This is a genomic window from Sphingomonas sp. Leaf407, from assembly GCF_001425385.1.
In the GTDB taxonomy this organism is placed as follows: domain Bacteria; phylum Pseudomonadota; class Alphaproteobacteria; order Sphingomonadales; family Sphingomonadaceae; genus Sphingomonas.
Window position 1 is genome coordinate 1 of sequence record NZ_LMQO01000005.1, and the last position, 326,925, is coordinate 326,925.

The 326,925-nt window shown below is 68.2% G+C and carries 312 protein-coding genes, 2 tRNA genes, 1 other RNA gene, 2 pseudogenes and 1 riboswitch; of the genes and pseudogenes, 173 read left to right on the forward strand and 144 right to left on the reverse strand.

What is annotated here, in order from left to right; genetic code table 11:
- Positions 1-178 precede the first annotated feature (178 nt).
- Positions 179-1,660 (forward strand): lipopolysaccharide biosynthesis protein, encoded by a 1,482-nt coding sequence (locus tag ASG37_RS14100; protein WP_055761620.1) that lies wholly within the window; start codon positions 179-181, stop codon positions 1,658-1,660.
- A gap of 127 nt (positions 1,661-1,787) precedes the next feature.
- Here the strand turns inward: ASG37_RS14100 and ASG37_RS14105 are convergent, their stop codons facing one another.
- Together ASG37_RS14105 and ASG37_RS14110 are read right to left on the reverse strand one after the other, a co-directional pair.
- Positions 1,788-2,720, reverse strand: a complete 933-nt coding sequence (locus tag ASG37_RS14105) for a hypothetical protein (protein WP_055761624.1) — start codon at positions 2,718-2,720, stop codon at positions 1,788-1,790.
- A gap of 75 nt (positions 2,721-2,795) precedes the next feature.
- Positions 2,796-3,218 carry a CBS domain-containing protein gene (locus tag ASG37_RS14110; protein WP_055761627.1) on the reverse strand — a complete coding sequence of 141 codons (423 nt, stop codon included), beginning with the start codon at positions 3,216-3,218 and terminating at the stop codon, positions 2,796-2,798.
- Between the two features lie 97 nt (positions 3,219-3,315).
- Here ASG37_RS14110 and ASG37_RS14115 point away from each other — a divergent pair, with 97 nt between their 5' ends.
- The gene (locus tag ASG37_RS14115) at positions 3,316-3,618 is read left to right on the forward strand and encodes a hypothetical protein (RefSeq protein WP_055761632.1); all 303 of its coding nucleotides are present in this window, start codon (positions 3,316-3,318) and stop codon (positions 3,616-3,618) included.
- A 454-nt stretch (positions 3,619-4,072) separates the two neighbouring features.
- Here ASG37_RS14115 and rpmG read toward each other — a convergent pair whose 3' ends face one another.
- Positions 4,073-4,240, reverse strand: a complete 168-nt coding sequence (gene rpmG / locus ASG37_RS14120) for a 50S ribosomal protein L33 (RefSeq protein WP_055761635.1) — start codon at positions 4,238-4,240, stop codon at positions 4,073-4,075.
- A gap of 184 nt (positions 4,241-4,424) precedes the next feature.
- On the opposite strand from rpmG, the gene ASG37_RS14125 reads away from it, so the two are divergent.
- The 4 genes from ASG37_RS14125 to ASG37_RS14140 all read left to right on the forward strand — a co-directional run bounded on the left by ASG37_RS14125 (position 4,425) and on the right by ASG37_RS14140 (position 7,539).
- Positions 4,425-4,697, forward strand: a complete 273-nt coding sequence (locus tag ASG37_RS14125; RefSeq protein ID WP_055761638.1) for a hypothetical protein — start codon at positions 4,425-4,427, stop codon at positions 4,695-4,697.
- 7 nt (positions 4,698-4,704) lie between these two features.
- On the forward strand, positions 4,705-5,268 hold the full coding sequence (locus ASG37_RS14130) for a TMEM165/GDT1 family protein (RefSeq protein ID WP_055761640.1): 564 nt from the start codon (positions 4,705-4,707) through the stop codon (positions 5,266-5,268).
- 113 nt (positions 5,269-5,381) lie between these two features.
- Complete coding sequence (locus tag ASG37_RS14135) at positions 5,382-5,873, forward strand: Dps family protein (RefSeq protein ID WP_055761643.1); 492 nt, start codon at positions 5,382-5,384, stop codon at positions 5,871-5,873.
- A 52-nt stretch (positions 5,874-5,925) separates the two neighbouring features.
- Entirely contained in the window at positions 5,926-7,539 is a 1,614-nt protein-coding gene (locus ASG37_RS14140; protein WP_055761646.1) for a cisplatin damage response ATP-dependent DNA ligase, read from the forward strand.
- A 46-nt stretch (positions 7,540-7,585) separates the two neighbouring features.
- On the opposite strand, the gene ASG37_RS14145 is transcribed toward ASG37_RS14140, so the two are convergent.
- From ASG37_RS14145 to ASG37_RS14155, 3 genes are read right to left on the reverse strand one after another with little or no spacing between them, the layout of a single operon-like run.
- Positions 7,586-8,395, reverse strand: a complete 810-nt coding sequence (locus ASG37_RS14145) for a glutaminyl-peptide cyclotransferase (RefSeq protein WP_156349218.1) — start codon at positions 8,393-8,395, stop codon at positions 7,586-7,588.
- Between the two features lie 37 nt (positions 8,396-8,432).
- Positions 8,433-9,365, reverse strand: coding sequence for a glutathione S-transferase family protein (locus ASG37_RS14150; RefSeq protein ID WP_055761649.1), 933 nt, complete (start codon positions 9,363-9,365; stop codon positions 8,433-8,435).
- Between the two features lie 38 nt (positions 9,366-9,403).
- The gene (locus ASG37_RS14155) at positions 9,404-9,724 is read right to left on the reverse strand and encodes a metalloregulator ArsR/SmtB family transcription factor (protein WP_055761653.1); all 321 of its coding nucleotides are present in this window, start codon (positions 9,722-9,724) and stop codon (positions 9,404-9,406) included.
- A gap of 84 nt (positions 9,725-9,808) precedes the next feature.
- Between ASG37_RS14155 and ASG37_RS14160 the strand changes: the two genes are divergently transcribed.
- The 4 genes from ASG37_RS14160 to ASG37_RS14175 all read left to right on the forward strand — a co-directional run bounded on the left by ASG37_RS14160 (position 9,809) and on the right by ASG37_RS14175 (position 12,201).
- Complete coding sequence (locus tag ASG37_RS14160) at positions 9,809-10,735, forward strand: acyl-CoA desaturase (protein ID WP_055761656.1); 927 nt, start codon at positions 9,809-9,811, stop codon at positions 10,733-10,735.
- Between the two features lie 26 nt (positions 10,736-10,761).
- Complete coding sequence (locus ASG37_RS14165) at positions 10,762-11,169, forward strand: hypothetical protein (RefSeq protein ID WP_055761658.1); 408 nt, start codon at positions 10,762-10,764, stop codon at positions 11,167-11,169.
- Positions 11,170-11,222: 53 nt separating this feature from the next.
- A complete protein-coding gene (locus ASG37_RS14170; protein ID WP_156349219.1) occupies positions 11,223-11,678 on the forward strand; it encodes a hypothetical protein in 456 nt (151 codons plus the stop codon).
- A gap of 70 nt (positions 11,679-11,748) precedes the next feature.
- The gene (locus ASG37_RS14175; protein ID WP_055761664.1) at positions 11,749-12,201 is read left to right on the forward strand and encodes a hypothetical protein; all 453 of its coding nucleotides are present in this window, start codon (positions 11,749-11,751) and stop codon (positions 12,199-12,201) included.
- A 28-nt stretch (positions 12,202-12,229) separates the two neighbouring features.
- Here the strand turns inward: ASG37_RS14175 and ASG37_RS14180 are convergent, their stop codons facing one another.
- On the reverse strand, positions 12,230-12,586 hold the full coding sequence (locus ASG37_RS14180) for a bleomycin resistance protein (RefSeq protein ID WP_055761667.1): 357 nt from the start codon (positions 12,584-12,586) through the stop codon (positions 12,230-12,232).
- Positions 12,587-12,673: 87 nt separating this feature from the next.
- Positions 12,674-13,537, reverse strand: a complete 864-nt coding sequence (locus ASG37_RS18200) for a cold-shock protein (RefSeq protein ID WP_055761670.1) — start codon at positions 13,535-13,537, stop codon at positions 12,674-12,676.
- Positions 13,538-13,841: 304 nt separating this feature from the next.
- On the opposite strand from ASG37_RS18200, the gene ASG37_RS14190 reads away from it, so the two are divergent.
- The 6 genes from ASG37_RS14190 to ASG37_RS14215 all read left to right on the forward strand — a co-directional run bounded on the left by ASG37_RS14190 (position 13,842) and on the right by ASG37_RS14215 (position 19,144).
- The gene (locus ASG37_RS14190; RefSeq protein ID WP_055761673.1) at positions 13,842-14,462 is read left to right on the forward strand and encodes a ribonuclease D; all 621 of its coding nucleotides are present in this window, start codon (positions 13,842-13,844) and stop codon (positions 14,460-14,462) included.
- Positions 14,455-15,093 (forward strand): LPS export ABC transporter periplasmic protein LptC, encoded by a 639-nt coding sequence (gene lptC, locus ASG37_RS14195; protein WP_055761678.1) that lies wholly within the window; start codon positions 14,455-14,457, stop codon positions 15,091-15,093. Before ASG37_RS14190 ends, lptC begins: the two co-directional genes overlap by 8 nt.
- Before the next feature lie 5 nt (positions 15,094-15,098).
- Entirely contained in the window at positions 15,099-15,644 is a 546-nt protein-coding gene (locus ASG37_RS14200; protein ID WP_055761681.1) for an LptA/OstA family protein, read from the forward strand.
- Positions 15,645-15,769: 125 nt separating this feature from the next.
- Positions 15,770-16,555 (forward strand): LPS export ABC transporter ATP-binding protein, encoded by a 786-nt coding sequence (gene lptB, locus ASG37_RS14205; protein WP_055761683.1) that lies wholly within the window; start codon positions 15,770-15,772, stop codon positions 16,553-16,555.
- Positions 16,556-18,034: an RNA polymerase factor sigma-54 gene (rpoN, locus tag ASG37_RS14210; protein WP_055761685.1), complete on the forward strand. Its 1,479-nt coding sequence runs from the start codon at positions 16,556-16,558 to the stop codon at positions 18,032-18,034.
- Between the two features lie 132 nt (positions 18,035-18,166).
- Entirely contained in the window at positions 18,167-19,144 is a 978-nt protein-coding gene (locus ASG37_RS14215) for a hypothetical protein (RefSeq protein WP_156349220.1), read from the forward strand.
- Positions 19,145-19,722: 578 nt separating this feature from the next.
- On the opposite strand, the gene ASG37_RS14220 is transcribed toward ASG37_RS14215, so the two are convergent.
- Positions 19,723-20,394 carry a glutathione S-transferase family protein gene (locus tag ASG37_RS14220; RefSeq protein ID WP_055761691.1) on the reverse strand — a complete coding sequence of 224 codons (672 nt, stop codon included), beginning with the start codon at positions 20,392-20,394 and terminating at the stop codon, positions 19,723-19,725.
- A gap of 44 nt (positions 20,395-20,438) precedes the next feature.
- Here ASG37_RS14220 and ASG37_RS14225 point away from each other — a divergent pair, with 44 nt between their 5' ends.
- Positions 20,439-21,008: a hypothetical protein gene (locus ASG37_RS14225; RefSeq protein ID WP_156349221.1), complete on the forward strand. Its 570-nt coding sequence runs from the start codon at positions 20,439-20,441 to the stop codon at positions 21,006-21,008.
- Positions 21,009-21,121: 113 nt separating this feature from the next.
- On the forward strand, positions 21,122-21,550 hold the full coding sequence (locus tag ASG37_RS14230; protein WP_082448509.1) for a DoxX family protein: 429 nt from the start codon (positions 21,122-21,124) through the stop codon (positions 21,548-21,550).
- Positions 21,551-21,801: 251 nt separating this feature from the next.
- Here the strand turns inward: ASG37_RS14230 and gltB are convergent, their stop codons facing one another.
- From gltB to ASG37_RS14255, 5 genes are all read right to left on the reverse strand, one after another.
- The gene (gene gltB / locus ASG37_RS14235) at positions 21,802-26,328 is read right to left on the reverse strand and encodes a glutamate synthase large subunit (protein ID WP_055761696.1); all 4,527 of its coding nucleotides are present in this window, start codon (positions 26,326-26,328) and stop codon (positions 21,802-21,804) included.
- 1 nt (position 26,329) lies between these two features.
- On the reverse strand, positions 26,330-27,040 hold the full coding sequence (locus ASG37_RS14240; RefSeq protein WP_055761699.1) for a hypothetical protein: 711 nt from the start codon (positions 27,038-27,040) through the stop codon (positions 26,330-26,332).
- Positions 27,037-28,482, reverse strand: coding sequence for an NAD(P)-dependent oxidoreductase (locus ASG37_RS14245; protein WP_055762393.1), 1,446 nt, complete (start codon positions 28,480-28,482; stop codon positions 27,037-27,039). Before ASG37_RS14245 ends, ASG37_RS14240 begins: the two co-directional genes overlap by 4 nt.
- Before the next feature lie 151 nt (positions 28,483-28,633).
- Positions 28,634-29,431 (reverse strand): undecaprenyl-diphosphate phosphatase, encoded by a 798-nt coding sequence (locus ASG37_RS14250; protein ID WP_055761702.1) that lies wholly within the window; start codon positions 29,429-29,431, stop codon positions 28,634-28,636.
- Positions 29,432-30,385: a complex I NDUFA9 subunit family protein gene (locus ASG37_RS14255; protein WP_055761705.1), complete on the reverse strand. Its 954-nt coding sequence runs from the start codon at positions 30,383-30,385 to the stop codon at positions 29,432-29,434.
- 151 nt (positions 30,386-30,536) lie between these two features.
- On the opposite strand from ASG37_RS14255, the gene ASG37_RS14260 reads away from it, so the two are divergent.
- Positions 30,537-30,623: transfer RNA gene (locus tag ASG37_RS14260), tRNA-Leu, on the forward strand.
- An 18-nt stretch (positions 30,624-30,641) separates the two neighbouring features.
- Here ASG37_RS14260 and ASG37_RS14265 read toward each other — a convergent pair.
- The gene (locus ASG37_RS14265) at positions 30,642-31,130 is read right to left on the reverse strand and encodes a thiamine phosphate synthase (RefSeq protein ID WP_235525254.1); all 489 of its coding nucleotides are present in this window, start codon (positions 31,128-31,130) and stop codon (positions 30,642-30,644) included.
- Between the two features lie 58 nt (positions 31,131-31,188).
- Between ASG37_RS14265 and ASG37_RS14270 the strand changes: the two genes are divergently transcribed.
- From ASG37_RS14270 to ASG37_RS14300, 7 genes are all read left to right on the forward strand, one after another.
- The gene (locus tag ASG37_RS14270; RefSeq protein ID WP_055761711.1) at positions 31,189-31,863 is read left to right on the forward strand and encodes a YggS family pyridoxal phosphate-dependent enzyme; all 675 of its coding nucleotides are present in this window, start codon (positions 31,189-31,191) and stop codon (positions 31,861-31,863) included.
- Between the two features lie 10 nt (positions 31,864-31,873).
- On the forward strand, positions 31,874-32,557 hold the full coding sequence (locus ASG37_RS14275) for an HAD family hydrolase (RefSeq protein ID WP_055762396.1): 684 nt from the start codon (positions 31,874-31,876) through the stop codon (positions 32,555-32,557).
- Between the two features lie 599 nt (positions 32,558-33,156).
- Positions 33,157-33,357 (forward strand): ParD-like family protein, encoded by a 201-nt coding sequence (locus tag ASG37_RS14280; RefSeq protein ID WP_055761714.1) that lies wholly within the window; start codon positions 33,157-33,159, stop codon positions 33,355-33,357.
- A 2-nt stretch (positions 33,358-33,359) separates the two neighbouring features.
- Complete coding sequence (gene map, locus ASG37_RS14285) at positions 33,360-34,127, forward strand: type I methionyl aminopeptidase (RefSeq protein ID WP_055761717.1); 768 nt, start codon at positions 33,360-33,362, stop codon at positions 34,125-34,127.
- A gap of 320 nt (positions 34,128-34,447) precedes the next feature.
- Positions 34,448-34,876 (forward strand): VOC family protein, encoded by a 429-nt coding sequence (locus ASG37_RS14290; RefSeq protein WP_055761720.1) that lies wholly within the window; start codon positions 34,448-34,450, stop codon positions 34,874-34,876.
- Entirely contained in the window at positions 34,873-35,601 is a 729-nt protein-coding gene (locus ASG37_RS14295) for a glutathione S-transferase family protein (protein WP_055761723.1), read from the forward strand. Before ASG37_RS14290 ends, ASG37_RS14295 begins: the two co-directional genes overlap by 4 nt.
- Complete coding sequence (locus ASG37_RS14300; protein WP_055761725.1) at positions 35,577-35,936, forward strand: DUF1428 domain-containing protein; 360 nt, start codon at positions 35,577-35,579, stop codon at positions 35,934-35,936. Before ASG37_RS14295 ends, ASG37_RS14300 begins: the two co-directional genes overlap by 25 nt.
- 258 nt (positions 35,937-36,194) lie before the next feature.
- Here the strand turns inward: ASG37_RS14300 and dnaN are convergent, their stop codons facing one another.
- Together dnaN and ASG37_RS14310 are read right to left on the reverse strand one after the other, a co-directional pair.
- A complete protein-coding gene (gene dnaN / locus ASG37_RS14305) occupies positions 36,195-37,307 on the reverse strand; it encodes a DNA polymerase III subunit beta (RefSeq protein WP_055761728.1) in 1,113 nt (370 codons plus the stop codon).
- A 450-nt stretch (positions 37,308-37,757) separates the two neighbouring features.
- On the reverse strand, positions 37,758-38,417 hold the full coding sequence (locus tag ASG37_RS14310) for an outer membrane protein (RefSeq protein WP_055761731.1): 660 nt from the start codon (positions 38,415-38,417) through the stop codon (positions 37,758-37,760).
- 143 nt (positions 38,418-38,560) lie between these two features.
- On the opposite strand from ASG37_RS14310, the gene ASG37_RS14315 reads away from it, so the two are divergent.
- The 4 genes from ASG37_RS14315 (at position 38,561) to rlmN (ending at position 41,704) form a co-directional block, all read left to right on the forward strand.
- On the forward strand, positions 38,561-39,214 hold the full coding sequence (locus tag ASG37_RS14315; protein WP_055761734.1) for a histidine phosphatase family protein: 654 nt from the start codon (positions 38,561-38,563) through the stop codon (positions 39,212-39,214).
- Complete coding sequence (locus ASG37_RS14320) at positions 39,211-39,663, forward strand: hypothetical protein (RefSeq protein WP_055761739.1); 453 nt, start codon at positions 39,211-39,213, stop codon at positions 39,661-39,663. Before ASG37_RS14315 ends, ASG37_RS14320 begins: the two co-directional genes overlap by 4 nt.
- Before the next feature lie 122 nt (positions 39,664-39,785).
- Complete coding sequence (locus ASG37_RS14325) at positions 39,786-40,514, forward strand: NYN domain-containing protein (protein ID WP_055761742.1); 729 nt, start codon at positions 39,786-39,788, stop codon at positions 40,512-40,514.
- On the forward strand, positions 40,511-41,704 hold the full coding sequence (gene rlmN / locus ASG37_RS14330) for a 23S rRNA (adenine(2503)-C(2))-methyltransferase RlmN (RefSeq protein WP_055761745.1): 1,194 nt from the start codon (positions 40,511-40,513) through the stop codon (positions 41,702-41,704). The genes ASG37_RS14325 and rlmN overlap by 4 nt, the downstream gene beginning before the upstream one ends.
- Before the next feature lie 120 nt (positions 41,705-41,824).
- On the opposite strand, the gene ASG37_RS14335 is transcribed toward rlmN, so the two are convergent.
- Complete coding sequence (locus tag ASG37_RS14335; RefSeq protein ID WP_055761747.1) at positions 41,825-42,820, reverse strand: ligase-associated DNA damage response exonuclease; 996 nt, start codon at positions 42,818-42,820, stop codon at positions 41,825-41,827.
- Between the two features lie 81 nt (positions 42,821-42,901).
- Between ASG37_RS14335 and ASG37_RS14340 the strand changes: the two genes are divergently transcribed.
- Complete coding sequence (locus ASG37_RS14340; RefSeq protein ID WP_200909822.1) at positions 42,902-44,167, forward strand: DUF5690 family protein; 1,266 nt, start codon at positions 42,902-42,904, stop codon at positions 44,165-44,167.
- Between the two features lie 5 nt (positions 44,168-44,172).
- Here the strand turns inward: ASG37_RS14340 and ASG37_RS14345 are convergent.
- The 5 genes from ASG37_RS14345 to ASG37_RS14365 all read right to left on the reverse strand — a co-directional run bounded on the left by ASG37_RS14345 (position 44,173) and on the right by ASG37_RS14365 (position 46,689).
- A tRNA-Arg gene (locus tag ASG37_RS14345) sits at positions 44,173-44,249 on the reverse strand.
- Between the two features lie 37 nt (positions 44,250-44,286).
- Positions 44,287-44,952 (reverse strand): endonuclease III, encoded by a 666-nt coding sequence (gene nth, locus ASG37_RS14350; protein ID WP_055761753.1) that lies wholly within the window; start codon positions 44,950-44,952, stop codon positions 44,287-44,289.
- Positions 44,949-45,677, reverse strand: a complete 729-nt coding sequence (gene dapB / locus ASG37_RS14355; protein WP_055761758.1) for a 4-hydroxy-tetrahydrodipicolinate reductase — start codon at positions 45,675-45,677, stop codon at positions 44,949-44,951. Before dapB ends, nth begins: the two co-directional genes overlap by 4 nt.
- 67 nt (positions 45,678-45,744) lie before the next feature.
- The gene (locus ASG37_RS14360) at positions 45,745-46,116 is read right to left on the reverse strand and encodes a hypothetical protein (RefSeq protein ID WP_230770873.1); all 372 of its coding nucleotides are present in this window, start codon (positions 46,114-46,116) and stop codon (positions 45,745-45,747) included.
- Positions 46,117-46,164: 48 nt separating this feature from the next.
- Complete coding sequence (locus ASG37_RS14365; protein ID WP_055761761.1) at positions 46,165-46,689, reverse strand: DUF2306 domain-containing protein; 525 nt, start codon at positions 46,687-46,689, stop codon at positions 46,165-46,167.
- A 175-nt stretch (positions 46,690-46,864) separates the two neighbouring features.
- On the opposite strand from ASG37_RS14365, the gene ASG37_RS14370 reads away from it, so the two are divergent.
- The 7 genes from ASG37_RS14370 (at position 46,865) to ASG37_RS14400 (ending at position 51,441) form a co-directional block, all read left to right on the forward strand.
- Positions 46,865-47,653, forward strand: a complete 789-nt coding sequence (locus ASG37_RS14370) for a LytTR family DNA-binding domain-containing protein (RefSeq protein WP_055761764.1) — start codon at positions 46,865-46,867, stop codon at positions 47,651-47,653.
- Positions 47,654-47,852: 199 nt separating this feature from the next.
- Positions 47,853-48,230: a fluoride efflux transporter FluC gene (locus ASG37_RS14375; RefSeq protein WP_057687654.1), complete on the forward strand. Its 378-nt coding sequence runs from the start codon at positions 47,853-47,855 to the stop codon at positions 48,228-48,230.
- Positions 48,227-49,321, forward strand: a complete 1,095-nt coding sequence (locus ASG37_RS14380; protein ID WP_055761769.1) for an RluA family pseudouridine synthase — start codon at positions 48,227-48,229, stop codon at positions 49,319-49,321. The genes ASG37_RS14375 and ASG37_RS14380 overlap by 4 nt, the downstream gene beginning before the upstream one ends.
- Entirely contained in the window at positions 49,321-49,896 is a 576-nt protein-coding gene (locus ASG37_RS14385) for an FMN-binding negative transcriptional regulator (RefSeq protein WP_055761772.1), read from the forward strand. The genes ASG37_RS14380 and ASG37_RS14385 overlap by 1 nt, the downstream gene beginning before the upstream one ends.
- Positions 49,893-50,552 (forward strand): HAD-IA family hydrolase, encoded by a 660-nt coding sequence (locus ASG37_RS14390; protein WP_055761775.1) that lies wholly within the window; start codon positions 49,893-49,895, stop codon positions 50,550-50,552. The genes ASG37_RS14385 and ASG37_RS14390 overlap by 4 nt, the downstream gene beginning before the upstream one ends.
- Positions 50,549-50,758, forward strand: coding sequence for a hypothetical protein (locus ASG37_RS14395; RefSeq protein ID WP_055761779.1), 210 nt, complete (start codon positions 50,549-50,551; stop codon positions 50,756-50,758). The genes ASG37_RS14390 and ASG37_RS14395 overlap by 4 nt, the downstream gene beginning before the upstream one ends.
- Complete coding sequence (locus ASG37_RS14400; protein ID WP_055762402.1) at positions 50,755-51,441, forward strand: ATP12 family chaperone protein; 687 nt, start codon at positions 50,755-50,757, stop codon at positions 51,439-51,441. The genes ASG37_RS14395 and ASG37_RS14400 overlap by 4 nt, the downstream gene beginning before the upstream one ends.
- A 544-nt stretch (positions 51,442-51,985) precedes the next feature.
- Here the strand turns inward: ASG37_RS14400 and ASG37_RS14405 are convergent.
- From ASG37_RS14405 to ASG37_RS14425, 5 genes are all read right to left on the reverse strand, one after another.
- Positions 51,986-53,005 carry a LacI family DNA-binding transcriptional regulator gene (locus ASG37_RS14405; protein ID WP_055761782.1) on the reverse strand — a complete coding sequence of 340 codons (1,020 nt, stop codon included), beginning with the start codon at positions 53,003-53,005 and terminating at the stop codon, positions 51,986-51,988.
- Positions 53,006-53,167: 162 nt separating this feature from the next.
- Positions 53,168-54,589, reverse strand: a complete 1,422-nt coding sequence (locus ASG37_RS14410) for an amino acid permease (RefSeq protein ID WP_055761785.1) — start codon at positions 54,587-54,589, stop codon at positions 53,168-53,170.
- Between the two features lie 40 nt (positions 54,590-54,629).
- Positions 54,630-55,286, reverse strand: a complete 657-nt coding sequence (locus tag ASG37_RS14415; RefSeq protein WP_055761788.1) for a GntR family transcriptional regulator — start codon at positions 55,284-55,286, stop codon at positions 54,630-54,632.
- Positions 55,283-56,281, reverse strand: a complete 999-nt coding sequence (locus ASG37_RS14420) for a 4-hydroxyproline epimerase (protein WP_055761791.1) — start codon at positions 56,279-56,281, stop codon at positions 55,283-55,285. Before ASG37_RS14420 ends, ASG37_RS14415 begins: the two co-directional genes overlap by 4 nt.
- Positions 56,282-56,291: 10 nt before the next feature.
- On the reverse strand, positions 56,292-57,224 hold the full coding sequence (locus ASG37_RS14425; protein ID WP_055761793.1) for a dihydrodipicolinate synthase family protein: 933 nt from the start codon (positions 57,222-57,224) through the stop codon (positions 56,292-56,294).
- Between the two features lie 52 nt (positions 57,225-57,276).
- On the opposite strand from ASG37_RS14425, the gene ASG37_RS14430 reads away from it, so the two are divergent.
- Both ASG37_RS14430 and ASG37_RS14435 read left to right on the forward strand, forming a co-directional pair.
- Positions 57,277-58,518 carry an NAD(P)/FAD-dependent oxidoreductase gene (locus ASG37_RS14430; protein WP_235525255.1) on the forward strand — a complete coding sequence of 414 codons (1,242 nt, stop codon included), beginning with the start codon at positions 57,277-57,279 and terminating at the stop codon, positions 58,516-58,518.
- Between the two features lie 200 nt (positions 58,519-58,718).
- A complete protein-coding gene (locus ASG37_RS14435; RefSeq protein WP_055761796.1) occupies positions 58,719-59,900 on the forward strand; it encodes a M24 family metallopeptidase in 1,182 nt (393 codons plus the stop codon).
- A 45-nt stretch (positions 59,901-59,945) separates the two neighbouring features.
- Here ASG37_RS14435 and ASG37_RS17725 read toward each other — a convergent pair whose 3' ends face one another.
- The 8 genes and pseudogenes from ASG37_RS17725 to ASG37_RS14470 all read right to left on the reverse strand — a co-directional run bounded on the left by ASG37_RS17725 (position 59,946) and on the right by ASG37_RS14470 (position 74,252).
- Complete coding sequence (locus tag ASG37_RS17725; RefSeq protein WP_156349222.1) at positions 59,946-60,173, reverse strand: hypothetical protein; 228 nt, start codon at positions 60,171-60,173, stop codon at positions 59,946-59,948.
- Between the two features lie 67 nt (positions 60,174-60,240).
- Positions 60,241-60,318 (reverse strand): annotated as a pseudogene (locus tag ASG37_RS14440).
- 82 nt (positions 60,319-60,400) lie between these two features.
- A complete protein-coding gene (locus tag ASG37_RS14445) occupies positions 60,401-62,140 on the reverse strand; it encodes a DUF885 domain-containing protein (protein ID WP_055762408.1) in 1,740 nt (579 codons plus the stop codon).
- 128 nt (positions 62,141-62,268) lie between these two features.
- Positions 62,269-63,291, reverse strand: a complete 1,023-nt coding sequence (locus tag ASG37_RS14450) for an Ldh family oxidoreductase (RefSeq protein ID WP_055761799.1) — start codon at positions 63,289-63,291, stop codon at positions 62,269-62,271.
- Positions 63,288-65,651, reverse strand: coding sequence for a glycoside hydrolase family 127 protein (locus ASG37_RS14455; protein WP_055762412.1), 2,364 nt, complete (start codon positions 65,649-65,651; stop codon positions 63,288-63,290). The genes ASG37_RS14450 and ASG37_RS14455 overlap by 4 nt, the downstream gene beginning before the upstream one ends.
- Before the next feature lie 236 nt (positions 65,652-65,887).
- Positions 65,888-68,158 carry a DPP IV N-terminal domain-containing protein gene (locus ASG37_RS14460; RefSeq protein ID WP_055761800.1) on the reverse strand — a complete coding sequence of 757 codons (2,271 nt, stop codon included), beginning with the start codon at positions 68,156-68,158 and terminating at the stop codon, positions 65,888-65,890.
- Positions 68,155-71,244 (reverse strand): glycoside hydrolase family 2 TIM barrel-domain containing protein, encoded by a 3,090-nt coding sequence (locus tag ASG37_RS14465; RefSeq protein ID WP_055761803.1) that lies wholly within the window; start codon positions 71,242-71,244, stop codon positions 68,155-68,157. The genes ASG37_RS14460 and ASG37_RS14465 overlap by 4 nt, the downstream gene beginning before the upstream one ends.
- Positions 71,245-71,297: 53 nt before the next feature.
- Entirely contained in the window at positions 71,298-74,252 is a 2,955-nt protein-coding gene (locus ASG37_RS14470) for a TonB-dependent receptor domain-containing protein (RefSeq protein ID WP_156349224.1), read from the reverse strand.
- A gap of 238 nt (positions 74,253-74,490) precedes the next feature.
- Between ASG37_RS14470 and ASG37_RS14475 the strand changes: the two genes are divergently transcribed.
- A complete protein-coding gene (locus ASG37_RS14475; RefSeq protein ID WP_055761806.1) occupies positions 74,491-76,533 on the forward strand; it encodes a carbon starvation CstA family protein in 2,043 nt (680 codons plus the stop codon).
- Positions 76,517-76,705, forward strand: coding sequence for a YbdD/YjiX family protein (locus ASG37_RS14480; RefSeq protein ID WP_055761808.1), 189 nt, complete (start codon positions 76,517-76,519; stop codon positions 76,703-76,705). Before ASG37_RS14475 ends, ASG37_RS14480 begins: the two co-directional genes overlap by 17 nt.
- A gap of 132 nt (positions 76,706-76,837) precedes the next feature.
- Here ASG37_RS14480 and ASG37_RS14485 read toward each other — a convergent pair whose 3' ends face one another.
- Complete coding sequence (locus ASG37_RS14485; RefSeq protein WP_055761811.1) at positions 76,838-78,385, reverse strand: cryptochrome/photolyase family protein; 1,548 nt, start codon at positions 78,383-78,385, stop codon at positions 76,838-76,840.
- Between the two features lie 30 nt (positions 78,386-78,415).
- Between ASG37_RS14485 and queF the strand changes: the two genes are divergently transcribed.
- The 3 genes from queF (at position 78,416) to ASG37_RS14500 (ending at position 83,034) form a co-directional block, all read left to right on the forward strand.
- Positions 78,416-78,859 carry a preQ(1) synthase gene (queF, locus tag ASG37_RS14490; RefSeq protein WP_055761814.1) on the forward strand — a complete coding sequence of 148 codons (444 nt, stop codon included), beginning with the start codon at positions 78,416-78,418 and terminating at the stop codon, positions 78,857-78,859.
- 575 nt (positions 78,860-79,434) lie between these two features.
- Positions 79,435-81,702: a glycosyltransferase family 4 protein gene (locus ASG37_RS14495; RefSeq protein WP_055761817.1), complete on the forward strand. Its 2,268-nt coding sequence runs from the start codon at positions 79,435-79,437 to the stop codon at positions 81,700-81,702.
- Between the two features lie 51 nt (positions 81,703-81,753).
- Positions 81,754-83,034 (forward strand): glycoside hydrolase family 130 protein, encoded by a 1,281-nt coding sequence (locus tag ASG37_RS14500; protein WP_055761819.1) that lies wholly within the window; start codon positions 81,754-81,756, stop codon positions 83,032-83,034.
- A gap of 279 nt (positions 83,035-83,313) precedes the next feature.
- Here the strand turns inward: ASG37_RS14500 and ASG37_RS14505 are convergent, their stop codons facing one another.
- The 5 genes from ASG37_RS14505 to hflK form a co-directional block, all read right to left on the reverse strand.
- Positions 83,314-84,246, reverse strand: coding sequence for a hypothetical protein (locus ASG37_RS14505; RefSeq protein WP_055761822.1), 933 nt, complete (start codon positions 84,244-84,246; stop codon positions 83,314-83,316).
- Position 84,247: 1 nt separating this feature from the next.
- Positions 84,248-85,909, reverse strand: coding sequence for a helicase HerA-like domain-containing protein (locus ASG37_RS14510; RefSeq protein ID WP_055761825.1), 1,662 nt, complete (start codon positions 85,907-85,909; stop codon positions 84,248-84,250).
- Positions 85,910-86,033: 124 nt separating this feature from the next.
- A complete protein-coding gene (locus tag ASG37_RS14515) occupies positions 86,034-87,566 on the reverse strand; it encodes a Do family serine endopeptidase (protein ID WP_055761828.1) in 1,533 nt (510 codons plus the stop codon).
- A 92-nt stretch (positions 87,567-87,658) separates the two neighbouring features.
- Positions 87,659-88,528, reverse strand: coding sequence for a protease modulator HflC (gene hflC, locus ASG37_RS14520; RefSeq protein WP_055761831.1), 870 nt, complete (start codon positions 88,526-88,528; stop codon positions 87,659-87,661).
- Entirely contained in the window at positions 88,525-89,670 is a 1,146-nt protein-coding gene (gene hflK / locus ASG37_RS14525; protein ID WP_055761832.1) for a protease modulator HflK, read from the reverse strand. Before hflK ends, hflC begins: the two co-directional genes overlap by 4 nt.
- Before the next feature lie 70 nt (positions 89,671-89,740).
- On the opposite strand from hflK, the gene ASG37_RS14530 reads away from it, so the two are divergent.
- Together ASG37_RS14530 and ASG37_RS14535 are read left to right on the forward strand one after the other, a co-directional pair.
- The gene (locus tag ASG37_RS14530) at positions 89,741-90,709 is read left to right on the forward strand and encodes an Mrp/NBP35 family ATP-binding protein (RefSeq protein WP_055761835.1); all 969 of its coding nucleotides are present in this window, start codon (positions 89,741-89,743) and stop codon (positions 90,707-90,709) included.
- 1 nt (position 90,710) lies between these two features.
- A complete protein-coding gene (locus ASG37_RS14535) occupies positions 90,711-91,133 on the forward strand; it encodes a CoA-binding protein (protein WP_055761837.1) in 423 nt (140 codons plus the stop codon).
- Positions 91,134-91,489: 356 nt separating this feature from the next.
- On the opposite strand, the gene ASG37_RS14540 is transcribed toward ASG37_RS14535, so the two are convergent.
- Positions 91,490-92,194, reverse strand: coding sequence for a c-type cytochrome (locus tag ASG37_RS14540; protein WP_055761841.1), 705 nt, complete (start codon positions 92,192-92,194; stop codon positions 91,490-91,492).
- Positions 92,195-92,310: 116 nt separating this feature from the next.
- On the opposite strand from ASG37_RS14540, the gene ASG37_RS14545 reads away from it, so the two are divergent.
- A complete protein-coding gene (locus tag ASG37_RS14545) occupies positions 92,311-93,201 on the forward strand; it encodes a prephenate dehydratase (protein ID WP_055761843.1) in 891 nt (296 codons plus the stop codon).
- An 84-nt stretch (positions 93,202-93,285) separates the two neighbouring features.
- Positions 93,286-93,951: a hypothetical protein gene (locus ASG37_RS14550; RefSeq protein ID WP_055761846.1), complete on the forward strand. Its 666-nt coding sequence runs from the start codon at positions 93,286-93,288 to the stop codon at positions 93,949-93,951.
- Between the two features lie 57 nt (positions 93,952-94,008).
- Here the strand turns inward: ASG37_RS14550 and nudC are convergent, their stop codons facing one another.
- Genes nudC through ASG37_RS14565 form a run of 3 tightly spaced genes read right to left on the reverse strand, consistent with a single transcriptional unit; the run spans position 94,009 to position 97,234 of the window.
- Complete coding sequence (nudC, locus tag ASG37_RS14555) at positions 94,009-94,878, reverse strand: NAD(+) diphosphatase (RefSeq protein WP_055761849.1); 870 nt, start codon at positions 94,876-94,878, stop codon at positions 94,009-94,011.
- On the reverse strand, positions 94,875-96,206 hold the full coding sequence (locus tag ASG37_RS14560; protein ID WP_055761852.1) for a serine hydrolase domain-containing protein: 1,332 nt from the start codon (positions 96,204-96,206) through the stop codon (positions 94,875-94,877). Before ASG37_RS14560 ends, nudC begins: the two co-directional genes overlap by 4 nt.
- Positions 96,200-97,234: an A/G-specific adenine glycosylase gene (locus ASG37_RS14565; protein WP_055761854.1), complete on the reverse strand. Its 1,035-nt coding sequence runs from the start codon at positions 97,232-97,234 to the stop codon at positions 96,200-96,202. Before ASG37_RS14565 ends, ASG37_RS14560 begins: the two co-directional genes overlap by 7 nt.
- Positions 97,235-97,262: 28 nt before the next feature.
- Between ASG37_RS14565 and ASG37_RS14570 the strand changes: the two genes are divergently transcribed.
- Genes ASG37_RS14570 through ASG37_RS14585 form a run of 4 tightly spaced genes read left to right on the forward strand, consistent with a single transcriptional unit; the run spans position 97,263 to position 102,701 of the window.
- Complete coding sequence (locus ASG37_RS14570; protein WP_055761856.1) at positions 97,263-97,796, forward strand: DUF721 domain-containing protein; 534 nt, start codon at positions 97,263-97,265, stop codon at positions 97,794-97,796.
- On the forward strand, positions 97,796-98,491 hold the full coding sequence (locus tag ASG37_RS14575) for a thioredoxin domain-containing protein (protein ID WP_055761860.1): 696 nt from the start codon (positions 97,796-97,798) through the stop codon (positions 98,489-98,491). Before ASG37_RS14570 ends, ASG37_RS14575 begins: the two co-directional genes overlap by 1 nt.
- Positions 98,492-98,517: 26 nt before the next feature.
- Positions 98,518-99,246, forward strand: coding sequence for a thioredoxin domain-containing protein (locus ASG37_RS14580; RefSeq protein ID WP_055761863.1), 729 nt, complete (start codon positions 98,518-98,520; stop codon positions 99,244-99,246).
- Between the two features lie 44 nt (positions 99,247-99,290).
- The gene (locus tag ASG37_RS14585) at positions 99,291-102,701 is read left to right on the forward strand and encodes a chromosome segregation SMC family protein (RefSeq protein WP_055761866.1); all 3,411 of its coding nucleotides are present in this window, start codon (positions 99,291-99,293) and stop codon (positions 102,699-102,701) included.
- A gap of 300 nt (positions 102,702-103,001) precedes the next feature.
- On the opposite strand, the gene ASG37_RS14590 is transcribed toward ASG37_RS14585, so the two are convergent.
- Both ASG37_RS14590 and ASG37_RS14595 read right to left on the reverse strand, forming a co-directional pair.
- Positions 103,002-104,111 carry a glycosidase gene (locus ASG37_RS14590; protein WP_055761869.1) on the reverse strand — a complete coding sequence of 370 codons (1,110 nt, stop codon included), beginning with the start codon at positions 104,109-104,111 and terminating at the stop codon, positions 103,002-103,004.
- On the reverse strand, positions 104,108-104,398 hold the full coding sequence (locus ASG37_RS14595) for a chorismate mutase (RefSeq protein WP_055761872.1): 291 nt from the start codon (positions 104,396-104,398) through the stop codon (positions 104,108-104,110). The genes ASG37_RS14590 and ASG37_RS14595 overlap by 4 nt, the downstream gene beginning before the upstream one ends.
- Before the next feature lie 137 nt (positions 104,399-104,535).
- Here ASG37_RS14595 and ASG37_RS14600 point away from each other — a divergent pair, with 137 nt between their 5' ends.
- On the forward strand, positions 104,536-105,549 hold the full coding sequence (locus ASG37_RS14600; RefSeq protein ID WP_055761875.1) for a polyprenyl synthetase family protein: 1,014 nt from the start codon (positions 104,536-104,538) through the stop codon (positions 105,547-105,549).
- Between the two features lie 121 nt (positions 105,550-105,670).
- Positions 105,671-106,078, forward strand: coding sequence for a hypothetical protein (locus ASG37_RS14605; protein WP_055761878.1), 408 nt, complete (start codon positions 105,671-105,673; stop codon positions 106,076-106,078).
- Between the two features lie 138 nt (positions 106,079-106,216).
- On the opposite strand, the gene ASG37_RS14610 is transcribed toward ASG37_RS14605, so the two are convergent.
- On the reverse strand, positions 106,217-106,768 hold the full coding sequence (locus tag ASG37_RS14610) for a YkgJ family cysteine cluster protein (RefSeq protein WP_055761882.1): 552 nt from the start codon (positions 106,766-106,768) through the stop codon (positions 106,217-106,219).
- A 179-nt stretch (positions 106,769-106,947) separates the two neighbouring features.
- Here ASG37_RS14610 and ASG37_RS14615 point away from each other — a divergent pair, with 179 nt between their 5' ends.
- The gene (locus tag ASG37_RS14615) at positions 106,948-108,240 is read left to right on the forward strand and encodes a dicarboxylate/amino acid:cation symporter (protein WP_268795748.1); all 1,293 of its coding nucleotides are present in this window, start codon (positions 106,948-106,950) and stop codon (positions 108,238-108,240) included.
- 70 nt (positions 108,241-108,310) lie between these two features.
- On the forward strand, positions 108,311-109,804 hold the full coding sequence (locus tag ASG37_RS14620; RefSeq protein ID WP_055761885.1) for a family 43 glycosylhydrolase: 1,494 nt from the start codon (positions 108,311-108,313) through the stop codon (positions 109,802-109,804).
- 689 nt (positions 109,805-110,493) lie between these two features.
- On the opposite strand, the gene ASG37_RS14625 is transcribed toward ASG37_RS14620, so the two are convergent.
- On the reverse strand, positions 110,494-111,483 hold the full coding sequence (locus ASG37_RS14625) for an NAD(P)H-dependent flavin oxidoreductase (protein ID WP_055762421.1): 990 nt from the start codon (positions 111,481-111,483) through the stop codon (positions 110,494-110,496).
- 89 nt (positions 111,484-111,572) lie between these two features.
- Between ASG37_RS14625 and ASG37_RS14630 the strand changes: the two genes are divergently transcribed.
- Positions 111,573-111,989: a secondary thiamine-phosphate synthase enzyme YjbQ gene (locus ASG37_RS14630; protein ID WP_055762424.1), complete on the forward strand. Its 417-nt coding sequence runs from the start codon at positions 111,573-111,575 to the stop codon at positions 111,987-111,989.
- Positions 111,990-112,146: 157 nt separating this feature from the next.
- Here ASG37_RS14630 and ASG37_RS14635 read toward each other — a convergent pair whose 3' ends face one another.
- Together ASG37_RS14635 and ASG37_RS14640 are read right to left on the reverse strand one after the other, a co-directional pair.
- The gene (locus tag ASG37_RS14635) at positions 112,147-112,938 is read right to left on the reverse strand and encodes a polysaccharide lyase (protein WP_055761888.1); all 792 of its coding nucleotides are present in this window, start codon (positions 112,936-112,938) and stop codon (positions 112,147-112,149) included.
- Positions 112,935-114,179, reverse strand: a complete 1,245-nt coding sequence (locus ASG37_RS14640; RefSeq protein WP_055761891.1) for an aspartate kinase — start codon at positions 114,177-114,179, stop codon at positions 112,935-112,937. Before ASG37_RS14640 ends, ASG37_RS14635 begins: the two co-directional genes overlap by 4 nt.
- 54 nt (positions 114,180-114,233) lie before the next feature.
- Here ASG37_RS14640 and ubiG point away from each other — a divergent pair, with 54 nt between their 5' ends.
- Positions 114,234-115,001, forward strand: a complete 768-nt coding sequence (gene ubiG, locus ASG37_RS14645; protein ID WP_082448517.1) for a bifunctional 2-polyprenyl-6-hydroxyphenol methylase/3-demethylubiquinol 3-O-methyltransferase UbiG — start codon at positions 114,234-114,236, stop codon at positions 114,999-115,001.
- Positions 115,002-115,080: 79 nt separating this feature from the next.
- Here the strand turns inward: ubiG and ASG37_RS14650 are convergent, their stop codons facing one another.
- The gene (locus ASG37_RS14650; protein ID WP_055761893.1) at positions 115,081-115,626 is read right to left on the reverse strand and encodes a hypothetical protein; all 546 of its coding nucleotides are present in this window, start codon (positions 115,624-115,626) and stop codon (positions 115,081-115,083) included.
- 105 nt (positions 115,627-115,731) lie between these two features.
- Here ASG37_RS14650 and ASG37_RS14655 point away from each other — a divergent pair, with 105 nt between their 5' ends.
- Positions 115,732-116,148: a DUF1810 domain-containing protein gene (locus ASG37_RS14655; protein ID WP_055761896.1), complete on the forward strand. Its 417-nt coding sequence runs from the start codon at positions 115,732-115,734 to the stop codon at positions 116,146-116,148.
- 28 nt (positions 116,149-116,176) lie between these two features.
- On the opposite strand, the gene ASG37_RS14660 is transcribed toward ASG37_RS14655, so the two are convergent.
- Positions 116,177-117,370, reverse strand: coding sequence for a PQQ-dependent sugar dehydrogenase (locus ASG37_RS14660; protein ID WP_082448519.1), 1,194 nt, complete (start codon positions 117,368-117,370; stop codon positions 116,177-116,179).
- A 188-nt stretch (positions 117,371-117,558) separates the two neighbouring features.
- Here ASG37_RS14660 and rimP point away from each other — a divergent pair, with 188 nt between their 5' ends.
- The 10 genes from rimP (at position 117,559) to pnp (ending at position 128,679) form a co-directional block, all read left to right on the forward strand.
- Complete coding sequence (rimP, locus tag ASG37_RS14665; protein WP_055761899.1) at positions 117,559-118,119, forward strand: ribosome maturation protein RimP; 561 nt, start codon at positions 117,559-117,561, stop codon at positions 118,117-118,119.
- A gap of 1 nt (position 118,120) precedes the next feature.
- On the forward strand, positions 118,121-119,743 hold the full coding sequence (gene nusA / locus ASG37_RS14670) for a transcription termination factor NusA (protein ID WP_055761902.1): 1,623 nt from the start codon (positions 118,121-118,123) through the stop codon (positions 119,741-119,743).
- Positions 119,724-120,479, forward strand: a complete 756-nt coding sequence (locus tag ASG37_RS14675; protein WP_414888249.1) for a DUF448 domain-containing protein — start codon at positions 119,724-119,726, stop codon at positions 120,477-120,479. Before nusA ends, ASG37_RS14675 begins: the two co-directional genes overlap by 20 nt.
- Before the next feature lie 4 nt (positions 120,480-120,483).
- Complete coding sequence (gene infB, locus ASG37_RS14680) at positions 120,484-123,363, forward strand: translation initiation factor IF-2 (protein WP_055761904.1); 2,880 nt, start codon at positions 120,484-120,486, stop codon at positions 123,361-123,363.
- A 32-nt stretch (positions 123,364-123,395) separates the two neighbouring features.
- Positions 123,396-123,965, forward strand: a complete 570-nt coding sequence (locus ASG37_RS14685) for a hypothetical protein (protein ID WP_156349225.1) — start codon at positions 123,396-123,398, stop codon at positions 123,963-123,965.
- Positions 123,966-123,968: 3 nt separating this feature from the next.
- Entirely contained in the window at positions 123,969-124,370 is a 402-nt protein-coding gene (gene rbfA, locus ASG37_RS14690; RefSeq protein ID WP_055761908.1) for a 30S ribosome-binding factor RbfA, read from the forward strand.
- On the forward strand, positions 124,371-124,937 hold the full coding sequence (locus ASG37_RS14695; RefSeq protein ID WP_055761911.1) for a thymidine kinase: 567 nt from the start codon (positions 124,371-124,373) through the stop codon (positions 124,935-124,937).
- Positions 124,937-125,830 (forward strand): tRNA pseudouridine(55) synthase TruB, encoded by an 894-nt coding sequence (truB, locus tag ASG37_RS14700; RefSeq protein ID WP_055761913.1) that lies wholly within the window; start codon positions 124,937-124,939, stop codon positions 125,828-125,830. Before ASG37_RS14695 ends, truB begins: the two co-directional genes overlap by 1 nt.
- 12 nt (positions 125,831-125,842) lie before the next feature.
- Complete coding sequence (gene rpsO, locus ASG37_RS14705) at positions 125,843-126,112, forward strand: 30S ribosomal protein S15 (RefSeq protein ID WP_055761918.1); 270 nt, start codon at positions 125,843-125,845, stop codon at positions 126,110-126,112.
- Positions 126,113-126,345: 233 nt separating this feature from the next.
- Positions 126,346-128,679 carry a polyribonucleotide nucleotidyltransferase gene (pnp, locus tag ASG37_RS14710; protein ID WP_055761921.1) on the forward strand — a complete coding sequence of 778 codons (2,334 nt, stop codon included), beginning with the start codon at positions 126,346-126,348 and terminating at the stop codon, positions 128,677-128,679.
- Positions 128,680-128,745: 66 nt separating this feature from the next.
- Here pnp and ASG37_RS14715 read toward each other — a convergent pair whose 3' ends face one another.
- Entirely contained in the window at positions 128,746-129,261 is a 516-nt protein-coding gene (locus tag ASG37_RS14715; RefSeq protein WP_055761924.1) for a ferritin-like domain-containing protein, read from the reverse strand.
- A gap of 71 nt (positions 129,262-129,332) precedes the next feature.
- A complete protein-coding gene (hisN, locus tag ASG37_RS14720) occupies positions 129,333-130,115 on the reverse strand; it encodes a histidinol-phosphatase (protein WP_055761927.1) in 783 nt (260 codons plus the stop codon).
- A gap of 103 nt (positions 130,116-130,218) precedes the next feature.
- Here hisN and ASG37_RS14725 point away from each other — a divergent pair, with 103 nt between their 5' ends.
- The 3 genes from ASG37_RS14725 (at position 130,219) to ASG37_RS14735 (ending at position 132,997) form a co-directional block, all read left to right on the forward strand.
- Positions 130,219-131,199, forward strand: a complete 981-nt coding sequence (locus ASG37_RS14725; protein WP_055761930.1) for a phospholipase A — start codon at positions 130,219-130,221, stop codon at positions 131,197-131,199.
- A gap of 71 nt (positions 131,200-131,270) precedes the next feature.
- Positions 131,271-131,819: a peroxiredoxin gene (locus ASG37_RS14730; protein ID WP_055761933.1), complete on the forward strand. Its 549-nt coding sequence runs from the start codon at positions 131,271-131,273 to the stop codon at positions 131,817-131,819.
- A gap of 119 nt (positions 131,820-131,938) precedes the next feature.
- Positions 131,939-132,997: a GGDEF domain-containing protein gene (locus ASG37_RS14735; RefSeq protein ID WP_055761936.1), complete on the forward strand. Its 1,059-nt coding sequence runs from the start codon at positions 131,939-131,941 to the stop codon at positions 132,995-132,997.
- Positions 132,998-133,146: 149 nt separating this feature from the next.
- On the opposite strand, the gene ASG37_RS14740 is transcribed toward ASG37_RS14735, so the two are convergent.
- On the reverse strand, positions 133,147-134,775 hold the full coding sequence (locus ASG37_RS14740; protein ID WP_055761939.1) for an NAD(P)/FAD-dependent oxidoreductase: 1,629 nt from the start codon (positions 134,773-134,775) through the stop codon (positions 133,147-133,149).
- A gap of 75 nt (positions 134,776-134,850) precedes the next feature.
- Between ASG37_RS14740 and ASG37_RS14745 the strand changes: the two genes are divergently transcribed.
- From ASG37_RS14745 to ASG37_RS14755, 3 genes are all read left to right on the forward strand, one after another.
- On the forward strand, positions 134,851-137,220 hold the full coding sequence (locus tag ASG37_RS14745) for a DUF3772 domain-containing protein (protein WP_055761941.1): 2,370 nt from the start codon (positions 134,851-134,853) through the stop codon (positions 137,218-137,220).
- Positions 137,217-137,963, forward strand: coding sequence for a dienelactone hydrolase family protein (locus tag ASG37_RS14750; protein ID WP_055761944.1), 747 nt, complete (start codon positions 137,217-137,219; stop codon positions 137,961-137,963). Before ASG37_RS14745 ends, ASG37_RS14750 begins: the two co-directional genes overlap by 4 nt.
- Before the next feature lie 61 nt (positions 137,964-138,024).
- Positions 138,025-139,401: a M20/M25/M40 family metallo-hydrolase gene (locus tag ASG37_RS14755; RefSeq protein ID WP_082448521.1), complete on the forward strand. Its 1,377-nt coding sequence runs from the start codon at positions 138,025-138,027 to the stop codon at positions 139,399-139,401.
- Here the strand turns inward: ASG37_RS14755 and ASG37_RS14760 are convergent.
- Genes ASG37_RS14760 through ASG37_RS14770 form a run of 3 tightly spaced genes read right to left on the reverse strand, consistent with a single transcriptional unit; the run spans position 139,385 to position 141,374 of the window.
- Entirely contained in the window at positions 139,385-139,834 is a 450-nt protein-coding gene (locus ASG37_RS14760) for a c-type cytochrome (RefSeq protein ID WP_055761947.1), read from the reverse strand. The two genes, ASG37_RS14755 and ASG37_RS14760, sit on opposite strands and share 17 nt — an antisense overlap.
- Positions 139,831-140,682 carry a glycosyl transferase family 1 gene (locus ASG37_RS14765; protein WP_055761950.1) on the reverse strand — a complete coding sequence of 284 codons (852 nt, stop codon included), beginning with the start codon at positions 140,680-140,682 and terminating at the stop codon, positions 139,831-139,833. The genes ASG37_RS14760 and ASG37_RS14765 overlap by 4 nt, the downstream gene beginning before the upstream one ends.
- A 32-nt stretch (positions 140,683-140,714) precedes the next feature.
- Positions 140,715-141,374: a GntR family transcriptional regulator gene (locus ASG37_RS14770; protein ID WP_055762440.1), complete on the reverse strand. Its 660-nt coding sequence runs from the start codon at positions 141,372-141,374 to the stop codon at positions 140,715-140,717.
- Positions 141,375-141,569: 195 nt separating this feature from the next.
- On the opposite strand from ASG37_RS14770, the gene ASG37_RS14775 reads away from it, so the two are divergent.
- Both ASG37_RS14775 and ASG37_RS14780 read left to right on the forward strand, forming a co-directional pair.
- Complete coding sequence (locus ASG37_RS14775; protein ID WP_055761954.1) at positions 141,570-142,256, forward strand: extensin family protein; 687 nt, start codon at positions 141,570-141,572, stop codon at positions 142,254-142,256.
- 49 nt (positions 142,257-142,305) lie between these two features.
- A complete protein-coding gene (locus ASG37_RS14780) occupies positions 142,306-143,169 on the forward strand; it encodes a TIGR00730 family Rossman fold protein (protein WP_055761956.1) in 864 nt (287 codons plus the stop codon).
- Between the two features lie 149 nt (positions 143,170-143,318).
- On the opposite strand, the gene ASG37_RS14785 is transcribed toward ASG37_RS14780, so the two are convergent.
- The 3 genes from ASG37_RS14785 to ASG37_RS14795 form a co-directional block, all read right to left on the reverse strand.
- Positions 143,319-143,852, reverse strand: coding sequence for a SixA phosphatase family protein (locus ASG37_RS14785; protein WP_055761959.1), 534 nt, complete (start codon positions 143,850-143,852; stop codon positions 143,319-143,321).
- The gene (locus ASG37_RS14790; RefSeq protein WP_055762443.1) at positions 143,849-146,551 is read right to left on the reverse strand and encodes an ATP-dependent DNA helicase; all 2,703 of its coding nucleotides are present in this window, start codon (positions 146,549-146,551) and stop codon (positions 143,849-143,851) included. The genes ASG37_RS14785 and ASG37_RS14790 overlap by 4 nt, the downstream gene beginning before the upstream one ends.
- Positions 146,552-146,729: 178 nt before the next feature.
- The gene (locus tag ASG37_RS14795) at positions 146,730-147,623 is read right to left on the reverse strand and encodes a bestrophin family protein (RefSeq protein WP_055761962.1); all 894 of its coding nucleotides are present in this window, start codon (positions 147,621-147,623) and stop codon (positions 146,730-146,732) included.
- A gap of 92 nt (positions 147,624-147,715) precedes the next feature.
- Here ASG37_RS14795 and ASG37_RS14800 point away from each other — a divergent pair, with 92 nt between their 5' ends.
- Positions 147,716-149,284, forward strand: coding sequence for a lysine--tRNA ligase (locus ASG37_RS14800; protein WP_055761965.1), 1,569 nt, complete (start codon positions 147,716-147,718; stop codon positions 149,282-149,284).
- A gap of 109 nt (positions 149,285-149,393) precedes the next feature.
- On the opposite strand, the gene ASG37_RS14805 is transcribed toward ASG37_RS14800, so the two are convergent.
- A complete protein-coding gene (locus ASG37_RS14805) occupies positions 149,394-150,671 on the reverse strand; it encodes an N-acetylmuramoyl-L-alanine amidase (protein WP_055761967.1) in 1,278 nt (425 codons plus the stop codon).
- Between the two features lie 460 nt (positions 150,672-151,131).
- Here ASG37_RS14805 and ASG37_RS14810 point away from each other — a divergent pair, with 460 nt between their 5' ends.
- Positions 151,132-153,948 (forward strand): Rne/Rng family ribonuclease, encoded by a 2,817-nt coding sequence (locus ASG37_RS14810; RefSeq protein ID WP_235525257.1) that lies wholly within the window; start codon positions 151,132-151,134, stop codon positions 153,946-153,948.
- Positions 153,949-154,010: 62 nt separating this feature from the next.
- Here ASG37_RS14810 and ASG37_RS14815 read toward each other — a convergent pair whose 3' ends face one another.
- On the reverse strand, positions 154,011-155,369 hold the full coding sequence (locus ASG37_RS14815; RefSeq protein ID WP_235525258.1) for a sensor histidine kinase: 1,359 nt from the start codon (positions 155,367-155,369) through the stop codon (positions 154,011-154,013).
- 267 nt (positions 155,370-155,636) lie between these two features.
- Here ASG37_RS14815 and ASG37_RS14820 point away from each other — a divergent pair, with 267 nt between their 5' ends.
- Positions 155,637-156,146, forward strand: a complete 510-nt coding sequence (locus ASG37_RS14820) for a MucR family transcriptional regulator (RefSeq protein ID WP_055761975.1) — start codon at positions 155,637-155,639, stop codon at positions 156,144-156,146.
- Positions 156,147-156,185: 39 nt separating this feature from the next.
- Here ASG37_RS14820 and ASG37_RS14825 read toward each other — a convergent pair whose 3' ends face one another.
- The 3 genes from ASG37_RS14825 to ASG37_RS14835 all read right to left on the reverse strand — a co-directional run bounded on the left by ASG37_RS14825 (position 156,186) and on the right by ASG37_RS14835 (position 160,233).
- Positions 156,186-157,289: an ATP phosphoribosyltransferase regulatory subunit gene (locus ASG37_RS14825; RefSeq protein WP_055761977.1), complete on the reverse strand. Its 1,104-nt coding sequence runs from the start codon at positions 157,287-157,289 to the stop codon at positions 156,186-156,188.
- A gap of 110 nt (positions 157,290-157,399) precedes the next feature.
- Complete coding sequence (gene serA, locus ASG37_RS14830) at positions 157,400-158,977, reverse strand: phosphoglycerate dehydrogenase (protein WP_055761980.1); 1,578 nt, start codon at positions 158,975-158,977, stop codon at positions 157,400-157,402.
- A 125-nt stretch (positions 158,978-159,102) separates the two neighbouring features.
- A complete protein-coding gene (locus tag ASG37_RS14835) occupies positions 159,103-160,233 on the reverse strand; it encodes a phosphoserine transaminase (protein WP_055761983.1) in 1,131 nt (376 codons plus the stop codon).
- Between the two features lie 192 nt (positions 160,234-160,425).
- On the opposite strand from ASG37_RS14835, the gene ASG37_RS14840 reads away from it, so the two are divergent.
- From ASG37_RS14840 to ASG37_RS14870, 7 genes are all read left to right on the forward strand, one after another.
- Positions 160,426-160,857, forward strand: a complete 432-nt coding sequence (locus tag ASG37_RS14840; protein WP_055761986.1) for a response regulator — start codon at positions 160,426-160,428, stop codon at positions 160,855-160,857.
- Positions 160,858-160,934: 77 nt separating this feature from the next.
- Positions 160,935-162,293: a M48 family metalloprotease gene (locus ASG37_RS14845; RefSeq protein WP_055761989.1), complete on the forward strand. Its 1,359-nt coding sequence runs from the start codon at positions 160,935-160,937 to the stop codon at positions 162,291-162,293.
- Positions 162,293-163,021, forward strand: coding sequence for a DsbA family protein (locus ASG37_RS14850; protein ID WP_055761992.1), 729 nt, complete (start codon positions 162,293-162,295; stop codon positions 163,019-163,021). The genes ASG37_RS14845 and ASG37_RS14850 overlap by 1 nt, the downstream gene beginning before the upstream one ends.
- A complete protein-coding gene (locus ASG37_RS14855) occupies positions 163,018-164,115 on the forward strand; it encodes a membrane dipeptidase (RefSeq protein ID WP_055761996.1) in 1,098 nt (365 codons plus the stop codon). Before ASG37_RS14850 ends, ASG37_RS14855 begins: the two co-directional genes overlap by 4 nt.
- A 53-nt stretch (positions 164,116-164,168) precedes the next feature.
- Positions 164,169-165,104, forward strand: coding sequence for an ABC transporter ATP-binding protein (locus ASG37_RS14860; protein ID WP_055761998.1), 936 nt, complete (start codon positions 164,169-164,171; stop codon positions 165,102-165,104).
- Positions 165,101-165,868 carry an ABC transporter permease gene (locus ASG37_RS14865; protein ID WP_055762001.1) on the forward strand — a complete coding sequence of 256 codons (768 nt, stop codon included), beginning with the start codon at positions 165,101-165,103 and terminating at the stop codon, positions 165,866-165,868. The genes ASG37_RS14860 and ASG37_RS14865 overlap by 4 nt, the downstream gene beginning before the upstream one ends.
- An 11-nt stretch (positions 165,869-165,879) precedes the next feature.
- The gene (locus tag ASG37_RS14870) at positions 165,880-166,659 is read left to right on the forward strand and encodes an SDR family oxidoreductase (RefSeq protein WP_055762003.1); all 780 of its coding nucleotides are present in this window, start codon (positions 165,880-165,882) and stop codon (positions 166,657-166,659) included.
- A 328-nt stretch (positions 166,660-166,987) separates the two neighbouring features.
- Here ASG37_RS14870 and ASG37_RS14875 read toward each other — a convergent pair whose 3' ends face one another.
- On the reverse strand, positions 166,988-169,108 hold the full coding sequence (locus ASG37_RS14875; protein WP_055762006.1) for an AsmA family protein: 2,121 nt from the start codon (positions 169,106-169,108) through the stop codon (positions 166,988-166,990).
- Positions 169,109-169,265: 157 nt separating this feature from the next.
- On the opposite strand from ASG37_RS14875, the gene rpmI reads away from it, so the two are divergent.
- The 7 genes from rpmI (at position 169,266) to ASG37_RS14910 (ending at position 176,728) form a co-directional block, all read left to right on the forward strand.
- Positions 169,266-169,469 (forward strand): 50S ribosomal protein L35, encoded by a 204-nt coding sequence (rpmI, locus tag ASG37_RS14880; RefSeq protein ID WP_055757212.1) that lies wholly within the window; start codon positions 169,266-169,268, stop codon positions 169,467-169,469.
- Between the two features lie 13 nt (positions 169,470-169,482).
- A complete protein-coding gene (rplT, locus tag ASG37_RS14885) occupies positions 169,483-169,860 on the forward strand; it encodes a 50S ribosomal protein L20 (protein WP_055762009.1) in 378 nt (125 codons plus the stop codon).
- Positions 169,861-170,125: 265 nt separating this feature from the next.
- Entirely contained in the window at positions 170,126-170,440 is a 315-nt protein-coding gene (locus ASG37_RS14890) for a GIY-YIG nuclease family protein (protein WP_156349226.1), read from the forward strand.
- A gap of 34 nt (positions 170,441-170,474) precedes the next feature.
- A complete protein-coding gene (pheS, locus tag ASG37_RS14895; protein WP_055762014.1) occupies positions 170,475-171,644 on the forward strand; it encodes a phenylalanine--tRNA ligase subunit alpha in 1,170 nt (389 codons plus the stop codon).
- Positions 171,641-174,004 (forward strand): phenylalanine--tRNA ligase subunit beta, encoded by a 2,364-nt coding sequence (gene pheT / locus ASG37_RS14900; protein WP_055762016.1) that lies wholly within the window; start codon positions 171,641-171,643, stop codon positions 174,002-174,004. The genes pheS and pheT overlap by 4 nt, the downstream gene beginning before the upstream one ends.
- Positions 174,001-174,873 (forward strand): aldose 1-epimerase family protein, encoded by an 873-nt coding sequence (locus tag ASG37_RS14905; protein WP_055762018.1) that lies wholly within the window; start codon positions 174,001-174,003, stop codon positions 174,871-174,873. The genes pheT and ASG37_RS14905 overlap by 4 nt, the downstream gene beginning before the upstream one ends.
- Positions 174,874-175,156: 283 nt before the next feature.
- Positions 175,157-176,728, forward strand: coding sequence for a peptide chain release factor 3 (locus tag ASG37_RS14910; RefSeq protein ID WP_055762021.1), 1,572 nt, complete (start codon positions 175,157-175,159; stop codon positions 176,726-176,728).
- Positions 176,729-176,793: 65 nt separating this feature from the next.
- Here ASG37_RS14910 and ASG37_RS14915 read toward each other — a convergent pair whose 3' ends face one another.
- Together ASG37_RS14915 and ASG37_RS14920 are read right to left on the reverse strand one after the other, a co-directional pair.
- Positions 176,794-178,020: a spinster family MFS transporter gene (locus ASG37_RS14915; RefSeq protein ID WP_055762024.1), complete on the reverse strand. Its 1,227-nt coding sequence runs from the start codon at positions 178,018-178,020 to the stop codon at positions 176,794-176,796.
- A 257-nt stretch (positions 178,021-178,277) separates the two neighbouring features.
- On the reverse strand, positions 178,278-180,506 hold the full coding sequence (locus ASG37_RS14920) for a TonB-dependent receptor (protein ID WP_055762027.1): 2,229 nt from the start codon (positions 180,504-180,506) through the stop codon (positions 178,278-178,280).
- Positions 180,507-180,601: 95 nt separating this feature from the next.
- On the opposite strand from ASG37_RS14920, the gene ASG37_RS14925 reads away from it, so the two are divergent.
- Positions 180,602-181,228, forward strand: coding sequence for a TetR/AcrR family transcriptional regulator (locus ASG37_RS14925; RefSeq protein ID WP_156349227.1), 627 nt, complete (start codon positions 180,602-180,604; stop codon positions 181,226-181,228).
- Positions 181,229-181,726: 498 nt separating this feature from the next.
- Here the strand turns inward: ASG37_RS14925 and ASG37_RS14930 are convergent, their stop codons facing one another.
- Entirely contained in the window at positions 181,727-182,407 is a 681-nt protein-coding gene (locus ASG37_RS14930; protein WP_235515104.1) for a COQ9 family protein, read from the reverse strand.
- Positions 182,408-182,508: 101 nt separating this feature from the next.
- Between ASG37_RS14930 and ASG37_RS14935 the strand changes: the two genes are divergently transcribed.
- Together ASG37_RS14935 and ASG37_RS14940 are read left to right on the forward strand one after the other, a co-directional pair.
- A complete protein-coding gene (locus tag ASG37_RS14935; RefSeq protein WP_055762032.1) occupies positions 182,509-182,763 on the forward strand; it encodes a glutaredoxin domain-containing protein in 255 nt (84 codons plus the stop codon).
- 617 nt (positions 182,764-183,380) lie between these two features.
- Positions 183,381-184,571, forward strand: a complete 1,191-nt coding sequence (locus tag ASG37_RS14940; RefSeq protein WP_055762034.1) for an aromatic amino acid transaminase — start codon at positions 183,381-183,383, stop codon at positions 184,569-184,571.
- On the opposite strand, the gene ASG37_RS14945 is transcribed toward ASG37_RS14940, so the two are convergent.
- Positions 184,568-185,401, reverse strand: coding sequence for a DMT family transporter (locus ASG37_RS14945; protein ID WP_414888264.1), 834 nt, complete (start codon positions 185,399-185,401; stop codon positions 184,568-184,570). The two genes, ASG37_RS14940 and ASG37_RS14945, sit on opposite strands and share 4 nt — an antisense overlap.
- A 127-nt stretch (positions 185,402-185,528) precedes the next feature.
- On the opposite strand from ASG37_RS14945, the gene ASG37_RS14950 reads away from it, so the two are divergent.
- The gene (locus ASG37_RS14950; RefSeq protein WP_055762040.1) at positions 185,529-186,617 is read left to right on the forward strand and encodes an alkene reductase; all 1,089 of its coding nucleotides are present in this window, start codon (positions 185,529-185,531) and stop codon (positions 186,615-186,617) included.
- A 3-nt stretch (positions 186,618-186,620) separates the two neighbouring features.
- Here ASG37_RS14950 and ASG37_RS14955 read toward each other — a convergent pair whose 3' ends face one another.
- The 6 genes from ASG37_RS14955 to ASG37_RS14980 form a co-directional block, all read right to left on the reverse strand.
- Complete coding sequence (locus ASG37_RS14955; RefSeq protein ID WP_055762043.1) at positions 186,621-187,280, reverse strand: head GIN domain-containing protein; 660 nt, start codon at positions 187,278-187,280, stop codon at positions 186,621-186,623.
- Positions 187,281-187,321: 41 nt separating this feature from the next.
- The gene (locus ASG37_RS14960; protein ID WP_082448527.1) at positions 187,322-188,053 is read right to left on the reverse strand and encodes a head GIN domain-containing protein; all 732 of its coding nucleotides are present in this window, start codon (positions 188,051-188,053) and stop codon (positions 187,322-187,324) included.
- A gap of 73 nt (positions 188,054-188,126) precedes the next feature.
- The gene (locus ASG37_RS14965; RefSeq protein ID WP_055762049.1) at positions 188,127-188,660 is read right to left on the reverse strand and encodes a CarD family transcriptional regulator; all 534 of its coding nucleotides are present in this window, start codon (positions 188,658-188,660) and stop codon (positions 188,127-188,129) included.
- A gap of 245 nt (positions 188,661-188,905) precedes the next feature.
- Positions 188,906-189,247 carry a ferredoxin FdxA gene (gene fdxA / locus ASG37_RS14970; protein ID WP_055762052.1) on the reverse strand — a complete coding sequence of 114 codons (342 nt, stop codon included), beginning with the start codon at positions 189,245-189,247 and terminating at the stop codon, positions 188,906-188,908.
- Between the two features lie 36 nt (positions 189,248-189,283).
- Entirely contained in the window at positions 189,284-189,601 is a 318-nt protein-coding gene (locus ASG37_RS14975; RefSeq protein WP_055762055.1) for an RNA-binding S4 domain-containing protein, read from the reverse strand.
- Entirely contained in the window at positions 189,601-192,108 is a 2,508-nt protein-coding gene (locus ASG37_RS14980) for a helicase-related protein (RefSeq protein ID WP_055762058.1), read from the reverse strand. Before ASG37_RS14980 ends, ASG37_RS14975 begins: the two co-directional genes overlap by 1 nt.
- 180 nt (positions 192,109-192,288) lie before the next feature.
- On the opposite strand from ASG37_RS14980, the gene ASG37_RS14985 reads away from it, so the two are divergent.
- Complete coding sequence (locus ASG37_RS14985) at positions 192,289-193,737, forward strand: M23 family metallopeptidase (RefSeq protein WP_055762061.1); 1,449 nt, start codon at positions 192,289-192,291, stop codon at positions 193,735-193,737.
- A gap of 30 nt (positions 193,738-193,767) precedes the next feature.
- Here the strand turns inward: ASG37_RS14985 and ASG37_RS14990 are convergent, their stop codons facing one another.
- The 11 genes from ASG37_RS14990 to hemE form a co-directional block, all read right to left on the reverse strand.
- A complete protein-coding gene (locus tag ASG37_RS14990) occupies positions 193,768-195,390 on the reverse strand; it encodes an ATP-binding protein (protein WP_082448529.1) in 1,623 nt (540 codons plus the stop codon).
- Between the two features lie 38 nt (positions 195,391-195,428).
- Entirely contained in the window at positions 195,429-196,352 is a 924-nt protein-coding gene (locus tag ASG37_RS14995; protein ID WP_055762064.1) for a ParB/RepB/Spo0J family partition protein, read from the reverse strand.
- Positions 196,349-197,128: a ParA family protein gene (locus ASG37_RS15000; protein ID WP_055762066.1), complete on the reverse strand. Its 780-nt coding sequence runs from the start codon at positions 197,126-197,128 to the stop codon at positions 196,349-196,351. Before ASG37_RS15000 ends, ASG37_RS14995 begins: the two co-directional genes overlap by 4 nt.
- Positions 197,125-197,745 (reverse strand): 16S rRNA (guanine(527)-N(7))-methyltransferase RsmG, encoded by a 621-nt coding sequence (gene rsmG / locus ASG37_RS15005; RefSeq protein WP_055762069.1) that lies wholly within the window; start codon positions 197,743-197,745, stop codon positions 197,125-197,127. The genes ASG37_RS15000 and rsmG overlap by 4 nt, the downstream gene beginning before the upstream one ends.
- On the reverse strand, positions 197,742-199,568 hold the full coding sequence (mnmG, locus tag ASG37_RS15010; protein ID WP_055762072.1) for a tRNA uridine-5-carboxymethylaminomethyl(34) synthesis enzyme MnmG: 1,827 nt from the start codon (positions 199,566-199,568) through the stop codon (positions 197,742-197,744). The genes rsmG and mnmG overlap by 4 nt, the downstream gene beginning before the upstream one ends.
- Before the next feature lie 26 nt (positions 199,569-199,594).
- Positions 199,595-200,884, reverse strand: a complete 1,290-nt coding sequence (mnmE, locus tag ASG37_RS15015) for a tRNA uridine-5-carboxymethylaminomethyl(34) synthesis GTPase MnmE (RefSeq protein WP_055762075.1) — start codon at positions 200,882-200,884, stop codon at positions 199,595-199,597.
- A 1-nt stretch (position 200,885) separates the two neighbouring features.
- Positions 200,886-201,116, reverse strand: coding sequence for a DUF6489 family protein (locus tag ASG37_RS15020; RefSeq protein WP_055762078.1), 231 nt, complete (start codon positions 201,114-201,116; stop codon positions 200,886-200,888).
- Between the two features lie 784 nt (positions 201,117-201,900).
- Positions 201,901-203,157, reverse strand: a complete 1,257-nt coding sequence (rho, locus tag ASG37_RS15025; RefSeq protein ID WP_055762081.1) for a transcription termination factor Rho — start codon at positions 203,155-203,157, stop codon at positions 201,901-201,903.
- Positions 203,158-203,322: 165 nt separating this feature from the next.
- Complete coding sequence (locus tag ASG37_RS15030) at positions 203,323-203,652, reverse strand: hypothetical protein (RefSeq protein WP_156349228.1); 330 nt, start codon at positions 203,650-203,652, stop codon at positions 203,323-203,325.
- 25 nt (positions 203,653-203,677) lie between these two features.
- Positions 203,678-204,133, reverse strand: a complete 456-nt coding sequence (locus ASG37_RS15035; protein ID WP_055762087.1) for a CopD family protein — start codon at positions 204,131-204,133, stop codon at positions 203,678-203,680.
- Positions 204,130-205,167 carry a uroporphyrinogen decarboxylase gene (gene hemE / locus ASG37_RS15040; RefSeq protein WP_055762090.1) on the reverse strand — a complete coding sequence of 346 codons (1,038 nt, stop codon included), beginning with the start codon at positions 205,165-205,167 and terminating at the stop codon, positions 204,130-204,132. Before hemE ends, ASG37_RS15035 begins: the two co-directional genes overlap by 4 nt.
- A gap of 300 nt (positions 205,168-205,467) precedes the next feature.
- Between hemE and ASG37_RS15045 the strand changes: the two genes are divergently transcribed.
- The 11 genes from ASG37_RS15045 to ASG37_RS15095 all read left to right on the forward strand — a co-directional run bounded on the left by ASG37_RS15045 (position 205,468) and on the right by ASG37_RS15095 (position 212,291).
- Complete coding sequence (locus ASG37_RS15045; protein ID WP_055762093.1) at positions 205,468-206,286, forward strand: pyruvate, water dikinase regulatory protein; 819 nt, start codon at positions 205,468-205,470, stop codon at positions 206,284-206,286.
- On the forward strand, positions 206,283-206,876 hold the full coding sequence (locus ASG37_RS15050; RefSeq protein ID WP_082448531.1) for a Maf family protein: 594 nt from the start codon (positions 206,283-206,285) through the stop codon (positions 206,874-206,876). Before ASG37_RS15045 ends, ASG37_RS15050 begins: the two co-directional genes overlap by 4 nt.
- Entirely contained in the window at positions 206,873-207,682 is an 810-nt protein-coding gene (locus ASG37_RS15055) for a shikimate dehydrogenase family protein (RefSeq protein WP_055762095.1), read from the forward strand. The genes ASG37_RS15050 and ASG37_RS15055 overlap by 4 nt, the downstream gene beginning before the upstream one ends.
- On the forward strand, positions 207,679-208,287 hold the full coding sequence (gene coaE / locus ASG37_RS15060) for a dephospho-CoA kinase (RefSeq protein WP_082448533.1): 609 nt from the start codon (positions 207,679-207,681) through the stop codon (positions 208,285-208,287). The genes ASG37_RS15055 and coaE overlap by 4 nt, the downstream gene beginning before the upstream one ends.
- Before the next feature lie 7 nt (positions 208,288-208,294).
- Positions 208,295-208,990, forward strand: coding sequence for a DNA polymerase III subunit epsilon (gene dnaQ, locus ASG37_RS15065; RefSeq protein WP_055762097.1), 696 nt, complete (start codon positions 208,295-208,297; stop codon positions 208,988-208,990).
- 57 nt (positions 208,991-209,047) lie between these two features.
- On the forward strand, positions 209,048-209,665 hold the full coding sequence (gene hpf / locus ASG37_RS15070) for a ribosome hibernation-promoting factor, HPF/YfiA family (RefSeq protein ID WP_055762460.1): 618 nt from the start codon (positions 209,048-209,050) through the stop codon (positions 209,663-209,665).
- Positions 209,666-210,133, forward strand: coding sequence for a PTS sugar transporter subunit IIA (locus ASG37_RS15075; protein ID WP_055762462.1), 468 nt, complete (start codon positions 209,666-209,668; stop codon positions 210,131-210,133).
- Complete coding sequence (locus ASG37_RS15080) at positions 210,093-210,584, forward strand: PaaI family thioesterase (RefSeq protein WP_055762100.1); 492 nt, start codon at positions 210,093-210,095, stop codon at positions 210,582-210,584. Before ASG37_RS15075 ends, ASG37_RS15080 begins: the two co-directional genes overlap by 41 nt.
- Entirely contained in the window at positions 210,581-210,916 is a 336-nt protein-coding gene (locus tag ASG37_RS15085; protein ID WP_055762103.1) for a DUF1491 family protein, read from the forward strand. Before ASG37_RS15080 ends, ASG37_RS15085 begins: the two co-directional genes overlap by 4 nt.
- Before the next feature lie 166 nt (positions 210,917-211,082).
- The gene (locus ASG37_RS15090; protein ID WP_082448534.1) at positions 211,083-211,748 is read left to right on the forward strand and encodes a cell wall hydrolase; all 666 of its coding nucleotides are present in this window, start codon (positions 211,083-211,085) and stop codon (positions 211,746-211,748) included.
- Positions 211,749-211,793: 45 nt separating this feature from the next.
- Complete coding sequence (locus tag ASG37_RS15095) at positions 211,794-212,291, forward strand: MmcB family DNA repair protein (RefSeq protein ID WP_055762109.1); 498 nt, start codon at positions 211,794-211,796, stop codon at positions 212,289-212,291.
- A gap of 6 nt (positions 212,292-212,297) precedes the next feature.
- Here the strand turns inward: ASG37_RS15095 and ASG37_RS15100 are convergent, their stop codons facing one another.
- The 6 genes from ASG37_RS15100 to ASG37_RS15125 all read right to left on the reverse strand — a co-directional run bounded on the left by ASG37_RS15100 (position 212,298) and on the right by ASG37_RS15125 (position 217,877).
- Positions 212,298-213,017, reverse strand: coding sequence for a TIGR02186 family protein (locus ASG37_RS15100; protein WP_200909833.1), 720 nt, complete (start codon positions 213,015-213,017; stop codon positions 212,298-212,300).
- A 38-nt stretch (positions 213,018-213,055) separates the two neighbouring features.
- Positions 213,056-213,970, reverse strand: coding sequence for a sulfite exporter TauE/SafE family protein (locus ASG37_RS15105; protein WP_055762115.1), 915 nt, complete (start codon positions 213,968-213,970; stop codon positions 213,056-213,058).
- Positions 213,971-214,146: 176 nt separating this feature from the next.
- Positions 214,147-215,151 (reverse strand): hypothetical protein, encoded by a 1,005-nt coding sequence (locus ASG37_RS15110; RefSeq protein WP_057687655.1) that lies wholly within the window; start codon positions 215,149-215,151, stop codon positions 214,147-214,149.
- A complete protein-coding gene (locus tag ASG37_RS15115; protein WP_082448559.1) occupies positions 215,148-216,539 on the reverse strand; it encodes a glycosyl transferase family protein in 1,392 nt (463 codons plus the stop codon). The genes ASG37_RS15110 and ASG37_RS15115 overlap by 4 nt, the downstream gene beginning before the upstream one ends.
- Before the next feature lie 221 nt (positions 216,540-216,760).
- Positions 216,761-217,270 (reverse strand): RcnB family protein, encoded by a 510-nt coding sequence (locus tag ASG37_RS15120; protein ID WP_055762121.1) that lies wholly within the window; start codon positions 217,268-217,270, stop codon positions 216,761-216,763.
- A 130-nt stretch (positions 217,271-217,400) separates the two neighbouring features.
- Positions 217,401-217,877 carry an outer membrane protein assembly factor BamE gene (locus tag ASG37_RS15125; protein ID WP_055762467.1) on the reverse strand — a complete coding sequence of 159 codons (477 nt, stop codon included), beginning with the start codon at positions 217,875-217,877 and terminating at the stop codon, positions 217,401-217,403.
- 123 nt (positions 217,878-218,000) lie between these two features.
- Here ASG37_RS15125 and ASG37_RS15130 point away from each other — a divergent pair, with 123 nt between their 5' ends.
- The 4 genes from ASG37_RS15130 to feoB are packed head-to-tail and all read left to right on the forward strand — an operon-like array spanning position 218,001 to position 221,191.
- Positions 218,001-218,513: a ubiquinol-cytochrome C chaperone family protein gene (locus ASG37_RS15130; RefSeq protein WP_055762124.1), complete on the forward strand. Its 513-nt coding sequence runs from the start codon at positions 218,001-218,003 to the stop codon at positions 218,511-218,513.
- Positions 218,510-219,028 (forward strand): YceD family protein, encoded by a 519-nt coding sequence (locus ASG37_RS15135; RefSeq protein ID WP_055762127.1) that lies wholly within the window; start codon positions 218,510-218,512, stop codon positions 219,026-219,028. Before ASG37_RS15130 ends, ASG37_RS15135 begins: the two co-directional genes overlap by 4 nt.
- A 38-nt stretch (positions 219,029-219,066) precedes the next feature.
- Positions 219,067-219,324 (forward strand): FeoA family protein, encoded by a 258-nt coding sequence (locus ASG37_RS15140; RefSeq protein ID WP_055762130.1) that lies wholly within the window; start codon positions 219,067-219,069, stop codon positions 219,322-219,324.
- A 13-nt stretch (positions 219,325-219,337) separates the two neighbouring features.
- Positions 219,338-221,191 carry a ferrous iron transporter B gene (gene feoB, locus ASG37_RS15145; protein ID WP_055762470.1) on the forward strand — a complete coding sequence of 618 codons (1,854 nt, stop codon included), beginning with the start codon at positions 219,338-219,340 and terminating at the stop codon, positions 221,189-221,191.
- A gap of 4 nt (positions 221,192-221,195) precedes the next feature.
- Here feoB and ASG37_RS17435 read toward each other — a convergent pair whose 3' ends face one another.
- Complete coding sequence (locus ASG37_RS17435; protein WP_082448535.1) at positions 221,196-221,372, reverse strand: DUF4169 family protein; 177 nt, start codon at positions 221,370-221,372, stop codon at positions 221,196-221,198.
- Positions 221,373-221,497: 125 nt separating this feature from the next.
- Here ASG37_RS17435 and ASG37_RS15150 point away from each other — a divergent pair, with 125 nt between their 5' ends.
- Both ASG37_RS15150 and ssb read left to right on the forward strand, forming a co-directional pair.
- Positions 221,498-222,412 (forward strand): endo alpha-1,4 polygalactosaminidase, encoded by a 915-nt coding sequence (locus ASG37_RS15150; RefSeq protein WP_055762133.1) that lies wholly within the window; start codon positions 221,498-221,500, stop codon positions 222,410-222,412.
- Positions 222,413-222,614: 202 nt separating this feature from the next.
- Positions 222,615-223,172, forward strand: coding sequence for a single-stranded DNA-binding protein (gene ssb / locus ASG37_RS15155; RefSeq protein ID WP_055762136.1), 558 nt, complete (start codon positions 222,615-222,617; stop codon positions 223,170-223,172).
- Positions 223,173-223,184: 12 nt separating this feature from the next.
- Here the strand turns inward: ssb and ASG37_RS15160 are convergent, their stop codons facing one another.
- Complete coding sequence (locus ASG37_RS15160; RefSeq protein ID WP_055762139.1) at positions 223,185-224,681, reverse strand: glycoside hydrolase; 1,497 nt, start codon at positions 224,679-224,681, stop codon at positions 223,185-223,187.
- Between the two features lie 91 nt (positions 224,682-224,772).
- On the opposite strand from ASG37_RS15160, the gene ASG37_RS15165 reads away from it, so the two are divergent.
- Together ASG37_RS15165 and ASG37_RS15170 are read left to right on the forward strand one after the other, a co-directional pair.
- Positions 224,773-227,976 (forward strand): glycoside hydrolase family 2 TIM barrel-domain containing protein, encoded by a 3,204-nt coding sequence (locus ASG37_RS15165; protein WP_235525268.1) that lies wholly within the window; start codon positions 224,773-224,775, stop codon positions 227,974-227,976.
- Positions 227,976-229,325 carry a family 43 glycosylhydrolase gene (locus tag ASG37_RS15170; protein WP_055762142.1) on the forward strand — a complete coding sequence of 450 codons (1,350 nt, stop codon included), beginning with the start codon at positions 227,976-227,978 and terminating at the stop codon, positions 229,323-229,325. Before ASG37_RS15165 ends, ASG37_RS15170 begins: the two co-directional genes overlap by 1 nt.
- Positions 229,326-229,338: 13 nt before the next feature.
- Here ASG37_RS15170 and ASG37_RS15175 read toward each other — a convergent pair whose 3' ends face one another.
- Entirely contained in the window at positions 229,339-229,932 is a 594-nt protein-coding gene (locus ASG37_RS15175; protein ID WP_055762145.1) for an ankyrin repeat domain-containing protein, read from the reverse strand.
- A gap of 71 nt (positions 229,933-230,003) precedes the next feature.
- Between ASG37_RS15175 and ASG37_RS15180 the strand changes: the two genes are divergently transcribed.
- The 3 genes from ASG37_RS15180 to ASG37_RS15190 are packed head-to-tail and all read left to right on the forward strand — an operon-like array spanning position 230,004 to position 231,729.
- A complete protein-coding gene (locus ASG37_RS15180) occupies positions 230,004-230,597 on the forward strand; it encodes an SCO family protein (protein WP_235532992.1) in 594 nt (197 codons plus the stop codon).
- Positions 230,594-231,028 (forward strand): YcgN family cysteine cluster protein, encoded by a 435-nt coding sequence (locus ASG37_RS15185; protein ID WP_055762481.1) that lies wholly within the window; start codon positions 230,594-230,596, stop codon positions 231,026-231,028. Before ASG37_RS15180 ends, ASG37_RS15185 begins: the two co-directional genes overlap by 4 nt.
- Positions 231,025-231,729, forward strand: coding sequence for a M48 family metallopeptidase (locus ASG37_RS15190; protein ID WP_055762149.1), 705 nt, complete (start codon positions 231,025-231,027; stop codon positions 231,727-231,729). Before ASG37_RS15185 ends, ASG37_RS15190 begins: the two co-directional genes overlap by 4 nt.
- Here the strand turns inward: ASG37_RS15190 and ASG37_RS15195 are convergent.
- The 6 genes from ASG37_RS15195 to ASG37_RS15220 form a co-directional block, all read right to left on the reverse strand.
- On the reverse strand, positions 231,699-233,843 hold the full coding sequence (locus ASG37_RS15195) for a transglycosylase domain-containing protein (RefSeq protein WP_082448539.1): 2,145 nt from the start codon (positions 233,841-233,843) through the stop codon (positions 231,699-231,701). The genes ASG37_RS15190 and ASG37_RS15195 overlap by 31 nt on opposite strands.
- A 109-nt stretch (positions 233,844-233,952) precedes the next feature.
- On the reverse strand, positions 233,953-235,035 hold the full coding sequence (locus ASG37_RS15200) for an NAD(P)/FAD-dependent oxidoreductase (protein ID WP_055762152.1): 1,083 nt from the start codon (positions 235,033-235,035) through the stop codon (positions 233,953-233,955).
- Positions 235,014-235,700 carry a methyltransferase domain-containing protein gene (locus tag ASG37_RS15205; protein ID WP_055762156.1) on the reverse strand — a complete coding sequence of 229 codons (687 nt, stop codon included), beginning with the start codon at positions 235,698-235,700 and terminating at the stop codon, positions 235,014-235,016. The genes ASG37_RS15200 and ASG37_RS15205 overlap by 22 nt, the downstream gene beginning before the upstream one ends.
- Positions 235,697-236,773 (reverse strand): type III polyketide synthase, encoded by a 1,077-nt coding sequence (locus tag ASG37_RS15210; protein WP_055762487.1) that lies wholly within the window; start codon positions 236,771-236,773, stop codon positions 235,697-235,699. Before ASG37_RS15210 ends, ASG37_RS15205 begins: the two co-directional genes overlap by 4 nt.
- Positions 236,774-236,842: 69 nt before the next feature.
- Positions 236,843-237,451 carry a class I SAM-dependent methyltransferase gene (locus ASG37_RS15215; RefSeq protein ID WP_055762159.1) on the reverse strand — a complete coding sequence of 203 codons (609 nt, stop codon included), beginning with the start codon at positions 237,449-237,451 and terminating at the stop codon, positions 236,843-236,845.
- 178 nt (positions 237,452-237,629) lie between these two features.
- Positions 237,630-239,918 carry a CDC48 family AAA ATPase gene (locus tag ASG37_RS15220; protein ID WP_055762162.1) on the reverse strand — a complete coding sequence of 763 codons (2,289 nt, stop codon included), beginning with the start codon at positions 239,916-239,918 and terminating at the stop codon, positions 237,630-237,632.
- 282 nt (positions 239,919-240,200) lie between these two features.
- On the opposite strand from ASG37_RS15220, the gene ASG37_RS15225 reads away from it, so the two are divergent.
- Positions 240,201-241,088 carry a LysR substrate-binding domain-containing protein gene (locus ASG37_RS15225; RefSeq protein WP_055762166.1) on the forward strand — a complete coding sequence of 296 codons (888 nt, stop codon included), beginning with the start codon at positions 240,201-240,203 and terminating at the stop codon, positions 241,086-241,088.
- A gap of 133 nt (positions 241,089-241,221) precedes the next feature.
- Here ASG37_RS15225 and ASG37_RS15230 read toward each other — a convergent pair whose 3' ends face one another.
- Positions 241,222-241,683, reverse strand: coding sequence for a peptidylprolyl isomerase (locus tag ASG37_RS15230; RefSeq protein ID WP_055762168.1), 462 nt, complete (start codon positions 241,681-241,683; stop codon positions 241,222-241,224).
- Between the two features lie 128 nt (positions 241,684-241,811).
- Between ASG37_RS15230 and mgtE the strand changes: the two genes are divergently transcribed.
- On the forward strand, positions 241,812-243,206 hold the full coding sequence (mgtE, locus tag ASG37_RS15235; protein ID WP_055762171.1) for a magnesium transporter: 1,395 nt from the start codon (positions 241,812-241,814) through the stop codon (positions 243,204-243,206).
- Between the two features lie 31 nt (positions 243,207-243,237).
- Complete coding sequence (locus tag ASG37_RS15240; protein WP_055762174.1) at positions 243,238-243,636, forward strand: DUF1489 family protein; 399 nt, start codon at positions 243,238-243,240, stop codon at positions 243,634-243,636.
- A gap of 388 nt (positions 243,637-244,024) precedes the next feature.
- On the opposite strand, the gene msrA (ASG37_RS15245) is transcribed toward ASG37_RS15240, so the two are convergent.
- The 5 genes from msrA (ASG37_RS15245) to pabB form a co-directional block, all read right to left on the reverse strand.
- On the reverse strand, positions 244,025-244,684 hold the full coding sequence (gene msrA, locus ASG37_RS15245; RefSeq protein ID WP_055762177.1) for a peptide-methionine (S)-S-oxide reductase MsrA: 660 nt from the start codon (positions 244,682-244,684) through the stop codon (positions 244,025-244,027).
- A 62-nt stretch (positions 244,685-244,746) separates the two neighbouring features.
- A complete protein-coding gene (locus ASG37_RS17730; RefSeq protein ID WP_156349230.1) occupies positions 244,747-244,893 on the reverse strand; it encodes a hypothetical protein in 147 nt (48 codons plus the stop codon).
- Positions 244,894-245,055: 162 nt separating this feature from the next.
- Entirely contained in the window at positions 245,056-246,228 is a 1,173-nt protein-coding gene (locus tag ASG37_RS15250) for a GGDEF domain-containing protein (RefSeq protein WP_055762179.1), read from the reverse strand.
- 130 nt (positions 246,229-246,358) lie between these two features.
- Entirely contained in the window at positions 246,359-247,558 is a 1,200-nt protein-coding gene (locus ASG37_RS15255; RefSeq protein ID WP_055762181.1) for a pyridoxal phosphate-dependent aminotransferase, read from the reverse strand.
- 37 nt (positions 247,559-247,595) lie between these two features.
- Entirely contained in the window at positions 247,596-249,350 is a 1,755-nt protein-coding gene (gene pabB / locus ASG37_RS15260) for an aminodeoxychorismate synthase component I (RefSeq protein ID WP_055762185.1), read from the reverse strand.
- 383 nt (positions 249,351-249,733) lie between these two features.
- On the opposite strand from pabB, the gene ASG37_RS15265 reads away from it, so the two are divergent.
- The 9 genes from ASG37_RS15265 to ASG37_RS15305 all read left to right on the forward strand — a co-directional run bounded on the left by ASG37_RS15265 (position 249,734) and on the right by ASG37_RS15305 (position 257,998).
- On the forward strand, positions 249,734-250,396 hold the full coding sequence (locus tag ASG37_RS15265) for an MBL fold metallo-hydrolase (RefSeq protein WP_055762188.1): 663 nt from the start codon (positions 249,734-249,736) through the stop codon (positions 250,394-250,396).
- A 171-nt stretch (positions 250,397-250,567) separates the two neighbouring features.
- Positions 250,568-250,747 (forward strand): 50S ribosomal protein L32, encoded by a 180-nt coding sequence (gene rpmF, locus ASG37_RS15270; RefSeq protein ID WP_055762192.1) that lies wholly within the window; start codon positions 250,568-250,570, stop codon positions 250,745-250,747.
- 27 nt (positions 250,748-250,774) lie between these two features.
- Positions 250,775-251,806 (forward strand): phosphate acyltransferase PlsX, encoded by a 1,032-nt coding sequence (gene plsX, locus ASG37_RS15275; protein ID WP_055762195.1) that lies wholly within the window; start codon positions 250,775-250,777, stop codon positions 251,804-251,806.
- On the forward strand, positions 251,803-252,765 hold the full coding sequence (locus ASG37_RS15280) for a beta-ketoacyl-ACP synthase III (RefSeq protein ID WP_055762198.1): 963 nt from the start codon (positions 251,803-251,805) through the stop codon (positions 252,763-252,765). The genes plsX and ASG37_RS15280 overlap by 4 nt, the downstream gene beginning before the upstream one ends.
- 76 nt (positions 252,766-252,841) lie before the next feature.
- Positions 252,842-253,138: an integration host factor subunit alpha gene (locus ASG37_RS15285; protein ID WP_055762201.1), complete on the forward strand. Its 297-nt coding sequence runs from the start codon at positions 252,842-252,844 to the stop codon at positions 253,136-253,138.
- 11 nt (positions 253,139-253,149) lie between these two features.
- Complete coding sequence (locus tag ASG37_RS15290; RefSeq protein ID WP_056498292.1) at positions 253,150-253,473, forward strand: MerR family transcriptional regulator; 324 nt, start codon at positions 253,150-253,152, stop codon at positions 253,471-253,473.
- Between the two features lie 64 nt (positions 253,474-253,537).
- Positions 253,538-256,054 (forward strand): penicillin-binding protein 1A, encoded by a 2,517-nt coding sequence (locus ASG37_RS15295; RefSeq protein WP_055762204.1) that lies wholly within the window; start codon positions 253,538-253,540, stop codon positions 256,052-256,054.
- 59 nt (positions 256,055-256,113) lie between these two features.
- Positions 256,114-257,241, forward strand: coding sequence for a peptide chain release factor 2 (prfB, locus tag ASG37_RS15300; protein ID WP_055762207.1), 1,128 nt, complete (start codon positions 256,114-256,116; stop codon positions 257,239-257,241).
- Positions 257,231-257,998, forward strand: coding sequence for a class I SAM-dependent methyltransferase (locus ASG37_RS15305; protein WP_055762210.1), 768 nt, complete (start codon positions 257,231-257,233; stop codon positions 257,996-257,998). Before prfB ends, ASG37_RS15305 begins: the two co-directional genes overlap by 11 nt.
- Positions 257,999-258,257: 259 nt before the next feature.
- Here the strand turns inward: ASG37_RS15305 and ASG37_RS15310 are convergent, their stop codons facing one another.
- Genes ASG37_RS15310 through ASG37_RS15325 form a run of 4 tightly spaced genes read right to left on the reverse strand, consistent with a single transcriptional unit; the run spans position 258,258 to position 260,921 of the window.
- The gene (locus tag ASG37_RS15310) at positions 258,258-258,752 is read right to left on the reverse strand and encodes an NUDIX hydrolase (protein ID WP_055762493.1); all 495 of its coding nucleotides are present in this window, start codon (positions 258,750-258,752) and stop codon (positions 258,258-258,260) included.
- Between the two features lie 26 nt (positions 258,753-258,778).
- Positions 258,779-259,447, reverse strand: a complete 669-nt coding sequence (locus ASG37_RS15315) for a TPM domain-containing protein (RefSeq protein WP_055762213.1) — start codon at positions 259,445-259,447, stop codon at positions 258,779-258,781.
- Positions 259,447-260,292 (reverse strand): TPM domain-containing protein, encoded by an 846-nt coding sequence (locus ASG37_RS15320; protein ID WP_235525260.1) that lies wholly within the window; start codon positions 260,290-260,292, stop codon positions 259,447-259,449. Before ASG37_RS15320 ends, ASG37_RS15315 begins: the two co-directional genes overlap by 1 nt.
- 38 nt (positions 260,293-260,330) lie before the next feature.
- Positions 260,331-260,921, reverse strand: coding sequence for a LemA family protein (locus ASG37_RS15325; protein WP_055762219.1), 591 nt, complete (start codon positions 260,919-260,921; stop codon positions 260,331-260,333).
- A 76-nt stretch (positions 260,922-260,997) separates the two neighbouring features.
- On the opposite strand from ASG37_RS15325, the gene mscL reads away from it, so the two are divergent.
- Positions 260,998-261,456: a large conductance mechanosensitive channel protein MscL gene (gene mscL, locus ASG37_RS15330; protein WP_055762495.1), complete on the forward strand. Its 459-nt coding sequence runs from the start codon at positions 260,998-261,000 to the stop codon at positions 261,454-261,456.
- Positions 261,457-261,660: 204 nt separating this feature from the next.
- Here mscL and ASG37_RS15335 read toward each other — a convergent pair whose 3' ends face one another.
- The 3 genes from ASG37_RS15335 to ASG37_RS15345 all read right to left on the reverse strand — a co-directional run bounded on the left by ASG37_RS15335 (position 261,661) and on the right by ASG37_RS15345 (position 263,788).
- On the reverse strand, positions 261,661-262,548 hold the full coding sequence (locus tag ASG37_RS15335; RefSeq protein WP_055762222.1) for a MipA/OmpV family protein: 888 nt from the start codon (positions 262,546-262,548) through the stop codon (positions 261,661-261,663).
- A 69-nt stretch (positions 262,549-262,617) separates the two neighbouring features.
- Positions 262,618-263,016 (reverse strand): DUF2141 domain-containing protein, encoded by a 399-nt coding sequence (locus ASG37_RS15340; RefSeq protein WP_055762225.1) that lies wholly within the window; start codon positions 263,014-263,016, stop codon positions 262,618-262,620.
- Complete coding sequence (locus tag ASG37_RS15345) at positions 262,973-263,788, reverse strand: sterol desaturase family protein (protein ID WP_055762229.1); 816 nt, start codon at positions 263,786-263,788, stop codon at positions 262,973-262,975. Before ASG37_RS15345 ends, ASG37_RS15340 begins: the two co-directional genes overlap by 44 nt.
- A gap of 210 nt (positions 263,789-263,998) precedes the next feature.
- Here ASG37_RS15345 and crtY point away from each other — a divergent pair, with 210 nt between their 5' ends.
- The 4 genes from crtY to ASG37_RS15365 all read left to right on the forward strand — a co-directional run bounded on the left by crtY (position 263,999) and on the right by ASG37_RS15365 (position 268,320).
- Complete coding sequence (gene crtY / locus ASG37_RS15350) at positions 263,999-265,162, forward strand: lycopene beta-cyclase CrtY (RefSeq protein WP_055762232.1); 1,164 nt, start codon at positions 263,999-264,001, stop codon at positions 265,160-265,162.
- 14 nt (positions 265,163-265,176) lie between these two features.
- Positions 265,177-266,655 (forward strand): phytoene desaturase, encoded by a 1,479-nt coding sequence (locus tag ASG37_RS15355; protein WP_055762235.1) that lies wholly within the window; start codon positions 265,177-265,179, stop codon positions 266,653-266,655.
- Positions 266,656-266,812: 157 nt separating this feature from the next.
- Positions 266,813-267,394: a TIGR00730 family Rossman fold protein gene (locus tag ASG37_RS15360; RefSeq protein ID WP_055762238.1), complete on the forward strand. Its 582-nt coding sequence runs from the start codon at positions 266,813-266,815 to the stop codon at positions 267,392-267,394.
- A complete protein-coding gene (locus ASG37_RS15365; protein ID WP_055762241.1) occupies positions 267,394-268,320 on the forward strand; it encodes a phytoene/squalene synthase family protein in 927 nt (308 codons plus the stop codon). The genes ASG37_RS15360 and ASG37_RS15365 overlap by 1 nt, the downstream gene beginning before the upstream one ends.
- 130 nt (positions 268,321-268,450) lie before the next feature.
- On the opposite strand, the gene ribA is transcribed toward ASG37_RS15365, so the two are convergent.
- The 4 genes from ribA to glpX form a co-directional block, all read right to left on the reverse strand.
- A complete protein-coding gene (ribA, locus tag ASG37_RS15370; protein ID WP_055762244.1) occupies positions 268,451-269,512 on the reverse strand; it encodes a GTP cyclohydrolase II in 1,062 nt (353 codons plus the stop codon).
- Positions 269,509-270,303 carry an exodeoxyribonuclease III gene (locus ASG37_RS15375; RefSeq protein ID WP_055762246.1) on the reverse strand — a complete coding sequence of 265 codons (795 nt, stop codon included), beginning with the start codon at positions 270,301-270,303 and terminating at the stop codon, positions 269,509-269,511. Before ASG37_RS15375 ends, ribA begins: the two co-directional genes overlap by 4 nt.
- 367 nt (positions 270,304-270,670) lie before the next feature.
- Complete coding sequence (locus ASG37_RS15380; RefSeq protein ID WP_055762249.1) at positions 270,671-271,291, reverse strand: LolA family protein; 621 nt, start codon at positions 271,289-271,291, stop codon at positions 270,671-270,673.
- A gap of 184 nt (positions 271,292-271,475) precedes the next feature.
- Positions 271,476-272,435, reverse strand: coding sequence for a class II fructose-bisphosphatase (glpX, locus tag ASG37_RS15385; RefSeq protein WP_055762251.1), 960 nt, complete (start codon positions 272,433-272,435; stop codon positions 271,476-271,478).
- 268 nt (positions 272,436-272,703) lie between these two features.
- Between glpX and ASG37_RS15390 the strand changes: the two genes are divergently transcribed.
- On the forward strand, positions 272,704-273,063 hold the full coding sequence (locus ASG37_RS15390) for a hypothetical protein (RefSeq protein ID WP_055762253.1): 360 nt from the start codon (positions 272,704-272,706) through the stop codon (positions 273,061-273,063).
- A gap of 85 nt (positions 273,064-273,148) precedes the next feature.
- Entirely contained in the window at positions 273,149-273,421 is a 273-nt protein-coding gene (locus tag ASG37_RS15395; protein ID WP_055762256.1) for a hypothetical protein, read from the forward strand.
- Between the two features lie 20 nt (positions 273,422-273,441).
- Here ASG37_RS15395 and ASG37_RS15400 read toward each other — a convergent pair whose 3' ends face one another.
- A complete protein-coding gene (locus ASG37_RS15400) occupies positions 273,442-274,215 on the reverse strand; it encodes a TSUP family transporter (RefSeq protein WP_055762259.1) in 774 nt (257 codons plus the stop codon).
- Between the two features lie 184 nt (positions 274,216-274,399).
- Positions 274,400-274,785, reverse strand: a transfer-messenger RNA (tmRNA) gene (ssrA, locus tag ASG37_RS17440).
- 45 nt (positions 274,786-274,830) lie between these two features.
- Here ssrA and ASG37_RS15405 point away from each other — a divergent pair.
- From ASG37_RS15405 to thiC, 6 genes are all read left to right on the forward strand, one after another.
- Positions 274,831-275,262, forward strand: coding sequence for an RrF2 family transcriptional regulator (locus ASG37_RS15405; RefSeq protein ID WP_055762499.1), 432 nt, complete (start codon positions 274,831-274,833; stop codon positions 275,260-275,262).
- Between the two features lie 51 nt (positions 275,263-275,313).
- The gene (locus tag ASG37_RS15410) at positions 275,314-275,799 is read left to right on the forward strand and encodes a DUF2569 family protein (RefSeq protein ID WP_055762262.1); all 486 of its coding nucleotides are present in this window, start codon (positions 275,314-275,316) and stop codon (positions 275,797-275,799) included.
- 529 nt (positions 275,800-276,328) lie between these two features.
- Positions 276,329-277,477: a glycosyltransferase gene (locus tag ASG37_RS15415; protein WP_055762265.1), complete on the forward strand. Its 1,149-nt coding sequence runs from the start codon at positions 276,329-276,331 to the stop codon at positions 277,475-277,477.
- A 93-nt stretch (positions 277,478-277,570) separates the two neighbouring features.
- Positions 277,571-278,863 (forward strand): O-antigen ligase family protein, encoded by a 1,293-nt coding sequence (locus ASG37_RS15420; RefSeq protein ID WP_162233480.1) that lies wholly within the window; start codon positions 277,571-277,573, stop codon positions 278,861-278,863.
- Between the two features lie 36 nt (positions 278,864-278,899).
- Entirely contained in the window at positions 278,900-279,955 is a 1,056-nt protein-coding gene (gene dinB, locus ASG37_RS15425; protein ID WP_268795750.1) for a DNA polymerase IV, read from the forward strand.
- 26 nt (positions 279,956-279,981) lie between these two features.
- Positions 279,982-280,092: riboswitch (TPP riboswitch) on the forward strand.
- A 22-nt stretch (positions 280,093-280,114) separates the two neighbouring features.
- The gene (gene thiC / locus ASG37_RS15430; protein ID WP_055762271.1) at positions 280,115-281,959 is read left to right on the forward strand and encodes a phosphomethylpyrimidine synthase ThiC; all 1,845 of its coding nucleotides are present in this window, start codon (positions 280,115-280,117) and stop codon (positions 281,957-281,959) included.
- A gap of 1,339 nt (positions 281,960-283,298) precedes the next feature.
- Here the strand turns inward: thiC and ASG37_RS17445 are convergent.
- On the reverse strand, positions 283,299-283,460 hold the full coding sequence (locus tag ASG37_RS17445) for a type II toxin-antitoxin system Phd/YefM family antitoxin (protein WP_162233481.1): 162 nt from the start codon (positions 283,458-283,460) through the stop codon (positions 283,299-283,301).
- A 93-nt stretch (positions 283,461-283,553) separates the two neighbouring features.
- Here ASG37_RS17445 and ASG37_RS15435 point away from each other — a divergent pair, with 93 nt between their 5' ends.
- Positions 283,554-284,534, forward strand: coding sequence for a hypothetical protein (locus ASG37_RS15435; protein WP_055762274.1), 981 nt, complete (start codon positions 283,554-283,556; stop codon positions 284,532-284,534).
- Between the two features lie 259 nt (positions 284,535-284,793).
- On the opposite strand, the gene ASG37_RS15440 is transcribed toward ASG37_RS15435, so the two are convergent.
- The 4 genes from ASG37_RS15440 to ASG37_RS15455 form a co-directional block, all read right to left on the reverse strand.
- Positions 284,794-285,072 (reverse strand): hypothetical protein, encoded by a 279-nt coding sequence (locus ASG37_RS15440; protein WP_055762278.1) that lies wholly within the window; start codon positions 285,070-285,072, stop codon positions 284,794-284,796.
- 54 nt (positions 285,073-285,126) lie between these two features.
- Positions 285,127-285,873 carry a uracil-DNA glycosylase gene (gene ung / locus ASG37_RS15445; RefSeq protein ID WP_055762281.1) on the reverse strand — a complete coding sequence of 249 codons (747 nt, stop codon included), beginning with the start codon at positions 285,871-285,873 and terminating at the stop codon, positions 285,127-285,129.
- Positions 285,874-286,036: 163 nt separating this feature from the next.
- Positions 286,037-287,521, reverse strand: a complete 1,485-nt coding sequence (locus tag ASG37_RS15450) for a S41 family peptidase (protein ID WP_200909827.1) — start codon at positions 287,519-287,521, stop codon at positions 286,037-286,039.
- 92 nt (positions 287,522-287,613) lie between these two features.
- Entirely contained in the window at positions 287,614-288,600 is a 987-nt protein-coding gene (locus ASG37_RS15455; RefSeq protein ID WP_055762506.1) for a mannose-1-phosphate guanylyltransferase, read from the reverse strand.
- A gap of 241 nt (positions 288,601-288,841) precedes the next feature.
- Between ASG37_RS15455 and ASG37_RS15460 the strand changes: the two genes are divergently transcribed.
- The 5 genes from ASG37_RS15460 to ASG37_RS15480 are packed head-to-tail and all read left to right on the forward strand — an operon-like array spanning position 288,842 to position 296,428.
- Positions 288,842-290,230, forward strand: coding sequence for a TIGR03013 family XrtA/PEP-CTERM system glycosyltransferase (locus ASG37_RS15460; protein WP_055762283.1), 1,389 nt, complete (start codon positions 288,842-288,844; stop codon positions 290,228-290,230).
- Between the two features lie 4 nt (positions 290,231-290,234).
- Positions 290,235-292,298, forward strand: a complete 2,064-nt coding sequence (prsK, locus tag ASG37_RS15465) for an XrtA/PEP-CTERM system histidine kinase PrsK (RefSeq protein ID WP_055762286.1) — start codon at positions 290,235-290,237, stop codon at positions 292,296-292,298.
- Positions 292,295-293,644, forward strand: coding sequence for a PEP-CTERM-box response regulator transcription factor (prsR, locus tag ASG37_RS15470; RefSeq protein WP_055762289.1), 1,350 nt, complete (start codon positions 292,295-292,297; stop codon positions 293,642-293,644). Before prsK ends, prsR begins: the two co-directional genes overlap by 4 nt.
- On the forward strand, positions 293,628-295,583 hold the full coding sequence (locus ASG37_RS15475) for a tetratricopeptide repeat protein (protein WP_156349233.1): 1,956 nt from the start codon (positions 293,628-293,630) through the stop codon (positions 295,581-295,583). Before prsR ends, ASG37_RS15475 begins: the two co-directional genes overlap by 17 nt.
- Positions 295,584-295,618: 35 nt before the next feature.
- On the forward strand, positions 295,619-296,428 hold the full coding sequence (locus tag ASG37_RS15480) for a DUF815 domain-containing protein (protein WP_055762296.1): 810 nt from the start codon (positions 295,619-295,621) through the stop codon (positions 296,426-296,428).
- 194 nt (positions 296,429-296,622) lie between these two features.
- Here the strand turns inward: ASG37_RS15480 and ASG37_RS15485 are convergent, their stop codons facing one another.
- Positions 296,623-298,389 carry an ATP-binding cassette domain-containing protein gene (locus ASG37_RS15485; RefSeq protein ID WP_055762299.1) on the reverse strand — a complete coding sequence of 589 codons (1,767 nt, stop codon included), beginning with the start codon at positions 298,387-298,389 and terminating at the stop codon, positions 296,623-296,625.
- A 104-nt stretch (positions 298,390-298,493) separates the two neighbouring features.
- Here ASG37_RS15485 and ASG37_RS15490 point away from each other — a divergent pair, with 104 nt between their 5' ends.
- Genes ASG37_RS15490 through ASG37_RS15500 form a run of 3 tightly spaced genes read left to right on the forward strand, consistent with a single transcriptional unit; the run spans position 298,494 to position 300,894 of the window.
- Positions 298,494-298,790, forward strand: a complete 297-nt coding sequence (locus tag ASG37_RS15490) for a hypothetical protein (protein ID WP_414887101.1) — start codon at positions 298,494-298,496, stop codon at positions 298,788-298,790.
- Between the two features lie 18 nt (positions 298,791-298,808).
- Positions 298,809-299,498: a response regulator transcription factor gene (locus tag ASG37_RS15495; RefSeq protein ID WP_055762304.1), complete on the forward strand. Its 690-nt coding sequence runs from the start codon at positions 298,809-298,811 to the stop codon at positions 299,496-299,498.
- A 10-nt stretch (positions 299,499-299,508) separates the two neighbouring features.
- The gene (locus ASG37_RS15500) at positions 299,509-300,894 is read left to right on the forward strand and encodes a sensor histidine kinase (protein WP_055762307.1); all 1,386 of its coding nucleotides are present in this window, start codon (positions 299,509-299,511) and stop codon (positions 300,892-300,894) included.
- A gap of 4 nt (positions 300,895-300,898) precedes the next feature.
- Here ASG37_RS15500 and ASG37_RS15505 read toward each other — a convergent pair whose 3' ends face one another.
- The 5 genes from ASG37_RS15505 to galE all read right to left on the reverse strand — a co-directional run bounded on the left by ASG37_RS15505 (position 300,899) and on the right by galE (position 305,344).
- On the reverse strand, positions 300,899-301,885 hold the full coding sequence (locus ASG37_RS15505) for an LLM class flavin-dependent oxidoreductase (RefSeq protein WP_055762310.1): 987 nt from the start codon (positions 301,883-301,885) through the stop codon (positions 300,899-300,901).
- Between the two features lie 115 nt (positions 301,886-302,000).
- The gene (locus ASG37_RS15510; protein WP_055762313.1) at positions 302,001-302,786 is read right to left on the reverse strand and encodes a PhzF family phenazine biosynthesis protein; all 786 of its coding nucleotides are present in this window, start codon (positions 302,784-302,786) and stop codon (positions 302,001-302,003) included.
- Positions 302,783-303,742 (reverse strand): cation diffusion facilitator family transporter, encoded by a 960-nt coding sequence (locus ASG37_RS15515; RefSeq protein WP_055762316.1) that lies wholly within the window; start codon positions 303,740-303,742, stop codon positions 302,783-302,785. The genes ASG37_RS15510 and ASG37_RS15515 overlap by 4 nt, the downstream gene beginning before the upstream one ends.
- Positions 303,739-304,314: a pyridoxamine 5'-phosphate oxidase gene (gene pdxH / locus ASG37_RS15520; RefSeq protein ID WP_055762319.1), complete on the reverse strand. Its 576-nt coding sequence runs from the start codon at positions 304,312-304,314 to the stop codon at positions 303,739-303,741. Before pdxH ends, ASG37_RS15515 begins: the two co-directional genes overlap by 4 nt.
- A gap of 31 nt (positions 304,315-304,345) precedes the next feature.
- Entirely contained in the window at positions 304,346-305,344 is a 999-nt protein-coding gene (gene galE, locus ASG37_RS15525) for a UDP-glucose 4-epimerase GalE (protein ID WP_055762322.1), read from the reverse strand.
- 71 nt (positions 305,345-305,415) lie between these two features.
- Here galE and msrA (ASG37_RS15530) point away from each other — a divergent pair, with 71 nt between their 5' ends.
- Positions 305,416-305,958 carry a peptide-methionine (S)-S-oxide reductase MsrA gene (gene msrA, locus ASG37_RS15530; RefSeq protein ID WP_055762325.1) on the forward strand — a complete coding sequence of 181 codons (543 nt, stop codon included), beginning with the start codon at positions 305,416-305,418 and terminating at the stop codon, positions 305,956-305,958.
- Between the two features lie 100 nt (positions 305,959-306,058).
- Positions 306,059-308,047: a GAF domain-containing protein gene (locus ASG37_RS15535; RefSeq protein ID WP_055762328.1), complete on the forward strand. Its 1,989-nt coding sequence runs from the start codon at positions 306,059-306,061 to the stop codon at positions 308,045-308,047.
- Between the two features lie 72 nt (positions 308,048-308,119).
- Here the strand turns inward: ASG37_RS15535 and ASG37_RS15540 are convergent, their stop codons facing one another.
- The 3 genes from ASG37_RS15540 to ASG37_RS15550 all read right to left on the reverse strand — a co-directional run bounded on the left by ASG37_RS15540 (position 308,120) and on the right by ASG37_RS15550 (position 309,155).
- Positions 308,120-308,371, reverse strand: coding sequence for a GlsB/YeaQ/YmgE family stress response membrane protein (locus ASG37_RS15540; protein WP_055762331.1), 252 nt, complete (start codon positions 308,369-308,371; stop codon positions 308,120-308,122).
- Positions 308,372-308,480: 109 nt separating this feature from the next.
- Positions 308,481-308,783 carry a DUF1153 domain-containing protein gene (locus ASG37_RS15545; RefSeq protein ID WP_055762336.1) on the reverse strand — a complete coding sequence of 101 codons (303 nt, stop codon included), beginning with the start codon at positions 308,781-308,783 and terminating at the stop codon, positions 308,481-308,483.
- Between the two features lie 102 nt (positions 308,784-308,885).
- Positions 308,886-309,155, reverse strand: coding sequence for a hypothetical protein (locus tag ASG37_RS15550; protein WP_082448549.1), 270 nt, complete (start codon positions 309,153-309,155; stop codon positions 308,886-308,888).
- A gap of 116 nt (positions 309,156-309,271) precedes the next feature.
- Here ASG37_RS15550 and mnmA point away from each other — a divergent pair, with 116 nt between their 5' ends.
- Genes mnmA through dapD form a run of 3 tightly spaced genes read left to right on the forward strand, consistent with a single transcriptional unit; the run spans position 309,272 to position 311,884 of the window.
- Positions 309,272-310,366 (forward strand): tRNA 2-thiouridine(34) synthase MnmA, encoded by a 1,095-nt coding sequence (mnmA, locus tag ASG37_RS15555; protein WP_055762338.1) that lies wholly within the window; start codon positions 309,272-309,274, stop codon positions 310,364-310,366.
- A gap of 40 nt (positions 310,367-310,406) precedes the next feature.
- Complete coding sequence (locus tag ASG37_RS15560; RefSeq protein ID WP_055762341.1) at positions 310,407-311,069, forward strand: pyrimidine 5'-nucleotidase; 663 nt, start codon at positions 310,407-310,409, stop codon at positions 311,067-311,069.
- On the forward strand, positions 311,066-311,884 hold the full coding sequence (gene dapD / locus ASG37_RS15565; protein ID WP_055762343.1) for a 2,3,4,5-tetrahydropyridine-2,6-dicarboxylate N-succinyltransferase: 819 nt from the start codon (positions 311,066-311,068) through the stop codon (positions 311,882-311,884). Before ASG37_RS15560 ends, dapD begins: the two co-directional genes overlap by 4 nt.
- On the opposite strand, the gene ASG37_RS15570 is transcribed toward dapD, so the two are convergent.
- Positions 311,862-313,133 (reverse strand): dipeptidase, encoded by a 1,272-nt coding sequence (locus ASG37_RS15570; RefSeq protein ID WP_055762346.1) that lies wholly within the window; start codon positions 313,131-313,133, stop codon positions 311,862-311,864. The two genes, dapD and ASG37_RS15570, sit on opposite strands and share 23 nt — an antisense overlap.
- 99 nt (positions 313,134-313,232) lie before the next feature.
- Here ASG37_RS15570 and ASG37_RS15575 point away from each other — a divergent pair, with 99 nt between their 5' ends.
- The gene (locus tag ASG37_RS15575; protein WP_055762348.1) at positions 313,233-313,748 is read left to right on the forward strand and encodes a hypothetical protein; all 516 of its coding nucleotides are present in this window, start codon (positions 313,233-313,235) and stop codon (positions 313,746-313,748) included.
- A gap of 79 nt (positions 313,749-313,827) precedes the next feature.
- Here the strand turns inward: ASG37_RS15575 and ASG37_RS15580 are convergent, their stop codons facing one another.
- The 4 genes from ASG37_RS15580 to ASG37_RS15595 all read right to left on the reverse strand — a co-directional run bounded on the left by ASG37_RS15580 (position 313,828) and on the right by ASG37_RS15595 (position 317,343).
- Positions 313,828-314,757, reverse strand: coding sequence for an electron transfer flavoprotein subunit alpha/FixB family protein (locus tag ASG37_RS15580; protein ID WP_055762351.1), 930 nt, complete (start codon positions 314,755-314,757; stop codon positions 313,828-313,830).
- Positions 314,754-315,503, reverse strand: coding sequence for an electron transfer flavoprotein subunit beta/FixA family protein (locus ASG37_RS15585; RefSeq protein ID WP_055762355.1), 750 nt, complete (start codon positions 315,501-315,503; stop codon positions 314,754-314,756). The genes ASG37_RS15580 and ASG37_RS15585 overlap by 4 nt, the downstream gene beginning before the upstream one ends.
- Before the next feature lie 204 nt (positions 315,504-315,707).
- Positions 315,708-316,907, reverse strand: a complete 1,200-nt coding sequence (sucC, locus tag ASG37_RS15590; protein ID WP_055762358.1) for an ADP-forming succinate--CoA ligase subunit beta — start codon at positions 316,905-316,907, stop codon at positions 315,708-315,710.
- Between the two features lie 121 nt (positions 316,908-317,028).
- Positions 317,029-317,343: a hypothetical protein gene (locus ASG37_RS15595; protein WP_156349234.1), complete on the reverse strand. Its 315-nt coding sequence runs from the start codon at positions 317,341-317,343 to the stop codon at positions 317,029-317,031.
- Positions 317,344-317,401: 58 nt separating this feature from the next.
- Between ASG37_RS15595 and ASG37_RS15600 the strand changes: the two genes are divergently transcribed.
- The 5 genes from ASG37_RS15600 to ASG37_RS15620 all read left to right on the forward strand — a co-directional run bounded on the left by ASG37_RS15600 (position 317,402) and on the right by ASG37_RS15620 (position 321,669).
- Complete coding sequence (locus ASG37_RS15600) at positions 317,402-317,926, forward strand: sterol desaturase family protein (protein WP_055762509.1); 525 nt, start codon at positions 317,402-317,404, stop codon at positions 317,924-317,926.
- The gene (locus tag ASG37_RS15605; RefSeq protein ID WP_055762363.1) at positions 317,923-318,318 is read left to right on the forward strand and encodes a hypothetical protein; all 396 of its coding nucleotides are present in this window, start codon (positions 317,923-317,925) and stop codon (positions 318,316-318,318) included. The genes ASG37_RS15600 and ASG37_RS15605 overlap by 4 nt, the downstream gene beginning before the upstream one ends.
- The gene (locus tag ASG37_RS15610; RefSeq protein WP_055762366.1) at positions 318,315-319,061 is read left to right on the forward strand and encodes a sulfite exporter TauE/SafE family protein; all 747 of its coding nucleotides are present in this window, start codon (positions 318,315-318,317) and stop codon (positions 319,059-319,061) included. The genes ASG37_RS15605 and ASG37_RS15610 overlap by 4 nt, the downstream gene beginning before the upstream one ends.
- 335 nt (positions 319,062-319,396) lie before the next feature.
- Positions 319,397-320,377, forward strand: coding sequence for a hypothetical protein (locus ASG37_RS15615; RefSeq protein ID WP_156349235.1), 981 nt, complete (start codon positions 319,397-319,399; stop codon positions 320,375-320,377).
- A 59-nt stretch (positions 320,378-320,436) separates the two neighbouring features.
- The gene (locus ASG37_RS15620) at positions 320,437-321,669 is read left to right on the forward strand and encodes a DUF2254 domain-containing protein (RefSeq protein WP_082448553.1); all 1,233 of its coding nucleotides are present in this window, start codon (positions 320,437-320,439) and stop codon (positions 321,667-321,669) included.
- Here ASG37_RS15620 and ASG37_RS15625 read toward each other — a convergent pair.
- Positions 321,666-322,601, reverse strand: a complete 936-nt coding sequence (locus tag ASG37_RS15625; protein WP_055762372.1) for a ribose-phosphate pyrophosphokinase — start codon at positions 322,599-322,601, stop codon at positions 321,666-321,668. The genes ASG37_RS15620 and ASG37_RS15625 overlap by 4 nt on opposite strands.
- Positions 322,602-322,721: 120 nt before the next feature.
- Between ASG37_RS15625 and gltX the strand changes: the two genes are divergently transcribed.
- The 6 genes and pseudogenes from gltX to ASG37_RS17735 all read left to right on the forward strand — a co-directional run.
- On the forward strand, positions 322,722-324,038 hold the full coding sequence (gene gltX, locus ASG37_RS15630; protein ID WP_055762375.1) for a glutamate--tRNA ligase: 1,317 nt from the start codon (positions 322,722-322,724) through the stop codon (positions 324,036-324,038).
- Positions 324,039-324,126: 88 nt separating this feature from the next.
- Positions 324,127-324,801, forward strand: coding sequence for a TonB family protein (locus ASG37_RS15635; protein WP_055762379.1), 675 nt, complete (start codon positions 324,127-324,129; stop codon positions 324,799-324,801).
- A gap of 67 nt (positions 324,802-324,868) precedes the next feature.
- Entirely contained in the window at positions 324,869-325,216 is a 348-nt protein-coding gene (locus ASG37_RS15640) for a hypothetical protein (RefSeq protein WP_055762382.1), read from the forward strand.
- A 29-nt stretch (positions 325,217-325,245) separates the two neighbouring features.
- Positions 325,246-326,193, forward strand: coding sequence for a bifunctional diaminohydroxyphosphoribosylaminopyrimidine deaminase/5-amino-6-(5-phosphoribosylamino)uracil reductase RibD (gene ribD, locus ASG37_RS15645; RefSeq protein WP_055762384.1), 948 nt, complete (start codon positions 325,246-325,248; stop codon positions 326,191-326,193).
- Positions 326,194-326,203: 10 nt separating this feature from the next.
- The gene (locus tag ASG37_RS15650) at positions 326,204-326,812 is read left to right on the forward strand and encodes a riboflavin synthase (protein WP_055762387.1); all 609 of its coding nucleotides are present in this window, start codon (positions 326,204-326,206) and stop codon (positions 326,810-326,812) included.
- Positions 326,799-326,925: pseudogene (locus ASG37_RS17735) on the forward strand (3,4-dihydroxy-2-butanone-4-phosphate synthase); the annotation flags it as partial. The gene ASG37_RS15650 and the pseudogene ASG37_RS17735, both read left to right, overlap by 14 nt.

The following is a 326,925-nucleotide window of genomic DNA, read 5'->3' on the forward strand; positions in this document are numbered from 1 at the left end:
CTGGGCTATAGCGGGCACGGCACGCAGATAGTGCGTCGCCCCGTCCGGTGAACAGCCCTCTACGGGCACCCCGCCAAACCGTCAACAACTCTTTTCACTTTTATGGCCACTCCGTTGCAGTTTTGCGGAATCATAGGGGTTTACGCCCCGGCAACCGCGCTTGCGCTAGGGTGCGGCGATGACACCTACGCCCGAATCAACCATACCCCCGGCCGAATCCCGCACCGCCTGGGCCGATCAGGTGCGCAACGCGGTGCTGTGGCGCTCGGGAAGCCAGATCGTCGGGCAGTTGATCGCATGGGGATCGACCTTCGTCGTCATCCGCATGCTGACCCCGGCCGATTACGGACTGGCGGCGATGACCGGGGTCGTGCTGCTGCTGCTCAACATGCTGAACGGCCATGGCCTGGCGAACGCGCTGATCCAGCATGGCGAGGTTTCGCGGCGCGAACAGCGGCAGGTGTTCGGGATGCTGCTGCTGCTGAACCTCGCGCTAGCGCTGCTCCAGTTCGCCGCCGCGCCGTGGATCGCCGCCTATTACCACGAACCGATGGTGGCGCGGCTGCTGCGCGTGCAGACCTTGCTCTATCTTGCCACGCCGTTCAGTTCGCTGGCCTATGCGTTGCTCGCGCGGCGGATGGAGTTCCACCTTCAGGCACGGGTCAACCTGTTGTCCTCGGTTGCCGGCGCATTGGCCGCAATCGGCGGGGCGCTTGGCGGGCTGGGCGTGTGGACATTGGTGCTGGCGCCCGCCGTGTTGTTCGCGACGCGTGCCGTCGGGCTGACGATCGCGGCGCGGGCGTGGATGTGGCCGAGCTTCGACTTTCGCGGCGCGGGGCATCTGGCGCGCTATGGCGGCATCGTTGCCGGCGCGAGCATGCTGGGCTTCGTCCAGTCGCAGGCCGATGTGCTGATCGCCGGGCGCTGGTTCGATGCACACGGCGTCGGTGTCTATACCACCGCGCTGTTCCTGACGCAGATCTTCACCAACAAGGTCGTGCCGCCGCTCAACGAGGTCGCCTTCTCCGCCTATGCGCGGATGCAGCATGACCGAACGGCGGTGGCGAGCGGGTTCGTGCGGTCGGTGCGGCTGGTGATGCTGGTCGCGGTGCCGTTCTTCCTCGGACTGGCGGTGAGCGCGCAGCCGGTCGTCACGCTGGCGCTGGGCGACCAGTGGCACGAGGCCGCGCCGCTCGTCGTACTGCTCGGCATCGCGATGCCGTTCATGGCGCTCCAGACGCTGTTCCCGCCGGCGGTCGATGCGATGGGCCGGCCGGGAATCACCGCGCGGACGACGGCGATCGGCGCGGTGCTGTTGCCGGTCGCGTTTCTGGTCGGCGTGCGCTTCGGGATCGCCGGGTTGGCGGCGGCATGGATCGTCGCGCATCCGCTGCTGCTAGGGATCGTGCTGTCCCGAGCGCTGCCGGTGATCGGGCTGTCGCTGGGGACGTTCCTCGGCGCGGTGCGGCCGGCGTTCGCCGCCGGGCTGGCGATGGCCGGCGCGGTGGTGCTGGCGCAGGCGATCGTCGCGCCGCAGTCGCCGGTCGGGACGCTGGCACTGTCGGTCGTCGTCGGCGGTGGGGTCTATGCCGGGATGCTGCTGCTGTTCGCCCGGCCGGCGCTGGCCGATGCGATCGCGATGATCCGGCGGCGGGGTTGATCCGCTCGCGCAGCAGATGCGGTGCCGGCCCGCTCCCCCTCCCGTCCACCCATTCAGGATACGCTGTGGGTGGTCGGGAGGGGGAGCGGGCCGGCACCGCGCTGATCCAGCATCGCTGGATCAGACATCAGCACCCGTCGTGCAACTGGCGGATCGCGTCGCGGGTCGCGCGGAGATAGGCGGTGCCGTGGAAGCGGTAGGTGCCGATGAAATGCGCGAACGCCGCGCCGCGCGGCACGCGCTCGTTCCAGAAATTGAAATAGCGCGCATAGGGCAGCAGCACCGGATCGGGATCGTTGGCGACGACGAAATTGGCCGCGACCTGCTCGCTGCCCCAGCGCCGCCACTGCGACACGCCGATGATCCGATCCATTTCCAGCGACAGCGACTCGGCAAGGCCGCGCCCGTCGTCACTCCGCGCGAACCCGGCGAAACCGGCGCAGCCACGGACGTAGCGCAGCGATTCGCGCCCCGGCACGTCGATCCGGCCGAGCACCGCTTCCGACGCATCCTGGACATGGGTCGCGGGCGAGCGCGGATCGACCGGCCGCCTCGTCGCGACGAATGCCGCCACCGGCATCAACCGCGCATCGCCTTCGCCGAGCAGGGTGAAGCTGCGCCCGGCATCGATCGCCGCCGCGACCTCCGCCACCGGCCCCAGCGTCACCGTGTCCGAATCGAGCTGGATCACATAGTCGCGCGCGCGCAGGTCGAGGATCGTCAGCAACCGTTCCCACACGTCGCGGCGCGGGCAGGGATCGGTCGCGACATCGTCGATCGCGACGATCCGGGGGTTGCCCAGATGCGCCGCCAGCACCGCCTTGTCCTCCGGCGTCAGCGTCCCGTCGTCGAGGATCACCACCCGCCCGCGCCCCAGATGATGGAGCAGCGATTTGACCGCGACGAGATAGGGCAGCAGCACCGCGCCGCCGATCATCGAGAAGATCACGACCCCGTCGTCGCGCACGATCGCCGGCGGCGTCGTCAGGATGCCGCGCGCCAGCCGACGGTGTCGCCACTGTTTCCAGTGCCAGTTGAGATGTTCGCCGAGCGAGGCCATGGCCGGGTCCTATCGGCCGACAATTAAGGCGGCGTCAACGGCGTGGCCGGGTCAGGCTGGCGCTGGCCCCATCCCCTATCCCTGCTGGATATAGTCGCGCATCGCCGACGCCTCGGCCTCGATCCCGTCGATGCGGTGTTTGACGAGGTCGCCGATCGAGACGAAGCCGACCAGCGCGTCCCCCTCCACCACCGGCAGGTGGCGGATGCGGCGGTCGGTCATCAGCGCCAGCGCGCCGAGCACCGACTGGTCGCGGGTCACGGTGACGACCGGTGTCGTCATCCGCTGTCCGACCACCGTGTCGAGCGCCCCCGCACCCCCTTCCGCCAGCGACCGGATCACGTCGCGTTCCGAAAAGATGCCGGCGACCTGCCCGTCCCGCAACACCGGCACCGCGCCGATCCGGTGCCTTGCCAGCAGGGCGATGACCTCGGTCACGGCCATGTCGGCGTCGACCGCCACCACGGCGCGGTCGTGGATGATTCGTGCGATCGTCATCGGCGTATTCCCTCTCCTGTGCCCCGCTTCGTCGCGTTCCGGTGCGCGAGCGGGTTCCCGTGTTGAGACTTTCACGGTTCGCGCGCATTGGAAAGCCATGGAACAGGATCTGGACGATCCCGCCTATGCCGCCTTCGCATGGGGGCGGTTCCGGCGGATGCTGGGATGGATGGCGCTGCTGTCGCTGATCGCGGCGCTCGCCGCGCTGGGCGGCATCTGGTGGTGGATCGGCGCGATGAACTGGGTGATCGCGCTCGCGACGGTCGCCGGCGTAGGGCTGTCGGTGCTGCTCGGCGCCGCGCTGATGGGGCTGGTGTTCCTCAGCAACGGATCGGGGCACGACGCGGCGGTCGATTCGTTCAATGCCCCGCGCGATCCGGGGCGCGATGTGGAGCGCTAGGGATCGATCGACATTCATTCGCGCGTCGTCACCCCGGACTCGTTCCGGGGTCCACCTGGCCGCAAATGCGGTTGATCGAGGCTCAAGGCGTACCGATTGCCGAGCCGTGGACCCCGGAACAAGTTTGGGGTGACGAAAGGAGTGGCTGTTTCGGCCGGAAATGACGAAGATCGGTCGGAAATGCTGAGTGTCGATTGGCCCTGGGGATCGATCCATCCACCTTCAAACAAGCGTCATCCCAGCGAAGGCTGGAATCTCCCGGTGGCGGGGGGACGACAGGAGCCGCTTGAGGCCCCAGCCTTCGCCAGGGCGACGGCTCGACGCGATGGATCGGACACGAGGTTCGATCCGGTTCGCCCGGTCGGCCTCAAAACGACAAGGCCCGCCGGTCGCACCCATGGCGACCGGCGGGCCTTGGCCAAAGCGGCACCCCCGTCGCCGGGGGCGCAGGCGCTTACTTGATCTTCGCTTCCTTGAAGTCGACATGCTTGCGCACGACCGGGTCGTACTTGCGGAAGGTCAGCTTCTCGGTCTGGTTGCGCGGGTTCTTCTTGGTGACATAGAAGAAGCCGGTGTCGGCCGAGCTGACGAGCTTGATCTTGACGGTGGTCGGCTTTGCCATGACCCAAAAACCCCTTGGGCCTGACGCCCCAAAATTGACAACGAAAAGCGGCCCGCCATGCGCGGACCGCTGCATGACCGGAGCGCATGGTCCAAGCGACCGGCGAAGTCAAGACCAAGCACCTTCACGCCCCCGTAACCAATCATCCTTAGGTTGTAAAACAACAGCTTCGGGAGAGACGGTGATGCGAATCGAAAGCGCCCATATCGACGCGGAACATGCGTTCGCGCGCGGTGGCCATGGCGAACTGGACGCGATTCGGGCGATCGCCCATGCACGCGACAACCTGCCCGCGCTGTCGGTGCTGGCGGTGGTCGACGCCGCACTGGCGCGGGGCGAGCGGCGCTCGATCGCCGAATGGACCGCGCTGGCGCGCGAGGCGGTGCGCTGCGGCCTGAGCGATCCGGCGACCGCGCAGAGCTTCGCCGCCGCCTGTGCCGTCCGCATGGCCGACTGATTCGGGGTTGGACCCGCTCGTTCCCGCGTTCGTCGCGGTATTGCTGGCCGGCTGGACCGACAAGCCGGCGGCGCTGGCGGCGGTGCTCGCCGACCGGTTCGGCGCGCGCGCGGTGTGGCCCGGCGCGGTGCTGGCGCTGGCCGGCGGGTTCGCGCTGGCCGTCGTCGGCGGCGTGCTGGTCGCGCCGATGCTCGCCCCCAACGCCCGCGCGCTGTTGCTCGCGCTAGCGCTGCTGTCGGCAGGAGCTGCGGCGATGTGGCGCGGCGGGCGGTTCGATCGGCTGGAAGGGTGGAAGCTTCCCGGCAGCCTCACGTCGCTCTTCGGACTGTTCATCCTGACGCTGGGCGATCGCAGCCAGTTCCTCGTCTTTGCGCTCACTGCGCGGACGCCCCAGCCGTGGCTGGCGGCGATCGGCGGCACGCTTGCCGCCACGATCCCGATCGTCGCGGCGGCGATCCTCGGCGAGCGCGACTGGCAGCGGCTGCCGCACCGCGCGATCGGCATCGGCGCGGGCGGGCTGTTGCTGATAACCGGCGCGGTGATCGGCCTTTCCGCGCTACGGCTGCTCTGATCCGGTCTGATCCAGCGCGTCGATCACCGCATCCGGAATTTCCGCCACGCCTCCACGGGAAAGATTCGCCACCGCGATCGTTGCTCCCGCGACCCCATCATGGAGAATGTCCCGTGACCAATCCCGCGCTCGACACGCCGACCGACCTGCCGAACAACAAGACCGTGACGGTCGCTGACGGCCTCAACGCCGCGCTGTCGGACTGTTTCACGCTGTATCTCAAGACCAAGAACTTCCACTGGCACGTCTCCGGCCCGCATTTCCGCGACTATCATCTGATGCTCGACGATCAGGCGTCGCAGATTCTCGCCGTCACCGACGTGATCGCCGAGCGGGTGCGCAAGACCGGCAACACCACGTTGCGCTCGATCGGCGACATCGCGCGGCGCAGCGCGATCAAGGACAATGACAAGGATTTCGTGAAGCCCGACGACATGCTCGCCGAACTGCGCGACGACAATCTCAAGCTGGTCGAGCGCTTCCGCGAAGCGCGCGAAGCCGCCGAGGACGCCGGCGACACCGCCACCAGCAGCCTTGCCGACGACTGGATCGACCAGGCCGAGGAACGCGCCTGGTTCCTGTTCGAAGCCGCGCGCAAGGGCTGATCGACCGGCGGGGCGGGTGGCATGGTCCTCCGCCCCGCAGCTCGCGCCGCCCATGCGCGCCTTCGCCGACCTTCTCGACCGACTGGTCTATACCCGGTCGCGCAACGCCAAGCTGGCGCTGATCGGCACCTATCTGCGCGCGACGCCCGATCCCGACCGGGGCTGGGCGATCGCCGCATTGACCGGCGACCTCGATCTGCCCGCCGTCAAATCCTCTGCGATCCGCGCGCTGATCGTCGAGCGGGTCGATCCGGTCCTGTTCGCGCTCAGCCGCGATTTCGTCGGCGACACCGCCGAGACAGTCGCGCTGCTGTGGCCCGATTCGCCCGCAGGCACCGCGACGCCCGGCGACTCGCTCAGCCTCGACAGCGTCGTCACCCGTCTCGCCACCCTGCCCCGTGCGCAGGCCCCGGCGGCACTGGCCGAGATGCTCGACCGGCTCGATTCGGACGAACGCTATGCGCTGCTGAAACTCGCCACCGGCGGCCTGCGCGTCGGCGTGTCCGCCCGCCTTGCCAAGACCGCGCTGGCGCAGGCGTTCGCCCTCGACGTCGATGCGGTCGAGGAGGTGTGGCACGGCATCGCCCCGCCCTATGCCGAACTGTTCGACTGGGCCGAGGGGCGCGCGGAACAGCCGCATGCCGCCGACCTGCCGGTGTTCCGCCCGTTCATGCTGGCGCATCCGCTCGACGATCTGGTCGTCGACCTCGCCGACTATGCCGCCGAATGGAAATGGGACGGCATTCGCGTGCAACTGGTCCATGTCGGCGGCGAGACGCGGCTCTACAGCCGCGCGGGCGACGACATCACCGCCGCCTTTCCCGAAGTCGCCGCCGCCTTCCGCACGCCGGGCGTCCTCGATGGCGAGTTGCTGGTGCGCGGTGACGGACAGGGCGCGGCGCTCCATGCCGAGGACAGCGGGGCGGCCAGCTTCAACGCGCTGCAACAGCGGCTGGGGCGCAAGATCGTGTCGAAGGCGATGCTCGCCGACTATCCCGCCTTCGTCCGCCTCTATGACATATTGTTCAACGGCGGTGAGGACCTGCGCGAGCTACCGTGGGAACAGCGGCGAGCGCGGCTCGAAGCGTTCGTTCCCCGGCTCGATCCCGTCACCTTCGATCTCTCCCGCCTGATCGACGCCACGGATTTCGCCGCGCTCACCACCCTGCGCGCCGGCGCGCGCGATGCGGCGATCGAGGGGGTCATGCTCAAGCGCCGCACCTCGCCCTATTTCTCCGGGCGGCGCGTCGGGCTGTGGTATAAATGGAAGCGCGATCCGCTGGTCGCCGATTGCGTGCTGATGTACGCGCAGCGCGGCAGCGGCAAGCGGTCGTCGTTCTACAGCGACTATACTTTCGGCTGCTGGACCGCCGATCCCGCCGATGGCGGCGAGCTGCTGCCGGTCGGCAAGGCATACTCCGGCTTCACCGATGCCGAGCTGAAGGACCTCGACCGCTTCGTGCGCCAGCACACCACCGCCCGCTTCGGCCCCGTCCGCGAGGTGGAGAAGTCGCTGGTGTTCGAGGTGGCGTTCGATTCGATCCACGCCTCCAAACGCCACAAATCGGGAGTCGCGATGCGCTTCCCCCGCATCAGCCGCATCCGCCGCGACAAACCGGCCGCCGAAGCGGACCAGATCGCGACGTTGCTCAAACTGGTGAGTTGACCAAACACCCCGTCACCCGGGACGCGTTCCAGGGTGACGATCGCGGTCAACCGGCCGCCACCGGCTCCAGCGCGATCTCGAACAGCGTCGGCCACCATTTGCCCGTCACGAACAACCGCTTGGCCCCGGCATCCCATGCGATGCCGTTCAGCACCGCTTCGGGATCGAGCGGCCCCAGTTCGGCGCGGAGCGGCGCCAGATCGACCAGCGCATCGACCACCCCGGTCGCGGGATCGATCCGCACGATATAGTCGCGGTGCCAGATATTGCCCCACAGCTTGCCGTCGATCATCTCCAGCTCGTTGAGATTATGCACCGGCCGCCCGTTCGCCGTCACCGTCACGCGGCGCTGCTCGGCAAAGGTCGTGGGGTCCATGAAGCGCAGCTCGGGCGTCCCGTCGGACAGGATCAGCGATCGGCCGTCGCTCGCCAGCCCCCAGCCCTCGCCCGAATAGCGCGCCTTGCCACGCGACTTGAGCGTCTTCACGTCCCAGCGATGCGCGATCCCGTCCTGCCACGTCAGGCTGACCAGCGTATCGCCCTGTAGCGCCAGCCCCTCGCCGAACTGCCGCCCCGGCAGCTTCGCGCGCGCCAGCACCTTGCCATCAGCCAGCCGCACCCGCCGCACGTCGGAGACGCCGGGCTGGCCGGTACTCTCGAACAACTGCCCGTCGTGCCAAACCAGCCCCTGGGTGAACGCGGTGCGATCATGCGGATAGCGCGCGACGATCCGCGCGGCGATCCCCTCGACCGCGACCGGCGCGGTGGCGGCCGGCGGCGGGGTCTGCGCGCTCGATCCCGTCGCGATCAGGAGGGCGGCGGGCGCCAGCCAGCGCAGGAAACTCGTCATCGCCATGGCTTGGTCGCTCCTCGCTTGCCGCTTGCTGAACCGTTCAGAACGGCACCGCCGGCCCGGCCGGCACGATGCCGCTGGGATTGATGCCGGGATGGCTACGATAATAATGCTGCTTGATCTGGTCGAGGTCGATCGTCGCGGCGACGCCGGGCAACGCCGCGATCCGCTCCGTCAGCGCGCGCAGCCGAGGATAGTCGATCAACCGGCGGATGTTGCACTTGAAATGGCCGTGATACACGGGATCGAACCGCACCAGCGTAGTGAACAGGCGGATGTCGGCCTCGGTCAGCCGCCCGCCGACCAGCCAGTCGCCGGTCAGCCGCGCCTCCAGCCAGTCGAGCGAGTCGAACAGGCCATGGACCGCCTCGTCATAGGCTTCCTGCGATTGGGCGAAGCCCGCGCGGTACACACCGTTGTTGACGCTGTGATAGACCCGGTCGTTCACCGCATCGATCTCGTCGCGCAGCTCGGGCGGATAATAGTCGCCCGGCACCGCCCCCAGATCGTCGAACGCGGTGTTCAGCATGCGGATGATCTCGGCCGATTCGTTGTTGACGATCCGCCGCTCGCGCTTGTCCCACAACACCGGCACCGTGACCTTTCCGGTCATTCCCGGATCGGCAATCGCATAAAGCTGGTGAAGGTGTTCCACCCCCTCCACCGGATCACCGCTCCCGCCGAACCGCCCGGCGAAGCTCCAGCCGCACTCGCCCATGATCGGCCCGACCACCGTCACCGGCAGCAATTCCTCCAGTCCTTTGAGCGCACGCACCACCAATGTGCGATGCGCCCATGGACAAGCGAGGCTGACATAGAGGTGATAGCGATCCGCCTCCGCCGCATATTGGCCAGACCCGTCCGCGCTCAGCCGGTCGCGAAAGCCGCTGTCGGCGCGCTGGAACCGGCCCTTGTCGTCGGTCGGCGCGACCGGCGTTTCGTTGGTCCAGCGTCCGTCCTGCAGCATGCCCATCGCGTAATTCCCCTGTGGCCGAAGTGCTGCAACGCGCCTCAGGGGGTGTCGGGTTCCCGCGCCGCGCGCGCTGCCGCGCTCTCGCGCTTGAGCGGGCGGCCGACCGGGCAGACTTCCTGCACGAACCCGTTCAGCGTGTTGGTGAGATTGTCGGGCACCAGCGCATAGAACACGAACTGCCCGCGCTTCTCGCTGCGCACCAGCCCCGCCGCCTCTAGCACCGACAGATGCTGCGAGATCGACGGCTTCGACATGGCGAACCGCGCGGCGATCTCGCCCGCGCTCATCTCGGCATGGGCGAGATAGGCGAGGATCTTGCGGCGCGGCACCGACGCCAGGGCTTCGAACACACGTTGCATGGCGCATGATCTAGGGGTTCGCACCGCGCTTGACAAACATGCTTCGCTATTTAGGTATATACTTAATTACCGAAAGGACGCCTTATGGCGATGTCAACAGCACGGATGAAGGCGGACCCCGACACCTCGGCAACCGACGGCCGGGTGCGCTGGGCACCGGTCCGCTCGCTGTGGATCGGGGGCATGACGCTGGCGACGCTCGCCGCCGCGCCGTTCCACACGACCTGGGGCAGCGTGGCGCTGTTCCTCGTCACCAGCGGCGTGACCTTGTGCGCGGGCCATTCGGTCGGGCTGCACCGGCTACTGATCCACCGCAGCTTCGTGGCACCTCGCTGGCTCGAACGGCTGCTGGTCTATCTCGGCACCCTCGTGGGCATGGCCGGGCCGCTCGGCATGGTGCGGCTCCACGACACGCGCGACTGGGCGCAGCGGCAGAGCGACTGCCATCCGCTCCACGCCCACCGCGCGCACCCTTTACGCGATGCGTGGTGGCAGATGCACTGCCGGCTCGACCTCGCCCACCCCCCGCGCTTCGTCCCCGAAGCGTATCTGCGCGAAGACCGCTTCCTGCGCTGGCTGGAGGCGAGCTGGATGGCGCAGCAACTGCCATGGGCGCTGGTGTTCCTCGCGATCGGCGGCTGGCCGTGGGTCGTGTGGGGTGTGCCGGTGCGAGTCGCGGTGAGCGTCACCGGCCACTGGCTGGTCGGCCACATCACCCACCGCCACGGTCCGCAGGACTGGGCAGTCGACGGCGTCGCGGTGCAGGGCCACGACCTGCCCGCCGCCGCGCTCATCACCTTCGGCGAGGCGTGGCACGGCAACCATCATGCCTTTCCCGAATCGGCCCGGCTCGGGATCGAACCCGGCCAGCATGATCCGGGCTGGTGGCTGCTGCTGGCGCTGCGCCGCGTGGGGCTGGTGCGCGACCTCAACGAACCGGCGCACCTGCCGCCACGCACAGGGGTGCGGCGGGTGGGCGCCGACAAGCTGCCGGCGGGAGGGATCGCGTGAACAGCGTCGCTGTGCCCTCCGTCTGCTTGCGTATCGGCTCGCTGATCGTCGCCACCGTTGCCGGAGTCGTGATCGTCATCGCGCTGTGGCTGGTGCGCGGGATTCTCGCCACCGGAGGTCGACTTGCATTTAGCTGGTGGAGGATGTTCGACTTCCTGCCGCTGACCATCGTCGTCGGGTCGCTCATCGCCATCCCCTTCTGCCTGATGATCGGCCTGCCATTATGGCATCTGGCGGTGGGATCGGGCCGGCAGAGTCGCCGCGACGCGCTGCGCTTGGGGCTGATCGTCGGCGCGATCATCGGGCTGGCGATGGCCGTCTTCGGCGTGAACGATGGCGCATGGTATGACGAGCCACTCGATTTTCTCGGCTATTGCCTTGCCGGCCGCTGCGCCGGGTTCATCGCCCACCGCGCCGCCTATCCACCCGACTGATGTTTCGTGGCGCAACCGTTGCCTTGACGAATCGCTCGAACCGGAGCCGCCTGATGACCGAACAACCCGATCGATTCTTGTCGCGTGAGCGCAGGCTCACCGCACTTTCGCTTGCCGCCATGGTCGGCGTCATCGTCAACCTTGCGTTCGACTATGCGCGCGCCGTGATCGTCAGCACGGGCCAGAACGGGATAGCGGATGCGCTGCCTCCGGCCTTTTGGGCGTTCTACATCGCGTTCGGGTCCTTAATCGCGGTGCCGGTCTGCCTCGTCATCGGCATGCCGCTCTGGTACTTCGCCGAGCGCGCCGGATGGCGCAGCCGGCACAAGGCCATACAATTGGGCACGCTTGCCGGCGCGATCATCAGCTTCGGCTTCGTGCTGCTGGCCGGCCCACAACAGCTTGTCCGCGCCGGCTACGCCGGACTGTGGGAAGTCGCAGGATTCTGCATTGCGGGTGCGGCTGGCGGCCTGGTCGCACACTTCGTCGCATCCGGCGTCGACCGGTGACGGACACAGCATGGACCCGTCGCGCTACCGGCTCACGCCTTTCCTTGCCCGCCATCGAAAGCCAGACGCCATGATCGACCATTCCGGCCTCACGCCCGGCCACCGCGCATGCGCGCTGTCGCTCGCCGCCGTCGTCGGTGTCATGGTCGACGTATTCCTGTGGCAACTGCGCCCCGCGCTCGCCAACTGGCAGAGCGGCCTTGGCTTCACCCTGCCGCCGTTCGGGTTCTTCACCCTGTGCATCGTCGTCGGATCGTTCGTCGCGATCCCGCTCTGCCTCGCCACAGGCATGCCGCTGTGGCACCTCGCCGAGCGCGCCGGGCGGCGGCGCCGGCGGGACGCGCTGGGGTTCGGCGTGCTGACCGGGGCTGTCGTCGGCGCGCTGATGCTTGCGACAAGCCTGTCCCGCGAATACGCAGTTGGCGGGATCGACCGCGACGCGCTCCTCGACTTCCTCGATTATTGCGCCGCCGGTGCCTGCGCCGGACTGGTCGCCCACCGCGCGGCCTTTTCCCGCGAATAGCGGCCGATCGCCCTTATCCGACGACCGATCAGGGGTTCTGGATCAGCCGCAGCAACGACCCGTCGGGATCGAGCAGCGCGCCGATGCGCAAACCGTGCTGCATCGTCGGCGGGTGCAGCCGGGGAAAGCCGGTGGTTGCCTCCGGGATGCCTACCGCCCGTGCCACGCGGTACACCCCGTCGAGATCGTCGAGCCGCAGGCAACTGCCGAAGTTGTTCGTCGCCGGATCGAGGTCGGGGTACGGGAAAAATTCCAGCAGCAGGTCGCCCCGGCGCAGGATCATCCAGCCGCCATCGCGCCATTCCTCGGCGAAGCCCAGCGCCGCGTAGAAGCCGGCGGTCGCCGCGAAATCGCGCGACGGCAGGTTCGGGGTCGCCTGATCCATCGGACATTGCCTCCCGTCTCACGAACAAGAAAAAGGCCGGCCACCCTTTCGAGTGACCGGCCCCTTGTCTTCGCGATCGCGAGAACCTCAAAGCTTGTTGAGGTTCACCGCTGCGTGCTTGCCGCGACGATCGACTTCGAGCTCGAATTCGAGCTTGTCGCCTTCGTTGAGCGTCGGGAGACCCGCGCGCTCGACCGCCGAGATGTGCACGAACGCATCGGGCTGTCCGTCGTCGCGCTGAATGAAGCCGAAGCCCTTCATCGCATTAAAGAACTTGACCGTCCCGGTCGCGCGCTCGCCGGTGAGCTGACGCTGCGGACCACCCATGCCACCGGCACTGCCGCCGGCGCGGGGTTCACGCGGTTCGCGCGGCGCGCCACCACCACCGGTGGCAGCCATCGGCTCGCCATCGATCTTCAGGTCGGTCGCCGAGATGCGGCCGCCACGATCGACGAGCGTGAAGCCCATCGGCTGACCTTCGGCCAGCGCGCTGAGGCCCGCCTGCTCGACCGCCGAGATGTGGACGAACACGTCTTCGCCGCCGTCATCACGCACGACGAAGCCGAAACCCTTCTGCGCGTTGAAGAACTTGACCACGCCCGTCGCCTCGCCGACGACCTGCGGGGGCATGCCGCGGCCACCGCCGCCGCCGCCACCACCGAAGCCGCCACCGCCGCCGCCGCGGAAACCACCGCCGCCGCCGCCGAAGCCGCCACCGCCGCCACGATCACCGTAGCTGCTGCCGCCGCCGCCGAACCCGCCGCTGCTGCCGCCGCCGAAGCCACCGCCGCCGCCGAACCCGCCGCCGCCGAAGCCACCACGATCGCCGCCGCCGAAGCCGCCGCCACCGAAGCTGCTGCCGCTGCTGCTGCCGCCTTCGTCACCAAAACCGTCGCGCTTGTCCCTGCCGCGCCCACCGCGCTCGCCGCGCCGTCCTCGATCGAAACTCATTGCCCTGTTCGTCTTCCCGGTTCGCCCAAATTCATCCTAAACCCAAGCGCCGAGCGAAAAACGCAGGTGTTCGGGCACCACCAGACCGGGTGCCACTTCCCTGCCATAACCGAAAAGTCGGTGCGCCCAAACGAATTTCGCGGACGCAATCGTTTCGCACCCCCGATCCACGACGAGTTGTGGCGAAAGCGGCACAGAACTACGGCGCACCGGGCGCAATTCCCGTGCGATCGCTTGCACCTGCCCGGTACGAATCGACGATCGCGCCATTGAGCCGCACCCGCGAAGCCGCTAGGCGCAGGCGATGACCGTCCATTTCCATGAAGAAGACCTGCCCGAAGGCGTGTTCGCGCCCGGCACCGACATCGCCGTCGATACCGAGACGATGGGCCTCATCACCCCGCGCGACCGGCTCTGCGTCGTCCAGCTATCCGACGGCGGGCAGGACCAGCATCTCGTCCGCTTCAACCCGGGCAGCGATTATGCCGCGCCGAACCTGAAGGCGGTGCTCGCCGATCCGGCGCGGGTGAAGCTCTATCATTTCGGCCGGTTCGATCTGGCGGCGATCGAGCATTATCTGGGCGTCACCGCCGGCCCGGTGTTCTGCACCAAGATCGCGTCGCGACTCGTCCGCACCTACACCGACCGCCACGGGTTGAAGGAACTGGTGCGCGAACTGCTCGGCCAGGATATTTCCAAGCAGCAGCAGTCGTCCGACTGGGGCGGCCCGGTGCTGTCGGACGCGCAGCGCGACTATGCCGCCTCCGACGTGCGCTTCCTCCACGCGCTGCGCGAGGAACTGGCCAAGCGGCTGGCGCGCGAAGGGCGCACCGATCTCGCGCAGGCGTGTTTCGACTTCCTGCCGCACCGCGCGCGGCTCGATCTGGCGGGCTGGCCGGAGACGGACATCTTCGCCCATGTCTGAGGTCGCCCGCCTGGAGCGGAGCCGGCGGCAACGCCGCGCCGCGCCGGGCAGCGCCCACGACCGGCGCATCGCCTTCCTGTTGGTGGCGCTCCCGATCGCGATCGGGGTGCTCGCCGCATTCCTCGTCATGGCCCCGCTGTTCATGCGCGGCGATACCAGCTTCGTGCTCGACAAGAACAAGGTCGACATCGCGCAGGAACGCATGCGGCTGCGCGCCGCCGAATATCGCGGACAGGACGCCAAGGGGCAGCCGTTCGTCATCGACGCCCGCTCGGCGGTGCAGAAAAGCTCGGCCGAACCGGTCGTGCAGTTGCAGGAACTGGCCGCCGCGATCCGCCTGCCCGACGGGCCGGCGCGCCTCACCGCGCCGCGCGGCCGCTATGACATGGCCTCCGAACAGGTCGACGTGCTGGGGCCGATCCGCTTCCGCGCCGCCGATGGCTATTCGCTCGATACGACCAACGCGACGGTCGATCTCAAGACCCGGAAATTGCAGAGCGGCAGCGCCGTCACCGGCACGACGTCGATGGGCGTCTTCAGCGGCGACCGGCTCGACGCCGATCTCGAGTCGCGCACCGTGCGCCTCACCGGCAATGCGCGCTTGCGTATCGACCCGGCACGCACGAAATAGCCGCGATGATTCGCACCGCGCTTCCGAGCTTCGTCGTCACCGCCGCGCTGCTGGCGCTGGCCGGCCCCGTGCTCGCGCAGACGCGCCACGACTCGAACGCGCCGATCGATTTCTCGGCCAACGCCATCGAATTGCAGGACAAGGCGAATCGCGCGGTGCTGACCGGCGGCGTCACCATCCGCCAGTCGACGATGACGATGACCGCCGACCGCGTCACCGTCGCCTATACCGGTCAGGTGACGGCCGGCGCCTCGCCGCAGGCATCGCGGATGGACGCGACCGGCAATGTCGTCGTCACCCGCCCCGATCAGACCGCCCGGTCTCGCTTCGCCGTCTATGACGTGGGCGCGCGCGTCGTGACGATGATCGGCGGCGTGCGGCTGACGCAGGGGGCCAATACGCTGACCGGCGGACGACTGTCGATCAACCTCGACACCGGCCGCGCGACGATCGACGGATCGGGCGTGGGCAGTCCCGCGACGCCGGGCGGCACCGTTACCCAGGGCGGCGGGCGCGTCACCGGCCGATTCTCGGTGCCCAAGCGCAACTGATCGCGGTTTCCGGGCACGTCGCGGCGGTGCGATCTTTCCTTTCGCGTGCCCGTGATGCAACAATCCTGCCAAATCACCGGTGGTAAGCACCTGCTAACCACCGACATGCGATCAGGACGCCGCCGATGACCGACACGACCCTCCTCAGCCCGGCGGCCAACACGCCGCCGATCGCCGAACCGCCGAGCGACCATGGCCTGTCGGTCGTGTCGATCGCCAAATCCTATGACAAGCGGGTCGTGCTGTCCGACGTGTCGATGTCGGTCGGGCGCGGCGAAGTCGTCGGCCTGCTCGGCCCCAATGGTGCTGGCAAGACGACCAGCTTCTATTCCGCCATGGGGCTGGTGAAGCCCGACGCCGGCCGCATCCTGCTCGACGGTGAGGACATCACCGCGCTGCCGATGTATCGCCGCGCGATCCTCGGGCTGGGCTATCTGCCGCAGGAAACGTCGATCTTTCGCGGATTGTCGGTCGAAAAGAACATCCTCGCCGTGCTCGAACTGGCCGAGCCAGACAAGGCGCGCCGCGCCGCCCGGCTCGAACAGTTGCTCGAGGAATTCGGCCTCACCCGCCTGCGCACCGCCGCCGCGATGGCGCTGTCGGGCGGCGAGCGCCGCCGCGCCGAAATCGCCCGCGCGCTGGCCGCCAATCCGACGATCATCCTGCTCGACGAACCCTTCGCCGGGATCGACCCGATCTCGATCGCCGACATCCGCGACCTCGTCATCCAGCTCAAGTCGCGCGGTATCGGCGTGCTCATCACCGACCACAATGTCCGCGAGACGCTGGAAATCGTCGACCGCGCCTACATCATCTATGACGGGCGCGTGCTCTTCGCCGGATCGCCCGCCGAACTGGTCGCCGACGCCAACGTCCGCCGCCTCTACCTCGGCGAAGGCTTTGAATTGTAAGTGAGCCTCGCCCCGCGCCTCGACCTGCGCCAGTCGCAATCGCTGGTGATGACGCCGCAGTTGCAGCAGGCGATCCGCCTGCTCGCGCTATCGAATCTCGAGGTCGAGGGATTCATCGCCGAGGAGATCGAGAAGAACCCGCTGCTCGATTCCGGCGGTGGCGACGACGACGGCGGCCCGGCCGAACCGGTCGAGATCGCCCCCTCCGGCGAACCGGCCGGATCGGACGAACTGCTGATGGGCGGGAGCGGCAGCGAATCGCTCGACGTCGATCCGGGCGACACCTTCCACCACGACGGCCCGTCCGACGGCGTCGGCAGCCTCGACGGCGGCCTTGGGCTGGCCGCGACCGGCAGCGGCGGGTTCGACGACGCGCCCGATCTCGACGCGCTGGCCGGCGACGACCTCTCGCTGATCGACTATCTGCTGCAACAGGCCGGGACCAGCGTCGCCGGCAGCGACCTGTTCATCGCCAGCGCGATCATCGACCAGATCGACGAGTGCGGCTATCTCTCCGCTTCGCTGCTCGACATCGCGACCCGCCTCGGCGTGCCGCTCGCCCGTGTCGAAGCGGTGCTCGGCATCGTCCAGACCTTCGATCCCAGCGGCGTCGGCGCGCGCAGCCTTGCCGAATGCCTGACGATTCAGGCGAAGGAGGCCGATCGCTACGACCCCTGCATGGCGCGGCTGATCGACAACCTCGATCTCGTCGCACGCGGCGCGCTGCCACAGCTACGCCGCATCTGCGACGTCGACGACGAGGACCTGGCGGACATGATCCGCGAACTGCGCGGCTATGATCCCAAACCCGGCTGCCGCTTCGGGGGCGAGCGCACGCAATCGGTCGTCCCCGACCTGTTCGTCGCCCCGCGCGCGGCCGGCTGGGCGGTCGAGATCAACGGTGCCACGCTGCCGCGCGTCCTCGTCAACCGCGGCTATTACGCCGAACTGTCGACCGGCGGGACCAAGGCGTCGAAGGCATGGCTGTCCGACTGCCTCGCCAGCGCCAACTGGCTGGTGAAAGCGCTCGATCAGCGCCAGCGCACGATCCTGAAGGTCGCGACCGAGATCGTGAAACAGCAGGAGGCGTTCTTCCGCCACGGCGTCGCGCACCTGCGCCCGCTGACGCTGGCGAAGGTGGCGGAGGCGATCGAGATGCACGAATCGACCGTCAGCCGCGTGACCTCGAACAAATATCTCTCCTGCCCGCGCGGTCTGTTCGAGCTGAAATATTTCTTCACCTCGGCGATCCAGTCGGCCGACGGCGGCGAGGCGGTCTCGGCGCTGGCGGTCAAGGACGCGATCCGCACCCTGATCGCGCAGGAGGATGCGAAGAAGATCCTCTCCGACGACACGCTGGTCGAACTGTTGCAGGCCAAAGGCTTCGACATCGCTAGGCGGACGGTCGCGAAATATCGCGAGTCGCTGGGGCTGGGATCGTCGGTCCAGCGCCGTCGGCAGAAGGCGCTGGGGCGGTAGACTTTACCTATGCGATATATTCGACATTAAATCCGTTTCGGATAAGAAACGTCGTTGAGTCTGCGCTGGATATGTAGCACCATTGCGTGGGCGTTTTCCCGAGTTCGATCACGAGAACGGGAAGCATCGACCATGTACCTGCCGGCATCCGCAGCATTCTTACTGATATTGCCAACGGCGGTACAGGCGCAGGATACGCCTGCCCTGCCATCTGTCGCCGAAGCAGAAGCGAATCTCGCACGCGCCCAGCAAGTGCTGGCAACGGCTCGCATTCTCGAGGCCGCCGAGCATCGACGCATGGTAGCAGAGGCGGAGGCGGCTAAGGCTCGAGAAGCATTGGTAAAGCTACAGCAGCAGGATAGGCCTATCTTGGCTCCGGTACCGACGCCGGCTGCCGCGTTGGCCGCCAACCCGGGCAGACCGGCCATTGCCGCGCCTGCGGCGGCGACACCTCCCGCCGAAGCCTATGCCGCAGCGGCGAACGGCGTGACGACCACCGTCACTGCGACGCCTGACAAGGTGGAAACGAAAGTCTCACCTACGTCCCAGCAGGGCCTTGCCGGTAACGAAACCGGGCGGCAGCGGTTCGGCGGGATCGACTTCGGGATCGGATTCGCCTTTTCCTATGATCTGGGCAACAACGACCGGGTCAAGGAAGCCGAGATCGTGAACGGCATCGTCCGCGTGACGCATACCGAAAATATCCGCGCGCGGCTCATTCTCGAGTCACATTATTTCTTCACGCCGAAATCCGCTCTATTCAGCAACTATACCGGCGCGAACTGCGCCGGTTACACTGGGTATCCCGACCAATATGAGGATTGTACCAGCCGTCGAAAGACGTTCGGTATCGGTCCTTTCATGGCAGTCCAACCCGGCAGCGACAACATCATCGATGCGATCGGTGCCGGGGTGATGCTCGGTTTCCGCCGCCGCGAAGAAAAGTCAGCCAGCTTCAACATCGGCATAGGTGTACTTTACGACGTCGACACCCAGATACTGGGCGAAGGTTTCGTCGAGAATGGCGCGCCCCCGATAGGCGAAACACAGGTCCGCTTCCGTCGCCAGTCGCAAAGCGGACTACTCATCATGACGTCCTACTCGTTCTAATCCGAGTGGCAGACCGCTGTCCTACAGGGCGGTCGCCTGTCAAAGTCAGCACCGCTCTTCGACAATTGAATCAGCACCACGGCCCTCCCCTCCCCGACAAGGGGGCGGGGGTGGGTCAGTCCGTGATGGCCGCGCCCTTATAGCGAACACACCCGCCGTTAGTGTAAACTTTGTCAACTTTGGCCGATCCGCCGGCGAAAACCGGCTGGGCCAGCAGCCCCGTCAACCATGGGATGGGGAAACATGCGCCAACGGCGTCCACACCCCCTCCGCGCCTCCGCGCCTCCGCGTGAACCCATTCTTACTCGTCCGCACCGGCATGAAACGCACCGCAAGTGTAAACTTTGTCAACTTTGGGGGGAATTACCGGACCGACTCCCGGTCCAGCGGGTTGCTCCACCCACCGCCGTCCTTCCGGCGAAGGCCGGGATCGATACACGCTGACAGTGCGGTGCCTGACCGGGACCGCAAGCCCCGCCACGGGCAAAGCCCGTGTCGTCGGACGGCGCTTTTCGCGCCGCCGGCCGGGCGCGCCTAATTCGGTTCGGTCCAGCTACGCTGGACCTTGCCCGGCGCGCCTACACATCTAACTTCTCGTAATCCGCCGGCGGCGGCACCCCCTCCATCCGCTCGGCCAGCAGCGGCCGGAAGCTCGGGCGGCTCTTCATGCCGATGTACCACCGCTTGGCGAGGTCATGGGTCTTGAAGTCGATGCCCCCCAGATAATCGGCGATCGAGATCTGCGCCGCCGCCGCCAGATCGGCGAGACTCATCGTCGATCCCCCCAGCCATTGGCGATGGTCGAGCAGATAATCGATATAGTCGAGATGCTCGACCGCCGCCTTCATCGCCTCGCGCAACGCCTTGGTGTCGGGCGACTGGCGGTGGACGATGCGCTTTTCCATCCGCTCCATCAGCAACGGCCCGGTGATCTCGCGGTAGAATTGCGTGTCGAACCACGTCACCAGCCGCCGCTGCTCGGCACGGTCGGCGGCGCTGCCGTTCAGCATCGCCGGGCGGTCGCCGGTCTCCTCGATGAACTCGCAGATCGCCATCGAATCGATCAGCCGGATGCCCAGCGCCTCGTCGATCATCACCGGGGTCTGTCCGGCGGGGTTGAGGTGAAGGAACTCGTCGCGCCTGGCCCATGGCGATTCGCGCACCGGCTGATAGCCGATGCTCTTTTCGGCCAGCAGCAGGCGGACCTTCCGTGAGAAGGGACAAAGCGGGAATTGCAGGAGCTGCCACATACTCTCGTGTTAGGCGGGGCAATTGCTCGGTGGAAGGGGGTTCGGTGGGTTTGCTCGTATCGCTGCTGTGGCTGGTCGCGGCGCTGCTGGTCGCGCGCTTCGCCACGCGGCCGTGGATGGAAGGAGTGGCGGCGGTGCTGGCGGGGGTGGCGGGCACGACGCTGCCCGATCTCGACCTGCTGCTGCCGCTCGGCCATCGCAGCGGCCTGACCCATTCGCTGCTGCCATTGCTGCTCGCCTTCACCGTGCGCAACTGGCGGCCGGTGCTGGGTGGCCTCGCGATCGGGATCGGGCTGCATCTGGCGGCCGACGTGTTCCCCAATGCGATGCGCGGCTTCGCGACGGTCAAGCTGCCCGGCATCGGATCGATCGGGGCCGGCGCGTCCTACGGCTGGCTCGGGCTACAGGCGTTGCTGGCGACGCTGGTCGGCGTCGCCCTGCTCGTCACCCGGCTGCCGGTACGGATCGCAGGCGTGGTGGCGGTGCTGCTGATCGCGATCGGCGTCACCTATCTCCACGCCACCGACGGCGGCTGGCCGGCGCTGTGCGTTTATGCGGCATTTGGCTGGGCGGCGGTACGGCGACGCTCGACATCCGATAGGATGAATGGATAGGATAGCGCGGTGTGTCGAGCGGCCCAATGCCGTCGATGTCTCCGGGGGGCGGCGAAGTGGGTCGCACCGGCCATGCGTATGCAACCATCGCCCGCCCTGTGGAGAGTATCCCCATGCCTGCCGCTTCCGTGTCCCGTCGTATCGGCCAGTTGCTCAGCGCGACCGTCGTGGTGCTGCTGCTGGTCGATGGGGCGGTCCAATTGTTCCAGCCCGCGCTGGTCGCCCAGGAGATGATCCGCAGCGGCTGGCCGATGGAGATGGCCCCGGTGGTCGGCGGCATCGCGCTCCTGTGCGCGCTGCTCTACGCCATTCCGCAGACGGCGGTGATCGGCGCGATCCTCATCACCGGCTTCGTCGGTGGCGCGATCGCGACGCATCTCCGCCTGAACGAGATCGGATCGCCCGACGAACTGATCTGCGCCGCGATCGGCATCGCGGCATGGGCCGGCCTGTGGCTGCGCGGCCGGATCAGCCGCGAACCCGAAACGATGCAGCCCAACACCCGCCTCAGCAGCCGCGCACCGAACCGCCACCCGGTATAGGCCGGATCGACCTTCACGCTCCCATCGTCACCCCGGACTTGTTCCGGGGTCCACCTGGACGCAAACGCTGTCGGTAAAGCCTCAAGGCGCACCGATCGCCGAGCCGTGGACCCCGGAACAAGTCCGGGGTGACGAAAGGAGTGGCTGTTTCGGCCGAAAATGACGAAGACTGGCCGGAAATGCTCAATGTCGATCCCGTCTAGCGCCCGCTCCGGCATCCCTTCCGTTGGGAAGGGATGCCGGAGCAGGCCTCAGGCCGCCGCGACCGCCTGACCGGGTTCGCCGGCATCGTCGCGCAACGGGTGCGCCAGGCGGGTCAGCATTTCCTTGGGCACCACCTGCCAGAAGCGGCCCTTGGTCCGCTCCCAATCCTCGAGGATCGCGCCCGACCAGCGGCTGTCAGTCGCCTTGTGGTGCTGTTCGATCAGGTCGCGCAGGCTCGCTTCCCAATGCGCCGATCCCAGCCGGTGGAGCGTGATGCTTTCCGGGTTGTGATGCCGCTCGAAGCTCGCGTCATGGTCATAGACGAACGCCATGCCGCCGGTCATGCCCGCGCCGAAGTTCGTACCGGTCCGCCCCAGCACCACCGCGACGCCGCCGGTCATGTACTCGCAGCCATTGGCCCCGCAGCCCTCGACCACCACGGTCGCGCCCGAATTGCGCACCGCGAATCGCTCGCCCGCCTGCCCCGCCGCGAACAGCTTGCCGCTGGTCGCACCATAGAGGACGGTGTTGCCGAGGATCGTGTTCTCGTGGCTCCTGAGCGGTGACGACACCATCGGCCGCACCACGATCGTGCCGCCCGACAACCCCTTGCCGACATAGTCGTTGGCGTCGCCGAACACCTCCAGCTTCAACCCCTTGCACAGGAACGCGCCGAGGCTCTGCCCCGCCGACCCACGCAGCCGCACCGTGACATGCCCGTCGGCCAGCTTCGACATGCCGAACGTCCGGGTGATCTCGGAAGACAACCGGGTGCCGACCGCGCGGTGGGTGTTGCGCACCGAATAGGTGAGCTGCATCTTCTCGCCGCGCGAGAACACCGCCGCCGCATCCTTTATCATCTGCGCATCGAGGCTGTCGGGCACCGCATTGCGGAACGTCGACAGGCTGAAGCGCCGCTCGCTTTCCTCGGCATCGACCTTCGCCAGGATCGGGTTGAGGTCGAGATCGTCGAGATGCTCGGCCCCGCGGCTGACCTGCCGCAGAAACTCGGTCCGCCCGACCACCTCGTTCAGCGACCGCACGCCGAGCCGCGACAATATCTCGCGCACTTCCTCGGCGATGAAGGTCATCAGGTTGATGACCTTTTCGGGCGTGCCGGTGAACTTGGCGCGCAGCCGCTCATCCTGCACGCACACGCCGACCGGACAGGTATTGCTATGGCACTGGCGCACCATGATGCAGCCCATCGCCACCAGCGACAGCGTGCCGATGCCGAACTCTTCCGCGCCCAGGATCGCGGCGGCGACGATGTCGCGCCCGGTCTTGAGGCCCCCGTCGGTGCGCAGCACCACCCGCCCGCGCAGGCCGTTGAGCGTCAGCGTCTGGTTGACTTCCGACAGGCCCATTTCCCACGGCGTACCGGCGTATTTGATCGACGTCTGCGGCGAAGCACCCGTCCCGCCGACATGGCCCGACACGAGGATGACGTCGGCATGCGCCTTCGCCACGCCCGCCGCGACGGTGCCGATGCCCGCCGAACTGACGAGCTTCACGCAGACCCGCGCCTTGGGGTTGATCTGCTTGAGGTCGTAGATGAGCTGCGCCAGATCCTCGATCGAATAGATGTCGTGGTGCGGCGGCGGCGAGATGAGCGTCACGCCCGGCGTCGCGTGGCGCAGCTTGGCGATGAACTCCGTGACCTTGAAGCCGGGCAACTGCCCGCCCTCGCCGGGCTTGGCACCCTGCGCGACCTTGATCTCGATCTCGTCGCAGGCGTTGAGATATTCGGCGGTGACGCCGAACCTTCCGCTCGCGACCTGCTTGATAACCGAATTGCCGTTGTCGCCATTCTCATACGGCTGATAGCGGATCGAATCCTCGCCGCCCTCGCCCGACACCGCCTTGGCGCCGATGCGGTTCATCGCGATCGCCAGCGTCTCGTGCGCTTCGGGGCTCAATGCGCCGAGCGACATACCCGGCGTCACGAACCGCTTGCGGATCTCGGTGATTGCCTCGACCTGATCGATCGCCACGCCTTGCTCAGGGAAGTTGAACTCGAGCACGTCGCGCAGATAGACCGGCGGCAGGTCGCGCACCCCGCGCGAGAACTGCATATAGGTCGAATAGCTGTCGGTCGCGACCGCCGTCTGCAACAGGTGCATGAGCTGCGCCGAATAGGCATGCGCTTCGCCGCCGTTGCGCTGGCGATAGAAGCCGCCGATCGGCAGGTTCACCACCGCGCTGTCGAACGCCGCGTCATGCCGCTGCGTCGCGTTGACGTGGAGCGAGTGATAGCCCTCGCCCGAAATCTTGGCGGGCATGCCGGGGAAGAAGTCGTTGACCAGCGCGCGGCTCAAACCGACCGCCTCGAAATTATAGCCGCCACGATAGCTGGAGATCACCGCGATCCCCATCTTCGACATGATCTTGAGCAGCCCCTCGTCGATCGCGGTACGGTGGCGCGTCAACGCCTCGTCGATGCTGATCTCGCCGAACAGCCCGCGTGCATGGCGATCGGCGATCGCCGCTTCGGCCAGATAGGCGTTCACCGTCGTCGCGCCGACGCCGATCAGCACCGCATAATAATGGGTGTCGAGGCATTCGGACGAGCGAACGTTGATCGAGGCGTAGGACCGCAGCCCCTTGCGCACCAGATGCGTATGCACCGCCGCCGCCGCCAGCACGCCGGCGATCGGGACCTTCGTGGCATCCAGATGCTCGTCGGTCAGGAACAGCTCGCTGCGCCCTTCGCGCACCGCCTGTTCGGCCTGCGCACGAACGCGGGCGATGGCGGCACGCAGCGCCTCCGGCCCCTCGCCTGCCGGGAAGGTGCAGTCGATCTCCGCCGTCTGCGCGCCGAAATGGCTCTTGAGCCGCAGCCAGTCGGTGTTGGTCAGCACCGGGCTGTCGAGGACCAGCACCTTGCTCGACCGGTCGCCGGTGTCGAGGATGTTGGCGAGGTTGCCGAAGCGCGTCTTGAGCGACATGACGTAGCGCTCGCGCAGCGGATCGATCGGCGGGTTCGTCACCTGCGAGAAATTCTGGCGGAAGAAATGGCTGATGAGCCGCGGCTTGTCGGAAATGACCGCCAGCGGCGTGTCGTCGCCCATCGATCCGATCGCTTCCTTGGCCCCTTCGACCATCGGCGACAGGATCAGCTCCATGTCCTCCAGCGTCTGCCCGGCACACACCTGCCGCCGCGCCAGCTCGGCACGGTCGTAGCGCAACGGCTCGGCAGTGGCGGCGGGAAGATCCCCGATCGTCAGGAACTTGGCGGTCATGGCGGCATAGTCCGCCTCGCCCGCGATCTTGTCCTTGATCGCGCGGTCCTTGTAGAGTTTGCCTTCGGTCAGGTCGACCGCGAGCATTTCGCCCGGCCCGAGGCGACCCTTCTCGACCACCGTCGATTCGGACACCGGCACCATGCCCGCTTCCGACCCGACGATCAGCAGCCCGTCGCCGGTGATGGTATAGCGCAACGGGCGCAGCGCGTTGCGATCCAGCCCGGCGACCGCCCAGCGGCCGTCGGTCATCGCGAGCGCGGCGGGACCGTCCCATGGCTCCATGACGCTCGCGAGATAGTCGTACATCGCGGTATGCGCCGGCGGCATGTCGGCCGCCCCCTGCCACGCCTCGGGCACCAGCATCAGCTTGGCGGTGGGCGCGTCGCGGCCCGACCGGCAGATCGTCTCGAACACCGCATCCAGCGCCGCCGTGTCCGACGCGCCGGCCGGGATCACCGGCTTGATGTCCTCGCTGCGCTCGCCGAACGCGATGCTCGCCATCTTGATCTCGTGGCTGAGCATCCAGTTCTTGTTGCCGCGGATCGTGTTGACCTCGCCATTGTGCGCGAGGCAGCGGAACGGTTGCGCCAGCCACCATTGCGGGAAGGTGTTGGTCGAATAGCGTTGGTGAAAGATCGCGACGCGCGATTCGAAGCGTTCGTCGTTCAGGTCGGGATAGAAGTCCGACAGCGATTCAGCGAGGAACAGCCCCTTGTAGATGATCGAGCGGCACGACAGCGAACAGAAGTAGAAACCGGTGATCTGCGCGGCGATGATCCGCTTCTCGATCCGGCGGCGGACGAGATACAGGTGCTTCTCGAACTCGGCCTCGTCCATGTCCTCGGGCGCGGGGCCGGCGATCATGATCTGCTCGATCTCGGGCCGGGTCGCCTGCGCCTTCATGCCGATGACCGACACGTCGACCGGCACCTGCCGCCAGCCATAGATCGACCAGCCCGCCTCGATGATCTCCGATTCGACGAGCGTGCGACACGTCTCCTGCGCGCCAAGGTCGGTGCGCGGCATGAACACCATGCCGACCGCGAGGCGGGCGTGCATCGGCTTGTGCCCCGATCCGGCGATCGCATCGTCGAAGAAGCGGTGCGGCAGGTCGACATGGATACCCGCGCCGTCGCCGGTCTTGCCATCGGCATCGACCGCGCCACGATGCCATACGGCGCGAAGCGCATCGATCGCCGACTGCACGACACGGCGCGACGGCTTGCCATCGGTCGCGGCGACGAGGCCGACACCGCAGGCGTCGCCTTCATATTCCGGGCGGTACATGCCTTCGGTGGCAAGGCGGAGGCGTTCGGTTTCGAGGGTCATCTTACTTTCCCTTCACGGGGGCGGCCATCGACCGCATCGTCATCATCATCGCCTCGGCCACCGCTGGGGTGATCGCCTGTGCGAGCGTGTTGGTTTCGGCGGTGATCGCTGCCTGCAGCTTGGGAACTGCCAACTGGAAACGACGGCCGGTAGCGGTCGCACCGAAGCGCGCGAGCTCGGCGATCTGTGCCGGGGTCATCGCCCGCAACGATCCGGCCATATCGATCGCACCGGTCACGTCGCTGGTCGTCAGATGTCCGTTAGCCTGCCCAGCGGCCGCGATCTTGGCAGTATCGACATTGGCGGCGACCGCCCCTTGCAGCGCCCTTCCCGTCGGCGATCGCAGGAACCGGGTAACTTCGCTCAGGTCGGCGGGCGACAGGTCGGCGGCAGCGACTGCCGCAATCCGCTGCTGCAATACCGGCAGTCCGTCACGATAGGTCTGCTCGACCACGACGGCACCGGCATCGAGCAGCTTGGCCCGCGCACCAGGACTGCGCTGTTCCAGCGTGGTGATCGTGGGCTGTTGCGCCAGCGCCTTTCCCCCCTCGGTACGAAACGCAGCGACGGCATTACGTGTCGTCATTTCGGCCGGGACATAGGCCTCGGCAAAAGCAAGCGCTTCGGCCGAAACCTTGGCGGTCGTGGCGAGAGTGGGGGGCGGAGCGGCGGTCGGCGCCTGCACCAGCAACAGCGCTAGCGCAGCGATCACGCCGCCACCCTCGCCGCCTTGGCCTTCGCTTTCAGATAGGTGTGCATCCGCTCGGTCACGTCGCGGCCGTCGCGGATCGCCCAGACGACCAGCGACGCACCGCGCACGATGTCGCCGGCGGCAAACACGCCGTCGAGCGAGGTCATCATCGACTTGCCGTCGACGCGGACCGTGCCCCAGCGGGTGACGCCCAGTTCAGGGGCATCGAACAGCGTCGGCAGGTCCTCGGCATCGAAGCCCAGCGCCTTCACCACCAGATCGGCGTCGAGCAGGAATTCGTTGCCCGGATCGGTTTCCGGGGCGCGGCGACCCGAGGCGTCGGGCGCGCCCAGCCGCATGCCGGTCGCGCGGACCTGCACCACCTGCCCGTCACGCTCGTCGAACGCGGCGGGGGCGGAGAGCCAGACGAACTCGACGCCCTCTTCCTCGGCATTGGCGACTTCGCGCTGCGATCCGGGCATGTTCGCGCGGTCGCGGCGGTAGAGGCACTTCACCGACTTCGCCCCCTGGCGGATCGCGGTGCGGACGCAGTCCATCGCAGTATCGCCGCCGCCCACCACGACGACGTTCTTGCCCGCGGCGTTGAGTGATCCGTCGTCATAGGCCGGCACGGTGTCGCCGAAGCCGATCTTATTCGACGTGGTCAGATAGTCGAGCGCATCGACCACGCCGCCGCTGCCGACGCCGGGTGCCTTGATCGCACGCGGCTTGTAGACGCCGGTGGCGATCAGCACCGCGTCATGCTGCTGGCGCAACTGGTCGAGGGTCGCGTCGCGGCCGACCTCGAACCCTTCGTGAAAGACGATGCCGCCTTCCTTCAACCGCTCGACGCGGCGCATGACAACCGGCTTCTCCAGCTTGAAGCCGGGGATGCCATAAGTCAGCAACCCGCCGGCACGGTCGTAGCGATCATAGACATGGATGTCGTAACCGAGGTTGCGGAGCCATTCCGCCGCCGCCAGCCCGGCCGGGCCGGCCCCGACGATCCCGACCGACTGGCCGCGCGCCGGGCCGACCGCCACGGGCTCGACCCAGCCGTTTTCCCATGCGGTGTCGGTGATGAACTTCTCGACCGATCCGATCGTGACCGCGCCGTGCCCTGAAAATTCGATGACGCAATTGCCCTCGCACAGCCGGTCCTGCGGGCAGATGCGGCCGCAGATCTCGGGCATGGTCGAGGTACTGTTGGAAAGCTGATACGCCTCCTGCAACCGCCCTTCGGCGGTCAGGCGGAGCCAGTCGGGGATATGGTTGTGCAGCGGGCAATGCACCGAGCAATAGGGCACGCCGCATTGCGAGCAGCGCCCGGCCTGATCCTCGGCCGCCGGCGGCGCATAGCGCTCGGCGATTTCGCGAAAGTCGTCCGCGCGCAATTCGGCTTCGCGCTTGGCCGGATAGGCCTGCGGACGCGCGACGAACTTCAACATTGCTTGATCGGCCATGGTGCCCTCCGATCGTCCGAAAAGCATATTCGGGCGACGGAGTCACGCAACAAACTATCGATGGGTCAGCTTTGGTGTCCCATTTATCTTAATGCGAACGGTTTGCAGAATTTTCACAACCGTTCGCCATGCCGTTGAGGCCGATCCGGCCCTATCGCGCAAGCAACCAGATCAATGCCATGCTGCCGGCGACGATCCGATACCATGCGAACGGCGCGAAACCGAAGCGGCCGACGATCCTGACGAAACCCTTGACCACCAGCAGCGCCACCACGAACGCCGCGCCGAAGCCAATCGCGATTCCCGTCAGATCGTCGAGCGTCAGCAGCGCGCGATCCTTGTACAGCGAATAGACGGTCGCGCCGATCATCGTCGGCACGGCGAGGAAGAAGCTGAACTCCGCCGCCGTCCGCCGCTCGACGCCGAGCAGCAGCGCGCCCATGATCGTCGCGCCCGAGCGGCTGACGCCCGGCAGCATCGCGATACACTGCATCGCGCCGACCGAGACGGCGTTGCCGACGCTCATGTCCTCGACCGCGTGGATGCGGACCCGCTTCACCATTCGTTCGATCAGCAGGATCAGCACCCCGCCCACGATCAGCGCGACGGCGACGATCACCGGCTTCTGCATCACCGCGCGGATCGCGTCATAAAACAGCGCGCCCGCAACCATCGCCGGCAAAAAGCCGATCAGGATGTTGCGGGTGAACGCGATCGCTTGGCGGTCCATCCGGGTCAGCCCCAGCGCCACGCCGGTGAAGCGCGCACGATAGGCGACGAGTACCGCGAGGATCGCGCCCAACTGGATCGCGATCTTGAACACGATCGAGCTTTCGTCGGTATAGCCGAACAGCTCGCCCGCAAGGATCAGGTGCCCGGTCGAGGACACCGGCAGGAATTCGGTCAGCCCCTCGATGATGCCGAGGACGACGTAGGTGATCCACTCCACTTACGCGCCCTTCAGTTCGGCGATGCGACCGAAGCGCCCGCTCTTGCGATACTGCACCAGCCAGTCGGGGGCGACGGTGGCCATCGGCACCGGCCGCTGGTCGAACGCCTCGATCCCCAGAACGCCGTCGCCGACGACATTGTCCTGCGACAACATCGCCCATTGATCCTTCGAGATCGGGGTGAGCGGCATCGCCGCGATCACGCTGCCCAGTTCGTTCGGGATTTCGAGGAAGCGGACGTCGCGGCCGATCGCCTGCGCGATCCAGCGGTTGAGCCCGCCCATCGTCACCACGTCAGGGCCACCGATCGCATAGGTCTGTCCACCGAACCGGTCGGGATCGCCGAGCGCCTTGACGATCACCTGCGCCAGATCGACGACATAGACCGGCTGGAACTTCGCCGAAGCCGCCATCACCGGCACGATCGGGCGACCGATCAGCGCGGGCGCGCGCGCGATCATGCCGGCGAAGCGGTTGACGAAGCCGTCCTCGCGCCCGAACACGATCGAGGGGCGCAGGATCGTGGCACCGGGAAACGCCTGACGTACCGCCTCCTCGCCGCCCGCCTTCGAACGGCCATAGGCCGAGGGCGAGTTCGCATCGGCACCAATCGCCGAAATCTGCACGAACGCCGTGGCACCCGCCGCCTGCGCGGCTTCGGCGACCGTGCGGGCACCGGCGACATGCACCTTGTCGAAATCGCCCGCCAGCACGCCGACGAGGTTCACGACCCCGTCCGACCCGGCGACCGCGCGCGCGACCGTTTCCGGCTTCGACAGGTCGGCGGCGACGAACTGCGTCTGGCCCAGCCCGCCTTGCGTCTTGAGGTAGAGCGCCTGGCGCGGATCGCGCTGCGCGATGCGGACGCGGGCGCCGGCCTTGAGCAATTCCTGCACGACATAGCGGCCGACAAAGCCGCCACCGCCGAACAGCGTGATCAACTGGTTCTTCATCGTGCCTGCCTTCTGCTTCGCGGGGCGGTGATCGGTTCGAATGCGGGAACCCCATGCCGTTCCGCCACGCAAACGGCAAGGACCGCAATTATTCGCAACAACGTTGTTGACACCCCCGGCGACCCCCCGTAGAGGCGCCCTCCTACCCCGTGCCCAGATGGCGGAATTGGTAGACGCACCAGCTTCAGGTGCTGGCGATCGCAAGGTCGTGGAGGTTCGAGTCCTCTTCTGGGCACCATTTTTCCCGAGACCAATTTCATACCGCCCAGGCGTCGATCGCGGCCCAGCCGTGGATCGCCCGGCCCGTGAGGCTGCGCGCGCGTGGCGCGTCCATGCCGCCGAGCGCGATGGTCGGGAGGCGGTTGTTGCGCAGCAGCAGGCCGAGGCGGACCCGGCCGAGCGCACGGGCGCCGGGGTGCGAGCGCGTGGCGAAGACCGGCGAGACGAAGATCGCGTCCACCCCGGCGCGCTCGGCGGCGATGCGTTCGCGCAGCGTGTGGACCGGGCGGGTGGCGAGGCCCCTGCCCGGTCGCGCGGTGCGGCCGTGGATGCCGTCGGCGCGGGGCAACGCCGGTCCGGCCACCAGCAGCACCAGCCGGCGGGCGCGGGCGATGCGGCGGACCTTCGCGAATAACGCACGGCGCTCGACCGGCGGGGTCGCATAGTGGCGGAACACGATGCCGCTCCCCCGTGGCATCCGGGCGACGATTGCGGGCAGCGCTGCGCCCAGCCGTTCATCGGTCATCAGCCAGCATCGCGGCAAAGGGTGGCGGGAGCGCATGCACCCCCCTATAGCGCGCGCCATGTCTGAACCCGAGCCCCAAGCACGCCTGTCCGCCATCCGCGACGCCATTGCCCGTGCCGAGACGATCGCGCGCCGCGAGCACGGATCGACCACGCTGATCGCGGTCAGCAAGACGCACGACGCCGCGACCATCCAGCCGCTGATCGATGCCGGACAGCGCGCGTTCGGCGAGAACCGGGTGCAGGAGGCGCAGGGCAAATGGCCCGCGCTGCGCGAGGCGACGCCGGGCATCGACCTCCACCTGATCGGGCAGTTGCAGTCGAACAAGGCCGAGGATGCGGTGCGGTTGTTCGATGCGATCCATTCGGTCGACCGGCCCTCGCTCGTCACCGCGCTGGCGAGGGCGATCGACAAGGTCGGGCGGGCGCCAGCGTGTTTCCTTCAGGTCGACATTGGCGACGAGCCGCAGAAGGGTGGCTGTGCGCTGGCCGATCTGCCCGCGCTGTTGCGCGAGGCGGCGGCGGCGGGGCTGCCGGTCGCCGGGTTGATGTGCGTGCCGCCGTTCGACGTTGAGGCCGCGCCCTATTTCGCGCTGACCGCGAAGCTGGCGCGCGACCATGGCCTTGCCGGGCTCAGCATGGGCATGTCGGGCGATTACGAGGTGGCGGTGACGCTGGGCGCTACGCATGTGCGCGTCGGATCGGCGTTGTTCGGGCAGCGCCGGACGGTTTGAGGACAGGATGATGACGCGACCCAAGGCCATGCTGTTCGATTTCGACGGGGTGCTGATCGAGAGCGAGTTCGCCGGCAACCGGCATATCGCCGAGGTGCTGACCGCCGCCGGCCATCCGACGACGGCAGCCGATTCGATGGCCAATTTCATGGGGCTGTCGGGCAGGCAGTTCACCGATGCGATCGAGCGCTGGGTCGGCGGCCCCCTGCCCGCCGGCTTCGCCGAGGCGCGGGCGATCGAGGATGCGCGGGTGCTGGCCGAGGGGGTCGAGGCGGTGGCGGGGGCGGTCGCGTTCGTCCGCTCGCTGCCCGCCGATCTGCCAAAGGCGATCGTCTCGTCGAGCACGACGCACTGGATCCGCACCCACCTCGACCATATCGGGCTGGGCGATGCGTTCGGCGAGCATGTGTATAGCGGCAAGGAGCATGTCGCCAACGGCAAGCCCGCGCCCGACCTGTACTGGTATGGGGCCGAGCGGCTGGGGGTCGCAATCGAGGATTGCGTGATCCTCGAGGACTCGCCGGTCGGGGTGCGCGGCGCGGTCGCGTCGGGCGCGCGGGTGATCGGGCTGTGCGCGGGGTCGCACTGCGCGGTGGGCCATGATGCGCGGTTGCGCGAGCTGGGCGTAAGCGAAATCGCGCATGGGTTTGATGCGGTGGCGGAATTGATCGGCGGCGCGCCGGGCGAGGCGTAGCGCAGCTACGCCGCGCCGAACAAGGCGCGCCCGGCCGACGGCGCTGGCAGCGCCGTTCGACGGCACGGGCTTTGCCCGTGGCGGGGCCTGTCGCACGCTTCGATTCCCCCCAAAGTTTACATTTACCGCGCGTTTCGTCGGCACGCGGCAGAATGGGTTCACGCGGAGGCGCGGAGACGCGGAGGGGGCGTGGACGCCGTGGGGTCACGCTTCCGCACGGCCGTGTTGCAGGTTTGCCGGCGCGCCGGGCATGGTGCAGCGAAGCAGCACCGCGCCGCACAAGGCGCGCCCGGCCCGCGGCGCTGGCAGCGCCGTTCGACGGCACGGGCTTTGCCCGTGGGGTGGCGCAATCCCCGCCAAAGTTTACAAAGTTTACACTAACGACGCATTTGTTGCGAAGCGTTTGCAGCATGGGGCGGCGCATCGTCGGCTGGGTCGGCACGCGGCGATCCCGCCGGTCAGGAATGTTGCGTATCTCCACCACCCGCCCCCCGCATCGCGACCCGGCGGACCCTGACAGCGACCGGCGCTGTAGGACAGCGCGTTGACTGGATGCCATACGAACCATATATGTTCCATATGCTACACAAGGAACCGACATGGGTATCGTGAAGATCGACGATGCGCTGCACGAGGCGGCGCGGCGCTCCAGTACCGTGCTGTGCCGGTCGATCAATGCGCAGGCCGAATTCTGGATGAAGATCGGGATGCTGGCCGAGGCGAACCCGACGCTGTCGTTCAACGCCATCGTCGCGCGCGAGATCGCCGCCGCGCACCTGCCCGTCGCGGACGCCGCCTGACCATGGTCAAGACGACGGAGGAACTGGCGGCGATGCGGCGCTCGGGCAAGCTCTTGGCGCAGGTATTCGCGATGCTCGACCGGACCGTGCTGGAGGGCATGTCGACGCTGGCGATCAACGATCTGGTCGAGCGGTTCATCACCGATGATCTGGCGAGCCGGCCGGCGAGCAAGGGGCAATATGGCTTCGCCTATGTGCTCAACAGCTCGATCAACGACGTGGTGTGCCATGGCGTGCCCTCGGCCGGGGCGATCGTGCGGGGCGGCGACATCGTGAACCTCGACATCACGCTGGAGAAGGACGGATTCATTGCCGATTCGAGCAAGACCTATACGGTCGGCACGGTCAGCCCGCAGGCGCGGCGGCTGGTGGAGGTGACGCAGGGCGCGATGTGGCAGGGCATCGCCGCGGTACGGCCCGGCGCGCGGCTGGGCGACATCGGCCATGCGATCGAACGCCACGCCAAGCAGCATGGCTATAGCGTGGTGCGCGAATTCTGCGGCCACGGCATCGGCCGGGAGATGCACGAGGAGCCGAACGTGCTGCATTTCGGGCGGCGCGGCAGCGGCATGATGCTGCGCGAGGGGATGACCTTCACCATCGAGCCGATGCTCAACCAGGGCAGCCGGCGGATCGAGCAGAGTGACGACGGCTGGACGGTGACGACCGCCGACGGGAAGCTGTCGGCGCAGTTCGAGCATACCGTCGCGGTGACGGCCACCGGGGTCGAGGTGCTGACGCTGCGTGAGGGCGAGCGGCTGGCGGCGTGAGCGGCGCTTTGGTAATTTGGCAATTTGGTAAGGTGCTGAAGGTCGATCCATCGGCGTGAAACCGTTGCCCCGACGCAGGCCGGGTCTGATCCCCCACCCTGAAACAGACGTCATCCCGGCGAAGGCCGGGATCTCCCGGGGTTAATGCGCGACAGGAGCCGCTTGAGGCCCCAGCCTTCGCTAGGGCGACGTTCGTTTCCGGGTCCATGGGTCGGACCTTGGCGCGCCTTGCATGGCGCGCCCCCTTTCGACGAGGGTTGCATCGGCGCGGCGGGTGGCGATGATCGTGGCACCAGCGACTCGGGCGAAGGTGGGCGAGCATGACGCGGATGATCTTCGTGAATCTGCCGGTGAACGACGTGGCGCGGGCGACCGCTTTCTACCAAAGCGTCGGCTTCGTGCGCGATCCGCGCTTTTCGGGCGACGACAGCGCGTCGATGCAATGGTCCGAGCATATCGTCGTGATGCTGCTTCACCGCGATCGCTTCGCCGGTTTCGCACCGCTGCCGGTCGCCGACGAACGGACGGCGACGGCGCATCTGATCGCGCTGTCGCTGGACGACCGCGCGGGCGTGGATAGCTTCGTCGCGGCGGGCACGGCGGCGGGCGGGACCGCCGATGTCCGGCCGCCACAGGATCACGGCTTCCTGTACGGCCGCACGATCGCCGATCCCGACGGCCATGTCCTCGAACCGATGTGGATGGACCTTGCCGCGTTTGAGGCGATGCGGGCGGGAGAGACGGGGTGAGCGGACGGCCGGTCCTCACCGCCTATGACTGGGTGCCCGATTTCGCGCGCGGGCAGGTGCGCGACCTGCGCGTGCGCTGGGCATTGGAAGAGATCGGCCAGCCCTATGACGTCGCCTATCTGGCGCAGGGCACGCAGAAGCGCGAGGCGCACCGTGCGCTCAACCCCTACGGCCAGGTGCCGACCTATGCCGAGGGCGATCTGGTGCTGTTCGAATCGGGGGCGATCGTGCTGCATCTCGCGCGCATCCATCGCCGGTTGCTGCCCGACGATTCGGGCGGCGCGGCGCGGGCGAGCGAATGGCTGTTCGCGGCGCTGAATACGGTCGAGCCGCCGATCGCCGATCATGCGACGGCGACGATCTTCGAGGCGCACGAACCATGGTCGCGTGCCCGACTGCCCGGCATCGAGGCGCGGGTCCGCCAGCGACTGGCCGAGACGGCGGCGCGGCTGGGCGAGCGCGAATGGTATGACGGCGATTTCTCGGTCGGCGACCTGATGATGATTTCGGTGCTGCGGCTGCTGCGCGACGATCCGCTGCTGACCGGGGAACCGACGCTGGCCGCCTATGTCGCGCGGGGGCAGGCGCGCCCGGCGTTCACGCGGGCGCTGGCGGGGCAGATGGCGGGGTTCACCGGTGCGCCGCCGCCGGGGTTCGACCGATGGCGCGCCCGGCTGGCCGCCGCACAGGGAGCAGACACATGCGCTATGTCAGTGGATTCGTGACCCCGGTGGCCGATGCCGACCGCGACGCCTATCGCGCGTCGGCCGAGGCGGCGTGGGCGATCTTTCGCGATTATGGCGCGACCGGCCAGATGGAGGCGTGGGGCGACGACGTGCCGCCGGGCAAGCAGACCGACTTCGCCCGCGCGGTGGCGCTGAAGGATGGTGAAAGCGTGGCGCTCGGCTGGATCCTGTGGCCCGACAAGGCGACGGCGGAGCGGTGTTTCGCGGCGATGGAGAGCGATCCGCGCTTCGCCGAACTGCCGATGCCGTTCGACGGATCGCGGATGATTTATGGCGGGTTCGTGCCGATTTTTAGCGGTGGGGTGGTGGGGTAGCGGCTCTTTTGTGTCTCCCCTCCCTGACAAGGGAGGGGTTGGGGGTGGGTTGGCCCGCGAGGAAACGAAGCACCCGACAACCAGCCGACCCACCCCCGGCCCCTCCCTTGTCAGGGAGGGGAGCAGGTTGTCATGGCATCGCGTCGGGGGGCCGTCATGGGAATTAATCCCATGACGTCGGTCGCCGTTGCACGGCGCCGGCCGGTCTTGCGCGTGCGCTTTTGGCGCACCGGCGAATAAGTCCCTTATTCGCCTCGCTTAGACCCTCATCGGCATCAGCACGTACAACGCCGGCGACGCATCGTTCTCGCGGATCAGCGTCGGGGCGGCGGCGTCGGCGAGGTGGACTTCGCAGATGTCGCTGTCGATCTGGCCGAGGATGTCGAGCAGATAGCGGCTGTTGAAGCCGATCTCGAACGGCAGCGCGCTATAGTCGCCGGGAACTTCCTCCGCCGCCGCGCCGTTTTCGGGGCTCGTGACCGACAGGGTGATCTTGTCGCGGTCGAGCGCCATCTTGACCGCGCGGGTCTTTTCGGTGGCGATCGTCGACACGCGGTCGACGCCGGCCATGAAGCTTTTGGGATCGAGTTTGAGCAGCTTGTCGTTCGCGGTCGGGATGACGCGCGAATAATCGGGGAAGGTGCCGTCGATCAGCTTGCTGGTCAGGATCGCCTGCCCCAGATCGAAGCGGATCTTGCTGGGCGAGAGCGACACGCCGACCGAACCGTCGACCTCGTCGAGCAGCTTGCGCAGTTCGGCGACGCATTTGCGCGGCACGATGACGTCGGGCATCTTCTCGGCACCCTCGGGCCGGTCGACCGTCATGCGGGCGAGGCGGTGGCCGTCGGTTGCGGCGGCCTTGAGCACCGGCTTGCCGTCGTTTTCGGCGACATGGAAGAAGATGCCGTTCAGATAATAGCGCGTCTCTTCGGTCGAGATGGCGAAGCGCGTCTTGTCGATGATGTCCTTGAGCGTCTTGGCCGGCAGCTCGAACTGGGTCGGCAGTTCGCCTTCCGCGATGACCGGAAAGTCGTCGCGCGGCAGCGTGGCGAGGCTGAAGCGGGCACGACCCGCGATCACGGTCAGCCGGCCTTCGGCGGCGGCAAGCTGGACCTGCGATCCCTCGGGCAGCTTGCGGGCGATGTCGAACAGGGTGTGCGCCGACACGGTGATCGCACCCTGCTGATCGACGGCGGCGGGAACCGTCTCGTCGATCTGCAGGTCGAGGTCGGTCGCCATCAGGCGGATGGTCGATTCACGCGCGTCGATCAGGACGTTCGACAGGATCGGAATAGTGTTGCGCCGCTCGACCACCGACTGGACATGGCTCAGCCCTTTCAGGAGGGTCGCGCGTTCGATCGTCGCCTTCATGAATATCCCCCGCGCGGATGCGCTCGCAGCTCGGCCGGCGGGCTGGATTCGCCGGCAACGTATGAAACCTGAACGATACCCCTAGCGCAAAGAAAGGCCGGCGCAAACCGCCCCGGCCTTTCTTGCCATGGCAATATTCGACCCATTTTCGTCGTCCCCGCGCAGGCGGGGACCCATTGCCGCAGCGGCTGCGATCCTGCCGAAGCCTCGGCGGCTATGGATTCCCGCCTGCGCGGGAATGACGAGCGTCGGGGTTTTAGGGCCGATCGACATTCATGTCCTTATCGTCACCCCGGACTCGTTCCGGGGTCCACCTAGCCGCGAACGCTGTCGATAGAAGCTCGAACCGCACCGTTTGTCGCACCGTGGACCCCGGAACAGGTCCGGGGTGACCAGAATAGTGGCTCCGCACACCCGGAACGACACTGGATAGCTAAATGTCGATCCAGCCTAGAAGCGGATGCCGACGCCGGCGACGACCTGATGCCGGTCGGTGTCGATGTCGTAGCGCGGCGAGGTCGCGCCGTTGCCGAGCTGGAAATCGGCGTTCGAATAGTTCGAATAGCGATATTCGAGCTTGGCATAGGCGCGCGTGCCGATCGCCTGTTCGACGCCCGCGCCCAGGCGATAGCCGTTCAGTTCGAAATTCTCGCGGCTGTCGGTGGTGCCGTCGCTGGCCAGCACGTTGAGGCGCGCGTTGGTGTAGCCGCCCTTCACATAGACCAGCGTCTCGGGCGCAGCGAGGATGCCGGCGCGCGCGCCGACATACAGGTCGCGGCCGGTCTTGACGTTGCCGAAGCCGAAGAAATTGGGATCGGTGCGCGCGGTTTCGACCTTGCCGGTCGATCCGGTATATTCGCCTTCCACGCCGATGAGGAAGTTGCTGAGCGCGAAGTCGTAGCCGGCCTCGACGCCATAGAGCAGGCCGTTGACCGTCTCGTCGTCGCCGTCGAGGTCGCTGTCCTCGGTGCTGCCCGGGCGGATGCCGTCATAGCCGGCGAGCGCGCCGACGCGGAAGCCGGTGAACGCCGGGTTCACGTCCTGCGCCAGCGCCGGGGTGGCGAGCGCGGTGCCGGCGGCGAGGCCAAGGGCGATCAAAGTGGTACGCATGGTGTTACTCCGTCAACAAGTGCCCGCACGTCACATCCGGCGGGCGCACGGCTCCAATGGACGGTTTGGCCGGGCGTTGCATGAACCTCACCTAAACAGCGAAATCCGTTGCAATCGGGCAACATCCCCTTGAAAGCAGGGCCATGACAAACCAGCGCAAGGGGCGAGACTTCATCGCCCGTCACGGCGAGACGGTGTATAATATCGCGCAGCGGATGCAGGGCGACCACCCGCACACCCCGCTGACCCGTGCCGGCTTCGCGCAGGCCGATGCGATGGGCGCGGCACTGCGCGGGATATTGGGCGTTCGCCCCAAAATCACGCTCTGGGCGTCGAGCGCAGGGCGCGCGCTCCAGACGCTGGCGATCATCGCCGAGCATCTCGACCTCGACTGGCACGGCGCGCATCGCGACGACCGGCTGGTCGAGATCGGCATGGGCGAGTGGTCGGGGCGCTATTATCACGAGCTGACCGGTCCGCACGCCGACTTCCTCGATGTCGAGGCCAGGCTGTATCGCCGGCCCGCGCCCGGCGGCGAATGGTATGACGCGATCGCCGCGCGCGTCGGCGGCTGGGCGGCGGATACCCATGACGATCCCGGCGACCGGCTGGTCATCATGCACGGCATGTCGAGCCGGGTGTTGCGCGGGGTGCTGACCGGGGCCGAGGTGCTGCCGCCATTCGATGCGCCGGTCGCCCCCGATCTGCCGCAAGGGTCGATCGTGCGGATCGAGGGCGGTCGCGAGACGGTGGTGCATACCGGCAGCGGCCGGGCGTCGGTTTCGGCCCCGGCGTGATCGCGCTGCTGCTGGCGGTCGCCGCGCCGCCGCAGGCGATCGGCATCTACCGGCGCTGGGGTGCGTTCAGGGGCACCGGGCCCAGCCGCTGCTACGCCATCGCCCAGCCGGTCGAGCCCAAGGGCGGCCGCGCGTTCGCGAGCGTCGCCAACTGGCCGGGCGCAGGCGTGCGGGCGCAGGTCCATGTGCGGCTCAGCCGCGCGCGGGCCGAGCGCGCGCGGGTCGTGCTGGCGATCGGCGAGCGGCGCTTCGAGCTGACCGCGGGGGCGAGCGACGCCTGGGCACCCGATGCCGCCGCCGACCGGGCGATCGTGGCGGCGATGCGCGGCGGCCGGTCGATGAGCGTCGAGAGCGTGAGCGCCGCCGGCGCGCCGTTCGTCGACGTCTATGGCCTGAGCGGCGCGGCGAGCGCGATCGACGCGGCGCGGCTGGGGTGCCTGCGCGGTTGACTTTTTTTGTCAATCCGCTATGTAATTACTCATCAGGCCCCCGGTAGCCGTCTTGAGGCGCTCGCAAGAGCAGACATCAGCTCAAGGCCGCCCCCGGGGGCAACCTGTTTTTGGTGCCCGTCATGTCGACTGCCGTCGTGATCGACGGCGCGTTTTTCCTGCGCCGTTTCAGCAACGCCTTTCCCAATCTGGATTCGGATAGCGCCGAGGATGTGGCGCTGGGCGTCATCTCGATGGCCGCGTTCCATGTGTCGACCCGGCTGCACGCCACGCCGACATGGCAGGGCAATGTCGATGGCGAGCGGTATCGGCCCGAGGAAACCCGCGAACTCTATCGCATCTTCTTCTACGATTGCCCGCCATGGACCAAGCGGCTGCACACGCCGGTTGGCAAACGGTCGATCGATTTCAGCCGGACGCCGGCGGCACGACTGCGCATGGCGATCCATGAAAAACTGCACCAGACCCGCAAGGTCGCGGTGCGGCTGGGCCGGCTGAACGACAAGCTGTCGCCGTGGCGGTTGAAACCCACTGCGGTGGAACGCTGGCATCGCGACGGTTTCGCGCCGACCGACGATGATTTCGAACTGGACGTGATCCAGAAGGGCGTCGACATGCGCCTTGGCCTCGACGTCGCGTCGATGGCCTACAAGCGGCAGGTGGACCAGATCGTCATGGTCGCCGCCGACGCCGATTTCGTACCGCCCGCCAAACTGGCACGGCGGGAGGGCATCGATGTGGTGCTCGACCCGATGTCGGCGCATGTCGCCCCCGATCTTCTTCAACACGTCGATGGCGTCCGCAATTGTCGGATGCAGATCGGCTCGCCCCTGACGGAGCCACGCCCATGACCCCCGCGATGCCGATCCCCGGCCATGTCGATCCCGTGCCGGTGCCACGGCCTGCCGTGCCGCGTGCCGACGGGCGCACCGACCTGATCGGGCTGTCACGCCCCGAAATCCGCGACGCGCTGGCCGCCGCCGGGCTGGATGCGCGTCAGGCGAAGCTGCGCACCAAGCAGCTCTGGCACTGGATCTACAATCGCGGCGTGACCGAATTCGCCGCGATGACCGATATTGCCAAGGCGCAGCATCCGTTGTTCGAACGCCATTTCGTGATCGGCCGGCCTGACGTGAAAGAGGCGCAGGTGTCGAACGACGGCACGCGCAAGTGGCTGCTGACCTCGCCCGACGGGCAGGATTACGAGATGGTGTTCATCCCCGATGCCGATCGGGGGACTTTGTGCGTGTCGAGCCAGGTCGGCTGCACGCTCAACTGCACCTTCTGCCACACCGGCACGATGCGGCTGGTGCGCAACCTGACGCCGGGCGAGATCGTGGGGCAGGTGATGCTGGCGCGCGATGCGCTGGGCGAATGGCCGAGCCAGCCAGAGGGGCGGATGCTGACCAACATCGTGATGATGGGCATGGGCGAGCCGCTGTATAATTTCGACGCGGTGCGCGATGCGCTGGGCGTCGTGATGGACGGCGACGGCCTTGCGCTGTCCAAGCGGCGGATCACGCTCAGCACCTCGGGCGTGGTGCCGATGATGGCGCGCGCGGGCGCGGAGATCGGCGTGAACCTCGCAGTGTCGCTCCATGCCGTGACCAAGGAAGTGCGCGACGAGATCGTGCCGCTCAACCGCAAATACGGCATCGAGGAACTGTTGCAGGCGTGCGCCGATTATCCCGGTGCCAACAACGCGCGGCGGATCACCTTCGAATATGTCATGCTGAAGGACAAGAACGACAGCGACGCCGATGCGCGCGAGCTGGTGCGGTTGCTGCGCAAGTACCAGTTGCCGGCGAAGGTCAACCTGATCCCGTTCAATCCGTGGCCGGGGACGGTGTACGAATGCTCGACGCCCGAGCGGATTCGCGCGTTCAGCGAGATCGTGTTCGAGGGCGGGATTTCGGCCCCGGTGCGCCGCACGCGCGGGCAGGACATCGGCGCGGCATGCGGGCAGTTGAAGACCAGTGCCGAGAAGAAGAGCCGGGCGGAGCGCGATCGCGAGGCGGCGTTCTTGGCTGATCCGGCGTAGCCGGATCAGGGCGGTGCCGGCCCGCTCCCCCACCCGGCCACCCATCGAGAGTACCGTGTGGGTGGCCGGGTGGGGGAGCGGGCCGGCACCGCATCCGCGTGAGCGGATCAACCATCTGCCCTAATCATCCTCGTCCTCGAAACCGACGAGGTCGAGCGCGCGGGCCTTGATCTGGCGGGTCATGCACCAGTGGACCAGCGCGTCCTCGCGGCCGTGCGTCACCCAGACTTCGCGCGGGGCGATTTCGGTGAGCGTCGTCGTCAGTTCGTCCCAGTCGGCATGATCGGACAGGATCAGCGGCAGTTCGACGCCGCGCTGGCGGGCGCGCTGGCGCACCCGCATCCAGCCGCTGGCCATCGCCGTAATCGGATCGGGCAGCCGCCGCGACCAGCGATCGCCCAGCGCCGAGGGCGGGGCCATGACGATATGGCCCTGTAGATCGGCCTTGTCCGCGTCCATCACGGCACGCAGCTCGCCCAGATCGACGCCGAGTTCGACATAGAGATCGCACAGCCGTTGCAGCGCGCCGTGCAGATAGATCGGTTCGTGATAACCCAGCGCGCGAACCTCGGCGATCACCCGCTGCGCCTTGCCCAGCGCATAGGCGCCGACCAGCACGCAGCGTTCCGGCTCGGTGGTGAGCGCGGCGAGCAGCTTGCGCATCTCGTCGCGCGTGTCGGGGTGGCGGAACACGGGGAGGCCGAAGGTCGCCTCGGTCACGAACACGTCGCACTTCACCGGTTGAAACGGCGCGCAGGTCGGGTCGGCACGACGCTTGTAGTCGCCCGATACGACGACCCGCTCGCCGGCATGGTCGAGGACGATCTGCGCCGATCCCAGCACATGGCCGGCGGGGACGAACGACACGTCGATGCCGTCCATCGCGATGCTTTCGCCGTACGCGACGGGGACGCCGTTCTGCGGGCCGTAGCGGACGGCCATGATCGCCAATGTCTCGGGCGTCGCCCACACCTGGCCATGGCCGCCGCGCGCGTGATCGGCATGGCCATGCGTCACCAGCGCGCGGGCGACGGGTTGCGACGGATCGATCCACGTATCGATCGCGGGAAGATAGATGCCGGTCGGCTGCGGCGAGATCCAGCGGGCAAGGGCCATGGTGGACAAGATGGGACGCCCCGCCCCCGCTGCCAACCGGTCACGGAACCGACATGGTAGCGGTTCAATACAGCGTGCATCGTGCCGCCCCCCACCCCCACTAGTCGCCAGCTCCTGACCGCCGGGCTGGCCGCGTTCGCCGTCTATTTCGCGATGTACGCCTTTCGCAAGCCGGTGACGGCGGTGGGCTTCGCCGATCAGGCGGCGCTATGGCCGGGGCTGGACTATAAGGCGACGATCGTGATCGCGCAGGCGATCGGCTATGCGCTGTCCAAGATGCTGGGGGTGCGGGTGGTCGCCGCGCATCGTGCGGGCGGGCGCGGGCGGTTGATCCTCGCGCTGGTCGCGCTGGCGTGGGGGGCGCTGATCGGCTTCGCGCTGCTGCCGGCGCGGTTCGGGCCGCTCTGCCTGTTCCTGAACGGATTGCCGCTGGGGATGATCTGGGGGCTCGTGTTCCGCTATCTGGAGGGGCGGCGGGCGTCCGACCTGCTGGCGGCGATGCTGACCGCCAGCTTCATCCTGTCGTCGGGCGTGACCAAGAGCGTCGGGGCGCTGCTGGTCGCAGGCGGGGTGTCGCCGTTCGTCATGCCGGCGCTGACCGGCGTGCTGTTCGCGCCGGTGCTGGTCGTCGCGCTGGTGGTGCTCGGCCGGCTGCCCCCACCCGATGCGGCGGACGAGGCGGCGCGCGGCGTCCGCCTGGCGATGGATGGGCCGGCGCGGCGGGCCTATGTCCGCGCGCATGCCGTGCCGCTGATCGTGCTGATCCCCGGCTATATGATCCTGACCGCGCTACGCGATTTCCGCGACAATTTTGCCCCCGAACTATGGGCGGCGCTCGGCCACGCCGCCTCGCCCGCGATCTTTGCGGTATCGGAGGTGCCGGTGACGATCGTCGTGCTGGCGGCCATGGCGCTGCTGACGCTGGTGCGCAGCAATCTGGGCGCGCTGCTGACGATCCATGCGGCAGTGTTCGCCGGCGCGGTGCTGCTGGTCGTGGCGACGTTGCTGTTCCGCTCGGGGGTGCTCGGGTCGGTCGGCTGGGTGATCTGGACCGGGATCGGCATCTACATCGCCTATGCCCCGTTCAGCGCGGTGCTGTTCGACCGGATGATGTCGCTGTCGCGGATGCCGGGCAATGCCGCGTTCCTGATCTATCTCGCCGATTCGTTCGGCTATGCCGGCAGCGTCGCGCTGCTGGTGCTGCGTACGCTGACGCAGGGGCATGGCGCATGGCTCGGCTTCTTCGAGCGCGCGGTGCTGACGACCGGGGTCGTGCTGGCGGTGGCGAGCGCGGTGTCGGCGGCGTGGTTCGTGCGGCGGCATGGCGGCACACAATCGACGCGGTAGGAAACTGGTGCACCCGACTGGATTCGAACCAGTGGCCTCTGCCTTCGGAGGGCAGCGCTCTATCCAGCTGAGCTACGGGTGCATCGCCGGAACGCAGGCACCTAGCAAAGCGTGATGGCTTATGCCAGCCGTTTCGCCGGTTTTTCGGGCGGAGCCGGCGTTTTCGGGCGGAAAGCGCACAGATCGGCGACCGGGCAGCGCCAGCATTCAGGCCGCCGCGCCTTGCAGACATAGCGGCCGTGGAGGATCAGCCAGTGGTGCGCGTGGAGCCGGAACGGCTGCGGCACGACGCGGTCGAGCACCGCCTCCACCGCGTTCGGCGTCTTGCCGCGCGCGAGGCCGGTGCGGTTGCCGACGCGAAAGATATGGGTGTCGACCGCGAAGGTTTCCGCGCCGAACGCGACGTTCATCACGACGTTGGCGGTCTTGCGCCCGACGCCGGGCAGCGTTTCCAGCGCGGCGCGATCCGCCGGGACCTGTCCGCCGTAATTGGCGACCAGCGACTCGCTGAGCGCGATCACGTTCTTCGCCTTTGCGTTGAACAGGCCGATGGTGCGGATGTGCGCCTTCAGGCCATCCTCGCCCAGCGCGATCATCTTTTCGGGCGTGTCGACGGTGGCGAACAACGCGCGCGTCGCCTTGTTCACGCCGACGTCGGTCGCCTGCGCCGAGAGGACGACCGCGACCAGCAGCGTATAGTCGTTGACCGATTCGAGTTCGGTTTCGGGGTGCGGATTGTCCGACGCCAGCCGTTCGAAAAAGGCGAAGACGTCCGCCTTCCTCAAACGCCGACCACCGCGTCCATGCCATGGCGACCGACGGGAGCCTGCGTCAGCCACTGGGCGGCACGCACCGCGCCGCGTGCGAACAGCGCGCGGTCGTCGGCGCGGTGCGACAGCTCGATCCGCTCGCCCTCACCCGCGAACACCACCTGATGATCGCCGATGACGGTGCCGCCGCGCAGCGATGCGAAGCCGATCGTGCCGCCCGCGCGCGCGCCGACGAGTCCCGCGCGGCCGATCACCCCGCTGTCGGCGAGCGTGGTGCCCAGCCCCTCGGCGGCGGCATCGCCCAGCATCAGCGCGGTGCCCGACGGCGCGTCGACCTTCAGCCGGTGGTGCGACTCGACGATCTCGATGTCCCAGTCGGGACCCAGCCGCCGCGCGGCGTCGCGCACCAGCCGCGACAAGAGCGCGATGCCGAGCGAGGTGTTGCCGGTCTGGAGCACGGCAATGTCCTGCGCGGCGGCATCGATCATCGCCTGGTGACGGTCGCTCAGGCCGGTGGTGCCGATCAGGATCGGGGTGGCGTGCGCGCGCGCCGCCGCCAGATTGGCCTCGAGCGCCAGTGGCGAGGAGAAGTCGACCAGCACGTCGGCCTTGGCCGCGAGCGCCGCGGGATCGTCGCCCTGATCGGTGCCGCCGGCGAAGCCTTCGCCGATCCGTTCGATCTCGCGTTCGATCGCGTGCCCCATTCGGCCCTGCCGGCCGAAGATGCCGATGCTGGTCATTGATCTTCGTCCGCCATGATTCCGCCCAGGGGCTCCATGGCCCCGCGTGCGACGGGGTGCAAGCGGATCAGCGCCCGACGTGCGCGATCGGGGCCTCGGCATATTTGGGATCGGCGGAGTTGAAATCGGTCTGCGGCACGAAGGTGCGCGACGTGAGCGCGACATTGCCGAGGCCGAGCAGCTTGAACGTGCCAAGCTTCGTCACCTTGGGCGCGCTGCCGGCGCGTTCGACCGTCACCGCATCGACGTGCAGGTCGCCGTGCCGGGTCCACAGCATGTGCGGGGCGAGCAGCATGTCCATGTTGTTGTAGCGGACCGAGATGCAAATCTTCTGCATCAGCGCGAAGCGAATGATGTCGCTGATCGACGCGCGCAGTTCCTCGGTGGCGGAATCGGTCGCAGGGTCGCGATCCTGCGTGGAGGCGGTGACGTTGTGCATTGCAGCATAATGTAACGGTTGTGACCGCCATCGGCAAGAGGCGCGGCCTCATCCAAAAGCCCAAGTCCACATGACCCGCCCCGGCGCGAAGGCGAACATCCCCGGAATGACCAGCGCGCCGATATACATGCCGATCAGCCGGTTGCGATGCTTGGCGATCCGGCCGGCGCGGGCCGCGGCGATCGCGGCCCATGCGGCGAGGAGCGTGACCGGCACGAAGATGTGAATCCACGAGAAACCACCATGGTTGAGCTGGCGGATGAAGAGCGCGCTCAAGGCGGTCGACACCATCAACCCCATCCAGACGCGGCCGAGCAGGCGGTGGCGTGCCCCGCCCTTGCGCGTGAGCAGGACATAGAGGCCGAGCGGGATCGCGGGCAGCACGCTCATCAGGTGGATCGCGACCGCCACGTCATGCGCGCCGGGCGCGACGGGGGCGAGCCCGACGAGCGCGCGCAGCAGCGCATAGATGCTGCCAAGGCCGAGCAACCCGCCGCCGACAATCGCCACGATCCGCGCGGCGAGCGGCACGTCGGGGGTGACGGGGGGGCGGGAAAGCGTGGCGGCGGTCATCGATCGGCTCCAGTAGCTGGTGTCGGTCCCGGTGATGGCGTACCGCGCTTCGCGGGCAAGCGGGGTTACGCGAAACCGGCACGGGCCATCGTGAAAGCGGCGCCCTGCCCCTTCACGAAGCGTGAAATGGCAGGGTATTGGACGCCCGTCCTGTCCCTTTCCGAGCGAACCGCCGATGCCCGATGCCCGCCGATTGCTGATCGATCTTGCCATCATCGGCGGCGTGGGTGTCGTGCTGGCGGTGCTGGGGCCGTTCGGCAGCTTCGCCGCGCCGTTCGCGTGGCGGCTGGTGTATTGGGTGGCGGTCGTACTGGCGGGATACCTTTGCTACCGGCCGGCGACGGTGGCGGCGTGCCGGGTGGCGGACGCGCTCGACCTGCCCGAAGCGGCACTGTGGGTCGTCGCCTGCCTGATCGCGACGGTGCCGATGACGGTGCTCACCTGGGCGGCGAACGGGATCTGGCAGCCGCTGGTCCTGCCCTCGGCAAGCGGGTGGCTTGCCACCTATGCCAATGTGCTGGTGCTGGGGTCGGCGATCACGCTGATCTTCTGGCTCGGGCACCGGCGGGTGCTGCGCACGACGCCGGTGGTGGAACGGATCGAGCCGCCTGCCCCGCCGGTTGCGCCAGTGGCCAAAGCGCTGCCGGCCCCGGCGTTTCTCGACCGGTTGCCGCCGCATCTGGGACGCGAGCTGATCGCGCTGGAGATGGAGGATCATTATGTCCGGGCGCATACCCCGGCGGGGTCGACGCTGATCCTGATGCGGATGCGCGACGCGGCCGCCGAGCTGGAGGGCATCGACGGCCGGCTGGTCCACCGGAGCTGGTGGGTGGCGCGCGGCCATGTGCGGGGGATGACCCGCGACGGGCGCAACCTCCGCCTGACGCTGACCGGCGGGATCGAGGCCCCGGTCGCACGCGGACAGGTGGAGGCGTTGCAGGGCGAGGGGTGGTTTCAGGGCTGATCGACATTCAGCTGATGCCACCCCTTTTCGTCGTTTCCGCGCAGGCGGGAACCCATAGACGCAGCGGATTTGGTTCGATGACCGGCGGCGGCGTGTATGGATCCCCGCCTGCGCGGGGATGACGCTTGTATCAAGGTGGCGGGATCATGCGCCAGACCGGTTCCCCCCGGCGGCCTTATCGGGTAACGGCTGTCCGATCATGGGCAATTTATTTTTCGTCATGGCCGGCGGTGCTGTCGGCTCGGGGCTGCGTTACCTGTTCGGTCGCGTCATGCTGTCGCTGTCGGGGCCGGGCTATCCGTGGGGGACGCTGGGGGTGAACCTGATCGGCGGCCTCGCCATGGGGCTGTTGATGGGCACGCTCGCGCGGACCGGCGGGAGCGAGCCGGTGCGGCTGCTGCTCGGCGTCGGCGTGCTGGGCGGGTTCACGACCTTTTCGGCGTTCTCGCTCGACATGGTGACGATGATCGAGCGGGGGCAGCCGGCGCTGGCGCTGGGCTATGTATTGCTATCGGTCGTGGGTGCGGCGGTGGCGCTGTTCGCGGGCCTTACGATCACGCGGGGAGTGGCGGCATGAGCGGCAACGATGTGCGCCAGTTCACCGTCGGGGCGGACGACGACGGCATCCGGCTCGACCGCTGGTTCAAGCGGCACCTGCCCGACACGACCTTCAACGTCGTGTCGCGCTGGGCGCGCACCGGGCAGTTGCGGGTCGATGGCGCGCGGGTGCAGCCGGGCGGGCGGCTGAGCGCCGGGCAGGTGCTGCGCGTGCCTCCCCCTGAGTCGGCGGTGGTGGCGCAACCGCGTGCCAAGGCCGAACGCCCGCCGCTGACCGCAGAACAGACCGAGCTGGCACAGTCGATGGTGATCCACCGCGATGGCCAAGCGATCGTGCTGAACAAGCCGCCGGGTCTGGCGACGCAGGGCGGGACCAAGACCCACGACCATGTCGACGGGCTGCTCGACGCGCTGCAATTCGATGGCGAGGGGCGGCCCAAGCTGGTCCACCGGCTCGACAAGGATACGTCGGGCGCGCTGCTGATCGCGCGGACGTCGCGCGCCGCCGCGTTCTTCGCCAAGTCGTTTTCGGGGCGGACCGCCAAGAAGGTCTATTGGGCGCTGGTGGTCGGCGTGCCCGACATCGCCGACGGGATCGTCGACCTGCCGATCGCCAAGCAGCCGGGCACCGGCGGCGAGAAGATGCACGTCGACGAGGACGAAGGGCAGCCCGCGCGGTCGCGCTATCGCGTGATCGAACGGGTCGGCAACCGCGCCGCATGGGTCGAGTTGCAGCCGTTCACCGGGCGCACGCATCAGTTGCGCGTCCATATGGCGGCGATCGGCCATCCGATCGTCGGCGACGGCAAATATGGCGGGCAGGCCGCGTTCCTGACCGGCGGGGTCAGCCGCAAGATGCACCTGCACGCCCGGCGCATCCGCATCGACCATCCCGATGGCGGGCAGTTGGACATCACCGCCGAACTGCCGCCGCATATCGCCGAGAGCATCGACCTGCTGGGCTTCGACCTGTCGCTGGGGCAGGCGATGATCGACGACGGCCCGCCGCCCGTCACCCGCGCCGACCTGAAGGCCAAGGCCAAGGCGCATGCCAAGACGTATCGCAAGGAACGGCGCGGCGAGCGGCGGTCGCGGGGCAGCCGCGACTGATGCACCCCAATGCCGCGTTCCATATGGACGAGGCCGCCGGGCGGGACTTCGTCGCCGGGGAGGGCTTCGGGGCGTTGTTCGCGGTGACGCCCGACGGGCCACGGGTGGCGCAGGTGCCGGTGGTGATCGGCGACGACGGGACGCTGCGCTTTCATCTGGCGCGCACCAATGCGCTGACGCCGCATCTGGCCGGCACCCGCGCGCTGTTCGTGGCGGGCGGGCCGCACGCCTATGTCTCGCCGACATGGTATGCGACCGGGCCGGACGAGGTGCCGACATGGAATTACGTGTCGGTCGAGGTCGAGGGGACGATAGCGCCGATCGATCGTGCCGCGCTGATCGGACAGATCGGGGCGATGGCGGCGGCCTATGAGGACGCAGCCGGCTGGCGGCTCGACCAGATGGCGGCGCACAAGGCCGAGGCGATGCTGGGCGCGATCACCGGGTTCGCGCTGGTGCCCGATGTGTGGCGCGGCACCGCCAAACTGAGCCAGAACAAGCTACCGGCGGTGCGGGCGCGGGTGATCGCGGCGCTGGGCGATCATCCCTTGGCGGCCCGGATGCGCGCGGCATGACGAAGCTGGCGGTGTTCGATTGCGACGGGACGCTGGCCGACGGGCAGGCGAACATCTGTCGCGCGATGGCGCTGGCGTTCGCCGATGCGGCGCTGCCCGCGCCCGATCCGCGCGCGGTGCGGCGGATCGTGGGGTTGAGCTTGCCGCAGGCGGTGGCGCTGCTGGCCCCGGCGATCGGCGAGGCGGGACATCAAACGGTGGCCGAGGGGTACAAGCGCCATTTCCGGGCGATGCGGATCGACGGGCGGCTGCTGGAGGAACCGTTGTTTCCGGGCATCGCCGAATTGCTCGACCGGTTGATCGATGCGGGCTGGCGGCTGGGGGTGGCGACGGGCAAGTCCGATCGCGGCCTCGCGCTGCTGCTGGCGCATCATGGCCTGTCGCGCCATTTCGTGACGCTCCAGACCGCCGACCGGCATCCATCGAAGCCCGATCCGGCGATGCTGCTGGCGGCGATCGCCGAAGCGGGTGCGACGCGCGAGACGACGGTGATGATCGGCGATACCGCGTTCGACATGGGCATGGCGCGCGCAGGCGGCACCCGCGCCATCGGGGTGGAATGGGGCTATCATCCCCCCGCCGAACTGGTCGCGGCGGGGGCCGATGCGCTGGCGCAGGATGCGGTGGCGCTTGGACGGTTGCTGGAGGTGGCATGAGTGCGAACGATCCCGCGCGGAACCGCTGGCTGGTGCTGGTCGGCGTCCGCATCGCGACCGCGATCGGCGCGGTGTTCGGCGTGGTGTTGATCGCACGGGCGGGCGACACGTTACCCAAGGTGCTGGGCACCGCGATCGTGCTGTCGGCGCTGTACGCGATGGCGGTGGTGCCGCGTGGGCTGGCCGCGAAATGGCGCAGCAAGTGAGGCGGTTCTGGAAGGACGTGACCGTCACCCCGGAGGGCGGGATCGCGCTCGACGGAAAGCCGGTGCGCACGCCGGGGCGGCTGCCGCTGGTCGTGCCCTTCCCCGCGCTGGCCGAGGCGATCGCGGCGGAATGGCGCGCGGTCGGCGAGACGATCGATCCGCGCGCGATGCCGCTCACCGGCCTCGCCAATGCCGCGATCGAGCGGGTCGCGCCCGATCCGGTCGCGTTCGGTTCGGGCATCGCCGTCTATGGCGCGAGCGACCTCACCTGCTACCGCGCCGGGGACGAGCCGCTCGCCGGACGGCAGGCGGCGGCATGGGACCCGGTGCTGGACTGGGCGCGCGACCGGTACGGCGTCGAATTCATCGTGACCGACGGGGTGATGCCGGTCGAACAGCCGCCGCTGACGCTTGCCCGGTTGCGCGAGGCGGTGGTTGGATTGTCGCCATGGGTGCTGGCGCCGCTGTCGCCGATCGTGAGCCTGACCGGATCGTTGCTGCTCGGGCTGATGCTGGTCGAGCGGGCGATTTCGGCGGAGGCGGCTTGGGGCGCGGCGCATGTCGACGAGGACTGGCAGGCCGAGCAATGGGGTGAGGATTATCTGGCGGCCGAAGCTCGGGCGGTTCGGTTGCGGGAATATACGGCGGCTGTGGGAGCGCTTGGCGCGCCGGGCGAGGCGTAGCGAAGCTACGTCGAGCCGCACGAGGCGCGCCCGGCCGGCGGCGCGGAAAGCGCCGTCCGACGGCATGGGCTTTGCCCATGGCGGGTGTTGGAAGCACCCGGAACGGCTTCCGGTCAGGAACCGCATCGTCGGCGTGTATGGATTCCGGCCTTCGCCGGAATGACGATGGGGGCAGCGGTCGGGCGCGTTGCGGCGGCGGTAATTCCCCCCAAAGTTTACAAAGTTTACACTTGCGGCGCGTTTTGGCGGGGGTGTTGGTGTCTCGATCCGTCACCCCTAACCGTCGCCCCAGCGAAGACTGGGGCCTCGCGCGGCTCCTGCTGCGCGCTATCGCAGGGAGATCCCAGCCTTCGCTGGGATGACGCTGGTGGATGGGTTGGAAGAAGAAGGTTGGTTCACGCGGAGGCGCGGAGGCGCGGGGGGGGGGGGGCCGCATGGGGACACGCCGCGCGTTCCGATGTGGTGGAGGGGCTGCTCGCGCAGCCGGGGGCGGGACGGTCCATGCCGTCCACGCTGCATCAACGACCGCCCTGTAGGACAGCGCCTATCGCGGCGGCGCGGTCGAGCCGTGGAGGTCGAGGTCGAGCGTGACGCCCGGTTCGGCGTCGGCGGGGCGGCCCTCGATGCGGTCGATCAGGCGGCGGGTGATGGTGGCGGCCATGTCGGCGATCGGGCGGCGGACGGTGGTGAGCGCGGGCGTCAGCATCATTGCCAGGATGCTGCCGTCGAAGCCGACCACCGACAGGTCGCCCGGCACCGACAGGCCGTGGCCGGCGGCGACCTTCAGCACGGCGGCGGCCATCACGTCGTTGCCGGCGAAGATCGCGGTCGGGCGCGGATCATGCGCCAGCACCGCCTGCGCGCCGGCCACGCCCGAATCGAAGCCGTAATCGCCGATCGCCTCGGTCAGCAGGGCGATGCCCCGCTGCGCCAGCGCGGCAACGAAGCCGGCGCGGCGTTCAAGCGCGCTGTGCGCGTCGGCGGGACCCGAGATCAGCGCGACGCGGGTATGGCCGAGGTCGAGCAGATGCGCGGCGACGGCGGCGGCGGCACCACGCTCGTCAGCCACCAGCATCGCGTCATAGCCCTCCAGCCGGACCGAGGAGAGTGCTACCGCCGGCACGCCGACCTGCGCCAGCCGGTAGGGCAGCGCGGCGATGCCCGACACCGGCGGCACGACGACGACCCCGTCGACGCGCGAGCGCTGGACGAATTCGATCACGTCCTCGGCCGGATCGCCGCCATCGGCGCGGACCGGGTGGACGACCAGTTCATAGCCGCGCACCGACGCTTCGCGCACCATGCCGCGTTGCAGGGGATCGAGCACCAGCGCGTTGCGATCGTTGTGGACGAGGCCCAGCAGGAACGAGCGCCCGGTGGCAAGGCCGCGCGCGCGGGCGCTGGGACGGAACTGGAGCGCGGCGATGACCGCCTCGACCTTTTCGCGCGTCTCGGCATTCACCAGCGGCGAGCGGTTGAGCACGCGCGAGACGGTGCGGATCGACACCTGCGCGCGCGCCGCGACGTCGGCGATGGTGGTTCCGCTCTGGGGGGTGTCGTGCATCAGACGATGGGTATCGCCCGACGGGGCGGTCGGGCGCAAGGGGCGGCACGCGGACACCCACTTCGTCACCCCCGCGCAGGCGGGGGTCCATAGACGCAACGGCAACGCTTCTATCAGAAGCGTCAGCGTTTATGGATTCCCGCCTGCGCGGGAATGACGGGTTTAGTCGAACACCCCGCCCTTTGCCCGCAGCGCGCGGCTCGCACGGCGGCCGTAGGCGAGGTAGATCGCGAGGCCGATCGCGTTCCAGATCAGGAAGCGGACCAGCGTCGCGCCGGGCAGGCTGTGGAGCAGATAGAGGCAGCCGAGGATCGCCCCCGTCCCCACCACCATCGGCGCGGGGCAGCGGAACAGGCGTTTGGCGGTCGGCGCGGTGCGGCGCAGCACCATCAGGCAGGCACCGACCGCGACGAAGGCGACGAGCGTGCCGGCATTGGCCAGCTCGGCGATCTCGTCGAGGCGGAACAGCCCGGCGACGACCGCGATCGACAGGCCGGTCAGCACGGTGATCCGCGTCGGCGCGCCGCTGCGCTTGCTGACGGTGGCGAGGCTTGCGGGCAGCAGCCCGTCGCGCGCCATGACGAAGAAGATGCGGCTCTGCCCGTACATCATCACGAGGATGACCGAGGGGAGCGCGATGACGGCGGCGAGCGCGATCAGATAGGCGGCGGTCGGTTGATTGAGGGTGCGCAGCACCAGCGCGAGCGGCTCGGACGAATTGGCCAGCGTCTGGAACGGCACCGCGCCGATCGCCGCCACCGCGACGCCCATGTAGATCGCGGTACACAGCAGCATCGACCCGACGATGCCGATCGTCAGGTCACGGCCGGGGTTCTTCGCTTCCTCGGCCGAGGTCGCGACCGCGTCGAAGCCGTAGAATGCGAAGAACACGATCGCCGCCGCTGCCATCACTCCGCGCTTGGTCCCCTCCACCTCGGTACTGCCAAAGCCATAGGGCATGAACGGGTGGAGGTTGTTGGCGTCGAACGCGGGCATGGCGAAGGCGATGAACACGCCCAATGCCACCAGCTTGATGACGACCAGCACGATGTTGAGCGTCGCGCTCTCGCGCGTGCCCGCCACCAGCATCCCCATCACCGCCAGTGCGACCAGCACGGCGGGCAGGTTGACGATGCCGCCGCCATGCGGCCCGGCGAGCAGTTCGGGCGGGAGCGTGACGCCGATCGCCTGAATCCACCCGACCAGATAGCCCGACCAGCCGACCGCGACCGTCGAGCAGGCCAGCGAATATTCGAGGATCAGCGACCAGCCGACGACCCATGCCGCCGTTTCGCCCAGCGCCACATAGCTGAAGGTATAGGCGCTGCCCGCCGCCGGGATCATCGTCGCCAGTTCGGCATAGGCAAGCGCGGCGCAGGCGCACACTGCGCCGGCAATGGCGAAGGCGAGGATGACGGCGGGGCCGGCGCGCTCCGCCCCCACCCCGGTCAGCGTATAGATGCCGGTGCCGACGATCGCGCCGACCCCCAGCGCGATCAGATGCGGCCAACTGAGCGTCTTGGCGAGCGCCTGTCCCGCCGGGGCGTGCTGCCCCAATGGTTTGCGCGGTCCGATGATCGACATGGCCTGTTTCCCCCCCTGTGCCGTCGTCCGTCCGCTCAGGTCAGGCGGCGGTGAATTGTCCGTGCAGATCGTGCAGCGTCGCCTCGATATGGCGATGCAGCAAGGCCTCGAGCGCCACCGCGTCGCGCGCCAGCCACGCATCGATCAGGTGGCGATGTTCGAGATGCGCGCGGGCGTCGCGCCCGGCGGGTTCGAGATGGCGGATGACGTAGCGTTCGGCGAGGAACGCCAGCCGTTCGATCAACTGCGTCGTCAGCAGCCCGCCGCCCGGCCGCACCAGCGCGACGTGGAACGCGCGGTTGCACACCGCGACCTCGGCGAGATTGGTGTGCGCCGCCTTGTCGAGCGCATGGAACGCGGCCAGCGCCTCGGCCCGTTCGGCATCGTCGGCGAGCGCGGCGGCGCGCGCGGCGGCGGCGGGTTCGATCGCGAGGCGCAGCGCATAGATCTCGTCGGCCTGATCCGTCGACATCGGGCGGACCGAATAGCCGCGATTGGCCTGGCTGACGAGCAGCCCTTCCTGTTCCAATCGGCCGAGCGCCTCGCGCAGCGGAATCTTGCTCACCCCCAGTTCGGCGGCCAGCGCGTCCTGCCGGATCGGGGCATCCTCACCCAGACTGCCGGTGACGATGCGGTCGCGGACGATGGTGAACACCTGATCGGACAGGGTGCGGACGACGATTGCGGAACTGTTCACCGGACGACGAACCCCTGCCAGAACGGATCGGCGCGATCGATCCAGATGGTGTTGAAGCCGGTGGCGATCGCCGACCCCTCGATCGAGGGGATGATGGCGGGCACGTCGCCGAGGCTCGTCGCTGCCTCGACCCGGCCGGTGAAGCGGCTGCCGATATAGCTTTCGTGGACGAAGCTGTCACCGATCGCCAGCCGCCCGGTGGCGGCGAGGTGCGCGAGCCGCGCCGAGGTGCCGGTACCGCACGGGCTCCGGTCGATCGCGCCGTCGCCGTAGAAGACCGCGTTGCGGCCGTCAGCGCCCTCGCCCTTCGGCACGTCGGCCCATAGCACGTGGCTGACGCCGCGAATCGTCGGGTCGAGCGGATGGACCGGCTCGAACACCGCGCGCACCGCGTCGCGCAACGCCCGGCTGTGGGCGATGATCGCCTCGGCCCCGAGCGAATCGAGGCCGGTGTAGCCGCCCTGCGGCTCGACGATCGCGTAATAGTTGCCGCCATAGGCGACGTCGACCTTGAGCGGCCCGAGGCCGGGCAGGTCGATGGCGATGCCGGTCGCGGCGAGATAGGCGGGGACGTTGGTGATCTTCACCGACGTCACCCTGTCACCCTCGCTCCGGTAGGCGATGCCGATGATCCCGGCGGGCACCTCGACGCGCAGGAGGCCCGGCGTGGTCGGCTGGATCAGGCCGTGTTCGAGGCCGAAGGTGATGATGCCGATCGTGCCGTGCCCGCACATCGGCAGGCAGCCCGAGGTTTCGATGAACAGGATGCCGATGTCGCAATCGGGCTGCGTCGGCGGATAGAGGAACCCGCCCGACATCATCGCATGGCCGCGTGGTTCGAAGCACAGCCCGGTCCTGATCCAGTCGAAGCGGGACAGGAAATCCTGTCGCCGCTCCGACATGGAGGCCCCTTTCAACAAGGGTGCGCCACCTGCGACCAGCCGCACCGGATTGCCGGCGGTATGCCCGTCGATGCAGAAGAAGCTGTGGCGCATCGGCGTGCGATCAGGCCGCGGCGGCGGCGGCGGCGGGCTGGAACGAGGGCAGGTCGGGGCGAGTCGCCGCCGCCTGTTCGACCATCGCGATCACCTGGGCGCGGCGCTCGCCGATCAGCGGCAGGCGCGGCGGGAGCACGCGCTCCGACCCGCGACCCATGACCTGTTCGGCCAGCTTGATCGACTGCACCAGATCGTGATCGGCATCGAGGTGGAGCAGCGGCATGAACCAGCGATAGATTTCCATCGCCTTAGCATGATCGCCACGCTGGAACGCGCGCACCAGCTCGACCGATTCGCGCGGGAAGGCGTTGGTGAGGCCCGACACCCAGCCCTGCGCGCCGAGGTACAGCCCTTCGAGCGCGACGTCGTCGAGGCCGGCGAACAGCACGTAGCGGTCGCCGAACGCGGTCTTCACATCGGTGAAGCGGCGCGTGTCGGGAGCCGATTCCTTGATCGCGACGATGGTCGGCGCATCGGCCACCATCTCCAGCACCGTGTTGTCGATCTGGGTGCGATAGGCCGGCGGGTTGTTGTAGAGCATGATCGGCAGCGCGGTCGCCGCCGCCACGCCCTTGAAATGCGCGGCCAGTTCATGCGCCTTGGGCACATAGACCATCGGCGGGAGCAGCATGAGGCCGTCCGCCCCGGCCTTTTCCGCCGCGATCGCATAGGCGACCGCGCGGCGGGTATCATATTCGGACACGCCGGTGACGACGGGGACGCGGCCGTCGACCACCTCGACGATCGCGGTGAGGACCGTGATCTTCTCGTCATGGGTCAGCGAGTTGTTCTCGCCCACCGTGCCCAGCGCGATGACGCCGGTCACGCCGTCGCGGATCAGATCGTCCACCACGCGCTGGGTATCGGCGAGATCGATCGAGAGATCCTCGCGAAGCTGCGTCGTCACCGCTGGAAACACACCTTGCCAATCAATCGTCATGCTCTGGTCCTGAAGTCTTGTCTGTGAATACCGTATACGATAATAGCGGGTGATGAACAAGGGGGCAAAGCGGACCATGCCGGACGATCGTATCGCCGTGGTCGGGGCCGGGATCGTCGGCCGGTCGATCGCACTGGCGCTGGCGGCCCGCGGGGAGCGGGTCGTGCTGATCGATGCGGCCGACGACCGCGCCGCACCATCATGGGGGAATGCCGGACATATTGCCACCGAACAAGTCGCGCCGATCGCGTCGTGGGTGACGATCCGGTCGATGCCCCGGCGGCTGTTCTGGCGCGGCGGGCCGGTGGGGCTGCCGATCGCGCAGATCGCGACGTGGCTGCCCTTCGCCGCGCGGCTGGTCGCGGCGTCTACCCCGAAGCGATTCGCCGCTGGACAGGCGGCGCTGCGCGCGATGCTGGCGCAGGCGATGCCGGCATGGGAGCGGCTGGCCCAAGCGATCGGACGGCGCGACCTGCTGCGCGAGGACGGCCATTTGATCGCATGGGAAAGTGCCGCCAGCGCCGCGGCGGGCCGGGCGTACTGGGGCAAGGCCGATACCGGCACCGCGCGGCTGGGCGAGGCGAGCGCCGACGATCTCGCCCGGTTGCGCGCGCTGTCGCCCGGCGTGGTCGATGCGATGCGCTTCACCGGCACCGGGCAGATCGCCGACCTGACCGCGCTGGCCGACGCGCTCGACGCCGCGCTGGCGGCGGCCGGGGTCGAGCGGTTGCACCGGCACGCCACGCTCGAACGCCATGGCCGGCGGATCGTGGTGGAGGGAGTCGCGGCTACCCGGGTGGTGATCGCCGCCGGGGTCGGCTCGGCCGCGCTGATGGCGGCGGCGGGGCATGCCGCCGTGCCGCTGATCGCCGAGCGCGGCTATCATCTGCGCGGCGATGCGGCCGCCTGGCCCGCCGACCTGCCGCCGGTGGTATTCGAGGACCGCTCGATCATCGTCACCCGCTATGCCGACCAGGTGCAGGTGGCAGGCTTCGTCGAGTTCGGCCGTGCCGACGCCCCACCCGACCCGCGCAAGAGCGACCGGTTGTGCGCGCATGTCACCGCGCTGCGCCTGCCGATCGCCGGGCCGTTCCGCCGGTGGATGGGGGCCCGGCCGACGCTGCCCGATTATCTGCCGGCGATCGGCCGGTCGACTCGCGCCGACAATCTCTATTATGCCTTCGGGCATCAGCATCTGGGGCTGACGCTGGGGCCGATCACCGGGGAATGGGTCGCGGCGCTGATACTTGGCGAAGCGCCGGTGCCTGTGGCGTTCGACGTCGAGCGGTTTTGATTCGGGTCGACCTTCGGTCGGAACGTGAGCAGAATTGCTCCCCCTCCCTGACAAGGAAGGGGCTGGGGGTGGGTCGGCCGGTTGTGGAACGCACACCTTGCCTCGCGGGCCGACCCACCCCCGACCCCTCCCTTGTCAAGGAGGGGAGACGTCGAGCACTTGGTTGAATGTCGATCCACCATGATACGGGACTTTGCAGCATGACCATCGGAACCTCCGACGCCGCGACCGAACTGGCGGCGATCCGTCCGCCCGCGACTCGGGTGCCGCCGATCGCAGCAGCGGAATATGCCGCGCGGGCGGCCAAGGCGCGGGCGTTGTGCGCGGCGGCGGGCGCAGGCGCGCTGCTGGTCCATGCCGGGGCGTCGCTGCGCTATTTCACCGGGGTGCCGTGGGGTGCGACCGAGCGGATGGTCGCGCTGCTGCTGCCGGTGGCGGGCGAGCCGGTGATGATCTGTCCCCGGTTCGAGCAGGGATCGCTGGAAGCCGACCTTCAAATCTCCGCCGATCTCGCGCTGTGGGACGAGGATGAGGACCCGGTCGCGCTGCTGGCGAAGGCCGCGCAAGGCATGGGCGCAATCGCGGTCGATCCGCAGCTTCCCTTCGCATGGGGGGCGAAACTGGCGCGGGCCGGGGCGACGCTGGTCGACGGATCGGGGGTGATCGACGGGTGCCGGATGGTGAAGTCGGCGGCCGAGCTGGCGTGTCTGGCGCAGGCCAAGGCGATGACGCTGGAGGTGCAGGCGCGCGCCGCGCGCATCCTGCACCCCGGGATCGCTGCCAGCGAGGTGATCGCCTTCATCGACGCAGCGCATCGCACGATCGGTGGCGGCGGATCGTTCTTCTGCGCGGTGCAGTTCGGCCATGCCACCGCCTTTCCCCACGGCCTGCCCGGCGACCAGCGACTGGCCGAGAACGAGCTGGTGCTGATCGATACCGGGTGCCGGGTACACGGCTATCATTCGGACATCACCCGCAGCTATGCCTTCGGGCAGGTGGACCGGCACGTCCGCGACATCTGGGACATCGAGCATGCGGCGCAGGCGGCGGCGTTCGCGGTCGCAGGACCCGGCGTGCCGTGCGAGATGGCCGATGCTGCGGCGCGCGCGGTGCTGTCCGCCCATGGGCTGGGGCCGGACTATGCGCTGCCGGGGCTGCCGCATCGCACCGGGCACGGCATTGGCCTGTCGATCCACGAGCCGGCCAATCTGGTGCGTGGCGACGTGACGCCGATGTCGGTGGGCATGTGTTTCTCGAACGAGCCGATGATCGTGGTGCCGGGGCGTTTCGGCGTGCGGCTGGAGGATCATTTCCATGTGACCGACGATGGCGCGGCGTGGTTCACGCAGCCGCAGCCGTCGATCGACCGGCCGTTCGGGTAGGGGGGAACGGATAGGGGTGCTTGGCTGCCGTGGCCCTGCCCCTTTTCAGACGGGCGGGCGTTTACCGCGACGCCACGCCGATGCCCGCCTCAAACAATAATAACATACCACCAGAGGCGACAGTGCAAGCGAGCAGAAGATCGCAAGACTGCCTGGATTTTTGCCGATGCCTCCAGCGCCGAAGAACCCGATCGTAAACACGACGAGGAATACAATCATCAGCGTGTAGACAGACGCGGCGGCTATCAGAATCGCGGAAACAAACTTGTTCACCACATCCTCCACGTAAGCCTTACACGCTGGTCTAGGGCCATGGCCGGTGTTCGCAATCATGCGAATCCGCCAGCGGCAGGGATCGAACCCGCACCCGGTTCCGGGATCGCTGTAGCGATACGTCTACCAATTCCGTCATGCTGGCATGGATGGTGTAACGTCCGATCGGGTTGCCACACAATGTCCGGTTCCGGGCAGCGTGTACCGAAGGACCGGCAACCGTACCCCTACCCCAGCGGATACGGCCCCTTGCCGCCCTCGGCGATGAAACGGTCGACCCGCGCGTCGATCATCGGCAGCGGGACCGATCCCAGCGCCAGCATCGCGTCGTGGAAGGCGCGGATGTCGAACTTGTCGCCCAGCGCCTTTTCCGCCTTTGCGCGGCCCTGCACGAACGCCATCTCGCCCATGTAATAGCTCAGCGCCTGTCCGGGCCATGCGATGTAGCGGTCGACCTCGGTCGTGATCTCGTGGGTCGACAGCGCGGTATTGTCTTTCAGGAAATTCTGCGCGCGCTCGCGGGTCCAGCCTTGCGAGTGGAGGCCGGTGTCGACCACCAGCCGGGCGGCGCGCCACATCTGGTAGCTGAGCATGCCGAAGATTTCATACGGGGTGGTGTACATCCCCATCTCTTCGCCGAGCGCCTCCGAATACAGCGCCCAGCCCTCGCCATAGGCCGAGAGATAGGCGTCGCGGCGATAGGCGGGGAGGTCGTCCAGCTCGGCGGCGAACGACATCTGCCACGCATGGCCAGGCGCGCTTTCGTGGAGCGTCAGCGCGGGCAATGAATAGAGCGGGCGCGCGGGCAAATTGTACGTGTTGACGAGGTAGATGCCCGGCCCGCCGCGCCCGCCGGTGTAGAAGGGGGCGAGGTCGGCCGGCACCGGTTTGATCGCGAAACGCGCGCGCGGCATGCGGTTGAAATATTGCGCCGCCTTGCCGTCGAACGTCTTGGCGATCCATGCCGCGCGGTCGAGCAGCGCCTGCGGCGTGGTGACGTAGAATTGCGGATCGGTGCGCAGGAAGTGCAGGAAACCGGGGAAATCGCCCTGCCATTTCGCGTCGCGCATCACGGTCTGCATCCGTGCTCGGATACGGGCGACTTCGGCGAGGCCGATGGCATGGACCTGATCGGCGGTCAGGTCGCGCGTGACATATTCGCGGACCTTGGAGGCGTAGTAGGCGCGGCCATCGGGCAGGTCGTAAGCGGCGAGGCTGGTGCGCGCGCCCGGGATATAGTCCTGTTGCAGAAACGCGAGGAGCCGCTGGTGCGCGGGGATCACCGCGCTGCCGATCAGGCGCAGCGCTTCGGCGCGTAGGCTTGCCTGGGTTGCGGGTGGGATCGTCGCCGGCATGGCCTTGAACGGGGCGTAGAAGGGCGATGCCTCGCCGGGCGCGGCGACCACCGCCGCCACGCCGGCGTCGCGCCCTTGCAGCGTGATCGCCGGGGGCGTGAAGCCGCGCGCGAGGCCGGCGCGCATGTTGGCGATGTTCTGGTCGAAATAGCGCGGGATCTGCGCCAGCCGGGCGAGATAGCCGCGATAGCCGGCCGCGTCGCGCAGCGGTTCGCCCGCCATGCCGGCGATGTCGATCCAGAAGCTGCTGTCGGCGTTGAGCGGCTTTTCCCAGTCGCGGAAGCGCTGCGCGGCGAGCAGCGCGGCGACCTGCGCACGGTAGACGGTGTAGTCGTCGCGCACCCCGGGCGAGAGTTTGGCCGGGTCGATCGCGTCCAGTGCGCGGGCGGTCGTTTCCCACCGGGCGAGGCGGGCGGCCTGTGCGGCGGGGCCGACGTCGGACAGGCCAGCATCGGGCGCAACCGACGAATCCTCGCCGGGGCCAGCCTGCGCCTTGCGCCAGTCGTACTCGGACGTGGCGAGCGTGGCGAAGGCGGTGTCGGCGGGGGTCCCCTGCGGTTGCTGCGCCATGACGGGGGTGGCGAGGAGGAGGGCGAAGGCCGACACCAGCATCGTCACCCCGGACTGGTTCCGGGGTCCACTTGTCGGCGAGCGATGCGTGTCGTGGATCGGGCGACGACGTTCGTGGCGAGGTGGACCCCAGAACCAGTCCGGGGTGGGGATAGGGGTGTCGTTCCGCATCACTTCGCCTTTCCTGCCACTGCGTCGATGTCCGTGAGCAGCGCCCGCGACACCCGCACCCCTTCGCGTTCACTGACCGCGCGGGCGGCGTGGCGGCGGCTGCCGGGCAGGCGCGCGCCCTGCCCCTCGATCGCCTCGAACATCGCCTCGGCACGCGCGAGATGGTCGGCCGCCGCGTCGCCGAGGAAGCCGGCGGGATCGATCGCGAGGATCAGTTCGCCGCCGATCGGCGATCCCTTGCGGCCCGCATCGCGCGCGATCGATTCGGCGCTGGTCAGGTCGCCGATCAGCGGCCCGGCAATCAGTTCGACCATCGCCGCCAGCGCCGACCCCTTGTGCCCGCCGAAGGTGCGCATCGCGCCGGCCAGTACCGCTTGTGCGTCGGCGCTGGGGTTGCCGTCGGGGTCGATGCCCCAGTCGGTCGGGATGGCCTTGCCGGCGCGGCGGTGCAGCTCGATCTCGCCGCGCGCCACCATCGAGGTCGCGAAGTCGAACACGAACGGGTTGGGGCCCGGGCGCGGCCAGCCGAATGCGATCGGGTTGGTGCCGAACACCGGCTTCGTGCCGCCCGCCGGCGCGACCCACGCATGGCTGGGGGTGAAGGCGAGTGCCACGAGGCCGTCGGCGACCAGCGCCTCGACCTCGGGCCAGAGTGCTGCAAAATGGACGATGTTGTTGAGCGCCATGGCGGCGATGCCGTTCGCACGGGTCGCCTCGACCAGTGCTTCGCGGCCCGTCTCGAACGCCAGTTGCGCGAAACCACCCTGCCCGTCGACGCGGACCAGCGCGGGTTTGGGCCGCGAGAGGACCGGCACCGCATCGGGCACCACCACCCCGCTGGCGACGCTGTGCGCGGCGACGAGCAGGCGGTAGAGGCCATGGCTTCCGCAGCCGTCGCGCTCGCCCGCGACCATCGTCTCGGCAACCGCGACGACATGCGGTTCGGAGAGGCCGACGCGGCGCAGCGTGGCGCGGGCATAGGCGCGCACCTCGTCCAGCGTCATCAGGACGGTGTCGCTCATGCGGTCGTCCCCGGCTTGGCGGTGAACAGGCGCATGCCGAACACCGGGCCGGCGGTGTTCTTGTCGTGCGGCACGACGCGGATGGTGATCTTCGCCTTGCCGCGGGTCAGCGGTTCGGGGACCGGATAGTCGACGTCGAAGAACGTCCCCGGCCGGCTGCGGTCGAGCGACTGGGTGGCGATGCGCTGATTGTCGACGAGGATGTCGAACGAGCGCTTGCCCTCGTCGCCCCAATAGGTCGCCTGCAGCACCAATGGGCCGGGCTTCACCGCCATGGTGAACTGGAAGAAGCCGCCGGTGCGCGCGTCGCGCCCGGCGCGGCCGCGATAGCTGAGCGGGTAGGAGATGTCGGAGGTGAGATTGTGGTCGCGCTCGGGCTGCATTTCGCCGAGGTGCATCACGTCGACCGAGCGGGCGGCGAGTTCACGCTCGTCGGCCTGCCGCTTGCGGAAGGCGGCTTCCTCGACCGCCCATTCGCTATCGGTGAAGCGGCGGAAATAGACCGCGCTGCGCCGGTCGTACTGGCGATAGAAGGGGACGAAGGTCAGGTCGCCGGGGCGGATGAGACTGGCGGTGCGATATTGCGCTTCCTCAAGGGCAACGGGCTGGAACCGGGCGAGCAGGTCGTCGCCGACCATTGCCGGATCGGGCTGGTCCCATGTCCCGTCGGCGCGGCCGAGGTCGCCGGCCAGCACCAGCGGCCCGCGCAGCACCGCGACGGTCTGCGCATCGCCCGGCGTTGCCTCCAGCCGCAGGTCGAGCGGCAGGCGGATCGTCACGCGGTCGCCGGCCTTCCAGCGGCGATCGATCACCGCATAGCCGCTCGCGCGGGCGGCATCGTGCGGGCGGTCGTTGACCAGTATCTCGGCCGACTTCGCCCAGCCGGGGATACGCAGCGCGACCGGGAAGCGGCCGGCTTTGCCGAGCGTGGTGAAGGTCAGCGTCGCCTGGCCGTCGAACGGATAGTCGGTGGCAAGGCCGACCCGCGCGCTGCGCGCCGCCCACTCGGCGTCGGCGGGGATATAGAGGTTCACGATCAGCGTATCGTCGCCCGACCAGAAGATGCTCTCGCCGTGCTTGGCGTGGCTTTCCATGCCGGTGCCGACGCAGCACCAGAATTCCTCGCCATCGGGGGCCGAATATTCGCGCTTCGTGCCGGTCATCAGCGGGGTCATGTAGGTGAAGCCGCCGTTCACCGGCTCCTGCTGCGCCATGACGTGGTTGAGGTGGGCGCGTTCGTAATAGTCGAACAGCGCGCCGTCGGGTGCCCAGCCATAGAGGTGGCGGGTGAGTTTAAGCATGTTGTAGGTGTTGCAATGCTCGCACGTCTGTTCGGTGATGTGCTGGGCGATGCTGTCGGGCGCGCTGAAATATTCGCGGTCGGCGTTGCCGCCGATGACATAGCTGTGGTGGCGCGTGACGCGCTCCCAGAAGAAGCGCGCGGCGGTGGCGTGGCCCGGATTGCCCGTGATCTCGTACAGCCGGGCGAGGCCGATGAGTTTGGGCACTTGGGTATTGGCGTGGATATTGGCCAGTTCGTCGCGCTTCTCGGTCAGCGGGACCAGCACTTTTTTATGGTAGATGCGCTCGGCGAGTTTGAGCCAGCGCGGGTCGTTGGTGCGCGCATGGAGTTCGGCGAAACTCTCGTTCAGCCCGCCGTGTTCGCAGGCGAGGACCTGCTGCACCTGATCGTCGGTGAGCGCGGCGAATACCCGGTCGATATAGCCGCCCAAGGCCACCATGATCGCCGTCGCCTTGGGCGAAGGGCCGATATGGTCGAGGACGTCGAACAGCCCGGTATAGAGCTTGTGCCAGTTGTAGAACGGCACCCAGCAGCCGTTGAGATCGAACCCGGCCGAGCGGATGTCGCCGCCCATGATCTCGGGGAAGATTTCCTTCCCGTTGACGATCGTGCCGTCGCGGCGCTTGCGGCTGAACCCGGCGACATAGCCGTCGGCGGCCTGACACGCGACCAACTCGTCGATGATGTACGCGGCGCGCGCCGCGCAATCGGGGCAGCCGGTCTGGGCATGGGTCAGCGCGAGGCCGGAGAGATAATGGCCGAGCGTGTGGCCGGCGATGGTGTCGCTTTCCCAGCCGCCATAGACTTTGCCCTTGGGGGCGAGGCCGGCGAAGCTGCGATAATTGTGCAGCAGCCGGTCGGCATCGAGCCGCAGCAGATAGGCACGATTGACCTCGACCGCGCGGGCATAGTCCGACGGGCGCAGCCGCACCGCCGACAGGGGCAGCGGTTTGGGATGCGCGGGCAGCGCGGCGGTCATCCCCCGCGCGGCGGCGGGCAGCGTGGCCAGCGGCAGCGCGGCACCGCTGGCGAGGAAGCGGCGGCGGTCGATCGGCATATCCATCCCCTGTGAATACCGTATACGATAGGGCCGGGGGTGGGTTTGTCAATCTGGGACGGATCGACATTCCGCGAAAGGTTCGGCTTCTCCCCTCCCTGACAAGGGAGGGGCGGGGGTGGGTTGGTCGATTGTGGAACGCTCGTCTTTCCTCGCAGGCCTACCCACCCCCAGCCCCTCCCTTGTCAGGGAGGGGAGCAATGTTGCGGGACGACGCGGCTGAAGGTCGATCAACCCTATCGCGCGTTCCAGTCGCTCACCCCCTCCCCGCGCAGCGTGCGCAGGAAGAAGTCGTACTGGCGGCGCATCGCGTAGGGCACCGGGCCGGTCGAGCGGCCCGCGCCATGTTCGCCGTTGGGCACGACCAGCAGGTCGAAGCGTTTGCCTGAGCGGACCAGCGCGTCGACGACCTGCGTGGTCGAGGCGGGGTCGACGTTCGAATCCTGTTCGCCGACGACCAGCAGCAGCTCGCCTTTCAGCTTCGCGGCATGGACCACGCCCGATCCGGCGAGATAGCTGGCATCGACCGGCCAGCCGAGCCATTGTTCGTTCCAGTCGATCTTGTCCATGCGGTTGTCGAAACACCCGGCATAGGCGACCCCGGCCTTGTAGACATCGCCATGGAACAGCAGCGCGTTCAGCGTGCTCTGCCCGCCCGCCGATCCGCCGTAGATGCCGACGCGGGTGAGATCGACCGCTGCATCCTTGGCCGCCAGCGCGCGCAGCCATGCGATGCGATCGGGGAAGCCCGAGTCGGCGAGGTTCTTCCACGCGACGTCGTGAAACGCCTTCGAGCGGTTGGCGGTGCCCATGCCGTCGATCATCACGACGATGAAGCCCAGATCGGCCTGCTGCTGCATGCCGATCACCTTGTCGCCGCCCGAATAGCCGCCGAACGGCCAGAAGCCCTTGGGCACGAAGCTGTCGTGCGGGCCGGCGTAGATGTTCTCGATCACCGGATAGCGCCTGGCGGGGTCGTAACCCTGCGGGCGGACGACGATCCCGTGGATATCGGTGACGCCGTCGCGGCCCTTCGCCACGAAACGTTCGGGCGGGTGATAGCCGGCGGCGGTCAGGCGGGTGATATCGCCGCGCTCCAGCACCGCGACCAGCCGCCCGTCGGGGCCACGCAGCTCGCTCGTCTCGGGCAGGTCGCTGCGCGAATAGGTGTCGACATAGCGGCCCATGTCGGGGGCGAAGCGGACCTCGTGGGTGGCGTTCGCGGTGGTGAGGCGCGTGAGGTTGCGCCCGTCGAAATCGATACGGAACCAGTGTTTGTAATAGGGGTCCTCGCCCGGCACATAGCCGCTGGCCGAGAACCAGATCTGCCGCTTGCCCTCGTCCACCTTCGCGATGTCGCGTACCAGCCACTTGCCGCGCGTGATCTGCCGCTTCACCCGGCCGGTGCGGCCATCGACCAGATAGAGGTGCCGCCAGCCGTCGCGCTCGGAGGTCTGGATCAGCTCGGCGCCGTCCCTGCCCAGATCATGGGTGAAGATGCGGTCGCGGAACACGAAGGTCGTGGACTCGTCGCTCGCCGCGACATGCGCCTGGCCGCTCGCCGCATCGACCACGATCCGCTTTGCCGCGCCGAAGCCGCGCCGGACATAGTCGAACGCCAGCGTCCGCCCATCGGGCCGCCAATAGGGGGCACTGAGGGTATAGGCGTTGGGGAACAGCGTGTCGGCGATGTCGGTGTGCTTGGCCGTAGCGACATCGAACAGCACCGGCTGTTCGCGGTCCACCGTGTCGCCGGGCTTGGGATAGAGTTGCTGCACCACTTCGGGCTGGACCCGGCCGGGGGGCGCGGCGACGATGCGCGTCACCATCCGGGGATAGCCGGGGCGGACGCGATAGACCGCGACATGGCGGCCATCGGGCGACCACGCGATGGTTTCGGGATCGTGGAAGTCGCCGGGCGATCCGTCCTGCGCGCGCCACTTCTCCGCGCCGCCGCCAGCGGCGCGCACCACCAGATTATCGTCGACCACCAGTGCTTCGAGACTGCCGTCGGGCGAGCGGCGGGGCGTGTTGTCTGCAGGCTGGCGCAGGTCGCGCACCACGCCGAAACCGCGGTCGCGCTGCGGCACCGGTTCGGGCAGCCGTGCGCATACCGGCTGGATCAGCGTGCAGCGCATGCGGACCTCGCCGAGGGGCAGCTCGATCGCCTTGCGCCCGTCGACATAGGCGAAGCGGTCGAACGGCAGGCGCAGCGGATCTACGGGCACGCCGCCCGCCTTGGTCAGCGCGGCGGCGATGGCAGCGGCGTCGAACGCGGGGGACTTGGCGAGGGTGGCCGCATCGACGTCGATAAAGACGAAGCCGCCCTCGACCGTCTTGCGATAATGGAAATGGCGGCCGTCCGCGTCCCACTGCGCCGGTTCGGCGATGTCGCGGGTCAGCCATTGCCAGCGCTCGCGCAAGGCGAGCGAAGCGTCGATCCGCGCCGGCACGTCCTGCGCCGCCGCCGGCGCGGCGACCAGCGCGAGCGCGAGGAGCGCCCTCACTTCACCGTCCCCAGAGTAAACGCGAAAGTCGTGGGCCTGAGCGCGATGCGATAGGCCATGTGCGGTCGTCCATCGAGGTTCCAGCCGGTATCGCCGCCGACCCCGGCCTGCGCCGCGTCGATCAACAGGCTGGGCAGCCCATGGGCCGTGATCTCGCTGCTGTGTTTCTTCGTTTCGAGGTCGGCATAGGGAAAGGCCAGCGCATTGACCGACAGCGGCTGGACCCCGGTGACGCGCAGGCTTGGCAGCCCGGCCCCGCTCAGCGTCACCCGGCGCACGTCCTGTTTCGCGCCGGTTTCCTGCGGGCGGGCATAGCCGTGCGCCTGTTCCGCGAGCGTGCCGTGCCACTCGGCAATCAGCCCCGACACCTTGCGATCGGCATAGGTTTCGTGGGGGCCGCGCCCGTACCAGCCGATCCGGTCGAAACCCTGCGCACCGCTGAACGCGAGGCCCATGCGCAGCGGATCGGGCAGCGTGTCGCGGTGCGGGGTGAAGGTCATCGTCACGCCGACGCTGCCGTCACGGCCCATGGTCCAGCGGGTGACGGTGTCGACCGATCCCACCCCCATGTCGTGGCGCACGACGATCGCGTCGCCCTCCACGCCCACGCCATCGACGCGGCGGTTGTTCGAGAATTGCTTCCACATCGCATGGCTCTTCAGCACGCCGGTGCCGATGTCGTTGTCGGTCGGCGCGCGCCAGAAATTGGGCGCGCCGCCGGTCAGCAACGTCGTGCCGCCGCGCGCGTAGCGGCGGACGAGGCCGCTTGCCCGCTCGATCTCCAGCACCGCATCACCGCTGGCGAGGCGCAGCATATCGGCATCGACGACCGGCGCGACCCCGCCGGGCAGCGGCACCGCGCGTGGTGGCGACAGCGCGAACTGGTCCCAGCCGACGACATGGCCCGCCGGCACCAGCGGGATCGCCCCCGCCCGTGCCCGCGCGCGCAGCACCAGCCGCCGTTCGGCTTGGCGGTCGCGCGGGGCGGGCAGCGTCAGCGCGAGCGGCGCGGTCTGCCCCGGGGCCACCACCGGCGTAGGGATCGTGCCGGCGGCGACCGGGCGTCCGTCCTCCAGCACTTCCCAGTCGAGCGTGAAGCGCGACAGGTCGATATGATCGTGGTGGTTGACGACGCGGTAGCCCCCGGCGGCCTCAACGAAAGCGATCGGCGACTGGACCTTGGCCAGTTCGTGATATTCGGGGTCGGGCGTCCGGCCGGAGCGGATCACGCCGTCGCCGACCGGGCTGTCGTCGCCGCCCTTGTTGGCGAAATCGGGGCCTTGCGCGAAATAGTCACGGCCCGCCGCGTCCTTCAGGATCACCGTCTGGTCGACCCAGTCCCACACGAAGCCGCCCTGTAGCTTCGGATAGGCGCGGATCACGTCCCAGTACTCGGCGAAGTTGCCGAGGCTGTTGCCCATCGCATGGGCATATTCGCACAGGATCAGTGGCTGTTTCAGGTCGCCCTGCCGCGCATAGTCGGCGATCTTGAGCGTATCGTCGTACATCGGCGCGAAGATGTCGACATAGCGGTTCACCGGATGGCGCCAGCCGCTCATGCTCCACCCGAGGAAGCTGATGAGCCGCGTCCGGTCATGCGCGCGGACCCATGCGGCGGCATCCTCGAAGCTTTGCCCCACGCCGGTTTCATTGCCGAGCGACCAGAAGAGGATCGAGGGGTGGTTGCGGTCACGCTCGACCATGCGCTGCACCCGGTCGAGATGCGCCGCGCGCCACTTGGGGTCGTTGCCGAGCAGCACCGAGGGGTCGTTGTCGCGCTCCTGCGAGAGACTGAGATAGCCGTGGCTCTCGATATTGGCCTCGTCCATCACGTACAGGCCGACCTCGTCGGCAAGGTCGTACCAGCGCGGGTCGTTGGGATAGTGCGAGGTGCGCACCGCGTTGATATTGGCGCGCTTCATCAGTTCGAGGTCGCGGCGCATCGTCGCTTCGGAGACGATGCGGAAGGTGTGCGGGTCGTGTTCGTGGCGGTTGACGCCGCGGATCATGATGCGGCGACCGTTCACCCGCACCTCGCCGCCCGCCACTTCGACGGTGCGGAAACCGATGCGGCGGCTGGTCGCCTCGACCACCCGGCCTTGGGCGTCGAGCAGTTCGACCAGCAGCGTGTAGAGTTCGGGCGTCTCTGCGCTCCACTGACGCACGGTGGGAATCGTGGCGGTGAGCGTCGCGTGGGGTGCGGCGACCGGAGCGGTCTGCGTCCACGCATTGAGTTTGCCATCGAGCAAGGTCGCGCGGACCTGCGTTCCCGCCCCTGCCCCGGCGGTATCAATGCCGAGGCTCAGCCGCCCGTCGCGATAGGCGGCGTCCAACCCCGCCTCGACCGACAGGTCGCGCAGGCGGGTCTGCGGCGCGGCGTACAGCGTGATGCCGCGCTCGATGCCGTTGACGCGCCAGAAGTCCTGATCCTCCAGATAGCTGCCATCGGCGTAGCGATAGAGTTCGATCGCGACCGTGTTGCGGCCGGGTCTGGCGGCGGCGGTGACGTCGAACTCGGCGGGAAGCTTGCTGTCCTCGGAATAGCCGATGCGCACGCCGTTGACCCACAGATAATAGGCCGCGCCCGCCGCGCCGATCGTCAGCAGCAGGCGGCGGCCGGCGAAGTACGGCGGCACGATGACATCGCGGCGATACGAGGCGACCTCGTTGAGCTTGTGGTCGATCAACGGCTGGTTGCGCGGGAACGGATAGCCGCTGCCGACGAACACCGGCCCGCCATGCCCCGCCGCCTGCAGGATGCCGGGCACCGCCATCTTTCCCCAGCGCGATACGTCGTAGGACGGGGCCTCGAACCCGACCGGACGCGCTTCTGGCGTGGGCGAGAGCTGCATCGCCCAGTCGCCGTTCAGCGACAGATGATAGCGCGAGGCGGCGGGGTCGCCCGCCAGCGCCTTGGCCCGGCTTTCATAGCCATCGAAGGTCGCGTGCATCGGTTCGGCGCCGATGCGGATCACCTCGGGCCGTTCCCATTCGGCAGGTGGCGGGGGCGTGGTCTGGGCGCTGGCCGGGGTGGCGAGCAGCGCCGCCAGCAGCAGCGGAAAACGGCGTCGCGCGCGAAGGGTCATGCGGCCTCGGACAAAAAGGACCGGCGGGACGATGCCCGCCGGTCGTACCGGTATCAGAACTCGGCGGTCAGACCGACGAAGAACGAGCGCCCGGCGACGTCGTAGATGCCGGGATAGGTGTTGCCGTTGCCGAAGCTGGCGAGCACCCCTTGCGCGATCGCCGGCGGGTCCTTGTCGAACAGGTTGTTGACGCCGATGCGCAGCGCAATGTCCTGCTTCACCATGAACGATGCCGCCAGATCGAAGTAATTATAGGCGGGGATTTCGGCGTTGACGACATAGGTGGCGCCGGTCAGCGACGGATCGCTGGTGTTGAGCGACAGCTTGGTGCCGCCGATATAGCGCCAGTTGAGCGAGAGGGTCGCGAAATCATCGGCGGTCGTATAGCTGAAACGCGCCTGATGCCGCCATTCGGGCGAAGGCTGGCCGCAGGTGGCACCGAACAGCCCCTTGCAGTCATAGGAGGCGAGACCCGGCAGCGGCTGCGTCGTCAGGTCGCGCAACCAGGTGCCGACGAAATTGACGTCCATCCGGCCAATCGCCGTCTTGCCGCTGTAGTTCAGCCCAACGTCGACACCGCTGGTAGAGAGCGAACCGGTGTTCTGCGTGGTCGAGGTGATATAGCCCGCGGTCGTCGCGTCGCCGCCGAACAGCGACCCCGTGCGTGGATTGCGGCTGAACAGCGAACAGAAGAACGGATCGCCGGTCGACACGCACTGGCTGATCGCCAGCGGCACCGGGATCGAACCGATATAGTCCTTCACCTTGATGTTGAAGTAATCGACCGACAGCGACAGGCCACGGATGAACCGCGGGGTGAGGACGATGCCGGCGGTATAGGTGTCGGCCTGCTCGGGCTTGAGCGCGGGATTGCCGCCGAAGAAGCCGGTGCACTGCTCGCTGGGGCATTCGAGGATGGTGCCATATTGCTGGGCGGTGACGCCGGTGCGCTGGCACTGCGCCAGCGTCGCGGTGGGCGACACGGTGTTCGGATCATTGTCGACGACACCGGCGCACGGGTCCTGCGTCGTGACGTTGCCCGGGCTCTGCGCGCTGAACAATTCGGAGATGTTGGGCGCGCGGATCGCGCGATTGTAGCCGGCGCGCAGCCGCAGGTCCTGCACCGGTGCCCAGGCGATCTCGCCCTTGTAAGTGCTGATCTTGTCGTTGTTGCCGCTGTACTTCGACAGGCGATAGCCGCCGACCAGCGTCAGTTCCTCGAAGAACGGCTTGCCCTGCACGATCGGCAAGCTGACTTCGGTGAATACTTCGGACACGTTGAAGCCGCCAGCGATCTCCTTGGTGCCCTTGGCCAGCGCCAGCGCGTCGGCCCGGAACTCGAGGCTTTCGCGGCGATGCTCGAAGCCGACCACCGCGCTGATGCCGTCGTCGGCCCACGGCAGCTTCATGCCATATTCGCCGCCATCGAACGTCATGGTGGCGTTCAGCACGGTTTCCTTGTCCAGCCCTTCGGTGCTGGTCGGCGCATAGATATAGTTCAGCCCCGCTTCGGACAGCCCGCCGAACTGGAACACGTTGAGCGGTACGCAGGCCGGATCGGACTTGTCGACCACCGACAGACACGTCGGCACGCCGCCCACGTTGACGACCTTCAGCCCCTTGTTCGCCTTCACCGGATCGATGTCGTTGCGATAGGTTTCGTTGAAGATCACGGTCGAGAACAGCGCGTTCGCATCATAGCGGATGCCGCGCGCGATCTGCCCGCGCACGCCGCCGGTGACGCGGTAGTCGGTATGGCGCAGGTCGTCGCGACGCGGCTTGGCCGGTGCCGCGACCGGACGATAGCCGATGAACACGTCCTGCTGCGCCGCGGTGCCGTACGCGGTGCCGCACAGGAGCTGTCCCTGCTGCGCGCTCATCAGCGGATTGTTACAGTTGATGTTGTAGGTATAGCCCTGGAACAGCGCGGACGGCGCGATCTGCGAATTGGTCCGGTCGTCCATGAACATGAAACTGCCATAGAGTTCGGCGGCCGAGTTCACTTCGTAATGCGCGAAGGCACCGGCGGTGTAACGGGTGTCGTTACGCTGGAAATAGTTGAGCGGAGCGTAGTTGTAGCGGAAGCTGCTATTATACTGCGCCCACGTCTTTTGGCCATCCATCGTGTTGTTGTAGCCGCCGGGCGCGATACCGGTGCGCAGCGGTACGAAGCGGCCATACATGTTGTTCGACGATCCGCCGCAGGTCAGCGCGGTGGCCTGCGCTGGATTTCCGGAGAAGACCGGGTCGAGCGCGCAGGCCGACACATCGCGGTTGTACTGGAGGATCGGCTTCACGTCGCGATAGCCGAAGAACGCGGTCACATTGCCCCTGCCGTCGTCCAAATTGGCGCCGAACGCCAGGCTGGCATCCAACCGCTGGCCGTCGACCGGCGATCCAGTGGGCACGCTGAATCCGGCCGAGCGGACCAGCGCGCGGCGATCGGCATTGTCGTTGATGTGCGCCGAAAAGCCGTATTGCACGTCGCCCTTCACGCCGTTCAGGTCGTCGCGCAGGATGAAGTTGATGACGCCCGACACCGCGTCCGATCCATAGACCGCCGAGGCGCCGCCGGTGACGACGTCGATCCGTTCGACCAGCGCGGTCGGCACGAAGTTGAGGTCGGTCGCCTGGATCGGCAGCAGCCGCTGGCCGTTGATGAGGACGAGGTTGCGGTTGCTGCCGAGGTTGCGCAGGTTGACGCGCGCGGTGCCGTCCGACCCGTTCGACACGTTCTCGTTCGCATCGGGGGTGATCTGCGGCAGGCGGTTCAGCACGTTTTCGATGTTGGTCGCACCCTGCAACCTGATCTCGGCGGCGCTGACCGCCGTCAGTGGGCTGTTGCTGACCAGGCCGGGGTTGGGCAGGCGCGAGCCGGTCACGACGATCGCTTCGTCCTCGGCCGGATCGGCCGGCGGCGGCGTCGTTTGGGCAAAGGCCGGCATCGCAAGGCCGATCGCCAGTGTCGCCATGCTGGAACCACGCAACAATCGCATGAAATCGGTCATTTTATTTCCCCCGTTTTCTACTCGGGCAAAGTATATGTCCATAAACTGATATATATCAAATATATTATACGATTGTATCCGAAGGGTTTAGGACGCATAGGCCCTTTCGCCCACCGCCGCTTTGCTGGCATGATCCGCCGCGACCGGCCCGACGACCATGGCCGGCGTGACAGGGGAAGCGACGGCGATGGCGGCAGCGGGATTAGCGGACGGGCCGGCACCGATCCTGCCGGCGACGATGGCGGCGCGCGCGGGCTGGGCGGTGCTGGCGCTGGTCGGCGCGGGCGCGCTGGGCGTGGTCGCGCTGACGCGCGGCGAGAGCGTGAACGCGCTGTGGATCGTCATCGCGGCGCTCAGCGTCTATCTGATCGCGTACCGCTTCTATGGCCTGTTCATCGCGCGGCGCGTGCTGGCGGTCGATCCCGCCCGCCCCACCCCGGCGGTGCGCCGCGCCGACGGGCTCGATTTCGTCGCGACCGACCGCCACGTCCTGTTCGGCCATCATTTCGCGGCGATCGCCGGCGCGGGGCCGCTGGTGGGGCCGGTGCTGGCGGCGCAGATGGGCTATCTGCCGGGCACGCTCTGGCTGCTGGTCGGCGTGGTATTCGCCGGCGCGGTGCAGGATTTCCTGATCCTGTTCTTCTCCACCCGGCGCGATGCACGGTCGCTCGGCGACATGATCCGCTCGGAAATGGGGGTGGTGCCCGGCACCATCGCGCTGATCGGCGTGCTGATGATTATGGTCATCCTGCTCGCGGTGCTGGCGCTGGTGGTGGTGAAGGCGCTGACCGGCAGTCCGTGGGGCACCTTCACCGTCTTCGCGACGATCCCGATCGCGCTGCTGATGGGCGTCTATGGCCGCTTTATCCGTCCGGGGCGCATCGCCGAGATGTCGGCGATCGGCTTCGTGCTGCTGATGGCGGCGATCGTCGGCGGCGAGCCGGTCGCGCGGTCCGCGACGCTGGCGCCGTGGTTCACCTATAGCGGACCGGCGCTGGCGCTGATCCTGATGGGATACGGCTTCGTCGCCTCGGTCGTGCCGGTGTGGCTGTTGCTGGCGCCGCGCGATTATCTGTCGACCTTCCTCAAGATCGGGGTGATCGCGGGACTCGCGCTCGGCATCCTGATCGTGCGGCCGCAACTGGAGATGCCGGCCGTCACCAAGTTCATCGACGGGACCGGGCCGGCGTTTTCGGGCACGTTGTTCCCGTTCCTGTTCATCACCATCGCGTGCGGCGCGGTGTCGGGGTTCCATGCGCTGATCGCCAGCGGCACCACGCCCAAGATGATCGCGAGCGAGGGGCATCTGCGCTACATCGGCTATGGCGCGATGCTGACCGAAAGCTTCGTCGCGGTGATGGCGCTGATCGCCGCCTGCGTGCTCGACCCCGCCGTGTATTTCGCGATGAACGCGCCGCCCGCCCTTATCGGCACGACGGCGGTCGAGGCGGCGCGGACGATCGGCGAGTGGGGCTTCACCGTCACGCCGCAGATGCTCGACCAACTGGCGCGCGACGTGGGCGAGACGACGATCCTGAGCCGCGCGGGCGGCGCGCCGACGCTGGCGGTGGGCATGGCGCATATCCTCAGCCAAGTGATCGGCGGGCCGGGGATGATGGCGTTCTGGTATCATTTCGCGATCCTGTTCGAAGCGCTGTTCATCCTGACCACGGTCGATGCCGGCACTCGCGTCGCGCGGTTCATGATCCAGGACCTGCTCGGCAGCATGGTGCCGGTGATGAAGGACACCAGCCGCACCGCGCCCAACCTGATCGCGACCGCGCTGGCCGTCGCGGCATGGGGGTATTTCCTCTACAGCGGCGTCACCGATCCGCTGGGCGGGATCAACACGCTGTGGCCGTTGTTCGGCATCTCGAACCAGATGCTGGCGGCGATCGCGCTGACGCTGTCGACCGTCCTGCTCTTCAAGATGAAGCGGCAGCGCTATGCGTGGGTGACGATCCTGCCGACCGTGTGGCTGTTGATCTGCACGCTGACCGCCGGGTGGCAGAAGCTGTTCCATCCCAATCCGCGCATCGGCTTCCTTGCGCATGCCGAGCAATTCTCGACCGCGCTCGCCGAAGGGCGGTTGCTGGCCCCGGCCAAGAGCGTCGCCGAGATGCAGCGGATCATCCTGAACGACCGGATCGATGCGATCCTGTGCGCCTTCTTCATCGCGGTGGTGCTGGCGATCGTGTTCTACGGCATCGCCGGGGCGCGCCGCGCGCTGGCAAGCGACACCCCCACCACGCGCGAGGTCGGCGATGCGCTTCCTGCATAGGGCGGCGCAGACTGCGCGGCTGATGGTCGGCGTGCCCGATTACGACGCCTATGTCGCGCATCGGAACGCCGCGCATCCGGGCGAGCCGGTGATGACGCTGGCCGAGTTCCATCGCGACCGGGTCGACCGGCGCTACGGCGGCGGGAAGGACCGGGTGATGCGGTGTTGTTGAGGGGATACCGGCCTGATCGTCATCCCCGCGCAGGCGGGGATTCATAGACGCTGGCGTCGCGGATCGAGCCGAACCGGTTGCGTGTATGGATTCCCGCCTTCGCGGGAATGACGGAGGGAGCCGGGACCTCCCCTACCCCTCGTACTTCGGCAGCTTGTCGAGCTTCTTCAGAAACCCTTTCGCCTGTTGCAGCACGTCGGCGCGCGTGTCCTCGGCCATCTTGTCCCACGTCCGGTACGGCATCCCCATGCGCGGGTTGCGGCCGAGTTTCTCGCGGTTGCGGTCGAGAAAATCCCAATAGAGCGCATTGAACGGGCAGGCATCCTCCCCCGTCCGCTGCTTCACGTCGTAGCGGCACGCCCCGCAATAATCCGACATCCGGTCGATATACGCTCCCGACGACGCATAGGGTTTCGAGCCGAACAGCCCGCCGTCGCCGAACTGGCTCATGCCCAGCACATTGGGCTGTTCGACCCATTCATAGGCGTCGGCATAGACTTCGAGATACCAGCGTTGCACCTGCACCGGATCGGCACCGATCAGCAGCGCAAAATTGCCCGTCACCATCAACCGCTGGATATGATGGGCATAGGCGTTCTGGAGCGTCTGCCCGATCGCCTGGGCCAGACAGTGCATGTCGGTGTCGCCGGTCCAGTAGAAACCGGGCAGGTCGCGTTTCGCGTTCAGGAAATTGCGGCTGCCATAGTCCGGCCCCTCGCGCCAATAGATGCCGCGGATGAATTCGCGCCAGCCGATGATCTGGCGGATGAAGCCCTCCGCCGCGTTGATCGGCACCTTGCCCTCGTCATAGTGTTTGGCGACGGCTTGGGCGAGGTCGAGCGGATCGAGCAGCCCGGCGTTGATGTAGGGTGAGAGGACCGCGTGCCACAGATACGGCTCGTCGGTCAGCATCGCGTCTTGATTGTCGCCGAAGCGCGGCAGGGCATGGGTCAGGAACGCACGTTGCTGGCGTAGCGCATCCTTGCGCGTCACCGCGAAGTCGAAGCCGTCGAGCGTGCCGGCATGATCGCCGAAGCGGTCGGCGACCAGTGCCAGCACTTCCTGTGTCACGTCATCGGGCGCGAACGACAGCGGGCGCGGCATCATCAGGTCGCGGCCCGGCGGCTTGCGATTGTCCTTGTCGAAATTCCACTTGCCGCCGACCGGCTTGTCACCGTCCATCAGCAACCCGGTTTCGCGGCGCATCTCGCGGTAGAAATATTCCATGCGCAGCTCGCGCCGCCCCTCGGTCCATGTGTTGAACCGGTCGTGGCTGCACAGGAAACGGGTGTCGGCGCGGATGTCGACGGGGATGCCGAACATCGTCTCCCACGCCTCCAGCATCGCTTGCACCCGCCACTCGCCCGGTTCGGTGACGACGATTCGGGCGGGGTCATGCCGTCCGATCGCGCGCGCGACCTCGCCGGTGAAGCTGCCGGCATTGTCGGGATCGTCGAGCGTGACATAGTCCACGGTCCAGCCCGCCTCGCGCAGCGCGGCGGCGTGATGCCGCATCGCGGCGAACAGGAACGCGATCTTCTTGGGGTGATGGCGGACATAGGTCGCTTCCTCGACCACCTCCATCATCAGGATCGTCGTGGCGGCGGGATCGGCGCGCTTCAGCGACGACAGCGTGGCCGTGAGCTGGTCGCCCAGCACCGGGATCAACACCCGTTCCATTCGTGCCCCGCCTTTCCTATGTGGGCGGGCATGGACCCGAAATTCCTTGGCCAGACCAGCCCGCTTCCCGCCACACCGGAAGCCGCCGAGCTCGATTATGTTCCCAATCCGCGGGCAACGCCGTATCTGGTGCGCTTCACCGTGCCCGAATTCACGTCGCTGTGCCCGGTGACGGGACAGCCCGATTTCGCGCATCTGGTGATCGATTACGTGCCCGGCGACACGATCGTCGAATCCAAGTCGCTCAAACTGTTCCTCGGGGCGTTCCGCAACCATGCCGCGTTCCACGAGGATTGCACCGTGGGCATCGCGCAGCGACTGGTCGCGGAGATGCAGCCGGTCTGGCTGCGCATCGGCGGCTATTGGTATCCACGCGGCGGCATCCCGATCGACGTGTTCTGGCAGTTGGGCGAGCCACCCAAGGGGGTATGGGTGCCCGATCAGGATGTGCCGGGCTATCGCGGGCGGGGATAAGCATCCGTTTTCGTGGTGCCGGCCCGATCTCCCAACCTCGTCGTATCACGCGGCTCCGAACGATCCAGGCGGCATCGACAGTCAGCCAATGCTACGGCTTTTCGTCGTTCCCGCGCAGGCGGGAACCCATAGACGCAACGGGTGTGATTCTACCACCGTCGTCGGCGTGTATGGATCCCCGCCTGCGCGGGGATGACGCGCGCGGGGCTAACTCCCCTACCAAAGCTGAATGTCGATCCGGCCCAGGACAGGACGGACCCGTATCGTGCGGAACCGCTCGCCGGGCTGCTCCCCTCCCTGACAAGGGAGGGGCTGGGGGTGGGTCGGCCCGCGAGGGAGGGCAGGCGTTCCACAACCGGCCGACCCACCCCCGACCTCTCCCTTGTCAGGGAGGGGAGAGGTCGGGTGCCGCGTTGAATTGCAATCCGTCCCAACGCCCTGTCGAACAAATGTGACGGTCTGGCGAAAATGCTGCGTCGCAATACGCGCCGCATGCAACTATCTGCGTATCAAAATGTTTCCTCGATGCATACCGCCGCAATGCCGCGGATTCTGCAGCATCAAAAGGAAGCCGGATGGACCGCACCGTCGCCCCCGAATCGCTCGACCGTATCGCGCTGATCGGAAATTTCCTGCCGCGCAAATGCGGCCTGGCGACGTTCACCACCGACACCTACAACGCGCTGCGCGATCGCTATCCCGACCTTCAGGTCGACGTCTATGCGATGGACGACCGGCCGGGTGCCTATGCCTATCCGCCCGCCGTCACCCATGCGATCCCGCAGGACGACCGCATCGCCTATCTCGACGCCGCGCGCCGGATCGAGGCGAGCGGCGCGCAGGCGGTGTGGGTCCAGCATGAATATGGCATCTATGGCGGGTCGGCGGGCGAGCATCTGCTGGCGCTGCTCGACCGGGTCAACGTGCCGGTACTGGTCACGCTGCACACCATCCTCGAACATCCCAATGCCGAGGAGCGTCGCGTCCTCGAAGCGCTGCTGCGCCGCGCCGCCAAGGTGATCGTGATGGCCGAGAAGGGCCGCGAGATTCTGATGCGCGTCCATGGCACCAACAGCCGCCAGATCGCGATGATTCCGCATGGCGTGCCCGATCGCCCGTTCGCCGCCCCCGCAGCGATGAAGCCGGCGTTCGGCTGGGCCGAGCGCGACGTGATCCTGACCTTCGGCCTGCTCGCGCCGAACAAGGGGATCGAGACGATGATCGAGGCGATGCCAGCCGTCGTCGCGCGCCATCCCAATGCGCTGTACGTCGTGCTGGGCGCGACCCATCCGCATCTGGTGGCGCATGAGGGCGAGGCGTATCGCGACCGGTTGAAGGCGCAGGCGGCCGACCTTGGCGTCGCCGACAACGTCGCCTTCGTCGACGCCTTCGTCGAACAGCACGAACTGCTCGACTATCTCCAGGCGGCCGACCTGTATGTCACGCCCTATTCCAATCCGGCGCAGATCACCTCGGGCACGCTGTCCTATGCGGTGGCGATGGGCAAGGTCGTCGTGTCGACCCCCTATGTCCATGCGACCGAGATTCTCGCCGACGATCACGGCATCCTTGTCGATTTCGGCGATGCGGCAGCGTTCGCGCGCGAGATCGACGACCTGCTGTCGAACGATGCCCGCCGCATCGATCTGGCCGCCCGCGCCTATGCGCGGGGCCGCACCATGCTCTGGCCGTGCCTCGTCGAATCGGCGCTGAAGGAGGTGACGGCGGCCTTTGCCGCGCGACCGCGCCGGATGAAGATCGACATGGACCTGACCGCGCTGACCCCCGATTTCGCGGCGGTCGAGCGGATGAGCGACGCCACCGGCATGCTCCAGCATTCGATCTATTCGGTGCCCGATCGCCGTCACGGCTATTGCATCGACGACAATGCCCGCGCGCTGATCCTGATGTCGCAGATCGACGAGATCGACGAGATCGCGCGCGACAAATGGATGACGCTCTATGCCGCGTTCGTCCAATATGCGTGGAACCCCGATCGGCGGCGCTTCCGCAACTTCATGAATTTCGACCGGACGTGGTGCGAGGACGAAGGGTCGGAGGATTCGAACGGCCGCACGCTGTGGGCGCTCGCCATCACCGCGCGCGACGCACGCTCGCGCAAGCACCGCGACTGGGCGCTGTCGCTCTACGAACAGACCGCGTCGATCGCGCTCGACCTCGGCAGCCCGCGCGCCCGCGCCTTCGCCATGCTGGCGGCGGTGGCGATGCTGGAGGTCGTCCCCGGCCACGCGCTGTCGACCGAAATCGCGACGCGGTTCGGCGACGAACTGGTGACGTTGCTCGACACCGCGCGCCGCCCCGAATGGCGCTGGTTCGAAATCGTGCTGGCCTATGACAATGCCCGCCTGCCCGAAGCGATGATCCGCGCCGGCGCGGCACTGGGCCGTGAGGATTTCCTCGACGTCGGCCTCGACACGCTCGACTGGATCGTCGGGCGGCAGACCTCGCCCGAGGGCCGGTTCCGCGCGGTCGGCACCGAAAGCTTCGGGCGCCCCTATGCCGAACCGCTACCGTTCGACCAGCAGCCACTGGAAGCACAGGCCACGGTCGAGGCATGCGTCGCCGCGTTCCACGCAACCGGCGACCGGCGCTGGCGGGACGAGGCGCTCAAGGCCTATCACTGGTATCTGGGGGCCAACGACCTCGACCTGCCGCTGGCGACCGTCGCCGATGGCGGTTGCTTCGACGGGTTGATGCCGACCGGATTGAACCGCAACCAGGGCGCGGAGTCGATTCTCGCGCTGCAACTCGCCTCCTGCGCCATTTCGGCTCTTTCAAAGCGCGGCGCATCCGTGGCAGACCCGCGCCGCGCCGTCGCCTGAACAGGCACGGTGCGGCACCCGACGGTCGGGCCGGATTGAGTGGACGCGCGAATGCTGGATATTTTCAACCACCCCTTGCGGCTGTACGCCGATCCCTCGCGCGTGGTGGTGCGCCCGTTTCATATCGCGTGGCAGCGCAACGGCTCCGCACCCAGCCGCACCGAACGGCTGGTGGGCGAAGTGCTGGCGATGTCGGCGGCCGAGACGCGCGCGCAGCTCGAAACCGTCCTCAAGGATTTCGAGGCGCGCCACTGGCAGACGCGCCGGGTGTTCATGACCCGCTACGACGAGATCGAGACGGTACTGAACCTCGACGGCACCGAGATCGGCGACGAGAAGCGCCAGTTGATCGGCGCCTATTTCTGTCACGAATACAGCTATGCCGCAGCGGCATTGATGAACCCCAGCGCGGTGGCGCATTTCGACCAGTCGGGCATGCCTGAGGGCAGCTTACGCATCCTGATGTCGCTGCGCGCGGTCGGCGAGGGGCATATCTCGTCGGTGGCGTTCCGCGAGGGCATCATCACCGACGAGAACGAGCTGGTGCTGGCCCCCGAACCGCCGTTCGCGACGGCGGCGGACGCGATCGGCGAGGAAGACGAGGCGCCCGAGGGCGAGGTGACGGTGTTCCGCCACCGCGATTCGACGCTGTCGGGCACCGTCATCTTCCCGATCACCCAGGCGCAGTCGAAGGGGCTGGAGGACATGCGCCTCGTCCAGTTCCGGCACGACGACGGCAGCTTCGAATGGCTCGGCACCTATACCGCCTACAACGGATCGATGATCCAGTCCGAGCTGCTGCGCACCCGCGACTTCCGCGCGTTCGACCTCGTGCCGATGACCGGCAGCGCCGCGCGCAACAAGGGCATGGGCCTGTTCCCGCGCAAGGTGAACGGCCAGTATATGATGATCGGCCGGCAGGACGGCGAAAACCTGTTTCTCATCAAATCCGACACGCTGACCCATTGGGACGAGGGCGAGCTGCTGCTCAAACCCCATTATCCGTGGGAGCTGGTGCAGATCGGCAATTGCGGCCCGCCGATCGAGATCGACGAGGGCTGGCTGCTGCTGACCCATGGCGTCGGCGCGATGCGCAAATATGCGATCGGCGCGGTGCTGCTCGACAAGGACGATCCCTCCAAGGTGATCGGCCGCACCCGCGACCCGATCCTCGCGGCGGCGAACGAGGACCGCGAGGGCTATGTCCCCAATGTCGTCTATTCGTGCGGCGCGATCCGCCACGGCGACCGGATTTTCATCCCGTACGGCGTGGCCGACAGCTCGGTCGCCTTCGCCTTCGTGACGATCGAATCGCTGCTTTCGACGATGTGAGGGGGGCTGGGTAGCGGCGTACCTGCCCTACCCACCATCGTCACCCCGGACCTGTTCCGGGGTCCACCGTGCCGCTGACGCACCGGACGTCGCGTTCGCGGTGCCGTGGACCCCGGAACAAGTCCGGGGTGACGATGCCCTTGGAGGCTGATCCGTTCACCTCAAAACGAACGTCATCCCAGCGAAGGCTGGGATCTCCCGGGACTGATGCGCGACAGGAGCCGCGAGAGGCCCCAGCCTTCGCTGGGGCGACGTCCCTGTCTGGATGGATCAGGCGACCTAAATCCGGTGCAACGCCTGCGTCGGGCAGCCCAGCACCGCCGCCCGCGCACGTAACGATGCGGTTAGGAACAGCAGATCCTCCTGCACGAAGCGGCGCGGCGTCGTGCCCAGCACCGCCTGCGCATCGCGCAGGAAATGCGACGCGCTGACATAGGCGGCGTCGATCCGCGAATAATCCTGCTCGCCCTCCGCCTCGATCAACGGGATCAGCGAGCGCAGGAAGCGCGAGCGGATCAGCAGCGTCTTGGGACCGAAACCGAAATAGCGTTTGCACGTCCGCCGCACGACATCCTGCGACACGCCCCAGCTTCGCGCCGCCTCCGCCACGCCGCCGGGCGTATCGTCGGTGATGAGGTGGGCGATGCGCCGGATCAGTTCCTCGTCGGGCGACTTCGGCCCCATCTCGGCGATCAGGAACGCATCGAGCGCGGGCTTCATCGCATGTTCGTCGGGAATGGCCGACAGCACCGCCAGCAACCGCCGGTCGAACCCCGGCGCGGCGGCATCGGCCAGCGGCAGCGCCTGTTCGCGGGTACGCTCGGCCGATCCGGCGAAGAACCGTGCCCAGCCCAGCGCGCTGACGCCGAAGCCGATCGCGATGCCGCCGTTCGACCGGGTGTGGATCGCATGGCTGGTCGGCCCGAACAGGCTGGTCTGCGGCAAGGGATCGTACCGCCGCCGCCCGATCGTCACCGCGACCGGCCCGGCGTTGAGCAGCACCCGCACGGTGGCGGTGCCGGGCAGGAACCAGTTTTCCAGCCCCATCGCCTGCGGCCCGTCCGCCGCATAGAGGTGATAGCCGGTGACGTAATCGGTCAGCGCGTCCGCCGGCTGGTCGTAGCGGATCGCCATGCCGTGCGGCATCACGAACAGCGAATGGGGAATGTCGGGCGTCTCGGTCCCGCCGGTCACGGCCTGCAATGTCGCCATGTCAGCCCCGGAACAGCCCGCCGAGCACGCCGCGCAGCAATCCGCCGAGCGCCCCGCCGGCTTTCGCGCGGCCACCGCGCGTGGTGCCGAACACCTGCTTGCCGATTTCATTGACGACGATCCGCCCGACCGCCGACCCGGCCGATCGCGTCGCCGACTGGGTCGCACGGGTCCACGGGCTGTTCGCCGCCTCGCGCGCCGCCGCGCGATCAGCCTCCTTGGCGGCGCGTTCCGCCTCGCGCGCCGCCGCGATGCGCTGACGCTCGGCCTCCTTGGCGGTGCGGGCATCCTCCTTTGCCTGGAGCGCCGCCGCCTTGTCGGCGGCGACCTGCGCCTTGGCGGCGGTGGCGGCGGCCTGCGCTTCCTGTACCTTCGCGCCAAGCAGTTCGGCAGCGGATTCGCGGTCGATCGCGGTGTCGTAGCGGTCGCCGATCACGTCGGTGTCGATCAGCACCCGGCGTTCGTCCGGCGTGACCGGGCCGACGCGCGAGGCGGGCGGGCGGATCAGCACCCGCTCGACCGGGCTCGGCGTGCCATCGGCCTGCAAGACCGACACCAGCGCCTCGCCGATCGCCAGTTCGGTGATCGCCGCGCCGACGTCGATCGTCGGGTTCGGGCGGAACGTCTCCGCCGCCGCGCGGATCGCGCGGGCTTCCTTGGGCGTGAACGCGCGCAGCGCATGCTGCACCCGGTTGCCGAGCTGGGCGGCGATCTTGTCGGGGATGTCGACCGGGTTCTGCGTGACGAAATAGATGCCGACCCCCTTCGAGCGGATCAGCCGCACGACCTGCTCGACCTTTTCGACCAGCGCGTCCGACGCATCGTCGAACAGCAGATGCGCCTCGTCGAAGAAGAACACCAGCACCGGCTTGTCGGGGTCGCCCACCTCGGGCAGCGTCTCGAACAGTTCGGAGAGCAACCACAGCAGGAACGTCGCGTAGAGCCGGGGCGAGGCCATCAATTTGTCGGCGGCCAGCACCGACACGATGCCGCGCCCGTCGTCGCCCACGCGGCGGAAATCGGCGAGATCGAGCGCAGGTTCGCCGAAGAACCGGTCGCCGCCCTGCGACCGGAGTTGCAGCAACGCGCGCTGGATCGCGCCGACCGATTGCTTGCTGACATTGCCATAGCGGGTGGTGAGCTCGTCGGCGCGCTCGGCGCAATGCACCAGCATCGCCTGCAAATCGTCAAGGTCGAGGAGCAGCAACCCTTCCTCGTCGGCGACGTGGAACGCGATGGTCAGCACCCCGTCCTGCACGTCGTTGAGGTTCAGCATCCGGCCGAGCAGCAGCGGCCCCATTTCCGATACGGTTGCGCGCACCGGATGGCCGCTCTCGCCGAACAGGTCCCAGAACACCGTCGGCGTGTCGCGGTAGCGCCAGTCGCTGTCGCCGATCTGCGCGGCGCGCGCGGCGAAGGCGGCATGGCCCTTGGCGGTGGCGCTGCCCGCCATGGCGATGCCCGACAGGTCGCCCTTCACATCGGCCACGAACACCGGCACGCCGGCGGCGGCGAAATTCTCGGCCAGCCCCTGCAACGTCACCGTCTTGCCGGTGCCGGTCGCCCCGGCGATCAACCCGTGGCGGTTGGCGCGCTTGAGGACCAGCGACTGGCGCATGCCATCGGCGGTGCTGCCAAGGAACAGTTCGGTGGTGTCGGTCATGCCCTGCCCGTCGATCGTTGCAGGGGTTTGCTACCCTGTTTCACGGCGGCTTGCATCGTTCAAAACGAAAGGGGGGCGGCAATCGCCATGATCGCCACCCCCCCGATGCGGAACCGATCGTCGATCAGTTGCCGGTTTCGATACCCACCGGCACGAACACCGCCGCCCCCGCGCCGGGAGCCTGGGCGTACAGCAGGATATTCTTGCGGCCCGCCGACCGGGCGGCCTGCACCAATCGCGCCAGATCGGCGCTGGACGTCACCGGCTGACGATCGACGGTGAGGATCACGACGCCGCGCTTCAGCCCCTTGGTCGCCGCATCGCTGTCGGGATCGATCCCGGCGACCACGACGCCGCGCGTCGCGGTGTCGAAACCCAGTTGCCGTGCAATTGCCGGCGTGAGCGGCTGCACCGCGATGCCCGCCGTCGCGGTCAGCGCGTTGCCCGACGGCGGCGTATCCGGCTGTCCGTTCGGGTCGAACCGCTCATTCTGCGCCAGCAACTGCTGTTCAGGCGGACGGGTGCCGAGCGTGACCGGAAGCTGCTGACGACGACCATCGCGCAGGATGTCGAGCGTCACGCGGCTGCCCGGTGCCTCCAGCCCGACGAGATAGGTCAGCGACTGCTGCGGGTTGATCTCCTTGCCGTTGACCGAAAGGATGACGTCGCCCGGACGGATCCCCGCCTTCGCCGCCGGCTGGTTCGGCGTGACGCCGTTGACCAGCGCGCCGCGCTCCTTGGCGATGCCCAGCGCACTGGCAATATCCTCGCTGACTTCCTGCTGCGTCAGGCCCAGATAGCCGCGCGTGACCGACTGGCCCTGCATCAGCTTGTCGACGATCGGCTTGGCCTGTTCGGCGGGAATCGCGAAGCCGATGCCGATGCTGCCGCCGGTCGGCGACAGGATCTGCGAGTTGATGCCGATGACATTGCCCTGCATGTCGAACATCGGGCCGCCCGAATTGCCCCGGTTGATCGCGGCATCGGTCTGGATGAAGCGGTCGTACGGCCCCTGGCCGACGCGGTTGAGCGCCGAGACGATGCCCGCCGTCACCGTGCCCGACTGGCCGAGCGGGTTGCCGATCGTCACCACCCAGTCGCCGACCCGCGCCTGGCGCGAATCGCCGAAGCGGACGAACGGGAAATTCGCCCCCTCGATCTTCAGCACCGCCAGATCGGACAGTTCGTCACGCCCGATCAGCTTGGCGGTATATTCCTTCTGGTCGGCCAGCGTCACCTTGATCGATTCGACCGTGGCACCCTGCGCCCCGGCCGACACGACATGGTTGTTGGTGACGATATAGCCGGTGTTCGAGATCAGGAACCCCGACCCCAGCGACTGCGCCTCCTGCGTCCGGCCACCACCGCCGCCACCGCCGCCGCGCTGCCCGAAAAATTGTTCGAGCGGCGTGCCCGAGAACGGGTTCGCCTGCTGCTGCACGGTGATGCGCTGCGTGGTGGAGATGTTGACGACGGCGGGCGACAGCCGCGCGACCATGTCGGCGAAGCTCATCGGCGCGCCGGCGCGCGGTGCTGCGGCCGCGTTGATCGCGCCCGGTTCGTTCTGCGCGGTCTGCGCGTCCGACGGGTTGAGCGTCAGCGTCGCTGCAGCGCCGCCCAGCAGCAGTGCGGAAGTAATGGCGTAGGCGTAACGCACGATAGGATAGTCCTCTCAAATTGGCTCGCGACCCCTTTGGGAGCCAAGCGTGCCCGTCACTTGCTGAACGCGGATTGAATGTGCGGGAACGCTTACCGTTCCCGCCCGCCGAATTCGCGCAGATACCCGTCCTGCGGCGACAGGATGATCGACGTGTTGCCACTCTGCCCGCGCTGCGGGACCAATGTGGTGCGGTACGACTGCATCGCGCGCCAGAAGGCATAGAATTCGGCGTCCTTGCCGAAGCTCTGCGCATAAATCTGCGCCGCGCGCGCCTCGGCATCGGCGCGCACTACCTGCGCGTCGCGGTCGCCCTGCGCGCGGATCGTCACCGCTTCCTGCTCGCGCGCCGACCGCATCCGTGCCAGCGCCGATTCGAGCGGACTGCCGTCGGGCAGGTCGGCATGCTTGATCCGCACGTCGACGATCTCGGCGCCATATTGCCGCGCGGTGCGCTGGAGCGCGTTCTGGATATTGTCCATCACCGCGCCGCGTTCGGGGCTGAGCAGCGCGGCGAACGGCCGCCGGCCCAGCTCCGCGCGCAACGCCGACGACAGCAGCGGTTCGAGCTGCGCCGCGACCCGCTCCTCGGTATTGCCCGCCGACCCGGTCGAGATCACCGCCTGGAGCGGATTGACGATGCGGAAGCGCGCGAAGGCGTCGACCTCCAGCCGCAACTGGTCGGTCGACAGCACCGGCTGGTTGTTCAGCTCGATGTCGAGCACGCGCTTGTCGATCCACACGATGCGGTCGATGAACGGCACCTTGGCGATCAGCCCCGCGCCGGTCTGCCCGAACGGCTGGTCGGCGCGGTACGGGTTCACCGTGTCCACCGGCTGCTGGAAGCGCAGGATCACGCCCTGCCGCGTCTCGGGGACGATCACCAGCGTGCTGAACAGCACGATGGCGAACACCAGCAGCGCGATCGCCGCGACGATCGGGTTGCGCAGCACGCGGTTCATCGTGCCGCTCCCGTCGGCTGGGCGGTCGGGGCAGTCGGCGCGGCGGGGGCCGGAGCCTCCGCCTCGGGCGTGGCCTGCTGGCGGCGCACCTCGGGCAGCGGCAGATAGGTTTGCGTGCCCGGCTGGACGATCGTCTTGTCGGCGCGCGTCAACACCTGCTCCATGGTTTCGTAATACAGCCGGCGACGGGTGACGTCGGGCGCCATGCGATATTGTTCGTAGATCTTGTCGAATTCGGTCGCGTCACCCTGCGCGCGGGCGATCACCTGCTGCGCATAGGCGCGCGAGCGGTTGAGGTTCGACTGCGCTTCCTGCTGCGCCGCCGTCACCGCCTTGAACGCATCGTCGACCTCGGCCGGGGCCGCCGCCTTCTGGATGCTGACGCCAAGCACGCGCACGCCCGACTGATATTCGTCGAGCAGCCCCTGCATCCGCGTCTGCACCTCGACCTCGATCTCGCCGCGCCCCGATCCGATCGCGGTGGTCAGGTTCACGCCCGCCACCGCCGCGCGCATCGCGCTTTCGGCGACCGCACGCACGGTTTCCTGCGGGTTCTTGATCTCGAAGACATAATCCTCGGGGCTCTTGATGTTCCAGCGCACCGAATAGGCGAGGTCGGCGATATTCTGGTCGCCGGTCAGCATCAGGTTGGGCTGGCTGCCGCCCGCCGGGAACACCTCGGTGCGGGTGTTCTGCACATCCTCCACCTGCACCCGCGCGATCGGCGCCGGCAGCGTCAACTGGATACCAGGGTTGAGCGTGCGGCTGTAGCTGCCGAACATCGTCACGACGCCGCGTTCCTGCGGCTCGATCGAATGGATGCTGGTGAACGCGATCCAGATGACCACCAGCACGGCGACCGCCGCGCCCCACAGCCGGCCGACATTGGCGGGCAGTTGCGGCCCGCCGCCGCCCGGTCCGCCGCTGCGCGCGCGTTTCAGGAAATCTTCGAGCGAGGTCGACCCTCCGCCCGGCTTGCCGCGCCGGCCGCCCGGGGGCATCGACCACGGGTTGCGCGGGCCGTCGTCACCCCCGCCAGCGCCGCCGCCCGAGCTACCCTCCGAACCGCCGCCGCCCCATGGGCCCTTGTCGCTCATCCCCAGCACTTGCGCGCGTGCGCGCCGCCCCATGATCCATCGCATCTATCCTTTATAGGGGGCGTGCCGGCCTTTTACAGTGGTAACGAGGGCATGCCGCGCTACATCGCGCTCCATGAGCCGTTCCGAACCCGCCCAGGCGCTCTCCGCGCTGCTCGCCCCGGTCGCGGCCGGCCGCGCCACCATCCGTGTCCATGACGGCCGCGCGAACATCATCCTCGACGTGACCGGCCTGCCGCCCGCCGCACGCGACGCGCTGGAGGCCGATGTACGCGCGGTGGCCGGCGGCGTGCCCGGCATCACCGACGTCCGCGTCGCCCAGACCAGCGAGCGCACCCAGCAGCGCATCATCGCCATCGCCAGCGGCAAGGGCGGGGTCGGCAAATCGACGCTCGCCGCCAACCTCGCCATCGCGCTCGCGGCGCAGGGCCGGCGGGTCGGCATGGTCGACGCCGACATCTATGGCCCGTCACAGCCGCGCCTGCTGGGCAGCGAGGGGCGGCGTGCCGAGGCGCACGACAAGAAACTGGTGCCGGTCATGACGCCATCCGGCATCCCGCTGCTGTCGATGGGGCAACTGGTGCCCGAGGGGCAGGCGATCGCATGGCGCGGGCCGATGGCGGCGGGCGCACTCACCCAGTTGGTCGACGCGCATTGGGACATGGTCGACACGCTGGTCATGGACCTGCCGCCCGGCACCGGCGACGTGCAGTTGACCATGATCCAGAAGCACCGCCCGGCGGGTGCGGTGATCGTGTCGACGCCGCAGGACCTGGCACTCATCGACGCGGCGCGCGCGATCGACCTGTTCCAGAAGGCGAACGTGCCGATCATCGGCCTGGTCGAGAATATGGCGGGCTATGCCTGTCCGCATTGCGGCGAGACGTCCGACCCGTTCGGCCATGGCGGCGCGGAGGCGCGCGCGGCGGCGCTGGGCATCCCGTTCCTCGGCCGGGTGCCGCTCGCCACCGCGATCCGCACCGCATCCGACGCGGGCACGCCGCCTGCGGCCGGGAACGGCGCGGAGGCGCAGCCGTTCCAGACCATCGCCGGACTGGTCGGCGATTGGCTGCAAGGACCATGACATGCTCGACGACGACGGCATCCGCACCCTGCTGAGCGATGCGCGGACGATCGCGCTGGTCGGCGCGTCGGACCGGCCCGATCGCGCCTCGTGGGGCGTGATGGCCTATCTCCAGCGGCAGGGTTACCGCGTGATCCCGGTCAACCCGCAGATCACCGGCGAGCATCTCCACGGCGAATTCGTGTTCCGCGACCTGTCGCAGATCGGGGAGTCGATCGACATCGTCGACATCTTCCGCAACTCGGCGGCGGCTGCGCAAGCGGTGGATCAGGCGATCGCGGCCGGTGCCAAGGCGGTGTGGCTGCAACTGGGCGTCGTCAACGCGGACGCGGCGGCCCGCGCCGAAGCCGCCGGGCTGAAAGTGGTCATGGACCGCTGCCCGAAGATCGAGATTCCGCGACTGGGGATAGCGGCGGTCGGGTAGGGCTGTACTCGACCGGGTGGAGCCGAGAGCGTCGCCTTAGCGAAGGCTGGGGCCTCCACCGGCTCCTGCTGTACGCTACCACCGGAAGAACCCAGCCTTCGCTGGGATGACGGCTAGGGCGGATCGACATTCCGTCGACCGTGACGCCAGCAAAAACCGTTTCCGTCACCCCGGACTTGTTCCAGGGTCCACTTGGCCGCGAACGCTGTCGCTGGTGCCTCGAACGGCATCAATCGCTGCGCTGTGGACCCCGGAACAAGTCCGGGGTGACGAAGGAGCGTGGTGTTTCCGGCTACGGACTGCACCGGAAGCGCTGAATGTCGATCGTCCCTGGTTCAAACGGGCGGGATCAAAAACTACCGCCCCTTCTTCGCCGCCTGTTCCGCCGCCGCCGGATCGACCGAGGGCGCGCCCGATGCCGGGGTCGCGGCATTCACCACATCGGCGCTGTCCGCCGGCTTGCCTTCGTCGGCCACATTGCCCTCGGGCGCGGCGGCATTGGCCTCCGCGCCTTCGGCCGGCGCTGCACCGGCGGCGGGCGCCGCTGGCAGCGGCAGGTTCGACCCCTGCGAATTGAGATAGGCGATGACGTTCGCCCGGTCCTCGGCGCTGCCAAGGCCCGCGAAGGTCATCTTCGTCCCCGGCGCATATTTGCGCGGACTGGTCAGCCACGCATTCATCGCGTCGAAATCCCAGTTGCCCGCCACCCCGGTCAGCGCGCCCGAATAGGCGAAGCTGGGGAGATGGCCGTGCTTCTTGCCGAGCACGCCCCACAGGTTGGGGCCGATGCCGTTCGCCCCGCCCTGGTTGACGGTATGGCACGCGGCGCATTTCTTGAAGACCTCGGCACCCTTGGCCACGTCGGCGCTCGCCAGCAGCGTCGCGATCGGCACGGCCGCCGCCGCACCGCCGCCACCGGCCTCGACCGCGCCCTCGACCGGATAGCCGGGCTTGTCGGGCGCGCCGCTATGGAAGATCATGCCACTGGCGATGGTCAGGCCGAGGGCGGCGGCGCATCCGGCCAATACCCAGCCCGCGATCGTGTTCGTCCGGTCGTCCATGCGCTCAGCCGTCTCGCCTAATGGTGCTTATCTTTGGCCCATGCTTATACGGCAGCATCCGGCACTGGCAAGACAGGGTTGCCGATCCGGGCGACGACGGAGTATCGCGCCCACCCATGTACAAATATGCCGCCCCGGCGCGCCCGCTGGTGGCGCAGATGACACAGGCCGCCGCCCGCGAACCGCACCGCGCCGTCGCGTTTCAGGGCGCGCCCGGCGCCAATTCGCACGTCGCGCTGGCGCAGGCGTTTCCCCAAGCCTTGCCGCTCCCCTGTTTCGGCTTCGCCGACGCGATCGACGCGGTGCGCAGCGGCGCGGCGGATTGCGCGATCATCCCGATCGAAAATTCGCTGCACGGCCGCGTCGCCGACATGCACTTCCTGCTGCCCGATTCGGGGCTGGTCATCACCGGCGAACATTTCCTCCCCATCCGCCACGCGCTGCTGGGGCTGGGACCGATCGAGGCGGTGAAACAGGCGATGAGCCACGAACAGGCGCTGGGCCAGTGCCGCCGCTGGCTGACGGCGCGCGGGATCGAACCGGTCGCGCATCCCGACACGGCGGGTGCGGCGGCCTCGGCGGCGGCGATCGGCGATCCGGCGGTCGCGGCGCTCGCCCCCCCGGCGGCGGCCGGCCTCTACGGGTTGCGGGTGCTCGCCGACGACATTGCCGATGCCGACCACAACACCACCCGCTTCGTCGTGCTGGCCCGCAGCGCGCCCGACGATCTGCCCGCCGGCCCGTGCATGACGACGCTGATGTTCGAGGTGAAGAACGTGCCCGCCGCGCTGTACAAGGCGATGGGCGGCTTTGCGACCAACGGCGTCAACATGACCAAGCTGGAAAGCTACCAGCCCGCCGGCAGCTTCGCCGCGACGCAATTCTTCTGCGACATCGAAGGCGCACCGGGCGAACCGCATATCGACCGCGCGCTCGACGAACTGCGCTTTCACAGCAAATGGGTCCGCCTGCTCGGCAGCTATGCCCGCGCCCGCGCCCGGGGCTGACATACACCATTTGGAGTATGTGCGCTTGCCCCCGATCCATCCTAGGATGACAGCGCAAGAGCGCGGCCAATCTGGGGATGGAACATGAGGACGATATATCGGCTGGTCGCGGCGGCGATGGCGCTGGCGACGGCGGGCAGCGCTGCGGCATCGGAACGAAGCTATCGCGCCGATGCGAATGCGACGCGCAGCGTCGATCTCTCGCTCTGCACCAACCGGGTCTATGTGAAGGTGAAGGGCGATGGCGACACCGACCTCGACTTCACCATCACCGACGATCGCGGCAACGTCGTACACCGCGACTTCGATTCGACCGACCTCACCTTCGTGACGCTCACGCCGCGCATCGACGGCGGCTGCGCGAGCTATGCGCTGAAGGTCCAGAACCGTGGCAGCGTCTACAATAATTTCGTCGTGACGATCGAGGATCGCGGCACCACCGCCTCCACCACGACCACGGCGGCCAACACCGGGCAGAACCGGCGGATCGCGATCCACAACCATACGGCGGAGGCGTTCCGCAAGCTCTACTGGTCGAACACCGCCGAAACGACCTTCCCGACGACCAACCGCCTCGGCACGAGCCCGATGAACGCGGGCAGCAACCGCAACTTCGACGTGAACGACGGCAGCGGCGCCTGCCATTTCGACTTCAAGGTCGAGACGGCCAGCGGGCGCAGCTATACCAAGAGCGACATCAACGTGTGTACCGAATCCTCGATCGAGTTCGGCACCGAATTCTCGCACTGAGCCATCCTCCGGGGGCAGGCCGTCGCAACAGCGCGCAAACCAACGGCCGGCCCCCGCTCAAACGGCGGCATCGCCCCCGTCGAGCCATGCCCTGAGCAGGCTGTGCGCGATCGCATAGGCAGGCGGCGCGAGGAACGGCGCACCGTCCTCCCCCGCCAGTGCCGCGCGCAACCCGGCGCGGTCGACCCACATCGCATCCTCCAGCTCCTGCCCGTCGATCGCCAGCGTGGGCGCCGTGGCAGTCGCGATACAGCCGATCATCAGTTGCGACGGGAACGGCCATGGCTGGCTCGCGACATAGCGCACCGCCACCACCCGTACCCCGGCCTCCTCCATCACCTCGCGCGCGACCGCTTCCTCGATCGATTCACCCACTTCGACGAAACCGGCGAGCGTCGAATAGCGCCCCGCCGGCCACGACGGCTGCCGTCCGAGCAGCACCTGCCCGTCATGCTCGACGGCCATGATGACCACCGGATCGGTACGCGGAAAATGCTGCGTCTCGCACGTCGCGCACGCCCGTGCCCAGCCGCCGCGCGTGACCGTGCTGCGGCTCCCGCAGCGCGCACAGAAGCCATGGCGGCCATGCCAGTCGAGCAGGCTGCGCGCGATGCCGTACAGCGCGACCTCGTCCCCCGGCAGCTCCGCCAGCGCCGCCATCAGCGCGGGCGATCGCATCGCCGGCTGCGTGGCATCGCCCGCCCCGGCGACGAACAGCGGCGCTCCGTCCAACTCACCCAGCCACAGCGCGTCGCCCCGCGCCGGGTCCATCGGCGTCAGCGCCAGCCGCCCGTCCTCGATCGACGGTTCCAGATTGCCCAGCACCAGCAGCCGCGCCGCCGGATCGGCGAGCGCGGCGGCGAAGGCGGCGGGATCGTCACGCTCGTGATCGCCACGCACCAGCCTTGCCGCGGTAAAGCCGATCATCGGACCGGCTGCGCCAGATCGCTCGCCAGCGCCCTGACCAGATCGGTACGCAGCGGCCAGCGGTCCGCCGGGAAATAATTGACCATGACGGTGCCGCGCAGCCGCCGCGCCGGATCGACGAACGCGATCGTCCCCGCCGCCCCGCCCCAGCCATAAGTCCCCTTGGCCGGACGGCCGGGCAGCGATTCGAGATAGACCGATCCGCCCGCGCCGAAGCCCATCTTCGGTCCCGCCTCACCGCCGGTCCCGCCATCGACCCCGCCGAAGGTCACGCCGTCGGGCAGCAGGTTCGACATGCCCAGCGCCACCGTCTCGGGCTTCATCACCCGTCTGCCGTCCAGCGTGCCACCGTTCAGCAGCATGTGCAGGAACCGGTCGTAATCGCGCGCCGAACTGACCAGCCCCGCGCCACCATAGGGAAAGCTCGGCCGCTGGAGGAACACCGAGGTCGCCGCCGGATCGACCGGGATCATCGTGTCGCCGGCAAAGGCATAGTTGGTCGCCAGCCGCGCCTTGGCGCTGTCGGGCACCTGAAAGAACGTCGAGGTCATGCCCAGCGGACCGAACATCCGCGTCTGCAGGAACCGCTCGAACGACATGCCGCTCGCCACCTCGATCACCCGGCCCAGCACGTCGAGGCCGATCGAATAGCTCCATGTCGTCCCCGGATCGGCGATCAACGGCAGGCCGGCGACGCGGTTGGCGAATTCCTCCAGCGACGTCGGCCGCGCCTTGGCCATCGCCACCTCGGCCTGCGCGTTGACCGACGCCGGGATGATACCCAGCCGCTCATATTCCTTGAGGAGCGGCCCCTTGGTGACGATGTTGTAGCCAAGCCCGGCGGTATGCGTCAGCAGGTGGCGCACGGTGATCGGCCGCGCCGCCGGACGGCTGGCGAGCGAATTGTTCGGATCGGTCAGCACCCGCATATTCCTGAACGCCGGGATGAAGTCGCCGATCGGCTGGTCGAGCTTCAGCTTGCCGTCCTCGACCAGCATCATCGCCGCCATGCCGGTGATCGGCTTGGTCATCGAATAGACGCGCCACAGCGTATCGGCGTCGACCGGCCGCGCGTTGGCATCGGCGGCGGTGCGTCCGGCGGCGTGGATACTGGTCCAGTCCGGCCCGCCGACCGCGATGACGATGCCCGGCGCCTTCTTGGTCGCGACATAATCACGCGCCAGCGCCTCGGTCGCGGGCAGGCTGCGCGTCGCTGCCGGGCGGGGTTGGGGGGCATGGGGCGGCGCGGTCTGCGCCGCCATCGGTGTCGCCAGCAGCAGCGCGAGCGACGCAGTCGCCCCGCCCAGTGCCCGGATTGTCGTCAGCATCGCATTCCCTCCACCAGCGGCACGGCCCGCGCGAACAGCGTCGGCAACCCGGCATCGGCGATTGCCGCCACCGGCCACCATTCGCCGTCCAGACCTTCGGGTGCTGCATCCGCCACCATGACGGTGCAGGCAAGATCGAAATGGGTGAAGCCGTGGTGCACCACCCCTACGGTGCGCCACGCGCCCTCGAACGGCGCGCCCGCCGTCCCCGGCGGCACATCCTCCCACGGCCCGGTCGGCAGCGCGCGCATGCCGCCCAGCATCCCCTTGTCGGGCCGCCGCACCAGCAGCACCGCGCCATCGCGCTCGGCCCAGAACAAGGTGCCGTGGCGCTGCGGCTTCGCCTTCTTCGCCGCCTTGACCGGATAGGCATCGGGCGTGCCGGCGGCATGCGCGGCGCAGGCCATACGCAAGGGACATAACAAGCATTTGGGGCTGCGCGCGGTACACACGCCCGACCCCAGATCCATCATTCCTTGCGCGAAATCCCCCGCCCGCGCGTCGGGCGTGATCGAATCGGTCGCGGCGCGGATCGCCGGACGCGCACCGGGCAACGGTTGCGCTATCGCGAACAGCCGGCTCACCACCCGCTCGACATTGGCGTCGACCACCACCGCCCGCCGGGCGAACGCGATCGCGGCGATCGCGGCGGCGGTATAATCGCCGATGCCGGGAAGCTTTCGCAGTTCGCTTTCACTATCCGGCAGATGCCCCAGCGCCGCCACCACCCGCGCACATTTCAGCAGATTGCGGGCGCGCGCATAATAGCCAAGCCCCGCCCACGCCGCCATCACCTCGCCGTCATCGGCCGCCGCCAGCGCCGCGAACGACGGCCAGCGCGCGCTCCACCCCTCGAAATACGGCCGGACCGTCGCGACCTGCGTCTGTTGCAGCATCACCTCGGACAGCCACACCCGATACGGGTCGGGCGGCGGCGATCCCGGCGGGCTACGCCATGGCAGGCTGCGATGATGCCGGTCGTACCAGTCGAGCAGAAGATCGGCGACAGAGAGATGCTTGGCGTCCACGCCGGCTCTATGGCATGGGTCGGCGACAATGACGACGCGCACCCGCCCGCACCCGACGATTCCCGAACCCCGCCGCCGGGGGACCATGCGCCCGGTCAGCGAGCTGCTGCCCGACATCGGCGGCACCGCGTTCCGCAAGTTCGGCTTCGTCCAGTCGGCGGTGGTCAGCCGCTGGGGCGAGATCGTCGGCGATCGCTTCGCGCGCGTGTCGGCCCCCGAATCGATCCGCTTCCCGCCGGGCAAGCGCGCCGACGGCGTGCTGACGCTCACCGTATCGGGCGCGCACGGCACGATGATGCAGCATATCGCGCCCGAGATCATGGAACGGGTCAACCGCTTCTTCGGCTATGGCGCGGTCGCCCGGCTCCAGTTCCGCCACGGCGAGGTCCGCCCGCGCCGCGCGCTGCCGCCCAGGCGGGAGGCACCGGTGATCCCGGCCGACATGGGCGACAGCCTGCGCGACATCGCCGACCCCGAACTGAAGGCGGTGCTGACCGCGCTCGCCGGCGCGGTCGCCGCACCCCCGCCCCCCGCCATTCCCATATTGGGCAAGGTTCGCTGATGCGTATCCTCCTCCTCGTCTTTTCGTTCCTGCTGGCGCTGGTCGGCCTGCCGCACGGCACCGCCCATGCCGCACCGCGCCCCGCCGACGCGCGCGACTGGACGACCAGCATCGTCTTCACGCCCGACGGCCGGGTGCAGGTCGGCAATCCGGCGGCGAAGGTCACGCTCACCGAATGGCTGAGCTACACCTGTTCGCACTGCGCCGACTTCGCCGCCGAATCGAAGGTCGAGCTGCACGCGCTGATCCGCTCGGGCAAGGTACGCGTCGATTATCGCACGATGCCGCGCGACGCGCTCGACCTTGCCGCCGGGCTGCTGGTGCGCTGCGCCGGCCCCGCCAAATTCCTCCGCCTCCACGACGCGGTGTTCGCCGGACAGAAGGCGATGCTCGATCGGGCGCAGGCGTTCGCCGCCACCCCGCCCGCGCAGCAACCGGCCGCGACGATCGGCGCGCGGCTGGTGCAACTGGCCGACGCCACGCCGCTGCGCGCCATCGGCCGGGCGGCGGGCGTCACCGACGCCGCCTATACCGCCTGCCTGAACGACGACGCCGCGCAGAAGCGCGTCATTGCCGTCGCCGAAGCCGCGCAGACCGCCAATATCGCGAGCACCCCCACCTTCGAGGTGAACGGCCGCCGCGTCGAGGCGCACGGCTGGGCGGCATTGAAGCCGCAACTCGTCGCCACCCGTTAGACTGTCAGCAAAAGAGTATCGCCCCCATGCGTTTCCTCCCTCCCCTGCTCGCGCTCGTTGCCCTGTCGGCCTGTGGCGGCGGTGACGCCGCCGGCAACGCCACCACCGCTACCCCGGTCGCGGGCGTCGCCGCGCCCGCCGGCAAGCCGTGGACCGAAACGGTCGCGGTCACGCCCGAGGGCGGCTATCGCATCGGCAACCCCGATGCCGCGATCAAGCTGGTCGAATATGGCTCGCGCACCTGCCCGACCTGCGGCGCCTTCGCGCGCGAGGGCAACGAACCGCTCATCGCCAACTATGTCTCGACCGGCAAGGTCAGCTTCGAATTCCGCGACTTCGCGGTCCATGGCGCGCCCGATCTCGCCGCCGCCGTGCTCGGCCGCTGCAACGGCACCGCCACCTTCTTCCCGCTCTTGGAAGCGATGTACCAGGACCAGCTCGCCACGCTCGACCGGATGCAGGCGATCCCGCAGGCCGAACAGGCCCGGCTCCAGTCGATCCCGCCGGTGCAGGCGATCGCCGGCTGGGCCGATGCGGCGGGCTTCGTCGATTTCGTCAAGCAGCGCGGCGTCCCCGAAGCGAAGGCACGCGAATGCCTGCGCGACCAGAAGCTGATCGATCAGGTGGTCAAGATCACCGAGGAAGGCGGCGCGACCGTCACCGGCACCCCCACCTTCCTCATCAACGGCGAAAAGGTCGAGAACGCCGTACAGTGGAAGGACATCGAAGCCGCGCTGAAGGGCGCCGGCGCCTGACGCACCCGGCTCCCCCCCCGAGACGGGGAGGGGAGCAGCGAACGATGGCCACCGACCCGCCACCCCCCGCCCTCACCATCCGCCGGCTGCGCCTCACCGGCTTCAAGAGCTTCGTCGATCCCGCCGAACTGGTGATCGAACCCGGCCTGACCGGCGTCGTCGGCCCCAATGGCTGCGGCAAGTCCAACCTCCTCGAAGCGCTGCGCTGGACCATGGGCGAGAACAGCGCGAAATCGCTGCGCGGCGCGGGGATGGAGGACGTCATCTTCGCCGGCACCGCCACCCGCCCGCCACGCGACTTCGCCGAAGTCGCGATTCTGGCGGAGGATTCGGCGGGCGACGAGGTGGAGATCGTCCGCCGGATCGAGCGCGGGGCCGGTTCGGCCTATCGCATCAACGGCCGCGACGTGCGTGCGAAGGACGTCGGCCTGCGCTTCGCCGATGCCGCGACCGGCGCGCATTCGCCCGCATTGGTCAGCCAGAACCGCATCGGCGCGGTCATCGCCGCCCGCCCGTCCGAACGCCGCGCGATGCTGGAGGAAGCGGCGGGCATCGCCGGGCTGCACGTCCGCCGGCGTGATGCCGAGGCGAAACTGCGCGCCACCGAAGCCAACCTCGAACGGCTGGGCGAACTCCTCGCCGAACAGGACGCGCGCATCGCCGCACTGCGTCGGCAGGCGAAGGCGGCGATGCGCTACCGCGACCTGACGGCCCGCATCCGCGTCGCAGAAGCGCGCGCGCTCTACGCCCGCTGGCGCGACGCGGCAGCGCGCGCCGATGCCACCCGCGCCGCTGCCCGCGCCGCCGACGCCGCCGTCGTCGTCGCCCATGCGGCGCAGGAACAGGCCGCCACCGCGCAGACCCACGCCACCGCCACCCTCGCCACCACCCGCACCGCCGCGCAGTCGCTCCACACTCGCCTGTCCGAAGCGCAGCACGCCCGCGACGCCGCGCAGGCCCGCCTCGCCAGCGCCACCCGCCGCGTGGCCGACCTGACCGCACAGGCCGATCGCCTGACCGCCGACCACGCCCGCGAATCGCTGCTGGCGCAGGACGCCGCCGCCGCCATCGCCCGCCTCACCGACGAAGCCGACCGCCTGATCCAAGCGCTCGCCGACGCCCGCACCCGCCGCCCCGCGCTCGACGCAGGCCTCGCCACCGCCGAACGCGACGCGCTGACCGCCAGCGAAGCCCACGCCGCCGCGCTCGCCGCGCAGGCCGCCGAAATCGCCGAGGCCCGCGTCGCCACCGCCGCGCGCGATGCCGCCCGCGCCCGCCTCGACCGCGCCGACCGCGACGCCGCGCGCATCGCCGCCGAAGCCGCCACCCAGCACTCGCTCGCTCCACTCCTCGCCGAACGCGATTCGGCGCATGCCGCCCGCACCACCGCGATCACCGCTGCCGAGGATGCCCGCGCGGCGATCGCCCGCGCCGACGCCGACGATCGCGCCGCGCGCGATACCCGCGCCGCCGCACAGGCCACCCGCGCTGCTGCCGCCGCCGAACTGGCGGCCACCGATGCCGAGATCGCCGCGCTCGACCGCGCGCTGCGCCGGTCGGGCACCACCCGGCTGATCGACACGATCCGGGTCGAGCCGGGCCATGAACGCGCGCTTGCCGCCGCCCTCGGCGACGATCTCGACGCCGGCATCGATCCCGCCGACGACCGCCACTGGGCCGATGCCGAGAATCCCGCCCCGCCGCCCGCCGGCAGCCTCGCCGCGCATGTCGTCGCCCCGCGCCTTGCCGCGCGGCTGGCGCAGGTACTGCTGGTCGAGCGCGACGACGGCCGCCCGCTCGCCCTCGGCCAACGTCTCGTGACGCTTGCCGGCGATCTGCGCCGCTGGGACGGCTATGCCGCGCGCGCCGGATCGGGCGCGGCGGCGGCCGAGCGCCTCGCCCGTGCCAACCGGTTGCGCGCGTTGCAGGGTGCCCGCGCCACCTTAGCCGACCGCCGCAACGCCGCTGATGCCGCGCTGAACGCCGCCGACACCGCGATCACCACCGCGCAAACGAACCTCGCTTCCGCCCGCACCGCGCTCGACGCCGCCGACAGCGTCGCGCGCACCGCGACCCGCGCCGAGGATCGCGCCATCGCCGCGATCGAACGCGCGCAGGGTCGCGCCGACGACCTCGCCGCCCGCGCCGATCGCATCGCCCGTGACGTGGCCGATGCCCGCGCCGACCTGTCGAGCGCGGACATGATCGTCGCCCACCTGCCCGACGGCACCGCCACCCGCACCCGCGTCACCGACGCCGCCACCGCCGCCGACACCGCCCGCGCGAACGTCGCCGCCGCCCGCGCCGATGCGCTCGCCAACGCCTCCGCCGAGCGCGCCAACCACGCCCGCCTCACCGCCACAGCCAGCGAACGCACCGGCTGGCAGGGCCGCGCTGCGCAGGCCGCCGGCCGGCTGCAAGAGATCGCGGCGCTCGCCGCCACCCTCGCCGCCGACCGCGCGAGCCTCGCCGACCGCCCGCAGCGGCTGGCCGCCGACCTCGCCGCCGCCGAGCGCGACCTCGCCGCCCTACGCCCCGCCGCCGCACAGGCCCATGCCGCCGAAGCGGCCGCCGCCACCGACCTGCGCACCGCCGATACCGCGCTCGCCCGCGCGTCCGAAGCGCTCGCCACCGCGCGCGAGGCCCGCGCCGGCACCGCCGCCCGTGCCGAGGCCGACAACCAGCGCCGCCGCGACACCGCCCGCGAATCGGGCGAGCGCTTTCAGTGCCCGCCGGTGCTGCTCCCCGCGACCGGCTTCCCCGCCGCCGAGGTCGGCGCGGCCGACACCGAAGCCGCGACCCACGACCGGCTGATCGCCGAGCGCGACCGGATCGGCGCGGTCAACCTGATCGCCGAGAGCGAACTGGCCGAACTGGAGGCGGCACAAGGGTCGGCGGCCCGCGACCGCGCCGATCTCACGCATGCAATCGCCCAGTTGCGCGGCTCGGTCGCGACGCTCAACCGCGAGGGGCGGCAACGCCTGCTCGCCGCCTTCACCGCTGTCGACGCGCATTTCCGCCGGCTCTTCGCCGCGTTGTTCGACGGGGGGCAGGCCGAACTGGCGCTGGTCGATTCGGACGATCCGCTGGAGGCCGGCCTCGAAATCCTCGCCCAGCCGCCCGGCAAGCGGTTGCAGTCGCTGACCCTGCTGTCGGGCGGCGAACAGGCGCTGACCGCCGTCGCGCTGATCTTCGCGCTGTTCCTCACCAACCCCGCGCCGATCTGCGTGCTGGACGAGGTCGACGCGCCGCTCGACGACGCCAACATCGACCGTTTCTGCGACCTGCTCGACCGGATGGCGGCCGACACCGACACCCGCTACCTGATCGTCACCCACAACGCCGCGACGATGAGCCGCATGCACCGCCTGTTCGGCGTGACGATGGTCGAACGCGGCATCAGCCGGCTGGTGTCGGTCGATCTGGGGGGCGCGACGACGCTGGTGGCGAGTTGATTCACGCGAAGGCGCGAAGGGCGCGAAGCAGGGCTGGTTCACGCGGAGGCGCGGAGACGCGGAGGGGTTGCGTCTGCCGCGATAGCGGCTCTTCCTTATCGGACGGCAGCAGGGGTGAGGCTTCGCCGGATCGGTAACGCCGGCCTTACCCGGAACCTCTCTGCGCCTCTGCGCCTCTGCGCCTCTGCGCGAAAAACCCTTCCTTACGACGCATCCGAACCGAACACTGCTCCAACGCAGCCACCCCGGCCCCCAAGCACGCAACCCCTCCGCGTCTCCGCGCCTCCGCGTGAACCAAATCTACCCCAGCAACCGCCCCGACATCCGCGTCAGCCGGCACGCCAGATCCGCCTCCCCCGACGCCACGATCCAGTCCCCCCCGTCGCGCACGATGCCGGTCGTGAACACCACCGGCTGCGGCAGATACGCCTGATGCGCGATCGGCGCGATCAGCGAAGGCGCCGCCTCCAGCACCGCCCGCGTCTCGTCGCGCTCCAGCACCTCCCGCGCATCGGCCGACAGGAGCGCGCGATAGGTACGATACACCCCGACCGCGCCCTGTTTCTCGACCCCGTGGTACAGCAGCATCCACCCGTCCTTCACCCGCACCGGCGGCGTCCCCCCGCCCAGCTTGTAGGCCGCCGCGCCCTTCAAGGGCCGCAGCGCCGGCGCGGCCAGCGGCTTCCAGTGCAGCATATCGGGCGAGGTCGCGAGGTTGATGCTCGGCCCGCTTCCCTCGGGCGAATCGGGTGCGGACACGAACCAGGCATCGGACAGCGGCCGGGTCAGCGTCGCATAACCATCGCCGACGCGCCCCTCGAACGGCACCATGTCCTTGTTGCCATGGTCGAGCACGATCCCCTCGCTCGTCCAGTCGAACCCGTCGCCCGACCGGTACAGCACGCTGCACAGCCGCCCGCCCGACACGCCGCACACCGTCATCCAGTAGGTGCCGTCGATCGCCACGATCCGCGGGTCCTCGACACCATATTGCGCATAGTCCGCCGACGGTTCGACCGCGCGGTCGTAATGCACCGCCACCACCCGGCCGCCATCGCCCGACAGTTCCACCGGCAACAGCCACGACAGCGAGGTCAGGCCAAGGAACGGATAGGCCCCGCCCTTCAACGAAAAGAAGCGCGGATCGCTGACATCCGCCGCCGCCGCATCGAACGAATCGAGCGTATAGCCCGCCGGCGTCCAACGAATCGACCGCACCCGCCCATCCCGAACCGGCTCGACCAGCGCCTCGGCGATCCGCACCAGCAGCAGCAGATTGCCGTTCGGCAACCGCGTCAGCGCCGGATTGAACGCGCCCAGCACAAACGTCGGCTCGGCGATGCCCCGCCGCAGCGGCGATCGCGTCAGATCGACATCGTCGGGCGCAAAGACGATCCGTTCGTCGCTCACGCCGCGCCGCCATCCTGCATCGACCGGTGATGGCGAATGACCTCGTCGATGATGAAGCGCAGGAACTTTTCCGAGAATTCGGGGTCGAGATCGGCGGCGCGCGCAAGACTGCGCAGCCGCGCGATCTGCGCCTCCTCGCGCCCCGGATCGGCCGGGGGCAGTCCCTGTTCGGCCTTGTAGCGTCCGACCGCCTGCGTCACCTTGAACCGTTCGGCCAACATGCACACGAGCGCGGCATCGATGTTGTCGATGCTCTGGCGGAAACGGTCGAGCGTCTGGTCGGGCATGGCAACATATCCTTCACGCCGGATGGGAGGGGCGGGCCGGCACCGCTTCGACTAACGCCTTTCGCGCCTGCGATTGCCCTGCGCAACCCCGCCTTTCCCTTGCGTTCGCCCGCCCGACAGGCCACATCGCTTGGGACATGACGGCTACCCTCCACCGCCTCGACAAGCGGACCGACCCCTCGCTCGATCCGATGATGGCGCTGGTCGCGGACGATATGAACCGCGTCAACGCGGTCATCCTCGATCGCATGCAGTCGAAGATCCCGCTGATCCCCGAACTCGCCGGCCACCTGATCGCGGGCGGCGGCAAGCGGATGCGGCCGATGCTGACCCTCGCCTGCGCCCGGCTGATCGGCTACGGCGGCACGCGCCACCACCTGCTCGCCGCCGCGGTCGAATTCATCCACACCGCGACGCTGCTCCACGACGACGTGGTCGACGGGTCGGACCTGCGCCGGGGCAAGCGCACCGCCAACATCATCTGGGGCAATCCCGCCAGCGTCCTGGTCGGCGACTATCTCTTCTCCAAATCCTTCGAACTGATGGTCGAGGCGGAGAGCCTCAAGGCGCTGCGCATCCTGTCGGGCGCATCGGCGATCATCGCGGAAGGGGAAGTGAACCAGCTCACCGCGATCCGCCGGATCGACACGCCCGAGGACCGCTATCTCGACATCATCGGCGCCAAGACCGCCGCGCTGTTCTCCGCCGCCTGTCGCATCGCCGCGATCGTCGCCGACCGGTCGGAAGCGGACGAGGCCGCGCTCGACGTCTATGGCCGCAACCTCGGCATCGCGTTCCAGTTGGTCGACGACGCGATCGATTACGTGTCCGACGCCGATACCATGGGCAAGGACGCCGGCGACGATTTCCGCGAAGGCAAGATGACGCTGCCCGTCATCCTCGCCTATGCGCGCGGCAACGAAGAAGCGCGCGGCTTCTGGCGCGACGCGATCTCGGGCAAGCGCGCGTCGGATACCGATTTCGCCCATGCGATCACGCTGGTGCAGGCCAGCCGCGCGGTCGACGACACGCTGGCCCGCGCGCGCCATTACGGCCAGCGCGCGATCGACTCGCTCGGCCGCTTCCCGAACGGCCCGGCCAAGGATGCGATGGTCGAAGCGGTCGAATTTGCGATCCGCCGCGCTTATTGAGAAGTACCGCGATTTCCGTCGCCTGATACGTTGTCGCAACGGATTGGTAACAATACATCCGGCATGATGGTGCCGTTGCCCGCTGTGCGGTCGGGTGACGAAACCCTGTTTCGGAAAACGCATGACCCTGATCCCGATTGCCGACGACCCCGCCTTCGCCGCGGGAATCGACCCCGCGACCCGACGGCTCGACTTCGCGCTGTTCGGCCATTGGGATCTGCCGACCGTGACGCGGTTCGAAACCGCGATCCGCGCGACGGTGGCGCGGCTGCCCTCCCTCGGCATCCGTCCGGGCGATCAGGTCGCGCTGTTCGACACCACCCGCTTCACCGTCCAGTCACCCGACGTGCTGGCGGCGCTCGGCCGCATTGCGTCCGACCCGCGCGTCACCTCGCGCCGCATCGCGCTCGTCCTCGCCAGCGCGCTGCTCAGGATGCAGGCCAAGCGGGCGATGCCGCACCTCGCCTTCTTCGACAGCCGCGACGCCGCGCTCGGCTGGCTCGCCGGCAACGAGCCGCCGCCGGCGTAGAGTCCGATCCATCCACCCCGAAATAAACGTCATCCCAGCGGAGGCTGGGATCTCCCGGGGCTGATGCGCGACAAGCGCCGCGAGAGGCCCCAGCCTTCGCTGGGGCGACGGTTCGATGCAGGTGGATCAAACGCCCTCTTAACCGAACATCCCATAGCGTTCGCGCCACCCCGCCACCTCGCCGCGCAGCGCCGCCGGCGCGGGCGCACCGGACAGGACCAGCGCGGCGACCTCCCGCTCGGGGTGCATCAGCATCTTGCGCGCGCCGTCGCTGAACCACACCGGGACCAGCCCGCCGCACAGCGCATCGAGCACCCGCCCCGCCATGCCGCTCCCGATCGCGTCGCTGCCCGGCATCAGGCGGATGTTGATCGACACCCCCTCGAAGCAATTCTGCGGCTGTCGCACGAAGTTGAGCGACACCAGCAACCCCGACCGGTCGGGCCGTGCCGCGTCGGGCAACGCCGCCACCCGCCGCCACCCGCAGAACCACGTCCGGCAGATCGTCGGCCGCACCGCATGGATCGCGCAGCCGGCATCGGTCACATGCACGCACGCCACCCCGGCGGGTTTGCTGAATTCAGGGGTGTCCACCGTCAGCACCGAGCAGCAGGCGGTACAGTCGCCGCACTCGCGCCCCGGCAACACCGGCCCCAGCAGCGTGGTTTCCAGATCGGCGGCGCTCGACATCGCCCCCGCCTGCCCCGCCCGGCGGAGCGATGCAAGGGGGCCGGCAATTCCCACGGCACCCATGGGCTTTGAAACAAATGCTTGGGGGCCGCGAAGCGGGTCTGGATTGTCCGTTCCCGCCCGACCCCCGATCTAGCAGGCTTGGCGTGCCCGACGCCGCCGTTCTGGAGCCCGCCGCCGTGACACGTTCTTCGTACCGTCTGCCGTCGTTCGGCATCCAGGTCGCGGTCGGCATGGCGGCCGGCCTCGCGCTCGGCCTCATCGCGCGCGAGCTGGGACCGGACAGCGCGCTGGCGACCACGCTCCACACCACCGGCCAGATCTTCGTCCAGTTGCTCAAAGCGCTGGTCCCGCCGCTGGTCTTCACCGCGATCGTCGGATCGGTCGCGGCGCTGCGCGACCTGACCAACGCCGCGCGGCTCGTCGCGCAGACGCTGCTGTGGTTCGCGATCACCGCGCTGATTGCGGTGTCGATCGGCATCGTGCTGGGCCTGACGCTCCAGCCCGGCCTCCACGCCGGCGTCGACCTCGCGGCGGCCAAGGTGCCGACCACCACCGGATCGTGGATCGATTTTCTGAAAGGCCTCGTCCCCGCCAACGTGCTGGGCATCGGCGCGGGCACGACCATCGCCGATGGCGTCGCCACCACCAATGTCTCGTTCAACGTGTTGCAGATCATCGTCGCCGCCGTCGCGATCGGCGCGGCGGCGGTCAGCGTGGGGGAGGCGGGCAGCGCCTTCCTGTCGTTCAACGCCTCGGCGCTCGCCATCTTCCGCCGGCTGCTGCGCTGGGTGATCGCGCTCACCCCGATCGGCTCGGCCGCGCTCGTCGGCGATGCGATCGCGCGCTACGGCTGGAGCGCGCTGTCCTCGCTCGGGCTGTTCGCGGGCGCGGTTTATCTCGGCCTCGCGCTCGTCCTGCTCGTCGTCTATCCGGCGCTCCTCGCGCTCAACGGCATTTCGCCCGGCTGGTTCTTCCGCCGCGCATGGCCCGCGATCCAGTTGGGCTTCGTCTCGCGCTCGTCGGTCGGTACGCTGCCCTTGACCGAGGAAGTGACCGAACGTGCGCTGGGCGTGCCGCGCAGCTATTCGGCCTTCGCCGTGCCGCTGGGCGCCACCACCAAGATGGACGGTTGCGCCGCGATCTATCCGGCGGTGGCGGCGATCTTCGTCGCGCAGTTCTTCGGCGTGGCGCTCCACGCCAGCGACTATGCGCTGATCGTCGTCGTCTCCGTGCTTGGCTCGGCCGCCACCGCCGGGCTGACCGGCGCGACCGTGATGCTCACGCTCACCCTCTCGACGCTCGGCCTGCCGCTAGAGGGTGCCGGGCTGCTGCTCGCGATCGATCCGATCCTCGACATGGGCCGCACCGCCGTCAACGTCGCCGGGCAGATGCTGGTCCCGACCATCGTCGCCAAGCGCGAGGGACTGCTCGCCGCGCCCGCCGATACCCCGGCGGCCACGGCCACCTAACCCACTGTTTTTCTTGGCCCGATCCTGTCAGATCGGCTATCCCCCCGGCGAACTGCCGCCCGGAGGATCGATGCCACCCCTGCTCCCGCTCGCCGCCCTCGCGCTCCTCGCCGCCGCCCCGGCGCTCGGCCAGGGCACGATCCGCAACGACCGTTTCTGGACCGACACCGCCGGCACCCCGGTCTATTCGCAGGGCGGCGGCATCCTCAAGGTCGGCACCCGCTATTACTGGTACGGCGTGAAATATGAGGAAGCGGTCGCCTACGCCCGCGATCCCACCACGCCGCACCCCAACCCCCATTTCGCCGCCGTCACCGTCTATTCCTCCGACGATCTCGTGACATGGCGCTACGAGGGCGACGCGATCAAGGCGGGGGCGGCGGGCGAGCGCTTCCCGCGCGACGCCTGGTTCGGGCGGCTAGGCGTCGCCTATCACGCCGCCACCCGCCGCTACGTCCTCGTCAGCCAGTACGGCGGCAAGGACACCGGCCCCGGCATCGTCTTCGCCACCAGCAAATCCCCCGCCGGCCCGTTCACCTTCGCCCGCCATCAGCCGGTGATCGCCAACGTCTCGACCCCGACCTCGGGCGACCAGACGCTGTTCGTCGACGACGACGGCAAACCGTATCTGGTGTTCGGCAGCGGCGGCAGCCGCCGCGACCTCTATGTCGCCCCGCTGCGGCCCGACTATCTCGGCATCGAACCCGCCACGCGCATCTACACCGCCCCCGGCGCGGGCCGCGAAGGCAATGCGATGTTCAAGCATCGTGGCATCTATTATTTCTGCTCGTCCGATCTTCACGGCTGGAACGCCTCGCGCAGCTACTGCATGCACGCCGACCGGATCACCGGCCCCTATTCGCCCGACCGGCTGCTGGAGGGGACGGCGGCGGATTTCTCGCACGTCTCGCAGAACGGCTTTTTCATCCCCGTCCACGGCAGCGCCGGAACGACGATCGTCTATGCCGGCGATCGCTGGAGCGACTTCGCCGGCAACGGCCCCGGCTACAACGTCTGGGTGCCGCTGTCGTTCGACGGCCGCACCCCGCGCTTCCATTCGCTGAGCGAATGGCACCTCGACGCAAAGCGCGGGACATGGGCCATCGGCGCGAATAACAACTATGCGCTCAACCCCGGGTTCGAGGCCGACCGGGTGACGCAGACCCAGCTCGCCGGCTGGCAGGGGAGCTGGACCAGCATCAAGGACAACAGCCCGATCGTGAACCTGCGCGACGGCCGCACCGGCCGCTGGGCGCTGACCCTGCCCCACGCCGCCCCCAGCATGGCCACCGCGACGCAGGACGTGACGCTCCCCGACGGCGACTATACCCTGCGCCTCTGGATCAGGAGCAGCGGCGGCCAGAAGGTCGCGCGCGTCTTTGCGGTCGGCCACGGCGGCGCAGAGGTGGCGCAGACCCTGTCCGGCCGCATCGACGAGTGGCGTCAAATCACGCTCCCGACCATCCCGGTCCGCACCGGCCGCGTCCAGATCGGCGTGTACAGCGAGGGGCAGGACGACCAGTGGCTCCGCATCGACGACGTGAGTCTGACGCGCAACGGGTGACGCCAGCGCACCTCCCTTCCTGACAAGGGATTCCTCTGCGAACGTCGCACCACTTCGCCCGGAAGCTTTCGTACCCCCGCGTAGGCGGGGGTCCAGAGCCCAGAAAAACAACGGTTTGGGTGCGCGGCTCTGGATCCCCGCCTGCGCGGGGACACGATCAGGGTGAGATCGTCGGAGTTTCGCAGAGGAATCCTGACAAGGGAGGGGAGAACGAAGCTTGCCGTCGCGCGCGCCAGCGCTCGCCAAACCAGTCCGAACGGCCAGCACGCCGCCCGAACCGCAACCGCCTCCGCGCGAACCAATCTTCTACAATCCGATCATCCGCATCCAACCGTCGCCCCAGCCAAGGCTGGGGCCTCAAACGGCTCCTGCGGCGCGTTATCCCCGATAAGAACCCCGACGGCCGCCGGGATGACTTCCGGGGCAATGCGGACGGATCAGACCCCGCCGAACACGCGCTGTCCTACACCCCCGCACCCATGCGACGGTCCTCCGCCACGTTCTTTGACCGCAGCGAATCCCCTCAGGTACCCCGCCGCATCCGTACCGATGGCGGACGGTGGGTCATGCCCGACCCTGCCGCCCGACGATCGCCAAACGAGGCGAAATTGCGGCGAAACCCACCGCGACGATCACGCCATTAGTGTAAACTTTGTCAACTTTGGCTGAACACCGCCCGATTGATCGACTCAGCCGATCACCCGCCGGTCGAACGCCGCCGCCGCCTCGTCCATCAACGTGGCGATGATCGCGGCGGCGCTTTCCTCCTTCGTCACCATGCCGACCGACTGGCCGGCCATCAGGCTGCCATGCTCGACATCGCCGTCGATCACCGCGCGGCGCAGCGCGCCCGCCCAGTAATGTTCGATCTGCAACTGCGCCTCGGCCATCGCGACGCCGCCTTCGTCGAGGCTCTGCGCGACCTCGCGCTGCTTGGCGGTGAACAGCTCGCCGCCCGCGTTCTTGAGCGCACGCACCGGGATGACCGGCAGGCGCGGGTCGATCTGCACGCTCGCCACCGCATCACGCGCCGATGCACGCAGGAACGCCTTCTTGAACGCCGGATGCGCGATCGATTCGGTCGCGCAGACGAATCGCGTGCCAAGCTGCACCCCGGCCGCACCCATGTCGAGATAGCCGGCGATCGCCTCGCCCCGGCCGATCCCGCCCGCGACGAACACGGGCACCTGATCCGCGACCTCGGGCAGCATCTCCTGCGCCAGCACGCTGGTGGACACGGGGCCGATATGGCCGCCGGCCTCCATCCCCTCGATCACCAGCGCGTCGACGCCCGACCGGATCAGCTTCTTCGCCAGCGCCAGCGCCGGGGCGAAGGCGATGACCTTGGCCCCCGTCGCCTTGATCGCGTCGAGCGCCCCCTTGGGCGGCAGCCCGCCGGCCAGCACGACATGGGTGACGCGGTGGCGCCCGCAGACGTCGATCAGGTCGAACAGCGCCGGGTGCATGGTGATGAGGTTGACCCCGAACGGCCGGGCCGTCCGTTCCTTCGTCGCGGCGATCTCGGCATCGAGCAGCTCGGGGGTCATCGCCCCGCACGCGATCACGCCGAAGCCGCCGGCGTTGGAGATGGCGGCGACCAGATGGCGCTCGCTCACCCACGACATCGCGCCGCACAGGATCGCAGTATCGGAGCCGAGGAAGTCGCAGCCACGGGCCATGCGGCGGGTCAGGCGTTCACGCCCGGTCGAAGGGTTCGTCATGGCCCCGCCTAGCGCGACCGGGCGGCTTCGGGCAAGCAGGCGCGATGATACGACAGGAACATGGCGAGCTGGTGGTGACGACCAACGGACAGGGGCTGGTGCTCATCACCGGTCAGGTCCGCCACTGGATCGAGGCAACCGGCATCGCCAGCGGGCTGCTGACGCTGTTCTGCCGCCACACCTCGGCGTCGCTGCTGGTGCAGGAAAATGCGAGCGAGGCGGCGCGCGACGACCTCGAACGCTATTTCCGCCACATCGCCCCCGAAAGCGACCGCTATGCGCACGGCGAGGAAGGGCCGGACGACATGCCCGCCCACCTGCGCACCGCGCTGACCGACGTATCGCTGTCGATCCCGGTGATCGGCCACCGTCCGGTGCTGGGCACGTGGCAGGGCATCTACCTGTTCGAACACCGCCGCGCCGCCCACCGCCGGCGCGTGGCGGTGCATCTCATCGGCGAATAGTCAGCGGCGGTTTGGAAACCCGCGAAAGGGCGGGTTTCGAGAGCGGTGCCGGCCCGCTCCCCGTCCCGACCACCCATAGCATATCCTGATTGGGTGGTCGGGASGGGGAGCGGGCCGGCACCGCAAAACGCGCATCGGCGCGTTTTCAAACAAGCGCTCAGCCGTCCGGTGTACGCCGGATGTGGCGGCCACGCTCGACGGCGATATTGTCAAACAGCGCATGGACCGTCGCATAACCGCCTTGTGCGTCGCGCGGAGCCCACTCGGGCGCGTTGCCGCCGTGGAAAGTGCTGAAGAGGAACAGGCTGATCCGGGCGCGGGGCACGTCGCTGCCGCGCAGCCGGATCGCCTCCTGCTGCTCGACCAGCCGGCCGTCGACGAACAATTCGACCAGCCCGTTCGCCGCCGTCGCCGGATCGTTGAGCCGGACGTGGAGCGACACCGCCTGCCAGCGACCCGGCGTAAAGTCGCCCGGCGCGACGACGACGCCATGGTCGCCATATTGGTCGCGCTGGTCCTGATGATAGCTGTAGAGTTCGGCGCGCCCCTTCGCGCGCCACATCACCCGTGCGCTCCAGCCGTCGGGCCGGATCGGATTGCCCCCCGCGACCGGCCGTTCGGGGCCGAGGCCGTGGAGCTTGCCGCCCTCGACGAACGGAAAGTCCGGATCGAACCGCACGTCGTATGACAGGGTATAGTCCGTTCCGGCTTCCCCCAGCGGGATGCTGTGGACGATCCGCTCGCTGCCCATTGCCCCGCCAACATAGGCGGCACGCAACGCATCACCACCGCCGACGCCGGCCCCGGTGGCGATCGAAAGATGCGGATCGCGCAGCAACCGTCGCGCCACCGCTCCCCCGCCCTGCTCGAACCGCTCGTCCAGCACCGGCCGCTCGGCCGGTGCCGCCGCGAGCAGCGCGGCGAACGCGAGAAGCGGCCGCAGGATCAATCCGCGTCGAGCCCGTAGGCGGTATGGAGGACGCGCACCGCCAGTTCGGTATAATCCTCCTCGATCAGCACGCTGACCTTGATCTCCGAGGTGGTGATCGCCTGGATGTTGATGCCGCGCTCGCCCAGCGTGGTGAACATCGTCGAGGCGACGCCGGCATGGCTGCGCATGCCCACGCCCACGACCGAGATCTTGGCGACCCGCGTGTCGTGCAGCACCTTGCCATAACCGATGTCGCCGCTCGCCTTGTCCAGCGTGTCGAGCGCGCGGGCCAGTTCGGCGGCGGGCACCGTGAAGGTCACGTCGGTCGATCCCGCCGAATGGGCGATGTTCTGGACGATCATGTCGACGTTGATGCCGGCATCGGCCAGCGGCGCGAAGATCGATGCGACCGCGCCGGGCCGGTCGGGGACCGCCACCAGCGTGATCTTCGCCTCGTTCTTGTCGTGGGCGATACCGGTGATGAGCTGCCGTTCCATGTCCGTCACTTCCTCTTCGCCGACGATCAGCGTTCCACGATACCCGTCCTCGTCGCGGCTGTCGTCGAACGACGACAGCACGCGCACGCGGACCTTTTCCTTCATCGCCAGCCCGACCGAGCGGGTCTGGAGTACCTTGGCGCCGACCGACGCCAGTTCGAGCATTTCCTCATACGTCACCCGCGCCAGCTTGCGCGCGCGCGGCACGATGCGCGGGTCGGTGGTATAGACGCCGTCGACGTCGGTGTAGATGTCGCAGCGGTCGGCCTGCATCGCCGCCGCCATCGCCACCGCCGACGTGTCCGATCCGCCGCGCCCGAGCGTGGTGATCCGGCCCGCCTCGCTCACGCCCTGGAAACCCGGGATCACCGCGACCTCGCCCGCCGACAGGCTTTGGTCGAGCGCGGTGGTGTCGACCGATTCGATCCGCGCGGTCGCATGCGCGTCCGACGTGCCGATCGGCAACTGCCAGCCGAGCCACGAGCGCGCCGGCACGCCGATCGCCTGCAGCGCGATGGCGAGCAGCCCGCTCGTCACCTGTTCACCCGACGAGACGACCGCGTCATATTCGCGCGGGTCGTACAGCGGCGACGCCTCGCGGCAGAAGCCGACCAGCCGGTCGGTCTCGCCCGCCATCGCCGACACGACCACCGCGACCTCGTTGCCGGCCTCGACCTCGCGCTTCACCCGGGCGGCGACGTTGCGAATACGTTCGATCCCCGCCATCGAGGTGCCACCGAACTTCATCACGATCCGCGCCATGCGTGTCTGCCATTCATCCTTGGGGGGAATGGCGGCGGCTGATAGGAGGTGCCCATGACGAACGCAAGCAACGCAATCTTTGACGCGCCTAAAGCCGTTCCCGCGCAATCAAGCGTCGTGGCACGCGAAGCGACCCATTTCGGCGCGATGGCGGCGCAGTGGTGGGACCCGAAGGGCAGCTCGGCGATGCTCCACCGGCTGAACCCGGTCCGCCTCGGCTTCGTCCGCGCGGCGGTCGACGCGCATTGGGCGGGCGACGGCGCGGGCTTCACCCCGCTTGCCGGCCGGAGCGCGCTCGACGTCGGCTGCGGTGCGGGGCTGCTCGCCGAACCGCTCGCCCGGCTGGGCGCGACCGTTACCGGAGTCGATGCCGCGCCCGAGAATATCGGCGCGGCGGCGGCGCATGCGGCCGCGATGGGGCTGCCGATCGAATATCTGGCAGGCGGCGTCGAGGCGATCGCCGGGCGTACCTTCGATCTCGTTACCTCGCTGGAGGTGATCGAACATGTCGCCGATCCCGCCGCCTTCGTGGCGGGACTGGCCGAGGCGATTGCGCCGGGCGGGTTGCTCGTCGTCTCCACGCCCAACCGCACCGCGTTGTCGCGGCTCGCGATGATTACGCTGGCCGAAGGGGTGGGGATGATTCCGCGCGGCACCCACGACTGGCAACGCTTCCTCACCCCCGACGAACTGACCGCGCATCTGCGCGAGGCCGGGCTGACCGTCTCGCCGCCCGCCGGCCTCGCCTTCTCGCCGACGCGCGGCTTCACCCTGTCCGACAACACCGCGCTCGACTATTTCCTCACCGCGACGCGGGACTGACCTATCCCGATCGAAACGGACGTCACCCCAGCGCAGGCTGGGATGACGTTTGCGGGTCGGCTGGATCAGCCCATGACACTCACTTCCGGTCGAGGTTGATGATGAACAGCGGACCGAATTCGAACGTCTGCTTGCCCGTCGCCAGTTGCAGCGAGGCCGACAGCTCGCCTGCCGCATAATCGCGGTCGGCCTTGCCCGCCACCTGCAGGAATTCGAACTGGTCGCCGACCTCGACCGGCTGGCCGAACAGGCCGGTATAGGGAGCCTTGGCCAACTGCACCGAGGCATTGGCGATCCGCGCCTTGGTGCCCGCCGCCATGCCGGTCGCCCGCGCATGGAAGGCAAGGACGAGTCGGTCGCCCTTGTTCACCGGCTGGGTCGTGGAGGAGGACAGCGAGATTTTCCACGGGTCCTTGTCGGCGGCGGGAATCACGACCCGCATCGCCTTGCCCCCGTCGACGCCCTTCACCCGCACCACCGGCGGCGGACTGCCAAGACCATAGACGCTCAGGCTGGCGGGCAATGGCGCGTTGATGACCTTTGCGGCGAAATCGTCGGCGCTCTGTGCCACCACCGGCACGGCGACCATCGCGGCCACGACGGCCACGGCTTGCAGGTATCGCATAGTCCCCTCCCAAGGATATTTGTTTGTCTGACAAGGCTAGACAACAGCATGGCCTGAAATCAAGCGATGGATTGTGCGTGGCGTCTCACCCGATAGGATGACGACATGACCGATCCGCTCGACCGATTCGTGGAAGCGCAGCGCGCGACCTGGGACCAGGCACTGGCCGAACTGGTCGAGGGCGAAAAGCGCGGCCACTGGATGTGGTTCGTCCTGCCGCAACTGCGCGGGCTGGGCTTCAGCACCATGGCGCAGCGCTATGGCATCGCCGACGTGGAGGAGGCGAAGGCGTATCTCGCGCATCCCGTCCTCGGCCCGCGACTAAGGCAAGCGGCGCAGGCGCTGCTGGCGCACGACGGCCGCGACATCGACCGTATCCTCGGCGAGGTCGACGCGATGAAGCTACGCTCGTCGATGACGTTGTTCGAGGCGGTGGCCGGGGACGACACGCCGTTCGGCGACGTCCTCGATACCTTTTATGACGGCGAACGCGACGAACAGACGCTGGAGATGCTGCGGTAGCCGACCGCCAGCGCCCGGCGACGCGGGATCAGCGCGGCGCGGTGAGTTTCAGCAACCGACCCTGCGATCCTTGCGCGCCGTCCTCGATCACCCAGATCGCGCCGTCCGGCCCCTGTTCGACGTCGCGGATGCGGGCGCCCATGTCCCACTGATCGCCCTTGGTCGCGCTGGTGCCGTTCATGTCGACGCGAATCAGCGCCTTGCTCGACAGCCCACCGATGAACAGGTCGCCGCGCCACTGGGGAAACATCGCGCCCGAATAGACGATCAGGCCACCCGGCGAGATCACCGGGTTCCAGCTCACCTTGGGCGCTTCCAGATCGGGGCGGGTCGCATGGCGCGGGATCGGCCGGCCATCGTAATGATCGCCGTCCGACACCAGCGGATAGCCATAGTTCTTGCCCGCGACGATCAGGTTGACCTCGTCGCCGCCCTTCGGCCCCATTTCCTGTTCCCACAGATTGCCCTGCGCGTCGAACGCCAGCCCCAGCAGGTTGCGGTGGCCATACGACCACACCGCCGGATGGAAGCCGCGCGCGGTGAGGCCGGGGTCGCCCGCCGGCTTGCCGTCCAGCGTCAGGCGCAGCACCTTGCCCAGCGTCGCCTTGGGGTCCTGCGCCGGATCGAACTTCTGCCGCTCGCCATTGGTGAAGAACAGATGCTGGCCATCGGGCGCAAACGCGATCCGCCCCGAATAATGGCCATCGCCGCTGACGAACGGCGTGGCGCGGAACAGCGCCTCGATCTCGCCCAGCCGCATCTCGCCGCCATTGCCACCCTCGGCCGCGCGCAGCCGCCCGCGTGCCAGCACCACGCCCTTGCCGCCGTCGCCCGCGGTCGAATAGCTGAAATACACCCGGCCGCTGGTTGCGAAGTCGGGTGCCGGCACCACGTCCATCAACCCGCCCTGCCCCGCCGAATCGACCGGAATCGTCGCCACCACCTGTCGCTGCCGGCCATCGGCGCTCAGCAGCAGCATCTGTCCGGCCTTTTCGGTCACGAGGATGCGGCCGTCGGGCAGGAATGCCAGTGCCCATGGCGATTCGAGATCGGCGACGGGCTGAACCACGAACGGCTTGCCTGCCTGCGTCGGGGCCGGGGCGGGCACGGTCGTCGCGGCGGGGGCGGGGCTGGCCGGCCCCGGCTGCGCCTCCAGTTCGCCGCCGGAATTACAGGCCGCGAGCAACGCGATGGCGGGAATCAGCGAACGGAACGGAGACATTGGCGGCCCTCATGCGACGGTATCGACAGGATAACCGGCCAACGCACGGGGTTGCGGCATGCTCCCGTTCCCTCTTGCCGGGACATGCGATTTTACCTATATGCCGGTTGCTTCCTCGACATCGTCAACGTGCCGGGGCCGGTTCCATCAGGGACCGGCAGCGAAGCGACGTAACCTGTGGAGACGGCATGGCGAATATCGCCGAACTGACGCGACTGATCGAACCGGAGGCGAAGGCGTTGGGCTTCGCCCTCGTGCGCATCAAGATGTTCGGCGGCAAGTCCGACCCGACGCTGCAGGTGATGGCCGAGCGGCCCGACACCCGCCAGCTCACGATCGACGATTGCGCCGAACTCTCGCGCCGCATCTCGGACCTGATGGACGAGAACGACCCGATCGAGGAAGCGTACCGGCTGGAGGTATCGTCGCCCGGCATCGACCGCCCGCTGACGCGCCTCGCCGATTTCGACGACTGGAAGGGATTCGAGGCGCGTGTGACGCTCGACGCGCCGATCGACAGTCGCAAGCAATTGACCGGCATCCTGATCGGCACCGAGGGCGATCATGTCACGATCGACGTGCGCAAGCACAAGGCAATGACCGTGTCCTTCGCCGCGATCATCGATGCCAAGCTCGTCATCACCGACGCGCTGCTGAAGGCGACGGCCCCGCTCTCTGTCGACGGTGCCGAGGAATATGAAGACGAACCGGCCGACGACGATGCGGCCGATCAAGAAGGACTGAACTGACATGGCCACCGCCGTCACCGCCAATCGCGCGGAACTGATCGCGATCGCGAATTCGGTCGCTTCCGAAAAGATGATCGACAAGGGCATCGTGATCGAGGCGATGGAGGACGCGATCCAGCGCGCCGCCAAGACCCGCTACGGTTCCGAGAACGACATCCGCGCCAAGCTTGACGCGACGACCGGCGACCTGCGCCTGTGGCGCGTGCTCGAAGTCGTCGAGCTGGTCGACGATCACTTCAAGCAGATCGGCGTCGCCGACGCACAGAAGCTGCAAAAGGGTGCCGTGCTCGGCGACTATATCGTCGATCCGCTGCCCCCGATCGAATTCGGCCGCATCCAGGCGCAGGCATCGAAGCAGGTCATCCTGCAAAAGGTCCGCGACGCCGAGCGCGAACGCCAGTTCGAGGAGTTCAAGGACCGCCAGAGCGAGATCATCACCGGCGTCGTCAAGCGTGTCGAATTCGGCCACGTCGTCGTCGATCTCGGCCGTGCCGAAGGCGTCATTCGCCGCGACCAGCAGATTCCGCGCGAAGCGGTCCGCGTCGGCGACCGGGTCCGTTCGCTGATCCTGAACGTGCGCCGCGAGAATCGCGGGCCGCAAATCTTCCTGTCCCGCGCGCACCCCGACTTCATGAAGAAGCTGTTCGCGCAGGAAGTCCCCGAAATCTACGACGGTATCATCGAGATCAAGGCCGCTGCCCGCGACCCCGGCTCGCGCGCCAAGATCGGCGTCATCAGCCACGACGGCTCGATCGATCCGGTCGGCGCCTGCGTCGGCATGAAGGGCAGCCGCGTGCAGGCCGTCGTGCAGGAGATGCAGGGCGAGAAGATCGACATCATCCCGTGGTCGCCCGATACCGCGACGTTCGTCGTCAACGCGCTTCAGCCGGCCAACGTCGCGCGCGTGGTGCTCGACGAGGAAGAGGACCGGATCGAGGTCGTCGTCCCCGACGATCAACTCAGCCTCGCCATCGGCCGTCGCGGCCAGAACGTGCGCCTCGCCAGCCAGTTGACCGGCAAGGCGATCGACATTCTGACCGAAGCCGATGCGTCGGAGAAGCGCCAGAAGGAATTCATCGAACGCTCGGGCATGTTCGAGCGCGAACTGGACGTCGACGAGACGCTGGCACAGCTTTTGGTCGCCGAAGGCTTCGGCGAGCTGGAAGAAGTCGCCTATGTCGAGATCGAGGAACTGGCCGGCATTGAGGGCTTCGACGAGGATCTCGCGCAGGAGCTGCAAAGCCGGGCGCAGGAAGCGATCGAACGCCGCGAACAGGCCGCCCGCGAGGAGCGCACCACCCTCGGCGTCGAGGACGATCTGGCCGAACTGCCGTATCTGACCGAAGCGATGCTGGTCACGCTCGGCAAGGCGGGCATCAAGACGCTCGACGACCTCGCCGATCTCGCGACCGACGAACTGGTCGAGAAGAAGAAGGCCGAACCGCGCCGTCGCGGTGACGACGCGCCGAAGCGCGAGGCGCCGAAGGGCGGCATCCTCGCCGAATATGGCCTGAGCGACGAACAGGGCAACGAGATCATCATGGCCGCACGTGCGCATTGGTTCGCCGATGACGCCGCCCCGGCCGAGACTTCGGAGGACGCAGTTGCGGACTCCGAACAATGATACCGCGCGGCTGACCGAAGGCCCCGAGCGTAGCTGTATCCTGTCGCGTGAGCATGGTTCGCGCGACGGGCTGGTGCGGCTCGCCCTGTCGCCCGACGGCGATGTGCTGCCCGATGTGCGTGCCAAGGCTCCCGGCCGTGGCGCGTGGATCGGCGTGGATCGCAAGACGCTGGAAACCGCGATCGCCAAGGGGCGGTTGCGGGGCGCGCTGGCGCGGGCGTTCAAGGGCGCGGCGCTGACGATTCCCGACGACCTGCCTGAACGGATCGAAGAGGCGCTGCGGCGCCACGCGCTCGACCGGCTGGGGCTGGAGGCCAAGTCCGGCTTCGTCGTGGTCGGCGGCACTGCGATCGACAAGGCGGCGCGCCAGGGCAAGCTCCATGCGCTGTACCATGCGTCCGATGCTGCCGCCGATGGTGCTGGCAAACTGGCGCAGGCATGGCGTGTCGGCACCGACGACGAAGGTTCTGGTCGCAGGGGATTGGCATTGCCGGTCACGCGCACCATATTGTCGTTGGCGCTTGGGCGCGAAAATGTGGTACATGTCGGCCTGACCGACGCACGGGCGGCACAGCGAGCCAATGACGCGCTGTCCCGCTGGCTGCACTTTATCGGACCCGAACCTATCCCTACGCCTTGCGAAAGCGTTTCGCAGGGCGCATCGACGGCGCAATCTGCCGGCATTTCGGATGCCGGCCATATTGGCCTCGACCAATTGAAGCAGGAACCTGAGTAACCGGATGAGCGACATCGACAACGACAAGCCGAAGCTGGGCACCCGTCAGCCGCTCGGCGTCAAGCGCACCGTTGAGACCGGCAAGGTGAAGCAGAGCTTCAGCCATGGCCGCTCCAACACGGTGGTCGTGGAGGTGAAGCGCCGCCGCGAACTCCGCCGCCCGGGTGAGGAACAGGGTGCCGAACAGGCTGCCCCCGCGCCGACTCCGGCCGTCGCCGCCACGGCGCGTCCGGCACCGGTCGCCCCGCCGCCCCGCCCGGCGGCGAGCAATGCCGGCCTTTCGCGTCACGAGCTGCAGACCAAACTGCTGCGCGAGGCGGAGGAAGCGCGCATGAACGCCGCCGAGGAACATCGGCGTCGCGACGAGCGGATCGCCCGCGAAGCGGTCGAAACCGAACGTTTGCGCGTCGAGGAAAAGGCGCGTGCCGCCGCCGAGCCCAAGGCCGAACCTGCACCTGCACCCGAGCCGGAAGCTGCACCCGCGCCCGCCCCGGAACCAGCGCCCGCGCCTGTTCCGGTTGCAGAGCCGACTCCGGCACCCGTATCGACGCCGGCACCGGCACCGGTTGTGGAAACCCCTGCACCGGCACCGGTCGCGGAAACTCCCGCACCTGCACCTGCGCCGGCCCCCACGCCTGCGCCGGCCCCGGTCGCAGCGAAGCCTGCCCAGGCTCCGCTGCGGGCTGCACCGCCGCGTCCGGCACCGACCCCGGCACCGCAGCCGATCGTTCTGACCGCCGATCCCAACCGGCCGGCGCCGCGTCGCTTCACCCCGGTGCAGCGCCCGGAAATCCCCAAGCCGCAGCCCAAGCCCGAGCCGGCCCCCGCGCCCGCTCAAGCTGCTGCTGCCACGGCCGCTACTCCGGCACGCCCTGCCGCCGCCGGCGGGACCGCGCTGCGTTCCGCTCCGTCGGGCACCGGTCAGGCGACCCCGCGTCGCAACGAACCGGCGCGGCCCGCGCCGTCGCGCGACCGCAAGGGCGACGATCGTCGTCAATCGGGCAAGCTCACCGTTACCCGCGCGCTGGGCGACGACGGTGCGCGCTCGCGCAGCCTCGCCGCGCTCAAGCGCGCCCGCGAGAAGGAGAAGCGCGGCTTCGGTGGTCCGCGTGAACCGCAGATCAAGCAGGTTCGCGACGTTCAGGTGCCCGAAACGATCACGGTGCAGGAACTCGCCAACCGCATGGCGGAAAAGGGTGCCGATCTGGTCAAGACGCTCTTCAAGATGGGTTCGCCCGTCACGATGACGCAGACGATCGATCAGGACACCGCCGAGCTGCTCGTCACCGAATTCGGCCACAACATCGTTCGCGTGAGCGATGCCGACGTCGATCTGGCGCTCGACACGACCGAGGATCTGGCCGAGACGCTGCAGACGCGTCCGCCGGTCGTGACGATCATGGGTCACGTCGACCACGGCAAGACCTCGCTGCTCGACGCGCTGCGCGGCACCGACGTAGTGCGCGGCGAAGCCGGCGGCATCACCCAGCATATCGGCGCCTATCAGGTGACGATGAAGGACAAGTCGCGGATCACCTTCCTCGACACGCCCGGCCACGAAGCGTTCAGCGAAATGCGCGCGCGCGGTGCCGACGTGACCGACATCGTGATCCTCGCGGTCGCCGCCGACGACGGACTGATGCCGCAGACGATCGAGGCGATCCATCACACCCGCGCTGCCGGCAAGCCGATGATCGTCGCGATCAACAAGGTCGACAAGCACGAGGCGAACCCGCAGCGCATCCGCGAACGCCTGCTCGAACATGACGTGCAGGTCGAGGAAATGGGCGGCGAGACGCAGGACGTCGAAGTCTCGGCGCTCAAGAAGACCGGCCTCGAGCAACTGATCGAGAAAATCCAGCTCCAGGCCGAACTGCTCGAGTTGCAGGCCAACCCCGATCGCCCGGCGGAAGCCAGCGTGATCGAGGCGAAGCTCGACAAGGGCCGTGGTCCGGTGGCGACCGTGCTGGTCCGGCGCGGCACGCTGCGGGTCGGCGACGTGTTCGTCTGCGGCGCGGAAAGCGGCAAGGTCCGTGCGCTGATCGACGACAAGGGCCGTCAGGTGAAGGAAGCCGGTCCGTCGACTCCGGTCGAGGTGCTGGGCATGTCGGGCGTGCCGATGGCGGGCGATCCGCTGCAGGTGGTCGAGAGCGAGGCGCGTGCCCGCGAGGTCGCCGAATATCGTCAGGGCGTGCTGCTCCACAAGCGCACCACCCAGGCGCCGGCCAGCCTCGAGAGCATGTTCTCGGCGCTCAAGTCGAAGCAGGCGATCGAATATCCGCTGGTGGTCAAGGCCGATACCCAAGGGTCGGTCGAAGCCATCGTCGGAGCGCTCAACAAGATCTCGACCGACGATATTCGGGTGCGCATCCTGCATTCGGGCGTCGGCGGCATCACCGAGAGCGACGTGACGCTGGCAGCGGCATCGGGGGCGCCGATCATCGGCTTCAACACCCGTCCCAACGCCAAGGCGCGCGAGATCGCCGAGCGGAACAAGGTGGCGTTCAAATATTACGACGTCATTTACACGCTGACCGACGAGATTCGTGCGGGCATGGCGGGTACGCTCGGACCGGAAGCGTTCGAGACGGTCGTCGGCCGCGCCGAAATCCGCGAGGTCTTCTCGGCGGGCAAACATGGTCGGGCCGCCGGTTTGCTGGTCGTCGAAGGGATCATCCGCAAGGCGCTCAAGGCACGCATCACGCGCAACGATGTCATCATCTATCAGGGTGAGATCGCATCGCTGCGTCGCTTCAAGGACGATGTTCCCGAAGTGCGCGCCGGTCTGGAATGCGGTGTCACGTTCACGCAGAACTTCACCGACATCAAGGCGGGCGACTACCTCGAAACCTATGAAGTCGAACTGCGCGACCGTACGCTGTGAGTGAAGGGCGGCAGGGGGCGACCCTTGCCGCCATGCTCTGGCCCAGGCTCCGCTGGTGCGGCGTCTGGGTGGTCGGCGGGGCGGCGGCATTGTTCGTCGCCAATCTGTTCGGTGGCCGAGCGATGCTCGTCGCGGTCGGTCTGCTCGGCGGTTGCTGGCTCCTGCTGGCCCTCGATGGCGTGCGGACCGGCTGGCGCTGGCGCGGAATCGGCATTCCGGCGTTGCTGCTGGTCCTGTTACCGGTCGTCGCGGTCCCCTTCGCGGGCTTTGCCGGCGGGCGGGTGCTCTACTGGTCGCATGTCGCACCGTCGTGGTGGTCGCTTCGCTCGCATGGCCCGGCCTTCGATGCGGCGTTTGCGGGCGGCGAATTACCTCCCGGCGCTGTTGCGGTCGACCGCGATGGCAACCGAACCGCCTTCCGCACCATCGGCGACCCTTCGACGGACTGGGCGGCGATCGTCCATGATCCGACCGATCGCATGGCCGCCGCGCGCGGCTGGAACGGCGGACCGGTCGGGCGCGATATTGCCGCCATGTTCGGCAGCACCACCATCTGGTGCCAGCGACTCGACAGTCACTGGTTCCACTGTCAATTCGGTTGAGCCATGTCAGACACCACCCCCGAAACCCGCTCCGTCCGCCTGCTGCGCGTCGGCGAACAGGTCCGCCACATCCTCGCGGAAATTCTCGCGCGCGGCGACGTGCATGACGACGTGCTCGAAAAACACTTCGTCTCCGTCACCGAAGTGCGGATGTCGCCCGACCTGCGCCATGCGACGGTGTTCGTGAAACCGTTTCTCGGCAAGGATGAGGGCGTCGTGCTGAAGGCGCTGCGCACCAACACCGCCTATCTCCAGTCGGAGGTCGCGCGGCGGGTGAACCTGAAATATGCCGCCAAGCTCAAGTTCCTGATCGACGAAAGCTTCGACGAAGGCGGCCGCATCGACCAGTTGCTGCGCGATCCCAAGGTCGCGCGCGATCTGGAACCGGGCGACGCCGAGGACTGAGTGGCCAAGCTCTATTTCTATTATGCGTCGATGAACGCGGGCAAATCGACCACGCTGCTGCAAGCCGACTTCAACTATCGCGAACGCGGGTTGACGACGATGCTGTTCACCGCCGGAATCGACACGCGCGAGGGGATGGGCGTCATCGGCTCGCGCATCGGCCTGTCGGCGCCCGCCATTCCGTTCGATGCCGCGAGCGACCTGTTCGCGGCCGTCGGCAAGGCACCGGTCGATTGCGTGCTGATCGACGAGGCGCAGTTCCTGACCGGTGCCCAGGTCGATCAACTGGCGGCGGTGGCCGACGATCTGAACGTGCCGGTGCTCGCCTATGGCCTGCGTACCGACTTTCTCGGACAGTTGTTTCCCGGATCGGCGCGGTTGCTGGCGATCGCCGATGCGCTGGTCGAACTGAAATCGGTGTGCGACTGCGGGCGCAAGGCGACGATGAACCTGCGCGTCGATGCGACCGGCCACGCGGTCCGTGAAGGGCAACAAACCGAGATCGGCGGCAACGACCGCTATGTGGCGCTGTGCCGCCGTCATTTTTGCGAGGCGATGCGGGGCTGATGCACGGCTGGATCATCATCGACAAGCCGGTGGGGCCGGGTTCGACCCAGGTCGTCTCGGCGGTCAAGCGCGCGCTGCGCCATGGCGGCTATGGCAAGTACAAGGTGGGCCACGGCGGCACGCTCGATCCGCTGGCCTCGGGCGTGCTCCCGGTCGCGGTCGGCGAGGCGACGAAGCTGGCCGGGCGGATGCTCGATGCGTCCAAGACCTACGACTTCACGATCCGCTTCGGGTCGCAGACCGATACGCTGGATCTGGAGGGCAAGGTGATCGCCGAATCACCGGTCCGCCCGACCCGCGCCGCGATCGAGAATGTGCTGGCGCGCTTCACCGGACCGATCGAACAGGTGCCGCCCGCCTATTCGGCGCTGAAGGTCGATGGCGAACGCGCCTATGATCTGGCGCGCAAGGGCGAGGAGGTGGTGCTCGCCACGCGAGCGGTGACGATTCACGAGTTGCAGATCGTGGCGGCCTATGGCGATCCGCTCGAAGAAGTCACCCTTACCGCCTATGTTTCCAAGGGCACCTATATCCGCAGCCTTGCCCGCGACATCGCGCTCGCGCTCGGCAGCGTCGGCCATGTCACGATGCTGCGCCGGACGAAGGCCGGGCCGTTCACGTTGGAATCGGCCATTTCGCTGGACAAACTGGCCGAAATGGGTCAGGGGCGCACGCTTGAAGAAACGCTCCTGCCACTGGGGGTGGGGCTGGACGACATCCCGGCTCTATCGCTGGACGCCGATCAGGCAGGGCGGCTCCGTCAGGGGCTTCGCTTGATCGGTTTCGCTGCGACCGACGGTCTGGGCTTTGCGACACTGGACGATGTGCCGGTGGCGCTGGTCGAAACCCTCGCCGGGGAAACCCGGGTCGTGCGCGGCTTCAACCTCGCATAGAAAGGATCTACGATGTCGATCACTCCCGAAAACCGTCAGGCACTGATTCAGGAACATGGCCGCGCCGAAGGCGATACCGGCAGCCCTGAAGTACAGGTCGCCATCCTGACGACGCGCATCCAGAATCTGACCGAACACTTCAAGACCCATGCGAAGGACAATCATTCGCGTCGCGGTCTGCTGATGCTGGTCAACAAGCGGCGTTCGCTGCTCGACTATCTGAAGAAGAAGGACGCGGAGCGCTATGGCGCGCTGATCGCGAAGCTCGGCCTTCGGAAGTAACGGACAAGGGCGGCCCCCACGGGCCGCCCTTTTTCCATGACCACGGTCGCACGACCGTGCGTGAGATTCCCCGGAAAACGGGGTATGGGCTTTGTGACCGGTTGACCGGCCAAGCCGTCCCGCCGCAATCCGGCGATGCGGGACACCGGGCCGAAACGGCCTGATCCAAGGGGTGGAGATTCCACCCAAGCTGCCCCGGCGCGCATCTGGCCGCCGGACGCGAAGGAAACGATATGTTCGATATCAAGAAAAGCACCATGGACCTGGGTGGCAAGACGCTCACCCTCGAAACGGGCCGCGTCGCGCGGCAGGCGGACGGCGCGGTCATCGCGACGCTCGGCGAAACCGTGGTGCTGTGCGCGGTCACCGCCGCACGCTCGGTGAAGGAAGGGCAGGACTTCTTCCCGCTGACCGTCCATTACCAGGAAAAATATTCGGCGGCGGGCCGTATCCCCGGCGGCTTCTTCAAGCGCGAGCGCGGTGCGACCGAGAAGGAAACGCTGACCAGCCGCCTGATCGACCGTCCGATCCGCCCGTTGTTCCCGGAAGGGTTCTACAACGAGATCAACGTGATCTGCCAGGTGCTGTCGTATGACGGCGAGAACGAGCCGGACATCGTCGCAATGATCGCGGCATCGGCGGCGCTGACCATCTCGGGCGTGCCGTTCATGGGCCCGATCGGTGCGGCGCGCGTCGGCTATGTCAATGGCGAGTACGTCCTGAACCCGACGCTGGAGCAGGTGAAGGCGGGCGATCTCGACCTCGTCGTCGCCGCCACCGGCAATGCGGTGATGATGGTCGAATCCGAAGCCAAGGAACTGTCGGAAGAGATCATGCTCGGCGCGGTCGTGTTCGCGCATGATGCGTCGAAGAAGATCGTGAACTGCATCATCGATCTGGCCGAACAGGCCGCCAAGGAGCCGTGGGAGCTGGCGCCGGTCGCCGACCAGTCGGCCGCCAAGAAGAAGCTGAAGACGCTGATCGGCAAGGACCTTGCCGCCGCCTACAAGCTGACCGACAAGCAGGCGCGCCAGAACGCGATCAACGACGCGCGCACCAAGGCGCGCGAAGCCTTCGCCGACCTGAAGGAAAGCGATCCGGCGCAGTATCTCGGCACGCTCAAGCTCGTGAAGAAGCTCGAAGCCGAGATCGTCCGCACCGCCATCCTGAAGGACGGCCGCCGCATCGACGGTCGCGACACCCGCACGGTCCGCCCAATCGAGGCGATGGTCCACTTCCTGCCGCGCGCGCACGGTTCGGCGCTGTTCACCCGCGGCGAGACGCAGGCGATCTGCACGACCACGCTCGGCACCAAGGACGCCGAGCAGATGATCGACGGGCTGAACGGCCTGCACTATGAAAACTTCATGCTGCACTACAACTTCCCGCCGTACTCGGTCGGTGAAGTCGGCCGCTTCGGTGCGCCGGGCCGTCGCGAAGTCGGCCATGGCAAGCTGGCATGGCGCGCGCTGCACCCGGTACTGCCGTCGAAGGAAGAATTTCCCTACACCATCCGCGTCCTGTCGGACATCACCGAGTCGAACGGCTCGTCGTCGATGGCGACGGTCTGCGGCGGTTCGCTGTCGATGATGGACGCGGGCGTGCCGCTCAAGCGTCCGGTGTCGGGCATCGCCATGGGCCTGATCCTCGAAGGCAAGGACTATGCCGTCATCAGCGACATCCTCGGCGACGAGGATCATCTGGGCGACATGGACTTCAAGGTCGCTGGCACCAGCGAGGGCATCACCTCGCTCCAGATGGACATCAAGATCGCCGGTATCACCGAAGAGATCATGAAGGTCGCGCTGGCACAGGCCAATGAAGGCCGCGCGCACATCCTCGGCGAAATGGCCAAGGCGCTGGGCGAAACCCGTGGCGAGCTGTCGGCGCATGCCCCGCGCATCGAAACCTTCACGATCGACAAGTCGAAGATCCGTGAAGTGATCGGCACCGGCGGCAAGGTGATCCGCGAGATCGTCGCCACCACCGGCGCGAAGGTCGACATCGACGATGAGGGCGTCATCAAGGTGTCGTCGTCCGATCCGGCGCAGATCGAAGCCGCGATCAACTGGATCAAGGGGCTGGTCGAAGAGGCCGAGGTCGGCAAGATCTACAACGGCAAGGTCGTCAACCTCGTCGATTTCGGTGCTTTCGTGAACTTCATGGGCGGCAAGGACGGCCTCGTCCACGTCAGCGAGATCCGCAACGAACGGACCGAGAAGGTTTCCGACGTCCTGTCCGAAGGGCAGGAAGTGAAGGTCAAGGTCCTCGAAGTCGATCCGCGCGGCAAGGTTCGCCTGTCGATGCGCGTCGTCGATCAGGAAACCGGTGCGGAGCTGGAAGACAGCCGCCCGGCGCGCGAACCGCGCGAGCGCGGTGAGCGTGGTCCGCGCGGCGACCGTGGCCCCCGCGAGGGTGGCGATCGCGGCCCGCGCGAAGGCGGCGATCGCGGTCCGCGTCGCGACGGCGGCGACCGTGGCCCGCGCCGCGACCGTGGCCCGCGTCGCGAGGAATCGAAGGACGACGGCGGCAACGCCGGCCTGCCTTCGTTCATCACCGACAACTAAAACGTCGACCTGACGCAAGAAGGGGGGCCCGCGGCGACGCAGGCCCCCCTTCTTCGTTGCAGCGGATCAGGCTTCGGCGAGTTCGGCCTTGGCGTTGACCTTGTGTTCCGCCATCGCCGTCAGCTTCTCATCGGTCGCGCGTTCCTCGGCGAGCGTCTCGGCCAGCAGGCTGGCAAGGTCTTCGCGGCCCAGTTGCCGCGCCCATGCGATCAGCGTGCCGTAGCGGGTGATCTCATAATGCTCGACCGCCTGCGCCGAAGCGATCAGCGCCGCGTCCAGCACCTTCTTGTCGGCGATCTCGCCGGCGACCTCGTTCGCTTCCTTGATGATACCGTCGATCGCCGGGCAGGTGACGGCCTTCTTGGTCGCGCCGTGCAGTTCGAACACCTGGTCCAGCCGCCGGATCTGCCCCTCGGTTTCCGCCAGATGCCGCTCGAACCCGGCCTTGAGTTCGGGGTCGGTCGCCTTTTCGGTCATCTTGGGCAGCGCCTTGAGAATCTGGTTCTCGGCGTAATAAATGTCCTGCAACTGGTGGACGAACAGGTCGTCGAGCGTGGCGATGTCCTTGGAAAACAGGCCCATGGCAGGTTCCTTCGCTTGTGGGGTAATGCCCCCTCAACGATGCGACGGCCCGCTGGTTGCCTGTTCGCGCATCAGCCGCCGCGACAGGCGAGCGCTGCGACGACATCCTCCAGCCGGGCGGGGTCGCCGAGCGCGATGACCTCGCCGATGCTGCCGGCATGGAGCGGATCGCCCGCCCAGTCGCTCATCGTGCCGCCGGCGCCTTCGACGACGGGCACCAGCGCGGCGAAGTCGTGGAGCTTCAACCCCGCCTCGACCACCAGATCGATATGGCCCGAGGCGAGCGTGCCATAGGAATAACAGTCGCCCCCCAGCACGGTCGAGCGGACCTTCGCCTCGACATGCTCGAAGCCGTGCAACTGCCCGTCATCGAACAGTGCCGGGCTGGTAGTGGCGAGTAGCGCATCGGCGAGCGTCCGGCACCGGCGGGTCTGCGCCGGGCGACCGTTGAAGGTCGTGCCGCGGCCGACCGCGCCCAGCCAGCGTTCGGCGATGATCGGCTGGTCGATGATACCGAGGACCGGCCAGCCGTCCTCGACCAGCGCGATCAGCGTACCGAAGATCGGCCGGCCGGCGATGAACGAGCGGGTGCCGTCGATCGGGTCGAGCACCCAGTTGCGCCCGCTGCTGCCTTCGCGAACACCATATTCCTCGCCCTGAATACCGTCCGACGGCCGTTCGCGTTCGATGATCGCGCGCATCGCCGCCTCCGCCTCGCGGTCGGCGAGCGTCACCGGGGACGCATCGTCCTTGATCTCCAGCCCGAACTCGGCACGGAAGCGCGGGCGGATCGCCGCGCCCGCCGCATCGGCAAGTTTCATCGCGAGGGCGAGGTCGGCGGCGGTGACGGGCATGCGGGACCTTTTCGGCAGCGTGGATCGCCCCCGAATAGGCGGGGTGACGGCCAAAGCGCAAAGGATACTCGCAGCGGTCGCAAATCGCTGCCACACCCACCTCATGCTGCTCCTCGCCCTGCTTGCCGCTGCCCCGCCGCAAATCCGCATCGTCGCCGAACCGCCGGCATCGATCGCGGCGGCAAGCGAGGGCGTCACCGTCTTCGCGCTGAACGAAGGTGACGCCGCCGCCGATACGGTTCCGGTGCCGATCGACGTGGTGGCGGCCGACGGCGCGTCGCTGCGCCTCATGCCGGAGAACGACGCGGCGGTATCCGTCCCGGCCGGCGGGTTCCGCCGGCTGCGCTACCGGACCACCGCGCCACCGCCGCCGGCCCGCGAAACGGTGGTCACGACCGCCGAAGGTACTGCATCGGGCTTCCTCGACCGGTTCGAACCGCATGAACCGATCTATGGCGTGTTCGGCTTCGGATCGGACGGGGCGAAGCTGCAATTCAGCCTTGCCGTGCGACCGTTCGACGGCGCGGGGGTGCTGGACGGTGTGCGGGTCGCATGGACGCAGACGATGTTCTGGGCGATCGACCAATCGTCGGGGCCGTTCCGCAGCACGAACTACAGCCCCGAAGTCTATTATCAGCGCAGCATTGCGCCGCGGTTGGTGGCGGCGGGCGGCTATGCCCATGATTCGAACGGGCGCGGCGACATTGGATCGATCGACGTGAACCGTCTCTATCTTGCCGCCAGCTATGCCCTGCCGCTTGGCGACGACTGGCAGGTCGAAGTCGCCCCGAAGCTGTGGAGCTATGTCGGCACCGGCTACCGCGATCTCGACCGCTATTGGGGCAACTGGTCGCTGGGCGCGGCGATCGGGCAGCGCGACGGGCTGAAACTCGCCGCAAGGCTACGCAATCCGCTGGGCGCGCGGCGCGCGGGGGAAGTGCAGCTTTCCTATCCGCTCGCCCGGATCGGCGGCGGCACCGCGCTCTATCTCTTCGGACAGGCGTTCAGCGGCTATGGCGAGGCGATTGACGACTATCGGCTGCGCACCACGACCGCGCGTATCGGCATCAGCTTCACCCGCTAGGGACAGGATGGCACCGGCTTGCGAAGCTGCTAGGCTGTGCGCCAATCGTCACTCCCCAAGGACCTGATCCGATGCGTATCGCCCTGATTGCCGCCGCCCTGTGCCTGCCCTTCGCCGCGCCGCTGTCGGCCGCGCTCGCGCCGGGAGCGAAGGCTCCCGATTTCACCACCCGTGCAGCAATCGCCGGGCGGGCGTTCACGCTCAACCTGCGCTCGCAACTGCGCAAGGGTCCGGTAGTGCTGTACTTCTTCCCCGCCGCCTTCACCGGCGGATGCAATGCGGAAGCGAAGGCGTTCGCCGATGCGGTCGATCAGTTCAAGGCGGCGGGGGCGACCGTCATCGGCATGTCGGCCGATCCGATCGACAAGTTGCAGACGTTCAGCACCCAGCATTGCGCCGGCCGCTTCGCCGTCGCCGCCGCATCGCCCGCCACGATCCGTGGCTTCGACGTGGCGCTGTCACGTCCCGCCACCGGCGGACAGCCTGCCCGCGTGATGACGACGCGCACCAGCTATGTCATCGGCCGCGACGGGCGGATCGCCTTCGTCCATTCCGACATGAACCCGGCCGATCACGTCCGCACCACGCTGGCGGCGGTACAGGGCCTCGGCCCACGGTGATCGGTTCGTCTGCGAAACGGACCTTCCCAAAAGGTTAACGACGCGGCAACCCGATTTTAGCGGTCGCTCGCTACCCCCTGCCGTTCAACCTTTGACCGGCAGGGAGACGGCGCTTGTTCATGGACCGACAGATCGAAAGCGCGCCGGACGCCACGGCCGATGGTCTGTTTCAGGCGATCGGCCGTTTCCTGTTCGACCAGCGGCTGGAGCCGACGCCGGTCAACTACGGCTTCGCCTATCGCGTCCTCGGCGATCCGGCGGGGCCGCTGGCATATGCCGTGGCGACGCTGACCGATGGCGGGGTCCGGCTGACCAGCGACGAGGTGCTGACGCTCGGCGAACGGGTCGAGGCAGGGGATGTCGTCGGTCGCCGGATCAGCCCGCCCGACCGCCGCCTGTCGTTCCACGCCGAAACCGAGCGACAGGTCGCGGGCTTCGAATCGATCATGCAGGGGATCGTCCACGAAACCCACGCCTTCGGTCGCGATCTCGCCGCGAGCGAGGATGCGTTGCGGAAGTCGCGCGAAACCCATCCCGACAGCGACCTGTTCCTCACCGAACTGGCGCGGATCACCGCGCAGATGCGCGAACGGGTCGACGTCGCCGAAGCCCGGCTGGCGCAGGCGACGCAGGAAGCGAGCGAGCTGCGGCGGCAACTCGCCCGCGCCCGCGACGATGCACGGCGCGATGCGCTGACCGGCCTGCCCAACCGCCGGGCGTTTGAGGAAGCGCTGGCCGTCACCACCGGCGATTCGTGCCATCTGGCGATCTGCGACGTCGATCATTTCAAGGCGATCAACGATCGCTACGGCCATCCGGTCGGCGACCGCGTGTTGAAGGCGATCGGCGCGACGCTCGCCCGCGCCTGCGAGGGGCATCTTGTCGCCCGCTATGGCGGGGAGGAATTCACCATGCTGCTGAGCGACGTTTCCGCCGACGAAGCCTGTGCCCTCCTCGAAGCCGCCCGCAGCGCGGTCGCGGCGCGGCGCTACCGGTTGCGCGAGAACGACCAGTTGATCGAGGGCATCACCCTGTCGGCGGGGATCGTCACCTTGCGCGGGGACGAAAGCGCGTCAGATGCGCTGCGCCGCGCCGATGGCTATCTCTATGCGGCGAAGCAGGCCGGGCGCGACCGGACGGTCGGCGAATTCTGCCAGGGATCGGTGGAGATCACCTGACCGGAGCAGGGCGTGTCCGTCCTGTTCCGTTTCGCCGACCGTCAGCGCCATGTCGTAGCGCCCGGTGCCGCCCGGCTGGTTTGCACGATCCTGTTCCCGGTCGCGGCAGCGACCCTGCCCGTCGCCACCGTGCCGGCGGTCGCTTGGGGTCAGCGGGCGGCGGTCATTGCCTTGGCTACCGCTTCGGCGACCTTGATCCCGTCGACCGCTGCCGAAAGGATGCCGCCGGCATAGCCCGCCCCCTCGCCCGCCGGGAAGAGTCCGGCGGTGTTGACGCTTTCGAAATCCTCCCCCCGCCGGATGCGCACCGGCGACGAGGTCCGCGTCTCGACCCCGGTCAGCACCGCATCGGGATGGTCGTAGCCCGGGATCGTCCGCCCGAACACGACCAGCGCCTCGCGCATCGCGCGCACCACGAAATCGGGCAGCACCTCGGCCAGATCGGTCAGCGTCACGCCGGGGCGATAGGAGGGCACGACGCTGCGCAGCGCCGTGGAGGGCCGTCCGGCGAGGAAGTCCCCCAGCAACTGCGCCGGCGCGCGATACCCGCCCCCGCCCGCGTCATAGGCCTTCGTCTCCAGCGCGCGTTGCAACGCGATGCCGGCCAGCGGATGCCCCGGATAGTCGCGCATCGGATCGATGCCGACGACGATCCCCGAATTGGCGTTGCGTTCGTTGCGCGAATATTGGCTCATGCCGTTGGTCGCGACCCGTCCCGGCTCGGAGGTGGCGGCGACTACCGTACCGCCGGGACACATGCAGAAGCTGTAGACGGTGCGCTGGTTGCTGCAATGATGCGACAGCGTATAGGCCGCCGCCCCCAGATCGGGATGGCCGGCGCACGGGCCGAAGCGCGCCTGGTCGATCCAGCTTTGCGGATGTTCGATCCGCACGCCGACCGAAAACGGCTTCGCCTCCAGCATCACGCCGCGATCGTGGAGCATCTCGAACGTGTCGCGCGCGCTATGCCCCAGCGCCAGCACCACCGGCGCATCGACCGCCATCGTTTCCCCGGTTGACAGGTGCAGCGCCGCCAGCCGCCGCGTGCCATCACCCTGCGTTTCGATGGTCAGATCGTCGACCCGGTGGCCGAAGCGATATTCGCCGCCGAGTGCCTCGACCGTCGCCCGCATCGATTCGACCATCTGGACCAGCCGGAACGTCCCGATGTGCGGATGCGCCTCGGTCAGAATTTCCGGCGGCGCCCCTGCCTTCACGAATTCGATCAGCACCTTGCGGCTGAGGTGGCGCGGGTCCTTGATCTGGCTCCACAGCTTGCCGTCGGAAAAGGTGCCCGCCCCGCCCTCGCCGAACTGCACGTTCGATTCGGGGTTCAGTTCGCTCCGCCGCCACAGGCCCCAGGTGTCCTGCGTGCGCTCGCGCACCACCTTGCCGCGATCGAGGATGATCGGGCGAAATCCCATCTGCGCGAGGATCAGCCCGGCGAACAGGCCGCACGGCCCGGCGCCCACGACGATCGGTCGCGGACCGGCATAGTCGGCGGGCATGGTGGTGACGAAGCGATAGCCGGTGTCGGGCGTCGGCCCGACCGTCCGGTCGCGGCGGGTGCGCCCCAGCACCTGCGCTTCGTTCTTCAGCGTCACGTCGACCGAATAGACGAGCTGAATATCGTCCTTGTCGCGCGCATCATGCGCCCGGCGGGCGATGGTATAGCGGATCAGGTCGCGCGGGGTGATCCGCAGCTTGTCGCGAATCGCGGCGACCAGCGCCTCTTCGGGATGATTGAGCGGCAGTTTCAGTTCGGTGATGCGCAGCATCGGCGCATTTAAACGCGCTGCGCCACGAAGGGAACCGCCTTGGCGTGCCGCGACGATGACGATAGGCCATGCCGCATGACGCCGCTTTCCCGGATCGTGTTCGCCCTGTTCGTGCTGCTGATGGCGCCTGCCGCCTGGGCGCAGTCGGACCCCGTGGCCTATGCCCCCCGGCTCGACCGCGCGGCGAACGAGCTGGGCACGGTCGATGGCCTGCTCGACACCCGCCCCGAACGCGATGCCCGCGCTACCTTGCGCACCCGTGCGCAGGTGGTCCGCAGCGACACGCTCGACGCCGCGCAGCAGTCGCAGGCCGAACTGACCCGAATCGACGCGCGCCTTGCCCAACTGGGGCCTGCCGCGACCGGCGAGGACCCGGCGATCCGCAGCGAACGCGCCGCACTGGCCCGCCAGCACGGCGTCCTCGATTCGGCGACCAAGCGCGCGCGGCTGCTCGCGGTCGAGGCGCAGCAACTGATCGACGAAATCAGCGCGGGCGAGGCCGCCGAATTCAGCCAGAAGCTGTTCGGCAAGGTATCCTCGCCGCTCACGCCGGCGTTCTGGAGCGCGATCCTCCACGCCATACCGCGCGACCTGCACCGGCTGCAGCGCTTCGTCGCCGTCGAGGCCATGACGATCGGCCGGCCGGGGTTGCACCATCTATGGCCGCTACTGACCGGGCTGGCCGTCGCCATCGCGCTGCTGGGACCGGCGCGGCTGGCGATGGGGCGGGTCGGGCAACGCCTGCTGATCGAAGGCGCACCGGGCCGCCGGGTCCGGCGATCCGCCAACGCGCTGTGGCGGGTGCTGGTCGGCACGCTCGCCCCGTTGCTGGCGACGGCGGCGGTAGTGGCGGGTGCGCGCTGGTCGGGGCTGATTGCCGACCGCTGGGACGGACCGCTCGACGCATCGATCTTCGCGATCGGGTTCGCCAGCTTCGCCAGCGCGGTGCTCGGCGCGGTGCTGATGCGCGGCCAGCCGAGCTGGCGCGTCGCGCCGATCGGTAACGATGCAGCGAACCGGCTGCGCCCGTTCTCGTTCCTGCTCGCGGGTCTCGCGGCGGTCGCGGTAATGCTCGATTCGATCAATGCCGCGATCGGCGTCAGCGATGCGGCACGCACCGCGGCGCATGCGCTGCTCGCCCTGCTCCACCTGTCGCTCATCGCCGCCGCGCTGTTCGCGATCGGCCGGCTGCGCAGCACGCGCGACGACGGCATCACCGCCCCCGCCGATACCGGGCGTGCCGCGATCGCGCTGGTCGCATGGGGCATCGTCGTGGTCGCGCTGCTGGCGCTGGTGATCGGCTATATCGGCTTCGGCCTGTTCCTCGGGCAAATGGTCGCGTGGACCGTGGTGCTGGGCGGCGCGGTCTATCTGGCGCTCACCGCGATCGACGATGTCGCGACCTCGGCGTTCGATCGCGGCAGCCGGCTGGGGATCGCGCTGATCCGTGGGCTGGGGGTGCGCGGTGGCACCGTCGACCAGTTCGGCGTGCTGCTGTCGGGCGTGTTGCGGGTCCTGCTCGCAGTCGTCGCGCTCGGGCTGTGGCTGCTGCCGTTCGGCGGCAGCGGCGTGGCGGACGTGTTCGCGCGGCTGGGCGATCTGGCGCGCGGGGTCGAGGTCGGCGGGGTCGCCATCTCGCCCGGCGCGATCCTGCGCAGCATCGTCGTGCTGGTCATCGGGCTGACGCTGGTGCGCGGCTTCATGCGCTGGCTGGAGGGGCGCTATCTTCCCGCCACCGATCTGGATGGATCGGGGCGCAATTCGGTCAGCCTCGTCGCGCGCTATATCGGCATCGCGCTGGCGGTCATCTGGGCGCTCGCCTCGCTCGGCATCGGGATCGAACGGATTGCGCTGCTCCTCTCGGCGCTGTCGGTCGGCATCGGCTTCGGGCTTCAGGCGATCACCCAGAATTTCGTTTCCGGCCTGATCCTGCTCGCCGAACGACCGATCAAGATCGGCGACCTGATCCGCGTCGGCACTGACGAGGGCGATGTGAAGCGCATCAGCGTGCGGTCGACCGAGATCACGCTCGCCGACCATTCGACGCTGATCGTCCCCAATTCCGAACTCATTACCAAAAGCGTGCTGAACAAGACGCTGGCGTCACCGCTCGGCCGGATCCAGATCCAGTTCTCGGTCCCGATCGGCACCGATGCGGCGCGGGTCCGTGCGATCGTCCTCGAAGCGTTCGCGCGCGAGGATGCGATCCTCACTGATCCGGCCCCTGCCGCCTTCATCGATTCGATCATCGACGGGCGGATCGCGTTCAACTGTTTCGCGCATGTCGATTCGCCGCGCTCGGCCTATGGCGCGCGCAGCAACGTGCTGCTCGAACTGCTCGTCCGCTTTCCCGCCGAGGGGATCGAGATGGGCACGGTGCCGCAGCGGCTCGAACTGGTTTCGCCCTTGCCAGCACCGGCCGACGACCGCACAGGCACCCCATGATCCTGCTGACCGATCCACCCGTCGACCTGCCCGTCCACGAGGGCGCGGTGATGCGCACCCATGTGTTCCGCCCGGCGGCGGAAGGGCGCTTCCCCGGTGTCGTGCTCTATTCGGAAATCTATCAGGTGACGGCGCCGATCCGGCGGCTGGCGGCGTTCCTCGCCGGGCACGGCTATGTCGTGGCGGTGCCCGAGGTCTATCACGACTACGAAGCGCCGGGCACGGTACTAGCCTATGATCCGGCGGGGACCGATCGCGGCAACGACCTGAAATTCGCCAAGCCCGTCGCCGCGTTCGATGCCGATGCGACGCGGGTGATCGACTGGCTGGAACGCCATCCCGCCTGCACCGGCGCGATCGGTGCCGCCGGCGTGTGTCTGGGCGGGCATCTTGCCTATCGCGCCGCGCTCGACGCCCGGGTGCGCGCCACCGCCTGCTTCTATCCGACCGACATTCATTCGGGCACGCTGGGTGAGGGCCGAAGCGACGACAGCCTCGCGCGGATCGGCGAGATCGCCGGCGAACTGCTGTTCGTCTGGGGGCGGCAGGACCCGCATGTGCCTTTCACCGGACGCCAGGCGATCCGCGAGGCAATGGAGGTCGCCGGCACGGCGTATGAATGGCACGAGGTCAACGCGCAGCACGCCTTTCTGCGCGACGAGGGGCCGCGTTACGACCCGGCGCTGTTCGTGCAGGCGACGGCATGGATGCTCGCCTTGTTCCAGCGGGCGTTGCGCGACTGACGCTTGCGTGGACGCGGGCGGCGCGGCACCAAGCGCTGTCCGCTTAGTGGGAGATCGAGTGATGCGCCGTCTGGCTGCCCTGTTGTCCGCCGTCCTGCTCGCCACTCCCGCGCTGGCGCAGGGTCCGACCACCCCCGGCGGCCGGGAAGCGCTGTCGCTGCTGTCCCGGGGAATTGCGTTCCGCACCGTCGCCGGTCAGGGGCAGGTGCCGGTCTATGCCGCGTATCTGAAGGCGCAACTGGTCGCCGCCGGCCTCCCCGCCGAAGCGATCGAGTTCGTGGCCATGGGCGATACCGGCTATCTGGTGGCGCGCTATGCCGGGCGCGACCGGGCGGCCAAGCCGACGGTGCTGCTCGGCCATATGGACGTCGTCGCCGCCGATCCGGCCGACTGGACGCGCGATCCGTTCACCCCGGTGGTCGAAGGCGGCTATGTGTTCGGACGCGGATCGCTCGACAACAAGGGCGATGTCTCGATCCTCATCGCCACGCTGATGCAGTTGAAGCGTGCCGGCTGGGTGCCGGCACGCGACGTCGTGCTGCTGCTGACCGGCGATGAGGAAACGACGATGGCGACGACCCGCGCCGCCGCCGAACGGTTCAAGAACGCCGCACTGGTGCTGAACGCCGACGCCGGCGGCGGCACGTTGGACGAGGCGGGCAAGCCGACCGTCTATGGCTTGCAGGCGGCCGAGAAGGTGTACGGCGACTTCCGCCTGACGATCACCGATGCCGGCGGCCATTCCAGCCGCCCGGGACCGGTCAACGCCATTGCCCGGCTGGCGGCGGCGGTCGGCCGGATCGCCGCCTATCGCTTCCCGCCCGAACAGAATGCGATCACCAAGGCGTATCTGGCAGGCAGCGCCGCCAACAACCCCGGCCCCACCGGCGACGCGATGCGCGCCTTCGCCGCCAACCCGAACGACACCGCCGCCGCCGATCTGCTGTCGTCGAAGCCCGAATTCGTCGGACAGGTCCGCACCACCTGCGTGCCCACGCAGTTCAACGGCGGGCATGCGCCCAACGCGCTGCCGCAGCGCGCGGTCGCCAACATCAACTGCCGCATCTTTCCCGGCACCTCGCGCGCGTCGATTCAGGCGAAGCTGACCAGCCTCATCGCCGATCCGGCGATTCGGATCGAGCTGATCGACAACGGCACGATCGAGGCGGGAGCCTCCCCGCTCGAACCGCGCGTGCTGGCGGCGGTGCGGGCGGCGGTGGCGAAGCGCGCGCCGGGCACGCCCGTCATCCCGGCGATGGAAGCGGGCGCGACCGATTCGATGCACTTTCGCGCGCGCGGCATCCCCGCGTTCGGCATCGGCAGCGTGTTCATGAAGCCATCGGACGAATTCGCCCATGGTCTGAACGAACGCCTGCCCGTCGCGTCGTTCGATGCCGGGGTCGCGTGGTGGGAATCGCTGCTCAGGGCGCTGGCGTGATCGGTCCTGCCGAGCGCAGATAGGCGATGACGTCGGCACGCCGCAGCGGGTCGGCGATCCCGCCGAACATCATCCGCGTCCCCGGCACCATCGCGGCGGGGTTCGCCAGCCAGCGGTCCATCGTCGCCGCGTCCCATCGTCCGCCATGGTCGATCAGCGCCTGACTATAGCCGAAGCGCGGATCGGCGGCGACGGCGCGTCCCATGATGCCGTACAGATTGGGACCGGCGAGCGCCTGCCCACCCTGTCCGATCGTATGGCACTGGCCGCATTGCCCGAAGGCGCGTTTGCCGGCATCGACGCTGGCGACGCGCAGCAGCGCGTCGAGCGAGGGGTTCGGCCCCGCCGCGCGCAATCGGGCCGCGCGGTCGTCGTCACCACCGCCGCAACCCGCCAACAGCACCGCCAGCGCGAACATCACCGCCGCTCTCATCGATCGCGCCGCACCGTTTCCCACGCCACCCGCTGCAACGCGACCGCCGTCTGCGGCGACAACCCCAGATCGCGCGCGGCGCGCTCGTCTGCCCCTAGCTTGCGCACGTCATGGCCCGTCACCTGTCCGAAGATCGTCAGCGCCTCGAGATAATAGCCCTCGGTGCTGCCGTGATAGTGATCGTTGCCCCACAAGCCGATCTTGCCCGGATCGATCCCGTCATAGGGGTTGGCGTCGGCAAGGCCGGCGGCGATCGCGCGGTTCCACGCCAGCCCGACCGGCACGACGCGGCGGACGCCCGGTGCCTGCCGCTTCGCCGTCCGGTTCGCCCTCGCCAGGTCCTCGGCCATCGTCGCGATCGGCTTGCCCGACCACGGGCTGCCGGGGCGGTAGGTCAGATCGGCGCGCGACCAGGTGCTGACCAGCCGCACGTCGGCCCGGGGGTTGCGCGCGCGGACCAGGGCGGCGATCCGCGCGGCGGCGGCGGCATGGCGCGTCGGATCGCCCGGCCGCTCCGCATCGAGCGTCGAATAGCCCTGCAACAGCACCACGTCCCATTGCCGGTCGATCTGCGCGCGTTTGTTGGCGGCGTGATACGCCAGATCCTTGCCCGGCGACGTTTCGAGCGACACCCGCCAGTCTAGCCCGGCCTGTTCGGCGAAGCTGCGGAACAATGCGGGCACGCCGCCGATCCCCTCCCCGTTCAGGTCGGTGACGCTGTCGGGGCGGTAGCGTTCGACCGGCGACCCCGCGCCGAAGGTGAAGCTGTTGCCGATGAACAGGATATCGCGCGCCGGCGCCGGCGACGCGAGCAGGATCAGACCGAGGGTCAGGACGATACGCAGCATGGCGACCACCCTATCGGGTGCCGCCCCCGGCGTCACGCCGCCTTGCTGGCGGCGTCGAATTCGGTGCGCAGATCCTCGATGGTGCCGATCAGATGGCCCTTCAGCATCGCTTCCACCGCCGCCCCGTCGCCGGCCATCCATGCGTCCAAGAGCAGCTTGTGTTCGACATGCGCGCGGTCGCCGCGTCCGGCAGGGCGCAGATGGGCGACGACATAGCGTTCGGCGAGGACCGACAGGCGCTCGACCAGTTGCACGGTCAGCTCGCGTCCCGGCGCGCGGACCAGCGCGGCATGGAACGCGCGGTTGCACGCCGCCGCCTCGACCAGATCGCGGGTCATCGCCGCGTCGAGCCGTTCGAACGCATCCAGCAACTGCGCGCGATACGTGTCGTCGGCACGGGTCGCCGCATAGGCGGCCGCCGCGGGTTCGACGACGATGCGCAGCTCGTAGATTTCCTCGGCCTGTCCCGCCGACATCGGCTGGACGGTATAGCCCCGGTTCGCCTGGCTGGCGATCAGCCCCTCCTGTTCCAGTCGAGCCAGCGCCTCGCGCAGCGGAATCTTGCTCACGCCCAGTTCGGCGGCGAGCGAATCCTGCCGGATCGGCGCGCGTTCGATCAACGCCCCGCTGACGATGCGTTCGCGCACGATTTCGAAGACGCGGTCGGACAGGGTACGGACGTGAAGCGTCACACGATATTCCTTCGGCGGCGGAGGCATTCACGCCGAAGCGTGTCGTTAGGCATATGCACTGATTGTTTCAGATGCCCGCCCCACGATCAATCCGCTTTGTGACACCGGTATCCAAAATATCTTCGACGTGAGTGGGTTACCGCCGATCGCATCCCGACTTGCGCGCGCGGACCGCGCATGGGACGTCACCGGGCAATGTCCGCGTCGTGGTTCCATGCCCTTGCCCTCTCCGCGATCCTGCTGTTGTCGGCCTGCGCCGGCGGCGAGCGCGATACGCCGGCACCGCCCGCCATCCGCCCCCGTGCCGGCGGACCGATCACGCTGACCGGCGCGACGCCGCGCGACACGCAGCAATGCTATGCCGATCTGTCGGCGGCGGGGGTCCGTTTCAGCCCGCTGCCCGACCGCGATTACGGTTCGGGTTGCGTGGTGCTCGGCGCGGTGCAGTTGCTCGACATCGGCGTGCCGGTTGCGGGGCTGAAGGCGATCCGCTGTCCGGCGGCGCGGGCGATGATCGGCTGGATCCGCCATGGCGTGCGCCCGGCGGCACGGCAGATGCTGGGCAGCGACGTGGTGAAGATCGACAGTTTCGGCACCTATGCCTGTCGCGGGATCGTCGGCGGGGGTGCGCGCTCGGCCGGGCGGGTGTCCGAACACGGCCTTGCCAATGCGGTCGACATCGCCGCCTTCGTGCTGGCCGACGGGCGGCGAATATCGATCGAGCGCGACTGGAACGGCGACGATGCCGACAAGCGCGAGTTCCTGCGCGTGATCCAGCGATCGGCCTGCAAGCGATTCGTCACCACCCTCACCCCCGATTACAACGCCGCCCATTACAATCACCTCCACCTCGACATGGGCGGGCGACCGCTATGTCGTTGACGTATCGCGCTTGCTTGGGCGGGGGGCGGTGCTTACAAGTCCATCGTCTATGACCGACACCAAAGTCCCGTCCCGCGTGTTCCGCGGGGCCAAGCAGGAAGCCGAAGCCGCCCGCACGCAGCTCGCCACCCCGCAGACCGAGCATCCCGCCTATCGCCTGGCGTTCCAGGACATGGAATTCCTGCTGCGCGAGGATCTGCGCCCGGTGCGGTTCCAGCTCGAACTGCTCAAGCCCTCGCTGCTGCTCGACGAGGCGAACATCGCCTCGACCTTCGTCATCTATGGGTCGGCGCGCATTCCCGAGCCGGACAAGGCTGAAATGCTCCTCGAGCTGGCGCAGGACGATGCCTCGCGCGCGATCGCCGAGCGGATGATCGCCAAGGCGCGATATTACGACGTGGCGCGCGAGCTGGCGTTCCATGCCAGCCAGTTCCCCAACGACACGAACGGCAAGCGCCATTTCGTCGTGTGTTCGGGCGGCGGTCCCTCGATCATGGAAGCCGCCAATCGCGGCGCGAACGAGGCGGGCGCCGAATCGATCGGGCTCAACATCGTCCTGCCGCACGAACAGGCGCCCAACCCCTATGTCACCCCGGCGCTGTCGATGCAGTTCCACTATTTCGCGCTGCGCAAGATGCACTTCCTGCTGCGCGCACGGGCGGTGGCGGTGTTCCCCGGCGGCTTCGGCACGTTCGACGAGAGCTTCGAGCTGCTGACGCTGATCCAGACCGGCAAGATCGATCCGATCCCGGTGCTGTTCTATGGCCGCGAGTTCTGGGAACGGGTCGTCAATTGGGACGCACTGGTCGAGGAAGGCGTGATCTCGGCCCGCGATCTCGACCTCATCACCTTCGTCGAAACGGCTGAGGAAGGCTGGGACGTGGTCAAGCGGTTCTACGCCGACAAGAAGTAGGCGGTTCGGTTTCGAAGCTTACGGATACCGTTATGCTCCCCTCCCTGACAAGGGAGGGGTCGGGGGTGGGTAGGCTTGGGGCAGGCGGATACGTTCCCTCTCGGGCCGACCCACCCCCAGCCCCTCCCTTGTCAGGGAGGGGAGTCGTTCTAGTCGTGGCCCGGCCCCAGCGTCGGGTCGAGGTCGCGTGGGCGGGTGAAGCGGATCAGGTGGCCGCAGCCATCGTCCGCCGCCGCCCAGTCGCCGTCCAGTTCGAGCACCGCGACCGAGGCGGTCGGGAATTTCTCCTCGACCGCACCGCGCAACGGATTGCTCTCGGCCGACAGCAGCAGGACGAGATCCTCCAGCCCCGGATTATGCCCGACCAGCAACGCGCGATCGGTATCCGCCGGCAGCGCGCGCACCACGTCGAGCAGCGTCGCCGCCGATGCGAGATAGAGCGAGCGGTCGCTGTTGCACGCGGGCAGATCGCCATAGCCACGCCCGAAATGATCGAGCGTCTGCACCACGCGAAGCGCGGGGCTGGCGACGAGATGATCGAAGCGCAGCGCCTCGCGCAGAAGATGCCGGCCCATCGCGGTCGCGGCGCGCGCGCCCTTGGCGTTCAGCGGCCGGTCGAAATCGCGTGCGACGGGATCGTCCCAGCCCGACTTGGCGTGGCGCAGCAGCGTCAGCGTCTTCATGAAGGCGGCTCCATCGACAGGGCAGCCGCCCCATGCCCGACTTCGCCCCCCAAGGAAAGGGCGCGTGCGACCGCTTCGTCGAGGGTGCAGCGCGTGACCGGCGTCCCTTCGGGAAACGCCCCCAGCAGGCGCGAGGGCATGGCCGACGACAGCAACACGAACAGCCCGCGATCATCGGCGCGGCGGATCAGCCGCCCGAACGCCTGCGCCAGCCGCGCGCGCACCACCCGGTCATCATAGGCGCTGCCGCCGCCGGCCAGCCGCCGCGCGGCGTGGAGTACGCCAGGCTTCGGCCATGGCACCCCCTCCATCACCACCATCCTGAGCGACCGGCCGGGCACGTCGACGCCGTCGCGCAGCGCATCGGTGCCGATCAGCGAGGCGCGCGGATCGTCGCGAAAGATGTCGACCAGCGTACCGGTATCGATCGGGTCGACATGCTGGGCATAGAGCGGTAGCCCGTCGCGCGCCAGCCGGTCGGCGATACGGGCATGGACGCCGCGCAACCGGCGGATCGCGGTGAACAGGCCAAGCGTGCCGCCGCCCGCCGCGACGATCAGCCGGCCATAGGCGTTGGCAAGCGCGCTCAGGTCACCGCGGGTCACGTCGGTAACGATCAGCACCTCGGCCTGCGTCGCATAGGCGAACGGGCTCGGCGCCTCGAAATGGTCGGGACTGCGCAGCAGGTGCGGCGCGCCGACCCGCGCATCGGCGGTCGCCCAGTCGCCGCCCGCGCGCAGCGTCGCCGAGGTGACGAGTACGCCATGCGCCGGTTTGAGCACCGTTTCGGCGAACGGCCGGGTGGGGTCGAGCCAGTGGCGGTGCAGCCCCATGTCATATTCGCGCCCCTCGACCCGGTCGACCGCCAGCCAGTCGACGAAGTCGGGATCGGCCGGGCCGCCGATCCGCGCGAGCAACCGGCCCCATGCCCCGACCGTCTCCGCCCGCCAGCCAAGCGAAGCGATCGCCCCTTCGCAGCGCGCGCGCGCCGGGCCGTCGAGCCAGTCCGGCCCCTCGGCCAGCACCGCCTCCAGCCGTTTGCCGAGCGCCACCAGCGGGCGCAGCAGCGCGTCGAGCGCCTGCGCGGCCGGCGCGGCGGCATCGACCAGTTCGGGCGGAGGTTCGGCCAGTTCGGTCTCCAAGCCGTACCCCGCCTCGCCATCCTTCGCGCGGGCGAACACGACGCCGCGCACCGCGCCCAACAATGCCTCGACCGGGCCGAACGGCGCGCCTTCCTGCACCCGCGCCAGCCAGCCGTCGGCGGGGAGCGCGCGCGCCGCCTCGACCGCCGCCGCCACCGCCGCACCGCCTGCCGCGTCATAGCTCGCCACGTCGGACAGGCGCGCCGCCAGCCCGCGCCGCCGCCCGCGCCCGCCGCCTTCCGGCCCAAGCACCCAGCGGCGGATCTCGATCGCCTCTGCCCCGGTCAGCGCGGCGGAGAACATCGCGTCGGCGGCATCGAACAGGTGATGCCCCTCGTCGAACACATAGCGCGTCGGTCGCGTGCCCGTCTCGCGCCCGCGCGCGGCATTGACCATCACCAGTGCATGATTGGCGATGACGATGTCGGCCTTGGCCGAGGCCCGCGCGGCGCGTTCGATGAAGCATTTGCGATACTGCGGGCAGCCGGCATAGATGCACTCGCCGCGCCGGTCGGTCAGCGCGGTCGATCCGTTGCGGCGGAACAGCGTCGGCAACCATCCGGGCAGGTCGCCGCCGACCATGTCGCCATCGGCGCTATAGGCCGCCCAGCGCGCGACGAGATGGGCGAGGATCGCCGCCCGCCCCTGAAACCCGCCCTGCAACGCATCCTCGAGGTTGAGCAGGCACAGATAGTTTTCGCGCCCCTTGCGCGTCACTACCCGTTCGCGCCGTAGCGCCGGATCGGGGAACACCCGCTCGCTTTCCTGCGCCAACTGGCGTTGCAGCGCCTTGGTAAAGGTCGATACCCATACCGCGCCGTCCGCCGCCTCCGACCACAGCGAGGCGGGGGCGAGATAGCCGAGCGTCTTGCCGATGCCCGTTCCCGCCTCGGCCAGCACCAGATTGGGGGTGTCGCGCGCCATGCGCGGCGCGAAGGCGGCGGCGGCGGCACCGGCAAAGGCGCGCTGGCCGCTGCGCGCCTCGGCACTCGTTCCGGTCAGCCGCGCCAGCCGTTCGCCGATCGCATCGGCGGCGAGCGTGATGTTGCGCGGGGCGGCACGCGGCGCTTCCTCGTCCCATTCGGGAAGCTTGGTGAACAGCCAGCGTTCGGCGGTTTCGGGCTTGGGCAGCACCTGCCCCAGCGCCGGTGCCCATGGCCAGCGCAGGCGGAACAGCGACTGGGCGGCGGTCCATGCCCCTTCCTGTTCGGGCCATGGCGCCGATGCCGTCTCCAGCAGCCTGACGGCCGCCGCGCGCAACGATCCCGCGACCTCGGCCTCATCGACCGGGACCGGCTGGCCCAGCGCCTGTGCCAGCCCCTTGGGCGTCGGCACCGCGAACCGCGCGGGATGGACGAAGGCAAACAGTTCGAGCAGGTCGAGCCCCGACAGATCGGCATAGCCCAGCCGCTGCCCAATCAGCGGCGCATTGAGCAGGATCGTCGGCGTATCGGCGGCGCAGGCGATCGCCTCGCCCCGACTGACCTCGCGCACACCGTCACTGTCGGCGATCCAGACCCCCGAATGGCTGGCGTGCAGGGCGGGATAGGGCAGCATCATTCCGCCTTACCGCCGGACGGTCAGGAACGGAAGCGGAACGCTTCGCCCGTGCGGTTTTTCCGTGATGGCGATTGGCCCGATCGCGGCCCGCGTCCCCGCCCGACAACCGCCGGCCGGGGGATCGTCATCGTCGCCGGGCGGGCCGCGACGATCATCAAAATGGCCGGACGTTCGCTTACCACAGCACGCCCTTGTGCGGCGTTGCCGGTTCGGGTGCGGGATCGCCGATGCCCTGCAACAGATCGATCTCGATCGTGCGGCACATGGCGCACAGCGGCAGATCGTGGACGGTATTGGCGAAAGGATCGGTCAGATCCTCGCCGATCTGGAGCACGGCAAGGAACATCAGCCCGGCGATGCCCGACCCCAGCGGCGTCGCCACGCCCAGCGTCTCGACCAGTCCGATCGGCAGCAGCACGCAGAACAGGCGGGTGAACAGCGCGGGGAAGAAGCGATACTGGTTGGGCAGCGGCGTGTTCTTGATCCGCTCCATGCCGCCCTGCGCGTTGGCGATGTCGATCAGCACCCGCTCTAAGCTGTGCTGCTGCATGCTGTCGATCCAGCCGCGGCGATGGCTCTCGGCGATGCGCATGCCGGTGCCGTCGAGCAGCCCGTTGGCGGTGTTGGTGCGCCCGAGCGGCTCGCCCGCCTCGTCGCGCGACAGGAAACGGTGGACATCGTCCTTGGGGTCCTGTCGCCGCAACTGGCACCGCAACGCATTGACGTAGGCGATCTGACGCAACACGATCGAACGCTTGAGGTCACGCTTCTCGCCCTCGTCTTCCGGCCCCAGAAACGCGATCGCGCCGCGCGCCAGGTTGCGCGAGGCGTTAATCATCGACCCCCACAGGATGCGCCCTTCCCACCAGCGCTGATACGCCGAGTTCACCCGGAAGCCGAGGAACAGCGCCAGCGCCGACCCGAACAGCGTCAGCGGCAGGCTGGGCGCACGGAAAGGCAGCACGAAATAGATGATGGTGACGATCACGTCCCAGACGAACAGTCCGGTCGCCGGCTTCCAGACTTCGGCGATGATCCGCGTATAGCGGGGGGTAGCGGTCACGATCATGCGCGTTCGGTACGCGCAAATGGTGACATGGTTGCGTTGCGAAATGTTGCACAATGTAGAAATCGCGCGCCCAACCGCGTATCAGCAGCGCCATGACCGACGACACCCTCCGCAATGCAGCACTGGTTTCAAAGGCTTGGCCGTACGAAGAGGCGCGCAAGCTGCTCAAGCGCTATCCGAACGGAAAATCGGATGGCGCGGCGATCCTGTTCGAGACGGGCTATGGCCCCTCGGGTCTGCCGCATATCGGCACGTTCAACGAGGTGCTGCGCACGACGATGGTCCGCCGCGCCTTCATGGAATTGTCCGACCAGCCGACGCGGCTGATCGCCTTTTCGGACGACATGGACGGGTTGCGCAAGGTGCCGGACAATGTCCCGAACGGCGACATGCTGCGCGAACACCTCGGCAAGCCCTTGAGCGAAATTCCCGATCCGTTCGGGACGCATGCAAGCTTCGCGGCGCACAACAACGCGCGGCTGCGCGGCTTCCTCGACCAATATGGCTTCGACTATGAGTTCGCGTCGTCGACCGACTATTATCGCGGCGGCCGCTTCGACGAGGCGCTGAAGGGCGTGCTGCGTAACATGCAGGCGATTCTCGACATCATGCTGCCGACGCTGGGGGCCGAACGCCGCGCGACCTATTCGCCGGTGCTGCCGATCAGCCCGACGTCGGGGGTGGTGTTGCAGGTGCCGGTCGAGGTGCTCGACGCCGACACCGGCATGGTCGCCTTCGTCGACCAAGGGCAACGGATCGAACAGTCGATCCTGTCGGGCGGGGCGAAGCTGCAATGGAAGGTCGACTGGGCGATGCGCTGGGCCGCGCTCGGCGTCGATTACGAGATGGCGGGCAAGGATCTGATCGATTCGGTGACGCAGTCGTCGAAGATCGCGCGCGTGCTGGGCGCCCGTCCGCCCGAAGGCTTCAACTACGAGATGTTCCTCGACGAACATGGCCAGAAGATCAGCAAGTCGAAGGGCAACGGCCTCAGCCTCGAACAATGGCTGACCTATGGCCCGCCCGAAAGCGTCGCCTTCTATGCCTATCGCGAGCCCAAGAAGGCCAAGCAGTTGCACTTGGGGGTCATCCCCCGCGCGATCGACGAATATTGGCAGTTCCGCGGCAATTACGCCGATCAGCCGATCGAACAGAAGCTCGGCAATCCGGTGCATCACATCCACGGCGGCGAACCGCCGGCCGACACGCTGCCGGTGACGTTCGGGCTGCTGCTCAACCTCGTCGGGGTGATGGGCGACGCGACCAAGCCGCAGGTCTGGGGCTATCTCGCCAATTATGTCGCGGACGCCTCGGCGGAGCGCTATCCTGCGCTCGACGCGCTGATCGACCATGCGCTGGCCTATGTCCGCGACGTCGCCGACAAGCCGCTGCGTCGTGCGCCCACGAATGTCGAGCGGGCCGCGCTCGAACGGCTGGACGGCGAACTGGCGGCGATGCCGGGCGATGCCAGCGCCGAAGATATTCAGAACGTGGTGTACGAGATCGGCAAGACCGCCGGGTTCGAATCCTTACGCGACTGGTTCAGGGCCTGCTACGAAACGCTGCTCGGCACACCACAGGGGCCGCGCATGGGCAGCTTCATCGCGCTGTACGGCATCGACAATTCGCGCAAGCTGATCGCCGAGGCGCTGGCGCGGTAAGGACGACCTTCGTCATTCCCGCGAAGGCGGGAATCCATAACCGCGAACGTTTCGATCAATCCACGACGTCGGTGCATATCGATTCCCGCCTGCGCGGGAATGACGGCAATTACCGCGCCGCCATCCGCCGCGCGAAATACACCTCGACCGCGCGGCGGACGCTCTGCGCGATCGCGCGGCGACCTTCGGCGGATTCGAGCCGTTCGGCATCGGCCTCGTTCGAGATATAGCCGGTTTCGAACAGGATCGACGGCAGGTCGGGGGCTTTCAGCACCATCAGCGACGCCATGCGGTGGTAATTGGGCTTCAAGGGCACCTGCCCCTGCGCCTCGCGGCCGAGCAGCCGGGCGAAACCGGCCGAGGCGTTCATCGTCTCGCGCTGGGTCAGGTCGATCAGGATCGACGAAATATCGGCGCTCTGCTTGCCTAGATCGACCCCGGCGAGAATGTCCGCCTTGTTCTCGCGCGCCGCCAGCCGCGCCGCCTCGCGATCGGACGCGACTTCGGACAGGGTGTAGATGCTCGCACCCGTGGCATTGGGGTTTTCGGCACTGTCGCAATGGACCGAGATGAACAGGCTGGCCCCCAGCCGCCGTGCGATCGCATAGCGTTCCTGAAGGACGAGGAATTCGTCGCGGTCGCGGGTCAGCGCCACGCGCACCCGCCCGCCGTCGAGCAGCGCGTCGCGCATCGCGCGCGCGGCTTTCAGCGTCAGATCCTTTTCGCGCGCGCCGCTGTGCGGCGAGATCGCGCCGGGATCATGCCCGCCATGCCCGGCATCGATCACCACCAGCGGGCGGTCCGCGTCGCCCTGCACGCGCGGCAGCGCCATGCCGCCGCGCCGTGCCGGGACCGGCACCGATACCGTCGCGCGCCGGTCGACGATCATCGCGGCGCTCGACGACACCGGCACGCTTGCCGCCGCGACCAGTCCGGTGGAGAAACGCATCCGCCCCGCCGTCGTCGCGCGCAGGAACCGATCGGGGTCGACGCGGCGCAGGTTGATCGTCAGTTTGCGGCCATGATCCGAAAACCGCCCGCCCGTGACGACCGCCGGTTCGGCGAGGTCGAACACGATGCGCGCGCCATCGGCACCCCGCGCGCCCAGCCGCACCCCCGCTACCGGTCCACCGGTCGATCGACGGCCACCGGGCACCGCCCCGTCGATGTCCACCGCGATCCGGTCCGGCCCGCCGAGCAGGAAGGCGGCAGCCGCCCCGACCTGTTCGTCGAAGCGCACGACGATCCGGTCGTCGGACACGCGGACATCCTCGACCGCGCGTGCCGCGGCGGGTGCGCCGCCGAACCAGATCGACAGCATGGCGAGCATCCATCCCATGCCCTCGCTATGCCGTGGGTTCACAAACCCGGTCCAGCCCAAAACCATGATATGGCACCTGCCCCGACTATCGATGGTGATGGTGTATCCCACGCTCCTTCAACCCCGGGTGAACCAGCCTGCTGAATCGGCTGTTAACCTTTTGTTCGGCTTTGCTACGCTACCGCAACGATCCCGCAGCGCTGTTGCCGAGCGGCAGGGGCGGTGCTACGCATTAACCCACGTCGGTCTGGCCTCATGGTTTTCACGATCCGACGCGGCACCCCGCCGCGATCCGCTGCGGGGGTATTTCAGGTTGACGCTCGCATGTGGCAAGTTCCGTCCCGCCCCGCCCGTGCCGCTTTTGCGGCCGGCGTTCGGGCGACGGTGATGTCCCGGGAACCCGGGTTGCCCATGCCAGCAGACGCATTTTCCATCAATCGCGCGCAGGCCGGCGGCACACGACGCCCCGCCATGCGCCATGGCGCGCCGACGCGGACTGCGGTTCCGCGCGCCCGGAGAGTATCACATGACCACGAGGATGCTGATCGACGCACGCCACCGGGAGGAAACCCGGGTCGCCGTCGTCAAGGGTAACCGGATCGAGGAATTCGATTTCGAATCGGCCGAGCGCAAGCAGCTCAAGGGCAATATCTATCTCGCCAAGGTGACGCGGGTCGAACCGTCGCTCCAGGCGGCGTTCGTGGATTACGGCGGCAACCGCCACGGCTTCCTCGCTTTCAGCGAAATCCACCCCGATTATTACCAGATTCCCAAGGAAGACCGCGACGCGCTGCTGGCCGAAGAGGCCGAGCATGCCGCCGAGGAAGCGGCGCTGCGCGCGGGCGAGCATGACGACGACGTCGATTACGACGACGACGACCATCATGACGATGTCGACGGTGGCGTCGAACTGGTCGAGCGCGACGAAGACGACGACGATCACGAAGGCGACGAGGAGGGCGACGCCCCCGCCGCGCCGCGCCCTCGCAAGAGCGGCGGCGATGATGCCGCGGTCGAGGCGCTGCGCCAGCGCCGGCTGAACCTGCGTCGCCGCTACAAGATCCAGGACGTGATTCGCCGGCGGCAGGTGCTGCTGGTGCAGGTCGTGAAGGAAGAGCGCGGCAACAAGGGCGCGGCGCTGACCTCCTATCTGTCGCTCGCCGGCCGCTATTGCGTACTGATGCCCAATACCGCGCACGGCGGCGGCATTTCGCGCAAGATCAGCTCGGCCGCCGACCGCAAGCGGTTGAAGTCGATCATGGCCGAAATGACGCTGCCCGCGTCGATGGGCTGCATCGTCCGCACCGCCGGCCTCCAGCGCTCGCGCCAGGAGATCAAGCGTGACTTCGATTATCTCGCGCGGCTGTGGGACGGGATTCGCGACCAGACGCTGACCTCGTCGGCACCGGCGCTGGTCTATGGCGACAGCGACCTCATCAAGCGTGCGATCCGCGACATCTACAACAAGGACATCGACGAGGTGATCGTCGAGGGCGAGGACGGCTTCCGCCACGCCAAGGACTATATGCGGCTGCTGATGCCCGCGCACGCGCGCCGGGTGAAGCAATATGCCGATGCGGTGCCGCTGTTCCAGCGGGCGCATGTCGAGGATCAGTTGGCCGCGATGTACAATCCGGTCGTGCAGCTCAAGTCGGGCGGCTATCTGGTCATCAACCCGACCGAAGCGCTGGTGTCGATCGACATCAACTCCGGCCGATCGACCCGCGAACATAATATCGAACAGACCGCGACCGCGACCAACCTCGAAGCGGCGCAGGAAATCGCGCGCCAGTTGCGCCTGCGCGACATGGCCGGCCTCGTCGTGATCGACTTCATCGACATGGATCACGGCTCGAACGTCCGCAAGGTCGAGAAGGCGATGAAGGAGGCGCTCAAGAACGATCGCGCCCGCATCCAGGTCGGCCGCATCTCCGCCTTCGGGCTGATGGAAATGAGCCGCCAGCGGCTGCGCACCGGCGTGCTGGAGGCATCGACCCGCCAATGCCCGCATTGCGAGGGCACCGGGCTGGTCCGCACCGCATCGTCGGCGGGCCTGTCGGCGCTGCGGCTCATCGAGGACGAGGCGGCGCGCGGGCGCGGCTCGGTCATCATGCTGCGCGCGAGCCAGGAAGCGGCCTTCTACGTGCTCAACAAGAAGCGCGCCGACATCGCCGAGGTCGAGGATCGCTATGGCGTGATCGTCGAGATCATCCCCGATGCCGAGATCGAGGGCGCGCGCATGGCGGTCGAGGCGTCAGGCCCGCCGCCGGCGCATCCGCCGAAGATCGAGCCGCTGGTCGTCATCGACGACGAAGACGACGCCTATGACGAGGTCGAGGAAGAGGACGAGGTCGAAGCCGAGGACGAAGCGGTCGTCGAGGACGCGCCGCGTGCGCCGCGCAGCGACGACGAAGGTGAAGGCCGTGGCAAGCGCCGCCGCCGCCGGCGTGGTCGCCGCGGTCGCAACCGTGAGGAAGGCGAGGCCGAGGACAGCGAAGACGGTGCCGACGACGCCGAGCCGACCGACGAGGACGGTAGCGACGATGGCGAGGACGATGCTGTCGAGGAAACCGTCGAGGCGGACGCCGACACCAACGCTGCGGCTCCGGTCGAAGCCGGTGACGACAGCAACCGCCGCAAGCGGCGTCGGCGCGGTCGGCGTGGTGGCCGTCGCGGTGACGCTGCGTTCGATGCCGCCGATGGCGCGGTAGCGATCGCCGACCTGCCGACCGAGGACAGCGACGAGGGGGCGGAACCGGCCGCCATCGCCGCACCCGAGGCGGACGCCGAACCTGCCCCGCAGGCAGTGGTCGCAGCGGCGGAACCGGAAGCCGAACCGGCCCCGGCGCCCAAGCGGACCCGCCGCCGGCCCAGCGCCCGCGCCAAGGTCGAGGCAACGACGGCCGAGACGCCCGCCGAGCCGGTGACGATCGAGGCAGGCGATGCCGCGCCGGTGGTGACGCCCGAACCGGCGGCACCGGTGGAAGTGGAAGCCGAGGCCGAACCCGCGCCGAAGCCCAAGCGCACCCGTCGTCGCAAGGCCGATGCCGAAGCGGTAGCCGAACCGGCGGTGGAAGCACCCCCCGCGCCGGCCACGCCCGAGGCGGACGCCGAACCCGCGCCGAAGAAGCGCCGGGCACCGCGTCGCAAGGCGGCAGCTCCGGCCGAACCGGCCGTGACCGAGGCCGACGTGCCCGCTGATGCAGCGCCTGCCGCCGCCCCGGTGGCAGCGGACGTGCCCGACGCCGACGCCGAACCGGCGGAAGCGACCGACGATCCGTCGGAAGCGGGTGGCGACGCCAACGCGCCGCGTCGCGGCTGGTGGCAGCGCACCTTCGGCTGATCGCCGGGTTGAAGAATGGGGCGGCATCTCACGCGGGGTGCCGCCCCTTTTTTATGGACCGGTCAGCCGCGAACCAGTGCGCTGCCGGCAATTTCGATCCGCACCGCAAGCCCCTCGGCACGCCAGTCGCGGGTAATTGTACCGCCCAGTTGCTGTTCGACGCTGAGCGCCGCCAGCCGGGTGCCAAAGCCTGTCGTACCGGGCGCACGATCGGCCGGCGGGCCGCCCGTCTCGCGCCAGTCGATCGTCAACCGGTCGTCCGTCCGCCCGATTTCGATCGTCACCCGCCCGTCCGGCACCGACAGGCTGCCATATTTGGCGGCGTTGGTCGCCAGTTCGTGAAACACCAGCGCGACCGGCGTCGCGCCGCGATCGTCGATCGGCGTGTCCTCGCCCGCGATCCGCCACTGGCCGGCATCATAGGGCGACAGCAGCTCGGCCAGCACATGGTGCAGCGTCGCATCGCCGATCGACGGGCGCGAGCGTTCGCTGTGCGGGCGCGCCAGATCATGCGCGACGCCCAGCGCGGCGATCCGCGCCGCCAGCACGTCGGCGAAGTCGCGCATCGCCGGCTCCCGCCGGGCCGACATGCGCAACAGGCCGGTGATGACCGCGAAGATATTCTTGATGCGATGGCTCAGTTCGCGGCTGAGAATCTCGTTCTGCTCGGCGGCGCGCTTGGCGGCGTCGATGTCGGTGCAGGTGCCGATCCAGCGGACGATCGCGCCTTCGGCATCGCGCACCGGCACCGCCCGGCCCAAGACCCAGCGATAGGTGCCGCTATGGTGGCGCAGGCGATATTCGATCTCGTAATCGTTGCCGGTCGCAAGGCTGTGCCACCACCGCGCCCATGCCCGCTCCTGATCGTCGGGATGGAACATGCCGTTCCATCCTTCGCCATCGGTCGACCCGGCGGGAACGCCGGTAAAGCGATACCATTGCGCATTGTAGAAATCGTGATGGCCATCGGGCCGCGTCGCCCACACCATCTGCGGCATGGCGTTGGTCAGCGTGTCGAGTTCAGCCTGCGTCGCCGCGCGATCGGTTTCGGCGCGAAGACCCGCCTCGGCATCGAGCGCGATGCCGATCCACGCCCCCTGCGCCTGCGTGGCCGTCAGCGGCCGAAGCGTCAGCGTCGCGCGATACGGTCCGTCACGGCCGATCAACGTGGCCGGAATGGTGAGCGGCGCGCGGTGCGCGGCGGCGTGCCATGCGGCGACAGTTTCGGCACGATCCGCTTCGATCAGGTGATCGATCCATGAACTTCCCTGCCATCGATCGCTGATCTTCTTGTCCCAACATGGGTTAACCCGGAGTAGCCGCCCGTCGAAATCGCTGACCCAGGCGGGAAGCGGAAGCGTGTCGACGATCTCGTGCCACAATGGATCGGCGTGGGTCGCGCCGGTTGGAACGCTGGTCATCGCCATGTCCGATCTTGGAGGATGCGGTCACGACCGCTTGATTTGCGGATCGGCCCCGTTCGATGGTCCGCCAGAACATCCGGGAACACTATCCGCATGCTTATCATCCGGTTATTGCGCAGCGACGATAGTAACATGGCGAACGGGCCGGCTGAATTTATCGTCGCCATATCCATCCGCCGGATGAATTGTTCGGGTAGATTCAAACAACGCCATTGACCCGTACCGGTTTGCAACGCATGCGGATGGGTATTGAAGGAGACTTTCATGGCAGACGACAATTCCGAACTGAACGCGATCGAGCTTGCGGCCGAACTGACTATTGCCTGGCTGAACAACAGCAACAACCGCGTCGCAGCAGAGGATGTTCCGGCCTTCCTGCAAACCATGCACTCGACCGTTCTCGGCCTTGCTTCGGGCGTGCCGGAAACCGAGGACGCGGTGCCGCAGCAGGATCATGTGGCGGCGGTGTCGGTGCGCAAGTCGCTGGCGTCGAAGGACCACATCATCTCGATGATCGACGGCAAGCCGTACAAGACGCTGCGCCGTCACCTTGCCGGCCACGGCCTGACGCCGGAAACCTATCGCGAGCGCTATGGCCTGCGCCCCGATTATCCGATGGTCGCCGAAACCTATTCGCAGAGCCGTCGCGACATGGCCAAGCGGATCGGCCTTGGCCGCAAGGCACGCACGGTCGATGCGAACGAGGCTGGCGAAGGCGGTGCCGACGACGCCCCGCGCCGTCGTGGCCGCAAGCCCAAGACCGACGCGGAATAAGACCGGTTCGGGGCGGCCACCGCGCCGCCCCGTTCCCGTTCAATCGAGTGCGACGATCTCGTGCCCGCGCAGCAGGTGCGTGCAGAGCTGCGCTTCGGGCGTATCGCCCGGGCTCAATGCCGCGACCGTCGCCCAGCCTTCGCTGCGCAGCCGGGCGGCGACTGCCGGATCGCTGTCTTGCGGCAGGAACAATCGTACCCGTTCGCGCTGGCCCAGCCCGGCATCGAGCAGCGCATCGGCATAGAGCGAGAAGCCGACCGCCGATTCCTCGGCACCATCGGCATGGCACACCGCATAGCTGCCGCCGCGTCCGACCTCACCAAGCACGCCCTGTGCGAACAGCGAGAAGCCGAGCCACGTCTGATATTCGAACCCGTGCCGCTCGGTCGGATCCAGCGTCACCGCAATATCGTCGTCCAGCGTCGCGGCGATCGCCGCCACCGCATCGAGCCTTGCGGCCAGCCGCCCGGCCTGGTCCGACGCGCGCAACCGGTCGAGCGCCGTGCCGAACGGCCCCGCTGCCTCGACCAGCGGCAGATAGGCGGGATCGATCGCCGCGACCCGCCCGGCATCCTTGGCATCGAGCGCATCGATCAGCTCGCCGCGCACCGGCGGCGACAGGTCGCCCGCCAGCATCGCCACGAGATCGGGCAGGGTGAAGTCGATCGAGATACCGGTGACGCCGGCCGCCTTCAGCGCCTCGATCGCCACGGTCACGATCTCGCTGGCAGCGGCGACCGTATCGAGCCCGAGCAGTTCCGCGCCGATCTGGCGGCGTGCCCGGCGCGGCGACAATTCGCTGGCGCGCAGCTTCAGCACCGGGCCGGCATAGGACAGCCGCACCGGGCGCGGGTGATGGCCCATGCGCGTTGCCGCGATCCGTGCGACCTGCGCGGTCAGGTCGGGCCGGATCGCGAGCGTGCGCTGGCTGACCGGATCGACGAAGCGCACCGCATCGGTGACGCGCGTGCCCTTCAACCGCCCGGCCAGTCCTGCCTCGAACTCGGCGAGCGGCGGATCGACCTGCTCATAGCCATAGCCATGCGCGACCCCTAGCACCGCATGTTCGAACCGGCGCAGGCCGTCGGCGGCGGGGGGCAGGCGGTCGTGAAACCCTTCGGGCAGGAGGCCGGTGTCGTTCATGGCGCTCCCCTAGCCGGTGTGGGGCGAGCGGGGAAGCAAGCGTTGCTTGTCCCCGACGCAAACGGGCCGCCGGATCGCTCCGACGGCCCGTCGCATTCGTTCCGGCTGGATCAGAACGCCAGCGGCATCGCCGTCTTGACGCCGGGCAGCGCGCGGACCTTCGCGATCAGCTCGGGCGTCACCGCATCGTCGAGCGACAGCAGCACGATCGCCTCGCCACCCGCTTCGCGGCGGCCGAGGTGGAAGGTGCCGATGTTGACGCCCGCCTCACCCAGCGCGGTGCCGATGCGGCCGATGAAGCCCGGCGCGTCCTCGTTGACCACATACAACATGTGGCCCGCCAGATCGGCCTCGACCTTGATGCCGAACAGCTCAACGAGGCGCGGCTGGGCGTTGCCGAATAACGTGCCCGCGACCGAGCGTTCGCCGGCCTCGGTCTTGAGGCTGACCCGGACCAGCGTGTGGTAATCGCCCTCGCGATCGTTGCGGACCTCGCGCACCTCGATCCCGCGCTCTTTCGCAAGGAACGGGGCGTTGACCATGTTCACCGTGTCCGACTGGACGCGGAGGAACCCGGCGAGCACCGCGCCGACGACCGGCTTCTGGTTCAGCTCGGCGGCGGCGCCTTCGCTATGCACTGACACGCGCGCGATCGCGCCGGTAGTGAGCTGGCCCACGAGGCTACCCAGCTTTTCGGCCAGCGCCATGTACGGCTTCAACCGCGGCGCTTCCTCGGCCGACAGCGAGGGCATGTTGAGCGCGTTGGTGACGCCGCCCGACACGAGGTAATCGGCCATCTGCTCGGCGACCTGGATCGCGACATTGACCTGCGCCTCGCTGGTCGACGCGCCCAGATGCGGGGTCGAGATGAAGTTCGGCGTGTTGAACAACGGCGAATCCTTGGCCGGCTCGGTCTGGAACACGTCGAGCGCCGCCCCGCCGACCTGGCCCGAATCGAGCGCTGCCTTGAGCGCCGCCTCGTCGATCAGCCCGCCGCGTGCGCAATTGATGATCCGCACGCCCTTCTTGGTCTTGGCGAGATTCTCGGCCGACAGGATGCCCCGGGTCTGGTCGGTCAGCGGCGTGTGCAGCGTGATGAAATCGGCACGCGCCAGCAACTGGTCCAGTTCGACCTTCTCGACGCCGATTTCCATCGCGCGTTCCGGCGACAGGAACGGATCGAAGGCGATGACCTTCATTTTGAGGCCCTGCGCGCGGTCGGCGACGATCGAACCGATGTTGCCGGCACCGATCAGCCCCAGCGTCTTGGCGGTCAGCTCGACCCCCATGAAGCGGTTCTTCTCCCACTTGCCCGCCTGGGTCGAGGCATCGGCCTCGGGCAACTGGCGCGCAAGCGCGAACATCAGCGCGATGGCGTGTTCGGCGGTGGTGATCGAGTTGCCGAACGGCGTGTTCATCACGACGACACCGGCGGCCGAGGCGGCGGGAATGTCGACGTTGTCGACGCCGATGCCGGCGCGGCCGACGACCTTCAGGTTGGTCGCGGCGGACAAGATGTCCTTCGTCACCCTGGTCGAGCTGCGGATGGCGAGGCCATCATAGTTGCCGATGATCGCTTTGAGCTCTTCGGGCGTCTTGCCGGTGATCTCGTCCACCTCGACCCCGCGTTCGCGGAAAATCTGGGCGGCTTTCGGGTCCATCTTGTCGGAAATCAGAACTTTGGGCATGTCAAATTCCTTCTCCCTCTCCCCTTCAGGGGGAGAGGGCCGGGGAGAGGGCAATGCGGGGAGCCGGCGAAGAGGGTGCGTGACAGCCCCTCTCCCAACCCTCTCCCCTGAAGGGGAGAGGGCTTTTAAGCCGCCTTTGCGGTTGCGTAGGCCCAGTCGAGCCACGGTCCGAGCGCCTCGACATCTGCGGTGTCGACGGTCGCGCCGCACCAGATGCGCAGGCCGGCCGGCGCATCGCGGTATCCCGCGACGTCATACGCCGCGCCTTCAGCTTCGAGCAGCGACGCCATCTTCTTGATGAGTGCCTCGTCGGCACCCTCGACGGTCAGGCAGACGCTGGTCTTCGACCGCGTCGCCGGATCGGCGGCGAGATGGCCCAGCCAGTCGCGGTCCTCGACGATCCGGTCGAGCGCCGCGGCATTGGCATCGCTGCGCGCGATCAGGCCACCCGTACCGAGCGACTTGGCCCATTCGAGGCTGAAGATCGCATCCTCGACCGCCAGCATCGACGGGGTGTTGATCGTCTCGCCCTTGAACACGCCTTCGGTCAGCTTGCCCTTCGACACCAGCCGGAAGACCTTGGGCAGCGGCCATGCCGGGGTATGGGTTTCGAGCCGTTCGACCGCGCGCGGGCCGAGGATCAGCACGCCATGCGCGCCCTCGCCGCCCAGCACCTTCTGCCACGAGAAGGTCGCGACGTCGATCTTGGCCCAGTCGATGTCATAGGCGAACACGCCCGAGGTCGCGTCGGCGAACGACAGGCCCTCGCGATCGGCGGGAATGAAATCGGCGTTGGGAACGCGCACGCCGCTGGTGGTGCCGTTCCAGGTGAACAGCACGTCGCTGGTCCAGTCGATCGCCGACAGGTCGGGCAACTGGCCATACTCGGCGCGCACGACGGTGGGGTCGATCTTCAACTGCTTGACCGCGTCCGTGACCCAGCCCTCGCCGAAGCTTTCCCACGCGAGCGCGGTGACGGGGCGTGCGCCCAGCATCGTCCACATCGCCATTTCGAACGCGCCGGTGTCCGATCCGGGGACGATGCCGATACGGTGGGTGTCGGGCAGGTCGAGCAACTCGCGCATCAGGTCGATGCAATATTGCAGCCGCTGCTTGCCGATCTTGGAACGGTGCGAGCGCCCGAGGCTCGCCGGGTTCAGTCGCTCGGCCGACCAGCCGGGCGGCTTGGCGCAGGGGCCGGACGAGAAATAGGGACGCGCGGGGGTCGTGGCCGGTTTCGGCGGCAGGTCGGTCATGTCAGTCTCTCCTCACAGAGAGCACGCGCTGCGTTGGGACAGCGTGGCCCGCCGAGGCCCCTAACGATGTTGCGCGGAGCCCGCAAGCCGCGATTGGATCGTGCGTGATGGTGCAAAAGGATGGTTGGCATAGTGGAACCGGTAGTAGCCTTGCTGCGTTGCGGCTAATCTGGATCAACTGGATTGCGCACCATGACGATGCCTACCGTCCTGATCGTCGAAGACGAGATGCTGGTCGCGACCGATCTGGAAGCGTCGCTGGAAGAACTTGGCTATCGTCCGGTCGGCATCGCCGCCGACATGCCCAAGGCGGCGCAACTGGCACAGATGCGCCCCGATGTCGCGCTGGTCGATTGCAACCTGCGCGACGGGCTGACCGGTCCGCAGATCGGGCGGATGCTGGGCTGTACCTATGGCACCACCGTCATTTTCCTGACCGCCAATCCGCGCCTGCTCGAAGGCGGCGTGGAGGGGACGCTGGGCGTCGTGTCCAAGCCGTGCGGATATGATTCGGTCGGCCAGATCGTCGAGTTCGCCGTGCGCGCCCGCGCCGGCGATCGCAGCGCTCCGCCGATGGGCATGAAGCTGTTCGGCGCGACCGAACCCGTGGCGCTGCACGCTTAACGACACGTTCAGCCGTCCGGGCGCATCGGCGGCGCGTATCCGTTGACCGGCCGGGAGCACCCGCCGATAAGGAAGCCATGACGCGCCTGCTCGGTGGCCTCGGAGCCGCTCTCCTCCTGTTCGCGCAACCCGCCGCCGCGCAGTCGATGCTGCGCGATGCCGAGACGGAGGCGCTGCTGAACGACATGGCGCGCCCGATCGCGGTCACCGCCGGGCTCGATCCGCGCAACTTCAACGTCGTGCTGTTGCAGGACAAGTCGATCAACGCCTTCGTCGCCGGTGGGCAGACGGTGTATCTTCATTCAGGCCTGATCGACGCCGCCGACGACGCCAACGAGGTGCAGGGCGTCATTGCGCACGAGATCGGCCATATCGTCGGTGGGCACGTACCGCTCGCCGGACGCGGCATGGCCCCGGCGACCGGCATCACCATCGTCAGCCTGCTGCTCGGCGTCGCGGCGATGGCGGCGGGCGCGGGCGAAGCCGGCGCGGGCATCCTCGCCGCCGGGCAACAGGCGGCGATGGGCAGCTACCTCTCGTTCAGCCGGACGCAGGAAAGCGCGGCCGACGCCGCCGGCAGCCGCTTCCTGCGCAATGCCGACGTGTCGGGCCAAGGGATGCTGGACTTCTTCAAGAAGCTCCAGAACATGGAATATCGCCTCGCGATCCCGCAGGACAACAGCTACCAGCGCACCCACCCGCTGACCGGCGAGCGCATCGCCAACCTGACCGGCGACGTCACCGCCTCGCCATCGTTCCGCAAGGCGACCGATCCGGCGCTCGAACTGCGCTTCAAGCGGGTGCAGGCCAAGCTGCGCGGTTATGTCAGCGATCCCAAGGACACGTTGCGTCGTTATCCCGCCAGCGACCAGAGCGTGATGGCGCATTACGCCCGCGCCTATGCCTATCACAAATCGGGCTACCCCGAGCAGGCGGCGGCCGAGACGCTGGCGCTGGTGAAGGCCCAGCCCGACGATCCCTATTTCCTCGAACTCGAAGGGCAGATCCTGCTCGAATCGGGCAAGCCCAGGGATGCGCTGGCGGCGCTGCGCGAGGCGACCGAGCGGACCCGGTCGTCGCCGCTGATCGCCGCGACCTTCGGCCATGCGCTGATCGCGACCGAGGACCCCGCACTCCTGCCAGAAGCCGAACGGGTGTTGAAACAGGCGATCGCGCGCGACGGCCAGAACCCGCTGGCATGGTATCAGCTATCGATCCTCTACGAACGGCGCGGCGATCCGGCGCGGGTGGCGCTGGCGATGGCCGAATATGCGTCGCTGTCGGGCGACAACGGCATGGCGCTGGCAAGCGCCAGCCGCGCGCTGGCGCTGTTGCCACAAGGGTCGTCGGATTGGGTTCGGGCACAGGACATTCAGATGACGTCGCAGACCGCCGCGGAGGAAGAACGCCGCAACCGCCGCCGGAGCGGCCGTTGATGCGCGGCGCGATCGGACAGGGCGTCATGATCCTCGTCGCAGGCCTGGCCGGGGCGGGCGGCGCGATCCTTGCACAGCGGGGAACGGCCGGCCGTGCCGTGACCGAGACAGTGGTCCGCGACTATATCCTCGCCAACCCGGAAATCCTACCCGAAGCCATGCGCCGGTTGCAGGCGAAGGAAGCGGGCAAGACGGTGGCGGCCAATCGCGCAGCGATCGTCGAGCCGTTTCCCGGCGCGATCGCCGGCAACCCCAACGGCGACGTCAGCGTCGTCGCCTATCTCGACTATGCCTGCGGCTTCTGCCGCGCCAGCCTGCCGGCGATCACCGGGCTGATCGCCAGCGATCCGAACGTGCGTATCGTCTATCGCGAACTGCCGATCCTGTCGCCCGACAGTCGCAGCGCGGCGCAGATGGCGCTGGCCGCCGCGACGCAGGGCAGGTTCAAGCCGTTCCACGACGCGCTCTACGCCGCCGGGCGGGTCGACGCCGCATCGATCGCGCGCGCGGCGCAAGTCGCCGGACTCGACCAGAGCGCGGCGCGCGCGACCGCGAACGGCACGCAGGTGAGCGGCGAGATCGAGCGCAACCTCAAGACCGCGTCGCTGCTGGGCTTCACCGGCACGCCGTCATGGGTGGTCGGCGATCAGGTGCTCGGCGGCGCGCAGACGTTGCAGGGGCTACAGGCGGCGGTGGCCGAGGCGCGCAAGGCGAAAACCGGGGCATGACCGGCTGGACGCGGCGCGCCACGCTCGCCGGCCTTGGTGCCGCGAGTGCGACACCACTGCTCGGCGCGCCCGCGAAGGCGGGGCCGTTCGTCGATTCGCTCAGCTTCCTGCCCGACGATCTGGCCGACATCACCCGCGCCGGGCTTGGCGCGATGATCGCCGATGTGTCGGAAGTGGAGGAAATCCGCGATGCGGCGGGGACACCGCGCTATCTGCGCGGCTTCCGCGTCAACGACGCCGCGCTCGACAAGGCGGTGGCGCGGCTGGCCGATTCGCCGCACGCCTATGTCGCGCTGAAAGGGAGCGACATCGGCACGCGGCCGGGGTGCGCCATCTTCCTGCAATTCCAGTCGACCGAGACGGTCGGCGACGACCTGACCCAGATCGCGCGGTTTCATGCGAAGGGGCTGCGCGTCCTGCAATTCACCCATCACAACGACAACGCCTTTGCCGGTGGCGCGTTGCAGCGAGTGCAGAGCGGCCTCACCCCGCTCGGCCGGGCGGGGCTGGCCGAGATGAACCGGCTGCGCATCCTGCCCGACGTCAGCCACGGGTCGGACGCGACGATGCTGGAGGCGGCGCGCGCCTCGACCACGCCGATCGCGCTCAGCCATGGCGCGGCGCGCGCGATCGTCGACCATCCACGCTGCGCGCCCGACAGCGTGATTCGCGCCATCGCCGATCGAGGCGGGGTGATGGGCGTGTTCATGATGAGCTTCTGGCTCACCCGCCGCGCGGTGCCGACCGTCGCCGACTATGTCACGCAGGTCCGCCACGTCGCGAAGGTCGGCGGGATCGGCGCGGTCGGCGTCGCCAACGACTTTCCGATGGGTGGTCAGGCGAACCTGCTCAAACTGAACAACGACAATGCGCGCGGCATCGGCGAATATCTCGACTGGTGGCGGGCGATGCGCGCCGAACGTATCCCCGGCTTCGACTGGACGCCGGCGCATGTCGTCATCCCGGCGCTCAACCGGATCGACCGGATGCAGCGGATCGCCGATGCGCTGGGAAAGGCTGGCTTTGCCGCGCGCGAGGTCGACATGGTGATGGGCGGCAACTGGCGGCGATTGCTGACCGACGTGCTGGGGTAGGAGTCGGGGCTAAACGCCTTTCCCCGGTAATCGAATCATGGGACAAGCCGCCCATGGACCCCATTCTTTCGATCCGTGGCGTCGCCAAGACCTATGCGTCGGGCACGGTCGCGCTGTCGCCGATCGACCTCGACATCGCCAAGGGGGAGATCTTCGCGCTGCTCGGCCCCAATGGCGCGGGCAAGACGACGCTCATCAGCATCATCTGCGGCATCGTGACCGCCAGCGAGGGCACGATCACCGCCGCCGGGTTCGACACGGTGCGCGACTATCGCGAGACGCGCACCCGGATCGGGCTGGTACCGCAGGAACTGCTGACCGATGCGTTCGAGACGGTGATGGCCACCGTTACCTTCTCGCGCCGGTTGTTCGGGCGGCACGGCGATCCGGCATTCATCGAGAAGCTGCTGCGCGACCTGACGCTGTGGGACAAGCGCAATGCGAAGATGACCGAATTGTCGGGCGGCATGAAACGCCGGGTGATGATCGCCAAGGCGCTCAGCCACGAGCCCGACATCCTGTTCCTCGACGAGCCGACCGCCGGGGTCGATGTGGAACTGCGCCGCGACATGTGGCGGCTGGTCCACGACCTGCGGGAACGTGGCGTCACCATCATCCTGACGACGCATTATATCGAGGAGGCCGAGGAGATGGCCGACCGCGTCGGCGTGATCGCTCGGGGCAAGCTGATCCTCGTCGAAGAAAAGTCCGCGCTGATGCGCAAGCTGGGCAAGAAGACGCTGACGCTGACGCTTGCCGACCCGATCGAGAGGGTGCCCGACACGCTGTCGCACTGGCCGCTGACGCTGACCGACGGGGGGCATGTGCTGACCTTCTCGTTCGATGCCACCGCCGAGGACAATGGCGTCCGCGCGCTGCTGCGCGCCGTCGACGAGGCGGGTGTCGCGTGGAAGGACATCGCGACGAAACAGTCGAGCCTCGAGGATATTTTCGTCGGGCTGGTCCATGAACAGGAGGGCCGGGCATGACGTTCAACTGGCACGGCGTGCTCGCCATCTATCGCTTCGAACTGGCACGGTTCGGGCGCACCATCTGGACCTCGCTGCTGACCCCGGTCATCACCACCTCCCTCTATTTCGTGGTGTTCGGCACCGCGATCGGCAGCCGGATGAACGAGGTGTCCGGTGTCCCCTATGGCGCGTTCATCGTGCCGGGGCTGATGATGCTGACCATGCTGACCGAGAGCATCTTCAACGCCAGCTTCGGGATCTTCATGCCGAAATGGTCGGGGACGATCTACGAACTGCTCTCGGCGCCGGTCTCCACACTGGAGACGCTGGTCGGCTATGTCGGCGCGGCGGCGACCAAGTCGGTGATCGTCGCGCTGGTGATCTTCGCCACCGCGCATCTGTTCGTCGACGTGACGCTGGCGCATCCCCTGTGGGCCTTCGCCTATCTCCTCCTCGTCGCCGTGACCTTCTGCCTGTTCGGATTCATCCTCGGGCTATGGGCCAAGGGGTTCGAACAGTTGCAGGTGATCCCGCTGCTGGTGGTGACGCCGCTCACCTTCCTCGGCGGGGCATTTTATTCGATCGACATGCTGCCCGGCGTATGGCGGACGATCAGCCTGTTCAATCCGGTCGTCTATCTCATCAGCGGGTTCCGCTGGACCTTTTTCGGGACCGGCGACGTATCGGTCGCCGCCAGCCTTGGCGCGACACTCGGCTTCCTGTGCCTGTGCGTCGCGGTCATCACCATGATCTTCCGCACCGGATGGCGGCTCAAGAAATAAGGACGCAGCCCATGGACCTTGGAATTGCCGGCCGGACCGCGATCGTCTGCGCCTCCAGTGCCGGACTCGGCCGGGCGTGCGCGCTGGAACTGGCGCGCGCGGGCGTGCATGTCGTGGTCAACGGGCGCAATGCGGCGAAACTGGCTGCGACGGCGGCGGAGATCCGGGCCGAGACCGGCGTGACCGTGACCGAAGTCGTCGCCGATCTTTCGACCGAGGCCGGCCGCGCGGCGCTGCTCGCCGCCTGCCCCGCCCCCGACATCCTCGTCAACAACAACGGCGGACCGCCGGTCCGGCCCTATACCGAGCTGGAGGCCGATGGCATCCGTGCCGGGCTGGAAGCGAATTTCGTGACTCCCGCGCTGTTGTTGCAGGCGGTGCTGCCCGGCATGGTCGAGCGTGGCTTTGGCCGGGTGGTCAACATCACTTCGGGATCGGTCAAGATGCCGCTTCCCGGACTCGACCTGTCGAGCGGCGCGCGGGCCGGGCTGACCGGGTTCGTCGCGGGAATCGCGCGTCAGGTGGCAGGCGCGAACGTGACGATCAATGCGCTGCTCCCCGGATCGTTCGACACCGCCCGCATCGCATCGATGAGCGAGGCGGCGGCGGCGAAAAACGGCACGACGCCGGCCGAGGAAAAGGCGAATCGGGCGGAGACGATCCCGGCGAAGCGGATCGGCGATCCGGCGGAATTCGGCGCGGCCTGCGCGTTCCTGTGTTCGGCGCAGGCGGGGTTCATCACCGGGCAGAGCCTGCTGATCGATGGTGGGGCGTTTCCGGGAATTTTGTGAGGGCTGTGGTCACGCTGCAGCAGGAAACAGGTTGGTTCACGCGAAGGCGCGGAGACGCGGAGAAGAAGCAGAAGGATTTTTTCGCGCAGAGGCGCAGAGGCGCAGAGAGGTTCCGGGTGAGGCGATGGTGGTTCGTCCGGCGAAGCCTCTTTCCTACCGCCGACCGAGATGGAAGGCCGCTATCGCGGCAAACGATTCCTCTCCGCGCCTCTGCGCCTCTGCGCGAAAAAAATCATCCTAACCCCGATGAAGCCGGGCAATACCCCGGCCACAAGCGGAACCCCTTCGCGTCTCCACGCCCTCGCGTGAACCAACCTCCTTCCGACCGTCAGAAGATGCCAAGAAACTTCTTGCGCTGCTCCTTGCGCTCGCCCCGGTTCGACCGGCCGTTTTCCGCCTTGGCGGTGGTCCCCCGCCCCACGTCGTCGCGCGCCTCGCCACCGGTCGTACGCTGGGCCCGTGCGGTGGCGCCCGCCAGTACCGGCCCGCATGCCGTCGCCTTCGCATCGCCCGGATCGACGAACGCCAGCACCCCCGCCAGCGGCGTCGCCACCACTGCCAGCCCCAGCGCCGCCCCGGCCCGGCCGAGCAATTCGGGGCTGACGACCGAATAGGAGGGAGAAGCAAAATAGCCGCCGATGCCGACCGGCGACTGTCCCGCCAACAGCGAGAAGCGTTTGGAATCGGCCCGGAACGCCAAGTCGATCGTCTCGTTGCGGAAGCTGAACCCGCCGCGCCCGATCATCACGTTCTTCTGGGTATCGATCAGGATCGGGTCGGCCGCCGCCACCCCCGCTCGCACAGTGAAGCCGATCAGCCCGCAGTTGATCCGCACCGGCTCCTTCAACCGCCCCTCGAACATCTTCTGGGCAAAGGTGCCGAGGTCCAGTTCGGACAATTGCACGTTGCGCGTCCAGAAGCTGCCCGCCGGCAGGATGACCGCGATCCGCCCGTTCGAAGTGGCAAGCGAATCATGGACCGTATCGCCGACCCCGGTCAGCTTCACCCGCGCCTTGACCGTGCCGGTCGTTCCCGCCTCCTCGACCCCCCATCCGGCGAGCAGCCGCCCCATCGGGGTCGGCGACAGACGAATGTCGTAATCGGTAACGGACGGGCGCTTGCGCGCGTCGATCACGATGTCAGACGCGACATTGCCGCGCGCCATCGCGAAGGTGAGCGGTGACAGCTTGAGCAGCCGGTCTTCCAGGTCGAGCGTCAGATCGGCGTTCGAGATCGGCAGGCTACGGGCGCGCAGCGTGCCGACCTTGTAGCGGACTTTCGCGTCGAAATTCTTCAGCGCCTCGACGTTCAGCCGGGCATCGGGGAGCAGCCGGGGGGCACCGCCTTCGCGGGTGATGACGCCTGCCGCCCCCTGCGCCTCGACCCGTTCGAGGTCGTAGCCGACGAAGGCTGACACATCGACGATGTCGAGCGTCCGCGTCGTCAAATCAGCAGTCAGCAGCAGGCGCGGTTCGCGCTGGGTCACGGTCAGGCTGCCCGCCAGATCGCTGTCGCCGAACACGCCGCGTAACCGGGTGAATTTCCAGTCGGGCCCGTCCTTGGTCATGCGCCCGGTCAGGCGATAGGTGCGCGTGTCGGGCGTGACGATCCCCAGCACCGCGAACACATCGGCCAGATTGCGCCCGCGCAGCCGCACCGCGAGGTTCGATCCGTCGAGCTGGGTCGGTCCGGGTAGCGTTCCGGCGAGGATCGCCACCGATCGGGCGACCTCGATCCGCGCGGTCAACTGGTTCTCGCCGCCGCGGATCGTCGCGTTGGGCGACTGCAACTGCCCGGTCAGGCGGAACGGACGGCCACGCACCATTCCCTGTCCCCGCGCGCGGATCGCCGAATCGAAGCGGGTGTCGCTCGACGTGACGGTATCGAGCAGGAAATTGCCGTCGAGCACGAACTGCGGATCGCGGTAGCGGATGCGCGTGTCGCGGAACGTGCCGGCACGCACCACCGGCAGTTCGAGCTTCTTGCCCTTCGCGTTCGGATCGCCGAACGTCCAGGTGTTGCGCTGCCGCCGCGCGTCCCAGTGGAGGTCGGCACGCGCGCCGTCGAGCTCCAGCCAGTTGACCCGCCGCCGCCCGAACAGGAACGTCAGCGTCGCGACCGAACTGTCGAGCTTGCGCGCCTCGAACGTGTTGCCGCCGCCGGCCCATGCGGGGTTGGAGACGCTCAAGCCTTCCGCCAGAAACTTCAGGTCGATCGGCGCGAAATAGAACTGGAAATCGCCCGCCACCCGGATCGTCCGGCCGCTCTGCGCAGAGGCGATCCGCTCGAACGTGCCTTTCAGAAACCGGCCCTTGGTGATGAACAGCACCAGCCATGCCAGAAAGACCGCCGCGACGATGCCGAGCAGGACCCGCACGACGATCCGTCGCCAGTCGCGGCGGGGGCGGGGCATGTCGGCGGAGCCGATCGTCTGGGGAACTTCGGCCATGCGCGCTCAACCGTTCGGCGGCGTAACGAGTTCCGGCGGTTGCCTTTTGGCGCGCGCCCGGTTAGGAGCGCGCTCTTTCCACGACCCCGAAGGGATTCGCCCGGCCATCTGGGGCTGCCGCGGCAATCCGCACGTCGTGATTTTCAAGGAGACCAAAATGCCCAAGCTCAAGACCAAGAGCGGCGTGAAAAAGCGCTTCAAGCTCACTGCCACCGGCAAGATCAAGCACGGTGTCGCCGGCAAGCGCCACCGCCTGATCTCGCACAACGCGAAGTACATCCGCCAGAATCGCGGGACTTCGGTCCTGGCCGACGCCGACACCGCGCGTGTTAAGGCGTGGGCGCCCTACGGCCTTCGTTAAGGAGTACTGACCAATGGCACGCATCAAGCGCGGCACGACCACCAAGGCGAAGCACAAGCGGATTTTGGATCAGGCGAAGGGCTATTATGGCCGTCGCAAGAACACGATCCGCATCGCGCGCCAGGCCGTCGAAAAGGCCGGCCAGTACGCCTATCGCGACCGTAAGGTGAAGAAGCGGACCTTCCGTGGTCTGTGGATCCAGCGCATCAACGCCGGTGTCCGCGCGGAAGGCATCACCTATTCGCAGTTCATGCACGGCTGCAAGCTGGCCGGCATCGAACTCGACCGGAAGGTCCTGGCCGACATCGCGATGCACGAGGAAGCCGCCTTCAAGGCGATCGTCGCGCAGGCGAAGGCCGCCCTGCCGGAACAGGCCGCCGTCGCCGCATAACGCGCTGGCGGTTCCTGTCGGGACATGGAACGCCGGTGGGGCAACCCGCCGGCGTTTTTTGTTGTCCGGTTGCGGGCATACTTTCGTCATCCCGGCGAAGGCCGGAATCCATGAATACGCGACGCTGGCAAAAGACTATCGCAATGCGCTATTTGCTTCGTCATTCCCGCGAAGGCGGGAATCCATAGACGCTGACGCTTCGGCTCCGTTATCCACGTCAGCGCATATGGGTTCCCGCCTTCGCGGGAACGACGATGGGGCTGGCGTGACGCGCATCTTCGAACCCTGCGTCTACATCATCGCCAGCCGGCGCAACGGGACGATCTATACCGGCGTCACCAGCAACCTGATCCAGCGCGTCCACCAGCATCGCAGCGGCACCCTCCCCGGCTTCACCGCCCACCATGACTGCACCCGCCTCGTCTGGTTCGAACGCCACGAAACGATAGAAACCGCCATCCAGCGCGAGAAGCGGGTCAAGAAGTGGAACCGCGACTGGAAGCAGAATCTGATCGAGCAAACCAACCCCCACTGGCACGACCTCGCCACGGGGCTAGGCTTCCCGCCCATCCCGCAATAAAGCGGGGAATATCTGCGTTACCACCGGAGCCACCGTGACCCCCGATCTCGACCAATTGCGCGCCGATCTGCTCGCCGCCATCGATGCCTCCGCCGGGCTCGATGCGCTCGACGCGGTGCGTGTCCATGCGCTGGGCAAACAGGGGGCGGTGACGGGACTGCTCAAGACGCTGGGCGGCCTGTCGCCCGACGAGCGGCAGAGCGTCGCACCACGTATCCATGCCCTGCGCGAAGCGGTGAGCGATGCCATCGCCGTACGCAAGGCCGATCTGGAGGCGCGGGCGCTGGCGGCGAAGCTGGCGTCGGAGCGGGTCGACCTGACGCTGCCGGTCGATCGTCCGGCCTTGGGGGCGGTGCATCCGGTGAGCCAAGTCATGGACGAGCTGGCCGAAATCTTCGCCGATCTGGGCTTCGCGGTCGCGACCGGTCCCGAGATCGAGGACGACTGGCATAATTTCACCGCGCTCAACATCCCGGAGACGCATCCGGCGCGGGCGATGCATGATACGTTTTACGCGCAGCGCCGAAGCCCGCAGGGCGAGGAAACCGCAAGCGCGGCCGGCGGCGCCCAAGCGCCGTCCGACGACGGTGGCTCCGCCACCGGCGCCCCCGAACGCTACGTCCTGCGCACCCACACCTCCCCGGTGCAAATCCGCACGATGATGGCCCAGCAACCCCCGATCCGCATCATCGCGCCGGGCCGGGTCTATCGCAGCGACTCCGATGCGACCCACACACCGATGTTCCACCAGATCGAAGGACTAGTGATCGATCGCGGCATCCATATGGGGCATCTCAAATGGACGCTGGAGACCTTCCTCAAAGCCTATTTCGAGCGCGACGACATCGTCCTGCGCCTGCGGCCGAGCTATTTCCCGTTCACCGAACCGTCGGCCGAAGTCGATGTCGGCTATACGTTGGAGAAGGGCCGTCGCGTCGTCGGCGGTGATCCGGCGAAGGGCAATGGCGGCTGGATGGAGGTGCTCGGCAGCGGCATGGTCCATCCGAAGGTGATCGCGGCCTGCGGGCTCGACCCGGACGAGTGGCAGGGCTTCGCTTTCGGCACCGGGGTCGATCGGCTAGCGATGCTGAAATATGGCATGGACGACCTGCGCCCGTTCTTCGACGGCGATCTGCGCTGGCTCAGACATTATGGATTCAACAGCCTCGACGTGCCCACGCTGTCGGGGGGAGTAGGCGCATGAAGTTCACCCTTGGCTGGCTCCGCGAGCACCTCGACACCGATGCCGGGATCGACACGATCCTGGATGGCCTGACCCGCATCGGGCTGGAGGTCGAGGGCGTCGAAAATCCGGGCGAGAGGCTCGCCGCGTTCCGCGTCGCGCGGGTGCTGAGCGCCGAGCGCCATCCGCAGGCGGACAAGTTGCAGGTGCTGTCGGTCGATGCCGGTGACGGCCCGATGCAGGTGGTATGTGGCGCGCCCAATGCGCGCGCGGGGCTGGTCGGGGTGTTCGGCATGCCCGGCGCCACCGTGCCGGCCAATGGCATGGTACTGAAGGTCGCGGCGATCCGCGGGGTCGAATCGAACGGCATGATGTGTTCGACCCGCGAGCTGGAGCTGGGCGAGGATCACGACGGGATCATCGAACTGCCGCAGGATGCACCGGTCGGCACCCCCTTCCCCGCCTATGCCGGGCTGGACGATCCGGTGATCGACGTCAGCGTCACGCCCAACCGGCAGGACTGCATGGGCGTGCGCGGCATCGCGCGCGATCTGGCGGCGGCGGGCTATGGCACGCTCAAGCCGCTCACGGTGCCGCAGGTGGCGGGCGAGGGCCCCGGCCCCGACATCCGCATCGAGGATGCCGAGGGTTGCCCGGCATTCCATGGACAGGCGGTGCGCGGGCTGACCAATGGCGAATCCCCCGACTGGATGCGCCGCCGGCTGACCGCGATCGGGCAGAAGCCGATCTCGACGCTGGTCGACATCACCAATTACGTGATGTTCGATCTGGGGCGGCCGCTCCACGTGTACGACATGGCCAAGCTGGACGGCGGCCTCGTGGCGCGCAGGGCGGTGGCCGGCGAGAGCGTGGTGGCGCTCAACGGCAAGGCATATACGCTGGCCGGCGGCGAGACGGTGATCGCCGATGCGAGCGCGGTCCACGACATCGGCGGGATCATGGGCGGCGAGCATTCGGGGGTGTCGGGCGACACCACCGACGTGCTGATCGAATGCGCGTATTTCACCCCCGAAGCCATCGCCCGCACCGGACAGCGGCTTACGCTGACCAGCGATGCGCGGACGCGGTTCGAACGCGGCGTCGATCCGGCGTTCCTCGGCGACGGGCTGGCGATCGCCACCGATTATGTGCTGCGGCTGTGCGGCGGGACTGCAAGCAGCGTGACACGGGCGGGCGAACCGCCGCTCAGCGCACGGACGATCGTCCATGATCCGGCGCGGGTCGCGTCGCTCGGCGGGCTGGACGTCGCGCCGGAGCGGCAGCGTGCCATCCTCGAACGGCTGGGCTTCACGGTCGGCGACGACTGGCGCGTGACCGTGCCGTCGTGGCGGCGCGACGTCGACGGCGTGGCCGATCTGGTCGAGGAAGTGATCCGGATCGAGGGGTTGGACAAGGTGCCCTCGACCCCGCTCGATCGCGTGGCGGGCGTCGCGCGGCCGACCGCGACGGCCGAACAGAAGCTGGAGCGGCGGATGCGCCGCGCAGCGGCGGCACGCGGGCTGGCCGAGGCGATCACGTGGAGCTTCATCGCCGACGACGCAGCCGCACCGTTCGGCGGTGGCGCGTGGGAGGTCGTGAACCCGATCGCCAGCGATCTGGCGGTCATGCGGCCGTCGCTGCTGCCCGGACTGCTCAGTGCCGCCGCGCGCAACCTGAAGCGTGGGCAGTCGAGCGTGCGGCTGTTCGAGATCGGGCGGCGCTATCTGGCCGAGGGTGAGCGGGCGACGCTGGGCATCGTGCTGGCGGGCGAGCGTAGCCCACGCGGCTGGCGGGGCGGCAAAGCGCAGGGCTTCGATGCGTTCGATGCCAAGGGCGAATTGCTGGCGCTGCTCGAAGCGGCAGGCGCACCGGTCGGCAATCTTCAGGTGATGGAAGCGAGCGGCGAGGTGTTCCATCCGGGGCAGTCGGCGACGCTCCGGCTCGGCCCCAAGACCGTGCTGGCCGCATTCGGCGTGCTGCATCCGCTACTGGCGAAGACGTTCGATCTGCCGCAGGGCACGGTCGCGGCCGAACTGTATCTCGACGCGCTGCCGGCGAAGCGGGGCAGCGGCTTCATGCGGCCGGCCTATGCGCCGCCAGCGTTGCAGGCGGTGACGCGCGACTTCGCGTTCCTCGTCGGCGATGGCGTCAGCGGCGACCAGTTGGTGCGCGCGGTGCGCGGCGCGGACAAGGCGGCGATCGTCGATGCGCGGCTGTTCGACGTGTTCGTCGGTGCCGGGGTCGAGGCTGGCCACAAGAGCCTTGCCATCGAGGTGACGTTGCAGCCCGGTGCCAAGAGCTTCACCGATGCCGAACTGAAGGCGGTGTCGGACAAGGTCGTCGCGGCGGCGGCGAAGATCGGCGCGAGTCTGCGCGCATGACCACCATCCTGTCGAACGGCATCCTGACCGCGACGATCGCCGAGCTGGGCGCGGAACTGTTGTCGCTCAAGGATGCCCAAGGGCGCGAGCTGATGACCGACGCCAACCCGGCGTATTGGACCGGACATGCGCCGATCCTGTTCCCGATCGTCGGGCGGTTGCACGGTGATCGCTATCGACTGGGCGACACGAGCTACGTCATGCCGCAGCATGGCTTCGCGCGGCGGCGGACGTTTGCGAAGGTTGCGCAGGACGAGGGGGTGTCGGCGACCTTCGCCTTGGCGGACGATGCCGAAACGCTGAGCCAGTATCCATTCGCATTCGTGCTCCACGTGGAACATTCGCTGGAAGGTGCGACGCTCAAGACCTTGGTAAGCGTGACCAATTCGGGGGAGCACGACCTGCCGGCGAGCATCGGCTTTCATCCGGCGTTCGCATGGCCGCTGCCCTATGGCGGGGCCAAGGAAACGCATCGGATGGTGTTTTCCGACGCCGAAAGTGACACGATCGCCGAAATCACCGCCGACGGGACGATTGCGGCCACGCCCCGGCCTTCGCCGCTGGAGGGGCAGGTGCTGCATCTGCGCGATGCGCTGTTCACGGACGATGCGCTGGTCTGGGACCCGGTTGCCAGCAAGTCGGTATCCTATGGGACCGAGGGCGGACGGCAGTTGCGGGTCGATTTTCCGGGGATGCCGCGATTGGGAATCTGGACGAAGCCGGGTGCGCACTTCGTCTGCATCGAGCCGTGGGACGGAATCGCCGACCCCGAAGGGTTCGATGGCGATATTTTCGACAAGCCGGGGATTCGGCGGGTCGCTCCCGGAGAGACTCATGCCGTGGCAATGGCGGTGACATTGGTCGATTGATTTTCACGCGAAGGCGCGAAGCACGCGAAGTAGAACAGATCGATTTCGCGCAGAGGCGCAGAGGCGCGGAGAGGTGCCGACTGCCGCGATAGCGGCGCTCCATTTCGGGCCGCAGCGAACGAGCGGCTTCGCCGGATCGATGACGACCGACGCATCCGCAACCTCTCCGCGCCTCTGCGCGACAAACCTCCTTCTTACTTCGCGCCTTCGCGCCTTCACGTGAAAACAATACACGAACGTCCCACCCGTTGCGGTTCCCCCGCGCGCGCCGTAGAGCGCGGCCATGACTCAGTTTGCCGATCGCCGCACCTTCGCGATCATTTCGCACCCCGACGCGGGCAAGACCACGCTCACCGAAAAGCTGCTGCTGTTCGGCGGCGCGATCCATCTGGCCGGCGAGGTCAAGGCGCGCGGCGCGGCGCGGCGCGCGCGCTCCGACTGGATGAAGATCGAGCAGCAGCGCGGCATTTCGGTCACGTCGTCGGTGATGACGTTCGAACGGAACGGGCTGACCTTCAACCTGCTCGACACGCCGGGCCATGAGGATTTCAGCGAGGACACGTATCGCACGCTGACCGCCGTCGATTCGGCAGTGATGGTGATCGACGCCGCCAAGGGCATCGAGCCGCAGACGCGCAAGCTGTTCGAGGTCTGTCGCCTGCGCAACGTGCCGATTATCACCTTCGTCAACAAGGTCGATCGCGAAGGGCGCGATCCGTTCGCGCTGCTCGACGAGGTGGCGGAGATGCTGCAACTCGACGTGTGCCCGATGACGTGGCCGGCGGGCATGGGCGGACAGTTCGAGGGGATCTATGACCTCGTCGACAACCGGCTGCTCCAGCCCGAAGCGGGAACCAAGGATTTTCAGGGCAAGGTCGAGCAGTTCGCCGGCCTCGACGATCCCCGCATCGACAGCGTGCTGTCGGCCGAAGGGGCCGAACGGCTGCGCGAGGAAGCCGAGCTGGCGATGGCGGGCTATGCCGCGTTCGACGGCGATTCCTATCGCGCGGGCGACCTGACGCCGGTGTATTTCGGATCGGCGTTGAAGGAATTCGGCGTCGATTCGCTGATCGACGCGATCGCCGCCCACGCCCCGCCGCCAAGGCCGCAGCCGGCCGAGCCCGCCCCCGTCGCGCCGGGCGATGCGCAGGTGACGGGGTTCGTGTTCAAGGTGCAGGCGAACATGGACCCCAACCACCGCGATCGTATCGCGTTCATGCGGCTGTGTTCGGGAACGTTCCGGCGCGGCATGAAGCTGACCCCGACCGGCCACGGCAAGCCGATCGCGATCCATTCGCCGATCCTGTTCTTCGCGCGCGAACGCGAACTGGCCGACGAGGCGTTTCCGGGCGACATCATCGGCATTCCCAACCACGGGACGCTCAGGGTCGGCGACACGCTGTCCGAACGGGCCGATGTGCGCTTCACCGGGCTGCCCAATTTCGCGCCCGAAATCCTGCGGCGCGTCGTGCTGAAGGACCCGACCAAGACCAAACAGTTGCGGAAAGCGCTCGACGACATGGCCGAGGAAGGGGTGACGCAGGTTTTCTATCCCGACATCGGATCGAACTGGATCATCGGCGTGGTCGGGCAGTTGCAGTTGGACGTGCTGCTGTCGCGGCTGGATGCCGAATACAAGGTCGCGGCGGGGCTGGAAATGGCCCCGTTCGAAACCGCGCGCTGGGTGTCGGCGGGCGATCCGGTCGACCTTAAGGCGTTCACCGATCTGCACCGATCGGCGATGGCCAAGGATCGTGACGGCAACCCGGTGTTTCTGGCGAAGAGCGCGTGGGAGGTCGGCTATATCGCCGATCGATATTCCAAGGTGACGTTCGCGGCCACGCGGGAGCGTTGAGGCTCACGCGAGCGGCGGGAAGGCCCGAGGCAGGCTGGTTCACGCCCTTGGGGTGAGCCCGAAACTCAGGCCACCCAGTCGCGCTCCAGCCGCCGGCTGGCGAGCGCCATCAATGCGCCGGCAACGAGATACAGGCACAGCGCCGCCGCGATCGCGTAGCGCAAGGATTCGGTGCCGTAGGTGGGTGCGAGGCTTTTCGACAGTTCGCCGACGACCCAACTTCCCAGCCCCAGCCCGATCAGGTTGTTGACGAGCAGGAAGCACGCCGAGGCGGTCGCGCGCATATGCGCGGGGACGAGGTGCTGCACCGCCGTCAATACTGGCCCCAGCCAGACATAGACCAGCGCCTGCGGCAGCAGGAACAGCGCGAACGCCGCCGCCCATCCGCCCGACAGCACGCCGGCGATGAACAGCGGCGTGCCGAGCACGTAACAGGCGGCGGGCAGCAGCGCGTACCAGCGCTTGTTCCGCGCGCCGAGCCGGTCGCCGAGCGCGCCGCCGAGCAGGATGCCCGCCACCCCGCCGGTCAGCAGCAGCGCGCCGAAGAACTGGCCGGTCTGCACCAGCGACAGGCCGAAGCTGCGCATCATCAGGCTGGGCAGCCAGAACGCCACGCCATAGCCGCACATCGACCCCGCCGCCGCGCCGAACGCCAGCAGCCAGAACCCCGGCTTGGCGGCGAGGATGCCGAACACCCGGCCGACGGGAACGCGGTCGGCGGCCACCGGTCCGCGCGGAACGTCCTTCACCAGCCAGCGGAAGAACGGCGCGATGACGAGCCCGGCGAGCCCCACGGTGAAGAAGGCGGTGCGCCATTCCACCGCCTGCGCGATATAGCCGCCGAGCAGCACGCCGCCCGCCGCGCCCAGCGGAATGCCGAGCGAATAGACGGCGAGCGCGCGGGCGCGGCGTTCGGGCGGAAAGCTATCGGCGATCAGCGCATAGGACGGGGCGACGCCGCCCGCCTCCCCCACCCCGACGCCGAGGCGGAACAGGAACATCTGGGTAAAATTCTGCGCGATGCCGCACAGCGCGGTGAACGCGCTCCATACCGCCAAGCTGATGGTGATGACCCAGCTTCGGCTGGTGCGATCGGCGATCAGCGCCAGGGGAATCGCCAGCGTCGAATAGAGCGCGGCAAAGGCGAGGCCGCCGAGCATCCCCATCTGCGAATCGTCAAGGTCGAGGTCGCGCTGCACCGGCTGGGCGAGGATCGACAAGATCTGCCGGTCGAGGAAGTTGAAGCTGTACACCAGCAGCAGCATGGCGAGGGTGAGACGGGGGTTCTTCATGATGGCCCTCTACAGGCAGTGCCGGGTTTCCGTCATTCCCGGTTGCGCGGGAACGACAGACGTCGTGGTTTTGGCTGGATCGACCTTCGACGAAATGCCGTCCCGACCTGCTCCCCTCCCTGGAAGGGAGGGGTTGGGGGTGGGTCGGCCGGTTGTGGAACGCTTCTGTTTCCTCGTGGGCCGACCCACCCCCGGCCCCTCCCTTGTCAGGGAGGGGAGGCGCCAAGCGCCGCCGTCTGGCTGAATGTCGATCGACCCTAGAACCGCACCTCGAACGTGGCGGTGGCGGTGCGCGGCGGGCCGTAATAGCCGATCACCGAATTGCCGAAGAGCGCGCCGGGGAAATTATAGCCCCCCACCCGATAGCGCTGATCGGTCAGGTTGCGCAGCGCCACGCCAAGACGGTAGCGGCCGCCCTCCGAAATCCAGTTCGCGGCGGCGTTGACCAGCGCATAGCCGTCCTGATCCAGCGCCGGGGTCGGGATTTCGAACAGCGAATAATCGCTGCGCAACGTTACTTCGGGGGTGATCGACAGCGTGCCGCCAGCGACGTCGGTCGAGGCGGTGAACGAGGCGGCGGCGGTGAACTCAGGCGTGTTCTGGAACACGCGGCTGTTGGCGACGTCTACGGGGGTGGTGCCGCCGCCGACGAACGTCAGGAATTCCTTGTAATCGGCGTTGGTGTAACCGAACGACACCTGCGCCGAGAAATGGCGCGACGGGACCATGCGGCCTTCGATCTCGAGGCCGTAGATGTCGGCCTTGCCGGCATTGTCGACGAAGCTGGCGATGCCGCCGGCGACATTGGGAACCTGGATCGTCACCTGCTGGTCGGTGTAGCGCGAATAATAGCCGGCGAGGTTCAGGAACAGCGTGCGGTTCAGGAACGCGCCCTTCATGCCGATTTCGGTGCTGCTGATCTTTTCGGGATCATAGCCGTTCACCGTCGTCGGGGTGAACACCGCGTCGCCGCGCATGTCGAAACCGCCCGATTTGAACCCCTTGCCCCATGACGCATAAAGGTTAAGGTCGGGGCGCGGTTCATAGGCGATCGAGACGCGCGGGGTGAACTGGTCGAAGCTGCGGTTGTTGGTGTAATCGGTGCGGATCAGCCCCGGCACGGCGGCGGCATTGCCGAACCGGGTCGAGCGGATGCCGGTATAGTTGCGGCGGAACACCGTGCCGGTCTTGTCGTCCTTGGTATAGCGCAGGCCGGCGGAAATCCGCAGCTTGTCGGTCAGGTCGTAGCTCAGGTCGCCGAACGCGGCATAGCTCCTGGTCTTGACCTCGCCGGCGGTCAGGGTGGTGAGGTTCAGCCCGCCCAGCACGGTGTCGAACGCGCCCGATGCTTCGGCGTTGAGGTAGAACAGGCCGAATACGCCCTGCAACCGGTCGCCCTGCAGCAACAGTTGCAGCTCCTGCGTGAACTGCCAGTCGTCGTACTCGGCCGGCACGTCGAGCGTGGGGAGCGCGGTATTGTCGAAATCGATGACGGTGTTGGTGGCGCCTTCGCGGTACGCGCTGATCGATTTGAAAGTGAGCGTGTCGGACAGGCCGAACTCGCCGGTCAGCGACAAGCCCTGCGCCACCACCCGGTTGCGATCGCCCACCCCGGCGCGGGTGTCGTAGACGCTGGCGGTCGGCGCATAGCGCGCGTCGGTGCCGTTGCCGAGCAGGCGGGTGCCGTGGCGCGGGTTCGACCGGTCGAGCGTCCGGTCGCCCGCCAGTCGCACGAACACGCTGTCGCTGGGCGTCCATTCGGCCGAGACGCGCGCGGCCAGCACGTCCTTGTCATATTGATCCGCCCCGGTGGTCAGGTTGGTGCCATAGCCGTCGCGCTTGTAGCGCGCGACCGCGCCGCCGATCGCGAGGCTGTCGGTGAGCGGCACCGTGACTTGTCCGACAAGGTCGAACTGGTTGTACGAGCCATAGGAGGCGCGGGCGGTGGCCGCATAGTCGTTGCCCAGCCGCTTCGTCACATATTTGATCGCGCCGCCGATGGTGTTGCGGCCGTAGAGCGTGCCCTGCGGCCCGCGCAGCACCTCGACCCGCTCGACGTCGAAAATGTCGAGTACCGCGCCCTGCGGGCGGGCGACGTACACATCGTCGAGGTACAGCCCGACGCCGGGTTCGAAGCCCCACAGCGGGTCCTGCTGCCCGACGCCGCGGCTGAAGGCGATCAGCGTGGAGTTGGAGCCACGCGCGATCTGGAGCGTCAGGTTCGGCGTCTTGTCCTGCAGCGCGGTGATGTCGACCGCGCCGGTGCGGGTGAGTTGATCGCCGGTCACGACCGACATGGCGATCGGCACGTCGATCACGCTTTCGGCGCGGCGGCGCGCGGTGACGACGATGTCGCCGTCGCCCTGATCCTGCGTGATCGACTGCGCCTCGGCCGGGGGTTCGCGCGGGGTTTCCTGTGCGAGGGCCGGCATGGCCATGGCGCTGCCGAGCAGCATGACGGTGCGGATTGCGAACGTGCGGCGCATCAACCTCTCCCTTTTGGACGCCACCCGTTGGTTCGGGTTGTACGTTGTTGCGAAGCGCTATACTGAAAGTCGAACCGGGTTTCAACTTCAACCGGATGGAGAGGCCGAAAATGGCGAGCGAGGCGCACACGCCCGACAAGACGCCGCGTACCGAGCGCGGGCGGCGCACGCAGCGCGCGATCCTCGACGCGGCAGCGACAGAGTTCGGCGAGAAGGGGTTTCACGACGGGTCGGTCAGCGGCATCACCCGGCGGGCGGGCGTGGCGCTGGGCAGTTTCTACACCTATTTCGATTCGAAGGACGCGGTGTTCCGCGCGCTGGTGGCCGACATGTCGGCGCAGGTGCGCGACCATGTCGCCCCCGCGATCCGCGACGCTGACGGGCAGATCGCGGCCGAGCGCGCCGGGTTGTTCGAGTTCATCCGCTTCGTGCGGGCGCACAAGGAACTGTACCGGATCATCGACGAGGCCGAATTCGTCGACCCGGCCAGCTTCCGCCGCCATTATGCGACGACGGCGGAGCGGATTCTGGCGCGGCTACAGGCGGCGGCACAGCGCGGCGAAGTACGCGCAGACGTGTCCGAGGTCCATGCGTGGGCGATCATGGGAATGAACGTGTTCCTGGGCCTGCGCTACGGGGTATGGGACGAGGATCGCTCCCCAGAAGCGGTGGCGGATGCGGTGGCGACCCTGCTGGCACGGGGGATCGCGTCGGATTCCTGATTCACGCGAAGGCGCGGAAGGCGCGCGCTTGCGGTTGGCGGCAGCGCTTCCCGATGCTGATCGGCTGCGACTGGGCAAAGCCGGCAAGTCGCCCGAACGCCCGTTTGTGGGAACGGCAGCTAACGCTCAGTTTGTCACCAACAGTAGCGGGGTCGAGCAAAGGCTGCGTCAACTTTGGAGTGGCTACTTCTACGGTATTCCTCAGATCGAAGGCACGATCGAGGTCCGGTGCATCAACGGTGCGCGGATGCAGTGGGGCTATGTCACAAGCCATATCCATACGAGAGTGCGGGTCGTTGGAAAGCGGCCGTGCGAACGACTTGTCGACGCGGGCTGAAGAACCCGCGAACATCCGTTTTCGACCAGACCCGGCCATTCCCGAAATTCGATCCCGATAGAGACAGCTTCCGACGCCAAGGGCGTCAACCCGCCCTCGCCCGGAACCCCTCCGCGTCTCCGCGCGAACCAGCCTTCTTCACGCACATCGAACGAAGCGGCCTATACCGCCGGATAGCGCAGGCGACCGATGAAGCGCGACAGGCTGAGGCTGCGTTCGGGGTCGCGCGACGAGAGGAACTGGTGCTTGAGCTTCTCGAAACGCATGATGCCGTCGATCCGCCGGGCGAGGAAGGCGCGGGTGTCGGCATGGCCGCCGCTCTCGTCGTCGAGGAACACGGTGACGGTGGCGGCATAGACCGCGCCAAGCATCGCCCGCTTGGTATAATGGTTGTAATCGGTCGCGGTATCGCCGGCGAGGCGCCAGATCAGGTCCATCGTCCGCCACCCGAGCCGCGCCGCGCGCGCGACGTTCTGCGGCATGGCGAGGATCGCGAGCGCGCGGCGCAACGCCTCGCGCTCGCCCGCCACCGCCGCCAGACGCGCCTCGACCAGCACGGTGATGCGCTGGCGGATCTTCATGGCGGCGAGCGCGTCGGCGGGCACCGCATCGATCATCCGCCGGTCGATCTCGGCGAACCACGCATCGATCATGTCGACCGCGCCGCCAGCGAAGGCGAGGCGCGCGACATCGGGATCGGCCCCGAACGTCTCCGCCGCCGCGCGCACCGCCGCATCGGACCAGCCATCGAACGCCGCATTGGCCGCGACCAGCGGGGCAAGCCCCTCGCGCAGTTCGTCGAGCGTCAGATCGGCGGGGGCCATCGCATCCTCCTTGGTCATGCGCCCTAGCTAGGCGCTCCCCCTGCCCCGCGCCAGCCCTTCGCGCGGACCTTGCGGCGCGATGGGTGCGTTGGGGCGGCTGACCTGAGGGAGTTCATGCCATGACCGAAGCTCGCGACGCCGTCCTGTACCGCATGGTGCTGAGCGATCACACCTGCCCGTTCGGGGTGAAGGCCAAGCAGTTGCTGCAACATGCCGGCTTCGCCGTCGACGACCGCATCCTGCGCACCCGCGACGAGGTGGATGCGTTCAAGGCCGAACACGACGTCGCCACCACGCCGCAGGTGTTCGTCGGCGATGAACGCATCGGGGGCAGCGACGATCTCGAACGCTGGCTGGAGGGTCGGTCGGGCTGATCGGTACGCAACGGCGGCAGGAAGGTTGGTTCACGCGGAGAGACGCAGCCCTCGCTACAATAGCGGTACTCCATTGCGGACGACAATGGACGGGAAGCTCCGCCGGATCGGTGACGGCCGTCCGTCCCGCTTGAACCCCTTCGCGTCTCCGCGCCTTCGCGTGGATCACCCTTCTTTCTGCCGTCGCGTATCGGAAGAAGATGTTTTCACGCGAAAGCGCGGAGACGCGAAGGAGTTGCGGTCGTGGTGAGGCGTTCGCGTAGCCGGTATGGCGCTGCGGACGGCTGCGTCCGGCAGGAAGGTGTTTTCGCGCAGAGGCGCAGAGATGAGACGCTTGCCGCGATAGCGGCGCTCCATCTACCGGCTGCAACGAACAAGAGACTTCGCCGGATCGGTGACGGCCGTCTCGATCGCAACGCCTCTGCGCTCTCTGCGCCTCTGCGCGAAAACATCTTCTGCTTCTTCTCCGCGTCTCCGCGCCTCCGCGTGAACCCACCTTCTGCACCGCGCCTTTCCAACGCCACCCGCTTGTCCTATCGGACGCGCATTCCGACCCGCACGATGCAGCGCCGCACGCGACCGCCGCCGGTGGGTCCCGTTCCAGTCCGGGGATACCCATGCCGTTCCGTTCGCTCGTCGTACAGCCTGCCGATTCACTGCTCCGCCTGATCGGGGCGTATCGTGCCGATCCGCGTGCCCACAAGATCGACCTCGGCGTCGGCGTGTTCCGTGACGATGCCGGCCATACCCCGGTGATGCTGGCGGTGAAGCAGGCCGAGATGCGGCTGATCGCGACGCAGGACAGCAAGGCGTATCTGGGGCCGGAGGGCGACAAGGGGTTCACCGCGCTGCTCGAACCGCTGGTGTTCGGCGATACCCTGCCCGCCGACCGCCGCTGCGGGTTGCAGACGCCGGGCGGCACCGGTGCGCTCCGGCTCGGCGCGGAGCTGCTTGCCAAGGCCGGGGTGCGCCGCATCCTCGTCGGCCAGCCGAGTTGGGCCAATCACGCGCCGGTTTTCGCCGCCGCCGGCCTCACCGTCGTATCCCATGCCGCGTTCGACATGGCGGCGCAGCGGATCGACCTGCCGGCGATGCGCGCCGCGATCGGCCAGGCCGAGGCGGGTGACGCGATCCTGCTGCACGGTTGCTGCCACAACCCGACAGGAATCGATCCCGATGCCGGCGAATGGCGCGCGATCGCCGATGCGGTGGCCGACAGCCGGCTGATCCCGTTCGTCGACCTTGCCTATCAGGGGCTGGGCGACGGCATGGAAGCCGACGCGCTGGGCACGCGGACCGTGCTGGGCGCGGTGTCGTTCGGGATCGTCGCCTATTCGTGCGACAAGAATTTCGGGCTGTACCGCGAGCGCACCGGCGCCCTGTGGGTGAGCGCGCCCGACGCCGATCACCGCGACGTGGTGCTCTCCAACCTGCTGGCGCTGGCGCGCGCCAACTGGTCGATGCCGCCCGATCATGGCGCGGCGACGGTGCGGATCGTGCTGGAGGACGAACATCTGGCGGCCGACTGGCGCGGCGAGCTGGACGGTCTGCGCGGCCGGTTGCAGCGGTTGCGCGCCGAACTGGCGGCGATCGGCCAGGCGGGATCGGTCGATCTCGCCCCGCTCGCGCAGGGCAAGGGCATGTTCGCCACCCTGCCGCTCAGCCCGGGGCAGATCGAATGGCTGCGCGCGACCCACGGCATCTACATGGCCGGATCGGGCCGGATCAACATCGCCGGCTTCGCGCCGGGCGACATCGCGCGCTTCGGCGAGGCGCTGGTCGATCTTGGCCGGGCGGGCGTGAGCTAACCCGCCTTCCGCCGCTGCGTACCCACAATGGCGAGCGCGGTGGCGACCAGCGCCGCGCCAATCGCGTCGGTGGCGGTCAGCCGCTCGCCATAGGCCAGCCAGCCGATCGTCGCCGCCACCAGCGGCTGGACGAGCAGCGCGAGGCCGACGACCAGCGGCGTCAGCGCGCCGAGCGCATAGATCATCAGCCCCTGCCCCGCGATCTGGCTGACCAGCGCGAGCAGCAGCAGCGGGGACCAGGTGCCCGGCCAGATCGGTTCGCCGAGCAATAGCGCGAAGCCGAGCAGCGGCAGGACGCCGGCGATGCTGGAGAGCGCCAGCGCGGGGAGTGGCGCGACGCTGCGCCGCACCCCGGCCATGACGATGAAATAGACCGCGTAGAGCACGCCGGCGAGCAGACAGAACAGATCGCCCGCCAGATGCCGCGACGACAGCTCGGCCGAGCGCCCGATCAACAGGCCGCCGCCCACCGCCGCGAGCAGCAGCGCCGCGCCCTGCACCCGCGTCGGCCATTGGCGCATGGCGAGGAAGCCGTAGAGCGGGAAGATCAGCACCGCGCAATTGCCGAACAGCGTGGCGTTGGCGAGCGTGGTGCGGCGAATGCCGATGTGCCAGCTTCCCAGATCGACCGCAAAGGCGAGGCCGGCGATCAGGATCGGCAGCCACAGCGACCCCGCACGGGTCATCGCGCGCGGATTGGCCCATGCGGCGGCGACCAGCAGCACCGGCAACGCGAGCAGGATGCGCCAGAAGGCGGCGGCGACCGGCCCGGTATCGGCAAGGCGCACGAACCACGGCCCGAATGCCAGCGCCACATTGGCGACGATCACCGCCAGCACCGCGCGACGCGGAACGCTTGGGGGGAGCGAAGCTTTTGTTTCAGGGGATACCGGCTGCATGCCGCCCCCTACCCCCCTATCTTTCGCACGTCGCCCATAATTGATGCAGAGAGCCGCCATGCCGAGTTTGTTCGATTCCATTGCCTTCGGAGACATCGAAGCCCCCAACCGCATCCTGATGGCGCCGCTGACCCGCGGCCGGTCGAGCCGCGAACATGTGCCGAGCGCAATCATGGCGGACTATTATGCGCAGCGCGCCTCGGCCGGGCTGCTGATTTCGGAAGGCACCGGCATCAGCCGCGAGGGGCTGGGCTGGCCCTATGCGCCGGGGCTGTGGACCGACGAGCAGGTCGAGGCGTGGAAGTCGGTCACCGCCGCGGTCCATGCCGCCGGCGGGCGGATCGTGACCCAGCTCTGGCATATGGGTCGGGTCGTACATCCTGATTTCCTGGACGGGGCGGCGCCGTTGTCGGCATCGGCCACCACCGCGCCGGGACAGGCGCATACCTATGACGGCAAGAAGCCCTATGCGCAGGCGCGCGCCGCAACGCTCGACGACATCGCGCGGGTGCTCGATGATTACAGCCGGGCGGCGCGCAACGCGAAGGCGGCCGGTTTCGACGGGGTGCAGTTGCATGCCGCCAATGGCTATCTGATCGACCAGTTCCTGCGCGACGGTGCCAACCAGCGCGACGATGATTACGGTGGCAGCGCGGAGAACCGCATTCGCCTGCTGGGCGAGGTCGTCGACCGGCTGATCGCCGAAGTGGGTGCCGGGCGGACGGCGGTGCGCTTCTCGCCCAACGGCGATACGCAGGGCGTGATCGACAGCGATCCGGCGAGCGTGTTCGTGCCCGCCGCGAAGCTGCTGAACGACAAGGGCATCGCCTTCCTCGAACTGCGCGAGCCGGGGCCGGACGGCACCTTCGGCAGCACCACCCAGCCGCGCGTGTCGCCGGCGATCCGCAAGGTGTTCGCCGGCCCGCTGGTGCTGAACCAGGATTATGACGGCAGCAACGCGCAGGCCGAACTGGATGCCGGTATCGCCGATGCGATCGCGTTCGGCCGGCCGTATCTCGCCAACCCCGACCTGCCCGAACGGCTGCGGCAGGGCGCGCCGCTCAACAAGGACGATATGGCGACGTGGTATTCGCGCGGGGCCGAGGGCTACACCGATTATCCAACGCTCGAAACGGCGGCGGCGTAACTTCTACCCACAGCGGATGGTGGCGGTGCCGCGCGTGCGACAGCGTGGGGTGCCGCCAACCGTGACGCTGCCCGATCCCGAGGCGGTGATGTCGGCGGTGTAGCGGGCGCGGTAGCGGCCGTCGCCGGTGCCGCTCATCTGGACCAGCAGGTCGCCGACGTCGAGTGCGTCGGCGGCGATGCTGCCCGCGCCGTTGACCATGATCCGCGCCCGGCCGCTGCGCCCGGCGAGGACCGCCCTGCCCGCGCCGAGCAGCGTCAGCGTCAGTTGCTCGGAGTCGACCTCGCCCACCTCGATCGTGCCGTCGCCGGTCAGCGCCAGATCGACCCGGCTGGCCCGCGCGCGATCGAGCCGGACGGTGCCGCCGCCGCGCAGGCTGATCGCGGCGACGCGCGGGGTGGTGACGATGATCGCCGGGGCGGCGGTGGCGGGCCGGCCGCGATCGTCGCGCAGCGGCTGGACGATCAGCGTATTGCCCTCGACGCGCAATTGCACCTGTTCGAGCGCCTTGGGATCACCGGCGGCACGCGCCGAGGCTCCGCTGCCGGTGGTGATGGTGACGGCATAGGGTCCGTCGACCCGCACCCGGTCGAAGCCGGTCAGCATCCATTGCCGTTCGGACGCAGGCTGGAGCAGGAGGACGGCGAGCAGGGTGGCGAGCATGGACGCAGCATCGCGCCGCGCCCCGCCGATCGCAAGCGCGATCAGCCGCCGCAGCGCGCCTCGCCCGATCCCGCCTTGCGCACCGTGCAGCGCGCCCGTGCCCCCAGCGTCGCCGATCCCGATCCGGTGAGCGACACCGCCGCCGGACCGTCGACATCGGCCGAGACGTCGCCCGATCCCGCCACCGCGACCGATGCCTGCGATGCCTTGACCTGGCGCGCGTCGATGTCGCCCGATCCGCTGAGCGACAACGCAAGGCTGTCGACCCGGCCGGCGGCGGCGATGGTGCCCGATCCGCGCAGGCCCAGTTGGGCGGTGCGGCCGGTCAGCCGGGCGATGGTCATGTCGCCCGATCCGGTCAGTTGCGCGGTCAGATCCGCCGCGCGATCGACCGACAGGTCGCCCGATCCGCTGAGCGTCGCCGCCTTCAGCGCGGGCAGGGTGACGCGGATCACCGCCGTCCGGTCGCGCCAGTTCCAGCCGGTCTGCGGCTTGCGCGCGATGCGCAGCGTCGTGCCCTTCACCTCGAAGGTCAGCCGGTCGAGCACGGCGGCGTCGCCGCGCGCCTGTACCGCGAAGTCACGGCCGGTGACGACATCGACCCGGTCGGGCCCGGCAAGGTCGACCCCCGAAAAGCCGCGCAGCGCGACGGTGCGCTCGGCGGTTCGGGCAGGTTCGCTGGCCCCGCCATTGCTGCACGCCGCTACCATCAACAGTCCGACCATCGCTGCGCGCATCGCTTCCCCCTGTGTATTGCCGTTACAATACAGCATGGCGTTGACTACGCAACCGCAAAAAGGGCGGCCGTTGCCGACCGCCCCTTTCGCAACCGCAGCCGACCCAAGGTCAGGCGGCGGTCTTTTCCTTGTTATAGATCGCCGCGGCTTCGCGCAGGATCTCGACGATGCGGTCGAGCGCCTTGGGCTCGTCGACCTGCTCCATCGCCGCCAGTTCGCGCGCGAGGCGGCTGGCCGCCGCTTCAAAGATCTGACGCTCGGAATAGCTTTGTTCGGGCTGGTCGTCGGCACGGAACAGGTCGCGGACCACTTCGGCGATCGACACGAGGTCGCCCGAATTGATCTTGGCTTCATATTCCTGGGCACGGCGCGACCACATCGTCCGCTTGACCTTGGGCTTGCCCTTCAGCGTTTCCATCGCCTCGCGCATGGTCTTGTCCGACGACAATTTGCGCATGCCGACGCTTTCGGCCTTGTTGGTCGGAACGCGGAGCGTCATCCGCTCCTTTTCGAAACGCAGAACATAGAGTTCGAGCTGCATGCCAGCGATTTCGCTGCGCTGAAGCTCGATCACACGACCAACGCCGTGTTTGGGGTACACGACATAATCGCCGACATCGAAGGACAATGCCTTGGCAGCCATTGGTAACCTTTCCGTGGTCGTCACCCCGTTCGACGAGCGCAGCATCGGCCACGCGGAACAGCGGGCAGACAGGTCGGCGACGGGGGCGTAAGCTAGAGGTGGCTCTCCGGGCGGGGGCGCTTGGACAAGTGCCGCCGTCGGGCGAGGCTATAGCATCACCGCAACAAAATTACCAGTGGCAAAGCCGAACCGGTTTGGCACGGTCCGGCAGCGCGCTGTTCCACGTGGAACAAGCGCTTGGCCGATCAGTCGCCTGCGCCGGGTTCCGCCGAGAAATGTTCCTCGTACTTTTTCTCGACGCCTTTCCACTTGTCGGCATCGGGCGGGGTCTGATTGTCGTTGCGGGTGACGTTGGGCCATTGCGCGGAGAAGGTCGCGTTCAGCTCCAGCCATTGCTCCAGCCCGGATTCGGTATCGGGCAGGATCGCTTCGGCGGGACATTCGGGCTCGCACACCCCACAGTCGATGCACTCGCTGGGGTTGATGACGAGCATGTTCTCGCCCTCATAGAAGCAGTCGACCGGACACACTTCCACGCAGTCCATGTATTTGCAGCGGATGCAGGCGTCGGTGACGACGTAGGTCATGGGTCGAACAAGCTCCGGGACTATTGCGGTCCCGCGTTATGCCGGGGAACCCGCCCCGTCAACGGGGCTGGACGACCCTGGTTCCAGCAGCGTGTAAAGCGCCTGTACTTCGGACGGGGGACCGCGCCGGACCGGCAGCGCCTCGACCCGCAGCACCCGCACCCGCCCATGAAGCGGAAAGGCGAGGATGTTGCCGACCCGCACCGGGCAATGCGCGCGTTCGATGCGACGGCCGTCGATCCGCAGCATCCCCGCCTCGGCGATCCCCTGCGCCGCGCTGCGGCTTTTGGCGAAGCGGGCGAACCACAGGAACAGGTCGAGGCGGATCGACGGGTCGGCGGCGGTGCGCGGCATCAGCGATCGAACGCCAGCCCGGCGAGCGCGCCAAAGGCATTGCCGGGGCGGGCAACCGGCGGCGCAGCGACGGGAAGCGGAACACGGCGCGGCCCGCCCCAGCGCCACCGGGGCACGGCATCGACCGGGGCGACGGGGCGAAAGCCGAGCAATGTCATCAGCGGGGCAATGGTATCGGGCTTCAACCCGATCGAGGTGGCCAGCGCGACGTCGGGGGTGAAGGGCGCTACACCCTTGCGACTGTCGTGGATGGCGCGCGCGATGCGTTCGAGCAGGTCGACGCGCACCGCCTGCGCACCCAGCCGGCGGAAGCCCCACGCCCCCTGCCCGGCGGCAAGAATGCTCGCGCCGACCGGGGCCAGCGGTTCGATCGGCTGCCCGTCGCGCGCCGCGAGCAGCGCCGCGCGCCAGCGGGCGGCGGCGGGACGGAACAGGCGCGGGTCGAACAGGTCGAGCGTACCGATGGTGATGCCGGCGCGACGCAGCCGGCGACGGTCGTCGGGGTCGAGCGCGTGGGCCATCGTGTCGAACCCGTCGCGCGGGGCGATACCGCCGACCTCGGCCAGCGCGGCGGCGATCGCGCGCAGCGTGCCATTGGCCGCCGGGTCGCGCGACAGCGCGGCGAGTGTGGTGAGCGTCGGCACCTGCCTTGCGCTGCTCGTCGCGACCCATGTGGTCAACCGGTCGCGGACCTGCCCCTGCGTGTCGCGCGACAGGACGGCAAGGCTGCGGTCGAGCGCGATCACCGGTCGGTCGAGCGTCGGCCCCGGCCCCAGCGTCGCGACGGTCAGGCCGTTCCACGTGACGCCCGGCACACCCCCCGGATCGGCGAGCAGCGCCAGCTCGGCATCGGCGGCGACCGCCAGTTCGCCGCCACGTTTGGCGAGTTCCTTCGCCAGCCCTTTCTCGGCGGCGGCGATCAGCAGGCGTTTGTCGGCGACGCGGGTGTCGGGCGACACGTCGAAGCGGAAGCCGGTCAACCGACCGATGTCATGACCATCGACGCTGACCATGCCATCCGGCGCGACGTCGACCGGCAGGTCGGCGGCCCCTGCCCCGATCCGCCGCAGCAGCACCGTCGTCCGCTGATCGACGAACCGCTGTCGCAGGCGATCGTGCAGCACATCGGACAGCTTCTCCTCGACCGCGCGGGTTCGCGCCGCCCAATGCTCGGGATCGAGCAGCCAGTCGGCGCGGTGGGCGATATAGGCCCAGCTTCGCGCGGCGGCGATGCGGCCGGCGATCGTCTCGACATCGCCGTTCATCTGGTCGAGCCGTTGCAGTTCGTCGGCGAACCACTGGTGCGGGATATGCCCCGCCCCTTCGCTCAGATGGCTGAAGATGCGGCCGACGAACCGGCTGTGCGGGTCCGGCCCCAGCTTGCGGAAATCGGGCACGCCGCACGCCGCCCACAGCCGCCGGACCATCATCGGCGAGCGGGTGCGCGCGCGAACCCAGTCCTCCTCGGCCAGCCGCTTGAGCACGATCAGGTCGATCGCCTGCGGCGCGGCGGTCAGCACGGGATGCTGCGGTTTTTCCTCCAGCGAGGCGATGAGCGCGTCGAGGCTGGCAAAATCGGGCTCGCCCCGCCGCCAGTAAAGCCGTTCGAGCGGGGGGATATGATGCCCCTCGATCGCCAGCACTTCCTCGGGCGTAAAGGCGTTCGGCCCTTCCTCGACCAGCGCGCCGAAGCTGCCGTCCTTGTGGTGCCGCCCGGCGCGGCCGGCGATCTGCGCCATTTCGGCGACGGTCAGCCGCCGCTGCCGCCGGCCGTCGAACTTGCGCAGCGAAGCGAAGGCGACATGCGCGACGTCGAGGTTCAGCCCCATGCCGATCGCGTCGGTGGCGATCAGATAATCGACCTCGCCCGACTGGAACATCTGCACCTGCGCGTTGCGGGTACGTGGACTCAGCGCGCCCATCACCACCGCCGCGCCACCGCGCATCCGGCGGATCGCCTCGGCGACCGCATAGACTTCCTCGGCGGAGAAGGCGACGATCGCCGAGCGACGCGGCAGGCGCGACAGCTTGCGCGCGCCGGCGTAGCTGAGCGTCGAGAAGCGCGGCCGGGTGATGATCTCCGCATCCTTCACCAGCGCGCGGACCATGGGTTTGAGCGCATCGGAGCCGAGGATCATCGTCTCCTCGCGCCCGCGCGCGCGCAGCAGCCGGTCGGTGAACACATGGCCGCGTTCGGGATCGGCGCCCAGTTGCGCCTCGTCCAGCGCGACGAACGCCGTCTCGCGCTCCAGCGGCATCGATTCGGCGGTGCAGAGGAACCACCGCGCCTTGGGCGGCACGATCCGTTCCTCGCCAGTGACGAGCGCGACATTCTCGACGCCCTTCATCGCGACGACGCGGTCGTAATTCTCCCGCGCCAGCAGCCGCAGCGGAAAGCCGATCATGCCCGAGGCATGGCCACACATCCGCTCGATCGCGAGATAGGTCTTGCCGGTATTGGTCGGCCCCAGCACCGCAGTGACCGGGCTACGCGCGAACTGACTCATCACCAGTAACATCGGGTCTGCCGGGCGCGCATGCAACGGCTTTCGCGTGCTTTCCCTTTGCCGCTTCGTCGCCACCGCCGGTCGCGATGCGGGGCCCGGTTCATTTGACTTTAAACCATTGCCTTCACAGGAGGAGCATCGGGCCGGGACGGGCGGCCACAGCATGGGATTGGGGCCGGCGTGTTCCTGCGCAACGAAGACGGACTGGAACTGGCCGGCGGCACCAGCGCGCTGCGCTTCGGCCGTGCGCCGATCATGGCCGCGCCGCGCGTCGTCGCCGATTGGCGCGCGGCGGCCGAACGCACCGACTGGACCCCCGATCTCGGCGCGGCGATCGGATCGCGCGACTGGTGGCGCGGGCTTGCCACCTGCACCGCGCTGTGCGGCGCGGTCTGGATGCTGGCCCCGTCACTAAACCAGCCGATCTGGAGCGCAGTCCCCGCCCCGCTGAGCGACACCGCGCTCGACGAGGCCCGGACATTGTCGTTCGGGGCAAGCGCATTGGGCGCGACCAGCGGGATGCGGATTGCGCCGACCGCGCGGGTCCGGCCGCTGGACAATACGCCCGAACGGCCGACGCTTGAGGCGACCGCGACGCTGGGCAGCGGCCTTGCCGGTGCGCTCGAACGATCGGGCGTGGGCGCGGGCGAGGCGCGGCAGGTTGCGGCACTGGTCGCCGGCCGCGTCGACCCGGGCGAACTGTCGCCGGGCACCCGGCTCGACATCACGCTCGGACGGCGCGACAGCCTGGCGCAGCCGCGTCCGCTCGAACGGCTGGCATTCCGCGCGCGGTTCGATCTGGCGCTGGACGTGGTGCGCGAGGGCGGCGTGCTGCACCTCGATGCGCGGCCGATCGCGATCGATCATCGGCCGCTTCGGATTCAGGGGCGGGTCGGCACCAGCCTCTACCGCGCGGCGCGTGCTGCCGGCGCCCCGGTCCGCGCGGTCGAAAGCTATATCAAATCGGTCTCCGGCCTCGTCCCGATGGGCCAGTTGGGACAGGACGACCGTTTCGACCTGATCGTCGAACAGGCGCGCGCCGCCACCGGCGAGGTGCAGTTGGGCGATTTGCTATACGCCGGGCTGTCGGGGCGGCGCAGCGTGAAGCTGGTCCGCTGGCAGGATGGCGCGCGGACCGAATGGCTCGACCCCGCCGGCGTCGGCGAGCGCAAGGGGGCGATGACGTGGCCGGTGGCGGCGCGCGTCTCGTCCAACTTCGGCTGGCGGGTGCATCCGGTCCTCGGCTTCCGCCGGCTGCACAAGGGCATGGATTTCGCCGCCGCCTATGGCTCGCCGATCCGCGCAACCACCGATGGCGTGGTGGCGACGGCGGGGCGACACGGCGGCTATGGCAATTTCGTCAAGCTGCTCCACGGCGGCGACCTCGCCACCGGCTATGGCCATATGAGCCGCATCGTCGTGCGGCCGGGGATGCGCGTGTCGCAGGGGCAGGTGATCGGCTATGTCGGGTCGACCGGCCTGTCGACCGGGCCGCACCTGCATTATGAATTGTGGCGGCGCGGCGTGCCGATCGATCCGCGTGGCGTGGCGTTCGCGACGGTGCAGCGGCTGTCGGGCGAGGAACTGGCGCGCTTCCGGCGGACGGTCGCGCAGTTGATGGCGCTCTGATCCGTTTCACGTGAAGGCCGGGGTGGCGTGCTATCGCCCCTGCGCGCGCCATCGGCGGATAGTGCGTTCGACGATCGCATCCTCGTCGCCCGTCTCGCGCCACAATGTCGTGAACGACGGATCGGCCGAGGCCGGCCGCAGATGCGGTTCGAGGTCGTCGAACAGAATGCGGATCGGCGTCGCCACCCCCTCCCCAACCGCGATGCACTCGCGGTTGCGCAGCGCCGGAATCGCATCGAGGAAGCCGCGCGCCCCCTCGGGCATCGCCGCGCGGACGAATGCCTGATCGCGTTCGTTGTTGAGCCGCATCGCGAGGATCGTTCCGCACTGCGACAGCACGCCTTCGGCCAGATCGGACGGGCGCTGGGTGATGAGCCCCAGCGAGACGCCGTATTTGCGCCCTTCCTTGGCGATGCGGTTGAGGATGTGCGCGACCGACGATCCCTCGGCGTTGCGTTCGTTAGGGACGTAGCGATGCGCCTCCTCGCACACCAGCAGGATCGGGCGACGCGGCTCGTCGCGCGACCACAGCGCATAGTCGAACACGAGGCGGGCGAGCACCGACACGACGACCGAAGTGACTTCGGACGGCATGCCCGACACGTCGACGATCGACACCGGTCGCCCGTCGGCGGGCAGGCGAAACACCCGCTTCAGGAACGCCGCCATCGTATCGGCGACGAGCAACCCCGAGAACATGAAGCCATAGCGCGGATCGGCGCGAATCTCCTCGATCCGCCCCTTGATGCGCAGATAGGGCGCGGTGTCGCCCGCGCGGTTCATCTTGCCCATGTCCTGTTGCAGGATCTGGAGCAGGTCGGACAACAGATAGGGGATCGGCGAGTCGACCGTCAGCCGGCCGATGTCCTGCGCCAACCGGTGCCTGGCGCGGGCGGCGAGCAGGCAGCGGCCGAGAATATCGGCATCGACCTGCCGTTCGGGGCCGCTGCTGGTCAGGAAGATCTCGCCATGTTCGCGCAGGTCGAGCAGCCAATAGGGCAGTTGCAGGTTGCTCGCGTCGAGCCGCATCCCGCGCTCGCCGAACGCGGCGGCATATTCGCCGTGCGGGTCGACCATCACGATATGCGCCTGCGGATTGGCTTCGCAGATGCGGTGGAGGATCAGCGCCGCCGAAGTCGACTTGCCGGTGCCGGTCGAACCGAGCAGCGCGAAATGCTTGCCGAGCATCGCATCGACGTTGAGCATCGCCCGCACGTCGCGCGCGGGATGGACATGGCCGACCGCGACATGGCCCTGATGATCGGCGGCATACAGGCGGCGCAGATCGGTGGTCGTCACCGGATGGACCGGAGTGCCCGGCAGCGGAAAGCGGGTGACGCCACGACGGAACGCGCCGATCTCCCCGGACAGGTCATCGCCCTCGCCCATGAAATCGACCTTGGCGACCAGCGCGTCGTCACGCTCGGCAAGCCGCAGCGCGCGGATGCTAGCGATGATCCAGCGCTGGCCGACGCGCATCTTCACCTGCGCACCGATCTGGCCACCGGCCGCCGTGACCGGATCACCCTCCCCCGCCAGCGCATGGATCGCCGGCAGATCGAGCAGCAACTGGCTCGCCGAACCGGCGACGTCGAGCACCGCGCCGATGACCGGCGGGTGGCTGGCGGGATCAGGTTCGGAACGCGGCTCCATCCCCGCGTATTGCAATACGCAGGGTTAAGAATTGCGTATCAGATACCTTCGCCGGTCAGCCGCTGACAGACGAGGTCGAGCTGTCCCAGCGTCGAATAGCCGATGGTGATCGCGCCGCCCTTGTCGCCATGGACGATCGATACCTTGAGGCCCAGCACATCGCCCAACTGGCGTTCGAGCGCGCGCAGATCGGCATCGATCGAGCCGTCGTCGGCCGCCAGCGGATCGCGTGGCGGGCGGGGTTTGGCCGGTTCGTCATTCCCCTTGGCCCCGCGCGCGAGCTTCTCGACCTCGCGCACCGACAGGCCCTTGGCGACGATGCGTTGGGCAATATCCTCGGCCTCAGGCACGTTGATGAGCGCACGGGCGTGGCCCATGCTGATCCGCTGGTCGCCGAGCATGTCCTGGATCGATCGCGGCAATTCGAGCAGCCGCAGCAGATTGGCGATGTGGCTGCGCGATTTGGCGACCAGATTGGCGAGCACTTCCTGGGTATGGCCGAATTCGTCGATCAGCCGGCGATAGCCCTCGGCCTCCTCGATCGCGGTCAGATCGCGCCGCTGGATATTCTCGACCAGCGCGATTTCCATCGTCTCGGCATCGCTCAGGTCGCGGACGACGACCGGCACCTCGTGCAGCCGGGCGCGCTGCGCCGCGCGCCAGCGGCGTTCGCCCGCGACGATCTCATAGCCCTTGCCATGCGGGCGGACCACGATCGGCTGGATGATCCCGCGCGCGGCGATCGATTCCGCCAGTTCGTTCAATGCAGCTTCGTCGAAGAAGCGGCGCGGCTGCCCGGCCATCGGCGTCAGCGCGGTGATCGGCAATTGCCGGACGCCCGCCGCCGGGGTGGTGCCGCTGCGGCCCGCCGCGCCGTCGCCGTCATTGTCGCCGAACAGCGAACTGAGGCCGCGACCAAGGCCGCCGGCGCGGGGGCGACGCGGGGTCTGGGTATCGTTCATGCCGCTTCCGCCAGTACCGGCAGGCGGGCGATGACTTCACGGGCGAGCGCGATATACGCCTCCGATCCGGCGCAGCGATAATCATAGATCAGCGCGGGCATGCCGTGGCTCGGCGCTTCGGACAGGCGGACGTTGCGCGGGATCACCGTGTCGAACACGACCTTGCCCAGCACCGCGCGGACGTCGTCGCTGACCTGATCGGTCAGGCGGTTGCGCCGGTCGTACATCGTCAGCACGACGCCGAGGATCGACAGGCCGGGGTTGAAGCGGCCGCGGATGCGCTCGACGGTGCTAAGCAACTGGCTCAACCCCTCCAGCGCGAAGAACTCGCATTGCAGCGGCACCAGCAGCGCATGGCTGGCGACCATCGCATTGACGGTCAGCAGCCCGAGCGACGGCGGGCAGTCGATCAGGATCACGTCCCAGCGCCCGCCGCTCGCCTCCACCACCCGGTCGAGCCGGTGGGTCCGCGCCTCAAACTCGATCAGCTCGATCTCGGCACCCGACAGGTCGACCGTGGCCGGCACGATCGACAGGCGCGGCACCTTGGTCGGGATCACCGCTTCGTTGAGCATCATGTCGCCGACCAACAGATCATAGGTCGAGAATTGCCGGTCGTTGCGGCCGATGCCAAGCCCGGTCGAGGCATTGCCCTGCGGATCGAGGTCGAGGATCAGCACTTCGAGGCCGGTCGCGGCCAGGGCGGTGCCGACGTTGATCGCGGTGGTGGTCTTGCCGACGCCCCCCTTCTGGTTGGCGATCGCGATGCAAATCATGCCTTCTGCACTCCGGTGGCGACCACGATCGACGACGTCGGATCGGTGATGCTGTGTTCCACGTGAAACGTTCCGCGCCATTCCGCCCGGGCTTCGGCAAGCTCGTCGGCGGCGGCGCGGCCCTTGGGCAAGACCCATAGCGTATCGCGGTTCGCATGCCCAAGGCCGATTGCGAACAACGCGGACAATCGCGCAACCGCCCGCGCGGTGATGATCGCCGCCGGCCGATCGGCAGAGAGCCGCTCGATCCGCGCCTGATGGACGACAACGTTGGCGAGGCCAAGGTCGCGGGCCATCTCGCCCAGCAGCGCCGCGCGGCGTGCGCGCGGTTCGACCAGCACGACCCGGCGATCGGTAAGGATCGCGGCGACGATGCCGGGGAAGCCCGCGCCCGATCCGATATCGATCCAGTCCCCCACCCCGGCCCCATCGGTCAGCGGGACCAGTTGCGCAGAATCGAGCAGATGGCGTTCCCAGATGTGCGGGATGGTCGAGGTGGCGATCAGATTCTGCCCGGCGGTTTCGGCAACGATGCGCCCGGCGAAGGCGGCCAGTGTCGCCATCCGATCCGCGCCGAACCGCGCGGCGATCCACGCGCGGGCGTCGTCCTCGCTCATGCCGCGATCCTCTGGCCACGATGGTGGAGCAGGATCGCGACCAGCGCGGCCGGCGTCACGCCCTGCACCCGGCTGGCGGCGGCGAGCGTCTCGGGCTGGGCCGTGGTCAGGCGTTCGATCATCTCGTTCGACAGACCCGGCACGCGCCCGAACGGGAAGTCGCGCGGCAGGACGACATGATCCTCGCGCGCCGCGGCCAGTTCGGCCGACTGGCGTTCGAGATAGGGAGCGTAGCGCGCATCCTCGATCAGTTCGCCCAGCACATCGTCCTGTTCGGCGATGCCGAGATGCGCCGGGGTGACACCATGGACCAGCAGCCAGCCGGTGCCGCTGCGCTGATCGGTCCCGCCAACCGGGGCGCCGGCCGCCTGCAACGCGGCGGCACCATAGCGCCGGTCGAGCCGGGTCTGGAGCACGGCGCGACGATCGGCACGGTCGCGGTTGTAGGCCAGTCGCTCGGCCGACAGCAGTCCGGCCTGTTCGGCCAATCCGCCAAGCCGGGTCGTCGCGTTGTCCGACCGCAGGCGCAGACGATATTCGGCGCGCGCGGTCATCATGCGATAGGGTTCGGACACGCCCTGCAAGACGAGGTCGTCGATCATCACCCCGATGTAGCTCGACGCGCGATCGAGGATCAGCGGATCGAGGCCCAACGCCTGCGCGGCGGCATTGGCCCCGGCGACCAGCCCCTGCCCGCCCGCTTCCTCATAGCCGGTGGTGCCGTTGATCTGCCCGGCGAAATACAGCCCGGCCAGCGCGCGCAACCCCAGCGTCGCATCGAGCGCGCGCGGATCGATATAGTCATACTCGACGGCATAGCCCGGCGTTTCGATCACCACCGCTTCCAGCCCGGCGACGCTGCGCAGCATCGCCACCTGCACGTCGGTCGGCAGCGAGGTCGACACGCCGTTGGGATAGACGAGGTGGGTGTCGAGCCCTTCGGGTTCGAGGAAGATCTGATGCCCGTCGCGGTCGCCGAAGCGGTGAACCTTGTCCTCGATCGACGGACAATAGCGCGGCCCCCGCCCCTCGATCGACCCGGAGAACAGCGGCGAGCGATCGAGCCCGGCGCGAATGATGTCGTGCGTCTCGGCCGTCGTCCGGGCGATGGCGCAGGCGAGTTGCGGCAACCGCTTCGCCGGATCGCTCAGCGGCGACATCGTCCAGACATCGGCGTCGGACGGCTGTTCGGGCAGCGCCGCCCAGTCGATCGTCCGCCCGTCGAGCCGGGGCGGCGTGCCCGTCTTGAGCCGGGCGATCGGCAGCGACAGGTCGCGCAACTGTTGCCCAAGCCGGGTCGCGGCACGCTCACCGATGCGCCCGCCGACCGATCGCTCGTCGCCGCGAAACATCGTCCCGCCGAGGAACGTGCCGGTCGCCAGCACGACCGCGCGCGCCGCGATCACCGTGCCATCGGCGAGTTCAATCCCGGTCACGCGGTCGCCGGCAACAGTCAGCGCGACACTGTCCCCGCCGATGATCGCGAGGTTGGGATGGGCGAGCAGCGTCTTGACTGCGGCGGCATAACGCACCCGGTCGGCCTGAATGCGCGGCCCCTGCACCGCCGCGCCTTTCGACCGATTCAGCATGCGATGGTGAATCGCCGCAGCATCCGACGCCTGCGCCATCAGCCCGCCGAGCGCATCGATCTCGCGGACGATATGGCCCTTGCCCAGACCGCCGATCGCCGGATTGCACGACATCGCCCCGATCCGGTCGGGCATGAAATCAATGAGCGCGGTTCGTGCCCCACGCCGCGCGGCCGCTGCCGCCGCTTCGGTGCCAGCATGGCCGCCACCGACGATCACTACGTCAAAAGTCATGCTATCTCGTCGTTCCACGTGGAACATCATTTCCCGATACAGAAGCGCCCGAACAGTGCGTCGAGCATTGCCTCGGTCGCCTGTTGTCCTGTCAATGCTGCAAAGCCGTTAAGAACATAGCGCAGTTCCTCGGCGATCAACAGCGGGTCGCGCTGGGCCGCCGCACGGTGCAACGCGGCCGCAGCGTGCGCGGCATGCGATGCCTGCCGCCGGTTGAGCGCGAGGTCGTCGATCGCGGGAAGCAGCGCGCGTGCGGTATCGGCGAGTGCGGTCCACAACGCATCGATCCCCTCGCCGCTATGCGCAGAGACGGCAAGCCGCCCCGCCCCGCCCGGCCGGTCGGGCAGGTCGGCGCGCGGGCACAGCGCGATGACATGGGCGTGGTCGGGCGGCGTATCGTCGCCGAGCCACACCAGAATATCCGCTGCCGCGATCGACCGGGCAGCACGGTCGATGCCGATCGCCTCGATCGCGTCGTCGGTCGCCTCGCGCAGCCCGGCGGTGTCGAGGAACAGCCACGCGATGCCGCCGCGCGTCACCGGCGTTTCGATCACGTCGCGCGTCGTCCCCGCGATCGGCGAGACGATCGCCGCCTCGCGCCCGATCAGCGTGTTGAGCAAGGTCGACTTGCCGGCATTGGGCGGCCCGGCCAGCACGACGCGGATGCCGTCGCGCAACCGTTCGACCGGCGGCGCGGCGAGGACGGTATCGATCGCGCGGGCAAGGTCGGCGGCATCGTGGCGAACACCGTCGATCACCGCGTCACCGGCATCGACATCATCCTCGTCGCCATGATCGAGGACTGCCTCGACCGTCGCCGACAGACCGGTCGCGGTCGCGGTCCAGTCGGCGACCTCCCGCCGCAGCCGACCGCCGCTGGTGTCGATCGCGACACGCCGCTGTGCTTCGGTTTCGGCCGACAACAGATCGGCAAGCCCCTCGGCTTCGGTCAGGTCGATCCGGCCATGCGCCAGCGCGCGGCGGGTGAACTCGCCGGGGAGCGCCGCGCGCAATCCCGGTTGCGCGGCCAGCACCCGCTCGACCGCGTCGACCACCGCGCGTCCGCCGTGCAGGTGCAGCTCGACCAGATCCTCGCCGGTCGCGGTCGCCGGACCGGGAAACACCAGCACCAGCGCCTGGTCGAGCAGCCGGCCATCGCCGGGATCGCGCAGGTCGCGCACCCCGGCGCGGCGCGGCGGTGGGAGCTTGCCCGCCAAGACGCCGGCGGCGGCGATCGCGCTCCCCCCCGATAGTCGCAGCACCGCGATCGCGGCGGGCGGGCGGCCGCTCGATACCGCGAAGATCGTGGTCGTCATGTCACCCGCCGCGCGCGGCGCTCTCGAACATCTTGCGCCAGAAATTGATGCCCGCCTCGCCCATCGGCGCCCAGCTCCGCATCATCTGGTCGAGCATCTCGGGGCTGGCGCCCTTCTCCATCGTGTCGGTCAGCATGCCGATGTAACGGTCATGGACCGGCGTGAAATCGGGCAGCCCCATCGCGCGCCGTGCTTCCTCGGGCGTGCAGTCGACGGTGAGGTTGATCTTCATGGGGTCCCCCGGATTTCGTGTTCGGGAGTATGAATAGGGGCGAACGCGGCGGAATGCGAGGATGCCACGCTTTCGGTCGGGGAAGTACCGGCATTGTGGGCGGACGCGGGCGAAGCCCACGTCGTCGGTCGGGGCGTTGCCCCGCCGGCCGGCCGCATTCGACTCCTGCGACAGCATGTCGCTGGGCGAACGCGGCGGAATGCGAGAACGCCCGCACTTCCGGTCGAGGAAGTACGGGCGTCATGGAATGGATCGACCTTCAGCCGATGCCATGGCCTTTCACCGTTCCCGCGCAGGCGGGAACCCATGGACGCAGCGGGTTTGGCTCGATCCCTGACGTCGGCGTGTATGAATCCCCGCCTACGTGGGGATGACGAAGGGGTTTCGAGGGCAGATTCCCCTGCCGAGGTTGAATGTCGATCCCGCCTGGGGGGACGTGGGCGAAGCCCGTATCGTCGGTCGGGGCCTCTGCCTCGTATTTCGGTCGGGGAAGTACGGACGTCATGGCATGGATCGACCCTCAGCCGATGCCATGCCTCCTCATCGTTCCTGCGCAGGTGGGAACCCATAATCGCAACGGGTCCGGCTCGATCACCGGCGTCGGCGTCTATCGGTCCCCGCCTGCGCGGGGTGACGCGAGGGATTTGACGGCAATTCCCCCCGCCGACGGTAAATGTCGATCCCGCCTGGGCGGCACGCGGGCGAAGCCCGCGTCGTCGGTCGAGGCTTTACCTCGCCGGCCGGCCGCGTTTGTGATCCGCGCCAGCATGGCGCGGTCCAAACGCTACTGGTTCATGCTGTCGAAGAAGTCCTCGTTGGTCTTCGAATTCTTCATCTTGTCGAGCAGGAACTCCATCGCGTCGACGGTGCCCATCTGCATCAGGATACGGCGCAGCACCCACATCTTGGAGAGCTTGGTCTTGTCGACCAGCAGCTCTTCCTTGCGCGTGCCCGACTTGCCGACGTCGAGCGCCGGGAAGACGCGCTTGTCCGCCACCTTGCGGTCGAGGACGATTTCCGAGTTGCCGGTGCCCTTGAACTCTTCGAAGATCACTTCGTCCATGCGGCTGCCGGTATCGATCAGCGCGGTGGCGATGATCGACAGCGAGCCGCCCTCCTCGATGTTGCGCGCCGCGCCGAAGAAGCGCTTGGGCCGCTGCAACGCATTGGCATCGACGCCGCCGGTCAGCACCTTGCCCGACGAAGGCACGACGGTGTTATAGGCGCGGCCGAGACGGGTGATCGAATCGAGCAGGATCACGACGTCACGCTTGTGCTCGACGAGGCGCTTGGCCTTTTCAATCACCATTTCCGCCACCTGGACGTGGCGCTGCGCCGGCTCGTCGAAGGTCGAGGAGACGACCTCACCCTTCACGCTGCGCTGCATGTCGGTGACTTCTTCGGGCCGCTCGTCGATCAGCAGGACGATCAGGAACACCTCGGGGTGATTGTCGGTGATCGCCTTCGCCATGTTCTGCAACATGACGGTCTTGCCGACGCGCGGCGGCGCGACGATCAGCGTGCGCTGGCCCTTGCCCTGCGGACTGACGATGTCGATGACCCGCGCCGACTTGTCCTTGATCGTCGGATCGAGCTGATCCAGCGTCAGCTTCGATTCGGGATAGAGCGGGGTCAGATTGTCGAAATTGACGCGGTGGCGCACCGCATCGGGATCGTCGAAATTGACCGACACCAGCTTGGTCAGCGCGAAATAGCGTTCGCCGTCCTTGGGCGCGCGGACCTCGCCCTCTACCGTGTCGCCGGTGCGCAGCCCGTGTTTGCGGACCTGGTTGGGCGAGATGTAGATGTCGTCGGGGCCGGCGAGATAATTCGCCTCGGGGCTGCGCAGGAAGCCGAAGCCGTCCTGAAGCACCTCGATCGTGCCGACGCCCATGATCTGCTCGCCGTTTTCGGCGCGCGCCTTCAGGATCGCGAACATCAGATCCTGTTTGCGCATCGTCGACGCGCCTTCGACCCCCAGTTCCTCGGCCATCGAGACGAGGTCGGCGGGGGCATGTTTCTTGAGGTCTTTGAGGTGCATCGGAAGCGAGGTCCAGATCAGCGGTAGAAGGGCAAGGTCGGCAGCGAGGCGGACACGAGCGGCTGGGACGGGCGCACCGAGGACCGGGCACCGTTGGACGGGAAGTAGGTCCGGCGGCGAATCAAGTCAAGCGGCGGTCGCGGGCCGGCACCCCCAAACCGACGTTCAGCGCGCTTCCCTGACCACTCCCGCGTTGGGGGTGAGCGCCTCGAACACATCGGACCGGACGACCAACTCGCCGATACATCCCATGCGGACGCGGTCGATCTCTTCCTGTGGCAGCGTTTTCTTCCGCGCCTTCGTCACAGCCGTGGCGATGTCGGTGTCCGGCGCGGCACCGTCGATCCGGCCGACGAAATACAGGATGCTGGTGGAAATCGATACGCGCTCGATATCGAGTTTCGCCAGTTCGAGCGCGTCCGTCAGCACGGCGAGACAGCGGATATCGTCGGCGACCCGATCGGGTGGTGCGACCGGTTGCGCCGCCATCAACATCCACGCCAGCATGGCATCCTCCCCCTCAGAACGGCTTCACCACCGCCAGCACCACCGCCGCGATCGCCGCCAGGGCGGGCAGTTCGTTGGCGAGGCGCAACTGGCGCGGGGTCAGTGTCGGCCGCCCCGCCGCCAGCTTCTTGGCATAGCCGACCGCCCAGCCGTGATAGCCGGTGAGCAGCACCACGACGAGCAGCTTGGCATGGAGCCAGCCCAACCCCGCCCCGCCGTCGAACAGCCCGACATTGGCGGCAAGCACCAGTCCCAGCGTCCAGACGATGACCATCGCCGGGGTCAGGATCATCCGCCGCAGCAGCGCCTCGCGTTTGATCCAGCGCGGCGGCTCGGCCGGGTCGGCGAGGCCCTCCTGATGATGCACCATATAGCGCGGCAGCATGAACAGTCCCGCCATCCAGAAGATGACGAACACGACATGCGCCGCCTTCACCCAGAGATAGGCACCGCCGAGGAACCCGCTCATCCGCGCACCCGGCCCACGAGGCGTTCGACATGCGCGATCGGCGTATCCTGCTGGATACCGTGGCCGAGGTTGAAGACATGCGGGCGCTCGGGGAAGGCGGCAAGCACCCGGTCGACTCCGGCGTCGAGTGCCTCGCCCCCGGCGATCAGCAGCAACGGGTCGAGATTGCCCTGCACCGGCAGGCCGTCGGGGAGCACATCGTTCGCCCAGACCGGATCGACCGTTTCGTCGAGGCCGATCGCATCGACTCCCGTCTCGCGGGCATAGGCGGCGAGCTTGCCCCCTGCGCCCTTCGGAAAGCCGATCACCGGCACGCCGGGGCGCGCCGCATGGAGTTTGGCGGCAAGCCGCGCGGTGGGGGCGATCACCCACGCCTCGAACTGCTGCGGCGACAGGCTGCCCGCCCAGCTATCGAACAACTGCACCGCCTCGACTCCGGCATCGATCTGGCCGAGCAGATAGGTGAAGGTCGCGTCCTCGATGGCGGCGATCAGCGCGCCGAACGCCGCCGGGTCGGCATGGGCGAGACGGCGAGTGGCAGCCTGTTCCTTCGATCCCTGTCCCGCGACCATATAGGTAGCGACGGTCCACGGCGATCCGGCGAAGCCGAGGAAGGTGACGTCCGGCGGTAGCATCGCCGCCACCTGCCGCACCGTTTCATACACCGGGTCGAGCCGTTCGGGTGCGCGGGTCAGCGCATCCACCGCCGCATCGACCAGCGGTGGGGCGAGCCGTGGCCCCTCCCCCGCCTCGAACCACAGATCCTGTCCCAGCGCGTGCGGGATGACGAGGATGTCGCTGAACAGGATCGCCCCGTCGAAGCCGAACCGGCGCAGCGGCTGCACCGTCACCTCGGCGGCGGCGGCGCTGTCGTGGACGAGCTGGAGGAAACCGCCCTTCTTGGCCCGGAGCGCGCGATATTCGGGAAGATACCGCCCGGCCTGCCGCATGAGCCACAGCGGGGGACGTACCTGTCGCTTGCCGAGCAGGGTCGAGAGGAGCGGTTTGGGGGAAATCGGAACGGACAGCGTCATGCCTCCACTACAGAGATAGGAATCTAGAAAGGTGGTTGAAGTGGTTGGGCGGTGGACAACGGGGCTTATGGTGGATTGCCCACAATGCCAACAGATTGACTCATCGCTGAATCGCGCAAAGCCCGCGATTCCGGTTTCATGATTCACATTATCCACAGCCTGTGGATAACTTTTGGCCCTGTGTCGGGTTTGTGGATCGCCTGTGGATAACTTCCGACTTATCCACAGCTTCCCGAGGGGCCCGGGTTACGCTAGCGGTTTCCCCCGCGTTATCCACAGGCTTGTCCACACGGGGTCCCCATGCGCCTGCACCTCCATCTCCTGTCCGATTCCACCGGTGAGACGCTGGAGAACATTGCCAAGGCCGCGCTCGCCCAGTTCGACGATGTCGAGACGATGCGCCATTTCTGGCCGATGGTGCGCTCCGAGACGCATCTGGAGCGGATCCTCGCGGAGATCGCGGTCAATCCGGGACTGGTGCTCTACACGCTGGTCAATCCCGCCATCCGTCGGATGCTGGAGGCGCGCTGCGCCGCACTGGGCCTGCCGATCGTCGCGCCGATGGATGCGGTCAGCACCGCGCTCTCCAGCCTGCTGGGACAGGAGGCGAAGGCGCGGCCGGGGCGCCAGCACAGCCTCGACGCCGCCTATTTCGCCCGGGTCGATGCGATCCAGTGGACCATCGCCCATGATGACGGCATCGCGTCGGAGGATTGGGAGGAGGCCGACATCGTGCTGGCCGGCGTGTCGCGATCGTCCAAGACGCCGACCTCGATCTATCTCGCCAATCGCGGCTACAAGACCGCCAATATCCCGGTCGTGGTCGAAAGCCCGCCGCCACGCATCCTGTTCGGGTTGAAGAACCCGCTGGTGGTCGGGCTGACGACCAGCGCCGACCGGCTGATCGCGATCCGGCGCAACCGGCTGCTGTCGCTCAACCAGATGCCCGACACCGATTATGTCGAGCAGGATGCGGTGACGCGCGAACTGTCCTTTGCACGGCGGATGTTCGCCGATAACGGCTGGCCGGTGATCGACGTCACCCGCCGCTCGATCGAGGAGACGGCGGCGGCGATCATCACGCTGTGCAACGACCGCCGGATGGAGAAACCCGCTTGATCGTCCTCGCCTCGCAAAGCGCCGCCCGCCGCTCGATGCTGAGCGCGGCCGGCATTCCGCACGATGCGATCCCCAGCGGACTGGACGAGGATGCGGCCAAGGCCGCGCTCGCCGCCGAGGCACTCAAACCCCGCGACCTTGCCGATGCGCTGGCGGAGATGAAGGCGCTGCGCTGCGCCACGCGGGTGCCCGGCACGATCGTGCTGGGATCGGATTCGGTCGTGGCGCTGGCCGACGGGACGGTGCTCGACAAGCCGCTCGACCGCGCCGATGCTGCGCAGCATTTGCGCAAGCTGGCCGGCGGGCGGCACGACCTGTTCAGCGCCGCCGTCATCGTCGAGGGCGGCCGGCCGGTGTGGCGGCATGTCGGCCATGCGAAGCTGACCGTGCGGCCGATGAGCGATGCCTTCATCGATTCCTATCTCGACGCCGAATGGCCGGCGATCGCCGGCTGCGTCGGCTGTTTCCGTATCGAGGGGGCAGGCGTGCAGTTGTTCGACCGGATCGACGGCGATCACTGGACGATCCTGGGGCTCCCGCTGCTCGAACTGATGCGCTTCTTGCGCCAACGGGGAATGCTGCCGTCATGACACCCTATGCCGAGGTGATCGGTGATCCGATCGCCCAGTCCAAATCGCCGCTGATCCATGGCTTCTGGCTGAACCAACTGGGCATCGACGCCGGTTATCGCGCGACCCACGTCCCGCCCGAGAAGCTCGGCGAGTATTTCGCCGAACGCCGCACCGATCCGGCATGGCGCGGCTGCAACGTCACCGTGCCGCACAAGCTCGCCGCGCTCGACCATGTCGCCGATCCGGGCGACGTGCGCGGATCGATCGGCGCGATCAATACCGTGTTCCGGGGTGACGGCGGCGACTGGATCGGCACCAATACCGATGCGGCGGGTTTCCACGCGCCGATCGCCGGGCTGGACCTGACGGCTAAGCCAGTGGTGGTGATCGGTGCCGGTGGTGCTGCGCGTGCGATCCTGTTCGCGCTGTCGAAGCTCGGCGTCGGGCGGGTGACGATCCTCAACCGCAACGTGCTCAAGGCCGCCGGGCTGCTCGCGACCTTTGGGCTGAAGGGCGACGCGCTGCCGCTGACCGCGCCGCTGCCGGCGGCGAAACTGCTGGTCAACGCCAGCACGCTCGGCATGACCGGCCAGCCGCCGTTGACGATCGATCTGACCCCCCTGCCCGACGATGCCGTCGTCTATGACGCGGTCTATGCGCCGATCGAGACGCCGCTTTTGGCGCAGGCGCATGATCGCGGGCTCGATACCGTCGACGGCCTCGAAATGCTGGTCGGACAGGCGGCGCTGGCGTTCGAGCTGTTCTTCGGGGCTGCGCCGCCGCGCGACCGCGACGATGAACTGCGGGCGGCGCTGTTGAAGTGAGCGGGTGGGGTCCGTTCGTCCTTGGCCTGACCGGATCGATCGGCATGGGCAAGTCGACCGTCGCGGCGATGTTTCGCGACGCGGGCGTGCCGGTGTTCGACGCCGATGCGACCGTCCACGAGCTGCAGGGGCCGGGCGGCGAACTGCTCCCCGCGATCGAGGCGGCGTTTCCCGGCACCACCGGTCCGGGCGGCGTCGACCGCGCGGCGTTGCGTGCCGCGATCTTCGGCGACGCCGACCAGCGGCGACAGCTCGAATCGATCGTCCACCCGGCGGTCGCCGAAGCGCGGCAAGCGTTCCTGCGCGATCACGCCGCCGCACCACTGGTCGTGCTCGACGTCCCATTGCTGTTCGAGACGGGGGGCAAGCGATATTGCGACGCGGTGGCGGTGGTGTCGGCCGACGAGTCGGTTCAGCGCGCCCGCGTCCTCGCCCGGCCGGGCATGACGCAGGCGACCTTCGCCGCGATTCGCGCCAGCCAGATGTCTGACGCCGAAAAACGGGCGCGTGCGACCCATATGATCGATACCGGCACGACGCTGGACGCAACCCGGGCGCAGGTCGCCGCGCTCGTCGCTTGCATGGGGGCGGGGGAAGGCGGATAAGGTGCGGATGCGCGAGATCGTGTTCGATACCGAAACCACGGGGTTCAAATTTTCGGAAGGCGACCGGCTGGTCGAGATCGGTTGCGTCGAACTGGTCAACCGGGTGGAGACGGGCGCGGTCTTTCACGCCTATTTCAATCCGGGCCGATCGATGCCTGCCGAGGCGCAGGCGGTCCACGGCCTGTCCGATGCGTTCCTCGCCGACAAGCCGGCGTTCCATACCGCGATCGACGATCTGCTGGCCTTTCTGGGCGACGCGCCGCTGATCGCGCATAACGCCAATTTCGACATGGGCTTCCTGAACGGCGAGATGAAGGCGGCCGGCCGCCAGCCGGTCGCGATGACGCGGATGGTCGATACGCTCGCCATCGCCCGCAGCCGCCATCCCGGCGCCAAGCACACGCTCGACGCGCTGTGCAGCCGGTTCGGCATCGATCGCAGCCGCCGCGTGCTGCACGGCGCGCTGCTCGACGCGCAACTGCTCTCGCAGGTCTATGTCGAGCTGATGGGCGGGCGGCAGATCGGCTTCGGGCTGGATGCCGCGCCGGCGACGACCATGGCGGAGACGGCCGGGGCACCCGTGCCCGCCGCCGCGCCGGTGCGGCCGCCGCGCGATTTCGCGCCGAGCGAGGCCGAACTGGTCGCGCATGCCGCTTTTATCGCCACGCTCAAGGAGCCGTTATGGGGCCAGTCCGCCCCTTAAGGCGTTGATGCCCCCCGCTTCCAGCGGGTTTAGAGTTCCACAATGACGGAGGATTACATGGACATCCGGGTTTCGGGGCACCAGGTCGACACCGGGGACGCGCTGAAGGCGATGGTCCAGGACCGGTTGCAGGGCATCGCCGATAAATATTTCCAGCGGGCGATCTCGGCGACGGCGACGTTCGGCAAGGGTCCGCACGACAACGGATTCATCTGCGACATCGTCTGTCATGTGACCCAGGGTCTTGTGCTCAAGGGGCATAACGACGGGCAGGACGCGCAGGGTGCGTTCGCCGGCGCCGCCGACAAGATCGAAAAGCAGCTCCGCCGCTACACCCGCCGGTTGAAGGATCGCAACGCCGCGCAGGTCGTGGCGATGGCCGAGGCGGGCGGATACGACAATGGCTTCGACAATGCCGGCTATACCGTGTTCGGCGGCGGCGACGATCATGAGGAAGAGGTGGCCGACGCCCCGCTCATCATCGCCGAGACGCGGGTCGACGTGCCCGATGCCAGCGTGTCCGACGCGGTGATGATGCTCGACCTGCGCAACACCAACGCGCTGCTGTTCCTCAACAGCGGGACGGGGGCGTTCAACATGGTCTATCGCCGGCATGACGGCACCATCGGCTGGGTCGAACCCAATCGTGCGGCACAGACCCCCCAAGCAGCCTGAGTGTACGATTTCCACGACCTGATAGGCCCGAAGTCGGTGCTGGCGGACGTTTCCGCCAGCACCCGCAAGGGGTTGTTCGCGCACCTCGGCACCGTTGCCGGGCCGTTGTGCGCCCTCGACGCGCGTGTCGTCGCCGACCTGCTCGCCGATCGCGAGCGGTTGGGGTCGACCGCGTTCGGCGGTGGCATCGCCATTCCGCATATCCGGGTGGAAACCCTCGACCGGGTCGTCGCGGTATTCCTGCGGCTGGCGCGGCCGCTCGATTTCGGGGCGGTCGACGATCTGCCGGTCGATCTGGTCTTCGCGCTCTTCTCGCCGGTGCACGCCGGCAGCGAGCATCTGAAAGCACTGGCCCGTGTGTCGCGCTCGCTGCGCGACGCGGCGTTCCGCGCGAAACTGCGCGGCGCGGGGTCGAGCGACGCGCTCTATGCGCTGCTGTCGGGCGTCGAGGCGCGTGACGCCGCCTGACACCCCCGCCGGCGAAACGGCGCATTTCCGGGCACTGGAGGCGCTGTATGCGGCGGCCCCGGTCAACCGGCTGTTCGATTCGCGACTGGAGATCGTCGCCGCCGGCATCGCCCGCATCCATTTCCGCATCGACGAACGCCATTTCCACGCCGCCGGCGCGGCGCATGGCACGACCTATTTCAAGATGCTCGACGATGCCGCCTTCTATGCCGCCAACAGCCTCGTCACCGACCGGTTTCTGCTCACCACCGCGTTCAACCTGCTGCTCACCCGTCCGCTGGGACCCGGACCGGTGGTGGCGGAGGGGCGCTGGGTCAGCGGCAAGCGGCGCGTGTTCATCGCCGACGCGCATCTGACCGATGCCGGTGGCGAGGAAGCGGCGCGCGGCACCGGCACCTTCATGAAAAGCCGGATCGCGCTCGCCTCGCTTCCCGGCTACGCGCCGGCATGAGCGACTGGCCGACGACGCTGCGCGTCAACGCCTTCTGCCGCGTGGTCGAGGCGGCGGGCGGACAGGCGATGGTGCTGGCGCGCGGCGACCGCGAATCGGGGATCGTGCTGCTGCTGACCATCGATTCCGACGGCAGCGCCAGAGTGTTCGAGCGCGAACGCGATCTGGACGGCGTCTCGCGTATCGTCCGGCGCAAGGCCGATGTCGTGTCCGAAGCGCTGCTCGGCGACTATTGGCGCGATCGGCGACGGGCCGATCCCGACCTGTGGGTGGTCGAGGCGATCGTCGCAGGCGGCGAACGGTTGGGCGCTGAAACCCTGTGGGCTGATTGACACAGGATCGTAACGAAACCTAAGCCGCGCTCCAACAGGCACAAGCGTTGTGTCGGTCGGGGTGCGATACCGATCGGTTACGCAGTCGGGGGGCACGTCCGGTCGTCGGTCTTTCGTTCGCGAAGGGCATGTCTGCCGCGCACCAACCGCATATCATTGACGACCGATGAAGCTGCGCTTCCCCACGGCGACGATCGCCGCCGTGACCTTTTTCGCCAGCTTAGCCGCTGGCATGACTTCTCCGGTCCTTGCGGAAGAAACCGCATCACCGACTATAGTCACTAACCTTCGGGCCACGCCGATGGTTCCCGCGAACGCCCCGGTGCGGTTCGCCCCCCCTGCCGAAGTCGTGCAGACCCTCTCTGTAGTGCCGGCCGAGTTGACCGCCGCGGATGACAGCGTCACCGATTCGACCACCGATTTCTCCACGCTCGATGCCGCCGTCGCCGCACAGAGCGCCGCGATCGACGACGAAGAGCTCAACTGCCTCGCCGTCAGCATCTATTTCGAGTCCAAGGGTGAACCACTCGCCGGACAGTTGGCCGTCGCCGACGTCATCCTCAACCGCACGACGTCGGGCCGTTTTCCCAGCTCGGTCTGTTCGGTCGTCAAGCAGCCCGGCCAGTTCTCGTTCGTGAAGGGTGGCCGGCTGCCCGACATCGACACCAGCCGCCGCGCATGGAAGACCGCCGTTGCCGTCGCCCGCGTCGCCACCAAGGACCTGTGGCAGAGCCCTGCCAAAAACGCGCTGTATTTCCATGCACGCCACGTCAGCCCCAATTGGGGCAAGGCGCGGGTCGCATCGGTCGGCAACCACATCTTCTATCGCTGAACCGGGGGTCTTTCCCCGTTCGCATAATGTTCCTATACTGACGCGATGGTGAGCCTCGCCCCGTCGCATCCCGAACCCGCGCTCGACACCCATCCGCTGATCGCCGCCGAGGTCGCGCGTGGCGTCACGCGGATGCTGCTCGCGCATGACCTGACCGCAATGGCCGAAGTGCCGCTCGACGGCGGACGGCGCGCCGACCTGATGGCGATCGACGCGCGCGGCGGAATTGTGATCGTCGAGATCAAGGTATCGCGCGCCGACCTGCTCGGTGACGGCAAATGGACCGACTATCTGGGCCATTGCGACCGCTATTTCTGGGCAGTGCCGGCCGGGTTCGACACGACGCCACTGGGACAGGAAGCGTTCCTGCCCGAACGGACCGGAATCATCATCGCCGATCGCTACGAAGCGACGATCCTGCGCGAAGCGGCGACGACGCCGCTGCCCGCGCATGTCCGCAAACGCTGTACGCTGGCATTCGCCAGACGGGCGGCACGGCGGCTGATCGGGGCGATCGACCCGGATGCGATCCGGGGCTGGTAGGCGCGTCTAGAACCGCCGCCAGAGCGTGCCCGCCGCCCAGCCGAAGCCGACCGACAGGATGACGGCGACCAGCCCATAGAGCACCGACGCCTGATCGGCGGCGGTCGCGACGAAGCGTTCGAACCCCGATTTGCGGATGTCGATCTCGCGCACCGCCGCGGCAAGCACCCGCCCGTCGCGGATCAGGAAGGTTTCGGCGGTGAATCGCCCCACCGGCACCCGCGCCGGTATGGTGATCGTCGCGCGGTACAGCACGTCGTCGGTGATCTCGACCGCGTCCGGTTCCTCGCGGTACAGCCCGGCGCGGCGGCGCAGATCGACGAAGCCGGCGGCGAACCGCGCCTGATCCTTCGCCGACGTGCCGGCGGCGGGCGAGAGTTGCAGGCTGCCCAGTCCCAGTTCGTAGATCGCGCGGGTCCGGTCGTCGACGATGGCGGCGAGCGGCCGCGACGAGGCGATGGCATAGAAGGACGGGGCAGAGCGGTAGCGCATCCGGTCGGCATTGACCCAGATGCCCGCCACCTTCTCCTTTTCGCGCACGACGATCGACTCGGGCGGGCCCTTCACCACCACGACGATCTCGGCCGGCCGGTCGCCCTGCGGCACGCGCCCGCCGGGATAGAGGATCGCGCCGAACAGCAGCAGGTCGGCCCCGGTGAAGCTGTAGGCGATGCGCACGTCGCGGCTCGACACGTCGGGCACCAGCACCGGGGCGGCCGCCCCCATCAGCAGCGGGGCGAGCAGCGCGGCGGCAATCGCGCGCCTCACGCCGGCTGCACCGTATAGAGTTCGTCGGGCCGCCAGCCGAGGCCCAGCGCCATGCGGAATGCCACCGCCAGCACGATGATGGCCAGCGCGAGGCGGAGATATTCGGGCTTGGCCCGTTGCGCGAACCGCGCGCCGATCTGCGCGCCCGTCACCGATCCGATCAGCAACAGCACCGCCAGCACGATGTCGACCGCCTTGGTGGTCAGCGCATGGACCATCGTCGCCGCCGCCGTCACGAACAGAATCTGGAACAACGACGTGCCGACCACCACCCGCGTCCCCATGCCGAGCAGATAGAGCATCGCGGGCACGAGGATGAAGCCGCCGCCGACCCCGAGCAACACGGTAAGGATTCCGGTGGCGAAACCGAGCAGCAACGGCGCAAGCGGCGAGATATACAGCCCCGACGCATAGAAGCGCCAGCGAAGCGGCAGCGAAGCGACCAGCGGATGGTGCCGCCGCCGCGCAGGACGCGGCGGGATCGCGCCGCGCAACACCCGCACCGCGCCGATCGCTTCCTTGAGCATCAGCCCGCCGATCGATCCGAGCATCACGACGTACAGGATGGCGATGACGGTATCGATCTGCCCGCTCGACTGGAGCAGGCGGAACACGAACGCCCCGGCGATCGATCCGAACACCCCGCCCGCCACTAGCACCCCGCCCATGCGGAAATCGACCCCGCCGCGGCGCAGATGCGCGAACACGCCCGACACGCTGGCGCCCGTCACCTGGCTGGCGGCCGAGGCGGCGGCGACGGTCGGCGGAATGCCGTAGAAGATCAGCAGCGGCGTGGTGAGGAACCCGCCGCCGACGCCGAACATGCCCGAGAGGAACCCGACTCCACCGCCCAGCAGCACGATGACCAGCGCGTTGACCGACAGGTTGGCGATGGGGAGGTAGAGATCCATGACGAGTCATGGGGTAGCCGCTTGGAGTCCGTTTGGAAACGCGCCCATGCGTGTTTGGCGGTGCCGGCCCGCTCCCCCTCCCGACCACCCATTCAGGATACGCTGTGGGTGGTCGGGAGGGTGGCGGGCCGGCACCGCCTCGAAACTCGCCCTTCCGCGAGTTTTCAAACAGCCGATTAAAAGTCGCTGCCGAGCGTGACCGCCGGTCCCGATCCGGGCGCGGCATTGCCGCCGATCCGCTGCCGCCAGTCGATCGACAGCCGCAGCGGTGCCGGGCCGACCGGCAGGCGCAGTACGGCGGACGGACCGACATCGAGCCGCCGGGCACCGCGCTGCGCCCCACCCCAGCTTCCGATGCCGACGCTGAGCGTCACGCGACCGGCATCGGCGACCGGGCGCAGCAGCCGCACCGCGCCGTCGGCATAGGGTTCGACGCCGCGTCGAACCACCGCCCCCGCCTGCCCATAGGCTTCGAGCGCGAATCCGGCGAGGAGTGCGGGCCGATCGACCCCGGCGACCAGCCCGATTCCGGTGCCGCTGCCGCTCGAGTCGAGCGCGATGCGCCGTTCGGCGACCACTGCCACCGGCAGCCCGCGCGGTCGCCATTCGACGCCGAGCGCCGCCTCGCGCCCCGGCCCGGCCAGCGGCGTCGCCAGCCGGCCGACCAGCGCGACCCGCCCGTCCGCCGCTACCGGAACGCGCATCCGTATCCCGGCCTGCCCGCCGCCCAGTTGCACCGGTCCGCCGGTCGCGACACCGGGGCGCGCCATCGCCCACAGGCTGAACGACGTGCCCTGGCGCGCGGGTGGTATCGGCAGTCCGACGCCGACCGGCCCGGGGGCGACCAGCGGCGCGGGGCCGGGTTCGACGGGGGCGACCAGTGCGAGTTCGATCGTCTCGGCGGGTCGGGCGTCAGGCAGGATCGCTGCAGGAGGCTTTGCGCCCGGTTGCGGCCGCAGCGGGACGACCGGCGATGCGACCCACCGCGCGACCTGTCGCGACGTCCCGACTGCCGGCCGGCGCGGCAGCGCTGCCGCCACCGGGCGCACCACCCCGAGCACGTCCGGCACGATCGCCGTTTCGGGCCACAACAGCGTGACCCGCAACGCGACCCATCCGCCGCTGACCAGCATCAGGAAACGCAGCGGCCGCCCGCGTCCGGCGGGACCATGCGCACTCAAGGCAGGTTCAATTCGGCGGCGGTCGGGAAATGATGCGCGGTCTTGTCCCACACCAACGTGCCGCCGCGAAGCGACCTCAGATAGCGCATGATGGCGCGGCGCGCGGCGAGCAGCGCAATGCCATTTCCGACCAGCAGGCGCGGGACCGACCGCAGCGCTTGCCCACGGCCGTAATTGCGCGCGACCAGTATCGCGCGAATCAGCACGCGCCACGCCAGCAGCGCGAAATTGACGGCCAGCAGCCAGCGCATCGCGCTGTCGGGGACGGGCAATGTCGTTCCGGCGATCGCATGCGCCGTGCCCGCCAGCCCCCAGACCAGCAGCGCGAGATAGGCGAGCGCCAGCACCGGAATGGCAAGGATCGTGCGTCGGTCGCGCATCCGCATCCAGTGTTCCTGCACGCCCGCACCGCGTTGCCAGCCGGTCCGGTCCCACCCCGCCAAGGTGATGCCGGTCATCCAGCGCGCCTTCTGCCGGACGGCGGCGTCGAGCGTTGCCGGGAAAAAGGCGCGAACCGCGACCGGCGGTCCGCCCGGTGTCTCGAGGACGCGCACGAACAACCCGCGTCCGCCAAGCGCCCGCACCGTCAGCCCCAGCTCGTAATCCTCGGTCAGACTGGTTTCGTCGAACGGCAGGCCGCCGCGCACCCCGGCGATCCGCTCCAGCATCGCCGCCGAGATCGCGCATCCCACCCCGGCCAGCGGCAATCCGGCACGCAGCGCGGCGCGCACCGGCATCTGCCGGCCATGCGCCTCGGAAAATTCGTCGATATAATGACCCGATACCCAGAGGGAGGCGGGATCGGGCAGCGGCAGGACCGGCAACTGCACCGTGTCGGCGAACCGCAGCATCCGGTCGTACACGCGCAATTCGCCGGGATGCACCACATCCTCGGCGTCGTGCAGCACCATCGCGGTGAACGGGTGCCGTTCGCCCACGCCATCGGCGGTGGCTGCCCGCCACAGCGCGTTCAGACAATCGGCCTTGGTCGTCGGACCGGGCCGTTCGGTCAGCACCAGCCGGATGCGTCCGTCGCCATTAGCGACCGCCGCGATGGCATCGATCGTCGCGCGGTCGTTGGGATAGGCCCCGACATAGAGCCGCCAGTCGGGGTGGTCGATCCGCGCGATCGTGGCGCGCAGCATCGCGCCGATCACCGCCGATTCGTCCCATGCCGGTACCAGCACCGCGATGCGCGCCGAGCAGCTTTCGACCGGAAAATCGGCAAGCGTCAGGGCGCGCGACCGTCGCCAGCGACGGCGCAGCGCACGGATGAGATAGGCGAGATCGACCGCCAGATCGTCGATGCCACCGATCAGCAGCCCGATCGCGGCGGCCAGCATCGTCTCACGCACAATCGCATCGATCCACGGGATCGCCGTCGCCATCGTCCATCCCCCCGGATGCTCCATGGCGGATGTAATCGAATACGATCCGGCGTCACAAGCGGGGCAGCGCACCGTTCGGACCGAAACGGAATATTTTGCCGCCGGCCGTGAACCGTTCGCGCAAGTGGACGTTGGCGAAAACGGTCCTCAATCCCCTTTCGGGACTGGTGCCTTTGCGCACCGGCCGCGCCGCTCCGCAGCGGCGCGGCCGAACGCCGCCGTTACCAATAGAATCCGCGAATCACATCGACCACCCGACCCCGGCGATGATCGACGAGGACCACGTCGTTGTAATGCCGGACCCAGCGCTGGCCGCCCCGCACCGGGGGCAGGCGATAGCGGCCCGGATCGGCGATCCAGTAGCGCTGCGCGTAATAGGGCCGGCCGATCGCGACGCCCGGACGGAAGCTCTGGTAGCGGAACGGCGCGTTCCAGTTGCCGCGCGCATAGAGGCTGCGGTGGCTGTTGCGATAGGGACGCCAGTCGCCGCGACCCCATGCGCGGTCGCGCCGGTCCTCGCGAAATTCGCGGCGGGCGCGGTTCAGGTCGCGGCGTTCGTCGCGAATGTCGCGGCGATCGCCATAGCGCAGCGCCTGGCGATATTCGCGCCGCTCTTCGCGAATATCCTGCCGGTCGCGGCGCAGCTCGTGACGCGACTGCGCCATGGCGGGGGCGGCGAGCGTCGGGATCGATACGGCGGCAGCCAGTGCCGCGAGGATCAGTTTGCGCATGGGAAAGCTCCTTCCTTCCGTGATGGCAGGAGGAATGCCCGAGTCGCCCTGAACGCTACGCGAATATGATTGTAATGCTACAGCAAGGCGGGCGGATCGTTGGGTCCGCTCCCCCGCCCAGCCCGAACCGTCAGTTCGGCCGCTGCGACGGTCCCGCCGTGCCCGGCGCGCCGACCGTGCCGATGTTGCCGAACAGATCGCTGAAGAAGTTCGATTCGCGGCCCAGCGTCGGGGTCTTCTTGTCCGACGGGCTGATGCCGACGACCTGATCGACGCCGGTACGGTCGATCGCGGTCACGTTGCCGCGCTGGTCGAACGTGATCTTCAGCGTCGTCTGGTCCGCCGCGCGCGGTCGGTTGAACGCGAAATTGCGGCTGTCGCGCGACAGATAGAACCATTCGCGGTCGGAGAATTGCCCGGTGAAGGTCGGCGTGCCGAGCGTCTGGAGCACCGACTGGCGCGTGTCGATGCCGGGCTGCACCGCGTTGACCAGATCGGGATCGATCACATAGCCCTGATGGCTGCGCAACTTCGTGCAGCCGGGCAACGCGACCGCGGCACAGGCGATCATCAGCGCCGCTGCGCCACGGGTGGGAAACCGAACCATAACTTCTCCGTCCTGCGAACGCGCGACCGGGCCGGCGCGCGTGTTGCATCGCGCGGCCATGCGTTCAATATGACGGACCCGCGCCATCCACAAGCGCGCCCTTCCTGTTCCATCCGGAGTGTCATGGTCCTCAGTCGCCTGTTCCGCCGCGAACCGCCCCCGCGTCAGGCCGCGACGCTCTACCACGCGGTCGTCGCGCGCGGTCGCCTGCCGCACTGGTATCTGGCGGGGCGGGTGCCCGACACGATCGATGGCCGGTTCGACATGATCGCCGCGATATTGACGATGGTGATGCTGCGGCTGGAGCGCGAAGGCGCCGCTGCCGCCGCCTCCGCCAGTCTGGCCGAATGTTTCGTCGACGACATGGACGGGCAACTGCGCCAGATCGGCTTTGGCGACATGGTGGTCGGCAAGCATATCGGGCGGATGATGGCGATGCTCGGCGGGCGGATCGGCGCGTATCGCGACGGGCTGGCCGATAACACGCTGGGTGCCGCGCTGGTCCGCAACCTCTATCGCGGTGACGATCCGGGGCCGGACGCGCTGGCCCATGTCGAACGCGAGCTGCGCGCGCTGCGCACCGCGCTCGACCCCGTGACCCTCGACCATCTGCTTGCCGGAGACGTGCCGCAATGACTTCCGAATTCCACCGCCCGATCCGCATCGACCAGATCGGCGAGGGCGAATTGCGCCAGCGGATCGAGGCCGACGGCGACGAACGTCGGCGGCTGATGGGCCGGTTCCGGCTGCTGGCGATCGATTCGCTCGTCGCCGACTATGCGCTGCGCCGCGATGTCGCCGGCATCGTCGCGACCGGCCGGTTGACCGCTCAAGTCGCCCAGGCCTGTGTCGCCAGCGGCGAACCGGTGCCCGAATCGGTCGACGAACCCTTCGTCCTGCGCTTCCTGCCCGAAGGCAGCATCGAGGGCGACGCCGCCGAACTCGACGATTCGGCGATGGACACGATGTTCTATGCCGGCGCGGCGATCGATCTGGGCGAAGCGGCGGCGGAAACGCTCGCGCTGGCGCTCGACCCCTATCCGCGCAGCCCCGATGCCGAGGAGGTGCTGCGCACCGCCGGCGTGGTCCGCGAGGAAGATGTCGCGCCGATCACCGCGCTCGGCGGGTTGAAGGACCTGCTGACGAAATAAGCCTTTCCTTGGGCGGTGCTTATTGATAATCAGTCGCAATGTTATCCCCCGGTCTGTATCTCGCCCAACTGCCGCGTGCCGCCCGAGCGACGGTCGCATCGGTCGATTGGGAGCGACTGTCGCCCAGCGAGGCGCGGCGCCTGCGCGAATTCGGACTGGACGAGGGGGTCGACGTCGAACTGCTGCACCGCGCGATGCTGCGCGGCGGGCCGATGGCGTGCCGGATCGGGCGAATGACCGTGGCGCTGCGCTCGCATGTCGCCGGCGCGATTCGCGTGGCACCACTGGGCGGTTGACGGCACCCTTTACGTGAACCCCGCTCCCCTGGTTGCACTGGTCGGCAATCCCAATGCCGGCAAGACCGCCCTGTTCAACGCGCTGACCGGCGCGCGGCAGAAGGTGGGCAATTATCCCGGCGTCACCGTCGAGCGCCATTCGGGCCGGCTGGCGCTGAACGACGGGCGGCCGATCGAGCTGGTCGACCTGCCCGGCACCTACAGCCTCGACCCCAGCAGCCCCGACGAAGCGGTGACGCGCGACGTGGTGCTCGGCCGCCAGAGCGGCGAGCGGGTGCCCGATGCGATGATCGTCGTCGCGGACGCCACCAACCTCGACAATCATCTGCGCTTTGTCCTCCAGCTCCAGTCGCTCGGCCGGCCGATGGTGCTGGCGCTCAACATGATCGACATGGCGACGCGCGACGGGCTGACGATCGATCTGGCCGCGCTGTCCGCCGAACTGGGCGTGCCCGTCGTCGCGACCGTCGCGGTGCGCAAGCGCGGGCTGGACGAACTGCGCTCGGCGCTGGGCGACATTCTGGCCGGAGCGCCGCGCAAGGCGGCGACCGACACGATCGAGACCGACATCCGCCATTTCCAGCGCGAGGCGCGGCGCATCGCCCGGCTGGCGGTGGTCGAACAGCCGCGGATGCGTGCCGTCACGCTCGGGCTCGACCGGGTGGCGCTGCATCCGGTGGTCGGCCCCATCCTGTTGCTCGCCATCCTGTTCGTGATGTTCCAGGCGGTGTTCACCTGGTCCGAAGCGCCGATCGGCTGGATCGAGGGCGCGCAGGGCTGGCTGGCCGACAGCGCCACCGCCGCGCTGCCGGCCGGATTCCTGCGCGATCTGCTGGTGCAGGGCGTCATCAACGGCGTCGGATCGGTCGTGGTGTTCCTGCCGCAGATCCTGATCCTGTTCCTGTTCATCCTGCTGCTCGAGGCATCGGGCTATATGGTGCGCGCCGCGCTGCTGATGGACCGGTTGATGAGCGGGGTCGGCCTGTCGGGCCGCGCGTTCATTCCGCTGCTGTCGTCGTTCGCCTGCGCGATTCCCGGCATCATGGCGACCCGGTCGATCGACGATCCCAAGGAACGGCTGACCACGATCCTGATCGCGCCGTTGATGACCTGTTCGGCGCGGTTGCCGGTCTATGCGGTCATCATCGGCGCGTTCATTCCGGCGCGCTCGGTGCTGCCCGGCGTCGGGTTGCAGGGGCTGGTGCTGCTGGTGTTGTACCTGACCGGTATCGTCGGCGCGGTCCTCGCCGCCTTCGTCCTGCGCCGCACCGCGACCAAGGGGGCAGGAGGCGGTTTCCTGATGGAGATGCCGCGCTATCAGCTCCCCTCGATACGCGACGTCGCGATCGGGCTGTGGCAGCGCGCCTATGTGTTCCTGCGCCGCGCGGGGACGATCATCCTGCAGGTTACGGTCGCGCTGTGGATCCTCACCTCCTATCCGGTCGCGCCGGCGGGGGTGAAGCAGTCGGAATATTCGATCGCCGGACGCATCGCCTCGGGCCTTGAAGTCGTGCTGCGGCCGATCGGCTTCAATCACGAGATGGCGTTGGCGGTGATTCCAGCGATGGCGGCGCGTGAGGTCGCGGTATCGGCGCTCCAGACGGTCTATGCGATCGACGCGACGGACGAGGAACAGGGCGCGCAGGAACTGGGCGGACGGCTGGCCGGACGCTGGAGCCTCGCCACCGCGCTCGCCTTCCTCGCGTGGTTCGTGTTCGCGCCACAGTGTCTCTCGACGATCGCGGTCGCAAGGCGCGAAACCAACGGCTGGAAATGGCCGGTGGTGATGATCGTGTATCTCTTCGCGCTCGCCTATGTTGCGGCGGGTGCCACCTATTGGACGGCGGTCGCCTTCGGGCTGGGATAGGCCGCTATTCCTCGCGCTTCGCCCCGTCGAGCAGCGCCTTTGCCCGTTCGCGTTCCTGCGCCTCGGCCTGTTTTTCCGCCTTGGTCCGGCCGAATTTTGCGCGGTTGGCGTCGGCGGTGGCCGCTTTGGTCGCAGCGGCGCGCGCCTTGCGGACGTGGTTGAGGTTGATGACGTCACCCATCGCCGGCTCCTTCCCCGACAAACTGCGCCGAAACGGGGCGAAAGGGAAGGCGGATCATCCCATGGGATCGATTGCGGGAGACGGGTCGACGCAGTAGCCGCAGCCCCGAGCGATAAGGTGGAACGATGCGGATCAGGGACGGGGTGCGGCAGGGAATCGGGGTGAGCCTGATCGCGCTGATGGCGGCATGCGGCGGCGGTGGCGGTGACGACGGCGACGGCACGGTCAGCGCACCGCCGCCGGTCGCGACCGCGACGCCCACCCCGACGCCCAGCGCTAGTAGCTCGACGACGCCGCCTGTGACCGGATGGTGGCGGCCCGGCGCGACCGCGACGACGTGGCAATGGCAGCTCACGGGGACGGTCGACACCAGCTATGCCGTCACCGCCTATGACGTCGATCTGTTCGACACGCCGGTCGCGACGATCCAGAAGCTGCACGATGGCGGGCGGCGGGTGATCTGCTATTTCTCGGCCGGATCGTCGGAAAACTGGCGCAGTGACGATGCCCAGTTCGCCGCCGCCGATCGCGGATCGGCGCTCGACGGCTGGGTCGGCGAACGCTGGCTGTCGGTCACGTCCGCCAACGTCCGGCGGGTGATGCAGACCCGGCTCGATCTGGCGCGGACCAAGGGCTGCGACGCGGTCGAGCCCGACAATGTCGATGGCTATGCGAACAAGAACGGCCTCGGCATCACCGCCGCGCAGCAGCTCGACTATAACCGGTTCCTCGCCGGCGAGGCACATGCGCGCGGGCTGGCGGTGGGATTGAAGAACGATCTCGACCAGGTGGCGGCGCTGGAGGGAGCGTTCGACTTCGCGGTCAACGAACAATGCCATGAATATGACGAATGCGCGACGCTCAAGCCGTTCATCACCGCGAACAAGCCGGTGTTCGTCGCGGAATACAAGGCAACCTATCGCAGCAACACCGGCGGCGCGCGCGACAGGCTGTGCGCGACGTCGCGCGCCGAAGGGGTGCATACGCTGGTGCTGGCCGAAGCGCTCGACAACAGCTTCCGCTATAGCTGCGACGGCTAAGGGTTAGTTTGAAAACGCGCCGATGCGCGTTCTGCGGTGCCGGCCCGCTCCCCCACCCGGCCACCCATCGAGGGTACGCTGTGGGTGGCCGGGTGGGGGAGCGGGCCGGCACCGCCTTGAACCAGCCTCTAACCCCTAGCGTCCCCTGCGGCGCTGGCTTAGGAAGCTCGGCCATATCCCATTCGTGAAGAAGGCAAGCGCCATGGCTGGCAGCGTCAACAAAGTGATCCTCGTAGGCAATCTGGGCCGCGACCCCGAATCGCGATCGTTCCAGAACGGCGGCAAGGTGGTGAACCTGCGCATCGCCACGTCGGAATCGTGGAAGGACCGCAACAGCGGCGAGAAGAAGGAAAAGACCGAATGGCATTCGGTCGCGATCTTCAACGAAGGCCTCGCCAACGTCGCCGAACGCTTTCTGCGTAAGGGCAGCAAGGTCTATATCGAGGGCCAGCTCCAGACGCGCAAATGGCAGGACCAGCAGGGTCAGGACAAATATTCGACCGAGATCGTGCTGCAGGGGTTCAATTCGGTGCTGACGATGCTCGACGGCCCCGGCGGCGGTCAGGGTGGCGGCGGTGGTGGCGGTGGTGGCCGCAGCGGCGGCGGCGACTTTGGTGGCGGCGATGATTTCGGTGGCGGATCGTCGGGCGGTGGCCAGGGCGGCGCATCGCGTGGCGGCGGCTTCAATTCGGGCGGCAACAAGGGTGGCGGCTTCTCGGGCGGGTTCGGCGACGATCTCGACGACGACGTGCCGTTCTGAGCGCACCCCCTCCTACCCCCGCTTGAGGACGAACGTCGTCACCGAGCGGGGGTCGGCGACCGGCGTGATTCGGTCGGCGGCCGCATTGCGCCGGGCATCGGTCACGATCCGCCGCGTCAGGCGATAGCCGCCGGCGGCGGGCGCAAGCGTGAGGCGGCGTGACAGCATCCCGCCGTTGACGTGGACGATCACCAGCGTGGTGCCATCGCCCGAAAGGGCGGCGACACTGTCGGGATCGTCGACCGGCACCAGGCGATAGCCGGGGTGGATATGGCAGCTGAAATTGGCCATCGCCCAATATTTGCGGGTGATGCGGATCGCCTCCGGCCCCGGCGCGGCGGCGGTCAGATCCATCTTGACGATGCCCCAGTTCGATCCGGGCTGGCCGTCTCGCGCGCTCCGGTTTTCCACCGCCTGCCAGAATACCCATGCGGCGGGTTCCAGCCGGCGCAGATCGCCCACGACATGCTCGGCAAAGGCCAGCGCGGTCGCGACGTCGTCGACCTGCTCCGGCGTCTTTTCCAGCGCCATATCGTGTTCGCTCATCCACAGGCGAATGCCCGAAGCACGCGCGATGTCGCGTACCCCGGTCTGATGGACCGTGCCATAGCTGTGGACGTTGAGCTGGCCGATCCGTGCCCGGGTGGCGGCGGGATAGGCGGCCCAGTCGGCGAGGAAGAGGTGCGAGTTCGTCTCGTCGGGCGCGGCGACGACGGTGGTCAGGCCGCGCGCTTTCAGCGCCGCATCGCTCGCGTCGATCATTGCCGCCTGCCGCGCGGGCGACCAGTGCGCGCCTTCCTGCGTGTTGGCGGCGAACCAGTAATCGGTATTCGGCTCGTTGACCGGTGAAAGCGTGCGGAAGGCGATGCGGTGGCGGCGTTGCAGTTCGTCGACGACGCGCGCCAGATAGGCGGCGAACGCGCCTTCCTGTCCCGCGCGCAGATTGTCGTCGGTGCCGCTCGTCGCACCCGATACCCGGCCGCTGACCGTCATGAACCATGGCGGCGAGTTCGAGAACGCCTCGAACAGCGGGGCGTCGACCCGGCGGCGAATCGCATCGAGCCACCAGCGTTGCGCGGCATCGGCGCTCCAGTCCCACATCGCCGGATCGTCGGCGCGCCATGCGCTGCGGGCATCGACCCCGGCCGGCACGCGCCAGAAACCGGGCACCGCCCCACCGGTCCGCAGATAGGGCGGCGTATCGGGCGCGTTGCCGCCGCCGATATTATAGCGTGCGATCGTCCAGCCGAGTCCATCGGCACCGTAGAACAGATCGGCCAGCCGCTCGCGCGTCGCATCGGGATAGGCCCCGGTCACATTGGCGAACCACGCGAGCGCGGTGCCCCAGCCCTCGAAGGTCGTGCCGGGCCGGTCGGTCGCGATGCGCAGCGTCACCGGAACCGATTCGCCATGGCCGGCAGGCACGCGAGCGTCTTGCGCGGCGACACCGCCGGGCAGGATCAACGCGAGCGGGAGAAGCCAGCGCAGCCGTACCTTGAGGCCAGTCATTCGGTTCCTCCCCTTTTGCGGCTTCGGCGTTGCATCGCCGGTTCAACCGTATATTGTCATACAAAACATCGTTTCCGGGGAGATGCAAGACATGATGGGCAAGCTGTTGTTGGGCGTGGGCATGATGGCGCTGGCGATGCCGGCGTGGGGACAGGCACCGCGGGTCGAACCGGTTCAGGTCGATCCCGGCCGTCCCGACTGGGAAAATCCGGCGGTCTACGCGCGCGGCAAGCTGCCCGCCCGTGCGACCGGCTTCGCCTATGAGAGCCGCGAGCGCGCGCTTGCCGGGCATCGTACCCAATCGGCGCGCTTCCTGTCGCTGGACGGCGACTGGGCGTTCGCGTTCAGCCCATCGGTCGACGGCGCGCCCAAGGGGTTCGAGTCGCCCAGCTATGACGTGTCGCGGTGGAAAACGATTCCGGTGCCGGCGATGTGGCAGGCGCAGGGCCATGGCCAGCCCAAGTACAACAATATCACCTATCCCTTTCCCGCCAACCGGCCGCTGGTGCCGCACGATACGAACGAGACGGGATCGTACCGCCGCGACTTCACCCTGCCCGACGGGTGGCGCGGGGACGACGTGATCCTGCACATCGGCGCGGCGGGATCGGCGTATCGCGTGTGGGTCAACGGGCGCGAGGTCGGCTATTCGGAGGACAGCAAGCTGCCGTCCGAATTCGACGTGACCCGCTTCGTCAAACCGGGGCGCAACATGGTGGCGGTGCAGGTGATCCGCTGGTCCGACGGATCGTATCTGGAGGATCAGGATTTCTGGCGCGTGTCGGGGATCGAGCGCGAGGTCTTTCTGGCGTCGGTCCCCAAAACGCGGATCGACGACGTGTTCGTCCATGCCGGGCTGGATCGCAGCTTCCGCGACGGGCGACTGGCGGTCGATCTGGCCGTGACCGGTGCGGCGACGGCGCGGGCGCGTGTCGTGCTGCTCGACGGGACCCGCGAACTCCTGTCGCGCGAGGCGGCGGTGCCGGCCGGGGCCGCGCGCAAGCTGACGATCGCCGCCGACGTGCCGGGCGTGCGCCCATGGAGCGCGGAGATGCCCAACCTCTACACGCTGCTGGTCGAACTGCTCGATGGGTCGGGGCGGGTGATCCAGTCGACCCCGCAGAAGATCGGTTTCCGCGACGTGGCGATGATCGGCGGGCGGGTGAGCGTCAACGGCCGGCCGATCGTCCTGCGCGGCGTCAACCGCCACGAGCATGACCCCGTCACCTTCCACGTCATCTCGCTCGAATCGATGCGGCGCGACATCGAACTGATGAAGCGCAACAATATCAACGCGGTGCGCACCTCACACTATCCCAACGATCCGCGCTTCTATGCGCTGGCCGACGAAATGGGCCTCTATGTCATGGACGAGGCCAATATCGAGAGCCATGCCTATATGGACTATGCCAACAAGCATCCCGAACTGCGGTCGAAGCTGCAGATCGGCTTCGATCCGGCATGGGAAGGCGCGCATGTCAGCCGCGTGATGAACATGGTCGAGCGCGACAAGAATCATCCGTCGGTGATCTTCTGGTCGCTCGGCAACGAAGCGGGCATCGGCCCCAATTTCGAAAAGGCGGCGGCATCGATCCGCGCGCGCGACCCCGGCCGGCTGATCTCCTATCTCGGCTGGGGCACGCTCGACTGGGACCATCAGCCCAACCCGTATGTCGACATCTATGCGCCGATGTACGACGACGTCGAGAAGATGGTCGACTGGGCCAAGGACCCGACCCGCACGCAACCGATGATCCAGTGCGAATATGCCCATATGCAGGGCAATTCGGGTGGCAATTTCAAGGAATATTGGGACACGATCTACGCGCACCCGAACAAGTTGCAGGGCGGCTTCATCTGGGACTGGGTCGACCAGTCGATGTTCCGCACGACCCGCGACGGCAAGCGTTACTGGGGCGACGGCGGCGAATATGGTCCCAATCCGGGCGGTGACATCGAATTCGGCGACGGGCTGAACCAGCCCGACCGCACCCCCAATCCGCATCTCTACGAAGTGCAGAAGGTGCTCTCGCCGATCCAGTTCGAGCGGTTCGATCCCGCGACCGGGCAGGTCACGGTGCGCAACCGGCATGATTTCCGCGACCTGTCGGGTTTCGCGTTCGACTGGGTACTCGAAGCCGACGGCGTGGCCGTGGCGACCGGTGCGTTGCCGCCGATGACCACGGCGGCGGGCGCGACGCAGACGATCACGCTGCCGCTGCCCAAGGACGCCCGCAAACCCGGCGCGGAAGTTTTTGTGACGGTGCGCGCCAGGGCAAAGGCGAACGCGATCCCGCTGGTGCCGGCCGACTATATCGTCGGTTGGGAACAGTTCGCCGTCGCCCGGTCGGGCGAACGCGCGCACGTCGCCACGAGCGCGACCGTGCAGGACAGCGCGCAGGCGGTCAGCCTGAGCGCGGGCGGGGATACGCTGACGATCGACCGGGCGACCGGGCTGGCGCGGCTGACGCGCGGCGGCACGTTGCTGGCCAGCGGGGGCGCGCCGAATTTCTGGCGGGCGGAAACCGATAACGACACGCTGACCGGCACCGCGCGCCAGCAGGAGCCGTGGCGGGCGATGAGCGCCGAGCGGCAGGTGCGCGCGATCACCGTCGTCCGGCGCCCGAACGGCGGCGCGACGGTGACGGTCGACCATGCGCTGGGCGCGGGCGCGGCGCGGTTCGTCACCACCTATGCGATGGAGGCGATGGGCGAAATCGCGGTGTCGGGCGAACTCACCCCGCTGAAGAGCGACCTGCCGCCGCCGGTCCGCGTCGGGTTGATGTGGTCGTTGCCGACGACGATGACCACGGTCGAATGGTATGGTCGCGGACCGCATGAAAGCTATGTCGATCGCAGGACCAGCGCACCGATCGGCCTGTGGCGCGGGCAAATCGCCGAACAGAACCATGATTACATGCGGCCACAGGATACCGGCAACAAGACCGACGTGCGCTGGATGGAATTGTCGGGCGGCGGACAGGGGCTGCGGATCGAGGGCGACGGCCCGCTGATGATGCAGGCATTGGCGTTTCCCTACAGCGATCTCTATCGCCGGCCGGAGGGCACGTGGAAGTCGAGCGACATCGTGCCGCATGACCAGGTATCGCTGATCGTCGATGCCGGGCAATGGGGCGTCGGCGGCGATACCGCGTGGAACTGGGTCGGCCAGCCGCACATGCAGTATCGCACGAAGCTGGAGCCGATCCGCGTCGCCTTCCGCTTCAAGCCGTTCGCGGGCGAGGGGACGACGCCCGACAAGGCGCGGCCGGCGCGCGCGACCGAGGTGCAGTGATGCGCGCGCTGGCGGCGGTGGTGGCGGGGGGCCTGTCGCTCGCCGCCGCCGCGCCCGAACCCCGCTTCGATGCGGCGCACGCGGGCAATCCGCTGCTGCCGGGCTATTTCGCCGATCCCTCGATCGTGCGCGACGGCAACCGCTGGTATATCTTCGCCACGATCGATCCATGGGGCGGCGATGCGCTGGGACTGTGGACATCCGACAACGGTCGCGACTGGCGCTTCTCCACGCCGAACTGGCCGACGAGGGCCGCCGCGACGAGCCCGACGTCGAGCGATGCCAAGGTCTGGGCACCGTCGGTGGTCAAGGCGGCGAACGGGCGCTGGTACATGTACGTCTCGGTCGGGAGCGAGGTGTGGGTGGGCAGCGCGACGTCGCCCGCCGGGCCATGGGCCGATGCCAATGGCGGCAAGCCGCTGATCGGCCGCGATTTCGACCGGCGCTATCACATGATCGATGCCGAGGCGTTCGTCGATACCGACGGGCAGGCGTATCTCTATTGGGGGTCGGGGCTGAACTGGGTCAACGGGCACTGCTTCGTGGTGAAGCTGAAGCCCGACATGGTCCGCTTCGACGGGCCGGTGCGCGACGTCACCCCGCCGAATTATTTCGAAGGGCCGTTCATGATGCGGCAGGGGAAGCATTATGTGCTGAGCTATAGCGACGGCAAGACGACCGAAGACACCTACAAGGTCCGCTATGCGATCGGCGATACCCCGTTCGGCCCGTTCCGCGAAGGGCCGGGCAGCCCGATCCTGTCGACCGACGCCGCACGCAACGTCATCAGCCCCGGCCACCACGCGATCTTCCGCTCGGGACGACAGGCGTATATTCTGTATCATCGTCACGGCCTGCCGTTCCTGCCCTCGGGCGATGCGGTGCTGCGGCAGGTGGCGATCGACCCGATCCGGCTGAACGACGACGGCACGATCGCGCGGGTGTTGCCGGGGCATGGCGGACCGGTGCGGGGGTTCGCCGCGCGGCGCGCTCAGGGCCTGCCATGGCGCGCCAGCGGGCAGGGCCGCGATACGCTGCACGGTCCCGAACGTGCCGGCGATGATAATTACGCCACCGGCTGGATACCGGCCACCGCCATGCCGCCGCGGATCGTCGCCGATCTGGGCACGGCGAAGCCGGTGGGCGAGAGCAGCCTGCGGATGGGCTTCCCGGTCCAGTCCCATGCGCTGACGATCGAGGGATCGGCGGACGGCAAGCGCTGGACACGGCTGGCGGGGGAGAGCGCGGCAAGCGGATCGCCGATCGTCCTGCGCCATGCGGCACGGACGCGCTACCTGCGGCTTACCGTTCCGCAGGACGCGACGCTGCTGGAGTGGACGATCCGCTGAGCGCCGGTCCGCGTTACAGGCGCGGGCCGGCGACCGCCGCCTTGGGCTTGGCCGGGGCGGCCTCCAGCAGCCGGAGGAGCGCCGGGGTGCGGGTGTCGCGCCGGGCATAGTCGCGCGCCGACAGGCCGGCGATCACATCGGCCTGATCGGGGTTGGCGCCCGCCGCCACCAGCGTGCGGACCATGTCGGGATTGCGCAACTGCACCGCGCGGATGAGCGGCGTCTCCCCGCTCGAATTGCCCAGATTCAGGTTCGCCTTGCGCGCCGCCAGCGCGTCGACCGCCTCGACCGAGCCCGATTCGACCGCATAGATCGCCGCCGTGTTGCCGCGATTGTCCTGCAAATTGGGGTTCGCCCCCTTCGCCAGCAGGAAGCGCAGATAGGTCAGATTGCCGCTCTTGGCGACGATGTGCAGCGCGCCTTCGCCGGTCGAACGGTCCTTGGTGTTGATGATCGTCTGTCCGGGCTGGCCCAGAATGTCGTTCACCTTGTTGCCGTCCTCGTCGCGCACCGCTTTCAGGAAGCTGTAGCCCGGCGACGTCTGCTGGCCCTGCGCGGCGGCGGGCAGCAGCAACGCCGCGGCGAGCAGGACACGGATCGGCTTCATTCCAAATACTCCCCGGCGGACACACGCATGGCTTGCATGGAATCGCCTATCAGATCATGGGCAACAACACCATGAACAGCTATCTGCGAACCGTCGGTCCCGCGCTCGCGCTGCTGCTTGCCGCATGCGGCGGCGGCGAGCAACCGGCCGAGACGCCGCCGCTGGCGGGCGCGCGGATCGGCGGGCCGTTCGTGCTGACCGACGGGCAGGGTCAGGTGGTGCGCGACACCGACTTCGCCGGCAAATGGCGCATCGTCTATTTCGGCTATACCTATTGCCCCGACGTCTGCCCGGTCGATCTCCAGACGATCGCCGCCGGCCTGAAGGCGTTCGAGGCTGACGAGCCCGAACGTGGCGACAAGGTCGTGCCGATCTTCATCACCGTCGATCCCGAACGCGATACGCCCGCCGTCGTCGGCAAATATGTCGCGGCGTTCCATCCGCGCATGGTCGGGCTGACCGGATCGGCGCAGGCGATCGCCGACGCGGCACGTGCCTACGGCGTCACCTATGCCAAGTCGCAGCCGCCCGGTGCGTCGGAATATCTGATGGACCACAGCCGCACGGCGGTGCTGATGGACCCGCAGGGCCGCCCGGTGGCGCTGCTGCCGCAGGACGAGGATGCGGCGGCGGTCGCGAAGGAGCTGGCGAAGTGGGTGCGATGACCGGCCGCTTCTGGGACGACCTGCCCCTCGCGCAACTCGACCGCGCACAATGGGAGGCGCTGTGCGACGGCTGCGGCAAATGCTGCCTGCACAAGCTGGAGGACGAGGACACCGGCGAGGTCCATGCGACCAACGTCGCATGCAAGCTGCTCGACCGGCGGATGGGCCAGTGCAGCGATTATCGCCACCGCCATGCCTATGTCCCCGAATGCGTGCGGCTGAACGCGCGCAACGTCGCCAAGATCGAATGGCTGCCCTCGACCTGCGCCTATCGCCTGCGCGCCAATGGCGAGACGCTGCCCGAGTGGCATTATCTGAACAGCGGCGACCGCGAGAGCGTGCATGCCGCCGGCCAGTCGACGCGCGGCTGGACCGTCAGCGAGGTCGACGTGGGCGATATGGAGGATCACCTGACCGACCGCGTGCTGTGATCGACGGGGTCGAGGTCGTCCGCCATCCGCGCGCCCGGGTCGCGCGGCTGTCGGTCGATCCAGCGACCGGGCGGGTACGCCTCACGGTGCCCAGACGCATGGCGCTGGCCAAGGCGGTGGCATGGGCCGGCGAAAAGGCCGAATGGATCGCGGCGCAGCGGGCGAAGCTGCCGCAGGGCCGGCCGTTCGTCGACGGCGCGGTCGTGCCGGTGGCCGGGCGCGACGTGCGGCTGGTGTGGGATGCGGGCGTGTCGCGGACGCCCGTCCTCCGTCCTTCCGGCGAAGGCCGGGATGACGAGGCGGTTCTGGTCTGTGGCGGTCCCGCCGAAGCCTTCGCCACCCGCATCGAACGCTGGCTGCGGCGCGAGGCGCTGCGCGCGCTTGCCGAGGATACCGCCCACTATGCCGCGAAGGCCGGCGTCACCGTCGCGCAGGTCGCGGTCGCCGATCCCAGGGCGCGCTGGGGCAGTTGCAGTTCGACCGGCGCGATCCGCTATAGCTGGCGGTTGCTGCTCGCCCCCGTCGCCGTCCGCCGCGCGACCGTGGCGCATGAGGTGGCGCACCGTGTCCACATGCACCACGGCCCCGCGTTCCACGCGCTGGTCGCCGAACTGTTCGAGGGCGATCCCGACGACGCCCGCCGCTGGCTGCGCGCATCGGGCGCGGCGCTTCACTGGTACGGGCGCGACTCTTCTTCATAAGGGCGGTCGGGCGCGCGCCGTTCGGGCGGCGGGGCGCGGCGCGGCGGCGGTGCCGCCTCGCGCGGACCGCGTCCCAACGCGCGATCGATCCAGTCCTGATCGAGCTGTTCGTCGGGCACGCGCTGCACCTGCGGCTGCTGTTCGGCCGGATCGACCTCGTCGCCCTCCTGCGGTGCCGGCTGCTGCTGCGGCGCGGGCACCGGGTTGCCGTTTTCGTCGACATAGACCTGATCGTCGGGCTGGCCGTAATAGCTCTCAGCGTCCGGCTCCTCCTGCCATTCGGGCAGCGTCACCTTGGTGTCGAACTGCTCGACCGGGCGGCTGGCCACCGCCTGTCGCATGAACGCGGCGAAGGCGCGCGCCGGGGCGGTGCCGCCCTGCAACCCGCTGACCGTCTTGGCATCGTCGCGGCCCATCCACACGCCGGTGGTGATCCCTGACGAGAAGCCCATGAACCAGCCGTCCTTGTTCGAACTGGTCGTACCGGTCTTGCCCGCCACCGGGCGGCCGATCTGCGCGGCGCGGCCACTGCCGGTATTCACCGCCGTCTGGAGCAAGTCGGTCATCTGCTGCGCCACATAGGGCGCGACGAGCACGCGCGAACTGTCGACCTGATGCTGGTAGATCACCGATCCATTGGCGGTGACGCGGGTGATGCCATAGGGGACCACCGCCGTCCCGCCGGAGGCGACCGAGGCATAGGCGCGCGTCATGTCGATCAGCCGCACGTCCGACGTGCCGAGCACCATCGCCGGCCGCGTATCGACGGGCGTAGTGATGCCGAAACGCCGCGCCATGTCGGCGACGGTGCCGAAACCGACCTGCTGCCCCAGCCGCGCGGCGACCGTGTTCAGCGAATAGGCGAAGGCGGTGCGCATCGACACCTGCCCGCTGAACCGGCGCGAGCTGTTGCGCGGGCTCCACCCGTCGATCGTGATCGGCGCGTCCTGCACCTGGCTGTCGGGGTTCATCCCCGCTTCCAGCGCCGCCAGATACACGAAGAGCTTGAACGACGACCCGGGCTGGCGCGTCGCCTGCGTCGCGCGGTTGTAGATCGACGAGACATAGTCCTTGCCGCCGACCATCGCCCGCACCGCCCCGTCGCGGTCGAGCGCGACCAGCGCCCCCTGCGTTCCCGCCGGGGCATTGGCGCGGATCGCGGTATCGGCGCTCGTCTGCATGCCCGGATCGAGCGTGGTCCACACGTCGAGCGGTGCCTCGGTCTCGTCGATCAGCGTTTCGAGCTGTGGCAGTGCCCAGTCGGTGAAATAGCGCACGCTGTTCTGCTGCGGCCCCGGCGACAGCTTGATCGCCTGCGGGTCGGCATCGGCGGCCTCGCTCGCGCTGATCGCGCCGGTTTCCTGCATCAGTTGCAGCACCACGCCGGCGCGGCCTACCGCCGCCTCGGCATCGGCGGTCGGCGAATAGCGCGACGGCGCCTTGACCAGCCCGGCGATGACCGCCGCCTCGGACAGCGACAACCGGTTGCCCGGATGGTTGAAGAACCGGCGCGACGCGGCATCGATGCCATACGCCCCGCCGCCGAAATACACCTTGTTGAGATAGAGTTCGAGAATCTGGTTCTTGCTGAACTTGCGCTCGATCGCGAGTGCCAGGATGATCTCGCGGAACTTGCGGCCGACCGTATAGCTGTTCGACAGGAAGATCGTGCGCGCGACCTGTTGCGTGATCGTCGATGCGCCTTGCAGGCGGCGGCCGGTGCCGCGCGTCTCGATCGCGAATTTGGTGATGCGCGCGATCGCCACCGGATCGACGCCCCAGTGCGAGCGGAAGCGCCGGTCCTCGACCGCGACCATCGCGTCGCGCATCACGTCCGGTATCTCGCTGTAGGGAATCCATTCGCCATAGCTCGGCCCCAGCGACACGAGGATCGTGCCGTCGGCGGCGCGCACCCGGATCATCTGGCCGTTGGGCGAGGATTTGAGCTGGTCGAAGCTCGGCAGGTTCGCCTTGGCATTATACACCGCCACGACGAGCGCGATCACCGCCACCAGCGTCAGGACGACGCCGGTGCCGATTACCCAGCGCAGGACGCGCCGCCAGCGGGGCTTTGCGGCGGACCGCTTGCGAGAGCGTTCGGAGGAGCGTGCCATGAAGATGTGCCGGATACCGCGCGGGTGCCCCGGGGCACAAGCCCCGGGGCACCCGTGCTTCAGGAAAGTCGGGCGCTGTAGCGGCGGGTGGCTGAACGCAGGGTGACGATCATTGTGGCGGATCGATCCGGGTCCAGCCCGCCAGCCGGTGGACGAGGCCGGGAAACACGCCGCCCAGCAACAGCGCGCTGCCGTGCCGTTCGGCGACATGGCGCAGCATCCCCGCCACTCCGAGCGGCCGGCGCAGCGCGCGCGCCAGATCGCGCTGATAGACTTCCGCCGTACTACCGCCCAGCGCGACCTGCGCCGCGCGGATGCCGCTGCGGATCGCGATGCCCATGCCTTCGCCCGCCAGCGAGGGGATGACCCCGGCCTGATCGCCCAGCCGATAGACGCCGGGAGTCGTCTGCGCGGTGCGCCAGCCATAGGGAACATTGGCGATCGCATCGATCTGCTGCTCCGCGCCAAGATGGGCGAGCCGTTCGCCGAGCGCCGGTGCCTCGGCGGCGAGCGCGTCGAGCAGCGCGGGCAGGCTCCCCGCCGCCTGCAACCGCGACCGGCGCAGCGCCATGCACACGTTCGCGCTCCCGTCCTCCTGCAACACGATCCCGGCATAGCCGCCGGCGAAGGGATGCAGTTCGATCGCATCGCCGATCATCCGCGCCAGCGCGGGCGACGCGGCCAGCCGGACGCGCACCCCCATCGCCGGATCGGCATCGCGCGGGGCGGGGCGGGCCAGTCCGCGCAGGTCGTGCTTGCCGGTCGCGAGGAACAGGTTGTCGCCGGCCACCGCGGCGCCATCGGCGGTATGCAGCACCCGCTGGTCGGCGGAGCGGATCGCCACGCCGCGCTCGACGGCCGCGCCCAGCGCCTCGGCATGGGCGAGCAGCAGCGAATCGAGCCGGCGCCGCGACAGGCCGATCGCCGGCGCGGGGAGCGATGCCCCGGCGAGCCGTCCGGCGGCATGGATGGTGATCCGGCGCACGACATGGCCGCCCAGCGCCGCCGCCTCGACGCCGACCGATTCGAGCGATTGCAGCGTGCGCCACGACAGGAACCCGCCGCACAGCGCGTCCTGCACCTCGCGCGCGCGCTCGATTACCAGCGGCCGCATCCCGCCGCGCGCGAGCAGCGCCGCCGTGACCGCGCCGGCCGGGCCGCCGCCCGCGATCAGCGCCGGCGTTCGACGCATAGCCGGAACGGAAAACGGCGGACGACCCGCGCACCCCGCACCCCCGCCGCGTCGAGCAGCGGCGGCCATTCCTCGGGACGATACGACCGCGCGATCGACAGCGTGCCATCGGCGCGGACGATCGGGTGCCAACGCAGGATGCGGGCGAGCAGCGGATAGCCGGCATGCGCGAAGCGGTGGCGATGCAGATCGTTGACCAGCCAGCCGCGTGCCGCCTCCGCCTCCATGAAGCGCAGGAAAGCGATCAACTGATCGCGCGTCATGTGATGCGCGACGAGGCTGGAGACGATCACGTCGAAGCCTGCGCCCGCCAGATCGGCATAGTCGCCGGTGCGATAGGTGATCGGCAGATCGACCGGGGTATCGGCACGCGCGACGTCCGCGCTGTGCGGGTTGAGGTCGATGCCGACCAGCTCCGCCGCCACGCCGCGCGCCGCCGCCCAGCGCGCGATCCGGCGCAGCATGTCGCCATCGCCGAAGCCGACGTCGAGCAGCTTCAGCCGGTCGCCCCTGCCCGCCAGCGAATCGAGAAAGCCAAGCGTCGGGCGCGCCGCCATCGTCACCGTGTTTACCCGCGCCAGATCGCGCAGCACCGCGGCATAGACGGCGGGATCGAGCGCGGGATCGTCCATCGCCTCTTCGGCGTGGACGCGCGGGAAGCTCATGCCGCGCTCCGAAAGCCGAAACCCTCGGCGGCGAGGCCCGGACCGAAGGCGAGCGCGATGCCATTGTCGACACGCGGCCCGGCCAGCATCGCCGCCAGCACGAACATCAGCGTCGCCGACGACATGTTGCCATTCGCCGCCAGCACCCCGCGTGACACGGCGAGCGAATCGGGTGGCAGCGACAGGCTGCGCTCGACCGCGTCGAGGATCGACCGCCCGCCGGCATGGACCGCCCAGCCGTCGACTGCCGCCAGCGACCGTCCGCCGGTCGCCGCCGCCGCGAACGCCGGATCGGTCAGCGCGGTCGCGATCCGCCCCGGCACCTCGCCCGACAGGTGCATCGCGAAACCGGCATCGGTGATGTCCCAGCGGATCAGCGCTGCCGAATCGGGCAGCGTCGCGGCGAACGGCGTGTCGATCGCATAGCCTTGCGCCTTACCGCTCACCAACGCCGCCGCCGCGCCGTCGCCGAACTGGAGCATCGCGAGCAGCGGTTCGAGGTCGGTGGCGGGTTGCAGGTGCAGCGTCGACAGCTCGACCGTGACCACCAGCACCCGTGCGTCGGGGTCGGACCGGACGATATGGCGCGCGCTGCGCAGCGCGGCGACGGCGGCATAACAGCCCATGAACCCGACCAGCAGCCGTTCGACTGTGGGGGCAAGGCCGATCCGCGCGGCGACGATCTGGTCGATGCCCGGTGCCACGAAGCCTGTGCAACTGGCGACCACCAGATGGGTGATGCCGCTCAGATCGACCTGTTCGCGCAAGGCCTCGATCGCGGCGATGGCCAATATCGGCGCCGAATCGGCATAAATCCGCATTCGCGCCGCCGTGCCGGGCATGGCATCGGCATAGAAACCGCCTGCACCCACCGGCGATCCGCCGTCTTCGCTTGCCGGCAATACCGACCAGCGATGGCCGATGCCGGCACGATCAACCATCCGGTCGAACAACCGCGTCTCACGTGCATCCAGCCGCTCGCGTGCCCAGCCGATGAAAGCGGAATGAATGTCGTGGCCGGGCACGGCGGTGCCGATGGCGTTCAACCATGCGGTGGTGGGGGTGGCGGGCATCATCGGCTCAACGCATCATCCACCGGAAAGTCGTTTTCGCACCGCAACATTTCGGGGGGGCGGGAAAGCTCAGTCCTTCCACGCCCACCACAGTTGCGCCGGCGGCATGTTCCACCATTCCATGTCGTGATCGATCCGGGCGAACTGCCGGTCGAGGAAGTCGCGCACGCGCGGATTGAACTGATAGACGAGGAACGCCCCCCCGCTGCGCAGTACTGCGCGCGTCGCGGCGGCGATCGCATCGCCGACACCGGGCGGCAGCGTGGAGAAGGGCAGCCCCGACAGCACGTAATCGGCATGGGCATGGCCATGATCGGCGACGATCGCCTCGACGTCGGCGGCCGAGCCATGCACCGCCGAGAAGCGCGAATCGAGGATCGTCGCGTTCAGATAATCGATGAAATCGGGATTGGTGTCGATCACGATCAACTGCGCATCGGGCGCCAGCCTTTCGAGGATCGGGCGACAGAAGGTGCCGACGCCCGGACCATATTCGACGACGACCTTGGCGTTCGCCCAGTCGATCGGCCCCAGCATCTTGCGGATCAGCTTGTTCGATGACGGGATCACCGACCCGACCATCACTGGATGCTTGACGAACCCGCGCAGGAAAATGCCGGCCGGCGAAGGGACACCGCGCGGCTTCCGTCGTGTCGCGGTGCTGGAACTCGTCGTCATGGAAATCCTCGAAGGATGGCGCTGGCGCACCCGTGGTCACGTCGTCGTCGCAAAAGCGCAACGAACATGCAAGCCGAACGGTTGCGGGGGTCGCGTTCGGTGCGGTGGGTAGAGCATGCCGCCCATCCGTCCGGGTGGTCCATCCGTCCGACCTGCGCCGGACGGATGGACCGGATTCTCACCCCTTCGGCCCGCGCCCCTCGACCATGCCCGGCGCGATGAAGCCGATCGGCTGGATCGCGATCGCATCCTGCTTCAGCCGGGCGGACATGGCGCGATATTCCGCTTCCATCTCCGCCGTCACCGAGGCGCGCGATTCACCCAACGCCGCGTCGAAATGCACCATCGTCACCTCGCGCGTGTCGAGCCCGTCGCGCAGCGCGAACAGGCCGGCGCGCCGCACGACATCCTCCAGATCGGCACCGGTGAACCGGTCGGTACGCTTCGCGACCGCGTCCAGATCGACATCGGCGGCCAGCGGCATCTTCTGCGTCTGGATGTTCAGGATCCGCGCCCGACCCGCCGCATCGGGCACGCCGACATAGACCAGCTCGTCGAACCGGCCGGGGCGCAGCAGCGCCGGATCGACCAGATTGGGCCGGTTGGTCGCGCCGATCACCACCACCGACTGGAGTTCCTCCAGCCCGTCCATCTCGGCAAGGATGGTGTTGACCACGCGCGCCGTCACTTCCGGCTCGCCCATCCCGCCGCCGCGGGCGGGCACCAGCGAATCGAGTTCGTCGATGAAGATCACCGTCGGCGCGACCTGCCGTGCGCGGGCGAACAGCCGGGCGATCTGCTGCTCGCTCTCGCCATACCATTTGGACAGCAGGTCGCTCGACTTGGTGGCGATGAAATTCGCCTCCGCCTCGCGCGCCACCGCCTTGGCCAGCAGCGTCTTGCCGGTGCCGGGCGGGCCATAGAGCAGGAACCCCTTGGCCGGGCGGATGCCGAGGCGGCGGAACGATTCAGGGCTTTTGAGCGGCAGCTCGACGCCTTCCTTCAACCGCATCTGCGCATCGTCGAGCCCGCCGACATCGTCCCAGCGCACGGTCGGCGCCTGCACCATCACCTCGCGCATCGCGCTCGGCTGCACCCGCTTCAACGCCTCGACGAAATCCTCGCGCGTCACCGACAGGCTGTCGAGCACCTCCTGCGGGATCGTGCCCGCCGACAGGTCGATGCGCGGCATGATCCGCCGTACCGCATCGATCGCCGCCTCGCGGGTCAGCGCCGCCAGATCGGCCCCGACGAAGCCATAGGTGGTGCGCGACAGCTCGTTCAGCTCGACATCGTCCGCCAGCGGCATGCCGCGGGTATGGATGCCCAAGATCTCGCGCCGGCCGCGCTCGTCGGGCACGCCGACCACGATTTCGCGGTCGAACCGGCCGGGCCGGCGCAACGCCTCGTCGATCGCCTCGGGCCGGTTGGTCGCGGCGATGACGACGATGTTGGCGCGCGATTCCAGCCCGTCCATCAACGTCAGCAACTGCGCGACCAGCCGCTTCTCGGCCTCGCCCGACACTTGGCCCCGCTTGGGCGCGATCGAATCGATCTCGTCGATGAACACGATCGAGGGCGATGCCTTGGTCGCTTGCTCGAACACTTCGCGCAGGCGCTTTTCCGATTCGCCATACGCCGATCCCATGATCTCGGGACCGTTGATGAGGAAGAATTCCGCATCCGATTCATTTGCGACCGCGCGGGCAAGCCGCGTCTTGCCGGTGCCGGGCGGCCCATGCAGCAATACCCCCTTGGGCGGATCGACGCCGAGGCGCTGGAACAGTTCGGGGTAGCGCAGCGGCAACTCGACCATCTCGCGCAACTGGTCGATCGTCTGGCCCATGCCGCCGATGTCGTCATAGGTGACGTCGGCGCGGCGTGCCTCGCGCGGTTCCTCATATTCGGCGCGCAGTTCGATCTCGGTCGATTCGTCGATGTGGACCACGCCCTTGGGCTGGGCCGAGACAACGAGCAGGCGGATTTCCTGCAACGAGAATGCCGGCGCGTTGACGTAGCGGCGGACACCGGGCGACAGATTGTCGACCCGCTGGTGCCCGGTCGTCGCGACGATGTCGCCCTGGCACAGCGGCCGGCCGAAGAACGTGCGTTTCAGCGCGTTGGCCGACCCCTGCAACCGCAGATTCTGTTGTGCGGGCGCGAACACCACCCGGGTCGCGGCGCGTGATTCGGCCTTGCGCACCTCTACCTGATCGCCCGAACCGACCCCGGCATTGGCGCGCTGCAACCCGTCGATGCGGACGATGTCGAGCCCTTCGTCCTCCGGATAGGGGGCGACGGCGCGCGCCGGCGTCGTCTTCTTGCCGACGATCTCGACGACATCGCCCTCGGCGACGCCAAGGATCGCCATGACCGACCGGGGCAGGTGGGCGATGCCGCGTCCACTATCCTCGGGCCGTGCGTTCGCGACCTGCAACCGCCGCCCGCCCGTTTCGCTGTCTGCCATCCAGTTCACCCCAGCATTCGTCGAAAGCGACGAACGGCGAAGATGGGGCGCATGTTGCCGGCAACAAGACGAAAAAAAAGGCCGATCGAAACGACCGGCCGTAAAGTTTTAGGAGAGGATGCCTGAAAGGCACCTCCTATGTGCAGTGCAGCGCATTATTGTGCAAGTGCGAACAGATCAATTCATATTGCAAATTTTGCAATCGCATGCGTTCAAGAAGTTGCGTTGGAACGCGGAGCGGTGCAGCCTGTGCCGCAGTGCAACCAGAGTAGGATGGGTCGGATGCGTCGGCTTCCCCCGCTGACTGCCATTGAGGCATTTGTTCACGTCGCGCGGCTCGGCTCGGTGAAGCTCGCCGCCGACGAACTGGCGCTGTCGTCGCCCGCGCTCAGCCGGCGGGTGCAGGCGCTCGAGCGATTCATCGGCAAGCCGTTGTTCGAACGGCGGCATCAGGCGCTGCGCCTGAACGACGATGGCGAGCGGTTGCTGGCGCTGCTGTCGGGCGCGCTCGATACGCTCAGCGACGCGGTCGAACAGATGTCGGGCGCGGTCGAGGTGCTGCGGCTGCGCCTGGGCGTGCTGCCGCTGTTCGCGATCCAGCGGCTGATGCCGCGCATGGGCGACCTGAAGGAACGCCATCCCGAACTGCATCTGGACTTCGATACCGCGCACCATGGGCTGGGGCGGCTGGGCGAAGGGCTCGACGTTGCGATCGTGCTCGATCATGCGATCGACCCGGCGCTCTATGCGCGGCGGCTCGACCGCAACCGGGTCTATGCCATCGCCGGGCGCGCGCTGATCGAGCGGTCGCCGATCACCGATCCGGCGCAATTGTCGCAGCATACCGCGCTGATCCACCGCGACATGCCCGATACCTTCGCCGACTGGATGCACGCCGTCGGGTTGCCCGACCTCGAACCCGCCGCAATCGACCGGTTCGATTCGGGCACGCTGATGCTGGAGGCGGCGGCGCAGGGGCTGGGTGTCGCCTTCATGCTCGAATCACATTTCGAAACGGCGCGCGACGACCGGCTGGTGCCGCTGTTCGACCGGGCGGTCAATTCGACCTACAGCCACTGGTTCGTCTGCCGCCCGCGCCTGTTGCAGCAGCGGCCGGTGAAGCTGTTCCACGACTGGCTGGTGCAGGCGCTGGACGCGCCGGCGGAGTAAACCGCCACAGAATATACCCGCCCGTCACCCCCGCGCAGGCGGGGGTCCATAAACGCCAACGTGAACGATAGAACCGCAGCGTCAGCGTCTATGGATTCCCGCCTTCGCGGGAATGACGACAGAAGGCCAAGCCTTACGCTTCCGACCGCGCGGTCACGATCTTGCCCGGATTGCGCGGCGGCTCGCCCTTGGGCAGCTTGTCGACGGCGTCCATGCCGCTCTCGACCACGCCCCACACGGTGTACTGCCCGTCGAGGAAGGTCGCATCGTCGAGGCAGATGAAGAACTGGCTGTTGGCCGAATTGGGGTCCATCGTCCGCGCCATCGAGCAGACGCCGCGCGCATGCGGTTCCTTGCTGAACTCTTGTTTCAGGTTCGGTTCCTTCGACCCGCCGGTGCCGTCGCCGCGACCGCCGTCGCCGCCCTGCGCCATGAAGCCGTCGATCACGCGGTGGAACACCACGCCGTCGTAAAAGCCCGAATCGGCCAGCTTGACGATGCGCTCGACATGGTTCGGCGCAAGATCGGGGCGCAGCTTGATGCGCACTTCGCCCGTGTCGAGCGTCATAACGAGCGTGGAGGGGGTATCGGCCATTCAGCTACTCCTTGAAATCGGCGCCCTAGCTAGGGACTGGCAACCGCACTGGCAACCGTACGGGCGTTGGCACGGCGGTGCAGCATGGCTACAGCGGGGGTGAATCGTGCCGAAGGAGGGTTGCGCCCATGACCGAACTCGACCTTCCCGAGCCTGAGACGAGCGAACTGGACGAGGACGACCGGCTCAAGCCCGAATTCGTCCGCGCGGTCTGCGACGCGGTCGAGAACGGCGACGACGAGGCGGTGCGCGACTTGGTCGAGCCGCTCCACCCCGCCGATCTGGCCGACCTGTTCGAACTGGTCCCGGGCGAACAGCGCGCGGCGCTGGCGGCGGCGATCCCCGAGCGGCTGAACGGCGACGTCCTCGCCGAGATGAACGACTGGGTGCGTGACGCGGTGATCGACGCGCTGACCGCGACCCAGGTCGCCGATCTGGCGGCGCAGCTCGACACCGACGATGCGGTCGCGATCATCGAGGACCTCGACGATGACGATCAGCGCGCGGTGCTGCGCGCGCTCGACCCCGACGATCGCGCCGCGATCGAGGAGGCGCTGTCCTACCCCGAGGAATCCGCCGGCCGCCTGATGCAGCGCGAGCTGGTGGCGGTGCCCGAACACTGGAGCGTCGGCGACGCGCTCGACTATCTGCGCGCCGACGAGGTGCTGACGACCGATTTCTGGGAAATCTTCGTCGTCGATCCCGCGCACAAGCCGGTCGGCACCTGCCAGTTGTCGTGGATATTGCGCACGCCGCGCTCGGTCGCGATCGCCGATGTGATGGCGCGCGAACAGACGCTGATCCCGGTCGACATGGATCAGGAGGAAGTGGCGCTGCGCTTCCAGAAATACGCGCTGATCTCGGCCGCCGTGGTCGACAGCAGCGGGCGGCTGGCCGGCATGATTACCGTCGACGACGTGGTCCACATCATCCAGGCCGAGGCGGGCGAGGACGCGCTGCTGCTGTCGGGCGCGGGCGAAGGCGACATCAACGAACCGATCCGCGATTCGTACAAGGCGCGGGTGCGCTGGCTCATCACCAACCTCATCACCGCGCTGCTGCCCGCGACGATCATCGGCGCGTTCGGCGCGACGATCGACCGGATGGTGACGCTGGCAGCGCTGATGCCGATCGTCGCCGGCCTGGGCGGCAATGCGGGCACGCAGACGATGGCGGTGACGGTCCGCGCGCTCGCCACCAACCAGTTGACGCAATCGAACACGCTGCGCGCGATCCGCCGCGAAATGGTGATCGCGCTGATGAACGGGCTGACCGTCGCCGCGCTGATCGGGACCGGCGTGACCCTGTGGTTCGGCAATCCGCAACTGGGCGGGGTGATCGGCGTCGCGATGCTGCTCAACGTCGTCATCGCCGGCTTTGCCGGCGTGTTCGTGCCGCTGACGCTCGACCGGTTCAACGCCGATCCGGCGGTCGCCTCGTCGATCTTCGTGACGATGACCACCGATTCGATGGGGTTCCTCGTGTTCCTTGGGCTGGCGACCGTCAGCGGACTGACCGCTTGAGGCGGGCGGCCGCGCTCCCCATCTGGACGCCGTGCCGCTTCACCTGACCAAAGTCGCCTTCGCCATCGATCATGTCGAACAGCTCGTCGAGCGGCTGGCCGCGCGCCATGCCGAAGGCGAGGCGCTGACTACGCGCTATCTGCCCAAACGGGTCGCCGAACTGGAGGGCGGCTCGCTCTTCTGGATCCTGAAGCACCGGCTGGTCGCGCGCTCGCCGATATTGGGATTCGGCGAGGCCGAAGGCGGGCGCGTCGCGATCCATCTCGGGCCGAAGCTGGTGCTGGTCGAAGCCCGCCCGAAACGCGCGCATCAGGGCTGGCGTTATCTGGAGGACGCCGACGCGCCGGCCGATCTCGGCGGGGAGGGGACCGGTGCCGACGAACTGCCGCCCCGGCTGATCGGGGAGTTGATGGCGCTGGGGCTGCTGTAGAGAAGAAGTTTGGGTTCGCGCGGAGGCGCGGAGGAGGGTGCGGCTCCTTCGCGTCAGCGGAATTGTCCTCCCATGCTCTCAACGAGTCGGCCGACAGATCGCTGCGCGATCCGGCAGCAGCGGACGCAACCCCTCCGCGTCTCCGCGCCTTTGCGTGAAACCGAATCTTCGCAGGCACGTCTGGAGCAGGAACCTCGGATTCGGCGGTTGCGGCGGGTCATGATCCGCAGGGCTTCGCGCGTCCAAAGTTGACAAAGTTTACACTTGCGACGTGAATGTGGGCGAAATTGGGGCAGGTTTCGCGGCCGCTATTCTGACGGTGGGAAAGAGCGGAGGCCGGGATAGCGGTGCTCCTGCGTGTAGGACAGTCGCCGCTGGAGGCCCCCGCCTACACCACCAACCCCGGATACGCTGCCCTCGCCGCCGCGATCTTCGGCTTGTCCCAGCGCATGATATACGGATGCGACGGGTTCCGCCGCGCGAAGTCCTGATGATAGGCCTCCGCCGGATAAAAGGCCCCGCCCTCGATCCGCGTCGCGATCGGCCTGGCGAACGCCTTCGCCCGCGTCAGTTGCGCGATATAGCGTTCGGCGGTCAGCTTCTGCGATCCGTTCTGCGGAAAGATCGCCGAGCGGTAGCTGGGGCCGCTGTCGGGCATCTGCCCGTTCACCTGCGTCGGATCATGCGCGACCGAGAAATAGACGCGCAGCAACGTGCCATAGCTGACGATTCGCGGATCATAGGTGATCCGCACCGCCTCGGCATGGCCGGTGCGTTCGGTCGATACCTGATCGTAGCTGGCGGTCGCCTTGGTGCCGCCGGCATAGCCGCTCGTCACCGATTTCACGCCCTTCACCTGCTCGAACACCGCTTCCATTCCCCAGAAACAGCCGCCCGCCAATACGGCGGTGGCAAGGCCGGGGGTCGGCGGCACGTCGCTGGCGACGGTCGGGATCGGCACCGCGCGGGTGGCGACGGCGGGAGAGAGGGTCAGCACGGCACCACCCAGAACGGCGGCCACGAGCGACACGGGAATCAGCGGGTGCATGATGGTTCCTCGGCAAGAATGCGAGGCCGCCGATATGGGGAACGCGATCGCTCCCCGCCAGATCAGCCGAGCTGTTCGATCACCGCCGGTGCGGTGTGGACCGATTTGGCTTCGCTGGGGCCGGCGAACTGCACCGCGACCAGCGCCACCGCGCCAAGCGCGAAGCCGCTGATGAAATGGCGAAGGAAACCGGTGCGCGTCTGTGTCATCTGTCTCGTCCTCTTGCCACCGCAACGCGACCGGGAGGGGCGCGCCATCGGACGGCAGGAGCCGCCCGTTCGTTCGAGGCAAGATATAGTGGGTGGGGGTGAACCGCCGCTGGCGCGTCCGTTCATCTCGTCGACAGCCTCAACCATGTTGCGAGTGCGAAATCAAGCGGCGGGTCGTATCGTTTCGGCAACGCTGCGTTGCCGTTCGGTGTCGCTGCGCCGTGCGCGCTTGGCGGCGTACATCGCATCGTCCGCCTCGGCGAGCAGCCGTTCGACCTCCGACAGCGGGCCGCAGGCGGTGCCGATGCTGACCGTCACCGGCAGATCTTCGGGCGCGACGGCGCAGACCGTATCGGTGAAGCGCTGCGCGATCCGCGCGCTGGCCTGGTCGGCCGCCGCGCGATCGGCACCGGGCAGCACGCCGACGAACTCGTCCCCGCCCCACCGGAACACGCTGCCCCCCGCCGCCAGCACGTTCTGCGCGACGCGGGTGGCGATGCCGAGCGCGGCGTCGCCCACCGCATGGCCGCAGCGATCGTTCAACTGCTTGAACAGGTCGAGATCGATGACCAGCACCGCGCCGCTGCCCTGCCATTGCTGGCGTATCCGGTCGAAGGCGGTGCGGTTATAGGCCCCGGTCAGCCCGTCGCGCTCGGCCAGCCGCGCCAGTTGCTGCTGCCCGCGCTCCGCCTCCAGCGCGAACAGCGAAAAGCCGCGGAACAGGATGAAGGTGATCGCGATCGCGACCAGCCATGCGGCGATCCCGCCATGCTGCCCGGTCACGCGCGTGCTGACCTGTCCGTCGAACGCGCTGATCGACCGGGCGAGGAACAGCGGCACCGTCGGCGCGAACAGCGAAAAGACGATCCAGCCGGTATGCAGCGATTCGCGCCGCGCGATCCGCCATGCGACCAGCGCGGTCGCCCCGTCGAACAGCGCGCGCACGATGCTGAGATACCCGACGCGGGCACCGATCGCGGTCGGATCGGTCGACAGCAGCAGCGGCACCCCGCCGATCGCCGCGGCGATCAGCAGCACCCGGTTGCTGCCGCCGGGATGGGCGAAGTTGCGCATGCCGGCAAAGATCGCGGCATAGGCAAGGATCGCCAGCGGATTGCCGATCCACGCGATGATATAGGGCGCGCCCATGTCGCGCAGCAGCGCGACCGAGGAGGTGAGCCCGAGCAGGATGTGGCCGAATCCCCACCATGCCGCCCAGCGTCCGAACCGCCCGGTCGCCCATGGCACGATATGGACCACCCCCGCGACGATCGACGCGAAGGATACCATGACGTACAGGGTAGACAGATCGAGCAACCGGGCCTCGCGCTTCACCGAAGCACCGGCCGATAGCGGCAAATCGCTAATAGTCCGTTTTGATACGACCGGTCGCGACGCGCCGGCCGGGGAAGGGCCTGCCCGGCGGCACAGCCCGTTCCCCGCGCCTTCGCGCGAAGCAGAAGCGTTATTTCAGCGCGTGTGCCGCGGTGCGAATCCGCGCGCATGCCTCACGCAGCAACTCGTCCGACGTCGCATAGCTGATCCGCATCGCCGGCGAGAGGCCGAAGGCGGCACCCTGCACCGCCGCGACCTTGGCATCCTCGAGCAGATAGCCGACGAAATCCTCGTCGGTATCGATGCGCTTGCCCCCCGGCGTCGCCTTGCCGATCAGCCCCGACACCTCCGGGTAGACATAGAAGGCGCCATCGGGCGTCGGGCAGGTAACGCCTTCGATCGCATTCAGCTCGGCCACCACCATGTCGCGGCGACGCAGGAAGGCGGCGTTGCGCTCCGCCAGGAACGACTGGTCGCCATTCAGCGCGGCGACGGCGGCGGCCTGCGCGATCGAACACGGGTTGGAGGTCGATTGCGACTGGAGCTTGGCCATCGCCTTGATGAGCCATGCCGCGCCGCCGGCATAGCCGATGCGCCAGCCGGTCATCGCATAGGCCTTGGAACAGCCATTCACGGTCAGCGTGCGGTCGTAGAGGCCCGGATTGACCTCGGCGAAGGTGGCGAACTCGAATCCCGGATAGACGATATGCTCGTACATATCGTCGGCGAACACCCAGACATGCGGATGCCGCTCGATCACCTGCCCCAGCGCGCGCAGCTCGTCACGGGTATAGCCCGCGCCGGTCGGGTTCGACGGCGAATTGAGGATGACCCACTTGGTCCGTGACGTGATTGCCGCTTCGAGCTGTTCGGGGGTGATCTTGTAATTCTGCGCCGCACCCGCCGCGACGAACACCGGCGTGCCGCCGGCGAATTGCACGACATCGGGATAGCTCACCCAATAGGGCGCGGGCACGATCACCTCGTCGCCCGCGTCGATCGTCGCGACCAGCGCGTTGAACAGCGTGTGCTTGCCGCCGACGTTCACGCTGATCTGGTTCGGCGCATAGATCAGGCCGTTGTCGCGCTGGAACTTCGCGGCGATCGCGTCCTTCAGTTCGGCGGTGCCGTCGACGTTGGTATATTTGGTCTTGCCCGCGCGGATCGCCGCGATCGCGGCATCCTTGACGAAATCGGGCGTGTCGAAATCGGGCTCGCCGGCACCCAGGCCGATGACGTCGACGCCCTGCCGCTTCAGCTCGAGCACCTTCGACGTGATGGCGAGGGTCGGCGAGGGATTGATGCGATCGAGCGCGGCGGAGGGCTTCATGGGTCGTCCGATGCTGTTGGGAAAGAACGCGCGCCGCTTAGCCCGGCATGGGTCCTTCCGCAACCAGCCGCGCACGAATCAATCCACGAACCGCGTTGCCGATGTAAAATCCTTGCGCGAGATCGGCCGGGGTCAGCGGCATCTCCACCGCCTCGCCGCGCGCGATCAGCTCGCCGCGCAGCACGCCCGGCAACAATCCGTGCGCCAGCGGCGGGGTGAGCAACTGCGCCCCGCCGCCGACGAAGACCGAGGTGAAACTGCCCTCGGTCAGCTCGCCGCGCGGATTAACGAACACCGTCTCGAAACAGCCCGGCGGCGGCGCGGGCCAGAACCGCCGGTCGCTGGTCTTGTGTGCCACCCGCACGTCGCCGCACGCCACCGGCAGCACGGCGAGCGCCACCGCGACCGGCCCGGCGGGCGTCGCGGGCAGCGGCTGCACGTCGATCGCGGTCGCCCCGCTGCGCGACAGCAGCAAGCGTACCCGCATCGCCTTGCGCAGCCGAAAGGTCGCCGCCTGCAGGTCGTTGCGCGTCGCATGGCGATCGAACGCGAAGCCCAGCGCGCGCGCGCTGTCGTGCATCCGCGCCAGATGGCGTTCGAGCAGCGGGATGCCGGTGATCGGATCGAACGCCATCGTCTCGACCAGATCGAACCGGGGGGCGGGCAGGTCGAGGAACCGCGCCTTGGCGAGACATTCGCGCCATTCCTCCGCCGGCACCGAATCGGCGACGATTCCCGATCCGAGGCCGATCGTGGCGTGGAGCCCGCCGGCGGGCAGGTGAAGCGTGCGGATCGCGACGTTGAACGACGCATCGCCATTGCCCGCGATATGGCCGATCGCCCCGGTATAGATGCCGCGCGCTCTGCCCTCGATCGCGTCGATCGCCTGCATCGCCCGCCGCTTGGGTGCGCCGGTGATCGACCCGCAGGGAAACAGGGCGCCGATCGCGTCGACCGCACCCTTGCCCGGCTGCACCGTCGCGGTGACGTGCGACACCATCTGGTGGATGCTCGGATAGGTTTCGACGACGAACCGTTCGGGCACCGCCACGCTGCCCGGCACCGCGACGCGCGACAGGTCGTTGCGCATCAGGTCGACGATCATCAGGTTTTCGGCGCGCTGCTTGGGATCGGCGGCGAGGGCGGCGGCGGCGGCGGCATCCTTCGCCGGATCGGGATCGCGCAGCGCCGTACCCTTCATCGGCCGCGTGGCGATTCGCCCGCCCTCGACCGAAAAGAACAGCTCGGGCGAAAACGACAGCAGCCAGTCCTCGCCGGTCCACACCAGCGCGCCATGGCCGGCGGCGGCGCGCGGCCGGATCGCGGCATAGAGCGCGACCGGATCGCCCGCGACCGGCAGGGTGGCGGCGAAGGTCAGGTTCGCCTGATACAGATCGCCCGCCGCGATCAGTTCGAGCACCGCCTCGCACTGGCGCAGATAGGTGGCATGATCGATGTCGGGCACGACCGGCCCCGCCCATGCTCCGGCGGGGTCGGGCAGGATCGCGGGCACGTCGACCGGCTCGGCGGCATCGAACACCCCGAACCACAACAGCGGCGTGGGCGCGGGGCGGTGGGGCACGCCGGGGATCAGGCCCGCGCCAGCATCATAGCCGACGAACCCGGCGACAGCGCGCCCGCCCGCCACCTCCGCCGCCAGTGCGTCCAGCGCCGCCGGCACCGCCGCCACGGTATCGGCGCGGACGATCCGCACCGGCGCGCGATACAGGAGCGCGCGTCCCCCCGGCCGGGCATCGTCGAGCAGCACGAAGGGCCGGGTCGTGTCGAACATCCCGCCCGCTTGCCGGTTGCGCGCCTGCGATGCAACGCTTTGTGTACCCCGCGTTAATCAACTGGAGCGGGTTGTGACCACAGGGAGGCATCATGACGGAGCCGATTTTGGTTCAGGGCAAGAAGCGAGGAGCGGAGCGATGCTTTAGCATCGTGACCGACGAGCGACGCCGCCCTGGGCCAAAATCGGCCCGCCGCACGGCGGTTGCCCTGTCGTGCCCGCCGGCGGCGTCGGGGTGCCCCGCAAAGTACTACTTTGCGGGGGCCCGGCCGCGAGGCTGGCAGGTAGCGCCGCTACCTGCTGCACCACGCTCCTTGCCGGACGAACACGACAGGGCAATCACGATGCTTCCCTGTGGTCACAACCCGCTCTAGGGGTCGGTCATGACCCCATCCCCCATCCGTGCGGCGATCGTGCCGGTGACGCCGCTGCAACAGAATTGTACCCTGATCTGGTGTACGAAGACGATGCGCGGCGCGTTCGTCGATCCCGGCGGCGACCTGCCCAAGCTGCTCAGGGCCGCCGAACAGCACGGCGTGACGATCGAGAAGATCCTGCTGACCCACGGCCATATCGACCATTGCGGCGAGGCCAAGCCGCTGGCCGAGCAACTGGGCGTGCCGATCGAGGGGCCGCACGAGGCGGACCGTTTCTGGATCGCGCGGCTGGACGAGGACGGACGCAACTGGGGCATGCCCGGCGTGCCGTTCGAACCCGATCGCTGGCTGGGCGAGGGCGACATCGTGACGGTCGGCGAGGCGCGCTTCGCGGTGTACGAGACGCCGGGCCACACCCCCGGCCATATCATCTTCCACCATGCCGACACGAAGTTCGCGCTGGTCGGCGACGTGCTGTTCCAGGGATCGGTCGGCCGCACCGACTTTCCGCTGTCGGACCATCATGCGCTGCTGACCTCGGTCGTGACCAAGCTGTGGCCGCTGGGCGACGACACCGCCTTCGTCCCCGGCCATGGTCCGGGCAGCACCTTCGGCCATGAACGCCGGACGAATCCGTTTGTCGGTGACAAGGTACTGGCCACGCGCTAACCCTTGCCCTTGCAACCTTTGCCAGAAACGCTATAGGCGCGGCTCGCTTCGCGACCAGCCTGCCTGCCGGTCCGGCGGGTCGTCGGTCCTGAATTCGGTCCGGCGCTTGCCTGGGCCGCGTTGACAGTTGGTGGTGAAACCGCCCGATCCATAAGTCATAAAGGTGCCGAAATGGCAGTTCCCAAGAGAAAGACCTCGCCCTCCAAGCGCGGTATGCGTCGCAGCCACGATTCGCTGAGCGTCGAGTCGTTCCAGGAATGCCCGAACTGCGGCGAACTGAAGCGTCCGCACAACCTGTGCAACGCCTGCGGCCATTACAACGGTCGCGAAGTCGTCTCGGTCGAAGCGTAAGCTACCGTACCGGACAGGGAAGAACGCATGGCCGACGGGTCCTGGATCGCCATCGATGCGATGGGCGGTGACGGAGGGCTCGCCACCATGTTGGCGGGCGTCGCGCATGCGCGACGGCAGCAGCCGGACATGCGCTTCCTGCTGGTGGGCGACGAGGCGGCGATTCGCGCCGGGCTCGATTCGCACCCCAATCTTTCCGCCGCGGCCGAAATCGTCCACGCGCCCGAAGTCGTCGGACCGTCGGACAAGCCCAGCCAGGCGATTCGCCGCGCCAAGACGACGTCGATGGGCATCGCCATCGGTCTGGTGAAGGCGGGCCGCGCCACCGCCGCCGTCTCCGCCGGGAACACCGGCGCGTTGATGGCGATGGCCAAGCTCGCGCTGCGCACCATGCCGGGCATCGACCGGCCCGCGCTCGCCGCGCTGCTTCCCAGCCTCGGCGACAATGATCTCGTCATGCTCGACCTCGGCGCCAATGCCGAGTGCGACGCGCGCAACCTCGTCCAGTTCGCGGTGATGGGCGCGGCCTATGCCCGCACCGCGCTCGACCTCGAATCCCCCCGCGTCGCGTTGCTCAACATCGGGACCGAGGAGCTGAAAGGCATCGACAGCGTGCGCGAAGCGGCGGCGACGCTGCGCGCCTCCCCGCATCTGCCGATGACCTTTGCCGGTTATATCGAGGGCGACCGCCTGTCGCGCGGCCAGGTCGACGTGGTCGTCTGCGACGGTTTTTCGGGCAATATCGCCCTCAAGACCGCCGAGGGCACCGCGCGATTCGTCGCCGACCTGCTCAAGCGGGCGTTCCGTTCGTCGGTCCGCTCCAAGATCGGCTTCCTGATCTCGCGCCCGGCGACCGAGTTGCTGCGCCATCACCTCGACCCCAACAACCATAATGGCGCGGTCTTTCTCGGCCTCAACGGGCTGGTGGTCAAAAGCCATGGCAGCGCCAATGCCGCCGGCATCGCGAACGCGATCCAGGTGGCGTCGAAGATGGTGCGCGACGACCTGACCCGCCGGATCGCCAGCGATCTCGCCGGTATCGAGGCGCAGGCGGCATGATCCGCGCGCGGATCACCGGCACCGGATCGGCGCTGCCCGAACGGCGGGTGTCGAATGCCGAACTGGCCGAGCGGGTCGATACCTCCGACGAATGGATCGTCGAGCGTACCGGCATCCGCTTCCGCCATATCGCCGGCGATCACGAAACGACCGCGACGCTCGCCGCCGATGCCGCGCGCGCCGCGATTGCCGCCGCCGGGATCGATGCGGCACAGATCGACCTGATCGTGCTGGCCACCGCCACCCCTGACCAGACGTTTCCGGCGACCGCGACCAAGGTGCAGGCGATGCTCGGCATCGACGATTGCGTCGCGTTCGACGTGGCGGCGGTGTGTTCGGGCTTCCTCTATGCGGTGCAGGTCGCCGATGCGATGCTGCGCGCCGGGGTCCATCGCCGCGCGCTGGTGATCGGCGCGGAGACGTTCAGCCGCATCCTCGACTGGGAGGATCGCACCACCTGCGTCCTGTTCGGCGACGGCGCGGGCGCGATCGTGCTGGAGGCCGACGAGTCCGGCGACGGTCGCGGCATCCTGTCGACCCGGCTTCACGCAGATGGCCGCCACAACGGCCTGCTCTATGTCGACGGTGGCCCCTCGACCACCGGCACCGTCGGAAAGCTGCGGATGAAGGGTAAGGAAGTGTTCCGCCACGCCGTGGTGAACCTCGCCGCCGTCATGGGCGAATCGCTCGAACTCGCCGGCCTCACCTCCGACGACGTCGACTGGGTCGTGCCGCATCAGGCCAATGCCCGCATCCTCGACGCGACCGCGCGCAAGCTCGGCCTTCCGCCGGCCAAGGTCGTCGTCACCGTCGACCGGCACGCCAATACCTCCGCCGCGTCGGTGCCGCTGGCGCTCGACACGGCGGTGCGCGACGGCCGGATCAAGGCCGGCGACCTGATCGTGCTGGAGGCGATGGGCGGCGGCTTTACGTGGGGCGCGGCGGTAGTGCGTTGGTAACGCTCATCCTTTTGGATTTTTGAATCTTCGTATACGTCGTGCTAGCCGGTACGCTGGCTTTAAGCAGGAGACGATCATGACCACCGCTGGCACGCTGACCCGCGCCGACCTCGCCGAAGAGATGCATCGCGAGATCGGATTGTCGCGCGCCGATTCGTCGCGTGTGGTCGAACAGATCCTCACCCATTTGTGCGAAGCGCTGGCCAAGGGCGAGAACGTCAAGATTTCCGGCTTCGGCAGCTTCGTGCTGCGCGACAAGGGCGAACGGGTCGGCCGCAACCCCAAGACCGGCGTCGAGGTGCCGATCGCGCCGCGCCGCGTACTCACCTTCCGCGCCAGCCAGATGATGCGCGACCGCATCGTCGCCGACTGATCCAGTCCCGCGTGGCCGATAAATCCGCCACCGCCTATCGCACCATCGGCGAGGTCGCGCGCGAACTGGGCGTGCCCCAGCATCGCCTCCGCTATTGGGAAAGCCGTTTCCCGCAGGTCAAGCCGGTCACGCGCGCCGGCGACCGCCGCTATTACGCCCCGGCCGATGTCGACCTGCTGCGCCGCATCCACACGCTGCTGGGGCAGGACGGCTATACCGTGCGCGGCGTGCAGGCGCTGCTGACCCGCGAGGCCGAACCGCCGGTCCCCTCGCGCATCGACGAACTGCACGCGGTGCGCCGCCTGCTGAGCGACGCGCTGGCCGAAGCGGGATAGGCGCCGCCCGCCCGCATAACCCCGTGCTTTCCTGCGCGACCAAACCTGCTACACCGCGCGGGCGATGAGCGTATCCCCTTCCGAGACCGATCCCCGCCCCGCTGTTTCCTGGCGGACACGGTTCGCGCGTATCCAGCGACGCTGGTGGTTCCGTATCCCGGCGATCGCCGCGCTGCTCGCCGGGATCGGCGTGTTCCTCATCTGGCTGCTGCTGTGGCGGACGCTGCCGTCGGTCGATTCGCTGCGCGCCTATGAACCGCCGCTGCCGACCAATGTGCGCGGGATCGACGGGACGCCGGTCCACAGCTACGCCCGCGAACGCCGCGTTCAATTGTCCTATGCCGAATATCCGCCGCTGCTGGTCCGCGCGTTCCTCGCTGCCGAGGACCGGACCTTCTTCGAGCATCACGGCGTCGACTATCCCGGCATCGCCGGCGCGATCCTGACCAATTTGCGCAGCGACCGCCGCCCGGTCGGCGCCTCGACGATCACGCAACAGGTCGCCAAGAACCTGCTGCTCACCAACGAGGTGAGCTATGTCCGCAAGGCGAAGGAAGCGCTGCTCGCCTACCGGATCGAGGATGCGCTGACCAAGCAGCAGATCCTCGAACTCTATCTCAACCAGATCGCGCTCGGCCGGAACGCCTTCGGCGTCGAGGCCGCCGCCCATGCCTATTTCGGCAAGGAACTGCGCGAGCTGACGCTGCCGCAAATGGCCTATCTGGCGATTCTGCCCAAGGGTCCGTCGAACTACACGCCCGAACGCGGCTACGACCGTGCGATCGGCCGGCGCAACTGGGTGCTGGGCGAAATGGAGCGCAACGGCTTCATTACCCCCGCCCAGCGCGCCGAGGCGGTCACGCAACCGCTGGGCGCGATCCCGCGCCAGACGCCGCGACAGGAACTGGCCGGCGGCTATTTCATCGAGGAAGTCCGCCGCCAGTTGCTCGACCGCTTCGGCGAGAAGGAAACCGATGGCCCCTACAGCGTCTATGCCGGTGGCCTGTGGGTGCGCACCTCGCTCGACCCGGCGATCCAGGGCGATGCGCAGGACGCGCTGCGCGCTGGCCTCATCCGCTATGATTCGGGGCGCGGCTGGTCCGGCCCGCTCAACAAGCCGCGCACGAAAATCGAGGACGGCAACTGGCAGCAGGCGCTGATCGGCACCAACATCGGCCTCGATTACCAAGACTGGCGCGCGGCGATCGTCATCGCCAAGTCCGATGCCTCGGCGCAGATCGGGTTTGCCGATGGACGGACGGGCACGCTGCCACGCTGGGCGGCGACCATGCCGGTGCGGGGGCTGGGCGGCACCGCCTTCGCCGCGATCGAACCGGGCGATATTCTCGCGGTCGCGCCCTCGGGTGGCGACTGGGCGCTGCGCTCGGTGCCGCGCGTGTCGGGCGGCATGGTGGTCGAGGACCCGCGCACCGGCCGCGTGCTGGCGATGCAGGGCGGGTTCGATTACCGCCTGAGCGACTTCAACCGCGCGACGCAGGCGATGCGCCAGCCGGGCTCGACGATCAAGCCGATCGTCTATGCCGCCGCGCTGGAAGCGGGGATGACCCCGGCGTCGATCATCGTCGACGGGCCGTTCTGCGTGAATCAGGGCGGGCGGCTCGGCACCAAATGCTTCCGCAACTTCGGTGGCGGTGGCTCCGGGCCGCACACGATGCGCTGGGGCGTCGAACAGTCGCGCAACCTGATGACGGTGCGCGCCGCCGCGCAGACCGGCATGGAAAAGGTCAATTCGCTGATCCAGCGCGTCGGCGTCAGCGACGACCGGTTCCCGCCCTATCTCTCCTATGCGCTGGGCGCGGGCGAGACGACGGTGCTGCGCATGGTCAACGCGTACTCGATCCTCGCCAATCAGGGCCGCGAGCTGAAACCCACGGTCATCGATTACGTGCAGGACCGGCGCGGCAAGGTGATCCTGCCCGAAAACTGGCGCGGCTGCGACGGCTGCAACGCCCCCGACTGGAACGGCAAGGCGATGCCCCGCCCGCAGATCCGGGCGCGGCAGGTGATGGACGCGATGAGCGCGTATCAGATGGTCCATATCATGGAAGGCGTCATCCAGCGCGGCACCGCCACCACGCTGCGCGACCTGAACCGGCCGATCATGGGCAAGACCGGCACGTCGACCGGCCCCACCGACGTGTGGTTCGTCGGCGGCACGCCGCAGATGATCGCCGGCCTGTATCTCGGCTATGACACGCCACGTAATCTGGGCGGCTATGCGCAGGGCGGCACGATCGCCGCGCCGATCTACAAGGCGTTCGCGACGAAAGCGTACAAGGATGTCGAGGTGCTGCCGTTCCGCGCGCCCGCCGGCATCCGCATGGTCCGCATCGATCGCGGCAGCGGCCGCCCGGTCTATGGCGCATGGCCCGGCACCGATCCCAAGGCCGGGGTCATCTGGGAAGCGTTCAAGCCCGAGACCGAGGCGCGTCGCGCCACCGGCCGGCTGGGCGAGGCGCGCGCCCCCGTCACCCGCGATCCCGCGCGCGCGGTGCAGCGCCGCGAGGCCGCCGCCCCGCGCGATAGCGACTTCTTGCAACGCGAAGGGGGAATCTACTAGCGCCGCCCCCATATCGGCGGCATCCCCCGTTCCTGACGTTTTTTCCCGGAGTTTTTCCCATGCGCGCCGAAGCGCAAGCCCATGTAGACAAGATCAACGATGCGCTCTCGCTGCTGCGCCGCTTCCTCGACTGGGACCGCGCGCTGCGCCGGCTGGACGAGCTGAATGCGCGTGTCGAGGATCAGGCCCTGTGGAACGATCCCAAGGCCGCGCAGGACGTGATGCGCGAACGCCGCCGGCTGGACGAGGCGATCACCGCCACCCGCACCATCGAACGCGATCTGGCCGACACCGTCGAGCTGATCGAGATGGCCGACGAGGAAGGCGATACCGAGATGGCCGAGGAGGGCGTCGCGAATCTCGCCGACCTCGCCCGGCGCGCGGATCACGACAAGGTGCAGGCGCTGCTCTCGGGCGAGGCCGACGGCAACGACACCTATATCGAGATCAACGCCGGCGCCGGCGGGACCGAGAGCCAGGACTGGGCCGGCATGCTCAGCCGCATGTACACCCGCTGGGCCGAACGCCGTGGGCTGAAGGTCGAACTGGTCGACCAGCATTCGGGCGAACAGGCGGGCATCAAGTCGGCGACCTTGCTCATCAAGGGCGAGAATGCGTACGGCTTCGCCAAGACCGAGGGCGGGGTCCATCGCCTCGTCCGCATCAGCCCGTACGACAGCGCGGCACGGCGGCACACCTCGTTCGCTTCCGTCTGGGTCTATCCGGTGATCGACGACAATATCGAGGTCGAATATAACGAAAGCGACCTGCGCATCGACACCTATCGCGCGTCGGGGGCGGGGGGCCAGCACATCAACACCACCGATTCGGCGGTGCGCATCACCCATATCCCGACGGGCATCGTCGTGCAGTGCCAGAATCAGCGCTCGCAGCACAAGAACAAGGCCGAAGCGTATAACCAGCTCCGCGCCCGCCTGTACGAGCGCGAACTGGCGATCCGCGAGGCGGAGGCCAATGCCGAGAACGCGACCAAGACCGACATCGGCTGGGGCCACCAGATCCGGTCGTACGTCCTGCAACCCTATCAGATGGTGAAGGACCTGCGCACCGGCGTCGTCTCGACTGCGCCGGGCGACGTATTGGACGGCGCGCTCGATCCGTTCATGGCCGCCGCCCTGTCGCAGCGCGTGACCGGTGAGGCGGTGGAAGTCGAGGATGTCGACTGAGATGCGCTGGCTGCTCCTCCCCGTGCTGTTGCTGGCCGGCTGCGACGCGACGCAGCCGCGCCCCGCCAATGCGCAGCATGAGGAGGACAAGCCCGACTTTCCCCGGGCCGATCGCCCGGTCGCGACGATCGTGTCGGCGCGCTGGTCGACCGAGGAAGCGCGCGACCGGCTGAACGAGGCCGAGGCGGTGATGAACCTCGCCGGCATCGCGTCGGGCATGACCGTCGCCGACATCGGCGCGGGCGAGGGCTATTACACCATCCGCCTTGCCCAGCGCGTGGGGCCGGACGGGCGGGTGCTGGCCGAGGACATCATCCCCGAAATCCGCGACGCGCTGGCGACGCGCGTGGCGCGCGAACGGCTCGACAACGTCAGCGTGCGGCTGGGCGAGCCGGACGATGCGAAGCTGCCCGAAAACAGCTTCGACCGGGTGCTGATGGTGCATATGTACCACGAGATCGCCGAGCCTTATGCGTTCCTGTGGAACCTGCGCCCGTCGCTGCGCGCCGGCGGACGAGTGGTGGTGGTCGACGCCGAACGCCGTACCCAGAACCACGGCACCCCGCCCGCGCTGCTGCGCTGCGAATTCGCGGCGGTCGGCTACCGCCAGGTCGCGCTGCAACGCATGCCCTCGGCCGGCGGCTATATCGCGATGTTCACGCCCGAGGGTGCGCGTCCTCGCCCCGAGGACATCAAGCCCTGCCGCCTGCCCGGACCAACGCCCACGCCTTCGCCAAGCGGCAATCATCGCGGCTGACGTTCGGCAGGATTGATTCACGCGAAGGCGCGAAGGGCGCGAAGAAGAAGGGTTGTTCGCGCAGAGGCGCGGAGGCGCAGAGAGGGGTTGTATTCGCCGCGACAGCGGCTCTCCATTTCACCCTGTCACAAGCGAAAGGCTGCGCCGGACGCGCAACCGTTGTCTCACGCACAACTCTCCGCGCCTCTGCGCCTCTGCGCGAAAATCTCTTCTACTTCACTCCGCGCCTTCGCGCCTCCGCGTGAACCACCTGCTTCTGCTACCCCAGCAACCATGGCGAAAGCAGCAGCAACAACTTCACATCGATCGCCTTCCCCGCCGCCCGCTGCTCCGAAACGAACGCCGGCAACCCATCCAGCGCGACCCGGTGGACGAGAATATCCTCCCCCTCCACCCCGCCACCCTCGGCGACGCGGACCAGTTCGCCCGCGCGGAACAGGGTGAAGCTTTCCGACACCATCCCCGGCGACGAATGATATTCGCCGAGCGACACCATCGTGCCGGCGCGAAACCCGGTTTCCTCCTCCAGCTCGCGCGTCGCCGCCACCGCCGCCGCCTCGCCCGCCATGTCGTCGCCGACCAGCCCGGCGGGCAGTTCGATACACGCCCGTCCCAGCGGCACGCGATATTGCTCGACCAGCAGGACATGGCCCTGGTCGATCGCGACGATCACCGCCGCGCCGATCCCATTGGCCCGGCCGACATATTCCCAGCGGCCACGTTTCTTGGCGGTGATGAACCGCCCGGCCCACATCACCTCTTCGGGGGCATCGGCGTCGATCACAATTCGATCACTCGGTCCGGCAGTTCGTTCACGTCATCCGCTCCCTTGGGAAAATGTTCGGCCAGTACCACGCCGATCGCGCCCACCGCCGCGACGATGCCGTCGCCCGGCTGCCCGTCCTTCACCGCCGCCAGCAGCGCCGCCAGCGCATCGCCCCACACCTCGGGCGCGACCCGGTCGTGGATCGACGCATCGGCGATCAGCTCGGCACGATGCTCGGCCATCGACAGGTACAGCAGCACGCCGGTCGCGGCGACGGTGCGCTTCTCGGCCGCCGCGCGGAACAGCGTCAACGCCTGTCGGTGGACCCGCCGCGCCTTGGTGGAACGCGGGGTCAGCGCCATCCGCAACGGCTGCCAAGCACAGGCATAGCGCACGATCAGGAACACCGCGCCCTGCACCCATGCGACCACGCCCAGCAGGAAGGCGGGCGTCGGCGCCTCGCCCCATGGTTCGATCCAGCCATGGATGCCATACAGCCACCCCGGCCACACCGCCGTCGCGGCGATAACCAGCAGCATCGCCAGCACCGCCATATGCAGCCCGACGTCGTGATAGGCGTCCGACGTCCGCGCGGTGACGACCACGATCTCGCCCGCCGTGGCCGCTTCGGCCGCCGCCACCGCCGCGCTGATCGCGGCATGATCCTGTGCGTTCAGCCGCATCACCAGTCCCCCGACGCGCCGCCGCCGCCGAACGATCCGCCGCCGCCGCCGGTGAACCCGCCACCGCCCCAGCCGCCGCCACCGCCCGACGATCTGCCACCGCCGCCACTCCAGCCGCCGCTGCCGCGCGAGGCGCTGCGCGCGATCTCGTCGGCGATCGACCACAGGATGACCGGCCCGATCCCGCTGTCGCTACGCTTGTGCGCGCGGCCCCATGGTCCGACGCGCCGCTTCCGTCCGGCCGACAGCGCGATCAGCATCACCACGAAGATCAGGATCACGACGATCGCCACCACCGGAACCCCGCCGCCCGACGATCGCGCGCGCGGCTGCGCCCGGTCGAACTCCTTGATCGCGGCATCGACCTTGGCCTGCGCTTCCTCCGGTGCCGCGCGCAGTTGCGCGACCACCGCGTCGGTACCCGCCGTCATCGCGCCGGGAATATCGCCGGCGCGCAATCGCGGCACCATCAGCGTGCGCACGATCGTCGCCGACACCGCATCGGTCAGCACCGGCTCAAGGCCATAGCCGACCTCCAGCCGGGGCCCTCGCTGCCCGGCCGGATTATTGGGCGCGATGAACAGGATCGCGCCATTGTCGGCATTCTTCAGCCCGATGCCCCACGCCCGTCCCAGCTTGTAGCCGTACTCGTCGAGCGGAAACCCCTGCGTATCGGCGATCGTCGCGACGACCAGTTGCCGCTTGGTATCGCGCTGCAACGCCTCCAGCTTCGTCGTCAGCGCGGCGCGCGTCTCCGCCGGCAGGACGCCCGCGTCGTCGACCACCAGCCCGGTGAACTTGGGAAACGTCTGCGCCTGCGCGCCTGCCGCCAGCCCCAGCAGCACGAGCGCCAGCCACAGCCGCCCGAGGCGCAGCGCCGCGATCAGTTGGAATTCCCGAAATTCACCTGCGGCGCGACCTCCGCGCCACCTTGCGCCTGGAAGCTCTGCTTGGGCTTGGCACCATAGAACACCTTTGCGCCGATCGCGTCGGGGAAGGTGCGGATCCGGGTGTTATACGCCTGCACCGCCTCGTTGTAATCACGCCGTGCGATCGTGATGCGGTTCTCGGTCCCCTCCAACTGCGATTGCAGGTTCAGGAAATTCTGGTTGGAGGTAAGCTGCGGATACGCCTCGACGACGGTGCGGAGCTGGCCCAGCGCCTGCGTCAACTGGTTCTGCGCGCCTTGAAACCGCTGGAACGTCTCCGGGTCCGACAGGTCGTTGGTCGTCACGTTGATCGACGTCGCCTGCGCGCGCGCCTGCGTCACCTGGGTCAGCACCCGCTCTTCCTGCCCGGCGAAGCCCTTCACCGTCGCGACCAGATTGGGGATCAGGTCGGCGCGGCGCTGATACTGGTTCTGCACCTCGCCCCATTTGGCGTTCACGTTTTCCTCGGCGGTCGGCACGCTGTTCACGCCACACGCCGCCAGCGGCACTGCCGCCGCCATCACGATCGCCGCCCGTATCCGCATTCGCCTCGATCCCTGTCTTGCTTCCCGCCACCGTATCGCACCATTAAGGCACCCTCAAGCTGGCATGGAGGGCAACATGGCGATCATGAACGAGTTCCGCACTTTCGTCGCACGCGGCAACGTGCTCGATCTCGCGGTCGGGGTCATCATCGGCGCGGCGTTCGGCACTATCACCAAGTCGCTGACCGACGACATCATCATGCCGGTGATCGGCTATATCTTCGGCGGATTCGATTTCTCGAGCTATTTCTTGCAGTTGGGGCCGATCCCGGCGGGCTTCGCCGGATCGCCGACCGATTACAAGGCGCTGAAGGCCGCCGGCGTGCCGCTGTTCGGCTATGGCGAGTTCATCAGCGTCGTCATCAACTTCGTCATCCTCGCCTTCATCGTGTTCCTGCTGGTGAAGTTCGTGAACCGCGCGATCGCGGTGGTTCAGGAAGAGCAGAAGAACGGCGAGGCCCCGCCCGCCGCCGATCCGGCCGACGTGGCGCTGCTGCGCGAGATCCGCGACGAACTGCGCGCGGCGCGGAAGTAAAGGCGCGGCTTACCCACGGGGCCGGGGAACCGGCAACGTCATTCACCCAGACGGCAGCGCTTGGCGGCTCCCCTCCCTGACAGGGAGGGGCCGGGGGTGGGTCGGCCCGCGAGGAACCGTAAGCGCCCCACAACCGGCCAACCCACCCCCAACCCCTCCCTTGTCAGGGAGGGGGGCAGGTTCCGGGGGAATGTCGCGTCCGGCCTAGAAGCTGTACGCCAGTCCTACCGCGCCCAGCCACTGGTCGGCCGATCCGTTGCGCGACACGATCGGGCTGTCGGCGAAGTCGTTCAGCATCCGGCGATAGACGACCGTGCCGAACACCTGCAGCCCCGAGCGCAGATCGCCGGTCAGCGAGCGGCCGACGAGGCTGCCCAGCGTCCAGTTCTTCCACCCGGCCCGCGCGTTATAGACCGGCAGCCCGCTGGCGAGCGACTGGCCGGGCGTGATCGAGAAATAGCTGTCGGCATAGCCCTCGCCCACGCGCTCGCCCGATACGAACAGGCCGGCGACCATCTTGGTGCTCAGCGGGGTGACATAATTGACCGTCGGGGCGAGCACGGTCGACTTGTGGCCGCCCGCCACATCCTTGCGATAGCTGATCGATGCCGACAGCCGGTCGAACTGCGACGTGAGGACACCGGTCTTGCCGATGCCGACATAGCCGCCCAGCTCGATCGCGGTGTCGACCTTGCCCAGCGCGCGGACCTGGGCATCGTCGATGCCCTTGGTCGAATTGCGGTTGAGGTTCACGACCGCGATCGGCCCCGCCTGGAAATCCCACGTGGGACCAATGCCGTCGGGGATCAGGTCGACGCTCAGCCGGTTGCCGGCAAGCAGGAAGTTGAAGCCCGAGACGCGACCGGTAGCGGCGGGCACCGGGCTGAACGAATAATCGTCCGACCCTTCGTAATCGGGCAGGATCGCGGCGCCGAGGCCCACGACATAGAAGTCGGCGCCGGTGTCGGTGTTCGCCATGGTCGCGGCGGACGGTTCGGGCGGGGGCGACGGCGCGACCGCCGCGTCCTGCGCCAGCGCGGGGGTGGCGGCAAGGGTGGCGGCGGTCAGAACGGCGGCGAGAATGGCGCGCAAGGGCGTGGCTCCGAGGAATTGTTGCAACAGCGTAACGCTGTCGCTTCCCCTTCGGTCCATCGCGATCGACTAGAGCAGGTAGCGAATCCGAACCTGTTGCACGGTTGCATCACCCGCGATCGGGAATTCGGCTGCACTGAACCGCGGCGGACCGAACCCGATCGCCGGATTGCGCGAGAAACCAAAGCCTTCGCGCGGGATACCGGCAAAGGTGTCGAGCTTCTTGTTGTTGTTCTCGTCGTGGATCACCGACACGGCATAATCGCCGCGCCCCAGCCCGGCGATGCGCACGCCGCGATCGCCCGCCGGAAAGCTGCGCGTCACCGCGTTCTTGTCGTCGGTGCAGCCGGGGAAATTCTCCGGCTCGGCGGTCAGGCACAGGCGGATGACGCCCTTGGTCGAACGCAGGTCGGTCAGGCGGACGTCAAGCGTGCCCGTCGGCATGGCTCCGGTAAGGCTCAGGATCATCGCGCCCCCCAGCGCGGCGATTGCGGTGACGCGCCGCGCGCGCCCGGTCTTTCTCGAAGTCACCAAGTCCCCCATCGGTCTTGCACAACCGGTCCCAGAACCGGAAATAAAGTCCATAGTTACACCCGTATTTCTCGTGATGCCGCTGATGATGGCTGGCGGTAATCAGCCATCCGCCCAGTTTTCCCGACCACATCCATTTGGGAAAGATTTCCCACCCCATGTGGTTGGTCACGCCCATAACCGTCATGATGCTCAGCACCAATCCCAGCGCGCCGACATGGATCGGAATACAGAATACCAGTAGCGGAATTACCACAGCCCCGGTCAGCGCCTCGATGGGATGGAACGCCATCGCCGCCCATGCGGTGGGCGGGCGGCTGGCATGGTGGACCGCATGCGCGATGCGGAACCATTTGGGGACGTGCATCCAGCGATGCGTCCAGTAGAACCACGTATCGTGCGCGAACAGGTAGAGCAGCACCGACAGCGGCAGATACCACAGCGGCATGGCATCGACGTCGCTGTAGATCTGCGTCCAGCCGCGATGCTGCCATCCCCAGGCGACGACCCCGGCGGGTACGCCATAGAGGATCGCCGAGAGCAGCGACCAGCGGATTTCCTTGGCGATCTGCGCATCCAGCCCGGCGTAGAGTCCGGGGTGCTTCGCCCGCGTCGCAAAGGCGAAGCCGGCGGAGGCGAGCAGATAGCGGACGCCGACGATCAGCGTCATCGCCACGGCGGAAAGCAGGACGGTCAGCGCGATTGACATGGGCGCGCTGTAGCGGGTTTCGCGGGCCGGGGACAGCGCGCCTTTTCCTCCCCTCCCTGACAAGGGAGGGGACGGGGGTGGGTCGGCCCGAGAGGGAGTGCAAGCGCCCGCCACCAACCGACCCACCCCCAGCCCTTCCCTTGTCAGGGAGGGGAGTTTGCAGGGACCGACCGTTGCCACTGTCGGCTCGCTCCCCTAGGGCATGGAGCCATGCCCACCATCCATCATTGCGACCTCGCCATCGTCGGCGGGGGACTGTCGGGGGCGTTGATCGCGTTGGCGGCGGCGAAGCGGCGGCCCGATGCGCGCATCCGGCTGATCGAGGGGGCGGCGACCTTCGGCGGCAACCATGTCTGGTCGTTCTTCGGCAGCGACGTGCCCGGCCCCTATCGCGCGCTGATCGCGCCGCTCGTCACCTATGGCTGGCGCGCCTATGACATCGCCTTTCCCGCGCACGCCCGCACCATCGACACGACCTATTATTCAATCACCTCCGACCGGCTGGACGAGGTGGTGCGCGCCGCGCTGCCGCCCGAATCGCTGATGACCCGCGCGCGCGTGCTAGGCGCCAGCCCGACCGCCGTGGTGCTGGCCGACGGCGACCGGGTCGAGGCGCAGGGCGTGATCGACTGTCGCGGCCCCGGCGATACCAGCCTGCTCGACCTCGGCTGGCAGAAGTTCATGGGGATGGAGGTCCGCACCGCCTATCCCCACGGCGTCGAACGCCCGATCGTGATGGACGGATCGGTCGAACAGCATGACGGTTTCCGCTTCGTCTACACGCTGCCGTTCGATGCGACGACGCTGTTCATCGAGGATACCTATTACAGCGACACCCCCGATCTCGACACCCAGGCACTGGCCGGCCGTATCTCGGCCTATGCCGAGGCCAAGGGCTGGCCGGTCGCGACCGTCGGGCGCAGCGAAACCGGCGTGCTGCCGGTCGCGATGGGCGGCGATTTCGAGGAATACTGGCGCTCGGGCGGTAACCGCGTGGCGAAGGGCGGGATGCGCGCCGGGCTGTTCCATCCGCTGACCGGCTATTCGCTGCCCGATGCGCTGCGCCTCGCGCACAAGGTCGCGGACAGCGGCGACTGGTCGGGCGGCGCGCTCCACACGCTGACGCACGATGTCGCCGCCGGGCTGTGGCGCGAGCGCGGCTTCTATCGCATGCTGGCGACAATGTTGTTCAAGGCGGCCGAGCCGGAGGAACGCTACCGCGTGCTCGAACGCTTCTACCGGCTGGACCCGAAGCTGGTCGCGCGTTTCTATGGCGGGCGATCGACCATCGTCGACAAGGCGCGGGTGCTGATCGGCAAGCCGCCCGTGCCGATCGGCCGGGCAGTGGCCGCATTGATGGGTCGAACGGGTTGAGGGGACGAACGGGCGTGAGAACGGCAGCGGTCATCGGGGCAGGGTTCGGCGGACTGGCACTGGCCATCCGCCTGCAATCGGCAGGCGTGCAGACGACCTTGGTCGAAGGGCGCGACAAGCCGGGCGGCCGCGCCTATTACTGGGAGCGCGACGGCTTCGTCTTCGACGCCGGCCCCACCGTCATCACCGCGCCCGAGGCGTTGCAGGAGCTGTGGGGCCTGACCGGGCGCGACATGGCCGAGGATGTGACGCTGCGCAACGTCTCGCCGTTCTACCGGCTGAACTGGCCCGACGGCACCAATTTCGACTATACCAACGACGATACGCTGCTGCGCTCCGAGATCGCCAAGCTAAACCCCGACGATATTGCGGGCTATGCCCGGTTCCTCGACTATTCGGCGGGCGTGTACGAGGAAGGCTATGTGAAGCTCGGCCATGTGCCGTTCCTCGACTTCGCCTCGATGATAAAGGCCGCCCCCGCGCTGATGAAATATCAGGCGTGGCGATCGGTCTATTCGATCGTGTCGTCGTTCGTGAAAAACGAGAAGCTGCGCCAGGCGCTGTCGTTCCACACCCTGCTCGTCGGCGGCGATCCGATGAAGACCAGCAGCATCTATGCGCTGATCCACAAGCTGGAGCGTGACGGCGGCGTGTGGTTCGCGATGGGCGGCACCAACCGCCTCGTCGCCGGCATGGTCCGTCTGTTCGAAAAGCTGGGCGGCACGATGATGCTCGGTGATCCGGTCAAGAGCATCGACACGCTCGGCGACCGCGCGACCGGCGTCACGACGCAGGGCGGCGTGGTGGTCGGCGCGGACATGGTCGCGACCAACGCCGATCTGGTCCACAGCTACCGCGACCTGTTGTCGGGATCGCGCAGCGCCAAGCGGACGACGCAGAAGCTGGAGAAGAAGCGCTTTTCGCCCTCGCTGTTCGTCGTCCATTTCGGGGTCAAGGGAACGTGGCCGGGCATCCCGCATCACATGATCCTGTTCGGCCCGCGCTATAAGGGGCTGCTCGCCGACATCTACGACCATGGCGTGCTGTCGGAAGATTTCTCGCTCTACCTCCACCACCCGACCGTTACCGATCCGTCGATGGCGCCCGAGGGGCATTCGACCTTCTATGCGCTGTGCCCGGTGCCGCACACCGGCAAGTTCCCGGTCAACTGGGACGAGATCGGCCCGATCCTCGAAAAGCGCATCCTCGACGAAGTCGGTCGCCGGCTGATCCCCGACATCCACGAGCGGATCGTGACGAAGTTCAGCTATATGCCGAGCGACTTCACCCGCGACCTCAATGCCCATCAGGGATCGGCCTTCTCGCTCGAACCGATCCTGACGCAGAGCGCCTATTTCCGCGCGCACAACCGCGACGACGACATTTCGAACCTGTACGTCGTGGGTGCCGGCACCCATCCGGGCGCGGGCATCCCCGGCGTCGTCGGTAGCGCCAAGGCGACCGCCGGGCTGATGCTGGGCGACGAGGGGTAAACTGCTCCCCTCCCTGACAAGGGAGGGGTCGGGGGTGGGTAGGTTCGGGGCGGGCGTACCGCTCCCTCATGGACCGACCCACCCCAACCCCTCCCTGTCAGGGAGGGGCTATATCGGCACCTTGCCCACGCTCCCCACTTGGCGTAGCGCCCCTCCCATGAAGCGTCTTGCCGTATATTGCGGGTCGGCGACCCCGGCCGATCCCGTCTATATCGATTCCGCCCGCGCCGTCGGTCGCGCGCTCGCCGAACGGGGCATCGGCGTCGTCTATGGCGGCGGGCGACTCGGGTTGATGGGCGCGGTCGCCGATGGCGCGATCGAGGCGGGTGGCGAGGTGATCGGCGTGATCCCGACCGCGCTGGTCAAGGCCGAAGCCGCGCACCGCGGCCTCAGCGAACTCCACGTCGTCGAGACGATGCACCAGCGCAAGCAGGCGTTCACCGATCTCGCCGACGGCTTCGTCACCATCCCCGGCGGCACCGGCACGATGGACGAACTGTGGGAGGCGATGAGCTGGGCGCAACTCGGCTATCATGCCAAGCCGGTCGGGCTGCTCAACGTCGCCGGCTTCTACGACCATCTGATCGCCTTCGTCGCGAAGATGGCCGAGGTCGGCTTCGTGCGGCCGATGCACCGCGACATATTGATCGTCGCCGATACGCTCGATGTGCTGCTCGACCGGATGGCGGCGCACACCCCGGTGCGGGCGATCATCACCATGGCCGCCACCGACCTTTGATGCTCGATCGGCCCGCGCTGGTCGCGCATGCCCGCGACACCATCGCGCGCGGCTCGAAGAGCTTTGCGGCGGCGAGCAAGCTGTTCGACCCGCAAACCCGCGAACGCGCATGGCTGCTCTATGCGTGGTGCCGCGCATGCGACGACCTCGCCGACGGCCAGGATCTGGGCCACGGCATGCAGCGGGTGGGCGACGCGCAGGCGCGGATCGACCTGATCCGTGCGCGCACCGCGCAGGCGCTTGCCGGGCAGGCGACCGGTGATCCGGCGTTCGACGCACTGGGCGTCGTCGCCGCCGAGGTCGGACTGCCCGAGGCGATCATTCATGATGTGATCGACGGGTTCCAGCTCGACGCCGACGAGTGGCGGCCGGTGCGCGAAGCCGATCTCTACCAATATTGCTATCATGTCGCCGGCGCGGTCGGCGGGCTGATGGCCGTGGTGATGGGCGTCCCCGCCGACCAGCACGACACGCTCGACCGCGCGTGCGACCTGGGGCTGGCGTTCCAGCTCGCCAACATCGCGCGCGACATCGCCGAGGATGCCGGGGCGGGGCGCTGCTACCTGCCCGCCGACTGGCTGGACGAACTGGGCATCGATCGGGCCGACCCGCTGGCCGACCGCGCGAAGCTCGCGATCCTCGCCCGGCGGATGGCGACGCGCGCGGCGCTTCATGAGGACAGCGCGCGCGTGGGCGCGGCGCGGCTGCCGCTGCGCTCGGGCTGGGCGGTGCTGGCGGCGGCCGACATCTACGGCGGCATCGCCCGCAAGGTCGCCGCCGCCGGCCCCCGCGCATGGGACCAGCGCCAGACGACGTCGAAGGGCGAGAAGCTGGTGGCGATCGCCAGAGCCTATGTCGCCGCGCGCCGGCGCCCGGCGAAGGACACCCCGCGCGATCCCGTGCTGTGGACCCGGCCGCGCGGGTAAACTCCGTCCCATCTCGCTTCAACCGTCATCCCAGCGAAGGCTGGGATCTCCCCGTGATAGCGCACAGCAGGAGCCGCGAGAGGCCCCAGCCTTCGCTGGGGCGACGCCACGGGTTAGACGAAGTCAAACGCTACAACTGATGCCCGGTCCTATCGCGCTTGGTCGCGAGATAGCGTTCGTTGTGCGGGTTGGCCGGCAGGTGATGCGCCACCCGCTCGATAACGGTGATGCCGGTCGCCTCCAGCCCGGCGACCTTCGCCGGGTTGTTGGTCAGCAACCGGATGCGGTTCTGTCCCATCAGCGACAGCATCCGCCCCGCCACGCCGAAATCGCGCGCGTCGATCGCGAAGCCCAGCCGCGTGTTGGCGTCGACCGTGTCGAACCCCTGATCCTGCAACGCATAGGCGCGCAGCTTGTTTACCAGCCCGATCCCGCGCCCCTCCTGCCGCAGATACAGCAGGATGCCCCAGCCGGCATCGGCGATGGCATGGATCGCGGCGTGCAACTGCGGCCCGCAGTCGCATTTCAGGCTGCCCAGCACGTCGCCGGTCAGGCATTCGCTGTGCAGCCGCACCAGCGGCGGCGCGCCACCCGGCTGGCCGATCAGCAGCGCGACATGCTCGCCCGCCGCATCGGGGGTGCGGAACGCCACGATCTCGCTGTCCTCCGCGCCCGCGACCGGCAGCCGCGCGCGCGCGACGATCGCCAGCCGGTCGGCATGTTCATGCGCGTCGATCGCCACCGGGGTGATCGTCACTTCCGCGCCTTCGCCCCCCGCGACGAACGCCGGGAGGAGCCCCGCGACCCGCGCGAGGCGCAGCGCGGCGGCGGCCGCCACCGGTGCCGGCGACTCGATCCCCCGGAATGGCCCCTTCATCGGCGTCGCCAGATCGAGCTGGGGATCGGCCAGCGCGGTCAGCGCGGCGAAATCGGTCCACGCCTCGCGCCGGATCGCCACCGGCTGGTCGGGTTCGGCCGCCGCGCGCTGGTTGACGATCTTGAGCGTCTCGGCCCGCCCGAACGACAGCAGGACATGCGCCGAGCGATCGGGATCGAAGCCGGCAAGGCGCAGCGGATCGGCGGTCTCGATCGGCAGCAGGGTCAGCACCGGCTCGCCCGGCGCGGCAATCGCGATCGGCCAGCCGCGGCGCAGCGCGTCGATCGCGCGGGCGACGTCGCGCGGCTCGCTCAAAACGCGAACTCGGTCACGATCGGCACATGGTCGCTGGGTTTCAGCCAGCTCCGGCAATCCTCATGGACGCGGTGGGCGACCGCCCGTGGCGCGAGCGCGGGGCTGGCCCACATATGGTCGAGCCGCCGCCCGCGATCCGACGCCGCCCAGTCCTTCGCGCGGTAGCTCCACCACGTATGGAGCCGTGCCGGTGCGGGGTGGAAATGCCGGCCGAGATCGACCCAGTCGTTCGCCGCCTGCAACCGCGCCAGCGTCTCGATCTCGATGGGGGTATGGCTGACCACGTCGAGCAGCGCCTTGTGGCTCCACACGTCGCTCTCCAGCGGGGCGACGTTGAAATCGCCGGTCAGCAGCACGGGCGTGTCGCCCAGGCCCTTAGACCAGTCGATCATGCGTTCGAGGAAGTCGAGCTTCTGCCCGAACTTCGGGTTCACCGCGCGGTCGGGCACGTCGCCGCCCGCCGGGATATAGACGTTCTCGATCCTGAGGCCATTGGCCAGCGCCACGCCGATATGCCGCGCCTCGCCGTTCGCCTGCCAGTCGAGCCGGTCGTCCTCCGCCAGCGGCAGCTTGGATAGCACCGCGACGCCGTGGTGCATCCGCTGGCCGTTGATCGCGATATGGGTATAGCCCAACCGCCGCAGCGGATCGAACGGGAAGTCCTGGTTCACGACCTTCGTTTCCTGCAGGCACAGCACGTCGGGCCGCGCTTCGCGCAGGAAGCGTTCGACGATGTCCATGCGGAAACGAACCGAATTGATGTTCCACGAAGCGACGGAAAGCGTGTCCATGGGCGATGCCTGTATCGCGGCGTGTCGCGGTGCGCCAGACATGGAAAGGCCCTCGCTCCGGGGGCATGGAACGAGGGCCGACCGTGCGTTCATCACGCAGGCGGGCGTCGAGGACCCGGGCAACAGGGGGAAAAATCCCGGACGCGCCCCAACACCGCAAGACCAGTCCTAGCGGGAGAAACCTGTCGCTTTGATGAACGTCATGCGTATTCGTTGTAAAAAGATGGCGGCCGGCGGCACGCACCACCTTCTCCCCTCCCTGACAAGGGAGGGGCTGGGGGTGGGTAGGTCTGGGGCGGGCGTACCGTACCCTCATGGGCCGACCCACCCCCGACCCCTCCCTTGTCAGGGAGGGGAGAGAAAACTCCTACCGCCGCCCGCGCGACGGTTCGTTGAAGCGAAACGCCGAATCGGCCACCGGCGCATTGAACCGCTGACCCGTCAGCCGCACCGTCGTGCGATTCGCCTGCGCGTCGAGCGCGACCCAGCCTTGCAGCATCAGCCCCGCCGGCGCTGACGCCTGCCGCGCGAAGATCATGGTGATGCGGCCATATTCGGGCCGCTTGGGGTCGTAGGCTTCGACGCTCACGACGCGCGGATCGCTCGACGGCACGACGCGGGCGAATTTCGACGCATCGCGCGCCGGGTTGAGCAGGATGCCGAGCGGCGAGTTGCCGATCGGCCAGCGCTGCTTCTGTCCGACCTGATAGTCGAGGAAATAGAGCGACTTGCCATCCGACACGAGCAGGATCGGCACGCCCTTCTCATATTGGAAGCGAATCTTGCCCGGCTTCTTGAGCGTCAGCACACCCGACAGGACCCGGCCGTTGCGATCGGTCTGGGTAAAGTTCGCGGTCATCGTCTCGACGGCGGAGAGGTGCCGCTGGACCGAGGCGAGGTCGTTCTGTGGCGCCTGCGCGTGAAGCGCGACGGGGGCGGCAAGGGCAACGGCAAGCGCGAGCGGGCGAATGGGGCGTCTCCAGATCATGACCACCCTGTTGGCGGCGGCGCATTGAACGCGGCGTGAACCCGACCGGTTGCGGTCACTGTCGAAACTCGTGGAAGCACAAGTTTCGAGGCGGTGCCGGCCCGCTCCCCCTCCCGACCACCCATTCAGGATACGCTGTGGGTGGTCGGGAGGAACGCGCCTCGGCGCGTTTTCAAACAACCTCTTACAGCCGGTGTTCGCCCTTCACCCAGCGCACCGTGCCCGAACTGGCGCGCATCACGACGCTTTCGGTGGTCATCTTGCCCGGCATCCGCTTGACCCCGTCGAGCAGCGAGCCGTCGGTCACGCCGGTCGCGGCGAAGATGCAGTCGCCGCGCGCCAGCTCGGTCAGGTCGTACTGTTTGTCGAGGTCGGTCACGCCCCACTTCGCCGCGCGCGCGCGCTCGTCGTCGTTGCGGAACAGCAACCGGCCCTTGAACTGCCCGCCGACGCAGCGCAGCGCGGCGGCGGCCAGCACGCCCTCGGGCGCGCCGCCCTGGCCCATGTACAGGTCGATGGTGGTGTCGGGGTTGGTGGTGGCGATCACGCCGGCCACGTCGCCGTCGCCGATCAGCATCACGCCGCAACCCACCGCGCGCAGCTCGGCGATCATCGCCTCGTGGCGCGGACGGTCGAGCACGCACACGATGATGTCGTGCGGGTCGACGCCCTTGGCCGCCGCCACCGCCGTCACATTCTCGGTCGGCGACCGGTCTAGATCGATGATGCCCTCGGGATAGCCCGGCCCGCAGGCGATCTTGTCCATATACACGTCCGGCGCGTTCAGCAGCCCGCCCTTCTCGGCGATCGCCAGCACGGCAAGGCTGTTCGGCCCGGCAGTGGCGCAGATGGTGGTGCCCTCCAGCGGATCGAGCGCGATGTCGATCTCCGGCCCCTTGCCGATGCCGACCTTCTCGCCGATGAACAGCATCGGTGCCTCGTCGCGCTCGCCCTCGCCGATCACGACGGTGCCGTCCATGTAGAGTTCGTTGAGCGCGGCGCGCATCGCCTCGACGGCGGCGGCATCGGCCGCCTTCTCGTCGCCGCGCCCGACCAGCGTCGACGCGGCGATCGCCGCCGCTTCGGTGACACGCACCATTTCCAGAACGAGTACGCGGTCGAGAGTGCTGCTCACAGGATTCATTCAGGTATCCTCCCCGTTAAACGGTTTAAACACCCGATAGGCGACCTGCTCTTGCCGAGCAAGCCGCGTCGCGCGATGCTGTTCGAAGTCTGTCCGGAAATGCGTCGACACGCATTGCGCGGCGCCGGCCCGCTCCTCCACTCGGCCACCCATCAGGATACTCAAGTGGGTGGCCGGGTGGGGGAGCGGGCCGGCACCGCCTTGAAATTCGCTTTTCCGCGAATTTTCAAGCAGGCTATCAGATAGCGGCGGGCGGAGGAGCGAATCGATGGCGGCGGTGGCACTGTGGCTGGCGATGCTGGCCGACGAGACGAGCGTGGCGGCGGCGATGGCGCGCGCCCGCGCCGCGACTCGCATCGACACGCCGTGCCGCGAAGGGGCTGCCCCCGACGAGATCGTGGTGTGTGCCGCGCGCAACGCCGATCGCTACCGTGTGCCGCTCGTCACCGCGCCCGCGCCGGGCGATCCCAGGGCGGTCGATGCGCTGGGCGAGCGCGAGCGGTTGCTGGCGGTGCCGCAACTGCCCTGCGGGGTCGGCGCGTTCCTGCAAGGCTGCGGCTCGGTCGGCGTCAGCGCCAGTACGCGCGGCGGGGTGAAGCCCGGCACGCCGCGCCCGCTCGCCAGATAATCGCCGGTGGTGTTGGCGGACGGATCGGCCTAGGCTCCTGAAATCCGGTCGGTATCACCACCGGATGCCAAAGGGATTTCCGCCGATGCCGTCGCTGCTCCTGCTCGCGCTGCTGCTACAGGCCGCGCCGGCCGCCCCCACGCTCGGGATCGAGGACCCGGTCGATTGCGCCGCCACGCCCGGCGCGCTGGCCTGTCGCAAGGGCGCGGCGCGCTATCGCCTGCCGATCGACGACGACCGCGTGTTCGACCGCAAGGCCGACGGACTGAGTCAGGACGGCCGCGAATGCGGACTGGTCGGCCCGAAAGTCTGTACCCGCAAGCCACGCACTATCCTGTCGACCGCGCCGAAGGAATAGGAGCGGGCCGGTACCGCCTTTCAAACCCCGATCCACCCCCGCAACGGATTGCCCGGATCGGCGACCAGCTTCACCGTCAGCGCCAGCGACAGCACGACCAGCAGCGGCCGGATCGCCCGCCCGCCCCAGCGGATCGCGAGCCGCGCGCCGAGCTGCCCGCCCGCGACGCTCGCCACCGCCATCGCCAGGCCCAGCCCCCACCAAACCGCCCCGCCCATGACCAGCACCGCCAGCCCGGCGAGGTTGCTGGCAAGATTGAGCAGCTTGGTATGCGCCACCGCCCGCGTCGCGCCCAATCCGGCGGCGGTGACGAGCAGCAGCGTGAAGAACGATCCGGTGCCCGGGCCGAAGAACCCGTCGTACAGCCCGATCCCGGCGACCGCGAGCAGCAGCCCGGCCGGTGCCAGACGCACATGGGTATCGACGTCGGACAGCCTCGGCCCGAACAGGAAATACCCCGCCATCGCGACCAGCAGGATCGGCAACAGCCCGGCAAGGAACGACGGATCGATCGTCTGCACCAGCGCCGCGCCGACCCCGGCTCCCGCGAACGAGGCAAGCGCGGGCCGCATGAAACGCCGCACGTCGATCTGCCCGTCGCGCCAGAAGGCCCAGGCTGCACCCGCCGTCCCGCACGCGCTTTGCAGCTTGTTGGTGCCAAGCGCTGCGACCGGCGGCACCCCCGCCGCCAGCAGCGCGGGGATGGTGAGCAACCCGCCGCCGCCCGCCATGGCGTCGATCGTCCCGGCAACGAACGCCACCGCCATCAACGCGAGGATGCTCTGGAGATCCATCGCCGCCGCCTACCCGATGGGGTGTGGGACGCATAGGGGGCTATCTCTCCCCTCCCTGACAAGGGAGGGGTCGGGGGTGGGTAGGCTTGGGGCGGGCGTGCCGCTCCCGCATGGGACGACCCACCCCCAGCCCCTCCCTTGTCAGGGAGGGGAGCTTCAGGTGGCGGAGGTAACGCGAATATCGGGTGGGGAGCTTCTGTTGCCCGGTGCCCCCCGTACCGCTGGAATCCGATTCTGTTGCCCGGTTCGGTCCAACCGCGCTATTTTAGAGTAACTTCAGGCCGTGAGGCCCTCAGTTACGCCGCAATCGCGAGTGCTTCGTTATCGTTGGCACTTGTGTGTATGGGCCGTTGCGGTGGTCCCATTCCGAGCGAAAACAGCGCTTTTCAACACACGTCGATCCTGGTTCGGCCCCGTCAGAAACGGTGTCCAGAAACACCACCTTATGGTGGAGCCGCCGGGTACTGCCCCCGGGTCCGCTGCGTCTATTGCACGCCGCAGTTTATCGCCATAGCCGGCTGGAAGCCGACGGACAGGGATATAGGCGCATCGACGGCGTTTGAAAAGAAGCGGACTTTCCTTGTTGGCACACAAGTGGCATGGGCAGGGGCGACCATGCTTACCCAGCGTTCCCGCTATGCGCTGCGCGCCATGCTGTTCCTCGCCGAACAGCCCGCGGGCGAGGCACCGATGCCGATGCACCGGATCGCCACCGCCGCCACCGTGCCGCGCAAGTTCCTCGAACTAATCCTCGCCGACCTGCGCGAAGCGGGGTTCCTCCATTCGACGCGCGGCAAGGCGGGCGGATACCATCTCGCGCGGCCCGCGCATCTGATCTCGCTCGGCGAGATCATCCGCGTGATCGAAGGGCCGCTGGCGCTGGTGCCCTGCGTCAGCCGCACCGCCTATCGCCCGTGTGGCGATTGCAAGGACGAGGCGTCGTGCGCCATCCGCCTCGCGATGGCGCGGGTCCGCGACGAAACCGCGCGGATTCTCGATGGTACCAGCCTCGCCATGGCCGCAGCACAGGAACTGGCGGCGGCGTAACCTTGCCAGCCTTGCGCCGCGCGATAGACTGGCGGGCAGGGGGATGATTCGATGGCCTATGACGAACGGGCGTTGCGCGGCGTGGGCGGCTGGCTCGCGCTGCTGATCGTGTTGCTTGGGATATTGTCACCGCTGCGCACGGTTTTCGAGGCGATCAACCTCTGGTCGCTCGAGCCGGGGCAACTCGGCGAGGATACCGACATCCTGCCGTTCCAACTCGTCGAGACGGCGGTGATCCTCGTCAAGCTCGCCGGTTCGTTCTACATCGCATGGCGGCTCTACGCCGTCCACCGCCCGGAAACGGTGCGGATCGCCGTCCGTGGCCTCTGGCTGCTGACGATCGTGCTGTCGCTGGTCGAGATCATCCTGGTGACGATCGTGACCGGCATGTCGATCGGCGCGCTGCTCGGGCGCAGCATCCTCATACTGGCGCAAGGAGTGATCTTCGCCGGACTGTGGACCGCCTATCTGCTGCGCTCGCGCCGCGTCGCCAACACCTATACCCCGGACTACGACAGCGCCGACGTATTCGCCTGAGGCGTGCGTCGAAACGACGTTCGCTTTTTCCGCTCCAGCGAAGGGTGCAGGTCGCCAAGGCTCCAGCCGAAGCTCGACCGTAGCTGGCGTCTGATCCATCCCGTTTGAACCAGGCGTCATCCCAGCGAAGGCTGGGATCTCCCGGTGATGACGCACGGCAGAAGCCGCTTGAGGCCCCAGCCTTCGCTGGGGCGACGCCTTTGGTCAGGTGGGGATCGACATTCAGCTATTCCGGTGCAGTTCGTAGTCGAAAACGTCATCCTCCTTCGTCGCCCCGGACTTGTTCCGGGGTCCACCTGACCGCAAACGCTGTCGCAAGTGTCTCGAGCGGCATCGATCGCTGCACGGTGGACCCCGGAACCAGTCCGGGGTGACGGAAATGGTCGTTGCTGGCGTCACGGCCGACGGAATGTCGATCGGCCCTGGACGAATCAACCTTCGGCTCCCCGACTGCCGCCGCCAAGCCGCCTCGACGTCGTGATGCCTGCTTGATACAGCGCGCAAACGGCGACGAACGAGGGAGGAACGCATGACGGCGCACCAGTCCGCGGCCCCGCGCGTGCTGCATGTCATCACCCATCTCGCCATGGGCGGCGCGGAAAATGTCGCGCTCGGCCTGATCGATTCGCTGCGCGACGACATCGACTTCGCGCTGTTCGCGGTCATCGACCATGCCGAACCGGGGCCGGTGGGGCAGGCGATGGCCGCGCGGCTGACCGACTGGGGCGTGCCCTTTGCCTTCGGCACGCGGCGCGGCTTCAAATCGGGCGGGGTGGTGCAGGCGGCGTGGCGGCTGGCGCGGATGGTCCGGCGCTTCCGGCCCGACGTCATCCACGTCCACACCGAGATCCCCGAACTGACGCTGGCGATTGCGCACGTCCTGTCGCCTGCGGTGCGCGCCACGCCGATCCTGCGCACCGTCCACAACAGCGTGTTGTGGATCGACTGGGCCGGGATCGGCCGCTGGGTCACGCGGCGGCTGGCCGGGGCGCAGGCCGTCGCCGTCTCGCGCGCCGCCGCCGATGCCGACGCGGCGATCCTGCCCGGCCGCCCGCGGGCCGAGGTCGTCCATAACGGCATCGTGGCGCAGGCGGCACCCGCGCCGACTCCGCGCGACCCCTCGCCGCTGCGCATCCTCTTCGCCGGCCGGCTGGTCCATCAAAAGGGCGCCGACCTGCTCCCCGCGATCCTTGGCGAAGCCCATGCCCGCACCCCCCGCCGCGACGTGGCGGTGACGATCGCCGGCTCGGGCGACCTCGCCGACATGGTGGCGCGCGGCGTGGCCGGCATCGCGCCGGGCTGGACGATCGCGCTGACCGGGCCGATCGCCAACCTCGCCGCCCGCCTCACCGACCATGACATCGTCCTGCTGCCCTCGCGGTTCGAGGGGTTTCCGCTGCTCCCGGCCGAAGTGCTGATCGCCGGCGTGCCGCTCGTCACCACCATCGCCCCCGGCCTCGACGAGCTGCTGCCCGCCGACTATCCGTTCCATGCGGCATCGGGCGACGTCGCTACGCTCGGCCGCCTGCTGGCGCGCGTGATCGACGATCTGCCCGCCGCCCGCGCCGTCGCCGCCGGGCAGGGCAGGGTGATCGCCACCCGCTTCGATCCGGTCGTCATGGCCGCCGCCTATCGCGACCGGTATCGCCTGCCACTGGCTCCCCCGCCGGCGGCGTGATAGGGCACGGCCATGTACCCGCCGGCCGATCGACTGCCCCGCCCCGCGCTCCGATCGCCGTCGACGGCGCGCCCCGGCCGTTCGGGCGGCGGCGTGTCCGTTACCATCGCCGCCATCGCCTTCGTGCTGCTGCTGGCCGCGACGCTGGTCGGCGTGACCGCCTTTCAGGGCGGCGGCGACGCGGGAATCGGTCAGGCGACCGAGGCCGGCCTCGGCAACCAGTTGCTCTATGGCGGCATCTTCGTCCTGCTGCTGTTCGGCACCGGCCTTCGCAACCTGCGCACGATGCTGTGCGTGCCGTTCGGCGTCACGCTCCTGTTCGGGTATTGCTATCTTTCGACGCTGTGGGCGATCGATCCGGCGACCTCGTTCCGCCGCGTGACGCTGGTCGCGATGATGACGTGGATCACCTTTCGCAGCGTCGGCGAACTGGGGCCGGACCGCACGCTGCGCCTGTTGCGCCAATTCCTGCTGGTGTTGCTGGCCGTCAATTTCCTCGCGGTGTTCCTGCTGCCCGACGGCATCCACCGCAACCTGATTTCGGAAGAGGAAACCGTCATCGGGAGCTGGCGCGGGATCGTGTCGCACAAGAACCCGGCCGGGGCGATTACCGCGCTGACCATGGTGCTGTTCCTGTTCGACAATCGCCAGTTCTCGCGCGGCGTGACCATCGCCGTCGTTGCGGCAGCGGCGGTGTTCCTGTGGTTCACCCATTCCAAGACCTCGCAGGGGGTCGTCGTGCTGGCGATCCTCGCCGGCTGGGCGATCCGCCATCACGACGCCGACCGCCGCGTCGTGCTGGCGGGCATGCTGATGGTCGTCGCCACCCTCGCGCTGCTGCTCGTCTCGGCCAATATCGCCTTCATCGACGAGGTCGTGAACGATCCGAACGCGCTGACCGGCCGTGCCCAGATCTGGCCGCCGCTGATCGACTATGTTGGCCAGCATCCATGGACCGGCGCGGGGTTCCAGTCATTCTGGGCGATCGGCGACGCCAGCCCGATCTTTTCGCTGACCTCCAGTTGGGTGTCGACCAACATCCAGCACGGCCACAACGGCTATCTCGACCTGCTCGTCACCATCGGCGTGCCCGGCACGCTGCTCGCGGTCGCCACGCTGATCGTGTGGCCGCTGCTGCGCCTGCTGTTCAGCCTGTCGATCGCCAAGCCGCGCCGCTCGCTGCTGCTCGCGATCATCCTGTTCTGCGCCGGACAGAATATGGCGGAGACGACGATCCTCGCCGCCAGCTACGGCCATGTGTTCCTGATGATCGCGCTGGCGATCGTCTATCGCCAGTCGCAGGGCAGCGCCGGCCAGCACCACCAGCTCCGCCGCCGCGCGCTGCGCCTCCTCGGCCTGCGTCGCGCCGCCCGACCCGCGCGGTAGTTTCGCAATCGGCCCCTGCGCACCTACATCTGCTGCGTGCGCAAGATCATCCATGTCGACATGGACGCCTTCTACGCCTCGGTCGAACAGCGCGACGCCCCCGACCTCAAGGGGCAACCGGTCGCGGTCGGCGGATCGAGCGGGCGGGGCGTCGTCGCCGCCGCTTCCTACGAAGCGCGCCGCTTCGGCGTGCGCTCGGCGATGCCCTCGGTCACGGCGCTGCGGCGCTGCCCCGACCTGATCTTCGTCCGCCCCCGCTTCGAGGTGTACAAGGCGGTGAGCGCGCAGATCCGCGCGATCTTCCACGACTATACCGATCTGGTCGAACCGCTCTCGCTCGACGAAGCCTATCTCGACGTGACCGAAAACCGGCGTGGCCTGCCCAGCGCCACCGCCACCGCGCAGGAAATCCGCGCCCGCATCGCCGCCGACACCGGCCTCACCGCCTCGGCGGGGATCAGCTACAACAAGTTCCTCGCCAAGCTCGCCTCGGACATGAACAAGCCCAACGGCCAGTGCGTCATTCCGCTGAAAGCCGGCCCGCGCGTCGTCGCCGCGCTGGAGGTGAAGCGCTTCCACGGCATCGGCCCGCGCACCGCCGAACGCATGGGGGCGCTCGGCATCCACACCGGTGCCGACCTCGCACGCTGGACCCTCGCCGACCTCACCCGCACCTTCGGCAAGGCCGGGCGCTGGTATCACGACATCGCGCGCGGAGAGGACGACCGCCCGGTCCGCCCCGACCGGGTGCGCAAGTCGTCCGGCTCCGAAACCACCTTCCACCACGACCTGACCGACCCCGACGCCATCGCCGAGCGCGTGCTGGCGATGGCCGACGACGTGTGGGACTGGGTCGAGAAGACGCGGCAATACGGCCGCACCGTCACGGTAAAGGCCAAATACGCCGACTTCCGCATCGTCACGCGCAGCCGCACGCTGACCACCCCGGTCCGCGACCGTGCGACGCTCCACCGCACCGCGCTGGCGCTCATCGAAACGCTCTACCCGCTGCGCATGGGCCTGCGCCTCGTCGGCGTCACGCTGGCCGGCTTCGGCACCGGGGAACCCAGCGGCCAACTCGATCTGCTTTGACCAAACACCCCAACCCGCCTACAACCATCCGGTCCCCGGGGGAGCGTTACCGTCACGCTTGAGAGGAAGGCCACAGCCTTCGACCCGCTGAACCTGATCCGGCTGACACCGGCGTAGGGAGGGAGCGGCAGCCCCGCATCCCTCCGCATGGAGTGGAATATGGCAGACATCCCCGCAAAGACCGAAATCGGCGTCACGACCGGCCCGATCCGTGGCAGCCGCAAGATTCACGTCGGCCCCTTGCAAGTAGCGATGCGCGCGATCGACCTCGATCCGTCATCCGGCGAAGCGCCGCTCAACGTCTACGACACCTCCGGCCCCTATACCGATCCCAACGCGCGGATCGACATCATGGCTGGCCTCTCGCCGCTGCGCCGCGACTGGATCGTCGGCCGCGGCGACGTCGAGTCCTACGACGCGCGCGAACTGCGCCCCGAGGACAATGGCCAGCTCGGCCCCGATCGGTCGGGCGGCGTCCAGCCGTTCCCGAACGTCGTCAAGCGCCCCCTGCGTGCCAAAGCCGGCGCGAACGTCAGCCAGATGCACTATGCCCGTCGCGGCATCATCACGCCCGAGATGGAATATGTCGCCATCCGCGAGAACATGGGGCGCGAGATGCTGCGTGGCCACATCCGCGACGGCGAGGATTTCGGCGCGTCGATCCCCGATTACGTGACCCCCGAATTCGTCCGCGACGAAGTGGCGCGCGGCCGGGCGATCATCCCCAGCAACATCAACCACCCCGAATCCGAACCGATGGCGATCGGCCGCAACTTCCTCGTCAAGATCAACGCCAACATCGGTAACAGCGCCGTCGCCAGCAACGTGGCGGCCGAAGTCGACAAGCTCGTCTGGTCGATCCGCTGGGGCGCCGACACCGTCATGGACCTGTCGACCGGGCGCAACATCCACGACACCCGCGAATGGATCATCCGCAACTCGCCCGTGCCGATCGGCACCGTGCCGATCTATCAGGCGCTCGAAAAGGTCGGCGGCATCGCCGAGGAGCTGACGTGGGAGATCTTCCGCGACACGCTGATCGAACAGGCCGAACAGGGCGTCGATTACTTCACCATCCATGCCGGCGTCCGCCTGCCCTATATCCCGATGACCGCGAAGCGCGTCACCGGCATCGTCTCGCGCGGCGGGTCGATCATGGCGAAATGGTGCCTCAGCCATCACCGCGAATCGTTCCTCTACGAACATTTCGACGAGATCACCGAGATCATGAAGGCGTATGACATCGCCTATTCGCTGGGCGATGGCCTGCGCCCCGGATCGATCGCCGACGCCAATGATGAGGCGCAGTTCAGCGAGCTCTACACGCTGGGCGAACTCACCCACCGCGCGTGGGCGCAGGACGTGCAGGTCATGATCGAAGGCCCCGGCCACGTGCCGATGCACAAGATCAAGGAGAACATGGACAAGCAGCTCCAGGTCTGTGGCGAGGCGCCCTTCTATACCCTCGGACCCCTCACCACCGACATCGCGCCGGGATACGACCATATCACCAGCGGCATCGGCGCGGCGATGATCGGCTGGTTCGGCTGCGCCATGCTCTGCTACGTCACGCCCAAGGAGCATCTGGGCCTGCCCGACCGCGACGACGTGAAGGTCGGTGTCGTCACCTACAAGCTCGCCGCCCACGCCGCCGATCTCGCCAAGGGCCACCCCGCCGCGAAACTGCGCGACGATGCGCTGAGCCGCGCCCGCTTCGACTTCCGCTGGCGCGACCAGTTCAACCTCAGCCTCGATCCCGACACGGCGGAGGACTATCACGACCAGACGCTCCCGGCGGAAGGCGCCAAGACCGCGCATTTCTGTTCGATGTGCGGCCCCAAATTCTGCTCGATGAAGATCACCGCCGAAGTGCGCGAATTCGCCGCCAAGCAGAACGCCGGCGTCGAGACGTTCCTCGCGGCGGGCGATGCGGAGAAGGGCATGGCGGAAATGAGCGACAAGTTCCGCGAAAAGGGCGGGGAGGTGTACTTGCCGGCGGAGTGAGGATGCTGCCCCCTCCTCGCGCGCAAGCGGGGAGGGGGCGACCCATCCCGCCCCAACCCGTCGCCCCAGCGCAGGCTGGGGCCGCAAGCGGCTCCTGCCCCGCAGGACCCGCGAGCGATTCTGGCCTGCGCCGGGAGGACGTCGGGTTCGGCGTGGACAGGTCAGGTCCCGAACGGGCGCGTCACCCGGCATCGGTCCACCCCGTCGCCCCGACGCGAACTGGTAGCAGGCGAACCCGGCCCAGCCTGCCACCAGCGCGCCGCCTGCCGCAAGGCGACACGATCCGACCACCCGTCACCCCGGACTGGTTCCGGGGTCCACGGCACCGCCAGCGATGCGGTGGCAGTCCGATCGACCCACGTCGAAACGAACGTCATCCCAGCGCAGGCTGGGATCTCCCGGAGCTGATGCGTGACAGGGGTCGCGGGAGGCCCCAGCCTTCGCTGGGGCGACGTTTCCGTGCAGGTGGATCAGACCCCGACAGGCCACGGGCGAACCCCGGTCCGCCGGCCATCCACGCGCGGCCCGCCGCAAGACGACCCGATTCCCCCACCCGTCACCCCGGACCTGTTCCGGGGTCCACCGGGCGGCGCACGCCCGGGTCGCATCTCCAGCGCCATCGCCTGCGGAGCGGTGGACCCCGGAACAGGTCCGGGGTGACGAAGGGGAGGCATCCCTTCGCCGATACCAAACGAAAAACGGGGCGGCACCGATGATGTGCCTCCCCGTCCGTTTAGGTATGCAACATCAACGTCCACTTCGTTGAAACGCCATCACACAATGGCATACGGCTGCCCTGTACGAATGTCGCTTCTCCAACGCCTTCGGAGCGCCAGATTCCAGTTGCCGGACAAAGTTTGCCGCTTTTGACGGTATGGCCAAGAGGGGTCATCGTTCTTTACCTTTGTTGACGGCAACGCCGGGCGCGCGCGTTGACGCAAGGAACAAGGGCAACTAGGTTCTACTTGCGGTTGCAACGCAAAGTAGGCGCACGCCTGCATCGTGGGCCGGCACTCGCCAAAGCGCCGGCCCACCATGTTCAGGATTGGAACCACGATCTGATGACATATCGCGCTCCAAAAAATTGAAAATTCCCCGCGCATGCGGGGGAGCCGCATGTTCGTGCTGCAATAACAACACGCGATATGGTCTATCCCCGCAGTTACGCACGGGGGAACGTGTTCTGTCGTTCGCTATCGCAGGAACATAATGCGCAATAACACCCGATAGTTCAACGGATTTTTGGCGAATAGCGGACTTTGGCATTTTTCTGGCAATAGTGGTTATTCTACAGAGGCTTAGCTGACAAGGAGGCGCATTGGCTTTCAGAGTCGGTCTCTCACCAGATCATTTCCTCAATCGCCGCCCAATCCCCCGCTGCAACCATCACCACGCCAACGCCATCGTCGCGCTCAATCGCCACCGGCGTTCGCTCTGCGACTACCCGGTCAATCAGTGCTCCAAGATCGCGCGTCGCGTCGCCAAGGCTGATGCTGTCCATTCCGCGACCATAGCCCATTCCCACCCGTCCAAACATCCCCACCCCCCAAAAACCGCTGTCCTACACCCCCCGACCCATGCTCGGCTGCCGCCCATGCAGACCCCCACGCCAGCGCGCCCTGCGCCCTCGCCCGCCCTGCAACCGCTGCCCGAGCCGCATCCGCTGTTGCAGGTCGATCCCCCCACCGACACGCCCTATATCGACGCGCACGGCTTCGATCCGGCCGCCTATGAATGGATTCCGGTCAAACGAAAGCCGCGCAGCGACGGCTGGACCGAGGCGCGGCAGCGCGAGTTCATCGAGGCGCTGGCCGATGGCGGTTCGGTCGATCAGGCGGCACGCTCGGTCGGCATGAGCCGGGTCAGCGCCTATGGCCTGCGCCGCGCCGAGGGCGGCGAGCCCTTCGCCCACGCATGGGACGCGGCGATCGCGCAGGCGGTGGCGATGCTGGTCGATGTCGCGTTCGAACGCGCGGTCAACGGGTCGGAGGAAGTGGTGTTCGATCGCAACGGCCGCCGCGTCGGCCTGCGCCACCGTCACGGCGACCGGATGCTGATGTTCCTGCTCGCCGCCCATTATCCCGATCGCTACGGCCATCACGCCCGCGCGCGCTCGCGCGGCGCGCCCGATCCCGCGCGGGTCGAGGTCGCGCCCGTTGCCGCACCGGCCGCCACGCTGCCCGACGAACCGGCCGCCGATCGCCCCCGGCTCGATCCGCCGTTGCCGCTGGCGCAGGCGCTCGAACGCCTCGCCCCGGTGGCACCCGCCGAACCGCATCGCGCGATCGATCCCGCCGACCTCGATACGCGGATCGCCTGCGCCGATATTCTCGACGGCCGGTTGCCGCGCTGGTGCGACCCCCATCGCCCCCAGCCCGAGGAACCGCTCCAGCCGCCGATCCACATCCCCAACGAGGACGACGGCGACGATGACCTGCCCTATATTCCCGCCCCCGGTCCGCTGGGCGTGGACTTCGAAATTCAGCTCGCCCTCGCCAAGCGCGCCGCCGCGACCGGCCTGACCCCCGACCATCCGGGCAAGCGCGCCCGCCGCCGCAAGGCGCGGCGAGTGTAAACTTTGTAAACTTTGGGGGGAATTGGGGAGCGGAACCGCCGGCTCCACCCCCCTTCGTCATTCCGGCGCAGGCCGGAATCCATACACGCTGACGGCGCGGTTCCTGCCCGGACGGCAGTTGCGACCGGCGCGGGAGGCGACCGGTCGACGGCCGCGCCACGGGCAAAGCCCGTGGCGTCGAACGGCGCTGCTGGCGCCGTCGGCCGCGCGCGCCTTGTGCGGCTTGGCGTAGCTGACGCTACGCCTTGCCCGGCGCGCGTTACATCCGGTTCGCGACTGCCTGCTCGATCTGGGCATTGTCGTCGTCGTCAGCCTTCTCGGCGGCGTCCTCGCCCATCTCGCGAACGTTCTCGGCGCGATCCTCGAGCGCGTCCTCGACCTGCTCGTTGCTCGTCAGATCGGCCTGATCCTCCAGCGCGTCGGCGCGGTTCTCGGTCATCGCCTCGATGTTGTCCGCCGCCTTGTCGTCGGCATTGCCGCCGCACGCGCCCAGCATCAACAGTCCGGCCATGCCGGCCGCTTTCATCATCGTCTTCATGGTGCTTGTCCCCTTCGAAACCAACCGGCCCGGCCATTCGCCGGACAGGCGGCATCAATCGTCCGCCGCGTCCAAAGGTTCCGCCTGCGTACCGACCGCCGGCACCGCCCAGTCGATCGCGCCCCGGCCCTGCGCTTCCAGAAAGGCATTGGCCTGCGAAAACGGCCGGCTGCCGAACCACCCGCTATGCGCCGACAATGGCGAGGGGTGCCGCGCTTTCAGCACCAGATGCCGCCCGCCGGCCGCGCCGTCCTGCACGAACGCCGCCTTCTTCTGTGCATGCGATCCCCACAGCATGAAGACGCTGGGCGGGGCATGTTCGGCCACCGCATGGACGATCGCGTCGGTGAACGCCTCCCACCCATGCCCCGCATGCGACGCCGCGCGCCCCTGCTCCACGGTCAGCACGCTGTTGAGCAGCAGCACGCCCTGCTCGGCCCAGTGTCCCAGATAGCCATGGCGCGCCGGCGCGATCCCCAGATCGTCGTGCAGCTCCTTGTAGATGTTGCGCAGCGACGGCGGCACCGCGACGCCCGGCCGCACCGAAAAGCTCAGCCCATGCGCCTGCCCCGGCCCATGATAGGGGTCCTGCCCCAAAATGACGACCCGTACCTGGTCCAGCGGCGTGGCCAGCGCCGCGAACCAGTCGCGCGAATGCGGCAGCACCCGCTTCCCCGCCGCCTTCTCGGCGGTCAGGAACGCGCGCAGCGCCGCCATCCCCGGCCCGGCCAGCACCGGCGACAGGGCGGGGCCCCAACTGGGATCGATGCCGGCGGGAAGCGGGGCAGGGGTGTCGTTCATGGCGTCCTTCTTAGACGCTCGTCCCGTCGCGTGGAAGCGGCACCGGCCCGCTCCTCCTCCCGGCCACCCACAGCGTATCCTGATTGGGTGGCCGGGTGCGGGTAGCCCAGCAAAGTAATACTTTGCTGGGACCCGAGGGGGAGCGGGCCGGTGCCGCCCGACGTCAAAAGAGCCCCGGCACCTCGCGCTGCACGGTCGACGGCCGGTCGGGCTGGAGCAGCGTCCGCTCCTCTCCGCCAAGCGAGCGCGGCGAGGCGTTCAGCCCGTCGCCCCGCGCGCTGGCCGATGCGCCGATCCGCGAACATTGCCGCCCGGCAAGGAAGTCGAGCGCGCGCGCCACCGACTGTTCGCGAACATCGCCCAGCGGATAGCTGATGTCGTCGCTCGCCTGACAGGTGTTGGGGACGGTAGTGGCAAGCCCGTTATAATAGGCCGCCGACCGCGCCGAGTTCTGCACCGCCAGCGCCACGACGCGCAGCCGGTCGTCGCACCCGGCCCGGTCGAGCCCGATCTGGCCGACCGGCTTGCCATAGGTGTTGGTGCCGACCAGCGCCATGTTGTTGCCGAGGTAGGGCACGAAGGCGTTGATGACCAGTTCGCTCGCCGACGCGGTATTGCCGGTGCCGATGAAGGCGATCTTGGTCGGCGTCACCGACTGTGCGGTCGGGGCGAAATATTTGACCGTATTCTCGGACGCCTTCTCGGGCCGGAACGACGTATAGCTGTACACGTCGCTGCCCGACTTGCCGCCACCCAGTAGGTCGCCCATCAGCTCGGCGACCGAGATCAGCCCGCCGCCATTGTAGCGGAAGTCGATGACGAACTCGGTGATCCCCTGCGCCCGGAAACTGGCGAAGGCATCGCGCAGCGGCTGGTTGGCCGGCGAGATGAAGGTGCGCAGGTTGATGTAGCCGACCCGCTTCGATCCGTCCTGCAACACCTTGGCGCCATAACGGGTCGATACCGGCAGCAGGTTGAAATCGGTCTTGGCGACGTTCGCGGTGGTCGTCGTCCCCTCGATCGTGCGGAAGCGGAAGGTGCGCGTCGTCCCCGCACTGTCCGGCCCCAGCGCGGTGGTCAGCCCGGCGGTGCCCTCCGCGGCGATGATCGACGACACGTCGCGTAAGGTAGCGCTGCTGGTGCCGATCTGGGTGATCTCGGTCCCGCGATCGATCCCGGCGGCCAGCGCCGGCCCGCCCTCGAACGCCTCGGTCACGAGCAGCCGCCGCCCGGTCGAATCAAGCGCGAAGCGCACGCCATAGCCCGCGGTCGATCCCGAGCTGTAATAGGCGTTCTCCTCGGCGATCGAGGTGAGATAGGTGAAATACCGGTCCTTGCCCTGCGCCCGCGCGGTCGCGGTCAGCAAATCGATATAGCCGCCGACCGTGGTGAACGACGTGGGGTCGGGGCTGGCGGGCAGCGTTTCGGGAAAGAGATACCATTCGCGAAGCTGGGCCAGTGCCCAGTCCTGCCGCTCGCGCAGCGAACAGCCGGTCGTGGCGGTCGGCGTGGGGCTGGCGGTCGGCGTGCCCGTGCCGCCGGTCGATCCGCCACCGCCGCTGCCGACGGTCCCGGCGCCGCTCCCGCCGCCGCCGCATGCCGACAGCATTGCCAGCACGCCCAATGCCGCCCCGAACCGACCCCGCATACGCCCACTCCACATCCTGATCCTGCCCGCAGCCTATACCCGGGCCGACCAAAGGGAAATGGATTCTCGGTGCAGGCGGCGTACCGCCGGGATTACGGCTTCATCGCCTCGATCAGCCGCTTGACCTCCTGCGACCGGCCGCGCGGCAGGATCATCACGTCGTTGCCGCTGGCGACGACGATCAGGTCCTTCACCCCGACCATCGCGATCCGCACCCCGTCCGACCGGACGAGGCAGTTGGTCGAATCGAGGATGGTGACGTTGCTGCCGTGCGTGTTCAGTTCGGCATCGAGCTCGCTGATCGCGTGCAGCGCGTCCCAGCTCCCGACGTCGTTCCACCCCATCGCCACTGGCGCCACCGCGACCCGCTCGGCACGCTCCATCACCGCATAGTCGATCGAATCCGACGGACACGCGGCAAAGGATTCGGCGTCGGGACGGATGCAGATGCCGTCGCGCGCCGCCCGCTCCATCGATTGGCGCGCGGCGCGGCCCATCGCCGGGACATGCACGTCGAGCGCTTCGAGGAACTTGTCGGCGCGGAACAGGAAGATGCCGCCGTTCCACGCATGATCGCCCGACGCCAGCATTGCCTCCGCCTTGTCGAGCGGCGGCTTCTCGACGAAGCGGTCGACGCGGTGGACCCCCTCGACCAGTGGTTCGCCGACCTTGATCCAGCCATAGCCGGTCTCGGGCGCGTCGGGGGTGATGCCGAACGTCACCAGCCAGCCATCGGCGACCAGCGGCAAGGCACGGGCGATGGCGGCGCGGAACGCCTCCAGATCGGCGATGACATGGTCGGACGGCATGACGAGCAGCGGCGCATCGCCCGCGCCCGCCGCGATCGCCGCCAGCGCGATCGCCGGCGCGGTGTTGCGCGCCATCGGCTCGAGGATCACCGCCTGCGGGCTGAGGTCGACCGCGGCGAGCTGTTCCTCGACCGCGCTGGCATGGCTGGCATTGGCGACGACGATCGGCGCGGCATAATCCGCCCCGACCGTCCGCCGCGCGGTCAGTTGCAGCATCGTCTCCTCGGCGGTCAGCGCCAGGAACTGCTTGGGCTTTTCAGGACGCGACATCGGCCACAGCCGGGTCCCCGACCCCCCCGAGAGAATGACGGGGACGATGGCGGGTTGCGACGACATGCGATGGAGTCTCCGATGCGGCGCAGACAAGCGCCATGCCAGCCTGAAGCGGGTGGCCGTTGCGCTATAACAACAAGCGCGAAAAGAGTATCCGCCGCGTTCAGTATTTCTTTGCCCTTTCGCGCGATAGCGGGTGGGTGTCGGCTGGCCTTACACCTGTTTCGGGACTCCAACCATGATCCGGCTGTTCAAGCACTATGTGCCCAATGCCGTCCTCCTGCTGGGCGTCCTCGACTTCGCGGTCCTGCTGCTGGCGGGCGAGCTCGGCTGGGTCGTGCGCGCGATGCAGATCGGCATGGAAGTGGGGCCGACGCACGGCCGCATCGCCGAACTGGCGAGCTTCGCGGTCAGCCTCGAACTCGCGATGGTCGCGGTCGGGGTGTATGGCACTGATTCGCTGCAATCGCTGCGCTTCGCGACCGCACGGCTGCTGGTCGCGATCTCGCTCGGCGTCATCTTCATCTCGCTGCTGCTGTTCCTGTTCCCGACGATCATGTTGTGGCGTTCCAACCTGCTCTACGCGATGGGTTTCGCGGTCGTGCTGCTGGTGCTGTTGCGGATCGTCACCGGCACGCTGCTCGGCGGACAGGCGTTCAAGCGGCGCGTGGTGGTGCTGGGTGCGGGCGAGCGCGCGTTACGGCTCAAGACGCTGGGACAGGCGCCCGGCGCAGGCTTCGTCGTCGTCGGCTATATCGCGATGCGCGAAAGCGACCGAATGATCCCCGAAGCGATCGCCCGCGACGCGATCCACAATCTCGCCGATCATGTCGTGCTGCTGGGGGCGGCCGAAGTCGTCCTCGCGCTCGAGGAACGGCGCGGGGCGCTGCCGCTGAAAGACCTGTTGCGGATCAAGACCACCGGCGTCCACGTCAACGAGATCTCGACCTTCCTCGAACGCGAGACCGGCCGCGTCGATCTCGACAGCGTCAATCCGTCGTGGCTGATCTTCTCCGACGGATTTTCCTCGGGGCGGATGTTCTCCAGCATCGTCAAGCGGATGTTCGACGTCCTCGCCAGCCTGCTGCTGCTCGGAATCACGCTGCCGGTCATCGCGCTTGCCGCCCTGGCGGTGAAGCTCGACAGTCGCGGCCCCGCCTTCTACCGCCAGCGCCGCGTCGGCCTGTACGGCGTCAGCTTCGACATTCCCAAGCTCCGCTCGATGCGCACCGATGCCGAGGTCGCGGGCACCGCCGTCTGGGCCGAAAAGGACGATCCGCGCATCACCCGCGTCGGGCGTTTCCTGCGCAAGACCCGCATCGACGAACTGCCGCAATGCTGGAGCGTGCTGAAAGGCGAGATGAGCTTCGTCGGCCCCCGTCCCGAACGGCCGCAGTTCGTCGCCGACCTCGAAACGCAACTGCGCTATTATGCCGAGCGGCATATGGTGAAGCCGGGCATTACCGGCTGGGCGCAGATCAACTATCCCTATGGCGCCTCGATCGACGATGCGCGCCAAAAGCTCGAATACGACCTCTACTACGCCAAGAATTATTCGCCGTTCCTCGATCTGCTGATCCTGCTCCAGACGCTCCGGGTCGTCATCTGGTCGAGCGGGGCGCGGTGATCGCGTGCTGACCGGCATCGTCATCTGGGGCCATGCGGCCGCCGCGCTGCTGTTCGGCGTGCTGACATTATGGGTCGCCCGGCGCGACGAGGGCGAGGACGAACTGCCGCGCGCGCTGCTCGCCGTGGCACTCGGCGCGACCGCGCTCTGGGCGCTGTCGGTCGCCGGCAACGGCAGCGCGGAGCCCGAGACGCGACTGCTCGAAGGGGTGCGCACGCTCGGCTGGCTGGCGGTGCTGGTTGCGATCCAGCGGCGCTCGGGCGCCGGGGGTACGCTGGGGGTGGGCGCGACGCTCGCCTGTCTCGCGGTCGCCGCCGTCACCGCCACGCAGGCGCTGCTGCACATCGCCGTGCCGACCATCCACGATCCCGCCGGCGCGCAGGCAATGCTCGACGTGGCGACGATGCTGCGCGCGCTCGCCGCGCTTGGCGCGCTGGCGCTGCTGCACGGCATGTTCCCGCGCGCGGCATCCTCGGGCGCGCGGCTGGTATTGCTGGCGGTCGGCGCGATCTGGCTGATCGATGCGAATTTCAGCATCGCGCTCTATCTGTTGCGCGAGGTGCCGAGCGAACTGATGGCGGCGCGCGGGCTGGCGCTGGTCGCGCTGGCGGCGATGATCGCGCTGGCGCTGTCGCGACGCGGCGGTGGTTCGGTGCAGCTTTCGCGCGCGGTCGCCTTTCATTCGCTGTCGCTGCTCGGGCTTGCCGCCTATTTCGCGATCACCATCCTCGCCACCGCGCTGATCGCCGCGCTGGGTGGCACCCACGCCCGTATCGCGCAGACCGCGTTCGTGTTCGGCTCGACCGCCGCGCTGCTCACCGCCGCGTCGTCGGGCTGGCTGCGGGCGTGGATCAAGGTGAAGCTGACCAAGCACCTCTTTCGCCACCGCTACGACTATCGCGCCGAATGGACCCGCTTCACCGAGACGCTGGGCGAACCCAAGGGCGCCGCCCCGCTCGACGAACGGCTGGTGAAGGCGGTCGCCGACCTGACCGATTCGCCCGCCGGACTATTGTTCGTCGCCGACGACGGCGAACTGGCGCTGCAGGCGACGTGGCACTGGGACGGCGCGGTCCCGCCGGGCGATGGCGACGCCGCGCTCGCTGCCTATCTCGATACGACCGGCCGTATCCTCGAACTCGATTCGGTGCGCGAAGGGACGGCAGGCGTGGCCGACCGCGAGGCGGTATCGCCCGCGTTGCTGGCACAGGAGGACGCCTGGGTCATCGTGCCGCTGCCGCATCTTGGCCGGCTGACCGGCGCGATCCTGCTCGCCCGTCCGCTGCTGCCCCGCGCACTCGACTGGGAGGATTTCGACCTGCTGCGCATCGCCGGGCGGCAGGTGGCGAGCTATCTCGCCGAGGCCCGCGCGCAGGGCGCACTGGCCGAAGCGCGCCGGTTCGAGGAGTTCAACCGCCGCTTCGCCTTCATCCTGCACGACGTGAAGAACATCGTCAGCCAGCTAAGCCTCGTCGCGCGCAATGCCGAGCGCCACGCCGACAACCCCGCGTTCCGCGCCGACATGGTTGCGACACTGAACGAATCGGCCGCGCGGATGAGCGACCTGCTCGCCCGCCTTGCCGAACGCGAGCCGCCGCGCACCGCCGCGCCGGGGCCGGTGGCATTGGCGACCATCGCCGCCCAGTCGGCGCATCGCTTCCGTCTGCGCGGGGCGATCGAGGTTTCGGGCGATGGCGAACCCCATGCCGCCGCCGATCCCGCCCGGCTGCAACAGGTGGTCGACCATCTGGCCCACAACGCGCTCGACGCGGGCGGCAGCACCCCGGTGCGGATCGTCACCGGTGGCGATGCGACATCGGCATGGATCGACGTGATCGACACCGGCATCGGCATGACCCGCCAGTTCGTCCGCGACGAGCTGTTCCGCCCGTTCGTCTCGTCCAAGCCGACCGGCTTCGGCATCGGCGCCTATGAGGCGCGCCAGTTGACCGAGGCGATGGGCGGGCGGATCGATGTCGAGAGCATCGCGGGCCAGGGCACCCGCTTCCGCGTGGTGCTGCCCGCCGCATCCCCCCTTGCCCCGCCGACGCTGGAACAGGCCGCATGACCGACACCAAATCGCTGCTGATCGTCGAGGACGATCCCGGCCTCCAGCGTCAGCTTCGCTGGGCCTATGACGGCTATGCCATATCGGTCGCGGGCGACCGCGAGGCGGCGATCGCCGCCGTGCGCGCCACCGAACCGCAGGTGGTGACGCTCGACCTGGGATTGCCGCCCGATCCCGATGGCGTGGGCGAAGGCTTTGCGACGATGGAGGCGATCCTGGCGATCAAGCCCGATACCAAGATCGTGGTGGCCAGCGGCCATGGCGACCGCGCCAGCGCGCTGCGCGCGATCGAACTCGGCGCATGGGACTTTTATGCCAAGCCGATCGACATCGACGCGCTGGGGCTGATCGTCGCGCGTGCCTTCCACGTCCATGCGCTGGAGGCGGAGAACCGCCGCCTCGCCGAACGGGTCGAGGGGCAGACGGTGCTCGGCGGGATGCTGACCGCCGCGCCCGAGATGCTGAAGGTCACGCGGACCATCGAACGAGTGGCCCCGGCCGATGTATCGGTGCTGCTGCTCGGGGCCTCGGGCACTGGCAAGGAGCTGCTGGCGCGCGGCCTGCACGACGCTTCGCCCCGCCGCCGCGGCAATTTCGTCGCGATCAACTGCGCCGCCATCCCCGAAACCCTGCTCGAAAGCGAGCTGTTCGGCCATGAGAAGGGCGCGTTCACCGGCGCGGTCAAGACGACCGAGGGCAAGATCGAACAGGCGGCGGGCGGCACGCTGTTCCTCGACGAGATCGGCGACGTGCCGCTTCCGCTTCAGGTGAAGCTGCTGCGGTTCCTTCAGGAACGGGTGATCGAGCGGATCGGCGGGCGCAAGGCCATCCCGGTCGACACCCGCATCGTCTGTGCCACCCACCGCGACATCGACGCGATGGTCGCCGCGCAGACGTTTCGCGAGGACCTGTATTACCGGCTGGCCGAGATCGTCGTGCGCATCCCCTCGCTTAAGGAACGGCCGGGCGATGCGGTGCTGCTCGCCCGCGCCTTTCTCGATCGGCATGCGCGACAGATGGGGCAGGGGGGCAAGCGCTTCGCCCCCGACGCGCTGTCGGCGATCGACGCCTGGGGCTGGCCCGGCAACGTCCGGGAACTGGAAAATCGGGTGAAGCGCGCGGCGATCATGGCCGATGGCAAGCATATCACCGCCGCCGACCTCGATCTGGGCGCGGGCGACGATGGCCCGATCAACCTGAAGGCGGCGCGCGAGGCGGCCGATCGCGGCGCGATCCGCCACGCGCTGGCCCGCGCGCAGGGCAATATCTCCGGCACCGCGCGTCTGCTCGGCATCAGCCGGCCGACGCTCTATGATCTGATGAAGGCCTATGACCTGCAACCCTGATCGTCCCTTGCGCGCGCTGCTCGGCGGCGCCGGTCTGGCGCTGGCCGCCGCCTGTATCGCGGTGGCCGGCGGCGCGCGCACCGCAAGGGCCGATCCGGCCGACGCCCGGACCGGCATCGCCGAGGCGCTCGGCCAGTTTCAGGCGGGTCACTGGAGCGTCGCCCGACAGCGCGCGCAGGCGGCGGTCGCCGCCGATCCCGGCTGGGGCTTCGCGCAAGCGGTGCTGGCGCGGACGCATCTCGCGCTCGGCGATGGCCTCGCGGCGCAGGCGGCGCTCGATCGCGCGGTCGAGGGCGGCTTCGATCCGGCGCGCGCGCACCAACTGCGCGCGCACGCCCGGTTGTTGCAAGGCGATGCGCCCGGCGCGATCGCCGAAGCGGGCAAGGCCGTTCCGCGCTATGCCGGCTATGGCAACCGCATCCGCGCGCAGGCGCTGGCGCGGCAGGGCGATGTCGTGGCCGCGCTCGCCATCCTCGAGCCGACGGTCGCGCGCGATCCCGGTCGCGCCGCCGACTGGGTCGCGCTGGGGCAAATCCGCATGGGCGCTGGCGACATGGTCGGCGCGATCAACGCGGCGGCGGCGGCGGTCCGGGCCGATCCGACCTCGCCCGACACGCTCCGGCTGCGCGGCCAGACGATGCGCGTCCAATATGGCCTGACCGCCGCGCTGCCGTGGTTCGAGGCGGCGCTGGCGCGCGACCCCTACGCCCATGACACGTTGATCGATTACGCCGCGACTTTGGGCGACAGCGGACGGACGGGCGCGATGCTCGACGCGGTTCGCCGGGCAATGACGGCGCGGCCGGGCAGCGTGCAGGGCTATTATCTCCAGGCGGTCCTCGCCGCGCGCGCTGGCGATCCGGCGACCGCGCGCAGCGTGCTGCAAAAGGCGGGCGGCGGGGTGCAGGGCGTGCCCGGTGCGCTGCTGCTCGGCGCATCGCTCGATCTGGCCGAGGGTGCGCCGGCGCAGGCGACGGTGGGCCTGCGCGAACTGGTCGCGCGGCAACCGACCAACATCACCGCGCGCAAGCTGCTGGCATTGGCGCTGTTGCAAAGCGATGCCGCGCGCGACGCCTTCGACTATATCCGCCCCGCCGCCGACCGCGCCGATGCGGACAGCTATACGCTGACGCTCGCCGCCCGCGCGCTGGAGCGGATCGGCGATCGTGCCGGGGCGGCGGTGTTCCTCGATCGCGCCGCCTCGCCGGTCCGCGGCCGTTCGACCGCCTTCGCCCCCGACGAGAGTCTCGGCTCGCTCGCCGCCGCCGCGCGGCCGACGCCCGGCGATCCGGCGGTCGCGGTCCCCTACATCCGCGCACTGGCCAGCGCAGGCGATGCGGTGGAAGCGCTCGCCGCCGCCCGCGCGGTCGCCGCCGCCAACCCCGGTGCCCCGGCCGCGCAGCTCGTGCTGGGCGATGCCTATGCCGCGGCCAACCGCCCGGCGGAGGCCGCCACCGCCTATGCCGCCGCTGCCGCCAGCCGCTTCGACGAGGCGACGATGCTGCGGCTGGTCGATGCGCGTGCCCGCGCCGGGCAACGCCGCGAGGCCAGCGCCGCGCTGTCGCTCTATCTCGCGCAAAATCCTTCGAGCGTCCCTGCGCTCCGCCTGACCGGCGAATGGCAGTTGGCGGCGGGGGATGTCGCCTCGGCCGTCGCCACGTTCGAGCGGTTGCGCGACCTCGTCGGCGACCGCGACGTCGCGGTGCTGGCCGGCCTCGCCCGTGCCTATGCCGCCGCCGGGCAGGGCGACCCCGCGACCAGCTTCGGCGCGGCGGGCTATGCGCTGGCCCCGGCCAACCCGCTGGTCGTCGATGCCTATGGCTGGGCGCTCTACCGTGCCGGCAATCCGGGCGCGGCGCTGCCGTTGTTGCGCAAGGCCGCCTCGCTCGCGCCTGCCGACCCTGCGATCGCCGCGCATCTCGCCGAAGTGGCGGGGTAGTTCAAATCGGGCTGCCGTCCGCCTAAGGGGGTACGATGACCGATCCGCTGCTCCGTATCGCCGAGGCGCTCGAACGCCTTGCACCCCCGCCGCCCGCCGCCGCCGATCCGCTGGCGCATCCCGCCTATGGCTGGGACGGCCGGGTGCTGCGCGCGGCGCGCGGCTTTCGCCCGGTGCCGCTCGACCGGCTGGTCGGGATCGAGGCGCAGAAGACCGCGCTGACCGCCAATCTCGACCGGTTGGCGAAGGGCGCGGCGGCGCACGACGTGCTGCTGTGGGGCGCGCGCGGCACCGGCAAGTCGGCGCTGGTCAAGGCATCGGTCGGGCAGGTGCAGGCAGACGGCGGCGCACTGGCATTGGTCGAAGCGCCTGCGACTGCCTTGGACGGCCTGCCCCGGCTGTTCGCGCTGCTCGACGGCGTGGCGCGCGCCTTCGTGGTGTTCGTCGACGATCTCGGCTTCGACACCCCCGCCGAGGGCAGGGCGCTGCGCTCGCTGCTGGAGGGCGGTGCCGAAGGTCGCCCCGGCAACGTCCGCCTCATCGTCACCGCCAATCGCCGCCACCTCGTCCCCCGCGACCTCAAGGAACAGGATAGCGCGATCAACCCGCGCGACACCGTCGACGACGCGCTGGCGCTCGCCGACCGCTTCGGTCTGTCGCTCGGTTTCCATGTTGTCGATCAGGACCACTACGTCGCGATCGTCGAGCGCTACTGCGATGCCTACGCCCTGCCGTTCGACGCGCACGACGCGATCGGCTGGGCAACGAAGCGCGGCAGCCGGTCTGGGCGGGTGGCGTGGCAGTATGTCACCGATCTCGCCGGGCGGCATGGGAAGGCGGTGTAAGGAAGTCGGGTTCACGCGGAGGCGCGGAGACGCGGAGGAGTTGCGGGCGTAGCAGCCCGATCGCGTAGCGATCCCTGTCAGCGATGCTGGCCACGGGCGGATAGGGTTCCGCTGACGCGGAACGATCGGGAGCCGCAACCCCTCCGCGTCTCCGTGCCTCCGCGTGAATCAATCTTCTTTAAACAGCCGGAAGATCAGGCCTCCGCCATCTCCGCCAGCGCCAGCCAGCGCTCTTCCGCCGCATCCTTCTCCGCCCGCGCCTTATCGATCTGCGCGTTCAGCGAAGCGAACCGCTTCGGGTCCTTCGTATAGAGCGCAGGATCGGCCAGCAGCGCCTCGTCGCGTTCGATCGCCGCTTCCAGTTCCTCGATCCGCTTCGGTAGCAGGTCGAGGTCGCGCTGGTCCTTGTAGCTCATCTTGGTCGACTTGGGCTTGGACGCGACCTCCACCGGCTTGGCCTTCACCTTCGCCGCGCTGCGCTCGCGCCGCTTGGCGACCCAGTCGGCATAGCCGCCGGGCACGACATCGACATGGCCCGATCCGTCCATCCCCAGCGTCACCGTCACCGTCCGGTCGAGGAAGTCGCGGTCGTGGCTGACGATCAGCACCGTGCCGGCATAATCGCCGATCACCTCCTGCAACAGATCGAGCGTCTCGAGGTCGAGATCGTTGGTCGGCTCGTCGAGCACCAGCAGGTTCGACGGCCGGGCGAACTCGCGCGCCAGCAACAGCCGCGACCGCTCGCCACCCGACAGCGTGCCGATCCGCGCCTCGGCGATCGACGGATCGAATAGAAACTCCTTGAGGTATCCGTGGACATGCTTTTTCGAGCCGTTGACCTCGATCCAGTCACCGCCATCGGCCAGCACGTCGCGCACCCGCTTTTCCGGGGCCATCAGCTTGCGCTGCTGATCGATGACGATGCCTTCCAGCGTCTGCGCCCGCATGATCCTGCCCGAATCGGGGTCGAGATCGCCGGTCAGCATCCGCAGCAACGTCGTCTTGCCGGCACCATTGCCACCGACGATGCCGATCCGGTCGCCGCGCCGCACCCGCAGCGAGAAGTCCTTGATGATGGTCCGGTCGCCGAAGCCCTTGGTCACATGCTCGGCGTCGATCACGACCTTGGTCTTGGTGTCGTCGGCCTCGACCTGCAATTTGGCGGTGCCCTGCGGCCCCTGCATCGCCGCCCGCTGCGCGCGCAACTCGTGCAGCTTTTCCAGCCGCCCCATGTTGCGCTTGCGCCGGGCGGTCACGCCGCGGTGCAGCCAATGCTCCTCGATCTTCAGCTTGGCGTCGAGCCGCTGGGCGGCACGTTCCTCCTCGGCGGCGGCCTGTTCCATCCACGCCTCGAACCCGCCGAAGCCGATCTCGGCGCGGCGAATGCCGCCGCGATCGAGCCACAAGGTCGATTTGGTGAGGCGGGTCAGGAAGGTACGGTCGTGGCTGATGACGATGAACGCGCCGTTGAAGCGGTTCAGCCATTCCTCCAGCCATTCGATCGCCGACAGGTCGAGGTGGTTGGTCGGCTCGTCGAGCAGCAGAACGTCGGGGTTTTCCGCCAGCGCACGCGCGATCGCCGCCCGTCGCCGCTCGCCGCCCGATGCGGTCGCCGCCTCACGATCGAGGTCGATGCCGAGCTGGTCGGCGATCGCGTCGACCTCATGCTCCGCCGGTGCCTTCGGTCCCCGGAGCGCAAAGTCGCGCAGCGTGGTATAGCCATCGACCTTGGGGTCCTGTTCCAGCAGCACGACATGCGTGCCCGGCACGATCGTCCGTCGCCCCTCGTCGGCATCGACTGCGCCCGCGATCAGCTTCAGCAGCGTCGTCTTCCCCGCCCCGTTGCGCCCGATCAGTGCCAGACGATCGCGTTGCCCGACATGGATGTCGAGCCCGCGGAACAACCAGCCATTGCCCTGGACGAGTCCAAGGCCTTCGTACGACAAAATCGGTGCAGCCATGTGTGGCAGGTAAGCCGCACTCGGCGACGAAGCAAGTTACGCCAGCCTGTCTGCCCTATTCACGGGCTGTTCAATGCGTTGCCGCTATGTCACGCCCCATGACGATGGTCGTTCGGTTCCTTGTGGCGGGGTTGATGGCGGTATCGGGGGTCGCGCAGGCGATGCCCGACCAACTGTTGCGCGACCATCAGGCCGCCCGGACCGCGCGCGCGCAGGGCCGCATCCTGCCGCTGCGAGAGATCGAGGGCCGCGTCGTGCCGCAGATGCGCGGTGCGCAATATCTCGGCTTCGACTACGACCCCGACCGGGGCATTTACACGCTCAAGTTCCTGCGCGATGGCGCGGTGATCTGGGTCGATGTCGATGCCCGTACCGGCCAGGTCGTCGGCCGCAGCCGTTAACATAAGGGAGAGAAGCCGATGCGCGTCCTGATCGTCGAGGATGAACCGAATCTCGGCCGCCAGTTGCGCGCCACGCTGGAGGGCGCGGGCTATGCCATCGACCTCGCGACCGATGGCGAGGAGGGGCATTTCCTCGGCAGCACCGAAACCTATGACGCGATCATCCTCGATCTGGGGCTGCCTGAGGTCGACGGGCTGACCGTGCTCGATCGCTGGCGCAAGGAAGGGCGGACCGCCCCGGTGCTGGTGCTGACCGCGCGCGATAGCTGGTCGGACAAGGTCGCCGGACTCGATGCCGGAGCCGACGACTATGTCGCCAAGCCGTTCCAGACCGAGGAACTGATCGCGCGTCTCCGCGCGCTGATCCGCCGCGCCTCGGGCAACGCTTCGGCCGAACTGACCGCTGGTGACATCCGCCTCGACACGCGCTCGGGTAAGGTGACGAAGGCGGGCGAGCCGGTGAAGCTGACCGCGCAGGAATACAAGCTGCTCAGCTACCTGCTCCACCATAAGGGCAAGGTCGTCAGCCGCACCGAACTGATCGAACATATCTACGATCAGGACTTCGACCGCGATTCGAACACGATCGAGGTATTCGTGACCCGCATCCGCAAGAAGCTGGGCGCCGACGTCATCACCACCATCCGCGGGCTCGGCTACAGCCTCGACGAACCCGGCGCGCCCAAGCCCGCCGGCGCGGAAGCCTGACGCGACGCCCATGACCAAAGCAAGCGATCCTGCCTCCCGTGCCGCCGACTCGCGCGGCTATGTGCAGGTGACGGGATCGCTGTCGCGGCGGATGATCGTCATCGCCGCCTGCTGGATCATGCTGCTGCTGGCCGGGGGCGGCTTCGCGCTCGACCGGGTGCTGACCGGCGCGATCACCCGCAACTTCGACGACCAGCTCGACTATATCCTGACCTCGCTGATCGTCTCGGCCGAGATCGACACCAGCGGGCAGGTGACGTTCAGCCGCCAGCTATCGGACCAGCGGTTCCTCGAACCCTATTCGGGCCTGTACTGGCAGGTGAGCGGCGAGGGGTTCGATCCGTTCCCGTCGCGCTCGCTGTGGGACCGGCGGCTGCCCGGCAATCCGGCCAAGATCGGCAACGACCTGCGTGTCTATGACGCCAAACCTTTCCCCGATCAGAAGCTGCGCATTGTCGAGCGCGACCTGACGCTGCCCGGATCGAACACCGTGTGGCGATTCCAGGTGGCCGAGGCGCGCGACCTGCTCGACCAGCAGATCAATGCCTTGCGCAAGACGCTGGTGCGTTCGTTCGCGCTGCTCGGGCTGGGGCTGATCGTGATGGCGGCGCTCCAGACATGGTATGGGCTGCTCCCCTTGCGCGCGGTGCGCGACGCCATTTCCAAGCTGCGCGCGGGACAGGCCGCACGGGTCGAGGGCAGCATGCCCGCCGAGGTCGCACCGCTGGTCGAGGAACTGAACGCGCTGGTCGAACACAACGACCGGCAGGCGGAGGAAGCCCGCCGCCATGCCGGCAATCTCGCCCATGCGCTGAAAACCCCGCTCACCGTCATCATGAACGCCTCTGCCGCCGGACAGGCCGACCTTGCCGACACGGTGATCCGCGAGGCGCGGACGATGCGGCGGCAGGTCGACCATCATTTGGCGCGCGCCCGCGCGGTCGGGCGGCGCGGATCGGCGCACAGCCGCGCCGAGGTCTGGACCTCGGTCGAGGCGGTCGAGCGCGCGGTGGCGCGGCTCTATCCCAACGTCCGCATCGACGTGGACGGCCAAAAGGACCTGATCGCGCGGATCGAGCGGCAGGACCTCGACGAAATCCTCGGCAACCTCGTCGAGAACGCCGCCAAATATGGCGGGGGCAGCGTGTTCGTCACTGTCCGCGCCGATGCCGGTTTCGTCGAACTGCTGGTCGAGGATGACGGGCGCGGCATCCCTGCCGCCGACCGGCAGCGCATCTTCGATCGCGGCGTCCGGCTCGATTCGGGCAAGCCCGGCACCGGCCTCGGCCTCGCGATCGTGCGCGACGTCGCCGAAATCTACGAAGGCACCGCCTCGCTCGAGGAGAGCGAGGATCTGGGCGGACTGCTCGTCCGGCTCCGGCTACCCGCCGCCTGATCCGCTACAGGTCGTGCATAGCCTCCGCCGCGATGGTGGCGCTGCGCTTGCGTGCCGCGGGATCGAACATCGCGCCGGTCACGATCACCTCGTCGACCTGCGTACGGTCAATAAACGCCGCCAAGCCGGCTCGCACCGTCTCCGGCCCACCGATCGCCGAGCATTCGAGGACGTGGTTCAGGATGTTGTTGCCCTGTACCCCGATCTGCGCGCGATAGCCGGCGACCGGCGGCGGCAGTTCGATCGACTTGCCGGTGCGGATCGCGACGAACATCTGTTCGGTCGAACTGGCGAGGAGCCGCGCTTCGTCGTCGCTGTCGGCCGCCAGCACGTTGAAGGCGGCTGCCGCATAGGGTTTGTCGAGTATGGCGGACGGGCGGAAGTTGCGGCGATATGCTTCCAGTGCCTGATCGAGCGCGGCGGGGGCGAAGTGCGACGCGAACGCATAGGGCAGCCCCAGCATCGCCGCGAGCTGCGCCCCGAACAGTGACGACCCCAATATCCAGAGGTCGACCTTCGCTCCTGCGCCGGGCACCGCGCGGATGCCGGTGCGACCATCGTCCGCAAAATAGCTTTGCAGTTCGACCACATCCTGCGGAAAGGCGTTGGGATCGGTTTCCAGTGTCCGGCGCAATGCGCGGGCGACGATCTGGTCCGATCCCGGCGCGCGGCCCAGCCCCAGATCGATCCGGCCGGGATAGAGCGCATCCAGCGTCCCGAACTGTTCGGCGATCGTCAGCGGCGCATGATTGGGCAGCATGATCCCGCCCGCGCCGACCCGAATGGTCTTGGTCGCAGCGGCGATATGGCCGATCACCACGGCGGTCGCGGCGCTGGCGATGCCGGCCATGCCGTGATGTTCCGCCACCCAGTAACGGTAATAGCCGAGCGCTTCGGCATGGGCGGCAAGGTCGGCGGCCTGCGCCATGGCCTGCGCCGGGGTGCCACCTGCACGGATCGGCACGAGATCGAGCATCGAATAACGGGTCATTCGAGATAGATGGGAGGTGGGTTGCGGATTGCTACCGAAGCAAGGCTTGGCCGGTTGAAAGCAACGATCGTTCGTGGGCGGCGGGGGGTAGTGAAAGCCGTCTTCCGGTCCGGCCTCAGACCAGCAACTCGCCCCGCATCACCGTCACGCACCCGCCGCCCAGCACCGCCCGCTCGCCCGCCAGCGTGACCGTCAGATGCCCGCCGCGCGCACTCGCCTGAAACGCGGTGAAATGCTCGCGTCCCAGCCGCTCCGCCCAGAAGGGGGCGAGCGCGGCATGCGCCGATCCCGTCACCGGGTCCTCGTCCACGCCCCATGTGGGCACGAACACCCGGCTGACGACATCGGCGACGTCGCCGGGAGCGGTAATGATGGCCATCACGCCGCAGGCCGCCAGCGCGCGCATGTCGGGCGCGCAACCGCGCACCGCCGCCGCATCGGGCAACAGGATGATGCTGGTGGCCTGCGCGCCGCTGATGCTGGCGAACACCTCGCCCTCGCACCCCAGCGCCGCCAGCAGCGCCGGATCGGGCGCGGCGGCAACCCGCGTCACCGGCAGGTCGAGCGTATAGCCCGCGCCATCGCGCGCGACGGTCAGCACGCCCGCCTTGCGCGTGGCGAAACGAACCTCGTCGCGCTCGCCGATCAGCACATGGCCGCTCGCCAGCGTCGCATGGCCGCACATCGCAATCTCGACGGTCGGGGTGAACCAGCGCAGGTCGTAGTCGGCGTCGGCATCGTCGGTCGCCACGGCGAAGGCGGTTTCCGACAGATTATGCTCGGCGGCGATGTCACGCAGCAACGCATCGTCGGGCCATGCCGTCAACACCATCACCGCCGCCGGATTGCCGGTGAACGGGCGGTCGGCAAAGGCGTCGACCACGGTGAAGGGCAATGTCATCCGTAATTTCCGATGCGCTTGCCGAACCAGTGCGGCGTCACATCAGCCTCGACCAGCGGATTGTCGGTATCGACATGGCCTTCGGGGTCGAGGTGGATCAGGACCTCGACCTTGGGGAACGCCCGACGCAGTGCCCGCTCGACATTTTCGACCACGTCGTGCGCATCGGCGACGGTCATGTCGCGCGCGACCTCCATGTGGAATTGCGCGAAGTCGTGGCTGCCCGATCGGCGGGTGCGAAAGTCGTGAATGCCGCGTAAGCCCTCCTGCCGCGCCGCCACATCGAGAAAGGCGCGGCGTTCGTCCTCGGGCCATTCCTTGTCCATCAACTGGTCGATCGCCTGGCTCGACGCCTGGAACGCGCCCCAACCGAGCCACAGCGCGATCAGGATGCCCATCACCGGATCGGCCCCGCGCACTCCGAACACCTGATCGAGCACCATCGCGATGATGACCGCGAGGTTGAGCAGCAGATCGCTCTGGTAATGGACGTTGTCGGCGCGGATCGCGACCGATCCGGTACGGGCGATGATCGATTTCTGATACGCCAGCAGCGCGAAGGTCGCGATCATCGCGATCACCGATACGCCGATGCCGAACTCGACGTCCTGTGTTTCGCCGGGTGCGCCGAAGGCGGCGATCGCGCGCCAGCCGATGCCCGCTGCCGACGCGGTGATGAGCATCACTTGGAACAGCGCGGCCAGCGCCTCCGCCTTGCCATGGCCGAAGCGGTGGTCATGGTCCGCCGGCGTCGCCGCCAGTCGCACCCCGTAGAGCGTGACGAGCGACGCGAGCAGGTCGAGCGCGGTGTCGGCCAGACTGCCGAGCATCGCGACCGACCCGGTATGCCATGCGGCAAAGCCTTTCAGCCCCAGCAGGAACAGCGCCATCGTCACCGATGCGATGGCGGCCCGCGTGGCGAGCGGAATCACCCGCTTGCGCTCGGTCTCGGTCATGGGAACAGCAAACCCTCGCGCCAGCCATCGCCGTCGCGAGTGAACAGCCGGCGTTCGTGCAGGCGATGCGCCCGGTCCTGCCAGAACTCGATTCGCTCCGGCGTCACGCGATAGCCGCCCCAAAACGGCGGGCGCGGCACGTCGCGTCCCTCGAATCGTGCCTGCACCTCATCGAACCGTGCCTCGAAGGTCGCGCGCGCATCGAGCGGACGCGACTGGTCCGATGCCCATGCGCCCAGTTGCGAGTCGCGCCCGCGCGAGGCGAAATAGGCATCCGACTCGGCATCGCTGGCCAGCGCAACCGGCCCTTCGATGCGGATCTGCCGCCGCAGCGATTTCCAGTGGAAGAGCAGCGCGACATGCGGATTGGCCGCCAGATCGCCCGCCTTGCGGCCCTCGCGATTGGTGTAGAACACGAACCCGTCGGGGCCATGGCCCTTGAGCAGCACCATCCGCACCGAAGGATGGCCGGCGGCATCGGCGGTCGCCAGCGCCATGGCATTGGGGTCGTTCGGTTCCGAAGCGCGGGCTTCGGCGAACCAGTCGTCGAACAGGGCGAAGGGGTCGGTCATGCCGGCCCCTTACGCCCTTTTCGCCTCGATTTCATCCCGCCCGTTCGGCGAGCGTGCGCTCCCAGCCGAGCGCGTCGGCGACGATCTGGTCGAGATCGGCATGCGCCGGCCGCCACGGCAATTTGGCGAGGATCGCGCTATTGTCGGCGATCAGCGCGTCGGGATCGCCCGCGCGGCGACCCTCCAGCCGCCGGTCGATCGTCTGATTGGTCGCGCGGTCGACCGCGTCGAGCACTTCGAGCACCGAATAGCCCCGGCCATAGCCCGCGTTCATCGTGTGGCTCTGGCTTGGATCGGCGACGAGCAGGTCGAGCGCATGGACGTGCGCGTCGGCCAAGTCGCTGACATGGATATAGTCGCGTACCCCGGTGCCGTCGGGTGTCGCGAAGTCGGTGCCATAGACGCCGACATGGGTACGCTTGCCCGTCGCCGCCTCGACCGCGACCTTGATGAGATGCGTCGCCCCCGCCGTCGACTGGCCGCTGCGGCCCTTGGGGTCGGCACCCGCCACGTTGAAATAGCGCAGCGCGGCATAGTTGATCGGATGCGCGGCGGCGACGTCGGCCAGCATCATCTCGGTCATCAGCTTCGACATGCCATAGGGGTTGATCGGGCGCTTGGGCGAATCCTCGCGCACCGGCACGACCTCGGGGATGCCATAGGTCGCGGCGGTCGAGGAGAAGATGAAATGCTTCACCCCTTCGGCGACCGCGCTCTCGATCAGGCTGCGCGAGGCGGCGGTGTTGTTGCGGTAATATTTGAGCGGATCGCTGACCGATTCGGGCACCACGACCGATCCGGCGAAATGCAGGATGGCGTACACGCCGTGCTCGCGGATCGCGGCGCGCACCGCCGCGTCGTCGGCGATGTCGGCGACGACCAGCGAGGCGCGCGAATCGACCGCCCAGTCGAAGCCGGTGACGAGATTGTCGACCACCACCACCTCATGCCCCGCATCCAGCAGCGCCAGCACGGCATGGCTGCCGATATAGCCCGCACCGCCCGTCACCAGAACCTTGCCGTTCGCCATTGCGTTTCCGTCCCCGATTGTACCGGCGCAGCGCGCGCCTACATGGCTCTCTGTACGAAGGAGAGTATCCCATGGCTACCGAAGTCGCGACGTTCGCGGGCGGATGTTTCTGGTGCGTCGAAGCGGTGTTCCGCGACGTGATCGGCGTCGAGAAGGTCGAAAGCGGCTATATCGGCGGCACGACCGAACACCCGACCTACAAGCAGGTATGCGGTGGTGACACCGGTCATGCCGAAGCGATCCGGGTGACGTTCGACCCCCAAGTGGTCGGCTATCACGATCTGCTCGACATCTTTTTTGCGACTCATGATCCGACGCAGCTCAACCGCCAAGGCAACGACATCGGCACGCAATATCGCTCGGCGATCTTCCCGCACGATGCGGATCAGGAAGCCGAGGCGCGTGCGGGAATCGAGCGGGCGGGTGAGGGACGTGGCAAGATCGTCACCACCATCGAACCGCTGACGACCTGGTATCCGGCCGAGGACTATCACCAGGAATATTGGGAAGGCGAAGGCCAGCGCAATCCGTACTGCCTCGCGATCATTCCGCCCAAGTTGCAGAAGCTGCGCAAGAGCTTCGCCGCCCGGTCGCGCACCACGACCGACGCATAGGCGTTTCAAAGTTTTGCAAGGGTCGTGCCAGTTCCGGCGCGACCCTTGTCTGTATCGAGTGGAGTTGCTACGCCCGGATCGGCCGGCAGGGGGCGGTGTGATGGGGGCGATGACCGACTCGGCGGAGCAGCGACGGCGTCTGGACGCGATCGATGCCTATCGTCTGAACTGCGCATGGCATGATCCGGCACAGGACGATCTGGTTCTGCTGGCGGCCGACGCCTGCGCCGCGCCGGTGGCGCTGGTCACCCTGATCGAAACCGAACGGCAGCGGTTCTTGGCGCGGACCGGGACCGATCTCGACGGGACGCCGATCGATTACGCGCTGTGCATCCATGCGCTGCATTCGTCCGATCTCGTCGAAATCCGCGATCTGGCCGCCGATCCGCGGACGTGCGCCAACCCGATCGTCACCGATGGACCGCAGGTCCGCTTCTATGCCGGAGTGCCGCTGCGGGTCGGCGACGACAAAACGGCGATCGGAACGCTTTGCGTGCTCGACACGGTTCCCCGGCCCGACGGCCTGACCGCCGCGCAGGCCGACACGCTCCGCCGTCTGGCGCGGCAGGTGGTGACGACGCTGGACCTGCGCCGTTCGCTGGCCGAACGCGACGCGGCGCTTGCCCGGATCGTCGCCACCGAACGGCGTCTGTCGAGCGAGGAGCGCCGCTGGCAGCATCTGTTCGAAAATATCGGCGACGGCTTCGCGCTAGGCGAAGTGATCCGCGACACGGGCGGAAAGGTCGTCGACTGGCGCTATCTCGATGCCAATCCGGCATGGTTCGCGCTGTCGGGCTTCGATCGCGCGACGATGCTGGCGCGTACCGGCCGCACGCTGGACGTCAGCGCCCCCGCGCACTGGACGCACGATCTCGACCGGTTGCTGGCCGATGGCAAGCCGGTCGGCTTCGTCCACCATGCGCCATCGCGCGGGCGCTGGTTCCGTGGACGCTGCTTTCGTATCGAGGGCGACCGGTTCGGGGTGATCCTTCACGATACGACCGAGGAGCTGGCGGCGGCGGCACGCCAGGCGGCGCTTATCCGTCTTGGCGACGCGCTGCGCGACTGTCACGACATCGCCGATGTCACCCGGGCCGCGACGACGATGGTCGCCGAAACACTGGGACTGGTGCGAGCGGCGTTTGGCCGGATCGACTCGACGACGACGTTCATCGACGTCGGCCCCGGCTGGAGCGCGCCGGGAGTGTCGGAGATCACTGGCCGGCACCGGCTCGCCGATTTCGGGCCGCTGTGTGATCCTCTGACCCAGAGCGACGCGATCGCTATCGACGACGTCCGGCTCGATTCGCGTAGCATGCCGTATCTGGCGATGCTCGAATCGATCCAGGTCGGAGCGTTGGTGAAGATGCCGGTACGCCGCGACGGGCGGGTCGTTGCGATCCTCATGGCGCATCACGCGACTGCGCGCCACTGGACGCCCGAGGAACTGGGGTTTCTGCGCAAGGTCGCCGACCGGGTCGAGGTGGGCGTGGCGCAGGTCGAATCGGAGAAGCAGCAGAGCCTGTTGATCCACGAACTGGCGCACCGGTTGAAGAACACCCTGTCGATGGTGCAGGCGATCGCCTCGCAGACGCTGCGCGGGCTGGTCGATCGTGCCCCGCTCGATGCGTTCGAAAAGCGGTTGCAGGCGCTGGGCATCGCGCACGACGTGCTGGTCGATCGCGACTGGGTCGGCGCGGACCTGCGGTCGACCGTGCGGCAGGTGATCGCGGTGTTCGGCTGTGACGACCGGATCTCGCTGGGCGGACCGGATGTGGCGCTGGGCGCCCGTGCCGCGCTGGGACTGGCGCTGATCCTCCACGAACTGGGGACTAATGCGGTCAAATATGGTGCGCTGTCGAACGCAACCGGCCGTGTCGTGCTGACGTGGCAGGTCGAGGACGAGGTGTTGACGCTGATCTGGCAGGAACAAGGGGGTCCGGCGGTGACGTGTCCTGCCCGGCGCGGTTTCGGCACGAAACTGCTGGGACTGGGACTGGCGGGAACCGGTGGCAGCACGATCGCCTATGAACCGGATGGCGTTCGGGCCGAGATGCGGGCGACGCTCGGCGAACTTACCGGCGGCTGACCATCATGCCATAGGAAACGGGCCGCCCCATCAGGAGCGGCCCGCGTTGAACCCGGTGGGTTCGCTCGGTGCTTAGCGCACCGCACCACGACGAACGAGATTCACGATCGCCAGCAGCACGACCGCGCCGATCAGCGAATAGACGAAGCTCATCACGGTGATGCCGTTGTTGATGTTGGTTCCGGTGACGAAACCGGCGATCACCGCACCCACGATGCCGACGATGACGTTCAGGAGGATACCCTGCTGTGCGTCAGTCCGCATGATGATGCTGGCCAGCCAGCCCACGACGCCACCTACGATAAGCCAGATGATGAATCCCATGGTCCGTCCCTCCATTTGATGCCGCGCCACAGTAAGTATTCGTACCGGGCGTACTGAGGGAAAGACTCTTGATGGGCTGGCTTGTTCCGCTCCCGTTTTGAGCGAGGTTTCAATATTTTCGCTGCTGCCGGTCGTAAAGCGACCGATAGTGCTGGATTCGGGTGACGCGCAGTCCCGGCATGCCCGACCGGTCGACCGCACGCTGCCAACTGGCGAACTCTTCCGCCGACAGATTGTAGCGATCGCACACGTCGTCGATGCTGAGCAATCCGCCGTTCACCGCCGCGACGACCTCCGCCTTGCGCCGCACCACCCAGCGAGTCGTTTCGGGCGGGGGCAGCGAATCGACCGTCAGCGGCTCGCCGAGCGGACCGATCACTTTTGCCGGACGGATTTTCTGGTTCTCAATCATACTGGACCTCGAACGGGGTGGCGGTGCCCCGGGAAACCTGTTGTCGCGGTCATACGCGGTTGCCTTTAAACATGGTTTAAATCGGTTAGGTAAATATCGTATTCATTCGCAGTCCCTTGCCTGCCGTGGTGCGACGGGCGGGTCCCACGGCGCGACGGATGACGCGAGCAATGCCGCCGTCCAGCCATCGAACGCCCCGTCGGCGGGATGCAGCAATGATACCGGCGCGCGTTTCCACGCCAGCCGTGTCTGCAACCGCGCCGTCTGGCTGGCTGCCTGGCGTCCGGTCACGGCCGCCAGCAATACCGCCAGATCGGTCGGCAGTACCGTGATCGCGGTGCCACGATCGAAGCGGGCGAAACTCAGATCCAAACCAACCGTCCCAACCAACGTCCTTTAGAAACAGCGTCATGCGCCCACAGTGTTGAAGGTCCGGTAAATATCGTCATTTTTTGCAACTGATCGCGCAAGCGCCTATCTGACGCGCGATGACCGCCGCAGATTTTCAACTCGACCCGCCCCTTGCCGCGCGCCGAATCGTTGTCGCCATGTCGGGCGGCGTCGACAGTTCGGTCGTCGCCGCGCTTGCCCATGCGACCGGCGCGGAGACGATCGGCGTCACGCTGCAACTTTACGATCACGGTGCGGCGGTGGGACGTGCCGGATCGTGCTGTGCCGGGCGCGACATTCGCGATGCCCGCGCGGTCTGCGACCGGCTGGGCATCGCGCATTACGTGTTCGATCACGAGACGAGCTTTCGCGAGACGGTGATCGACGATTTCGCCGATGCCTATCTTGCCGGACGCACCCCGATCCCTTGCGTGAAATGCAACATGGGACCGAAGTTCACCGATCTGTTCGCGCTCGCGCGCGATTTGGGCGCGGACTGCCTTGCCACCGGCCATTACATCCGCCGGGTAGTGGGGCCTGCGGGCGCCGAACTGCACCGCGCGGTCGATCCGGCGCGCGACCAGAGCTATTTCCTGTTCGCCACGACCCAGCACCAGCTCGATTTCCTGCGATTTCCGCTGGGCGGCATGCCCAAGGCGCGGGTGCGCGAGATCGCCGCCGAACTGGGCCTTGGCGTCGCCGGCAAGCCCGACAGCCAGGACATCTGCTTCGTCCCCGACGGCGACTATGCCGGGCTGGTCCGCAAACTCCGCCCGGAAGCGAACGACGGCGGCGACATCGTCGACCTTGAGGGCCAAGTGCTCGGGCGTCACGGCGGCCTTGTCGGCTATACCGTCGGCCAGCGGCGCGGGCTCGAGATCGGCGGGCTTGCCGAACCGCTCTATGTCGTGCGGCTGGAGCCGGAGACGAAGCGGCTGGTCGTCGGCCCGCGCCGCGCGCTGGCGGTGGGCGGGGCGCTGTTGTCCGACATCAACTGGATCGGCGGCGATCATGTCGGGCCGCTGACCGCCAAGGTGCGTTCGATGGCCAAGCCCGTCCCCGCCGAACTGCACGGCGACCAATTGGTGTTCGACGCGCCCGAATATGGCGTCGCGCCGGGGCAGGCGGCGGTGCTCTATGCCGGCGACCGGGTGCTCGGCGGCGGCTGGATCGAGCGGACGCAAGCGGCTTGAGCTTGCCGCGCGGGCCGCTGCCGCCTAAGGCCCGCGTCCGATGCTGCCCGCGCTCGCCCATGTCCGTGACTGGATTTTCGACCTCGACAACACGCTGTATCCGGCGTCGTGCAACCTGTTCGCCGAGATCGAGGCACGCATGGGGCAGTATATCTGCGACCTGCTCGACTGCGACCCGCAGGAAGCGCGCCGGGTCCAGAAGATGCACTTCCATGCCCACGGCACCAGCCTGTCGGGGTTGATGACCGAGCATCAGGTCGATCCGCACCACTTTCTGAACTTCGTGCATGACATCGATCTGTCGCCGCTGGTGCCCGACCCCGATCTGCCGCGCCTGCTGGCCGGGCTACCGGGGCGCAAGCTGATCTTCACCAACGGCGACATCGACTATGCTGGCCGGGTGCTCGACAAGCTCGGCCTGTCGGACAGTTTCGCCGGCATCCACGACATTCATGCCACCGCCTATCACCCCAAGCCGCATGTCCGCGCCTATGAAGGGCTGTGCGCCGCATGGGAGATCGACCCCGCCCAGGCGCTGTTCGCCGAGGACATGGCGCGCAACCTCGTGCCGGCCAAGGCGGCGGGGATGACGACCTTGTGGGTCGACAACGGTTCCGAACAGGGGCCGGTCGAGGCCTACGACCATATCGATTACACCACGCACGATCTCGTCGCGTGGCTACGCTTCGTGGAGGAATCATGACCGACCTTGCCGCCCAGATCGATGCCGCGTGGGACGCCCGCGCCGACTTGACCGTCCATACGCAGGGCGAGGTGCGCGAGGCGGTCGACGCGGCGCTGGCGCTGCTCGATTCGGGCGAGGCGCGCGTCGCCGAACCGGTCGAGGGCGGCTGGCAGGTCAACCAGTGGCTCAAGAAGGCGGTGCTGCTCTCGTTCCGGCTGAACGACAACCAGATCATGGACGGCCCCGGCGGCACCAACTGGTTCGACAAGGTGCCGAGCAAGTTCACCGGCTGGGGCGAGCATCGTTTCCGCGAGGCGGGCTTCCGCGCGGTGCCGGGCAGCATCGTGCGGCGCGGCGCGTTCGTCGGCAAGGGTGCGATCCTGATGCCGAGCTTCGTCAACATCGGCGCCTATGTCGGTGAAGGCACGATGGTCGATACCTGGGCGACGGTCGGGTCGTGCGCGCAGATCGGCAAGAACGTTCATCTGTCGGGCGGTGCCGGCATCGGCGGCGTGCTCGAACCGTTGCAGGCCGATCCGGTCATCATTGGCGACGGTGCGTTCATCGGTGCCCGCGCCGAAGTGGCTGAAGGCGTCCGGGTGGGCGAGGGCGCGGTCCTGTCGATGGGGGTCTATCTGGGTGCCTCGACCAAGATCATCGATCGCGCGACCGGCGAAGTGTTTCGTGGCGAAGTGCCGCCCTATGCGGTGGTTGTGCCCGGATCGATCGGTGGCGGCGACGGCAAGCCCGCGCTCTACTGCGCGGTGATCGTCAAGCGGGTCGATGCGCAGACCCGGTCCAAGACCAGCATCAACGACCTGTTGCGGGATTGACCGGGGCGGCGGGGGCGGGGGACCACGTCGCATCGACCGGCTTCTCGGTCGCCAGCGACTTCGCCACCGCCTCCGCCCGCGCCAGCACGCGCAGCACATTGCCCTGCGCCAGCGCGGCGAGATCGGCATTGCTCCAGCCGCGCCGTGCCAGTTCGGCGAACAGCAGCGGATAGCCGTCGACCCCCTGCATCCCTTCGGGACCGGTGCCCGAAATGCCGTCATAGTCGCCGCCGATGCCGACATGCGCCCGGCCCGCGATCCGGGCGATATGCTCGACATGGTCGGCCATCGTCGCCGCCGTCACGCGTGGCGCGGGATTGGCGGCTTCCCATGCCGTGAGGGCAGCCGGTGCCCGCGCGCCATAGCGGTTGGTCGGCAGCCCCTGCGTCTTGGCATAGGCGCTGCGGGCATTGTCCCATGCGTTCCACTGCGCCGACAGGAAAGCCGGATAGGCGTTGACCATCACCACGCCGCCGTTCCGCCCGATCGCGGCGAGCAGCGCGTCGGGAATATTGCGCGGCCGGTCGGCCAATGCGCGCGCGTTGGAGTGCGACGCGATCACCGGCGCCTTGCTCACCGCCAGCACCGCCGCCATCGTCGCGTCGGACACATGCGCGACATCGACCAGCATCCCCAGCCGGTTCATCTCCGCCACCACCTGTCGACCGAATCCGGTCAGCCCGTTCGCCTGTGGGGCGTCGGTCGAACTGTCGGCCCAGCCGACGCTCTTGCCGTGCGTCAGCGTCATGTAGCGCACGCCCAGCACGCGATATTGCCGCAGCACCGACAGCCGCCCGTCGATCTGGTGCCCGCCCTCCACGCCGATCAGCGACGCGATCCGGCCGCTCCGGGCGATTCGCGCCATGTCGGCGGCATCCGTCGCCAGCGCCATCCGGGTCGGGTTCGCGGCGATCATCCGCCGGACGATGTCGATCTGCTCGATCGTCGTTTCCACCGCCTGCGGTCCGGTGGTCGTCGCCGGAATCCACACCGACCAGAATTGCCCGCCGACATGGCCCCGGGCGAGCCGGGCGAGATCGGTCTGGAGCGGGGGATCGATCCGGCTTGTATCGGCGGTCAGGTCGACCGATTCAACAGCCGCGCCATGTCCGTCACGCAATTCCCACGGCAGGTCGTTGTGCCCGTCGATGATCGGGTGTCGCGCCAGTACCCGTTCGGCTCGCGCCACATCGGCAGGGGTCGGGGCGGTGGCTTGCACAGCCAGCAGCAGCAGGGGAGCGAACATCATGGCGTCAGGCTACCGTGCGGCCATGCGGCACGACAAGCGCTTTACCCCAGGTGGTACGCCGTGCTTTGGTCACGGAAACCCTGTTGGGGAGGCCGTTCGATGTTTGCGCTGCTGTTGATCGCCCTTGGCCAGACCGCCGTCCCGCCGCCCGAACGGTTCTCGATCCTCGTCGATCCCTGTGCATCGCAGCGGCGCCATTCGCAGGACGACGAAATTCTGGTGTGCGGCGAACAGGCACGCGATCCGCGTATTCCGATTCCCGCCGAACGTACGCCGCCCGACCGGCCGCTCGCGTCGAACCCCTATACCGATGGTGCCGGAGCGATGGCCGCCGCCGCACCGCCCTGCGCCACCTTGTCGCAGGGCTGCACCACCGGCGTCGACATGATCGGCGGCGGCGTGTTCCTCGTCCGCGCGCTGGGCAAGCTGATCGATCCGAATAGCTGCTGCGAGGAGCCGGGCGAATACAAGGACGTCGGCAAGTTGATCGGCGATGTCATGCGTGGCGCGAAGCGCGGCCCGTCGAAGGCCGAACGTGCCAAGCGGGTGGCGATCCCGCTCGATCCGGCGGTGCCTTTGCCGGTGGCGGTTCCGGGAGGGACGACGCGGGAGTAAATCCCGCGTCGTCGGCCGTCGCCGTTGTATGCGCTACGGCTTCACCGTCGCGCACCGGCGCGTAGCTCCGCTACGTGCCTTACAACTTCGCGGTGATCTCCGGCACCAGCGTGAACAGGTCGCCCACCAGCCCGACATCGGCGACCTGGAAGATCGGCGCATCCTCGTCCTTGTTGATCGCGACGATGACCTTGCTGTCCTTCATCCCCGCCAGATGCTGGATCGCGCCCGAGATGCCGACCGCGATATAGACTTCGGGGGCGACGATCTTGCCGGTCTGGCCGACCTGATAGTCGTTGGGCGCATAGCCCGCATCCACCGCCGCGCGGCTGGCACCGACCGCCGCGTTCAGCTTGTCGGCCAGCGGATCGATCAGTGCATGGAACTGCTCTTCCGATCCGAGCGCGCGACCGCCCGAGACGATGATCTTGGCGCTGGTCAGCTCGGGCCGTTCCGATGCCGCAATCTCCGAACCGACGAAGCTCGACACGCCCTTGTCCCCGGTCGAGCCGACGGCCTCGACGCTGGCCGATCCGCCGGTCGCTTCCGCCTTGTCGAACGCCGTGCCGCGCACCGTCAGCACCAGCTTGGGATCGCTGGTCCTGACCGTCGCGATCGCGTTGCCGGCATAGATCGGGCGGGTGAAGCTGTCCGGTCCCTCGACCGACAGGATTTCGCTGATCTGCATCACGTCGAGCAACGCGGCAACGCGCGGCGCGATGTTCTTGCCGGTGGTGGTCGCCGCCGTGACGAAGGCGTCGTGGCTGCCCATCAGCTCGACGACCAGCGGCGCGACGTTCTCAGCCAGATTGTGGGCGAAGGCGGCATCGTCGGCAACCAGCACCCGGGCGACACCGGCGATCTGCGCTGCGGCCTGCGCGACGCTGTCGACCCCCTGACCCGCGACCAGCAGATCGACGTCGCCCAGCTTCGCGGCGGCGGTAACGGCGGCGAAGGTGGCGTCCTTGACGACCGAACCGTCGTGTTCGACCCAAACCAGCGTCTTCATGCGACCACTCCCAGCGTCTTGAGCTTGGCTACCAGTTCGTCGGCATCGGCGACCTTGACGCCCGCCTGCCGCTTGGCCGGTTCCTCGACCTTCACCGTCGTCAGCCGCGGGGTCACGTCGACGCCGTAATCGGCGGCGGTCTTGGCCGCCAACGGCTTGGACTTGGCCTTCATGATGTTGGGCAGCGAGGCATAGCGCGGCTCGTTGAGGCGCAGGTCGGTGGTGACGATCGCCGGCAGCGTGAGCGCGACCGTCTCCAGCCCGCCGTCCACTTCGCGGGTAACGTTCACGCTGTCGCCCGACACCTCGACTTTGCTGGCGAAGGTCCCCTGGGCATAGCCAGTGAGCGCCGCCAACATCTGCCCGGTCTGGTTGTTATCGTCGTCGATCGCTTGTTTGCCGAGAATCACCAGACCCGGCTGCTCCTCGTCGACCACCGCCTTCAGCAGCTTGGCGACGCCCAGCGGTTCGACTTTCGTCTCGCTGGTGATGAGGATCGCGCGGTCGGCACCCATCGCCAGCGCGGTGCGCAGCGTGTCCTGCGACTTCTGCTCGCCGATCGAGACGACGACGATCTCGGTCGCCACGCCCTTTTCCTTCAGGCGGATCGCTTCCTCAACCGCGATCTCGTCGAACGGGTTCATGCTCATCTTGACGTTGGCGAGGTCGACCCCGCTTCCGTCGGCCTTCACGCGGGGCTTCACATTATAGTCAAGCACGCGCTTGACCGGCACCAGCACCTTCATGGGCACTCCCTCTCAAAATTCTTGCACGGCGACGTCGGCGGTTTCTGTGGCGGTACTGCGTGGTTTTCGCAAGTCCGGTACGGAAAGGCCGGGTCGCGGGTGCGACAGGCGGCGACCCTAGACCGAATCACCTTGCCACCCAACGAAAAAGGGCCCGGACGTTTCCGCCCGGACCCCTTTCGGTTCGCTTGCGCGCGAAGGCGATCAGGCCGCCTTCTGCACTTCCGCCACGATCTTCTTGGCGGCGTCGCCAAGGTCGTTGGCCGGAACGATCGCCAGACCCGAATTGGCGAGGATGTCCTTGCCGGCCTGCACGTTGGTCCCTTCCAGGCGGACGACCAGCGGCACCGACAAATTCACTTCCTTCGCGGCGGCGACGATGCCCTCGGCGATGATGTCGCACTTCATGATGCCGCCGAAGATGTTGACGAGGATGCCCTTCACCGCCGGATCGGCGAGAATGATCTTGAACGCCGCCGTCACTTTCTCCTTGTTGGCGCCGCCGCCCACGTCGAGGAAGTTGGCCGGGAACATGCCGTTCAGCTTGATGATGTCCATCGTCGCCATGGCAAGGCCGGCGCCGTTGACCATGCAGCCGATGTCGCCGTCGAGCTTGATGTAGGCGAGGTCGTATTTCGACGCCTCCAGCTCCATCGCATCCTCTTCGGTCGTGTCGCGCAGTTCCATCAGGTCCTTGTGACGGAACATGGCGTTGCCGTCGAAGGCGACCTTGGCGTCGAGCACGACCAACTGGCCTTCCTCGGTGACGGCCAGCGGGTTGATCTCGATCTGCTCGGCATCGGTGCCGAGGAACGCATCGTACAGCTTCGACGCGACGCTGGCGGCCTGCTTGGCAAGGTCGCCCTTCAGTTCGAGCGCGGCGGCGACGGCGCGGCCGTGGTGCGGCTGGAACCCGGTCGCCGGATCAATGTCGATCGAATGGATCTTCTCGGGCGTGTCATGCGCCACGGTTTCGATGTCCATGCCGCCTTCGGTCGAGGCGACCATCGAGACGCGGCCGGTCGCACGGTTGACGAGCAGCGCGAGGTAGAATTCCTGCGCGATGTTCGCGCCGTCGGTCACGTACAGGCGGTTGACCTGCTTGCCGGCGTCGCCGGTCTGGATCGTGACCAGCGTGTTGCCGAGCATGTCGGTGGCGTGCGCGCGGACTTCGTCGAGGTTCCACGCGAGACGGACACCGCCCTTGGCGTCGGGGGCCAGTTCCTTGAACTTGCCCTTGCCGCGCCCGCCGGCGTGAATCTGCGACTTGACGACATACAGCGGCCCGGGGAGCTTGCCGGCGGCCTCGACGGCTTCGTCGACGGTGAGCGCGGCGAACCCCTGCGGGACCGGCACGCCGAACTTCGCCAGCAGTTCCTTGGCCTGATATTCGTGAATGTTCATGACGTTGCCTTCCGCCTCTCGGGTGGTTGTACGCAAGTTTGCGAAGTTGACGCGCGTAAAGCACATGCGCGCAGGCGAATCCAGTCCGAAAGCGCATTAATGCAATTGCGTCGCAAATGCTTTAACCGAGACGCCAGTTGTGGACGCGGCAACGGGCGGTGGTGGCGCGGACCCGTTGCGCCACATTGGCGGGAAGATCGCGTGCGATCGCTGCCTGCGCTTCGGCGAGCGTCCGCGGACGGTCGGCGGCATAGCCGTCGGGCGATGCCCGAAGTCTGACAACCACCGCGTCGCGGAACGCCTTTTCTTCCACCGGAGTCAGCGCATCATAGGTGCGTTCGGCGATGCAGTTGGCGAAGCGCTCGGGCAGGCTGTGCAACAGCCACGACTGCAACTTCTGTTCGTCGGTCGGCTGACACCCAGCCAGCAAAGCCATCGCGAACAAGGTCGCTGTCACCCTCGCGCTTTTCATGGGGCGAGGCTATATCGCCGCCATGCACTGGGCAATCGGTATCCTGATCTTCGTCGCGACCGTGATCTTCATGGAAGGGTTCGCCTATGTCGCGCACCGCTGGCTGATGCACGGGCCGGGCTGGTTCCTTCACGCCAGCCACCATGCGCCCCGCCATGGTAACTGGGAGTGGAACGACCTGTACGCCGCGATCTTCGCGGTGCCGTCGATCGTGCTATTGCTGGGCGGGGTGCAATGGGGCTGGTGGCCGGGCACGATCTGGATCGGCGCGGGGATCGCCGCCTATGGGGCGATCTATTTCGGGTTCCATGACGTGATCGTCCACCGCCGGCTCAGCCATCGTTATCTGCCCAGGTCGTCCTATATGAAGCGGATCATCTCCGCGCACCGGCTGCACCATGTCGTCGAAACGAAGCACGGCACGGTCAGCTTCGGTTTCCTGTGGGCCCCGAAGCCTGAGGACCTCAAGGCGACGTTGAAGGCGCGCGGAAACGCCGGGGTGCGCGCGCCGACCGCCGTCACCCGCGATCCGGTCGAGCATCCGTGACGCCCGGGGGGTGGCAGGCACGCGCACTGTCGTGGCTGCTGGCGGTGTTCGCTACACTGGCGATGGTCGGCGCGGTCGCCACCATGTCGACCAACACGCCTGGCGGCATGGCCGATGGGGGCGGGCAGGCAAGCCGCAGCGATGGCCCGCAGGCGGTCGACTCACGCGCCGCTGCACCCGAAGCTGACACTCCCGCCCCGTTCACCACCGGTGCGCCGCGCGAGTTGACCCCCGAGCAACGTACCGCCCGGGTTCAGGCCGATGCGTTGCACGACATCGCCGGTTGGCTGGCGGCGCTGACCTATGCGGTATTGGCGCTGGTCGCGGTGATGGCGGTCGGCGTGCTGGCGCTGTTCCGTATCGCGCAGATGCGGGGCGACGCGGTCCGTTGATCGTCGATCCATGGTTCTATGCGCTGGCGATCCCCGCCGTCGCCTCGCAGGGGCTGGCCAAGGGCGGGTTCGCCGGAGTCGGTTCGCTCGCCATGCCGATGCTGGCGCTGGCGATCGATCCGGTACAGGCCGCCGCGATCCTGTTGCCGATCCTGATCGTGCAGGATGTGGTGGGGGTATGGGCGTTCCGTCGGACGTTCGACGCGCATGTCCTGTTGTGGATGCTGCCCGGCGCGGCGGTGGGAATCGCGCTGGGCTATGGCTTTGCGACCATGGTGCAACCTTCGGCGGTGCTGGCGGCGGTGGGGAGCATCTCGATCCTGTTCGGCGGCTGGCGGCTGTGGACCGAGCGGCACGGCGTACCGGTCGCCTCCGCCTCGCCCGGCTGGGTCGGCAGCCTGTTCGGGGTGCTGTCGGGCATCACCAGCCAGATCGCCCATGCCGGGCAGCCACCGTTCCAGCTCTGGGTCTTGCCCCGCCGCCTGCCGCGCGACGTGCTGGTGGGGACGACCGCGATCTTCTTCTGCGCGGTCAACTGGTTGAAGGTGCCCGCCTATCTGGCGCTGGGGCAGTTCACGCGGACCAATCTGCTGACCTCGGCCGCATTGCTGCCGGTGGCGATCGCGACGACCTTCGTCGGCGTGTGGCTGGTACGGCGGGTGTCGGCCGAGCGGTTCTACCGGGTGATCTACTGGCTGATGATCGCGGTAGGGGTGAAGTTGTTGTGGGACGGGGTGGTGTGACCCACCCGTGCCGGGTGCGACGGGACGCATCGGTTTTTCGCCGAGAGGAAAGTCGTTCGGCGATGTGCCGCAACTGATCCGGTCGATGATTATGGCATGCTGGAAATTCCCGATCTACCGTCCTGCCATGCGTCATATCGCTTCCCGCCGGTTGATAGGCGTTGCATTCCTGCCCTAGTTTGTTCGGCGGCTGTGCCGGCGGGGGGCGGGTGACGTTGCTGCCGCCGGTGACAACGACCGCGTCGGCGGAGACGGCGTCCCACAAGATAAGGTCGCTCGGCGAGATTGATCCGTGGCGACCGCTGGCGGATGACGCAGACACCCAGACGCTGAGCATGTTCGGCCGCGAAGACCTGATCGCGCCGACCAGCAGCGACTATGCGGCGATGAAATGTGCGCCGCTGCCGGACGTGGGCGACCCGATGACGGTGATCGCCGAGCGGGCACGCGCGACACGCATCGTGATCGTCAACGAGAGTCATGAACGCTCCGAACATCGCGGCTTCACCGCGCGGGTGGCAAAGGCCCTGAGTCCGCTCGGCTATGACGTGCTGGCGATGGAGGCGCTGTCAAACCCGCCGGACAACGTGACCGGGCGGTTCCTGCCGCCGTTCCGGCAGCGGCCGGAGCAACCATTCCTCGAGGACGACGACGGCTATTATCTGTCCGAGGCCGGGTTTGGCCGGCTGGGGCGGCAGGCAAAGGCCCTCGGCTATCGGTTGCTGCCCTATGAGGCGCGCCACGATCCGGGTGAGGCCAACGCGCCATGGGAACAGCGTATCGCCAAGCGTGAGGAGGAGCAGGCGCAGACGCTGGCCGCCTATCTGCGCGAGAACCCGCAGGCGCGGGTGCTGGTGCATGTCGGCTATTCGCATGCTGGTGAGGTGCCGCATACCAACGGACAGCGGTGGATGGCGGCGCGGTTGAAGGCGATGACCGGGATCGATCCGCTGACCGTTTCGCAGACGACGTGCCGGGGTGGCGGGGCAACGACGCGACTGGCGGTGCTGCCCGCAAAGGAGCCGGCGGGCATGTTCGACCTGGTCGTCGACCATCCGACGGCGCGGTTCGTGCGCCGCCGGCCCGCATGGCGGCTGGCGGCGGGCGACCGCGCCGTGGCGATCCCCCGGGCGCTGCGCCCGATGAAGGGCTGGCGGATCGTCGAGGCGCGGGTCGAGGGCGAACCCCGAGGCGCGGTGCCGATGGACCGGGTGGCGATCCGGCCGGGCGAGGACGTCGCGCTGCTGCTGCCGCCGGGGCGCTACCGGTTGGGTGTCATCGATGTCGCGCCGGCGGCGAAATCGCCCGCGCAATAATCGCCTGGGCCGCGCACCGATCTGCTTCGTCCGTGCGTTCGCGGGAAGAAGGGGGCAATATGGTATCGGTTTCGCGTATCGCCTGGCTGGCCCGGCATGCCGGACGGCAGATCTGGTTCCGCGCCGCGCTCATCAGCGTGGCGAGCGTGGTGGTGGCCGGGTTCGCCGGGATCATCGCGCGGTGGCTGCCCTATCATTTCACCGGCGACATCGGTCAGGACGCCGTCGGCACGGTGCTGGGGATCATCGCATCGTCGATGCTGGCGGTGACGACCTTTTCGTTGACGGCGATGGTCAGCGCCTATTCGTCCGCGACGCAACTCGCCACGCCACGCGCGACGCAGTTGATGATCTCCGACCGAACGTCGCAGAACGCGCTGTCGACGTTCCTCGGCGCGTTCGTCTTTGCGGTGGTGGGAATCATCGGGTTGCAGACCCGGCTGTACGGCGGGCAGGGGCGGGTGGTGCTGTTGCTGGCGACCATCCTGCTGATCGTGCTGGTCGTCGTCACGCTGCTGCGCTGGATCGCGCACCTCGCCGCGTTCGGGCGGATGGCGGACGTGATCGACCGGGTCGAGGATGCGGCAGGTTCGGCGATGGCCGCGTTCGCCAGGGACCCGTACGGCGGCGGTCGCCCTGCGATCGCGCTACCCCCGGGCGCGCGGACGGTGACGGCGGACCGGATCGGCTATGTCACCCATATCGACATGGCGGACCTGATCGCGATCGCCCGCGAACACGGCATCGCGATCCATGTCGAAGCGCTGCCGGGAACGCTGGTGCATAGCGACCGGCCGTTGCTGCGGATCGTCGGCAAGGACGTCGACGAGGCGGCCGAGCGGGCGCTGGTGAAGGCGTTCATGGTCGAGCGGCACCGGCGCTTCGATCACGATCCCCGGCTGGGGCTGATCGCGCTGGGCGAGATCGCCGGGCGGGCGCTTGCCCCGGCGACGAACGATCCGGGCACCGCGATCGAAGTGGTGAACGCGCTGTTCCGCACCTTGTCGCTGTTGCCCGCCGAAGCGCCGCCGCCCGATGCCGAATTGCCGCCGGTGTATCTGCCGCGTCCCGGCATCGACGAGATGATCCGCGACGGGTTCGTATCGATCATACGCGAAGGTGCCGGCGAGGAAGAGGTGGCGCAGCGTGTGTTGAAAATCCTCGCCGCGCTCGGCAAGGCGCTGCCCCATGCCGGGGCGACCACCCATGCGCTTGCCGAGGAGCTGCGCCGCAATGTCCGGCGAGTAATGCAGGACGAAGCGGCGCTGGCGCGGACGTTGGGGGGAGTTTAGTCGAACAGGCTCGACACCGACGATTCGTCGGCGATGCGGCGGATCGCTTCGGCCAGCAGCGGGGCGATGGTCAGGTGGCGGATCTTGGTCCCCTGCGCGATCACGTCGTGGTTGCCGATCGAATCGGTGATGACCAGTTCTTCCAGCGCCGATGCCTCGACCCGGGCGACCGCGCCGCCCGACAGCACGCCGTGCGTGCAATAGGCGACGACGCCGACCGCGCCGGCCTGTTTCAGTGCGGCCGCCGCGTTGCACAGCGTGCCTGCCGAATCGACAATATCGTCGATCAGCACGCAGAAGCGGCCCTCGACATCGCCGATGATGTTCATGACCTCGGATTCGCCGGCCCGTTCGCGGCGCTTGTCGACGATGGCGAGGGGGGCGTTGTGCAGCCGCTTGGCAAGGCTGCGCGCGCGGACCACGCCGCCGACGTCGGGCGAGACGACCATCAGGTTATGCTCGCCGAAACGGGTCTTGATGTCCTCGGACATCACCGGCGCGCCGTAGAGATTGTCGGTCGGGATATCGAAGAAGCCTTGGATCTGCCCGGCATGGAGATCGACGCACAGCACCCGGTCGGCCCCCGCCTCGGTCACGATGTTCGCCACCAGCTTGGCCGAGATCGGCGTGCGGGGGCCGGGTTTGCGGTCCTGCCGGGCATAGCCGAAATAGGGGATGACGGCGGTGATCCGCCTCGCCGACGCGCGTTTCAGCGCGTCGATCATGATGAGCATCTCCATCAGATTGTCGTTGACCGGATAGCTGGTCGACTGGATGACGAACACGTCCTCGCCGCGCACATTCTCCAGCACCTCGACGAAGATTTCCTCGTCGGCGAAGCGCCGGACGCTCGCCTTGGTCAGCGGGATTTCGAGATAGTCCGCGATCGCGGTCGACAGGGGAAGGTTGGAATTGCCCGCCAGCAGCTTCATGGAATGCCCCGTGGTCCGTGTGTGGAGAAGATGGGCGCGCCATAGAGCGCATGAACGAAATGTGAAACCCATGTGACGCCCGTGTTTGCGCCGATCCTCCAAATGGGCGAGAGGGCGGCCATGATCGTCACCCGTTTCGCCCCCAGCCCGACCGGCACGCTGCACGTCGGCAACCTTCGCACCGCGCTCCACAACTGGATGTTCGCGAAGCGGCACGGCGGGCGGTTCCTGCTGCGGATCGACGATACCGACAAGGCACGCAGCGAGGAGCGGTTCGTCGAGGCGATCCGCGCCGACTTGGCGTGGCTGGGGCTGACCCCCGATGGCGAGGAACGCCAGTCGGCACGGTTCGACCGGTACGAGGCGGTGTTCGCCGACATGGTCGCCGCCGGGCGCATCTATCCGGCATATGAAACGCCCGAGGAACTCGACCTGCGCCGCAAGATCCTCGCCGGGCGGGGACTGCCGCCGGTGTACGACCGGGCGGCACTGAACCTGACCGACGCGGATCGCGAACGGCTGGAAGGGGAAGGGCGGCGACCGCACTGGCGCTTCCGGCTGGCGGCGGAACCGATCCTGTGGGACGACATGATCCGGGGGCCACAGCGCTTCGACGGTGCGCTGCTGTCCGATCCGGTCATCCGCCGCGCCGACGGATCGTGGCTGTACCTGCTGCCCTCGGTCATCGACGATGTCGACATGGGCGTCACCCATGTCGTGCGCGGCGAGGATCATGTGTCGAACACCGCCACGCAGATGCAGATGTTTCAGGCGATGGGCGCGACGCCGCCGGCGTTCGCGCACGAGGCGTTGCTGACGGGGAACGAGGGCAAGCTGTCGAAGCGGCTGGGATCGCTGGGGATCGATCATTTCCGTAACGAGGGCATCGAACCCGAGGCGATCATCGCGCTGCTCGCACGGCTCGGCACCAGCGATCCGGTGGAGCCGATCGTCGATCCGGCGCCGCTGGTCGAGGGGTTCGACTTCGCCCGCTTCGGTCGCGCGCCGGCGCGGTTCGACGAGGGCGAACTGGCGCAGGTGAACGCGCGGATCGTCCACCAACTGCCGTACGGGCGCGTCGCGGACCTGCTGCCCGAGGGCATGGATGCGGACGCATGGGCAGCGGTGCGCGGCAATCTGGAACGGGTGAGCGATGCCGCCGACTGGTGGCGGGTCGTGACCGGGCCGGTCGCGCGGCCGGCGCTGGGCGAAGAGGATGCGGCGTTCCTCGCCACTGCCGCGCGCGTTGCGGCGACGATCGCGTGGGAGTCACCATGGGCCGAACTGACGGCTGCGTTGAAGGCGGAGACGGGGCGCAAGGGCAAGGCGCTGTTCCTGCCGCTGCGCCTCGCGCTGACCGGGCGCGAGCATGGGCCGGACATGGCCGCGCTGCTGCCGCTGATCGGGCGAGAGGCGGCGATCGCACGGTTGACGTAGGCGTCAGCTTTACAGCCGTCCCCGACAGGTATCTCCTCGCAGCTCGGCCGATTTGGCCTGGGAGAGTTGCATCGAGGAGCGTGAGGGCATGGCATATCAGGGACAACGTGGCCTCAGTCCGACCGGGCTGGGAATAGCGATAGCGATCAACGGCGCACTGCTGGCGCTGATGACAACGATGGCGACGACGACCATCCTGCGCGGCGGGGACGAGCCGCTGACAACGATCAACATTCCCATCGACCCGCCGCCCCCGCCGATCGATCCCCCCAAGCCGTTGCCGCGGACCGCCGTGCCCGATCCCGCGCCGGCGCCGCTGCCGTTCAACCCGCCCGCGCCGTTCCCGGTGCCCGGTCCGGTGATCGCCAGCACCGACATCCTGCCGCCCATCGCGCCGCCGTCGCCGGTCACGGCATCGCCCGGCGGCACGGGCAGCGGCACCGGCGGCGTCACGGTCGCCTCGCCGCTTCCCGTGCTGGTCGCCGCCAGCGTCGATCCACGCTACCGCGCCGATTTCCAGCCCGACTATCCGGCGTTCGAGCGCAATCAGGCCCGCGACGGGGTGGTCGTCGTTCGCGTGCTGGTGGGCAGCAACGGCCGCGTCACCGCGATAGAGCCGGTCAGCGCCACCAGCGACGCCTTCTTCGAGGCGACCAAGCGCCGCGCGTTGTCCAAATGGCGCTTCCGTCCCGCGACGCGCGACGGCGTGGCGGTGGAAAGCTGGCGCGAGATGACCGTGCGGTTTACGATGACGGATCAATAGGCATGTAACGCCCGCCCCCGTTCCGCACTGGCGGACGGGGGCGCTCGCGCCTATCTTGGGCGGCGTCATGAGTCTGCTCCGCCTGTTCTCGCCGCTGCATGCCATCCGCGACTTCGTGGACTATGCCCGTACGCGCAAACCCTATGAATGGTGGTTCCTGCTGCTGTCGATCTGCATCGTGCTGGTGATCGGCTGGGGCTTCGTTCACGATTCGCATTTCGAGCGGCCGTACAAGAAAGAGATCATCTACGTCGAAAGCTGGCCGGCGAACCGCAGCGATGCGGATATCATCGCCCAGCAGAAGATCGACATGGAGAAGGACCGCATCGCCACCGAGGAGTTCCTGCGCGATCGTGCCAAGCGTCAGGCCGAATGGAAGCGGATCGACGACAAGCTGAATAGCTGGGGCATCTGACCCACGCCCCCGCCGCCGATCCGCGCCACATGGCGGCGGCGTTGACGCTCGGACAGCGGACGCGCGGGCGGACTACGCCCAATCCCAATGTCGGTTGCATCGTGGTCGATGCCGAGGGGCGGGTCGCCGGGCGCGGCTGGACGCAGCCGGGCGGGCGGCCGCATGCCGAGGCGATGGCGCTGGCTGAGGCGGGCGAGCGCGCGCGGGGCGGCACCGCCTATGTCACGCTGGAGCCTTGCGCCCATGTCTCGCCGCGCGGACCGGCCTGCGCCGACCTGCTGGTCGCGGCCGGCGTGGCGCGGGTGGTGGTGGCGATCGCCGATCCCGATCCGCGCACCGATGGCGTGGGGCTTGCCCGGTTGCGCGGGGCGGGCATCGACGTGGTGGTCGGAGCGGGAGCGGAGGATGCGCGGCGGTCGATGGCCGGGTTCCTGACGCGGCGCGCGCTTGGCCGGCCGTTCGTGACGCTGAAACTGGCGCTGTCGCTCGACGGGGCGGTGTCGCTGTCGGACGGGCGCAGCCAGTGGATCACCGGCCCCGTCGCCCGCGCGCACGGCCACTTGGAGCGCAGCCGGCACGAGGCGATCCTCGTCGGGCGCGGCACCGCCGAGATCGACCGGCCGAAACTAAACGTGCGACTGGCCGGTCTGGGCGACCACAGCCCTGCGCGGGTGGTGCTGTCGGCCGATTGCGCGGCGATGCCGGGGTTCGTGATGCTTCCCGGAGTAGAGGCGCTGGGCGAGCTTCCCGGCGATCATGTGCTGGTGGAGGGCGGCGCGGCCACGGCGGCGGCGTTCCTGCGCGCCGACGTCGTCGACCGGCTGCTGCTGTACCGTGCGCCGATCCTGATCGGGCATGGCCGGACGCTGCCCGACATCGGCCTCACCGATCTGACGCAAGCGCATGGTCGCTGGCGGTTGCACGATGCCCGCAGTCTTGGCAGCGACCGGCTGGAAGTCTACGAGCGCGCCAGATAGGAGCCGCCGAGTGTTTACCGGAATTGTCAGCGACGTGGGTCGCATCGAATCGATCGGCGGGGCGGGCGACCTGCGCGCGACCATTGCCTGTAGCTACGACACGCAAACCATCGACATGGGCGCGTCGATCGCCTGTTCGGGCGTCTGCCTGACGGTCGTGGACAAGGGGCCGGGCTGGTTCGCGGTCGACGTGTCGGGCGAGACGGTGTCGCGCACCGCGTCCGACCAGTGGCGCGAGGGCCGCCCGCTCAACCTCGAACGTGCGTTGCGGCTGGGCGACGAACTGGGCGGGCATATCGTCACCGGCCATGTCGACGGCGTCGGCCAGGTGGTCGACACCGCGCCGGACGGCGATTCGACCCGCGTGACGATCGCGGTCGACCGTGCGCTGGCGCCGTTCGTCGCGGCCAAGGGGTCGGTGACGGTCGACGGCGTGTCGCTGACGGTCAACACCGTCGCGGACGCGGCCGACGACGCCCGCTTTACCCTGAACCTGATTCCCCACACCCAGGCGGTGACGACACTCGGTACGTTGGCCACGGGCCAGACGGTTAATATCGAGATCGACGTCCTCGCCCGTTATCTGATGCGAATGGAACAAGTCCGTGGCCAACGCTGAACTGTCGGGCCTCGCCCACGCCTTTCTCTCCAGCCCCGAAGAGATCATCGACGAGGCGCGCAACGGGCGGATGTTCATCCTGGTGGATGACGAGGACCGCGAGAACGAGGGCG

What these genes read in the sequence shown, in the direction of transcription:
- ASG37_RS14100 (WP_055761620.1), top strand. Translation starts at nt 179, where the DNA reads ATGACACCTACGCCCGAATCAACCATACCCCCGGCCGAATCCCGCACC.
- ASG37_RS14105 (WP_055761624.1), bottom strand. Translation starts at nt 2,720, where the DNA reads ATGGCCTCGCTCGGCGAACATCTCAACTGGCACTGGAAACAGTGGCGA.
- ASG37_RS14110 (WP_055761627.1), bottom strand. Translation starts at nt 3,218, where the DNA reads ATGACGATCGCACGAATCATCCACGACCGCGCCGTGGTGGCGGTCGAC.
- ASG37_RS14115 (WP_055761632.1), top strand. Translation starts at nt 3,316, where the DNA reads ATGGAACAGGATCTGGACGATCCCGCCTATGCCGCCTTCGCATGGGGG.
- rpmG (WP_055761635.1), bottom strand. Translation starts at nt 4,240, where the DNA reads ATGGCAAAGCCGACCACCGTCAAGATCAAGCTCGTCAGCTCGGCCGAC.
- ASG37_RS14125 (WP_055761638.1), top strand. Translation starts at nt 4,425, where the DNA reads ATGCGAATCGAAAGCGCCCATATCGACGCGGAACATGCGTTCGCGCGC.
- ASG37_RS14140 (WP_055761646.1), top strand. Translation starts at nt 5,926, where the DNA reads ATGCGCGCCTTCGCCGACCTTCTCGACCGACTGGTCTATACCCGGTCG.
- ASG37_RS14145 (WP_156349218.1), bottom strand. Translation starts at nt 8,395, where the DNA reads ATGGCGATGACGAGTTTCCTGCGCTGGCTGGCGCCCGCCGCCCTCCTG.
- ASG37_RS14150 (WP_055761649.1), bottom strand. Translation starts at nt 9,365, where the DNA reads ATGGGCATGCTGCAGGACGGACGCTGGACCAACGAAACGCCGGTCGCG.
- ASG37_RS14155 (WP_055761653.1), bottom strand. Translation starts at nt 9,724, where the DNA reads ATGCAACGTGTGTTCGAAGCCCTGGCGTCGGTGCCGCGCCGCAAGATC.
- ASG37_RS14160 (WP_055761656.1), top strand. Translation starts at nt 9,809, where the DNA reads ATGGCGATGTCAACAGCACGGATGAAGGCGGACCCCGACACCTCGGCA.
- ASG37_RS14170 (WP_156349219.1), top strand. Translation starts at nt 11,223, where the DNA reads ATGACCGAACAACCCGATCGATTCTTGTCGCGTGAGCGCAGGCTCACC.
- ASG37_RS14175 (WP_055761664.1), top strand. Translation starts at nt 11,749, where the DNA reads ATGATCGACCATTCCGGCCTCACGCCCGGCCACCGCGCATGCGCGCTG.
- ASG37_RS14180 (WP_055761667.1), bottom strand. Translation starts at nt 12,586, where the DNA reads ATGGATCAGGCGACCCCGAACCTGCCGTCGCGCGATTTCGCGGCGACC.
- ASG37_RS18200 (WP_055761670.1), bottom strand. Translation starts at nt 13,537, where the DNA reads ATGAGTTTCGATCGAGGACGGCGCGGCGAGCGCGGTGGGCGCGGCAGG.
- ASG37_RS14190 (WP_055761673.1), top strand. Translation starts at nt 13,842, where the DNA reads ATGACCGTCCATTTCCATGAAGAAGACCTGCCCGAAGGCGTGTTCGCG.
- lptC (WP_055761678.1), top strand. Translation starts at nt 14,455, where the DNA reads ATGTCTGAGGTCGCCCGCCTGGAGCGGAGCCGGCGGCAACGCCGCGCC.
- ASG37_RS14200 (WP_055761681.1), top strand. Translation starts at nt 15,099, where the DNA reads ATGATTCGCACCGCGCTTCCGAGCTTCGTCGTCACCGCCGCGCTGCTG.
- lptB (WP_055761683.1), top strand. Translation starts at nt 15,770, where the DNA reads ATGACCGACACGACCCTCCTCAGCCCGGCGGCCAACACGCCGCCGATC.
- ASG37_RS14215 (WP_156349220.1), top strand. Translation starts at nt 18,167, where the DNA reads ATGTACCTGCCGGCATCCGCAGCATTCTTACTGATATTGCCAACGGCG.
- ASG37_RS14220 (WP_055761691.1), bottom strand. Translation starts at nt 20,394, where the DNA reads ATGTGGCAGCTCCTGCAATTCCCGCTTTGTCCCTTCTCACGGAAGGTC.
- ASG37_RS14230 (WP_082448509.1), top strand. Translation starts at nt 21,122, where the DNA reads ATGCCTGCCGCTTCCGTGTCCCGTCGTATCGGCCAGTTGCTCAGCGCG.
- gltB (WP_055761696.1), bottom strand. Translation starts at nt 26,328, where the DNA reads ATGACCCTCGAAACCGAACGCCTCCGCCTTGCCACCGAAGGCATGTAC.
- ASG37_RS14245 (WP_055762393.1), bottom strand. Translation starts at nt 28,482, where the DNA reads ATGGCCGATCAAGCAATGTTGAAGTTCGTCGCGCGTCCGCAGGCCTAT.
- ASG37_RS14255 (WP_055761705.1), bottom strand. Translation starts at nt 30,385, where the DNA reads ATGAAGAACCAGTTGATCACGCTGTTCGGCGGTGGCGGCTTTGTCGGC.
- ASG37_RS14265 (WP_235525254.1), bottom strand. Translation starts at nt 31,130, where the DNA reads ATGACCGATGAACGGCTGGGCGCAGCGCTGCCCGCAATCGTCGCCCGG.
- ASG37_RS14270 (WP_055761711.1), top strand. Translation starts at nt 31,189, where the DNA reads ATGTCTGAACCCGAGCCCCAAGCACGCCTGTCCGCCATCCGCGACGCC.
- ASG37_RS14275 (WP_055762396.1), top strand. Translation starts at nt 31,874, where the DNA reads ATGACGCGACCCAAGGCCATGCTGTTCGATTTCGACGGGGTGCTGATC.
- ASG37_RS14280 (WP_055761714.1), top strand. Translation starts at nt 33,157, where the DNA reads ATGGGTATCGTGAAGATCGACGATGCGCTGCACGAGGCGGCGCGGCGC.
- map (WP_055761717.1), top strand. Translation starts at nt 33,360, where the DNA reads ATGGTCAAGACGACGGAGGAACTGGCGGCGATGCGGCGCTCGGGCAAG.
- ASG37_RS14290 (WP_055761720.1), top strand. Translation starts at nt 34,448, where the DNA reads ATGACGCGGATGATCTTCGTGAATCTGCCGGTGAACGACGTGGCGCGG.
- ASG37_RS14300 (WP_055761725.1), top strand. Translation starts at nt 35,577, where the DNA reads ATGCGCTATGTCAGTGGATTCGTGACCCCGGTGGCCGATGCCGACCGC.
- dnaN (WP_055761728.1), bottom strand. Translation starts at nt 37,307, where the DNA reads ATGAAGGCGACGATCGAACGCGCGACCCTCCTGAAAGGGCTGAGCCAT.
- ASG37_RS14310 (WP_055761731.1), bottom strand. Translation starts at nt 38,417, where the DNA reads ATGCGTACCACTTTGATCGCCCTTGGCCTCGCCGCCGGCACCGCGCTC.
- ASG37_RS14315 (WP_055761734.1), top strand. Translation starts at nt 38,561, where the DNA reads ATGACAAACCAGCGCAAGGGGCGAGACTTCATCGCCCGTCACGGCGAG.
- ASG37_RS14325 (WP_055761742.1), top strand. Translation starts at nt 39,786, where the DNA reads ATGTCGACTGCCGTCGTGATCGACGGCGCGTTTTTCCTGCGCCGTTTC.
- rlmN (WP_055761745.1), top strand. Translation starts at nt 40,511, where the DNA reads ATGACCCCCGCGATGCCGATCCCCGGCCATGTCGATCCCGTGCCGGTG.
- ASG37_RS14335 (WP_055761747.1), bottom strand. Translation starts at nt 42,820, where the DNA reads ATGGCCCTTGCCCGCTGGATCTCGCCGCAGCCGACCGGCATCTATCTT.
- dapB (WP_055761758.1), bottom strand. Translation starts at nt 45,677, where the DNA reads ATGACCAGCATCGGCATCTTCGGCCGGCAGGGCCGAATGGGGCACGCG.
- ASG37_RS14360 (WP_230770873.1), bottom strand. Translation starts at nt 46,116, where the DNA reads ATGCACAACGTCACCGCCTCCACGCAGGATCGCGACCCTGCGACCGAT.
- ASG37_RS14365 (WP_055761761.1), bottom strand. Translation starts at nt 46,689, where the DNA reads ATGACCGCCGCCACGCTTTCCCGCCCCCCCGTCACCCCCGACGTGCCG.
- ASG37_RS14370 (WP_055761764.1), top strand. Translation starts at nt 46,865, where the DNA reads ATGCCCGATGCCCGCCGATTGCTGATCGATCTTGCCATCATCGGCGGC.
- ASG37_RS14375 (WP_057687654.1), top strand. Translation starts at nt 47,853, where the DNA reads ATGGGCAATTTATTTTTCGTCATGGCCGGCGGTGCTGTCGGCTCGGGG.
- ASG37_RS14380 (WP_055761769.1), top strand. Translation starts at nt 48,227, where the DNA reads ATGAGCGGCAACGATGTGCGCCAGTTCACCGTCGGGGCGGACGACGAC.
- ASG37_RS14385 (WP_055761772.1), top strand. Translation starts at nt 49,321, where the DNA reads ATGCACCCCAATGCCGCGTTCCATATGGACGAGGCCGCCGGGCGGGAC.
- ASG37_RS14390 (WP_055761775.1), top strand. Translation starts at nt 49,893, where the DNA reads ATGACGAAGCTGGCGGTGTTCGATTGCGACGGGACGCTGGCCGACGGG.
- ASG37_RS14395 (WP_055761779.1), top strand. Translation starts at nt 50,549, where the DNA reads ATGAGTGCGAACGATCCCGCGCGGAACCGCTGGCTGGTGCTGGTCGGC.
- ASG37_RS14405 (WP_055761782.1), bottom strand. Translation starts at nt 53,005, where the DNA reads ATGCACGACACCCCCCAGAGCGGAACCACCATCGCCGACGTCGCGGCG.
- ASG37_RS14410 (WP_055761785.1), bottom strand. Translation starts at nt 54,589, where the DNA reads ATGTCGATCATCGGACCGCGCAAACCATTGGGGCAGCACGCCCCGGCG.
- ASG37_RS14420 (WP_055761791.1), bottom strand. Translation starts at nt 56,281, where the DNA reads ATGCGCCACAGCTTCTTCTGCATCGACGGGCATACCGCCGGCAATCCG.
- ASG37_RS14425 (WP_055761793.1), bottom strand. Translation starts at nt 57,224, where the DNA reads ATGACGATTGATTGGCAAGGTGTGTTTCCAGCGGTGACGACGCAGCTT.
- ASG37_RS14430 (WP_235525255.1), top strand. Translation starts at nt 57,277, where the DNA reads ATGAACAAGGGGGCAAAGCGGACCATGCCGGACGATCGTATCGCCGTG.
- ASG37_RS14435 (WP_055761796.1), top strand. Translation starts at nt 58,719, where the DNA reads ATGACCATCGGAACCTCCGACGCCGCGACCGAACTGGCGGCGATCCGT.
- ASG37_RS14445 (WP_055762408.1), bottom strand. Translation starts at nt 62,140, where the DNA reads ATGCTGGTGTCGGCCTTCGCCCTCCTCCTCGCCACCCCCGTCATGGCG.
- ASG37_RS14450 (WP_055761799.1), bottom strand. Translation starts at nt 63,291, where the DNA reads ATGAGCGACACCGTCCTGATGACGCTGGACGAGGTGCGCGCCTATGCC.
- ASG37_RS14455 (WP_055762412.1), bottom strand. Translation starts at nt 65,651, where the DNA reads ATGCCGATCGACCGCCGCCGCTTCCTCGCCAGCGGTGCCGCGCTGCCG.
- ASG37_RS14465 (WP_055761803.1), bottom strand. Translation starts at nt 71,244, where the DNA reads ATGACCCTTCGCGCGCGACGCCGTTTTCCGCTGCTGCTGGCGGCGCTG.
- ASG37_RS14470 (WP_156349224.1), bottom strand. Translation starts at nt 74,252, where the DNA reads ATGACCGATTTCATGCGATTGTTGCGTGGTTCCAGCATGGCGACACTG.
- ASG37_RS14475 (WP_055761806.1), top strand. Translation starts at nt 74,491, where the DNA reads ATGGCGGCGCGCGCGGGCTGGGCGGTGCTGGCGCTGGTCGGCGCGGGC.
- ASG37_RS14480 (WP_055761808.1), top strand. Translation starts at nt 76,517, where the DNA reads ATGCGCTTCCTGCATAGGGCGGCGCAGACTGCGCGGCTGATGGTCGGC.
- ASG37_RS14485 (WP_055761811.1), bottom strand. Translation starts at nt 78,385, where the DNA reads ATGGAACGGGTGTTGATCCCGGTGCTGGGCGACCAGCTCACGGCCACG.
- queF (WP_055761814.1), top strand. Translation starts at nt 78,416, where the DNA reads ATGGACCCGAAATTCCTTGGCCAGACCAGCCCGCTTCCCGCCACACCG.
- ASG37_RS14495 (WP_055761817.1), top strand. Translation starts at nt 79,435, where the DNA reads ATGGACCGCACCGTCGCCCCCGAATCGCTCGACCGTATCGCGCTGATC.
- ASG37_RS14500 (WP_055761819.1), top strand. Translation starts at nt 81,754, where the DNA reads ATGCTGGATATTTTCAACCACCCCTTGCGGCTGTACGCCGATCCCTCG.
- ASG37_RS14505 (WP_055761822.1), bottom strand. Translation starts at nt 84,246, where the DNA reads ATGGCGACATTGCAGGCCGTGACCGGCGGGACCGAGACGCCCGACATT.
- ASG37_RS14510 (WP_055761825.1), bottom strand. Translation starts at nt 85,909, where the DNA reads ATGACCGACACCACCGAACTGTTCCTTGGCAGCACCGCCGATGGCATG.
- hflC (WP_055761831.1), bottom strand. Translation starts at nt 88,528, where the DNA reads ATGAACCGCGTGCTGCGCAACCCGATCGTCGCGGCGATCGCGCTGCTG.
- hflK (WP_055761832.1), bottom strand. Translation starts at nt 89,670, where the DNA reads ATGCGATGGATCATGGGGCGGCGCGCACGCGCGCAAGTGCTGGGGATG.
- ASG37_RS14530 (WP_055761835.1), top strand. Translation starts at nt 89,741, where the DNA reads ATGAGCCGTTCCGAACCCGCCCAGGCGCTCTCCGCGCTGCTCGCCCCG.
- ASG37_RS14535 (WP_055761837.1), top strand. Translation starts at nt 90,711, where the DNA reads ATGCTCGACGACGACGGCATCCGCACCCTGCTGAGCGATGCGCGGACG.
- ASG37_RS14540 (WP_055761841.1), bottom strand. Translation starts at nt 92,194, where the DNA reads ATGGACGACCGGACGAACACGATCGCGGGCTGGGTATTGGCCGGATGC.
- ASG37_RS14545 (WP_055761843.1), top strand. Translation starts at nt 92,311, where the DNA reads ATGTACAAATATGCCGCCCCGGCGCGCCCGCTGGTGGCGCAGATGACA.
- ASG37_RS14550 (WP_055761846.1), top strand. Translation starts at nt 93,286, where the DNA reads ATGAGGACGATATATCGGCTGGTCGCGGCGGCGATGGCGCTGGCGACG.
- nudC (WP_055761849.1), bottom strand. Translation starts at nt 94,878, where the DNA reads ATGATCGGCTTTACCGCGGCAAGGCTGGTGCGTGGCGATCACGAGCGT.
- ASG37_RS14560 (WP_055761852.1), bottom strand. Translation starts at nt 96,206, where the DNA reads ATGCTGACGACAATCCGGGCACTGGGCGGGGCGACTGCGTCGCTCGCG.
- ASG37_RS14570 (WP_055761856.1), top strand. Translation starts at nt 97,263, where the DNA reads ATGACGACGCGCACCCGCCCGCACCCGACGATTCCCGAACCCCGCCGC.
- ASG37_RS14575 (WP_055761860.1), top strand. Translation starts at nt 97,796, where the DNA reads ATGCGTATCCTCCTCCTCGTCTTTTCGTTCCTGCTGGCGCTGGTCGGC.
- ASG37_RS14580 (WP_055761863.1), top strand. Translation starts at nt 98,518, where the DNA reads ATGCGTTTCCTCCCTCCCCTGCTCGCGCTCGTTGCCCTGTCGGCCTGT.
- ASG37_RS14585 (WP_055761866.1), top strand. Translation starts at nt 99,291, where the DNA reads ATGGCCACCGACCCGCCACCCCCCGCCCTCACCATCCGCCGGCTGCGC.
- ASG37_RS14595 (WP_055761872.1), bottom strand. Translation starts at nt 104,398, where the DNA reads ATGCCCGACCAGACGCTCGACCGTTTCCGCCAGAGCATCGACAACATC.
- ASG37_RS14600 (WP_055761875.1), top strand. Translation starts at nt 104,536, where the DNA reads ATGACGGCTACCCTCCACCGCCTCGACAAGCGGACCGACCCCTCGCTC.
- ASG37_RS14605 (WP_055761878.1), top strand. Translation starts at nt 105,671, where the DNA reads ATGACCCTGATCCCGATTGCCGACGACCCCGCCTTCGCCGCGGGAATC.
- ASG37_RS14610 (WP_055761882.1), bottom strand. Translation starts at nt 106,768, where the DNA reads ATGTCGAGCGCCGCCGATCTGGAAACCACGCTGCTGGGGCCGGTGTTG.
- ASG37_RS14620 (WP_055761885.1), top strand. Translation starts at nt 108,311, where the DNA reads ATGCCACCCCTGCTCCCGCTCGCCGCCCTCGCGCTCCTCGCCGCCGCC.
- ASG37_RS14625 (WP_055762421.1), bottom strand. Translation starts at nt 111,483, where the DNA reads ATGGCCCGTGGCTGCGACTTCCTCGGCTCCGATACTGCGATCCTGTGC.
- ASG37_RS14640 (WP_055761891.1), bottom strand. Translation starts at nt 114,179, where the DNA reads ATGGCGCGGATCGTGATGAAGTTCGGTGGCACCTCGATGGCGGGGATC.
- ubiG (WP_082448517.1), top strand. Translation starts at nt 114,234, where the DNA reads ATGACGAACGCAAGCAACGCAATCTTTGACGCGCCTAAAGCCGTTCCC.
- ASG37_RS14650 (WP_055761893.1), bottom strand. Translation starts at nt 115,626, where the DNA reads ATGCGATACCTGCAAGCCGTGGCCGTCGTGGCCGCGATGGTCGCCGTG.
- ASG37_RS14655 (WP_055761896.1), top strand. Translation starts at nt 115,732, where the DNA reads ATGACCGATCCGCTCGACCGATTCGTGGAAGCGCAGCGCGCGACCTGG.
- ASG37_RS14660 (WP_082448519.1), bottom strand. Translation starts at nt 117,370, where the DNA reads ATGTCTCCGTTCCGTTCGCTGATTCCCGCCATCGCGTTGCTCGCGGCC.
- rimP (WP_055761899.1), top strand. Translation starts at nt 117,559, where the DNA reads ATGGCGAATATCGCCGAACTGACGCGACTGATCGAACCGGAGGCGAAG.
- nusA (WP_055761902.1), top strand. Translation starts at nt 118,121, where the DNA reads ATGGCCACCGCCGTCACCGCCAATCGCGCGGAACTGATCGCGATCGCG.
- infB (WP_055761904.1), top strand. Translation starts at nt 120,484, where the DNA reads ATGAGCGACATCGACAACGACAAGCCGAAGCTGGGCACCCGTCAGCCG.
- ASG37_RS14685 (WP_156349225.1), top strand. Translation starts at nt 123,396, where the DNA reads ATGCTCTGGCCCAGGCTCCGCTGGTGCGGCGTCTGGGTGGTCGGCGGG.
- rbfA (WP_055761908.1), top strand. Translation starts at nt 123,969, where the DNA reads ATGTCAGACACCACCCCCGAAACCCGCTCCGTCCGCCTGCTGCGCGTC.
- truB (WP_055761913.1), top strand. Translation starts at nt 124,937, where the DNA reads ATGCACGGCTGGATCATCATCGACAAGCCGGTGGGGCCGGGTTCGACC.
- rpsO (WP_055761918.1), top strand. Translation starts at nt 125,843, where the DNA reads ATGTCGATCACTCCCGAAAACCGTCAGGCACTGATTCAGGAACATGGC.
- pnp (WP_055761921.1), top strand. Translation starts at nt 126,346, where the DNA reads ATGTTCGATATCAAGAAAAGCACCATGGACCTGGGTGGCAAGACGCTC.
- ASG37_RS14715 (WP_055761924.1), bottom strand. Translation starts at nt 129,261, where the DNA reads ATGGGCCTGTTTTCCAAGGACATCGCCACGCTCGACGACCTGTTCGTC.
- hisN (WP_055761927.1), bottom strand. Translation starts at nt 130,115, where the DNA reads ATGCCCGTCACCGCCGCCGACCTCGCCCTCGCGATGAAACTTGCCGAT.
- ASG37_RS14725 (WP_055761930.1), top strand. Translation starts at nt 130,219, where the DNA reads ATGCTGCTCCTCGCCCTGCTTGCCGCTGCCCCGCCGCAAATCCGCATC.
- ASG37_RS14730 (WP_055761933.1), top strand. Translation starts at nt 131,271, where the DNA reads ATGCGTATCGCCCTGATTGCCGCCGCCCTGTGCCTGCCCTTCGCCGCG.
- ASG37_RS14735 (WP_055761936.1), top strand. Translation starts at nt 131,939, where the DNA reads ATGGACCGACAGATCGAAAGCGCGCCGGACGCCACGGCCGATGGTCTG.
- ASG37_RS14740 (WP_055761939.1), bottom strand. Translation starts at nt 134,775, where the DNA reads ATGCTGCGCATCACCGAACTGAAACTGCCGCTCAATCATCCCGAAGAG.
- ASG37_RS14745 (WP_055761941.1), top strand. Translation starts at nt 134,851, where the DNA reads ATGACGCCGCTTTCCCGGATCGTGTTCGCCCTGTTCGTGCTGCTGATG.
- ASG37_RS14750 (WP_055761944.1), top strand. Translation starts at nt 137,217, where the DNA reads ATGATCCTGCTGACCGATCCACCCGTCGACCTGCCCGTCCACGAGGGC.
- ASG37_RS14755 (WP_082448521.1), top strand. Translation starts at nt 138,025, where the DNA reads ATGCGCCGTCTGGCTGCCCTGTTGTCCGCCGTCCTGCTCGCCACTCCC.
- ASG37_RS14760 (WP_055761947.1), bottom strand. Translation starts at nt 139,834, where the DNA reads ATGAGAGCGGCGGTGATGTTCGCGCTGGCGGTGCTGTTGGCGGGTTGC.
- ASG37_RS14765 (WP_055761950.1), bottom strand. Translation starts at nt 140,682, where the DNA reads ATGCTGCGTATCGTCCTGACCCTCGGTCTGATCCTGCTCGCGTCGCCG.
- ASG37_RS14775 (WP_055761954.1), top strand. Translation starts at nt 141,570, where the DNA reads ATGTCCGCGTCGTGGTTCCATGCCCTTGCCCTCTCCGCGATCCTGCTG.
- ASG37_RS14780 (WP_055761956.1), top strand. Translation starts at nt 142,306, where the DNA reads ATGACCGACACCAAAGTCCCGTCCCGCGTGTTCCGCGGGGCCAAGCAG.
- ASG37_RS14785 (WP_055761959.1), bottom strand. Translation starts at nt 143,852, where the DNA reads ATGAAGACGCTGACGCTGCTGCGCCACGCCAAGTCGGGCTGGGACGAT.
- ASG37_RS14790 (WP_055762443.1), bottom strand. Translation starts at nt 146,551, where the DNA reads ATGCTGCCCTATCCCGCCCTGCACGCCAGCCATTCGGGGGTCTGGATC.
- ASG37_RS14795 (WP_055761962.1), bottom strand. Translation starts at nt 147,623, where the DNA reads ATGATCGTGACCGCTACCCCCCGCTATACGCGGATCATCGCCGAAGTC.
- ASG37_RS14800 (WP_055761965.1), top strand. Translation starts at nt 147,716, where the DNA reads ATGACCGACGACACCCTCCGCAATGCAGCACTGGTTTCAAAGGCTTGG.
- ASG37_RS14805 (WP_055761967.1), bottom strand. Translation starts at nt 150,671, where the DNA reads ATGGTTTTGGGCTGGACCGGGTTTGTGAACCCACGGCATAGCGAGGGC.
- ASG37_RS14810 (WP_235525257.1), top strand. Translation starts at nt 151,132, where the DNA reads ATGACCACGAGGATGCTGATCGACGCACGCCACCGGGAGGAAACCCGG.
- ASG37_RS14815 (WP_235525258.1), bottom strand. Translation starts at nt 155,369, where the DNA reads ATGACCAGCGTTCCAACCGGCGCGACCCACGCCGATCCATTGTGGCAC.
- ASG37_RS14820 (WP_055761975.1), top strand. Translation starts at nt 155,637, where the DNA reads ATGGCAGACGACAATTCCGAACTGAACGCGATCGAGCTTGCGGCCGAA.
- ASG37_RS14825 (WP_055761977.1), bottom strand. Translation starts at nt 157,289, where the DNA reads ATGAACGACACCGGCCTCCTGCCCGAAGGGTTTCACGACCGCCTGCCC.
- serA (WP_055761980.1), bottom strand. Translation starts at nt 158,977, where the DNA reads ATGCCCAAAGTTCTGATTTCCGACAAGATGGACCCGAAAGCCGCCCAG.
- ASG37_RS14835 (WP_055761983.1), bottom strand. Translation starts at nt 160,233, where the DNA reads ATGACCGACCTGCCGCCGAAACCGGCCACGACCCCCGCGCGTCCCTAT.
- ASG37_RS14840 (WP_055761986.1), top strand. Translation starts at nt 160,426, where the DNA reads ATGACGATGCCTACCGTCCTGATCGTCGAAGACGAGATGCTGGTCGCG.
- ASG37_RS14845 (WP_055761989.1), top strand. Translation starts at nt 160,935, where the DNA reads ATGACGCGCCTGCTCGGTGGCCTCGGAGCCGCTCTCCTCCTGTTCGCG.
- ASG37_RS14850 (WP_055761992.1), top strand. Translation starts at nt 162,293, where the DNA reads ATGCGCGGCGCGATCGGACAGGGCGTCATGATCCTCGTCGCAGGCCTG.
- ASG37_RS14855 (WP_055761996.1), top strand. Translation starts at nt 163,018, where the DNA reads ATGACCGGCTGGACGCGGCGCGCCACGCTCGCCGGCCTTGGTGCCGCG.
- ASG37_RS14860 (WP_055761998.1), top strand. Translation starts at nt 164,169, where the DNA reads ATGGACCCCATTCTTTCGATCCGTGGCGTCGCCAAGACCTATGCGTCG.
- ASG37_RS14865 (WP_055762001.1), top strand. Translation starts at nt 165,101, where the DNA reads ATGACGTTCAACTGGCACGGCGTGCTCGCCATCTATCGCTTCGAACTG.
- ASG37_RS14870 (WP_055762003.1), top strand. Translation starts at nt 165,880, where the DNA reads ATGGACCTTGGAATTGCCGGCCGGACCGCGATCGTCTGCGCCTCCAGT.
- ASG37_RS14875 (WP_055762006.1), bottom strand. Translation starts at nt 169,108, where the DNA reads ATGGCCGAAGTTCCCCAGACGATCGGCTCCGCCGACATGCCCCGCCCC.
- rpmI (WP_055757212.1), top strand. Translation starts at nt 169,266, where the DNA reads ATGCCCAAGCTCAAGACCAAGAGCGGCGTGAAAAAGCGCTTCAAGCTC.
- rplT (WP_055762009.1), top strand. Translation starts at nt 169,483, where the DNA reads ATGGCACGCATCAAGCGCGGCACGACCACCAAGGCGAAGCACAAGCGG.
- pheT (WP_055762016.1), top strand. Translation starts at nt 171,641, where the DNA reads ATGAAGTTCACCCTTGGCTGGCTCCGCGAGCACCTCGACACCGATGCC.
- ASG37_RS14905 (WP_055762018.1), top strand. Translation starts at nt 174,001, where the DNA reads ATGACCACCATCCTGTCGAACGGCATCCTGACCGCGACGATCGCCGAG.
- ASG37_RS14910 (WP_055762021.1), top strand. Translation starts at nt 175,157, where the DNA reads ATGACTCAGTTTGCCGATCGCCGCACCTTCGCGATCATTTCGCACCCC.
- ASG37_RS14915 (WP_055762024.1), bottom strand. Translation starts at nt 178,020, where the DNA reads ATGAAGAACCCCCGTCTCACCCTCGCCATGCTGCTGCTGGTGTACAGC.
- ASG37_RS14920 (WP_055762027.1), bottom strand. Translation starts at nt 180,506, where the DNA reads ATGCGCCGCACGTTCGCAATCCGCACCGTCATGCTGCTCGGCAGCGCC.
- ASG37_RS14925 (WP_156349227.1), top strand. Translation starts at nt 180,602, where the DNA reads ATGGAGAGGCCGAAAATGGCGAGCGAGGCGCACACGCCCGACAAGACG.
- ASG37_RS14930 (WP_235515104.1), bottom strand. Translation starts at nt 182,407, where the DNA reads ATGACCAAGGAGGATGCGATGGCCCCCGCCGATCTGACGCTCGACGAA.
- ASG37_RS14935 (WP_055762032.1), top strand. Translation starts at nt 182,509, where the DNA reads ATGACCGAAGCTCGCGACGCCGTCCTGTACCGCATGGTGCTGAGCGAT.
- ASG37_RS14940 (WP_055762034.1), top strand. Translation starts at nt 183,381, where the DNA reads ATGCCGTTCCGTTCGCTCGTCGTACAGCCTGCCGATTCACTGCTCCGC.
- ASG37_RS14950 (WP_055762040.1), top strand. Translation starts at nt 185,529, where the DNA reads ATGCCGAGTTTGTTCGATTCCATTGCCTTCGGAGACATCGAAGCCCCC.
- ASG37_RS14955 (WP_055762043.1), bottom strand. Translation starts at nt 187,280, where the DNA reads ATGCTCGCCACCCTGCTCGCCGTCCTCCTGCTCCAGCCTGCGTCCGAA.
- ASG37_RS14960 (WP_082448527.1), bottom strand. Translation starts at nt 188,053, where the DNA reads ATGCTGTATTGTAACGGCAATACACAGGGGGAAGCGATGCGCGCAGCG.
- ASG37_RS14965 (WP_055762049.1), bottom strand. Translation starts at nt 188,660, where the DNA reads ATGGCTGCCAAGGCATTGTCCTTCGATGTCGGCGATTATGTCGTGTAC.
- fdxA (WP_055762052.1), bottom strand. Translation starts at nt 189,247, where the DNA reads ATGACCTACGTCGTCACCGACGCCTGCATCCGCTGCAAATACATGGAC.
- ASG37_RS14975 (WP_055762055.1), bottom strand. Translation starts at nt 189,601, where the DNA reads ATGCCGCGCACCGCCGCCGACCCGTCGATCCGCCTCGACCTGTTCCTG.
- ASG37_RS14980 (WP_055762058.1), bottom strand. Translation starts at nt 192,108, where the DNA reads ATGAGTCAGTTCGCGCGTAGCCCGGTCACTGCGGTGCTGGGGCCGACC.
- ASG37_RS14990 (WP_082448529.1), bottom strand. Translation starts at nt 195,390, where the DNA reads ATGGAGCCGCGTTCCGAACCTGATCCCGCCAGCCACCCGCCGGTCATC.
- ASG37_RS14995 (WP_055762064.1), bottom strand. Translation starts at nt 196,352, where the DNA reads ATGAACGATACCCAGACCCCGCGTCGCCCCCGCGCCGGCGGCCTTGGT.
- ASG37_RS15000 (WP_055762066.1), bottom strand. Translation starts at nt 197,128, where the DNA reads ATGATTTGCATCGCGATCGCCAACCAGAAGGGGGGCGTCGGCAAGACC.
- rsmG (WP_055762069.1), bottom strand. Translation starts at nt 197,745, where the DNA reads ATGAGCGAGGACGACGCCCGCGCGTGGATCGCCGCGCGGTTCGGCGCG.
- mnmG (WP_055762072.1), bottom strand. Translation starts at nt 199,568, where the DNA reads ATGACTTTTGACGTAGTGATCGTCGGTGGCGGCCATGCTGGCACCGAA.
- mnmE (WP_055762075.1), bottom strand. Translation starts at nt 200,884, where the DNA reads ATGACGACCACGATCTTCGCGGTATCGAGCGGCCGCCCGCCCGCCGCG.
- ASG37_RS15020 (WP_055762078.1), bottom strand. Translation starts at nt 201,116, where the DNA reads ATGAAGATCAACCTCACCGTCGACTGCACGCCCGAGGAAGCACGGCGC.
- rho (WP_055762081.1), bottom strand. Translation starts at nt 203,157, where the DNA reads ATGCACCTCAAAGACCTCAAGAAACATGCCCCCGCCGACCTCGTCTCG.
- ASG37_RS15030 (WP_156349228.1), bottom strand. Translation starts at nt 203,652, where the DNA reads ATGTTGATGGCGGCGCAACCGGTCGCACCACCCGATCGGGTCGCCGAC.
- ASG37_RS15035 (WP_055762087.1), bottom strand. Translation starts at nt 204,133, where the DNA reads ATGAGCGGGTTCCTCGGCGGTGCCTATCTCTGGGTGAAGGCGGCGCAT.
- hemE (WP_055762090.1), bottom strand. Translation starts at nt 205,167, where the DNA reads ATGACGCTGTCCGTTCCGATTTCCCCCAAACCGCTCCTCTCGACCCTG.
- ASG37_RS15045 (WP_055762093.1), top strand. Translation starts at nt 205,468, where the DNA reads ATGCGCCTGCACCTCCATCTCCTGTCCGATTCCACCGGTGAGACGCTG.
- ASG37_RS15055 (WP_055762095.1), top strand. Translation starts at nt 206,873, where the DNA reads ATGACACCCTATGCCGAGGTGATCGGTGATCCGATCGCCCAGTCCAAA.
- dnaQ (WP_055762097.1), top strand. Translation starts at nt 208,295, where the DNA reads ATGCGCGAGATCGTGTTCGATACCGAAACCACGGGGTTCAAATTTTCG.
- hpf (WP_055762460.1), top strand. Translation starts at nt 209,048, where the DNA reads ATGGACATCCGGGTTTCGGGGCACCAGGTCGACACCGGGGACGCGCTG.
- ASG37_RS15080 (WP_055762100.1), top strand. Translation starts at nt 210,093, where the DNA reads ATGCGCTGCTGTCGGGCGTCGAGGCGCGTGACGCCGCCTGACACCCCC.
- ASG37_RS15085 (WP_055762103.1), top strand. Translation starts at nt 210,581, where the DNA reads ATGAGCGACTGGCCGACGACGCTGCGCGTCAACGCCTTCTGCCGCGTG.
- ASG37_RS15090 (WP_082448534.1), top strand. Translation starts at nt 211,083, where the DNA reads ATGAAGCTGCGCTTCCCCACGGCGACGATCGCCGCCGTGACCTTTTTC.
- ASG37_RS15095 (WP_055762109.1), top strand. Translation starts at nt 211,794, where the DNA reads ATGGTGAGCCTCGCCCCGTCGCATCCCGAACCCGCGCTCGACACCCAT.
- ASG37_RS15100 (WP_200909833.1), bottom strand. Translation starts at nt 213,017, where the DNA reads ATGGGGGCGGCCGCCCCGGTGCTGGTGCCCGACGTGTCGAGCCGCGAC.
- ASG37_RS15105 (WP_055762115.1), bottom strand. Translation starts at nt 213,970, where the DNA reads ATGGATCTCTACCTCCCCATCGCCAACCTGTCGGTCAACGCGCTGGTC.
- ASG37_RS15115 (WP_082448559.1), bottom strand. Translation starts at nt 216,539, where the DNA reads ATGGCGACGGCGATCCCGTGGATCGATGCGATTGTGCGTGAGACGATG.
- ASG37_RS15120 (WP_055762121.1), bottom strand. Translation starts at nt 217,270, where the DNA reads ATGCGCAAACTGATCCTCGCGGCACTGGCTGCCGCCGTATCGATCCCG.
- ASG37_RS15125 (WP_055762467.1), bottom strand. Translation starts at nt 217,877, where the DNA reads ATGGTTCGGTTTCCCACCCGTGGCGCAGCGGCGCTGATGATCGCCTGT.
- ASG37_RS15130 (WP_055762124.1), top strand. Translation starts at nt 218,001, where the DNA reads ATGGTCCTCAGTCGCCTGTTCCGCCGCGAACCGCCCCCGCGTCAGGCC.
- ASG37_RS15135 (WP_055762127.1), top strand. Translation starts at nt 218,510, where the DNA reads ATGACTTCCGAATTCCACCGCCCGATCCGCATCGACCAGATCGGCGAG.
- ASG37_RS15140 (WP_055762130.1), top strand. Translation starts at nt 219,067, where the DNA reads ATGTTATCCCCCGGTCTGTATCTCGCCCAACTGCCGCGTGCCGCCCGA.
- ASG37_RS17435 (WP_082448535.1), bottom strand. Translation starts at nt 221,372, where the DNA reads ATGGGTGACGTCATCAACCTCAACCACGTCCGCAAGGCGCGCGCCGCT.
- ASG37_RS15150 (WP_055762133.1), top strand. Translation starts at nt 221,498, where the DNA reads ATGCGGATCAGGGACGGGGTGCGGCAGGGAATCGGGGTGAGCCTGATC.
- ssb (WP_055762136.1), top strand. Translation starts at nt 222,615, where the DNA reads ATGGCTGGCAGCGTCAACAAAGTGATCCTCGTAGGCAATCTGGGCCGC.
- ASG37_RS15160 (WP_055762139.1), bottom strand. Translation starts at nt 224,681, where the DNA reads ATGACTGGCCTCAAGGTACGGCTGCGCTGGCTTCTCCCGCTCGCGTTG.
- ASG37_RS15165 (WP_235525268.1), top strand. Translation starts at nt 224,773, where the DNA reads ATGATGGGCAAGCTGTTGTTGGGCGTGGGCATGATGGCGCTGGCGATG.
- ASG37_RS15170 (WP_055762142.1), top strand. Translation starts at nt 227,976, where the DNA reads ATGCGCGCGCTGGCGGCGGTGGTGGCGGGGGGCCTGTCGCTCGCCGCC.
- ASG37_RS15175 (WP_055762145.1), bottom strand. Translation starts at nt 229,932, where the DNA reads ATGAAGCCGATCCGTGTCCTGCTCGCCGCGGCGTTGCTGCTGCCCGCC.
- ASG37_RS15180 (WP_235532992.1), top strand. Translation starts at nt 230,004, where the DNA reads ATGAACAGCTATCTGCGAACCGTCGGTCCCGCGCTCGCGCTGCTGCTT.
- ASG37_RS15185 (WP_055762481.1), top strand. Translation starts at nt 230,594, where the DNA reads ATGACCGGCCGCTTCTGGGACGACCTGCCCCTCGCGCAACTCGACCGC.
- ASG37_RS15195 (WP_082448539.1), bottom strand. Translation starts at nt 233,843, where the DNA reads ATGGCACGCTCCTCCGAACGCTCTCGCAAGCGGTCCGCCGCAAAGCCC.
- ASG37_RS15200 (WP_055762152.1), bottom strand. Translation starts at nt 235,035, where the DNA reads ATGCGTCGAACGCCGGCGCTGATCGCGGGCGGCGGCCCGGCCGGCGCG.
- ASG37_RS15205 (WP_055762156.1), bottom strand. Translation starts at nt 235,700, where the DNA reads ATGAGCTTCCCGCGCGTCCACGCCGAAGAGGCGATGGACGATCCCGCG.
- ASG37_RS15210 (WP_055762487.1), bottom strand. Translation starts at nt 236,773, where the DNA reads ATGCCCGCCACCCCCACCACCGCATGGTTGAACGCCATCGGCACCGCC.
- ASG37_RS15215 (WP_055762159.1), bottom strand. Translation starts at nt 237,451, where the DNA reads ATGACGACGAGTTCCAGCACCGCGACACGACGGAAGCCGCGCGGTGTC.
- ASG37_RS15220 (WP_055762162.1), bottom strand. Translation starts at nt 239,918, where the DNA reads ATGGCAGACAGCGAAACGGGCGGGCGGCGGTTGCAGGTCGCGAACGCA.
- ASG37_RS15225 (WP_055762166.1), top strand. Translation starts at nt 240,201, where the DNA reads ATGCGTCGGCTTCCCCCGCTGACTGCCATTGAGGCATTTGTTCACGTC.
- ASG37_RS15230 (WP_055762168.1), bottom strand. Translation starts at nt 241,683, where the DNA reads ATGGCCGATACCCCCTCCACGCTCGTTATGACGCTCGACACGGGCGAA.
- mgtE (WP_055762171.1), top strand. Translation starts at nt 241,812, where the DNA reads ATGACCGAACTCGACCTTCCCGAGCCTGAGACGAGCGAACTGGACGAG.
- msrA (WP_055762177.1), bottom strand. Translation starts at nt 244,684, where the DNA reads ATGCACCCGCTGATTCCCGTGTCGCTCGTGGCCGCCGTTCTGGGTGGT.
- ASG37_RS17730 (WP_156349230.1), bottom strand. Translation starts at nt 244,893, where the DNA reads ATGACACAGACGCGCACCGGTTTCCTTCGCCATTTCATCAGCGGCTTC.
- ASG37_RS15255 (WP_055762181.1), bottom strand. Translation starts at nt 247,558, where the DNA reads ATGAAGCCCTCCGCCGCGCTCGATCGCATCAATCCCTCGCCGACCCTC.
- pabB (WP_055762185.1), bottom strand. Translation starts at nt 249,350, where the DNA reads ATGTTCGACACGACCCGGCCCTTCGTGCTGCTCGACGATGCCCGGCCG.
- ASG37_RS15265 (WP_055762188.1), top strand. Translation starts at nt 249,734, where the DNA reads ATGACCCCATCCCCCATCCGTGCGGCGATCGTGCCGGTGACGCCGCTG.
- rpmF (WP_055762192.1), top strand. Translation starts at nt 250,568, where the DNA reads ATGGCAGTTCCCAAGAGAAAGACCTCGCCCTCCAAGCGCGGTATGCGT.
- plsX (WP_055762195.1), top strand. Translation starts at nt 250,775, where the DNA reads ATGGCCGACGGGTCCTGGATCGCCATCGATGCGATGGGCGGTGACGGA.
- ASG37_RS15280 (WP_055762198.1), top strand. Translation starts at nt 251,803, where the DNA reads ATGATCCGCGCGCGGATCACCGGCACCGGATCGGCGCTGCCCGAACGG.
- ASG37_RS15285 (WP_055762201.1), top strand. Translation starts at nt 252,842, where the DNA reads ATGACCACCGCTGGCACGCTGACCCGCGCCGACCTCGCCGAAGAGATG.
- ASG37_RS15295 (WP_055762204.1), top strand. Translation starts at nt 253,538, where the DNA reads ATGAGCGTATCCCCTTCCGAGACCGATCCCCGCCCCGCTGTTTCCTGG.
- prfB (WP_055762207.1), top strand. Translation starts at nt 256,114, where the DNA reads ATGCGCGCCGAAGCGCAAGCCCATGTAGACAAGATCAACGATGCGCTC.
- ASG37_RS15305 (WP_055762210.1), top strand. Translation starts at nt 257,231, where the DNA reads ATGTCGACTGAGATGCGCTGGCTGCTCCTCCCCGTGCTGTTGCTGGCC.
- ASG37_RS15310 (WP_055762493.1), bottom strand. Translation starts at nt 258,752, where the DNA reads ATGTGGGCCGGGCGGTTCATCACCGCCAAGAAACGTGGCCGCTGGGAA.
- ASG37_RS15315 (WP_055762213.1), bottom strand. Translation starts at nt 259,447, where the DNA reads ATGCGGCTGAACGCACAGGATCATGCCGCGATCAGCGCGGCGGTGGCG.
- ASG37_RS15325 (WP_055762219.1), bottom strand. Translation starts at nt 260,921, where the DNA reads ATGCGGATACGGGCGGCGATCGTGATGGCGGCGGCAGTGCCGCTGGCG.
- mscL (WP_055762495.1), top strand. Translation starts at nt 260,998, where the DNA reads ATGGCGATCATGAACGAGTTCCGCACTTTCGTCGCACGCGGCAACGTG.
- ASG37_RS15340 (WP_055762225.1), bottom strand. Translation starts at nt 263,016, where the DNA reads ATGATCCTGAGCCTTACCGGAGCCATGCCGACGGGCACGCTTGACGTC.
- ASG37_RS15345 (WP_055762229.1), bottom strand. Translation starts at nt 263,788, where the DNA reads ATGTCAATCGCGCTGACCGTCCTGCTTTCCGCCGTGGCGATGACGCTG.
- crtY (WP_055762232.1), top strand. Translation starts at nt 263,999, where the DNA reads ATGCCCACCATCCATCATTGCGACCTCGCCATCGTCGGCGGGGGACTG.
- ASG37_RS15360 (WP_055762238.1), top strand. Translation starts at nt 266,813, where the DNA reads ATGAAGCGTCTTGCCGTATATTGCGGGTCGGCGACCCCGGCCGATCCC.
- ASG37_RS15365 (WP_055762241.1), top strand. Translation starts at nt 267,394, where the DNA reads ATGCTCGATCGGCCCGCGCTGGTCGCGCATGCCCGCGACACCATCGCG.
- ASG37_RS15375 (WP_055762246.1), bottom strand. Translation starts at nt 270,303, where the DNA reads ATGGACACGCTTTCCGTCGCTTCGTGGAACATCAATTCGGTTCGTTTC.
- ASG37_RS15380 (WP_055762249.1), bottom strand. Translation starts at nt 271,291, where the DNA reads ATGATCTGGAGACGCCCCATTCGCCCGCTCGCGCTTGCCGTTGCCCTT.
- glpX (WP_055762251.1), bottom strand. Translation starts at nt 272,435, where the DNA reads ATGAATCCTGTGAGCAGCACTCTCGACCGCGTACTCGTTCTGGAAATG.
- ASG37_RS15390 (WP_055762253.1), top strand. Translation starts at nt 272,704, where the DNA reads ATGGCGGCGGTGGCACTGTGGCTGGCGATGCTGGCCGACGAGACGAGC.
- ASG37_RS15395 (WP_055762256.1), top strand. Translation starts at nt 273,149, where the DNA reads ATGCCGTCGCTGCTCCTGCTCGCGCTGCTGCTACAGGCCGCGCCGGCC.
- ASG37_RS15400 (WP_055762259.1), bottom strand. Translation starts at nt 274,215, where the DNA reads ATGGATCTCCAGAGCATCCTCGCGTTGATGGCGGTGGCGTTCGTTGCC.
- ASG37_RS15405 (WP_055762499.1), top strand. Translation starts at nt 274,831, where the DNA reads ATGCTTACCCAGCGTTCCCGCTATGCGCTGCGCGCCATGCTGTTCCTC.
- ASG37_RS15410 (WP_055762262.1), top strand. Translation starts at nt 275,314, where the DNA reads ATGGCCTATGACGAACGGGCGTTGCGCGGCGTGGGCGGCTGGCTCGCG.
- ASG37_RS15415 (WP_055762265.1), top strand. Translation starts at nt 276,329, where the DNA reads ATGACGGCGCACCAGTCCGCGGCCCCGCGCGTGCTGCATGTCATCACC.
- thiC (WP_055762271.1), top strand. Translation starts at nt 280,115, where the DNA reads ATGGCAGACATCCCCGCAAAGACCGAAATCGGCGTCACGACCGGCCCG.
- ASG37_RS17445 (WP_162233481.1), bottom strand. Translation starts at nt 283,460, where the DNA reads ATGGACAGCATCAGCCTTGGCGACGCGACGCGCGATCTTGGAGCACTG.
- ASG37_RS15435 (WP_055762274.1), top strand. Translation starts at nt 283,554, where the DNA reads ATGCAGACCCCCACGCCAGCGCGCCCTGCGCCCTCGCCCGCCCTGCAA.
- ASG37_RS15440 (WP_055762278.1), bottom strand. Translation starts at nt 285,072, where the DNA reads ATGAAGACGATGATGAAAGCGGCCGGCATGGCCGGACTGTTGATGCTG.
- ung (WP_055762281.1), bottom strand. Translation starts at nt 285,873, where the DNA reads ATGAACGACACCCCTGCCCCGCTTCCCGCCGGCATCGATCCCAGTTGG.
- ASG37_RS15450 (WP_200909827.1), bottom strand. Translation starts at nt 287,521, where the DNA reads ATGCGGGGTCGGTTCGGGGCGGCATTGGGCGTGCTGGCAATGCTGTCG.
- ASG37_RS15455 (WP_055762506.1), bottom strand. Translation starts at nt 288,600, where the DNA reads ATGTCGCGTCCTGAAAAGCCCAAGCAGTTCCTGGCGCTGACCGCCGAG.
- ASG37_RS15460 (WP_055762283.1), top strand. Translation starts at nt 288,842, where the DNA reads ATGATCCGGCTGTTCAAGCACTATGTGCCCAATGCCGTCCTCCTGCTG.
- prsR (WP_055762289.1), top strand. Translation starts at nt 292,295, where the DNA reads ATGACCGACACCAAATCGCTGCTGATCGTCGAGGACGATCCCGGCCTC.
- ASG37_RS15475 (WP_156349233.1), top strand. Translation starts at nt 293,628, where the DNA reads ATGACCTGCAACCCTGATCGTCCCTTGCGCGCGCTGCTCGGCGGCGCC.
- ASG37_RS15480 (WP_055762296.1), top strand. Translation starts at nt 295,619, where the DNA reads ATGACCGATCCGCTGCTCCGTATCGCCGAGGCGCTCGAACGCCTTGCA.
- ASG37_RS15485 (WP_055762299.1), bottom strand. Translation starts at nt 298,389, where the DNA reads ATGGCTGCACCGATTTTGTCGTACGAAGGCCTTGGACTCGTCCAGGGC.
- ASG37_RS15490 (WP_414887101.1), top strand. Translation starts at nt 298,494, where the DNA reads ATGGTCGTTCGGTTCCTTGTGGCGGGGTTGATGGCGGTATCGGGGGTC.
- ASG37_RS15495 (WP_055762304.1), top strand. Translation starts at nt 298,809, where the DNA reads ATGCGCGTCCTGATCGTCGAGGATGAACCGAATCTCGGCCGCCAGTTG.
- ASG37_RS15500 (WP_055762307.1), top strand. Translation starts at nt 299,509, where the DNA reads ATGACCAAAGCAAGCGATCCTGCCTCCCGTGCCGCCGACTCGCGCGGC.
- ASG37_RS15505 (WP_055762310.1), bottom strand. Translation starts at nt 301,885, where the DNA reads ATGACCCGTTATTCGATGCTCGATCTCGTGCCGATCCGTGCAGGTGGC.
- ASG37_RS15510 (WP_055762313.1), bottom strand. Translation starts at nt 302,786, where the DNA reads ATGACATTGCCCTTCACCGTGGTCGACGCCTTTGCCGACCGCCCGTTC.
- ASG37_RS15515 (WP_055762316.1), bottom strand. Translation starts at nt 303,742, where the DNA reads ATGACCGAGACCGAGCGCAAGCGGGTGATTCCGCTCGCCACGCGGGCC.
- pdxH (WP_055762319.1), bottom strand. Translation starts at nt 304,314, where the DNA reads ATGACCGACCCCTTCGCCCTGTTCGACGACTGGTTCGCCGAAGCCCGC.
- galE (WP_055762322.1), bottom strand. Translation starts at nt 305,344, where the DNA reads ATGGCGAACGGCAAGGTTCTGGTGACGGGCGGTGCGGGCTATATCGGC.
- msrA (WP_055762325.1), top strand. Translation starts at nt 305,416, where the DNA reads ATGGCTACCGAAGTCGCGACGTTCGCGGGCGGATGTTTCTGGTGCGTC.
- ASG37_RS15535 (WP_055762328.1), top strand. Translation starts at nt 306,059, where the DNA reads ATGGGGGCGATGACCGACTCGGCGGAGCAGCGACGGCGTCTGGACGCG.
- ASG37_RS15540 (WP_055762331.1), bottom strand. Translation starts at nt 308,371, where the DNA reads ATGGGATTCATCATCTGGCTTATCGTAGGTGGCGTCGTGGGCTGGCTG.
- ASG37_RS15545 (WP_055762336.1), bottom strand. Translation starts at nt 308,783, where the DNA reads ATGATTGAGAACCAGAAAATCCGTCCGGCAAAAGTGATCGGTCCGCTC.
- mnmA (WP_055762338.1), top strand. Translation starts at nt 309,272, where the DNA reads ATGACCGCCGCAGATTTTCAACTCGACCCGCCCCTTGCCGCGCGCCGA.
- ASG37_RS15560 (WP_055762341.1), top strand. Translation starts at nt 310,407, where the DNA reads ATGCTGCCCGCGCTCGCCCATGTCCGTGACTGGATTTTCGACCTCGAC.
- dapD (WP_055762343.1), top strand. Translation starts at nt 311,066, where the DNA reads ATGACCGACCTTGCCGCCCAGATCGATGCCGCGTGGGACGCCCGCGCC.
- ASG37_RS15570 (WP_055762346.1), bottom strand. Translation starts at nt 313,133, where the DNA reads ATGATGTTCGCTCCCCTGCTGCTGCTGGCTGTGCAAGCCACCGCCCCG.
- ASG37_RS15575 (WP_055762348.1), top strand. Translation starts at nt 313,233, where the DNA reads ATGTTTGCGCTGCTGTTGATCGCCCTTGGCCAGACCGCCGTCCCGCCG.
- ASG37_RS15580 (WP_055762351.1), bottom strand. Translation starts at nt 314,757, where the DNA reads ATGAAGACGCTGGTTTGGGTCGAACACGACGGTTCGGTCGTCAAGGAC.
- ASG37_RS15585 (WP_055762355.1), bottom strand. Translation starts at nt 315,503, where the DNA reads ATGAAGGTGCTGGTGCCGGTCAAGCGCGTGCTTGACTATAATGTGAAG.
- sucC (WP_055762358.1), bottom strand. Translation starts at nt 316,907, where the DNA reads ATGAACATTCACGAATATCAGGCCAAGGAACTGCTGGCGAAGTTCGGC.
- ASG37_RS15595 (WP_156349234.1), bottom strand. Translation starts at nt 317,343, where the DNA reads ATGGCTTTGCTGGCTGGGTGTCAGCCGACCGACGAACAGAAGTTGCAG.
- ASG37_RS15600 (WP_055762509.1), top strand. Translation starts at nt 317,402, where the DNA reads ATGCACTGGGCAATCGGTATCCTGATCTTCGTCGCGACCGTGATCTTC.
- ASG37_RS15615 (WP_156349235.1), top strand. Translation starts at nt 319,397, where the DNA reads ATGTTCGGCCGCGAAGACCTGATCGCGCCGACCAGCAGCGACTATGCG.
- ASG37_RS15620 (WP_082448553.1), top strand. Translation starts at nt 320,437, where the DNA reads ATGGTATCGGTTTCGCGTATCGCCTGGCTGGCCCGGCATGCCGGACGG.
- ASG37_RS15625 (WP_055762372.1), bottom strand. Translation starts at nt 322,601, where the DNA reads ATGAAGCTGCTGGCGGGCAATTCCAACCTTCCCCTGTCGACCGCGATC.
- gltX (WP_055762375.1), top strand. Translation starts at nt 322,722, where the DNA reads ATGATCGTCACCCGTTTCGCCCCCAGCCCGACCGGCACGCTGCACGTC.
- ASG37_RS15635 (WP_055762379.1), top strand. Translation starts at nt 324,127, where the DNA reads ATGGCATATCAGGGACAACGTGGCCTCAGTCCGACCGGGCTGGGAATA.
- ASG37_RS15640 (WP_055762382.1), top strand. Translation starts at nt 324,869, where the DNA reads ATGAGTCTGCTCCGCCTGTTCTCGCCGCTGCATGCCATCCGCGACTTC.
- ribD (WP_055762384.1), top strand. Translation starts at nt 325,246, where the DNA reads ATGGCGGCGGCGTTGACGCTCGGACAGCGGACGCGCGGGCGGACTACG.